This is a genomic window from Rhizobium sp. FG96 (genome assembly GCF_057808655.1).
The window spans coordinates 110,186-552,374 of the sequence record NZ_JBMDIL010000001.1 but is presented as its reverse complement, the minus strand read 5'-3'; the positions used below and the strand labels follow the sequence as shown (position 1 = coordinate 552,374).

At 63.0% G+C, this 442,189-nt stretch carries 451 protein-coding genes, 1 tRNA gene and 5 pseudogenes (2 of these 457 cut by a window edge); 239 read left to right on the top strand and 218 right to left on the bottom strand.

Translation table 11 applies throughout. The annotated features are described in order from the left end of the window. Together ACODR6_RS02835 and ACODR6_RS02830 are read right to left on the bottom strand one after the other, a co-directional pair. On the bottom strand, positions 1 to 355 hold the 5' portion of the coding sequence (locus tag ACODR6_RS02835) for a 2-dehydro-3-deoxygalactonokinase (protein WP_112719124.1). The gene continues 563 nt to the left of window position 1, outside the view; only the first 355 of its 918 coding nucleotides appear in the window; its start codon is at positions 353 to 355; its stop codon lies off the left edge, out of view. Beyond that, positions 355 to 1,125: an SDR family NAD(P)-dependent oxidoreductase gene (locus ACODR6_RS02830; RefSeq protein WP_199626506.1), complete on the bottom strand. Its 771-nt coding sequence runs from the start codon at positions 1,123 to 1,125 to the stop codon at positions 355 to 357. The genes ACODR6_RS02835 and ACODR6_RS02830 overlap by 1 nt, the downstream gene beginning before the upstream one ends. A gap of 111 nt (positions 1,126 to 1,236) precedes the next feature. Here ACODR6_RS02830 and ACODR6_RS02825 point away from each other — a divergent pair, with 111 nt between their 5' ends. Both ACODR6_RS02825 and ACODR6_RS02820 read left to right on the top strand, forming a co-directional pair. Continuing rightward, entirely contained in the window at positions 1,237 to 2,031 is a 795-nt protein-coding gene (locus ACODR6_RS02825; RefSeq protein WP_489020593.1) for an IclR family transcriptional regulator, read from the top strand. A 227-nt stretch (positions 2,032 to 2,258) separates the two neighbouring features. Further along, a complete protein-coding gene (locus ACODR6_RS02820; protein ID WP_112719121.1) occupies positions 2,259 to 2,987 on the top strand; it encodes a helix-turn-helix transcriptional regulator in 729 nt (242 codons plus the stop codon). A gap of 45 nt (positions 2,988 to 3,032) precedes the next feature. Here ACODR6_RS02820 and ACODR6_RS02815 read toward each other — a convergent pair whose 3' ends face one another. Beyond that, positions 3,033 to 4,007, bottom strand: a complete 975-nt coding sequence (locus ACODR6_RS02815) for a small ribosomal subunit Rsm22 family protein (protein ID WP_489020591.1) — start codon at positions 4,005 to 4,007, stop codon at positions 3,033 to 3,035. Positions 4,008 to 4,484: 477 nt separating this feature from the next. Here ACODR6_RS02815 and apbC point away from each other — a divergent pair, with 477 nt between their 5' ends. The 9 genes from apbC to ACODR6_RS02770 all read left to right on the top strand — a co-directional run bounded on the left by apbC (position 4,485) and on the right by ACODR6_RS02770 (position 13,267). Beyond that, entirely contained in the window at positions 4,485 to 5,654 is a 1,170-nt protein-coding gene (gene apbC / locus ACODR6_RS02810; protein ID WP_489020589.1) for an iron-sulfur cluster carrier protein ApbC, read from the top strand. A gap of 417 nt (positions 5,655 to 6,071) precedes the next feature. After that, positions 6,072 to 7,049: a magnesium transporter CorA family protein gene (locus tag ACODR6_RS02805; protein WP_203429297.1), complete on the top strand. Its 978-nt coding sequence runs from the start codon at positions 6,072 to 6,074 to the stop codon at positions 7,047 to 7,049. Positions 7,050 to 7,068: 19 nt separating this feature from the next. Beyond that, positions 7,069 to 8,967, top strand: a complete 1,899-nt coding sequence (locus tag ACODR6_RS02800) for a potassium transporter Kup (RefSeq protein WP_203429296.1) — start codon at positions 7,069 to 7,071, stop codon at positions 8,965 to 8,967. A gap of 171 nt (positions 8,968 to 9,138) precedes the next feature. Continuing rightward, positions 9,139 to 10,320: a cell wall hydrolase gene (locus ACODR6_RS02795; RefSeq protein WP_489020587.1), complete on the top strand. Its 1,182-nt coding sequence runs from the start codon at positions 9,139 to 9,141 to the stop codon at positions 10,318 to 10,320. Positions 10,321 to 10,596: 276 nt separating this feature from the next. Next, the gene (locus tag ACODR6_RS02790; RefSeq protein WP_112719115.1) at positions 10,597 to 10,938 is read left to right on the top strand and encodes an AtpZ/AtpI family protein; all 342 of its coding nucleotides are present in this window, start codon (positions 10,597 to 10,599) and stop codon (positions 10,936 to 10,938) included. A 72-nt stretch (positions 10,939 to 11,010) separates the two neighbouring features. Next, a complete protein-coding gene (locus ACODR6_RS02785) occupies positions 11,011 to 11,763 on the top strand; it encodes a F0F1 ATP synthase subunit A (RefSeq protein ID WP_112719114.1) in 753 nt (250 codons plus the stop codon). A gap of 67 nt (positions 11,764 to 11,830) precedes the next feature. Further along, entirely contained in the window at positions 11,831 to 12,058 is a 228-nt protein-coding gene (locus tag ACODR6_RS02780) for a F0F1 ATP synthase subunit C (protein ID WP_003588243.1), read from the top strand. Between the two features lie 78 nt (positions 12,059 to 12,136). Next, the gene (locus ACODR6_RS02775) at positions 12,137 to 12,778 is read left to right on the top strand and encodes a F0F1 ATP synthase subunit B (protein ID WP_112719113.1); all 642 of its coding nucleotides are present in this window, start codon (positions 12,137 to 12,139) and stop codon (positions 12,776 to 12,778) included. Positions 12,779 to 12,781: 3 nt separating this feature from the next. Then, a complete protein-coding gene (locus ACODR6_RS02770; protein ID WP_112719112.1) occupies positions 12,782 to 13,267 on the top strand; it encodes a F0F1 ATP synthase subunit B in 486 nt (161 codons plus the stop codon). 642 nt (positions 13,268 to 13,909) lie between these two features. Here ACODR6_RS02770 and rnhB read toward each other — a convergent pair. Then, positions 13,910 to 14,599 (bottom strand): ribonuclease HII, encoded by a 690-nt coding sequence (rnhB, locus tag ACODR6_RS02765; RefSeq protein ID WP_489020584.1) that lies wholly within the window; start codon positions 14,597 to 14,599, stop codon positions 13,910 to 13,912. A gap of 213 nt (positions 14,600 to 14,812) precedes the next feature. Then, complete coding sequence (locus tag ACODR6_RS02760) at positions 14,813 to 15,970, bottom strand: PA0069 family radical SAM protein (RefSeq protein WP_489020582.1); 1,158 nt, start codon at positions 15,968 to 15,970, stop codon at positions 14,813 to 14,815. A 138-nt stretch (positions 15,971 to 16,108) separates the two neighbouring features. Between ACODR6_RS02760 and ACODR6_RS02755 the strand changes: the two genes are divergently transcribed. Beyond that, complete coding sequence (locus tag ACODR6_RS02755) at positions 16,109 to 16,627, top strand: glycosyltransferase family 2 protein (RefSeq protein ID WP_489020580.1); 519 nt, start codon at positions 16,109 to 16,111, stop codon at positions 16,625 to 16,627. Between the two features lie 2 nt (positions 16,628 to 16,629). Here ACODR6_RS02755 and moaB read toward each other — a convergent pair whose 3' ends face one another. From moaB to ACODR6_RS02735, 4 genes are all read right to left on the bottom strand, one after another. Next, positions 16,630 to 17,175, bottom strand: coding sequence for a molybdenum cofactor biosynthesis protein B (gene moaB, locus ACODR6_RS02750; protein ID WP_489020578.1), 546 nt, complete (start codon positions 17,173 to 17,175; stop codon positions 16,630 to 16,632). A 1-nt stretch (position 17,176) separates the two neighbouring features. Further along, entirely contained in the window at positions 17,177 to 18,058 is an 882-nt protein-coding gene (locus ACODR6_RS02745; protein ID WP_489020576.1) for a 4-(cytidine 5'-diphospho)-2-C-methyl-D-erythritol kinase, read from the bottom strand. 6 nt (positions 18,059 to 18,064) lie between these two features. Continuing rightward, entirely contained in the window at positions 18,065 to 19,897 is a 1,833-nt protein-coding gene (locus ACODR6_RS02740) for a tetratricopeptide repeat protein (protein WP_489020574.1), read from the bottom strand. 129 nt (positions 19,898 to 20,026) lie between these two features. Further along, positions 20,027 to 21,043 carry a polyprenyl synthetase family protein gene (locus tag ACODR6_RS02735; RefSeq protein WP_199626515.1) on the bottom strand — a complete coding sequence of 339 codons (1,017 nt, stop codon included), beginning with the start codon at positions 21,041 to 21,043 and terminating at the stop codon, positions 20,027 to 20,029. Between the two features lie 108 nt (positions 21,044 to 21,151). Between ACODR6_RS02735 and ACODR6_RS02730 the strand changes: the two genes are divergently transcribed. Both ACODR6_RS02730 and ACODR6_RS02725 read left to right on the top strand, forming a co-directional pair. Then, positions 21,152 to 21,379 (top strand): putative signal transducing protein, encoded by a 228-nt coding sequence (locus ACODR6_RS02730; RefSeq protein WP_112719104.1) that lies wholly within the window; start codon positions 21,152 to 21,154, stop codon positions 21,377 to 21,379. A 4-nt stretch (positions 21,380 to 21,383) separates the two neighbouring features. Continuing rightward, entirely contained in the window at positions 21,384 to 22,160 is a 777-nt protein-coding gene (locus ACODR6_RS02725) for a tRNA1(Val) (adenine(37)-N6)-methyltransferase (protein WP_203429290.1), read from the top strand. On the opposite strand, the gene ACODR6_RS02720 is transcribed toward ACODR6_RS02725, so the two are convergent. Then, positions 22,157 to 23,497 carry an Nramp family divalent metal transporter gene (locus tag ACODR6_RS02720; RefSeq protein WP_112719102.1) on the bottom strand — a complete coding sequence of 447 codons (1,341 nt, stop codon included), beginning with the start codon at positions 23,495 to 23,497 and terminating at the stop codon, positions 22,157 to 22,159. The genes ACODR6_RS02725 and ACODR6_RS02720 overlap by 4 nt on opposite strands. 188 nt (positions 23,498 to 23,685) lie before the next feature. On the opposite strand from ACODR6_RS02720, the gene ACODR6_RS02715 reads away from it, so the two are divergent. After that, the gene (locus ACODR6_RS02715) at positions 23,686 to 24,546 is read left to right on the top strand and encodes a S49 family peptidase (protein WP_199626518.1); all 861 of its coding nucleotides are present in this window, start codon (positions 23,686 to 23,688) and stop codon (positions 24,544 to 24,546) included. Between the two features lie 21 nt (positions 24,547 to 24,567). After that, a complete protein-coding gene (locus tag ACODR6_RS02710; protein ID WP_112719101.1) occupies positions 24,568 to 24,759 on the top strand; it encodes an NfeD family protein in 192 nt (63 codons plus the stop codon). Between the two features lie 5 nt (positions 24,760 to 24,764). On the opposite strand, the gene ACODR6_RS02705 is transcribed toward ACODR6_RS02710, so the two are convergent. Further along, positions 24,765 to 25,085 (bottom strand): type II toxin-antitoxin system RelE/ParE family toxin, encoded by a 321-nt coding sequence (locus tag ACODR6_RS02705; protein WP_489020571.1) that lies wholly within the window; start codon positions 25,083 to 25,085, stop codon positions 24,765 to 24,767. Continuing rightward, complete coding sequence (locus tag ACODR6_RS02700; protein WP_489020569.1) at positions 25,082 to 25,357, bottom strand: ribbon-helix-helix domain-containing protein; 276 nt, start codon at positions 25,355 to 25,357, stop codon at positions 25,082 to 25,084. The genes ACODR6_RS02705 and ACODR6_RS02700 overlap by 4 nt, the downstream gene beginning before the upstream one ends. Before the next feature lie 101 nt (positions 25,358 to 25,458). On the opposite strand from ACODR6_RS02700, the gene ACODR6_RS02695 reads away from it, so the two are divergent. The 8 genes from ACODR6_RS02695 (at position 25,459) to ACODR6_RS02660 (ending at position 36,728) form a co-directional block, all read left to right on the top strand. Next, positions 25,459 to 26,418: a glycine--tRNA ligase subunit alpha gene (locus tag ACODR6_RS02695; protein ID WP_112719098.1), complete on the top strand. Its 960-nt coding sequence runs from the start codon at positions 25,459 to 25,461 to the stop codon at positions 26,416 to 26,418. 104 nt (positions 26,419 to 26,522) lie between these two features. Further along, complete coding sequence (locus ACODR6_RS02690) at positions 26,523 to 27,074, top strand: LemA family protein (RefSeq protein WP_489020567.1); 552 nt, start codon at positions 26,523 to 26,525, stop codon at positions 27,072 to 27,074. A 74-nt stretch (positions 27,075 to 27,148) separates the two neighbouring features. After that, complete coding sequence (locus ACODR6_RS02685) at positions 27,149 to 28,411, top strand: 3-phosphoshikimate 1-carboxyvinyltransferase (protein ID WP_489020565.1); 1,263 nt, start codon at positions 27,149 to 27,151, stop codon at positions 28,409 to 28,411. Between the two features lie 40 nt (positions 28,412 to 28,451). After that, on the top strand, positions 28,452 to 30,383 hold the full coding sequence (locus ACODR6_RS02680) for a DUF2207 domain-containing protein (protein WP_489020563.1): 1,932 nt from the start codon (positions 28,452 to 28,454) through the stop codon (positions 30,381 to 30,383). A gap of 239 nt (positions 30,384 to 30,622) precedes the next feature. Continuing rightward, entirely contained in the window at positions 30,623 to 31,894 is a 1,272-nt protein-coding gene (gene purD / locus ACODR6_RS02675; RefSeq protein WP_203429287.1) for a phosphoribosylamine--glycine ligase, read from the top strand. A 107-nt stretch (positions 31,895 to 32,001) separates the two neighbouring features. Next, positions 32,002 to 32,469, top strand: a complete 468-nt coding sequence (locus tag ACODR6_RS02670) for a plant virulence effector HPE1-like domain-containing protein (protein ID WP_112719274.1) — start codon at positions 32,002 to 32,004, stop codon at positions 32,467 to 32,469. A 348-nt stretch (positions 32,470 to 32,817) separates the two neighbouring features. After that, positions 32,818 to 34,638, top strand: coding sequence for a methyl-accepting chemotaxis protein (locus tag ACODR6_RS02665; protein ID WP_489020561.1), 1,821 nt, complete (start codon positions 32,818 to 32,820; stop codon positions 34,636 to 34,638). 266 nt (positions 34,639 to 34,904) lie between these two features. Further along, complete coding sequence (locus ACODR6_RS02660; protein WP_489020559.1) at positions 34,905 to 36,728, top strand: methyl-accepting chemotaxis protein; 1,824 nt, start codon at positions 34,905 to 34,907, stop codon at positions 36,726 to 36,728. Between the two features lie 66 nt (positions 36,729 to 36,794). Here the strand turns inward: ACODR6_RS02660 and ACODR6_RS02655 are convergent, their stop codons facing one another. Then, positions 36,795 to 37,715, bottom strand: a complete 921-nt coding sequence (locus ACODR6_RS02655; protein WP_489020557.1) for a LysR family transcriptional regulator — start codon at positions 37,713 to 37,715, stop codon at positions 36,795 to 36,797. A gap of 95 nt (positions 37,716 to 37,810) precedes the next feature. Here ACODR6_RS02655 and ACODR6_RS02650 point away from each other — a divergent pair, with 95 nt between their 5' ends. Continuing rightward, positions 37,811 to 38,020 carry a tautomerase family protein gene (locus tag ACODR6_RS02650; RefSeq protein ID WP_112719292.1) on the top strand — a complete coding sequence of 70 codons (210 nt, stop codon included), beginning with the start codon at positions 37,811 to 37,813 and terminating at the stop codon, positions 38,018 to 38,020. Between the two features lie 39 nt (positions 38,021 to 38,059). Here ACODR6_RS02650 and ACODR6_RS02645 read toward each other — a convergent pair whose 3' ends face one another. The 3 genes from ACODR6_RS02645 to glyS all read right to left on the bottom strand — a co-directional run bounded on the left by ACODR6_RS02645 (position 38,060) and on the right by glyS (position 41,719). After that, positions 38,060 to 38,437: a cupin domain-containing protein gene (locus ACODR6_RS02645; RefSeq protein ID WP_413709068.1), complete on the bottom strand. Its 378-nt coding sequence runs from the start codon at positions 38,435 to 38,437 to the stop codon at positions 38,060 to 38,062. A gap of 70 nt (positions 38,438 to 38,507) precedes the next feature. Further along, the gene (locus tag ACODR6_RS02640) at positions 38,508 to 39,413 is read right to left on the bottom strand and encodes a hypothetical protein (protein ID WP_489020554.1); all 906 of its coding nucleotides are present in this window, start codon (positions 39,411 to 39,413) and stop codon (positions 38,508 to 38,510) included. A 110-nt stretch (positions 39,414 to 39,523) separates the two neighbouring features. Continuing rightward, a complete protein-coding gene (gene glyS, locus ACODR6_RS02635) occupies positions 39,524 to 41,719 on the bottom strand; it encodes a glycine--tRNA ligase subunit beta (protein ID WP_489020553.1) in 2,196 nt (731 codons plus the stop codon). 390 nt (positions 41,720 to 42,109) lie between these two features. On the opposite strand from glyS, the gene ACODR6_RS02630 reads away from it, so the two are divergent. The 5 genes from ACODR6_RS02630 (at position 42,110) to ubiA (ending at position 48,215) form a co-directional block, all read left to right on the top strand. Next, positions 42,110 to 44,416 (top strand): Tex family protein, encoded by a 2,307-nt coding sequence (locus ACODR6_RS02630; protein WP_489020551.1) that lies wholly within the window; start codon positions 42,110 to 42,112, stop codon positions 44,414 to 44,416. Between the two features lie 134 nt (positions 44,417 to 44,550). Beyond that, the gene (locus tag ACODR6_RS02625) at positions 44,551 to 45,810 is read left to right on the top strand and encodes a cyclopropane fatty acid synthase (RefSeq protein WP_489020549.1); all 1,260 of its coding nucleotides are present in this window, start codon (positions 44,551 to 44,553) and stop codon (positions 45,808 to 45,810) included. A 49-nt stretch (positions 45,811 to 45,859) separates the two neighbouring features. Further along, complete coding sequence (locus ACODR6_RS02620) at positions 45,860 to 46,435, top strand: histidine phosphatase family protein (RefSeq protein ID WP_489020547.1); 576 nt, start codon at positions 45,860 to 45,862, stop codon at positions 46,433 to 46,435. 146 nt (positions 46,436 to 46,581) lie between these two features. After that, positions 46,582 to 47,154 carry a GNAT family N-acetyltransferase gene (locus ACODR6_RS02615; RefSeq protein WP_203429498.1) on the top strand — a complete coding sequence of 191 codons (573 nt, stop codon included), beginning with the start codon at positions 46,582 to 46,584 and terminating at the stop codon, positions 47,152 to 47,154. Between the two features lie 101 nt (positions 47,155 to 47,255). Further along, complete coding sequence (gene ubiA / locus ACODR6_RS02610; RefSeq protein ID WP_489020545.1) at positions 47,256 to 48,215, top strand: 4-hydroxybenzoate octaprenyltransferase; 960 nt, start codon at positions 47,256 to 47,258, stop codon at positions 48,213 to 48,215. Positions 48,216 to 48,286: 71 nt separating this feature from the next. Here the strand turns inward: ubiA and ACODR6_RS02605 are convergent, their stop codons facing one another. Further along, a complete protein-coding gene (locus ACODR6_RS02605) occupies positions 48,287 to 48,853 on the bottom strand; it encodes a DUF6101 family protein (RefSeq protein ID WP_112714342.1) in 567 nt (188 codons plus the stop codon). A 312-nt stretch (positions 48,854 to 49,165) separates the two neighbouring features. Between ACODR6_RS02605 and ACODR6_RS02600 the strand changes: the two genes are divergently transcribed. Further along, positions 49,166 to 51,997 carry a DUF1217 domain-containing protein gene (locus tag ACODR6_RS02600; RefSeq protein WP_489020543.1) on the top strand — a complete coding sequence of 944 codons (2,832 nt, stop codon included), beginning with the start codon at positions 49,166 to 49,168 and terminating at the stop codon, positions 51,995 to 51,997. On the opposite strand, the gene ACODR6_RS02595 is transcribed toward ACODR6_RS02600, so the two are convergent. The 3 genes from ACODR6_RS02595 to ACODR6_RS02585 form a co-directional block, all read right to left on the bottom strand. Continuing rightward, positions 51,994 to 53,424 carry an FAD-binding oxidoreductase gene (locus ACODR6_RS02595; protein ID WP_489020541.1) on the bottom strand — a complete coding sequence of 477 codons (1,431 nt, stop codon included), beginning with the start codon at positions 53,422 to 53,424 and terminating at the stop codon, positions 51,994 to 51,996. The genes ACODR6_RS02600 and ACODR6_RS02595 overlap by 4 nt on opposite strands. Before the next feature lie 19 nt (positions 53,425 to 53,443). After that, complete coding sequence (locus ACODR6_RS02590) at positions 53,444 to 54,418, bottom strand: L-threonylcarbamoyladenylate synthase (RefSeq protein WP_489020539.1); 975 nt, start codon at positions 54,416 to 54,418, stop codon at positions 53,444 to 53,446. A gap of 100 nt (positions 54,419 to 54,518) precedes the next feature. After that, positions 54,519 to 55,124: a DUF6656 family protein gene (locus ACODR6_RS02585; protein ID WP_112712987.1), complete on the bottom strand. Its 606-nt coding sequence runs from the start codon at positions 55,122 to 55,124 to the stop codon at positions 54,519 to 54,521. Positions 55,125 to 55,525: 401 nt separating this feature from the next. On the opposite strand from ACODR6_RS02585, the gene ACODR6_RS02580 reads away from it, so the two are divergent. Further along, a complete protein-coding gene (locus ACODR6_RS02580; protein ID WP_130278948.1) occupies positions 55,526 to 56,770 on the top strand; it encodes an aromatic ring-hydroxylating oxygenase subunit alpha in 1,245 nt (414 codons plus the stop codon). Between the two features lie 161 nt (positions 56,771 to 56,931). Continuing rightward, positions 56,932 to 57,381, top strand: a complete 450-nt coding sequence (locus tag ACODR6_RS02575; RefSeq protein WP_112712983.1) for a BA14K family protein — start codon at positions 56,932 to 56,934, stop codon at positions 57,379 to 57,381. A gap of 53 nt (positions 57,382 to 57,434) precedes the next feature. Here ACODR6_RS02575 and ACODR6_RS02570 read toward each other — a convergent pair whose 3' ends face one another. Then, positions 57,435 to 58,430 carry a transporter gene (locus ACODR6_RS02570; RefSeq protein WP_489020536.1) on the bottom strand — a complete coding sequence of 332 codons (996 nt, stop codon included), beginning with the start codon at positions 58,428 to 58,430 and terminating at the stop codon, positions 57,435 to 57,437. A 216-nt stretch (positions 58,431 to 58,646) separates the two neighbouring features. Here ACODR6_RS02570 and ACODR6_RS02565 point away from each other — a divergent pair, with 216 nt between their 5' ends. The 5 genes from ACODR6_RS02565 to ACODR6_RS02545 all read left to right on the top strand — a co-directional run bounded on the left by ACODR6_RS02565 (position 58,647) and on the right by ACODR6_RS02545 (position 64,412). Then, positions 58,647 to 60,425 (top strand): acyl-CoA dehydrogenase family protein, encoded by a 1,779-nt coding sequence (locus tag ACODR6_RS02565; protein ID WP_489020534.1) that lies wholly within the window; start codon positions 58,647 to 58,649, stop codon positions 60,423 to 60,425. A 7-nt stretch (positions 60,426 to 60,432) separates the two neighbouring features. Beyond that, a complete protein-coding gene (locus tag ACODR6_RS02560) occupies positions 60,433 to 61,185 on the top strand; it encodes a crotonase/enoyl-CoA hydratase family protein (RefSeq protein WP_489020532.1) in 753 nt (250 codons plus the stop codon). 214 nt (positions 61,186 to 61,399) lie between these two features. Further along, positions 61,400 to 63,466, top strand: a complete 2,067-nt coding sequence (gene mcpU / locus ACODR6_RS02555) for a methyl-accepting chemotaxis protein McpU (RefSeq protein WP_489020530.1) — start codon at positions 61,400 to 61,402, stop codon at positions 63,464 to 63,466. A 120-nt stretch (positions 63,467 to 63,586) separates the two neighbouring features. Further along, the gene (locus tag ACODR6_RS02550) at positions 63,587 to 63,934 is read left to right on the top strand and encodes an ArsR/SmtB family transcription factor (protein ID WP_489020528.1); all 348 of its coding nucleotides are present in this window, start codon (positions 63,587 to 63,589) and stop codon (positions 63,932 to 63,934) included. Positions 63,935 to 63,938: 4 nt separating this feature from the next. Continuing rightward, positions 63,939 to 64,412: an SRPBCC family protein gene (locus ACODR6_RS02545; protein ID WP_489020526.1), complete on the top strand. Its 474-nt coding sequence runs from the start codon at positions 63,939 to 63,941 to the stop codon at positions 64,410 to 64,412. Positions 64,413 to 64,705: 293 nt separating this feature from the next. Here ACODR6_RS02545 and ACODR6_RS02540 read toward each other — a convergent pair whose 3' ends face one another. Beyond that, positions 64,706 to 65,956: a class I SAM-dependent RNA methyltransferase gene (locus ACODR6_RS02540; protein ID WP_489020524.1), complete on the bottom strand. Its 1,251-nt coding sequence runs from the start codon at positions 65,954 to 65,956 to the stop codon at positions 64,706 to 64,708. Continuing rightward, complete coding sequence (locus ACODR6_RS02535; protein WP_489020522.1) at positions 65,953 to 66,699, bottom strand: TlyA family RNA methyltransferase; 747 nt, start codon at positions 66,697 to 66,699, stop codon at positions 65,953 to 65,955. The genes ACODR6_RS02540 and ACODR6_RS02535 overlap by 4 nt, the downstream gene beginning before the upstream one ends. Positions 66,700 to 66,827: 128 nt before the next feature. Here ACODR6_RS02535 and ACODR6_RS02530 point away from each other — a divergent pair, with 128 nt between their 5' ends. Together ACODR6_RS02530 and ACODR6_RS02525 are read left to right on the top strand one after the other, a co-directional pair. Further along, complete coding sequence (locus ACODR6_RS02530; RefSeq protein WP_489020715.1) at positions 66,828 to 67,835, top strand: DUF4424 domain-containing protein; 1,008 nt, start codon at positions 66,828 to 66,830, stop codon at positions 67,833 to 67,835. 235 nt (positions 67,836 to 68,070) lie between these two features. After that, on the top strand, positions 68,071 to 70,014 hold the full coding sequence (locus ACODR6_RS02525) for a methyl-accepting chemotaxis protein (RefSeq protein WP_489020520.1): 1,944 nt from the start codon (positions 68,071 to 68,073) through the stop codon (positions 70,012 to 70,014). Between the two features lie 214 nt (positions 70,015 to 70,228). Here ACODR6_RS02525 and ACODR6_RS02520 read toward each other — a convergent pair whose 3' ends face one another. Further along, positions 70,229 to 71,104: an AraC family transcriptional regulator gene (locus ACODR6_RS02520; RefSeq protein ID WP_489020518.1), complete on the bottom strand. Its 876-nt coding sequence runs from the start codon at positions 71,102 to 71,104 to the stop codon at positions 70,229 to 70,231. Positions 71,105 to 71,273: 169 nt separating this feature from the next. Between ACODR6_RS02520 and ACODR6_RS02515 the strand changes: the two genes are divergently transcribed. Together ACODR6_RS02515 and ACODR6_RS02510 are read left to right on the top strand one after the other, a co-directional pair. After that, positions 71,274 to 72,011: an SDR family oxidoreductase gene (locus ACODR6_RS02515; RefSeq protein WP_489020516.1), complete on the top strand. Its 738-nt coding sequence runs from the start codon at positions 71,274 to 71,276 to the stop codon at positions 72,009 to 72,011. A gap of 2 nt (positions 72,012 to 72,013) precedes the next feature. Continuing rightward, positions 72,014 to 72,346: an Atu4866 domain-containing protein gene (locus tag ACODR6_RS02510; protein ID WP_489020514.1), complete on the top strand. Its 333-nt coding sequence runs from the start codon at positions 72,014 to 72,016 to the stop codon at positions 72,344 to 72,346. Between the two features lie 164 nt (positions 72,347 to 72,510). Here ACODR6_RS02510 and dxs read toward each other — a convergent pair whose 3' ends face one another. The 6 genes from dxs to ACODR6_RS02480 form a co-directional block, all read right to left on the bottom strand. Further along, positions 72,511 to 74,427, bottom strand: a complete 1,917-nt coding sequence (gene dxs / locus ACODR6_RS02505) for a 1-deoxy-D-xylulose-5-phosphate synthase (protein ID WP_489020512.1) — start codon at positions 74,425 to 74,427, stop codon at positions 72,511 to 72,513. A gap of 103 nt (positions 74,428 to 74,530) precedes the next feature. Next, positions 74,531 to 75,454, bottom strand: a complete 924-nt coding sequence (locus ACODR6_RS02500; protein WP_489020510.1) for a pirin family protein — start codon at positions 75,452 to 75,454, stop codon at positions 74,531 to 74,533. 64 nt (positions 75,455 to 75,518) lie between these two features. Beyond that, the gene (locus ACODR6_RS02495) at positions 75,519 to 75,854 is read right to left on the bottom strand and encodes a HepT-like ribonuclease domain-containing protein (RefSeq protein ID WP_489020508.1); all 336 of its coding nucleotides are present in this window, start codon (positions 75,852 to 75,854) and stop codon (positions 75,519 to 75,521) included. A 16-nt stretch (positions 75,855 to 75,870) separates the two neighbouring features. Continuing rightward, positions 75,871 to 76,182, bottom strand: coding sequence for a nucleotidyltransferase family protein (locus tag ACODR6_RS02490; protein WP_489020506.1), 312 nt, complete (start codon positions 76,180 to 76,182; stop codon positions 75,871 to 75,873). A 73-nt stretch (positions 76,183 to 76,255) separates the two neighbouring features. After that, positions 76,256 to 76,507 (bottom strand): exodeoxyribonuclease VII small subunit, encoded by a 252-nt coding sequence (locus ACODR6_RS02485; protein ID WP_025582353.1) that lies wholly within the window; start codon positions 76,505 to 76,507, stop codon positions 76,256 to 76,258. A gap of 2 nt (positions 76,508 to 76,509) precedes the next feature. Next, positions 76,510 to 77,445, bottom strand: a complete 936-nt coding sequence (locus ACODR6_RS02480; RefSeq protein WP_112712951.1) for a histone deacetylase family protein — start codon at positions 77,443 to 77,445, stop codon at positions 76,510 to 76,512. Positions 77,446 to 77,608: 163 nt separating this feature from the next. On the opposite strand from ACODR6_RS02480, the gene ACODR6_RS02475 reads away from it, so the two are divergent. Then, positions 77,609 to 78,010, top strand: a complete 402-nt coding sequence (locus ACODR6_RS02475) for a hotdog family protein (protein WP_112712949.1) — start codon at positions 77,609 to 77,611, stop codon at positions 78,008 to 78,010. Here ACODR6_RS02475 and ACODR6_RS02470 read toward each other — a convergent pair. Genes ACODR6_RS02470 through ACODR6_RS02460 form a run of 3 tightly spaced genes read right to left on the bottom strand, consistent with a single transcriptional unit; the run spans position 78,007 to position 79,877 of the window. After that, positions 78,007 to 78,570 carry a biotin transporter BioY gene (locus tag ACODR6_RS02470; protein WP_112712947.1) on the bottom strand — a complete coding sequence of 188 codons (564 nt, stop codon included), beginning with the start codon at positions 78,568 to 78,570 and terminating at the stop codon, positions 78,007 to 78,009. The two genes, ACODR6_RS02475 and ACODR6_RS02470, sit on opposite strands and share 4 nt — an antisense overlap. Before the next feature lie 24 nt (positions 78,571 to 78,594). After that, positions 78,595 to 79,203, bottom strand: a complete 609-nt coding sequence (locus ACODR6_RS02465) for a CbiQ family ECF transporter T component (RefSeq protein WP_489020504.1) — start codon at positions 79,201 to 79,203, stop codon at positions 78,595 to 78,597. Then, positions 79,203 to 79,877 carry an energy-coupling factor ABC transporter ATP-binding protein gene (locus tag ACODR6_RS02460; RefSeq protein WP_449096365.1) on the bottom strand — a complete coding sequence of 225 codons (675 nt, stop codon included), beginning with the start codon at positions 79,875 to 79,877 and terminating at the stop codon, positions 79,203 to 79,205. Before ACODR6_RS02460 ends, ACODR6_RS02465 begins: the two co-directional genes overlap by 1 nt. Before the next feature lie 97 nt (positions 79,878 to 79,974). Here ACODR6_RS02460 and ACODR6_RS02455 point away from each other — a divergent pair, with 97 nt between their 5' ends. Beyond that, positions 79,975 to 81,165 carry a winged helix-turn-helix domain-containing protein gene (locus ACODR6_RS02455; protein WP_489020502.1) on the top strand — a complete coding sequence of 397 codons (1,191 nt, stop codon included), beginning with the start codon at positions 79,975 to 79,977 and terminating at the stop codon, positions 81,163 to 81,165. A 102-nt stretch (positions 81,166 to 81,267) separates the two neighbouring features. Here ACODR6_RS02455 and ACODR6_RS02450 read toward each other — a convergent pair whose 3' ends face one another. Continuing rightward, positions 81,268 to 82,305, bottom strand: coding sequence for a cell wall hydrolase (locus tag ACODR6_RS02450; protein WP_489020713.1), 1,038 nt, complete (start codon positions 82,303 to 82,305; stop codon positions 81,268 to 81,270). 97 nt (positions 82,306 to 82,402) lie between these two features. Beyond that, positions 82,403 to 83,395, bottom strand: a complete 993-nt coding sequence (locus ACODR6_RS02445) for a LysR substrate-binding domain-containing protein (protein WP_489020500.1) — start codon at positions 83,393 to 83,395, stop codon at positions 82,403 to 82,405. A gap of 113 nt (positions 83,396 to 83,508) precedes the next feature. Between ACODR6_RS02445 and ACODR6_RS02440 the strand changes: the two genes are divergently transcribed. Further along, positions 83,509 to 84,903, top strand: a complete 1,395-nt coding sequence (locus ACODR6_RS02440) for an MFS transporter (RefSeq protein WP_489020498.1) — start codon at positions 83,509 to 83,511, stop codon at positions 84,901 to 84,903. A 33-nt stretch (positions 84,904 to 84,936) separates the two neighbouring features. Here ACODR6_RS02440 and ACODR6_RS02435 read toward each other — a convergent pair whose 3' ends face one another. Beyond that, positions 84,937 to 85,404, bottom strand: coding sequence for a MarR family winged helix-turn-helix transcriptional regulator (locus ACODR6_RS02435; protein ID WP_203430352.1), 468 nt, complete (start codon positions 85,402 to 85,404; stop codon positions 84,937 to 84,939). A gap of 124 nt (positions 85,405 to 85,528) precedes the next feature. On the opposite strand from ACODR6_RS02435, the gene ACODR6_RS02430 reads away from it, so the two are divergent. The 3 genes from ACODR6_RS02430 (at position 85,529) to ACODR6_RS02420 (ending at position 87,314) form a co-directional block, all read left to right on the top strand. Continuing rightward, a complete protein-coding gene (locus ACODR6_RS02430; RefSeq protein ID WP_130280639.1) occupies positions 85,529 to 85,951 on the top strand; it encodes an organic hydroperoxide resistance protein in 423 nt (140 codons plus the stop codon). A gap of 267 nt (positions 85,952 to 86,218) precedes the next feature. Next, on the top strand, positions 86,219 to 86,602 hold the full coding sequence (locus ACODR6_RS02425) for an MbcA/ParS/Xre antitoxin family protein (RefSeq protein WP_112714913.1): 384 nt from the start codon (positions 86,219 to 86,221) through the stop codon (positions 86,600 to 86,602). Beyond that, complete coding sequence (locus ACODR6_RS02420; protein ID WP_489020495.1) at positions 86,562 to 87,314, top strand: RES family NAD+ phosphorylase; 753 nt, start codon at positions 86,562 to 86,564, stop codon at positions 87,312 to 87,314. The genes ACODR6_RS02425 and ACODR6_RS02420 overlap by 41 nt, the downstream gene beginning before the upstream one ends. On the opposite strand, the gene ACODR6_RS02415 is transcribed toward ACODR6_RS02420, so the two are convergent. Next, on the bottom strand, positions 87,315 to 87,761 hold the full coding sequence (locus ACODR6_RS02415) for a MarR family winged helix-turn-helix transcriptional regulator (RefSeq protein ID WP_489020493.1): 447 nt from the start codon (positions 87,759 to 87,761) through the stop codon (positions 87,315 to 87,317). It lies immediately after the preceding gene. 92 nt (positions 87,762 to 87,853) lie between these two features. Here ACODR6_RS02415 and ACODR6_RS02410 point away from each other — a divergent pair, with 92 nt between their 5' ends. From ACODR6_RS02410 to ACODR6_RS02395, 4 genes are all read left to right on the top strand, one after another. Next, complete coding sequence (locus ACODR6_RS02410) at positions 87,854 to 88,582, top strand: DUF899 domain-containing protein (protein WP_130280647.1); 729 nt, start codon at positions 87,854 to 87,856, stop codon at positions 88,580 to 88,582. A 33-nt stretch (positions 88,583 to 88,615) separates the two neighbouring features. After that, positions 88,616 to 89,086 (top strand): DUF1579 domain-containing protein, encoded by a 471-nt coding sequence (locus ACODR6_RS02405; RefSeq protein WP_489020491.1) that lies wholly within the window; start codon positions 88,616 to 88,618, stop codon positions 89,084 to 89,086. Between the two features lie 61 nt (positions 89,087 to 89,147). Further along, positions 89,148 to 89,933 carry a VOC family protein gene (locus tag ACODR6_RS02400; protein WP_489020489.1) on the top strand — a complete coding sequence of 262 codons (786 nt, stop codon included), beginning with the start codon at positions 89,148 to 89,150 and terminating at the stop codon, positions 89,931 to 89,933. 299 nt (positions 89,934 to 90,232) lie between these two features. Beyond that, complete coding sequence (locus tag ACODR6_RS02395; RefSeq protein ID WP_489020487.1) at positions 90,233 to 102,532, top strand: T1SS-143 repeat domain-containing protein; 12,300 nt, start codon at positions 90,233 to 90,235, stop codon at positions 102,530 to 102,532. Between the two features lie 57 nt (positions 102,533 to 102,589). On the opposite strand, the gene ACODR6_RS02390 is transcribed toward ACODR6_RS02395, so the two are convergent. Continuing rightward, on the bottom strand, positions 102,590 to 103,228 hold the full coding sequence (locus ACODR6_RS02390; RefSeq protein ID WP_489020711.1) for a GGDEF domain-containing protein: 639 nt from the start codon (positions 103,226 to 103,228) through the stop codon (positions 102,590 to 102,592). 435 nt (positions 103,229 to 103,663) lie between these two features. Here ACODR6_RS02390 and ACODR6_RS02385 point away from each other — a divergent pair, with 435 nt between their 5' ends. From ACODR6_RS02385 to ACODR6_RS02370, 4 genes are read left to right on the top strand one after another with little or no spacing between them, the layout of a single operon-like run. Continuing rightward, entirely contained in the window at positions 103,664 to 105,025 is a 1,362-nt protein-coding gene (locus tag ACODR6_RS02385) for a TolC family outer membrane protein (RefSeq protein WP_130280653.1), read from the top strand. Between the two features lie 19 nt (positions 105,026 to 105,044). Then, a complete protein-coding gene (locus ACODR6_RS02380) occupies positions 105,045 to 107,240 on the top strand; it encodes a type I secretion system permease/ATPase (RefSeq protein ID WP_489020485.1) in 2,196 nt (731 codons plus the stop codon). Next, positions 107,237 to 108,529 (top strand): HlyD family type I secretion periplasmic adaptor subunit, encoded by a 1,293-nt coding sequence (locus ACODR6_RS02375; RefSeq protein ID WP_199625758.1) that lies wholly within the window; start codon positions 107,237 to 107,239, stop codon positions 108,527 to 108,529. Before ACODR6_RS02380 ends, ACODR6_RS02375 begins: the two co-directional genes overlap by 4 nt. Then, positions 108,530 to 109,189: a ribbon-helix-helix domain-containing protein gene (locus ACODR6_RS02370; RefSeq protein WP_112714929.1), complete on the top strand. Its 660-nt coding sequence runs from the start codon at positions 108,530 to 108,532 to the stop codon at positions 109,187 to 109,189. 1 nt (position 109,190) lies between these two features. On the opposite strand, the gene ACODR6_RS02365 is transcribed toward ACODR6_RS02370, so the two are convergent. Both ACODR6_RS02365 and ACODR6_RS02360 read right to left on the bottom strand, forming a co-directional pair. Next, positions 109,191 to 109,937, bottom strand: coding sequence for a histidine phosphatase family protein (locus ACODR6_RS02365; RefSeq protein WP_489020483.1), 747 nt, complete (start codon positions 109,935 to 109,937; stop codon positions 109,191 to 109,193). A 333-nt stretch (positions 109,938 to 110,270) separates the two neighbouring features. Next, on the bottom strand, positions 110,271 to 111,146 hold the full coding sequence (locus ACODR6_RS02360) for a transglutaminase-like cysteine peptidase (RefSeq protein WP_489020481.1): 876 nt from the start codon (positions 111,144 to 111,146) through the stop codon (positions 110,271 to 110,273). A gap of 321 nt (positions 111,147 to 111,467) precedes the next feature. Here ACODR6_RS02360 and ACODR6_RS02355 point away from each other — a divergent pair, with 321 nt between their 5' ends. Together ACODR6_RS02355 and ACODR6_RS02350 are read left to right on the top strand one after the other, a co-directional pair. After that, positions 111,468 to 112,694, top strand: a complete 1,227-nt coding sequence (locus ACODR6_RS02355) for a type 1 periplasmic-binding domain-containing protein (protein WP_413712147.1) — start codon at positions 111,468 to 111,470, stop codon at positions 112,692 to 112,694. A 68-nt stretch (positions 112,695 to 112,762) separates the two neighbouring features. Further along, positions 112,763 to 113,143 (top strand): GFA family protein, encoded by a 381-nt coding sequence (locus tag ACODR6_RS02350; RefSeq protein WP_489020479.1) that lies wholly within the window; start codon positions 112,763 to 112,765, stop codon positions 113,141 to 113,143. Between the two features lie 2 nt (positions 113,144 to 113,145). Here ACODR6_RS02350 and ACODR6_RS02345 read toward each other — a convergent pair whose 3' ends face one another. The 3 genes from ACODR6_RS02345 to ACODR6_RS02335 are packed head-to-tail and all read right to left on the bottom strand — an operon-like array spanning position 113,146 to position 115,299. Continuing rightward, positions 113,146 to 114,159, bottom strand: coding sequence for an aldo/keto reductase (locus ACODR6_RS02345; protein WP_489020477.1), 1,014 nt, complete (start codon positions 114,157 to 114,159; stop codon positions 113,146 to 113,148). A gap of 27 nt (positions 114,160 to 114,186) precedes the next feature. Further along, positions 114,187 to 114,483 (bottom strand): putative quinol monooxygenase, encoded by a 297-nt coding sequence (locus ACODR6_RS02340; RefSeq protein ID WP_489020475.1) that lies wholly within the window; start codon positions 114,481 to 114,483, stop codon positions 114,187 to 114,189. Between the two features lie 18 nt (positions 114,484 to 114,501). Further along, positions 114,502 to 115,299: a type 1 glutamine amidotransferase domain-containing protein gene (locus ACODR6_RS02335; RefSeq protein WP_112714943.1), complete on the bottom strand. Its 798-nt coding sequence runs from the start codon at positions 115,297 to 115,299 to the stop codon at positions 114,502 to 114,504. 113 nt (positions 115,300 to 115,412) lie between these two features. On the opposite strand from ACODR6_RS02335, the gene ACODR6_RS02330 reads away from it, so the two are divergent. Then, positions 115,413 to 116,327, top strand: a complete 915-nt coding sequence (locus tag ACODR6_RS02330) for a LysR family transcriptional regulator (RefSeq protein ID WP_489020473.1) — start codon at positions 115,413 to 115,415, stop codon at positions 116,325 to 116,327. Here the strand turns inward: ACODR6_RS02330 and ACODR6_RS02325 are convergent. After that, positions 116,324 to 116,779 (bottom strand): MarR family winged helix-turn-helix transcriptional regulator, encoded by a 456-nt coding sequence (locus tag ACODR6_RS02325; RefSeq protein WP_489020471.1) that lies wholly within the window; start codon positions 116,777 to 116,779, stop codon positions 116,324 to 116,326. The genes ACODR6_RS02330 and ACODR6_RS02325 overlap by 4 nt on opposite strands. A gap of 13 nt (positions 116,780 to 116,792) precedes the next feature. Next, a complete protein-coding gene (locus tag ACODR6_RS02320) occupies positions 116,793 to 117,233 on the bottom strand; it encodes a MarR family transcriptional regulator (protein ID WP_130280677.1) in 441 nt (146 codons plus the stop codon). Between the two features lie 85 nt (positions 117,234 to 117,318). On the opposite strand from ACODR6_RS02320, the gene ACODR6_RS02315 reads away from it, so the two are divergent. Beyond that, positions 117,319 to 119,124, top strand: coding sequence for a chloride channel protein (locus ACODR6_RS02315; protein WP_489020469.1), 1,806 nt, complete (start codon positions 117,319 to 117,321; stop codon positions 119,122 to 119,124). A gap of 45 nt (positions 119,125 to 119,169) precedes the next feature. On the opposite strand, the gene ACODR6_RS02310 is transcribed toward ACODR6_RS02315, so the two are convergent. Continuing rightward, a complete protein-coding gene (locus ACODR6_RS02310; protein ID WP_489020467.1) occupies positions 119,170 to 120,702 on the bottom strand; it encodes an ABC-F family ATP-binding cassette domain-containing protein in 1,533 nt (510 codons plus the stop codon). Between the two features lie 403 nt (positions 120,703 to 121,105). On the opposite strand from ACODR6_RS02310, the gene ACODR6_RS02305 reads away from it, so the two are divergent. Continuing rightward, positions 121,106 to 121,408, top strand: a complete 303-nt coding sequence (locus tag ACODR6_RS02305) for an alkylphosphonate utilization protein (RefSeq protein ID WP_112714957.1) — start codon at positions 121,106 to 121,108, stop codon at positions 121,406 to 121,408. A gap of 285 nt (positions 121,409 to 121,693) precedes the next feature. Here the strand turns inward: ACODR6_RS02305 and ACODR6_RS02300 are convergent, their stop codons facing one another. Further along, positions 121,694 to 123,250: a helicase HerA-like C-terminal domain-containing protein gene (locus tag ACODR6_RS02300; protein WP_489020465.1), complete on the bottom strand. Its 1,557-nt coding sequence runs from the start codon at positions 123,248 to 123,250 to the stop codon at positions 121,694 to 121,696. Between the two features lie 223 nt (positions 123,251 to 123,473). Between ACODR6_RS02300 and ACODR6_RS02295 the strand changes: the two genes are divergently transcribed. Next, positions 123,474 to 123,869 (top strand): hypothetical protein, encoded by a 396-nt coding sequence (locus tag ACODR6_RS02295; RefSeq protein WP_413712157.1) that lies wholly within the window; start codon positions 123,474 to 123,476, stop codon positions 123,867 to 123,869. Positions 123,870 to 124,202: 333 nt separating this feature from the next. Then, positions 124,203 to 124,499: a hypothetical protein gene (locus tag ACODR6_RS02290; RefSeq protein WP_112714963.1), complete on the top strand. Its 297-nt coding sequence runs from the start codon at positions 124,203 to 124,205 to the stop codon at positions 124,497 to 124,499. Between the two features lie 65 nt (positions 124,500 to 124,564). Here the strand turns inward: ACODR6_RS02290 and ACODR6_RS02285 are convergent, their stop codons facing one another. Continuing rightward, entirely contained in the window at positions 124,565 to 125,980 is a 1,416-nt protein-coding gene (locus ACODR6_RS02285; RefSeq protein WP_489020462.1) for an aldehyde dehydrogenase family protein, read from the bottom strand. A 99-nt stretch (positions 125,981 to 126,079) separates the two neighbouring features. Between ACODR6_RS02285 and ACODR6_RS02280 the strand changes: the two genes are divergently transcribed. Then, entirely contained in the window at positions 126,080 to 126,973 is an 894-nt protein-coding gene (locus ACODR6_RS02280) for a LysR family transcriptional regulator (RefSeq protein ID WP_489020709.1), read from the top strand. Between the two features lie 36 nt (positions 126,974 to 127,009). Here the strand turns inward: ACODR6_RS02280 and ACODR6_RS02275 are convergent, their stop codons facing one another. Together ACODR6_RS02275 and ACODR6_RS02270 are read right to left on the bottom strand one after the other, a co-directional pair. Next, on the bottom strand, positions 127,010 to 128,173 hold the full coding sequence (locus tag ACODR6_RS02275) for an acyltransferase family protein (RefSeq protein ID WP_489020461.1): 1,164 nt from the start codon (positions 128,171 to 128,173) through the stop codon (positions 127,010 to 127,012). A gap of 133 nt (positions 128,174 to 128,306) precedes the next feature. Next, positions 128,307 to 129,116 (bottom strand): hypothetical protein, encoded by an 810-nt coding sequence (locus ACODR6_RS02270; protein WP_489020459.1) that lies wholly within the window; start codon positions 129,114 to 129,116, stop codon positions 128,307 to 128,309. Positions 129,117 to 129,359: 243 nt separating this feature from the next. Between ACODR6_RS02270 and ACODR6_RS02265 the strand changes: the two genes are divergently transcribed. After that, positions 129,360 to 130,478: an acyltransferase family protein gene (locus tag ACODR6_RS02265; protein WP_489020457.1), complete on the top strand. Its 1,119-nt coding sequence runs from the start codon at positions 129,360 to 129,362 to the stop codon at positions 130,476 to 130,478. Positions 130,479 to 130,541: 63 nt separating this feature from the next. On the opposite strand, the gene ACODR6_RS02260 is transcribed toward ACODR6_RS02265, so the two are convergent. The 3 genes from ACODR6_RS02260 to ACODR6_RS02250 form a co-directional block, all read right to left on the bottom strand. Continuing rightward, positions 130,542 to 131,105 (bottom strand): putative glycolipid-binding domain-containing protein, encoded by a 564-nt coding sequence (locus ACODR6_RS02260; protein ID WP_489020455.1) that lies wholly within the window; start codon positions 131,103 to 131,105, stop codon positions 130,542 to 130,544. A gap of 175 nt (positions 131,106 to 131,280) precedes the next feature. After that, positions 131,281 to 132,777 (bottom strand): glucose-6-phosphate dehydrogenase, encoded by a 1,497-nt coding sequence (gene zwf, locus ACODR6_RS02255; protein ID WP_489020453.1) that lies wholly within the window; start codon positions 132,775 to 132,777, stop codon positions 131,281 to 131,283. Positions 132,778 to 132,874: 97 nt separating this feature from the next. Next, the gene (locus tag ACODR6_RS02250; RefSeq protein ID WP_489020451.1) at positions 132,875 to 133,516 is read right to left on the bottom strand and encodes an HD domain-containing protein; all 642 of its coding nucleotides are present in this window, start codon (positions 133,514 to 133,516) and stop codon (positions 132,875 to 132,877) included. Between the two features lie 176 nt (positions 133,517 to 133,692). Between ACODR6_RS02250 and ACODR6_RS02245 the strand changes: the two genes are divergently transcribed. Continuing rightward, positions 133,693 to 134,166, top strand: coding sequence for a VOC family protein (locus tag ACODR6_RS02245; protein ID WP_112714983.1), 474 nt, complete (start codon positions 133,693 to 133,695; stop codon positions 134,164 to 134,166). A 4-nt stretch (positions 134,167 to 134,170) separates the two neighbouring features. On the opposite strand, the gene ACODR6_RS02240 is transcribed toward ACODR6_RS02245, so the two are convergent. The 5 genes from ACODR6_RS02240 to ACODR6_RS02220 all read right to left on the bottom strand — a co-directional run bounded on the left by ACODR6_RS02240 (position 134,171) and on the right by ACODR6_RS02220 (position 136,839). Then, positions 134,171 to 134,458 carry a type II toxin-antitoxin system RelE/ParE family toxin gene (locus tag ACODR6_RS02240; protein WP_489020449.1) on the bottom strand — a complete coding sequence of 96 codons (288 nt, stop codon included), beginning with the start codon at positions 134,456 to 134,458 and terminating at the stop codon, positions 134,171 to 134,173. Continuing rightward, a complete protein-coding gene (locus ACODR6_RS02235) occupies positions 134,455 to 134,736 on the bottom strand; it encodes a hypothetical protein (protein ID WP_489020447.1) in 282 nt (93 codons plus the stop codon). The genes ACODR6_RS02240 and ACODR6_RS02235 overlap by 4 nt, the downstream gene beginning before the upstream one ends. 60 nt (positions 134,737 to 134,796) lie before the next feature. After that, complete coding sequence (gene tam / locus ACODR6_RS02230) at positions 134,797 to 135,567, bottom strand: trans-aconitate 2-methyltransferase (protein ID WP_489020445.1); 771 nt, start codon at positions 135,565 to 135,567, stop codon at positions 134,797 to 134,799. Positions 135,568 to 135,725: 158 nt separating this feature from the next. Further along, complete coding sequence (locus ACODR6_RS02225) at positions 135,726 to 136,175, bottom strand: cupin domain-containing protein (protein ID WP_489020443.1); 450 nt, start codon at positions 136,173 to 136,175, stop codon at positions 135,726 to 135,728. Between the two features lie 37 nt (positions 136,176 to 136,212). Beyond that, entirely contained in the window at positions 136,213 to 136,839 is a 627-nt protein-coding gene (locus ACODR6_RS02220; RefSeq protein WP_489020441.1) for a cysteine hydrolase family protein, read from the bottom strand. Positions 136,840 to 136,916: 77 nt separating this feature from the next. On the opposite strand from ACODR6_RS02220, the gene ACODR6_RS02215 reads away from it, so the two are divergent. Continuing rightward, entirely contained in the window at positions 136,917 to 137,801 is an 885-nt protein-coding gene (locus tag ACODR6_RS02215) for a LysR family transcriptional regulator (protein ID WP_413712174.1), read from the top strand. On the opposite strand, the gene ACODR6_RS02210 is transcribed toward ACODR6_RS02215, so the two are convergent. Together ACODR6_RS02210 and ACODR6_RS02205 are read right to left on the bottom strand one after the other, a co-directional pair. Next, the gene (locus ACODR6_RS02210) at positions 137,798 to 138,865 is read right to left on the bottom strand and encodes a patatin-like phospholipase family protein (protein ID WP_489020439.1); all 1,068 of its coding nucleotides are present in this window, start codon (positions 138,863 to 138,865) and stop codon (positions 137,798 to 137,800) included. The genes ACODR6_RS02215 and ACODR6_RS02210 overlap by 4 nt on opposite strands. Positions 138,866 to 139,005: 140 nt before the next feature. Beyond that, complete coding sequence (locus ACODR6_RS02205) at positions 139,006 to 140,046, bottom strand: zinc-dependent alcohol dehydrogenase family protein (RefSeq protein ID WP_130280729.1); 1,041 nt, start codon at positions 140,044 to 140,046, stop codon at positions 139,006 to 139,008. Between the two features lie 232 nt (positions 140,047 to 140,278). Between ACODR6_RS02205 and ACODR6_RS02200 the strand changes: the two genes are divergently transcribed. Further along, complete coding sequence (locus ACODR6_RS02200; protein ID WP_130280731.1) at positions 140,279 to 141,166, top strand: branched-chain amino acid aminotransferase; 888 nt, start codon at positions 140,279 to 140,281, stop codon at positions 141,164 to 141,166. A 187-nt stretch (positions 141,167 to 141,353) separates the two neighbouring features. Here the strand turns inward: ACODR6_RS02200 and ACODR6_RS02195 are convergent, their stop codons facing one another. Both ACODR6_RS02195 and ACODR6_RS02190 read right to left on the bottom strand, forming a co-directional pair. Then, positions 141,354 to 141,887 (bottom strand): GNAT family N-acetyltransferase, encoded by a 534-nt coding sequence (locus tag ACODR6_RS02195; protein ID WP_246777600.1) that lies wholly within the window; start codon positions 141,885 to 141,887, stop codon positions 141,354 to 141,356. 73 nt (positions 141,888 to 141,960) lie between these two features. After that, entirely contained in the window at positions 141,961 to 143,187 is a 1,227-nt protein-coding gene (locus ACODR6_RS02190) for an MFS transporter (protein WP_489020436.1), read from the bottom strand. 161 nt (positions 143,188 to 143,348) lie between these two features. Here ACODR6_RS02190 and ACODR6_RS02185 point away from each other — a divergent pair, with 161 nt between their 5' ends. Next, a complete protein-coding gene (locus tag ACODR6_RS02185; RefSeq protein ID WP_489020434.1) occupies positions 143,349 to 143,690 on the top strand; it encodes a nuclear transport factor 2 family protein in 342 nt (113 codons plus the stop codon). Here the strand turns inward: ACODR6_RS02185 and ACODR6_RS02180 are convergent. After that, positions 143,687 to 144,088: a VOC family protein gene (locus ACODR6_RS02180; RefSeq protein ID WP_489020432.1), complete on the bottom strand. Its 402-nt coding sequence runs from the start codon at positions 144,086 to 144,088 to the stop codon at positions 143,687 to 143,689. The genes ACODR6_RS02185 and ACODR6_RS02180 overlap by 4 nt on opposite strands. Positions 144,089 to 144,101: 13 nt before the next feature. Then, positions 144,102 to 144,833, bottom strand: coding sequence for a sulfite exporter TauE/SafE family protein (locus ACODR6_RS02175; protein WP_203430389.1), 732 nt, complete (start codon positions 144,831 to 144,833; stop codon positions 144,102 to 144,104). Between the two features lie 210 nt (positions 144,834 to 145,043). Here ACODR6_RS02175 and ACODR6_RS02170 point away from each other — a divergent pair, with 210 nt between their 5' ends. Beyond that, the gene (locus ACODR6_RS02170; RefSeq protein ID WP_162708655.1) at positions 145,044 to 145,190 is read left to right on the top strand and encodes a hypothetical protein; all 147 of its coding nucleotides are present in this window, start codon (positions 145,044 to 145,046) and stop codon (positions 145,188 to 145,190) included. A gap of 91 nt (positions 145,191 to 145,281) precedes the next feature. Next, positions 145,282 to 145,596, top strand: coding sequence for a GCG_CRPN prefix-to-repeats domain-containing protein (locus ACODR6_RS02165; protein WP_199625797.1), 315 nt, complete (start codon positions 145,282 to 145,284; stop codon positions 145,594 to 145,596). 53 nt (positions 145,597 to 145,649) lie between these two features. Here the strand turns inward: ACODR6_RS02165 and ACODR6_RS02160 are convergent, their stop codons facing one another. The 8 genes from ACODR6_RS02160 to ACODR6_RS02125 all read right to left on the bottom strand — a co-directional run bounded on the left by ACODR6_RS02160 (position 145,650) and on the right by ACODR6_RS02125 (position 154,161). Continuing rightward, positions 145,650 to 147,002, bottom strand: a complete 1,353-nt coding sequence (locus tag ACODR6_RS02160) for an LLM class flavin-dependent oxidoreductase (protein ID WP_489020429.1) — start codon at positions 147,000 to 147,002, stop codon at positions 145,650 to 145,652. Continuing rightward, positions 146,999 to 147,778 carry an ABC transporter ATP-binding protein gene (locus ACODR6_RS02155; RefSeq protein WP_489020427.1) on the bottom strand — a complete coding sequence of 260 codons (780 nt, stop codon included), beginning with the start codon at positions 147,776 to 147,778 and terminating at the stop codon, positions 146,999 to 147,001. Before ACODR6_RS02155 ends, ACODR6_RS02160 begins: the two co-directional genes overlap by 4 nt. Continuing rightward, positions 147,775 to 148,659 carry an ABC transporter permease gene (locus tag ACODR6_RS02150; RefSeq protein ID WP_489020425.1) on the bottom strand — a complete coding sequence of 295 codons (885 nt, stop codon included), beginning with the start codon at positions 148,657 to 148,659 and terminating at the stop codon, positions 147,775 to 147,777. The genes ACODR6_RS02155 and ACODR6_RS02150 overlap by 4 nt, the downstream gene beginning before the upstream one ends. Positions 148,660 to 148,685: 26 nt before the next feature. Next, entirely contained in the window at positions 148,686 to 149,717 is a 1,032-nt protein-coding gene (locus tag ACODR6_RS02145; RefSeq protein WP_489020423.1) for an ABC transporter substrate-binding protein, read from the bottom strand. 142 nt (positions 149,718 to 149,859) lie between these two features. Further along, positions 149,860 to 150,669 carry a COG3904 family protein gene (locus ACODR6_RS02140; protein WP_489020421.1) on the bottom strand — a complete coding sequence of 270 codons (810 nt, stop codon included), beginning with the start codon at positions 150,667 to 150,669 and terminating at the stop codon, positions 149,860 to 149,862. Continuing rightward, entirely contained in the window at positions 150,666 to 152,015 is a 1,350-nt protein-coding gene (locus ACODR6_RS02135; protein ID WP_489020419.1) for a hypothetical protein, read from the bottom strand. Before ACODR6_RS02135 ends, ACODR6_RS02140 begins: the two co-directional genes overlap by 4 nt. Before the next feature lie 80 nt (positions 152,016 to 152,095). Continuing rightward, complete coding sequence (locus tag ACODR6_RS02130) at positions 152,096 to 153,628, bottom strand: hypothetical protein (RefSeq protein WP_489020417.1); 1,533 nt, start codon at positions 153,626 to 153,628, stop codon at positions 152,096 to 152,098. 203 nt (positions 153,629 to 153,831) lie between these two features. Beyond that, positions 153,832 to 154,161, bottom strand: coding sequence for a hypothetical protein (locus ACODR6_RS02125; protein ID WP_112715136.1), 330 nt, complete (start codon positions 154,159 to 154,161; stop codon positions 153,832 to 153,834). Positions 154,162 to 154,373: 212 nt separating this feature from the next. On the opposite strand from ACODR6_RS02125, the gene ACODR6_RS02120 reads away from it, so the two are divergent. From ACODR6_RS02120 to ACODR6_RS02110, 3 genes are all read left to right on the top strand, one after another. Continuing rightward, positions 154,374 to 154,976 carry a superoxide dismutase gene (locus ACODR6_RS02120; protein ID WP_203430393.1) on the top strand — a complete coding sequence of 201 codons (603 nt, stop codon included), beginning with the start codon at positions 154,374 to 154,376 and terminating at the stop codon, positions 154,974 to 154,976. 158 nt (positions 154,977 to 155,134) lie between these two features. After that, positions 155,135 to 155,263 carry a hypothetical protein gene (locus ACODR6_RS02115; RefSeq protein ID WP_489020414.1) on the top strand — a complete coding sequence of 43 codons (129 nt, stop codon included), beginning with the start codon at positions 155,135 to 155,137 and terminating at the stop codon, positions 155,261 to 155,263. Between the two features lie 536 nt (positions 155,264 to 155,799). Continuing rightward, positions 155,800 to 157,860, top strand: a complete 2,061-nt coding sequence (locus tag ACODR6_RS02110; RefSeq protein WP_489020412.1) for an autotransporter domain-containing protein — start codon at positions 155,800 to 155,802, stop codon at positions 157,858 to 157,860. An 81-nt stretch (positions 157,861 to 157,941) separates the two neighbouring features. Here ACODR6_RS02110 and ACODR6_RS02105 read toward each other — a convergent pair whose 3' ends face one another. Then, complete coding sequence (locus tag ACODR6_RS02105; protein ID WP_489020410.1) at positions 157,942 to 158,349, bottom strand: hypothetical protein; 408 nt, start codon at positions 158,347 to 158,349, stop codon at positions 157,942 to 157,944. Between ACODR6_RS02105 and ACODR6_RS02100 the strand changes: the two are divergent. Together ACODR6_RS02100 and ACODR6_RS02095 are read left to right on the top strand one after the other, a co-directional pair. Further along, a pseudogene (locus tag ACODR6_RS02100) lies at positions 158,303 to 159,178 on the top strand (ABC transporter ATP-binding protein); the annotation flags it as partial. The gene ACODR6_RS02105 and the pseudogene ACODR6_RS02100 sit on opposite strands and share 47 nt — an antisense overlap. Positions 159,179 to 159,307: 129 nt before the next feature. Further along, on the top strand, positions 159,308 to 159,799 hold the full coding sequence (locus ACODR6_RS02095) for a histidine kinase (RefSeq protein ID WP_112715031.1): 492 nt from the start codon (positions 159,308 to 159,310) through the stop codon (positions 159,797 to 159,799). Positions 159,800 to 159,894: 95 nt separating this feature from the next. On the opposite strand, the gene ACODR6_RS02090 is transcribed toward ACODR6_RS02095, so the two are convergent. After that, a complete protein-coding gene (locus tag ACODR6_RS02090) occupies positions 159,895 to 160,599 on the bottom strand; it encodes a hypothetical protein (RefSeq protein WP_489020408.1) in 705 nt (234 codons plus the stop codon). Positions 160,600 to 160,734: 135 nt separating this feature from the next. After that, positions 160,735 to 161,643, bottom strand: coding sequence for an AraC family transcriptional regulator (locus ACODR6_RS02085; RefSeq protein WP_489020406.1), 909 nt, complete (start codon positions 161,641 to 161,643; stop codon positions 160,735 to 160,737). 153 nt (positions 161,644 to 161,796) lie between these two features. Between ACODR6_RS02085 and ACODR6_RS02080 the strand changes: the two genes are divergently transcribed. Beyond that, on the top strand, positions 161,797 to 162,576 hold the full coding sequence (locus ACODR6_RS02080; RefSeq protein WP_489020404.1) for an SDR family NAD(P)-dependent oxidoreductase: 780 nt from the start codon (positions 161,797 to 161,799) through the stop codon (positions 162,574 to 162,576). Between the two features lie 21 nt (positions 162,577 to 162,597). On the opposite strand, the gene ACODR6_RS02075 is transcribed toward ACODR6_RS02080, so the two are convergent. Together ACODR6_RS02075 and ACODR6_RS02070 are read right to left on the bottom strand one after the other, a co-directional pair. Further along, positions 162,598 to 163,242, bottom strand: a complete 645-nt coding sequence (locus tag ACODR6_RS02075; RefSeq protein WP_203430401.1) for a ThuA domain-containing protein — start codon at positions 163,240 to 163,242, stop codon at positions 162,598 to 162,600. 61 nt (positions 163,243 to 163,303) lie between these two features. After that, complete coding sequence (locus ACODR6_RS02070; RefSeq protein ID WP_489020402.1) at positions 163,304 to 163,993, bottom strand: helix-turn-helix transcriptional regulator; 690 nt, start codon at positions 163,991 to 163,993, stop codon at positions 163,304 to 163,306. 129 nt (positions 163,994 to 164,122) lie between these two features. On the opposite strand from ACODR6_RS02070, the gene ACODR6_RS02065 reads away from it, so the two are divergent. The 5 genes from ACODR6_RS02065 to ACODR6_RS02045 all read left to right on the top strand — a co-directional run bounded on the left by ACODR6_RS02065 (position 164,123) and on the right by ACODR6_RS02045 (position 167,750). After that, a complete protein-coding gene (locus ACODR6_RS02065) occupies positions 164,123 to 164,782 on the top strand; it encodes a LysE family translocator (protein WP_489020400.1) in 660 nt (219 codons plus the stop codon). Positions 164,783 to 164,927: 145 nt separating this feature from the next. Continuing rightward, complete coding sequence (locus tag ACODR6_RS02060) at positions 164,928 to 165,638, top strand: DNA helicase (protein ID WP_489020398.1); 711 nt, start codon at positions 164,928 to 164,930, stop codon at positions 165,636 to 165,638. A gap of 272 nt (positions 165,639 to 165,910) precedes the next feature. After that, on the top strand, positions 165,911 to 166,351 hold the full coding sequence (locus ACODR6_RS02055) for a c-type cytochrome (protein WP_112715045.1): 441 nt from the start codon (positions 165,911 to 165,913) through the stop codon (positions 166,349 to 166,351). Between the two features lie 111 nt (positions 166,352 to 166,462). Further along, positions 166,463 to 167,377, top strand: coding sequence for a c-type cytochrome (locus tag ACODR6_RS02050; protein WP_489020396.1), 915 nt, complete (start codon positions 166,463 to 166,465; stop codon positions 167,375 to 167,377). A 157-nt stretch (positions 167,378 to 167,534) separates the two neighbouring features. Then, positions 167,535 to 167,750, top strand: a complete 216-nt coding sequence (locus tag ACODR6_RS02045; protein ID WP_489020394.1) for a hypothetical protein — start codon at positions 167,535 to 167,537, stop codon at positions 167,748 to 167,750. A 26-nt stretch (positions 167,751 to 167,776) separates the two neighbouring features. Here the strand turns inward: ACODR6_RS02045 and ACODR6_RS02040 are convergent, their stop codons facing one another. From ACODR6_RS02040 to ACODR6_RS02030, 3 genes are all read right to left on the bottom strand, one after another. Further along, positions 167,777 to 168,106, bottom strand: a complete 330-nt coding sequence (locus tag ACODR6_RS02040) for a hypothetical protein (protein ID WP_489020392.1) — start codon at positions 168,104 to 168,106, stop codon at positions 167,777 to 167,779. Positions 168,107 to 168,192: 86 nt separating this feature from the next. Beyond that, a complete protein-coding gene (locus ACODR6_RS02035; protein WP_489020390.1) occupies positions 168,193 to 168,600 on the bottom strand; it encodes an ester cyclase in 408 nt (135 codons plus the stop codon). A 35-nt stretch (positions 168,601 to 168,635) separates the two neighbouring features. Next, on the bottom strand, positions 168,636 to 168,908 hold the full coding sequence (locus ACODR6_RS02030; RefSeq protein WP_489020388.1) for a hypothetical protein: 273 nt from the start codon (positions 168,906 to 168,908) through the stop codon (positions 168,636 to 168,638). On the opposite strand from ACODR6_RS02030, the gene ACODR6_RS02025 reads away from it, so the two are divergent. Further along, complete coding sequence (locus ACODR6_RS02025; RefSeq protein ID WP_489020386.1) at positions 168,898 to 169,863, top strand: phytanoyl-CoA dioxygenase family protein; 966 nt, start codon at positions 168,898 to 168,900, stop codon at positions 169,861 to 169,863. The two genes, ACODR6_RS02030 and ACODR6_RS02025, sit on opposite strands and share 11 nt — an antisense overlap. Positions 169,864 to 169,879: 16 nt before the next feature. Here ACODR6_RS02025 and ACODR6_RS02020 read toward each other — a convergent pair whose 3' ends face one another. After that, the gene (locus ACODR6_RS02020) at positions 169,880 to 170,374 is read right to left on the bottom strand and encodes a GNAT family N-acetyltransferase (RefSeq protein WP_489020384.1); all 495 of its coding nucleotides are present in this window, start codon (positions 170,372 to 170,374) and stop codon (positions 169,880 to 169,882) included. Positions 170,375 to 170,403: 29 nt separating this feature from the next. After that, positions 170,404 to 170,652, bottom strand: coding sequence for a hypothetical protein (locus ACODR6_RS02015; protein WP_489020382.1), 249 nt, complete (start codon positions 170,650 to 170,652; stop codon positions 170,404 to 170,406). 22 nt (positions 170,653 to 170,674) lie between these two features. Between ACODR6_RS02015 and ACODR6_RS02010 the strand changes: the two genes are divergently transcribed. Further along, positions 170,675 to 171,010 carry a hypothetical protein gene (locus tag ACODR6_RS02010; protein WP_489020380.1) on the top strand — a complete coding sequence of 112 codons (336 nt, stop codon included), beginning with the start codon at positions 170,675 to 170,677 and terminating at the stop codon, positions 171,008 to 171,010. 121 nt (positions 171,011 to 171,131) lie between these two features. Here the strand turns inward: ACODR6_RS02010 and ACODR6_RS02005 are convergent, their stop codons facing one another. Beyond that, on the bottom strand, positions 171,132 to 171,323 hold the full coding sequence (locus tag ACODR6_RS02005) for a hypothetical protein (protein WP_489020378.1): 192 nt from the start codon (positions 171,321 to 171,323) through the stop codon (positions 171,132 to 171,134). 228 nt (positions 171,324 to 171,551) lie between these two features. On the opposite strand from ACODR6_RS02005, the gene ACODR6_RS02000 reads away from it, so the two are divergent. After that, on the top strand, positions 171,552 to 172,661 hold the full coding sequence (locus ACODR6_RS02000; RefSeq protein WP_489020376.1) for a DegT/DnrJ/EryC1/StrS family aminotransferase: 1,110 nt from the start codon (positions 171,552 to 171,554) through the stop codon (positions 172,659 to 172,661). Positions 172,662 to 172,671: 10 nt separating this feature from the next. On the opposite strand, the gene ACODR6_RS01995 is transcribed toward ACODR6_RS02000, so the two are convergent. Further along, the gene (locus tag ACODR6_RS01995) at positions 172,672 to 173,241 is read right to left on the bottom strand and encodes an acyltransferase (RefSeq protein ID WP_489020374.1); all 570 of its coding nucleotides are present in this window, start codon (positions 173,239 to 173,241) and stop codon (positions 172,672 to 172,674) included. A gap of 238 nt (positions 173,242 to 173,479) precedes the next feature. On the opposite strand from ACODR6_RS01995, the gene ACODR6_RS01990 reads away from it, so the two are divergent. Continuing rightward, entirely contained in the window at positions 173,480 to 174,337 is an 858-nt protein-coding gene (locus ACODR6_RS01990) for a glycosyltransferase family 2 protein (RefSeq protein ID WP_489020372.1), read from the top strand. A gap of 33 nt (positions 174,338 to 174,370) precedes the next feature. Here the strand turns inward: ACODR6_RS01990 and ACODR6_RS01985 are convergent, their stop codons facing one another. From ACODR6_RS01985 to ACODR6_RS01975, 3 genes are all read right to left on the bottom strand, one after another. Next, complete coding sequence (locus ACODR6_RS01985) at positions 174,371 to 174,919, bottom strand: redoxin family protein (RefSeq protein ID WP_489020370.1); 549 nt, start codon at positions 174,917 to 174,919, stop codon at positions 174,371 to 174,373. A gap of 150 nt (positions 174,920 to 175,069) precedes the next feature. Beyond that, the gene (locus ACODR6_RS01980) at positions 175,070 to 175,786 is read right to left on the bottom strand and encodes a hypothetical protein (protein ID WP_489020368.1); all 717 of its coding nucleotides are present in this window, start codon (positions 175,784 to 175,786) and stop codon (positions 175,070 to 175,072) included. 41 nt (positions 175,787 to 175,827) lie between these two features. Continuing rightward, a complete protein-coding gene (locus ACODR6_RS01975) occupies positions 175,828 to 176,472 on the bottom strand; it encodes a MarR family winged helix-turn-helix transcriptional regulator (RefSeq protein ID WP_489020366.1) in 645 nt (214 codons plus the stop codon). Between the two features lie 116 nt (positions 176,473 to 176,588). Between ACODR6_RS01975 and dmeR the strand changes: the two genes are divergently transcribed. The 3 genes from dmeR (at position 176,589) to bla (ending at position 178,822) form a co-directional block, all read left to right on the top strand. Then, entirely contained in the window at positions 176,589 to 176,861 is a 273-nt protein-coding gene (gene dmeR, locus ACODR6_RS01970; RefSeq protein WP_489020364.1) for a Ni(II)/Co(II)-sensing transcriptional repressor DmeR, read from the top strand. Between the two features lie 18 nt (positions 176,862 to 176,879). After that, positions 176,880 to 177,857, top strand: coding sequence for a CDF family Co(II)/Ni(II) efflux transporter DmeF (dmeF, locus tag ACODR6_RS01965; protein WP_489020362.1), 978 nt, complete (start codon positions 176,880 to 176,882; stop codon positions 177,855 to 177,857). Between the two features lie 77 nt (positions 177,858 to 177,934). After that, complete coding sequence (gene bla / locus ACODR6_RS01960; protein WP_489020360.1) at positions 177,935 to 178,822, top strand: class A beta-lactamase; 888 nt, start codon at positions 177,935 to 177,937, stop codon at positions 178,820 to 178,822. Positions 178,823 to 178,925: 103 nt separating this feature from the next. On the opposite strand, the gene ACODR6_RS01955 is transcribed toward bla, so the two are convergent. Continuing rightward, positions 178,926 to 179,429, bottom strand: a complete 504-nt coding sequence (locus ACODR6_RS01955) for a hypothetical protein (RefSeq protein WP_489020358.1) — start codon at positions 179,427 to 179,429, stop codon at positions 178,926 to 178,928. 440 nt (positions 179,430 to 179,869) lie between these two features. Continuing rightward, entirely contained in the window at positions 179,870 to 182,209 is a 2,340-nt protein-coding gene (locus ACODR6_RS01950; RefSeq protein WP_489020356.1) for a glucose/quinate/shikimate family membrane-bound PQQ-dependent dehydrogenase, read from the bottom strand. Positions 182,210 to 182,501: 292 nt separating this feature from the next. Here ACODR6_RS01950 and ACODR6_RS01945 point away from each other — a divergent pair, with 292 nt between their 5' ends. The 3 genes from ACODR6_RS01945 (at position 182,502) to ACODR6_RS01935 (ending at position 184,896) form a co-directional block, all read left to right on the top strand. After that, positions 182,502 to 182,909 carry a hypothetical protein gene (locus tag ACODR6_RS01945; protein WP_489020354.1) on the top strand — a complete coding sequence of 136 codons (408 nt, stop codon included), beginning with the start codon at positions 182,502 to 182,504 and terminating at the stop codon, positions 182,907 to 182,909. A gap of 83 nt (positions 182,910 to 182,992) precedes the next feature. Beyond that, positions 182,993 to 184,366 carry a PepSY-associated TM helix domain-containing protein gene (locus ACODR6_RS01940; RefSeq protein ID WP_489020352.1) on the top strand — a complete coding sequence of 458 codons (1,374 nt, stop codon included), beginning with the start codon at positions 182,993 to 182,995 and terminating at the stop codon, positions 184,364 to 184,366. Between the two features lie 11 nt (positions 184,367 to 184,377). After that, positions 184,378 to 184,896 carry a copper uptake system-associated protein gene (locus tag ACODR6_RS01935; protein WP_489020350.1) on the top strand — a complete coding sequence of 173 codons (519 nt, stop codon included), beginning with the start codon at positions 184,378 to 184,380 and terminating at the stop codon, positions 184,894 to 184,896. A 133-nt stretch (positions 184,897 to 185,029) separates the two neighbouring features. Here the strand turns inward: ACODR6_RS01935 and ACODR6_RS01930 are convergent, their stop codons facing one another. Beyond that, positions 185,030 to 186,535, bottom strand: coding sequence for a protein adenylyltransferase SelO (locus ACODR6_RS01930; protein WP_489020348.1), 1,506 nt, complete (start codon positions 186,533 to 186,535; stop codon positions 185,030 to 185,032). Between the two features lie 49 nt (positions 186,536 to 186,584). Further along, positions 186,585 to 187,112 (bottom strand): dihydrofolate reductase family protein, encoded by a 528-nt coding sequence (locus ACODR6_RS01925; protein ID WP_489020346.1) that lies wholly within the window; start codon positions 187,110 to 187,112, stop codon positions 186,585 to 186,587. A 258-nt stretch (positions 187,113 to 187,370) separates the two neighbouring features. Here ACODR6_RS01925 and ACODR6_RS01920 point away from each other — a divergent pair, with 258 nt between their 5' ends. Further along, entirely contained in the window at positions 187,371 to 188,822 is a 1,452-nt protein-coding gene (locus ACODR6_RS01920) for an MDR family MFS transporter (protein WP_489020344.1), read from the top strand. A gap of 46 nt (positions 188,823 to 188,868) precedes the next feature. On the opposite strand, the gene ACODR6_RS01915 is transcribed toward ACODR6_RS01920, so the two are convergent. After that, positions 188,869 to 189,063 (bottom strand): hypothetical protein, encoded by a 195-nt coding sequence (locus ACODR6_RS01915; RefSeq protein ID WP_199626439.1) that lies wholly within the window; start codon positions 189,061 to 189,063, stop codon positions 188,869 to 188,871. Between the two features lie 11 nt (positions 189,064 to 189,074). After that, the gene (locus ACODR6_RS01910) at positions 189,075 to 190,028 is read right to left on the bottom strand and encodes a homocysteine S-methyltransferase family protein (RefSeq protein ID WP_489020342.1); all 954 of its coding nucleotides are present in this window, start codon (positions 190,026 to 190,028) and stop codon (positions 189,075 to 189,077) included. 226 nt (positions 190,029 to 190,254) lie between these two features. Here ACODR6_RS01910 and ACODR6_RS01905 point away from each other — a divergent pair, with 226 nt between their 5' ends. Both ACODR6_RS01905 and ACODR6_RS01900 read left to right on the top strand, forming a co-directional pair. Beyond that, positions 190,255 to 190,893: a TetR/AcrR family transcriptional regulator gene (locus ACODR6_RS01905; RefSeq protein ID WP_112719208.1), complete on the top strand. Its 639-nt coding sequence runs from the start codon at positions 190,255 to 190,257 to the stop codon at positions 190,891 to 190,893. Positions 190,894 to 190,966: 73 nt separating this feature from the next. Continuing rightward, entirely contained in the window at positions 190,967 to 191,887 is a 921-nt protein-coding gene (locus tag ACODR6_RS01900) for an EamA family transporter (protein ID WP_489020340.1), read from the top strand. Positions 191,888 to 191,894: 7 nt separating this feature from the next. On the opposite strand, the gene ACODR6_RS01895 is transcribed toward ACODR6_RS01900, so the two are convergent. Beyond that, positions 191,895 to 192,473 carry a hypothetical protein gene (locus tag ACODR6_RS01895; protein WP_489020338.1) on the bottom strand — a complete coding sequence of 193 codons (579 nt, stop codon included), beginning with the start codon at positions 192,471 to 192,473 and terminating at the stop codon, positions 191,895 to 191,897. Positions 192,474 to 192,608: 135 nt separating this feature from the next. On the opposite strand from ACODR6_RS01895, the gene ACODR6_RS01890 reads away from it, so the two are divergent. Continuing rightward, a complete protein-coding gene (locus ACODR6_RS01890; protein ID WP_489020336.1) occupies positions 192,609 to 193,370 on the top strand; it encodes a sulfite exporter TauE/SafE family protein in 762 nt (253 codons plus the stop codon). Positions 193,371 to 193,382: 12 nt separating this feature from the next. On the opposite strand, the gene ACODR6_RS01885 is transcribed toward ACODR6_RS01890, so the two are convergent. Further along, positions 193,383 to 194,114: a hypothetical protein gene (locus ACODR6_RS01885; protein WP_130278778.1), complete on the bottom strand. Its 732-nt coding sequence runs from the start codon at positions 194,112 to 194,114 to the stop codon at positions 193,383 to 193,385. 96 nt (positions 194,115 to 194,210) lie between these two features. On the opposite strand from ACODR6_RS01885, the gene ACODR6_RS01880 reads away from it, so the two are divergent. Together ACODR6_RS01880 and ACODR6_RS01875 are read left to right on the top strand one after the other, a co-directional pair. Continuing rightward, positions 194,211 to 194,798 (top strand): TetR/AcrR family transcriptional regulator, encoded by a 588-nt coding sequence (locus ACODR6_RS01880; protein WP_203429359.1) that lies wholly within the window; start codon positions 194,211 to 194,213, stop codon positions 194,796 to 194,798. Between the two features lie 154 nt (positions 194,799 to 194,952). After that, the gene (locus ACODR6_RS01875; protein ID WP_203429358.1) at positions 194,953 to 196,143 is read left to right on the top strand and encodes an arabinose transporter; all 1,191 of its coding nucleotides are present in this window, start codon (positions 194,953 to 194,955) and stop codon (positions 196,141 to 196,143) included. Positions 196,144 to 196,176: 33 nt separating this feature from the next. On the opposite strand, the gene ACODR6_RS01870 is transcribed toward ACODR6_RS01875, so the two are convergent. Both ACODR6_RS01870 and ACODR6_RS01865 read right to left on the bottom strand, forming a co-directional pair. After that, complete coding sequence (locus ACODR6_RS01870; protein ID WP_203429357.1) at positions 196,177 to 196,695, bottom strand: DUF1697 domain-containing protein; 519 nt, start codon at positions 196,693 to 196,695, stop codon at positions 196,177 to 196,179. A 271-nt stretch (positions 196,696 to 196,966) separates the two neighbouring features. Continuing rightward, positions 196,967 to 199,075, bottom strand: coding sequence for a S9 family peptidase (locus ACODR6_RS01865; protein ID WP_489020333.1), 2,109 nt, complete (start codon positions 199,073 to 199,075; stop codon positions 196,967 to 196,969). Between the two features lie 251 nt (positions 199,076 to 199,326). On the opposite strand from ACODR6_RS01865, the gene ACODR6_RS01860 reads away from it, so the two are divergent. Next, positions 199,327 to 199,716: a DUF930 domain-containing protein gene (locus tag ACODR6_RS01860; protein ID WP_112719198.1), complete on the top strand. Its 390-nt coding sequence runs from the start codon at positions 199,327 to 199,329 to the stop codon at positions 199,714 to 199,716. Positions 199,717 to 199,747: 31 nt separating this feature from the next. On the opposite strand, the gene ACODR6_RS01855 is transcribed toward ACODR6_RS01860, so the two are convergent. Then, positions 199,748 to 200,191, bottom strand: a complete 444-nt coding sequence (locus ACODR6_RS01855) for an RrF2 family transcriptional regulator (RefSeq protein WP_203429353.1) — start codon at positions 200,189 to 200,191, stop codon at positions 199,748 to 199,750. A 173-nt stretch (positions 200,192 to 200,364) separates the two neighbouring features. Here ACODR6_RS01855 and ACODR6_RS01850 point away from each other — a divergent pair, with 173 nt between their 5' ends. Beyond that, a complete protein-coding gene (locus tag ACODR6_RS01850) occupies positions 200,365 to 201,342 on the top strand; it encodes an alpha/beta fold hydrolase (RefSeq protein ID WP_489020331.1) in 978 nt (325 codons plus the stop codon). Between the two features lie 3 nt (positions 201,343 to 201,345). Here the strand turns inward: ACODR6_RS01850 and cax are convergent, their stop codons facing one another. Continuing rightward, complete coding sequence (gene cax / locus ACODR6_RS01845) at positions 201,346 to 202,497, bottom strand: calcium/proton exchanger (protein ID WP_489020329.1); 1,152 nt, start codon at positions 202,495 to 202,497, stop codon at positions 201,346 to 201,348. A gap of 163 nt (positions 202,498 to 202,660) precedes the next feature. Between cax and ACODR6_RS01840 the strand changes: the two genes are divergently transcribed. Both ACODR6_RS01840 and ACODR6_RS01835 read left to right on the top strand, forming a co-directional pair. Next, on the top strand, positions 202,661 to 203,119 hold the full coding sequence (locus ACODR6_RS01840) for a potassium channel family protein (RefSeq protein WP_489020327.1): 459 nt from the start codon (positions 202,661 to 202,663) through the stop codon (positions 203,117 to 203,119). 112 nt (positions 203,120 to 203,231) lie between these two features. Next, positions 203,232 to 204,032, top strand: coding sequence for a polysaccharide deacetylase family protein (locus tag ACODR6_RS01835; protein WP_489020325.1), 801 nt, complete (start codon positions 203,232 to 203,234; stop codon positions 204,030 to 204,032). A 232-nt stretch (positions 204,033 to 204,264) separates the two neighbouring features. Here ACODR6_RS01835 and ACODR6_RS01830 read toward each other — a convergent pair whose 3' ends face one another. The 3 genes from ACODR6_RS01830 to ACODR6_RS01820 form a co-directional block, all read right to left on the bottom strand. After that, positions 204,265 to 205,557 (bottom strand): NAD(P)/FAD-dependent oxidoreductase, encoded by a 1,293-nt coding sequence (locus tag ACODR6_RS01830; protein WP_489020323.1) that lies wholly within the window; start codon positions 205,555 to 205,557, stop codon positions 204,265 to 204,267. 7 nt (positions 205,558 to 205,564) lie between these two features. Further along, on the bottom strand, positions 205,565 to 206,731 hold the full coding sequence (locus tag ACODR6_RS01825; protein ID WP_130278758.1) for an AI-2E family transporter: 1,167 nt from the start codon (positions 206,729 to 206,731) through the stop codon (positions 205,565 to 205,567). 150 nt (positions 206,732 to 206,881) lie between these two features. After that, entirely contained in the window at positions 206,882 to 207,115 is a 234-nt protein-coding gene (locus ACODR6_RS01820; RefSeq protein ID WP_489020321.1) for a hypothetical protein, read from the bottom strand. A gap of 271 nt (positions 207,116 to 207,386) precedes the next feature. On the opposite strand from ACODR6_RS01820, the gene ACODR6_RS01815 reads away from it, so the two are divergent. Beyond that, on the top strand, positions 207,387 to 207,773 hold the full coding sequence (locus ACODR6_RS01815; RefSeq protein ID WP_162708749.1) for a DUF1236 domain-containing protein: 387 nt from the start codon (positions 207,387 to 207,389) through the stop codon (positions 207,771 to 207,773). Between the two features lie 99 nt (positions 207,774 to 207,872). Here the strand turns inward: ACODR6_RS01815 and pdxR are convergent, their stop codons facing one another. Continuing rightward, positions 207,873 to 209,399: a MocR-like pyridoxine biosynthesis transcription factor PdxR gene (gene pdxR, locus ACODR6_RS01810; RefSeq protein ID WP_489020319.1), complete on the bottom strand. Its 1,527-nt coding sequence runs from the start codon at positions 209,397 to 209,399 to the stop codon at positions 207,873 to 207,875. An 81-nt stretch (positions 209,400 to 209,480) separates the two neighbouring features. Between pdxR and ACODR6_RS01805 the strand changes: the two genes are divergently transcribed. Then, complete coding sequence (locus ACODR6_RS01805) at positions 209,481 to 210,644, top strand: MFS transporter (RefSeq protein ID WP_489020317.1); 1,164 nt, start codon at positions 209,481 to 209,483, stop codon at positions 210,642 to 210,644. A gap of 3 nt (positions 210,645 to 210,647) precedes the next feature. On the opposite strand, the gene ACODR6_RS01800 is transcribed toward ACODR6_RS01805, so the two are convergent. Beyond that, positions 210,648 to 212,153: an MFS transporter gene (locus tag ACODR6_RS01800; protein ID WP_489020315.1), complete on the bottom strand. Its 1,506-nt coding sequence runs from the start codon at positions 212,151 to 212,153 to the stop codon at positions 210,648 to 210,650. A 154-nt stretch (positions 212,154 to 212,307) separates the two neighbouring features. Between ACODR6_RS01800 and ACODR6_RS01795 the strand changes: the two genes are divergently transcribed. Further along, positions 212,308 to 213,249, top strand: a complete 942-nt coding sequence (locus ACODR6_RS01795) for a LysR family transcriptional regulator (protein WP_112719188.1) — start codon at positions 212,308 to 212,310, stop codon at positions 213,247 to 213,249. Here ACODR6_RS01795 and ACODR6_RS01790 read toward each other — a convergent pair. Beyond that, complete coding sequence (locus ACODR6_RS01790; RefSeq protein WP_489020313.1) at positions 213,227 to 214,222, bottom strand: aldo/keto reductase; 996 nt, start codon at positions 214,220 to 214,222, stop codon at positions 213,227 to 213,229. The two genes, ACODR6_RS01795 and ACODR6_RS01790, sit on opposite strands and share 23 nt — an antisense overlap. Positions 214,223 to 214,319: 97 nt before the next feature. Between ACODR6_RS01790 and ACODR6_RS01785 the strand changes: the two genes are divergently transcribed. Beyond that, positions 214,320 to 215,249: an AraC family transcriptional regulator gene (locus ACODR6_RS01785; protein WP_203429346.1), complete on the top strand. Its 930-nt coding sequence runs from the start codon at positions 214,320 to 214,322 to the stop codon at positions 215,247 to 215,249. Positions 215,250 to 215,305: 56 nt separating this feature from the next. Next, positions 215,306 to 215,800: a GNAT family N-acetyltransferase gene (locus ACODR6_RS01780; protein WP_489020311.1), complete on the top strand. Its 495-nt coding sequence runs from the start codon at positions 215,306 to 215,308 to the stop codon at positions 215,798 to 215,800. Here the strand turns inward: ACODR6_RS01780 and ACODR6_RS01775 are convergent, their stop codons facing one another. Further along, the gene (locus ACODR6_RS01775) at positions 215,801 to 217,141 is read right to left on the bottom strand and encodes an NAD(P)/FAD-dependent oxidoreductase (RefSeq protein WP_489020309.1); all 1,341 of its coding nucleotides are present in this window, start codon (positions 217,139 to 217,141) and stop codon (positions 215,801 to 215,803) included. Between the two features lie 124 nt (positions 217,142 to 217,265). Further along, a complete protein-coding gene (locus ACODR6_RS01770) occupies positions 217,266 to 217,532 on the bottom strand; it encodes a DUF2277 domain-containing protein (RefSeq protein ID WP_112719191.1) in 267 nt (88 codons plus the stop codon). 137 nt (positions 217,533 to 217,669) lie between these two features. On the opposite strand from ACODR6_RS01770, the gene ACODR6_RS01765 reads away from it, so the two are divergent. Beyond that, positions 217,670 to 218,158 (top strand): HIT family protein, encoded by a 489-nt coding sequence (locus ACODR6_RS01765; protein ID WP_489020307.1) that lies wholly within the window; start codon positions 217,670 to 217,672, stop codon positions 218,156 to 218,158. An 18-nt stretch (positions 218,159 to 218,176) separates the two neighbouring features. Here the strand turns inward: ACODR6_RS01765 and ACODR6_RS01760 are convergent, their stop codons facing one another. Beyond that, positions 218,177 to 219,037 (bottom strand): VOC family protein, encoded by an 861-nt coding sequence (locus ACODR6_RS01760; protein WP_489020305.1) that lies wholly within the window; start codon positions 219,035 to 219,037, stop codon positions 218,177 to 218,179. Positions 219,038 to 219,318: 281 nt separating this feature from the next. Here ACODR6_RS01760 and ACODR6_RS01755 point away from each other — a divergent pair, with 281 nt between their 5' ends. Further along, a complete protein-coding gene (locus tag ACODR6_RS01755) occupies positions 219,319 to 219,729 on the top strand; it encodes a universal stress protein (protein WP_112719193.1) in 411 nt (136 codons plus the stop codon). A gap of 94 nt (positions 219,730 to 219,823) precedes the next feature. Beyond that, positions 219,824 to 220,486 carry a PAQR family membrane homeostasis protein TrhA gene (trhA, locus tag ACODR6_RS01750; RefSeq protein WP_112719178.1) on the top strand — a complete coding sequence of 221 codons (663 nt, stop codon included), beginning with the start codon at positions 219,824 to 219,826 and terminating at the stop codon, positions 220,484 to 220,486. Here trhA and ACODR6_RS01745 read toward each other — a convergent pair whose 3' ends face one another. Then, positions 220,487 to 220,963, bottom strand: coding sequence for a hypothetical protein (locus ACODR6_RS01745; RefSeq protein WP_489020302.1), 477 nt, complete (start codon positions 220,961 to 220,963; stop codon positions 220,487 to 220,489). A gap of 127 nt (positions 220,964 to 221,090) precedes the next feature. On the opposite strand from ACODR6_RS01745, the gene ACODR6_RS01740 reads away from it, so the two are divergent. Together ACODR6_RS01740 and ACODR6_RS01735 are read left to right on the top strand one after the other, a co-directional pair. After that, positions 221,091 to 221,597 carry a GNAT family N-acetyltransferase gene (locus ACODR6_RS01740; protein WP_449096478.1) on the top strand — a complete coding sequence of 169 codons (507 nt, stop codon included), beginning with the start codon at positions 221,091 to 221,093 and terminating at the stop codon, positions 221,595 to 221,597. Further along, positions 221,594 to 222,103: a P-loop nucleotide/nucleoside kinase family protein gene (locus ACODR6_RS01735; RefSeq protein ID WP_489020300.1), complete on the top strand. Its 510-nt coding sequence runs from the start codon at positions 221,594 to 221,596 to the stop codon at positions 222,101 to 222,103. Before ACODR6_RS01740 ends, ACODR6_RS01735 begins: the two co-directional genes overlap by 4 nt. 4 nt (positions 222,104 to 222,107) lie before the next feature. Here the strand turns inward: ACODR6_RS01735 and msrB are convergent, their stop codons facing one another. After that, positions 222,108 to 222,518, bottom strand: a complete 411-nt coding sequence (gene msrB, locus ACODR6_RS01730) for a peptide-methionine (R)-S-oxide reductase MsrB (protein WP_112719174.1) — start codon at positions 222,516 to 222,518, stop codon at positions 222,108 to 222,110. 187 nt (positions 222,519 to 222,705) lie between these two features. Here msrB and ACODR6_RS01725 point away from each other — a divergent pair, with 187 nt between their 5' ends. The 9 genes from ACODR6_RS01725 (at position 222,706) to ACODR6_RS01685 (ending at position 230,142) form a co-directional block, all read left to right on the top strand. Beyond that, positions 222,706 to 222,945, top strand: coding sequence for a hypothetical protein (locus tag ACODR6_RS01725; RefSeq protein WP_130278748.1), 240 nt, complete (start codon positions 222,706 to 222,708; stop codon positions 222,943 to 222,945). Positions 222,946 to 223,003: 58 nt separating this feature from the next. Next, positions 223,004 to 225,370: a putative monovalent cation/H+ antiporter subunit A gene (locus ACODR6_RS01720; protein WP_489020298.1), complete on the top strand. Its 2,367-nt coding sequence runs from the start codon at positions 223,004 to 223,006 to the stop codon at positions 225,368 to 225,370. A gap of 184 nt (positions 225,371 to 225,554) precedes the next feature. Next, positions 225,555 to 225,974 (top strand): Na+/H+ antiporter subunit B, encoded by a 420-nt coding sequence (locus tag ACODR6_RS01715; protein ID WP_130278746.1) that lies wholly within the window; start codon positions 225,555 to 225,557, stop codon positions 225,972 to 225,974. Then, positions 225,971 to 226,351 (top strand): Na+/H+ antiporter subunit C, encoded by a 381-nt coding sequence (locus ACODR6_RS01710; protein WP_413711215.1) that lies wholly within the window; start codon positions 225,971 to 225,973, stop codon positions 226,349 to 226,351. Before ACODR6_RS01715 ends, ACODR6_RS01710 begins: the two co-directional genes overlap by 4 nt. Positions 226,352 to 226,560: 209 nt before the next feature. Continuing rightward, entirely contained in the window at positions 226,561 to 228,114 is a 1,554-nt protein-coding gene (locus ACODR6_RS01705) for a Na+/H+ antiporter subunit D (RefSeq protein ID WP_489020296.1), read from the top strand. Then, on the top strand, positions 228,111 to 228,584 hold the full coding sequence (locus tag ACODR6_RS01700) for a Na+/H+ antiporter subunit E (protein ID WP_112719168.1): 474 nt from the start codon (positions 228,111 to 228,113) through the stop codon (positions 228,582 to 228,584). The genes ACODR6_RS01705 and ACODR6_RS01700 overlap by 4 nt, the downstream gene beginning before the upstream one ends. Continuing rightward, on the top strand, positions 228,581 to 228,943 hold the full coding sequence (locus tag ACODR6_RS01695; protein ID WP_489020294.1) for a cation:proton antiporter: 363 nt from the start codon (positions 228,581 to 228,583) through the stop codon (positions 228,941 to 228,943). Before ACODR6_RS01700 ends, ACODR6_RS01695 begins: the two co-directional genes overlap by 4 nt. Then, the gene (mnhG, locus tag ACODR6_RS01690) at positions 228,940 to 229,272 is read left to right on the top strand and encodes a monovalent cation/H(+) antiporter subunit G (RefSeq protein WP_112719267.1); all 333 of its coding nucleotides are present in this window, start codon (positions 228,940 to 228,942) and stop codon (positions 229,270 to 229,272) included. Before ACODR6_RS01695 ends, mnhG begins: the two co-directional genes overlap by 4 nt. A 438-nt stretch (positions 229,273 to 229,710) precedes the next feature. Continuing rightward, positions 229,711 to 230,142, top strand: a complete 432-nt coding sequence (locus ACODR6_RS01685) for a Ros/MucR family transcriptional regulator (RefSeq protein ID WP_112389884.1) — start codon at positions 229,711 to 229,713, stop codon at positions 230,140 to 230,142. A gap of 64 nt (positions 230,143 to 230,206) precedes the next feature. Here ACODR6_RS01685 and ACODR6_RS01680 read toward each other — a convergent pair whose 3' ends face one another. Together ACODR6_RS01680 and ACODR6_RS01675 are read right to left on the bottom strand one after the other, a co-directional pair. Beyond that, positions 230,207 to 231,406, bottom strand: coding sequence for an MFS transporter (locus ACODR6_RS01680; protein WP_489020291.1), 1,200 nt, complete (start codon positions 231,404 to 231,406; stop codon positions 230,207 to 230,209). 463 nt (positions 231,407 to 231,869) lie between these two features. Beyond that, positions 231,870 to 232,766 (bottom strand): AraC family transcriptional regulator, encoded by an 897-nt coding sequence (locus ACODR6_RS01675; RefSeq protein ID WP_489020289.1) that lies wholly within the window; start codon positions 232,764 to 232,766, stop codon positions 231,870 to 231,872. A gap of 98 nt (positions 232,767 to 232,864) precedes the next feature. Between ACODR6_RS01675 and ACODR6_RS01670 the strand changes: the two genes are divergently transcribed. Then, positions 232,865 to 233,617: an SDR family oxidoreductase gene (locus ACODR6_RS01670; protein ID WP_489020287.1), complete on the top strand. Its 753-nt coding sequence runs from the start codon at positions 232,865 to 232,867 to the stop codon at positions 233,615 to 233,617. A gap of 14 nt (positions 233,618 to 233,631) precedes the next feature. Here ACODR6_RS01670 and ACODR6_RS01665 read toward each other — a convergent pair. Further along, positions 233,632 to 233,794: pseudogene (locus ACODR6_RS01665) on the bottom strand (endonuclease domain-containing protein); the annotation flags it as partial. Positions 233,795 to 233,942: 148 nt separating this feature from the next. Here ACODR6_RS01665 and ACODR6_RS01660 point away from each other — a divergent pair. The 3 genes from ACODR6_RS01660 to ACODR6_RS01650 all read left to right on the top strand — a co-directional run bounded on the left by ACODR6_RS01660 (position 233,943) and on the right by ACODR6_RS01650 (position 236,234). Next, positions 233,943 to 234,383 (top strand): helix-turn-helix domain-containing protein, encoded by a 441-nt coding sequence (locus tag ACODR6_RS01660; RefSeq protein ID WP_246777509.1) that lies wholly within the window; start codon positions 233,943 to 233,945, stop codon positions 234,381 to 234,383. Next, positions 234,376 to 235,137: a DUF6456 domain-containing protein gene (locus tag ACODR6_RS01655; protein ID WP_489020285.1), complete on the top strand. Its 762-nt coding sequence runs from the start codon at positions 234,376 to 234,378 to the stop codon at positions 235,135 to 235,137. Before ACODR6_RS01660 ends, ACODR6_RS01655 begins: the two co-directional genes overlap by 8 nt. Positions 235,138 to 235,469: 332 nt before the next feature. Then, complete coding sequence (locus ACODR6_RS01650) at positions 235,470 to 236,234, top strand: siderophore-interacting protein (RefSeq protein ID WP_489020707.1); 765 nt, start codon at positions 235,470 to 235,472, stop codon at positions 236,232 to 236,234. Between the two features lie 60 nt (positions 236,235 to 236,294). Here the strand turns inward: ACODR6_RS01650 and ACODR6_RS01645 are convergent, their stop codons facing one another. After that, positions 236,295 to 237,149 carry a LysR family transcriptional regulator gene (locus tag ACODR6_RS01645; protein WP_489020283.1) on the bottom strand — a complete coding sequence of 285 codons (855 nt, stop codon included), beginning with the start codon at positions 237,147 to 237,149 and terminating at the stop codon, positions 236,295 to 236,297. An 89-nt stretch (positions 237,150 to 237,238) separates the two neighbouring features. On the opposite strand from ACODR6_RS01645, the gene ACODR6_RS01640 reads away from it, so the two are divergent. Next, a complete protein-coding gene (locus ACODR6_RS01640; RefSeq protein WP_489020281.1) occupies positions 237,239 to 237,940 on the top strand; it encodes a haloacid dehalogenase type II in 702 nt (233 codons plus the stop codon). 20 nt (positions 237,941 to 237,960) lie between these two features. Next, positions 237,961 to 238,752 carry an aldolase gene (locus ACODR6_RS01635; RefSeq protein ID WP_203429327.1) on the top strand — a complete coding sequence of 264 codons (792 nt, stop codon included), beginning with the start codon at positions 237,961 to 237,963 and terminating at the stop codon, positions 238,750 to 238,752. 118 nt (positions 238,753 to 238,870) lie between these two features. On the opposite strand, the gene ACODR6_RS01630 is transcribed toward ACODR6_RS01635, so the two are convergent. Next, a complete protein-coding gene (locus ACODR6_RS01630) occupies positions 238,871 to 239,296 on the bottom strand; it encodes a sulfocyanin-like copper-binding protein (RefSeq protein WP_203429326.1) in 426 nt (141 codons plus the stop codon). Positions 239,297 to 239,606: 310 nt separating this feature from the next. Beyond that, positions 239,607 to 240,035, bottom strand: a complete 429-nt coding sequence (arr, locus tag ACODR6_RS01625) for an NAD(+)--rifampin ADP-ribosyltransferase (protein WP_413711308.1) — start codon at positions 240,033 to 240,035, stop codon at positions 239,607 to 239,609. Between the two features lie 150 nt (positions 240,036 to 240,185). Here arr and ACODR6_RS01620 point away from each other — a divergent pair, with 150 nt between their 5' ends. The 3 genes from ACODR6_RS01620 (at position 240,186) to ACODR6_RS01610 (ending at position 242,023) form a co-directional block, all read left to right on the top strand. After that, positions 240,186 to 240,632 (top strand): DUF2721 domain-containing protein, encoded by a 447-nt coding sequence (locus tag ACODR6_RS01620; protein WP_489020278.1) that lies wholly within the window; start codon positions 240,186 to 240,188, stop codon positions 240,630 to 240,632. 53 nt (positions 240,633 to 240,685) lie between these two features. After that, the gene (locus ACODR6_RS01615; protein WP_489020276.1) at positions 240,686 to 241,657 is read left to right on the top strand and encodes a DMT family transporter; all 972 of its coding nucleotides are present in this window, start codon (positions 240,686 to 240,688) and stop codon (positions 241,655 to 241,657) included. Positions 241,658 to 241,747: 90 nt separating this feature from the next. Then, positions 241,748 to 242,023 (top strand): hypothetical protein, encoded by a 276-nt coding sequence (locus ACODR6_RS01610; protein ID WP_413711231.1) that lies wholly within the window; start codon positions 241,748 to 241,750, stop codon positions 242,021 to 242,023. Between the two features lie 83 nt (positions 242,024 to 242,106). On the opposite strand, the gene ACODR6_RS01605 is transcribed toward ACODR6_RS01610, so the two are convergent. Together ACODR6_RS01605 and ACODR6_RS01600 are read right to left on the bottom strand one after the other, a co-directional pair. Next, on the bottom strand, positions 242,107 to 242,514 hold the full coding sequence (locus ACODR6_RS01605) for a hypothetical protein (protein WP_489020274.1): 408 nt from the start codon (positions 242,512 to 242,514) through the stop codon (positions 242,107 to 242,109). A 103-nt stretch (positions 242,515 to 242,617) separates the two neighbouring features. Further along, complete coding sequence (locus ACODR6_RS01600; RefSeq protein WP_489020272.1) at positions 242,618 to 242,992, bottom strand: VOC family protein; 375 nt, start codon at positions 242,990 to 242,992, stop codon at positions 242,618 to 242,620. A 145-nt stretch (positions 242,993 to 243,137) separates the two neighbouring features. Here ACODR6_RS01600 and ACODR6_RS01595 point away from each other — a divergent pair, with 145 nt between their 5' ends. Together ACODR6_RS01595 and ACODR6_RS01590 are read left to right on the top strand one after the other, a co-directional pair. After that, positions 243,138 to 243,944: a class I SAM-dependent methyltransferase gene (locus tag ACODR6_RS01595; RefSeq protein ID WP_489020271.1), complete on the top strand. Its 807-nt coding sequence runs from the start codon at positions 243,138 to 243,140 to the stop codon at positions 243,942 to 243,944. Positions 243,945 to 244,060: 116 nt separating this feature from the next. Continuing rightward, positions 244,061 to 245,653, top strand: coding sequence for an EAL domain-containing protein (locus ACODR6_RS01590; protein ID WP_489020269.1), 1,593 nt, complete (start codon positions 244,061 to 244,063; stop codon positions 245,651 to 245,653). A gap of 9 nt (positions 245,654 to 245,662) precedes the next feature. On the opposite strand, the gene ACODR6_RS01585 is transcribed toward ACODR6_RS01590, so the two are convergent. Then, a complete protein-coding gene (locus tag ACODR6_RS01585; RefSeq protein WP_489020267.1) occupies positions 245,663 to 246,568 on the bottom strand; it encodes a DUF1003 domain-containing protein in 906 nt (301 codons plus the stop codon). 184 nt (positions 246,569 to 246,752) lie between these two features. Here ACODR6_RS01585 and ACODR6_RS01580 point away from each other — a divergent pair, with 184 nt between their 5' ends. The 3 genes from ACODR6_RS01580 (at position 246,753) to ACODR6_RS01570 (ending at position 250,136) form a co-directional block, all read left to right on the top strand. Beyond that, positions 246,753 to 248,471: a sensor domain-containing diguanylate cyclase gene (locus ACODR6_RS01580; RefSeq protein WP_489020265.1), complete on the top strand. Its 1,719-nt coding sequence runs from the start codon at positions 246,753 to 246,755 to the stop codon at positions 248,469 to 248,471. Between the two features lie 120 nt (positions 248,472 to 248,591). After that, on the top strand, positions 248,592 to 249,416 hold the full coding sequence (locus ACODR6_RS01575) for a hypothetical protein (RefSeq protein WP_489020263.1): 825 nt from the start codon (positions 248,592 to 248,594) through the stop codon (positions 249,414 to 249,416). Positions 249,417 to 249,848: 432 nt separating this feature from the next. Then, a complete protein-coding gene (locus tag ACODR6_RS01570; RefSeq protein ID WP_203429313.1) occupies positions 249,849 to 250,136 on the top strand; it encodes a hypothetical protein in 288 nt (95 codons plus the stop codon). Positions 250,137 to 250,209: 73 nt separating this feature from the next. Here the strand turns inward: ACODR6_RS01570 and ACODR6_RS01565 are convergent, their stop codons facing one another. After that, positions 250,210 to 250,938: an SDR family oxidoreductase gene (locus tag ACODR6_RS01565; RefSeq protein WP_489020261.1), complete on the bottom strand. Its 729-nt coding sequence runs from the start codon at positions 250,936 to 250,938 to the stop codon at positions 250,210 to 250,212. A gap of 166 nt (positions 250,939 to 251,104) precedes the next feature. Between ACODR6_RS01565 and ACODR6_RS01560 the strand changes: the two genes are divergently transcribed. Beyond that, positions 251,105 to 251,998 (top strand): AraC family transcriptional regulator, encoded by an 894-nt coding sequence (locus tag ACODR6_RS01560; protein WP_489020259.1) that lies wholly within the window; start codon positions 251,105 to 251,107, stop codon positions 251,996 to 251,998. A gap of 106 nt (positions 251,999 to 252,104) precedes the next feature. Next, entirely contained in the window at positions 252,105 to 253,121 is a 1,017-nt protein-coding gene (locus ACODR6_RS01555) for an imm11 family protein (RefSeq protein WP_489020257.1), read from the top strand. A gap of 7 nt (positions 253,122 to 253,128) precedes the next feature. Here ACODR6_RS01555 and ACODR6_RS01550 read toward each other — a convergent pair whose 3' ends face one another. After that, the gene (locus ACODR6_RS01550; RefSeq protein WP_489020255.1) at positions 253,129 to 253,551 is read right to left on the bottom strand and encodes a SufE family protein; all 423 of its coding nucleotides are present in this window, start codon (positions 253,549 to 253,551) and stop codon (positions 253,129 to 253,131) included. A 210-nt stretch (positions 253,552 to 253,761) separates the two neighbouring features. Then, complete coding sequence (locus ACODR6_RS01545; RefSeq protein WP_199626493.1) at positions 253,762 to 254,277, bottom strand: DUF5330 domain-containing protein; 516 nt, start codon at positions 254,275 to 254,277, stop codon at positions 253,762 to 253,764. Between the two features lie 452 nt (positions 254,278 to 254,729). Here ACODR6_RS01545 and ACODR6_RS01540 point away from each other — a divergent pair, with 452 nt between their 5' ends. The 4 genes from ACODR6_RS01540 to ACODR6_RS01525 all read left to right on the top strand — a co-directional run bounded on the left by ACODR6_RS01540 (position 254,730) and on the right by ACODR6_RS01525 (position 259,902). Next, complete coding sequence (locus ACODR6_RS01540) at positions 254,730 to 256,271, top strand: sensor histidine kinase (RefSeq protein ID WP_489020253.1); 1,542 nt, start codon at positions 254,730 to 254,732, stop codon at positions 256,269 to 256,271. After that, positions 256,243 to 257,175 carry a peptidoglycan-binding domain-containing protein gene (locus ACODR6_RS01535; RefSeq protein WP_489020251.1) on the top strand — a complete coding sequence of 311 codons (933 nt, stop codon included), beginning with the start codon at positions 256,243 to 256,245 and terminating at the stop codon, positions 257,173 to 257,175. The genes ACODR6_RS01540 and ACODR6_RS01535 overlap by 29 nt, the downstream gene beginning before the upstream one ends. 475 nt (positions 257,176 to 257,650) lie before the next feature. Beyond that, a complete protein-coding gene (locus tag ACODR6_RS01530) occupies positions 257,651 to 258,412 on the top strand; it encodes a hypothetical protein (RefSeq protein WP_413711249.1) in 762 nt (253 codons plus the stop codon). 395 nt (positions 258,413 to 258,807) lie between these two features. Continuing rightward, entirely contained in the window at positions 258,808 to 259,902 is a 1,095-nt protein-coding gene (locus ACODR6_RS01525) for a porin (RefSeq protein ID WP_413711250.1), read from the top strand. Positions 259,903 to 260,030: 128 nt separating this feature from the next. Here ACODR6_RS01525 and ACODR6_RS01520 read toward each other — a convergent pair whose 3' ends face one another. Further along, positions 260,031 to 260,666, bottom strand: coding sequence for a TetR/AcrR family transcriptional regulator (locus ACODR6_RS01520; RefSeq protein ID WP_489020248.1), 636 nt, complete (start codon positions 260,664 to 260,666; stop codon positions 260,031 to 260,033). A gap of 222 nt (positions 260,667 to 260,888) precedes the next feature. Here ACODR6_RS01520 and ACODR6_RS01515 point away from each other — a divergent pair, with 222 nt between their 5' ends. From ACODR6_RS01515 to ACODR6_RS01505, 3 genes are all read left to right on the top strand, one after another. Next, positions 260,889 to 261,455, top strand: a complete 567-nt coding sequence (locus tag ACODR6_RS01515; RefSeq protein WP_489020247.1) for a TetR/AcrR family transcriptional regulator — start codon at positions 260,889 to 260,891, stop codon at positions 261,453 to 261,455. A 97-nt stretch (positions 261,456 to 261,552) separates the two neighbouring features. Next, entirely contained in the window at positions 261,553 to 262,989 is a 1,437-nt protein-coding gene (locus tag ACODR6_RS01510) for a methyl-accepting chemotaxis protein (protein WP_489020245.1), read from the top strand. A 33-nt stretch (positions 262,990 to 263,022) separates the two neighbouring features. Beyond that, positions 263,023 to 263,379, top strand: a complete 357-nt coding sequence (locus ACODR6_RS01505; protein WP_489020243.1) for a DUF1491 family protein — start codon at positions 263,023 to 263,025, stop codon at positions 263,377 to 263,379. 8 nt (positions 263,380 to 263,387) lie between these two features. Here the strand turns inward: ACODR6_RS01505 and ACODR6_RS01500 are convergent, their stop codons facing one another. Beyond that, a complete protein-coding gene (locus ACODR6_RS01500; RefSeq protein WP_203429306.1) occupies positions 263,388 to 264,458 on the bottom strand; it encodes a DUF2336 domain-containing protein in 1,071 nt (356 codons plus the stop codon). A 243-nt stretch (positions 264,459 to 264,701) separates the two neighbouring features. Continuing rightward, complete coding sequence (locus ACODR6_RS01495) at positions 264,702 to 264,908, bottom strand: hypothetical protein (RefSeq protein WP_112719136.1); 207 nt, start codon at positions 264,906 to 264,908, stop codon at positions 264,702 to 264,704. A 511-nt stretch (positions 264,909 to 265,419) separates the two neighbouring features. Between ACODR6_RS01495 and ACODR6_RS01490 the strand changes: the two genes are divergently transcribed. Continuing rightward, a complete protein-coding gene (locus ACODR6_RS01490; RefSeq protein ID WP_165402615.1) occupies positions 265,420 to 265,590 on the top strand; it encodes a hypothetical protein in 171 nt (56 codons plus the stop codon). Between the two features lie 3 nt (positions 265,591 to 265,593). Here the strand turns inward: ACODR6_RS01490 and ACODR6_RS01485 are convergent, their stop codons facing one another. The 3 genes from ACODR6_RS01485 to ACODR6_RS01475 form a co-directional block, all read right to left on the bottom strand. Next, positions 265,594 to 266,145, bottom strand: coding sequence for a DUF1254 domain-containing protein (locus ACODR6_RS01485; protein WP_112719135.1), 552 nt, complete (start codon positions 266,143 to 266,145; stop codon positions 265,594 to 265,596). Next, complete coding sequence (locus tag ACODR6_RS01480; protein WP_112719134.1) at positions 266,138 to 266,725, bottom strand: DUF1214 domain-containing protein; 588 nt, start codon at positions 266,723 to 266,725, stop codon at positions 266,138 to 266,140. The genes ACODR6_RS01485 and ACODR6_RS01480 overlap by 8 nt, the downstream gene beginning before the upstream one ends. A gap of 501 nt (positions 266,726 to 267,226) precedes the next feature. After that, positions 267,227 to 269,365 carry a transglycosylase domain-containing protein gene (locus ACODR6_RS01475; protein WP_489020240.1) on the bottom strand — a complete coding sequence of 713 codons (2,139 nt, stop codon included), beginning with the start codon at positions 269,363 to 269,365 and terminating at the stop codon, positions 267,227 to 267,229. 185 nt (positions 269,366 to 269,550) lie between these two features. On the opposite strand from ACODR6_RS01475, the gene ACODR6_RS01470 reads away from it, so the two are divergent. Then, the gene (locus tag ACODR6_RS01470; RefSeq protein WP_489020705.1) at positions 269,551 to 270,027 is read left to right on the top strand and encodes a YcgN family cysteine cluster protein; all 477 of its coding nucleotides are present in this window, start codon (positions 269,551 to 269,553) and stop codon (positions 270,025 to 270,027) included. Positions 270,028 to 270,044: 17 nt separating this feature from the next. Here the strand turns inward: ACODR6_RS01470 and ampC are convergent, their stop codons facing one another. Next, a complete protein-coding gene (ampC, locus tag ACODR6_RS01465; protein WP_489020238.1) occupies positions 270,045 to 271,199 on the bottom strand; it encodes a class C beta-lactamase in 1,155 nt (384 codons plus the stop codon). Between the two features lie 120 nt (positions 271,200 to 271,319). Further along, positions 271,320 to 271,886 (bottom strand): TetR family transcriptional regulator, encoded by a 567-nt coding sequence (locus ACODR6_RS01460; RefSeq protein WP_489020236.1) that lies wholly within the window; start codon positions 271,884 to 271,886, stop codon positions 271,320 to 271,322. Between the two features lie 104 nt (positions 271,887 to 271,990). Between ACODR6_RS01460 and ACODR6_RS01455 the strand changes: the two genes are divergently transcribed. Next, positions 271,991 to 272,905 (top strand): SDR family oxidoreductase, encoded by a 915-nt coding sequence (locus ACODR6_RS01455; RefSeq protein ID WP_203429273.1) that lies wholly within the window; start codon positions 271,991 to 271,993, stop codon positions 272,903 to 272,905. A 133-nt stretch (positions 272,906 to 273,038) separates the two neighbouring features. Then, a complete protein-coding gene (locus tag ACODR6_RS01450) occupies positions 273,039 to 273,461 on the top strand; it encodes a GIY-YIG nuclease family protein (RefSeq protein ID WP_203429272.1) in 423 nt (140 codons plus the stop codon). 20 nt (positions 273,462 to 273,481) lie between these two features. On the opposite strand, the gene ACODR6_RS01445 is transcribed toward ACODR6_RS01450, so the two are convergent. The 3 genes from ACODR6_RS01445 to ACODR6_RS01435 form a co-directional block, all read right to left on the bottom strand. After that, positions 273,482 to 273,715 carry a type II toxin-antitoxin system Phd/YefM family antitoxin gene (locus tag ACODR6_RS01445; protein WP_203429271.1) on the bottom strand — a complete coding sequence of 78 codons (234 nt, stop codon included), beginning with the start codon at positions 273,713 to 273,715 and terminating at the stop codon, positions 273,482 to 273,484. A 60-nt stretch (positions 273,716 to 273,775) separates the two neighbouring features. Beyond that, complete coding sequence (locus ACODR6_RS01440) at positions 273,776 to 274,108, bottom strand: MmcQ/YjbR family DNA-binding protein (RefSeq protein WP_203429270.1); 333 nt, start codon at positions 274,106 to 274,108, stop codon at positions 273,776 to 273,778. Positions 274,109 to 274,175: 67 nt separating this feature from the next. Beyond that, positions 274,176 to 275,531, bottom strand: a complete 1,356-nt coding sequence (locus ACODR6_RS01435; protein ID WP_489020233.1) for an HD-GYP domain-containing protein — start codon at positions 275,529 to 275,531, stop codon at positions 274,176 to 274,178. A gap of 582 nt (positions 275,532 to 276,113) precedes the next feature. Here ACODR6_RS01435 and ACODR6_RS01430 point away from each other — a divergent pair. Further along, positions 276,114 to 276,755, top strand: coding sequence for a hypothetical protein (locus tag ACODR6_RS01430; protein ID WP_489020231.1), 642 nt, complete (start codon positions 276,114 to 276,116; stop codon positions 276,753 to 276,755). A gap of 103 nt (positions 276,756 to 276,858) precedes the next feature. Continuing rightward, positions 276,859 to 278,148 carry a DNA-packaging protein gene (locus tag ACODR6_RS01425; RefSeq protein WP_489020703.1) on the top strand — a complete coding sequence of 430 codons (1,290 nt, stop codon included), beginning with the start codon at positions 276,859 to 276,861 and terminating at the stop codon, positions 278,146 to 278,148. A 33-nt stretch (positions 278,149 to 278,181) separates the two neighbouring features. Here ACODR6_RS01425 and ACODR6_RS01420 read toward each other — a convergent pair whose 3' ends face one another. Then, positions 278,182 to 278,313, bottom strand: a complete 132-nt coding sequence (locus ACODR6_RS01420) for a hypothetical protein (protein ID WP_489020229.1) — start codon at positions 278,311 to 278,313, stop codon at positions 278,182 to 278,184. 170 nt (positions 278,314 to 278,483) lie between these two features. Here ACODR6_RS01420 and ACODR6_RS01415 point away from each other — a divergent pair, with 170 nt between their 5' ends. The 9 genes from ACODR6_RS01415 (at position 278,484) to ACODR6_RS01375 (ending at position 284,570) form a co-directional block, all read left to right on the top strand. Further along, complete coding sequence (locus ACODR6_RS01415) at positions 278,484 to 279,167, top strand: hypothetical protein (protein ID WP_489020227.1); 684 nt, start codon at positions 278,484 to 278,486, stop codon at positions 279,165 to 279,167. Between the two features lie 19 nt (positions 279,168 to 279,186). Next, a complete protein-coding gene (locus ACODR6_RS01410) occupies positions 279,187 to 279,495 on the top strand; it encodes a Dabb family protein (RefSeq protein WP_489020226.1) in 309 nt (102 codons plus the stop codon). Positions 279,496 to 279,699: 204 nt separating this feature from the next. Beyond that, on the top strand, positions 279,700 to 280,848 hold the full coding sequence (locus ACODR6_RS01405; protein ID WP_489020224.1) for a phage portal protein: 1,149 nt from the start codon (positions 279,700 to 279,702) through the stop codon (positions 280,846 to 280,848). Positions 280,849 to 280,874: 26 nt separating this feature from the next. Then, positions 280,875 to 281,468: an alpha-ketoglutarate-dependent dioxygenase AlkB gene (locus tag ACODR6_RS01400; protein WP_489020222.1), complete on the top strand. Its 594-nt coding sequence runs from the start codon at positions 280,875 to 280,877 to the stop codon at positions 281,466 to 281,468. A gap of 59 nt (positions 281,469 to 281,527) precedes the next feature. Next, on the top strand, positions 281,528 to 281,788 hold the full coding sequence (locus ACODR6_RS01395) for a ribbon-helix-helix protein, CopG family (RefSeq protein ID WP_130278655.1): 261 nt from the start codon (positions 281,528 to 281,530) through the stop codon (positions 281,786 to 281,788). Next, complete coding sequence (locus tag ACODR6_RS01390; protein WP_489020220.1) at positions 281,785 to 282,108, top strand: type II toxin-antitoxin system RelE/ParE family toxin; 324 nt, start codon at positions 281,785 to 281,787, stop codon at positions 282,106 to 282,108. Before ACODR6_RS01395 ends, ACODR6_RS01390 begins: the two co-directional genes overlap by 4 nt. Before the next feature lie 176 nt (positions 282,109 to 282,284). Continuing rightward, positions 282,285 to 282,590, top strand: coding sequence for a DUF6107 family protein (locus ACODR6_RS01385; RefSeq protein WP_112719667.1), 306 nt, complete (start codon positions 282,285 to 282,287; stop codon positions 282,588 to 282,590). A 150-nt stretch (positions 282,591 to 282,740) separates the two neighbouring features. Next, entirely contained in the window at positions 282,741 to 283,307 is a 567-nt protein-coding gene (locus tag ACODR6_RS01380) for an HK97 family phage prohead protease (protein ID WP_489020218.1), read from the top strand. A gap of 9 nt (positions 283,308 to 283,316) precedes the next feature. Next, entirely contained in the window at positions 283,317 to 284,570 is a 1,254-nt protein-coding gene (locus tag ACODR6_RS01375) for a phage major capsid protein (protein WP_489020216.1), read from the top strand. Between the two features lie 55 nt (positions 284,571 to 284,625). Here ACODR6_RS01375 and ACODR6_RS01370 read toward each other — a convergent pair. Further along, positions 284,626 to 284,752 (bottom strand): annotated as a pseudogene (locus ACODR6_RS01370) (endonuclease domain-containing protein); the annotation flags it as partial. 138 nt (positions 284,753 to 284,890) lie between these two features. On the opposite strand from ACODR6_RS01370, the gene ACODR6_RS01365 reads away from it, so the two are divergent. From ACODR6_RS01365 to ACODR6_RS01355, 3 genes are all read left to right on the top strand, one after another. Then, entirely contained in the window at positions 284,891 to 285,460 is a 570-nt protein-coding gene (locus ACODR6_RS01365; RefSeq protein ID WP_489020214.1) for a head-tail connector protein, read from the top strand. Next, entirely contained in the window at positions 285,460 to 285,795 is a 336-nt protein-coding gene (locus ACODR6_RS01360) for a phage head closure protein (RefSeq protein ID WP_489020212.1), read from the top strand. Before ACODR6_RS01365 ends, ACODR6_RS01360 begins: the two co-directional genes overlap by 1 nt. An 81-nt stretch (positions 285,796 to 285,876) precedes the next feature. Next, positions 285,877 to 286,287, top strand: a complete 411-nt coding sequence (locus tag ACODR6_RS01355) for a DUF3168 domain-containing protein (protein ID WP_489020210.1) — start codon at positions 285,877 to 285,879, stop codon at positions 286,285 to 286,287. Here the strand turns inward: ACODR6_RS01355 and ACODR6_RS01350 are convergent. Then, positions 286,253 to 287,464, bottom strand: coding sequence for an MFS transporter (locus ACODR6_RS01350; protein WP_489020208.1), 1,212 nt, complete (start codon positions 287,462 to 287,464; stop codon positions 286,253 to 286,255). The genes ACODR6_RS01355 and ACODR6_RS01350 overlap by 35 nt on opposite strands. Before the next feature lie 391 nt (positions 287,465 to 287,855). On the opposite strand from ACODR6_RS01350, the gene ACODR6_RS01345 reads away from it, so the two are divergent. From ACODR6_RS01345 to ACODR6_RS01240, 22 genes are all read left to right on the top strand, one after another. Then, positions 287,856 to 288,278 (top strand): phage major tail protein, TP901-1 family, encoded by a 423-nt coding sequence (locus tag ACODR6_RS01345; protein WP_203429255.1) that lies wholly within the window; start codon positions 287,856 to 287,858, stop codon positions 288,276 to 288,278. Further along, on the top strand, positions 288,278 to 288,655 hold the full coding sequence (locus ACODR6_RS01340; protein ID WP_203429254.1) for a gene transfer agent family protein: 378 nt from the start codon (positions 288,278 to 288,280) through the stop codon (positions 288,653 to 288,655). Before ACODR6_RS01345 ends, ACODR6_RS01340 begins: the two co-directional genes overlap by 1 nt. Then, on the top strand, positions 288,592 to 288,852 hold the full coding sequence (locus ACODR6_RS01335) for a rcc01693 family protein (RefSeq protein WP_489020701.1): 261 nt from the start codon (positions 288,592 to 288,594) through the stop codon (positions 288,850 to 288,852). The genes ACODR6_RS01340 and ACODR6_RS01335 overlap by 64 nt, the downstream gene beginning before the upstream one ends. Before the next feature lie 47 nt (positions 288,853 to 288,899). Continuing rightward, the gene (locus ACODR6_RS01330; RefSeq protein WP_489020205.1) at positions 288,900 to 289,907 is read left to right on the top strand and encodes a serine hydrolase domain-containing protein; all 1,008 of its coding nucleotides are present in this window, start codon (positions 288,900 to 288,902) and stop codon (positions 289,905 to 289,907) included. A 25-nt stretch (positions 289,908 to 289,932) separates the two neighbouring features. Then, entirely contained in the window at positions 289,933 to 290,466 is a 534-nt protein-coding gene (locus ACODR6_RS01325; RefSeq protein WP_489020203.1) for a phage tail tape measure protein, read from the top strand. 7 nt (positions 290,467 to 290,473) lie between these two features. Then, entirely contained in the window at positions 290,474 to 291,112 is a 639-nt protein-coding gene (locus ACODR6_RS01320; RefSeq protein ID WP_489020201.1) for a phage distal tail protein, Rcc01695 family, read from the top strand. Next, positions 291,109 to 291,999 carry a DUF2163 domain-containing protein gene (locus ACODR6_RS01315; protein WP_489020200.1) on the top strand — a complete coding sequence of 297 codons (891 nt, stop codon included), beginning with the start codon at positions 291,109 to 291,111 and terminating at the stop codon, positions 291,997 to 291,999. Before ACODR6_RS01320 ends, ACODR6_RS01315 begins: the two co-directional genes overlap by 4 nt. Next, positions 291,996 to 292,448: an NlpC/P60 family protein gene (locus tag ACODR6_RS01310; protein WP_489020198.1), complete on the top strand. Its 453-nt coding sequence runs from the start codon at positions 291,996 to 291,998 to the stop codon at positions 292,446 to 292,448. The genes ACODR6_RS01315 and ACODR6_RS01310 overlap by 4 nt, the downstream gene beginning before the upstream one ends. A 331-nt stretch (positions 292,449 to 292,779) precedes the next feature. Then, complete coding sequence (locus tag ACODR6_RS01305) at positions 292,780 to 296,622, top strand: baseplate multidomain protein megatron (RefSeq protein WP_489020196.1); 3,843 nt, start codon at positions 292,780 to 292,782, stop codon at positions 296,620 to 296,622. Positions 296,623 to 296,643: 21 nt separating this feature from the next. Beyond that, on the top strand, positions 296,644 to 296,850 hold the full coding sequence (locus ACODR6_RS01300) for a hypothetical protein (protein WP_025555384.1): 207 nt from the start codon (positions 296,644 to 296,646) through the stop codon (positions 296,848 to 296,850). A 192-nt stretch (positions 296,851 to 297,042) separates the two neighbouring features. Then, complete coding sequence (locus ACODR6_RS01295; protein WP_025555383.1) at positions 297,043 to 297,291, top strand: hypothetical protein; 249 nt, start codon at positions 297,043 to 297,045, stop codon at positions 297,289 to 297,291. A 49-nt stretch (positions 297,292 to 297,340) separates the two neighbouring features. Then, positions 297,341 to 298,003, top strand: coding sequence for a response regulator transcription factor (locus ACODR6_RS01290; protein ID WP_025555382.1), 663 nt, complete (start codon positions 297,341 to 297,343; stop codon positions 298,001 to 298,003). Then, on the top strand, positions 298,003 to 299,406 hold the full coding sequence (locus ACODR6_RS01285; RefSeq protein ID WP_025555381.1) for an ATP-binding protein: 1,404 nt from the start codon (positions 298,003 to 298,005) through the stop codon (positions 299,404 to 299,406). The genes ACODR6_RS01290 and ACODR6_RS01285 overlap by 1 nt, the downstream gene beginning before the upstream one ends. A gap of 118 nt (positions 299,407 to 299,524) precedes the next feature. Next, positions 299,525 to 299,950 (top strand): RT0821/Lpp0805 family surface protein, encoded by a 426-nt coding sequence (locus ACODR6_RS01280; protein WP_025555380.1) that lies wholly within the window; start codon positions 299,525 to 299,527, stop codon positions 299,948 to 299,950. Between the two features lie 229 nt (positions 299,951 to 300,179). Then, the gene (ccmI, locus tag ACODR6_RS01275; RefSeq protein ID WP_489020192.1) at positions 300,180 to 301,313 is read left to right on the top strand and encodes a c-type cytochrome biogenesis protein CcmI; all 1,134 of its coding nucleotides are present in this window, start codon (positions 300,180 to 300,182) and stop codon (positions 301,311 to 301,313) included. Beyond that, positions 301,310 to 301,762: a cytochrome c maturation protein CcmE gene (gene ccmE / locus ACODR6_RS01270; protein ID WP_025555378.1), complete on the top strand. Its 453-nt coding sequence runs from the start codon at positions 301,310 to 301,312 to the stop codon at positions 301,760 to 301,762. Before ccmI ends, ccmE begins: the two co-directional genes overlap by 4 nt. Further along, positions 301,759 to 303,756: a heme lyase CcmF/NrfE family subunit gene (locus ACODR6_RS01265; RefSeq protein WP_489020190.1), complete on the top strand. Its 1,998-nt coding sequence runs from the start codon at positions 301,759 to 301,761 to the stop codon at positions 303,754 to 303,756. The genes ccmE and ACODR6_RS01265 overlap by 4 nt, the downstream gene beginning before the upstream one ends. Before the next feature lie 173 nt (positions 303,757 to 303,929). Further along, on the top strand, positions 303,930 to 304,403 hold the full coding sequence (locus tag ACODR6_RS01260) for a cytochrome c-type biogenesis protein (protein ID WP_489020188.1): 474 nt from the start codon (positions 303,930 to 303,932) through the stop codon (positions 304,401 to 304,403). 179 nt (positions 304,404 to 304,582) lie between these two features. After that, positions 304,583 to 306,181 (top strand): Do family serine endopeptidase, encoded by a 1,599-nt coding sequence (locus ACODR6_RS01255; RefSeq protein WP_130278639.1) that lies wholly within the window; start codon positions 304,583 to 304,585, stop codon positions 306,179 to 306,181. 103 nt (positions 306,182 to 306,284) lie between these two features. Next, on the top strand, positions 306,285 to 307,031 hold the full coding sequence (locus ACODR6_RS01250; protein ID WP_281438209.1) for a response regulator transcription factor: 747 nt from the start codon (positions 306,285 to 306,287) through the stop codon (positions 307,029 to 307,031). After that, positions 307,028 to 308,437: a sensor histidine kinase gene (locus ACODR6_RS01245; RefSeq protein WP_489020186.1), complete on the top strand. Its 1,410-nt coding sequence runs from the start codon at positions 307,028 to 307,030 to the stop codon at positions 308,435 to 308,437. Before ACODR6_RS01250 ends, ACODR6_RS01245 begins: the two co-directional genes overlap by 4 nt. A 102-nt stretch (positions 308,438 to 308,539) precedes the next feature. Further along, positions 308,540 to 311,494 (top strand): bifunctional [glutamine synthetase] adenylyltransferase/[glutamine synthetase]-adenylyl-L-tyrosine phosphorylase, encoded by a 2,955-nt coding sequence (locus tag ACODR6_RS01240; protein WP_489020184.1) that lies wholly within the window; start codon positions 308,540 to 308,542, stop codon positions 311,492 to 311,494. On the opposite strand, the gene ACODR6_RS01235 is transcribed toward ACODR6_RS01240, so the two are convergent. Both ACODR6_RS01235 and pepN read right to left on the bottom strand, forming a co-directional pair. Continuing rightward, entirely contained in the window at positions 311,473 to 313,809 is a 2,337-nt protein-coding gene (locus ACODR6_RS01235) for a PAS domain-containing sensor histidine kinase (protein ID WP_489020182.1), read from the bottom strand. The genes ACODR6_RS01240 and ACODR6_RS01235 overlap by 22 nt on opposite strands. Before the next feature lie 182 nt (positions 313,810 to 313,991). Continuing rightward, on the bottom strand, positions 313,992 to 316,640 hold the full coding sequence (gene pepN / locus ACODR6_RS01230; RefSeq protein WP_489020180.1) for an aminopeptidase N: 2,649 nt from the start codon (positions 316,638 to 316,640) through the stop codon (positions 313,992 to 313,994). Between the two features lie 281 nt (positions 316,641 to 316,921). On the opposite strand from pepN, the gene ACODR6_RS01225 reads away from it, so the two are divergent. Both ACODR6_RS01225 and ACODR6_RS01220 read left to right on the top strand, forming a co-directional pair. Further along, positions 316,922 to 317,854 (top strand): DMT family transporter, encoded by a 933-nt coding sequence (locus tag ACODR6_RS01225; protein ID WP_489020178.1) that lies wholly within the window; start codon positions 316,922 to 316,924, stop codon positions 317,852 to 317,854. Positions 317,855 to 318,063: 209 nt separating this feature from the next. After that, on the top strand, positions 318,064 to 318,954 hold the full coding sequence (locus ACODR6_RS01220; RefSeq protein ID WP_207225137.1) for a hypothetical protein: 891 nt from the start codon (positions 318,064 to 318,066) through the stop codon (positions 318,952 to 318,954). On the opposite strand, the gene ACODR6_RS01215 is transcribed toward ACODR6_RS01220, so the two are convergent. The 8 genes from ACODR6_RS01215 to ACODR6_RS01180 form a co-directional block, all read right to left on the bottom strand. After that, the gene (locus tag ACODR6_RS01215; RefSeq protein ID WP_165402614.1) at positions 318,951 to 319,100 is read right to left on the bottom strand and encodes a hypothetical protein; all 150 of its coding nucleotides are present in this window, start codon (positions 319,098 to 319,100) and stop codon (positions 318,951 to 318,953) included. The two genes, ACODR6_RS01220 and ACODR6_RS01215, sit on opposite strands and share 4 nt — an antisense overlap. Before the next feature lie 41 nt (positions 319,101 to 319,141). Next, the gene (locus ACODR6_RS01210) at positions 319,142 to 319,333 is read right to left on the bottom strand and encodes a hypothetical protein (RefSeq protein WP_130278633.1); all 192 of its coding nucleotides are present in this window, start codon (positions 319,331 to 319,333) and stop codon (positions 319,142 to 319,144) included. A gap of 134 nt (positions 319,334 to 319,467) precedes the next feature. Continuing rightward, positions 319,468 to 320,352: a uracil-DNA glycosylase gene (locus ACODR6_RS01205; RefSeq protein ID WP_489020175.1), complete on the bottom strand. Its 885-nt coding sequence runs from the start codon at positions 320,350 to 320,352 to the stop codon at positions 319,468 to 319,470. 57 nt (positions 320,353 to 320,409) lie between these two features. After that, positions 320,410 to 321,705 carry an Hsp70 family protein gene (locus ACODR6_RS01200; RefSeq protein WP_489020173.1) on the bottom strand — a complete coding sequence of 432 codons (1,296 nt, stop codon included), beginning with the start codon at positions 321,703 to 321,705 and terminating at the stop codon, positions 320,410 to 320,412. Between the two features lie 142 nt (positions 321,706 to 321,847). After that, complete coding sequence (locus ACODR6_RS01195) at positions 321,848 to 322,729, bottom strand: LysR family transcriptional regulator (RefSeq protein ID WP_489020171.1); 882 nt, start codon at positions 322,727 to 322,729, stop codon at positions 321,848 to 321,850. Positions 322,730 to 322,915: 186 nt separating this feature from the next. Next, complete coding sequence (locus ACODR6_RS01190) at positions 322,916 to 326,047, bottom strand: efflux RND transporter permease subunit (RefSeq protein WP_489020169.1); 3,132 nt, start codon at positions 326,045 to 326,047, stop codon at positions 322,916 to 322,918. Beyond that, positions 326,044 to 327,369, bottom strand: a complete 1,326-nt coding sequence (locus ACODR6_RS01185) for an efflux RND transporter periplasmic adaptor subunit (RefSeq protein ID WP_489020167.1) — start codon at positions 327,367 to 327,369, stop codon at positions 326,044 to 326,046. The genes ACODR6_RS01190 and ACODR6_RS01185 overlap by 4 nt, the downstream gene beginning before the upstream one ends. A gap of 189 nt (positions 327,370 to 327,558) precedes the next feature. Further along, on the bottom strand, positions 327,559 to 328,347 hold the full coding sequence (locus ACODR6_RS01180) for an SDR family oxidoreductase (protein ID WP_112719637.1): 789 nt from the start codon (positions 328,345 to 328,347) through the stop codon (positions 327,559 to 327,561). Between the two features lie 256 nt (positions 328,348 to 328,603). Between ACODR6_RS01180 and ACODR6_RS01175 the strand changes: the two genes are divergently transcribed. Further along, positions 328,604 to 330,268, top strand: coding sequence for an electron transfer flavoprotein-ubiquinone oxidoreductase (locus ACODR6_RS01175; RefSeq protein WP_489020165.1), 1,665 nt, complete (start codon positions 328,604 to 328,606; stop codon positions 330,266 to 330,268). Positions 330,269 to 330,355: 87 nt separating this feature from the next. On the opposite strand, the gene ACODR6_RS01170 is transcribed toward ACODR6_RS01175, so the two are convergent. Continuing rightward, on the bottom strand, positions 330,356 to 330,556 hold the full coding sequence (locus ACODR6_RS01170; protein ID WP_489020163.1) for a type II toxin-antitoxin system VapB family antitoxin: 201 nt from the start codon (positions 330,554 to 330,556) through the stop codon (positions 330,356 to 330,358). A 174-nt stretch (positions 330,557 to 330,730) separates the two neighbouring features. Between ACODR6_RS01170 and ACODR6_RS01165 the strand changes: the two genes are divergently transcribed. Further along, complete coding sequence (locus ACODR6_RS01165) at positions 330,731 to 331,345, top strand: L,D-transpeptidase (RefSeq protein ID WP_413709105.1); 615 nt, start codon at positions 330,731 to 330,733, stop codon at positions 331,343 to 331,345. A 50-nt stretch (positions 331,346 to 331,395) separates the two neighbouring features. On the opposite strand, the gene ACODR6_RS01160 is transcribed toward ACODR6_RS01165, so the two are convergent. Further along, entirely contained in the window at positions 331,396 to 332,301 is a 906-nt protein-coding gene (locus ACODR6_RS01160; protein WP_489020160.1) for a DMT family transporter, read from the bottom strand. 143 nt (positions 332,302 to 332,444) lie between these two features. On the opposite strand from ACODR6_RS01160, the gene ACODR6_RS01155 reads away from it, so the two are divergent. The 5 genes from ACODR6_RS01155 (at position 332,445) to ACODR6_RS01135 (ending at position 336,772) form a co-directional block, all read left to right on the top strand. Further along, positions 332,445 to 332,918, top strand: coding sequence for an Lrp/AsnC family transcriptional regulator (locus tag ACODR6_RS01155; protein ID WP_112719631.1), 474 nt, complete (start codon positions 332,445 to 332,447; stop codon positions 332,916 to 332,918). 102 nt (positions 332,919 to 333,020) lie between these two features. Next, positions 333,021 to 333,950: an ABC transporter substrate-binding protein gene (locus tag ACODR6_RS01150; protein ID WP_489020158.1), complete on the top strand. Its 930-nt coding sequence runs from the start codon at positions 333,021 to 333,023 to the stop codon at positions 333,948 to 333,950. Between the two features lie 47 nt (positions 333,951 to 333,997). Beyond that, positions 333,998 to 334,972 carry a FecCD family ABC transporter permease gene (locus ACODR6_RS01145; RefSeq protein ID WP_489020156.1) on the top strand — a complete coding sequence of 325 codons (975 nt, stop codon included), beginning with the start codon at positions 333,998 to 334,000 and terminating at the stop codon, positions 334,970 to 334,972. Further along, a complete protein-coding gene (locus tag ACODR6_RS01140; RefSeq protein ID WP_489020154.1) occupies positions 334,969 to 335,970 on the top strand; it encodes a FecCD family ABC transporter permease in 1,002 nt (333 codons plus the stop codon). Before ACODR6_RS01145 ends, ACODR6_RS01140 begins: the two co-directional genes overlap by 4 nt. Beyond that, positions 335,963 to 336,772 (top strand): ABC transporter ATP-binding protein, encoded by an 810-nt coding sequence (locus ACODR6_RS01135; RefSeq protein ID WP_489020152.1) that lies wholly within the window; start codon positions 335,963 to 335,965, stop codon positions 336,770 to 336,772. The genes ACODR6_RS01140 and ACODR6_RS01135 overlap by 8 nt, the downstream gene beginning before the upstream one ends. Here ACODR6_RS01135 and mgtE read toward each other — a convergent pair. Both mgtE and ACODR6_RS01125 read right to left on the bottom strand, forming a co-directional pair. Beyond that, positions 336,753 to 338,126 (bottom strand): magnesium transporter, encoded by a 1,374-nt coding sequence (mgtE, locus tag ACODR6_RS01130; protein ID WP_489020150.1) that lies wholly within the window; start codon positions 338,124 to 338,126, stop codon positions 336,753 to 336,755. The genes ACODR6_RS01135 and mgtE overlap by 20 nt on opposite strands. Positions 338,127 to 338,421: 295 nt before the next feature. Next, positions 338,422 to 339,435 carry a zinc-binding alcohol dehydrogenase family protein gene (locus ACODR6_RS01125; RefSeq protein ID WP_489020148.1) on the bottom strand — a complete coding sequence of 338 codons (1,014 nt, stop codon included), beginning with the start codon at positions 339,433 to 339,435 and terminating at the stop codon, positions 338,422 to 338,424. Between the two features lie 103 nt (positions 339,436 to 339,538). Here ACODR6_RS01125 and ACODR6_RS01120 point away from each other — a divergent pair, with 103 nt between their 5' ends. Beyond that, on the top strand, positions 339,539 to 339,934 hold the full coding sequence (locus ACODR6_RS01120) for a winged helix-turn-helix transcriptional regulator (RefSeq protein ID WP_199626679.1): 396 nt from the start codon (positions 339,539 to 339,541) through the stop codon (positions 339,932 to 339,934). On the opposite strand, the gene ACODR6_RS01115 is transcribed toward ACODR6_RS01120, so the two are convergent. Continuing rightward, the gene (locus ACODR6_RS01115; protein ID WP_203429227.1) at positions 339,902 to 341,119 is read right to left on the bottom strand and encodes an MFS transporter; all 1,218 of its coding nucleotides are present in this window, start codon (positions 341,117 to 341,119) and stop codon (positions 339,902 to 339,904) included. The two genes, ACODR6_RS01120 and ACODR6_RS01115, sit on opposite strands and share 33 nt — an antisense overlap. A gap of 302 nt (positions 341,120 to 341,421) precedes the next feature. On the opposite strand from ACODR6_RS01115, the gene ACODR6_RS01110 reads away from it, so the two are divergent. Continuing rightward, positions 341,422 to 342,366: a diacylglycerol/lipid kinase family protein gene (locus ACODR6_RS01110; RefSeq protein WP_203429226.1), complete on the top strand. Its 945-nt coding sequence runs from the start codon at positions 341,422 to 341,424 to the stop codon at positions 342,364 to 342,366. Between the two features lie 267 nt (positions 342,367 to 342,633). Here the strand turns inward: ACODR6_RS01110 and ACODR6_RS01105 are convergent, their stop codons facing one another. Further along, the gene (locus tag ACODR6_RS01105; protein WP_489020145.1) at positions 342,634 to 343,986 is read right to left on the bottom strand and encodes a glutamine synthetase family protein; all 1,353 of its coding nucleotides are present in this window, start codon (positions 343,984 to 343,986) and stop codon (positions 342,634 to 342,636) included. 83 nt (positions 343,987 to 344,069) lie between these two features. Between ACODR6_RS01105 and ACODR6_RS01100 the strand changes: the two genes are divergently transcribed. Then, positions 344,070 to 345,437 (top strand): aspartate aminotransferase family protein, encoded by a 1,368-nt coding sequence (locus tag ACODR6_RS01100; protein WP_489020143.1) that lies wholly within the window; start codon positions 344,070 to 344,072, stop codon positions 345,435 to 345,437. Here ACODR6_RS01100 and ACODR6_RS01095 read toward each other — a convergent pair. From ACODR6_RS01095 to ACODR6_RS01085, 3 genes are read right to left on the bottom strand one after another with little or no spacing between them, the layout of a single operon-like run. After that, positions 345,434 to 346,942 (bottom strand): glycosyltransferase family 39 protein, encoded by a 1,509-nt coding sequence (locus tag ACODR6_RS01095; protein ID WP_489020141.1) that lies wholly within the window; start codon positions 346,940 to 346,942, stop codon positions 345,434 to 345,436. The genes ACODR6_RS01100 and ACODR6_RS01095 overlap by 4 nt on opposite strands. 1 nt (position 346,943) lies before the next feature. Then, on the bottom strand, positions 346,944 to 348,464 hold the full coding sequence (locus ACODR6_RS01090; protein ID WP_489020139.1) for a glycosyltransferase family 39 protein: 1,521 nt from the start codon (positions 348,462 to 348,464) through the stop codon (positions 346,944 to 346,946). Continuing rightward, on the bottom strand, positions 348,448 to 349,452 hold the full coding sequence (locus ACODR6_RS01085; RefSeq protein WP_489020137.1) for a glycosyltransferase family 2 protein: 1,005 nt from the start codon (positions 349,450 to 349,452) through the stop codon (positions 348,448 to 348,450). Before ACODR6_RS01085 ends, ACODR6_RS01090 begins: the two co-directional genes overlap by 17 nt. An 83-nt stretch (positions 349,453 to 349,535) precedes the next feature. Here ACODR6_RS01085 and ACODR6_RS01080 point away from each other — a divergent pair, with 83 nt between their 5' ends. Continuing rightward, on the top strand, positions 349,536 to 350,498 hold the full coding sequence (locus ACODR6_RS01080; protein ID WP_489020699.1) for a lysylphosphatidylglycerol synthase domain-containing protein: 963 nt from the start codon (positions 349,536 to 349,538) through the stop codon (positions 350,496 to 350,498). Here ACODR6_RS01080 and ACODR6_RS01075 read toward each other — a convergent pair. Genes ACODR6_RS01075 through ACODR6_RS01060 form a run of 4 tightly spaced genes read right to left on the bottom strand, consistent with a single transcriptional unit; the run spans position 350,466 to position 352,802 of the window. Further along, positions 350,466 to 351,704 (bottom strand): RNA polymerase sigma factor, encoded by a 1,239-nt coding sequence (locus tag ACODR6_RS01075; RefSeq protein WP_489020135.1) that lies wholly within the window; start codon positions 351,702 to 351,704, stop codon positions 350,466 to 350,468. The two genes, ACODR6_RS01080 and ACODR6_RS01075, sit on opposite strands and share 33 nt — an antisense overlap. Before the next feature lie 3 nt (positions 351,705 to 351,707). Then, entirely contained in the window at positions 351,708 to 352,067 is a 360-nt protein-coding gene (locus tag ACODR6_RS01070) for a YciI family protein (protein WP_130278609.1), read from the bottom strand. Positions 352,068 to 352,071: 4 nt separating this feature from the next. After that, complete coding sequence (locus ACODR6_RS01065) at positions 352,072 to 352,431, bottom strand: YciI family protein (RefSeq protein WP_489020133.1); 360 nt, start codon at positions 352,429 to 352,431, stop codon at positions 352,072 to 352,074. Next, entirely contained in the window at positions 352,428 to 352,802 is a 375-nt protein-coding gene (locus tag ACODR6_RS01060; RefSeq protein WP_489020131.1) for a YciI family protein, read from the bottom strand. Before ACODR6_RS01060 ends, ACODR6_RS01065 begins: the two co-directional genes overlap by 4 nt. Before the next feature lie 122 nt (positions 352,803 to 352,924). Here ACODR6_RS01060 and ACODR6_RS01055 point away from each other — a divergent pair, with 122 nt between their 5' ends. Further along, entirely contained in the window at positions 352,925 to 353,173 is a 249-nt protein-coding gene (locus ACODR6_RS01055; protein ID WP_203429217.1) for a hypothetical protein, read from the top strand. Between the two features lie 2 nt (positions 353,174 to 353,175). Here the strand turns inward: ACODR6_RS01055 and ACODR6_RS01050 are convergent, their stop codons facing one another. From ACODR6_RS01050 to ACODR6_RS01040, 3 genes are all read right to left on the bottom strand, one after another. Beyond that, positions 353,176 to 354,678 carry an AMP nucleosidase gene (locus ACODR6_RS01050; RefSeq protein WP_489020129.1) on the bottom strand — a complete coding sequence of 501 codons (1,503 nt, stop codon included), beginning with the start codon at positions 354,676 to 354,678 and terminating at the stop codon, positions 353,176 to 353,178. A 62-nt stretch (positions 354,679 to 354,740) separates the two neighbouring features. Continuing rightward, complete coding sequence (locus ACODR6_RS01045; protein WP_112719611.1) at positions 354,741 to 354,920, bottom strand: hypothetical protein; 180 nt, start codon at positions 354,918 to 354,920, stop codon at positions 354,741 to 354,743. 350 nt (positions 354,921 to 355,270) lie between these two features. Next, positions 355,271 to 355,609 carry a DUF2147 domain-containing protein gene (locus ACODR6_RS01040; RefSeq protein WP_489020127.1) on the bottom strand — a complete coding sequence of 113 codons (339 nt, stop codon included), beginning with the start codon at positions 355,607 to 355,609 and terminating at the stop codon, positions 355,271 to 355,273. Positions 355,610 to 356,048: 439 nt separating this feature from the next. Here ACODR6_RS01040 and ACODR6_RS01035 point away from each other — a divergent pair, with 439 nt between their 5' ends. Next, on the top strand, positions 356,049 to 356,315 hold the full coding sequence (locus ACODR6_RS01035) for a sel1 repeat family protein (protein ID WP_112719609.1): 267 nt from the start codon (positions 356,049 to 356,051) through the stop codon (positions 356,313 to 356,315). 129 nt (positions 356,316 to 356,444) lie between these two features. On the opposite strand, the gene ACODR6_RS01030 is transcribed toward ACODR6_RS01035, so the two are convergent. From ACODR6_RS01030 to ACODR6_RS01020, 3 genes are all read right to left on the bottom strand, one after another. Next, the gene (locus ACODR6_RS01030) at positions 356,445 to 357,554 is read right to left on the bottom strand and encodes a pyridoxal phosphate-dependent aminotransferase (protein ID WP_489020125.1); all 1,110 of its coding nucleotides are present in this window, start codon (positions 357,552 to 357,554) and stop codon (positions 356,445 to 356,447) included. An 89-nt stretch (positions 357,555 to 357,643) separates the two neighbouring features. Further along, complete coding sequence (locus tag ACODR6_RS01025) at positions 357,644 to 358,051, bottom strand: PilZ domain-containing protein (RefSeq protein WP_112719607.1); 408 nt, start codon at positions 358,049 to 358,051, stop codon at positions 357,644 to 357,646. Positions 358,052 to 358,205: 154 nt separating this feature from the next. Then, entirely contained in the window at positions 358,206 to 358,607 is a 402-nt protein-coding gene (locus tag ACODR6_RS01020; protein ID WP_112719606.1) for a DUF2177 family protein, read from the bottom strand. Positions 358,608 to 358,770: 163 nt separating this feature from the next. Here ACODR6_RS01020 and ACODR6_RS01015 point away from each other — a divergent pair, with 163 nt between their 5' ends. Beyond that, complete coding sequence (locus tag ACODR6_RS01015; RefSeq protein WP_203429214.1) at positions 358,771 to 359,217, top strand: baeRF12 domain-containing protein; 447 nt, start codon at positions 358,771 to 358,773, stop codon at positions 359,215 to 359,217. A gap of 65 nt (positions 359,218 to 359,282) precedes the next feature. Here ACODR6_RS01015 and ACODR6_RS01010 read toward each other — a convergent pair whose 3' ends face one another. Beyond that, positions 359,283 to 359,627 carry a hypothetical protein gene (locus ACODR6_RS01010; protein ID WP_489020122.1) on the bottom strand — a complete coding sequence of 115 codons (345 nt, stop codon included), beginning with the start codon at positions 359,625 to 359,627 and terminating at the stop codon, positions 359,283 to 359,285. A 338-nt stretch (positions 359,628 to 359,965) separates the two neighbouring features. Here ACODR6_RS01010 and ACODR6_RS01005 point away from each other — a divergent pair, with 338 nt between their 5' ends. Further along, positions 359,966 to 360,403, top strand: a complete 438-nt coding sequence (locus ACODR6_RS01005; RefSeq protein WP_203429213.1) for a glyoxalase superfamily protein — start codon at positions 359,966 to 359,968, stop codon at positions 360,401 to 360,403. A 29-nt stretch (positions 360,404 to 360,432) separates the two neighbouring features. Then, on the top strand, positions 360,433 to 361,800 hold the full coding sequence (locus tag ACODR6_RS01000; RefSeq protein ID WP_203429212.1) for an MATE family efflux transporter: 1,368 nt from the start codon (positions 360,433 to 360,435) through the stop codon (positions 361,798 to 361,800). A gap of 106 nt (positions 361,801 to 361,906) precedes the next feature. On the opposite strand, the gene ACODR6_RS00995 is transcribed toward ACODR6_RS01000, so the two are convergent. The 9 genes and pseudogenes from ACODR6_RS00995 to ACODR6_RS00955 form a co-directional block, all read right to left on the bottom strand. Next, a complete protein-coding gene (locus ACODR6_RS00995; RefSeq protein WP_165402613.1) occupies positions 361,907 to 362,062 on the bottom strand; it encodes a hypothetical protein in 156 nt (51 codons plus the stop codon). A gap of 87 nt (positions 362,063 to 362,149) precedes the next feature. Then, a complete protein-coding gene (locus ACODR6_RS00990; protein WP_489020119.1) occupies positions 362,150 to 362,986 on the bottom strand; it encodes a helix-turn-helix transcriptional regulator in 837 nt (278 codons plus the stop codon). Positions 362,987 to 363,024: 38 nt separating this feature from the next. Then, positions 363,025 to 363,252, bottom strand: a complete 228-nt coding sequence (locus ACODR6_RS00985; protein WP_489020117.1) for a YjiS-like domain-containing protein — start codon at positions 363,250 to 363,252, stop codon at positions 363,025 to 363,027. Between the two features lie 91 nt (positions 363,253 to 363,343). After that, positions 363,344 to 364,138: a 5-deoxy-glucuronate isomerase gene (gene iolB, locus ACODR6_RS00980; RefSeq protein WP_489020115.1), complete on the bottom strand. Its 795-nt coding sequence runs from the start codon at positions 364,136 to 364,138 to the stop codon at positions 363,344 to 363,346. A 199-nt stretch (positions 364,139 to 364,337) separates the two neighbouring features. Beyond that, positions 364,338 to 365,258, bottom strand: a complete 921-nt coding sequence (iolE, locus tag ACODR6_RS00975; RefSeq protein WP_489020113.1) for a myo-inosose-2 dehydratase — start codon at positions 365,256 to 365,258, stop codon at positions 364,338 to 364,340. A 30-nt stretch (positions 365,259 to 365,288) separates the two neighbouring features. Further along, positions 365,289 to 365,413 (bottom strand): annotated as a pseudogene (locus tag ACODR6_RS00970) (endonuclease domain-containing protein); the annotation flags it as partial. A 19-nt stretch (positions 365,414 to 365,432) separates the two neighbouring features. After that, on the bottom strand, positions 365,433 to 367,283 hold the full coding sequence (gene iolD / locus ACODR6_RS00965) for a 3D-(3,5/4)-trihydroxycyclohexane-1,2-dione acylhydrolase (decyclizing) (RefSeq protein ID WP_489020111.1): 1,851 nt from the start codon (positions 367,281 to 367,283) through the stop codon (positions 365,433 to 365,435). 86 nt (positions 367,284 to 367,369) lie between these two features. After that, positions 367,370 to 369,304, bottom strand: a complete 1,935-nt coding sequence (locus ACODR6_RS00960; protein ID WP_489020109.1) for a bifunctional 5-dehydro-2-deoxygluconokinase/5-dehydro-2-deoxyphosphogluconate aldolase — start codon at positions 369,302 to 369,304, stop codon at positions 367,370 to 367,372. A gap of 92 nt (positions 369,305 to 369,396) precedes the next feature. Continuing rightward, entirely contained in the window at positions 369,397 to 370,272 is an 876-nt protein-coding gene (locus ACODR6_RS00955) for a MurR/RpiR family transcriptional regulator (protein WP_449096611.1), read from the bottom strand. Between the two features lie 209 nt (positions 370,273 to 370,481). On the opposite strand from ACODR6_RS00955, the gene ACODR6_RS00950 reads away from it, so the two are divergent. From ACODR6_RS00950 to ACODR6_RS00935, 4 genes are all read left to right on the top strand, one after another. Continuing rightward, positions 370,482 to 371,594: a Gfo/Idh/MocA family protein gene (locus ACODR6_RS00950; protein ID WP_489020107.1), complete on the top strand. Its 1,113-nt coding sequence runs from the start codon at positions 370,482 to 370,484 to the stop codon at positions 371,592 to 371,594. Positions 371,595 to 371,670: 76 nt separating this feature from the next. Further along, complete coding sequence (locus tag ACODR6_RS00945; protein WP_489020105.1) at positions 371,671 to 372,888, top strand: NAD(P)/FAD-dependent oxidoreductase; 1,218 nt, start codon at positions 371,671 to 371,673, stop codon at positions 372,886 to 372,888. 84 nt (positions 372,889 to 372,972) lie between these two features. Continuing rightward, positions 372,973 to 373,062, top strand: a tRNA-Ser gene (locus ACODR6_RS00940). Positions 373,063 to 373,621: 559 nt separating this feature from the next. Further along, positions 373,622 to 374,707: a porin gene (locus tag ACODR6_RS00935; protein WP_489020103.1), complete on the top strand. Its 1,086-nt coding sequence runs from the start codon at positions 373,622 to 373,624 to the stop codon at positions 374,705 to 374,707. 105 nt (positions 374,708 to 374,812) lie between these two features. Here the strand turns inward: ACODR6_RS00935 and ACODR6_RS00930 are convergent, their stop codons facing one another. Together ACODR6_RS00930 and ACODR6_RS00925 are read right to left on the bottom strand one after the other, a co-directional pair. Further along, positions 374,813 to 375,700 (bottom strand): alpha/beta fold hydrolase, encoded by an 888-nt coding sequence (locus ACODR6_RS00930; RefSeq protein ID WP_489020101.1) that lies wholly within the window; start codon positions 375,698 to 375,700, stop codon positions 374,813 to 374,815. A gap of 56 nt (positions 375,701 to 375,756) precedes the next feature. Continuing rightward, entirely contained in the window at positions 375,757 to 377,823 is a 2,067-nt protein-coding gene (locus ACODR6_RS00925; RefSeq protein WP_489020099.1) for a lytic transglycosylase domain-containing protein, read from the bottom strand. A 216-nt stretch (positions 377,824 to 378,039) separates the two neighbouring features. Between ACODR6_RS00925 and dapA the strand changes: the two genes are divergently transcribed. Both dapA and smpB read left to right on the top strand, forming a co-directional pair. Continuing rightward, positions 378,040 to 378,924: a 4-hydroxy-tetrahydrodipicolinate synthase gene (dapA, locus tag ACODR6_RS00920; RefSeq protein ID WP_489020097.1), complete on the top strand. Its 885-nt coding sequence runs from the start codon at positions 378,040 to 378,042 to the stop codon at positions 378,922 to 378,924. A gap of 110 nt (positions 378,925 to 379,034) precedes the next feature. Then, positions 379,035 to 379,514: an SsrA-binding protein SmpB gene (smpB, locus tag ACODR6_RS00915; RefSeq protein WP_112719587.1), complete on the top strand. Its 480-nt coding sequence runs from the start codon at positions 379,035 to 379,037 to the stop codon at positions 379,512 to 379,514. 132 nt (positions 379,515 to 379,646) lie between these two features. Here smpB and ACODR6_RS00910 read toward each other — a convergent pair whose 3' ends face one another. Beyond that, complete coding sequence (locus ACODR6_RS00910; protein WP_489020095.1) at positions 379,647 to 380,231, bottom strand: LabA-like NYN domain-containing protein; 585 nt, start codon at positions 380,229 to 380,231, stop codon at positions 379,647 to 379,649. A gap of 293 nt (positions 380,232 to 380,524) precedes the next feature. On the opposite strand from ACODR6_RS00910, the gene rpoZ reads away from it, so the two are divergent. From rpoZ to ACODR6_RS00850, 12 genes are all read left to right on the top strand, one after another. Then, positions 380,525 to 380,929 carry a DNA-directed RNA polymerase subunit omega gene (gene rpoZ / locus ACODR6_RS00905; protein ID WP_112719585.1) on the top strand — a complete coding sequence of 135 codons (405 nt, stop codon included), beginning with the start codon at positions 380,525 to 380,527 and terminating at the stop codon, positions 380,927 to 380,929. Between the two features lie 126 nt (positions 380,930 to 381,055). Next, positions 381,056 to 383,290 carry a RelA/SpoT family protein gene (locus ACODR6_RS00900; protein WP_489020093.1) on the top strand — a complete coding sequence of 745 codons (2,235 nt, stop codon included), beginning with the start codon at positions 381,056 to 381,058 and terminating at the stop codon, positions 383,288 to 383,290. A 165-nt stretch (positions 383,291 to 383,455) separates the two neighbouring features. Next, positions 383,456 to 383,605 carry a DUF3563 family protein gene (locus ACODR6_RS00895; RefSeq protein WP_112719583.1) on the top strand — a complete coding sequence of 50 codons (150 nt, stop codon included), beginning with the start codon at positions 383,456 to 383,458 and terminating at the stop codon, positions 383,603 to 383,605. 160 nt (positions 383,606 to 383,765) lie between these two features. Then, entirely contained in the window at positions 383,766 to 384,356 is a 591-nt protein-coding gene (locus ACODR6_RS00890; RefSeq protein ID WP_112719582.1) for a DUF2062 domain-containing protein, read from the top strand. 25 nt (positions 384,357 to 384,381) lie between these two features. Further along, positions 384,382 to 384,786, top strand: a complete 405-nt coding sequence (gene acpS / locus ACODR6_RS00885) for a holo-ACP synthase (RefSeq protein ID WP_489020090.1) — start codon at positions 384,382 to 384,384, stop codon at positions 384,784 to 384,786. A gap of 115 nt (positions 384,787 to 384,901) precedes the next feature. Further along, positions 384,902 to 385,645, top strand: coding sequence for a signal peptidase I (lepB, locus tag ACODR6_RS00880; RefSeq protein ID WP_112719580.1), 744 nt, complete (start codon positions 384,902 to 384,904; stop codon positions 385,643 to 385,645). Next, positions 385,642 to 386,361, top strand: a complete 720-nt coding sequence (rnc, locus tag ACODR6_RS00875) for a ribonuclease III (protein ID WP_112719579.1) — start codon at positions 385,642 to 385,644, stop codon at positions 386,359 to 386,361. The genes lepB and rnc overlap by 4 nt, the downstream gene beginning before the upstream one ends. Positions 386,362 to 386,368: 7 nt before the next feature. Further along, positions 386,369 to 387,310, top strand: coding sequence for a GTPase Era (era, locus tag ACODR6_RS00870; RefSeq protein ID WP_203429197.1), 942 nt, complete (start codon positions 386,369 to 386,371; stop codon positions 387,308 to 387,310). 325 nt (positions 387,311 to 387,635) lie between these two features. Beyond that, positions 387,636 to 388,388: a Crp/Fnr family transcriptional regulator gene (locus tag ACODR6_RS00865; protein ID WP_112719577.1), complete on the top strand. Its 753-nt coding sequence runs from the start codon at positions 387,636 to 387,638 to the stop codon at positions 388,386 to 388,388. A gap of 227 nt (positions 388,389 to 388,615) precedes the next feature. Next, positions 388,616 to 388,975 (top strand): response regulator, encoded by a 360-nt coding sequence (locus ACODR6_RS00860; protein ID WP_489020087.1) that lies wholly within the window; start codon positions 388,616 to 388,618, stop codon positions 388,973 to 388,975. A 67-nt stretch (positions 388,976 to 389,042) separates the two neighbouring features. After that, the gene (gene recO, locus ACODR6_RS00855) at positions 389,043 to 389,837 is read left to right on the top strand and encodes a DNA repair protein RecO (RefSeq protein WP_489020085.1); all 795 of its coding nucleotides are present in this window, start codon (positions 389,043 to 389,045) and stop codon (positions 389,835 to 389,837) included. A gap of 106 nt (positions 389,838 to 389,943) precedes the next feature. Continuing rightward, positions 389,944 to 390,939 carry an aldo/keto reductase gene (locus ACODR6_RS00850; RefSeq protein WP_489020083.1) on the top strand — a complete coding sequence of 332 codons (996 nt, stop codon included), beginning with the start codon at positions 389,944 to 389,946 and terminating at the stop codon, positions 390,937 to 390,939. Here the strand turns inward: ACODR6_RS00850 and ACODR6_RS00845 are convergent. Both ACODR6_RS00845 and ACODR6_RS00840 read right to left on the bottom strand, forming a co-directional pair. After that, a complete protein-coding gene (locus ACODR6_RS00845; protein ID WP_489020081.1) occupies positions 390,936 to 391,793 on the bottom strand; it encodes an MOSC domain-containing protein in 858 nt (285 codons plus the stop codon). The genes ACODR6_RS00850 and ACODR6_RS00845 overlap by 4 nt on opposite strands. A 9-nt stretch (positions 391,794 to 391,802) precedes the next feature. Further along, the gene (locus ACODR6_RS00840) at positions 391,803 to 392,447 is read right to left on the bottom strand and encodes an HD domain-containing protein (protein WP_489020079.1); all 645 of its coding nucleotides are present in this window, start codon (positions 392,445 to 392,447) and stop codon (positions 391,803 to 391,805) included. A gap of 265 nt (positions 392,448 to 392,712) precedes the next feature. Here ACODR6_RS00840 and ACODR6_RS00835 point away from each other — a divergent pair, with 265 nt between their 5' ends. Together ACODR6_RS00835 and ACODR6_RS00830 are read left to right on the top strand one after the other, a co-directional pair. After that, a complete protein-coding gene (locus tag ACODR6_RS00835; RefSeq protein WP_112719572.1) occupies positions 392,713 to 393,027 on the top strand; it encodes a hypothetical protein in 315 nt (104 codons plus the stop codon). Positions 393,028 to 393,142: 115 nt separating this feature from the next. Beyond that, a complete protein-coding gene (locus tag ACODR6_RS00830) occupies positions 393,143 to 393,658 on the top strand; it encodes a superoxide dismutase family protein (RefSeq protein WP_413709166.1) in 516 nt (171 codons plus the stop codon). A 147-nt stretch (positions 393,659 to 393,805) separates the two neighbouring features. On the opposite strand, the gene ACODR6_RS00825 is transcribed toward ACODR6_RS00830, so the two are convergent. From ACODR6_RS00825 to ACODR6_RS00785, 9 genes are all read right to left on the bottom strand, one after another. Beyond that, the gene (locus ACODR6_RS00825; RefSeq protein ID WP_489020076.1) at positions 393,806 to 394,381 is read right to left on the bottom strand and encodes a hypothetical protein; all 576 of its coding nucleotides are present in this window, start codon (positions 394,379 to 394,381) and stop codon (positions 393,806 to 393,808) included. 54 nt (positions 394,382 to 394,435) lie between these two features. Further along, positions 394,436 to 395,344 carry a mechanosensitive ion channel family protein gene (locus ACODR6_RS00820; RefSeq protein WP_112719570.1) on the bottom strand — a complete coding sequence of 303 codons (909 nt, stop codon included), beginning with the start codon at positions 395,342 to 395,344 and terminating at the stop codon, positions 394,436 to 394,438. Positions 395,345 to 395,405: 61 nt separating this feature from the next. Then, on the bottom strand, positions 395,406 to 395,936 hold the full coding sequence (locus ACODR6_RS00815; RefSeq protein WP_489020074.1) for a tyrosine phosphatase family protein: 531 nt from the start codon (positions 395,934 to 395,936) through the stop codon (positions 395,406 to 395,408). Next, the gene (locus tag ACODR6_RS00810; protein ID WP_112719679.1) at positions 395,933 to 396,505 is read right to left on the bottom strand and encodes a YfbR-like 5'-deoxynucleotidase; all 573 of its coding nucleotides are present in this window, start codon (positions 396,503 to 396,505) and stop codon (positions 395,933 to 395,935) included. Before ACODR6_RS00810 ends, ACODR6_RS00815 begins: the two co-directional genes overlap by 4 nt. Before the next feature lie 26 nt (positions 396,506 to 396,531). After that, positions 396,532 to 397,371, bottom strand: a complete 840-nt coding sequence (gene ygfZ / locus ACODR6_RS00805) for a CAF17-like 4Fe-4S cluster assembly/insertion protein YgfZ (protein WP_489020072.1) — start codon at positions 397,369 to 397,371, stop codon at positions 396,532 to 396,534. A gap of 76 nt (positions 397,372 to 397,447) precedes the next feature. Beyond that, positions 397,448 to 398,200: a hypothetical protein gene (locus ACODR6_RS00800; RefSeq protein ID WP_489020070.1), complete on the bottom strand. Its 753-nt coding sequence runs from the start codon at positions 398,198 to 398,200 to the stop codon at positions 397,448 to 397,450. 15 nt (positions 398,201 to 398,215) lie between these two features. Next, positions 398,216 to 398,473 carry a hypothetical protein gene (locus ACODR6_RS00795; RefSeq protein WP_112719678.1) on the bottom strand — a complete coding sequence of 86 codons (258 nt, stop codon included), beginning with the start codon at positions 398,471 to 398,473 and terminating at the stop codon, positions 398,216 to 398,218. A 100-nt stretch (positions 398,474 to 398,573) separates the two neighbouring features. Further along, complete coding sequence (locus ACODR6_RS00790; protein ID WP_130282856.1) at positions 398,574 to 399,011, bottom strand: TIGR02301 family protein; 438 nt, start codon at positions 399,009 to 399,011, stop codon at positions 398,574 to 398,576. Between the two features lie 60 nt (positions 399,012 to 399,071). Further along, on the bottom strand, positions 399,072 to 399,488 hold the full coding sequence (locus tag ACODR6_RS00785) for an NUDIX hydrolase (protein ID WP_203429191.1): 417 nt from the start codon (positions 399,486 to 399,488) through the stop codon (positions 399,072 to 399,074). A gap of 100 nt (positions 399,489 to 399,588) precedes the next feature. Between ACODR6_RS00785 and ACODR6_RS00780 the strand changes: the two genes are divergently transcribed. The 3 genes from ACODR6_RS00780 to ACODR6_RS00770 are packed head-to-tail and all read left to right on the top strand — an operon-like array spanning position 399,589 to position 401,369. Further along, positions 399,589 to 399,909 (top strand): YnfA family protein, encoded by a 321-nt coding sequence (locus tag ACODR6_RS00780; protein WP_112719564.1) that lies wholly within the window; start codon positions 399,589 to 399,591, stop codon positions 399,907 to 399,909. 43 nt (positions 399,910 to 399,952) lie between these two features. Continuing rightward, positions 399,953 to 400,714: an SOS response-associated peptidase gene (locus ACODR6_RS00775; RefSeq protein WP_130282852.1), complete on the top strand. Its 762-nt coding sequence runs from the start codon at positions 399,953 to 399,955 to the stop codon at positions 400,712 to 400,714. Between the two features lie 31 nt (positions 400,715 to 400,745). Then, positions 400,746 to 401,369: a LysE/ArgO family amino acid transporter gene (locus ACODR6_RS00770; protein ID WP_130282850.1), complete on the top strand. Its 624-nt coding sequence runs from the start codon at positions 400,746 to 400,748 to the stop codon at positions 401,367 to 401,369. On the opposite strand, the gene ACODR6_RS00765 is transcribed toward ACODR6_RS00770, so the two are convergent. The 5 genes and pseudogenes from ACODR6_RS00765 to ACODR6_RS00745 form a co-directional block, all read right to left on the bottom strand. Further along, the gene (locus ACODR6_RS00765; protein WP_165402740.1) at positions 401,366 to 401,506 is read right to left on the bottom strand and encodes a hypothetical protein; all 141 of its coding nucleotides are present in this window, start codon (positions 401,504 to 401,506) and stop codon (positions 401,366 to 401,368) included. The two genes, ACODR6_RS00770 and ACODR6_RS00765, sit on opposite strands and share 4 nt — an antisense overlap. A 156-nt stretch (positions 401,507 to 401,662) precedes the next feature. Beyond that, complete coding sequence (gene pssA, locus ACODR6_RS00760; protein WP_112719561.1) at positions 401,663 to 402,508, bottom strand: CDP-diacylglycerol--serine O-phosphatidyltransferase; 846 nt, start codon at positions 402,506 to 402,508, stop codon at positions 401,663 to 401,665. A gap of 18 nt (positions 402,509 to 402,526) precedes the next feature. Further along, a pseudogene (locus ACODR6_RS00755) lies at positions 402,527 to 403,228 on the bottom strand (phosphatidylserine decarboxylase); the annotation flags it as partial. A gap of 136 nt (positions 403,229 to 403,364) precedes the next feature. Continuing rightward, positions 403,365 to 405,239: an ABCB family ABC transporter ATP-binding protein/permease gene (locus ACODR6_RS00750; protein WP_489020066.1), complete on the bottom strand. Its 1,875-nt coding sequence runs from the start codon at positions 405,237 to 405,239 to the stop codon at positions 403,365 to 403,367. Positions 405,240 to 405,448: 209 nt separating this feature from the next. Beyond that, positions 405,449 to 407,521: a LysM peptidoglycan-binding domain-containing protein gene (locus tag ACODR6_RS00745; protein WP_489020064.1), complete on the bottom strand. Its 2,073-nt coding sequence runs from the start codon at positions 407,519 to 407,521 to the stop codon at positions 405,449 to 405,451. A 155-nt stretch (positions 407,522 to 407,676) separates the two neighbouring features. Between ACODR6_RS00745 and ACODR6_RS00740 the strand changes: the two genes are divergently transcribed. Further along, complete coding sequence (locus ACODR6_RS00740) at positions 407,677 to 408,300, top strand: LOG family protein (RefSeq protein ID WP_489020062.1); 624 nt, start codon at positions 407,677 to 407,679, stop codon at positions 408,298 to 408,300. A gap of 122 nt (positions 408,301 to 408,422) precedes the next feature. On the opposite strand, the gene rarD is transcribed toward ACODR6_RS00740, so the two are convergent. The 7 genes from rarD to cysS all read right to left on the bottom strand — a co-directional run bounded on the left by rarD (position 408,423) and on the right by cysS (position 415,280). After that, a complete protein-coding gene (gene rarD, locus ACODR6_RS00735; protein ID WP_199628856.1) occupies positions 408,423 to 409,337 on the bottom strand; it encodes an EamA family transporter RarD in 915 nt (304 codons plus the stop codon). 126 nt (positions 409,338 to 409,463) lie between these two features. Next, positions 409,464 to 411,077 (bottom strand): citramalate synthase, encoded by a 1,614-nt coding sequence (cimA, locus tag ACODR6_RS00730; protein WP_489020060.1) that lies wholly within the window; start codon positions 411,075 to 411,077, stop codon positions 409,464 to 409,466. A gap of 230 nt (positions 411,078 to 411,307) precedes the next feature. Continuing rightward, positions 411,308 to 412,267, bottom strand: a complete 960-nt coding sequence (pip, locus tag ACODR6_RS00725) for a prolyl aminopeptidase (RefSeq protein ID WP_489020058.1) — start codon at positions 412,265 to 412,267, stop codon at positions 411,308 to 411,310. Continuing rightward, on the bottom strand, positions 412,264 to 412,740 hold the full coding sequence (locus tag ACODR6_RS00720) for a GFA family protein (protein ID WP_130282836.1): 477 nt from the start codon (positions 412,738 to 412,740) through the stop codon (positions 412,264 to 412,266). Before ACODR6_RS00720 ends, pip begins: the two co-directional genes overlap by 4 nt. Continuing rightward, a complete protein-coding gene (locus ACODR6_RS00715; RefSeq protein WP_489020056.1) occupies positions 412,737 to 413,225 on the bottom strand; it encodes a GFA family protein in 489 nt (162 codons plus the stop codon). The genes ACODR6_RS00720 and ACODR6_RS00715 overlap by 4 nt, the downstream gene beginning before the upstream one ends. Beyond that, positions 413,222 to 413,698 carry a GFA family protein gene (locus tag ACODR6_RS00710; RefSeq protein ID WP_489020054.1) on the bottom strand — a complete coding sequence of 159 codons (477 nt, stop codon included), beginning with the start codon at positions 413,696 to 413,698 and terminating at the stop codon, positions 413,222 to 413,224. The genes ACODR6_RS00715 and ACODR6_RS00710 overlap by 4 nt, the downstream gene beginning before the upstream one ends. 205 nt (positions 413,699 to 413,903) lie before the next feature. Then, positions 413,904 to 415,280, bottom strand: a complete 1,377-nt coding sequence (gene cysS / locus ACODR6_RS00705) for a cysteine--tRNA ligase (protein ID WP_489020052.1) — start codon at positions 415,278 to 415,280, stop codon at positions 413,904 to 413,906. A 340-nt stretch (positions 415,281 to 415,620) separates the two neighbouring features. On the opposite strand from cysS, the gene ACODR6_RS00700 reads away from it, so the two are divergent. Further along, positions 415,621 to 416,355: a GH25 family lysozyme gene (locus ACODR6_RS00700; RefSeq protein ID WP_489020050.1), complete on the top strand. Its 735-nt coding sequence runs from the start codon at positions 415,621 to 415,623 to the stop codon at positions 416,353 to 416,355. Here ACODR6_RS00700 and mazF read toward each other — a convergent pair. The 6 genes from mazF to radA form a co-directional block, all read right to left on the bottom strand. Further along, positions 416,352 to 416,723 carry a type II toxin-antitoxin system toxin MazF gene (gene mazF, locus ACODR6_RS00695; RefSeq protein ID WP_489020048.1) on the bottom strand — a complete coding sequence of 124 codons (372 nt, stop codon included), beginning with the start codon at positions 416,721 to 416,723 and terminating at the stop codon, positions 416,352 to 416,354. The genes ACODR6_RS00700 and mazF overlap by 4 nt on opposite strands. Next, positions 416,723 to 416,986, bottom strand: a complete 264-nt coding sequence (gene mazE, locus ACODR6_RS00690) for a type II toxin-antitoxin system antitoxin MazE (RefSeq protein ID WP_112719547.1) — start codon at positions 416,984 to 416,986, stop codon at positions 416,723 to 416,725. The genes mazF and mazE overlap by 1 nt, the downstream gene beginning before the upstream one ends. Positions 416,987 to 417,049: 63 nt before the next feature. Beyond that, positions 417,050 to 417,790, bottom strand: a complete 741-nt coding sequence (locus ACODR6_RS00685) for an SDR family NAD(P)-dependent oxidoreductase (RefSeq protein WP_112719546.1) — start codon at positions 417,788 to 417,790, stop codon at positions 417,050 to 417,052. A gap of 309 nt (positions 417,791 to 418,099) precedes the next feature. After that, a complete protein-coding gene (purF, locus tag ACODR6_RS00680; RefSeq protein ID WP_112719545.1) occupies positions 418,100 to 419,590 on the bottom strand; it encodes an amidophosphoribosyltransferase in 1,491 nt (496 codons plus the stop codon). 172 nt (positions 419,591 to 419,762) lie between these two features. Continuing rightward, the gene (locus ACODR6_RS00675) at positions 419,763 to 420,392 is read right to left on the bottom strand and encodes a CvpA family protein (RefSeq protein ID WP_112719544.1); all 630 of its coding nucleotides are present in this window, start codon (positions 420,390 to 420,392) and stop codon (positions 419,763 to 419,765) included. A gap of 94 nt (positions 420,393 to 420,486) precedes the next feature. Beyond that, positions 420,487 to 421,890: a DNA repair protein RadA gene (gene radA / locus ACODR6_RS00670; protein ID WP_112719543.1), complete on the bottom strand. Its 1,404-nt coding sequence runs from the start codon at positions 421,888 to 421,890 to the stop codon at positions 420,487 to 420,489. A 246-nt stretch (positions 421,891 to 422,136) separates the two neighbouring features. Between radA and ACODR6_RS00665 the strand changes: the two genes are divergently transcribed. Together ACODR6_RS00665 and ACODR6_RS00660 are read left to right on the top strand one after the other, a co-directional pair. After that, a complete protein-coding gene (locus tag ACODR6_RS00665; protein ID WP_489020045.1) occupies positions 422,137 to 422,835 on the top strand; it encodes a PDZ domain-containing protein in 699 nt (232 codons plus the stop codon). A 132-nt stretch (positions 422,836 to 422,967) separates the two neighbouring features. Further along, entirely contained in the window at positions 422,968 to 423,603 is a 636-nt protein-coding gene (locus ACODR6_RS00660) for a LysE family translocator (RefSeq protein ID WP_489020043.1), read from the top strand. A gap of 3 nt (positions 423,604 to 423,606) precedes the next feature. Here the strand turns inward: ACODR6_RS00660 and alr are convergent, their stop codons facing one another. The 4 genes from alr to ACODR6_RS00640 all read right to left on the bottom strand — a co-directional run bounded on the left by alr (position 423,607) and on the right by ACODR6_RS00640 (position 427,069). Continuing rightward, positions 423,607 to 424,770 (bottom strand): alanine racemase, encoded by a 1,164-nt coding sequence (gene alr, locus ACODR6_RS00655; protein ID WP_489020041.1) that lies wholly within the window; start codon positions 424,768 to 424,770, stop codon positions 423,607 to 423,609. A gap of 103 nt (positions 424,771 to 424,873) precedes the next feature. Next, entirely contained in the window at positions 424,874 to 425,236 is a 363-nt protein-coding gene (locus ACODR6_RS00650; RefSeq protein ID WP_199628846.1) for an HVO_A0114 family putative DNA-binding protein, read from the bottom strand. Further along, on the bottom strand, positions 425,233 to 425,511 hold the full coding sequence (locus tag ACODR6_RS00645) for a toxin-antitoxin system TumE family protein (RefSeq protein WP_354540976.1): 279 nt from the start codon (positions 425,509 to 425,511) through the stop codon (positions 425,233 to 425,235). Before ACODR6_RS00645 ends, ACODR6_RS00650 begins: the two co-directional genes overlap by 4 nt. A gap of 64 nt (positions 425,512 to 425,575) precedes the next feature. Further along, a complete protein-coding gene (locus ACODR6_RS00640; protein WP_112719675.1) occupies positions 425,576 to 427,069 on the bottom strand; it encodes a replicative DNA helicase in 1,494 nt (497 codons plus the stop codon). Between the two features lie 321 nt (positions 427,070 to 427,390). On the opposite strand from ACODR6_RS00640, the gene ACODR6_RS00635 reads away from it, so the two are divergent. From ACODR6_RS00635 to ACODR6_RS00625, 3 genes are read left to right on the top strand one after another with little or no spacing between them, the layout of a single operon-like run. Next, the gene (locus ACODR6_RS00635) at positions 427,391 to 427,834 is read left to right on the top strand and encodes a MarR family winged helix-turn-helix transcriptional regulator (protein ID WP_112719538.1); all 444 of its coding nucleotides are present in this window, start codon (positions 427,391 to 427,393) and stop codon (positions 427,832 to 427,834) included. A gap of 10 nt (positions 427,835 to 427,844) precedes the next feature. Continuing rightward, positions 427,845 to 429,515: an MFS transporter gene (locus ACODR6_RS00630; protein WP_112719537.1), complete on the top strand. Its 1,671-nt coding sequence runs from the start codon at positions 427,845 to 427,847 to the stop codon at positions 429,513 to 429,515. A gap of 18 nt (positions 429,516 to 429,533) precedes the next feature. After that, positions 429,534 to 430,601, top strand: a complete 1,068-nt coding sequence (locus ACODR6_RS00625; RefSeq protein WP_489020038.1) for an HlyD family secretion protein — start codon at positions 429,534 to 429,536, stop codon at positions 430,599 to 430,601. Positions 430,602 to 430,664: 63 nt separating this feature from the next. Here the strand turns inward: ACODR6_RS00625 and rplI are convergent, their stop codons facing one another. From rplI to ACODR6_RS00600, 5 genes are all read right to left on the bottom strand, one after another. After that, the gene (gene rplI / locus ACODR6_RS00620) at positions 430,665 to 431,243 is read right to left on the bottom strand and encodes a 50S ribosomal protein L9 (protein ID WP_112719535.1); all 579 of its coding nucleotides are present in this window, start codon (positions 431,241 to 431,243) and stop codon (positions 430,665 to 430,667) included. 15 nt (positions 431,244 to 431,258) lie between these two features. Next, positions 431,259 to 432,242 carry a DUF2232 domain-containing protein gene (locus ACODR6_RS00615; RefSeq protein ID WP_489020035.1) on the bottom strand — a complete coding sequence of 328 codons (984 nt, stop codon included), beginning with the start codon at positions 432,240 to 432,242 and terminating at the stop codon, positions 431,259 to 431,261. A 156-nt stretch (positions 432,243 to 432,398) separates the two neighbouring features. Further along, positions 432,399 to 432,647: a 30S ribosomal protein S18 gene (gene rpsR / locus ACODR6_RS00610; RefSeq protein ID WP_004680498.1), complete on the bottom strand. Its 249-nt coding sequence runs from the start codon at positions 432,645 to 432,647 to the stop codon at positions 432,399 to 432,401. 12 nt (positions 432,648 to 432,659) lie between these two features. After that, positions 432,660 to 433,118 (bottom strand): 30S ribosomal protein S6, encoded by a 459-nt coding sequence (rpsF, locus tag ACODR6_RS00605; protein ID WP_112719533.1) that lies wholly within the window; start codon positions 433,116 to 433,118, stop codon positions 432,660 to 432,662. 288 nt (positions 433,119 to 433,406) lie between these two features. Next, complete coding sequence (locus tag ACODR6_RS00600; protein WP_112719532.1) at positions 433,407 to 434,450, bottom strand: aldo/keto reductase; 1,044 nt, start codon at positions 434,448 to 434,450, stop codon at positions 433,407 to 433,409. Positions 434,451 to 434,654: 204 nt separating this feature from the next. Here ACODR6_RS00600 and fabD point away from each other — a divergent pair, with 204 nt between their 5' ends. From fabD to gmk, 7 genes are all read left to right on the top strand, one after another. Beyond that, on the top strand, positions 434,655 to 435,599 hold the full coding sequence (gene fabD / locus ACODR6_RS00595) for an ACP S-malonyltransferase (RefSeq protein ID WP_489020032.1): 945 nt from the start codon (positions 434,655 to 434,657) through the stop codon (positions 435,597 to 435,599). 30 nt (positions 435,600 to 435,629) lie between these two features. Beyond that, a complete protein-coding gene (gene fabG, locus ACODR6_RS00590) occupies positions 435,630 to 436,367 on the top strand; it encodes a 3-oxoacyl-[acyl-carrier-protein] reductase (RefSeq protein ID WP_489020030.1) in 738 nt (245 codons plus the stop codon). A gap of 287 nt (positions 436,368 to 436,654) precedes the next feature. Next, positions 436,655 to 436,891 (top strand): acyl carrier protein, encoded by a 237-nt coding sequence (locus ACODR6_RS00585; protein ID WP_003502080.1) that lies wholly within the window; start codon positions 436,655 to 436,657, stop codon positions 436,889 to 436,891. A gap of 92 nt (positions 436,892 to 436,983) precedes the next feature. Continuing rightward, positions 436,984 to 438,246 (top strand): beta-ketoacyl-ACP synthase II, encoded by a 1,263-nt coding sequence (gene fabF, locus ACODR6_RS00580; protein ID WP_112719528.1) that lies wholly within the window; start codon positions 436,984 to 436,986, stop codon positions 438,244 to 438,246. Between the two features lie 129 nt (positions 438,247 to 438,375). Next, on the top strand, positions 438,376 to 439,596 hold the full coding sequence (mltG, locus tag ACODR6_RS00575; protein ID WP_112719527.1) for an endolytic transglycosylase MltG: 1,221 nt from the start codon (positions 438,376 to 438,378) through the stop codon (positions 439,594 to 439,596). Positions 439,597 to 439,610: 14 nt separating this feature from the next. Beyond that, the gene (locus tag ACODR6_RS00570) at positions 439,611 to 440,498 is read left to right on the top strand and encodes a YicC/YloC family endoribonuclease (RefSeq protein WP_112719526.1); all 888 of its coding nucleotides are present in this window, start codon (positions 439,611 to 439,613) and stop codon (positions 440,496 to 440,498) included. 3 nt (positions 440,499 to 440,501) lie between these two features. Beyond that, positions 440,502 to 441,164 (top strand): guanylate kinase, encoded by a 663-nt coding sequence (gene gmk, locus ACODR6_RS00565; RefSeq protein WP_112719525.1) that lies wholly within the window; start codon positions 440,502 to 440,504, stop codon positions 441,162 to 441,164. A 149-nt stretch (positions 441,165 to 441,313) separates the two neighbouring features. Here gmk and rsmA read toward each other — a convergent pair whose 3' ends face one another. Continuing rightward, on the bottom strand, positions 441,314 to 442,141 hold the full coding sequence (gene rsmA, locus ACODR6_RS00560) for a 16S rRNA (adenine(1518)-N(6)/adenine(1519)-N(6))-dimethyltransferase RsmA (RefSeq protein ID WP_489020020.1): 828 nt from the start codon (positions 442,139 to 442,141) through the stop codon (positions 441,314 to 441,316). Next, on the bottom strand, positions 442,141 to 442,189 hold the end of the coding sequence (gene pdxA / locus ACODR6_RS00555; protein ID WP_489020018.1) for a 4-hydroxythreonine-4-phosphate dehydrogenase PdxA. Its footprint extends 977 nt past the window's final position; the window shows 49 of its 1,026 coding nt (coding positions 978-1,026); the start codon falls outside the window, past its right edge; the stop codon is at positions 442,141 to 442,143. The genes rsmA and pdxA overlap by 1 nt, the downstream gene beginning before the upstream one ends.

Below are 442,189 nucleotides of genomic sequence, written 5' to 3'. Positions count from 1 at the left end.
GAGATGCCTTGTCGCGCTGGGCAAGGCCCGGAAGAATGCGGATGTCGCGGCTCTGGCCGGGAACGGAGACGGCGCCCGTCAGGATCGACGAGAGCGATGCCGGCACATCGGTGTAACCGGCTTCGACCCAGCCCTGCTTGGCGCCGACCATGCCGCAGGCGATGACCGGCAGATCGGCCGGTGCCGAAACCTTGTCGAGATGTGCGGCAAGCACTTCGGCAAAGCCTGTCTTCGCCGCCACCGTCATGCCCTCGCTGCCGCGGCTTTCGCCGAGCACGCTGCCATCGTCGGCGATCAGCCAGAGCCGGAAACTGCTCGTACCCCAGTCAACCGCGACATATGCGGGTTTTGCCATCAGAAAATGCCTCCATCGACAATCATGGACTGCGCGGTCACTGCCGCCGCGCAGTCGGATGCAAGAAATAGACAGGGACCGACGATCGCATCGGCGTTCAGTACCCTTTTCAGGCACTGTCGCTCGACGGTCTTGGCGATCCCTTCCTCGGTGAGCCAGAGCTTCATCTGCCGCTCGGTGACGATCATGCCGGGCAGGATGCAGTTGACGCGGATATTGTCCGGCCCGAGCTTGCCCGCCATGCTCTTCGTCAGGCCGATCACGGCGGCCTTGGCGGTGGAATAGGCGGGAAAATCGGGCATGTTCAGCAGATAGGCGATCGACGACATGTTGATGATCGCCCCGCCGCCTGCTTCGCGCATCGAGGGCGCCACGGCCTGGGCGGTGAAGAACACATGGCGCAGATTGGTCGCCTGGTTGTTGTCCCAGTATTCGGGCGTCACCGTATCGAAATCGTGCCGGTCGTCGCGCGCTGCATTGTTGACGAGAACCGTGATCGGCCCGGACTGCGCCACCACCGCATCGACGGTCTGGCGGATCGCTTCGATGTCGCGAAGATCGGCCTTGAAGAAATGCACGGGATGCTCGCTGTCGCGCGAAAGCCGCAGGGAAAGCGCGCGGCTCTCGTCTTCGGCGACATCGATGAAGGATACTTTTGCACCCTGTCGCGCGAAGCCCTCGACGATCGCCGCGCCGATGCCCGATCCGCCGCCGGTCACCAGAACCGTGCGATCCCTGAATTCCGGAAACTGTGCCGATACGCCCGTCACCGCATTCCTCCCAAAGTTCCATTATTTGGAACTTAATTTGACTATGTGGAATTATCGATTTACGCTGGCCTCTCTGTCAAGACCGCAGGCGGTCACAACGGTAGGCGATCGATGGCTCCGCGAAAAGGCACGGAAGGCGAAAACGACACCGGAACCCTCGGCAAGCTGATGGTTCTGCTCGATCTGGTGACCCATGCCGAAAGGCCGCTGCGCTTCACGGACATTTTAGCGCAGGCCAACCAGCCGCGCGGCACGCTGCACCGCCAGCTCGGTCATCTGGTGGAGGAGGGGCTGCTGGAGCTCGATGGAGACGGCCGCTACTCGCCGGGACTGCGCCTGCTCGATCTCGCCGCCCGCAGCTGGGCGAAGAACGAATTCCGCCTGATCGCCGAGCCGCATCTGCGCGCCTTGCAGGCGATGAGCGGCGAGACCGTCCATCTCGGCGTGCTGCGCGGCACCTCGATCATCTATCTCGACAAGGTGGAAGGCCAGCAATCCGTCCGCATGTATTCGCAGATCGGCAATGCCTCGCCGGTCTATTGCACCGGCGTCGGCAAGGCGGCGCTCTCTGTGCTGCCAGACGCCACCGTTGCCGCGCTTGCGGCCGCCATCCCGTTCCAACGCTTCACCGAACACACGCTGGCTTCGGCGGAAAGCCTGCTCGCCGAGCTTGCCGATATCCGCAGGGAGGGCTGCGCCTTCGACCGGGAGGAGCACGAACAGGGCATTCGCTGCGTCGCCGCGCCGATCTGGACGGCCGATCACAGTCTGGTGGGCGGCGTCTCGATCACCGGCCCCGCCTACCGGCTGACGATGGAGCGGCTTGCCGAGTGGGCCGGCCCCGTCCGCGCGGCGGCCGAAAGCATCATGGAAGGCATGCGCATCCGTCTCGGTCCGCGCCGGTAACGCGGGCGTGATGGCTTCATCGGGTGGACGCAAAAGAAGAGCATGCTTATGATGAGGACCATATTGAGATTTGGTGGCGAATCACACCAACTGCGATAACTCGCAAAAGAGATACAAGCTTCGACCGGCCGTGCATTTTAAGGCCGGGAGACCATATTTTTTCAATAGGTTTAGCAATTTAGCAGCGCAGTTGATCTGAACCGCAAGCTCGGGAAGATGAAGAATAGATGGCCTTGTCTCAAGCATCCGATCAGACGGATGAATACGTCCAGGAGATAGCGGGTCTAAAGACCCAGTTCGATATCTTCCGTTTCATGAAGCGCGTGACGGATGCTTTCGGCAGCCGCGCCTTCATGGTCCTCAACCTGCCGCCGATTACCTCCTTCGAACTGCAGAGCACGACTGTCATTACCAGCTGGCCGGCCGAACTTCTGTCGCTCTACGATCAGGAAGGGCTGATGATGAACAGCCCGGTGCTGCGCCGCCTGCGCACCTCGTCTCTGCCCTTCTTCCATGACACCTCGAAGGGCTGGGTCCGTGACGACGGCAAGTCGGCGATGGTCGCCGGGCTTTTCGAGCGTTTCCGCATGGTGCGCTGCGCCTATTTCCCGACGCACGAGCCGTCGGGCCTGCGCGGCGCCGTCTCCTTTGCCGGAGATCGCGAGCCCTACACGCCGGAAGAGATGCGCAATCTCTCCTATATCGCCATCCACGTCTTCGACCGGCTGGCCGAGATCCGCAATCTCGACAACCGGCTGACCGATACGCTGACCGATCGCGAAGTCGATTGCCTCAACTGGACGGCCGCCGGCAAGACCAGCGCCGAAATCGCCGATATCCTCGGTCTCTCCGAGCATACGGTGAACCACTATCTGAACCGGGCAACCAAGAAGCTCGATACGGTCAACCGCACCCAGGCCGTCGCCAAGGCGCTACGCATCGGCCTGATCAAGTAAGCTGCCGAAAAAATCGGCAGCGCGTCTCAAAGATGGGCAGCCGGATCAGCCGCTGTCCTTTTCCCGGGCATCGCCCCAATCCGCACGGCGGGCCCATTTGAAGGCGGCGCCGTCTCTCTTCGAATAAATCTGTTCGGCCGCGCTGCCATCCTCGCGGCAGAGCTTCAGCCGGATGACGCTGCCCGAACCCTGCGGCGGCGCAATGACGCGTGCCTCCGGCAGAGGCGAGGGGACGCGGCTGGCGGCGATGAAAATATACTTCTCGTCTTCCCAAGGCACGTCCGCATCCTTCACCAGCCGGTGGATTTTCGAGCGGGCGACGCGCCGCGAGAAGTGGCACCAGTCGGGCGCCACGATCGGACAGTCCTTGGCATGCGGGCAGGGCGCCACAATATGCGCGCCCTTCGACAGCAGCACGTCGCGCGCCGCCAGAATCCGCTCCCATCCCGCCGGCGTCCCCGGCTCGATGATCAGCAGCGTATCTGATGTCAGCGCCCACAGCTTGCCGATCGATGCGGCGATCTGATGCGGCTCGATCTCGTCCAGTACATAGGCGAGGGTGACGAGATCGGCCGGCGCGATGTCAGGCAAGGCCTTGATAAGATTGCCATCCAGCCAGGTGGAGGCAACTTCCAGACCTTCGGAAAGGCTTTTCCCGGTCTGCCGGATCGCCTCGCTTGCTTCGACCATCGTCGCCTGCTCGATATCGGGCCAGCAGTCGGCGGCCGCCCACAGTGCCGAGCCCGGACCGGCGCCGACATCGATGAGCTGGCGGGGTTCGAAGCCGGGCCGCACCTCGGCGATCATCTCCATCGCCGCGCGGATCGCCGCATAGGTGGCGGGCAACCGTGCGGCGAGATAGGCCTGCGCCGCCAGCTGGTCGCTGATATGGAAGCTGCCGTCGCGCAGCTCCTGCCGGTAGCGGCTCGAAAGCCGCGCTGATGCGCGCTTCAGCGCATCCAGCGGCTGGCCCTCCAGCATCGCTTCCACCCGTTCGCGCAATTGTCTCGGCAGTTCCATCGTCGTCGTCCGTTTCGGTTCCGCTGGCCATACAGCCGTGTACCGGCAAAGCCAAGCGCGGCACTTGGCATGCACCTTGCTTCTTATTTGGCAGAGGTCCAGAGGGGACTTTGAAAAGAGCGCCAAAAACGGCGCCGTTTCGGCCAGCCGCCGTCCAGCATTGTCGATGCGTTTCCTCATGCATCCGGTCGCTGGCGGCGGCTGTTGCTTTTTTGTGACGGCAGGTTCGGGATCATCGCCGCCCCACAATTATTAGTGTGCTTTAGGCTCTGGTCATTTTGGGCCATTGCGCTAGGTGGGTCTGATCGCTTTGGTTTTCGGGGAGACCGTTGCGGCCATCTAGGCGAAAGCCTGGCGGACCAGATGGCCGCAACGGAATTCGATTGCGCGATTTCCGTTTCCCTCAATGATGATTTCGTTTGGCGAAGGCGCAGCCCTCCACTATCTACGTGTCACAAAGATACGCGTGAGGAATGCATGACTGAGGTCACCAAGGAACAGGTTCTCGAAACGCTGAAGACCGTGCGCGGTCCCGATCTCGAACATAATATTGTCGAGCTCGGCATGGTGTCGGATGTCTTCATCTCCGACGGCAAGGTCTATTTCTCGATCACCGTGCCTGCCGAACGGGCAAAGGAGCTTGAGCCGCTGCGCCAGGCCGCCGAGCGCGTCATCAAGGAAATGCCGGGCGTCAAGGGCGCGCTGGTGGCGCTGACGGCGGACAAGAAGGCTGCCTCGGCATCTGCTCCCGCCGCCCGTCCGTCCGCCGCATCGCATGCCGGCCACGATCACCACGGCCATTCCCATTCGCACGCCCCGCAGGCCCAGCAGCCGCGCTCCGGCAAGATCGGCGTTCCCGGCATCGGCGCGATCATCGCCGTCGCCTCCGGCAAGGGCGGCGTCGGCAAGTCGACCACCGCCGTCAATCTGGCGCTCGGCCTTCTCGCCAACGGCCTGAAGGTCGGCATCCTCGACGCCGATATCTACGGCCCGTCCATGCCGCGCCTCCTGAAGATCTCCGGCCGCCCGACGCAGATCGATGGCCGCATCATCAACCCGATGGAAAATTACGGCCTGAAGGTCATGTCGATGGGCTTCCTCGTCGATGAGGAGACCGCGATGATCTGGCGTGGCCCGATGGTCCAGTCGGCACTGATGCAGATGCTGCGCGAAGTCGCCTGGGGCGATCTTGATGTTCTCGTCGTCGACATGCCGCCCGGCACCGGCGACGCGCAGCTGACCATGGCCCAGCAGGTGCCGCTCGCCGGCGCCGTCATCGTCTCGACGCCTCAGGACCTCGCGCTGATCGACGCCCGCAAGGGCCTCAACATGTTCCGCAAGGTGGAAGTCCCTGTTCTCGGCATCGTCGAGAACATGAGCTACTTCATCGCTCCCGATACCGGCACCCGCTACGACATCTTCGGTCATGGCGGCGCCCGCAAGGAAGCCGAGCGCATCGGCGTGCCCTTCCTCGGCGAAGTGCCGCTGACCATGAACATCCGCGAAACCTCGGATGCCGGCACCCCGCTCGTCGCCTCCGAGCCGAACGGCATCGTCGCCGGTATCTATAAGGAGATCGCTGCGAAGGTCTGGGCGGAAGTCGGCGGCCAGCCGCAGCGCGCTGCCCCGGCCATTGTCTTCGAATAAGACAGACGCGGTTTCGTGAGCACGCGCCGCATACCCCAAATTGCGGGGGAAATGTGGTGAAACCGCGCAGTTCACGTAACACGTCTTGATTATTTCACCGCTTTCCGTCATATGCCCCGCCGTCGCCATGAGGGCGGCTTCTGCAGATGCTCGATGACGGCCGCCTTTTGCCCCAGGGTTCCCGGCCAGCCTGCATGTTCGGAGTTGACTTGTCGGTTGAAGGATTGGTGACTGCGATGCGGTTGAGCACAATGCGCATCCGGCAAATGGCCGGACGCAGCCGGAGTGGTATGAACTTTTTTTATCCGTTTCCGTTAGGCTACAGGGCAGGCGCTGCCATATCGGCGGCCGCGTAATGGAAGGGCGTGCGATGATGGCGATCATGGCAAGGCGCGAACGCGGCTGGAGACCGGCCCGTTGATCACCGCCTATTGCTCCAATTGCAAATCCGTCGAGATTGGCGATCTGTCGCAGACCGCCGCATTTCCGGATGACGTCGTCTGGATCGACATGGTCGAGCCGACGCGCGAGGAAGAGCTCTACGTCGAAAAAGTGATCGGCATCGAAGTGCCGACCCGCGACGACCTCAAGGATATCGAACCGTCGGCCCGTCTCTATACCGAGGACGACGCCGTGTTCATGACCGCCTCGCTCGTCTGGCAGGCCGATACATCCTCTCCGACACTGACCGATGTCGCCTTCATCCTGGCCGGCAACAAGCTGATCACCATCCGTTACGCCCACCCGAAATCCTTCAAGCTGTTCATCGCCGCCCTGCACCGCGTGCCCGAGCAGTGGCGCAACGGCGCTTCCCTGCTTGCCAAGCTGCTTGAGACCATCGTCGACCGCACCGCCGAGATCCTCGAGCTTTCGGTCTCCCGCATCGATATCCTCTCGACCCATGTCTTCGGCGATCGCGCCAAGAAGGTCCGCAAGCCGTCGAACTATCTGGAAGAGAAGCTCCGCGACATCGCCGCCCATCACCGGCTGGTCAGCAAGGTGCGCGACAGCCTCGCGTCGCTGTCGCGTCTGTCGAGCTTCTTCTATGCGCTGCCGGCCGTGCAGCAGGACCAGGCCACCAAGGAACTCTGCCGCACCGTGTCCCGCGATATCCAGTCGCTGAACGAGCACGCATCCTTCATTGCCGGCAATATCACCTTCCTGCTCGATGCTTCGCTCGGCCTGATCAACATCGAACAGAACTCGATCATCAAGATCTTCTCGATCGCATCGGTGGTGTTCTTGCCGCCGACGCTTGTCGCATCCATCTATGGTATGAATTTTGAATTCATGCCGGAATTGCATTTCGCGGCGGGCTATCCCTATTCGCTGGCCCTGATGGTCATCTCCGCCGTCATTCCGTTTTTCTTTTTCCGCTGGAAAGGCTGGCTCTGAGGAGCCTGTTTGTTACTTCATGTCCGACGAAAGTCATTCGCACGACAGCAACATGACGCCGCGCAAGCTCTTCTATCTTGCGCTCGGCTCCGTTGGCGTCGTCTATGGAGATATCGGTACCAGCCCGCTTTACGCCTTCCGCGAAGCGCTGAAGCCGGTGGCCCAGGACGGTCTCACGCGCTTTGAAGTCATCAGCCTCATTTCGCTGATGATCTGGGCGCTGACCATCATCGTCACCATCAAATACGTGCTGCTGCTGCTGCGCGCCGACAACGAAGGCGAAGGCGGCACGCTGTCGCTGCTCGCCTTGCTGATGAAGACCGCCAACGGCCACACGGCGATCCTCGTCGCCCTCGGCCTGACGGGTGCGGCACTCTTCCTCGGCGACGCGATGATCACCCCGGCACTGTCGGTTCTGTCGGCAGTCGAAGGTATCAAGCTCGTGGCGCCGAATGCCTCGCCCTATATCGTGCCGATCTCGGTGGCGATCCTGGTTGGCCTTTTTGCCTTCCAGTCACGCGGAACGGGCACCATGGCCCGCTTCTTCGGTCCGATTACCGCGCTGTGGTTCATCGTCATGGCGGTCGTCGGCCTGTCGCATATCTCCGACGACTACGGCATTCTCGCCGCCTTCAATCCCTACTATGCCGTCAGCTTCCTGCTGAACGAAGGCTTCTACGGCATCGTCGTGCTCGGCGCCGTGTTCCTGACGATCACCGGTGCCGAAGCGCTCTACGCCGACCTCGGCCATTTCGGCCGCCGTCCGATCCAGTGGGCCTGGTTCGCGCTCGTCTTCCCGGCGCTGACGCTGAATTATCTCGGCCAGGGCGCGCTCGTGCTCGGCAATCCGGAGGCGATGTCCGATCCGTTCTATCTGATGTTCCCGAAATGGGCGCTGCCCTTCGGCGTCGTGCTCGCCACCTGCGCCACCATCATTGCCAGCCAGGCCGTCATCACCGGCGCCTTCTCGCTGGTGCGCCAGGCGATCAACCTTGGCTTCCTGCCGCGCATGGAAATCCTCTTCACCTCGGAAACCAATACCGGGCAGATCTTCCTGCCGTCGGTCAACGCCATCCTCTTCCTCGGCGTCATGTTCCTGGTGATCACCTTCAAGACCTCGGATGCGCTGGCAACGGCCTATGGCATCTCGGTCACCGGCGCGATGGTCGTCACCACCATCATGGCCTTCGAGTTCGTCCGCACCCGCTGGAACTGGTCGATCCTGGTTGCCTCGATCGTGCTTTTGCCGCTGCTGGCGCTTGAACTGATCTTCCTCGGCGCCAACCTGCTCAAGATTCACGACGGCGGTTACATCCCGATCCTGATCGCCAGCGCCTTCATCGTCATCATGTGGACCTGGCGCCGCGGCACCGGCATTCTCACCGAGAAGACCCGCCACACCGATATTCCGCTCGCCTCCTTCGTCAGCTCGATCGAGCGCAAGAGCGATCACTCACCGGCCCATGTTCCGGGCACCGCGATCTTCCTGACCAGCGATCCGGAATCCGCGCCCGCTGCACTGCTTCACAATCTGAAGCATAATCACGTTCTGCACGACAAGAATGTCATCCTGACGATCCGCACCGTCAACAAGCCGCGCGTTCCGAGCATCGACCGCTACAAGGTCGAGCCGATCTCCGAGCGCTTCTCGCGCGTCGAGCTGCAGTTCGGCTTCATGGAAACCCAGAACGTCTCGCAGGCGCTGGCCACCCTGCGCAAGACCGGGCTGAAGTTCGACATCATGTCGACCTCCTTCTATCTCGGCCGCCGCAAGCTGGTGCCGGATGCGAAGTCGGGCATGCCTTACTGGCAGGACCGTCTCTATATCGCGCTCGCCAACGCGGCCGCCAATCCCTCGGACTATTTCCGCCTGCCGGCCAACCGCGTGGTCGAGCTCGGATCGCACGTCATCATCTGACGCGACGCAAAGACATCTTTCAAAGCCCGGCCATCGCGCCGGGCTTTTTGCGTTTCGCTATATGAAAAAATGCTCATGGGAGATTCTGGGACGGCAAATTAACCAACCATCAAGGTTAATGAGAGATTTTCGATACAAAGTTCATGCGTCCCGTGTTCCCGGAGTCTGGCGTTGCGTCGAAAGAGCGTTTCCCTCGGCAAGCTGCGTATTGTGCCCAAAAACTGGGTCTCACCCGCCATCTTCGGCATCTGCGGGTGGCTCGCATTTCCTTCCATCGTCTCGCATGCGGATCTCGCCGCCATGCTCGCCGGCCTCGATGAGAGCCGCGAGAACTGGCGTATGGTCATGACCAACTCGCCGGCCGGCTCCATCCACCAGGCCGAGCTTACCTTCGCAGACCCGATCGTGACGGGCACGGTTGCCGCCGGTGCCGGCATGGTTCTGCCCGATGGCCGCAAGGTCGCCTTCGTCGCCGAAGGGAAGGGGCATGAGGACACGACCGACGAAGAGCGCGTCAACCGCAGCCTGAAGAAGGGCCGCATCGTCGCCGTCGAGAAGATGCAGCCGCCGAAGGATTTCACCGCCGGCTCCATTCTCCAGCGCACCCGCCTGCTGTTCCAGCCGGCCTTCAATCTCAAGGACAAGTCGGCCTTCGTGAAGCCGAAGATCAAGGGCAAGGAAATCGAGATCGCCATGGCCTTCTATAAGAAGGAGCCGATCAAGCCGGAAACCGTGGTGCCGACCTTCCTTGCCGATCTCGTCAACAACGACAAGCCGGATGTGCTGGCAACCGCCTATGCGCCGGCAGCACCTGACTATTCCCGCCAGTCTCCTTTCGATTCGATCCTTGCCGACAAGGGTGCCAATGACGGCCGCTTCGTGCCGCAGATCGGCGCCAAGGATCATGCCTGGGCCGCAAGCGTTCTTCCGCCAACGGTATTTTCCGCCGCCGAGCAGCAATGTCTCGCGTCCGGCATCTATTTCGAGGCCCGTGGAGAATCGGTGAAGGGGCAGGCAGCCGTTGCCCAGGTCATCCTCAACCGCGTTCGCAACCCGGCCTATCCGAAAACCATCTGCGGCGTCGTCTATCAGAACGAGGACTGGCGCAACCGCTGCCAGTTCTCCTTTGCCTGCGACAACATCAAGGACCGCGTGAACTCGCAATATCACTGGCGCATGGCCCGCGAAGTGGCGATGGCGGTGACGGCCGGCAAGATCTGGCTGCCGCAGGTCGGCTCCGCCACGCATTATCATGCGGTCTATGTCCGCCCGAAATGGGCCAAGACCATGGAGAAGGTCGGCCGCATCGGTCTGCACGTCTTCTACCGCACCTATGGCGGCGGCTGGAGTTGAGCGCCGCTAATCTGTGGATTCTCTGCAGCTTCCACCGGCTATAAAGCTGATTCTCCCGCTCGAATTTTGCCAAGCGGCCGAGATTGAGATCAAGTGCCTGATATAAAACGATTATTTTATGTCCGGGCACGGGCGCCCTATGCCTTGACTATACCAATCCCTAAAACTATGTTGCGCGCGACTTCAGAACGGGCCGAAAGGTTCTATATTCCATGTCTCTGACGTCCGCGGGACCGGGGTAGCGGGATTGCGGATAGGGATGTAGGAGGAGGAACCATGTCGGATGACCGGGAAGAAAGTCTGGACAGGCGCCGCACGCAGCTGGGAGCAGAGCTCAAGGCAAAGCGTGTAGAGGCGAGAGAGGAACAGGCGAGCGAGGCCCGCGCCGAGGAAAGCCGTAAAGGCTATGCCCAGGCGATGAAGCTTTCGAGCGAATTCATCTCCGCTATCATTGTCGGCGCGCTTCTGGGCTATCTCCTCGACCGTTTTGTCGGCACGGCGCCTTGGGGTTTGATTATTCTTCTGCTTCTCGGATTTTGTGCCGGTGTTTTGAATGTTCTCCGTGCCGCAGGCAAGGTTGCAAAACCGGAGCCTGGAAACGGAAACGGCAGCAAATAGGGCAGGGCGCGCCAGCGCCTCGTTCATTATGAATGATCCCGCGCCCGCGGGCCAAAGAAGAGAGAACAAGCGGTGTCTAACGATCCGACCCATCAGTTCCTGATCCAGAAGATTGTGCCGATCGAAGTCGGCGGGATTGATTTCTCGTTCACCAACGCTTCGCTCTTTATGGTCGCTTCGGCTGCCGTTGCCGCAGGCTTCCTGTATTTCTCGACCTCGAACCGCGCGATCGTTCCCGGCCGCTCGCAGTCGGTCGCTGAAATGTCTTATGAATTCATCGCCTCGATGCTGAAGGAAGGCGCGGGCACCAAGGGAATGAAGTTCTTCCCGCTGGTCTTCTCGCTCTTCATGTTCGTGCTGACCGCAAACCTGCTCGGCATGTTCCCGTACTTCTTCACCATCACCAGCCAGATCATCGTCACTTTCGCCCTGGCGCTGCTCGTCATCGGCACGGTTCTGGTCTACGGCTTCTATAAGCACGGCTTCCACTTCCTGAATGTGTTTGTCCCGCAAGGCGTTCCCGGCATTCTCCTGCCGCTGGTCGTGGCGATCGAAATCATTTCGTTCCTGTCCCGTCCGATTTCGCTCTCGGTTCGTCTCTTCGCAAACATGCTCGCCGGTCACATTACGCTCAAGGTGTTCGCAGGCTTCGTCGCCTCGCTCGGAGCCCTTGGCGCGCTCGGCATCGGCGGTGCCATTCTTCCTCTCATCATGACCGTCGCCCTGACCGGTCTCGAGTTCCTCGTCGCCTTCCTCCAGGCTTACGTCTTCGCGGTACTGACTTGCATGTACCTCAACGACGCGATCCACCCTGGCGGGCACTAAGGATAACGACATCGACGTCAAAGGGCGTCAGTCATTCGCCGCAACAACCATTTCAAAGGAGTTCAACATGGAAGCGGAAGCAGCAAAGTTCATCGGTGCAGGTCTGGCTTGCTTTGGTATGGCCGGTACGGCTCTCGGCCTCGGCAACATCTTCGGCAGCTACCTGTCCGGCGCTCTGCGCAACCCGTCTGCCGCTGACAGCCAGTTCGGCCGTCTGGTTTTCGGCTTCGCCGTTACGGAAGCTCTGGGCATCTTCTCGCTGCTCGTCGCTCTCCTCCTGCTCTTCGCCGTTTAATTTCGGTGGATTGAGGGATCACGGCCTGCAGACCGCAAGCCGTGATCCTTTGCATTTGCAGTACACCTGGAGGTGAGCATGTTTTTTGTGACCCCGGCCTATGCTGAAGAGGCTCCGGCGGGAACGGCAGAAACGGGTGCAGCCACTGGTACGGATCCGCACGCCGCCCCGGCTGCTGGCGAGGTCCATACCGAAACCGGCGTTGCCGGTGGCGAGCATCATGGCGGCGTTTTCCCGCCGTTCGATTCGTCGACCTACGCATCCCAGCTTCTCTGGCTGGTGATTACGTTCGCTGTTTTCTTCGTGCTCATGCAAAAGGTCATCGCACCGCGCATCGGCGGCATCCTCGAGCAGCGCCATAACCGGCTCGCTCAGGACCTGGACGAGGCAGCCCGCCTCAAGTCCGAAGCCGACGCCGCAGTCGCAACCTATGAAGGCGAACTCGCCGCAGCCCGCGCCAAGGCCAATCAGATCGGCTCTGCCGCTCGTGACGCCGCCAAGGTCAAGGCCGAAGCCGATCGCCGCGCTGTCGAAGCCAGCCTTGCTGAAAAGCTGAAGGCCGCCGAAGGCCGCATCGCCGACATCAAGGCGAAGGCATTTGCAGACGTCGGCACGATCGCTGAAGAAACGGCAACCGCCGTCGTCGAACAGCTGATCGGCGGCACCGCTGCCAAGACCGACGTTGCCGCTGCCGTTGCAGCCGCCAAGAAGGAGGCTTGATCGATGGCACTTGACGCAACATTCTTTGCGATGATCGGCCTGTTCCTCTTCCTGGGACTGGTTGTCTATCTCAAGGTTCCCGGCATGATGGCGAAGTCGCTCGACGACCGCGCCGATCAGATCCGCAACGAACTGGCGGAAGCCAAGCGCCTGCGCGAAGAGGCCCAGCACCTGCTGGCCGAATACCAGCGCAAGCGCAAGGAAGCCGAAGCCGAAGCTGCCAACATCGTCGCGGCTGCCGAGCGCGAAGCAGACATGCTGACCGCCGAAGCCAAGAAGAAGACGGAAGAGTTCGTTGCCAACCGCACTGCGCTTTCCGAGCAGAAGATCAAGCAGGCGGAAGCCGATGCGATGAAGGCCGTCCGTTCGGCCGCCGTCGACCTCGCGATCTCTGCAGCCGAAGCCGTTCTCGCCAAGAAAGCGGACGCCAAGGTCCAGACCGACCTCTTCAAGGCCGCCGTCGGCGAAGTGAAGACGCGCCTGAACTGAGGTTCGGACATTGAGTTTGAAAAGCCCCGCCATTGCGCGGGGCTTTTTGTTTTTGGGGTGTGGCGGCTATAGCAGCCTCGCAATCTGCTGCGACAGTTGTTCACCGTGGGAGGGTCCCCTCATGCCGCGCAGCCAACGCAGGCCGTCAATCGGATCACCGAGACCTCCCCAACCTCCCTCATTCCTGTGCTTGTCACAGGAATCCAGCCACGGCACGTCTGCGCCGTGAATGACACGAGACGACTTCCAGCGCACCAATGAGTCTCTCGCGCCCCAGGACTGGGGCGCACTGGATTCCTATGACATCCCGTGGGCGTAGCCCTAAGGGCACAGGAATGAGGGAGGAGAAGTTGGTGGCCGCGGAGCGAGGTGGCACGTGGGGCCGCGTTTACGGTCGGTCCGTAGGGAACGCATGGGATATCAAAGGCTGGTGACTGCGGCCCCCTCATCCGCCCTTCGGGCACCTTCTCCCCGAGGGGAGAAGGGAGGGAAGAGAAGGCTGCTCGCCCCCTTTATAAGCCAAGGGTCGGAGGACGAGTCGAGACGCTGCGGCTTTCCCCTTCTCCCCAGCGGGGAGAAGGTGCCCGAAGGGCGGATGAGGGGGCTCCGCGCGCAACGGCAGAAGCGGAACCACCCTACCCCTTAATCCCGCAACATCTCCTCCGTCACCGCAACCACGCCATCCTTCCGCAACGGCCGAAACGTCATCCGGTGCAGCGGGCAGGGGCCGTGCGCCTCAATCCCCGCACGGTGCTGCGCCGTGCCGTAGCCGGCGTGGGCGGCGAAGCCGTAGTTGGGGAAGACGAGGTGGGCGCGGGTCATCATCCGGTCGCGGGTGACCTTGGCGACGATCGAGGCGGCGGCGATGGAGACGGAGCGGGCGTCGCCCTTGACCACCGCGTGGCCGGGGCAGTCGAGCCCCTGGGGCACGTCGAGGCCGTCGGTCAGCACATAGGCCGCCGGAATGGAGAGGCCGCAGATGGCGCGGCGCATGGCGTCGAGGCTCGCCTTGCGGATATCGGTATCGTCGATGCGGGTGGCACTGGAGGAGGCGATGGAGACCGTTGCCGTTGCCAGGATCTGCACGAACAGCTCCTCGCGCTTGGCGGCCGACAGCTGCTTGGAATCGTTCAGCCCCTCTGGGATGCGCTTCGGGTCGAGAATGACGGCTGCGGCAACGACAGGGCCTGCGAGCGGCCCGCGTCCGGCTTCATCGGCACCGGCAACCGGCCAGTGACCGGCCTTGCGGGCCTTCAGTTCCAGCTTGAAATCCGGAGTGAGCGGCGCGTCTTCGAAAAGCAGAGGAGAATCGGGTGGCGTGCGACGTTTCATGCGGCTGAACCTCGCACGCTAACCCGATTTCCTGCAAGCCCCCGGAACAGGGCGGCGGCCGGGGGCTAGGGCCGCGAAGGGGCAGGGGACCCATCCGCGGTGTGCAGGCAGCCAGGGCGGCGGCAGCCTGCGGGTATTGCGTCATTGCCGGCGGCATACCCGCCGGCCGGTCGAAACGCTCCTCACGCGCCCGTGCCAGCGGGCGCGAAGTCTTCAAAGCAGCGACAGCTGCACGCCGCTGCCATCCGGCGGCACGAAGAGATCGTCGCGCAGCGGCATGCTGCGTCTGACCATGCCGAGCCGCTTGGTGGCCATCTCGAAGCGGCGGGCGATCTGCCAGGCATAGGGCCCCGCACCCTTCATCCGCTTGCCGAACTCGGCATCATAATCCTTGCCGCCGCGCATCGAGCGCACCAGCGACATGACATGCCGGTAGCGGTCCGGGTAATGCTGCAGCAGCCAGTCGCGGAACAGCGGCGACACTTCCAGCGGCAGCCGCAGCAGCACATAACCCGCCTCGCGCGCGCCGGCGGCATGCGAAGCCTCCAGAATGCGCTCCAGCTCGTGGTCGTTCAGCGCCGGTATGACGGGTGCCGCCATCACCGAGGTCGGGATGCCGGCTTCACTCAGCGCATGGACTGCCTCCAGCCGCCGCGGCGGGGTCGAGGCGCGCGGCTCCATGGTGCGGGCGAGCTTGCGGTCGAGTGTCGTCACCGAAAGCGAGGCGCGCACCAGTCCCTTGGCGGCCATATCCTTGAGGATGTCGATGTCGCGCATGATCATCGCCGACTTGGTGACGATCGAAACCGGGTGGTTCGCCTTGTTCAGCACTTCGAGGATCTGCCGCATGATGCGCCATTCCTTCTCGATCGGCTGGTAGGGATCGGTATTGGTGCCGATGGCGATCACCCGCGGCTTGTAGCCGGGCTTGGCAAGCTCGCGCTCCAGGAGCTTGGCGGCATCGGGCTTGGCAAACAGCTTCGCCTCGAAATCGAGCCCGGCCGACAGCCCCATATAGGCGTGGCTCGGCCGCGCGAAGCAATAGATGCAGCCATGCTCGCAGCCGCGATAGGGATTGATCGAGCGGTCGAAGGGAATGTCGGGCGACTCGTTGCGGGTGATCGCCGTGCGCGGCTTCTCGATCTGCACTTCGGTCTTGAACGGCGGCAGCTCTTCCAGCGTCTGCCAGCCGTCGTCGAACGTCTCGCGGCTCTGCGGCTCGAACCTGCCGCTCGGATTGAGCCCGGCGCCACGTCCGCGGCGGCGCTCGCCATCCACCCGCAGGCCGGATTGGGCGATCAGCGCTTCGGCAATATCTGCCGTGTTGGCAGGCGCGAATGCGGCCTGCCCTGCAAGGGACTGTTCGTTCATCGGATTCTCCCGCAGCGGAGGCGTTGCCTTCGCCCGTTCTTGATGATTAAATTCCTAATCAGAAAATGAGAACAATGCAAGAACAAAATGAGGAAAGTCGCGCTGGCAAAATTTTGTGCGGCGCATTATAAATAGGCAATGTTGACGGTTGTTCTGGAGTGCCAGGATCAGGAACCTGAGCTGGCGCAGACTTTATCGGTGCTGGTCGCGGGCGCGGTCGAAGGGCTTGTAAGTGACGTCGTGGTGCTCGATCACGGCTCGCGCGACGGCACCTCGCGGGTGGCGGATGCCGCCGGCTGCCGTTTCCATTCCCAGTGGGATATCAAGGACATATTGCGCTCTGCGCGGGGCGAGTGGTTGCTCTTCGTCGAGCCGGGTGCGCGCCCGCAGGCGGGCTGGATCGACGAGATCGCCGAATATGTGGCGCTGAACAAACTGCCCGCCCGCTTCACCGCCTCGCGCGCCTACCGCCGTCCGTTCCTGCAGCGGGTCGGCCGTGCGTTGCCGCCGCTGGAGCTTGCCTATCTTGTCCCCAAGAAGCAGGCGGTTGCCTCGGCCAAGAGCGGCATGCGGCTGGCGGAATTTCCGAAGGGTCAGAAGCTGCGCCAGCTTTCCAGTGAATTGATTCCTTCCTGGGTGGCACGCGCCGCCAGATAGAATCAGCCGCCGCGCTTCAGGTGCTCGTCGAGCCGCGGCATGATTTCCACGAAATTGCAGGGCATGTGCCGGTAGTCGAGCTGCGCCTTCAGGATCCCGTCCCAGGCATCCTTGCAGGCGCCGGGCGAGCCGGGCAGCGCGAAGATGAAAGTGGCGTTGGCAACGCCGGCCGTGGCGCGCGACTGGATCGTCGAGGTGCCGATCTTGTCGTAGGAAATCCGGTGGAACACTTCCGAGAAGCCGTCCATGCGCTTCTCGAACAGCGGCTCCAGTGCTTCGGGCGTCACGTCGCGGCCTGTAAAGCCGGTGCCGCCGGTGGTGATGACGACGTCGATGCCATCGGTCTCCGTCCAGGTCTTCACCCGCGCCGCGATCGCCTGCTTGTCGTCCCGCACGATGGCGCGGTCGATCAGCCTGTGGCCGGCCTCGGCGATGCGGGCAGCGAGCGTGTCGCCCGACTTGTCGTCCTGGAGCGTGCGGGTATCCGAGACGGTCAGCACGGCGATGCCGACGGGAATGAACGGCCGGTTCTCGTCTATGCCAGGCATGTCACTCTCCCGAAACAGTTTCCGTTGCCTGGAAATACCAGTCCGGCCGCTGGCTGTGAAGCTGCCATGCCGCGGCCTCTGCCGCCTGCAGGAAGGGGAAGAGCCCGAAGCAGGTGGCGCCGGAGCCGGACATGCGCACCAGATCGGCGCCGCTCCCGGCAAGCAGGGCCGAAATCTCGGCAATCTCGGGCGTCAGGCTGCGCGCCGGCGGCTCGAGGTCGTTGCGATTGGCCTCGATCACCCGCATCCAGCCGCCGGCCGAAAGATCGAGCGGCCGGTTGTTCTTCTGTGCCAGCGTGCGAAAGATCTGCGGCGTCGACACGCCCTTCAGCGGATTGGCGAGCACCAGGAAGAGCCGTGGCAGCGCCACCCGCTCGATCTCCTCGCCGATCCCGCGCGCTATCAGCGGGCGGCTTTCCAGGCACATCGGCACATCGGCGCCAAGCTGCAGCGCAAGCGCCGAAAGGATATCGGCGGGCACCCGCACGTTCCAGAAGCGCTGAAGCCCGCGCAGCGCCGCAGCCGCATCCGCCGAGCCACCGCCGATCCCGGAGGCAACCGGCAGGTTCTTGTCGAGATGGATCGAAACCGCAGGCGCATGGCCGCCCTGGGCAAGCACGGCCTGGCGCAGAAGATCGCGCCCCTTGAGAACGAGATTGCTGCCGGGATCGCCGCCGAGATCGGCGGAAAAACGCCCGCTGATCGTGAAGCCGTCGGCATCGGCGGCGGTGAAGCTCAGCCGGTCGCCGTGACTGGTGAAGGTCACCAGCATGTCGAGCAGATGGTAGCCGTCGTCTCTCTGGCCCGTCACATGCAGGGCCAGATTGATTTTCGCAGGCGCGTCTTCAGTCACCGTGAAACGGCGGCTCTCCGCATCCGGCATCCGTTATCAGGACTTCTTGTCGACGGGCGGCGGGGTCACCGGCGCCGGGTCCGGCTGCTTCTTGTCGGCAGACTTGGCGTCGTCGTTCTCGGGCTTCAGGCCGTTGGCGATCTTGTCCTTGATCTTCGGGATCTCGGCTTCCTCGGGCTGCGAGTTCAGCGCCCGGTTCCACTGATAGACGGCCTCGAGCTTGCGGCCGACATGCCAGTAGGCATCGCCGAGGTGATCGTTGATCGTCGCGTCGCCGGCCTTGATTTCGGCGGCCTTTTCGAGCTCGGCAACGGCATCGTCGAAGCGGTTGAGCCGGTAGTAGGCCCAGCCCAGCGAATCGATGATGTAGCCGTCGTCAGGCCGCAGATCGACGGCCTTCTTGATCATCGTCAGGCCTTCGTCGAGGTTCTTGTTCATGTCGATCCAGGAATAGCCCAGATAGTTCAGAACCTGCGGCTGGTCCGGATTGAGCTCCAACGCCTTGCGGAAGTTCGGCTCGGCCTGATCCCACTTCTTCAGCCGCTCATAGGCAATGCCGCGCTGGAAGAATACGGTCCAGTCGGCGCGGCCGGGCAGGGAGCCGATCGCCTCGACGGCCTTGTCGTAGTTCTCGGCCATGGCCGGATAGTCCTTGGCATCGGAAAGGACGCTGCCATAGGCGAGGTAGCTGCGGATATCCTTCGGGTCGGAGGCGATCAGCTGCTGCAGATGCTTGCGGGCCTCTTCCACCTTGCCGCCCTGGGCGAGTGCCAGGCCGAGCTGCAGTTCAGAGATGCGGCGCATCGGCGAATCCGCCGGAACCTTCTGGTAGAATTCGATGGCGCGGTCCATCTGTTCCTGCTTCTCGGCAATGCCGCCGAGCAAGACCAGCGTATCGGCGCTGTCGGGGTCGAGCGCATTGGCGGTCTGCAGGTAGAGCGAGACGATGTCTTCGGCGCCATCCCGGTTCAGCGCGGCGCCGACGGAGAACAGCACGGCGGCCGCACCCTGCGCGGCATTCTCGACCTGCTGCTTCGGCTTCTCGCCGCTTTCGATGCTCTGGCGCAGTGCCTTCAGCGGTGCGTAGTTCGGCAGCAGGTTGTCGCCGACGGAGATCGCGTCCAGCGCCCTCTGCTTGTTGCCCTGCGATGCCTCGAGGCGGGCAAGCGCCATGATCGAGCGCATGAAGGTATCGGGCGCCGTGGCGCCGCCATCCTTGTCGAGCACGGCATCGTTCAGATGCTTGCGGGCAGAGGCGACATTGCCGTTGACGATGGCGATTGCGCCGGCATGGTAGTTCTGGAAGATGCGGAACCAGTCCGGTCCCTTCATCTTCTCGACCATCGCCAGGGCTTCCTTGCCACGTCCGGCGCCGAGACGCGCCCAGGCCGACAGCAGGTCGTTCATCATCCGGTCGAGATCGTTCGGGCCGTCATATTTCAGGATCGCTTCGGCGCCCTTGTAGTCGCCGCGGCCGACGGCATCCATCGAGCGTACGACCGTCGTCACGCGCTCGATGCTCGGGTCGAGCTTCAGCTCGTTGGCGTATTTGACGCCTTCCTTGAAATCGCCGCTGAGCAGCAGCGAGATCATCAGGCGCTGGCGGATCTCAGGATTGCCCGGCTCGATCTGCAGGGCCTTCTTGTAGAGTTCGATCGCCGTCTTGTAGTCGTGGTCGACATCGGCGGTGCGGGCGGCGAGGAAGGCGCCGGAGAAGGTGGAAACCGTATCCGGGTCGAACATCACGGTCTTGCTGGCATCGTCGGGCTTGGCCGCGTCTTCCGCATGCGCGCCGGTCAATGCGCCGAACGAAAGAACGGCTGCAAGGGCTGCGCTCGAAAGAAGACGGATGGCAAATCTCTGCCGCATTAGAAAACCTCTCTTCAATGCAGCCGGCAAGCTCCGGCTGCGAAATCAGTTGCAATGACTGATTCACAACAGGATGGCTTTTTTGAAGCGGCCCTGCAACAAAATCAGCCCGCGATCAAAGACCTTTGATTAGTTCACGCGCTCGATGCAGAAGTCGATGACTTCCATCATGGCCGATTTCCAGGACGTATCGGGAAGCGGCGCCAGAGCGTCGCGCGCGATCGTGCCATAGTGGACCGCCCGGGCGATCGTATCGTTCAGCGTGCCGTATTTGGTGATCAGGCCGAGGGCCTTTTCAAGGTTCGCATCGCTGCTGTTGCCGCCCTCAATCGCATCGCGCCAGAAGGCACGCTCTTCCTGCGTGCCGCGGCGGTAGGCGAGGATGACGGGAAGCGTGATCTTGCCTTCGCGGAAATCGTCGCCGACATTCTTGCCGAGATCGGCAGCCTTGCCGCCGTAATCCAGCGCATCGTCGACCAGCTGGAAGGCGAGGCCGAGATTCATGCCGTAGGACTTCATCGCGTTGCGGCCGGACTTGCCGGCATCGGCAACGATCGGGCCGACTTCGGCGGCTGCCGCAAACAGCGCCGCCGTCTTGGCGCGGATGACCGAGAGATAGTCGTCCTCGGTCGTTTCCATGTTCTTGGCGACCGAAAGCTGCAGTACCTCGCCCTCGGCGATGACGCAGGCAGCCGAAGAGAGAACGTCGAGCGCATCGAGCGAGCCGACATCGACCATCATGCGGAAGGCCTGGCCGAGCAGGAAGTCGCCGACGAGGACGCTGGCCTGGTTGCCCCAGATGGTGCGGGCCGTGGACTTGCCGCGGCGCAGGTCGCTTTCGTCGACCACGTCGTCATGCAGAAGCGTCGCCGTATGCATGAATTCGACCGAGGTCGCGAGCTTGATGTGGTTCTCGCCCTTGTAGCCGAACAGACAGGACGAGGCGAGCGTCAGCATCGGGCGCAGGCGCTTGCCGCCGGAAGAGATCAGGTGGTTGGCCACCTCCGGGATCATCTGCACGTCGGAACCGGCCTTCGAAAGGATAAGCTGGTTGACCCGCTCCATGTCCGCCTTTGTCAAATCGACCAGCGGCTTGACGGATGCCAGTTTGTTTTTGCTTTCTTCAAGCGGTATGACCACGCCCAACGACCCGGACTCCTGTTCACTCTTTGAATTTGACAATAGAAAGGGGCGGCAGAAGCGGCAAGGGGTGAATTGTCGCGTAGCGCAAATTTGAAACGGAATTGACCGCAAATGCATGAACTTATCCGTGCCAACGATCCCGTCCTGCTCTCGTTTGCGCAGAGCCTGTTAAAGGATGCCGGAATTCACTGCTTCGTAGCCGATCAGGGCATGAGCATTCTGGAGGGTTCGCTCGGCATGCTGCCGCGCCGCCTGCTTGTCGATGACGAGCGCGCCGTTCAGGCCCGCCGCATCCTCACCGATGCCGGTCTGGCAGACGAGCTGCGCGCGGAAAAGTGAACCTATGACGAGCCCGGTTTCCGAAACGATCGATGCCTTCCACCGCGGCGGCTTCCACATCGTCCAGCCGAAGGGCAGGGGGCACCGGTCGGGTATGGATGCCATGCTGCTCGCCGCTCTGGTCGCCGATGACAGGCCGGTCAGGGTTGCCGATCTCGGCGCCGGTGCCGGTGCGGCAGGGCTCGGCGTCGCCTCGCGGCTTCCGAAGGCTGAAGCCGTTCTCTTCGAGCGCTCGGCGGAGATGGCGGATTATGCCCGCCGCAGCATCGCTCTGTCCGAAAACGCCCATATGGCCGGGCGCGTCTCGGTAATCGAGGCCGATGTGACGCTGACTGCCAAGGCGCGCAACGATGCTGGGCTTCCCGACGAGGTCTTCCACCACGTCATCATGAACCCGCCATTTAACGCTTCAGGCGACCGCAAGACGCCGGATGCCCTGAAGGCCGAGGCGCATGCGATGACCGAAGGATTGTTCGAAAGCTGGATCCGCACCGCCGGCGCCATCATGATCCCTGGCGGCCAGCTGTCGCTGATCGCCCGCCCGGAATCGATCGCCGAGATCATCGCCGCCTGCGGCCGCCGCTTCGGCGGCATCGAAATCACCGCCATCCATCCCCGCCAGGGCGAAAACGCCGTGCGCATCCTGCTGACGGCGATCAAGGGCTCGCGGGCACGGCTGTCGCTGCGCGCGCCGCTGATCATGCACGAAGAGGGGAGCCACAAGTTCTCCCCCCTCGTCGATGATTTCAACAACGGCCGCGCGGCCTATGAGCGGCTTTAGCCGATCACGAAGTCGAAGAGCAGCTTGATGTTCAGTCCGGCGATGACGATGGCGATCAGATAGGCGATCGCCGAGAGCCAGCGGGGAGCGACGAGTTCGCCCATCTTCGCCTTGCTGGCGGTGAACATCACCAGCGGGAAGACGGCGAAGGAGAGCTGCAGGCTGAGCACGACCTGCGTCAGGATCAGCAGTTCCGCCGTCCCCGCATCGCCGTACCAGATGGTGACGAAGGCGGCCGGGATGATGGCGATCGCCCGGGTGATCAGGCGGCGCACCCATGGCTGGACCTTCATCTTGATGAAGCCTTCCATGACGATCTGGCCGGCAAGCGTTGCCGTCACCGTTGAATTCAGGCCACAGCAGAGCAGAGCGATGCCGAACAGCGTCGGCGCGATGGCGAGGCCAAGCAGCGGCGCCAGCAGCGAGTGCGCTTCGCCGAGCTCGACGATATTGGTCTGGCCATTGGCGTTGAAGGCGGCTGCCGCCAGGATCAGGATCGAGGCGTTGATCAGCAGCGCGAAACACAGCGCCACCGTCGAGTCGATCGTCGCAAAGGTCAGCGCCTCGCGCTTTTCGGGCAGCGTGTGGCCGAAGTCGCGTGTCTGCACGATGCCGGAATGCAGGTAGAGATTATGCGGCATGACGGTGGCGCCGAGAATGCCGAGCGCCAGGTAGAGCATTTCCGGATTGGTGACGATCTCCGTCGTCGGGAAGAAGCCCTTGAGAACCGCGCCCCATTGGGGATCGGCAAGCAGGATCTGCACGCCGAAGCAGAGCGCGATGACGCCGAGCAGGGTGATGATGAAGGCCTCGACCCAGCGGAAGCCCATCTTCTGCAAATAGAGGATGAGGAAGACGTCGAGTGCGGTGATCAGCACGCCAAGCTCCAGCGGCACGCCGAAGATCAGGTTGAGGCCAATCGCCGTGCCGATAACCTCGGCAATGTCGGTGGCGATGATGGCGATTTCAGCAAAGGCCCAGAGCGGAACGGAAACCCACTTCGGAAAGGCATCGCGACAGGCCTGCGCCAGATCGCGGCCTGAACCGATTGCCAGACGGGCGCAGAGAGACTGCAGCACGATCGCCATCAGGTTTGAAAGCAGCGCCACCGTCAGCAGCGCATAGCCGAACTTCGAACCACCGGCGAGCGACGTCGCCCAGTTGCCCGGATCCATGTAGCCGACAGCGACCATGTAGCCCGGACCTGCAAAGGCGGCGATCCTGCGGAGTTTCGATCCGTCGCGTCTCGTATTGACGCTGCGATAGACGTCGGAGAGCGAGGCTTCCTGGCGTTCATACCGCCAGCCGCCTTTTCTCTGCGGATTCAAAACATCCATGTCATTTCCACCTGTTGCTTATATTGGCACTATGACCGATTAGAATGATAATGCAAGTCATTCGCAACAAGAAAATGGAGTGTGCATTTTTCCGGTCGTTCCGAAGCGGTTTTCGGCGCTCTCCCATTGTGTTTGCCGTTGCGCTGCATACATGGATTGCGACGCCGAAATGCGAAGAAGGATTTGAAATGGCCGGATTTTTGAGAAAGCTGATGCCGAAGCGCTTCCGCAAGGAAGGGGTGGTGATCCCCGTCGTCAGGCTGCAGGGCGCCATCATGAGCGGCGGCAACCAGTTCCGCCCGGCGCTGAATCTGGCCTCGGTCGCCCCGATGCTGGAAAAGGCTTTCTCCGCCAAGGATGCGCCGGCTGTGGCGATCTCGATCAATTCGCCGGGCGGCTCGCCGGTCCAGTCGCGCCTGATCTTCACCCGCATCCGCGAGCTGGCCCGCGAAAAGCAGAAGAAGGTGCTCGTCTTCGTCGAGGATGTCGCGGCCTCCGGCGGCTACATGATCGCGCTCGCCGGTGACGAGATCATCGCCGATCCGACCTCGATCGTCGGCTCGATCGGCGTCGTCTCCGGCGGCTTCGGCTTTCCGGAACTTCTGAAGAAGATCGGCGTCGAGCGCCGCGTCTATACCGCCGGCGAAAACAAGGTGATCCTCGATCCCTTCCAGCCGGAAAAGGAAAAGGACATCGAGTATCTGAAGACCCTGCAGCTCGAGATCCACCAGGTCTTCATATCGATGGTGCGCGAGCGCCGCGCCGGCAAATTGAAGGATGACGCGACCGTCTTCTCCGGCCTGTTCTGGACCGGTACCCGCGGCCTCGAACTCGGCCTCATCGACGGCCTCGGCGACATGCGCCAGGAATTGAAGAAGCGCTACGGCCACAAGACGAAGCTGGAGCTCGTCACCGCCGCCCGCGGCCTCTTCGGCCGCCGCGTTCCCGGCATCTCCACCATGTCGCTCGAAGGTGCGGCATCAGGTCTTGCGGCGGGACTTGTCGAAACAGCCGAAGAAAAGGCATTGTGGAGCCGCTACGGGCTATAAGAAGAGATAGGCGAGGGGGCCATGGCGCAGCTTGTTACGATTGCAATCCTGATATGCGCCGGCTGGTGGCTCTACCGCCGCTTCATCTCCGACGCCCAGCGCCTCCAGGAAAAATCCCGCCGCACCGAAAGGGAGCGCCAGACCGGCGCCGTCGGCACGCTGGTGAAGGATCCGGTGACCGGCGAGTACCGGGTGAAGCGGGAGGATGAGTAGGCGCCTTAGCGCCGCTCTTTCACGCGTGCTTCCCAGTCCGAACCGGCATAGCCGATCGCCAATATAAGAAGGGACTTGTCGCCTTCGTCGATCGTGAAGCAGATGACCGCCTTTTCGGCGGCCGGAATGATGCGAAGCCCCTGACAGACCTCGTCCCGAGGGGCTGCCTTGTATGGGAAGTCGACCAGGCTTTTCGTCACCCGTTCGATCTCGGAAAACTTCCGGTTGGCGATAGCCGTCCCGGCATAGTCTTCGATCAGCGTGAAAATATTGAAGAGATCGTCGGTCGCGCCTGGGTGATAACGCAGGCGGTAGCGTTCGCTCATCGCGCGGGCCTGGAGTTCAGCCGTTTGCGGACGCGCTCGAAGAGGTCGTCGTCTTCCATGTTGATGAACTGATCCCGCGGCAATTCCATCCGCCGCCGGATCTCATTCGCCATCCCCGCAACCGGATCGTCCTCGCCGCTCTCTTCAAGCCGCAGCCGCGCCAGCCCTTCGCCGATCACGTCGGAGACGCTCGGAAAGCGCCCGGCTTCCACCAGTTCCTCGGCAAAGCGGAGGTCCTCATCCGACAGCGTCACTGTGGTCTTGACGTTCATGGCCTGTATCCGTTCGAAACCATTGCGATCATACGTTATCTATTGACCCTTGTCCCCCGCCGTGGCACCTGTCCCGGCAAAATAAGCAACGGTGAATTCCCATGTCTGCATCGATCCCCGACCATATGAATCCGAAGCGCTCCTTCCAGGCGCTGATCCTCACCCTGCATAATTACTGGGCGGACAAGGGTTGTGCGGTTCTGCAGCCCTACGACATGGAAGTCGGCGCCGGTACCTTCCACCCGGCAACCACGCTGCGCGCCCTTGGCCCGAAGCCGTGGAAGGCCGCCTATGTGCAGCCGTCGCGCCGCCCGTCGGACGGCCGCTACGGCGAAAACCCGAACCGCCTGCAGCACTATTACCAGTATCAGGTCATCCTGAAGCCGAACCCGCCGAACCTGCAGGAACTCTATCTCGGCTCGCTCGCCGCCATCGGTCTCGATCCGCTGCTGCATGACATCCGCTTCGTCGAGGACGACTGGGAAAGCCCGACGCTCGGCGCCTGGGGTCTCGGCTGGGAGTGCTGGTGCGACGGCATGGAAGTCTCGCAGTTCACCTATTTCCAGCAGGTCTGCGGCATCGAATGCGCGCCGGTCGCGGGCGAGCTCACCTATGGCCTAGAGCGCCTCGCCATGTATGTCCAGGGCGTCGACAACGTATATGACCTGAACTTCAACGGCCGCGAAGGCGACGAGAAGATCAGCTATGGCGAAGTCTTCCTGCAGGCAGAGCAGGAATATTCCCGTCACAACTTCGAATTCGCCAATACCGAGATGCTGCACCGTCACTTCATCGATGCCGAGAAGGAATGCCAGGCGCTGCTCGCCGCCGGCGCCCCCGGCGATGCCGACAACCAGCGCCTCCACAAATGCGTCTTCCCGGCCTACGACCAGTGCATCAAGGCGTCCCACGTCTTCAACCTGCTCGACGCCCGCGGCGTCATCTCGGTCACCGAACGCCAGGGCTACATCCTGCGCGTCCGCACGCTCGCAAAAGCCTGCGGTGAAGCGTTCCTGCTGACGGATGCGGGCGGGGTCAACCTCGCGAAAGACGCCGCATAGATCACCGCTTTAGGGAGCTCACGATCGCGTGAGTTCCCGGATGACAATTCTTCGCAACATGCATAGTCTCGCCGCAACTCTATTTCCGTTGCGGGGGATTCGCGATGTATATCATTCTCGGCTTGATCGTCCTGGTCGCCCTCTACGCCATCTTCATCTACAACGGCCTCGTCCGTGCCCGGCAGATGGCGGAGGAGGCCTGGTCGGGTATCGATGTGCAGCTGAAGCGGCGTGCGGATCTGATCCCGAACCTGATCGAGACGGTGAAGGGCTACGCCACCCACGAGAAAACCACTCTGGAAGAGGTCGTGGCATTGCGCAATAAGGCGCAGGCGGTTCCCTCGGGCGACGTTGCCGGCAGGGCGCAGGCGGAAGGTCTGCTCGGGGCTGCACTCGGGCGTGTCATCGCGCTTGCCGAAGCCTATCCGGATCTGAAGGCGAACGCGAATTTTGCCGAGCTGCAGAGCTCGCTCGAAACCATGGAAAGCGAAATCCAGATGGCCCGCCGCTATTATAACGGTGCTGCCCGCGATCTGAACGTCAAGGTCGAGAGCTTCCCGTCCAATCTGGTCGCCGGTCAGTTCGGTTTCCAGAAGAAGGACTATTTCGAGATCACCAACGAGGCGGATCGCGCCGTCCCGCAGGTCAAATTCTGACGTTTGTCTTTGCGCAAAAGCTGCTATGAGCAGGGCCGGTCACGGCTGCAGCGCAATGGATGGAATACAGCGTAATGGGTACAGACAAGAAACTCACCATCATCCCGGTCAAGGCTCCGCTCGAAGGGCGCGCGGTGGCGCCGGGTTCGAAGTCGATCACCAACCGGGCGCTGCTGCTGGCCGGTCTCGCCAAGGGCACCAGCCGCCTGACCGGCGCGCTGAAGAGCGACGACACGCGCTATATGGCCGACGCCCTGCGCGCTATGGGCGTCAAGATCGAAGAGCCCGATGACACGAGCTTCGTGGTGACGGGCAGCGGCAAGCTTCTGCCGCCGAAGGAGCCGCTGTTCCTCGGCAATGCCGGCACTGCAACGCGCTTCCTGACGGCCGCTGCCGCGCTCGTCGATGGCACCGTGATCGTCGATGGCGACCAGCATATGCGCAAGCGCCCGATCGGCCCGCTCGTCGATGCGCTGCGCACGCTCGGCATCGATGCCAGCACCGAGACCGGCTGCCCGCCGGTCAAGATCAACGGCACCGGCACTTTCGACGCCACCCGCATCGAGATCGATGGCGGCCTTTCCAGCCAGTATGTCTCGGCTCTTCTGATGATGGCCGCCGGTGGCAGCAAGCCCGTCACCATCGAACTGCTCGGCGAGGATATCGGCGCGCTCGGCTATATCGACCTGACGACGGCGGCGATGCGCGCGTTCGGCGCCAAGGTCGAGAAGACCAGCCCGGTCACCTGGCAGGTCGAACCAACGGGCTACACCGCCTTCGATTTCGTCATCGAGCCTGATGCCTCCGCCGCCACCTATTTCTGGGCGGCCGAAGTGCTGACCGGCGGAAAGATCGACCTCGGCGTGCCCAACGCCGCCTTCACCCAGCCGGATGCCAAGGCCTACGACGTCATCGCCAAGTTCCCGAACCTGCCTGCCGAAATCGATGGCTCGCAGATGCAGGATGCGGTGCCGACGCTCGCCGTCCTTGCAGCCTTCAACAATACGCCCGTCCGCTTCGTCGGCATCGCCAATCTGCGGGTCAAGGAATGCGACCGCATCCGCGCGCTGTCGACCGGCCTGACGCAGATCCGCGCCGATCTCGCCCGCGAGGAAGGCGACGACCTGATCGTCAATGCCGATCCTGATCTCGCCGGCCAGCATCTGCCGGCGTCGATTGATACTTTCGCCGATCACCGCATCGCCATGAGCTTTGCGCTGGCGGGCCTGAAGATCGACGGCATCACCATTCTGGATCCGGATTGCGTCGGCAAGACGGTTCCCGCCTATTGGCGCATGCTCGCAGCACTCGGCGTCACCTACGCCAACGAAAGTTGAGATAGCAAAGCGGCAGCTGCCGCGATCGGGGAGGGGTGGAATGATCCTGCGGTCTTTCGGTGTGTGCCTGGCGCTCTTCATGGCGCTGACGGTGCGCACGGCACTTGGCGCCGAGATCATCTCCTCCTTCAATTCCGATATCCGGCTGGAAAAGACCGGGGCGATGACGGTGGCCGAGACCATCACCGTCAATGCCGAGGGCAACCGCATCCGCCGCGGCATCTTTCGCGATTTCCCGCTGACCTTCATCGATGAGAACGGCCGTCTCCGCAGCGTCGATTTCGACGTCGTGTCGGTGACCCGCGACGGGAATGACGAACCCTGGAAGACGGAATCGATCTCCGGCGGCATCCGCATCTATGCCGGTTCGGAAGACGTAATGCTCTCGCCCGGCCGCCATCAATATGTCTTCACCTACCGCACCAACCGGCAGATACGCTATTTCCCCGATCACGACGAACTCTATTGGAACGTCACCGGCAACGGCTGGATCTTCCCGATCATGGCGGCGACGGCGACCGTCAATCTGCCCGATGGTGTGGCCGCCACCGATACCAATTTCTTCACCGGCCCGCTTGGCGCGACGGACAGGAACGCCCGCGTCTCCGGCAGCAACACCCGCCCGGTCTTTTCCACGACACAGCCTCTGAACGCTGAAGAGGGACTGACGATCGCCGTCAAGTTTCCCAAGGGCGCCATCGATCCGCCGAGCTCATCCGATCAGAACATGTGGTGGCTGAAGGATAACCGCGATTATTTCATCGGCTTCGGCGGTCTGCTGCTGGTCTTCCTCTACTACACCCGCTCCTGGCTGAAGGTCGGGCGCGATCCGGCCCGTGGCGTCGTCGTGCCGCGCTGGGATGCGCCTGACGGCATCTCGCCGGCGCTCGTCAATTACATCGATAACAAGGGCTTCTCCGGCCAGGGCTGGACGGCGCTGTCGGCGAGCGCGCTGAACCTTGCCGTGCGCGGCTTCGTCGTGCTTGAGGATCTCAAGCAGTCGATCGTCATCCGCCGCACCGACAAACCCAATGTCGGCCAGAAGTTCGAGGCGGGCGAGGCGAGCCTGCTGAACGCCGTCGGCAGCCGCGGATCGCTGACCATCGACAAGGCCAATGGCGAGCGGGTCAAATCCGTCGGCCAGAATTTCCGCTCGGCGATCGAGCGCGAGCATCGCGGCAAATATTACAACGCCAATACCGGCTATGTGATCGGTGGCGTCGTGCTCAGCGTCGCGGTGCTGATCATCCTCTTCGTCTTCGGCTCGCTGCAGCCCGATACGATCGCGCTGATGATCGTCCCGATCGCCGTCGTCGCCTTCCTTTCGCTTTTCGTCGCCGGTTTTGCCAAGTCGTTCAGGCGCGGCCATTCGCTCGGCGCCAAGATCATGTCGGTCGTGGCGATCGGCATTGCCGGCTTCATCGGCTTCTCCATCGTTTCGTCGCTTGCGCTCGCCCTGTTTTCGTCGCTGATGGAGTTTCATGAAACGCCGATGCTCTTTGCCGTCGGCGGCATCGTCTTCCTCAACATGCTCTACGTTTTCATCATGGGCGCGCCGACGATGCTCGGCGCCAAGATGATGGATGGCATCGATGGCCTCAGGCAGTATCTGACGCTCGCCGAGAAGGACCGCATGAACATGGCGGGCGCGCCGGAGATGTCGCCGCAGCATTTCGAAAAGCTCTTGCCCTATGCCGTGGCGCTCGGCGTCGAAAAGCCCTGGAGCCAGACCTTCGAAACCTGGCTGGCGGCCGCCGCAGCCGGCGCGGTCGCCTATAGCCCGGCCTGGTATTCCGGCAATTTCAACAGCGGCAGCTTCTCCGATCGCATCGGCGGCTTCTCCTCCTCGATGGCCTCCACCATCGCCTCGACGATACCAAGCCCACCGCCATCGAGCTCGTCCTCCGGCTTCTCCGGCGGCGGCGGCTCCTCGGGCGGCGGCGGAGGTGGTGGCGGTGGCGGGGGGTGGTAATGCGCGTCCTACCGGGCAGCCCCCTCATCCGGCCCTAACGGGCCACCTTCTCCCCCAGGGGAGAAGGGACGGAGACACTGCGGCTTTCCCCTTCTCCCCTGGGGGAGAAGGTGCCCGAAGGGCGGATGAGGGGGCCACACGGCAGAACCTCGGCGATTACGCCATCGATCAGCCCTCCAACACTTGACCTTTCGCCTCCCGCCCCTTAACCGCCAAGCGGAAAACGGAAAGGATCGGGCATGAAGGTTCTGTTGATCGGTTCGGGTGGCCGCGAGCACGCTCTCGCCTGGAAGCTGGCGCAGTCGCCGCTGCTGACGGAATTCTATGCCGCGCCCGGCAATCCCGGTATCGCCGAGCATGCGACGCTCGCTGCCGTCAACACCGAAGACCAGGATGCCGTCGTCGCCTTCTGCCGCGAAAAGGCGATCGATTTCGTCGTCGTCGGTCCCGAAGCGCCGCTCGTCGCCGGTCTCTCCGATACGCTCCGCGCTGCCGGTTTCAAGGTCTTCGGTCCGTCCGCCGCTGCCGCCCAGCTCGAGGGCTCCAAGGGTTTCACCAAGGATATCTGCGCCCGCTACGACATCCCGACCGGCGCCTATCAGCGCTTCAACAATGCCCCGAAGGCCAAGGCCTATATCCGCGAGCAGGGCGCCCCGATCGTCGTCAAAGCCGATGGCCTGGCAGCCGGTAAGGGCGTCACCGTGGCGATGACCGTCGATGAGGCGCTCGCCGCCGTCGACGACTGTTTCGAAGGCGCATTCGGCGCTGCCGGTGCCGAAGTCGTGGTCGAGGCCTATCTCGATGGCGAGGAAGCAAGCTTCTTCTGCCTGTCGGATGGCAAGCATGCGCTGGCGCTTGCCACCGCTCAGGATCACAAGCGCGTCGGCGAGGGTGATACCGGCGTCAATACTGGCGGCATGGGCGCCTATTCCCCGGCCCCGGTCATGACGTCGGAAATGGTCGAGCGCACGATGAAGGAAATCATCGAGCCGACGATGCGCGGCATGGCCGAGAGCGGCTATCCGTTCCAGGGCGTGTTCTTCGCCGGTCTGATGATCACCGCCAAGGGCCCCGAGCTCATCGAATACAATGTCCGCTTCGGCGATCCGGAATGCCAGGTGCTGATGATGCGCCTGAAGAGCGATCTGCTGCCGCTGCTGCTCGCCTGCGCCGACGGCACGCTCGATCAGGTCTCCGCCGAATGGAGCGATGATCCGGCTCTCACCGTCGTCATGGCCTCCAAGGGCTATCCGGGCGCCTACGACAAGAACACGCCGATCGGCTCGCTGCCGGCGGCAGGCGAGGGGGCAAAGGTCTTCCACGCCGGTACGGCGTTGAAAGACGGCCAGCTGGTCGCCACTGGCGGCCGCGTGCTGAACGTCACGGCGACGGGCGAAAGCGTCAGCGATGCCAAACGCCATGCCTATGCGCTGCTCGATCAGGTCGAGTGGGACAACGGTTTCTGCCGCCGCGATATCGGCTGGCGCGCGGTCGAGCGCGAAAAGGCGTAGGGCTGGCCCGAAATCGGGTCAGTTCGCTAAATTTTTACCCTTTCCCCTGACCGGATGGAAATAAAGACGCGCTATTCTCCTGTTCATAGTCAGACGGAGTAGCGTTCATGCGTCAGTTCATCCTCGGTGCGGCAATCGCCCTTATCGCCGGCTCGGCCATGGCATCGTCCATCGATGTCGTGCGTCCTTCCGCGCCGGAAGGCAATGGCAGCATCCTCAAGGAAACCTGCACCAGCTGCCCGCCGCTCGCCGTCTCCGAGCGCAAGAAGGATTACACCGTCCCGACGCTGGCGCCGGGCGCGCTGCAGGCGAGCGAACTGCGCGATATCGACGGCCAGAAGAAGCTCTACCGCACCGAAGGCTGGATGGGCGGCTCGCCCGTCGTCTTCGTCACCAAGGCGACGCCTGATGTCGTCCAGGCCTTCAACAAGACCGGAACGCCCGCAGATGGCATCGACCCGACTTCCACCACCTCGGTGATCGGCCTCGACGCCAAGCCGGCGATGGCAGGCATGGCGGCTCCGGCGGAACAAATCGCGCCGTTAGACATTTCTGATTTCAAGCTGCGTGATTGAGCAGCCACAAGTTCCCTGCCCCTGATCCGGTCAAGGTTTGATCGCTGGGGTCCGCTTAGCGCGGATTGAATGCGCTCCTGAGAGAAGCAGGGGCGCATTCTTTATTTTGATTGAATGATAAATTACTCATGCAACGCATGCGCTTATGCGAAAAAACGGGACTCATAATTGACCGTTCCCGGCCCCGATATCGTTAATTCATCGTTTAACCATTGACCATAATTCTAGCCACCGGAGGACCGGAGCGAGCATGATTGCGCTTGCTGAAAGTGCGTGGTGACACGCGCAAAGGACGGGAGTTTACCCGATCCGGTGTTTTTGCGAATTCACCACTTTCACGAGACAATTATGAAAAAGCTCAAGATTGCCCACCAGCTTTTCGCTCTTGTCGGTGTGCTCATGGCGGCCTTCGCCGTTGCCACCTATTTTCAGATCCGCACCACGTCTCAGTCGATCTATGACGACCGCTTCGATCTGCTGCGCACGCAGGTCGAAAGCGCCATTTCGGTGCTCAATACCTATTACGAGCGCGAACAGTCCGGCGAGATGACGCATGAGGCCGCCCAGGCCGAAGCCTTCAAGGTTCTCTCCAAGGTCAAGTTCGAGCCGGCCGGTTATGTCTTCGGCTTCGATTACGACGTCGTCCAGCGCTTCCATCCGAGCCCGGTCAATATCGGCAAGGACATGAGCGGCCAGGTCGATAAGCGCGGCACCCATTTCAGCCAGGAAATGGTCGACAAGGGCAAGGCAGGCGGCGGCCAGACGATCTACTTCTGGAACAAGCCTGGCCAGCCCGACAGCGACGTCTTCCTCAAGGGCGCCTATTCCAAGGCCTTCGCCCCCTGGCAGCTCGTCGTCGGTTGCGGTGTGTATTTCGATGACCTGCAGGCGCAGATCAACGCAACGATGTGGAAGGCCCTGATTGCCTGCGGCATCGTCTTCCTCGCCGGCATCGGCGCTGCCTTCTACTTCATCCGCGGCATTTCCAGCCCGCTCAAGGATGTGCATCAGGCTCTCGAAGCCGTTGCCGACGAGCGCGTCGATGCCGCGATCCCGCATACCGGTCTCAACAACGAAGTCGGCATGATGGCCCGCGCCACTCGCTCGCTGCAGGAGAAGGTGCGCGAACGCCACGCCATGTCGGAGCGCGAAGCCGCCCAGCAGATGGCGCTCGACAATGAGCGTGAAGCCAACCAGCGCGGTCAGCGCGACGAGGCCATGGCCCAGACGCGCGTCGTCACCACCATCGGCCAGGCGCTCGAACTGATCGCCCGCGGCGACCTGACGGTCCGCTGTGGCGATATTGGCCAGAAATACGCTGCACTCCGCGACAATTTCAACGACGCCCTGCAGCATCTCGAAGCTGCGATGGCCAAGGTCAGCGCCAAGGGTGGCGACATCGGTGTCGCCAAGGAAGAAATCCGCCGCGCCTCGAACGAACTGTCGCAGCGCACCGAGCGCCAGGCCGCAAGCCTGGAAGAAACCTCGGCCGCTCTCGACGAGCTCACCGTCGCCGTCCGCCAGACCGCGGAAGGTGCGCACGAAGCCAGCCAGCGCGTTCGCGAAGTCAGCACCGAAGCCTCGCGCAGCGATGCAGTCGTCACCGAAGCGATCACCGCGATGAGCGGCATCGAGAAGTCCTCGGAAGAGATCAGCAAGATCATCGGCGTCATCGACGAGATCGCCTTCCAGACCAACCTGCTCGCTCTGAACGCAGGTGTCGAAGCAGCGCGTGCCGGTGAATCCGGCAAGGGCTTTGCTGTTGTCGCCCAGGAAGTCCGCGAACTGGCCCAGCGCTCGGCCGCTGCCGCCAAGGAAATCAAGGATCAGATCGCCCGTTCCTCCAGCCAGGTCGACCACGGCGTCCGTCTGGTCGGTGAAGCAGGCGAAGCCCTGAAGCGCATCTCGGATCAGATCAAGTCGGCCAACGAAATCGTTGCCAAGATCGCCCACAGCGCGTCTGAACAGGACTCGACGCTGCGCTCGATCTCGTCCTCGATCAACCAGCTCGATGCGGCAACCCAGCAGAATGCGGCGATGGCGGAAGAAACCACCGCTTCGGCCGAAACGCTGGCTGCCGATACCGACGAGCTGCTCGGCCTGATCCGCGGCTTCCGCATCGGCAATGCTGCCCATGCCGCCCCGGTAGCGGCACGCCGCGCGGCCTGATTTCAGGTCGCCGAAGCATCCGAAATCCGCTGACCTGATATCACCGGGCATTTGCCCGGTGAATCGAGTTAAGCTCATGATTTATAATGATTTTTCTGCGAACGCCTACTGATTTTTAAGGATTTTTTAGCCGTTCGCATGCCATTGTCCACCTGCCGGCCGCTGCATGTTCTTGAGCAGCGGTTTAAGCGGTCGTCCAGACCTGCTGACACAGGCGGTATCACACCGCGCCGGAGTCCTTTTCGTCCTTTCCGCTGCGGGGCATTATGAAAAAATTGCAGATTTCAAAACAACTGATTTTGCTGGTTACCGGCCTGATGCTCGCCTTTGCGATCGCCACCACGCTGCAGGTCCGGTCCTCGGTCAACGCGATCTATAAGGAGCGCTACGACATGCTCCGTTCGGAGGTCCAGTCGGCTGTCTCCGTTCTCAAGCAGTACCAGGCGAAGGTCGATTCCGGTGAGCTGAAGCTGGAAGACGCCCAGAAACAGGCCTACACCACGCTGAACGCCATGAAATACGATCCGGATGGCTATTTCTTCGGCTATAGCTACGACATCCAGATGATGTTCCACTACGACGCCTCGAAGGTCGGCCAGTTCAACAAGGGCCAGCCGGACAGCAAGGGCAAGCTTTACCGCGAAGAACTCGTCAAGCTCGGCCAGCAGGGCGGCGGCCTCGTCGAATATTACTCGACCGCCAAGCCCGGCCAGCCGGCCGGCGATTTCCGCAAGACCGCCTATGCGCTCGCCTTCGACCCCTGGAAGGTCGTGGTTGTAACAGGCGTCTATATGGACGATCTCGACGCCCAGATCCGCGGCAAGGTCTTTGAGGCCCTGACTGCCAGCCTCATCCTCTTCGTTCTCGCGGTCATCGCTGCCTATGTCGTCATCCGCGGCATTTCCGGCCCGCTCAAGGACGTGCACAAGACGCTGCAGGCCGTTGCCGATGAGAATGTCTCGGTTGTCATTCCGCATACCGGCATGAACAACGAGATCGGCATGATGGCCAAGGCCACCCAGTCGCTGCAGGAAAAGATCCGCGAGCGTCATGCGATGGCTGAGCGCGAAGCGGTTCAGGCCCTGGCGCTGGAAACCGAGCGCGAGACCAACCTGCGCGGTCAGCAGGACGAAGCCTCGGCCCAGGCCCGCGTCGTCTCCACGATCGGCGAAGCCCTCGAGCAGATCGCTCGCGGCGACCTGACGGTTCGTTGCGCCGATATCGGCCAGAAATACGCTGCACTCCGCCACAACTTCAACGATGCTCTCCAGCATCTCGAAGCGGCGATGGCCAAGGTCAGCGCCAAGGGCGGTGACATCGGTGTCGCCAAGGAAGAAATCCGCCGCGCCTCGAACGAACTGTCGCAGCGTACCGAGCGCCAGGCCGCCAGCCTGGAAGAAACCTCGGCCGCTCTCGACGAGCTCACCGTCGCCGTCCGCCAGACCGCGGAAGGTGCACACGAGGCCAGCCAGCGCGTTCGCGAAGTCAGCACCGAAGCCTCGCGCAGCGATGCAGTCGTCACCGAAGCGATCACCGCGATGAGCGGCATCGAGAAGTCCTCCGAAGAGATCAGCAAGATCATCGGCGTCATCGACGAGATCGCCTTCCAGACCAACCTGCTCGCTCTGAACGCAGGTGTCGAAGCAGCGCGTGCCGGTGAATCCGGCAAGGGCTTCGCTGTCGTCGCTCAGGAAGTCCGCGAACTAGCCCAGCGCTCTGCCGCTGCCGCCAAGGAAATCAAGGACCAGATCGCCCGTTCCTCCAGCCAGGTCGACCAGGGTGTCCGTCTGGTCGGTGAAGCAGGCGAAGCCCTGAAGCGCATTTCCAACCAGATCAAGTCGGCCAATGAAATCGTCGCCAAGATCGCCCACAGCGCCTCCGAGCAGGACACCACGCTGCGCTCGATCTCGTCCTCGATGAACCAGCTCGATGCGGCAACCCAGCAGAACGCGGCGATGGCGGAAGAAACCACCGCTTCGGCCGAAACGCTGGCTGCCGATACCGACGAACTGCTCGGCCTCATCCGCGGGTTCCGCATCGGCAATGCTGCCCATGCCGCACCGGCCGTCCAGCACCGCCGCGCAGCCTGAGTTTTTATTACAGACATTTTCATCAAGACCAGCATTAGCGGCCGCCGGAGCAATCCGGCGGCCGTGTCATTTTGGAGAAGCGTCCGCAACCGGCAGTGCCGCAATCGTCTCGCGAAACCAGCGCTGTGCAGGATGGGCGTCGTTGCGCCGGTGCCAGGACATGACGAAAGGCACGGGCGCCAGCTCGACCGGCGGCTCCAGCAGCTGCAATTCGCTCTCCCGCCCGGATGCCTTCACGACACCCGCCATCAGCGTCGCGATCATGTCGGACTGCGCAACGAGGAGAGGGGCCGCATACATATGCGGCAGCGTCAGCGCCAGCCGGCGCTTCAGGCCCTGTTTCGCAAGCGCCGCATCGACATGCCCGAACCGGTCGTTCTCCGGCGAAACCAGCAGATGCCCGAGCGTCAGGAACGTATCGAGATCGAGTGTCTCTTCGGCTGCCGGATGTCCCTTGCGCAGGATGCAGACGAAGCGCTCCTCGAACAGCGGCTGGCTGAGGATCCGCCCCGCCGATGCCGGGGGCACGCCGATCGTCACATCCGCCGCACCTGAATCGAGCATGTCGACGGCATCGTCGCGGGCGCTGAAATTGCGGACCTGCAGCGTAATACCGGGCGCGATCTCCTGCAGCCGCCGGACGAGCTGCGGCAACAGCACGAAGGCCGGGTGATCGGAGAGCCCGAGCGTGAAGGTGAGGCGGGCCGTCGCGGGTTCGAAGCTCTGCGTGAAGGACAGCGTCCTCTGGATTTCCGTGAGCGCCTGCTGCAGCGGCCCCGCCAGATCCACCGCCCGCGGTGTCGGCTGCAGCCCGTCCACGCCGCGCACGAAGAGTTCGTCCTGAAATAGCGCCCTCAGACGCGAGAGCGCGGCGCTCATCGCCGGCTGCGTCCGGCCGATGCGGATGCCTGCCTTGGTGACGCTGCGCTCCTGCATCAGCGCGTCGAAGGCGACGAGCAGGTTGAGATCGATGCCGTGCAAATCCATGACGTGGATGAATGCATATATCGACTATCGATTTCAAGTATGCGGAGCACAGCCGTAACGTCTGGTCATCAACCGGTCCAACCAAGGAGACGACCATGCCATTCGCCAATTTCAAGGTTCCGCAGGGAACGATGAGCGCCGAGCAGAAGGAAGACCTCATCCACAAGACCACCGCCATCTTCGTCGGTTATTTTGGCGAAGGCGTGCGCCCCTACACGATGGTCCTCGTCGACGAAGTGGCCGACGGCGGCTATGGCCGCGCCGACGAAACGCTCACAATCGCCAAGATGCAGAAGGAGCGGTGACAGCAGCAGGCTGGCGGTTTTCGCCGCCAGCCGCTTTCGTCAGATCCACAGATCGCTCTTTGCCGTCCGCTCGCCGCCTTCCTCGCCGGTGTTCAGCGTGCCGCGCGGCTCGATCAGCAGCATCTTCACCTCGGATGCGGCATAGGGCTTATGCTTGATGCCCTTCGGCACGACATACATTTCGCCCGGCCCGATCGAGACGGCGCCGTCAGGCAGATCGATCCGCAGCACGCCCTCGAGCACCAGGAATGCCTCATCGGTCGTCGGATGATCGTGCCAGATGAAATCGCCCTCGATGCGGACGATCTTGAACTGGTAGTCGTTCAGCTCCGCGATCACTCGCGGCTGCCACTGGTCGCTGAATTTCGAGAGTTTTTCGGCGAAATTGATAGCGCTATATGTCTTGGTCTCGGCCATTTTGATCTCCATCTTGCCGGGCAGTGGTAGATCAGGGCGGTGGCGCGGTCTTGAACGTTTGTGCCGGCGCCTACTGCGCCCAGTCGAAGCTCATCGTCTGCAAATCCAGCCAGGCATTGCCGCCGCCGAAGTTGAATCCCCCCAGATATTCCTCGAACTCGATATAGTAGGGGCTGATATCGGGGATGTTCTGCGCCGGGCGCATCGAGCCGCCGATATGGTCAGGAAGGTGATCGGCCGCCCAGGCGTGCTCGCGGTAGTTCTCTTCCTCCACCTCGTCGCCCTCCCAGTAATAGAAGGCCTGGTATCCCGTCTCGGCCGCTGCCCATTCATCGCGCGGCGCAATGCCGGCATTCGGGTCTTCGGCGCGCGGCGTGACGTCGAGAGCGCGGTTATAGAAGAGATCGGCATGATCGGTGTCGCCGAGCATCTGCAGCAGGCCGTAATTCTCGGTCTGATCGTCGAGATAGACGGCGGCGGCGCCGCGCGCCAGCCATTCGGGGCGACGGATGCGGTCGCGATACTTGTTCGGCCTCAGCCGCGGCGGCTGGCAGAACGGCGCGTTGAACTCCGCTGCGGTGAGCAGGATCACCGCATGCGAGCGCCCGAGAAAATCGGCGATCCGGTAAAGCCGCGGATGGCTCAGCCGCTCGCTCATCCAGAAGGGATAGAGATCGCTGTCGCTGGGTTCGCTCGCATCGGCATCGGCAACCAGCGCCGCGATCTCGCCGACCCGCCCTTCGTCTTCGTCATGGGCGCTGCCGAAGAAGGAGAGGGCGACGATATCGGGCCCGAAGCCGCGATATTCCGCAGGCAACAGCAGCGTGAAACCATGCTGCAGCGGATAGCCGGTATTGGCATCGAGCGGCCACTGTTCCTCGACAATGCCAGGCGGCAGGCCGAAACACCAGCCACCGCCACGCGGCCCTTCCTCGGAAACGGATTGCGGGAGGACTTCGATATTATAGGCCTTCACCCGTCTCTCCCAACGTCATCCTCGGGCTTGTCCCGAGGATCTGCAGTTTCATGATACGGTTCGGCCGGTAGATCCTCGGGACAAGCCCGAGGATGACGGCAGAATGTGGATCACCCGGCGATCTTCGAGAAGTCGGCAACCGTACCGGTCGCTTCGCGGATCAGCCGCAGCAGCGCCAGGCGGTTGGCGCGGATCGCGGCGTCTTCGTCGTTGACCAGCACGTCCTCGAAGAAGCGGTCGACGGGCGCCCGCAGCTTCGACAGCGCAGCCATCGCCGAGCGGAAATCCTCGTTGACGATCGCAGCCGAAGCCTCGGCGGAGGCGTGGGCGACAGCCGCAAACAGCTCCCTCTCGGCTTCGAGCTTCAAGAGCGGTTCGGAAACACCGTCGGCAACCACGGTGCCCTTCTTCTCTTCCGCGGCGAGCAGCTGCGTGGCGCGCTTGGTGCCGGCGAGCAGGTTCTTGCCGTCCTCGGAGGTGATGAAGGCCGTCAGCGCCTCGACGCGGCGGGCGATCATCAGGAGATCGTCCGTCTCCGGCGTCAACACGGCGTCGATCAGGTCGTAGCGGGCGCCCTGATCGCGCAGATAGACCTTGAGGCGGTCGTGGAAGAACGACAGCAGGTCGAGCTGGCGGGAGAGGTCCACGCCTTGCTCCGCCTTCGGCACTCCAGCCTTATCGGCGATGTCGTCATCGATCCGGCCCATATGGCTGACGATCCGCGGCAAGAGCGTCAGGCGAACGTTGCGCTCCAGAATGATGCGGATGACGCCGAGCGCGGCGCGGCGCAGCGCAAACGGGTCCTTGGAGCCGGTGGGCTTTTCATCGACGGCCCAGAAACCGATCAGCGTGTCGAGCTTGTCGGCCAGTGCGACGCTGATGGCGATCTTGTCGTCAGGCACCCGGTCGGATGGACCCTGCGGCTTGTAGTGGTCCTCGATCGCCGTCGAAACGGCGGCATCTTCGCCCTGCAGTGCCGCGTATTTGCGGCCCATGACGCCCTGCAGTTCCGGGAATTCGCCGACGGCTTCGGTGCGCAGATCCGCCTTGGCGAGCACGACGGCCCGGTCGACCAGCTTGTGGTCGGCGCTAAGCGGGAAGGCGATCTTCGCGGCCATGGCCCGCATGCGCTGCACCCGCTCGCCCTGCGTGCCAAGCTTTGCCTGGAAGGTCACGTTCAGCGCATCGAGCTTCGCCATGCGCTGGTCGAGCGGTTTCTTGAGATCGAGATCGAACGCCTTTGCCGAAGCTTCCAGCGTTTCGAGGTCCGGCAGGTTGCCCTGGTCGCGCTTCCAGAAATGCAGCGCGTCGGAAAGGCGGGCGCGCACGACCTTGCCGTTGCCGTGGATGATTTCCTTGCCGCCATCGGTCGCCTGGATGTTCGAAACCAGGATGAACTTGTTCGAAAGCGTCTCCTCACCCTGTTTGCGGGTGACGAAGCACTTCTGGTTGGTCTTGATCGTCAGGCGGATGATCTCGGAGGGGATCGACAGATAGTCTTCCTCGAAGGCGCCCATCAGCACCTGCGGCCATTCGACGAGGCCGGAGACCTCTTCGAGCAGGCCTTCGTCCTCGACCAGCTCAAGGCCACTGGCAAAAGCCAGATTGGCGGCGTCGGAGGCGATGATCTCCTTGCGGCGCTCGGCATCAAGAATGACCTTGGCCTTCTCCAGATTGGCCGCATAGTCGTCGAAACGCTTGACGGTGATGGCCTCAGGCGCATGGAAGCGGTGGCCGGAGGTCACGTTCGACGCGACGATGCCTTCGATCTCGAAGGGGATGACGGTCGTTTCTTCATGTTCGGTGCCGAATGTGCAGACGATCGACTGCAGCGGGCGCACCCAGCGCAGCGAGCCGGGCTTGGCGGAGGCCTTGCCCCAGCGCATCGGCTTCGGCCACGGGAAATCGCGAATGATGCCGGGCATCACGCCCGCAATGATCTCTTCCGCCGCGCGGCCGGCGCGCGAAATGACGGCAATGTAGAAATCACCCTTCTTCGGATCGCTCTGAACCTGCGCCTCGGAAATGGAGGAAAGCCCGGCGCTGCGCAGAAAGCCTTCGATCGCCTTCTCGTTGGCGTCGGTGCGCGGGCCCTTCTTCTCCTCGCGCACATCGGCGGAGCGCGCCGTCAGGCCGCGGATATCGAGCGTCAGGCGCCGCGGCGTCCAATATTCGCGCGCACCTTCATAGGAAAGACCGGCTTCGACAAGCGCATCGGTAACGAGCTTCTTCAGGTCGCCGGCAGCCTTGCGCTGCAGACGGGCCGGAATTTCCTCGGAGCGGAGTTCTAGAAGCAGATCAGGCATGTCACTTTTCCTTGCGTCACCGGGTTCGGGACGGTCCAAAACGGTCGCCTCTGCTACCAAAGAATGCCGCATCTGCACAACCGCAAAAACGCCGCGCGGTGGGGCATTTCGCTACGTTGTGCCGTGAATGCCCCCCTCTGCCCTACCGGGCATCTCCCCCACAGGTGGGGAGATCGGCTGGGCGCACCCGCTCGTTCCAACCTTGATTGTTTTGGGAGATGCCAACCACGAGTCGATCTCCCTCCTTGTGGGGGAGATGCCCGGCAGGGCAGAGGGGGGTGGCCACAAGCTCAACCCCCCACCTTCCTCTGTGGAAACCGCCCTCGGGCATTGCCTTGCCGTTTTTCGCCGCTATGGTCCCGCAACTTTCGTCAACGCTCAGGACATCCCATGGCCGCAGATCTTCGCTCGCTCTCCGCAGTCATCGCCTCGGAAATCAATGCCCGGCCGGATCAGGCCAAGGCGGCGATCGAGTTGCTGGATGAGGGCGCGACCGTTCCGTTCATCGCCCGCTACCGCAAGGAAGTGACCGGCGGTCTCGATGATACGCAGCTCCGCGATCTCGCCGAACGGCTGGTCTATCTGCGCGAACTCGAAGCGCGCCGCGATACCATCGTCGAATCCATCACCTCGCAGGGCAAGATGACCGACGAGCTGATGGGCAAGCTCTCGGGCGCCGCCACCAAAGCCGAGCTCGAAGACCTCTATCTGCCCTATAAGCCGAAGCGCCGCACCCGCGCCGAGATCGCCCGCGAACGCGGCCTTGGCCCGCTCGCCGAAGCCATCCTCGCCGACCGCTCGAAGGAACCCGCAACGCTCGCCGAAGCCTATATCACCGCCGACGTCCCCGACGTGAAGACGGCGCTCGAGGGCGCCCGCGATATCGTCGCCGAAGGCATCGCCGAAAATGCCGACTTGCTCGGCAAGCTGCGCGCCCATATGCGCAGTGCTGCCCTCTTGAAGGCCAAGGTCGTCGATGGCAAGCAGGCGGCCGGCGAGAAGTTCTCCGACTATTTCGACCATTCCGAACGCTGGGCGACGGCGCCGGGCCACCGCGCGCTCGCCATGCTGCGCGGCTGGAACGAGGAAGTGCTGACGCTGACGATCGAGGCCGATGCCGAGACCGCATCGCCGAACAAGCCGGTGGAGCGGATGATCGCTAGCGCCTACGAAATCGGCTCAAGCCGCCCCGGCGACCGCTGGCTGATGGATGTCGCCACCTGGACCTGGCGCGTCAAGCTCTCCATGTCGCTGTCGCTCGACCTGATGCGCGAGCTGCGTGAGCGCGCCGAGGAAGAGGCGATCCACGTCTTCGCCCGCAATCTCAAGGACTTGCTGCTGGCGGCCCCGGCCGGTTCGCGCGCCACGATGGGCCTCGATCCGGGCATCCGCACCGGCGTCAAGGTCGCCGTCGTCGATGGCACCGGCAAGGTCGTCGCCACCTCCACCGTCTATCCGTTTCAGCCGAGAAACGACGTGCGCGGCGCCCAGATCGAGCTCGCCTCGCTGATCCGCAAGCACAATGTCGAGCTGATCTCGATCGGCAACGGCACCGGCAGCCGCGAGACCGAAAAGCTGGTGGCCGACATGCTGGCCGAGCTTCCGGGCGCCAAGCCCACGAAGGTGATCGTCTCCGAAGCCGGCGCCTCCGTCTATTCGGCTTCAGCCACCGCCGCCGCCGAGTTCCCCGACCTCGACGTTTCGCTGCGCGGCGCCGTCTCCATCGCGCGCCGCCTGCAGGATCCGCTGGCCGAGCTCGTCAAGATCGAGCCGAAGTCGATCGGCGTCGGCCAGTACCAGCACGATGTTGACCAGGGCAAGCTCTCCCGCTCGCTCGATGCCGTCGTCGAAGACGCCGTCAATGCCGTCGGCGTTGATCTGAACACTGCGTCGGCGCCGCTGCTCGCCCGCGTGTCCGGCCTCAGCCGCTCGATCGCCGATTCCATCGTCGTCCACCGCGATCAGAACGGCCCCTTCGAAAGCCGCAAGGACCTGCTGAAGGTTGCCCGCCTTGGCAACCGCACCTTCGAACAGGCTGCCGGCTTCCTGCGCATCCCGAACGGTAAGGAGCCGCTCGATGCCTCCTCCGTCCATCCGGAAGCCTATGGCGTCGCCAAGAAGATCGTGGCCGCCTGCGGCCGCGACCTGCGCTCGCTGATGGGCGACAGCGTGCTGCTGAAGGGCCTCGATCCGCGCAAGTTCATCGACGAGCAGTTCGGCCTGCCGACCGTCAAGGACATCATCGCCGAACTCGACAAGCCCGGCCGCGACCCGCGCCCGAGCTTCAAGACCGCGACCTTCGCCGAAGGCATCAACGAGATCTCCGACCTGAAGCCCGGCATGACGCTGGAAGGCACCGTCACCAATGTCGCGGCCTTCGGCGCCTTCGTCGATATCGGCGTCCACCAGGACGGTCTGGTTCACGTCTCCCAGCTCGCCGACCGTTTCGTGAAGGATCCGCATGAGGTTGTCAAAGCCGGCGATGTCGTCAAGGTGCGCGTCGTCGAGGTCGATGCCAAGCGCAAGCGCATCGCTCTTTCGATGCGCAAGGACGATGCCGGCGCACCCCCGCCGCGGGGCGAGTCGCGGGCAAACAACGCGCCCCGGTCGCAAAATTCTTCGCGCTCCGCACCGCCAAAACAGGAAAGTCAGGGCGCATTCGGCGCTGCCCTGGCCGAAGCCATGAAGCGAAAATAAGCACTTAGGGTTAGCATTTGCAAAAATGTCACACTTTGGCAGCGTTGTTGCCGGAGTGCTAAACTGTGCGCTTGTCAGACGAAAGGGACGCATTAAGTTGATGTGACCGTCCTGTCACATTGCGAGGCCTTATCATGGCGTCGGGATTTCTATCGATTGTCCAGAAAATCATCCGCAAGGGTAATCTGAAGCTTACACTCGCCAATGGCGAGACACATACGATCGGGGATGGCAGCGGCGATTTCGTCGCTGTCCGCATCGCCGACGAGGAGGCGGAAAAGCTGATCCGCCGCGACCCCACCCTCAAGCTTGGCGAAATGTATATGGATGGCCGGTTCATTCTTGAACACGGCAACATCTACGACTTCCTCGCCATGGTGAAGCAGAACACCACCAACGAGATCTTCGATATCCCGATGGCGGCGCTCCTCATCGGCCGCATTGCCCTGCAGCAGCTGAAGAGCCGGCTTCCCGTCAACCACAACAAGCGCAACGTTGCCCATCACTACGATCTGTCGGAGCGCCTGTTCGAGCTCTTCCTCGATCAGGACTGGCAGTATTCCTGCGCCTATTTCGATCCGCCGGGCATCAGCCTGGAGGAAGCCCAGGTCGCCAAGAAGCGCCATATCGCCGCCAAGATGCTGCTTGAGCCGAACCAGCGCGTGCTGGAAATCGGCTCCGGCTGGGGCGGCATGGGCCTCTATATCGCCGAGGCGACGCCGGGTCTCGACCATACCGGCATCACGCTCAGCGAAGAGCAGCTGAAGATCTCGCGTGACCGGGCCGAAAAGCGCGGCCTTGCCGATCGCGTCCGTTTCGAGTTGCAGGACTACCGGACGATGAAGGCGCAGCCCTTCGACCGCATCGTCTCGGTCGGCATGTTCGAACATGTCGGCATCGGCAATTTCCCCGGCTATTTCAAGAAGGTGCACGAGCTGCTCGCCGATGACGGCGTCATGGTCCTGCATTCCATCGCCCGCCCGAAGCCGAGCTTCGCCACCAACGCCTTCATCGAGAAATATATCTTCCCGCAGGGCTATATTCCCTCGATCGGCGAAACCATCCCGGCGATCGAAAAGGCGGGGCTGCTGGTGCGCGACGTCGAGGTGCTGCCGCTGCACTATGCCTATACGCTGCGTGCCTGGCGCGAGCGCTTCGTGGCGCGCAAGGCCGAAGCGGTCGCACTCTACGACGAGCGCTTCTTCCGCATGTGGGAATTCTATCTCGCCGGTTCCGAGATCGGCTTCCGCTGGGACGAGCTCTTCATCATGCAGATCCAGATCACCAAGAACCAGTATTCGACGCCCGATAACCGCAACTACATTCCGGCGGCCGAAAACAAGCTCAAGGAATTCGAGGCGGTCCGCCCGCCGCTCGAAAAGATCACGTTCTGACCATCAGGCGCGGCTTCAAGGCCGCGCTTTCGCATATTAAGGTGCAGTCATGGCCTATCCCGAGATTACCCTTGTGCGCCACGGCGAAACCGAGTGGAGCCTTTCCGGCCGCCACACCGGCCGCAGCGACATCCCGCTGACCGCAAAAGGCGAGGAGGCCGCCCGCGGCCTCGCGTCCCGCCTTGCCGGGATCACTCCCGCCGCCGTCTGGTCGAGCCCGTCAGGGCGCGCCCGCAACACCTGCGCCCTCTCGGGTTTCGGCGCCAACGCCGTCATCAAGGACGATTTGGCCGAATGGGACTACGGCGACTACGAAGGCATCACCACCAAGGAGATCCTCCAAACCCGCCCCGGCTGGCAACTCTTCCGCGACGGCTGCCCCAACGGCGAAACCGCCGCCGCCACCGGCACCCGCGCCGACCGCATCATCACCGAACTCCGCTCCCTCGACGCCCCGGTCCTGATCTTCTCCAGCTCCCACTTCCTCCGCGTACTCGCCGCCCGCTGGCTCGGCCTGCCGCCTGAGGGCGGCGAGAAGTTCGTGCTGGACACGGCAAGTGTCAGCGTGCTCGGCTATGAGCATGACCTGACGGAGCCGGTGATCCGGCAGTGGAATGGGCGGTAGGGGTCGTTCTTTCCTTCAGGGCGTTGCGACCCTGTCCACCTAGCCAAGTTCCGCTGGCCGGCATAAGGGATGGCAGTGCCTCCGGCATCGGTCCGGATGTTTGCAGAAGGTATTTGAACCATATGACATTCGATCCCCGATCAGCCATGAAGCCGACCTTGCGTGGTGAGCGCCTGACGCTCGTTCCGTTGGAGAAGCAGCACCGGGACGTGCTCCTGGCCGCAGCCGCTGACGGCAATCTCTGGGACTTGAAGGTCACCGCCGTCCCGAGCGCCGAGACGATCGACACCTATATCGAAACCGCGATTGCCGGCCGTGAAGCCGGGACGATCATTCCTTTCGTGACGGTTGCCGGGGATCAGGTCGTCGGCAGCACGCGCTTCTGGAAGCTCGACCGCGTCAACCGCAATGTCGAGATCGGGCATACCTGGATCGGTGCCTCATGGCAGCGCAGCTTCGTCAATACCGAGGCGAAGTTCCTGATGCTGGAATATGCGTTCGAGGTGCTGGACTGCATCCGGGTCCAATTCACCACCGATGAATTGAACGAGCGATCGCGCAGGGCGATCGTCAGGCTCGGCGCGGTCGAGGAAGGCATCATTCGCAACGAGCGCATCATGCCTGATGGTCGCAAGCGCAACTCGGTGCGCTTCAGCATCATCGATACGGAATGGCCGCAGGTGAAGGATCAGCTGAAGGCGCGGCTCGCTTCCGCCTGAGACGGGAGGCTGCGTTCAAGGCTCGTGCTTTCCCGCCGACCCGATCACCCGCGCCACCATGCCCGCTTGACCCGCCGCATTACGCGTCGCTACATGACTCCATGCAAAAGATCGACGGACTGAACGGGCGAGTCGCCGACGCGCCTTCGGACAATTGGGTTTACCGGATCCTGCCGCCCTGGCTCTGGCCCTATGCGCAGCTGGCGCGCTGGGACCGGCCGATCGGCTGGCAGCTTCTGATGTGGCCGTGCTTCTGGTCGGTGGCGCTGGCGGCCAATGCCGCGGCGGCCGCGGGCAGCTTTTCCGGTGGGCAGACCATCTATCATCTGATCCTCTATTTTCTCGGATCCGTCGCGATGCGCGGTGCCGGCTGCGCCTACAACGATCTTGTCGATCACAAGATCGATATGGAAGTGGCGCGTACCCGCTCACGCCCGCTGCCCTCCGGCCGCGTCACCCGCACGCAGACGAAGATCTTCATCGTTCTCCAGGCGCTTGTCGGCCTCGTCGTGCTTCTGCAGTTCAACTGGTTCGCCGTCATTCTCGGCATCCTGTCGCTGGCGATCGTGGCGCTCTATCCCTTCGCCAAGCGCTTCACCGACTGGCCGCAATTCTTCCTCGGCCTTGCCTTCTCCTGGGGCGCGCTGATGGGCTGGGCCGGAACCTTCGGCACGCTGTCCTTCGCCGCCGTCTCGCTCTACATCGCCTCCGTCGTCTGGACGATCGGCTATGACACGATCTACGCGCATCAGGACAAGGAAGACGACGAACTGATCGGCGTGCGCTCCACGGCGCGTCTCTTCGGGGATCGCACGCGCCAGTGGCTGATCGGGCTCTATGGCCTGACGCTCGCCCTGATGCTGCTCGCCTTCGTGCTCGCGGGCGTCGGCCCGCTCGCCTATCTCGGCCTGCTGATTGCAGCCGGCATGTTTGCCTGGCAGATCGTCAAGCTCGATATCAACGACGGCGACCAGTGCCTTTACCTTTTCAAGTCGAACAACCGCGTCGGTCTGATCATATTTGCCGGCCTGTTCGTCTCGCTGCTCGTGACACTTCCCTGACCGAAACGAAAAAACCCGGCGCAAGGCCGGGTTTCAGTTTGACGCATCTCGCCACAATCCCAGTTGTTGGCTCAGTTGCGGGCGATGATTTCCTTGCCTTCGATCTTCATCGAAACGCCAAGCTTGCCGGTCGTGCGGCGCACCAGGAAGCGCGGGCGGCGGTTGGCGAAATAGGAGTGGCGGCGGCGCGGCTTCATGTGGCTGGTGCGCAATTCGCCGAGATGTTCTTCGAGCGGGCGGGCAACGCCATCGGCTTCCACCATCAGCATCGGAATGCGGAAGGCTTCCGACCAGCCGCGCCAGTCGGCGGCGATGTCGCCGAGATCGTGGGCGACGAGCAGCGGAACGCAGAGATCGGGATCTTCGTGATGAAGCTCGAGAGTGACGGTGACTTCGCCATTGCCATGGTCGATCGCCCGGGCTGCAACGCCCTTGAAGGCGCGCTTCGGCAGGGCGATAGAAAGCGGCAGGCCGCTGGAGGGGAGAACCTTGCGCAGGATCGCGCCACGTTCGTCGATCGTTATGCTGACGTCGCCAGCGGCGTCATGGATCGCGTAGCTTACCTGCTGGGGGAAGCGCGACGGATCGAGGCGCAGAGTCGTACCGGCCCATGCGGGCTTCATAACGGTGTTGTTCATGTTCATTTCTACCCTTGTCTTACCTGAGAGCCGGTTTCCGGTCTTCTCCTCGGGGCTTTTCGCCCTCTATGGCTCGACAATAGGCGCCGGCTCTTCCGGACCGCTTAAAATTTGCGGTTAAGAAAACGCTGCCTTTCCTGATGGTTATCAAAATCGAATGTGGCAGGGTTTCTGGAATATGAACGTTGTCTCACAAGCACATGTGCCATTCCGGTACCCGCAGCGGTAAGCCTCGGGTAAGCTTTAAGTGGCAAAATCGGCACAGGATATCCTGTTATTCTTTTAGATATTTTCCCGCAAAGGGTCGCCCGGATGATTTCATCTTCTGTTGCTTACGCGATGTTGTCGAAAGACATGAAGACGAGCCTCGATCGCGTCTCGTCCCAGGCGACGGTCAAGCAGAATGCCGACTATTACGCGGAAAACATCAATAAAGTCAAAGATGTAGACGATTTTCTCGGCAACTATAAGCTCTATAGCTATGCGATGACGGCCTATGGCCTCAGCGACATGACCTATGCCAAGGCCTTCATGAAGAAGGTGCTGGAAAGCGATCTGACCGATCCGAACAGCTTTGCCAACAAGCTTGCCGATTCCCGCTACAAGACATTCGCCGCCGCCTATAACTTTCACACGCCGGCCCCGCAGGCCCAGACATCGGCGCAGGAGGACGATACGATCGGCCTCTACACGTCGTCCTACGAGGATAGCGGGCAGGATACGGCCGCGGAATCCAACTATTTCAAGTCCGCGATGCGCGATGTCGACAATGTCACCGACCTCGTCGCCGATCCGCGCCTCAAGGCCTTCGTGCTGACGACCTTTGGCATCGACGGCACCTATGTGTCGAGCAGCTTCCTGAAGAGCGTTCTGACCAGCGACGTCAACGATCCCAACAGCTTCGTGAATACGCAGGCCAATGCCAAATATCAGGACATGGCCAAGTATTTCAATTTTGCCGCCGATGGCACGACCGGCGGCACGCCGCCGCAGCCGCCGCAGAGCGCGGCGCAGCAGGCCGATCTCGTCGATCGCGCCAATGCCAACGGCAAGGACTATTTCGCTTCGACGATCGGCACCGTCGCCAATGTCGACGACCTCCTGTCCGACCAGAAGCTGAACAACTTCGTCCGCGTCGTCTATAATGTCAGCAACACCGTTTCCGATGCCGACCTCAAGACCTACCTGACCGATCCGGCGACGGCAGCCTCGAGTGGCTACAAGACGCTGAACTCCGCCTTCGGCTTCAATGCCGACGGCAGCGTCAGCGGCAGCGCGCAGACTGCGGACCAGACTGCCGCCACGACCGCGCGCTTCGACCAGTCGACGGCCTATTACAAGCGGATCATGGAAACCGTCACCGGCGCCGACGATATCGTCGCCGATCCCGCACTGTCGTCCTACGTCAAGATTGCCTTCGGCGTGCCGCTGACCATGTCGGATGACGACGTCACGAAGATGCTGACCGACCCTACCTTCGCGGCGTCCGTCGGCGCCCCGGATGCCCCGTCGGATTTCAATTTCAACGCCGATGGCTCGATGGTGGGCTCGGCCCAGACGACTGACCAGAAGAACGGCATCGTCGAGAAATACACGCTGAATTCGCTGCAGAAGGTGGTCGACTATGACGACGTGCCGGGCGAGCCCGACGACGTTTATTACGTCACGCCGGCGGCGGCCGATTTCAACAAGGCCTATTTCGAAAAGACCATCAAGACGATCACCAGCGTCGACCAGCTGATGGCCGATGACCGCCTGACCTCGTATATCAAGGCCGCCTACAGCCTTGGAAAGCATGGTTACGGCAGCGGTCTCGTCGACGGCCTCGATAATACCGGCTTGCGCCAGGTGCTCGTCAATGGCGGTCTCGCCACGCAGCTCGGCCTGAAGGATCTTCACGATGCCTTCAATTTCAATGCGGATGGAACTGTTACGTCGCCCGATGGCGCCCAGAGCACAGCCAATACCGCGCAGGTCTCGAAGCAGTATATGGCGCGTTACGACGATGAGGCGAAGGACTTCATCGACGATATCACCTCCAACTATAAGAAGTTGATCACCTCGAGCGTCGGTACCGGCACATTCTCGGATATCAAGGATATCAACGACTTCCTTCGCGACAACAAGCAGATCGACTTCGACAAGAAGAACGATGACCTGCCGGACCTCTACCATGTCGCGTTGCAGGCCTACGGCCTGACGGAAGCCGATCTTCCGAAGTCGATGGCCCGCAAGGTGCTGACGAGCGATGCCTATGATCCGAAGGGCTATGTCGCCTCGCTGAAGGACGATCGCATCACCAATTTCGCCCGCGCCTTCAACTTCGGCGCTGACGGCAAGATCGGCCCGTCTCTGGCGCCGCTGTCGGACGCTTCGATGGCCAAGTACGCCACGAACTACAAGTCGCATGCGACCATGTACATGGCCGACGGCCCGCTCAAGGACAAGGCATCCAAGGATGCCACGACGGATGTCGACAACTTCGCCAAGGGCATGGCCGATGTGAAGTCGCTTGACGACTTCCTCGGCAACAGCAAGCTCACCGACTTCATCCTGAAGTCCGTCGGCCTCGATCCGAAGGACTACGACAAGGATACGCTGAAGAAGATCTTCACCTCGGATCCCGAGGACAAGAAGAGCTATCTCAACACCAAGGCCGATAGCAAGTTCAAGGATATCGTCGCCGACTTCAACTTCGACAAGGACGGCAACATGACCCGGTCGAAGCTCGGCACGGTTCAGGACGCGGGCGCGCTCGACCGCACTCAGTCGGCCTATGTCGCGCAGCAGCTGGAAACCCAGCAGGGCCAGAGCAACGACGGCACCCGTCTGGCGCTCTACTTTGCCCGCCAGGCTCCCAATATCACCTCGCTCTACACGATCCTTGGCGACAAGGCGCTGTTCCAGGTCGTCCAGACGGCCTTCAGCCTGCCGACACAGATGTCCAGCATGGATGTCGACAAGCAGGTGTCGATGCTGCAGAAATTCATCGATCTCAAGGATCTCGGCGACCCCACGAAGGTCGACAAGCTCGTCAAGCGCTTCACGGCGATGTACGACATCCAGAATAGCACGACGCAGGCGCCGGCCCTTCAGATCCTGACGAATGGCGGAACCACCAAGGCGGCCGGCATCCTCGGCTAATCGAGGCTGATCACCTTGCCGGGGTTCATGATCCCGGCCGGGTCGAAGGCGTGCTTGATGCGGCGCATCAGCTCCATCTCGATATCGGAACGGATCGAAGCGAGCTCGTCGCGCTTCAGCTGACCGATGCCATGCTCGGCCGAAATAGAGCCGCCATGGGCACGCACCAGACCGTGAACGATCTTGTTCATCTCGCGCCAGCGGCCGATAAAGGCCGCCTTGTCGGCACCGACCGGTTGCGAGATGTTGTAGTGAATATTCCCGTCGCCCATGTGGCCGAAGGCGCAGATGCGTGCGCCCGGCATCGCCGCCAGCACCGCCTCGCTCGCCTCCGCCATGAAATGCGGGATTTTCGACACCGGCACCGAGACATCGTGCTTGATCGAGCCGCCTTCCGGCTTCTGCGCGTCCGACATGCTCTCGCGCATGTGCCACAGCGCCTGCTGCTGGGCGACCGACGCGGCGATGGTGGCGTCCTGCACCAACCCTTCCTCGAAGCCTTTCTCCAGGAGCGCATTCATCATCCGCTCCGCGGTCTCGGCTGAATCCGAGGTCGAGATGTCGATCAGCACATACCAAGGATGCGGGTTTTCCAGCGGGTCGCGCACGCCCTCGATATGCTTGCTGGTGATCTCGACGCCGAAGCGCGGCATAAGCTCGAAACCGGTCAGCGATGTCCCGCAGAGGCTGCCCGCCAGATTGAAGAAGGCGAGCGCATCCTCGACGCTCTGAAGTCCGGCAAAGGCCACCTGCCTGCCGAGCGGCTGCGGTAAGAGCTTCAGCACGGCGCCGGTGATGATCCCGAGCGTGCCCTCGGCGCCGATGAAGAGATCGCGCAGGTCGTAGCCGGTATTGTCCTTCTTCAGGCGGCGCAGGCCATCCCAGATCTCGCCGGTCGGCAGCACCACTTCGAGGCCGAGGCAGAGCTGGCGCATGTTGCCATAGGCAAGCACGGCGGTGCCGCCGGCATTGGTGGAGAGATTGCCGCCGATGCGGCAGGACCCTTCCGAGCCGAGCGACAGCGGAAAGAGCCTGCCATGCGCTTCGGCGGCCTTTTGCACATCGGCCAGGATCGCGCCGCCATCGGCAACCAGAATATTGGCGACCGGATCGACGTCGCGGATCCTGTTCATCCGCTCGAGCGAAATGATGATGTCGGATTTGCCCTCGCGTGGCGTCTGCCCGCCGACGAGCCCGGTATTGCCGGTCTGCGGCACGACGGCCGTGCCGGTCTCGCTCGCAAGCTTCATGATCGCCGAGACTTCCTCGACATTGCCGGGCTTCAGGAGGAGAGGGGAGGAGCCGTGATAGAGGCCGCGGTTCTCGATCAGGTGCGGCGCCAGGTCGGCCTCGCTCCGCAGCGCGTGTTTCTCGCCGACAATGTCGGTAAAGCGGTCGAGCAGTTCGGCAGAAACGGCAGCACTCATTGGCCCTGATCCTTGTTCGTCATTCGCGCGGGGCGGCGGCCCGCCTCAGCCGGTCATTGATCGCTTCGCCCAGCCCCTCGTCGGGGATCGGCGCAAAGGCGATCGTCGCCGCGCCACTGGCGTCGGCCTTCTTCATATAGTCGAAAAGATTGGCAGCGGCCTCGGCAAGGTCGCCTGCCAGGCTGAGGTTCAGCCGGATCGCCGCCTTCTCCATGCCCTCGATGTCGCGCGGCCCGAACAGGATCGCCGCCTCGCCTGCAGCGATTGCGCTGGCGTCCAGGCGCACGGCGGCGCCCGGCGCATAATGCGAGGCCAGCATGCCCGGCGCCTCGATCGCGGCGGATGCCTTCTTCTGGCGGCGCAGCCGCTTGCCGGCAACGCGCTCGATTTCGGCAGCGGCAAGACCGCCCGGGCGAAGCAGCGTCAGCTCGCCATTCTCGACCTTCACGATCGTCGACTCGACGCCGACCTTGCTGGCGCCGGCATCGAGGATCAGCCGGATCTTGCCGCCGAGGTCGTCATCGACATGCGCGGCGCTCGTGGCGCTGATCTTGCCCGAGGTATTGGCGCTCGGCGCGGCCAGCGGGCGGTCGAAGGCACGGATCAGGTCACCGGCAAAACCCTTGGGAATGCGGATGCCGACAGTATCGAGGCCGGCAGTCGCCAGCGCATGGATCCCGCTTTCGGGCTTCAGCGGCAGCACCAGCGTCAGCGGACCCGGCCAGAAAGCCTGGGCGAGCGCCCGCGACAGCGGATCGAACACCGCGTAACGCTCGGCCATGGCAAGATCGGCCATATGGCAGATCAGCGGATTGAACTGCGGCCGTCCCTTGGTCTCGTAGATGCGGGCAATGGCGGCCGGGTTGGTGGCGTCGGCGGCAAGGCCGTAGACCGTTTCCGTCGGGATCGCGACAGGATGACCATCGCCGAGAACGGCCGAGGCAGCGCTCAGCGCTTCCTCTCTATGTTCTGCAATGTCGATGATCCGTGCCATGGGCCGCCTTTGATGTCAGGCAGTCCATAGGCCCTTGAGCGTCTGCGATCAATATCAGAGCTGGCGAATGATCCCGATCAGAGTTGGCGAATGATCACGATCAAAGCTGGCGAATGATTTCGCGCAGCTGCTCGTTGCGTGCGCCGAGCAGCAGCACGTTCTTGATTGCCACCTGCGGATCGTCGGTCCGGAACAGCACACCGTTGCCGCGCACCGTGCGGTCGATTGTCATCTTCTCCGCGGTATGTTCGCCCGGCTTGATCGCCACGGCAAAATACATGCGCGAATACTGCATGTTGATCTTGTGGAAGAAATTGTCGTTATCGCCGATATCGGCGTAGAAATTGGCGATGTAGAAGGCCCAGCTGACCTCCTCGTAGCGGGCGAATTTCGTCCGCGACGCCGTCACGTGGCAGTAGCCGAGATGCGGGCTGTCGGCCAGCGTGCGGTGAAACACCATCTTCGGAAACTGGATCGCCCGGTGGAAGCCGTTGATCTGCTGATGCGCCTGGGTACCGGCCGATTGCAGCTTGCGGCCGGTCTTTTCGGCGACTTCCTGATGCGAGAGATAGCGGCGCTCTTCGGCCAGCCAGTGTGCCCGCTCCCGGGTGATCTTCCCGGTGCGCAGAAATTCGGAATGCGGCGCCGCTGGCGGCTCTTCCGGTTTGGTCTCGTCCCTGACGTCGAAATAGCGAAGTTTCGCCATGGCGCGTATTCCGTAAGCGTTTGTCCCTTGGCCCAAGAATAGGAGTTCATGCTTAATGTGCTCTTAAGGCCGCAAGCCGCGCCAACCCCTGAAAACTTGCAGTACCCCGGTGTCGTATTTGGGATAATGTCGGGAAAAGACAAGCGGAGCACGGGTCTGCGCCGTAGCTTTCGCAATGTCGCAATCGAAGGAAAAGAGTGGAAAATCCGTCAGGGCCTCGATTTTCGCAGCCACGCGTCATCCTGTCGTCAATTTCGAAGCCGATGTCGCTTTACAACCAAGACCCGGGGAAGCCCGGTGCTTAAATGCCCCCATGACCAATGCTCCCGAGAGGGAGGGAAGCCAGACGCTTCCGAAAGCCATGCCTTTGATGGCTGAGCCGATTGCACGAGGATATGCAAATGGACATTCGCAGCAACGTTTTGCGGCAGCTCAAAAACCGGCGCGAAGGCTTCAGCCTTGAGCAGCCCTTCTATATCGACGAGGACTATTTCAAGCTCGATATGGAAATGATCTACTACCGCGACTGGCTCTTCATGGGCCACGATTGCGAACTGCCGAAGGCGGGCGCCTATTTCACCGTGCAGATCGGCCAGTATCCCGTCGTCATCGTCCGCGGCCGCGACAATGTCATCCGCGCCTTCCACAATTCCTGCCGTCACCGCGGCTCGCGCGTCTGCACCAAGGAGCACGGCTCGTCGGTCCGTCTCGTCTGTCCCTATCACCAGTGGGCCTACGATCTCGACGGCAAGCTCGCCTTCGCCCGCCACATGGGCGACGATTTCGACAAGAGCGGCTTCGGCCTGAAGCCGGTCCATTGCGAAAGCTTCGGCGGCTATATCTTCATCTGCCTCGCCGACAAGGCGCCGGACTTCCAGCCGGTTCGCGACATGGTCACTCCCTACATGCTGCCGCATCGCTTGGCCGAAGGTAAGATCGCCTTCCAGAGCACGATCATCGAAAAGGGCAACTGGAAGCTCGTCTGGGAAAACAATCGCGAGTGCTATCACTGCGCCGCAAACCACCCGGAACTCTGCCGCACCTATCCGGAAGCCCCGAGCGTCACCGGCACCGATGGCGGCGCCGATGATCCGGAGATCGCCGGCCACTGGGCGCGCTGCGAGGCCGCCGGCCTGCCGAGCAAGTTCCAGATCTCGCCGGACGGCCAGTTCCGCGCCGCCCGCATGCCGCTGATCGAAGATGCCGAGAGCTACACCATGTCCGGCCGACCGGCCGTCAAGCGCAAGCTGTCGGAAGACGTCACCATCGACCGCATCGGCACCATGCTGCTCTTCCACTACCCGACGACCTGGAACCACCTGCTCGGCGACCACGCGATCTCCTTCCGCGTCATCCCGCTCAGCGCCAACGAGACGGCCGTCACCACCAAGTGGATCGTCCATAAGGATGCCGTCGAAGGCGTCGACTACGATCTCGAAGAGCTGACGCATGTCTGGACCGAGACCAACGACCAGGACCGCCGCATCGTCGAAGAGAATGCCTTCGGCATCCATTCGCCGGCCTACGAGCCCGGTCCCTACTCGATGCTCCACGAGGGCGGCGTCATGCAGTTCCTCGAGTGGTACACCAACTTCATGGTCAACCGCCTGCAGGGCGACCAGGCGAAGCTTTCCGTCGTCGCCTGACATTCGCGTGATCTGACGAGCGCCGATGACCCGGTTAATCTCCGGTTCATCGGCGCTTTCGTAACTTCAACCCGTGCTTGAAGAAAACGCCAGTTGGAACAATTTCCACCCTCGCGCGTTTGCTGGCAGGCAAATTCTGCTCTTGGGATTGGAGAACTACGATGATTGGCCTCAGTAAGAAGATTTCGGCCGCTGTCCTGTCCGCCGCCGTTGTCCTGACGAGCTTCCTGCCTTCCGAAGCGATGCCGCTGCCGGCAGCGCCACAGGTCGCGCCGCAGGAGCAGGCTTCGAACGTTCAGGATGTCCAGTATCGCCGCTATTACGGCCGTCCGGGCTGGTATGGCGGCTATCGCGGCTATCCGTACTACCGCCGTGGCTACCGTCACTATAACGGCTACTGGTATCCGCTGGCCGCCTTCGGCGCCGGTGCGATCATCGGTGGCGCCATCGCCTCGCAGCCGCGCTACTACGCCCCGCCGCCGGCCTACGCGCCGCGCCTGACGGCCGCGCATGTCCGCTGGTGCGAAAACCGCTACCGTTCGTATCGCGTCTACGACAACACCTTCCAGCCCTATGGCGGCCCGCGTCAGCAGTGCTATTCGCCCTACTGATATCGAGAGATTGGAATGACAAAAGCCCGGCAGAGATGCCGGGCTTTTTGCTGTCAGAGAATGTTGACCCGCTTCAGGAGCCACCAGGCAAACAGGATCGAGGCGAGGATCAGCGCCACCGCATATTCGGTGCCGCCGGTGCCCTGCGCGAAGGGTAGGTTGGCGGTGTTCATGCCGAAGAAGCCGGTCACCAGCGTCGGCGGCAGCAGGAAGGCGGTCATGATCGACAGGATGTAGAGATGACGGTTGGTCTCGGAGGAGAGCTTCGAGTCGATTTCTTCGTGCAGCAGGCGGGCGCGCTCCTGCAGGGCGTAGATATCGTGATCGACCGCTTCCAGCCGGCTCGTCAGCCGCCCGGCAATGTCCTCGAAGCCGAAGGGCATCTCGTCCTCGTCGGAGGCGGAGGCGCGGCGCATCAGCGTCAGCACGTTTCTCAGGTGCCGGTGGAGACGCACGATCGTCCGCCGCACCGGCGCTAGCCGCCGCCGCTCGTCGCGCGGCGTGTTGTCGTAGACGAAGTCCTCGATCAGGTTGAGCTCGTCCGTCAGGTCCATGACGACGGAGATCAGAGTGCGCTGGAACTCGATGACCAGGAGCTCGAAAATATCCGCCGGATGATCGAACTTCGCCGGGTTCTTCTCGATCATGATCCGGGCGCGATCGACGCTGCGCAGCGGCTGCAGCCGGGTGGTGATGATGAACTTGCCCGAGATCGCAAAATGCAGCCAGCCGAGATCGGCGGTGTCCTGATCGAATTCGCGCTGGCAATCGACCAGCGTGCCATAGAGCATCTGCTCGTCGACGGTGAGCGCCGCATGCGTATCGCGCGTCGTCAGCGCCGCCCGTGCATCCTCGTTCAGCCCGGCAAGCTGCTCCAGCAGCGCCGGCACGCGGGCATCGACGAGATTGAGATGCAGCCAGTAGAAACCGTCCTGCGCGCTGAGCTCGGCTGCCTGCGCGCTGTTTTCCAGCCGGATCGCCGTCTTTGATCCTGCCGGAAATCGATAGGCCCAGATCAAGCCGGGAATATTGGCGGGCAATGTATCCATCGGCGGCTGATCCTCTTCGACGCGGGTATTCTCATTTTGGCAATCCGCTCTAGAGATTCTCCATGACACCAGTTTGTGCAAGGGCTCGAATAAACTTGAGCCGGGACATCATGGCGCAGATCGGAAAACAAAATTGACGTTTACGTAAAAATCAATTAGCTCTGACGGCGGAGGATGGCCTTTGCCGCGGGCAGGGCCGAGATGCGAGGAGACAAGATGTACAAGGCGCCCGTCGAGGATATCGCTTTCACCCTGAAGCATGTCGCTGGTCTGAAGGATGCGCTGGATAGCGGCATCTTCGGCGATCTCGGCGAAGACCTCGTTGATGCGATCCTCAACGAAGCCGGCCGTTTCGCGACGGAAGAAGTCGCCCCGCTTGCCGAGATCGGCGACAGGCAGGGCTCCCGCCTGATCGATGGCGAGGTGAAAACCCCGGATGGCTGGGCGAAGCTCTATCAGGAATGGATCGCCGGCGGCTGGAACAGCCTGACCGGGCCTGAAGAATTCGGCGGGCAGGGGCTGCCCGTCCTGCTCAATGTCGCGGCCCTCGAAATGTGGAATTCCGGCGCCACCGCCTTCGCGCTCTGCCCGACGCTGACGATGGGCGCCGTCGAGGCGCTCAGCGCCCATGGCTCGCCTGAACTGCAGCAGACCTATCTGCCGAAGCTGGTCTCCGGCGAATGGACCGGCACCATGAACCTCACCGAGCCGCATGCCGGTTCGGATGTCGGGGCGCTGAAGAGCCGCGCCGAACGCCGCGATGACGGCACCTACCGCATCTTCGGCCAGAAGATCTTCATCACCTGGGGCGAACACGACGCCACCGACAACATCATCCACCTCGTCCTCGCCCGCCTGCCGGATGCGCCTGCCGGAACGCGCGGTATCTCGCTTTTCCTCGTCCCGAAATTCCTGGTGAACGCCGATGGTTCGCTCGGCGCCCGCAACGATGTCTTTGTCCATTCGCTCGAACACAAGATGGGCATCCACGGCTCGCCGACCTGCACGATGATCTATGGCGACGGCAAGTTCGGCGATGAGAAGGGCGCCATCGGCTGGCTGATCGGCGAGGAGAACAAGGGCCTCAACTGCATGTTCACGATGATGAACAATGCCCGCCTGACGGTCGGCATGCAGGGCGTGGCGATCGCCGAAGCGGCGACACAGAAGGCGATCGCCTTCGCCAAGGAACGCACCCAGGGCAAGGCGCCCGGTTGGAGCGGCTCCGGCATGAGCCCGATCATCGAGCATCCCGATGTCATCAGGATGCTGCTGACGATGAAGGCGCTGACGCAGGGGGCGCGCGCCATCTCCTATTCCTGCGCCCACGCCATCGACATGTCGCACCAGGGGAAAGGCGATACCAGGCACTGGCAGGAGCGCGCTGCCCTGCTGACCCCGATCGCCAAATCCTTCGCCACCGACGCCGGTGTCGATGTCGCCTCGCTCGGCATCCAGGTTCATGGCGGCATGGGCTTCATCGAGGAAACCGGTGCCGCCCGCTTCCTGCGCGACGCCCGCATCGCCCCGATCTACGAGGGCACCAACGGCATCCAGGCAATCGACCTCGTGACCCGCAAGCTGCCGCTCTCGAACGGCGAGCATGTGAAGGGCTTCATCGCCGAGCTCTCTGCCATTGCCGACGCCGTGCGCGGTTCGAACCGCGCTTCCTTCGGCGAAACCGCCGCCCGCCTCGATGCCGCGATCGCCGACCTGACGGAAGCCACGGATTGGCTGATGAAGGCGCAGGCGGATGGCAGGATCGCCGAAGCGCTCTCGGGTGCCACGCCCTACCAGCGCCTGTTCGGCCTGGTGCTGATGAGCGGCTACCTCGCCAAGGGCGGTCTCGCCAAGACCGGCGACGGCGCCGAAGAGGGTCGCATCGCGCTCTGCCGCTTCGCCGCCGAAAACCTGCTTTCCGAAACCGCTGCCCTGAAGGACTGCACCGTCAATGGTGCTGCGAGCCTTGCCGCAGCCCGCGCCATCTTGGCCTGAGGACATCATGACCGATCACATCATCGTCGAGCAATCCGCCGAGCATCCCGGTGTCCAGATCATCCGCTTCAACCGCCCGGAAAAGAAGAACGCCATCACCCGCGCCATGTATGTGCGGATGACGGAAGCGCTGAAGGCCGCCGATGCCGATGATGCCATCCGCGCCACCGCCTTTCTCGGCACTGAAGGTGCATTCTCTGCGGGCAACGACATCGCCGATTTCCTCGCGGCTGCGATGGGCGGCAGCCTCGGCCACGAGCTCCTCGATTTCCTCTATGCGCTGGTGAACTCCCGCAAGCCGCTGGTCTCTGGTGTCGATGGCCTGGCGATCGGCATCGGCACGACGATGCATATGCATTGCGACCTGACCATCGCCTCCCTCCGCAGCCAGTTCCGCACCCCCTTCGTCGATCTGGCGCTGGTGCCGGAAGCTGCTTCCAGCCTGCTTGCCCCCCGCATCATGGGCCACCAGCGCGCCTTCGCCCTCCTGGCTGCAGGCGAGGACTTCTCGGCGGCCGACGCGCGCGATGCCGGATTGATCTGGAAGGTCTGCGCGCCGGGCGAGGTCGAACATCTGACGCTGGCAACCGCCGCCAAGCTCGCCGCCAAGCCCGCTTCCGCGCTGCGGATCGCCCGCGATCTCGTCCGCGGCCCGCGCGAAGAGATTATTGCACGTATAGATGAAGAAGCGCACCACTTCACCGCACAGTTGAAAAGCGATGAAGCAAGAAAAGCCTTCGAAGCCTTCATGCGGCGCTAATATAAAAACATAGGGTTTTAGCTAAATTTTAAGCGTGTTTTAATTCGAGCCTACTAATCAAAGGGTGACGAATTGCCCATTCGTCCGGGCGCATGACGCGCTTTGCTGAGCTTTGCCCAACCCCATTCGCCCGATCCGCGTTGCCGCGCAGTCCATCCGCGCAAACGAGACGGTGGAATACTTCGAAAGAACGCACTTGAAGAAGACGAATTTGATGACGCGCATCCTCGTCGCCGCGTCAGCCGTGGTTCTGGCGGCCTTTGCCGCCTTTTCCTATTACATCAACTCCGTTCAGCGCGACGTGACGACGGCTTCGATCGAGGCCAACATCCAGTCGTCGGGCGAGCAGGCTGCCCACAGCCTCGCCAACTGGATGAACGGCCGCGTGACGCTGACCGCCATGGTCGCCAACGCCATCGGCCGCACAGCCGATCAGGCCGGCACGCTCAACGTCCTGCAGAACGATATCCTCACCAACCAGTTCGTCAGCACCTATTTCGGCGATGAGCAAGGCGTCTTCACCATGTGGCCGAAGCTGCCGATGCCCGACGGTTACGACCCGCGCAAGCGCCCGTGGTACCAGGATGCCGTCAAGGCCAATGCCAGCGTCATGACCGAGCCCTATGTCGATGCCTCCAGCGGCGACCTGATCATCAGCGCGGCCGTTCCGGTCCAGCGCGATGGCAAGCTCGCCGGCGTCGTCGGCAGCGACTTCTCGCTAGAAACCATGGTCAAGATGATCAAGGAGATCGATCTCGGCGGCCAGGGCACGGCCTTCCTCGTCAACAAGAGCGGCCAGATCCTCATCCACCCGGATGCCAAGCTCGTCACCAAGACGCTCGCCGACGCCTTCCCGGCGCAAACGCCGAAGATCGGCTCCGGCCTCGTCGCGACGGAATTCGGCGGCAAGCCGGTTCTCGTCAGCTTCATGCCGGTCACCGGCCTGCCGACCGTCGAATGGTATCTCGCCTTCGTCGTCGACAGCGACAAGGCTTTCGCTTCGCTCAACGAATTCCGCATCGCCGCCACCATCGCAACGCTTCTCGCCGTCGGCCTGATGATCGCCGCCATGGCATGGCTGCTGCACGGCCTCGTCGTTCAGCCGGTCACCGCCATGACCGCCGCCATGCAGAAGCTCGCCGCCGGTGATTTCTCGGTCGCCATTCCGGGCGAGGAGCGCCGCGACCAGATCGGCTCGATGGCCGAAGCCGTCGCGGTCTTCAAGGCCAACGCGATCGACCGCCAGCGTCTGGAAGGCGAGGCCGAAGAGGGCCGTTCGCTGACCGAGCGCGAGCGCCAGGACCGCGAACAGCAGAAGGCCCGCGAAGCCGCTGAAATCCGCACCGCCGTCGACGCCCTTGGCGGCGCTCTCGGTGCTCTCTCGGACGGCAATCTCGCCCACCGCATCGAGACGCCTTTCGCCGCCCATCTCGACCGCCTGCGCAACGACTACAACAGCGCTGTCGGCAAGCTGCATGGCGCGCTCCAGACGGTCGGCAGCAATGCCAATGCGATCGACGCCGGTGCCGCCGAAATCCGCACCGCCGCCGATGGTCTCGCCCGCCGCACCGAGCAGCAGGCGGCCTCCGTCGAGGAAACCGCAGCTGCGCTCGAAGAGATCACCACGACGGTCAAGGACACAGCCCGCCGTGCCGAGGAAGCCGGCAATTTGGTCGATCGCACCCGCAACGGTGCCGAGCAGTCCGGCGAGATCGTCCGCAAGGCCGTCGATGCCATGACCGGCATCGAGCACTCCTCGGAGCAGATCTCCAGCATCATCAGCGTCATCGACGACATCGCCTTCCAGACCAACCTGCTTGCGCTGAACGCCGGTGTTGAAGCAGCCCGCGCCGGCGAAGCCGGCAAGGGTTTCGCCGTCGTCGCCCAGGAAGTCCGCGAGCTCGCCCAGCGTTCTGCAAAGGCCGCCAAGGAGATCGAGGCGCTGATCACCGCATCGAACGCCCAGGTCCGCTCCGGCGTGACGCTGGTCGGCGAAACCGGCAAGTCGCTGGAAGCGATCGTCGCGCAGGTCCAGGAGATCAGCCGCCATGTCGGCGCGATCGTCACTGCCACCCGCGAACAGTCGACCGGTCTCCACGAGATCAACACGGCCGTCAACACCATGGACCAGGGCACGCAGCAGAACGCCGCCATGGTCGAGGAACAGACGGCCGCCAGCCATGGCCTCGCAACGGAAGCCGCCAAGCTGATGCAGTTGCTCTCGCAGTTCAACCTCGGCACCGGCCACGCCGCCGCATCCGGCCACCGCCGCGTCGCCTGATACGGTCTGTCCCCGAATTGAAGATGCCCGCGGAGACGCGGGCATCTTTGTTTGTACAAATAGCTAGGTATTTGCCTAACTATTGTTGACAGGCAGCCGCGGATACGTATAGTTAGGTGTATGCCTAACCAATCGCATGCACTTGATCTGATGTTTCAGGCGCTGGCCGATCCGGCGCGGCGCAGCATGGTCGATCGCCTGTGCAAGGGGCCGGCCTCCGTCAAGGAACTGGCGGCGCCGCTCACCATGGCCCTGCCTTCGGTTCTGCAGCACCTGCAGATGCTGGAAGCGAGCGGCCTGGTGACATCGGAAAAACTCGGCCGCGTGCGGACCTGCCGCATCGAGCCATCGGCGCTGCGCTCGGCGGAAAGCTGGATCAACGAGCGCCGCACCCATTGGGAGCGCAGCCTCGATAGGCTGGGAGAATACCTGAAAGCCAACCCGGAAATGCCAGAGGTAGAGGAGTAAGCGCATGTCTGAATACAGCACCGTCCATTCCACCTTCTCCGTCGAGCGCACCTACGAAGCCTCGACCGCCCGCGTCTTCGCCGCATGGTCGGATCCGAAGGCCAGGCTGCAATGGGAAGCGATCGGCGACAACTTCACCACCACCTATACGCAGAACGATTTCCGCGTCGGCGGCCGCGATGTCAGCAAGTTCGATTTCGGCAAGAGTGACCAATACATCGCCGACGCCCGCTACGAGGATATCGTCAAGGACCGCCGCATCGTCTACGCCTATACGATGTCCCACAACGAGCGCCGCATCTCCTCGTCGCTGACGACGATCAGCCTGACGCCGGTCGCCGAGGGCACTCATGTCGTGCTCACCGAACAGATCACCATTCTCGACGGCGGCGACAAGGTCGAATACCGCCAGGCGGGGATTGCGGGCCAGCTCGACCAGCTCGGAGTATTCCTGGCAAGCCGGCCGGTGGCTCAATGAGGGCTGTCCACGACGTTGGGCGGAGGTAGCCGTGGCTATCCGTTCTCTCTTGAAGAGGCTGGCCAGAAGGGTCCGTTAAGGGGCCGCATCCGCAACATCTCCCTCATCCCTGTGCTTGTCACAGGGATCCAGCCTGCCCAAGTCCTTGGGCAGAAGGACTCTTCCCGCCGCGCAGACGCGCGGCGACTGGATTCCTGTGACATCCCGTGGGCGTAGCCCTAAGGGCACAGGAATGAGGGCAGTCTTGAAGGGCGCGCTTAATAAAAAGAGCGCCAGAACAGGAGCAGCGGCGCCTACTTCTCCAGCGTCGCCACCACTTCCACATGCGCCGTCCAGAGGAACTGGTCGATCGGCGTGATGCTGGTGATGCGGTAGCCGCCTTCGATCAGGATCGCGAGATCGCGGGCCAGCGTCAGCGGATTGCAGCTGACCGCGACGACTTTCTTGACGGCCGAGCGCGCCAGTTCCTGCGACTGGAACTCGGCGCCCGCGCGCGGCGGGTCGAAGACAACGGCGTCGTAATGCTTGAATTCCGCGGTCATCAGCGGGCGGCGGAAGAGGTCGCGCTTCTCGACGCTGACCGGCTTCAGCCCCTGTGCCTTGCGGGCGGCGTGATCGAGGGCGGCAAGCGCCTTGTCGTCGCCTTCGACCGCATGGACGCGGCCGATGCGGGCGAGCCGGAGCGAGAAGGTGCCGGAACCGGCGAAGAGATCGGCGATGCGCTTCGCCTTGCCGACATGGGCAACGACGAGTTCCGCCATCGCCTCTTCGGCAGGCTTCGTCGCCTGGGTGAAGCCGCCGGCCGGAGGCGAGACCTGCACGCCGCCGAAATCGACGATCGGTTTCTGCGGCTCGACGAGGATCTCGCCGTTCAGCGACACGCGGGCGATGCCGCGCATGCCGAGCACGGTCTCGACGGCCTTGCGGCGCTGCTGGTCGGGAAGCTTCTTGATGCCGTCGACGGCGAGGTCGAGGCCGGAAAGCGTCTCCAGCACCGAAATGCGGAAGGCCTCGGCATTCGTCGCCATCGCCGCGCCGATCGCCTTGATCGCCGGCAGCCGGGCCATGATCCCTACCGAAGAGATCGGACATTCCTCGATCGCGACGATATGGTGGCTTTCGGCCTGGTTGAAACCGATCAGCATGTCCTTCTCGGTCTTGCGCGCCGCGAAGACGACGCGGCGGCGCTCGCCGGGATGGGCGGCAACGAGTTCGCCGACCTCGGCATCGATCCCCTGCGATTTCAGCGCGTTGACGACCAGCTGCCGCTTGAAGGCGCGGTAGGGCGCGTCCGAAAGATGCTGCAGCGTGCAGCCGCCGCAGGTGCCGTTGACGCCGTCGGGGCCGAAATGGCGGCAGGCCGGCTCCTGGCGGTCCGGCGAGGCCTTGGCGATCGACATGATCGTGCCCTGGTTCTTGACGCGCGCGATCGCGACCTCCTCGCCCGGCAGTGCGAAAGGCACGTAGATCGCGCCATCCCTGCCTTCGGCGATACCGTCGCCCTGTCCGCCGAGTTTCTTGATCGTGACTGTTTCGGTGCTCACGGCTTTATTCCTGCAAGTAGATATTCCTGATTGCCGTCGCCGCCCGCAATCGGCGAGGCGATGAGGCCGAGGCTCTTCCAGCCCATGTCTTCGGTAAACCACCGCTCCAGCTCTGCGGCCACCGACGGCGCCGAGGAGGGGTCTTTCAACAGGCCACCCTTGCCGATCGCCTCGCGGCCCGCCTCGAATTGCGGCTTGACCAGAAGGGCCGCCTTGGCGCCCGGCTCGGCGATGTCGAGTGCCGGGGCAAGCGCCAGCTTCAGCGAAATGAACGAGACGTCGGAAACCAGGAAGGTCACCGCATGGCCGATATCGTCGGCCGTCAGATTGCGGGCGTTCAGCCCCTCGACATTGGTGACGCGCGGATCGGCCGAAATGCGCGGATGCATCTGCCCGTGGCCGACATCGATCGCCGTCACATGCGCGGCACCGCGCTCCAGCAGCACTTCCGTAAAGCCGCCGGTCGACGCGCCGACGTCAAGACAGTGATGCCCGGCCGGATCGAGCCGGAAGTGATCGAGCGCCGCCGTCAGCTTCAATGCGGCGCGCGAGACGTAATCCTGCGCCGGATCGTCGATTTCGATCTCGGCCGTTTCGGCAAACAGCGCGCCCGGCTTGGTGACGATCTTGCCGCCCACCTTCACGGTGCCGCGGTCGATGGCATCGCGCGCCCGCGAGCGGCTGGCAAAAAGACCGAGGCTGACGAGCAGCTGGTCGAGACGTTGTGGGTTCTGATCGGACATTGGCAGTCCATGACTGGCAAAACCCGCGCTTGCAAGCCTTTTGTTTGCAATGCAGTCGTTGACGCTTCATCCTCGTCGGAGATAATCCGGCCCTTGGCGATAGCGGAAGAGGGGCGGCAGGCATGACGATTTCCCGGACTTTGACGGTCTTGGCTCTCACGGCTCTTGCCGCGCCCGCCGTCGCCAACGACACCATGGCCGAGCTGAAGACCGGCGGTCTCACCTTCGTCGAGTCGCCCGATGTCAGCATGGAGAGCGAGGCGCTCTTCATCTCGGCCAGGGAAGTCCGCGTCGATTACGTCTTCGAAAACAGCGCCGACAAGGATGTCGAGACGCTCGTCGCCTTCCCGATGCCGGATCTGCCGGGCCATGTGGAGAGCGATATCGCCATTGCCGATTCCGGCAAGGACAATTTCCTTGATTTCACGGTGACGCAGGACGGCAAGCCGATCTCGCCGACGTTGCAGCAGCGGGCGATCGCCGCCAGCATCGACGTCACCGATGACCTGAAGGCGCAGAACATTCCGCCGCTCCCTTATGCCGAAGGCACGGCCGCAGCGCTCGAAAAGCTCCCCGACGCGGTCAAGCAGGACTGGCTCTCCCGCGGCCTGCTCTACGACGACGTCTATGACAATGACGGCAGTGGCTTGAAGCATCACATGACGCCGCTCTGGACGCTGCGCTCCACCTACTGGTGGAAGACCGTCTTTCCGGCCAGGGCGAAGGTGACGGTCTCGCACCGCTACACGCCGAGCGTCGGCGGCACCGTGGCGATCAGCTTCCTGGAGGATGGCCAGGCCAAGGGTGATCGCTACGACGATTACCAGCGCCGTTTCTGCACCGACCAGAGCTTCGTCAAGGCAGCCCAGAAATTCGCCAAGGCCGGAGAGAATGGCGGCCCGAACTATACCGAAAGCTGGATTTCCTACATCCTGAAGACCGGCGCCAACTGGAACGGCCCGATCAAGAACTTCAAGCTGACGCTGGATAAGGGCGACCCGAAAAACCTCATCAGCTTCTGCGGCTCGAACGTCAAGAAAACCGGCCCGACGACATTCGAGATGACGGCGGCGGATTTCTGGCCGGAGCGGGATCTCGATATTCTGATCCTCAATGCGCCCGGGCAGGTCCAGTAAGCGTCGGGGTGGCGCAATATCGCCATCCCCTATTTTTGTGCGGTGCAAACTTAAACAATTTTAAAGCCCGGCCGCCTAGGTTCGCCCCGATTGCAGTGGTTCGCCTGAATCGCTTTTGCCATGACGGCACGCATTTTCTGCCCGCAAATCATGTTCCTCCCAATTTCTTAGCCTGCTGCCGTCGCCCCGCGGTGGCCCGATCAGACACGCCGATTATTTGCCAGGAGAATTACTGGTGTTCGCCAATATCTCACTCAAGGGGAAGCTTGCGGCCACGTTCGCAGCCCTCATCGTCATTTTCGTTGCCGTCTCGTCCTTCGTCTATATGAAGGCAAACGCCTCCGCTGAGGCCTCCGCACAGCAGGAGAAATCCGAGCTGCTCGTCAACCAGGTAGACGACGCGCTGCAGGCCATGCTCGAGCAGGCCGTCAATCTGCGCGGCTTCATCCTCTTCCGCTCCGACAGCACCTATGGCGATATCTTCGCCAATCGCGAGCGCATGCTGAAGGCGATTGCCGCCGCCAAGCAAAGCGCTGCCGGCGAGCCCGAAATCCTCGACATGATCGACGGCATGCAGAAGGCTGCCGACATCTATTTCCATGAGCTCGCCGAGCCGCAGGCCAAGGCCCGCAAGGAAACCGAAACCCCGATCGCCGATGTCGTCAAGATCGGCGTCAACGCCACCAAGGGCCAGCTCGACGGCTTCCGTCAGGCTTCCGCCAAGATCAAGGCCGCCGCCCGCGACAAGTCCGCTGAGCTCGCCGCCATCCAGGCCGATGCCGATAGCGACCTGAACAGCACGCTGCTCTTCGGCGGCATCGGCGCTTCGCTTGCCGCTGCCGTTCTTGCATGGCTGTTGTCGCGCGCCATCGTCCAGCCGATCATCGGCATGACCACGGCGATGAGCCGCCTTGCCGATGGCCATCACAATGTCGACGTTCCCGCCCTCGACCGCCGCGACGAAGTCGGCCGCATGGCTCAGTCGGTTCTGGTCTTCAAGGAAGCTGCCGCCGAAAAGCTGCGCCTGTCGGGCGAAACCGACCGCATGCGCAGTGAAGCCGAGCGTCAGCGCCTGCTCTCTGATGAGGACAAGGCCCGCGAAGCCGCCGACATCCGTTTCGTCGTCGATGGTCTGGCAACCGGCCTGTCGAATCTCGCAAACGGCGATGTCGCAAGCCGCATCACTTCGCCGTTCTCTCAGCAGTTCGATGGTCTGCGCACCGACTTCAACCATGCTGCCGAAAAGCTGCAGGCGACCCTGCAGGCCGTCGGCCGCAACGCCTCGGCGATCAATGCCGGTGCTGGCGAAATCCGCTCGGCTGCCAACGATCTCGCCCGCCGCACCGAACAGCAGGCCGCAGCGGTCGAAGAGACCGCCGCAGCCCTCGAAGAGGTCACCACCACCGTCCGCGACAGCGCCAAGCGCGCCGAAGATGTCGGTCATCTGGTCGAGCGTGCCCGCGTGGGCGCCGAACGCTCCGGCGACGTTGTCCGCAAGGCCGTCACCGCCATGGAGCAGATCGAGAAGTCTTCGGGCGAGATCAGCAACATCATCGGCGTCATCGACGATATCGCCTTCCAGACCAACCTCCTGGCGCTGAATGCCGGTGTCGAAGCCGCCCGCGCTGGTGAAGCCGGCAAGGGCTTTGCCGTCGTCGCCCAGGAAGTCCGTGAGCTGGCCCAGCGCTCCGCGCAGGCAGCCAAGGAAATCAAGGCGCTGATCAACACCTCGGGCGAACAGGTCAATACCGGTGTGTCGCTCGTCGACCAGACCGGCAAGGCGCTGGCCGAGATCGTAAACGAGGTCCAGGAGATCAACCGCCACGTCGGCGCTATCGTCACCGCCACCCGCGAACAGTCGATCGGCCTGCAGGAGATCAACACCGCCGTCAACAACATGGACCAGGGCACGCAGCAGAATGCCGCCATGGTCGAGGAACAGACGGCGGCCAGCCACTCGCTGGCCCAGGAAGCAGCATCTCTCGATGCCCTCCTGCACCAGTTCAAGCTCGGCGCCGCCGCAGCCGTTGCCGTCGCCCCGCGCGCCGCCATCGCCCAGCCGGCCTCCCGCCCGGTCGCCTCTCCGGCCCGCGCACTGAACAACCGCGTCGCCAGCGCCTTCGGCGGACGCGCGGCAACGGCAGCCGCTGTCGTGCAGGACGAGTGGACGGAGTTCTGAGACTAGCCTGATTGTCTGAGACGGGGCCTCCGAGGGAAACTTCGGGGGCCTTTTGTTTTGGGCGTTTGCGGGTGTGGCCCCCTCATCCGGCTGCCGCCACCTTCTCCCCGATGGGAGAAGGGACGTTGCCGTAAGCTCGAGCTTCCCCTCTCCCCCACGGGGAGAGGGCAGGGTGAGGGGGCTCCAGGCGCGATGGTCAAATTGATCGTCAGGCCTATCCCGCCACAACCCGCATCCGCTCGATATCCCGCCGCGGCGGCACGCTGTGCACCCGCACATAATCCCGGCTGAACTGCGAAGGGCTATCATAGCCCACCCGAAAGCCCGCCTCCGCTGCCGTCAGCCCCTCGGTCACCATCAGCCGCCGCGCCTCCTGCAATCTCAGCTGCGTGCGAAACTGCAGCGGGCTCATCGCCATCACCGATTTGAAATGCTCGTAGAAGGTCGAGGCGCTCATACCCGCCACCGAGGCAAGATGCTCGATCGCAAAGGGCTCGCTGAAATTCTTCCGGATGAAATCGACGGCACGGCCGATCTGGTTCAGCCGGCTTTCGCGATTGGCGATTTGCCTCAGCAGCGGCGCCTGCGGGCCGCGGATCAGGCGGTAGAGCATCTCGCGCTCGATCATCGGCGCCAGGATACCGGCATCCTCCGGCGCATCCAGCAGCTGCAGCATCCGCACGGCTGCATCGAGCAGCTCCGGCGTCGAAGCGCTGACGCCGGCTGCCGCGCTCTCATTCGCCTTGCCGTCCGCCGCGGGCATCAGCTCCGCCAGCATGCCGCGATCGAGCTGCAGCCGCATGCAGAGATAGGGCCGGTCGGCGCTCGCCTCGACGACGGCGCCGATGACGGGCAGGTCGACGCCGACGACGAGATAGTGGGCGCTGTCATAGACATGCACCCGGTCGCCGACGACGGCGCGCTTCCGCCCCTGCGCAACGATGCAGCAGGAGGGCTCGTACATCGTGTGGATCGGCTCTGTTTTCGCCGAGGATCGTATGATCCCGACGCGCGGCAGGGTGGTGTCGAAGCTGCCGTCGGTTCCGGCATGGCGATCGATCAATTCTGCAAGCTGGGCAATCTTTTCCATTGCAGCAGCATGACCGGCAGCGGCGCAAATGCCAAGCCGTGATGCACCGCTTCCGGAAGATCGTGCAAGAAATCCGGAGAAGCCTGCTACCGGCCGGTGCCATCAAGCAACCATCTTCTGCCGGGGCCGCGATCGGCGGCCGTCACAGTCACAGCATGAGGAAGAAGACATGACCGGCATCCAAGGCAAGACAGTTCTGATCACTGGCGCCAGCAGCGGCATCGGCGCCGCAACCGCCCGCGAGCTCGGCGCCGCCGGCGCCAGGCTCGTCATCGGCGCAAGGCGGACCGACCGGCTGGAGGCGCTGGCAACCGAAATCCGCAATGACGGCGGCACCGTCGAATTCCGCGCCCTCGACGTGACCGACCGCGCCGATATGGAGGCTTTCGCCAGGGCGGCGATCGATGCCTTCGGCCGCATCGACGTGCTCGTCAACAATGCCGGCGTCATGCCGCTATCGCTGATGTCGTCGCTGAAGGTCGAGGAATGGGACCGGATGATCGACGTCAACATCAAGGGCGTGCTCTATGGTATCGCGGCCGTCTTGCCCGTCATGAATGCGCAGGAAAGCGGCCAGATCATCAACGTCTCCTCGATCGGCGGCCTTGCGGTCTCCCCGACCGCGGCGGTCTATTGCGCCACCAAATTCGCGGTGCGGGCGATCTCCGACGGCCTGCGCCAGGAGAACCGAAAACTCCGCGTCACCTGCATCAATCCCGGCGTCGTCGAATCCGAACTCGCCAGCACCATCACCGAGCCCTTCGCGAAAGATGCCATGGCTACCTACCGCGCCATCGCGCTGAAGGGCTATGCGATCGCCCGCGCCATCCGCTTCGCGATCGAGCAGCCCGACGACGTCGATACCAACGAGATCACCATCCGCCCCACAGCCAACGCGGCGATCTGATCATGCGCGGGCTCTCAGCCATCATCACCGGCGCTGCCCTCTGCAGCGCCACCATCGCCCTGGCCAATCAGCAGGAGACGAAAATGCAGGACCATCCCCACATAGGCATGTGGATCACCGCTGACGGCCACATCCGCCAGGAACTATTGCCCAACGGCCGCTACGACGAAGCCCGCGGCACCCGCAAGAGTGCCTATCAGGGCCGCTACGAGGTAGATGGAGACCATATCGAATATTGGGACGACACCGGATTCACCGCCGACGGCGATTTCGTCGATGGCAATGTCCTGTACCATGGCGGGATGATTTTCTATCGGGATGGGAAGGTGGAGTAGCTCTCAAGTCGATGTTGTGCCCGCGGCCCCCTCATCCGGCCCTATGGGCCACCTTCTCCCCGCGGGGGAGAAGGGATCGGAGACATTGCGGCAATTGCCTTCTCCCCTCGGGGAGAAGGTGCCCGAAGGGCGGATGAGGGGTCTCCGGGTAGGGAGCTTCAGACTTACCCCGCAACCCCAACCGCAACTGTGCGGCCAAGCGCCTTGAACACCGTCGAGACGATCCCGGCGCGATCGAGCCCTGCATGGGCATTCATCGCCTCGGGCTTTGCCTGCTCCATCCAGATGTCGGGCATGACGAGCGAGCGCACCTTCAGCCCGCTGTCTAGCAGGCCTTCCATCGCCAGGAACTGCATGACGTGGCTGCCGAAGCCGCCGACGGAGCCTTCCTCGATGGTGATCAGGATTTCGTGGTGGGCGGCGAGCTGGCGGATCAGGTCGTGATCGAGCGGCTTGGCAAAGCGCGCGTCGGCAACCGTCGTCGAAAGACCGGCCGCATCGAGATCTTCGGCTGCGAGCAGGCTGTCGGCGAGACGCGTGCCGAAGGAAAGCAGCGCCACCTTGGTGCCTTCCTTGACGATCCGGCCCTTGCCGATCTGCAGGATTTCACCACGCACCGGCATCTCGACGCCGACGCCTTCGCCGCGCGGATAGCGGAACGAGATCGGACCGGCGTCATAGGCAGCGGCGGTGCGCACCATATGCTTGAGTTCCGCCTCATCGGCAGCCGCCATCACCACGAAGCCCGGGAGCGCCGCGAGGAAGGTCGTGTCGAACGACCCGGCATGCGTCGGGCCGTCGGCGCCGACGAAACCGGCGCGGTCGATCGGGAAGCGCACCGGCAGTCCCTGGATCGCCACGTCATGGACGACCTGGTCATAGGCGCGCTGCAGGAAGGTGGAATAGAGCGCCGCAAACGGCTTGTAGCCTTCGGCGGCGAGACCGGCAGCGAAGGTTACCGCATGCTGCTCGGCAATGCCGACGTCGAAACAGCGGGCCGGATAAAGGCTAGCCAGCTTGTCGAGCCCGGTGCCGTTCGGCATCGCGGCGGTGATGCCGACGATCTTGTCGTCGAGCTCGGCTTCCTGAACCAGCGCTTCGGCAAAGACGCTCGTATAGCTCGGCGCGTTCGGCTTCACCTTGGCCTGGGCGCCGGTGATGACATCGAACTTGTTGACGCCGTGATACTTGTCGGCAGCAGCTTCCGCCGGCGGATAGCCCTTGCCCTTCTGCGTCACGACATGGATCAGCACCGGGCCTTCGGCGTGGTCGCGCACGTTGCGCAGCACCGGCAGGAGGTGCTCGAAGGAGTGACCGTCGATCGGGCCGATATGGTAGAAGCCCATCTCCTCGAACATCGTGCCGCCGGTCACATAGCCCCGCGCATGCTCGACGGCGCGGGTAATGGCGCGGTCGACCTTCTTGCCGAGGTAGGCGGTCAGCTTCTTGCCGAAATCGCGGAAGCCCATGTATGTGCGCCCGGAGGCGAGGCGTGCCAGATAGGCACTCATGGCGCCGGTCGGCGGAGCAATCGACATGTCGTTGTCGTTGAGGATGACGATCAGCCGCGCGTCGAGCGCACCGGCATTGTTCAGCGCCTCATAGGCCATGCCCGCCGACATCGCGCCGTCGCCGATGACGGCAATCACGCGCTTGTCGGTCTGGTCGAGCTCGGCGGCGACAGCCATGCCGAGACCGGCGGAAATCGAGGTCGAGGAATGCGCGGCGCCGAAGGGGTCGTATTCGCTCTCGGCACGGCGCGTAAAGCCGGAGAGGCCGTTTTCCTGGCGCAGCGTGCGAATGCGGTCGCGGCGGCCGGTCAGGATCTTGTGCGGATAACACTGGTGGCCGACATCGAAGATCAGCCGGTCTTCGGGCGTGTTGAAAACGCTGTGTATGGCGATCGTCAGCTCGACGACGCCAAGCCCTGCACCCAGATGTCCGCCGGTGCGCGACACGGCGTCGATCATCTCGTCGCGAACCTCGCGTGCGAGCTGTGGCAGCTCGCGGTCATCGAGCTTGCGCAGGTCGGCTGGAAGCTTGACCTGATCGAGCAGCGGTGTCTTCGGCGGTTGTGTCACGGGCGGGCGCTCTTTCTTATGATTCTCGGAGATGCTTATTCCGATTAAATTGCGGCGAAACAAGTGCGTTTCAAGAACCGCAACCGCTCCATTCTAGAGAAGTTCAGCCTTCAGGCAAAGGCACGAATTCCTCTTCATCCCCCGGAACGATGTCGAAACGGCCAGTGCGCCATTCTTCCTTGGCCTTCTCGATCCGCTCTTTCGACGAGGAAACGAAGTTCCACCAGATATAGCGCTTGGAATTCAGCGCCGCGCCCCCGAAGAGCATCAGGTGACAGCCCTGCACTCCGGCCTCCAGCGTGATCGCATCGCCGGGACGGAAGACCAGCAGCTGATCGGCCGCAAACCGGTCGCCGGCAATCACCACCTCGCCGGAGAGAACATAGACGGCACGCTCTTCATGCGCAGCGCCGAAGGGGAATTTCGATCCCGGCTGCAGGCTGATATCGGCATAGAGCGTATCGGTGAAAACCTTCACCGGCGACTTCAGCCCCTCGAAGGAGCCGATCACCACGCGCCCGGTCACGCCGCCATCGTCGATAACAGGCATGTCGCCCTTTTCGGTATGGGTGAATTCCGGGTTCATCTCTTCCTTTTCATCGGGCAGCGCCAACCAGGTCTGCAGGCCGGACATGGCGAGCGGATGTCCGCGCAGATTGTCGGGCGTACGTTCCGAATGCACGATCCCGCGCCCGGCCGTCATCAGGTTGATATCGCCCGGCCGGATCACCTTCTCGGTGCCGAGGCTGTCGAGATGGCGGATCTCGCCGTCGAAGAGATAGGTGACCGTCGAAAGCCCGATATGCGGATGCGGCTTCACATCCAGCGCCTCGTCGGGCCTCAGGATCGCCGGCCCCATCCGGTCGAAGAAGATGAACGGCCCCACCAGCCGCCGCTGCCTGGTCGGCAGCGCGCGCCGCACCTGGAATCCGCCGATATCGCTGGTGCGCGGAATGATCAGATTCTCGATCGCATCACAGGCAAAGGCATCGCCGGGCAGGGGATCTTTACCGGGGAAGAAGGACATGGCGGTTTCCTCTAAATACCAGCGAGATCCGGAGCATGCGGACAGCGCGACGCGATTTCAATGGTCAGAGCGTTTCCTGCTCTTCAGGATAACGGGCAAGGAAAGATGTCAGCTCGGCGAGCAGAGGTGGAAGCGGATCGGTGGCGGCGTTCCAGATCACGGTATCGATAACGCCGCGGTAGTCGTGGCGAAGCACATTGCCGAAATGACGCATCGCCAGCCAGTCGTGAGCCGGAAACAGTTCTTCGGCCAGGGGTCCCAGTTTGACGGCTGCTTCCGATATCCTGGCAAAGCAGCGCTCAGTCGCATCGCGAACAAGGCGATTTTCCTGGTAGGCTTTCAGGTCCATGCCTCGGATATAGTCCAAAACGGCCTCCCCATTTTCGACGATGTCGCGCATCCGCGTCAGGGGGCGTTTAGAAGGCAACAGTGCGGTCCTGTTCCACGTTCCGGCGAAACCGCTCTTTCTCCAGGGGCTCGGCGATTACATCCACCTTGTGGAAGCCTGTGATCTCGGTGATCTTGTCTTCCAGGTTCGCGATCGCGCTGAAGTAACCGAGACCCGATTTCATGATGGGGTCGCTGAGCTTGACGAGGATATCGAGGTCCGATTCCGGTGTCGCTTCACCGCGTGCCACGGAGCCAAAGATAGACATATGCTCCGCGCCTGCGGCGCGCAGTTCGTCTTCGTGCTCCCTGAGCTTGGCGATGACCGTATCCTTGTCCATGCCAAGCAATATAGGGAATTTGCGTTGTCCGGTCGAGTGCCACTCTGGGGTGCATTCATCCGGCTGCCGCCAATCAAGCCCCGTCGAGAGGCTCCACGCCCTGCGGCTTGCCCGAGCGGTCGAGGCGGATCTTCTCGATGCGGTTTTCCGCCGCCGAGAGCAGGGTTTCGCAATGCTTCTTCAGCGCTTCGCCGCGCTCGTAGATCTCGATGGATTCGTCCAGCGCCACGTCGCCGCGTTCGAGACGGGCAACGATGCTTTCGAGTTCGGCCACGGCCTTTTCGAAGGAAAGACCTGATACCTCAGGCTTGGCGCTGTCAGTCATACTCAACCCTTCATCAATCGAAGCACATGCAGCCCGGCCGATTCGGCCAGACCTTCGAGATCATAGCCGCCTTCCAGCAGGCTGACGACCCGGTTGGAGGCGCTTTTGTCGGCTATCTCCAGCAATCTTCCGGTCGCCCAGTCGAAATCCTCGCCGACGAGATTGATCTGCGCCAGCGGATCGCGGTGATGGGCGTCGAAGCCGGCGGAAATGATGATCAGGTCCGGCCGGAAGTCATTGAGCGCCGGCAGCACGCGGGATTTGAACGCCTCGCGGAAGTGATCGCTGCCTACATTTGGCGAGAGCGGCGCATTGACGATCGTGCCGTGCTTGCCGCTTTCGTCCTTTGCGCCCGAGCCCGGATAGAGCGGCATCTGGTGCGTCGAGCAGAACAGAACCGAGGGATCGTCCCAGAAGATATCCTGCGTGCCGTTTCCGTGATGCACGTCCCAGTCGACGATCGCGACGCGCTCGGCGCCGTAGCGCTTCTGCGCGTGGCGGGCGGCAATCGCGGCATTGTTGAAGAAGCAGAAGCCCATCGCCTTGTTCTTCTCGGCGTGGTGACCGGGCGGACGCGCCGCGACGAAAACGTTGTCGGCCTTGCCGGTGAACACGTCATCGACGGCGGCCATCGCCCCGCCGACGCCGGTCAAGACCGCCTGCAGGCTTTTGGCGCTGGCATAGGTATCGGCTTCCAGCTGGTTGATCTCGCCCTCTTCCTCGGGGATTTGCCGCATCACCGCGAAAAGGTGCTCTTCGGGATGGGCCAGCAGTACCGCGTCCTCATTGGCCTGCGGCGCCTCCTTGCGGTCCAGCCGCTCGAAATTCGGATGGCCGAGCGCGACATTGATGGCGCGCATGCGGTCCGGCCGTTCCGGATGGCCCTCCGGTGTCACATGTTCGAGGAAGATCGGATGTTCGTAAAGACGGGTGCTCATGGCGAAATACTTATCCTCTGGCCCTGTCATGATCCACAGCAGATGGTGCTGAGGCGGGCTATTTCAACAGACACATGCTGTCGCAACCACGTCACCGCAAGCGTTTACTTCACCTCCGCCCGGGCCTAGTCTTGCTCGTGATGGCAGGGGGAGCCGGCAGACGATGGTGAAGGCAGCGCGCTCGAACAGAGAGCAGATCCGCATTCCGTTCCGTGACGTGGACATGAACGGGCAGATGTTTCTCGCCTCGTACATTTCCTATGCCGAATCCGCGCTGGCCGGTTTCTGGTCGATGCGGCCGGAACTCGCCGATGAGCCGCTCTACATTGCCTGCAAGGTCTCCTGCACGCTGCACCGGCCGCTGCGATACGAAGAGGACGCGGACTTTACCGCCGCAGTGGACAAGATCGGCCTGAGGTCCGTCGGCTTCGTGGTCGCCGTCGATGCGGATGGAGAGCGTGCCGCCGAAGTGGAGATCACCTGGCAGGCCCGCAGCCGCGAGATCGGCGAGCCGGTGTCGCTGCCTGAAGAGACGCGCGACTGGCTCTACACGTTCCTCGATTAGGCGCGAACCGGCAACAGCGGATAGCCGACCATGACGGCGCGGCCGACGAGGGCTGCGACGAAGGCCTTGGCGACATCGCCGGGCACGAAGGCCATGGAGCCGACAAAGGCCTGCTCGAGGCTGACACCACCGGCAATCGCCAGATAGATGATCCCGAAGGCATAGAGCACGACAATCCCGCCGATCATCGCCGACAGGAAGAAGCCGACGGTCTGGACGAGACCGGACTGCTCGGCCTTGACGAGGCGCTCGCTGAGATAGCCGGTCGTGAAGGCGGCAAACAGCCAGCCGATCAGGAAGCCGGTGGTCGGCGCCGCAAAGGCGGCAAGCCCACCGCGGCCGCCCGAAAGAACCGGCAGGCCGATGGCGACGAGCACCCAGACGATCAGCACGGCGATGGAGCCACGGCGCGCGCCGAGCACGACACCGGCCATCATCACGCCCATCGACTGCGCGGTGATCGGCACCGGAATGAAGCCGAGGGTGATCGGCGGCAGAATGCCGAGCGCCACGATGATCGCGGCAAAAAGGGCGGACAAGACGAGGTCGCGGGTGCTCATTATGGGCTCCGTGTTTACGATCGGTTAACTGACATGCCGCCGAATGCCGCGCGCGTCAATCGCCGCGGCAATGTTATCCGCATCTCTGAGGGTGAGGATGATCAGCGGCGCAAGCAGCGTCACCGGCCGCACCTTGATGCCGCGCGCCGCATGCGCTTCCTTGATCGCCTGATAGCGCCCGAGGATTTCAGGCACGAAACGCACGACAAGCCCGACGGCGAGACCGACATCATTAGCCTGCACCAGCCCGATCCGCTCGAGCGGCCGCGCCAGCAGGGTGATCTCGTCGATGAATTCGGCAATCGTGGTCGTGGCGGTCACGGCCGCCGCAAAGAACATCAGCGATGTCAGCCGCAGCAGCGCCACGACCGCGCCATGCCAGGGATTGAAGGCAAGGCTGAAGAGCGCGACGATGGCGATCGTCAGCAATACCGGCTTCAGCCGGTCGAGCGCCTGCGCAAGCGGGATGCCGAGCCGGAAATAGATGGCCGCCGTCGCCAGTACCGCCAGCGACAGCAGCGGTATCTCGCGCGTCGTGAACAGGATGACGCCGAGGATCGCGAGCACCGCGAGCTTGGCACGCGCCTGCAGGCGGTGCATGACGCTCTCTCCCTCGACATAGAGCGACTGCATCAGCCGGCGATCTCCCTGTAGCGCGCGATTGCCTCCGCGGCTGGCGCATCGGCGGCGAGCGTGCCCTCGTGGAAGACCAGCACCCGGCCGAAATCGGCGATCAGCTCGAGATCATGGGTAATGACGATCGCATTTTCCGGCAGCCCCTCGATCAGCCGCTGCACCAGCGCCCGGTTCTTTAGGTCCAGCTGGTTGGTCGGTTCGTCGAGAATGAGAATGTCAGGACCGGTGACCAGCACTGCCGCCAGCGCCGCAATCTGCAATTCGCCGCCGGAAAGTTCATGCGCCCGGCGGGGCGCCAGATGCGCGGCGCCGAAACGTGAGAGGACGGCTTCGACCTTCGCCTCGATCTCGCCCTTCGCAACGCCGCGGCTCTTCAGCCCGAAGGCGATGTCGTCCTTCACAACAGGCAGGATGATCTGGTTCTGCGGCTGCTGGAAGATGAAGCCGACATCGGAAAGCGCGCCGCGCTCGCCCGCCGTATCGCGGCCATTGACGAGAACGCGTCCGGCCGTCGGCTTCGCCAAGCCGTTGATCAGCCGCGCGAAGGTGGTCTTGCCGGAGCCGTTCAGGCCGATGATGCCGATGCGGTTTTCGCTCAGCTGCAAGGTCAGCGGTGCCAGCGCCTGGCGCGCGCCATAGCTGACCGAAGCCCCTTCGAAACGGATGTCCAAATGCAGTCCCTCATCCTTCTGGCGCTCGCTTCTATAGCGGCGGCGGCAAAAGTGCAAAAGCGGGTGGCTAGGAAGATTTTCCGGCATATGATGCGTCATGACGAATCTGCTCTCGAATGCCGATGCCCGCCGCGTCTTCATCGCCAAGCAGGGCCTGAGTACTCCGCCCAACCGCGCCTTGACCAAGGACGGGCTCCTGCAGCTCATCCACGATCTCGGCTTCGTCCAGGTCGACAGCATCCAGACGGTGGAGCGCGCCCACCACCAGATCCTGTTCTCCCGCAACCAGACCTACCGGCGCGAACACCTGACCTCGCTGCTGGAAAAGGATGGCGCCCTCTTCGAACACTGGACGCATGACGCCTCGATCCTGCCGAGCAGCTTTTTCAAGTACTGGAAGCACAAGTTCGTCCAGCAGGAGGAGGTCCTGGTCGAGCGCTGGCGCAAATGGCAGGGCGAGGGCTTCGAACATGCCTTCGAAGAAACCTACGACCGCGTCGTCCAGAACGGCGCGATCCTGGCGCGCGACATCAAGGCCGACGATCATGTGTCCGGCGGCTGGTGGAACTGGCATCCGAACAAGACCGCACTCGAATATTTCTGGCACACCGGCAAGTTCGCCATCGCCGGCCGCTCGAATTTCCAGAAGATCTACGACCTCGTCGAGCGCGTCATCCCCGATGAGTTCCGCGAGCAGGAAGTCAGCCGCGAGGAGTTTGTCGACTGGGCCTGCCGCAGCGCGCTGACGCGCCTGGGCTTCGCCACATCAGGCGAGATAGCGGCCTTCTGGCGGCTGATCTCGCCGGAGGAAGCGAAGGCCTGGGTCACAGCGCATCGCGACGAACTCACCGAAATCATCATCGAACCCGCACTCGGCGGCAAGCCACGCCCCTCCTGGGCACTCGCGGAATTCCCGGCGACGATCGCCGATTTCCCCGAGCCGCCCGCCCGCATCCGCGTGCTCAGCCCCTTCGACCCGATGATCCGCGATCGCAACCGCACCGAACGCCTCTTCGGCTTCTTCTACCGCATCGAGATCTTCGTGCCCGAGCCGAAACGCGAATACGGCTACTACGTCTTCCCGCTGCTCGAAGGCGACAAACTCATCGGCCGCATCGACATGAAGGCAGACCGGAAGAAGGGCACGCTGGATGTTAAACGTCTGTGGCTTGAGCCGGGTATCAAGGCCGCGGCAGGCCGGCTGGAGCGGCTGGAGGCGGAGCTGGATAGGGTGGCGAAGTTCGCTGGGGTGGAGAAGGTTGTCTTCGCCGAGGGGTGGAGAGCCTAGTTCTCCTCTCTCATTCGTAAGACAAGCACAGGGTTAGGGGGGCACCAATAAAAAGCTCCCGAGGCAAGGCCCAGGAGCTTTTCCCAATTGAGCGGTCCGGCTTTAGCCGCCGGCGCGCAGCGGCCCGAGATTGAGCGATGCGCTGTTGTAGGCCGGACGCGGCGTCGGCAGGACGACGCGGGTGGGCGGGGTCAGCACATCGGCGGCGGGCTGCAGCTGTGGTGCCTGCAGGGTCTGGGGTGCCGGCTGCGCCTGGAATTGCATTTGCATCTGCGAGGCCTGCGGCAGCGAGCCTGTGGAGGCGGGCTGGAGGGCCAGGGCGGGTGCGGGTGCGGCTTCGCCGGGCATCGCAGCCGGGACCGGGCCGGTTTCCGGTAGCAGGATTTCGAACGGCGCCGGGCCATCAGGATCAGCGGCGGCGACCTGCGTATAGGCGACCTGTGTCGAAGGCGGCGGCGGGGCGCCGACGGCAGGCGTTGCCGGGGCCGGCTGCGGAGCGGCGCTATACTGCTCGACGCCGGCGAACTGGACGGCACCCGACCGCTGGTCGTTGGAGACGTAGTTCATCGCCACTTCATAGGAAGGCATCGGCGCCGGCGTCTGCAATTCGCCGTCCTTGCCGCGCTTCTCGTAAAAGACATTGCCGCCGGCGGCGGTGACGTAATGCATGTTGCCATAGGGGAATCTCAGCCCCTCGGTATGGAAGAACATCGCTTCCTTGACGCCCGGATGGCGGGCGCCGCGCAGAATGTCGTCGGCGGCAGCATCGAGCTGCGGCTCGGCGACCGGCTCGACGGTGCGGGTCAGAACGCCAGGCGCAAACTGCTTCTTCTGGCCGACAACGCCGCAGATGGAATCGGAATAGGCCTGCGAGGTCAGGCGGTTCATCACCACGGTACCCACGGCCATATAGCCATCACGATCCGAATGCTCGGATTCGAAATACATCGCGCGCTTCAGGCACTCGCGGTCCTTTGCGGTGTAATTATAGGTGACTTTGCCCGGAGCGGCGGCGACGGTCTTCTTCGCTGCGGGCGTTGCTTTGGCATCGAGTGCGTCTGGCTCGTTGGCCGTGCTGCAACCCGTGACGGCCAGTCCTGCGAACAAAATCGCGGAGATGGTTTTGCCCCTCAACGGCAGTGCCTCCCAAGTTTTATCGGTCCAGCCCCAAATCACTCGGCGAGACGTTGTACCTCACGTTCCCGATTATGCCAAACACATTTCGTGATCGGCTTTTTTAAGGCAGCTTGGCAAACAAGTCGTTAAGCACGGCTTTTTTCGCGATCGTCGTCGTGCACCCCGAGGCTTCGAGGGCTGCCGATGCCACCTCGATGAACAGTCTGCGGAACCAGACGGCCCGGCCATCGGCCTGGTCGACGCGGCGATATAGCATGCTTACGGGATCGGCCGGGATGTCGAATGGCAGCCTGGCGATCGCCAATCCGTGCAGCTGTGCCATGCAGCGGGCGATTGCTTCAGGCACCGTCGCGATCGCCGGCATTGCCTTGAGCGCCGTCGGCAGCGCCGAGAAGCGCGGCACGCTGGCGGCAACCGTCCGCTTCTGGCCGATGCGGGCAAGCGCGATGTCGAGCGTGGTCGCGGCCGCATCGCTGTCATAGGCGATGGTGATATGCGGATTGGCGACGAAATCGGCGAGCCCGAGCGGTGCCTTCAGATGGAGCTGAGTGGGGTCGTAGATCGACATCGAGCACTGCTCGAACAGCGGCTCGCGCACATGCCATGAGGCCGGTTCGTCATGGACGGCGACGCTGAAGTCATAAGCGCCGTCATCGAGAAGCTTTGCCGCCTCCCGCTTTTCCGAGGCGACGCCGATCAGCTTCGCACCGGGCGCCAGCCGCCGCAGGCGCGCCGCCAGCGGGCCGAAGAAGGCGGTCTCGAGATTGTCGCACATGCTGATGCGGAACTCGCCTTCATAGCTCGCGGGATCGAAGGCGGCGGGTGGACGGATGGCCTTCTCGATGCAGGTGAGCGCCTCCTCGATGACCGGCGCGATCGACAGCGCCCTCGGCGTCGGCTGCAGGCCGCGCCCGACGCGCACGAAAAGTTCGTCGTTCAGCGCCTCTCGCAATCGCTTCAAGGCGGCTGAAAGCCCAGGCTGCCCGAGCAGCAGCCGCTCGGCCGCGCGGCTGACATTGCGCTCCTGCATCAGCACCGAGAAGGCGAGAAGCAGGTTCAGGTCGATCTTTCGAAGGGTTGCATCGTTTATCATTATCAGTAATACCTGCCATGGGTACTATCAATTTGCAATAGGATTAGGAGATGGTCATTTTCTCGTTCCCTGCCGCTTCCTCCCAACCGCGGCAGCCGAAAGGAACGATTTCGATGACACTCTCCCAATCGCCAAGGGGCGCGGGGCTGGCTTTGCTGCTGCTCTGCGCCGCCAATTTCCTTGATGCCATGGACGTTTCCACCATCGGTGTGGCGCTGCCCGCCATCCAGGCGGAACTTGGGATGCCGGCCACCTCGCTGCAATGGGCCGTCAGCGCCTATGTGCTGGGCTATGGCGGCTTCCTGCTGCTCGGTGGCCGCGTCGCCGATGTCTTCGGCCATCGCCGCGTCTTCCTCTGGTCGCTCGCTGTCTTCGCCGCCGCCAGCATTGCCGGCGGCTTCGTGGACAGCGGCCCGACGCTGATCGCCGCCCGCCTGATCAAGGGCATCGCCGCCGCCTTTACCGCGCCTGCCGCACTCGCCCTGCTTCTCTCCGTCTTTGGCGAAGGCAATGCCCGCGCCAAGGCGCTCGGCGTCTTCGCCTCGACGGGTGCCACCGGCTTCGTGCTCGGCATGGTGCTCGGCGGTGCCGCCACCATCATCAGCTGGCGGGCGACGCTCGTCATGGGCGCCCCGGTGGCGATCCTTGCGCTGATCGCCGCTCCCTATGTGCTGCCGCGTGACGTTGCGCTCGGCGGCAAGCGCCCGTCCTTCGACTGGGCTGGCGCGCTGACCATCACCCCCGGCCTGCTGCTCTTCGTCTTCGGCATCACCAATGCCGCCGCCGAGGGCTGGAATGCAGTCCCGACCTGGGGCTCGCTCGTCGCCGCCGTGGTGCTGATCGGCCTGTTCCTCGTCGTCGAATCCAGGCACAAGGATCCGATGGTGCCGCTCGGCATCTTCCGCAAGGCGAAGCTCAGCCATGCCAACCTGCTGGCAGCGCTGTTCCAGGGCGTCTATGTCGGCTTCCAGTTTATCGCCACACTCTATTATCAGGATGAACTCGGCTGGTCGGCCTTTGCGACCGGCTTCTGCTTCGCCTTCGGTGGCGTCTGCGTCATGGTGCTGGCACCGCGTTTCGCGCAGAACCGCGGCACCACGGCCCTGATGACTGCAGGCGTCGCCCTGCAGGCCTCGAGCTATATCTTCTGGGTGCTGGCCGCCGGCCACGTCAATCCGGTGCTGCTCGTCGCGCTGTCGCAGATCCCGCTCGGCGTCGGCTATGCGATGACCTATCCGTCGGTGCAGGTTGCGGCACTCTCGGATGTCGAGGAAGACAAGTCGGGCCTCGCCTCCGGCCTGCTCTTCGCCGCATTCCAGATCGGCGGCGGCATTGTGCTCGCAGCAGCCTCCGCCGTCTTCAGCGCCGCCCCGTCGATGGGCTACGACGCCTATACCGCGGGCGTCAGCTTCGTCGCCATCCTCTCGGTACTGGTCGTCCTCTTCGCCGCCCTCGGTCCGCGCGGCTCCCGCGCTGCAGTCCCGGCCGCCTATCAGGCTGCCGAATAGCGAAACCGGCCCGCGCCATCGGCGCGGGTCTTTTTACTCCGCGCCGTTCAAATTCGACCGCAAGCCCTCCAGCAGCTTGCGGATTTCCGTCATCTCGTCGAGCGTGCAGCCGATCGCGTCGCCGATCGAGCCCATGATCGTATCGACCTCGCCGCGCATCGCGTCGCCCTTCGGCGTCAGCGATACCAGTACCTGGCGCTCGTCACGGGAATCGCGGGTACGTTTGATCAGGCCGTTCTGTTCCAGCCGCTTCAGCAGCGGCGAAAGCGTGCCGGAATCGAGATCGAGCTTTTCGCCGATCGTCTTCACCGGCAGTTCCGATTTTTCCCAGAGCACCAGCATGGCCAGATATTGCGGGTAGGTGAGGCCGACCTTGTCGAGGATCGGCTTGTAGGCGCGGGTGAAGGCGTGCGCCGTCGAATAGACCGCGAAACAGAGCTGGCGCTCCAGCTTCTTTTCCTCTGCCGGTATTTCCATCGTCCTTGCCGTCTGCGCTTTCATATCCGTGTGTCCTGTCTCTGCAATTGTCGTCTTTTCAGATTCCGAATGCAATTTGCAAAATTCACTTGCGTACAATTTAATTGCGCATTATATAAATCACAACCCCAACGCAAAGGAGACTGACATGCCTATCCTCTACACCACCCAAGCATCCGCCACCGGTGGCCGCGCCGGCCGCGCCGTAACCGATAACGGCGTTCTCGACGTCACGCTGACGGTTCCGAAGGAACTCGGCGGCGACGGCGCCACCGGCACCAACCCGGAACAGCTCTTTGCCGCCGGCTACTCCGCCTGCTTCCTCGGTGCTCTGAAATTTGTCGCTGGCCAGCAGAAGGTCAAGATTCCGGAAGACGCGACCGTCTCCGCCAAGGTCGGCATCGGCCCGCGCGAAGATGGCGGCGGCTTCGGCATCGAAGTGGCGCTGACGGTCCACATCCCGGGCCTCGATCGCGAAACGGCTGAAAAGCTTGCCGCTGCCGCCCACATCGTCTGCCCGTACAGCCACGCGATGCGCACCTCGACCGAAGTTCCGGTCACGGTTGCCTGATTAGGTTTCCCCTTCTCTCCTCGGGGAGAAGGTGGCCCGATAGGGCCGGATGAGGGGGCGCCGCACGCCGGATCTCAAGAGGTTCGGCTGAGCCTGCCGCCCCCTCATCCGCCTGCCGGCACCTTCTCCCTGAGGGGAGAAGGGATGCAGGGCGCGAACGTCTGCCCTTGCGGCGAGGTGAGGAGCAAGGCAGCCCACCGGCCACACGCACACCTCTTTTCATACGAAATAAAATCGCTATATTCTTTCCAAGGAAAGGATAGGCGCATGCCCGCACCAAGCCCCGATCAAACCCGCGCGACCGCCGAAGCCGCCGTCATCACCAAGGCCGCTGTCAACGCTGCCGATCGCCTTGGCATCAGCGCGCGCACATTGTCCGCCGTGCTCGGCGTTTCCGAAGCTACCGTTTCGCGCATGAAGCGGCAGGATCATCTGCTGGAGCGCAACAGCAAGCCGTTCGAGCTCGCCATCCTGCTGGTGCGGCTGTTCCGCTCGCTCGATGCGATCGTCGGCGGCGACGAGGCGGTGGCGCGGCAGTGGCTGCGCAATGCCAATACGGCGCTCGGCGCCACGCCCCTCGACAAGATCGTCAGCATATCAGGCCTCACCGATGTCCTTGCCTATCTGGACGCCCGCCGCGCTGTCGTCTGAGCTGCGTGCCATCTCCGGCCGCTTCTGGCGGCTGGTGGAGGCGCAGCATCAGATCTCGACGCTGAAGCTCGTCGATACGCTGGAGGAACAGTCGCTTCTCGAAAACCTGCTGGAAGAGAGCAAGCCGGCGCTTCCCCCGGAATGCGAGGGGCTGGATTATCTGCTGGCGACACCCTTCCGCTACGGCGCCGTCTATCCGCACGGCTCGCGCTTTCGCCGGGCAGGGCGCACGCTCGGGGTCTTCTACGCTTCGGAAAAGGTCGAGACGGCGCTGTCGGAAATGGCCTTCTACCGCCTGCTGTTCTTCGCGGATTCGCCTGATACACCGCTACCCGCCAATGCCGCCGAATATACCGCCTTTTCGGCACCGGTTTCGACTAGGGCAGCACTCGACCTGACTATCCCGCCGCTTGATCGCGACCGCGCGGCATGGACGGACCTGCAGAATTACGAGCCATGCCAGGCGCTGGCCGAAGCCGCCCGCGCGGCCGGTGGCGAAGCGATCCTCTATGAATCCGTGCGCGATCCCCGCAATGGCCGCAATATCGCACTGCTGACCGCCAGCGCCTTCAGCGCCCGCGAACCTGCCGAGCGGCAGACCTGGCGCATCCGGCTGTCGGCTACGGGCGTCCAGGCGATCTGCGAATTTCCGAAGGTCAGGATCGGTTTCTCGCGCGCCGATTTCGGCGCCGATCCGCGCATCGCGCCCTGATCAGCAGAGCGACAGCAGCATTGCGCGCAGGCCGTCGCCATTGGCGCCCGGCAGCTTGTCCTCCAGCATCGCATGCGTGCTCTGCCAGATCGGGACGGCTGCCGCCAGCACCGATTTGCCCTCGGCCGTCAGGCTAAGAAGCCGCGAGCGCTTGTCTTTCGGGCTCGGCGTTACATTTACCCATCCACGGCGTTGCAGCGGCTTCAGGGCGGCGGTCAGCGTCGTCTGGTCCATGGCCAGCAGATTGGCGACCGGCCCCATCGGCGGCGGATCCGGCCGGTTGAGCGACATCATCAGCGAGAATTGCCCGTTGGTGAGGCCGACAGGACGCAATGCATCGTCGAACAGCCGGGCGAGCGCCCGCGCGGCCCGCTGCACATGCAGGCAGAGGCAGGTGTCGCGCACCAGAAGCGTTGTGGAATAGGGAATCTCGGCCGAATTTGACATGATCTATTTCTATTGATATCAATCTATTTAGTCAAGCGAAGCAGAACGAAATGCCGGTCCTTGCCGGCCACGCCGGAGGAGGGCGTGCGATCATGCAGAATGCTGTCGTTTCCCGCGAAGAATGGCTCGAAGCCCGCCGCGCCCTGTTGCTCAAGGAAAAGGAAGAGACCCGCCAGCGCGACAAGCTGCGCGCCGAGCGCATGGCGCTCCCCTGGGTGAAGGTCGACAAGGACTATCGCTTCGATACGCCGTCGGGCCCGAAGTCGCTCTCCGATCTCTTCGATGGCCGCAGCCAGCTGATGGTCTATCATTTCATGATGGGGCCGGAATGGAAGGAAGGCTGCACCGGCTGCTCGTTCCTGTCCGATCATGTCGACGGTATGCTGCCGCATCTCAACAATCACGATGTCACCTGGGTCGCCGTTGCCCGCGCCCCGGTGGAGCGGATCGAAGCCTACAAGAAGCGCATGGGCTGGAAATTCCCCTGGGTCTCGTCGCTGAACAGCGATTTCAACTTCGACTACCACGTCTCCTTCACGCCCGAGGACCTGGCCAAGGGCAAGGTTTTCTACAATTTCACCGAGATCAAGTCCGAGGATGCGCATGACGAGCTTCCCGGCATGAGCGTCTTCTACAAGAACGACAAGGGCGAGATCTTCCACACCTATTCCAATTATGCGCGCGGCGGCGAGGAAGCGCTCGGCACGCTGATGGTGCTCGACTGCGCGCCGAAGGGACGCAACGAGACCTCGACCATGGATTTCGTCAAGCGCCATGACGAATACGAGAGCGCCAGGAACGGTCCATCCTGCTGTCACTGACAGCTGCCAGCATCATTCAAGGGAGGATGAAGGATGATGGAACCTGCAAAGGTGCGCGAGGAGCATCGGTTTCTCGAAAAGCTCGTCGGCACCTGGAGCGTCACGTCCAAGGACATGAGCCAAAACGAGCAATGGACCGAGGTGGTCCGCTCGCTTCACGGCATCTGGTTCGTCGCCGAAGGAAACGGCGACGTGCCGGGTTGTGGCGCCGGAACCACGGTGTTGACCCTCGGCTACTCCGCCTCCAGGGGCAAATATATCGGCACCTGGATCGGCTCGATGATGGACCATATGTGGATCTATGAAGGGGAGATGTCGCCCGATGGCAAGGTGCTCACGCTCTATACTCGCGGTCCTGATTTCGAGTTTTCCGGCGCCGAGCAGGATTACCGCGAGCAGATCGCCTTCATAGACGACGACAACCGCACCTTCACCTCATCGGCCAAGCAGGCCGACGGCAGCTGGAAGCAATTCATGCAAGCGCGCTACGCACGCAAGCCGTAATCCCCGGCGCGTCCACGGCGCCCGATGGAAATGACATCCGATAGTCTGAAAGGGAAAGATCATGGCATCCGATACGCATGGCAAGTTCATATGGTGCGAGCTGATGACGCCCGATCCGGCGGCAGCTGCAAAATTCTACGGCTCGGTCGTCGGCTGGGCGACCAAGGAAATGCCGATGGGCGAGATGGGCGTCTATACCATCTTCGAGGCCAATGGCCGCGGCGTCGCCGGCATGATGCAGTTTCCAGCCGAGCTCAAAGGGCAGGGCATCCCGCCCAACTGGACGGGCTATGTCGCGGTCGATGACGTCGATCAGTCGGCCCGGGATTTCGCCGCCAATGGTGGCAGCGTCCGCCGCCCGCCCGAGGATATCCCGACGATCGGCCGTTTCGCCGTGGTCGCCGATCCGAGTGGCGCCGTTCTCTGCATCATGACGCCATTCCCGATGGAGAATGACGACGGCTGGCGGCCGGACATGGCAACGCCAGGCCATGTCGGCTGGCACGAACTGATGTCCGGCGACTGGCAGCAGGCCTTCGATTTCTATGGGAAGGTCTTCGGCTGGACCAAGGATCACGACTTCGACATGGGCGAGATGGGCACCTACCGCATCTTCGCCGAACACGGAAAGCAGACCGGCGGCATGATGACCAAGCCGGCCGACATGCCGGCGACTTACTGGGCCTATTACTTCAACGTGCCCGAAATCGACAGTGCGATCGAGCGCGTTACATCGGGAGGCGGCAAGATCGTCTTTGGTCCGATGGAGGTTCCGGGTGGCAGCTGGGTGATTAACGGCATCGATCCGCAGGGGGCCTATTTTTGCCTCGTGGCGCCCAAGCGTTGACCTCGTAACAAGGGCTGCCGGCGACCTCCGAAAACCCCGAATCGACACCTCTCAAGGTTAACGGCGGCCTCTGAAAACAGGGGTCGCCGTTAACCGTTTTGGGGCCTCGAACCCCTTGCTACTTCCTTAATTTTATTCAAATTTTAGCGTTCTGACCCCAAAAGGCCTTTCCAAGGTTAACTGTCCCTGAACATTTTTGGGTGGAAGCATAATCGGCTATATCTTGGTGGTTAAGGAAGTATTGCAATTCGACGGCCCGCGTAATTGATTGCACCTCAATTGTTCATTGGGGTACTGTCATGTCTATCGAAGATCTGCGCAATTCGAACGTTGATGGCGATCACGCCTCCCACGAGATGATCTCGGACGTTCACGAAACTGCAGGACGCGAAGATGCCAAGCTTCCTGAGGTCGAGCGTGTCGAGCTCGCCCAGGCGCAGAGCACGCCCCAGGGCAGCGATCAGCCGCAGGGTGGCGAACAGTCGCCGAAGGCCGACCGCGTCGAAGCCGCCCCGCCGGCTCCGCAGGCCGCCGCCAACCCGAACGAGATTGTTCCGGATCAGAACAACGTGGCGCATCTGGCCGCCAACGTTTCGCTCGACGATATCCGCATCGAGGGTGCCAATCTGGTACTGGTCCAGCCTGACGGCACCGAGATCGTCATCGTCAACGGCGCAGCCCACGTCCCGACCTTCCTGCTCGGCGACGTCGAACTGCCCCGCGACACCGTCATCGCCGCGCTGAACGACAGCCACATCAACGTAGCCGCCGGCCCCGACGGCGGCGACAGCGCATCCGCCGCAGCCCCGAGCTCCGGCGCGGAGTTCCAGGACACGATCCAGGGCAACGACGACGGCCCGACCGAGCTGGCAGCGCTGCTGGCCGATACGCAGCAGCTGGATGGTGGGCCTGGTGACGGCAATCTCGACGATCCGGACCACCAGCCGACCGCGCTGCTGAATGATGCCGTGCTCCTGAGCGATGCCAACATGCCGGGTGGCAATGGTGGCGAAAAGGAAGGTGGCAGCGTCACCGGCACGCTCGGCCATGCCTATGGTCTCGACGGCGTCGGCTCACTGCTCTTGACGGGCGCAGGCCTTGCTTCGTCGCCTTCCGGCGAGGGGTCTTTCTACCAGACGATTTCCGATGGCGGCCGCACGCTGGTCATCACCCAGATCCAGCATGGCGAACCGGTGACAGTTGTTACGGTGACGCTGTCGGACACTACATCGGGCAACTATACCGTCACCCAGAACAACCCTGTTCAGCATGCTGCCGGCAGTGATCTGCAGGACTTCACGATCACTTACCAGGTCCGTGACCAAGACGGCGATCGCGCCAACGGCACGCTTGATATCGGCGTCGCAGACGATCACGTTGTCCCGGGAACGTCGGACAGCAGCTCGGTCAATGAGAACGATCTGAAGGGTGGCAACGATCTCCACAAGGAGCCGACGACGGTTCACGGCGAGCTGCACATTTCGTGGGGCGCCGACAACTACGATGGCCAAGGCGCTAATGACACGCATGAAGGCCAGGCAACGGGCCGCACTCTCGCTTTCGCGACAGGCAGCTCGGAAGAGGGGGCCGATCCTTCTTTCTCGGCCGTCGACAGCAAAGGCGAACCCGTCGCGCTGACGTCGAACGGTCAGCCAGTTATTTATGAGCTTTTGGAAAATGGCACCAAGCTGGTGGCCACGGCCGGTGGCCATCCGGTCTTTACCGTTACCTTGAACGACGACGGCAACGGCTCCTACGATTTCGAATTGCAGGGCCCAATCGATCAGAACGCCGAGGGCAAGGACACCTACAGCCTGAGCTTCCACGCAGTCGCCACCGACTCGGATGGCGATTCCGCAAACGTCGACTTCAACGTTTCGATCACCGATGACAAGCCGATCGCGCTCGGCCCGTTCTCCACGCACTATGTCGAAGAGGAAGCCCTTCAGGGCGGCAACGAAGACGGCCGCCCGGGCCACGATGCCGACTTCTATGTTGAAGGCCATCTCGTCGATCGCACCACGAGCAACACGCAGGGTTCGCTGAACATCTTCTGGGGCTCGGACAACGGCAACAGCTCGGTCAACGGCGGCTTCAGCGGCACGCAGGTGCTGGGCGACCGGTCCGTCTCGTTCGATGTCCCTGCCAACGATATTGACACGATGCCGCTCCGGCTTCTCGTTGCCCCTGTCGGTGGCGATGCCAATCAGCTGTCTCCGCAGCAGGTTGACGCACTCTTCTCAGTGAAGAGCGGCGCTGACGTTATTGCCGCCAGCCAGCTTACGTCTGGCGGCGAGCCGCTGACATACACGCTTTCCGAAAACGGCACCGTGCTGACGGCGCATGCCCAGAACGGCGACCCTGTATTCACCGTGACGCTGACCGATACCGGAAGAGGCGGTTACAGCTTCGAACTCGACGGCAAGCTCGATCATCCGGTCAAGGGAGAGGGAATTTCCGGCGAAGACACCCTTTCGCTGAGCTTCAACGCCACCGTTCGCGACGCCGATGGCGATGTTACCACCGTCAAGTTCACCGTCGGCGTGATCGACGACAGCCCGATCACCGGCAGCAATGCGACGGTTCTTCTCGACGACGACGCGCTTTCGGGCGGCAATGCCGGCGGCACGGGTGATAATGACGATGCGCGGAACGTGACGGGTACGCTGAACCATTCCTATGGTGCCGATGGCGCCGGTTCCGTCCTGCTGACGGGTGCGGGCCTTGCGACGACGACGGCAACGCCGGGCGGGGACGGCACGTTCTCGCAGTCGGTGTCGTCCGACGGCAAGACGCTTGTGATCTCGCAGGTCCAGCATGGCGTTTCGATCGCAGTTGTGACGGTGACGCTGACGGACACGACGTCCGGCCAGTACACGGTCGTGCAGAACCACGCGATCCAGCATGATGCGGGCAACAACGAGAACAACCAGAGCTTCACCATCGATTACCAGGTGAAGGACGGCGACGGCGACACCGCCACCGGCTCGATCGGCATCAATGTCGATGACGATACGATCTTTTGGACGGCATCCAACAGCGCTTCTGTCGACGAGGATGATCTCCGGTTCGGCAACGACCTGCCGCGTGAATCCACCTCTGCGACGGGCAGCCTGAACATCTTCTGGGGCGCCGACAACTACGACGGCGCCGGCCGTTCCCTGGTGTTTGCCTCGACCAATGCTGTGTCTGCGGTCGACGGCTTGAACCAGGCTGTTGCGCTGACCTCGAACGGTCAGGCGCTGACCTATACGCTTTCGGACAACGGCACGAAGCTTGTTGCGACGGCGCATGGTGACACGATCTTCACGGTCACGGTCAATGATGACGGCAACGGCAGCTACAAGTTCGAACTGCAGGGCAATCTCGACCAGAAGCTTTCGGGCGAAGATGCACTGAAGATCACGTTCCAGGCTGTTGCGACGGATTCGGACGGCGATGCGACGAATGTCGACTTTGCGGTCTCGGTGACCGACGACGTTCCGCTGGCATTCGGTCAGATCATCTCGCGTTTTGTCGAGGAAGAGCAGCTTTCTGGCGGTAACGAAGACCGCTCTCCGCTTGGCATCGATCTGGACAACGGGCTGCTCGGCAACAACGTGACGACGAAGAGCGCGTCCGGCTCGCTGTTGATTTCCTGGGGTTCGGACAATGCCAACAGCGCCGTCAACGGCGGCTTCAGCGGCGTTCAGGTTCTGGGCGACCGGTCGGTCTCGTTTGCCGGTTCGGCTGGCGACCTGACGCCTCAGCAGGTCGATGCGATCCTGTCGATCAAGAGCGGCAGCCAGACGATTACGGCTGGCGACCTGACCTCGGGCGGCCAGCATTTGACCTATACGCTGTCTGCGAACGGTACGGTTCTGACGGCGCATGCCGGTGACAAGACGGTGTTCACGGTCACGCTGACCGATACGCTTGCCGGCGGCTACAACTTCGACCTGGCCGGCACGCTCGACCATCCGGTCAAGGCTTCCGGTGCGGCCAACGAAGACGTGATCTCGCTGAGCTTCACAGCGACGGTTCGTGACGGCGACGGCGACCAGACAACGGCCGGCTTCACCGTCGGCGTGATCGACGACAGCCCGATCACCGGCAGCAATGCGACGGTTCTTCTCGACGACGACGCGCTTTCGGGCGGCAATGCCGGCGGCACGGGTGATAATGACGATGCGCGGAACGTGACGGGTACGCTGAACCATTCCTATGGTGCCGATGGCGCCGGTTCCGTCCTGCTGACGGGTGCGGGCCTTGCGACGACGACGGCAACGCCGGGCGGGGACGGCACGTTCTCGCAGTCGGTGTCGTCCGACGGCAAGACGCTTGTGATCTCGCAGGTCCAGCATGGCGTTTCGATCGCAGTTGTGACGGTGACGCTGACGGACACGACGTCCGGCCAGTACACGGTCGTGCAGAACCACGCGATCCAGCATGATGCGGGCAACAACGAGAACAACCAGAGCTTCACCATCGATTACCAGGTGAAGGACGGCGACGGCGACACCGCCACCGGCTCGATCGGCATCAATGTCGATGACGATACGCCTGTGGCACCCCAGGAAGACCGCGTTATCATCGTCAAGGAGGCCACCATCGACGGCGCGACGCCGGATACGCGATCGCAGAGCTTCATCGTTCACTATGGCGCTGACGGCGCCGGCACGACGACTTTCACCGGACAGATGCATCTGGATATTGGTCCCGGCGACCTGGGTAACGTCGACTTCACGCTGACGGCAGCCCAGCCGACGCATCTTTCATCTCTGACATCTCTGGGCCAGCAGATCACCTTCGCGCTGACCGAAAACGGTACGAAGATCATCGGTTATGTCGGGGATCCGAGTAACACGGTAATCGAATTGAGCGCGAACGGCACGACGGTGACCGCCAAGCTGTTTGGGCCAGTTGACCACATTGCTCTCGCCAATGGCGCTGCAATTGACGAAGTGCGCGTCGACGCAGGCGTTGCCTTCCATGACGGCGACAACGATACGACGACCAGCATCATCCGTGTCGAGATCCGCGACGACATTCCCACCGTTTCGAACCCTGCTACGCAGAACGTCTTCGAAGACGGCACCAAGGTGCTTGAGGGCGTTTCGCTGAATGTCGATTGGGGTGCTGACTCCAGCAACAGCGGACCGAATGGTGGCCGTTCCATCACATTGTCGCAGAACGTCGGCGTCGCCGGTTCCAGCGCGATGACCGGCCTGTATTCGAATGGCAGCGAAGTCCGTACCGCGATGATCGATGGCCACCTTGTGGGCTATATCGGAGCGACGGCACCGACGGTTCTGAGCGCGGCAGCGATCATTTTCGTGGTTTCTGTTTCGGATGTCACGGCGGCTTACAGCTTCGAGCTCCGCCAGCCGCTTGACCATCCGGCACCGAGCAACGGCAGCCAGTTCATCGATCTGACCTTCGGCTACAACGCCATCGACAGCGATGGCGACGTTTCGAACAACGGCCAGTTCACTGTCCATGTCGATGCGGCCGGATCGCTCGGCTCCATCCACTACGATAATCTCGCACAGGGTGTGTTCGTCAACCTGAGCGGCGTTTCCCAGACGGCAGACGGCCAGACGGTCGCCGCCCATATGGCTGAAGACCGCCTGAGCCAGGGTGGCAATGTTGTCGGCCATGACGCGCTTGGAAACACCGCGGATGCCTACGGCTCGAAGGGTAATGACATCCTCATCGGCGGCGACGAAACCAACCATCTGGTTGGCAACGAAGGCGACGACATCCTCGACGGCGGCAAGGGCAGCGATCTGCTGGAAGGCGGCACCGGCAACGACACGTTCAAGCTTGGTGCAGACCTCGTCGCCTCGGGCGAGCGTAACATCGAGCTCGGCAACGGCACGAAGCAGGCGATCGACATCACTGGCTACGCAGGCACGATGGATGTCGTGCAGGGCGGCGACGGCTATGACAAGATCGTTCTCGACAGCGGCGACCTGACGAAGGGCTTCGCCTATGACGCCTATAGCGCACCGAGCTACATCAACAGCGTCGAGGAAATCGACGGCACCGCGAAGGATGACGTCATCCTCGTCGGCGCGGATTACCGGAGCGGAGCAGCCAACGGCGGCATCCTGATCGAAGGCGGCGCTGGCAACGACATCATCGGCGGCGGCGCGGGCGACGATACGCTACGCGGCGGCACCGGCGACGACCTGATCTCCGGCCTCGGCGGCAACGACACGATCGAAGGTGGCGACGGCAAGGACACGATTTACGGCGGTGCCGGCAACGACATCATCCGTGGCGGCGACGGCGATGACAAGCTCTTCGGCGATGCAGGCAACGATACGATCGACGGTGGCAATGGCAACGATCAGATCACCGGCGGCGCCGGCAATGACGGTCTGCTCGGTGGTGCGGGCGACGATACGTTCTTCTACGCTACCGGCGATGGCGCCGACCGCGTCATGGGCAATTCCGGCAACGACAAGCTGGATTTCACCAACAACGGCGCTGCCACGACCATCGATATCGGCACGATCGTCGGCGGCCAGGAGCTGAACTACGGCGCCGGCAATGCGACAGACGTTCAGGTCAGCTATGGAAATGGCGCCGGCAGCGTCCGCATGGACGAAGTCGAAAACATCAGCCTCCACCTCGGCAACGGCGGTGACACGGTCAACATTGGTTCACTCGCCGGCACGTCGATTGCGGCCCCGATCACTATCGAAGGCGGCTCGGGCGACGACCATATCCTCGCAACCAACGTCGGCATCGGCAATCCGGTCTCGATCGTGGTCAATGCCGGCGACGGCAACGACGAAATTCGAACCGGTGCGGGCAACGACATCGTCGATGGCCGCAAGGGTAACGACACGATCAACGGCGGCGGCGGCAACGACCACCTGTCCGGCGGCGAAGGCAACGATACCATCGGCGGCGGCACGGGCGACGACACGATCGTCGGCGGTGAGGGCAACGACACGATCTGGGGCGATGCTGGCGGTGACCATATCTATGGTAACGGCACCGATCTTTCGGTCCACAGCAACCAGTTCGCGATGGCTGGCGAAGCCGACCGGGCGAACTTCAACAGCGCCTTCTCGACCTACGATGTCCACTACAATGCTGAAACCGGCGAGCTGACGGTGACTGCAAAGCCTGGATCGGTCGACTATATCTCCGGTGGTAACAACACCGACGATCTGCACGGTATCGAAATCGTCGCCTTCAAGGGTGGCGTCATCCTCGACCTGACGAAGCCGGTTCTGCTCTATGATGGTGACCCGTCGGTCGCGACAACGCATCTCGTCGGCACCTTCGACAGCATCCAGTCGGCCGTCAATGCGTCTTCGGCCTATGGTGGCGGGGCTACGGTTCTCGTCGGCGCCGGCACGTTCAATGAAAACGTCTCGATCGATCACGGCGTGACGATCATGGGCGCCGAGCATGGCGTTCCCGCCACGGAACATGCCGGCAGCGAGTCCGTCATCAACGGCCAGTGGACCATTTCCTCCAGCACCCCGGTAACGGTGGATGGCTTCAAGTTCAACAACGTTTCGCCGGCTGGCTCGACCACCGATGCGACGCTGTCGATCGTCAGCGGCACCACGTCCGGCAGCCACGTCATCAGCAACAACGTCTTCTATAGCAATGTCGACGGTGGCGACCGTTCGACCTCAGACGGCGACGCAGCGCGTGACGACCGTGCGATCTTCGTGTCTGTGGGTGCCACTACCGGCGAGATCGATATCACCGGCAACCTGATCACCGGTCAGCAGGGCGACAAGTACGGCGCTGCTGCCTGGGGCCGCGGCATCTGGTCCGACGGCAACGGTGTTCATCTGGACATCTCGGACAATACGATCGAGCACACGCGTTCGGGTCTCAATCTTGACGACTCCGTCGCAAATTCTCCGGTCTCCGTCCACGACAATACCTTTACCGATGTCGGTACCGGTATCTCGCTCGGTGCCAACTGGTCCGGTGACATCACGGCCTCGTTCGGCCGCAACGATTTCCATGGCGTCGACCAGGAATTCAATCTCGCCAATCTCGGCAATGGCGTCACGTTCGATGCGGGCGCGGCGACCGGTGTCGTCGACGATACTCCGTCCTCGCTCTTCTACATGACCGGCAGCCAGGGCGGCGACACGATCACCGGAACGGGCGGCGTGGATCTCATCCAGAGCCAAGGCGGCGATGACAAGATCACTGCGGGCGCTGGCGACGACGTGATCGACGGTGGAGCCGGTGTCGATACGGCGGCCTACGCTGCGACCCTGACCATCGACAACATCGCGACGACCCCTGCCGGCGGCTGGACAGTCTCGGCTGGTGCCGAAGGCAAGGATACTCTCAGCAATGTCGAAATCGTCGATGGTGCCGAAGGTGGACATATTCTGCTCGTCGGCAACGGCGGCTTCGCGACCATCCAGGCGGCTGTCGATGCAGCCCATTCGGGAGATACCATTCTCGTCGCACCGGGGACATACGACGGAAACGTGGTCATCAACATTGACAATCTGACGCTGCTCTCGTCCGGCGGTGCAGGTGTGACGATCATCAATGGCGTGCAGTCGGGATCCGCACAAGGCGCCATCGAACTGAAGAACGGCGCTGACAACATTACCATCGGCTCCATTGGCCACGGGTTCACGGTCCTCGGGCTCGACGGCAATGGCTCGTCGGAAAAGGCTGCGATCTATCTGCAGGGCGCGCATCAGCACATCACCATCCAGGACAACATCGTGACCGCCCGCGGTGACGAGGCGCTTCTCTCGGAAACCGGCTACGTGCTGAATGATCTGAAGATCGATCATAACGTCTTTAACGGCCAGACATTTACTGGCTCGGTACCGGACACCACTGGAAGCCAGTGGGAGGTTGGAAACAACATTCCCCGTGGTCTGGTGGTCCTCGGCGATGGCGCCAAGGGTGTCGACGATCAGCTTGTTTGGAAGGCCAACGGCATCAGCTTCACCAATAACGTCATTTCCGGAACCGCCGGTGGTGCGGGTATCGGCAACACGCTGGTGACGATCGACGCCGATCACTCGAACATCCATGGCAACCAGTTTACCGGCTATACCGAGGGCAATGGTTACGCACTGCGCGCCCGCGGCCCGAACACCAACATTACCGAGAACGTGATCGACAACAGCGCTCACGATCCGGACAGCCAGTCGCACGGCTTCGACATCGACAACCACTACAATGGTATCGATCATCAGATGCCGAACTATAACGCCAACAGCGTCATTGGCGGCAGCGGCAATGAAGTCCTGTACGGAACCCCGGGTGGCGAAACCATCAACGGCGGTGACGGCAACGACATCATCATCGGTGGCACCGGCGACGACAATCTGATCGGTGGCAATGGTGGCGACACCTTCGTCTACTCGACGGGTGACGGTAACGACCATATCATCGGCGGCAATGATGCACTTGCCGACACATTGGCGCTCATCGGCGATACCAACGGCAACGATTTCCGTGTCGAGAACCTCAACAACGACACGCATCTCGAAGTCACCGTCGACGGCGGTCATCTGGATGTCACCGGCGTCGAAGAGATCAAGATCGTCGGAAACGGCGGCAACGACACGCTGACGGTCTCTGGAAACCTGGGCGGCACCGGCCTCTCCACCAGCACCATTCATTTCGCTGGTGGGGCCGGTGAAGACACGGTCGACGTTTCGGCCCGCACGTCGGCTCACCGCGTGGTGGCCGACGGCGGCGACGGTATCGATACGGCCAAGCTCGGCTATGCCTTCAACGCGGCCGGCAATGCCTTCGAGAAGATCGTCGAGAACGGCGAAGTGACCGGTGTCAAGCTGACGCATGTCGTCGGCGGCCAGATCGTCACGGACGAGTTCACGCACTTCGAAAACTTTGTCTTCAGCGACGGTACAAGGACGCTGCAGGACATTCTCGCTCCGAAGATCTCGGCAGCCTTCCCGGCTGGCGCGACGCTCGCTGAAGACAGCCATGTCCAGCTTTCGGCCGTCGATCTCAAGGCCGCGCTGGCAGGCTATGTCACCGATGCCGACACCAAGTTCGACGATCTGACCTTCACGCTCAACATTCCCAATTCGAGCCTCGGCGCGAATGGTGTGCTGACGTTCAAGGGGTCGGAAGTCCCGAGCCTCGATTTCACGCTCGCCAAGGACTTCAACGGAACGATCAACGCCAGCCTCTCGGTCTCCGACGGAAACTTCTCGGACAGCAAGAACTTCGCGCTGACCGTAACCCCGGAAAATGACGCGCCGCATCTCGCTCTCGGCCAGACGGCGGGCTTCACGATCAACGAAGACACCCCGCTTTATTTCGCCGAAACCGGCGCCAGCAATTGGGTGGCTTCCGATCCTGACCAGGCCGATGGCAAGATCTCGACCGTCACGCTCACGCTCCACGTCGCTTCGGGCGGCACGTTCAGCGCCTCGAGCGATGGTCTGAGCGGTGGCTTCAGCTTCGTCACGTCCGATGAGGGCAAGACGATCTCGATCACCACAACATCGGCTCTTGACGACACGCGTGATGCCTATGACCTTCTGAACACTCTGTTGCGCGGTGACAATCACAGCGAAGCAATCAAGAACGGCATCGCCTTCACGCCGGATCAGGACTTCAACGGCCCGGTCAGCGTTCACTATACGCTCGACGACCACGGAAACTTTGGCGGTCCGGCGCTGACGGCAGGCGGTGATTTCACGATCAACGTGACCCCGGTCAACGATGCTCCGGTGATCACCGGTGCAACAGGCGAAGCGATCAACGAGAACGTCGCTGGTTCCCATGTCGGCAGCTTCGCGCTTTCGGATGTCGATACCACCGCGGGCTTCACCTTCCGCGTTCTGAACGGCGGTGCCGTCGACGATCGCTTCGAGGTCAAGGCGACATCGGCTGGGCAATACGAAATTCGCCTGAAGGACGGCGTCAGCTTCGACTTCGAGGCGGAAAATGCCGACAACGATCCGAAGGTCCACCTGACGGTTGAAGTCAACGATCACGGCGCTGTCAACAACATCGCAACGGCGACGCTCGACGTTACCGTGAAGGATGTCGTCGAGAACCGGGATCCTGACGCCAAGAATGACACCCTGATCGGCGGACCCTCGGGACAGGGTTGGGTGTATAATGACGCTAACGGCCATTACTACAAATTCGTCAATGCAAACGTGTCGTGGGCGGATGCCAAGGATGGCGCGACAGCGGCAGGCGGCTATCTTGCGACCATCAGTTCTGGTGATGAAAACGAGTTCGTCAGGTCGCTGGTGAACCAGAAAAAATTCATCTGGCTCGGTGGTTCAGATGCCGCAACGGAGGGTACGTGGAAGTGGGTTGCTGGACCGGAAAGCGACAGCACATTCTGGAAGAGCAATTCAAACGTCCATGCCTATTCCAACTGGATGTCGTCCGAGCCTGACAATGCTGGCAATCAGGATTATCTCTACATGTCGATCGAAACCGGCAAGTGGGATGATTTTGATGGTGGATACGACAAGAATGATCCGACCGGCTATGTGATCGAATGGGGCGGTATGCCGGGCCAGATCGTGCTCAGAGAAGACACGCCGGTGGTCGTCTCTGCCGCAACGCTTCTTGCCAACGACACCGATCCCGATGGCAATGCACTGACAATCGCGTCAGTACAGGGTGCCCTTCACGGAACCGTGGCGATGGTCAACGGTCTGGTCACGTTCACGCCTGATCATGACTACAATGGTGCGGCGAGCTTCACCTACACCGTCTCGGACGGTCATGGAGGAACGGACACCGCAACCGTCAGCTTCAATCTGGGAGCGGTTAACGATGCGCCGTCGGATTTGCTGCTGTCAAATGTCCAGGATCACGCTGACCTGCCGAAAAACAAGGAGACCATCGCGCACATTTCGGTTGTCGATGCGGATGACAGTAACAGCTTCACGTTCTCTGAGGATAACAACTCATTCAAGATTTCAAGCGACGGTATTCTTTCGACTTCCGGAACCCTTCAGACGGGCAAGAACTACGAAATCAACGTCACGGTGACTGACTCGCATGGCGCTTCCTTCGATAAGGAGTTCCACGTCATTACAGGCACGGATGGAAACGACAATGGTGGCTTCCGTGCTGGCGCCGCGCTAATCGGCACCGAGCATGACGACATCATCTACGGTTTCGGCGGTAACGACCTTCTCTCGGGAGGCGATGGAAACGACTATCTGTATGGCGGCACCGGCGACGACTCATTGTCTGGCGGTAACGGTGACGACAAGCTCTGCGGCGGCGCCGGTCTGAACACTCTGACTGGCGGTAATGGTCACGATACGTTCTTTATCGATGCCTCCGCGCTGAGCGGGCTGGACCCTGCCGACATCATCACCGACTACAAAGCAACAGGTGACAGCAGCGACAAACTCGACGTCTCCAGCTTGCTTGATGCGCTTATTGCAAAACAGCCGGGTATGACGGATGCCGATGCCCTGTCGAAACTGAGCCTGTCGACAACCGGTAACACCACGACCTTGTCGATCACCGCGAGCGCTTCGGATACGCACGCAGTTGCCACGCTGCAGAATGTTGATGCTAACACGGCGGTCAAGATCCTGTTCCACGGCCAGGATCACGACCTCAATCAGCATCACAACAGCTGATCGCCGACGCCTGAAATCAAAGCCGCCCGGTCTTCGCCGGGCGGCTTTCTTGTTTTCTCAAGCCGCCGGCAACCTCCCGATCGAGATCGGCTCATCCTCGCCGCCGGCGTCCATGGCGAGCTCTCCCGCCATCTGCCTGATCCGGTTGAACTCCGCCGGACCATCGAAGATGGCGCCGCCGAGCTTCAGGTCGATCGATAGCGGGTTCTCGTCGGCGGCGAAGGCGGCGGCGGAGACGCGCTCGCGGATGCGGTTGGCGATGTCGACGGCGCTTTCGGGGGCGGCGCCCGGCAGGAAGATGCCGAGCTCGTTGGTGGCGAGGCGCGCCACGAGATCGCCGCTGCGCACCGAAGACTGAATGATGGCGGCGAGCGACTGCATCACGGTATCGGCCCATTGCGGCCCGTAGCGGCGGCTGATCGCGTCCAGCGGATCGACGACGGCGGCGATCATGATGCCGCCTGAGTCGGTGGCGATCCGCTTGCGCCGGTCGATGTAATGCTCGACGGATGCGGCAAAGGCGGTGCCGTTGAGAGCGCCCGTCGCCGCGTCGTGGCGGGCCGAGTAATTAATCCGTTCGTGTAGCTTCCGGATTTCAGCGTTTTTGCTTCCGATTGCTGCAAGCAGCGGAAATGCAACAAACAGAGAAATTGAGCATGTACTGATTAAACCTACCAAAAATGGTCGGTCCGGCATAAGAAGGTTTAAGATAAGTAAAACCCCAGCGGACCCAACGAGGCATCCTGATGCTCCGAATGCGGCCGTCCGCAGGGCTTTTACTGAGGGCAGGGAGTAATTCTTTCGGAAATTCATGGCGCGCAATATCCGTTTCCAGTACGGATAGAGCTAATCAGCTGCGGGAAAATTGGGGATTAAAAAATCCTGTAAAATTGTTCCTTTAGTGTGTGATCTCTGTGAATTAACTGTCTTCGAAGGAATGTCCCGCTCTACAGTTGGAGTGTGGAAATGTTGGTGATACTTGTTTGCCGAAGAACAGCTTCGGTATATGGGTTTCGCCCGGTGAATCTGAGATGTTGAGGGGCATCAGTCTTGTTTAAAGGCAAAAGAATTTTTGCGGCTCTGTCCGCTACCGTTGCTTTCAGCTTCGCGTTTTCGATTAACGCCGATGCAATGACCTTGCAGCAGGCGATCGAAAAGACGATGAAGACGAACCCGCAGATCTTGCAGGCTGCCAAGGATCGTGAAGCTGTCGAATTTGAACTGCGCCAGGCACGCGGCCTTTACTTGCCGTCCGTGGATCTTGAAGCTGGTGTCGGCCGCCGCAGGCTGTCCAATTCCAGCACAGGTACGCTGACGTCGGACCATGATTACCTGAAGCCGGGCGAAGTTGGTCTTACCGTTACACAGACGTTGTTTGACGGCGGCAGCCGCCGCTCGCAGGTCGAGCAGCAGGCCGCCCGCGTCGATGGCGCCTCGTTCCGCGTTCTCGAGCGCTCGGAGGCGCTCGCCCTCGAAGTCACGCAGGATTATCTGGAATACATCCTCCAGAACCAGATCGTGAAGGCGGCGCAGGATAACGTCGGCTTCCACAACCAGATCCTCGGCAATATCGAGCAGAGCATCAAGGGCGGCACGCTCACCGATGCCGACCGTCTGCAGGGCGTCGAGCGCCAGCAGGCTGCCCAGGCCCGTCTCCAGGAAGCCAAGGAAGAGCTGGAAGCGACCCGCATCCGCTTCCTCCAGGCCGTCGGCGAGCCGATCACCAATGCGTCCACCCCGCCGTCGGTCAGCAAGTTCCTGCCGAAGACGCTGAATGACGCGGTCTTCGTCGCTGCCAAGAACAGCCCGCGCATCTACTCGGCCAATGCCGATGTCGATGCCGCCGATGCCGGCGTTCGCGGTTCGCGCGCCAACTACCTGCCGAAGGTCGATCTCGAAGGCACCGCCCGCGTCGGCGATGACATCGATGGCGACGAAGGCAACACCAACGACTATCAGGTTCGTGTCGTTGCCCGCTGGAACCTCTATCGCGGCGGTATCGATACGGCCCGCGAGCAGGAACAGATCCGCCGCGCCGGCGAGCAGCGTTATGCGCTGGCTCAGGTGCAGCGCGAAGTCGAGCAGTCGGTCCGTTCCGCCTGGAACGAGCGCACCAGCCGCGGTACCCTTGCCGGTATCCTCGGTAAGCAGGCGCAGACCAACGCCCAGCTCGTTTCGTCCTACCGTCAGCAGTTCGGTGTCGGCCAGCGTTCGCTGCTCGACGTGCTGGACGCGCAGAACACCAATTTCAACACCAGAGTTCTGGCAGACACGGCGCGCGTTGCCTCGCTGTTTGCCGAATACAAGATCCTGGCTGCCTCCGGTAACCTGCTTCAGACCATGAAGCTGCGTCCGGTCGAGCAGGCCAAGGCTTATGCGCGGGAAGAGTTTGTTGTCCCCGCGGGCGTCGCTGATCCGGGTTATGTCGAGCTGCAGTCCACGCAGAAGGCTGGCATGCCCCTGGACCTCCTAGCGCCAATTCGACAGCAGTAGTCGACACGGCCATGGAACAATGCTGAACGTAGCGCTCGAAACTTCCAGCGGCACGCCGCTGCAAACATTCAAAGCCGCTTTCAAGTCTGTGGCTGCGTTCTATGGCCGTCCATCCTCGGACACGGTGCTCTTCTCCGGCCTGCCGGATGAGATCACCGAGTCACTCGAGGTCGACGATGTCGAGCGCATGGCCGAGCGTATCGGTCTGCAGGTCATCAAGCACGAAGAGCGCGATTGCCGCACCGGCAATTTCGACTGTCCGGCGATCGTCGCATTCGCCGATGGCGGCGTGCTGCCGCTGCTCGAGATCGCCGAAGACGGCTCCTACGTTACCGATATCGTGGCGATCCCGGGTGCGCCGATCCGCATCACGCGGCAGGAGCTCGCGGCGCTGAAGCCGCATACGGCTTTCGCCTTCACGCTCTATTATCAGAACGCCTCGGAAGAGGCGCTTGTCGGCAATGCCGTCGAGATCGAGAAGCGCCACTGGCTGGCAACGACGCTGGCGCCCTACTGGCGCACCTATGTCCGCGTCATGGTCGCCGCGCTGTTCATCAATCTCATTGCGCTCGGCTCGCCGCTGTTCACGATGAACGTCTATGACCGCGTGCTGCCGAACAAGGCGATCCCGACGCTCTGGGTTCTCTCGGCCGGCATTTCGCTCGCCTATCTCTTCGATTTCCTGCTGAAGACCGCGCGTTCCTCGCTGATCGATTATGCCGGCCGCAAGGCGGATCTGCGCCTGTCGCAGATGATCTTCGACAAGGTGCTGAACTCGACGCTCGCCTCGCGGCCGATGTCGACGGGCGAATATGCCAACCGCGTCACGCAATATGAGTTCGTCCGCGAATTCTTCACCTCGAACACGATCGGCGTCCTCATCGACAGCCTCTTTGTGTTCATCTTCCTGTTCGTGATCTATCTGATCTCCGGCTGGCTCGTCGTCATTCCGGCCGTCGCTCTGGTCGCCTCCGTCGCCATCGGCCTTTGGGCGCAGGCGGCGATCGGCAAGCGCATGGCAACGGCGGCAAACGAGGCCTCGCGCCGACAGTCGCTGCTGGTCGAGACGATCTCGACCATCGAGACGCTGAAAAGCCTGCGCGCCGAAGCCACCATGCTACGCCGCTGGCAGGAACTGACGAAATATTCGAGCCGCACCAGCGAAGACATCAAGCATATCTCGACCAATGCGATCAACACGACGATGCTGATCCAGCAGATGGTCAGCGTCTTCATCGTCATCGCCGGCACCTATGAATTCTCCGAGGGCCGCATCGCCATGGGCGCGATCGTCGCCACCGTGATGCTGGCAAGCCGCGCCGGTGCGCCGCTCGGCCAGATCGCCATGACGCTGGCGCGTTTCCGCCAGGCCACCATGTCGCTGCGCATCCTCGACAAGATCATGGAACAGCCCGACGACCGCCCGTCCACGGTCGGCTTCGTCAACCGCCAAATCGCCCATGGCGGCTTCAGCTTCCAGAACGTGTCGTTCCAGTATCCAGGCTCGGATCACCCTGTCATCAACGGCCTGTCCTTCAATGTCCGTCCCGGCGAAAAGATCGGCATCATCGGCCGCATCGGCTCCGGCAAGACGACGCTCGGACGCCTGCTCGATGGCCTCTTTGCGCCGGCTGCCGGCCGCGTGCTGATCGATGGCGTCGATATCCGCCAGTATCATATGGCGGAAGTCCGTTCGGCCGTCGCTGTTGCCGGCCAGTCCTCGGATCTGTTCTCCGGCACCGTCAAGGAAAACCTGCTGATCGGCCGCGCCGATGCCACCGATGAAGAGCTGCTGCAGGTCGCCCGCATCACCGGTGTCGATGAATTCGTCGGCAATCATCCGCGCGGCTTCGACATGCCGGTCGGCGAGCGCGGCACCAATCTGTCGAGCGGCCAGAAGCAGGCGCTGACGATTGCCCGCCTGTTGCTCACCAAGCCGAAGATCGTCTTCCTCGACGAGCCCTCCGGCGCCATGGACCTTGCGACCGAACGCCACCTGATCTCGCGCCTGTCGAATGCCTTCGGCCCCGAGACGACGCTGCTGATCGCCACGCATCGCCACAGCATGCTGGAACTGGTCGATCGCCTGATCGTCATCGACAAGGGCAAGATCATCGCCGATGGCCCGAAGCAGGCCGTCATCCAGGCGATGCAGCAGCCGCGTCCGGCCGCCGCTGCCCCGGCAGCTCCGGCTGCCGCAGGAGTTGTCCGATGAGCCGCGCCCAGATCGACAATCCGCCGCTCTTTGCCCGTGCCATCCTGGCGCTTTGCGCCCTGCTGATCGCGAGCTTCCTTGCCTGGGCGGCCTTCGCCAGCATCGATGAGATCGCCCGCGGCGAAGGCAAGGTCATTCCTGTCTCGAAGACGCAGATCATCCAGTCGTCGGAGCCCGGCGTCGTCCAGCAGATTGCTGTCACGCTCGGTCAGGTCGTCCGCAAGGGCCAGTTGCTGGTGCAGCTCGACAATACGACGACCGCCTCGACACTCGGTGAATCCGTTGCCAAGGCGCGCGCGCTCGGCGCCAAGGTTGCCCGCCTGAAGCTCGAGGAAGCCGGTCTCTACGACACGAAATTCGTCTGCCCGGCGGAAATTCTCTCCGTTGCCAAGCCGGTCTGTGACAACGAGGAAAACCTCTTCGCCGCCGACCGTGCGAGCTACGAAAACAAGCTCGGCGTTCTCCAGGAGCGCGTCAAGCAGCGCGAGAACGAGCTCAACGAAGCCCATGCCAACATCGCCCGCCTGACCGACAATATCGACGGCGCCAAGCGCCAGTACGATCTGATCAAGCCGCTGAGCGACAAGAAGCTGGTTGCCCAGACCGAAATGCTGAAGGTCGAGCGCGATCTCACCGACCAGCAGGGCCAGCTCAAGGTCTATCAGGAAAGCATCGATCGCCTCGAAGCTGCCGTTCAGGAAGCCAAGCTGCAGGTCGGCGATCTTGCGCTGGAACTGCGTCAGCAGGCGCTTACCGAAAAGGCCACGACGCTGGCCGAGCTCTCCGTCGTCGACGAGACGATCCGCGGCGCTTCGGACCGCGTCAAGCGCACCGATATCCGCTCGCCGGTCGATGGCATCGTCAATACGCTCGAGGTCAACACGATCGGCGCCTATGTCGATCCCGGCCGCGTCATCGCCGGCATCGTGCCGACCGCCGATACGCTGCTGATCGAGGCGAAGATCTCGCCGCGCGACGTCGCTTTCGTGCGCCGCGGCCAGCCGGCCGTCGTCAAGATCACCGCCTACGACTTCTCGATCTTCGGCGGCCTCGAAGGCGTCGTCGAGAACATCTCGGCGGACAGCCTCGTCGAGAAGGAAAAGGGCGAAACCTATTATCTCGTGCAGGTAAAGACCGACAAGTCGGAGCTCTCGCGCAACGGCAAGGCCTATCCGATCATCCCGGGCATGGTCGCCTCGGTCGAAATCATGACCGGCAACAAGACCGTGCTGAGCTACCTCCTGAAGCCGATCAACAAGGCGCGCTCCGAAGCGCTGACGGAGCGGTAGATGCTGATCAGCAAGGCCGCCGCAACAGATCTCGCCAATGCCGAGCCCCTCGAGGAGCAGCTGCCGGCGATCGACGCCGAAGAGATCGAGCCGCGTTTCCGCGCCGTTGCCGGCCGGAGCGGGGAGCGCCGTGGCATTCGTCTTGAGCGGATCTATTGGGACGGCCTCGGCCGCATGTCGTCGGCCGGGAAGATGACGACCGCCGATCTCGTCCACCACACCGCCGCGCAGATGCCGGAAACCGGCAATCTCGCCTCGCTGCTGCGCGTGCTCAGCTTCAAATGGGCGCTGAAGCGTCTCGATACGGTCGAGGACGTTTCCTCGATGGCCAATCTGAATGCGCTGATCCAGGCCTCGCCGTCACCCACCATCCTGCTGACGCTGGACAAGAAGATCCAGCTCTTCAACGATGCCTTTCTGTCGATGCTGCGCCACCGGCTGCCGATGGGCGATGCGGCGCAGCTGACCAAGAGCCTGCGCTTCTCGATCGATACGCAGATCGAGGATGCGATGGCAACGCTTGCGATGAACAAGGGCAAGACGCTGAACACCGGCTTCAGCATTGCCGCCGGTTCGCAGGCGATGAAGGGCCAGATCAACCTGGCACTGGCGCCCACCCACGAGAAGCCGATGCTGGTCGGCTATATCTCCCGCTACTGATCTAACTATTTGATTTCGGCGTGATCGTCAGGTCCGAGCCATGGGCTGCGCGCAGTTCTGTTGCGGCTTCCGGCGTGCGGTCATCGGCCTTGTGCAGCCGCATCGAGCTGTAACCTTCGGCATGCGTACCCTCGATCAGCGTCACGTCGGCATTGCCAGGGTTGTCGGAGTGTTCGAACCAGTCGATGCCGTGATGCAGGAAGTTCATCTCGAAGGCGCGGTTGGTGACGCCGTGGCCGACGATGATGGCGGTGTCGTTGCCGCGGCCGACATCGTGCATGACCGTCAGCAGGAAGAGCCGCACGCGCTGCGCCACATCGGCCCGGCTCTCGCCATCCGGCGGGCGGGCATAGAACTTGCCGCTATTGTTGCGTAGCCGCGCCCATTTCTCGAATTCCTCCGGAAATTTCCGCCGCTGCTCGGCGCGATCGTAGATCTCGGTGAACAGCCCGAAATCCTGTTCGCGCAGCAGGTAGTCCTCAAGCACCGCGCCGACGGCGGCCGCAGGCAGCGCCTCCAGGATCGCATCCTTGGTCTGGCGGGTGCGCAGATAGGGCGAATGCCAGACGGTGGCTTTTGGTGCGGCGTCGGTGAGACCGGCGAGATAGGCCGCGATGCTCTGCCCTGCTGCGAGCGCCTGCCGGTAACCCCACTCCGTCAGCGGGACGTTGTGATCGCCGAACTGGCGATAGGCGCTGTCGCTGAGATTGCCGAGAGATTCGCCGTGTCGAACGAGAAAGATGCGCATGTGATGCCGTCGGTGTTTCGGATGGTTCCATCATACGGGGGGAGGAGCGGCGTGCAATCGGGAAACGCCGTGCGTGCGGCCCCCTCATCCCCGGTGCAACAACTTGCACCTGAAACCTTCGGGCACCTTCTCCCCGCGGGGGAGAAGGGAAGCCGCGTTTGCCGCTTGCGCTGACTTCCCCTCTCCCCTGGGGGAGAGGGCAGGGTGAGGGGGCTCCGGGTGTTACCGTCTGCTATTAGCGGGCTCCGGGTGCCGCCGCCCACCACAAGCACCAAAAACAAAAAGCCGGCCTCAAAGGCCGGCTCTTGCACTCCGCTCGATATCACCTGAGGCTCAGTAGGGGACACCTTCGCCAGGGGCGACTTTTTCGAGCGGCATGGCGGAAGCCACCTGTTTGTTGCCGGCGCGCAGGCCGTGGAGATAGCCCTTGCCCGATGTGATCGAGTAGAGCGGCTGGTAGTCGGGCAGGCGATTGTCGGTCAGAACCTGGTCGCGCATGTTGTCGAGGATGAAGTAGTTGCCGTTGACGGCGACCGAGAGCACGGCGTGGTAGAAGTGACGCTTCTGGTCGAAGAGAACCACGATCGACATGTCCTTCATGTCGACGCCTTCGGCCTTCAGCGCCGCCATTTTCAAGATCGCGAAATCTTCGCAGTCGCCCTGCTGGCGGGCGAGCGTTTCCGATGGCGTCGCCCAGTAATCGGCGACCTTGTAGGTCTCGATATCCTTACGGTAGCGGATCGCGTGGTTGACGGCGGCGTTGACGGTGTTCAGCTTGTCGCGGATCGAGGCCTGCGATGCCTGGCCGAGGGCGGCCTTGATTACCTGCGCGGCGTTGGTGCAGCCCTTGGCGTTGCAGTTGATCGCCGCACCGCTTTCCATTTCGGCGAGCGACGGCGCGAAGCGCTTCACGGCGGCGAGCCGCTTGAAGGGAATGGTGACCGAGCCGAACACCGCATCCTTCGAGGCCGCGGGCTTGGCCGGCATGTCGGGCTTGATCGAGGCGGTCGTCTGCAGTTCGTCCACCTGTTGCGGCCGTGCAATGGCGGCAAGATCAATGCGCTGGAAGCTTGCCGTGATACCGCTGTAAGCGGTCTCAACCATGCCGTAGAGGCCGGATATACTTGCGGCACTTGCAAGTGCAGCCAGCGTATTTTCCGAAGCAACGCTGGCATATGTCGTTGCAGAAATCTGCGGGGAAACCAACAATCCGGCATTCGCAGGCGCCGAACCAAGAAGAGATGCGAAAGATGCAAAAGTAAAAGCTGCAAGTATTTTTGATTTTGTGCTGCGCTTCATCGGATTTTTCTCTCACTGTTTGAGAGTAATGTACCGATGAGCTATAAATATGCGGTGTGGAAGCTTGGGAAACGCAAGTATAAATATTCCGGTCAAAGACGCATAAAAGTTTAGCGTTTGCGTCAACCAAGTTTGGGGGAATGGTTTGATTTTCGCGCCCGCCCGGTGCAGAAATAAGCCCATTCTAAAAAGGCCGCCAAAGGCCGCGACATCGCATCCTCGGGGGAAACAGTGACGCCGCATCTGAATGTGAACACCGGGCGCGCGCATGGTTTACGCCAGGCGGCTCTCAAGACGTCTGGTGCGATGCGCCGCATGGTTCCGGTTCTGGCGCTCTTGGCCGGCGGCTTTCTTGCCGGTTGCCAGGCGGATGGCGATGGTCTCTCCAACACAGTCAAGAACACGGACATCAAGGCGCCGTCCAGCGATGTCGAGGAAAGCTTCGGCGAGACCGGCGCCGAGATCACCCTGCTGATCCCGAAGGGCGCAAGTGGCATCTATGAAGGCGAAGCCCGCGATATCCGCGATGGCGCAGCGCTCGGCACCGGCGAAGTCGGCAACGGCCAGGTCTTCGTCAAGGTGATCGATGTCGGAAGCGGCCCGGCTGCGGTGGCGTCCGCCGTTTCGGCCGCCAAGGCGCGCAATTCGGCGCTGCTCGTCAGCTTTGCGCCGCAGGCGACGGCCGCCGCTGTCGCAGCCATCCCCTCGGCCGACCGTCCACCGCTGATCAATCTCGGCGCCCCGGTCCCGACGGCGACGGGCAATGTCTATAATTTCGTCTCCGACGAGACCGACAGCGCCGCCGAAGGCGCGCGCACGGCTGTTGCCGGCGGGCACAAGAAGGTTTTCGTCTTCGCGACGACCGAGCTGACGGCGATGGGCGAGGCGGAGATTTCGAATGCCGTTCGCGCCGGCGGCGGCACCTATCTCGGCTCGGCGCGCTATGCGCTCTCGGATGCCTCGGCCGCCGATGCTGTCGCCAAGAGCAAGGCGCAGATGCAGGGCGCCGATACCGTCGTCGTGCTCGGCAAGTCGGTTATCGTCACCACGGTCGCCGGCGCCATCAAGGCCGCTGGCTTCAACAATATCACGCTGGTCGGCACCAGCGGCTGGCCGCAGCAGTCCTATACCAGCCCGTCGGTGCAGGGCGCGCTGATCGCCATGGTCGATCCCGAGGGCGCCTCGATGATCTCGGAGCGCTACCAGCGCCACTACCGCCGCCCGCTGACGGCCAACGCCGCCTATGGTTACGACGCCGTGGCGATCGCCTCCGGCATCATCCGCACCAAGGATGCCAAGGCGCTGACCGCGGAGAACCTGACCAGCAAGACCGGCTTCCGCGGCATTACCGGCCTCTTCCGTCTGAACGCTTCGGGCGGCGTCGAGCGCAAGCTCAGCCTGTTCACGCTCACTGGCGGCAAGCCGAACCTGTTCGTCGCGGCCCCCAAGGCATTCTGAAGCCATCCCGCGGTTTGCCCGGCGGCGGCTTTGGAGCCCGCCTCTGTCTGCAAACCAAGGAGATGGCCATGAAGCGCCTGGCATCCTGTTCCTGCGGCGAGCTCTCGGCCACTGCCGAAGGCGATCCGTTCACCATATCCGTCTGCCACTGCACCGCCTGCCGTCAGCGAACCGGCAGCGCCTTTGGCGTCGCCGTCTTCTTCGACAAGGGGAAGGTGGACTGCGCTGGTATCTCGCAGACCTACAGCCGCCTCGGCCGGAGCGGCAAATCGATCACTTTCCACTTTTGCCCGTCCTGCGGCTCGACGGTCTATTGGCTGCCGGAATTTCGCGACCAGCTGATTGCGATTGCGCTCGGCTGTTTCGAGGAGCCGGAAACGCTGACGCCAAGGCAGAGCGTCTTCAATGAAAACGCTTTGCCCTGGGTCGCACTCGATATCCCCACCTGAGATCACTGCCCGTGCGGCAGCGGTGCCTCGGGGTTGATGACGCCAGCCTTGCGCAGATCCCGCCAGAACTCGGCAGGAACCGTCTCGTTCAGCGCTGCGCTGTCTTCGGCGATACGGTCGGGCTTGCTGGCGCCGGGGATGACGGCGGCGACGGCCGGATGGGCGAGCGAGAATTGCAGGCCGGCAGCCTTCATGCTGACGTCGTGGCGGTCGGCAATCGCCTTGATGCGCGCCACCTTGTCGAGGATGGCAGGCGTGGCCGGGGCATATTCGAAATTCGGCCCGCCGACCAGCGCGCCGGAGCTATAGGGACCGCCGGCGACGATGCCGAGCCCGCGTTCGGCAACCAGCGGCATCACCCGCTGCAGCGCCCGGTCATGGTCGAGCAGCGTATAGCGGCCGGCAAGCAGGAAGCCGTCGGGGCGTGGCCCCTGTAAGCCGAGCAGCAGCTCGATCGGCTCCACGCGATTGACGCCGAGACCCCAGGCCTTGATCACGCCCTCGTCGCGCAGCCGATCGAGCGCCTTGAAGGCACCCTTGCGGGCAGTCTCGAAGACATCGAGCCATTCGTCGCCGTAGAAATCCTGGGCGACGTCGTGCACGAAGGCGATATCGATCCGGTCGGTCTTCAGCCGCTTCAGGCTGTCCTCGATCGAGCGCAGGGTGGCGTCCGCCGAGTAGTCGTTGACGATCTTGTTCGGGCGGCCGTACTTGAAGACCTCGCCCTTCTCGCCAAGATCGCGGGCGCTGACATCCTCGATCTCGTCGAGGATGACGCGGCCGACCTTGGTGCTGATCACGTAGTCGTCGCGCTTCTTGCCGGCCAGCGCATCGCCCATGCGGATTTCCGCAAGACCAGCGCCATAGAAGGGCGCGTTGTCGAAGTAGCGAATGCCGTCGTTCCAGGCGGCATCGACGGTTGCCTGTGCTTCCGCTTCCGGAATGTCGCGAAACATGTTGCCGAGTGGGGCGGCGCCGAAACCGAGCTTGCTCGGCAGAATATCCTTGAGTGCCATTGGTCTGTCCTCTCCTTGTTGTCAGGGTCAGCCGATATCGGCGGGATCGAGCACGAGCGCGGTGCGTTCGGCGAGATCGTTGATCTTTGCGAGATAGGCCTTGAAATGCGGGGTCTGGCGGTGGGCGGCCACCGCCTCATTATCCCGGTAGAGTTCATCAAGCGCGAAGCGCGTGGCATCCGCCTGATCGCGCCAGATATCCCAGCGCAGATTGCCCGGCTCCGCCCGGCAGGCGGGTGCCATGCCGGAAAGGAGCGCTTCCAGTTCCTCGGCCTTGCCAGGCCGGGCGGCGAGGATCGCCATGATCTTCACGGGATGCGGCATGGCTGTCTTCCCCCAGTCTCAGGCTGCCGTCGCGCGGTCGAGAGCCTCGACCAGCCTGGCGGCGAGCGGATGGTCGGAACGCGGGTTCTGGCCGGTGATCAGTTCGCGATCGACGATGACGTGCGGTTCGAAATCGACCGCTGTCGTCACCACCTTGCCCCCGGCCGTCTGCAGCGCATCGACGACGTTGAAATAGAGCTTGGCGTGAAGAATGTAGTCCTCGACGATCTTTTCTTCGCTGTTGGAGAAGACGGTCATCTGATAGCCGGCATATTGCCAGTCCCTGGCCCATTCGGCAGCCTTCACCGGGTCGCCGGCAACAAGGGCGGCGCGGAATTCACGGGCATGCGGCATGGCCGAGGCAACGGCGATCGGGCCGTGGCAGAGAAGCGCGGTCGGCTTGGCCTTCTCATGGAAGTGGCGCAGGATTTCGCCGAGATCGGGGTCCTGCATTAGATCGACCACCGGTGCCTGGCCGCCGGGCACGAAGACGCCGGCATAGTCATCCAGGCCTTCGGCAATCACGGCCGCCAGTGTGCGCACATTGTTCATCGAGGGATCCTCCGCGTAGAAGGCCTTGGCCTTGCGGTAGGCCGCCTCGTCGCCGCCGAAGTGATCGGCCTTGTCGGAGACCTCGTCGATATGCGGCTTGGTGCCGTTGGGGGTGGCGAGCACCACCTCGTAACCGGCTGCTATCACCGCCATCGCCGGAACCACGGTTTCGTTGAGATACTGGCCGGTTGCGCCGGTGCGGCCGCCCTTGGTTTCGATGCGCGTTGCATTCGAACCGACTACGAGAACTTTACCCTTGCTCATTGTCATCTCCTTGGCCCTCTGGCCTCGTTTCGATGACTGGATGATGCCGTTTCTCAACGTATTTCGGAAATTTATTTGTTCTATTCCAGATATTCGCATGGCATTATAACTGGATGCGATACGACCTGAACCTGATGCCCGTCTTCCTCGCCCTCATGGAGGAGCGCAACGTCACCCGCGCCGCCGAGCGTCTGGGGATTACCCAGCCGGCGCTGTCGAATGCGCTGAACCGGCTGCGCGACACGCTGCGCGATCCGCTGTTCATCCGCGAGCGCTACGGCATGCGCCCGACGCAGCTCGCCGAAGAGATGGCGCCGGTGATCCGCACGGCGCTGGCCCAGTTCGACGAGCTGATCCTTGGCCAGCAGGAATTCGATCCGGAAAAGGCATCGCGTCTCTTCACAGTCGCGCCCAACAGTTATGTCGAATTCGTGCTGATGCCTGAAGTTGTCGCTCGCCTCCGGAAGCGCGCCGATGGCATCAAGCTCCGCCTCATCCCCTTCGGCAGCGATCTTTCCGAAACCGGCGCCGTCTCGGGCACGACGGAGATGGTGCTCGGCCGCATCACCGATCCGCCGGACAATATGGTCGTGCAGCACCTGATGGATGACGGGCTCGCCTGCGTCGTCCGCGCCGATCATCCCGAGATCGGCGACAGCATCTTGAAGGAAGATTACGAGCGGTTGAAACACGTCAACGTGCTGCCGCCCGGGCGTCTGCGCGCCGGCCTGTTCCAGGCGCTGGAGCAGCGCGGCTTGCGCCGCGAGGTCGCCGTATCCGTCACCCATTTCCTCGCCGTGCCTGAAATGATCGCCGCCACCGACTATTGCACCACGCTGCCGCGCCAGATCTGCCGGCGGCTCGCCCGCGACACCCGGCTGAAAATCCTGCCAGCCCCCGCCGATCTCGGCACCTTCCCGGTCGAGATCGCCTGGCACGTCCGCTACCGCCACGACCCCGCGCATCGCTGGCTGCGCTCGCTGATATCGGAGGTGGCGAGGGAGATTGCCGGGCAGGCTGACGCCTAATCCGACCAAGGATCGTCCTGGAGTTCCACCCCATCCTGCAATCCATGCAGGATGTCGATCAGCCGTGGCGCCAGGTCGCGAATTTCGGTGAGGTGAATGGCGGTCAGCCGCTTGAGCACGGTTTCGGCCTTGGCAGTCAGCGCCAGCGTCTGGCGGCGTTTGTCGTTCGGATCGGCGTTGCGTGACACGTAGCCGGCGGTCACCAGGCGGCCGACGAGCTCGGTTGCCGAATGCGGGGCGATCAGCAGCCGCTCGGCGAGCAGGCCGATGGTCATCGCCTCCTCGCTGCGGTGGCCCCTGATTGCCAGCAGCGCCTGATGCTGCTGCGCCGGCAGACCTTCCTCCTGGGCCGCGGAGGCGCTGAAATCCATGAAGCGGCGCAGCGTGTAGCGCAGATTGGAAAGCGCCTCGTAATCGGCATCCGTCAGATCGTCCTTCGGCTTCCTGGCCATCAATCCCCCGCCGTCACTGCATCCATGCCGCCATCTCCATCCGCCGGTGATCCTGCAGCGCGCGTAGTGCCTGCATCAGTTCCGGCGCCATCTCGCGGATTTCGTGGAGGTGAGCAGGTGTCAGCCGACGCAATAGCTCTTCTGCCTGATCTGTCAATCGCACATGCGCGCGGCGTTTGGGCTTGATGTGCACAGTCAGATGGCCGCGCGCCTGCAGCGTCGCCGCCAGTTCTGCCGCGGCTGCCGGTGTGAGGAAGAGCTTTTCCGCGAGGCTGGAAACGCTCATCGCGCCACCAATGCCGAGCCCCTTGATCGCGAGCAGCGCCTGATGCTCCTGCGGCGACAGCCCGAGGCGATCTGCGGCTTCGGCGCTGAACTGACGGAACTTGCGGATCCGGTATCTCAGATTGGCAAGCGCCTCATATTCCATCTCTGACAGGCTTTCTCCGGGCATCTCACTCGTCCTCAAGCATGACTTGATTTATATCGGAATACGATATATCTGGGCCGGCATTGCCAGCCTGTCAACAGGAACCCCGATGTCTCCACACAGCAAACACCGGCCGCATGATTTCATGGGCGGCCTTTCCCGGCGCGAGGCCGGAGATTTCACCACGGACAAGCGCGTCATCGCCCTCATCGGCATGGCGGTGATCGTTGGCACCGGCGGCGCCTTTGCCGCCTGGGTGCTGGTCAGTCTTATCTCGCTGGTCACCAACCTCGTCTGGTTCGGCCGCTTCAGCATCCATGCGGTATCGCTGGCCGAGGCGCCGCGTTCGCTCTGGATGGTCGTCATCCCGGTTCTCGGCGGCCTCGTGATCGGCCTGATGGCGCGTTTCGGCTCCGAGAAGATCCGGGGCCACGGCATTCCCGAAGCCATCGAGGCGATCCTGATCGGCGGCAGCCGGATGTCGCCCAAGGTCGCGATCCTGAAGCCGGTCTCCTCGGCAATCTCGATCGGAACCGGCGGCCCCTTCGGCGCGGAGGGACCGATCATCATGACGGGTGGGGCCATCGGCTCGCTATTCGCCCAGTGCTTCCATCTGAGCTCCGCCGAGCGCAAGACCTTGCTGGTCGCCGGCGCCGCAGCCGGCATGACGGCGATCTTCGGCTCGCCGATCGCCGCCATCATGCTCGCCGTCGAGCTTCTGCTGTTCGAATGGAAGCCGCGCAGCTTCATTCCCGTCGCCGTTGCCGCCTGCGTCTCGATCTGCTGGCGTCCGTTCCTTTTCGAGGCTGGCGCTCTCTTTCCCAAGCAGTTCCACATGGACCTGCCCTGGTGGGGCATCCTGCTCTGCGCCGGCATGGGCATCGTCTCCGGCCTGCAGTCCGGCATCCTGACGACGCTGCTCTACAAGATCGAGAATCTCTTCGAGGCATTGCCGATCCACTGGATGTGGTGCCCGGCGCTCGGCGGGCTGATCATCGGCCTCGGCGGCCTGATCGAGCCGCGCGTCCTCGGCGTCGGCTACGATATCATCGACGGTCTCCTCAACAGCAAGATGCTGCCGCAGGCGGTGCTGACGATCCTGCTCGTCAAGGCAGCGATCTGGCTCGTGGCGCTGTCATCTGGCACATCGGGCGGCGTACTGGCGCCGCTGCTGATCTTCGGCGGCGCGCTCGGCTGGCTGGTCGGCCTGGTATTGCCCGGCGATCCCGGCTTCTGGGCGCTGCTCGGCATGGCCGCGATGATGGGCGGCACGATGCGCGCGCCGCTGACCGGCACCTTCTTCGCCGTCGAGCTGACCGGCGACGTCTCCGCGCTGCTGCCGCTGCTGGTCGCGACGGTTTCGGCCTATGCCGTCACCGTGCTCCTGCTGCGCCGCTCGATCCTCACCGAAAAGATTGCCCGCCGGGGCCAGCACATCACCCGCGAATACGGCATCGATCCCTTCGAATTCTCCCGCGCCCGCGACATCATGATCTCCGACGTCGACAGCTTTCGGGCGGATATGACGGTCGCCGAGGCGATCGGCCATTTCACGACGAAGGAGAAAACCCACCGCGTCTATCCCGTTGTCGATGAGCTCGGTATTCTCAAGGGGCTGGTGTCGCGCGGCGATGTCTTGCGCTGGCAGCAGGAGAGGGCAGAGCTCGATCAGCCGCTTGCCGATCTCGTCTCCGATGCCTCCCTGCCGCTCGCCCATCCCGACGACACGGTCGGCTATGTCGCCGACCTGATGCTGGCGACGGATGCGGGCCGCATTCCGATCGTCGATCCCGAGAGCGGCCAGCTCGCCGGCCTTGTCGCCCGGAAGGATCTGCTGCGGCTTCGCCACTCCCTGCAAGCCAACGAAACGGAGCGCCAGCCCTATTTCGGACGAAGCGCCAAGGCGCTATCTTGAAGCAACGGGCAGTCGCGGCCACTGAGGCTGCGACTGCCTTCCGGCCTAGCCCGCGCCTGCAGCCGCCGCTGCGGCAAAGAACCCTTCCGGGCTCTCCACCTCCACCAGCCGCTTGCGCTCGATCTGCCAGAAGCGGTTTCCGGTGGCGCGCACGAAGCTGCGGTCGTGAGAAACGAGCAGGCAGCTTGCCTGATGCGCCATCAGCTCGCCCTCCAGCGCTTCCTGCCCATCGATGTCGAGATGGTTGGTCGGCTCGTCCAGCAGGTAGAAGTTCGGCTCCGTCAGCCGCAGAACCAGCATGCCAAGCCGCGCTTTCTGTCCGCCGGAGAGACGACCGAGTGGCTTCGACTGCATGTCGATCGTCATCCCTGCACCGGCGAGCAGGGCGCGTGCCCGCTGGTCGCCGATATCGAAGCGGCGGATGATCGTCTCCATCGGCGTATCGGCATCCCTGAGATCGGCCAGCGCCTGATCGGCATAGCCGAGCACCAGCGACGGCGTCGCCTTGATGCCGTCCTGCGCGGCCTCAGGATTGCCGATCGCCTTCCGCAGCATGGCGATGAAGCGCGATTTTCCCGCTCCATTCTCCCCAAGCAGCACGATCCGGTCGCCCTGGCAGATAAACTGCTTGCCGGTCTTGAACAGCACGGTTCCATCCGGTGTGCGGACCTCGGCATCCTCGAGGGTAACGAGCACCTTGGCATGGGTGCCGCGATTGCCGAGCTTGATGGCGCCTGCCGAGCGTTCCAGATGCGCGGGCCTTGCCGCGTCCTCCAGCTTCTCCGCCCGCTGCTTCAGCTGCTTGGTCTTGACCACCAGCAGGTCACTGCCGGAATTGACGCCGATATTGTGGAGCTTGGCCGCCTGCCTGCGCAGCTGATCGGCCGCCTTCATGTCGCGCTCGTAGCGCTTGGCATCGGCTGCGTCCGTCTCGTCGAGTGCTGCGCGTGCCTGCGAATAGGGCAGCGAAAAGAGCTGCGAATTCTCGGGCCGCAGGAACAGCGTGCGATTGCTGACGGCATCGAGAAAGGCGCGGTCATGGCTGGCAATGACGACGGCCGTGTCGCGCGGCAGGGCATTGAGCCAGGTCTCGAGCATGGCGATCTTGCCGAGATCGAGATGGTTGGTCGGCTCGTCCAGCATCAGCACATCGGGCTCGGTGACCGCGACGCGCGCCAGCATCGCCAGCCGCTGCCAGCCGCCGCTCAGCGCCGAGAGGGCACGGGTACGGAACTCCTCCGGCACCTCCAGCCCTTCAAGCGCGACATCGACGCGCCAGCTTTCGCTCTCCGCCTGTTCCGCGGGCAAGGCATCGAGCACCGCCTCGTAGAAGGAGAGGGGAAGGAGCGGGGCGGGCACATTCTGCTCGACATAGCCGATGGTCGCCCCGCGGGTGCGGGTGATCTCGCCTTCGGTCGCCTCCAGTGCGCCGGCCATGCAGCGAAACAGGGTGGATTTCCCCCGCCCGTTGGCGGCCACGAGGCCGATCCGGTCACCGGCGTTGACGGCGAGATTGAGCCTGGAAAACAGCGGCGACGACAAGGTGATGCCGAGATTGCGGATGTTGATGAGGGTCATGTCGGAAACTCTCTGGTCGGTCCGCGCGCCGGATTCATCGAGGGCATCAGGCCATCATCGATGAATGCGTCAGCGGCGGTGGATAGTTAATTGCAGCCGCAAACCACGGGGGTTCAGGCGCTGCATGCCACGAGGGGCAGACCAGGAAGATGTGTCTCGAGAAACGGTCTCTGGTCAGCCCTGCAAACGCATCTGCAGGGCGTTGACGGGGCCACGCTGCCGGTAATACCGGAAATAGAAATTCTGCACGTGACCCTCCTTTCTCTTTGAGCGCACGCCAATGAAATAGCATCGCGCCGCCCGCTTCGCAACTGTACGCTGCGGCTACCCCGGTCTTGCCGCCGCCGTCCCGCTCCTGTAAGCGCCGGTCTCATACTGACATTCATTGCAAGGAGAGCGGCCGATGGCAGCCGGTGACGACGATTACGTTTACGACGAAGCAACCGGCGAATGGCGCCCGGCATCCGAACTGGCGGCCGCCGCCGCTGCCGCCGCAGAAGTCCGCGACGCGTCAGGTAACGTGCTTCAGGACGGCGATTCCGTGACGCTGATCAAGGACCTGAAGGTCAAGGGCGCCGGCCAGACGCTGAAGCAGGGCACGGTGATCCGCTCGATCCGGCTGACGGATAATCCTGAGGAAATCGACTGCCGCCATGATGCGATCAAGGGGCTGGTGTTGCGGACGGAATTTGTGCGGAAGCGGTGAGGGGCGGGGCACCCCCCTCTGCCCTGCCGGGCATCTCCCCCACAAGGGGGGAGATCGGCCGTGGGCGCCGCTTCAACCGCCATCATTCCTCTGCTTGTCTAGCCACCGCGCGTCTACGCGGTGAATGACTCATATGCTTACTGAAGAAGTCTCCCGCGCCAGGGAGTGCGGGAGGGCCGTACTACCCAACGGTAAAGTGTCGCGAGCGAGCGCCCCTAGCCAATCTCCCCCCTTGTGGGGGAGATGCCCGGCAGGGCAGAGGGGGGGTAAACCCACCCGAAAACCCTACCGCTTCAAACTCCCCAAAATCCCCCGAACAAGCGCCCGGCCGACCTGCGTCGCAACCGTCCGCGCGACACTCTTCATCGCCGCTTCCACCACCGTCTCGCGCTGGTAGCCCGACGACCGCCCGCGGCCCTGACTGCTCTGCTTGTCGTCGTCACCGCCGCCGAAGCCCGGCAGGCTCCAGCCGGAGGTCGTTCCGGCTTCCGTCGGCTGGGCCTCCTGCGCCTGCTTGGCGGCCTCGGAATCGGCGGCCTTCTTGGCGCGGGCGGCGAGGATTTCGAAGGCGGATTCGCGGTCGACGTCTTCGTCATAGACGCCGAGGACAGGGCTGTGGTCCATCACCTGCTTGCGCTCCGCATCGGTGAGCGGGCCGACGCGGCCGGACGGCGGGCGGATCAGCGTGCGCTCGACGATCGACGGCGCGCCCTTGGCCTCCAGCGTCGAGACCAGCGCCTCGCCGGTGCCAAGCGTGGTGATGACGGTGGCGCAATCGAAGGCCGGGTTGGGGCGGAACGTATCGGCGGCGGTCTTCACCGCCTTCTGCTCGCGCGGCGAATAGGCGCGCAGGGCGTGCTGCACGCGGTTGCCGAGCTGGGCGAGCACGGTTTCCGGCACGTCGAGCGGGTTCTGCGTCACGAAATAGACGCCGACGCCCTTGGAGCGGATCAGGCGCACCACCTGTTCGACACGCTCGGTCAGAACCTTCGGCGCGTCGTTGAACAGCAGATGCGCCTCGTCGAAGAAGAACACCAGCTTCGGCTTGTCGGGGTCGCCGACTTCAGGCAGCTCCTCGAAGAGTTCGGAGAGTAGCCACAGCAGGAAGGTGGCGTAGAGCCTGGGGTTCATCATCAGCTTGTCGGCGGCCAGCACCGAGATCTGGCCGTAGCCACGATTGTCGGTGCGCATGATGTCGGAAATCTTCAGCGCCGGTTCGCCGAAGAAATGCTCGGCACCCTGCTGCTCGAGCACCAGCATGGCGCGCTGGATCGAGCCGACCGAGGCCTTGGAGATCAGGCCGAACTGGTTGGAAAGCTCGGTGGCGTTCTCGGCCATGTAGTTCAGCAGCGAGGAGAAATCCTTGAGGTCGAGCAGCGGCAGGCCGGCCTTGTCGGCGATCTTGAAGGCGATGTTGATGACGCCTTCCTGCGGCTCGGAGGCATCCATCAGCCGCGCCAGAAGCAGCGGCCCCATCTCGGCGATGGTGGTGCGCACGCGATGGCCTTTCTCGCCGAAGAGGTCCCAGAAGATGACCGGGAACTGATCGAACTCGTAATCGGTGAAGCCGATCTGCTCGGCGCGCTTGGTGAGGAAATCCTTGGCCTCGCCCTTGGCGGCGATGCCCGAAAGGTCGCCCTTGATGTCGCCGCAGAAGACGGGCACGCCGGCCTTCGAAAAGCCTTCGGCCAGCACCTGCAGCGTCACCGTCTTGCCCGTGCCGGTCGCCCCGGTGACGAGGCCGTGGCGATTGCCGAATTTCAGGTCCAGATATTCCGGCTTGTTGATGCTATCATCAGGATTGCGGCTGACGCCGATGAAAATCTTGCCGTCTTCAAGCATTGCCAATTCTCCCTTGGGCCAAGGCCGCCGCTAAAGCTGGAATGCGAAGATCAGCCGCATTCATTTTCCTATCTTGTACCTGTTATAAGCAGGGAGTGTGATGGCAGCAACTGTTTGCATTAAAAGCAATTCTGGACGATACGCGGTCCTGTCGAAGGCCGCTTGAGTTGCGGAAGAAGTTCGATTAACGTTGACGTTAACGTCAAATAACAGGAGGCTGACGATGAATGAAGTTGTGACCCAGATTGCCGACCGCGTAGGCATTGCGCCGGACCTCGCCGAAAAGGCGCTCGGCATGATGCTCGGTTTCCTGCAGCGCGAAGCCGATGACGGCCCGGTCGCCAAGATGATCGAAGCGATCCCCGGCGGCGCCGATCTTGTCGCCCAGTTCAACGGTGAAGGCGCCGGCGGCGGCGGCCTGCTCGGCGGCCTGATGAGCGCACTCGGTGGTGGCGGCGGGATCATGGGCCTCGGACAGCAGCTGATGAGCGAAGGCCTCGGCATGAGCGAGATCACCGCGCTCGCCAAGGAAACCATCGCCGTCGCCAAGCAATATGCCGGCGACGAGATCGTCGACCAGGTGGTGGCCTCGGTGCCGGGTCTCAGCCAGTTCGTCTGAGCTAGATTGCTTTCTTAAGATGAAAGCCTCGCGCATCGCGCGGGGCTTTTTTGTCTCTAGGGGAGTGCACGCGGCCCCCCTCATCGCCAGGGGGAAGGTGAAATCAGTGGGCGCGGCAGCGTCCCTTCTCCCCGCGGGGAGAAGGTGCCCGAAGGGCGGATGAGGGGGCTCCAGCCTCAGCGCCCACCGTCCCAGAACCCACCACCACGAACCACCGCTTAACACCCCGTTTCCAATCGCCCAAATTTGATCGAGCCGGCCCTCCGCCACCGCGGAACAAATCGCCCATTTCCACTGTTTCAGAGGCGATGATCACACCGAAGGATAACGATCATGCGTAAGCTCATTTCAGTGACATCCATAGTGCTTCTCATTGCAGCTCCGGCCTTCGCTCAGTCGAGCATGGGCGTCGATACCAACGGCCGTTTCGACGGCAGCCCGCCTCCCGGCACGTCGCCGGAATATGATGCCCAGCAGAGCGGTCTTGAAATCCCGCTCGACCCGATCGAAACCGGCACGATCACCATCGTCCGGCCGTCGCATTGGCAGGCGCCGTGCGAGCGCGAGAACACCCGCGCGACGCGCAGTGACGGCACCGTCAACGCCGCCTGCCCGGACCGTGCCAACTAGGCTGGTGGTCACTTAGAGCCCGAGCGGCCGCCCGCATTGTTGCGGGCGGGACTAGGTAGTTTGCGCTAGGCCAAGATCGCCCGCGGCTCCAGAAACGCCTCCAGTCCGAAGACCCCGAACTCGCGCCCGATCCCCGACTGCTTGAAGCCGCCGAAGGGTGCCAGCGGCTCGTGCGGCGCGCCGTTGATGACGACGCGGCCGGATTCCATCTGTTCGGCGACGCGTTTGGCGCGGGCCGGATCGCTGGAATGGACATAGGCCTGCAGGCCGTAGCTCGTGTCGTTGGCGATCCGGATGGCGTCTTCCTCGTCCCTGTAGGGAATGACCGAGAGAACCGGCCCGAAGATTTCCTCGCGGGCGATCCGCATGCCGTTATGAACATTGGCGAAGATCGTCGGGCGTACGAACCAGCCGCGCTCCAGCCCCTCCGGCCTGCCGGGACCGCCGATCAGCAGGTCGGCTCCTTCCTCTTCGCCGAGGCGGATATAGGATTGCACGCGGTCATACTGCTTCTGGCTCACCATCGGCCCGACCTTGACCTCTGGATCACTGGGATCACCTGTCTTGATCGCTTCGGCCCCGGCCTTCAGTCGCGGCAGGATCTCGGCCATCCGGCTTTCCGGCGCCAGAATGCGCGTGCCGGCGATGCAGGCCTGGCCGCTATTGGCGAGCCCCATCATCAGCACCGTCGGGATGGCGCTGTCGAGATCGGCATCGTCGAGAATGATGTTCGGCCCCTTGCCGCCGAGTTCCAGCGTCACCCGCTTCAGCGTCTCGGCGCCGGATCGCAGGATCTGCTTGCCGACGGCGGTGGAGCCGGTGAAGCTCACCTTGGCGATATCAGGATGCGCGCTGAACTCGGCGCCGACGACATCGCCGCGGCCGTTGACAATGTTGAACACGCCCTTCGGCAGTCCCGCTTCGTGCAGGCATTCGGTGATCAGCTGCGTCTGGATGGCGCTCATCTCGCTCGGCTTGATGACCACGGTGCAGCCGGCGGCGAGCGCCGTGGCGAGCTTGGCGCAGATGAAGCCGTAATTGCTGTTCCATGGCGTGATCGCTGCCACGACGCCGAGCGGCTGCATGGTCACCTCGGCGCGACCGATCACGCGGCTGAAATCGTAGGTTTCCAGCACCTCGGCCATCTTCAGAAAGGCGGAAGCGGCGTAGGGAACGGAGAAGCCGGTGAAATATTGCGGCGCTCCATATTCTTCGGCCATCGCGGCCGTCATCTCCTCGGCACGGGCCGAAACAGCCGCTGCCAGCCGCTGCAGCATGTCGATCCGCTCCGCCTTGCCGGTGCGCGAAAACGCCGGGAAGGCGTGCCTGGCGGCGGCGATCGCGGCGCGTGCATCCTCGCGGTCGCCAAGCCGGACGGTGCCGATCTTCTCCTCGGTCGAGGGGTTGAAGAGTTCGGCGATCTCCTCGCCATGCGGCGTCACGAAGGCGCCGTCGATATAGATCTCGGTGATGTTGCGCATCGCTTTTCTCCTGTCTGCGATACGCCCTATCTGGCATCGGCCGATTGCTCTGATAAGCTGTCGAATAAAGGACGAGCTGATAAGGAAATCCGGACAATGATGCGCGGCACACTGGCGGAGCTGGAAGCGGTGGTGACTGTGGCGGCAAAGGGCGGCTTCCGCGCTGCCGCCCGCGAGCTTGGGATATCCTCCTCGGCGCTCAGCCAGCAGATCGCCGCGCTCGAGGCCCGGCTCGGCGTGCGCCTGTTCAATCGCACCACCCGCAGCGTCACGCTTTCATCTGCGGGCGAGCAGTTCGTCGCCGAGATCACCCCGGCGCTGACGGCCATCCGCAATGCCATCGATCTCACCGATGAGCACCGCTCGGAACCCTCTGGCTTGCTGCGCATCAACACATCGGTCGGCGCCGCCCGCATGGTGCTGGCGCCGCTGGCGCTTGAATATCTCAGGCGCTATCCCCGCATGCAGCTGGAAATTGTCACCGAGGGCGCGCTGGTCGATATCAACGCCCAGGGCTTCGACGCCGGCATCCGAATTCTCGAAGCCGTACCCCCTGATATGATCTCGGTGCCGATCAACCGCCTGATCCGCCCCGCCATCGTCGGCTCGCCCGCCTATTTCAGCACCCGCCCACAGCCGAAAACCCCGGCCGACCTCGAAACCCATCGCTGCATCCGCGCCCGCATGGCCAGCGGCACCATCTACCGCTGGGAATTCGAAAGGCGCGGCGACGCCTTTACCATGGACGTGCCCGGCAATCTCATCCTCGACGAAAGCGACCTCATCCTGCGCGCCGCCCGCGAAGGCGCGGGCCTCGCCTATCTCAGCGAATGGCAGGTCGGCGAAGATTTAGCCGCCGGCCGCCTGATCCGCGTGCTCGAGGACTGGACGGCGCCCTATCCCGGCTTGTGCCTCTACTATCCCGGCAGGCGGCATATTCCGGCGAAGCTGAGGGCGTTTGTGGAGGTGGTGAGGGAGATGCGGTGGGATTGAGGGGACACGGCGGAGTGAGCGCCGTGGCCTCAGCGGCTAGTCCAGCGCAGCGCCCGGTGGCGATAGTTTGGTGGGTACTCTTACCAGGGCGACCAACTTCGAGATCACAACGGGAAGATATCTCATTGCCAGCTTCTGCGCCTCGCCGATCACGCCACAGCCGATCGCGGTGATCAGCATCACGGGGATGAAAGAGCTGATATTCAGCATACCCAACTTCGCGATGTAATAGGCAACGACGATGATGATCGTCTGGTGGACCACGTAGTAGGTCATCATCGACCTGTTCAGGAAGGCGATCACCGGGTTGGGGCGATTGGCGATCCTGGCCGCAAATCCCAGCAGCGCCAGTATGGCGCACCATTGGAAGATCGATCTGACGATCCGCATCGGGATGACGAGGCTATCCGGCCGATAGTCCTGCGGAACAGCGATAACGACCGTGGCGATGATGAGGAACGACAGGATGGCAAGGCCGCCGCTCACCCATCGTTGCCGGTCGACCTCACGCCAGAACGACGGCTCGTTCATTAGCAGCGAGCCCGCCAGAAACATCGAGAAATAGACGATATGCGCGTAGAAGTCGGTGTTGAGGACCAGCGTCTCGCCGAAGATCGGGTAGAGCCAGACCCTGAGGACGGAAAGGAAGATGATCGGGATCAGCAGCAGCTTCCTGCCCCGGAGCAGGTTTGCAAAGGCGGCCGGTAGGTTCGGCAAAAATCGCTGGACGCATGGCCATAGCAGCGACCACAGGAACATGTAGATCCAGAGATAGGCCAGGAACCACAGGTGTTCGAACCTCAGCCCGGACACGATGTACGCTTTCCAGAATTCCCAGTAAGACAGGTCGGGAAAGGGATTGTGCTGCGATAAATAGAATTGCGGGGGGACGATCAGCAAGACGCCCAGCACAAACGGCAGTAGCAATTGCCGCGTGCGCGCCGTGCGAACCTCGCTGATCGACCTGTTGCGCAGCAGCGACTGCGTGACGAGGCCCGAGATGAAGAAAAGCAGACTCATCCGCCACGGATGGGAACCCGCCGCAATGAGATCGATGAGGCGGCTACCATCACTTGCGTTGAGCAGCCATGTTCGCGTGCCGTATGCGAGGCTCGTATGATAGATAATAAGTGTACCGAAGCATAAAACGCGCAACGCATCGAGATCGTGGCGCCGCCCGCTCAGTTTGATGTCCGTCATGATGTTTTGCCCCAACCAAGGCAATACAATCATAAGATTGTTTAACGGACGTTAATTTTTCTTCTCTGGTTGCATTAGCTATTCGCGAACGGCAATCTTTATTGCCGCCGGAAAACCCGCATAGAGCCGGTGTTCAGCCCGGCCCGGACGTCCCATCTCCTCTGCCGAGATCGGCAGATGGAGGAGTGGCGATTGCCTTTTCCTTGAAATACCGGGAAACGACTGATCGCAGCATCCTGGCATCTTCAGGTGAAATTTGACGCGGCTTGAAGGTGACATCCGCCACCTCGCGTTTCGAGAAATAGCCGTAGAACATCAGCGCCGAGAGATAGCTGCCATAGATCGACGGATGGTTGCAGTCGTCGTAGAGGGTGAAAGATTGCGGACGGCTCTGCAGGTCTTCCCAGATAAGGCCGACATTGACGAGGTCGACCCCGGTCAATGCGGCCAGACGCGCATGCTGCTCCTGGATGTTGCGGTGCATGTTGGCATAGCCCGAAGGCGAAACGCCGACTGCCGATTTCGGCATGCCTTGATTGTCCTTGCACTGATCGGTGTAGCGCCAGGTGACGAACATCGCCGGCGTGGACCCTTTCGCCTGCGCTTCCCGGATCAGATCGGCGGCGACCTCCCATGTCCGGCCGGCGCGCTCGGCGCTGTACTGGTCGCTGCTCAGGACCTGCAGGACGACATGGTCCCAGCGCTGCGCCAGCAAAGCCTGCGTATTCGGGTCGTCCATATGCGTTTCCAGGCCGACGCCCGGCTCAGCGTCCATGACGACCTGCAGCATGTTGGGATAGCCGGCAGAGTCGGCGATCGAGCGCACCATGCCGGGCATATTGTGATAGAACGTCCGGCTGTTGCCGATAAACAGCGCGGTCTCGCGCGGCCTCTTGTCGAAGAAGTCCACCGTATCGCGCACATAGCCGTTGAACGGCGGCAAATACAGGAGCGATCCGATCAAAATCGCTGACAGAACACCTGCCCGGGCGAATTTAAACAACTGCGGCCTCACACAATCGTGGCAATCCCGCATGAGGTAACCATCGATATGTAAAGGATAAGTTGAACAAACGAGGCGGTTTTTAGTGCTTCGCTTTGCAACCTTCGGAAACCAATCGCCGATGTCTGGATTGACAGTTCATCGCGCGAGCCGCCACTATCTCACCCTGTTGGGACATTTGTCATGATCGAAGCGACGAAGCGCGACGCCTTCATCGATGTATGTAGGGGTATCGCGATCCTGATGGTGATCACGATACACGTTGGTCTCTCCCTTGGCGGACTGCCGCCTTTGATGGCGGCCCTGACTCAACTCGGCCAGCTAGGCGTGCAGCTTTTCTTTGTCGCGTCGGCCTATACCCTATGCGAAAGCGCCAGCCGCCGGACCTTTCACAGGGGCTGGGTCTTTGGATTCTTTGTTCGAAGGTGGTTCAGGATCGCGCCCCTCTATTATCTCGCGATACCCTTATACTTCGCAGTTTCAGCGGCGATGGCTCGCCTGGGCACCCCTGCGATAGAAGCCTACACTTTGCCGGCCGTGGCAGCCAACATTGCCTTCGTGCACGGTTTCGTCCCGTCCGCGAATAACAACATTGTGCCCGGGGGATGGTCGATCGGAACGGAGATGGCGTTTTATGTGACCTTCCCGTTGTTGTTCTGGTCTCTGTCTCGATTGGAAAGCGACCGGGCGCGAGGCGCTCTTGCACTCTTCGCGGCGGTCGTGGGGTCCGCGGTCAGCTTATCGGTGGCAAGCCTCTTGCTAGGTGCCGTGCCGGTGCAGAACAACAGTTTCTATTTCTACAATTTACTCAATCAGATGCCGGTCTTTCTCACCGGCATTGCAGCGTATTGGTGGCGAGATGAGCCTGCAGCAAGCAATGCCGCGCTGACCTCCGTCATATCAATGGGATCACTTGGCTGCGGGTTGGCTCTCTTTTATTCGGATTTTCTACTCGCATTCGAGATGCTCCCGATCGTCGTAGGAGTCGCTTTTGCATCGATGGTCCTTGCACTGCGGTCGATCGGTGCGGGGTCTCTGATCCTCGAGTACATCGGCGTGCGCTCATTCTCGATCTACATCTTCCACTTCCTGCTTGTTCCTCAAGCGTCGAAGCTGTTTCAAATCATAGCCATTACCGTCTTTCCACTTTCAACGCCGGTGATCTTCATCCTGGCATGGATAACGGCAGTCATCGCAGCAACGTCTCTAGCGACCATGACGGAGACGAGTATCGAACGTCCATTCATAAAGCTGGGCAGCAAGATTGCCAAATTCGTTGAGCGCCGCGAGGTCGCTGCCTAATCCAGCACTTGTGATCCAACGGGCAAGTCCGGAACGATCCAGCGAAATGGCAACATCTGACCCTCAGGCGGGAGGAGCCACCCTTTCAAACAAATGCTCGTAAACCATCACCAGCCCCCGCTCATCCACCCTGAGATCGGCCTCGAACCCAATCGATAACCCGAGATCCACGTAGCGCACGCGCCCCGGTCCCTGCCTGTCATAGCGTTGCTTCGAGCGGGTGACGGTCATGGCCGGGCCGTCGATGAAGGCGGTGTCGAGGGGGAGGGTACTGCCCGGTGTTTCCGGCGTGCGGCGGATCGGGAAGGTGTTGCAGAAGGGGGTGACGGAGAGGTCGGGTTCGTCTGCGCCGTCGAGATCGGGGCGGGGCAGGCCGTCGACTTCCCAGCCGCCGGGCACGCGCTCCAGCGTCAGCTTCCTGTGGTCGCGGCCGTTCCAGCGCTCGACGGTGACCGATTGCGCGCTCCAGCCGCCGTCGAGCCGCCAGTGGTGGTCGAGGCGGAAGCCGCCGTCTTCGAGACAGAGAACGGTCGACGATGCCGTCACGCTCTCGGCACCGACGCTGAGCGTCAGGCGCTCGAACCCTTCGACATCGGTGCGGCGCCAGAACAGAACTGAAGTCTGCATGCGAATGCCTCCCTTTTTGGCGCGCGTACGCGCATTGCGGAGGCGGGCAAAGGGGGCGTCAGCCGGGCTCCGGGTCTTTTTGGTTTTGGACCGATCGGCATTCAGCCATGCTGGATGACTGTCGACTGGTCCTGAGGAAACCTAGCATTTCTGCCGTGCTGGTTGAACCGTGCGGTTAGGTCTTCTTGGCGATCGCGCCGATATCGTGCCAGTGGCGGTTGTCGCGCTCGATAAGCTCGTCGGCGCAGGCGGGTCCCATCGTGCCCGGCGTATAGGCTTCAGGCTCGCCTTCCTTGGCCCAGAGATCGAGGAAGGGCTGGACGGCGGCCCAGCCGGCCTCGATGCCGTCGGCGCGCTGGAACAGCGTCTGGTCGCCGATCATCAGGTCGTAGATCAGCGACTCGTAGCCGGTCATCTTGCCGATATCGAACTTGTCGGCGTAGCGGAAATCGAGCGACACCGGCACTGTATCGACGGAGAGGCCGGGCGACTTGATGGAGATTTCCATGCTCATGCCCTCATCCGGCTGTACCTGGATGATCAGCCGGTTCGGAGGCAGGCGGCGGTTGACCTCGGTCTCGCGGAACTGCGCGAAGGGCACCGGCTGGAAGGTGACGACGATCTCGGTATCGCGCGCCGTCATCGCCTTGCCGGTCCTGAGATAGAAGGGCACGCCCGCCCAGCGCCACGTATCGGCATAGAGTTTCAGAGCCACGAAGGTCTCGGTCTTGCTATTCGGCGCCACCTGCGGCGTGTCGTGATAGGCGGTGATATCGGCGCCGTTGAGCTTGCCCGCGGTATAGACGCCGCGCACGCCATGGGTCTTCGCCTCCTCGGGCGTATAGACGCGCAGGGCCTTCAAAACCTTGCTCTTCTCGTTGCGGATCGCCTCGGCGTCAAAGCTGTTCGGTGGCTCCATGGCGATCATCGCCAGCAGCTGGAAGAGGTGGTTCGGCACCATGTCGCGCAGCGCGCCGGTCGCGTCGTAGAACGCGCCGCGCGTGCCGACATCGACGATCTCGGCGGCGGTGATCTGCACGTTGTCGATATAGCGGTTGTTCCACAGCGCCTCGATCATCATGTTGGCAAAGCGCGCCGTCATCAGGTTCTGCACCGTTTCCTTGCCGAGGAAATGGTCGAGCCGGTAAACTTGGCTTTCCGCCACCTTGGAGAGGATCTGCGCATTCAGCGCCTTGGCCGAGGCGAGATCGGTGCCGAAAGGCTTTTCGATGGCGATGCGGCGGAAGCAATTCTCGCCTTCGCCGGTCAGCTTGTTCGCCGCCAGGCGCTCGACGATCTCGCCGAAGAAGCGCGGTGGCACGGCGAGATAGAAGGCGGCATTGCCATTGAGACGCTTGCCGATCTCGCCATAGATCTCGTCCTTGGTGAAATCGCCGGCGAGATAGGAGATGCGCTTGCGCAGCCTCAGCCACGCCTCGTCCTTGGAAAGCGGCTGGTCGCTGCCGAGACCGGCGAGAAAGTCGTCCAGCTTGCCGCGCAGCATCTCGTCATCGCCCTGGTCGATGCCGATGCCGAGAATGTGCAAGTCGTCGCCGACAAGGCCGCTGCGCGTCAGGTTGATGATCGCGGGAATGAGCAGGCGCCGCGTCAGGTCGCCCGTGGCGCCGAAGATGACAAGCGTTGCGGGCGGGGTAGGCACGGCATCGGTCATGGCGTCTCGCTCCTTGGCTGGTCAGGCGAATATAAGCGGCCCTACGGCGCGGGCAAGCGGGGCGGCGTGACGCAGACGCCGCCACCCGCCGTTAGGCTCAGCCCTCCTGCGGCGCTGGCGCCAGAATACCCTGTTCGACGGCGAGCGCGATCAGCTGGGCGCTGAGATCGCCGAGCGTATCGGAAGCCATGCCGATCGGCTGCATGCGGCGCTCGACGCTTTTGGCCGTTATGCCGCCCGCGCTCCAGGTGCCGCCTTCGGTGAAGAAATTGTGCAGCAGCGGCTGCAGCCGGTCCATGGCATTGGCGAAGCGGGATTCGGCTGAAGCCTTCGCTTCGAACTCGTCCCACAGCGCCCGGAATTCTTTCGCCTGATCTTCCGGCAGCAGCGCGAAAATCCGCTCGGCGGCCTTCAGTTCGCGTTCGGCCTGGCTGGCGGCCAGTACGGTGTCGTAGGCGAAGGTATCGCCGGCATCGATCTCGACGATGTCGTGGATCAGCAGCATCTTGAGCACGCGGACGAGCTCGACCTTCTCGCGCGAATGCTCCGAAAGCACCATCGCCATCAGCGCCAGCTGCCAGGTGTGCTCGGCATCGTTTTCGACCCGCGAGCGATCGAGAAGCAGCGTCCGGCGCAGCACCGTCTTCAGCTTCTCGACTTCGAGGATGAAGGCAATCTGCTGGCTGAGGCGGCGATTGCCGAGAAAGCTTTCCAGATGGTCGGCGGTGGGGCTGGGCATGTCGAACTCCTTGGGCTGCAGGCGGGATGCTCCGGGCGGGCGAGGCCACCGGCCTATCACCGAAGCCATGCGAGCGCCATATCGCCATCGCCGCCTGAAGCCGCATCCGGACTGGAGAAATTCGAGGCGGCCCTTATGTCTTGAGGCAATGGCAAGCGAATGGGAGAAAACGCATCATGGCCAAGAACACCATCTGCCTCTGGTACAACGGAGATGCCGAGGAGGCTGCCGGCTTCTACGCGGCGACCTTTCCCGACAGCGCCGTGACCGCCGTGGTCCGCGCGCCGGGCAATTATCCGGATGGCAAGGAGGGCGATGTCCTGGTCGTCGAGTTCACTGTCGCCGGCATTGACTGCATCGGCCTCAACGGCGGACCGGCCTTCAAGCACAGCGAGGCCTTTTCCTTCCAGATTGCCACCGAGGACCAGGAAGAGACCGATCGCTACTGGAACGCGATCGTCGGCAATGGGGGGAAGGAAAGCGATTGCGGCTGGTGCAAGGATAAATGGGGCCTGTCGTGGCAGATCACGCCGCGGGCGCTGAGCGAAGCGCTGAAGGCAAACCCGGCGGAAGCCAAGCGCGCCTTCGATGCGATGATGACGATGCAGAAGATCGATATCGCCAAGATCGAGGCGGCGCGGCGGGGGTAGGGTGCTATTCCTCCGCCTCGGGCGGCCACTGCCGGGAGGTGTGGACAAGCGCGAGGATCCAGACGGCGTTCTGCGCGATTTCATAGACGATGCGGTAGCTGCGATGCGGAATAGGCTCCCGCGTACCCTCGATGAGGCCTGGCTTCCCGGAACGTGGGAAGTCCGTCAGGCGCGTAATCGCTTCGGCAAACCGTTCGTCGATCGAAATGGCGGCGTTGATGTTCTCGGCGGCCAGGTGCTGGAAGATCGTCAGGCGGTCGAGCTCGGCCTGCGGCGTCCAGAGGATTCTCATCGCGCGGCTTTTTGAACTGCCTTGCGCATGTTGCTGAACAGCGCCTCCACCTCGGAGGATGGCCGGCCCTCGCCGGCGGCTACGAATTTCCGTGCACGATCGACCTTCTTCTGCAGGAAATCGGCATAGCCAGCGTCGTCACCCTGCTGGTCCACGAACTCCTGCACCAACTCGGCTATCAGTTCCTCCGGCTCGCGCCGCGCGGATTTCGCAGCATTCAGAAATGCGTCGGAGAGGTCAGTATCGAGTTCGAATTGAAATGCGCTGCGCTTTGCCATCGAAGTCTCCTGGCGGCCGGTTTCGAGTATAGCTCACGCCAGCCGCCGGGCAAGCGCCCCCTAAGCCTTCACCGCCACCATGAAGATCCGCGGGAAGCGCAGCAGCACGCGGCCATCGGCCATTTTCGGATGGGCCTTTTCGATACGCGTCAGGTAATCTGCCAGGAAGGCCGCCCGATGCTCCTCACCCGCCTGCGCGAGATAGGGCATCAGTCCGGTGCCTTTCAGCCATTCGACGATCGCAGCCGCATCGGCCATCGGGTGGTTGTAGATCGTGTGCCAGATATCCACACGCGCAGCCTTGGGGGAGAGGCGGCTGTAATAGGTCGATGCCGGCGGCAGCGGGTTGCGGCGGACGCTCTTCTTTTCGAAATTGGCCTTCCACGGCCCGGCATGGGCGGTTTCTTCCATCGCAAGATGCGTCGGCTCCGCGAGATTATCGGGCATCTGCACCGCGAGTACGCCGCCCGGCGCCAGGCCATCCATCAGGCGCTCGAAGATGTCGAGGTGATTGGGCAGCCACTGGAAGACGGCGTTGGCAAACAGCAGGTCGGGCTGGCCGGAGGGCTGCCAGGCCGAGAGATCGGCTTTGTCGAAGCGGGTCTGCGGCAGCCGCTTGCGGGCGGCTTCCAGCATGTTGTCGTCGCTGTCGAGGCCGGAAACGTTCTCGACGCCGTAGCGGTCGATGATCAGCTCCGTCGAATTGCCGGGTCCGCAGCCGAGGTCGATGGCGTTCTTGACGGATGCCAGCGGCACCTGCGCCAGAAGATCGCGCGCCGGGCGCGTCCGTTCATCCTCGAATTTGACGTATTGGCTGGCAGACCATGCCATGGGGAACCTCCTGCTTGGCTTTCTCTCTGCGGATCGCCGGCTGGCGCGCCGCGGCTCTTCTCTATCAGCAAATCACCGGGGCTTATATGCGCTGCCTGATGACATCCCGGTGAACTGGAATGAAAAAGGCGCCTGCAATGAGGCGCCTTTTCAAGGGTTTATGCGGCACGGATGGTTGTGCCGTCGCTGTTTGCGGCAGTCTCGATCCGTTGGATCGGGCCGGGCAATGCGGGCGTCTCGCCTGCGGTGACCAGAGCCTCGCCGCTGGCGCTGTCGATGGTGGCGGAAAACACCGCCTCGGCGCTATCGGGATTGGCATAGCCATAGGCCTGATGCGCGCCGATCGAAACGATATCGCCTGCGAGTGCGGCAATCTCTTGGCGCCGTCCATCGGCCATCCGCCAGATCGACAGGCGTCCCTCGATGATGCGCAGCACCTGCGGGCTGTCGATCACATCTGGCGTGGCGCTGCCGCCGGCCGGAACGGTAACGTCGACGATGCTCAGCCAGGAGCCCTGCAGCCGGACCTGCCGCTCGATGCGGTCGCCGGCCACGAAATAGACCTTCGCGCCCGTCTGCGCCAAAGTCTTAACACTGGAGTTGGACATTAACGTCCCTTTCATTCTTTTTCTTACGGCACGCCCGTTAGACCTTCGCGGCGCGTTTGGCAACGGCCGAGATGTCGCGTGATACGGTCGCGAAGCGATCGGCGATCTCGGCGAGCGCCGTTCTCTGGACCGTCTCGGCCGGGATTACGCCGCCCAGCGGGTCGGGCAGATCGCGTGTTGCCGTCGCCGAGGCGATGACCGTCGACTTCAAGCCGAGATCGAGTGCCGCGCGCGCCGTGGCGCCGACGCACATGTGGGTCATGAAGCCGGTGAGCACAAGTTCGCTCCTGCCGGTTTCCCTGGCTATGCCGGTCAGGACGGCATGGAGGTCCGTTCCGGCAAAGGCATTCGGCAGCGTCTTTTCGACCACGCGTTCGCCGTTGACGGGCGCCAGCGCCGCAATGATTTCGGCGCCGTGCGAGCTGGGGTCAAAGAGCCAGCTTCCCGCTCCCGACTTATGGATGACATGAACGACGGGAACGCCGTTTTCGCGCGCCAGATCGAGCAGGTGGCGGATTTCGGCGACGGCCGCTTCCACGCCGGTGAGCGGCAGGCTTCCGTCGACATAGTCGTTCTGCGCGTCGATCACCACGATGACGGCTTTCTGCCAGTCGGCGGCTTCGGCGGTGGCGCCGCTGCGCTGAAGAAGGGTGAGGGGAGCCATGGATCTATCTCCTGTTTCGGTTGGCAGCGCAGGAATAGCGGCTTCCGTCATGAGCGAATATTCGCTATTTAAGCGCAATGACTGAGCAGAAACGCACAGATATCGACTGGGAAGACCTGCGCTTCTTTGCGGCGCTCGCTCGCCATGGCAGCCTGTCGGCGGCGGCCCGCGCGCTCAAGGTCAATCACGCCACCGTCGCCCGCCGCATATCGGCGCTGGAAATGACGCTCGGCGTCCAGCTCTTCGAGCGCCGCCCGGATGGATATGTCCTGACCGTGCAGGGGCAGTCGATATCGGCGGAGACGACGTCGATGGCGACCGCGGCCTCCGTCATCCGCGATCGGCTCGTGTCGCCGGAGGGGCCGAGCGGGCGCGTGCGGTTGACGACCATCCGCTCGGTTGCCGATCTGCTTCTGGCGCCGCATCTCGGCAAAATCCTCGATGGGCTTCCAGGCATCGAGCTTGAGATTCTGACCGATGTCCGCGTCCATAGTCTTGCGCATCGCGAAGCCGATATCGCGCTGCGGCTCGGCCGCCCTGCGGATAGCGATCTCACCGGCAAGCGTGTCGCAACGATTACCCACGGCTTCTATGCCAGCGAGGCGGTGGCTGCCCGCTGGAGGAGTGGCGAAGCCGTGCCGTTGATCGGATTCGACCTCGACAGCGACCTGCTGATCGCCGAAGCCCGCTGGCTGGAGACCCACCATGCGCGCCATCCCTATTCGGTGCGCTCCGGCAGCGCCATCACCCAGGCCGTCGCCGCCGCGGGCGGCATGGGTGTCGCGATGCTCCAGCGGTTCCAGGCACGGCAATATCCCTCGCTCGTCGAGATCGATTTCGGTGCCGTTATGCCTGACCGCGAACTCTGGATGCTGGCGCCGCCCGGCCTCAGGGACGTGCCGAGGGTCAGCGCCATCTGGGAACGTCTCTCGGCGCTGTTCGCGGGTATGGCGACCCTCTAGATCTTCTTCTCCGTCTTGATGCGGCCTACCACCGCGTCGAGCACGGCGCCGTTGTCGGCGATGAACCGTTCGGCCACGGTCCTCAACTGCTCGATATTCGTGGCGCTGGCATCGTCGAGATCGTCATTGGCGCCCTGCAGCCTCCCGTCGATGCGGAAATAGGCGAGTGTTTCGGGCTTGGCAAAGCTCATGTCGGTGGAGCCCTCGGCGTTCAGCTTGGCACCCTTCGGGTTCAGCAGCTTGTTGGCCTGATAGGCTGCCGTGCTCGCCTGTCCCTGCATCAGCACGGAGATCAGCGGCGTGCCGTTCTGCGGGTTGATCCAGCCGAAGGCGCCCCAGTCCTTGGCCTGCTGATAGGGGATCTTGCGGTTCTGCCGCCCGGTGCCGAGCGAGAGCACGACGAAACTGTCGCTCGCCGCCTGCCAGAGCTTGCGGGCCTCGACATAGGCGGCCAGAACCGGATCGTTGGCGAAGACGCCGCCATCGATCAGCGGGATCTTCCGCTGCTCGTCGCCGGCGGGTTTTGCCAGGTTCTCGACCAGCGCCGGCTCGAAATAGGTGGGTGCCGCGGAGGAGCCGCGCGCTGCTTCCCAGAAGCGGAACTTGGCATTCTCCATATCGCAATTGGTCATGAACACCGCTTCGCGCTGCTGGATGTCGTAGGCGGTGATCAGCACCTTCGTCAGCCCGTCGGCGATCAGTGTGTTGGCGCCGAGCCGCGCCTGCAGCTTTTCTTCCAGCGTCGCCGCGCTGTAGCGTTCTTCCTGCCAGCCGCCGATATTGATGATCCGCGAGATCAGTTTCGAGTAGAAGATATCCTTGCCTTCGTCCGCATAGAGCTTGACGAGATCACCGGGCGTGCAGGCGGCGGTCTTCTTGTTCTTCGGGTTCGGGCAGGTGAGCCCTGCCGCGATGATGCCGCCGGTCGAGGTGCCGCCGATCAGGTCAAAAACCTCGTGCATCGCCGGCCCCTTCAGGCGCCTGGCGAGCTCCTCGATGATGATTGCTGGAATGAGGCCGCGAATGCCGCCGCCATCGATCGACAGGATGAATCGAACTGTCATGGTCCCCTCCACGCCGGAGTCATTCCGGGCGAGCGGGATTATGCCTCATGTATTATAAATTGCAATTCGACTAAATACACCAATAAATAGTTAACGATTGCGCCTCGACTGTCCCGATCCCGAACATTCCAAGAGGCCAATCAGAATTGGGTGATGACGCTGATGCCGAGCCCTTCGGAGCGCTCCATTGCCACCAGCGCCGGAACTCCCTCCTCGAGGCTGATGCGCTTGCCGATCAGCTTCTGAGGCGCGATCTTGCCGGCCGAAAGCATGGAGAGCATCGCGTCGTAGCGCCAGGCCTGCATGCCGTGGCTGCCATAGATCTCCAGCTCGTGGCCGATCACCTGCGCCATCGGGATCTGCGGCGTCGAGTGATCGCCGAGCATCAGGCCAATCTGCACATGGCGCCCGCGGCGGCGCAGGTTCTTGATCGAGTTGAAGCAGGTGACGGGATGGCCGAGCGCGTCGATCGAGACATGCGCACCACCCTTTGTGATCTCGCGTACCGCTTCCGGGACGTCGCCGACGGTCGCCGCATTGATCGTCGCCACCGCGCCGCATTCGCGGGCAAACGCGAGCTTCTCGTCGGAGATGTCGATGGCAACAGGATTGGCGCCGAGCGCCGCGGCAATCATGATCGCCGAGAGGCCGACGCCGCCGCAGCCGTGGATGGCGATCCATTCGCCGGGGCCGGTGCGCGCCTGGTCCGCCACGGCGCGGAACGAGGTGGCGAAGCGGCAGCCGAGGCTCGCGGCGGTCGCATCGTCGATCTCCTCGGGCAGATGCACGAGATTGGTCTCGGCATAATCGATCGCCACATATTCGGCGAACGAACCCCAATGGGTGAAGCCAGGCTGGAACTGGTTGGGGCAGACCTGCTGGTTGCCCGAATGGCACTCGCCGCAATGGCCGCAGCCGGAAACGAAGGGTACGGTGACGCGGTCGCCGACCTTGAAGCGCATCACGCCCTTGCCGGTCGCCACCACCTTGCCGGCAAGCTCGTGGCCCGGCACATGCGGCAGGCGGATGTCAGGGTCGTGACCCATCCAGCCGTGCCAGTCGCTGCGGCAGAGCCCGGTGGCGCCGACGGCGATGACGACGCCGTCTTCCGAAGGCGAGGGATCGGCCACGGTGCGGATCTCCGGTGTCTTGCCGAAGGCGTCGTAATACATGGCTTTCATCGGGCTCTCCTTTGTCTGCGATTCCGCCCGTATCATCGCACGCGGACGCGACAGGATTCCATCATTTTTGCTGATAGACCCATCGCATCCGCGTGAAGCGCGGCGATGGATTGTTGCGGCTTGTGATGCGCCCGCGTCATTTTCTTGCGTCCGGTTTTGGCGCGCCAGTTTCTCCTTGACCCTGCCAACGGGGAAGGATTTTGCTGCTGCAACTTGTTTGAGGAGAAGAAAAATGGCCGTCAACACAGCGCCCCGCTCGACCACATGGACCTATGTCGATGGCGAATGGCTTTCCGGCAACCCGCCGCTGATCGGCCCGACCTCGCATGCGATGTGGCTCGCCTCCACCGTCTTCGACGGCGCCCGCTGGTTCGATGGCATCGCCCCGGATCTCGACCAGCACTGCCAGCGCATCAACCGCTCGGCGCTCAACATGGGCCTGAAGCCGACCAAGACGCCGGAGGAGATCGAGGCGCTGGCCTGGGAAGGCATCAAGAAGTTCGACGGCAAGACGCCGATCTACATCAAGCCGATGTACTGGGCAGAGCACGGCGCCCCCTTTAGCGTGGTTACCGCCGATCCTGAATCGACCCGCTTTGTCCTCTGCCTGTTCGAAGCGCCGATGGGCGGTCATGGCGGCTCGTCGCTGACCGTTTCGCCCTTCCGCCGCCCGACGCCCGAAACGGCGATGACCGACGCCAAGGCCGGCTCGCTCTACCCGAATTCCGGCCGCGCCATCGCCGAGGCCCGCTCGCGCGGCTTCGACAATGCGCTGATGCGCGACACCAACGGCAATGTCGTCGAAACAGCATCCTCGAATGTCTTCATGGTCAAGGACGGCGTGGTCTTCACCCCCGTCGCCAACCGCACCTTCCTCGCCGGCATCACCCGCGCCCGCGTCATGGGCCTGTTGCGCCAGGCCGGTTTCGAGGTGCGCGAGGCAACGCTCTCCGTCGAAGACTTCATGGGTGCCGACGAAATCTTCACCTCCGGCAACTACTCCAAGGTCGTCGGCGTCAACCGCCTGGATGGCCGCGATTTCCAGGAAGGCCCGGTCACCCGCAAGGCGCTCGAGCTTTATATGAACTGGGCTTATGGGCGGACTGCAAGCGGGGAGTGACATCTCTTCTCCCTCATTCCTGTGCTTGTCACAGGCATCCAGCCACCGCGCGTCTACGCGGTGAATGACTCATATGCCTAGTCAGTAAGTCTTCCGCGCCCCAAGACTGGGGCGCACTGGATTCCTGTGACAAGCACAGGAATGAGGGAAGGAGGGGTTGCGCCAAGCTAAACCCGCAACTGCGCCCTCACACCGCCAGCATCCGCGCACGCTCATCCTGCGTGATCCCATAATCCTTGCAGGGCAAGCCATCCGAGACCTCGTCGCTCAGGAACTTCATCCCGAGCTTCTCCGCCACCTTGATCGAAGCATCGTTGCCGGCGAAGATATTCGCGACGATCCGCGGCAGGTTCAGCGTGTCGAAGCCGTGGTCGAGTACCGGGCGGGCGGCCTCCGTTGCATAGCCCTGGCCCCAGGCGTGACGGTTCAGCCGCCAGCCGATTTCGATATCCGGGCCGATCGTGTCGTAGGGGATCAGCATGATCCAGCCGAGAAACTGCTTCGGCGCCGTCTTGGAAAAGATCGACCAGTAGCCGAGGCCTTCGCCAAAATCGCTTTCCATGCGGTTGATGACGAAGCGGCGATGCGCTTCCGGATCGGCCCAGGGGCCGGGGATGTAGCGTGTCACCTCGGGGTCGCGGTCCATCGCCATACAGTCATCGAGATCAGCCAGCGTGCGCGGGCGCAAGATGAGACGATCGGTGACGAATATCTGCTGCAAACTCCGTTTCCCCCGTTGCATGCGGTTTCGTTCTGAAACGCAATCATAGCGGCGGGAGTTGCAAACGATAGTCTCAGTTTTCGTCTTTTGGCTTCACAATCCACGTGAAGACCGCGCCGCCGGCCAGCAGCACGCAGGTTCCAAGGAATACCGAGGACATGCCGATATGGCCGCCGACGAAGCCGCCGAGCACGGGACCGGCGACCTGGCCGACATATTGCGACGAGACCGAGAGACCGAGAATGCTGCCTGCCGCGCTGTCGGGAACGCTATGGCGAATGACGGCGGAAATACACGGAAGCAAGCCGCCGAGCGCGATCCCCATCAGGAAGCGCAGGATGATCAGCTGCCAGGAGCTGGTGACGAACGCCTGCGGGATCAGCAGCACCGCGGCGACGGCGAGTGCCCCGGCGATAACCGGCCAGTGGCCGATCCGGTCGGCGAGCTTGCCGAGCCGCGAGGCCGACAGGATGCTGCCGAGCGCCGCCGCCGACATGACGACGCCTGATATCATCGTCACCTGCGACTGGTCCTTGGCGAGCTGCGCCACATAGACGGTGATGATCGGCTCGATCGACATATTGGCGAGCATCAGCAGCATGCCGGTCAACAGCATGGCGATCACCGGCCCCTTGTCGGGGATGGAGCTCCAGCCGCCGCTCGCCTTCGCCGCCTGCTTGCGGGAAGGGGATTTCTCTTCCTTGATCAGGAAGGCCGTCGCCAGGAAGGCGAGGAAGATGATGCCGCCGGCCGCCAGAAACGTGCCGCGAATGCCGATGATCGGCGGCAGAACCCCGCCGATCAGGGGGCCGACGAGATTGCCGGCCATGATGCCCGAGGAGAGCATGCCGAGCGCCCAGGCCGAACGGTCCTTCGGCGTCTGCGTCGCGACCAGCACCATCGATCCCGAGGAATAACCACCCGCCAGGCCGACGAAGAGGCGCAGCGCCACCAGCTGCCAGACATCGCCCGCCATGCCCATCAGCGAGATGGCGATCGTCATGCCGAGGCTGGCGCGCACCAGCATCAGCTTGCGGCCGTAGATATCGCCAAGCCTGCCCCAGAGCGGTGCCACGAAGGCGGCAGCAAAGAAGGTTGCGCCATAGGCGATGCCCGACCACTGCACGATAGCGGCGTGATCGCTGACGCCGAGCTCCTCGACATAGAGCGGCAGGAAGGGAAGCAGCAGCGTCATCGCCACGATCGTGGTGAAGGAGCCGATCAGCGAGATCGTCAGGTTGCGCTTCCAGTAGAGGGACCCGGCCGCGGCATTTGCTGCGTCCATCGGGGTGTCGGTCATATCAGGGGCTCGTGCATTGCAATCTTGGGGGAGGGCCAGGTTACGCCCGGCTTTGCGCCCTGCCAAGGACGGTTCGGCCCGGAACCGTCGGCTGGTTTGCCCTAAATGCCAATTTTTGCTATAGACCAATTGCGAAATGCAATCAGATAAAGGAGGTTGCAATGAGCAGCAGCAACGAGCACGAAGCCATCATCCGTGGCCTGTTCGCCGCCTATGTCCAGGGCCGCAAGGATCTGGTGCGGCCGATGCTGGCGGATGACTTCACCTTTTCGAGCCCGCGTGACGACCATATCGGCCGTGATGCCTATTTCGAGCGCTGCTGGCCCGAGAAGCCGCCGTTCAGTGCCATCGAGATCGAATATCTCTCGGTAGACGGTGATGAGGCGGCCGTCCGCTACCGCGCCGTCAAGCATGACGGCACCGCCTTCCGCAACATGGAAAGCTTTCGCTTCAGGCGCGGCAAGGTCGCTTCGGTGGACGTCTATTTCGGCCGGGAAGCCTAGCGCTCGATGACGATCTCAGGGGCTGATCGCGTCGCTGGCCCGTGATGGACGGCCTCGATATTGTTGCCGTCAGGGTCGAGCAGGAAGCAGGCATAGTAGCCGGCATGATAATGCCGCTCGCCCGGCGCGCCGTGCTCCCGCCCGCCATGCGCCAGTCCCGCCTCGTAGAAGCGCTGGACCGCGTCCTGATCCGCCGCCTGGAAGGCGAGGTGCAGGTGGCTGACATAGCTCTCGGCGGCATCGACATAGAGTTCGTCCGAGGAAAAGAAATTCTCGCCCTCATGCGTGAAGCGCCGTCCGAGCGCGCTGAGGACCGCCTGGTAGAACACCCGGCTCTTTTCCAGATCCCGCACTCTCAGATGCACATGATCGATCAATCGTCCCTGGTGATACTGCATCGTTTTGCCCTCCCTAGAACAAGCGGATCGCCGACGTCGCAATGATGATGATCGAGACGGCGATCATCAAGGGCTTTACCGGCAGCCGCTTGACGAGCAGCGCGCCGAAGGGGGCGGCGATCACGCCGCCGATGATCAGCCCGATCGCCGAATCCAGCTCCGACCAGCCGAGCGTCAGCACGAAAGTCAGCGAGATCACCAGCGTCACGGCAAATTCGGTCAGATTGGTCGAGCCGATCACCTTCTTCGGATCATGGCCGCGCCCGACCAGCGTGCTTGTCACGATCGGCCCCCATCCGCCACCGCCGATCGCATCGAGCACGCCGCCGCAAAGCCCGACCGGCGGCACCGCCCAGTCATGCACATCGCGCGGCCAGCGCGGCCGGAAGGCCTTGTAGAGAATGATGAGGCCGATGGCGATCAGATAGGCGGAGACGAAGGGCTCGATCACCTTGCCGTCGACATTGGCGAGAATATAGGCGCCGACCGCGCCCCCGATCATCCCTGCCGGCGCCAGCCGCACCACGAGCTTCCAGTCGACATTGCGCTGATAGGCATGAGACGCGCCGGAGGCAGCGGTGGTGAACATCTCCGCCACATGCGTCATGGCACTGGCGTTTGCCGCCGGCACGCCCAGCGCCAGAAGGCTCGTCGTCGACAGCACCCCGAAAGCCATGCCGAGCGCCCCATCGACGATCTGCGCACAGAAGCCCACCAGCACGAAAAACAGGAAATCGAGCGTCATGAAATTTCCCCGAAACCGACGTTCGGGAAACAACACGCGGGGGCTGAGAAAAGTTCCGGATGAACCCGGATCGTGCCCCTTCATCCCCCGCGCTGTTCCTTAACGGGAAAAACACGTGGGTTTAACCATGTTGCTTAGGCTTTGATTCATCCTCCCGGAGCAGTTTGCGCGCCAGGGTGGCTGGGAACCAACCCCGAAGGATCGAAGCTCATGACCTATGCACTCGTGCTCTTCTCGGCCGTAACGGCAATCGTTGTCTCCATCTCGGCGATGGGCAGCGCACCTGCGCCCAACAGCAACTGGCCGCAAATCCATCCGGAAAAGACCTCCAGGCTGGTGCAGACGCATCAGCAGTGAACTGCCTTATTTCAGATGAACGTCAGGTTCATCACCGGTTCAGCGCGATCGGCAGAAGCTCCATCCTGGCTGGAAATTTTGGAGATTCGCAATGAAGATCATCACGCTGGCAGCAGCGCTCGTTATCGGAGGCCTCTCGGCGATATCCGCTGAAGCGATGCCGGTTGCGCCGCTTACTGCAAACACGACTGTCACGTCCGACGTGACCAAGGTCGACTATGCCTGCGGCCGCGGCTGGCACATGACCCGCTGGGGCGAATGCCGCCGCAACGAGTATCGCCGTTACGCACCGCCGGTCCGTTACTGGCACCGTCCTCCGCCGCCGCGCTGGGGCTGGGGTGGCGGCTGGGAACGCCCGCGCCCCTATTACCGCGAACGCGGCTGGGGCGGCTACGATCGCTACTGAGCCGAACGGCTTGAAAAGGAAACCGGGGCATTCGCCCCGGTTTTTGTTTGCGCTCAGGAGGCGATCGCCTTCGAGGGCTTCTGCCCGAAATACTGGCTCTCCGGGCGATCGAGCCCCAGATGTCCCCGTAGCGTCGATGCCTCGTAGGACCGGCGGAAGAGGCCGCGGCCCTGCAGGATCGGCAGCACTTCGGAGACGAAGAGCTCGAATTGCGAAGGCAGGATCGGCGGCATGACGTTGAATCCGTCGGCGGCACCGGAGCGGAACCAGTCCTCGATGATACCGGCGATCTGTTCCGGTGATCCCGAAGTGGCGAAATGCCCGCGCGCGCCGGCGAGGCTGTGGAGCAGCGCGCGCAGCGTCGGCCGCTCGCGCGCCACCAGCGCCAGGATCGTTTCGGCGCGGCTGCGGGCAGCCTGAACCGTTGCGGGATCCGGGAAGTCGTCGATCGAAAGCACGGCATCGAGATCGAGATGCGAGAAGTCGTAGCCGCCGAAGCGGTTGGAAAGCCGCGCCAAGCCGACGCTTGGCTCGGAGAGCTCGTTGAGTTCGCGTTCGGTGCGCTTGGCTTCCTCCTCGGTGGAGCCGATCGTCGGGCTGATGCCGGGCAGGATTACCAGCTGGTCGCTGCTGCGGCCGAGCGTCAGGGCCTGCGTCTTCAGATCCTTGTAGAATTCGATTGCCGCCGCCTTTTCGAGATGGGCGGTGAACACCGCTTCGGCATGGGCTGCGGCAAACTGGCGGCCGGTCTGCGAGGACCCTGCCTGCACGAAGACCGGCCGCCCCTGCGGACCGCGCGAGATGTTGAGCGGTCCGCGAACGGTATGCCACTTGCCGCGGTAATCGATCGGGGTAATCCGGGACGAATCGGCGAAGCGGCCGCCCTCGCGGTCGTCGAGCACCGCGTCATCGGCCCAGCTGTCCCAGAGTTTGCCGACGACATCGACGAATTCGAAGGCGCGCTCGTAGCGCTCGGCATGTTCGATACCGCGGTCATAGCCGAAATTCGGCCCGGCGCCGCCGACCCAGCTGGTGACGATGTTCCAGCCGACGCGGCCATTGCTGATGTGATCGAGCGAGGCAAACTGGCGGGCGAGATTATAGGGCTGGGTGTAGGTGGTTGAAGCCGTGGCGATCAAGCCGATCTTTTCGGTGGCGCGGGCGAGCGCTGCGAGCGTGGTGATCGGCTCCAGCTTGCCTGCGGCGCTGAATTCCACGCCTTCGCCGATCGCCAGTGTATCGGCAAAGAACACTGCGTCGAAGAGCGCGGCCTCCGCCCGGCGGGCGAGATCCTCGTAATAGCGGATATCGGTCAGCGCCAGTTCGGAGGAGGAGGGATGGCGCCAGGCGGTTTCGTGATGGCCGCGGCCGTTGATGAAGAGGTTGAGGTGCAGTTGGCGGCTCATGATCTGTCTCCGGATTGGCGGGGGTGGTCCTTTTGGGATGAGACGCCGAGTGCCGATAAAAGCTCGGCGCGCAGCTGTTCGAAGCGGGCGTCGGACTGGCGCCGGGGGTGGGAGAGATCGACGCGGCGCTCGTGGCTGATCCGGCCGTCTTCCATGACGAGCACGCGGTCGGCGAGAAGCAAGGCCTCGTCGACATCGTGGGTGACGAGCAGCACGGTCGGCTTGTGCGCGCGAACGAGCGATTGCAGCAGTTCCTGCATCTTAATGCGGGTCAGCGCGTCGAGCGCCCCGAAGGGTTCGTCGGCGAGCAGTAGCTTCGGTTCGCGTACGAGAGAACGGGCAAGCGCCACGCGCTGCGCCTCGCCGCCGGACAGGGTATTCGGCCAGGCCGTCTCGCGCTCGGAAAGGCCGACGTCGGCAAGAGCCCTGCGGGAGCGTTCGCGCAGTTCGGCGGCCGGCAGGTGAAGTCCAAGCTCGACATTGCGGATAACAGTCTGCCAGGGCAGCAGCCGCGAATCCTGGAAGAGCACCGAGGAACTCTCGGGAACCGAAAGCGCCCCTTCTTTTTCCGCATCGTCGTCGAGATCGGCAAAAGCGCGCAGCAGCGTGCTCTTGCCGGAACCGCTGCGGCCGATGAGGGCGACGAACTCGCCTTCGCCGATCGCGATCGACAGGTTGTCGAGAATGGTACGGCCGGAGAATTTGCGCGTCAGCCCGCGGGCTTCGACGGCAACCGGCCGCGCCTCGAAATCGAGATGTTTCGGAGCGAGGTTCATGAGCCGATCACCTTCCGATAGGAGAGCGCCTTGCGCTCCCAGAGCCGCACCAGCCCATCCGAGGCGAGGCCGAGCGCGGCGTAGATGATGAGGCCGACGACGATAATATCGGTCTGGCCATAGTCGCGGGCGCGGTTCATCAGATAGCCGATGCCCTGCGTCGTGTTGATCTGCTCCAGCACGACGAGCGAGGTCCAGCAGGTGGTGACGGCGAGCCTGAGCCCCGTGAAGAAGCCGGGCAGGGCACCCGGCAACGCGACGCGGCGGACGAATTCGGCGCGGCTGAGCCCGACAGTGCGGGCAAGCTCGACGAGCTTGAGGTCGATGCCGCGCAGCGCCGCATGGGTGTTGATGTAGATGGGGATCAGCACCGAGAGCGAGATCACCGCGACCTTCATCGCCTCGCCGATGCCGAGCCAGAGGATAGCCAACGGGATCAGCGCCAGGGTCGGCACGGCGCGCTTGATCTGCACCAGCCCGTCGATCGAGGCCTCGCCGAAGCGTGTGAGGCCGGAGACGAGCGCCAGGACGACGCCGATCGCCACCCCGATCGCCAGCCCCGCATAGGCACGCTCGGCCGATGCCAGGAGATGCGGCCCGAGCGTGCCGTCGGCAAAGAGCCGCCAGCCGGTTGTCACCGCCGTCGAGGGCGCCGCCAGCTGACGGGGCGAGAGCAGCCCGGTCAGCGAGGCGATCTCCCAGATGACGAGAAGAGCGATCGGGCCGAGCAGCATGCCGCGCGAGCTTAGCCGCTTCGGTGTCAGCTTCGGCTTTGCCCGGCCTGCAATGGCTGCCGGGCGGCTTACGCTACCGTCACCGCGATGGACCGCCCCCCAACGGTCGGCGAAGGCTTGCTGGTCGATCTGCGAGTGTGCGGCCATGGAAAGCCTCCCTGTTTCAGGTTTCGTCAGTTCGTGCGGTTTGCGGCGGCGATCACTTCGTCGAAGCGCAGGTCGAATTCCTTGGAAGCGTCGAGCTTTTCGGGAAGGTCGCCGGCGGCATAGATCAGGTCGGCGAGTTCCTGCTGGCGCGAGACGATCGAGGAGAGCAGCGGGAAGCTGTCATCGCCCTCGGCCTTGGTGATCGCGTCGCCTTCCGCCTTCGAGAGCTTCTGCGCCTTGACGTAATAGGCATCCACCCAGGCGTCCGGCTGCTCCTTCGACCAGCGGTTGGCGGTGATCCAGTGCGCCACGAAATCACGGATGGCGGCGGCCTTTGCCGGGTCGTCGAGCGCGGCGCGGCTGGCATAGAGATAGCTCAACGCCCGCGGGAAACGCGCATGCTCTTCGGGCGACAGCACGCTGCCATCCTTGAAATCGGCGAGATAGCGGGAGACATGCGGCTCGATCAGCGGCCCGGCGTCCACCTGGCCGGTGCGGATCGCATCCGGAAAATCTGGAACACGCAGCGGCACGAGTTCCACATCGTCGCGCTTCAGGCCGGCGAGCTTCAACGCGAACAGCACGAAGGGCTGGCGGCCGGAACCCTCGGCATAGGCAATCTTCTTGCCCTTGAGGTCTTCGAGCTTGTTGATCGTCAGGCCGGGACGCACGGTCAGGATATAATCGGCGCTGGTCTGGGCGATCGCCGCGACGATCGGGATGTCCTCGCCGGCTGCCTGCGCCTGGATCGGTGCACCGTTGCCAACGGTGGCGAGATCGACCGCACCGGCGCGGAAGGCTTCGAGAATCTGTGGTCCGCCAGCAAAATTCGCATAGGTCGTGTCGGCGGCGAGCTTCGCGTGCTCGCCGGAAGCGCGCATCATCGTCTGCAGCTTCTCGTTCTGGTCTGCGACGATGAGTTTTGTTCCTGCCGGAACGTCCTTGGGGAGGGCGGCGTCATCGGCAAGCGATGCGCCGTGAAGGCTGAAGAAGCTGGTGGCGGCGAGCGCGAGGGCGGCAGTGTGCAGAAGCGCCCGTCTGCGGATGTCGATTTTCATGCGGAAGTCCTCCGGGTTTGCGCGACTGACAAAAAGCCTAGCGCGCGGTCCGGAGATCGCGAGATAAATACTACTAAATTTATAGAGAATAACGAAATCTAATTTACGGTGAAGCCAGTTCCAGCCGCAAAGCCTATCCGGCTCACTTCGTCTTCATCGCCGCCGCGGTCACCTTCGCCGGTCCCGTCACCAGCGCGAATTCTTTCATTTCTTCGGGCTTCAGGTAGTAGAGCCGGTCGGGCGGCGTCTCCATCGCGTGGATCCAGAGGCCAGGCTTGATGCCCATCTCGTCGAGATGGCGGGTGACGTCGGCGGTGGTGCGCTGCGCATCCGACATGGCGCGCTCCGGCGAGAGCTTCTCCTTCGAGCCGTTGAAGACCTGATGGACGCCGATGACGGCGCCGTTCTCGGCGTTGCGGGTGATGCCGCCGGCGAGCACGATCGGGCAGGAGGAGGCGCAGAGCGCGCCTTTGACGACCTTTGTGCCGATCTTTTTCTCACGGATCAGCTTCGATATGGCGAGCGCATCGCCGACGGCGCCGCCCGGCGAATCCAGCGACACCGTCTTTACGTATTCGCCGCGCGCCTCGATCTCCTTCTGAAAACGTCCGGCCGCGCCATAATCGATCGCGCCGCGCGCCAGCAGGATGCCGCCGGGCTGGAGCTCGAAGGTGATCGGCTGTTTCAGCAGCTCGACGCTGGTGGTGATTTCGGACGGCGCGTTGTCGGGCTCGCCATCGGTCAATACGGGCGGCAGGACCGGCATGCTGTCGGGGGCCGCCGGATCGAAGACTGGCAGCTCGGCATTGGCGGTCATCAGGTTGCGGAAGTCGATCACCAGAAATGCGACCGCGGCGGCGATCAGCGCATGCAGCACGAGCCGCGGCAGCGTCGAATCGTCGATCGAAAGCAGCTTGCGTTTCAGCTGGTCTCCCGCCGCCTCGATCTTCATGCCTGCGGTCCCTTGCGCGGCGGCTTGCCCGGCAGGTCGAGGTTGGTGACGTTGGAAGGCTCCGTCTCATGCGCATCGGCGGCATGCGCTTCGGACGCCGCTTCCGCGTGACCCTCCGCCTTCGCTTCTGCCCGGGCAACGACCGCCTCGATATCGATGCCGCGCGCCTGCAATGCACGCTGCACCTCGATGGCTTCCAAGAGTTCGGCGGCGGTAATCCGCTCGGCAAACGGCATCTTCTGCTCCTGCCGTCGCAGCGCGCCATGCGCCACCGACAGCATCAGCACGAGCACGCCGGGCAAGAGGTCGATCGAGATCGCACCCGCCCAGCTGGGGATGAAGTCGGACGCATAGCGCAGCACGGCTTCTGCCGAGGACAGCGGCACGAAGCGCCGCTCGCCCACAGGTTCGCGCGCAAGAATCTGGTCGGCCGCCTGCGAAAGCACCTTGGATTGTGCCGCAACCGAGGAGCGGATCGTCTCCATCACCTGATCCTGGCGATTGGCGAGCTCCGCCTCGCGGCCATCGGCGACCGGGGCGATGAAGCCGAGCGACAGGTCTTCGGCGGCGCGTTTGACCGAAGGGGCGATCGAGGTCTGTTCCAGCGAGGTGATGACGCCGGTGAGTGCAACGACCTCGGCCGCGAACTGGTCGGCGCGCTGATCGATGGCGCCTGGCGCTGAAACCAGCGTCCGCATCGTTTCCAGATGCTTGCGGCCATCGTCGAAGAGGGTGGTGACGCGCTCGCGCGAGGCATTGATGTTGTTCTGCAATTCGGTGAGCTGCGAGGCCATCTGCGAGAGCAGCTGCACGACGCTGCCGGCACCGGTCGTGCCGGTCAGCGCTCCGGTTTCGCGCTCCTGATCGGCGAGACGCTGGAAGCGTTCCTGCGTGCGCTGGATATCCGGCAGCAGGCTCTGCGCCGCGAGTGCATTCTGGTGTGCGCGGTCGAGGTCGCCGGTATAGTCTTCCAGCGTTTCGGCAAGGTGCTGTTCGAGGGCCGCCGAACCTGCAAGCGCCGCCGCATTCAGCCAGCTTGCCATGGCGATGATCATCGCGCAGCCGAGCGCCATGATGCCGAGCAGCGCGGTGCGTGCCGCAACTGTCGTCACATGCGGATAGAAGCGGGCGAGATAGGTCCAGAAGGCATAGATCGCCACCGAGACGGCGGCTGAATAGATCAGCGCCGCGAAGAAGGTGGAGGTCGGCGAGCCGTCGAGCAGACTGCGCACGCCCAGATAGGTATAGACGCCGGATGCGAGCGCGAGGACCGCGAGCGCAAAGCGGGTCATCGTTTCGACGGCTTCGATGCCGTCATGCAGGCGGTGAGATGCGCCAAGCGCCATGGTTTTCCTCCGGTCGGTATCCTCTTAAGAAACCCTTAAAATCCCGGCGAAAACAAGGCCTTCAAAATGAGCGTAGCGCCTTACTCCGCAGGCGGTACGCGCATCGGCTCGCCGGACATTTCCCGTTCGCCCGCAAAACCATCGGCAGCGGAGCGCAGCGACTTCTCGGAAATATCGATCAGCGGCGAGTAGGTGGCCGCAGGCATGCGCAGCTCTTCCGCTTCTTCCATGACCGGCGCTGAAGGCCTGTCGCCGCGGGCGACTTCCAGCTGGCCGTTGAGGATGGCGCGTTCGGCGCGCAGCTGCCGGATCTCCGACTTGGCGATCTCCAGGCTGTTTCTGAGCTGGCCGATCTCGTGGCGGTCGCTGTCCATGCGGGTGTCGAGGTCGCGCTTCATTGCATCGGCCTCGCGGTCGCGGCGGGTTCGCAGCGTTTCGGCTTCGCGCAGCTTCGCGGTCAGCTCGTTGTTATAGGCGGAGAGTTCGCGGCGGGCCGTCTCGTTCTCGGTGCCGGTCACGCGGGTGCGGCGCAGCTCGTCCTCGACGCGCTCGGCGCGCGAAATGGTTGCCGCCAGCTCCGATTTCAGCCGCTTCATCTCGCCGCGCGCCGACTGCAGCTCCTCGTCGGTCATCTTGTTGCGGCCGTTGGCCGTGATCAGCAGCTTTTCGACAAGCTCTGCCTTAGAGCCGACAGCGTCGCTCTTCGTCGTCAGATGGGCGATCTCAAGCGCCGAGGAGGTGGTGATCGTGTGCAGCTCGACCTCGGCGCGCTTGTGGCGCTCCTCGACCAGCGACAGTTCCTGTTTCAGCTTGGCGATCGCCGTCTGCAGGTTGGAAACCAGGCCTTCCTGCTCCATCAGGCCGGCCTTCAGGTGGCCGCGCTCTTCCGTCAGCCGGGCGATGTCGCGTGCCTGCGAGGCGCTTTCGCGCCGCGATGTTTCGGTCAGAAGCTGCAGCGCGGTGGTCTCGCTGTCCAGCTTGTCGCGGGTGGCGGAAAGTTCGCGGCTGCGGCTGTCCAGATCCTGCTGGGCGCGCTTCAACAGCGTCGAGGCCTCGTCATACTGCATGGCGCGGGCGGCAAGCTCGCGCTCCGCGTCGATCAGCCGGCTTTCGATGATCGAGAATTCCTCGCAGGTCACGCCATGGACGTTCTGCAGCTTGGTCAGCTCGTCGCGCACCGCCTCGATCTCGACGCGGTACTGGCCGTTGGCGGTGCGGATGTCCTTGTTTTCAGAGGCGAGCCGGGCATTGTCCGCATCGGCCTTGCGCCGCGCGCTGCTTTCGTAATCGAGCAGCGAGCTGATACGCGCGCATTCGGCCTGCAGCCTGCCGGTATCGTTGAGGGACTGGTCATGGGCGCCGATCAGCGCCGAGACGCGATCCTGCAAGGCCGAAAGGCCGGCGACGAGTTCCTTGGAATTGCGCTGGTTTTCTTCGAGCACCGAGCCGAAAGCCTGGAAGTCATCGATCTCCGGCATCTGGTAGGGTTGCGGGGCTGCCGGCTGCGGCGCTATCGGCTGCTCGGTGATGGAGACCGGCCGGTAGGCCTGGCCAGTGCTGCGAATATCCGTCTTGCCCGGCTCTTCGCCCCGGCGGAAAAAACTCATGACCATCACGCGCCCCAGAAAATGAATGTCAAAAAGCAGTCTGAAACTATCAATTCACGCTAATTAAGTTGATCCTATCAAAGGTTGCTCTAACGATCTTTGCCCGGATAACTTGTATGCGCATCTAGGCCGCGAAAACCGGCGCCTGTCAAAGCATCGTTCCATGAAATCAACAGTTTTTTAAGATTCGTTACCGGCGCTGCCAGTCTTCATTCGTCGGGCAGCAGGTCGAGCTCGTCGGTCTTCAGTTCGGTGCCGATCTCGGCCGCCTTCGACTGCTTGTCGTAGACGCAGATATGGGTGACGAAGCCATTGCCGCCCTTCGGCTTGCCCGTTACCAGCGCCAGCCCGTAATGCTCGCTGCCGAACGGATCGACGACGGCTCTTGCAAATTCGAGCGAGGGTGTCGCCGCCTCCTTGCATTTCGCCGCCACGTCATCGGCAAAATCCTTCCAGGCGTCGTCCGAGGAGGCGGAGGCGCTGCCGGCCGCAAAAGTCAGGAGGAGGGCGGGGAGAAAGCGGATTTTATTCCTCTGCATCATGGCCTCGTTCAGTTCGCTGTTGCGGATCCTGCCGGTTTTGCATCGGCATCATCGGTGATTTGGGGGCAGAAAGCCAAGCCCGCAATCAAGGCAATTTTTCCTCTGACGCTCCGTTTTTTGATCGTTCCGCCGTTGCCACGCCCTGCTTCGGCTCCTATGTTCCGCCTCACCTGCCGATCACGCAACCCATTGCCAAGAGGAGACTTACAATGGCTTTCGAATTGCCCGCACTCCCGTACGACTACGAAGCGCTTTCGCCCTTCATGTCGAAGGAAACGCTGGAGTTCCATCACGACAAGCACCACAAGGCTTACGTCGACAACGGCAACAAGCTGGCTGCTGAAGCAGGCATGGCCGACCTTTCGCTCGAGGAAGTCGTCAAGAAGTCCTTCGGCACCAATGCCGGCCTCTTCAACAATGCTGCCCAGCACTACAACCATGTCCACTTCTGGAAGTGGATGAAGAAGGGCGGCGGCGGCAACAAGCTGCCGGGCAAGCTGGAAACGGCCTTCAACTCCGACCTCGGCGGCTACGACAAGTTCAAGGCTGATTTCGCCAATGCCGGCGCAACGCAGTTCGGCTCCGGCTGGGCCTGGGTTTCCGTCAAGAACGGCAAGCTCGAAATCTCCAAGACCCCGAACGGCGAAAACCCGCTCGTCCACGGCGCCACCCCGATCCTCGGTGTCGACGTATGGGAACACTCCTATTACATCGACTACCGCAACGCCCGCCCGAAGTACCTCGAAGCCTTCGTCGACAGCCTGATCAACTGGGACTACGTCCTGGAGCGCTACGAAGAAGCCACGAAGTAATCGGTTCGGACAGAACGGATTTCATGACACCCGGTGCGAAAGCGCCGGGTGTTTTTGTTTGTGGCTAGCAGGGCATGCGTGACGAGATGTTTTTGCGCTTCCGCTTGCAATTTTCTGCGGATAGGCTGCTATCTAGGGCTCAACAGGAGGAGCAGATTATGGCCAAGGGTCAGGTTCGCAGCAACAAGGAGACGCGCAAGCCGAAGAAGGACAAGGCCGCACCAAAGGCCGCTCCGACGCTCGGTTCGCAGGTCAAATCCAGCGAGAGCGACGTCAAGAAGAAGTAATTTGGCAGAAGGCATTGCCAGTCGCATTACTGCCGTCGGTGACGGCGGTAAATGGTCGCGTGCGCAAAGTTGTGTTTTCGTCGAGCATCGCGATCACAGCGGAAAAATACAGTATTTCAACAGTAGCAGGCAGCAAACGGCAGCGGTATCGAGCGCAAGCTGTCGACGATTCGTTCTGAATATGGCGCGGCGCGGACGCCGGGCATGGGTCCGGATACGCCCCAAGTCTGCCGGGCGCGGACCTTTTTTGGCACTTTGCGGACGTATTCGTCCTGCCAGTGCGTCATTTTGAAACTGATCCAGTTCTTCATCATGTTCTTACAAGGGCGTCTCTGCCGCAGGTTGCATGCGTGCTAGCGCGGAAATTGCGCTAATACAGCAACCCTTTGTATAGTTTTTTCAAAAATGCAACCTGATTGACATTTTTGGGACCGTTTGCTCGAACCTTGCATATTCCGCCGCCATAGGGGCGGAAGTTAGCGGATGCACACTTTATTTCATTCGTAAGTAATTGATAAAGCAGGGTGAGCTTTAAGATGATGATGAAGAACAACCGCCGGCCGAGCGCCGGTATCGCCGGCCGTCGCCTGTTGGAGACCTCGGCATTGACGCTGGTTCTGTCAGCCGGATTGATGGTGGCCGGTGCGGCACGCGCAGATAGCAGCAGCGATAAATTTCAGCCGATCGGTAAGGACGGCTTTTCCGTCAACAGCACCGGTATCAGCGGCAACGGAAAGGTCGTCATCGGCACCGCCTCTTCCGGTCAAGACTCGCTGGGCTTCTATTGGAAGGCTCCTGACGACTGGAATTTTCTGGATGCTCCGGACCTCGTCGAGCGGTCGATTGGGAGCTCGTCCACCGGAGCCAATGCGGTCAATGACGACGGCTCTGTGGTCGTCGGCTACTCCGACAACGGCTCTACCGTACGCGCCGTTCGCTGGACAAACGGCGTGGCCGAGGATCTGGGCAGACTCGCGGGTTCCTACGCATCCTACGCCACCGGCGTCAGCGGCGACGGCGCGATCGTGGTTGGCTATGGAAATTTCGTAGACGACCCCGACACAAGTGCAACTTCGACTGTCACGACGACACAGGCATTTCGCTGGAAGGGCTCGATGCAGGCCCTCGACGGGTTGGAGGCCGATAGCTCTTCTGAGGCCACTGGCATCAGCCGCAATGGCAAGGTCATCGTCGGTTTTTCCACCGACGCTGACAATTATAAACAGGCGGTCCGCTGGACGGACGAAGGGCAGGACATTGATAGTCTCGGCGTACTCGCCGACCAGTCCTATTCGCTCGCAAATGCGGCAAACGATGACGGTTCCGTTATTGTGGGGAAATCGGGAACCGATGGTGTCGACCGGGCCTTCCGCTGGGAAGACGGGAAAATGCATAGCATCGACACGCTGGACAGCATCACTTCCGATGCCAAGGCTGTCAGCGGCGATGGCTCGGTCGTCGTCGGTCAAGTGCAGCTGGGCGAATCACACGGTTTCCGCTGGACCGAGAGCGACGGCATGCAGACGGTCGAGGATTGGCTGATCGAACAGGGTGTCGATGTCGCGGCCAATGCTACAGTGAACGCCACCGGCATATCGAGTGACGGCAACGCCATCGTCGGTGACGGTCCAAACGGCTCGATGTACATTGCGCGGGGCGGCTCCGGCATTATCGACGTCGAGAAGTACAACACGACGCTTGCTGCCAAGCCCTCCGCGCAGGTGGGCCTCGGCTATGCCAACACCGTCCTGCAGGGCGCCCACGGTGAGCCGATGCGCGACCTGCTCGGCCTCGGCCAGCGCTCCGTCGCCTTCACCGCCGACATCGGCTATGACGACAGCCGCGTTTCCAACGGCGGTGTCGGCATCGGCGACGTGACCTTCGGCTACGGTATTGCCGAAGGCGTAACCGCTCGCTTTGCCGGCGGTGGTCTTTACACCAAGCAGGACATCGAAACCGGCGGCGACTTCCATCAGGCGGCATTCTACATGGCGCCGGAAGCCACAATCGCACTCGGAAGCAGCAATGTGTATGCGACGATCGGCGGCTACTATTCGACCGGCCGAATGAACATCGATCGCGGCTATCTGAACGGTAGCTCGATGGATTATTCGCATGGCGAGACCGATGTTCAGACGTACGGCGCCAAGATCCGCTTCGATTGGCTGAATGCCGCGACCATCGCCGACACCAAGCTGACGCCTTATGCCAGCCTGACCTACGCGCACTCGCACATGGACGGTTACACGGAAGAGGGCGGTTCCTTCCCCTCGGCCTTCGATTCCGTCAACGACCACTCGACGGTGGCGCGTATCGGCATCGACTACATCCATGATCTGACGCAGACGGTTCGCCTCACGGCGCGTACCGAAGTCGATTATCGCTTCGAGAAGCATACCGCGGGCACGAGCGGCGAGATTGTCGGCCTTTCGGCCTTCGAATTCGCCGGCGAAGACGTCAAGCAGCTCTGGCTGCGCGGCGCCATCGGCACCGAATTCGACGTTGCCGGCGGCACCGCCTCGCTCGGCGTCAATGTCACGACGGAAGGCGATGATCCGAACGTGTGGCTGCGCTCTGGCTGGAACGTCAAGTTCTGATTGTCACCAGTCTGGCGAGTATCCAGACTGCAAGATCAAAGGACCCGCCGGTTATGCCGGCGGGTCTTTTTCGTCTGAGCCTTACCCTTCCGCCGCCGCCCGCAGATAGGCTGCAGCCAGCAGTCGCGCTTCGTCGCGGAACCGCTCCAAAACCTCGGGACCCGCCACCAGGCCGGCGAAGCTGCCGCGCGAGAGGCCGGCGAGGGCTGAGAGGAGGGTGAAGGATGCACGGGCGGGGTCGCGGAACGAGGCGTCGGCCGCGTTTGCGAGTGCGCGCGTCACTGCCGCTTCCAGCCTTTTGAAGATGTCGGTCGAGAGGCGGAACTGGTCGATGGCGCCGGCAACGCGGTAGAGCGCGGTCGTTGCTTCAGGGCGGGCGGTCTTCACCGAGACATAGGCGTCGGCGATCGCGTGGGCGATGGTGCTGAGCGGTTGCCGGTCGCTGGGCGAGCAGATCTTCCGGGCGGTCGGCACGATCAAGGATGCCATGCCCGTCATGACGACGCCGCCTGATATCATTGACCGGCCGGATGCCGCGGAGCTGAAGGTCGGGCGCGGCGAAATCCGTATCGAGAATGTGAGCTTCGCCTACAAATCGGGACCTTCAGTGATCGATGGGCTCTCGCTGACGGTTCGGCCCGGGGAGAAGCTTGGTCTCGTCGGTCTGTCGGGTGCCGGCAAGACGACGCTCGCAAATCTGCTGTTGCGCTTCTACGATATCCCCGATGGCCGCATCCTGATCGACGGTCAGGATATCCGCGCGGTGACGCAGATGAGTCTGCGCCGCAATATCGGCGTCATCGCCCAAGATGTCGCGCTGCTGCACCGCTCGGTCGGCGACAATATCCGCTATGGCCGCCCGGAGGCAGAGCAGGCCGAGATCGAGGAAGCGGCGCGTATGGCCAAGGCCGATGCCTTTATCGCCGACCTTGCCGATAGCGACGGCCGCAAGGGCTACGAGGCCTTTGTCGGCGACCGCGGCATCAGGCTGTCCGGGGGACAGCGCCAGCGCGTCGCGATCGCCCGCGTGCTCCTGAAGAATGCACCGATCCTTGTGCTCGACGAGGCGACCTCGGCACTCGACAGCGAATCCGAGGCGGCGATCCAGGAGCGGTTCAATCTGGTGATGCAGGGCAAGACGGTGATCGCCATTGCCCACCGCCTCTCGACCATTGCCAGCATGGACCGGATCGTGGTGCTCGATCAGGGCCGGATCATCGAGGAGGGCGCGCCCGTTGAACTCGCCGAACGCGACGGTCTCTTCGCCCGTCTCTGGCGCCGCCAGACCGGCGGTTTCATTCCGGAGGACCTGGATTGAGAGGTGCCGCTGGACCATTTTTGGGCAGATGGCGCGAAACCGGCATCGCGATGCGAAACATCCTGATTTCCATTAACTGAGCTGCGCTATGGCTTGTTGCCCCCCAACTCCCATAGAGGACACCATACTATGAAATTCTTGCTTGCAGGCGCCGTCATCGCCGCGCTGCTGCCCGGTATCGCTCAGGCCAAGACGCTGCAATTCCCGGGCGACGCGCCGATCGCCGAAATCGCCATTCCCGACAGCTGGAACCCTGAGGAAACCGATACCGGCATCCAGGCGACCTCTGAAGATTCCGCCATCTATCTGTCGATCGATGTTGCCGACGAGAAGACCACCGACAAGGTCATCGACGACGCCATCGCCTTCCTCCAGAAGAATGGCGTGAAGATCGACGGCTCGACGCAGAAGAAGTCTGACGAGCAGATCAACGGCATGGACATGACCAATTTCGACTGGACCGGCAAGGACGACGACGGCGACGTCAATGTCGGCCTCTCGCTGCTCTCGCCGAAGGCCGGCAAACTGCTGGTCATCACCTATTGGGGCTCGCAGGGCACGCAGGAAGCCCACGGCGCCGAGCTGCAGGGCATCATTTCCTCGCTCAAGGCTGCCGAATAAGCGGAACGGGCGGGTGCTTCGGGTATGAGGCATCCGCCCGCTTCGCGGGCCCGGCTTAGAGCAGCCTGGTGGGCGAACGCTGCGACAAATACAAACTACATTTTGTAGAGCGCAAAATCGGCACAGCGGCCCAGAGTATCGCGCATGAAGATCACTGCGTTGTCCACGAGCGGATCGTGGTCGCGAATGATATTTCTCTCCCGCGCCCACCCGCACATGGAGAGAATTGGCGGGAAAGTCGGCCGGCCAAAATGCACCTTAAGATGATATCTGATCAGGGTGCGTATCTCCGCCTCAACAAGAAACAGGGCAAATGGACCATCTCTACCCTGCGGCCTTAGGCCAGGCTCGGGCAAGGGGTTATCCGGCGAGAGATCCAAGAGCAGGTAGCGAGCCGGTGTTGTTGGACTTAGCGTGAGTTCCCGAGAGTCGTTCTCTCCCGGATGAACTTTCATGCCGCAGCTCAGGTTGTGAAAGTCCTGTAACGTAACATCGTGCTGCGTTTTAACTAGCACTGTATCCGGTAGGTCAGCTGGTAACTGTAGCCTCGGCAGTGCATTGATATTCGCCTGATAGGCGTTCTCTGCTCTCTCCGTTGCGATTCCGGCCTGATGCCATAGAAAATACGGGATGCCAGCATAGAAAGAAAAGAGCACCGCGATGGCCAGTGGGTGCCACGCCCGCACGCAGTACGCTATTGTTGGAATGAGTATGCAGAAGAGCACTGTCGGCAAATAAGCAAATAATCCGACGATCAGCAGGAATGTGACCACAAAGGCAACGAAAATCAGCCCGCTCATCGCTTGTTCACACCCGTCGTTAGTCACGCCTTCTGGCTAGAACTGTGCAACGTGAATTAAAACAAAGTCCCATTATCTTGGGTTGCAATTTAGCGAATTTCGATTTCCATCGGATCGATAGGATCAACTCCGCGTTTAAGCCACAGCCTGGAACGGCATTGCCTTGATCTCCGTCACATCGCGCTTCGGCGGCGTGCCGAAGGTGCGGGAATATTCGCGGCTGAACTGTGAGGCGCTTTCATAGCCCACCTGATAGGCGGCGCTTGCGACGCTCGCGCCATCGGCCACCATCAGGCGGCGTGCCTCCAGCAGCCGCAAATTCTTCTGATATTGCAGCGGCGTCATCGCCGTCATGTCCTTGAAATGCTGGTGGAAGGAGGAGGGGCTCATGCGGGCTGCCGCCGCCAGCTGCTCGATGCGCATGGGTGCGGTGAAATTGTCGCGCAGCAGGTTGATCGCGTCGGTCATCCGCCTTGTATGGCTGCCAGGCAGCGCCAGCTTGCAGACTTCGCGGCCGTTCGGCCCGGTCAGCAGCCAGTAGCAGATCTCGCGCATGATCGCGGGATAGAGAACCGGGATCGCCTTCGGCGTCTCTGTCAGCTTCACCAGCCGCAGCACGCAATCGGCCAGCACCCCGTCGAAATCCTGCACGAAGACGCCGGCCGCGCCTTCGCCTGCCGGGCGCGGCGGTTCTTCCATCGCCTCCATCACCTCACGCAGGATCGCCACATCGAAATCGATGTTGAGGCCTATATAGGGTGCCTCCTTGCTGGCCTCGGTGATCTGGCCGAGAGCCGGCACCTCGAAGGTGACGACGAGCGACTGCATCTCGCGATAGCCGAACACCCGGTCACCGACCATGATCTGCTTGGCGCCCTGCACGACGATGCAGATCGTCGGCCGGTAGATCATGTGGCGGGGCATGACCGGCTGGCTGACGCGCGAGACGGAGAGGGCCTTCACGGGCGTCTCGAAGCGCCCTTCGGCATCGCCAGCGAGCCTGTCGATATAGTCGAGGATGGCGTGTCTCAATGGTGTCAGCATGGCCTGGAACTCCTTGCCTCAAGCTATGCGCCGCTGCGCGCCATCCCGCAAGGAGGCTGGAGGAATAGGCAAGAAATTCGAGAGTTCCGGCATCAACAAAAGACGGCCGCGGGCCTACCGTCTAGGCATCCACTCCAACAAGGGAATGCCAGGATGTCCAGCGAAAACCAAGTAAATTCAAAGCATAAGATCGCAATCGTCACCGGCGGCAGCCGCGGCATCGGCCGCAACACGGTCGAGGCGCTGGCAAGCCGCGGCGTCGACGTGATCTTCACCTACCGCGCAAATCAAGCAGAAGCCGAAGCCGCCGCCGCTGCCGTCGAGGCGCATGGCGCAAAGGCCGTTGCCATCCAGCTCGATACCGGTCGTATCGCCGATTTCGACGCCTTCGTCGGCAAGGTGAAAGAGGCGCTGCGGGCGCTTAACGCCGATCGCTTCGACTACCTCGTCAACAATGCCGGCAACAGCTATCACGCGCCGATATCAGAGACCACGGAAGAGGCCTTCGACGAGCTCGTCAACGTCCACTTCAAGGGCGTCTATTTCTTGACGCAGAAGCTGCTGCCGCTGATCAACGACGGCGGCCGCATCATTAATATCTCCAGCGGCCTTGCCCGCTTCACCGTTCCCGGCATCTCTGCCTATGCCTCGGTGAAAGGCGCGATCGAAGTCTTCACCCGCTATCTCGCCAAGGAGCTCGGCCCGCGCGGCATCACCGCCAATACGGTCGCCCCCGGCGCCGTCCAGACCGACTTCAGCGGTGGCATCGTGCGCGACAACCCCGTCTACAACAAGATGGTCTCCGACCAGACAGCGCTCGGCCGCCCGGGTCTCGCCGAAGATCTCGGCCCGATGATCGCCTCGCTGCTCTCGGCCGAAAACCGCTGGGTCAACGGCCAGCGCATCGAAGTCTCCGGCGGCGCCAATCTCTGAAAACGGAAGGCGCGCGGCAGCTCAGCCGCGCGCCGCCCACAAGAGGCCGCGGCGCAGGATCTCGCGCATATGCGGATGCTCGTATTCGGCCGCCACATGGCCGAGTGCGGAATAAAACACCCGGCCGCTGCCGAAATGGCGCTTGAAGACGACGGGCATCACGACATTGCGCGCCGCTTCGTCGTATTCGCCGGAAAAGGTCGTCGTTGCCAGCACGTCGACGGTCGGGTCGTAATGCAGGTAATATTGCTCCGATCGATAGTCGAAATCCGGAATGCCGGAGACGAGGGGATCGCTCTGCCTGGTGATATTGACGCGGAAATCGATGATGTTGCCGGGATGCGAGACCCAGGTAACGCCGGAGACATAGCGGAACGGCGCGCTTTCCTTGAAGGAGGTCGCCAGCGCCCCATGCGGACCGCCGAGCCCCAGCCCGCCGCGCACCGCCTCGACCAGCGCATCGGCATGCGCCTTCTCCAGCTTCTCGCCTGTAATGATGGGCACCAGCAGGTCGGCTCTGGCGATGTCGGGCGAACCGAAAATGCCGAGATCGCCGGTAACTTCGGTCGAAAAACCCTCCCGGCGCAGCATGTCGCCGACAATTGCGGCGCATTCCTCCGGCTCGTGGCCCTTCCATCCGCCCCAGACGACGATTGCCTTGCGCATTCCTCACTCCCATGCTGATTCCTCGGGGATAACCGCAACATAGGGCGAAGATTGCCTGATGTCAGGCCGGAGGATTGGCCCAGCCTCTCATCCAGTCGGCGCGCAGCCTGTCGCCATCGCCGCGGAAGAAGGCGTCGCCGGCCTCGCAATGGGCGATGCGGTCGCTGCGGAAATTGCGGATCGCCTGGCGCAGCTCGCACCAGCCGACCAGATTGGCATAGTGCGAATAGTAGATCAGCGCGATCGGCCGGATGACGCGTTCGGTGGCGCGGCCGAGTTCATCGCGATAGTCGAGCACCAGTTTCTGCTCGTCGCGGATCGCCCGGCGCGCCAGCCCGAGATCGAAGCTTGCGGGCGGCGGCGCCACCGTGCCCCAGGCGTAGAGCGCCTTGCTTTCCATCGCCTGGCGCAGCGGCGCCGGGACCGCGCCCGCGATCTTCTGGTTAACCCGCCGCGCCGCCTGTTTCAGCTCCTCGTCGCCGGTCCGCTCAAGCAGCGCCAGCGACAGCACGATCGCCTCGGTCTCCTCGATCGAGAACATCAGCGGCGGCAGGTCGAAGCCGGGCCGCATGATATAGCCGATGCCGCGCCCGCCCTCGATCGGCACGCGCATCGCCTGCAGCGCGGCGATATCGCGATAGATCGAGCGCACCGTCACTTCGAGACGCTCGGCCATCGCCTGCGCCGTCATTGGCTTCTTCGAAAGCCGGAGAATCTGGATGATCTCGAAAAGCCGCGATGCCTTGCGCATTTTGCCCGCCCGTTGAAACGCTCCTGACAATACACTGTCAGTTGCCCACGCGTATAGCACCTGCCTATCGGATTGAAATCACAGGCGGAGAACAGGAATGCGCCGCCTGACATCGAATAGGCAACTGACATGACCTACAGCGAAAACCTCTGGCTCTACTTCACCCTTCTCTTCGGCATCATCATCGTTCCCGGCATGGATATGCTCTTCGTTCTCGCCAATGCGCTGACCGGGGGCAGGGGCCGCGGCATGGCGGCGACAGCCGGCATCATGGCGGGCGGGGCGGTGCATTCGCTCTATGGCGCGATCGGCGTCGGCATTCTCGCCAGCCTGCTGCCCTCGCTCTTCGCGCCGCTGCTCTTCATCGGCGCCGCTTACATGGTCTGGATCGGCTTCACGCTGATCCGCTCTTCGATCCGGGTGGAAACCGTCGGCGACGGCGCCGTGCGCACCGACTGGCGCGCATTCCGCCAGGGCGCCATCACCTGCCTCATCAATCCCAAGGCCTATCTCTTCATGCTGGCGGTCTATCCGCAATTCTTGAAACCCGCCTATGGGCCGATCTGGATGCAGGGCGTCATCATGGGCGCCATGACGCTCGCCACCCAGTTCGCCATCTACGGCGCCGTCGCCTTCACGGCCGACCGCAGCCGCACGCTGCTGATCGCCAACCCCGCCGCGACGATCCTGATCGGCCGTGTCGCCGGTGCGCTGCTGATCTTGGTTGCGGTGCTGACGGCCTGGCATGGATGGCAAACGGAAGTGTCATTCTCGGCGGGCGGCAATTGAGCTATCATCTGATTCTGGCGCCGCCCGTGCCTCCCCCCTCCATCGGGAAAGTATCGATCATGCAGGGCATCTGACCATCGAACCCACTGTTCGGGCATGACGCATAAGGAGGGAATGCAGCATTTGCTCGCATCAGGAGGTTTTGATGAAACTGTCTGCACCTGTCTATCGCCTGAAACGCAAGGCAAGACTGCTTTCCCGTCAAGAGAAAATCCCGCTTCATGAAGCGCTTGACCGGATCGCCGCCGGTGAAGGCTTCGGCGGCTGGAGCCTGCTCTCCGCCAGGATGACCGAAGTCTTGCCCGGCAGCGCGCTTTTCGCGCGTCTTGACCCCGGTGATCTCGTGCTTCTTGGCGCGCGCCCCGGCCACGGAAAGACGCTGATGAGCCTGGAGCTCGCCGTCGAGGCGATGAAATCCGGCAATCGCAGCGCCTTCTTCACGCTCGAATATACCGGTCGGGACGTTCTCGATCGCTTCGCCGCGATCGGCGCGGATATCGAGCGCTTCCGGGACCTGTTCGAGTTCGATACGTCCGACGCGATCAGCGCCGATTATGTCGCCGCCCGCCTTGCATCCGCGCCGCGCGGCACGCTCGCCGTGATCGATTATCTGCAGGGCCTCGACCAGAAGCGCGACAATCCTGATCTGATGACCCAGGTCCGCGCCCTGAAAGCTTTCGCGCGTGAAAGGGGCATAGTCATCGTCTTCATCTCGCAGATCGACCGGTCCTATGATCCGGCACTGAAGCCTTGCCCGGATATCGGCGACGTCAGGCTGCCGAACCCGTTGGACCTCGGCCTGTTTGACAAGACCTGCTTCGTGAACAACGGGGCGATCGAGTTCCGGGCGGCATAGCGGAACCTTGCGCCTGTGGCCCCCTCATCCCCGCCGCAGCAAGTTGCGCCTGAAACTTTCGGGACACTTCTCCCCTCGGGGAGAAGGTGGCGTCAGCGGGATGAGGAGGCTCCGGGCGCGGCGGCGCCATTCTCGCTAGCACCCTACCAATTTGAAATCCCTGTCATATCACCCACTTGTTACTTCGCGGCCCGCATAAATTTGCCATCATGCGGCCGCGAATAAGAGGCGCCGGGATTCTAAGCCCTCGGTATCCAAGAGGAGTCGACACTATGAAGTTCAAAGCGATAGCGGCAGCTGTCATGGTTGCCGGAATGGCGGCCACGGCGGTCTTCGCACAGGACGGCACGCATGAAGCGCGTGAAGCCATGATGAAGAAGATCGGCGGTTCGGTCGGAGCCATGACGGCGATCGCCAAGGGCGAAAAGCCCTACGATGCCGAGGCCGTCAAGGCCGCGCTCACAACCATTTCGGAAACCGCCAAGGCTTTCCCGGACCAGTTCAAGCCGGGCACCGAGCAGGGCGACAAGGAAGCCAGCCCGAAGATCTGGGAAAACATGGCGGACTTCAAGGCGCGGGCAGACAAGCTGAGCGCTGACGCAGACACCATTCTGGCCCAGCTTCCGGCAGATCAGGCCGGTGTCGGCGGCGCGCTGAAGACGCTCGGCGCCAATTGCGGCGGCTGTCATCAGGCCTACCGCATCAAGGAATAGCGGTAGGTCTTCCCCATCCTTAAGGCTTTCGGTCCGCCCCTGCCTTGCCGCGGGTGCGGACCGGTTTATCTTCAGCCGGGATATCCGGTAAAAACATGGGGGTAGCGGCCGATGGTCCGCAGGTTCATCCGCTTCGTGCTCTGTCTGATCGGCGCCGTCATCATCGGCGGCGCGGCCTTCTATTTCATCACCGCGCCCAATCCGCTGCCCGAAAGCCACTGGGCCGATCTCGGCGCGCCCGATGTGAAGAACGGCGAGATGGTGTTCTGGGCGGGCGGCTGTGTCAGCTGTCATGCGGCGCCCGGTTCTGAAGGCGATGCCAAGCTGACGCTCTCGGGCGGCCTCGCGCTGAAGAGCCCCTTCGGCACCTTCCATGTCCCGAATATCTCGCCCGACGAGACGGCCGGTATCGGCACCTGGACGCTGGCGCAATTCGGCAATGCCATGAAGCGCGGCGTCGGCCCGCAGGGGCAGCATCTCTACCCGTCCTTCCCTTACGGCTCCTATGCGCGCCTCAGTGACAAGGACGTCAACGACCTCTTCGGCTACATCAAGACGCTGCCGAAGAGCACGAATGTCGCCCCGCCGCACGAACTGCCGTTCCCCTATAATATCCGACTGGCGCTTGGCGGCTGGAAATTCCTCTATTTCAACGACCAGCCGCGCGTCGTGCTGGCGAACGCCGACGACAAGCTGAAGCGCGGCCAGTATCTGGTCGAAGGTCCCGGCCATTGCGGCGAATGCCACACCCCGCGCGATGCGCTGGGCGGCTTCAAGCCCGACATGTGGCTCGCAGGCGCGCCGAACCCGGAAGGCGAGGGACGCATCCCCAACATCACCCCCGGCGGCCAGGACGTCGGCAACTGGAGCGAAGCCGACATCGCCAACTACCTCGAAACCGGCTTCACCCCGGATTTCGACTCGGCCGGCGGCTCGATGACCGAAGTCCAGCAAAACATCGCCCACCTGCCGAAGAGCGATATCGAGGCAATCGCCGCCTATCTGAAGGCAGTGCCGAAACGGTGATCTCTGTGCGGTGTAACCCGCTGTTTGATCTGGCTGCGGGGTATGCCGCAGCCATGAAAGAAGTTGACGAGTACGTTGAAACGCCCCATGTTAGATGTCAATTCGACGTCGTATTGACGGCTGATTGATTGCTTTTTGGCTCACTGGAGCGTGGACTATGACAGATTCAGCTACAAAACTCACATTGCGCCTGTCGCCTGAAGCGAGAAAGACAATTGAAAAATTGTCCATAGAGATGGGCGGCGTAACCGCGTCGGAAGTGATCCGAAGAGCGTTGGGCACTGAGCTCTTTTTGAAAGAGGCTCAAAAGAGAGGCGAGAGAGTGCTTTTGGAGGATGACGCAAACCGGCTTCGCGAAGTTGTGTTCCGATAAGATAAAATAGGGGCCAAAGCAGGCCCTTATTTTCTTTCGGAACCATAGTAGAAGCCTGTTACGGCTCCTACCAAAGCGATCGTTGGTGGGATAATGACTTTTAGGGTCTCAGCCAGCAATTGTTTGTCGAAGTTGCAAATCATAGGCCCGAAGATCGCAGCCAGAAGTGCCAGAATGATCATCCCGCTAAATGTCCAGATCAATATGAGGGCCAGTGTTCTGCGGGTTTCTTCACGATCCTTGGGCTGGGTAAGAGGCGGTTCCGGGTCGCCCAATGACTGATCTTCCTGGAAAAGAGTAGGCGACACCACTCCAAGAGTGTCGTTCTTGCCATTCACTTGATCTTTGTCCGCCAAAGGCCCCTCCTTGCGTACTCAAATGCGCAGAGCAAGAATAAACTTGGTGCCCTCATTAAGTCAACGCAGGGTTGTTTCGCCATTGGCTAAGTTTGGCGCTTGCCAAACTGTCCCTCGATCGCCGCCTTGTCGATCACCGACCAGACCGCGCGCACCTTCCCGTCCTCGAAGCGGTAGAAGACATTCTCCGCAAAGACGATGCGCCTGCCATTCACCGGCAGTCCCATGAATTCTCCCGCTGGCGCGCAGTCGAAGGCGAGCCGCGCCGCGATATGCGGCGGGTCGGAGATCAGGAGGTCGATGGTGAAGCGCAGGTCGGGGATCTCCCGGTAATCCTTCTCCAGCATGGCGCGATAGCCGGACAGCCCAAGCGGCCGGCCGTTATGTTCCGCGTCGGGATGGACGAAGCGCCCGAGTTGCGGCCAGTCCTGCGCGTTCAGGCAATTGATATAGCCGCGGTAGAGCGCTGCCAGCTGTTCTTTCGTCTCGCTCACGCTTTTCTCCTCAGGACTGCGCCGATCTCCAGGGGTTAATCCGAAAGAAGTATCGCGGTTCCCGTCTTCTTCGGCAAAGCTTGGCGAATGCAGCCGGCAGAGAAGGTTGCAAGTCGATCCATCGTCCCGTCATGGTTATATTTAGTTTCAAAAAGTATAGCCATTTTCCTATCAACAAAGAAATGCCGCATTGCAGCACAATCTTGCTCGCGCTGCTCAATACTTGCCGCCCTGGCAAGCTCTCGTCCGCGACTGACTGAAGAACACTCTGGTCTTCCGAAAGAAAAGGATAGTTGAATGCACGGCATGTCTGTCTCCTCGTCGAATGATCTTGAAGCCGTCGCCCGCAAGGGTGGCAAGCTGCGCCGCATGGCGGTGCGCATCCCCACCTATCTCGCCGATATCAGGGAAAACCCGGCCTGGCTGCCGATGTTTCTTCTGGCGCGCACCATTCCCGGCCGCCGCGCCCATTGGCTGACGGCCAAGCGCGTCAATGACGGACCGCAGCTGCTGCCGTCGCTCTTTTCAGGCGTCGAGGTGGATCATGTCGTGGATAGCCTTGAGGGAGAGGGGCTGTTTTCGGGGCTCGTCCTGCCCGGCCATATCCACCGCGAGATCGCCGCTTTTGCCGCGGAGACGCCGTGCTTCGGCAATTTCGACCGCCGCCTGGAATTTCGCGCATCCGAGCACCGCGATGCCGAGAAGCGCTTTGGCCGCGCGCTCCTGAGCGGCCACCATTTCGAGCGCGCGCTGGATTGCGATGCCGTGCTCGCCGTGCAGAAGGATCCGCTGCTATCTGCGGTCGCCCGGCGTTATCTCGGCGCCCAGGCGCAGCTCATCACCACCCGCATCTGGTGGAGCTTCCCGACTGAAGCCAGCGAGGCCGACCGCAGCCTTGCCTCGCTCGACAAGTATCACTTCGATCTCGACGACTGGCGGATGCTGAAATTCTTCTTCTATCTCGTCGATGTCGACGAGGACACCGGTCCGCATATCTATGTCAGGGGCAGCCACAAACGGCGCCGGATGAAGCACCAGCTGACATTGCTCGTCGGCCACCCGGCCGATGAGATCCTCGATTATTACGGCAGTGACAGCGCGGTGACGCTGACCGGCAAGGCCGGACAGGGCTTCGTCGAAGATCCGTTCGGTTTCCACATGGGCACGGTGCCGAAAACAGCGCCGCGGCTGATGATGGAAGTCGGCTTCGGCGTCTCGAAGCCGTCCCGGCGCCGTTTCCACGGCGAGCCGGTGATCCGCTGAAAAGCCTTGCTGGCGCTCAGGCGAGCGCCTGCATGTAGCGCATGCCGGTGACCGGGCGCGCCGTGAAATCCATGTACTGGTAGAAGCGGTGCGCCTGGATATTGCCGGTCGCGGCGCTGACGGAAAGGTAGTCGCAGCCGGCGGTCTTCGCCGTCTCGCGGGCGCGGTTGACGAGATGCTGGCCGATGCCATGGCCGCGATGGCCGTCGCGCACGAAAAGATGGTGCAGGTCCATGCCGCGCTTGCCTTCCTGGGCGCGGTAGAGCGGGCAGAGGATGGCGTATCCGATCAAGCCCTCGTCGGTTTCGGCAACCAGCGCGGTGATCCATGGAACCGGGCCGAACAGATCGCGCTCCAGCTGCTCCGGCGTCGAGGCGGCCGCATCGCCGTGATGCACGGCAAGCAGGGCAATCATCTCGTTGAGTTCGGGCAGATCGCGCGGCTTTGCCGTGCGGATCGTCACCACGGGCGGCCGTATCAATGAGATTTCGCTGTCTTCGATTTCAATCATGACCTTCGCGTCCTTTTCTATTTCTGCCGTCAGGACGCTGCCGATACAACAAAGCCGCCTGACGGCGGCTTGTTGACAATATGATCTGTCGAGCCGCCCCTTACAGGTACAGCCAAAAATACGTGCTGGTGATGTGCGCGTTCTTGATCATGGGATGATAGATTCTCCAGATCGCGGATTTTGTCAATGCCACTTTCGGTGCAGGTCGGTACGGCCTTCATTGCTTTGGCTACCGGACAGGTGAATTTTCCTTTTCGATGAGCCGTTGCCGCTTCCATCGCTTACTGTCACGATATTGCTATGAAGAATATCCTGATCGTTGACGATGCTCGAAATGCCACTTTCAGTGTGTTCCAAGCCAATGAGCAGGAATACGCCATCATCTTTCCGAACGGCCAAGACATGGAGCTGATCGAAGATCTGATCGCACGGATCGGTGATGATGAAGCCGGCCGGCTGCTGGCACCGATTTGGGAGCGGCCTATCCTCAAGCGAGAGGCAATGGGAATCCATGGGACGCTGTTCTTCGACAATGAGACCACCCAGCGAATAATGCCGGCATCAAAGCGCGAGGTTGATTGGGACGATGCTTCGATCAACCAGGCGCAAAGGCTTCTATTCTCTCAACACCGCTGAGCGCGCCAAGCAGCTTTGAGCCGCGTTTCGACATACTATTCGTCCTAACAAAACACATAGATCAGCCCGGCGATCGCTGCGATGCAGATGAGGGCGAGTGTGCCGCGTTCGATCCGGCCGCTCATCGCGGCCACCAGGCGGCGAGCGAGGAAAGGCTGAAAATCAGGGCGACGGCGAGGGTGATTGCGCACCAGCCGAGCGCCCGGCGGACGGATTGCGGCAGGCGCCGCAACGTGGGTTCCATTTGTGCCGGAGCGGCGGATGCCACCGCTTCGGCCTTTACTTCCTGCTGTTCATCCCCGGAATTCTCCATCGGGAAACCTCGCATCGCCGCTCGGTGTCAGCCGTTGCATCCCCATGAAAACGCGCCGACAGGGATGGTACACTGCCGGTGCCGGCCTGGCTTTTGCATTTGACATGTCGGGCGAAGATAACGAGGTGCCAAAAATCCCCGGAGTGGCCGAGGCAAGTTTGACAAAAGCTATGAGTGCAACAGTCCGCTCATTGCCTCCGCGACGGATTCTTTCACCGGGTGACTTTCATGAAGAACGAAAAGATTTTTGTAACCCGGCCAAGTCTGCCGCCGCTGGAAGAGTTTATCCCTTCGCTGGAGAAGATCTGGGACAGCAAGATCCTGACGAATGGCGGCCCGTTCCATCAGGAACTCGAGCAGCGGCTCGCCGAGCATCTGGGCGTTGCCCATGTCAGTCTCTTTGCCAATGGCACCATGGCGCTGCTGACTGCGCTGCAGGCGCTGCGCATCACCGGCGAAGTCATCACCACGCCATACTCTTTCGTCGCCACCTCGCACTCGCTTCTGTGGAACGGCATTCAGCCCGTTTTCGTCGATATTGACCCGGTGACGCTGAATATCGATCCGGCGCGGATCGAAGGGGCAATCACCCAGCACACGACGGCGATCATGCCCGTTCACTGCTACGGCCACCCTTGCGACGTCGAGGCGATCCAGCGGATCGCCGACAACTATAATCTCAAGGTCATCTACGATGCCGCCCATGCCTTCGGCGTCGAGGATGCGCAGGGCAGCGTCCTGAAATACGGCGACCTCTCGGTCGTCAGCTTCCACGCCACCAAGGTTTTCAACACGTTCGAAGGTGGTGCGATCATTTCCCCGGACGCCAAGACCAAGGCGCGCATCGACAATCTGAAGAATTTCGGCCACATCAGCGAGGTCGCGGTCGTTGCGCCCGGCACCAATGGCAAGATGAGCGAGTTCAACGCCGCACTTGGCGTCCTTCAGCTGAAATATGTCGATGCTGCCATTGAGGCTCGCGCCCGGATTGATGCTGCCTATCGCGAGCAGCTTGCCGGTATCAAGGGTATCAACTGCCTCGGCCCATCGACGGAAACGGTCTCTAACTACTCGTATTTTCCGGTCCTGATCCGGCCGGATTTCCCGATGTCACGCGACGAGGTCTATGATCGCCTCAAGGACACCGGCATTCATGCCCGGCGTTATTTCTACCCGCTGATCTCGAGCTATCCGATGTATCGCAGCCTGCCCTCCGCCGCTGCGGTGAACCTTCCGGTTGCTATCGAGGCGGCCTCGCAGGTTCTCTGCCTGCCGATCTATCCCGATCTTGAAATGGACACCGTCGAGAAGGTCACGGATTTTCTGCGCTCGGCGTGATCGGTCGCTCTTAATCTCTGCTGAGCAAGGCCTTTTCGTGCTCCAGCATCGTCCGGCTGCGCGGCTTAAGCGGCCGGGCCGGGTTGCCCGCATAGATCATGAATGGGTCGAGGCTCTTGTTCACGAGCGTCATGGCCCCGATGGCAGCGCCTTCGCCGATCGTCACACCGGGAAGGACGACCGCTCCCGTCCCGACGATGGCATGACGGCCGATCGTCACAGCCTTGGAGACCACGTTGGTGAATTCGGCCGGAACCATCGGGTTCGTCATCCATTCACCGCTATAGTCGTCGCTTCTGGCGTAGATCGAGACGCGCGCCGACAATCCGCTGAAACTCTGCATCGTGATCCGGGTTTCGCCGTGGCCACCATGCAGCGTGCAGTGGCTGCCAATATGGATATGGTCTTCCAGCCGGATCTCACCGCTGAGAATGGAGAAGTCGTCGATCCGGACGTGATCTCCGAGGCTGATCGACTGGGCGCCATAGATGCGGGAAAACCGACTGACCTTGCAGTTCTTGCCAAACGCCCGCAGCCCGAGCGCCTGCAACTCATCCTGAGACAAAAAGCTGTCGGCCATCGTAAATATCCTATCCCGCCTGAAGGCGAAGCACGCGGCTATGTCTAGCGCGATTCTACACGCGCTGGCTGCTTACCCGCAGGAATTCACATTTTTGTGTGACATTCGAATCGGATAGTGTCCGGGCGGCTGGACCCCTTTGGCGCCGGGCTTTTGCGGTTTGCCTGGGATGCGGAATTGCAATTCATCATGGCTGCCGAAATTTGGTTTCGGCCCTAATTTGAGAGCGAAGTCATTCATGAAATTTGTTGCGCTTATCGGCCTGATCGACGAGGCAGACTGCATCGGCACCTGCATCGATTACCACCTTTCGATCGGCTTCGATCACATTGTCGTCACTGATATCGGCTCGACGGATGGCAGCATCGAGATTGTCGAGGAGCGTATGGCCTCGACGTCGCGCGTATCCCTGCTTCACGCGGGTCTCGATCTTCGCAGCACGAATTGGCCGGCGCGGATGCTGGACTATGCCGTCAATGAGCTGGCGCCTGATTACGTCGCGCACATTGATCCCGATGAGTTCTGGATTCCCTACAGCGGAACGCTGTCATCGCTGCGCGATCCTGGTCATGCCGACATGATGAGCGTTCGCCGCTACAATGCCGTGCAGAATGTTGATGAGGTCGTGAACGGCAGGCAGCTTGACCCCGCGCGGTTCCGCGAACAGATCGTTTACATCGAGCGTGCTCCGGTTGATGCCAACAGCCCGATCGGCACGCCCATCTATTCTGGAGCGATCGGGCCGAAGATGATGCACAGAGGCGTCGGCGCGCAGCTTGCGCTCGGCCATCATTCCGTTGCCAGTCCGAATCTGAAAACGCAGGTCGTTCCGGAAGATCTCCTGATCCTGCATTTCCCGATCTCGAGCTATGTTAGGTTCGAGCAGAAATACCGGAACGCGGCAGCGACACTTGCCGCAAATCCGCAGATGCCTGCCGGCGCCGCATGGCATTGGCGGCGCCTGGCGAAGGCGATTGCCCAAGGCACGCTTGATGAAGAATACCGTCACCAGTTGTTCAACAATGAGCAGATCGAACGTCTGCTGGGCATGGGCCGGGTCGGCCCCCTGGAAGGCATTTTCGCAAGCAAGGTCTAGCTCTTTTGGCCGCGCGCCAGTAGCGCGGCCCAATTACGCTTCGGATACTTCGCAGCGCCCATCCGCGCAGCCATCGCCGCCGCCCGCGCTCTCGCCCGCATCCTTCACTGGCGCCGCCAGCGCCATGGCGATCCGGGCGCCGACGGCCATGTCGTCTTCGACGCCAAAGGCGTGGTGGAGGATGGTGCCGTCGCGGCCGATGAGGACGGAGGAAGGGGTGCCGCGCAGGCCGTAGCGGCGCATGGTGACGGGAATATCCGACTGCCCGTCGGCCTGGTCGACGCCGATCGGCGAGGTCAGCCGGTATTCGTGGATGAAGGCCTTCAGCGTCACCGGCGTCATCGCCTCATGGTGCTCGAAGACAGTGTGGAGGCCGATGACCTGCAGGTCGGTATTGCCGAAGAGCCGCTCGATGCGGCGCACCTGCGGCAGGCTTTCGGATACGCAGCCCGGGCAGAGAAGCTGGAAGCTGTGAAGATAGATCACCCGTCCGCGCAAGCCTTCGAGGGTCAGTGGCGTCCTGGTGTTGAACCATTGGCTGACGGCGAGTTCCGGCGCGGTAATGGCGGTTTCGTTCGGCATTGCTGAAATCCTTTCTTGAGCCGGCCCACCTCGGCGCAGTTGCAAACGGCCCATGCGGGGGAGTAAGTCTGGGCGGCTTTCTCTTTTCCATTTGCCTGGAGAGAGGAACATGCCGGTCCGCCGATGGCAGTTGGCGGACCGGCGCCTTCCTCACTTGGCGGGCATGACCTTGCCGGGCAAGCTGAGATTGCCCGAGGCGACCTTGAAGACATTGTCGACGCAGAGCAGCGGCGAGTGCAGGTTGCCGTTGATCTTCAGCCCGGCCGTCACGCCGTCATAGGATGCGCCCTTGATGCCGCCGATCAAGGACAGCGGTATGGTGACGTCGACGGTATCGCCCTTCAGCGCCGTCGGATATTCCGGGCTGTCGATCAGAAGCGGCACGCCCGGCCAGGTGGCCGGCAGCTTCGGCTTGCTGCCTTCGGGGATATCGCTGACCTTCAGCCCGCCGGCGCAGGCCTTGTCTTTGTTCAGCACCACCCAATGCGGATGCCAGACGGAGCGGTTCTTCTTGCCATAGGCGGCATCGTCGAAATCCGGATGGAAGGTAACGGCGAGCGCGACGATCCCCTTGTCCTTCTCGAAGCCGATATCGCCGCTGTTGAGCGAGGTCGGCCAGACATAGGCATAGACGCCGGATCCCGCGAATTTGCCTGTCGCCGCGGGCTTTTCGCTGCCGGCCTCGCCGCGCACGCGGGTCGAGAAGGTGGCGCTGTCCCTGGTCGTGGTGATCCGCGTCTCGATGATGTCGAACGCCGCCTTCACCTTGTCGTCCGGCTTGGCTTCGACGGAATGGGCTGCAGCGAAATTCGGCGCGAGCGCCAGCGTTCCGGCGATCAGCGCGCCGGTCAGTATAGGCCTGAACATGGTCGGTTCCTTTCCTGTTCCTGTTTGCCTGGAGAGCCTGCCTATCCCTTTTGAAAGGCGTCCCAGGTGGCAGCCCGGGTTGCCGGATCGGCAGTTTCATGTTCGCGGCAATCGACGCGGAAATCGCGTTGGCCGAAGGCCGCATTCACGAAGTCGCAATGATGCGGCCTGGCCGCGTCATTGTGCTGGTAGGGCCGGAAATAGCGGCAAGTGGCGCACATGCGCTGCACCGGTATTGCCTCGGCCTCCTGGAGATGCCGGATCATCTTGACGATCGACATCAGCAAATCTTCCTGTTCACCGGCGGGCAGCGCCCGCGCCGCCGCTGCCGCCGATCCCTCGGCCGCACTCGCCTCGGCCAGGATCGCGCGTCCCGCAGCGCTCACCACCACGGCCGCCGCGCGCTTGTCGCCGGCTGCGGCCGCCTTTTCCGCATAGCCCTTGCGCTCCAGCGCTGCGATCGAATCGGTCGCCGTCGGCTGCGAGACGCCGAGATGGACGGCGATCTCCTTCACCCGCACCGGCCGGTCGCGCCCGGCAAGGTAATCGAGGATCGCAAGCTGCGTCGGTTTCAGGCCGGTCGCTTCGGCGCGCATCCAGTCGTCGCTGCGCATCGCGGCTGCCAGACGCGCCAGGCCTTCGCTGATGCGGTGTGAGATCGGGGTCGGGTCAGATGGCGTTTCCATGAGGCTTATATATAGGAGTCCTATATAAATTCAAGATGGACCTGCGGCGGCTTGGCTCTTTCGTGAAGGCGCATACCCGTGATAGGGTACCCCCCTATAGTAAATCGAGAGCATAGATGTCCCACACCCAGCACCAGAAAAAGAAGCTGATCGCCCGCATCAGCCGCATCAAGGGCCAGCTCGAGGCCGTCGAGCGCGCACTCGATGCCGAACGGCCCTGCGGCGACATCCTGCAACTGCTCGCCTCGATCCGCGGCGCATTGAACGGGCTGACCGGCGAGGTGCTGGACGATCACCTGCACGAACACGTGTTGCACGCCGCCGATGAGAAGGCGCGGGCCGAGGCGGTGGAAGAAATTTCGGAAGTGCTGCGGACCTATATCCGCTAGAGACCTGAGGACTGCGCAATGACTGCAAACACGCTTGAACATGATCACGTCTTCCTGGGTGCCGATCACGACCGCAACGAACGCCGCATCTGGCTGGTGATCGCGCTGACGGCGGTGATGATGGTCGTCGAGATCGGGGCAGGGACCTATTACGGCTCCATGGCGCTGGTCGCCGATGGCTGGCACATGTCTACCCATGCAAGCGCGCTGCTGATCTCGGCCTGCGCCTATCTCTATGCGCGCAAGCAAGCGCATAATCCGCGCTTCACCTTCGGCACCGGCAAGCTCGGCGATCTCGCCGGCTTCGCCAGCGCCATCATCCTCGCCATCATTGCCCTGCTGATGGCCTGGGAAAGCTTCCTGCGAATTACCCATCCCGTGCCGATCAGCTTTTCGCAGGCGATCGGCGTTGCCGTTGCCGGTCTCGCCGTCAATCTCGTCAGCGCCTGGCTGCTGCGCGGCGAGGGCCATCATCACGGCCATGCTAGTGGCCACGATCACGATCACGGTCACCACCACCACGGGGATCACGCCCATCACGGCTCCGGAAATCACGGCCACGGCGCCGACAACAATATGCGCGCCGCCTATATCCATGTCATCGCCGATGCGCTGACCTCGGTGCTCGCCATTGCCGCACTTGCGCTTGGCAGCGTCTATGGCTGGTTGTGGCTCGATCCCTTGATGGGCATCGTCGGCGGCATCATCATCGCCCAATGGTCCTACGGCCTGATGAAATCCTCCGGCCGCGTGCTGCTCGATGCGATGGAAGAAAACGAGAATCTGCCCGGCGAAATCCGCCAGGCGATCGAAACCGGCGGAGACCACATCACCGACCTGCATGTCTGGCAGGTCGGCCCCGGCCACCACGCGGCAATCGTCGCCCTCGTCAGCGCCGATCCGCAGGCGCCCGAAGTCTACAAGGCGAAGCTCGAGGCACTCGGCGAATTGTCGCATGTGACGGTGGAGGTCAGCCGCGCAAGGGCTGCAGCCTGATATCTTTTTTGAGGCGGCGACATCGCGCCACAATCGCTCCTTAATTCTGTCCTCCGGTGATTCTGCCGGAGGATTTCATGCCCATTGCCCTGACCCGCCGGAGCCTGATGATTGGCTCTGCGCTTCTCTATCCCGCCGTCATGCTGGTGCCGGGAGCGCGGGCCGATGACGATGATGTCGACCAGCAGCTGGCGGCACTCGAAAAGCGCACGGGCGGGCGCCTCGGCGTCTCGGTCATGGATACCGGCACCAATGTCAGCTTCTCCAATCGCGAGACCGAGCGCTTCCCGCTGCTCAGCACCTTCAAGGTCCTGGCCTCCGGCATGGTGCTCGCCCGGGTTGATAAGGGCGAGGAAAATCTCGAACGCCGCGTCACCTACGATCAGGACAAGATCGTCACCTATTCGCCGGAAACCGAGAAGCATGTCGGCGCCGAAGGCATGACCGTCGGCGAGCTCTGCAAGGCGGCGATTACGCTCAGCGACAACACCGCCGGCAACCTGCTGCTCGAAAGTCTCGGCGGCCCGGAAGAGCTGACCAAATGGCTGCGCTCGATCGGCGACACCTCGACCCGCCTCGACCGCATCGAGACCGCGCTCAACGAGGGCAAGAAGGACGACCCGCGCGACACGACGACGCCGGATGCGATGCTCGATACGCTCGGCAATCTCACCCTCGGCTCGGTGCTGTCGGAGCCCTCGCGCACGCAGCTGATCGACTGGATGGTGGCGAATACCACGGGTGCCGCCCGCCTGCGCGCTGGGCTGCCGGAGGAGTGGAAGATCGGTGACAAGACCGGCACGGGCAATAACGGCTCGGCCGCCGACATCGCCGTCCTCTGGCCGGAGGAAAGCGGCTCGCCGATCCTCGTCGCCACCTATATCGCCGAGGCGACGGCGCCCGTCTCCGAGCTCAATCAAGTCTTTGCCGAAGTCGCCAAGATCGCCGCCGGCATGCTGCAATAATCAATTCCATCAAAGCGATACGGCGGAGATGTGAATCTCCGCCGCATGGACTTGAATCGGATTATGAAGGGGCGTCGGACTGTGCCGATCGGCCCCGGACCGGTCAGCCCGAAGTGGTCTGATTGTCGGATGCTGTCTGCGGCACGTCTGCTGTCGCCTGGCTGCCCTTGCCGTCGTCGTCGATGCCGGTAAGCTGCTTCTTGATCGCATCGGCGATCTGCTTTTCGATCGCCGCCCGGGCGTCCGGATCCATCGCCTTGAGGCTCTCTTCACTGAGGCCCATCTGGTCGAGGATGCTTTTGCGGATCTTCTCCGCCGGCGTCATGTTGGCGTAGTCCTGGAATTCCTGGAGCAGCGCATCGTGCTTCTGCTTGGCCTCGACATCTGCGTCCGTCTCTTGCGCGATCGTCGTATCCGATGCCGTCTGCATCGACCACATCACGCTGGAAATCGAAGGCGCCGTATAGCTCGGCGCCATCCCGCCGCCGACTTCACGCGCAGAGCTCTCGGCCTGCATCGGCGTGTTCTGCTGTTGCTGCTTGGGGCGCTGGTCGCCGGAAAGATTGTAGGGATTGAAAAGGCTTAGAACACTGCCGTTGATTTCCATGAAAAGGACTCCCTCAAAGATTGCGCAGACCATCGGCCGCCAAACCTGCGCGAGGCTGGATTTGCGTATTTCAGGTTGTGCTGAAAAGGTAGGTGGCTAGGTTTGCTGACAGCGGGTGAGGGGTGTGCTGACCTAGCGAGCAGTGGGTGGTGCTGTTCTACAACAGCGGTGTGTTCGCCAGACTATGCCCTGAGCAATGAGCTGACGTCAGAATCCGGAGCCCCCTCACCCTACCCTCTCCCCGTGGGGGAGAGGGGATGTTGGCGCGAGAGGCTGCGGCGGGGGGGGGGGCCCCCCAGGGCCGGATGAGGGGGCTCCGAGTGCCTCCGTTTCCCTCGTCCGGTGACATGGGCGCAGCCCTAAGGGTACAGGGATGAGGGCGTCAGTGGAGCGCGACCGACTGAGGCGGACTGGCCGCAAAACTGCTCTCATCACTACCATCAAGGCAACGTATACCCAATCACATAATCCCCCGGCTTGGTCCCTACCGACCCATGCCCGCCGGCAACCATCACCACATACTGCTTGTTGTCAGATGTCGTATAGGTCATCGGCGTCGCTTGCCCGCCGGCCGGCAGACGGGCCTGCCAGAGCTCTGTCCCGCTCGTCACGTCATAGGCGCGCAGATAGTTGTCGACGGCGGCACCCAGGAAGGCCACGCCGCCCTTGGTCATCATCGGGCCGCCGATACCGGGGACACCGACCTTGAAGGGCAGGGGCAGCGGCGTCATGTCGTGCACGGTGCCGTTCTTGTGCATATAGGCGATCTTGCCGGTACGCAGGTCGACGCCGGCGACATAGCCCCATGGCGGCGCCTGGCAGGGAATGCCGAGCGGGCCGAGGAACGGGCCCATGAACACGCCATAGGGCGCGCCGTCATTGCGGTTCAGGCCCTGTTCGCTGCCCTTCTCGTCCTGTCCCTTCGGCGGAATGTCGGCGGCCGGAACGAGCCTTGAGGTGAAGGCCAGATAGGTTGGCATGCCGAACATGATCTGCCGCTCCGGATCGACGGCGACGGATCCCCAGTTGAAGGTGCCGAAATTGCCGGGATAGACGATCGTGCCCTGAAGCGACGGCGGCGTGTAGCGGCCCTCGTATTTGTAGCGGTGGAACTCGATGCGGCAGGCGAGCTGATCGAACAGCGAGACGCCCCACATGTTCTTTTCCTGCAGCGGATCGGGCGAGAAAGTCAGATCCGAGATCGGCTGCGTCGGCGCCGTCTTGTCTTCCGGGATCGCCCCACCGGGGGCGGGGATTTCCTTGAAGGGAATGATCGCCTCGCCGGTGCGCCGGTCGAGCACATAGATATCGCCTTGCTTGGTGGGCGCCACCAGCGCCGGCACGACCGAGCCGTCGGGCTTGGTCATGTCGAAGAGCACCGGCTGGGCCGGAACGTCCATGTCCCAGAGATCGTGGTGGACGAACTGCTGCACCCATTTCAGCTGCCCGCTATTGATGTCGAGCGCTGCGACAGACGACGAGAACTTCTCGACATTGGCGCTGCGGTTCATCCCGAGCTGGTCGGGCACCTGGTTGCCGAGCGGGATATAGACCATGCCGAGGCCCTCATCGACCGAGAGCACCGACCAGCTGTTCGGCGAGTTGGTCGTGTAGGTCTGCCCCTGCGGCAGCGGCGTCGTCACATCGGGATTGCCGGAATCCCAGTTCCAGAGCAGCGCGCCGGTATTGATGTCGAAGGCGCGGATGACGCCGGACTGTTCCTGCGTCGAATAATTGTCGTTGACGGCCCCGCCGATGATCAACTTGCCCGCAACGGCAACCGGCGGCGAGGTCGAATAGTAGTAACCGGCCGGATTGTATTTCATGCCGGTCTCGAGATGCAGCGTGCCCTTGTCGGCAAAGCTCTCGCAGACCTTCCCGTCCGCGGCATCGAGCGCGATCAGCCGCGCGTCCGAGGTCGGCAGGTAGACGCGGTCGACGCAGGGCTGGCCGGCTGCCGTCGCCGTGTCGTGATAATAGGTGACGCCGCGGCAGGTCTGGTGCTGACGGTCCGGGTTCATGCCGGAATTGGCGTCGAACTTCCATTTCTCCTTGCCGGTCTTGGCATCGAGTGCGATCGCCCAGTTATGCGGCGTGCAGAGATAGAGCGTGTCGTTCACCTTCAGCGGCGTCACCTGATAGGTGGTCTCGCCGACATCGTCGGGCCGCTTGACGTCGCCGGTTTGGTAGCGCCAGACCTCCTTCAGGTCCTTGACGTTGGTGGCATTGATCTGGTCGAGCGGCGAATAGCGCTGGCCGAAAGGCGTGCGCCCATATTGATGCCATTCGCCATCCGGCACGTCGCCGCCGAGGGGCGGGGCGGCCGCCACCACATCCTTCGGCAGGTCGCCCGCAAGATCATGCGGATCCGTGGTCATCGAGTAGCCGGCAACCAGGATGGCGATGATCACGGGCACGCCGAGCGGCCAGGGATTGGTGCTGTAGACGGCACCGGTCGGGCTCGCAAAACCGAGCGGCCGGCGGATCCAGGGCGTCAGCAGCCAGAGCCCGAGCAGGATGATCAGGCCGCCGCGCGGCCCGAGCTGCCACCAGTCGAAACCGACTTCCCAGACGGCCCAGATCAGCGCCGCGACGACGAGCGCCGCATAGACCCAGAGCGCCACCGCCTTGCGCATGAAGAGTAGCACGCCGGTGATGATGAACATCAACCCGGCGAACAGGTAGAAGATGCTGCCACCGAGCAGCACGAGCCAGAGCCCGCCGCCGCCAAGCGCCAGTCCGATGAGAAGAAAGAGGATGGAGGTTATGGCAATCGCCATGAAAGGATCTCCCGCTGAAACCCGCCTCCGGGGGGCGGAGCGCGGGCAGGGTTTCCCGGGTGCCGGGATCGAATTGCGAAAAGGCCCGCGGCAAGGGCTGGAGGCTGCCACCGCAAGCATTCTCAAGCACATAGAGCGAGACTTCTGCCTTTCAACCGCCACAATTGCCGCAACCTGCGCAGGGCAGCCATGCGCTGGATACGGGCCGAAATGGCGATCGGCGCTAATGCCGCATTGAGCTTTGAAGGCGATGCCGCTATCAACCCTTCCGCGCCTTCAGGGCAGGGGTCACATGAAATATCTTGGTCGCAGATTCGAGCAGTGGGCGGTGCGCATTCTATGCGCCATCGCGCTCGTCTCCGTCGGCTTTGCTCATCAGCTGCCGGTCTCGGCAGCCGAGCTTTCCGGCCCCGCCGATTATTCCGCCTATGCGCTGCCGGATGGAACCCTGCCGACGCTCTGCGTTACCGTCACCGACGATAGCGGCAAGACCCAGCATGGCGCCGATCACAATCACGGATGCGAAGCCTGCCGCATCGGCGCCACCGCGATGCTGCCGTCTCCGGCCGATGTGTCGGGTGCGCCGCTCGGCTATGCCGTTTCAGAAGCGGTGCCGTTGCGCGCCGCCGTCTTCCACCGCGATCCGTTCCCACCGAATACAGGGCCGCGCGCCCCACCCGCAGATCCGCTGACTGCCTGAACCCGCGCCCCGGCCATCCGGCCTGGCGGCGTGCTTCGCTTTCGGCTGCGTCTCGGGCGCTGCCATGGATCTGGAATTCTCTCATGTCTTCAATCACCTCCACCGAGCCGGTGGAGAGCGCCGCTTCGGGCGTCTCGCTCTACCGCGCCATATGGCGCTGGCACTTCTTCGCCGGCCTGCTCGCCGTGCCCTTCATGCTCAATCTGGCGATCACCGGCTCGCTCTATCTCTTCAAGGACGAGATCAACAGCAGCCTCTTCGCCTATCGCTACGACGTCGCCCCGGCAGGCCAGCCGCTCAGCCCCCAGGCCATCGCCGATATCGCCACCTCGGCCGTCCCCGGCTCCGTCGTCACCACCTACAGGGACCCGGCGACGCCGGAGCGCTCGGCGATCGTCATGGTCTCAGGCGAGGGCAGCCCGACGCTGGTTTTCGTCAATCCCTATGATGGCAAGGTGCTGGACACGGTCGCCTCGGCCGACGAGTTCAACACCGTCGTCAAGCACATCCACAGCCTTGCCTATTTCGGCGATTTCGCCAACCGCCTGGTGGAGATCGCCGGCGGCTTTGCCATGGTGCTCGTCGTCACCGGTATCTATCTCTGGTGGCCGCGCCGCCAGACCGGCGGCGTCGTCAGCGTTCGCGGCACGCCTGACAGACGCGTCTTCTGGCGCGACCTGCATGCCGTCACCGGCGCCTTTGCCGGTCTTCTCATCCTGTTCCTGGCGGTCACCGGCATGCCCTGGTCGGGCTATTGGGGCGCCAACGTGCAATCCTTCCTCGGCAGCCACGGTATGGGCTATCCGGCGCAGCTCTGGGACGACGTGCCCAAATCGGCGAAGGTGACGGAGGATATCCTGCCCAAGGTCGGCTGGACCGTCGAGAAGGCGCCGGTGCCGCTATCCGATATCGCCGCCGCCCAATCGAAAGAGCCGATCGGCCTCGACAGGGCCGTCGAGATCGCCAAGGCGGCGGGCGTCACCCCGGGCTTCGACATGGCGATCCCGTCAACCGTATCAGGCGTCTATACCGCGGCGATCTTCCCGGACGATCTCTCCCGCGAGCGCACGCTGCATATCGACCAATATTCCGGCAAGCCGCTGGTCGATATCAGCTTCGGCGCCTATCCCTTCCTCGGCAAGGCGATCGAATGGGGCATCAATGTCCACCAGGGGCAGGAATGGGGCCGGTTCAACCAGTTCCTGATGCTGGCGACCTGCCTGGCGATCATCCTTTCCTGCGTCACCGCCGTCGTCATGTGGTGGAAGCGCCGCCCGCTGGGGCGCGTCGGCGTGCCGCCGCTGCCGCCGCAGCGCTCGGTCTATATCGGCCTCTGGGTGATCGCGCTCGCCTTCTCGCTGGCTTTCCCGCTGACGGGCCTCGCGATCCTTGCCATGATCGCCTTCGACCAGCTCGTCATCCGCTTCGTGCCGCCGCTGCGGCGCGCGTTCTCGTAAGGGAGACGATGATGAAAACCGTCCCGATCCTCCTCGCCGCCGCCCTCTCGCTGGCCGCGCCGATCACCGCCCATGCCGAGACCATGCAGATGCCCGACGGCACGACGATGGACATGCCAATGGACCAGCCGCCCTCCGGCGATCCGCAGCAGCTGATTTCGGATGTGCTGAAGACGATGTTCGAAACCCCGGCCAAGCCGCTCGCCATCGGCCCCGTCGCGGTTCAGGGCGGCTGGGCCATCGCCGGCTGGCAACAGGACGGCCGCGGCGGCCGCATCCTGCTGCAGAACGGGGAACACGGCTGGCGTCCGCTGCTCTGCAGCGGCGATGCGATCAGGGAAGGGGACGCGCTCACCAAAGCCGGTGTCCCCACCACCGATGCGACCGCGCTGGCCGCTGCTCTCAAGGATGCCGAAGCCACAGCCGATCCAAAGACCCTGCAAGCCTTCGCCAGCTTCGAGGGCACGGTGACGCTCGGTGCCGCGACCACCTCAGCCGCCCATTCGGGTCACGAAGGTCACGGCAAATAGGGTCGGTCGATGGGCGACTTCCCTTCTCCCCGTCGGGGGTCCGAAGGACGGGTCGAGACCGTCGGCTCGACCCCGGTGGGTAGGGTGAAAGGGGCTCCGGCCGAGACCGGACAGATCGTCGGCTTTGTCCGCCTCAAGTCCCGCAAAACGTCTGCAGCACCCGCTCTTCCAGTTTCGGCGGCTCCATATAGGCCGCAAATGCCGGCTGATCCTCATACGGATTGGCCAGCACCTTCACCAGCGCCTCGAAGAGCGAGAAATCGCCGTCTTCCATGGCGGCGTTGATCGCCTGCTCGATCCGGTGGTTGCGCGGAATGAAGGCCGGGTTGACCGAAAGCATCGCCGCACTCCGGGCCTCTGCCGTCTGCGGATCGCGGCTGAGCCGCTCGCGCCAGCGCACCAGCCAGCCCATGGCTTCCCCGATGCCGTCGAATGTCGAGAGAAATTCGCCCTCGGCGGCATCGTCGCCCGCGAGCTTCGAAAGCCGCCGGAAGACCAGCGTGAAATCCGCCTGTCCGGCCTGCATGGCCGCCAGCAGCGCCTGGATCAGGTCGAGATCGCCATCCTCTTCGGAGACAAGCCCGATCTTTTCGCGCATACCCGCTAGCCAATGGGCCTGGAAGCGCTCGCCGTAACCCTTGATGACCGTATTGGCGAGATCGACCGCCTTGTCCTGATCCTCGTCGAACAGCGGGATCAGCGTCTCGCCGAGCCGCGCCAGGTTCCACTGGCCGATGCCGGGCTGGTTGGCATAGGCATAGCGCCCCTGCTGGTCGATCGAGGAGAACACGGTGCCGGGATCATAGGCATCCATGAAGGCGCAGGGGCCGAAATCGATCGTCTCGCCGGAGATCGTCATGTTGTCGGTATTCATCACGCCATGGATGAAGCCGATATGCAGCCAGCGGGCAATCAGCGCCGCCTGCCGCTCGGCAATGGCTTTGTAGAGCGCGAGATAGCGGTTTTCGGCGCCCGAAATCTCCGGGTAATGCCGCTCGATCACATGGTCGGCGAGCGCCCTGACGCCATCGGTATCGCCGCGCGCCGCAAAGAACTGGAAGGTGCCGACGCGGATATGGCTGGCCGCCACGCGGGTAAACACCGCCCCCGGCAGCACCCGTTCGCGATAGACGGGTTCCCCGGTCGAGACGGCGGCGAGCGCCCGGGTCGCGGGAATGCCGAGCGCATACATCGCCTCGCTGACGATATATTCGCGCAGAACCGGCCCGAGCGCGGCCCGCCCGTCGCCCCGCCGGGAAAACGGCGTCTGGCCCGCGCCTTTGAGCTGGATGTCGCGGCGCTTGCCGTTCCGGTCGATCACCTCGCCAAGCAGGATCGCCCGCCCGTCGCCGAGCTGCGGGTTGAACTGGCCGAACTGATGTCCGGAATAGGCCATCGCCAGCGGATCGGCGCCATCAGGCACGAGATTGCCCGAAAACATCGCCGCGCCATCAAGCTTCAGCCGCTCGACATCGAGCCCGAGCTCGGCTGCGAGCTCCTCGTTCAGCTTTATCAGCCAGGGTTCCGCCACCTGCGACGGCGTCTGGCGCGCAAAGAAATGTGCCGGCAGCCGGGCATAGCTGTTGTCGAACGGAAATACGGCGGCGCGGGGCGCGTTCTGTGACGGTACTGAGCTCATGCCTCAATAGGTAGGGCCGGGGCAGAGGAGGCGCAAGCCGCTTCCGGCGCTACGCCGGCACATAAGTCAGCCGCACCACATCCCCGACGATCCGCTCATGGGCGGCGAGGCGCAACGGCGGGCGCGGCCCGGCAAAGAACGGCCGCCCCTCGCCAAGCACGACCGGATGCGTATAGAGCCGGTATTCGTCGATCAGCCCGCTATCGGCCAGGCTATGCGCCAGCACCGGCCCGGCAACCGTGATCTCTCCTTCACGCTCCGCCTTCAGCCCTGCAATCACCGCCTCCACATTGTCGCGGACAAGCACCGCATTCGGCCCGACTTCCGTCAGCGACCGCGACACCACCCATTTCGGCAGCTTCCGCCAGGCTTCGGCAAAGGCCCGGTGCTCATCGCCCCAGCCCTCCTGATCCTCGTCCCAATAACGCATCAGCCCATACATCGTCCGCCCGTAGACGGTAGCGCTCAGCTCCTGCGTCCGCTTCACCCAATGGCTGAACAAGGGCTCCGGCGACATCCGGTCATGATCCACATAGCCGTCGATCGACTGGTTCATCTCAAAGATAAGCTTCGCCATGCGGGAAAACCTCCACCCGGGGGTGGAGTGTAGCGGGAAACGGCGATGGGGGGAATGCGAGGGCGACTACGCTACCCTCCTGCACCCACCCAAGTAGCCATTCGGTTACATCATGCCAGCATTTCCTAAAATGCATGCCTTTGCCACATTTGCGGGCGTATACACGTCGTTATCCCCCGTGTGGCATCATGCCATTTCACATCTGCGGCCCTGTCGTCATCAATGGCTTCGCCGCGTCATTGCGAGTGATCCCTGCTGATGCCGGATCAGATATTCCACCCCGTTCGTACCGACCGGGCCGCCCCGAATTTTCGCACGATCGCGCTGATCGTGGCGAGTGCCATGCTGATGGAAAACGTCGATGCCACGGTGCTGGCGACGGCGCTGCCGACCATGGCGCGCGATTTCGGCGTCGATGCGCCGTCGATGAGTATCGCGCTCACCTCCTATCTTCTGAGCCTGGCGATCTTCATCCCCGCAAGCGGCCGCATGGCGGATCGCTTCGGCTCGCGCACCGTGTTCCGTTCGGCGATCGCCGTCTTCGTCGCCGGGTCGATCGCCTGTGCGCTGGCGCCGAACCTCTTCCTGCTCGTCGTCGCCCGGCTGATCCAGGGCGTCGGCGGCGCCATGATGATGCCGGTCGGCCGTCTGGTGCTGATGCGCAGCGTCGCCCGCAAGGATATGGTCAATGCCATGTCCTGGCTGCTGATCCCGGCGCTGATCGGCCCGATCATCGGCCCGCCGCTCGGCGGCTTCATCGTCACCTATCTCGACTGGCGCTGGATTTTCTACATCAACGTGCCGATCGGCATCGTCGGTTTCATCCTCGTCTCGATCTTCATCGACGAGGTGAAGGGCAAGGCGATCGGCCCGTTCGATACCGTCGGCTTCATCTTCTCCGGCATTTCGCTGGGATCGCTGCTGTTCGGCTTCGAAATGTCGAGCCGCGAGGGCGAGGCGTCGGCCGCCGTCTTCCTGATCGCCATCGGCCTGCTGTTCGGCATCTGTTATCTGCGCCATGCCCGCAAGCATCCGGCGCCGATCATGGATTTCTCGCTGATGAAGGTGCCGACCTTCGGCACCTCGGTCATCGCCGGTTCGCTGACGCGCATCACCCAGGGCGCCCAGCCCTTCCTGCTGCCGCTGCTCTTCCAGGTCGGTTTCGGCATGTCGGCGGCAACCGCCGGCCAGATCGTCATCGCCACCGCCATCGGCTCGATGGCGATGAAGCCGCTCTCCGGCCCGGTCTTCCGCCGCCTCGGCTTCCGCAACAGCCTGATCATCAACGGCCTGCTCGGCACGCTCGGCTACGGCCTCTGCGCCGCCTTCACCCCGGAATGGCCGGTCGGCGTCATGTTCGCGGTGCTGACGCTGAGCGCCTTCTTCCTGTCGTTCCAGTTCATGGCCTACAACACCATCGCGTACGACGAGATCAGCCACGAGCGCATGAGCTCGGCCACCAGCTTCTACACCACCTTCCAGCAGCTGATGCTGTCGCTCGGCATCTGCATCGGCGCCTTGGCGCTGCACGGATCGATGACGATTTCAGGCAGCGAGCAGCCGAAGCTCCACGATTTCTCGACCGCCTTCATCGTCGTGACGATCATCTCGCTCGCCGCCACAATCTGGAACCTGCGCTTCGCCCCGAACGCCGGTTCCGAAATCAGCGGCCACCGGCGCAAGGATGCCGTGGCGAGCGCCGAGCACTGACACTGCGGGCGCACCGCGCCCGGACTACTCACTACTCGCTATTCGCTCACTCACACGTCGATCGCCGCCCATGCGGCCCGATGCCGATGTCGCGCAGCAGATGGCTGTCGACGGCTTCGAAGGGCATCATGCCGGCGTCGGCGCATTGGCGGGCCTTGCTTTTGGTCTTCGGCCAGATTGGGTGATGCGTCATCATCCGTATCAGCCGTCTCGGGGTTAGTTTCTTTCTCAGGCTGGTCATCGCTTTCTCCCTCAAGCGCTCATTGCCTGCGGCAGGCAGGCTTCGCAGATTGCGGCGACATGGCGGTGGTCGGTGCCGCAGCAGCCGCCGAGCACCCGCAAATGCGGCAAGGCGGCGATCAGCTGCCGGTAGCGGCGGCCGAGATCTGCGGGGTCGCCCGCATCCAGCACCTCGCTCTCGTCGAGCTCGGCATGGCTCATCATCGAGGCATTGGCGCGGATGCCGGCGATCCGCTTCACCCAGGCGCCGCCTTGCGCCAGCACCGTGTCGAAATGCGCCGGATGGGCGCAGTTGATCATGTAATAGGCCGGCGCGCCGCCCGTCGCCGCATCCGTCGTCTCGATCGCCTCCTCGATGCTGCGGCCGGTCACCAGCCGCCCGTCGGTTTCGACGGTAAAGGAGATCGCGCAGGGTATGCCGTGAGCGCGGGCGGCCCGCGCAATGCCGATTGCCTCGTCGATATTGGTGAGCGTGAAGGCGCTGACCATGTCGGCCTCGGTCCCGGCAAAGGTGGCGATCTGCTCGCCGTGATAATCCTCGGCCTCCGCGGCATTCATTGCGCCCGCCTTGTAGCCGTCGCCGCGCGGGCCGATGGCGCCGCCGAGCACGATCGGCATGCCGCGACGCTCATAGCTTTGCCGCAAGCCGGAGATCAGCTCGATTGCCGCCTCGTTCGCCGCCTTCAGCTTGTCGGGCGAATAGCCGAGCCGCGCGCCCCAATCGGCATTGGCCCGCCATGTGGCGCTGTCGAGCACGAAGCCGGTGCCGTGGCGCTTGGCGATATCGAGATAGCGCCCGTAATAGTCCCTCAGCCTGCGCCGCCCCTCTTCGGAGGCAAGCAGCGTGAAGGCTGCAAAGTGCGGCAGCTCGACGCCCTCGTGGAAGATCAGCACCGTCTCCATCCCGCCATCGGAGATGAAGGTACCGCTGCCGAGCTGCGGCAGTTTCTGTCTGTATTGTGCCATTTCAAAAGCCCGCCCCTATAGAGGCCGGTGTCACCTCTACTTGGTGCCGGCAATAGAGTTCTCGCGCTTAATTGCATGGCAAACTAGGCGACTTGCGGTATACTTCGGATTGGTCGCCGACATTGCCTATTGAAATCATGATCTTGCTCGCGTTTTCCGATTGCCGGGTTGCGATCAGTAAAACGTTTCGGCAACTGAAAACTGTACCGGCGGTACAGGAGGGCGCATGAAAAAGGGCATCGAAACGAGGACGCGCATCCTCGATGTCGCCGAAGCTGCCGTGCTCCAGAAGGGTTTCGGTGGCACGTCGATCGAGGAGCTGATCGCCGAAACCGGCATCACCAAGAGCGGTTTCTTCTACCATTTCCGGGACAAGAACGAACTCGCCAAGGCGCTGCTCAACCGCTACATCGAAAATGACGAGCGCATCTATGACGAGATCTTCAGCCGCGCCCGCGACCTGACGGATGATCCGCTGCAGGCCTTCCTGCTCGGCCTCAAGCTGCTCTCCGAACTGCTGGCCGATCTGCCGAACGGCCATCCCGGCTGCCTGGTCGCCACCGTCTGCTATTACGAGCGCATCTTCGACCGCGAGATCCAGGAGACCAACCGCAACGCCGTGCTCGCCTGGCGCCGCCGCTTCGGGCGGATGTTCGAGGAGATCATGGCGGTCTACCGGCCGCGCGAACCGCTGGAGGTCGATCAGCTCGCCGATATGGTCTCCACCGTTCTCGAAGGCGGCATCGTGCTGTCGCGGGCGCTGAAGGAGCCGAACAGCCTCGCCGAGCAGATCCTCGTGCTGCGCTCGCTGATCAAGCTGCTGTTCCAGCCGCAGGCCGGCGCGGTCACGACGTTCCGGCAATAAAAGCAATTGCTAAGCAATGCATTGACAGGGCGCGGACCGGCAGCCATGGATGCCTCCCGTCCTGGAGCCCCTTATGCTGATTTCCGAAGCGCTTGCCCTTGGTTCCGCCATCTGCATGGCCCTGAGCTCGATGTTCATCAACGAGCTGAACGGCCGGGTGCCGCTGATGCGCCTTGCCCGCTGGCAGATCACCGCCGCCTTCCTGATGACGGCGCTTGCAGCGACCGCGCTCGGCGGCTGGGCAACGCTCGGCGCCTGGCAGTTTTCGGCGCTCGCAGGCTCCGGCCTGTTCGGCATCGTGCTCGCCAGCACCACCTATTTCGCGGCTATCTATGCCGCCGGTCCGCGCGTGACCGCGCTGCTCTTCTCGCTCGCATCTCCCTTCGCGCTCGCCATGGGCTATGTCGTCTTCGGGGAAACCATCAGCGCCATGCAGGGCGTGGGCGTCGCCCTCATTCTCTGCGGCATCGTCATTGCCATCGGCGTGCGCCGCCGCCGCCCGGCACCGATGATCCCGCTGGCCGATGGCGAGCCGATCGAGGCGCCCGCGCCGCAGGAAAGCCCGTCGGCGAAGGGTATCGCGCTTGGCGTCATCACCGCCTTCGGCCAGGCCGTCGGCAGCCTTCTCGCCCGCCCGGCAATGGCCGCCGGTGTCGAGCCCTTCGCTGCCATGGCCGTCCGCTCCGGCCTTGCCGTCATCTTCTTCTGGGCGCTGCTTTTGCTGCCCGCCATCCGCCGCCAGACGGGGGAGATCGAAAGGCGGGATTTCCCGCTCGCCGTCATCTCGGCCTTCTTCGGCACGGCGCTCGGCATGTCGCTGCTGATGGGCGCGCTGAAAACCGGCAGCGTCGGCATCGTCTCGACGCTCTCCTCCATGACCCCGATCGTCATCCTGCCGATGGTGTGGCTGAGAAGCGGAAAGATGCCGCAGCCCTATGCCTGGGCCGGCGCGGCCATGGCGATCGCCGGAACGGCACTCGTCAGCCTCGGCTGATAGCCGCTCACGAATCCGGTATCAGCGGATCCTGCACCAGAAAGAATTCCGGCACCGGCGTCACGTCGGTCACGAAGAAGCCGAAGCTCGCCTTCGTCTTCGGGTCGGCATGGCCCTGATCGAAGCGCAGCCGGTCGAAGCTCTCGAACTGGTTCTGGAAATGCGCAAACCGGTCGGAGGAGATGAAATCCGGATTGGGATTGGTCTGCCCGAAGGACAGGCCGTCGTAGAAGTCGCTGGGCTTGCCGCGGATTTCCTCCAGCTCGAATTCGAAGCCGATCCAGGCAAGCTTGCTCTGGTTCACCGTCACCATGCGCAGATGCATGGAGTTCTGCCGCAGCGTATCGAGCGTGGCCGGGTTGGCGGCGCGGATGATCAGCGTCACCGGATCGGACGAAGTCATCGCCTCGGTGATCTCGATCGGATCGGCCCGCGTGCCGGTGCCTGAAATGGCAAGGATATGGAAGCCGCCGAGCTCGTCGGAAAAGGAGAAGTCGCCGGCATACCAGCGGCCGTCGTCGGCCGGACCGGCGCTGACGAGCGCCAGTGAAAGCAGCGCAGTCAGGATCCGCCAGTGACGCCCCATCGCTCTCTCCTGGGGCGATTATCGCATTGCCGCGGCAAATCTCAAAATCGTCCTCCGGCAGAACCGTTCGCCGCCAGCGGCGGCTTGGCGGTGTGGCGTGAGGCGGCTAGCAAGGGCAGGGGATGGGGAGCCGCGATGAGCCTGGAGATCGCAATTCTGCTGTTTGCCGCAGGCATTGCCGGCGGTGTGATCAACGCGCTGGCGGGCGGCGCGACGCTGCTCACGTTTCCCGCCATGCTGGCCGCCGGCCTGCCGCCGGTCACCGCCAATGCCTCCAATGCCGTCGCCATCGTCCCCGGCCATCTGCTCGCGGTGCTTGCCGATCACCGCAAGCTGCAGCCGCTCGATCTCAGGCTTGGCCTCTCGGTTCTGATCTGCCTCATCGGCGGCATTCTCGGCGCGCTGCTGCTGCTGGCGCTGCCGGAGCGGCTCTTCGTGCTGCCGGTGCCGGCGCTGATCGGCGCCGCGACGCTGCTTTTCCTGTTCTCGCCGCAGATCGCCGCCTGGGCGGAGCGCCGCCGCGGCGGCAGCGAGCCGTCGCAGCTTGCCGGTTCCTCGGTGCTGGCGCTCGCCTCGGTCTATGGCGGCTTCTTCGGCGCCGGTCTCGGCGTCATCCTGACCGCGGTTCTGGCGATCGGCGATCCCGACGACATCCGCCGCGTCAAGGCGCTGAAGAACCTCTTGGCAACCGCCGTCAGCATCGCCGCCGTGACGATCTTCATCCTTGAGGGTGCCGTGAGCTGGCCGCAGACGCTGGTCATGCTTTCGGGCGCCCTGTTCGGCGGCTATCTCGGCGGTTACCTTGTCCGCATCCTTCCCGCCACCATCGTCCGCTGGTTCGTCATCGTCACCGGCGCGGTGATGGCGGTGGTCTATGCGGTCAAGTATTGGCTTTGAAGGCGGGCGCCTTCAGCCCTTCGTGCCGTGAAAGACGAGATCGACATAGTCGAGCAGGAAGATCGTCGTGCGCCCCGCCTGCAGCGGTCCCATGTCGACCGGGCTGACGACGCGCCTGACGATCGGCACCATGATGCCGTCGAAGGAGCGGTAGTCGTAGCAATAATGATTGGCCGGTCCGCCGCCGAGAACGTCGACCGAATAGTCGAGCCGCCGCAGCAGATGGTCGGGGCCGAAATAGAGCGTCTGCGTCGCGGTATGAACCGGGATGTCGCCGGGATAGCTGACCTCGAGCTTCCGCCAGGTCTCGCCCGCTTCGGCATGCGTGCCGAGATCGCGAAAACGCATGCCCGGTTCGGCAAAGGTGAAGGGCACCGTCAGGTAGTTCCGAAGCGCATAGCCGATGAAATAGGTGAGGTGCAGCGCATGCCAGGGCTCCTCGCGCGGCACCTGCTTCAGCGCCTCGCGCGGCGCATCGAGCGCTGCCGTCACGGTGCCGTCCGGCCGCTCGCTCCAGACCCGGTCCGGCGTATAGACGCAGAGCTCGTCGGGCGCGCCGATCCCCTGGATGACGACGCGCTGGCTGCGCAGGTCGATGGCGCAATGCGGCCGCAGGTGCCGCGGAAAGCCCTTCATTTCCAGCACGATGCCGGAAAAATTGAGATCGAGCTCGGCCGAGCTCAGCCGGTTCCAGCGCTCCAGTCCGCCATGGGCGTCGATGATGGCCTGTAGAAATTCCTGCATGACAGTCCTCGTGATTATTGATTGCGATCGCAATCATTTGACTTTGATTGCAAATGCAATTAAAAATCCGGCCTGTCAATAGGCGGGGGAATGCAGATGGTCAGGGTGTCCAGGGAACAGGCAGCGGCAAACCGTGAAACGCTGGTGGATGCCGCCGGCCGTCTGTTCCGCATCAGGGGTGTCGATGGCGTCGGCGTTGCCGAAGTCGCCAAGGAGGCGGGGCTCACCCACGGCGCGCTCTACGCGCATTTCCCGTCCAAGGAGATGCTGGCCGCCGAAGCGCTGAAATCCGGCATGCAGAAGAGCCTGAGCGATGTGAAGGCGTCGGCCGGCGACGCACAGCCGACGCTTGGCGGCTATCTCGATTTCCTGCTGTCGCGGCACATGCGCGACGCGATGGAGGAGGGCTGCCCGATGACCGCTTCCGGCAGCGAGATCGCCCGCGGCAGCGCCGAGGTCAGCCGCTCCTTCGCCGAGGGGTTCGAAAACATGGTGGCGGCGCTCGCCGCCGCCGCGCCGCCGCAGATGACCGACGACGAGCGCCGTGCGCTGGCGATCACCGCGATCGCTGCCGAACTCGGCGCCATCGTCATCTCCCGCGGCATCCTGAAATCCGACCCCGCGCTTGCCGATGGCGTGCTCGAAACCGTCCGCGCCAGGCTAGGCTATGTCCTCGGCGCCTGAGCCGCATTGACACCGGCCGCAATCTTTATTAGGCCATGCTTATGCCGGTTCGCTGGCCGTAAGCGTTTGACGTCAAGCAACGCACTTATCGATCCTTTGCCGGTCGGAGTGCGTTTTTTTGTGCCCGCCGCCAAGGAATAGCCAGGAGGATATCATGGCTTTCCGCATGACCCGCGATCCCGAGCAGCGCCGTCTGCTGCTTTTGGCCGCCATTCTGTTCATCTCCTATCTCTGCGTCGCAGTCGCCCTGCCTGTCGTTCCCGTTCATGTCACGGCGACGCTTGGCCTCGGCAATGGCTGGGCCGGTTTTGGTGTCGGCGTCGCCTTTCTCGCCACCATCCTCAGCCGCGGCTATGCCGGGGCGCTCGCCGATAAAGAGGGCGGCAAACGCGCTGTTCAGCGCGGCCTCGGGCTTTATGTGATCGGCGCTCTGGTCTCGCTCGCCTCCGGGCTGACGCTCGGTTCGCCCGTCCTCTCATTTGCGGTGCTGGTCGCCGGGCGCCTGCTGATCGGCCTCGGCGAAAGCATGGTCGCCGTCGGCGTCATCTCCTGGGGGATTGGCATCGTCGGGTCGCAGAATTCCGGCCGGGTGCTGGCGCTGGTGGGGGCGGCGATCTACGGTGCGCTCGCCGTCGGCGGGCCGGTCGGCTTGCTGCTGCTCGATCGCTTCGGCTTCACCGGCACCATGGCGGCAAGCGCCATCCTGCCGCTGCTCGGGCTTCTGGCGATCCGCCCGATCCCGGCCGTCGCCGTGCATGCGGCCGTTAGCCGCCCGCCGCTCTGGAGCGTCATCGGCCGCATCTGGCCGCATGGCCTCGTCGTCTGCCTGCAGGGCATCGGCTTTGCGGCGATCGGCTCGTTCTTCACGCTCTATTTCCGCGATCAGCACTGGGCCTATGCCGGTCTCGGGCTGACGGCCTTCGGCACCGGCTTCGTGCTGGTGCGCATCCTCTTCGGCCACCTGCCGGACCGCTTCGGCGGGCTGACGGTCGCCGTCGTCTCGATGGCTGTGGAAGCGGTTGGCCAGATGCTGATCTGGAGTGCCGGCAGTCCTGATCTGGCGCTTCTCGGCGCCTTCATGACCGGCCTCGGCTGCTCGATGGTCTTCCCGGCCATGGGCCGCGAGGTCGTCCACCTTGTCGCCCCGCATCTGCGCGGCACCGCACTCGGCGGCTTCTCGGCCTTCCAGGATCTCGCCTATGGGCTCACCGGCCCGCTCGCCGGGCTCCTGGCCGACCGCGCCGGCTACAGCGCCGTCTTCCTCACCGGCAGCCTCACCGCAGCCTGCGGCTTCGTCATCGCCGTCCTCCTGCGCGGCAGGCAGGCGGCGACTGCCGCGTCCTGACGCAAATGGCCGCCCGCGTTTTCGCGTGGGCGGCTAGCTCTCCAGCGCCGCCGCCATCTCCACAAGCTTGCGCACCGTGTTGATATTACGCGACGTTCCGGCCTTCAGCGCCGAGAGCTTCAGCTTCGATTTGCCGGAGCCTATGGGATAGTGGACATAGATCTCCCGGCCGGAGACCACCGCCTCCTCGCCATCCGGCGCGCTCATGTTATCGAGCGCATCCTTGGGTGCCGCGTCCGGCAGGAAATGCACCAGCACGAAACTCGGCTTGGCATCGGGGAAGGGGGCGTTTCCGGCGATCGTTTCCATTTCCTTGCGGCTGCGGATCATCACGCCCGGCTTCTTGCCGAGCTTCTCCCCCAGCGCCGCGTCGAGCTTCTCGCCTGCTGCCTTTTCGCCGTCAGCGGAGCGGAAGACGACATTCCCGCTCTGGATATAGGTCTTGGCATCCTCGAACCCGAGCGCATCACAGATCGCCTTCAGTTCCGCCATCGGCAAGGCACCGGTGCCGCCGACATTGATGGAGCGGATGAGGGCGATGTAGACGGGCATGGGTGGTGTCCTCCATCTTGAACGGTGCGGCCCTGCAAGCCTCCCTCTGCCCTGCCGGGCTACCGGCGTCGAGCCACGTGTCTCGACGCGCTCTTCGAGCCCCCCACAGGTGGGGAGATTGGCTGGGGGCAGCCGCCCGCTCGACCAGCAGCAGTGGAGCAGGCCGTGACGTTAATTACAGCGCGGGGATCGAGCCACAAGCCGATCTCCCCCCTTTGTGGGGGAGATGCCCGGCAGAGCAGAGGGGGGTGAACCCCACGCCCACAACGCCCTACATCTTCCCCGCAACCTTGATCGCAAACGCATACTCGAACGCAATCTCCTCCAGCCGCTGGAAGCGCCCGGATGCTCCGCCATGCCCCGCATCCATATTCGTCTTCAACAGGATCGGCGCTTCCCCGGTCGTCTTCTCACGCAGCTTCGCCACCCATTTCGCCGGTTCCCAATAGGTCACCCGCGGGTCGGTCAGGCCGCCGAGCGCGAGCAGCGGCGGATAGGCCTTGGCGCCGACATTGTCGTAGGGCGAGTAGGCGGCGATCTGTTCGTACTCTTCCTGGCTCTCGATTGGGTTGCCCCATTCGGGCCATTCCGGCGGCGTCAGCGGCAGGGTGTCGTCGAGCATGGTGTTGAGCACGTCGACGAAGGGAACGGCGGCGATGATGCCGGCGAATTTTTCCGGGGCCATGTTGGCGATCGCCCCCATCAGCATGCCGCCGGCCGATCCGCCCTCGGCGATGATACCAGCGTGGGAGGTGAACTTCTGCTGATTCAAATAGTCAGCCGCGGCGATGAAGTCCTTGAACGTATTGGTCTTGAATTCCATCTTGCCGTTTTCGTACCAGGCAAAACCCTTGTCCTTGCCGCCGCGAATATGGGCGATGGCATAGACGAAGCCGCGGTCGGCGAGCGACAGGCAGTTGGTGTTGAACCCGGCCGGAATGGTGATGCCATAGGCGCCGTAGCCGTAGAGCAGGCAGGGGGCGGAACCGTCGAGCGCGGTGTCCTTGCGGTAGAGCAGGGTGACCGGCACGGTCTCGCCATCCCAGGCGGGCGCAAAGACGCGGCGGGTGACGTAGTCGTCCGGGTTATGGCCGGACGGCACTTCCTGGGTCTTCAAGAGCGTCCGCTCGCGCGTCACCATGTTGTAGTCGTAGAGCTGGGAGGGCGTCGTCATCGACGAATAGGAGAAGCGGATGACGTCGGTATCGTATTCGGCAGCACCCGAGAGACCCAGCGAATAGGCCTCCTCGGCAAAGGCGATCGCATGTTCCTCGCCCGTCTTGCGGTCGCGGATCATGATCTGCGGCAGGCCGTCCTTGCGCTCCAGCCACAGCAGGTGGCGGGCAAAGGCCATGTGGTTGATGATCAGCGTGCCCGGCTTGTGCGGCACGATCTCGCGCCAGTTTGCCTTATCAGGTGCATTGACCGGCGCTTCCACGATCTTGAAATCCTTGGCATCGCCGTCATTGGTCAGGATGTAGAAGACGTCGCCGCCTTCGGTCAGCGTATATTCGATGCCTTCCTCGCGCTCGGCGACGATCTTCGGCTCGGCCGTCAGATCCTTGGTCGAGAGCAGCCGGTATTCCGAGGTCTCGTGGTCGTGGATGTCGATATAGATGAAATCGTCGAGCAGCGAGCCGCCGACGCCCATGAAGAAGCCCGGATCCTTTTCCTCGTAGACCAGCCGGTCCTCGCTCTGCGGCGTGCCGAGAATATGATGGAACACCTTCGAGGGACGGTGGTTCTCGTCGAGCGCCGAGTAGAAGAAGCTCTTGCCATCCGGCGCCCAGATGCCGCCGCCGCCGGTATTCTCGATCACATCTGCGAGATCTTCGCCGGTCGCGAGATCGCGAACCTTCAGCGTGAAGAATTCCGAGCCCTTGTCGTCATAGCCCCAGATGCCGCGGCTGTGATCGGTGGAATGGTCGAGGCCGCCGAGGCGGAAATAGCTCTTGCCCGCCGCTTCCTTGTCGCCGTCGAGCAGCACGGCGCGGATCGTCTCGTCCTTGGTGTCACCGTCGCGCGGGATGCGGAAATAGTGCGGCTGTTCGCCGCCGGTAACGAAGAACGTGCCATAGGCATAGGCGCCATCCTTCATCGGCACCGAGCTGTCGTCTTCCTTGATGCGCCCGCGCATCTCGGAAAACAGCACCTTCTGCAGCGGCTTGGTGTCTTCCATCGCCGCGTTCATATAGGTGTTTTCGGCTTCCAGATGCTTGCGGATCTCGGGGTCGAGAATCGAAGGATCCTTGAACATCGCCTGCCAGTTATCGGCGCGCAGCCAGGCATAATCGTCTGTCCTGGTGATGCCGTGGCGCGTATCGGAAAGCGGCTTCTTGGCAGCAGCGGGCGGGTTCGGCAGGTTCTTGAAAACGGACAAATGAAAAGCTCCGGATCGGTATTGCGGTGGGGAAGAGATAGAGGTGCTGCGGGATGCAATCAAGCGCCGCGCAAGCATCGGTGGATAAGCTCCTGCTAAATCGAAGTCTTCCTCACGTTGCCTTGATGTCACCACATTGTTTAAGAAAGTCCGCTACCATCGCGCGGGACCTGCGCTTGGCCAGACGGAGATGACGGGGGCGTCTGGCGGAGACTCGTTCCGGATTGAGCAGATAGAGGGATTATTCCTAAATGCCGAAATGCCTGGTCCTGTCCGTATCGCTTCTCAGCCTTGCCTCGTCCGCCTTCGCCGTCGATCCCGCCATCAAGAAGCAGCTTGAAAAGCTCGATCCCGCGACCCGCCTCGAACAGAGCTGCGATACCGAAGCGATGAGCCGCATCAACAGCGACAAGACCGGCTTCAAGCCGGACAAGGTGATCGCCTACACCTTCAAGGACCCGGTCCCCAGCGACGACCGCCTCGTCGCCCCCGGCGCCGTCTTCCGCAGCAAGGGCGATTGGTACCATCTCTCCTACACCTGCATCACCGGCCCGCAACACATCAATGTCCGCGAGCTCGAATACCAGATCGGCGAAAAAGTGCCGAAGGATACCTGGACCAAGTATTACCTCTACGATTGAGGCAATCGGCCCATCGGCCTGATTTTACGGATCACGCAAGCTTCGGCGGCACCTTGCCCTGATCGACGATCGCCATGTCGGCGATCTCCCTGAGCGTCGTCGCCGCGTAGCGCGCCAGCAGCTCTTTCTCGGCCGCCGCATGCGCCATCTGCAGCACGGAATTCGAGGCGCGCTCGACAGGGCAGGAGGGGTGATCGCGTGAAAGCGGCGCCGGCAGGATCGCTCCCTCGTTCAGCGCCCGCTGCACATCCAGCACCGTCACTTCGTCCAGCGTCCGCACGAGCTTCCAGCCGCCGCCGCGCCCGCCTTCCGATTCCACGATCCCATGTTCGCGCAGCGCCCCCAGCGTCCGGCGCACGACGACGGGATTGGTGTTCAGCATCTGGCTGATCCGTTCCGACGTCTCCCTGCCGCCGAGTAGGCCCATATGCACCAGCACATGCAGCATCCGGGAAAGCCGGCCATCGGTCTTCATCGCGAACCTTTCCGCAACAATTATTGTTACGCTATCTTGACGGCTTCGCCTATCTGTAACAGATATTGTTACAGATAAAAGGAGCACCCATGCTGCGCCGCCAGTTTCTACTCGCCGCACCGGCCTTGGTTATCTCAGTTTCCGGCGTCAAGGCAACAAATCAGGAGCCCATCATGAACGAGACAGTCATCGACACCAGAACGATCAGGACGGGCATCCTGGAGGCGGGCTCCGGGCCGCTCGTGCTGCTTTGCCACGGCTTTCCGGAAAGCAAGCATGCCTGGCGCCATCAGGTCGCCGCCCTCGCCAGGGCCGGCTATCGCGCCGTGGCGCCGGATATGCGCGGCTACGGCAAGACGGCGGCGCCCGAACGCGTCGATCAATACACCGTCTTCCACGCCGTCGGCGATCTCATCGCGCTGATGGATGCGCTCGGCGAGGAGAAGGCGGTGATCGCCGGACACGACTGGGGCGCGACGATCGCCTGGCAGGCTGCCCTCCTGCGTCCCGACAGGTTCAAGGCCGTCATTGCGCTGAGCGTGCCGATGATGGGCCTGCCGCCGGTGCCGCCCTCGAAGATCTTTCCGCAGAATGACGAGGCGCTGTTCTACACGCTCTATTTCCAGGAGCCGGGTCTCGCCGAAGCCGAGTTCGAGCGCGACCCCGCGCTGACGCTGCGCAAGATCCTTCATGCGGCAAGCGGCGAGGCGGGTCCGAGAAAGCCCGGCGATACCACGCCCAATCCGTTCTCGATGGTCAGCCGCAGCACCGGCCTGCTCGCCGCGCTGCCCGATCCGGCGGAGCTTCCCGCGTGGCTACCCTCCGCCGATTTCGAGAGACTGGTCGCGGACTTCAAGGCGTCGGGCTTCACCGGCGGCCTCAACTATTACCGCAATCTCGACCGCAACTGGGAACTCCAGCAGGCCAATGCCGGCCAGCGCGTCGCGATCCCCGCGCTGTTCATGACCGGCGAACGAGACCCCGGCCTCGCCATCCCCGGCATGACCGAAATCATCGCCGCCATGCCCGCGCTGGTGCCGCAACTGCGCGGCTCTCACATCCTCCTCGAGGCCGGTCACTGGCTGCAGCAGGAACGCGCTGCCGAGGTGTCGGAGCGGATGATCGCCTTCCTCCAGCAGCTGGATGCCTGAATCTCAGGGAGAGGCGGGCGGCAGCAGGAACAGCGTCAGCCCGAAGACCGAATAGACGGCGAGCGCCAGCACGCCCACATACCAGGCGCCGCGTCCGCCATTCGAAAGCAGGCTCGCCGCCATCGTCGAGATGAAGATCATGGCGACGGCGCCCGGCCAGAATTCCAGCGACATCGGCTCGGGGCCGATGAAATAGCTGAGGATGACGAGGACGGGGGCGACGAAGAGGGCGATCTGCGAGGCGCTGCCGAGCGCGATGCCGACGCTGAGATCGAGCCGGTTGGCGCGTGCCGCGGAAAAGGCCGCCGCCATCTCGGCGGCAGCGCCGACCAGGGCCACGACGATGAAGCCGACAAAGGCCGGGCTCATGCCCATGCTCTCGGCCGCCGCCTGCACCGAGCCGACGAAGACCTCGCTGATCAGCGCCACGAACAGCGTCACGACGACAAGCACGGTGATGCTGGTCGAAAGCCGCCAGCCGCCATGCTCCTCCGCCGCTTCGCCGACGCTGGCGAAGAGCTCGCGATGGGTCTTCAGCGAAAACAGCATGCCCATCGCATAGACGGCAATCAGGATGATCGCCAGACCAAGGCTGAGCTGATACAGCGTCTCCGGCTTCTGCCCGTTAGTGCCGATCAGCGACGGCACGAGCACGGCGACGGTCGCCAGAAACAACAGGCAGGCCTGGAACCGGGCGCTGACGCGATTGAACTCCTGCACATGATGCTTCAATCCCCCGAGCAGGAACGAGCCGCCGAGCATGAACAGCGTATTGGTGACGATCGCGCCGGCAATTGACGCCTTGACCAGCAGATATTCGCCCGCCTGCAGCGCGGCGAGCGCGATCACCAGTTCGGTGAGATTGCCGAGCGTCGCGTTCAGCAGTCCGCCGACGGCGTCACCCGTGCGCGCCGAAACCGCTTCCGTCGCCCGGCTCAGAAGTGCGGCCAGCGGCACGATCGCCAGTACCGAGAGTATGAAGAGCAGCGTATGCGCCTCGGGTGCAGCCATCTCCGTCAGGATCACCACCGGCACGAAGACGAGGAGGGCGAGCAGCGGCATGGCGCGAAGCTCGGCGATCGCGGCAGCCAGGATGCCCGAGGGCCGCGAATGTCCACCCGTCTGCTGAACGTTCTGCACAGCCGCCTCCGCCATATTTCGAAACGTCCCACGCTACGGCGCAGGCGGCCTGCATGCATTGACCGCGATCAAGCCTCGCGATGCCGGTGGCGGATTTTCAGTCTTTGCAGGGCGGGGTGATTGATCCTCTTCAATGCAGCCTCCGGCAGAGCTGTTATCGTGAAGCGAAGGCCGCTCCATGCGGGCCGCATCCATCCCGGGAGGCACAGTGTTCGCCAAGCTTCTCCTCGCGACGGCGCTGATTGCCGCCACGGTCGCCATCCAGGCAATCTTCATGGCTGCCGGCCTCAGGGTCTTCCGGCGCATCGACCCCCATTATCTGAACCGCCACGCCACTTTGGCGACCGTCGTCTGGGTCAGCTACCTGCTGGTGCCGATCATCCTCGACATCTGCCTCTGGGCGCTGGTCTATTATCTCATCGGCGCGCTGCCGAGCTTCGAGGACGCCGTCTATTTCTCCACCACCACCTTCACCACCGTCGGCTACGGCGACATCGTCCTCGGCCAGGACTGGCGCCAAGTCTCGGTCTTCGAAGCGGTCAACGGCTGGATCATCTTCGGCTGGGCCACAGCCCTGATCATGGCGATCATCCAGCGGCTCTATTTCCAGGAGGATGGAGAAAAGGGCAGGGGGTGAGTGCCCAAGAATTGCCACGGGCACCAGCCAGATAAGCGGCATCAGGACGCATCGCGATCCCTCGCCGGCCGGAATAGAATTCCTTCATCGAAATTATAGAAACTCGTCTCCCATGATCCGTATTGTTCTTGCTTCCGCGCTGCTTGCAGCCTCGCTTTCCGCTGCTTCTGCGGCGGAGCCTCCCGTTGCAACGCCTGCCGCTCCCGCTGCCGCGAAGCCGGCGCCGAAGGTCAAGGGGCCGAAGCTGGTGGAGCCGGAGCTGCATGTGGTGCGCTCGGGTGTTCCCGGCCGTCCGCGCGTGGCGCTGACCTTCGATGCCTGCATGGGCAAGGCCGACGAGCGGATCATTTCGACGCTGGTGTCCGAGCGCATTCCGGCGACGATCTTCGTCACGGCGCGCTGGCTGAAGCGCAATCCGGAGGCGCTGGCGGTGTTCCTGAAGAACCCTGACCTGTTCGAACTCGAGAACCACGGGCAGAACCATATTCCGGCGGTCGACAAGCCGGCGCTGATCTATGGCATTGCGGCAGCCGGTTCGCCCGAGGCGGTGCATCAGGAGGTGCAGGGCGGCGCCGATGCGATGCTGGCGGCGGGGATCGCCGCGCCCCACTGGTTCCGCGGCTCGACGGCGAAATACGACCTTCCGGCAATCGCGCAGATCCGCGCCATGGGCTACAAGATCGCCGGTTATTCGGTGAATGGCGATGGTGGATCGCTGCTCGGGGCTGCGGTGACCGAGAAGCGCATCGGCTCGGCCAGGGATGGCGATGTTGTGATCTCGCACATCAACCAGCCGACGCATGCTGCGGGTGCCGGGGTTGCCAAGGCGATTGTGGATCTGAAGGCCCGCGGGGTGGAGTTTGTCAGGTTACAGGATGCTGAGGATCTGGGGGATGATCAGACGACGAATTGAGGGTTTTGGTGAGGTTTTACAGGTTTCGTTGTGCCGTGTGAGCCCCCTCTGCCCTGCCGGGCATCTCCCCCACAGGTGGGGAGATTGGCTGGGCGTGCCCGCTCGCTCCACTGTTTGACGACTTGGCGGAAGGCTCACTGTTTGGCGGAGATCTCACCACGAGTCGATCTCCCCCTTGTGGGGGAGATGCCCGGCAGGGCAGAGGGGGGTGAACCCGAGCACAACGCCGCCTTCAGCGAAGCACCGTCTCCACCCCATATTCCCCAGCCCGAAAGCTCCTGAATCCCGGTCCGTCGCGATCCAGCGCGTAATCGTCGAACCAGTCGCGGTGGACGCCTGCCACCATCGCCCCGATCATCTGGGCGGCGAGGAAGGAGAAGGTGATGCCGTTGCCGCCGTAGCCGTAGGCGGCGTAGACGTTGGGCAGGTGGGGGACCTGGCCGATCAGGGGCAGGCCGTCGGCTGTCTCACCGAACGTGCCGCACCAGGCGGTGGCGATTTCGGTGTTGGCCTGCGGCCAGAGGCGCTGCAGCTTGTCGCGGATGATGCTTGCCTTGCCTGCGAGTTGGGCATCGCGCTTGTCGGGGTCGACGGTGGCGTCGTCCTCGCCGCCGGCGATGATGCGGTGGTCGGGGGTGGTGCGCACGTAGAGATAGGGATGGGCGTCTTCCCAGATCAGAGCGCGGTCGCGCCAGAGGGTTGCCGGATCCTGCGGCACGGTGGCGATCGCGAAGCTGGAGCTCACCTTGTGCAGCTTCGGCATGTCGATCTCGGGCATCGAATAGCCGGTGGCGAGCACGGCGGTATCGGCTTCGATGACGAAGGGGCCGTCGAGCTCGGCGGTGACCTTGCCGCCTTCGCTGTGCAGCCGTTTTACCGTGGCGCGTACCGGCATGGCGCCGCGGGCGATGGCGATGCCGAGCAGGCCCCAGGCGAGCAGCAGCGGATCGGCCTCGGCGGAACCCGGCGAGAGAATGCCCCCATCGCGGTCGAGCTCGAACTGGGTGAAGAGGTCGCAATGTTCGAGATAGACGCCCGGCAGACCGGCGCGGCGGCGCAGCTGGCGCTCTTCGAACAGATCGCGGGCGCCCTCATGGTTCTGGGCGAGATAGAGTGTCTGCCGCGGCTGGAAACCGCAGGGCAGCGCGTGGGCGGCGATCAGCTTGGCAAGGCCGGAGACGGCGGCGGCGCTGCGCCTGTACATGCCTGCCGCCCGCTCGAAGCCGTAATAATGCTCGAGCTCTGTCAGCGTGCTGTCGATCTCCCATTGCAGCATGGCGGTGCTGGCGGCGGTCGAGCCGAGGCCGGGCTCTTCCTTGTCGATGACGATCACCGAGAGGCCGCGGGCCTTCAGGTGCTCGGCGGCGAGCGCGCCGGTTATCCCGCCGCCGATGACCAGCGCGTCGGTCTTGTAGCTTTGCGTCAGCGGCTCGTAGGCCGGGCCGCGGGCGCCGCGTCCCCACGGGCTGGCGCCGCTGCGCAAAGCGTCCTGGCTTTCAGGATTGAATTCGACGCCACCGGTCATCGTCACCTCACTTCGGCAGCTGCGGCTGGACGCGCTCTTCGAGGAACAGCTCGTCGACGATGGTCATGACGATCAGCGACAGCGGCAGCGCCAGCATGGCGCCGACCGCACCCCACATCCAGGTCCAGAAGATGATGGCGAGGAAGACGACGAAGGGATTGATCTCCAGGCGGCGGCCCATGACGGCCGGGAAGATCAGGTTTTCCATCAAGAGGTGGACGACGAAGAAGCAGGCGGCCGGCAGCAGGCCGATGACGATGCCATCATGGGTGAGAATGCCGGCGACGGCGACCGCGAAGGTCATCATGGTGATGCCGAGATAGGGAATGAAGCTCGAGAGAAAGGCGAAGAAGCCCCAGAGCACCGGCGCCGAGAGCCCGCCGGCCCAGGCGATCAGCGTCATGATCACGCCGAGCCCGGCATAAATGATCGACGCCGTGGCGAAATAGAAACCGAGCACCTGCTCGACCGAGCTGATGACGCGGATTGCCGCCAGCCGCTGCGGCCGCTCGCGGAAGGTCATGATGATCGTCTTGCGGAGATTGACCCGGCCGATCAGGAAGAGCAGCAGCGCGGCAAAGAAGATCAGCCCCTGCACCAGCGCCGGCGTCAGGTTGGCGGTGACGAGATGCAAGACGTTACCGGTGTTTTCGAGCAGCTTGTCGGCCGACATCGGCCCGCTCTGGAAGGTCTCGGGGGTGATGTGCAGCCAGCGGATCTTCTCGAGATAGGGCATCAGCCGGTCGGTGGTTTTTTCGATGAAGGCCGGCCCTTCATTGAGCAGCGTCGTCACCGGCCCGGCCAGCGCATTGGAAACCAGGAAGATGACCAGCGCCACGGAGCTCGACAGGATCACCGCATTGGTGATGCGCGGCACGCCCATGCGCGACAGCTTCTCGGCGAGCATGCCGAGGATCATGCCGACGACGATCGCCAGTGTCAGCGGTATCAGGATCAGCGACATCTGATAAACGGCAGCCAGCCCGAGAATGCCGAAAATGCCGATGATCGCCCAGGCCATCGAAATATCGAGACCGTCCTTCTCGACCCGGCGAACCGGCGCCTGCGGCATCTGTTCGGTGGCTGCCGAAAGCGTCTCGGCCCAGGCGCTCTTGTGCGAGCCGCCGATCGCGATCTTCCTTGCCTGCTTGCGGATGCCGTTGGCTATGCCCATGTCGATCTGTCCCCGGAAACCCCATTGCTTCGCGACGGAAACGCAAAGCGGCGGATTCGGTTCCGCTGCGGTTTCAGCGCGATCGAAGGTGTTGCGCGGAGACCACGAAAGACGGTGGACAGCCTATGCGGCAGGACGTGGTCCGGCGCCTCAACGGCCCCGGTCATGGCGCACCGGCTCCTCCGGCATCAGCCCGCGCCGCGTGCGCTCCAGCGCTTCGATGCGCCGGCATTCGCGGGCAACGGTTGCGGCGGTGACGTCCTTCCAGGGAGCACCGTCGCTTTCCGACGCGATCACCCGGCCGCCGGATTCGATGAATTCGCAGAAGAGGCGCCGCGATCTGATCTCGCCCGAGAGTTCGGCGATGCGTGCCAGCCTGTCCATCCGCGTCTCCTTCATTCGGTAGATCAAAGGAGGGTTCGCCACGCGCGACGACGGCGAACCCTCGAACCTCGTCGTGCGATAGATTGGTCGCCAGCGCGCACAAGGTCTGCTGATGAGATAGGGCTTTCGAAACGCGCCGGTATCGGACCGAAGTCCTACCTCTGCCGCCTCTCCCGGCCGCCGCCGCGCCCTATCCGACCAAAGTCCGATATGCGGAACAAACTCGCCGCCGCGGCTTTTCCCACCCCACCAGACAGAAGGAGATTTGGTCATGAAAACAGTTCTTATCGCAGCAGCAATGACGTGTTTCGCAGCTTCCGCCTATGCCGACGGCGCCGTCACCGGCATGGTCGGCGGGGCAGCCACGGGCGCCATCGTCGGCGGCCCTGTCGGCGCCGGCGTCGGTGCTGTGGTCGGCGGCATTGCCGGCGGCGTCATCGATCCGCCGCCGCGCGAAGTCGTCACCTATGTCCAGCAGGCCCCGGTTCCGCAGCAGACCGTCGTGGTGCAGCAGCCGGTCCAGGTGGGCGCGGCCCTGCCCGCCGATGTCGTGGTGACGCCGGTGCCTGAGAACCCCAAATACGGCTATGTGGTGATGGGCCAGGAGCGCGTCATCGTCGAGCCGCAGACCCGCAAGGTGGTCCAGGTCATCCAGTAATATCCCAGTAGTGCATCCGCCCTGGTTCCAGAGTGAAAACTCCCTGCGGATGCGCGATGCAGGCGTTGGCTTCGGTCAACGCCTGTTTCGTTTTGCGCGCTATTTTGCGACGCTCGCAAACACCTTCGCCAGCCGCGCGGTCGCCACATCCGCCTCGGCAGCCGTCAAACCGGAGAAGCCGAGCAGCAGGCGCGGCTCGCTGGAGGCGGAGACATGCATCGGCGATACCGGGATGACGACCACGCCGCCCTTCAGCGCCGCCTCGGCGAGCGCCCGGTCATCCGTCCATGTACCCGTGCTTCGGACGGTGTAGTGGATGCCCTGTTCGGGGACAGGGGCGATCAGGTGTTCGGAGAGCCGATCCTTCAACAGGAGAGCGAGATTGTCGCGGGCGGCGCGGTGGCTTTCGCGCAGGCGGCGCAGATGGGCGGGGAAATAGCCTTCATTCAAAAAATCGGCGACGATGAGCTGGTGGAGCGGCGCCGGGAAGCGGTCGATGATCGGGCGCACGGCGCGGAAGGCGGCGACGAGATCGTCTGGGACGATCAGATAGCCGACACGGAAGCCCGGCAGCAGCGCCTTGCTGAAGGTGCCGGCATAGATGACGCGGCGCGTCGCATCGAGGCCCTGCAGCGAGGCGATCGGGTGGCCTTCGTAGCGGAATTCGCTGTCGTAATCGTCCTCGATGATCCAGCTGCCGCGGGCCTGCGCGAAGGAAAGCAGCTCCAGCCGCCGTGCCAGCGGCAAAGCCGAGCCGGAGGGATATTGATGTGACGGCGTCACGTAGATCGCCGCCGGTGCCGGGCCGTCGTAGAGCGACAGATGCTCGGTGATCAGGCCTTCGCCATCGACAGGCAGGCCGGTGATCGCGGCACCGTTCAGCAGGAAGGCGAGCCGCGCCGGCGGGTAGCAGGGATCCTCGATCATCACGGTTTCGCCGGGCGAGACGAGCACGCGGATGGCGAAATCCAGCGCCTGCTGCGTGCCTGAAGTGATGAAGATCTGGCCGGGATCGCAGCGCACGCCGCGCGAGGCCGCAAGATGGGCTGCCACCGCCTGGCGCAGCGAAAGTTCGCCCTGCGGATCGCGGTAACGGTCGCTGGCATAATCGATATGGCGGTGGGCAAGCCGCTTCAAGAGCCCGGCGGTGCGCTCGTCATGGATCACCCGGCCGGTGGCGAAGGCCACCTGGGCGGGCGGTGCAAGATCGGTTCGCATCGCCAGCCGCGCCGCCGTCGAGATGCCGCGCCGCGCGCTGTTATCGGCCGCCTCGCGTGCGCCGGGGCTTCCTGATGGCATCGGCGGCAGGCCGGAGGCGACATAGGTGCCGGAGCCATGCCGCCCCTCCGCATAGCCCTCGGCGATCAGCATCTCATAAGCTTCGGCGATCAGCCCGCGCGACAGCGACCATTCCGATGCTGCCGTCCGCGTCGAGGGCAGCCGGTGGTCCGGCTGCAGCACGCCCGCAACGATGCCGTCACGCAGTTGCAGATAGAGCTGGCGCACGGCGGGAACGGAGGAGGACGCGTCGATATCCGGCAGGAAGCCGGCGGCGGCGCTTTCGCGGCGCAGGGTGCGGGCGCTGGTCTTCGGGGCACTGGTCCTGCGGGGTGAAGTGGCTTGCATGGCTGGCTCGAAGTGGCTCTGGATATATCTTCGATTATTCACTTTTATCGGACCACTTTCAACCGCTCTCCGGAAATGCCCATGCGTCCCTCTGCTGCACCCTTTCTCTTCACCGGCACCATGCTTGCTGCGGCAGGCTATGGCGCCACCTTCCTGTTTTCGGCCTATTACCGCGCCCATGGCGGCAGCGATGTCGATACCGGGTTGACGCTTGCCGCCGCCATGGCCGGGACCTTTACCGGCGTGCCGCTGGTCGGCTGGCTTTCGGGGCGGATCGACGCGGCGCGGATGAGCGCGATGGCGAGCGCTGCCGTGGCGCTCGGCTTCCTGCTGCTCGCCTTTGCCGCGGGCGCCGGTCTCGGCCTGCCGCTCGTCTCCGGCTTCCTGATCGGGCTGGGCTGGGGAATGTTCTATATCGGCGCGCCGATGGCGCTGTCCGAGCGCGTCACCGACGCCGATCGCGGCTTCTGGTTCACCCGCTTCGGCGCCTTCCAGATGGCCGGCATCGGCGGTGGTCCGGTCATTCTCAATCTGGTGCTGAGCGAGGCCGGGCTCTCGGTCGAGGCGACCTTCATGCTTGTCGGCGCTGCCTGCCTTGCCGCTTCGCTGCTGCTGTGGATCTTCGGCTCGATGGCACCGGGCGGTGAGCGAACATCGGCACTGCGCCCCTGGGTGCGGGATATCGGCGTGATTGCCCGCAGCGCCTCGATCAGGCCGATCCTGATGGTGGCGCTTGGCGCATGCGTATTCTCCGGCCTGCTGACCTTCCAGTCATCGCTGGTCGCGGGCACGGGTGCGACCGCCGCAACCTTCTTCGCCGTCTATGCCGTCACCGTCGTTGCCGCCCGGCTGCTGCTTGCCCGCTTCCTGGCGACGCTGCCGCAGGCGCAGCTCGCCTCGGCTCTGCTGACCTCGATGTGCCTCGGCGTCGCCGCCATGTTCGGCGTCGGCCTTCATCCGGCCTTCCAGATCGTCTCGGCGATCCTGACCGGCATCGGCTATGGTCTCGTCTATTCGGTGATCCAGACCTGGGCCGTCAACAACACCGAACCGCGCTATCGCCATGCGGCGCTGACCTGGTTCGTGATGTCCTATTTCGTCGGCATCTTCGGCTTCCCGGCCGTGGGCGGATGGGTGCTCGTCCATCTCGGCCGGGAAATCTTTCTCTCGATCCTGCTCGCCGCAGCGCTGGCCGAACTCGCCATCGCCGCCAGCATCGGCCTGCGCCGGGTGCAGGCGGCGTGAGCCTTACTCCGCGGGGCTGGCGCAGGCGGCCTCTGCCGTCTCCGCCGGCCGGCGACCGAGAAAGGCGATGACGACGACGGCGGTAAAGACCGTGACGCCCGCAAGCAGCACCAAAAGCGAGCTGAAGGCCTGGGCATAGGTTGCGGCAAGCGCCTCGCCGGTCACGCCGGGGATCAATGTGCCAGCGGCCCGGAGATCGCCGGTTACCAGCCGCTGCGCTGCGGCTGCGGCGCCATCGCCGCCGAGCCTTGTGCCGATCAGGGCCGAGAGCACGGCGCTGACCACCGCCAGCGCCACGCCTTCGCCGGCAACGCGCGTGGTGCTGAAGATGCCGGTCGCCATGCCGGCCCGTTCCTTCGGCACGACGCTGACGGCGAGCCCGTCCATCAGGCCCCAGGGCAGGCTGATGCCGGTGCCGATCATCATCAGCGGCGCGATCAGCAGGGTCGGATCGGAGGACGGCGTGGCCGACAGCCAGAACAGACCGCCCGCCGAAATCAGCAGGCCGCCGCTGCAGATGACCGCCGCCGAGAACCAGCGGGTCAGCATGCCCGCGACGACCGGCAGCACCAGCAGCGGCCCGGAAAGCGCGACCATCATCTGACCGGCCTGAACCTCGCTCATACCGTCGATGCCGACGAAGCGCACCGGCAGCAGGATCAGCAGCACCACGAAGGCATAGGCGGGTGCGGCCGCCAGCAGCTGCACGCCGACGAAGCGCGGATAGCGGAACAGCGAGAGGTCGAGCATCGGGCGGGCGACGCTGCGCTCGATCCGCCAGAAGGCGACGAGAAGCGCTGCGGCGCCTGCAAGCAGCGCCGCAACCGGCAAGCTCGCCCAGCCCTGCTCCGGGGCCAGGAGCACGCCGTAGGTCAGGAGTGCCAGCGCCAGGGTGAAGCTTGCGGCGCCCGGCCAATCGAGACCGGCCGCATCGGGATCGCGGGTTTCATGCAGGAAGTTTGCGCCGAGCACGAAGGCGATCAGGCCGAGGGCCGCGACCAGCGCGAAGATCGACCGCCAGCCGAAACTCTCGGCCGTCAGCCCGGAGGCGATCGGCCCGAAAGCGAGGCCGACGCCGAAGCTGGCGCCGACGATGCTGAAGGCCCGCATCCGCGCATTGCCCTCGAATTCCTGCGCCAATGCGGCCATGCCGCTGGAGAAGGTCGCGGCCGCCCCCAGCCCCTGCAGCGCCCGCAGGACATCGAACCAGAGGATATCGGGGGCGAAGGCGAGCATGACGGAGAAGATGAGGAAGGCCGTGAGCCCGCTGAGAAACAGCCGCTTGCGGCCATAGGTATCGGCCAGCGTTCCCGCCGCCATCAGGCTGCTGCCGAAGGTCAGCATGAAGGCGTTCGTCACCCAGTTCAGCGCGATCGGGCTGCCGCCGAGCGAATGGGCGATCGCCGGAAGCGCCACCGCGGGGCCGGTAAAGGTCAGCGGCATTGCCGCCGCCGCAGAGCAGATGCCGGCGAGCGCCAGGATCCGCTTGGACATGTCAGGTTTGGTCATGAGCTTTCCGCCTGTTCGAAAGAGAGGGCGTGCCGCCTTGAGGTGGGAGGTCTATCGGCGGCAACACAAACAGGATAAATTCGCTTCAATCATGCGATAAGCGCCCTATCTCTCCTGGCATAATGGAAAGATTCGCTCGAATGGATGGAATGAGATGGATCAGCTGAGCGGGCTTTCGGCCTTTGTCAGAACCGCCGATCTCGGCAGTTTCGTTGCCGCGGGCCGCGTGCTCGGCCTGTCGGCATCCGCAGTCGGCAAGGCGGTGACGACACTGGAGAAGCAGCTTGGCGTGCGCCTCTTCCAGCGCTCAACGCGCAGCATCCGGCTGACGGAGGAAGGCCGCCTGTTCCACGAGCGCTGCCGCCGCGTGCTCGACGATCTCGAGGATGCACAGGCCTCGCTCGCGGCAGCGGTGGCGACGCCGCGCGGCCGCTTGCGGCTCAGCGCGCCGCTGGTCAGCTACCATCTGCTGCTGCCGGTGCTGCCGGAATTCATCCGCCGCTATCCCGAAGTCGAGCTCGATCTCGATTTCAACGACCGCATCGTCGATCTGATCGACGAAGGCGTCGACGTGGCGATCCGCAGCGGCGATTTGCAGGATTCGAGGCTGATGTCGCGGGCGCTCAGGCCATTCCAGATGCTGCTCTGCGCCGCGCCAAGCTATCTCGAAAAACACGGCACGCCTGAGGTGCCGCAGGATCTGGCAGGTCATCTCGCTATCCGCTTCCGCTTTCCAAACAGCGGCAAGATCCAGGACTGGCCGCTGATGGAGGCAGGCGGCGCGGCCCTGGCGCCACCCGGCCTGATGACCTGCAACAATATGGAGGCGCTGCGTGGCGCCGTGCTTGCCGGTCTCGGCATCGGCTGCATGCCGGATTTTCTGGCGCGGCGGCCGCTTGCCGATGGGACGCTGCGCAGCGTGCTCGGCGAGCATATCGATGGCCCCGGCCAGTTCCATGTGATCTGGCCGTCGAACCGGCACCTGTCGCCGAAGGTTCGGGTGCTGGTCGACTACCTGATCGACACGCTGTTTGCCGAGCGCTGCGACGAACCCGCAGCGCCCGGCCTTTCGGTTACCGGTCGACCGTCGGCATGATCCAGGAGGCGTAGCGGTCGCCGGAGACCTTCTCCGGTGCCAGCGCGGCGTCGAGGCTCTTCATGTCGGCGGCGGTGAGCGCGATGGCGGCGGCGCCGACATTTTCCTCAAGGTAACTCTGGCGCTTGGTGCCGGGGATCGGCACGACGTCGTCGCCCTTGTGCAGCAGCCAGGCGAGCGCGATCTGCGCCGGGGTCGCCTGCTTGTCGCGAGCGATCGCGTGGACCACTTCGGCGGCCTTGACGTTTTCGTCGAAGTTTTCGCCCTGGTAGCGCGGGTCGTTATGGCGGTGATCGTTTTCCGGATATTCCTCGGCGCGCATCACCTTGCCGGTCAGGAAGCCGCGGCCGAGCGGCGAGAAGGGCACGAGGCCGATGCCGAGTTCGCGCAGCACCGGGATGATCTCCGGCTCGAGATTGCGCTCCCACAGCGAATATTCGCTCTGCAGCGCCGTCACCGGGAAGACCGCGTGGGCCTTGCGGATGTTGGCGATACCGGCTTCCGACAGGCCGAAATACTTGACCTTGCCTTCCTTGATGAGCTCGCCGACGGTGCCCGCCACATCCTCGATCGGCACGGTGCGGTCGACGCGGTGCTGGTAGAGGAGATCGATATGATCGGTCTGCAGCCGCTTCAGCGACCCCTCGACCGCCTTGCGGATATTATCAGGGTGGCTGGTCACTTCGCCGGGCACCTGCTTGCCGTCGACGATCTTGAAGCCGAACTTGGTGGCGATGGTCACCTCGCTGCGGCGGCCCTTGAAGGCACGGCCGAGCAGGTCTTCGTTGGTGTGTGGTCCATAGACTTCGGCGGTGTCGAAGAAGGTGCAGCCGAGATCGATCGACCGGTGCAGCGCGCGGATCGCCTCGTCCTGATCGGCCGGGCCATAGGACTGGCTCATCGGCATGCAGCCGAGGCCGATTTCCGAGACTTCCAGACCCTGGCTACCGAGTTTGCGCTTCTTGAGGCTCATGATGCATTCTCCATTCGTGATTGCGCCTGGAGATTGCGCCCGGACGGCCGAATTTCAAATACTTGTAAATTCCGATTACATGCGCGAAAATTCGAGAATGTCGAACGATCCCTTTTCCGACCTGCTGACGCTTACCAATGCGCAATCCGTCATTTCCGGCGGCTTCAAGATCGGCGGCGCCTGGTCGCTGCAGTTCCGGCCGCAGCAGATCAAGTTCTATGCGCTGCTGAAGGGCAGCTGCTGGCTGGATGTCGAGGGCGGCGCCGGGCCGGTGCGGCTGGAAGCCGGCGATACCTTCCTGGTCACCACCCGCGATTTCGTTCTCTCGACCGATCTGTCGCTCACGCCGGTCGAGGCAAAGCCGCTGTTTGCCACCTTCGAGGGCCGCGTCAAGCAGATCACCGAAGAGACTGACGTCGAAATCATGGGCGGCCATGCCGGGCTCGATCCGGAGCGCGGCGCGCTGCTGACCGATGTCATGCCGCCCTTCATCCATGCGAAGGCCGGGTCGCCGCAGGCGGCCGTGCTGCAATGGGTGGTGGCGCAGATCGTTTCGGAACAGACGGCGGACCTGCCGGGCGGTTCGGTCGCCTCGGCGCAGCTGGCGCAACTGCTGTTCGTGCAGCTGCTGCGCGCGCATCTCGATCACGCCGGTTCGCTCGCCGCCGGCCTGCTGCGTGCCGTCAGCGACCGCCGCATCGCACCGGCGTTGCGGCTGATGCATGCCGAGCCCGGCCGCGCCTGGCAGCTGGAAGAACTCGCGGCCGCCGCCGCCATGTCGCGCACCACCTTCGCCGTCTACTTCAAGCAGGTGGCCGGGATCGCCCCGCTCGCCTATCTGACGGAATGGCGCATGCGGCTTGCCGAGCGCTCGCTGCGCGAAGACGACGTACAGGTCGCGACGCTCGCCCGCACGCTCGGCTACACCTCCGAAAGCGCCTTCTCCAACGCCTTCAAGCGCGTCACCGGCCGCGCCCCGAAATTCTACCGGAACGACACGCGGGCCATGGCCGTGGCAGCGGAATAGGCTGACGGGGCGATCCGCGCATGATAGGGCTGCGGCAGTCAAACATGGATGCCGCGATGCCCACTGAAATCTCCTTCCGCCAGCCCACCCCTGACGATGCCGCGCGATGCTTCGAGATCGAAACGTCGGCCTATGAGGGCGACGAGGCGGCGACGCTGGAGAAGATCGCGACGCGGATCGCGCTCTATCCCGAGGGCTTCGTCATTCTCGAAGCGGACGGCAAGATCGCCGGTTTCATTAATAGCGGCTGCGCCTTCGAGGTCGTCATGTCGGACGAGGCGTTCAAGGAGCTGGTCGGGCATGATCCCGCGGCGCCCAACGCCGTCATCATGTCCGTGGTCGTCGACCCCGCCGAACAGGGCAAGGGCTATTCCAAGCTCCTGATGCAGCATTTCATCGCGCGGATGAAGGCGATGGACAAGAAGACCATCCACCTGATGTGCAAGGAGGCGCATGTGCCGCTCTATGCCAGGATGGGCTATCGCTACACCCGGCCCTCCGCCTCCGATCACGGCGGCATGGCCTGGCACGAGATGGTCGTGGAGCTCTGATCAGATCGCCGGACCAAGCCTTATCGGGCTGCCATCCGAGAAGCGCGAGAAGCGGAAGCGGTCGAGTTTGTGGCCGGTGTCGTTGCCCTGGATCAGATCGGACATGACGCGGCCGATGCCCGGGCCGATGCCGAAGCCGTGGCCGCTCATGCCGGTGGCGACGAACAGGCCGCCGATGGCACTGATGCGATCGACGACAGGCACGACGTCCGGCATGGCATCGATCATCCCTGCCCAGGCCGTCTTCAGGCGCAAGTCTTTGAATTGCGGGAAGAGTGTGGTGAAGCCGCGTCTGATCGAGGCGAGATCGGACGCTCCGGGTGCCGGATTGAGGACGCGCATGCGCTCGAAGGGGCTCTTGCTGTCAGGCGTCCAGTCGCGCGGCGTCGACCAGCTGTCGGGGAAACCCGCGGGGGCGGCCGGGAGATAGCGCGTGCCGAAGGGATGGTCGAGCAGCGCCGGGAGATATCTGGTGGCATTGCGGAAGGCATCGGGGCCGACGAAGAGCAGGTTGCTGCCGCCCGGCGCCAGCGTATAGCCGCCATCCTGCCGGCGCCGGAAGGCGATGTCGTCCTCGATCGCCGCGCCTGCATGAAATTCCGGCAGCGGTTCCGTCGCGGCCACCGTGGCGCGGACGCTGAGCTGCGGGATCGAGACACCGTGCCTGCGCAGGAACAGCGACGACCAGGCGCCGCCTGCAACCAATACCGTCGATGTCGAAATCCTGCCGCTCTCGGTCCAGACGCCGGTGATGCGGCCGCCTGCGGTATCGAGCGCCCTGACGGCGCAGTTTTCGATGATCCTGACACCCTTGCGGGCGGCAAGCCGCGCCAGCGCCGGAACGGCGAGCCAGGGCTCGGCCCGCATATCCGAGGGCGTCGTCATCGCGCCGGCATAGCGGCGCGCCATGCCGCCGATCCTTGAGGCGACCTCTGCGCTATCGAGAAGGCGGGTATCGAGATCATGGGCGGCGGCGATCTGCATGAACTTGGCGAATTTCGCCATGTCCTTGTCGGTGCGGGCCAGATAGGTGACGCCGGTCCGCCGGAGGCCGATTTCCTCGCCGCATTCTTCCGCAAGCTGCTGCCACAGACGGCAGGCTTCGATCACGATCGGCAACTCGTCGGGATCGCGGCCCTGCTTGCGGATCCAGCCCCAGTTGCGCGACGACTGCTCGGCGGCGATGCGGCCCTTTTCCAGAAGCGTCACCTGGATATTGCGCGCAGCAAGGAAGAGCGCGGTGCTGACGCCGATCACCCCGCCACCGACGATGACGACCTCCGAGCTTTCAGGCACGGGGCTGGAATGGTTGACAGGATCGGCTTCGGAGAAGGGAAACATCAGGGAGGATCTTGCTGCATGAGGAGTGTCAGCCGATCCCTAGCCTTCCGTTAGCATCCGTTCAAGCATGGTTATGCTGCGTTTTGGCAGTGCCCGGAACGATCTTTGCGGCACATTGCTTTCCTCAGGCGAAACGCAGCGCCGAGCGCGCTTTCGCCTTGGCTGCCTCTTCCTCACGGTCGCGCGGCGGCTGCGAGGTTTCCAGCGACTCCAGCAGTTCGGCGGCGCATCGGGCGATCGACTGCACGGCATGTTCGAAGGCCGCTTCGTTGCGCTTCGACGGCTTGTTGCTGCCGCTCAGCTTGCGCACGAATTGCAGCGCCGCATCATGGATCTCCGCCTCCGTGGCCGGCGGATCGAAATTGAACAGCGGTTTGATATTCCGGCACATGGCCCGCATCCTCCTCGTCTCGGCACCCGCGAAAGACGCGCGGTACAAGGGGAAGCTAGCGGTATCGGCGGCAATTGCAACGGATCGGGTGTCCCGGGTGGCTTTCAGTCTGAGCGGACAGCCTGTTAAGCTCAGGCATGACCAGCGCCATCCCTTCAGACTATCTCATCGGCGGGACTTCCGATTGGAGCGTCAACCACCGGATCAATTCGGCCTTGCCAGGCTATCTGATGATCAGTTCGACTGCCGATACGAGCAGTCTGAGCGACCTATCCGCCGACGCGCTGAGTGCGATGGGGATGGTTTTTGCCAAGGTGCAGCGAGCGTTGAGCGATATCCTCGGCGCCGAGCGGGTCTATATCGGCCGCTACGGGCATTCGCCGGGCTATCCGATCCATTTTCACGCCATCCCGATCTATGGCTGGGTCGAGGAGCTCTTCTGGAGCGATGCGCGCTACCGGGTGCTCGAGCGCTTCGCGGATGGGCCGGGGGAGACGCCGACCGATGGCGCGGAGCTGACGCTTTTCGTCTGGCGCGAGTTCTGCGAGCGGAAAGACCCGCCGCCGATCAAGGGTCCGCCGGTGGCCGAGACGATCTCGATCCTGCGCCGGACCCTTCAGTTCTGAAGGCAAGGTGCGAGGCCCTCACGCCGTCAGCGTCAGCCCGATCCCCCAGGGATCCCGCAGGAACACGCCGCCGTCGCGGGCTTCTGCCTTGATCTCGAGTTTGTCCAGTGCGGTCTTGGCGGTGTCGAGGGCCGCCTTGTCGTTGAAGTGCAGCGCGTAGTCGGCAAGGCCGGTCATGCTGTCGCTGCGGGTGCCGGCGCCGCGGCTGTTCCAGATGTTGGCGGCGACGTGGTGGTGGTAGCCGCCGGTGGCGAAGAAGCTGGCGCCGGGATAGCGGGCCATGATCTTCAGGCCGAGGACGTCGCGATAGAAGGCGTCGGCTTCCGGGATATTGCCGACCTGCAGATGGATATGGCCGATCGCCGTGCCGTCGGCCATGCCGTTCCAGCGATCATCAGGGGCGCTCTCATAGAGCGCCTGGAGGTCGAGGCGGTTGGTGGCCATTTCGACCTGGCCGTCCTGATGGAATTTCCAGACGTCGTGCGGGCGGTCGGCATAGATCTCGATGCCGTTGCCTTCAGGGTCGGAAAGGTAGATCGCTTCGCTGACGAGATGATCGGACGCGCCTTCGAGCACGACATTGTTATGCGCAGCATGGCGCAGCCAGCGGGCGAGCTCGGTGCGGTCGGGCATCAGGAAAGCGGTGTGGAACAGGCCGGCGGCGTTGCGCGGCGCGGTCTGCGCGTTGCTGTCGGTCGTCAGCGTCAGGAGCGGCAGGCCGGCAACGCCGAGGACTTCGCCGCTGGCGGTCTTTTCGATCACCTTGAGGCCGAGCATCGACTGGTAGAAGCCGGAAACGGCGGCCAGATCCTTCACGACCAGATGCGAATGGCCGACATGGGCAGGGCGCGTCAGCGCGTAGGAAGTCTCAGATGTCATCGGTCTCTCTCCTGCCATCGGTTGCGAAGGTGTACCGGCGGTGGCGGCGAAGGCGCCGCCTGTGGCAAGCTCGAGGAATGTTCGCCGGTTCATGATCTCATGGTCCCCTCGGCCGCTGTACTTGCATCCTATATGGCGCATTCCGATTGTTCGCAGAAGACGGGTTTTTGCGGATAAATCGTTCAACATCTGTTGACGCGGCGGGCGCTGCCGCTTGATCCGTATCAAAGCGCCTTATCTATCCTCCGGTAGAGTGGATGCAGTTCATACCGGAGCAGATCATGTACAAGAAAATCCTCGTTCCCATCGAAATCGGCAGTATCGACCGCGGCGAGAAATCGCTGCGCAAGGCGGCGACGCTGCTCGACGAAGGCGGCGAGATCATTCTGCTGAATGTCGTCGAGGACGTGCCGACCTATGTGGCGATCGACCTTCCGGCCGAACTCGTCGAGAACGCCATGAAGGACGGCCGGGCGCGGCTGGAAACCCTGCGTCTGAAGACCGGCATCCCCGCCAGCATCGAGATCGGCCGCGGCCCGCCCGCCAACGGCATTCTGGTGGCCGCCGAAACCCACGGCGCCGACCTGATCATCGTCGCCTCGCATATTCCGGATTTTTCCAACTACTTCATCGGCGCCACCGCCGACCGCGTGGTGCGGCATGCGAAATGCTCGGTGCTGGTGGATAGGTAAGGGAGCCGTTCGGCTACCACCTAACACCTTGGTACCGGTTGCGCCGATACCCATTCGATGCCAGCATTGGCGCCAACAGAAACGGGTGTGCGCAATGGCAGAGTTCAACGGGATCCGCTGGGCTTATGACAAATACGAGTTGATCGCTGACGGCATCGTTCATGGTGTCGGGCTGGCGCTGGCGCTGGTCGGCGCCACGGTGCTGATCTTCTATGCCACCGTCTGGAGTTCGCATGGCGAGCTGGCCGCGGCCTGGGTCTATGGCATCGGGCTCGTCATGACGATCGGCATTTCCTTCACCTACAATGCCTGGCCTGTTTCGCGCACCAAATGGTTCCTGCGCCGGCTCGATCATTCCTCGATCTTCATCCTGATCGCCGCCACCTATACGCCTTTCCTCGAAAGAGGCTCCGACGATCCGCTTCTGTTTTCGATGCTGATCGGCATCTGGGTCGTGGCAATCGTCGGCATTCTCCTGAAATGCGTCTTTCCCGGGCGTTACGACAAGCTGGCGATCCTGCTCTATCTCGCCATGGGCTGGAGCGGCGTGCTGGTGGCCGAGCCCGTCGCCTCGCGCATCCCCTTCGCCTCGATGCTGCTGATCGTCATCGGCGGCCTCATCTATTCGGCGGGCGTCATCTTCCATGTCTGGGAGAAGCTGCGCTTCCAGAATGCCATCTGGCACGGCTTCGTCGTCGCCGCCGCCGCCGTCCACTATTCGGCGGTGCTCACCTGTTTCAGCATGAGCGCGCTTTAGTCAGCGGCAGTGCGGCGGTCCCGAGAGCGTCTTGACGAGATGCGCGACGATGGGATCGTAGAGCTTCGCATCGGCCTTGGGATAATCGAGCACGAAATAGCCGCCGGCGCCCTGGCAGAGCGAGACCGCGCGCACATAGAGGATGCGGTCCTTGCGCGTGCCGGAATAGCTGGCCCGGCCCTTGTCCGACTTGTCGTAGGAGATCGCCCAGCCGGCATCCCTGTCGGATTGCTTGCGCCTGGCGGTATCGGCGGCGAAATTCTCTTCGGTGAGATTGGCGCCGAAGACCAGAAGCTTCGCCTTGCCGTCCTTCGATTGCAGCGTCATGCCGTCGCCATTGTCGGCCTCGCTGACGGCGGCGAAATCGCCGGGCAGGTCGATGACATAGCCGAAGCGCGGATTGGCATAGGGCTTCCAGTCGGCGGCCAGCGCAGGCGAGGCGGCGAGAAGCAGCAGCAAAGCAAGGGACAGGCGCATCGGATCCTCCGGTCAGCCGCCGGAAACTAGCGCAAACCGCGCCGCCGGTCGCGGCAAATCTATCGGGTTTACATCGCCTGGGTGCCAGCGTATCGCTGCCCTATATTTTGCCGAAATGGAAGAAGACATGACCGACGCCGTCACAATCCGCGACGCCACCGAAGCCGACCTTGCCGCGATCCGCGATATCTATAACCACGCCGTCGAGCACACGACGGCGATCTGGAACGAGACGGTCGTCGATCTCGACAACCGCATCGAATGGTTCAAGGCGCGGCAGGCGAGGGGCTTTCCGGTTCTGGTCGCCGAGCGCAATGGCGCGATCGCCGGCTACGCCTCCTATGGCGACTGGCGCGCCTTCGACGGCTTCCGCCACACGGTCGAGCATTCCGTCTATGTCGAGAAGGATAATCAGGGCGCCGGCATCGGCAAGCTTTTGATGCAGGCGCTGATCAAGCGTGCCGGTGAAAACGGCATCCACGTCATGATCGCCGGCATCGAGGCCAACAATGCGGCATCGATCGCCCTCCACGAAAAGCTCGGCTTCCGCAATGGCGGCACCTTCTTCGAAGTCGGCAAGAAATTCGGCCGCTGGCTGGACCTGACCTTCATGGAACTGAGGGTGCCGAATTGACCCTCGTCGTCCTCACAGGCGCCTCGGGCGCAGGCAAGACCGCGATCTCCGATCTGATCGCCGCCGAGGATGGCGCGGACATCGACATCCGCTTCTTCGATTCGATCGGCGTGCCGCCCGTCGAGGAAATGAACGCGCTGTTCGGCTCGCCGGCCGGCTGGCAGCAGGCGATGACGGCGGAATGGATGGCGCGCATTGCAGGCACCATGCAGCCCGGCCGCCCGGTCCTGTTCGAGGGCCAGATGCGCATCGGCTTCGTCGTCGATGCCGCTGCCGCCATGGGCCTTGCCTGCCACATCATCCTCGTCGATTGCGACGACGCGACCAGGCGCCACCGCCTGGCCTCGGATCGCGACCAGCCCGAACTCGCCAATGACGACATGATGAACTGGGCCGCCTTCCTGCGCCGCGAGGCCGTTTCTGCGGGCTGCGAAATCCTCGACACATCGAACCTGCCGATCGCCGAGGCTGCGGCGATCGTTCTCCAGCGCCTGCGCGGCAGCTGAGCTTCTACCGCCCGGCCTCGAACACCATCGCGTGCCCGTTGATGCAGTAGCGCAGCCCTGTCGGCGGTGGTCCGTCGGGGAAGACGTGGCCGAGATGGGCGTCGCAATTGGCGCAGCGGATCTCGGTGCGCACCATGCCATAGGTGGTGTCGCGGTGCTCGGTGATCGCCTCGGGCGATACGGCCTCGAAATAGCTCGGCCAGCCGCATCCGGCATCGAATTTGGTATCGGAGCGGAACAGCGGCTCGTTGCAGCAAACGCAGCTGTAGAGCCCCGTCTCGAAACTATCCCAATAAGGCCCGGTAAAGGCCCGCTCGGTGCCGTGATGGCGGGTGATGCGGTATTGCTCGGGTGTCAGCTGTGCTTTCCACTCGTCATCGGTCCTGTGAAACTTCGCAATGTCGATATCGGGCATGGGGGCTTGCTCCTTCGGCGCCAAAGAAGACAGATTTTCCGACGCCGCGAATGTGGAGCGGAAATTGGGCGGTATCAAGAGTGATGCGTCTATAGCCTGAAAGCTTTAGTCCGTTTTGCCGGTTTGCGGGCGTTGGCGCTTCTCCGGTATTCTCCTTGCAACGGGGAGTACCAGGGGGGGCTTCGACGTGCTGACCATCCTCGCATTCGCAATCTACGCCGCCATCTCGGCCGCCTGTTTTCTGATCACCTTTCTGGAAGGCTGGGCGGAGCATGATCGCTACACGCCATCGCGGATCGCCGGCCTTGCCGCCTGCATCGTCTGGCCGCTGATCCTCCTCGCGCCATTGGTGCATGCCGCTCTCGGCCCGCGCTTTGCCTGTGCACCCATCCCGAAAAGGCTTGAGGCCCGGCGCCGATTGACCTAGGTCTTGGAAACGCATCCGGTTTTCCGGATTTCCGAGGGGTTTCCATCAAGGAGAGCATATGGCCGGTGTCACGGGTCTGACATTTCTTGCCCTGTGCCTGCCGTTCATCGGCGCCCTTGCCGCACCCTTCGCCGTCAGGCTGTTCGGCGCCAATGCCGCCTGGCTTCTGGCGCTCTTCCCGCTGCTCTCTTTCCTGCATTTCCTCGGTTTCCTGCCGGAGATCGCTGCCGGTGAAGTCGCGACCGGCGGCTATGTCTGGGTGCCCGGCTACAATCTCAGCTTCTCCTGGTTTCTCGACGGGCTGTCGCTCACCTTCGCGTTGCTGATCACCGGCATCGGTACGCTGATCGTGCTCTATGCCGGGGGCTACCTGAAGGGGCACCGGGATCACGGCCGCTTCTTCTCCTTCATCTTCCTGTTCATGGGCTCGATGCTGGGGCTGGTCGTCTCCGACAGCTTCCTGATGCTCTTCATCTTCTGGGAGTTGACCTCGATCACCTCCTTCCTGCTGATCGGCTTCGACCACGAGCGCGAGGCGGCGCGAAGGGCTGCTCTGCAGGCGCTCGTCGTCACCGGCGGCGGCGGCCTCTGCCTGCTCGCCGGCCTGCTGTTCATCTGGAACATCACGGGCGTCACCCAGCTGTCGCTGATCATGGAAGCAGGCGATCTGATGCGCGAGAGCCCGTTCTATCTGGCCACACTGCTCCTCGTCCTCGGCGGCGCCTTCACCAAGTCGGCGCAGTTTCCGTTTCACTTCTGGCTGCCGAACGCCATGGAAGCGCCGACGCCGGTCTCCGCCTATCTGCATTCTGCAACCATGGTGAAGGCAGGCGTCTATCTGCTCTTGCGCCTGCATCCGCTGCTCGGCGAAACACCCGCATGGGAAATCCTGCTGCCCTTCTTCGGCGGCATGACGCTGGCAACCGGTGCCGCGCTCGCCATCCGCCAGACCGACCTGAAACTGAAGCTCGCCTATACGACCGTCTCCTCGCTCGGCCTGCTGGTGCTGCTCACTGGCTTCGGCTCGGAATATGCCATCGAGGCGGCGGTGCTCTATCTCGTCGCCCATTCGCTGTTCAAGGGCGCGCTTTTCATGGTCGCCGGCATTCTCGATCATGAGACCGGCACGCGCGATATCACCCGGCTGAGCGGTCTCGCCTCGGCCATGCCGCTGACCTGCGCCGCCGCCCTTGCCGCCGCCTTCTCGATGGCCGGCCTGCCGCCCTTCTTCGGCTTCTTAGCCAAGGAGGAGATCTATGCGGCGCTGGCGATCGGCGACCTGCGCTCGATCGTCTTCACATCGGTCGCCGTCTTCGGCAACGCGCTGATGTTCGCGATCGCCTTCGCCGTCGGCCTGAAGCCTTTCATCGGTAAACGCTCGGAAACCCCGAAGCCGCCGCATGAGGCGCCGGTTCTCCTGTGGATCGGCCCGGCTCTGCTGGCGCTGCTCGGCTTTGTCGCCGCCATCTTCTCCGCCTCCGCCCACCGCTATATTTCGACGCCGATGGCCTCGGCCGTCGAGCACCGGCCGGTGGAGATCACCATTTCGCTGATGCCGCATGTCGGCGTGCCGCTGCTGCTGTCGGTGCTGACCATCGCGCTCGGCATCGTCATCTACTTCCAGCTCGATCGCAGCCGCCGTCTCGCCGATGCCTTCTTCCGCGCTGCCGGTCCCGGCCCGGATACGGGTTTCGACATCTTCATCTCCGGCCTCGTGCGCCTGGCGCACCGCATTACCGGCATCCTGCAGCCTGGGCGCCTGGAAATCTATGTGACGGCGACCTTCATCCTGCTTGCCGCCATCCTGCTTGTGCCGCTCTATCTCTATGGCGAACTGCCCACCGGCATCGCCTGGCCGGATCATGTCCGGCTGCATGAATGGGCGTTGCTGCTGCTGGCGGTGATCGGCCTTGCCGCCGTGCTGACCGCCCGCGACCGGCTGACGGCGATCGCCGCGCTCGGCATTCAGGGGCTCTCGGTCGCGCTGATCTTCCTGATGTTCGGCGCCCCCGATCTCGCCTTCACCCAGTTCATGGTCGAGACGCTCGCGGTCGTCATCCTCGCCCTCGTCATGACGCGGCTGCGGCTGTCGCCGACCGACCGCCGCCCGCGCGGCCAGCGGCTTCTCGATGCCACGATCGCGCTCGCCTGCGGCCTCGGCCTGACGCTGCTCCTGCTCCGCGCCACCTCCGGCCGCTTCGACACGGTGCTCTCGGATTTCTTCAACACCTATTCGAAGACCATCGCCCACGGCACCAATGTCGTGAACGTCATCATCGTCGACTTCCGCGGCACCGATACGCTGGGCGAAATCGCCGTCGTCGCCATCGCCGCCCTTGCCATCATCGCCCTCATCCGCATGCGCGCCGGCACCGAACGCAAACTGGCGCCGCCGGATCCGAAACAACCGGGGAGGGGGACGTGATGGTGAGGCTAGTTTCTCCCTTCTCCCCAGCGGGGAGAAGGTGCCCGATAGGGCGGATGAGGGGGCCGCTGGCTCGGCGCGCACCATCTCGTCCACAACCGTTTTACCGCATGGCCCCCTCATCCGACCCTGCGGGCCACCTTCTCCCCGAGGGGAGAAGGGAAGGCAACAGGGAGGCTCGCCCATGAACACGCTGATCTTTCGCACCATCGCCCCGTTCCTCACGGCCCTGATGCTGCTCTTCTCCGTTTTCATCCTGCTGCGCGGGCATAACGAGCCGGGCGGCGGCTTCATCGGCGGGTTGATCGCAGCTTCGGCGCTCGCGATCTATGGTATCGCCAATGGTGTCCCGGCGGTGCGCCGCGCCATCCGGTTCCACCCGCTCGCCATCGCCGGAGCAGGGCTCTTAATGTCCTCGGTTGCCGGCCTGATTTCCATCTTCGCCGCCGTGCCCTTCATGACCGGGCTCTGGATCTACCCTGTGATCCTCGGCGTCGAGGTGCCGCTCTCTTCGGTGATGCTGTTCGATTTCGGCGTCTATTTCGTCGTACTCGGCGCCATCACCGCCATTGCCCTGACGCTCGAGGAAAGGGAGGTGGAATGATGGAGCCGTTGCTTGCCATTCTCTCCGGGCTGTTCTTCACCGCCGCCATCTATCTGATGCTGTCGAAATTCTCGATCCGCATCATGCTAGGGATCGCCATCCTCGGAAACGGCGTCAACCTGCTGCTGTTCACCGCTGGCCGCCTGACCCGCGAAGTGCCGCCGATCATCCCCGCCGGTCTCGACACGCTGCCGCAGGGCGCTGCCAATCCGCTGCCGCAGGCCCTGATCCTGACGGCGATCGTCATCTCCTTCTCCTTCCTGGCCTTCCTGCTGGTGCTGACCTACCGCGCCTATCAGGATATCGGCACCGACAATACCGACGAGATGCGGCTTGCCGAGCCGCGCGACGAGCCGGTTCCGCCGGTGGGGTATTGATGATGGGCGTTGTGTGCGTGGTTACCCCCCTCTGCCCTGCCGGGCATCTCCCCCACAAGGGGGGAGATCGACTCGTGGTCCGCTTCTCGCCAATCATCAAAGGTGGAGCGAGCGGGCGCGCCCAGCCAATCTCCCCACCTGTGGGGGAGATGCCCGGCAGGGCAGAGGGGGGTACCACCCCAACCACGTCAAAGGGAGCCACCCTCTAAATGGCCGCTCCAACGACACCGATCGCCGACCTCTCCACCGCCATGCTCACCGCCCCCGTTCCGGCAGGCCACTGGCTGGTCATACTCCCCGTCGCGCTTTGCATCGTCCTCGGCGCCCTGCTGCTGACGCTGCGCGCCCATGTCCGCCTCCACGCCCCGATCGCCGTGATCGGCCTCGCGGCCCTTGTCGTCATCGACGCGATGCTGCTGCAGAAGGTCGTCGCCGAAGGGCCGGTCACCATGGTGATGGGCCGCTGGCTGCCGCCGTTCGGCATTGCCTTCACCGCCGATCTCTTTGGGGCGCTGATGGCGCTTGCGGCGGCGATCGCAGCACTGGCTGGCAGCCTCTATGCGCTTGCCGATACCGATGCCGGGCATCGCCGTTTCGGCTTCTTCCCGCTGCTGCTTCTCCTGATGGCCGGTGTCAGCGGCGCCTTCCTGACGGGAGACGTCTTCAATCTCTATGTCTGGTTCGAGGTGCTGCTGATCTCGTCCTTCGGCCTGCTGATCCTCGGCTCCGAGCGCCGGCAGATCGACGGCGCGATGAAATATGCGGTGCTGAACCTGATCGCCACGACGCTGTTCCTGACGGCCGTCGGCTATCTCTACGCCATCTTCGGAACGCTCAACATGGCCGACGTGGCGCAGAAGGCCGCAAGCCTGCGCGACAGCGCGCCGCTGGTGACGCTCGCCGCACTCTTCCTCTTCGCCTTCGCCATGAAGGCCGCCGCCTTCCCGGTGAATTTCTGGCTGCCTGCCTCCTATCACACGCCGCGCATCGTCGTTTCCGCGCTGTTCGCCGGCCTGCTCACCAAGGTCGGCATCTACGCGCTGATCCGCGTCATGGTCATGCTGATGCCGGTCGAGCGGGAAGAACTCAGCCTGCTGATCGCCGTGCTCGGCGCCGCAACGACACTCGCCGGTGCGCTCGGCGCGCTGGCGCAGACCGATATCCGCCGCCTGCTCGGCTATGTCGTGATTTCAGGCATCGGCAACATGCTGGTCGGCATATCCATCGGCACGCCGGGCGGCGTCAGCGGCGCGATCTTCTATGCGCTGCATTCGATCGTGCTGATGGTGGCGCTCTATTTCGCCGCCGGCATTGCCGGGCGTCTCGGCGGCAGCTTCTCGCTGGCGTCGCTCGGCGGGCTCTACCGGGCGCGCGGCTGGTTTGCCGCCGTCTCGCTCATCCTGTTCTTCGCCGCCTCCGGCCTGCCGCCATTCTCCGGCTTCTGGCCGAAGCTGATGCTGGTCAAGGCCTCGCTCGATGTCGGCGCCTGGTGGCTGGCGGCATCGCTGCTGGTGGGCGGCTTCCTCACCACCATCTGCTTCGGCCGCGTCTTCCTGCTCGCCTATTGGCGCCCGGCCGGCGAGGCGGCCGCGCCCGCCGCAATCGGCTGGACCATGACCGTGCCGCTGCTGCTCCTGACTGCGCTCGTCGTCGCCTTCGGCATCCTGCCGGAACAGCTCCTGTCGCTGACGCAATCAGCGGCCGAAAGCCTCGCCAATCCCTCCGCCTATATCCACTCCGTCTTCCCCGGAGGCGTGCCATGATCGCCTTCCTCTTCAATCTGCTGCTCGCCATCGCCTGGGCCGCCGTCTCCGGCAGCGCCTCGCCGCACAATCTGCTGCTCGGCTTCGTGCTTGGCGCCATCGCGCTCGCGATCGTGCGCCAGTCGATCGGCCGCGGCGCCTATGTCTTCCGCGCCGGCCGCATCCTGTCTCTGGCACTGCTCTTCCTGAAGGAACTGGCGCTCTCGGCCTGGACGGTGGCGCTCACCGTCCTGAAGCCCAGAATGGATATCAAGCCCGGCATCTTCGCCTTTCCGCTCACCGTCGACCGCGATTTCGAGATCACGCTGCTCGCCAATCTCATCACGCTGACGCCCGGCACGCTCTCCGTCGATGTCAGCGACGACCGCCGCACGCTCTATGTCCACGCGCTCGACTGCTCCAACCCGCAGGCCGCCCGCAAGGCGATCGCCGAGGGCTTCGAGCGCAAGATCATGGAGGCCTTCCGTTGATGGAACCGTCAGCCATCGTCGCGCTCGCCGCCAATGTCGCGCTCGCCGTCCTCGGCCTGGCGCTGCTCTTGACCGCCTGGCGCATCATCGCCGGGCCGACGCTATCGGACCGGGTGGTCGGCCTGGATATGCTGACCGGCATCGCCATCGGCTTCATCGCCGTGGTCGCGGTCAAGACCGGCTTCACGCTCTATATCGACATCGCCATCTCGCTCGGCCTCGTCGGTTTCCTGGCCACCGTCGCCTTCGCCCGCTTCGTGCTGTCGCGCGGCGAGCAGCAGGCGCCGCCCGCCGTCAAAAAGTCCAAGCCCAAGGGCAAGACGAAGCGCAAGACCGCCAAGCCCGGGAGGGCAGGTTGATGGATTATGCGATCGCGATCCTCGTCTCGCTTCTGATGCTCGGCGGCGCCTTTTTCGCGCTCGCCGCGGCGATTGGCGTGCTGCGTCTGCCTGATCTCTATTCGCGCATGCACGCGGCGTCCAAGGCTGGCACAGTCGGTTCCGGACTGCTGCTTCTGGCGGCCGGCACCTATTCCGGGGAATTTGCAATCTTTGCGCGAGCGCTAGCCGGCATCGTCTTCCTTCTACTGACCGCTCCGGTTGCCGCGCACCTCCTGGCGAAGGCCGCGCATGCGACCGGGCACAAATTGTGGGACGGTTCCGTACGTGATGAGATGCGCAAACGATGAGAGTATAAAATACAGGGCGTTAAGCAGTTTTACGCAAATTTTGCCTTCGCTTATGGACTAAAGTCGGGTGCTTGCTTGCAAAATCTTAATGTGCGTCGATTTTTTACGTAGAAATCACGCAAATAAGAATTGGACTTTCGGTAAAACGATGATAATTGAATTGCAAGTAGAGTTCTGATTTCGAATTAGAATCGTTTCGCTTTTCCATCCTTAACATTGATATCCAATGTCTAATTAGGGCTGCGGTCGAAGAGTGCGACGGTATGATTCGGATTCAGGCAGTATTGGGACAGAATTCGGCGGCAAGAATCTAGGGGTGGATTCGCGTTTTAGGACATGCTGCCTTAGGCTGGACTTCTGCTGTTAGCCTCTACGAAGGCGATCTTTTTGCTTCTCGAAGCATAGATCATCCATGCATGCGAACAGGAGAAACAAAATATGACGGATACCGCGACCGGCACTGGGCCGGAATTGCTGGTAGAGCTGACGGCCGATATCGTAGCGGCCTATGTCAGCAATCATGTAGTCCCGGTCACCGACTTGGCCAATCTGATTTCCGACGTGCATTCCGCCCTTAGCAACACGTCCGTACCTCAACCCGCCGCAGCGATCGTAGAAAAGCAGAAGCCTGCTGTTTCTGTCCGCAAGTCCGTTCAGGACGAGCAGATCACCTGCCTGGAATGCGGTGGCAACTTCAAGTCCCTGAAGCGCCACCTGATGACCCATCACAGCCTTTCGCCGGAAGAATACCGCGAAAAGTGGGATCTTCCCGCCGACTATCCGATGGTCGCTCCCGCCTATGCCGAAGCGCGCTCGCGCCTCGCCAAGGAGATGGGTCTCGGCCAGCGCCGCAAGCGCGGCCGCGGCTGATATCAGCGCGCTGTCGATGCCAAGAGCCGGGCTCCCGCCCGGCTTTTTTCGTTTCCGGACGCCGCTATGCCGCGAGCGCCGCCTCAACCGGCCGCCGCCCACGCAGCAGGCAGAGCATGACGATGGCCGAGAGCGAGCAGAACAGGCAGAGTGACAGCACCGCGCCGTTGCCGTAATTGCTCATCAGCCAGATGAGAACGGGCGGCGAGGCGGCCGAAATCCAGTTGAGCGGCAGCGCGATCCGCGACAGCGCCCTGGCGAATTCGCCCTTGTCGTAGAACACCAGCGGGATCGTCGAGCGCGCCACTGCCAGCGCACCGCTGCTCGTGCCGTAAAGCACGAGGAAGATGCCGACCGCGACCGGTGAACCCTGCACGGCAAGCAGGATCAACAGCGACAGGCACAGCATCGCCGACGAGCCGATGCCGATCGCCACCCCATCCCATTTGTTGTCGGCGACGAAATTCACACCGCGCGCCGCGATCTGGATGATGCCGAGCGCCGAGCCGAAGGTCAGCGCCTGCGCGGCACTGAGGCCTTCGCCTTTCAAGAGCTCGATCAGCACCGAGCTGAAGCCATAGGTGATGAAGGCATTGAAGACGATCGCCGCCACGATCAGCACGAAAGTCCGGTCATGGCTGCGCGCCGCAACGGGCGCCGCCGCCACGCCTGAAGGGGCCGCCTCGATGCGTCTGCGCGGCAGGCCGAAGACATAGAGCGGCAGGCAGACGAGAGCCGTGACAAGCGCATAGACCGCGCAGGCGCCCCGCCAGCCGATCTCCGCCTGCAGAAACGAGGTGAGCGGCCAGAAGATCGTGCTCGACAGGCCGGTCACCAGCATCAGCGTACCGATCGCCCGCGCCGCCTTGCGCCCGGCAATCTCGTTGAGCAGGATATGCGCCGGCGTCGTCAAGCTGGCACTGCCCGCGGCGCCGATGATCAGCCATCCCAGGAAATAGCCGGCCGGCGAATGCGCCAGCGACAGGAGAAGAAGCCCGGCCGCCGACCCGGCCGTCCCGGCAATCATCACAGCCCGCGCCCCAAGGTTCGCAAACACCCGCGACAACAACGCCGAACACGCCCCCATCATCACATAGAACACCGTCGTCCCGGCAAAGACTTCAGGCATCCCGATCTGAAGATCCGCCGCCATCTGCGGCGCTGCGACGGCGGGGAACCCGACCGCGCCCCAGCCGATCAGCTGGGCGATGGAGAGAACGGCGAGGGGAAGGAGAATACTGGTCTCGGTATGGTCTTCGGTCATCAATGGTGTCCGGTCTGCAATTGCAAATCATTAGCAAGTGAAGTGTATCGGTTTGATGACAAGGGAGGGTGGGTGAGGGGGAGGGAGGTGGAGATGAGAGATGAGAGATGAGAGATGAGAGATGAGAGATGAGAGATGAGAGATGAGAGATCTCTATCTCGAGTCCTTTTGGCGATGTTCCGCATGGCTGTGCCTGATGGAGTCGATAGCCTGCGCGCGTCTCGCCCGCAGACCCATCACCCGGAGCCCCCTCATCCCCGGTGCAACGAGTTGCACCTGAAACCTTCGGGCACCTTCTCCCCGCTGGGAGAAGGGGACGTCGCGACGGATGCTCCTGTTGAGCTATTGAGGCAGCAGATGGAAACGTCCCTTCTCCCCCGCGGGGAGAAGGTGCCCGCAGGCGGATGAGGGGGCCACACCCAACACCTGTCTCACGACGGTATCCTTCCCGTCTCACGCAACCTCACCCACCCCGCGCATACCGCGCCGGAGGCACCCCCGCATAGCGCGCGAAGGCGACGCTGAACGTGCTTGCCGAACCATAGCCCACCCGTTCCGCCACCTCGTCCATCCCCATCTCCCGCCTGCGCAGCAGCTGTTTGGCCAGCGCCATCCGCCAGGCGAGCAGATATTCCATCGGCGCCACGCCGACCACGCGCTGGAAGCGGGCGAAGAAGGCGGAGCGCGAAAGGGCTGCCTCCGCCGCAAGGTCGGCCACCGTCCAGGGGTGGGCCGGGCGTGCATGCAGCGCGTGGAGGGCGGCCGCCAGGCGCTCGTCGGCAAGGCCGCGGCTGAGGCCGGGGGCATCTGTCGTTTCCGTGCCGGAGCGCAGAGCCTCGATCAGCAATACTTCGAGCAGCCGCTCCAGCACCAGTTCGCGGGCCGGGCGCTTTGCGCGGGTTTCCTCGCCGACCAGCTGCATCAGCGTCGCCAGCCGCGGCTCACCGCGAACGATCACGACGTCAGGCAACAGCGACACCAGCAGCGCCGCATCCGGCGCGCCGAAGCTGCAATGGCCGATCCGCATGCGCAGATCCGCCGGCCCTTCCAGACGCCCGGCGCGAAAACGGCCGTCGCCGAGCTGCGCCGGGATCGTATCCGGCAGATCGGCTGTTCCCTCGAGGCTTTCGTTCACCAGCTCGCGCATCGCCGGCACCAGCACGAAATCGCCGGCCTCCAGGATGAATGGCGGATCGTCCCCGAATCTGACGCGGCAGGCGCCCTCCAGGATGGCGCAATAGAAGGGCTCGCCCGTCGCCTCCCGGTGGATGCGCCAGGCGCCGGCGCATTCCACCAGCTTGGAAAAGCGCGCCGCCGGCTGCAGCAGGGTGACGATGTCGGCAAGCGGATCGATGGTCATGATCAGGACTTACGCTAAAGAAATGGAGACGTCAGCCTATAGTAAGTCTTATTCCCGGTCACTAGCATCACGGCATTCCTTTTCACATGGAGATGTCTATGCCTACGATTTTGATCACCGGTTGCTCGTCCGGCTTCGGCCTGGAGACCGCGAAACTCTTTCTCGAACGGGGCTGGAACGTCATCGCGACGATGCGCACGCCCGCGGCCAGTCTGCTCCCGGCGTCCGAGCGCCTGCGCGTCCTGGCGCTCGATGTCACCGATCCCGCAAGCATTGCGGCGGCGGTTGCGAGCGCCGGTCCGGTCGACGTGCTGGTCAACAATGCCGGCTTCGGCGCTCCGGCGCCGATCGAGATGACCGACCCCGAAACGGCACAGTCGCTGTTCCAGACCAATGTGATCGGCACGCTGGCGATGATCCAGGCGGTGCTGCCGCAGATGCGTCAGCGCCGGGCGGGCGTCATCGTCAACGTTACCTCGACCGTGACGGTCAAGACGCTGCCGGTCATCGGCGTCTACCGTGCGAGCAAGGCGGCGGTGAATGCGCTGAGCGAATCCCTCGCCGTCGAGGTCGCGCCCTTCGGTGTGCGCGTCCATATCGTCCTGCCCGGCCGCTCGCCCGAGACCCGCTTCGGCCAGAATGCCCGCCCACATCTGCGTGGCGCCGATGATTCCGATTACGCGCCGCTGCTCCAGCAATTCGTGAAAAGCGTGCAGGAGGATACCGGCCCGGTGACCCATGCGCCGGATGTTGCCGCAGCCATCTGGCGCGCCGCCACCGATCCCGCCGCACCGCTGCGCATTCCCGGCGGTGCGGATGCGGAGATCTGGATGGCCGAAGCGGGGTTGTAAGTTGACCGATTGAGCGTCTCACCCGTGGCCCCCTCATCCGTCCTACGGGCACCTTCTCCCCGGGGGGAGAAGGGAAAACCGGAGACCGCCGAAACTCCCCTTCTCCCCAGCGGCGAGAAGGTGGCCCGTAGGGCCGGATGAGGGGGCTCCACGCTCGGCGCTTTGCGGTCGGCCCATAATATAGGAAAATAATCCACAAACCCTTTCAACACGTTAGGCCAAAACCAACCCAAAATCCACCAATCCTCTCCCTTCCCACTCTTCCCGCCCCATCATTCTTCAGCTACGGTATATGAATTAATTCCTATTATTCGGGAGTTTTCAAATGCCCCTCAATCAAATCCCTTTGCCCCGCCACCGTCTCGAAACCGCGCTTCGTCCGCTGATCGACGACGAGCCGCCGGCGCCGCCTCCGCCGCCGCGCCCGCCATCGGTCTCGCTCCCCATCCGCACCGTCTGCCGCATCGCCCAGAAGATCACCGCCGAGATGGTGATGATCACAGGCAGCCGCATGCTGGAGCGGCGCGACCGGCGGCGCATGCTCTGCCATGTCCGCCAGATCGCCATGTATGCCTGCCACACCGCGCTGCAGCTCACCCAGCAGGACATAGCCGGCGGCTTCGGGCGGCACCGGTCGACGGTGGCGCATGCCTGCATGGTCGTCGAGCAGCGCCGCGATGATGCCGCCTTCGACGATTTCGTCTCGGCGATCGAGCGCACCGTCGTCTCGGTCTTCCGCTTTCCGGAGGTCTCGGCCCATGAGTGAGGCGGCGAACAACAAAGCGATGCTGAAGCTCCTGCGCTTCCTGTCCGGCGGCGAGGCGAAGGTGGAGGGGCAGGGGACGCCGGCACCGGTGCTCCACCGCTCGGGCAGCCGCCAGGCGCTTCCGGCCGCCGTGCTTGCCGAGGCGATCTCCCGCGGCCTCGTTACCGAGACCCAATCCCGCCTCAGCCTCGCCGCTCCGGCCCGCGCTTATCTGCGGCGCGCGCTCGCCGCCCGCGATATCGACGGTACGCCGCAGACCCTGCGCGTCAACGAGGCGGAATCGCCGCTCGCGGCGCTCTCCCGGCTGAAGGACAAGGGCGGCGAGCCCTTCCTTCCCGCTGAAGCGCTTGCCGCCGGCGAGCGCCTGCATGCCGATTTCACCCGCGCCCAGCTGCAGCCCCGCGTCACCGCCTCCTGGCAGCCGCGCCTTTCCGGCCGCACCAGAGGCGAGCGCGGCGGCATGGCCGATCTCGCCGACAGCGCCGTCGCCGCCCGCATCGCCGTCAACCGTGCCATCGAGGCGATGGGACCGGAACTTGCAGGGGCAGCCCTCGATATCTGCTGCTTCATGAAGGGCCTGGAAACCGTGGAGCGCGAACGCCAATGGCCGGTCCGCTCCGCCAAGCTGATGCTCCGCACCGCCCTCCTGGCGCTGGCCCGCCACTACAACCCGCCGCGCCGCAGCGCGCGGATGCAGCATTGGGGCGAGGAGGGGTACAGACCGGGGATGGAAAACCTCTGCCGTCAGGGCTGATAGCGGCTGCTCCTTAAGCGATGGCGGATGCTTCCGGAAATCTTGCGTCCGCCCTCTTTCACAGCCGCCATGCAAGGCTTACATGTTCGAATGATCATCACCGGACCCACCCGCCTTGCATAAGTTAAATCTTAGCAACATTGGATATTCCTTCCGCGCAGCCTCTTGCGCCGGGGGCCACTGTCGGTTTAAGCCGGTTCGTCACTGTCCGGGCGCCTGCCCGGCCACGTAAGCGTTAACGTCACTCAACGCGTATGATCGAACGGCTCTGCGGCTTCGATCTGCGCGACTGTGTCCTGCGGATCGAGCTTTATGAGCCCCTGAAGGACAAGATGGATACCAACGCCAAGGATATTTCCGCCCCCGAAATCGAACGTGTCAGGCATGAGCTGCGCCGCCGCTCGCTGGTCGCCGAGAGCGTCACCGACATCACGCCCGGCATGCGCCGCGTCGTGCTGCGTGGCGAAGACCTCGCCGATTTCGTTAGCCTCGCGCCGGATGACCATATCAAGGTCATCGTATCAGGCGCCGATGGCGAGGAGGAGCGCCGCGACTACACCCCGCGCCGCTACGACAACGCCGCCCGCAGCCTGACCATCGATTTCGCCCTCCACGAGGCCGGCCCGGTCACCCAATGGGCGATCGACGCGAAACCCGGCACGACGCTCGAAATCGGCGGCCCGCGCGGCTCGGCGGTCATCTCCGACAAGGTCAGGCGCTGGCTGCTGGTCGGCGATGAAACCGCGCTTCCGGCAATCGGCCGGCGTATCGAGGAAAGCGGTGAGGGCACCGTCATCACCGTGCTCGGCGCCGTCGCCGGGCCGCTGGAGCAGCAGAGCTTCGAAACAGCGGCGGAGCTCACCACCCGCTGGGTCCACCGCCCGCTCGATGCCGCAACCGATGCCGCGCCGCTGATCGCCGCGCTGAGCGGCATCGACATCGCGCCGCAGACCCTCGTCTGGGTCGCCGCCGAAGCCTCGGTCGTGCGCGCCATCCGCGCCTATCTCACCGAGGAGCGCGGCTACCCGCTCGCCTGGATCAAAGCCTCCGGCTATTGGGTGAAGGGCAAGGCCGATACGACCGAAAAGTTCGGCTAGGAAACCGGCTGAGGGGCGGGCGCCACGCTCGCCCCTGCCGCTTTTCCGGGCCAATCGGCCCTAGGGTGCCAGGTTGCCGGTCAGGAATTCGCCGAGCGATTTCGCTTCCGCCGAAAGCCGTGGCCGCCCTTTCACCAGCGCCAGTTCCGACGCCGGTTGCGGCTCGAAGCCATCGGCGGCCGAAAGCGCCCGGTGCTCCGGCAGAACCGCATCCGATGGCAGCAGGCTGATGCCGAGACCGGAGGCGACGGCCGCCTGCACGCCCATCAGCCCCTGGCTGGTATAGGCGATCCGCCAGCGCCGTCCGCTGCGCTCGATGGCGCGGATTGCCCGCTCGCGATAGATGCAGCCGACCGGAAAGACCGCCAGCGGCACCGGATCGCTCTCAGCCGCCCGCGTCTCACCCTCCACCCAGATCAGCTCTTCCTTCCAGCTTGCGAGTGCTGCGCCATCGCCCGGTTCCCGCTTGATCAGCGCCAGGTCGATCTCGCCGGCTTCCAGCAGCCGGCGCAGCTCCGTGCTCCAGCCGCTCACCGTATCCAGCCTGATATGCGGGGAGGCGGCCGAAAAGCCCGAGAGCAGCCCGATCAGCCGCCGCCCGGCAAAATCCTCGGGCACGCCGAGCCGCACGGTGCGCGGCGCCGCCGGCCTGCGCATCGCCTCGGCCGCTTCCTCGGCGGTCGAAAGCAGCCGCCGGGCATAGCTGAGCAGCAGCTCGCCCGCCTCCGTCGTCTGCACCCCGCCCGTCGTGTCGCGCAAGAGCAGCGCGTGGCCGATATTGGTCTCCAGCTTCTTCACCTGCTGGCTCACCGTCGATTGCGTCAGATGCACCCGCTCGGCCGCCCGGGTGAAGCCGCCGGTATCGACGACGGCGGCAAAGGTCTTGAGGAGATCGAGATCGAAACCGTAGCTCATTTGATATTTCACTGAGGGAAATTTTCTTATTTAATTTCTCAATGGCGCCGGCCTTTGTCAATCTGCCCCAACACAAGGAGACGACGGATATGACCCTTCCCGGAAACCGCCCGAGCTGGCTGACCTTCGATTGCTACGGAACACTGATCCAATGGGACGAGGGCCTGCTCGCCGCCATGGACAGGATCCTGTCGGCGAAGGGCGGCGATATCGATCAGACAGCCTTCATCGCCACCTATGACCGCCACGAACACGCGCTGAAGGAGGAGCGTCCGCACCGCTCGTTCAGAGAGGTTAGCGCCATCGCGCTGGAGCGGGCGATGGGCGAATTCGGCCTTGATTTCACCCCTGACGATGCCGAAATCCTGACCTCCTCGATCGGCAGGATGCCGCCATTCCCCGAAGTGGTGGAGACGCTGCGGCGCCTGAAGGCGGCGGGCTTTCGCCTCGCCATCATTTCCAATACCGACGATGCGATCATTGCGGGCAACGTCGCCCAGCTCGGCGGCCATGTCGATCGCGTCATCACCGCAGAGCAGGCCGGCGCCTACAAGCCCACCACCCAAATCTTCCATCATGCCTGGAAAGAACTCGGCATCGGCATGAATGATCTCGTCCATATATGCGCGAGCCCGCATCTTGACCTTGCCGCCGCCCGCAGATTGGGCTTTCGTACGGTCTGGGTCGATCGCAGCACGGGGCGCAAGCCGCTCAGCGATTACAGCGCCGATGCGGTCGTCCCCGATCTCGAAAAGGTACCCGGCGTGCTCGCTGCCGCCGGCTGGATGTAACCACTGCTGCGGAGGCAAACATGGCTCACGAACTGAACATCACCAAGGGCGGGCCTGCCCTCCTGCGCAATGTCTCGCTCGATACCGAGGAGATCTGGAAGGCGCGCGCCGATCTCGCCGCCTGCCTCAGGATGGCGGCGAAACTCGGCCTGGAGGAGGGGATCTGCAACCATTTCTCGGCCATCGTCCCCGGCCATCCCGATCTCTTCATCGTCAACCGCCTCGGCTGGGCCTTCCAGGAGGCGACGGCCTCCTCGCTGCTGATCTGCGATTTCGACGGCAATGTCGTCGCCGGTGACGGCGTGCCGGAGGCGACCGCCTTCTATATCCACGCCCGCCTGCACAAGATGTCGCCCCGCGTCGGCGCCGCCTTCCACACCCACATGCCGAATGCCACGGCGCTCAGCATGGTCGAGGGCGAGCCGCTGATCTTCGCCGGCCAGACCGCCCTGAAATTCTATGGTCGCGTTGCCGTCGACGAGAATTACAACGGCCTGGCGCTCGACGAACGCGAAGGCGACCGCATCGCCGCCGTCCTCGGCGGCAACGACATCCTGTTCATGAAGAACCACGGCGTCATGGTCTGCGCCCCCAATATCGCCGAGGCCTGGGACGATCTCTACTACCTCGAACGCGCCGCTGAAGTGCAGCTCAAGGCCATGAGCACCGGCCGCCGCCTGCTGCCGGTTGCGCCCGAGGTGGCGGCGGCTGCGGCGAGGCAGATGCGCGAGGGCGACCCGGAAAGCGCGCGGATGCATCTGGAAAGTGTGCGCCGGGTGCTGGATCGGGAGGGGTCGGGGTATCGGGATTGAGGGCGTTGGTGCGGTTGTGGGCCGGCAAATGCCTGAAGACCATTGGAAGATGGGGCGGTGGGGGGATCGCCCACGGAGGCTTGGAAATTCCGGCGGCAAAGACGCCGCCGGACCGATATCATTTGACCACAGTTAGCGCGGCATGCATCCCTGCTTCGAAATGACCCTTGATGTTGCAGAGGAGAAGATAGGAGCCCGGTGCAAGCTTAGCCTTCAGCGTACCATCGGCACCTGGTTTGAGGTCGGAAACCTCTCCCAAGCTTTTGAGTTGCTTCTCGTCGACTCGGTGTTTGCCTTCCGCAACGGAAACCTGTTGGTTCGATGCCTTGAGTTTGACCAGAACCATCTCGTGTTCTTCGGTCATTGCGTCATTGTGGACCATGAATACGACGTCGCCTGCCTTCACTGTCGGCTGATCAACAGTCAGGGTCATAGGGCCGCCGCCCTCACCATCTTCAGTCACCTTGATCGTTGTGGCGGCGAGCGTTGGAGTTGCCAAGCACAGCACACCAAGCGCGACAAAAATGCTTTTGTATCGGAACATACGAACGAATCTCCTCGGTTGAGCCCAGCAGCTGGCACCTAGTGATCGAACCTGACGGGCACCTGAAGGTTGAAACGGGAGCCAAGATGCGGGGCCCGACGCTTACCCACCGCCCTGTGCCTGGAGAGCAACCCACCTCCCTCATTCCTGTTGCCTTAGGGCTGCGCCCACGGGACGTCACAGGAATCCAGTCAGCCCAAGTCCTTGGGCTGAAACGACTCTTTTGCCGCTTACGCGAAGGCGGCCGCACAGCACGACGTAGCGCTCTGGCGACAGCCGTTGACGCCCCACACCTCCGCGTCACCCCGCATCAATTGATAATCTCGGCCCGTTCATCTGAAAGCAGCACGGCGAGCCGTTCTCTCCACGCCTGCAGCGCTTCAGGCGTCAATCTGGTCCACTGCGTGATTTCGCCGATGACCTTGAGCGGTGCGCGGCTGCGGTAGGACCGGGTCGGGTTTCCGGGGAATTTCTTGTCTGTCACATTCGGGTCGTTCTCGAATGGCCCTGTCGGTTCCACAGCGTAGACATGCGGAATGCTGCCGCCTTTGATGAGTTCGGCCGCAATTTCGGCGGCAAGCCCGGCGCCGTCCACAAGGCTTGTGAAATAGATGTGGTTCATGACGACATCAGGATGGTAATTCGACCTGTACCCCGCGGTCAGCAGATCACCCGCGCGCAGCGCTGCGACTGTGCCATGAAAGAAAGGTCCCTCGTCGAGCACGTCCGTCATCGCAATCCTCCCTCGTTTGTTCCTGTCCTTCTAGTCGGCGAGCCAAGCCGTGCCAACGTCCCCTCTGGCTGAGCCTCCACCTTTCACATTGCCTCCGTGGAAGCCCCCGTCATATCCTGATATCCTGTTGCAGCATCGAACTGTTAGGGAATCCGGATGGACACCCCTCCGATCATTGTCGACTATGCAGAGGTCATCCAGACCTCGCTTGCCCCGGTTTTCCTGCTTGCCGGCACCGCGGCCTTTGTCGGGATCTACGTCACCCGCCTGGGGCGCGTCTCGGACAGGCTGAACGAGGTGACGGACACCCACCTGCCGCGCGAAAACCGCTCGCGCCAGCTCGTCTATCTGCGCAGCCGGACCCTGATCCTTGAGACCGCCGTCATCCTTGGCGTTTTCGCCGGTATCTGCACTTGTTGCGCAATCCTCAATCTTCTTTCGGGCGCGCTTGCCGTGCGTCTCAGGCCAGAAAATCTGGTGTGGTTCTTCGGCGGCGCCATCGTTTCGCTGATGGCCTCGCTGGCCGCCTTCCTGCTCGAGCTCCTCGTCTCCGGCCACAGCATGCTGCGGCAGATCAAGATGGATCGCGATCAGGGCGGCTGAGCGCGCGCTCCCCTCATCTGTGCAGCGCAGGGGAATTGTGGCATAACTCCTCCATGGCGATACATGTCTTGGCGGTCCATCGTGACACGGTCGGGACGGAAGAGGGGCCGGGCGGTTCGCTTGCTGCCGCCTATTCCGTGGGCGTCTTCTGCTGGCTGCTGTCGGCGGGCGTCTATATCGCCGCCAAATGGGTCTCTCCCGAGATGCCGCCCTGGGCGCTGTGCTTCTGGCGGGTGCTGATTGCCTGGGCGATCCTGATGCCGATCGTCTACCGGCATTTCTCCGCCATGATCGCGCTGGCGCGGGCCCGCGGCCTGGAGCTGCTCGTCATTGGCGGCATCGGGCTGGCGATCTGCCAGGGCCTGATCTTCGTCGGCCTCGAACATGCCGATGCCACGACCGCCGGCATCATCATCGCGCTGATCCCGATCATCACCATGATCCTCGCCCGTTTCATCCTGGCCGAGCCGATGGGGCGCTGGCAGGTGATCGGCTCGATCCTCGCCTTTCTCGGGATCCTGGTCATCATCGTCAAGGGCAACCCGGCAGCACTCCTGCGCCTCGATCTCAATCCCGGCGAGTTGTGGATCGTCGCCGGCGCCTTCTGCTTCAGCCTCTATACGGTGCTGCTGCGCCGGGCGAAATTCGATCTGAACCGCCTGGCGCTCCTGGTTCTGCTGCTCGGCGCCGCGGTCGCGACGGCACTGCCCTTCTACCTCTTCGAGCTTGCCTCCGACGAGCGCTCGGCGCTGACCGCCAGCGGCCTTCTGGCACTCGGCTATGTGGCGATCCCGGGCGGCGCGATCATGTATTACCTCTTCAACCGCAGCATCGAGGCTCTCGGCGCAGCGCGGGCCGGCGTGCTGCTCTACATCCAGACGATCTTCATCGCCGTCCTCGCCTACCTCATCCTCGGCGAGCAGCTGCAGCGCTACCATCTCGAAGGCGCAGCCCTCATCGTCGCCGGCCTGCTTCTCATCATCCTGCTGAAGTCGAAGGCCGGAGCGGAAGCGACGAAGGCCTGACGCGGGCTGTCGTGATTGCGGCGAGCCCTTGGCAGACAATTTGCTTTCCAGGTGTATTCTCGTGGCGAGCAACATGATGGAAGGTCAAAGATGCCCGAGCAGAGTGAAGAACCGTGGGGCGTGTTCAGCCTGACCGCAGCCTCGAATTTCGCCTTGCGTTGCGCCGAGCTCTCCAGGCAGGAGGGTCATCCAACAGAGCCGCTGCGTGATATCATGACGACACTCATGACCGAGCTATGGGACCGCAACTTCAGCCAATCTGAAATTCGCGATGCATTTGCCGCGGCTGTCGGTCACCTTCCTCGATATGCGGCAGGAGAAGAGCGTCGAAGCAGCGTTTCCAGCGAGCCGTTTACGCATTTCTGATCGAGAGCAATGCCCACTCAACGCCTAACGCCGCCGAGGCCGCATCGCCGCCGAGCGGTTTCTCCCGGAAAAGAGCCACGTCACTAGCTAGGTTGAGGTCCAGTGAGAGTCGGCGATGCTTCCTCATAATCCTCGCTAAACCGGCCTCGCGACAGAAACAGTTCAAGAACGTGCTGCGCCACAGGCTTGATCCGTTCAGCGCATCCCGACCGAATATACTCTGCCTCGCTCTGGAACTGCAGCGTATCCTTTGTGATGCCTTCCAGCATACGCCCCAGCGCATTCACCGCCTGTTCTTCCTCGGCCGAGAAGGCACTGTTCGGCCACACGAGCAGCTGCCCATCGTCCCAGCAGTCATAAAACCCCAGGAAGTATTCGTTGTAATTTACCGCAATGAGCCCTTCGTTCCCCCGAGCAAGAACTTCGACAGCTTCGATAATCCGATTTCGCCACCTTTGTTCGACGATGCGATCTGAGACTTCCTCATCCATGGCAGCCCTCTTCAAACCAACTCCAGGCGGAGAGTAGTGGTTTTTGTGGCGGCTGTAATGACCGCTCCTAGCGGAAGCGGCCAAAGCCTGACGCATGCCCATTTCACTTCGTCGCCTTGGTGCGCGCCGTCAGCTTGTTGCCGTCGGGATCGCGGAGATAGGCGACGAAGGCGCCGTTCGGGCGTTCCGTGGGCGGGGTCTCGATTGCCGTGCCGCCATGCGCGGCACCGGCGGCATGCCACGCCTGAACATGGTCCCGGCTCGCAGCGCCGATGCCGATCGTCCCGCCATTGGCGGCGGTCGCCGGCTTGCCGTCGATCGGTGTGGTGATCATCAGCCGGCCGCCCTCATGGTCATAGATCAGCCTGCCTCGCGCATCCATCTCGCCGGGCTTGCCGCCCAGGGCGGTGAAGGTGGCGTCATAGAAGCGGCGCGACCGCTCCAGGTCGTTGCTGCCGATCATAACGTGGGTGAACATGTTTCATCTCCATAAGCGGGGCTATTCCGGGCTAGCCTAACCGCAGAGATGCGCAGCCGGAAAGCCAAATCAAGGTGGATCTTGCTTTCGCAGTTTCGCTGCACATGTGGCCGTTAGTAGGAAGCGGTATCACGGAGGATCACGCTTGCCGATCTACGACGAAAAAACCGACGATGAGAAGGCGCGCTGGTATTCCAGCGGTGCACGGTTTTACGTGGAGGGACGGCCGCGTTATCCGGCTGCGCTGATAGCCGCAGCCGCAGCCGTCACGGGGTGGCGGCCGGACAGCCGTATTCTGGAGATCGGCAGCGGCCCGGGCACCGCCACGCAGGATTTCGCCGCGCTCGGCGGCCGCTTTACCTGCGTCGAGCCGAATGCCGATTTCGTGGCGATTGCGCGTGAAATCCTCGCCCCTTTTCCGGATGTCTCCTTCCAGACGAGCACGCTGGAGCAGGCCGATCTCCCGGTCCTGTTCGATATCGTTCTTGCCGCATCCTCCTTTCACTGGATCGATCAGCAAAGAGGCGTCCGGCGCATCGGCGAAGTGCTGGCGCCGGGTGGATTTGCCGTGCTGCTGTGGAACAAGGAACCCCAGCCGGTGGCCGGGCAGGCGGAGGCAGTGGAGGAGGCCTTCCGGCGCTCCGGCTATAAGCAGCCGATCGCGAGGCAATCGCGGGATGATGTCGCCGCGGTGTTCCGCGGGCTTGCCAGGCCCTTGCAGGCAGAGGCTTTCGAGGAGAGGCTCTTTTGCCATGTCGAGCTTGCAGAAGACTACGGCATCGAGCGCTTCTTCGCCCTGCATCGCAGCCTCTCTCCCTTCCTGGCGCTCGCCCCGGAAAGGCAGGAAAGTGTCGCCGAGGCGTTGACCGGAAACCTTCGCGCGCTTCTTGGCCCGGTCATCCCCACGACCCGCATATCGGCCGCCCACATCTTCCAGAAGGCAGAGCGCTGAGGCAAACCGCGGCGCGCGCGAATTCAACCCGATAAAATACTTAAAATTGCAATCCCGGTCTAAGACCTGCGTTAAGCGATTTGTGGCTGAATGGGGCTCTGTGGAGGGTCGTCCGCATGCAGGCAAGGCGTTCAAGGGTCATCGTACTAAGCGTCTTGCTGGCAACCGTCGGCGCGCTCATCCCTCTCGCGGTCATGGGCTATGCCTCCTGGAAGCTGGCGATCAACAAGGAACTCCGGGTTCTCGACGCAGCCGGCAATGACGCGATAGCCCGCGCGCACTTCACCTTTGCCGATGCCCGCAAGGCGCTGGTCGATATGGAAGCCTCCGGCGCCGCCCGCTGCTCTCCCGCCCATCTCGCGCTGATGCGCACGCTGACGATCAATACGCACTCCGTCGAGGAGATCGGTTATTTCGACAACGGCAAGCTCAAATGCACATCCTGGGGCCTGACCGAAGGCGATATCGGCAAGGCTCGCGTCGATTACGTCACCCCTGATGGGGTGGAAGTGACGCTTCGCATCCAGCCGGCCGTGACCCATGCAAAGCCGATGGTCGCCCTGCATCTGGGAAGCCACAATGTGCTGGTGACGCCGTCCCGCTTCGTCGATGTCGGCCTGCCGCCGGATGTCTCGCTCGCGCTCACGAATTCCACCGGGCTGTTGATCGATGGTAAGAACAGCCCCGATGTCGCCTTCGCGCGCCGCCACCTCGAACAAAAGGCCGATGGCATCGACGGCAGCGACATGTTCGCCACCGTTGCCGATGGCGGCCTTGCCGCCGTGGTCACCGAGCCCGTCACCAAGGTCTATTCGCGGCTGCGCGGCGAGCTGCTTCTGCTGCTCCCGGCCGGCCTGTTCATCGCCGCCTTCATCGTCGGCATCGTCATCTACTTTTCGCGCCGCAGGCTCTCGCCGCGCGGCGAGCTCGAGATCGGCATCCACAAGCGCGAATTCCTCGTGCATTACCAGCCGATCGTCGAGCTTTCGACCGGGGTCTGCGTCGGCGCCGAGGCGCTGGTGCGTTGGAAATGGCCGAGCGGCACGATGGTGCGCCCGGACCTCTTCATCCCGCTCGCCGAGGAAACCGGCCTGATCACCGCGATCACCGATCAGGTCGTCGATGGCGTCATCAGCGATCTCGGGCGCACGCTGGAGCAGGACCGCTCGCTGCACGTCGCGATCAACATCTCCGCCGATGACATCAAGACCGGCCGCTTCCTCGACATGGTGTCGCTGAAACTCAAGAAAACCGGCATCCGCAACGAGCAGATCTGGTTCGAGGCCACCGAGCGGGGTTTCATCGATATCGATGCGGCCCGCATCAGCCTCGATCGCGCCAGAAAGGCCGGCCATTCCGTCGCGATCGACGATTTCGGCACCGGCTATTCCAGCCTGCAATATCTCCAGGGGCTGCCGATGGAGGCCTTGAAGATCGACAAGTCCTTCGTCGACACGATCGGCAAGGGCACCGCGACCAGCGCCGTTACTTCCCACATCATCGAGATGGCAAAGGAGCTCGGGCTGTTCACCGTCGCCGAAGGCGTGGAAACCGAGGAGCAGGCGAGCTACCTGCGCGAGCACGGGGTGACCTTCGGGCAGGGATGGCTGTTTTCGAAGCCGCTGACGGCGGCCGATTTCATCAAGTTTCACGCGGCATCGGTCGCACGATACGGCCGCGCCGCCGAGGTCATCCGCGTCGCCGCCTGAGTACCGGCGTCAGCTATCCGTCTCGTCCGCCTTCGAGGCATTGAACAGGTTCTTCAGAGCGCTGGTCTTGGTCTTCTGCGCCTTGCTGAGCTTCAGGGCGCGGTTGGCGGCCTTGGCCTGTTCCAGCATCATCTCGATCTGGATCTGCTGGATCTCGGTCAGCCGCTCCCACTGCCGGTTCAGGAGGTGGTCGACCTTTTCGTGCAGGTGGCGGATTTCGAGTTCGGCCTTGAGGTTGACCTTGTAGTCGTTGAGCGCCCGCAGCCGGTCCTTCGATTCCTGGCGGCGCTGGCTCATCATGATGATCGGCGCCTGCAGCGCGGCGATGGTCGAGAGGATGAGGTTGAGCAGGATGAACGGATAGGCGTCGAAGGCCCGCTGCTCGCCCATCAGGGCGTTGATGCCCATCCACACGGCGAGGAACAGGCAGAAGGAGATGATGAAGGTCCAGCTGCCGCCGAAGGTGGCGACGACATCGGCGACGCGGTCGCCGATCGAACGGCTCTCCTCGTAATCCTCTTCGATGTTTTCGGCCAGCGTATCGTGGCTTCTGAGGCTCTCGACGACCTCGTCCTCGAGGTTTGAAAGCTCGCCGCGTTCGTCACGCAGCAGCTCGGCGATATACTGGCCGCGATAGTCGTCGACGACCTTGCGGTTGATATAGTCGTCCGAGCGCAGGCCCGGATGCTTCTGGCGCATGAAGTCGGCAAGGGCAGGGCGCAGGTCGTCGAAGTGGATGGCGTCCTTCTTCTTCAGCGCAGCACCCGTGATCGCATCGACGAGGCGCACCGACTTCGCCTTGGCCTGGGCCAGGCTGTCGCTGTAGTCCTTCATCTCGACGGTGGCGGCCTCGCCGTGCCCGGCATCGAAATCCACGATGCCGCCTGCGAATTCAAGGGGCTTTTCTTCTGCCATCCGACGATCCTCTGTGCCGTTTTTCTGCGCTCTAAACATCAAATCGAACAGGATTGTGACACTATCCGGCGATCCCTGCGAGGCCATTTGCCGCCCCTGCGGCGCTGCCGCATGACACCGGTGATAGCAGCTTCTTGGGGCCGCGATTAACGGCATCAAAAGCTTTTTGCCGTAAGGGAAAGTCATGACTACGAGTGGACTTCGAAACCTGCTTTCGCTGGCCGTTCTGCTTCTGATGATGCTGCTGCCCTTCGCCGCCGCATCGGCTGGCGAAGCGGAGCCATCAGGGATTCCAAGCTCCTGCTGGGCCCCCGCCAGCCTCTCGGAAGACATCGCCACTGTGGCCGGCGACGAGAAGCGATGGTCCTGCGATACCCGCGAATTCTCGATCGATGCCGAGCGTGTCTTGCTGCGCTTCGAGATCACCCCCGGCGAGCCGCTTCCCCGCTATTTCCTCTCGCGCCGCGCAGCGCTCGACGCCGTCCATCTCCTCGCGATCGATCGCGATGGCGCGATCCGCCAGGATACCATCGCCGCCGCCCTCCGGAGTTCCATGGCCGGCGGCTATTTCAAGGCGCACCTGCCTGAGGTCACAGCCGAAACCCGCCGGATCGTCGCCGCCATCGACCTGCCGAGCCACAAGATGACGCTGGAGCGCGCCTATCTCGCCCCGGTCGATGCCGCCGGCGATGTCAGCGACATGCGCTTCGCGCTGCTTCTGGCGGGGCTCGCCGGCATGCTGGTCATGCCGCTGATCTTCAACGCCGCCTTTTACCGGGCGCTGCGCGAAACCTTCGTTCTCTGGCACACGGCGCTCACCTTCTCGCTGCTGGCCACCATTCTGGTCACCTCCGGCCTGTCGGTCCTGCTCTTCGATCCGCCGGCGATGACGCTGAGCTGGATGACGACGGTGATCTTCGGCATGACGGTCGCCTCAGGCACAATGTTCACCTACAGCTTCGTCGAACCCGGCCTCATGCATCCGCTGCTCAGGCGCGTCCTGCCCTGGTGCGCCGCCTGGGCGATCTTCCTGAGCGTCTTTCACGCGGCATTCCCCTTCGTCGCCCGTCCCATCCAGTCCAGCGTCTATACGGCCGCCTTTGCCCCGGTCCTTGCCATCTTCATGCTGTCGATGATCGATGCCTGGCGCCGCGGAAGCCGGGCCGCGCGCTACCAGGCGATCGGCTACGCGCCGATGGTCGCGGTCGGCCTGATCCGCCTGGTAACCGGCCTCGTTCCCTGGCTGCACAGCACCGATGCGGCGCTGCTCTTCTATGCCGGCTGCGTCTGCGAAGTCGTCTTCACCACGCTCGGCGTCGCCGAACGCTTCGTCACCATGAAGCGCGAGCGCGACCGCGCCCGAAACGAAGCCGAGCTGCTCGAACGCCTCTCCGAAACCGACGCGCTGACCGCCCTCCTGAACCGCCGCGCCATCGAGCGCCAGTTCGAGCAGCTGCGCGCCGAAGGTTTCTGCGCACTTGCCGTCATCGATATCGATCATTTCAAGGCGATCAACGACGTCAACGGCCACAGCACCGGCGACGAGGTGCTGAAAGCCGTGGCCAACGCCCTCCAGCCCGGCCCGCACGCCCGTGCCTACCGCCTCGGCGGCGAGGAATTCGTCCTCCTGCTGCGCGGCGAGGACGCCGAAACGCAGGCCGAACTGCGCCGCCAGGCCATCCCCGCCATCGTCGCCCACACCGTCCCCGGCCTCGGCCGCCCGGTCACCGCCAGCATGGGCCTCACCGCGCTCGCCGGCTGCGAGGACTTCGCGGCGATCTACCAGCGTGCGGACAAGCTGCTCTACGAAGCCAAGAGCGCCGGGCGGAATCGCACGCGCGGCGGGTGCGTCGGGGCGGCTGTGGGGCAGGGGTTTGCGACGGAGCGGGCGAGGAGCGCGTGAGGGGGGCGATTCGCCTTGGGGTCGAATATCGCGATTGAAGATACGTTTGGCGTCTTGCTATCAGATGCTTGACTAGCCAGTCTCCGACCCACCACGATCTCTTGATCGGGAGATTCTTTGATGGACGGCGTTTTCCATGGCATCCAAGCGAAGTTGGGACGAAGCGGAGAGTTGCTCGCTGCGTTAGCCGGGCGACTTGAAAGGCTTAAAGAACAGGCAGCGTTCACCATTGAGGGGACCAATGAGACGGAAAGAAGCAGATATGCATTCCGTGCCATTGGCAACATGCCGTATGATGTGCCGCTCTTGGTCAGCGAGATACTTCATCATCAAAGAACAGTTTTAGATCATCTTGTTTGGGCGTCGGTACCTTTAACCGGAGCGATGCCGACCAAGCAGACTAGGTTTCCGATAGCTCTGACGAAAAAGACCTTTGAAGATGCCATTGGGAAAGGCGCTCTCGATAACGTTCCCTTAGTCCTTCAAGAGCTTATCGAGCGATACCAGCCATATCACAATGAAATTAATCCGTCGGATCATGTTCTGGCGTGCCTGCACCGCATTAACAACGAGGATAAGCACCACATGTTGCTTGTCATTGCAGCTGGCCTAGCGATGCCGGATACCATCGTTGCGCACGGTGCTGTTCGCACGACAATTCATCTTCCACCGGCTGGTTCTGGACGTCCTCTACACAGAGCTATTGAAAATGATGTGGAGGTTCAATGGATTTCTTATTCGCCACCCCATGCGGATACGAGCTTCGAAGTAAACTTCGACGTACAAATAGTCTTACGCGACCATCAGGATTGGCCGCTTGTCCATGTGCTCGAAACCATCCAGAATTTAGTCGTCGAGATAGCGGACAACTTCCAACGTGCCTCCGAAGCATTGCGCCACGGCAAAAATCTCCGGTTAGATAGTGGCACTGTGTCTCTATCTTGAGAAAGCTAGCCGACGCGTTGGGCGGCACCGAACAACAGAGGTGCTGGCAGAACGTTGTGCTCTGCCCGGATCCGAAATGTGCCTGACGCGCTGCCACACGGAAGGGCAACCACCCATCGTAGTTGAAGTATTCCGCCATCGGAGCGTCTTCGAGCACGTCTAGCGTCACCGCCATGTCGGCGTCCTGCTCCATCGTCCGCTAGTCGCTATTGCTGTCTCGGTCATTCCATGGTCCGCGCTCGCGGCGTTCTCTGATCGGCCGCAGCCCCAAAATCAAACACCTTTCCCCAATGCCACCAACAGCTTAAACCCATCCTTATCCAAGATTATCCAAATCACAGGATGTAGCACCTGATGCCGCTGCAATCCGGAACGTACGCCAGGTTGTGGATTTTGTCCTCAGAGGGGTAACAACCTCGAAAGGAAGAGATCATGACAATGCGTTACACGCTCTGCATCCTGCCTTTCGTCGTCATCGCAAGCGGTTGCGTGGCGACGGATCAGAACAGGCACCGTGGGTGTGACGGCAATCGCTTCGTCACATCGGAACAGCATCGCAATCATCGTACTCAAGGTTGCCAGGCCGGCGGCTTCTTCAGCGATTCCCGCACCGACCAGGGAAGCGACAGGAAGGGCGGCCCTTCGCTTCGCACGGCACCGGCAGCTGTTGCTCCGCCGCCACCACCGCCCCCGCCGCCGCTCGACGTTTCCGTCCTGTGAGACATACCGGCGCCGGGCCGGTCCACCGCCCCATGAGGGGCGGTGTGCTTACAGGTTGCCAGCCAATGGCTGCCTACCACGGCAACACGCCATTATGGTTGAAATACCCCGCCGTCGGCCCGTCTTCGCCGAGGGTGGCGAGCTTGACTGCCACTTCGGCGGCCTGTTCCACCGTCCTATACCCGCTATTGCCGTTCATCTCGGTCGCGGTATAGCCGGGGTCGGCGGCGTTGACCTTGATGCCGAAGGGCTCGGCGGCCTTGGCGATCGAGACGGTGGCGGCGTTCAGCGCCGATTTCGAGCTGTTATAGCCGAGCGCGTTAATGGCGTAGAATTCGTTCTCGGGATCGAGCAGCGACTGGATGGAGCCGAGCTCGCTGCTCATCATCACGATCCGCCCGGCCTTCGAGCCCTTGAGGAGCGGCATGAAGGCCTGGGTCACGCGGATCGGGCCGAAGACATTCACTTCGTAGACCTTCTTGGTGATCTCGATCGGCTCTTCCAGCGGCGAGATGCCGAAGCCCTCGGCAATCCCGGCATTGTTGACGAGCACGTCGAGCGTGCCGGTCTCCTTGGCCAGCGTGCCGGCGGCGGAGGCGGCGCTCCTGTCGTCGGTAACGTCGAGCTCCAGCCAGTGGGCGTCGAGGCCCTGTGCCCTGAGTTTGGCGGCGGCCGCTTCGCCGCGGCCCCGGTCGCGGGCGCCGAGAAAGACGCGGTATCCTTCCGCCGCCAGCCGCCGGGCGATTTCGAAACCGATGCCCTTGTTGGCGCCGGTCACCACTGCAGTCTTCGTATGGGTCATGTTCGCACTCCGTTTGTGGAGCAACAGAGATCGTGTCGATCGCCCCTCCGGCGTGAGCCCTAAAGTCCCGGCTTCTTGCCTATTCCTCCTGACGTGTGATGCGCGCCCGCTGCGCGCCTTGTCTTGCGTCCGGCCGCCATGTCACCATATGTTCATGATGGATGTGATGGACGAATTGCGCGATCGCGCGCTGAAACACGCAGACGGCCGCCTGACGCAGACGCCGGTGCCGCGGGTGACGATCACCCGGGATTCGGCGCGCACCCCGATGATCGCAGGCATCTACGAGCCGATGCTCTGCCTCGTGCTGCAGGGCTCGAAATGCGCCATCATCGGCGACAGGGCGCTGCATTATGACCGCGCCAGCTATTTCGTCGCCAGCATCGAGGTGCCCGGCGCCTGCCAGATCGTCGAGGCGGCCCCCGATCATCCCTATCTGGCGCTGGCGCTGACGCTGGATATCGCCGTGGTCAGCGACATCATCCTGACGATGCCCGATCTGCCGCCGCCTGCCGATGGCCCGGGCTTCGGCATCAGTCCGGTGACGCCGGAGCTTGCCGATGCCTGGCTGCGGCTGGTGAAACTGTTCGACAGGCCGGGCGACATCCCGGTCATGGCGCCGATGCTGGAGCGCGAGATCATCTACCGGCTGTTGCAGGGGCCGTATGGCCCGGCGCTGCGCCAGCTCGTCGTCAGCGACAGCCGCCTCTGCCAGATCCGCCGCGCCATCGGCCATATCCGCGAGAATTTCGACAAGACCGTCACCGTCGAGATGCTCGCCTGCATCGCCGGCATGAGCCCGTCGGTCTTCCACAAGCACTTCAAGGACGTGACGGCGATGAGCCCGATCCAGTACCAGAAGAAGCTGAGGCTCCACGAAGCCCGCCGCCGCCTGCTGGCTGAGCCCGGCGATACGGCCCGCGTGGCCTTCTCGGTGGGCTACGAAAGCGCCACCCAGTTCAGCCGCGAATATGCCCGCCAGTTCGGCCAGTCACCGGCGCGCGATGCGGGGCGGCTGCGGGGGCGTGGGGTGGAGAATGGCGCTTTGGCCGGGGGCTGAGCGTTTATGCCACAGCGCCAATCCGTCAATCTTGCGATGAGATAGGCGGCGACCGTATCCGCTGAGGTGGATAGGGAGCGTCACTAGGCATGAGACATGGGTGCTGATGAGAAAGCTGGACGCCGACGAACGCGCACGACTGGTTGAGCGGGTCTTTCCGCGCAAAGCTTTCTATCGATATGTGGCCGCTCTGCCGATCTTCGTACTATTCGCATTGCTGGTAAATCCGCCGGAATGGATCCTTTGCCTTGTCGGAGGAGCCTACTCTCTTTGGGGCTATTCAGTAGTCAAGGCGCCCTTCTTCGAAGCGCATAGGATCATACGCGAAGAGATGGAGAAGCTGGCCGAGATAGACAAGGGCGACTCTGCCCAAAGCATTGAACCCGGCGATGCTGCAGAGTCCCAATTTCCGGGTGCTGGCAACGAACCACAGTCGCCAAAATCGCGCAGTTCGCATCGGCAGAGAGCACCCATGACAGCAAGGCTCAGAAAGATCTTTTACTACGAGATCCGAACCACACGCAGTGATCGCGGAGACGGATGGGATCTGATGAACCGCGACCGTTTGCAACCCGATGGCGGCCGTCTCACGTTGAAGAAGGCTTGGCCGGACGGTGTTGGAGTGTTGCCGCGCGGCCCCTGGACACTTCCCGATTACCTTGAGCCGCCGCATTTCGTCTTCGATAGAAGCCTTGGACGTCCGCCGCACGATTTTGATGTGCAGGACGGGCTTTTCCTGATCTCGGCCAAGATGAAATCGCTTCTTGAGGAGCTGGCGCCGGATGCATGTGATTATCGGCCGTGTGTAACGAGCTATCGAAACGGCAAGCCCGGTCCGGAGCTTTGGGTCGGCAGCGTCGTGCGAGCCTTCAAGGACGCGGTCGATCTTGAGAATTCGAACATAAAGGTATCAGGCTACGGCTTCTACATGGCCCCGATGTATCCCCAGCAAGCGAAATTTGCCTTCAAGCCTGAGGTCATCGGATCGGCGAATGTCTTCCGCCTAGCCGAAACTCCCTTCTATCCTTTCTGCGACGAGCATTTCAGAGCGCGTTGCAGAGAGGCGGGCATCAAGGGCATCGCTTTTTCAAAGGTCGGCAGCATCACGGTGGCTTCAAACTGAAGGCACTTTACGCCGCGGCGCGCACCCGTGCCTCTTCGCGGATCCTGTTGACCATCGAGCGCAGGCCATTCGAGCGTTGCGCCGAGAGGTTCTCGACCAGGCCGATCTTGCCAAACGTCTCGAAGGCGTCGAGCGATGCGATTTCCGAGGCGGTCTTGCCGGAATAGGTGGCGAGCACGATGGCGACGAGGCCGCGCACGATATGCGCGTCGGAATCACCCTCGAAGGTCATGACGGGATTGTCGACATTGCCGTCCGTATGGGTCACCAGCCACACCTGGCTGGCGCAGCCCATCACCTTGTTCTCCGAGGTCTTCTTGTCGTCTGCAAGATCGGGCAGCGCCTTGCCGAGTTCGATGACATAGCGGTAGCGGTCTTCCCAGTCGTCGAGGAAGGAGAAGTCGTCGATGATTTCGTCAAGCGATGCCATGGGAGCGCGGGCCTTTCCGTGATGCCCTGCATATAGGTGAAGTGGCTGCCGTTTTGAACCATTAAAAAGAAAACGCCGTGAAGGATGGGCATCCTCACGGCGTGCAGCAAAGTGCTGAAATAAACAGGGCAGGCACGTCAGGCACGGGGCGTTCCCTCTGGGGAAGACCGGTGTGCAAGCTTGGTTGCGGGCCGGAGCCCGCGGAATTGGTCAGGAAACCGGGCGCGGCTTCGGTGTCGGGATGACGGCCGGAACGGTTCCGGTGACGACCGCGTCGGAGGCGGCGGCATCATCGACCGGCGGACGGTACGGCATCGGCTGGTTCAGGGCGGCGGTCTTTTCTTCCTTTGCGGAAGGGGCGAGCGCTGCGGCAGGCGCCAGGGTGGCGAGCGGGGCGACGGCCTTTGCTGCTTCGGCGATCTTCGCGGAAGGCTTGTCCTTCTCGTCGCCGGAAAGCTGGCTGTCGATCAGCTGGTAGGCGACGCGGGCGCCTTCGCGGGCCCGGTAGCCGAGCGCGGTCAGCGTTTCGCCGCCCTTGCTGCAGACTTCCGGCTTCTCGCCGCACATGCCGGTTATATAGTCATAGGCGCCGCTGACGGCGGTGAAGGCGTCGGAGAATTGAACCTGGGGGTCATTGGCGAGGCGCGTCGAGCTTTCCGAGCTGAAAAGCGGCAAGAGCACCAGCACAAGTCCGAACCAGAAGCTTCCTTTGATCAGTAGTCTCATTGTCGTTGCCCATCCTGTTTTCCCGTCCGGTCTTGTTGCCGAATCAGGGTCCGTTTCCGGTGTGTTTTCACCCTAGCGCGGAAGTGCGAATGCCACTTTTCGAAACTCCGCGGCATTTGCGGCAAATTTAATTCGAATTTTAAATAAAGGCCGACGTACCGTATTTCAGTCAAATTGTAGCCATCGGCGTTAAGCATGGCGGGACCTGCCGCCTGTAATTGCAGGGAATCTCAATGGCGGGCTCGCCGCAAAAGTTAACGCGAAGCTGAAATGCGAGCGAAATCCATCGCTTACCCCCTATTAACCACAAAAAACAAAGGAGCTTCCGGATGGTCCAAAATGGGACTTTTGCCGCCTTCCGGCTGTGGAGGCGGCCTTTGCCTTATCCTTTCTTTAAGCGGCCAGGGCCTATTGTCCGGTCTTGTTAAAGAGCCTTTTCGGGCGGGTATTGCGTGCGAGTATTGAGTGACATCGGCAACCGGGCAGCAGCCCTCGTGGACCGGGCAGCGGCAAGCTGGCTTTCCCGCACGGGAAGCGGCGAGGCCGTGGCCGAACGCGAACTTGCCATTCTCCGCCGCCTCGCTCTCCTGTCTTCGGGTGCGCTGATTGCGGCGCCTGCCGGTCTCTCCTTTATAACCAGCCCTGCTGTGGCGCTGCCTGCCGGTGTCGCCACCGTCTGCGCCGCCTTCCTGTTTTCGGCCGTCGGCAGCATCGCTCTGTCGCGCCAGACGCAGGCGACGGTTTCGGTTGCCTCGCAGCCGGCCGAAGACTTCTTCCTCGAAAACAGCGCCGGCCTCGTGCTCTTCCTTGATGCGCAGGGCAACGTCACCGCGTCCGGCGGCCGCGACATCAGCGACTATCTAGCCTGGATGCGCGAGCCCAAGGGCCGCGGCTTCATCGAGCAGGTGCATGTCTCCGACCGCATCCTCTTCCTGCAGGCGCTCGATCAGCTGCGCCAGGGCGATGAGTCCGTCAGCGTCGATCTCAGGCTCGACCGTCCCGGCGTCTCGCGGGATCTGCGCCAGTTCGCCTATCTGCGTATGGATATGACCGCGCGCCGCGATGGCGAGGGTCAGCTTGCCGCCGTCATTGCCCAGCTGCGCGATGTCTCGGTCGAGCAGCAGCTGCGCATGGATGCGCAGAGCCGCGCCGCCGATGCCGAATCCGCCAATGATGCCAAGTCCCGCTTCCTCGCTGCCGTCAGCCACGAGCTGCGCACGCCGCTGAACGCCATCCTCGGCTTCTCGGATATCCTGCTCGGCGAGTATTTCGGCAAGTTCGAGAACGAGCGCCAGCGCGAATATGTCGGCCTGGTGCGTGATTCCGGCGCCCATCTGCTCTCGGTCGTCAACACCATGCTCGACATGAGCAAGATCGAGGCCGGCCGCTACGAGCTGTTGCTCGAGCCCTTCGATATCGGTGCCTCGATCCGCTCCTGCGAGGCCATGCTGGCGCTGCAGGCCAAGAGCAAGGGCGTGACGCTGACGAGCCGCATCCAGCGCGATCTCGACGAGGTCGTTGCCGATCAGCGCGCCATCCAGCAGATCCTCATCAATCTCGTCGGCAATGCCGTGAAGTTCACGGAGCAGGGCGGGGCGGTCACCGTCGATGCGTCGGTGCGCGCAGGCGTGCTGCAGCTCAGCGTCAGCGATACCGGCATCGGCATTCCGACGGACAAGCTCGCCATGCTCGGCCAGCCGTTCATGCAGATCCAGAACGATTATACCCGCCAATATGAAGGCACGGGCCTCGGCCTGTCGCTGGTCAAGGGGCTGGTGGCGCTGCATGGCGGCCACTTTGCGCTGGCCAGCGCGCCGGGCGAGGGCACCATTATCACCATATCGATCGCGGCGGATGGTTCCGGCGCCTCTGCCGCCGATGCGGCACGGGAGACGGCCGTCGAGTTTCCGCCGCGCCTGAAGACTGCGGCAGCACCGGCTGCCGGTTTGGAAGAGGGGCTGTTCGATGGCCGCGCGCAAGCGAAAATCGCCTAAGGGGAAGAGGGGCCGGCAGCAGCCGGGTCTGCTTCTCACGGGGGCAGCCGCCTTGGGCGGCTTTGGCATGACGGGCGCTTCGATGCTCGGCGGCGTCGTTGCGCGCAATCCATCGGTCGCCGGCGGCACCGTCGCCTTCGTCGTCATCTTCTCCTTCGTTGCCGCCAATGCGCTCTGGTATCAGCCGGGCAACCACCCGCATCCCTTCTTCCGCACCCGCGATCTGACCTCGCCCTTCTCGATCGGCCGTCCGTCGATAGAGGAGCCGCATCCGGGCGACGTCACCACGTTCAAGATCGAGCGCCCGGGCGAAGAGGGCGATGCCTCGACAACCAACGCCACGCCGCCCGCCAATGCGGCCACGGGGCAGCAGCCGAATCAGCTGGTCATGGATATCCAGAAGGAGCTGATCCGCCGCGGCCTCTATAACGGCACCGCAGACGGCGTCATCGGCCCGCGCACCAGCGCCGCCATCCTGTTCTTCGAGGAAACCGTCGGCATGCCGCAGAGCGGCGATGCGACGCCGGATGTGCTGGCCGCCCTGAAGACCGATTCCATCGGCCCCTCGACCATCCCCGCCGAAAAGCCGCGCGAGGACGTCACCTCCCAGGCCTCGGCCGAAGACCCGGTCGCGGCCGCAATCCGCAGCGCCGAAAAGCAGGTGAAGACCGCACCCGCCGCCCCCAAGCAGGTCACCTCCGGCGAACTCACCAGCGTCGATCTGGTCCTGAAGATCCAGAAGGGCCTCGCCAACATGGCCTACGCCAATGTCGGCGTCGACGGCGTCGCCGGCGAACAGACCCGCGCTGCCATTCGCCACTTCCAGAAGCACTATAATCTGCCCGAGAATGGCGAGCCGAACGAGGCGGTGCTGAAGAAGCTCAAGGAAATCGGCGCGATTTAACCCGAGTCGAAATTCTCGCTTTGATTGAACTGAATGCAGCCCGACCCGTCATGGGAGGTGTGGATTTGGTAAAATTGGTACGTATGCGTTTCGCAACTAATGACAGATTGTCGCAGGTTCGACCCTTTTCAAGGGTGCAGAAATACTCCAATTTTGCCCTTTTTTCTATTTAAGTTGCTGTAAATATAGAGAAACGGCGGCGGCTTCACTGAACTGCGCTCGTATCCATGGATGCTTTATTAGCGATTAATGGATGATACTCACAAAAATATGATGTAAATTCCGGGTGCTCTTGGTGCTATTCATCCAAGTGCGACCGGGGGGCCAGTGAGGAGCATAACACTGTGACCGATTTGTCACTTTCCCGCAGTTGAAAGATACCAGTCGGATGGTATCTTTCTCTCGTCGCCACGCAGCGGGCAGCCAGGCACGTCCTTTCACCGGGTCGCAGCCGTCCCCCGCCAGGATCAATCAAATGTTGCGTGAACCTTCCTATGGCGGGTTGGGCGAACAGGACGGCTCAGACCGCGCCATGTATCGCTCGATCGCCTCGATCACCGATCTTGAAAATCCCCGGCTCTACAAGGCCCTTCATGATCACTTCGCGGCGGTCTATCCCGTCACGGCCAAAACCGGCGCTTCCGAGTTTCACCTCGGTGGAGGCCAGACCTTCCGCCTGCACCGCGGGCTGAACGACCTCAATTTCGAGATCACCTACACGGATATTTCCCGTTTTGCGGCAGTTACCCGTTCGCTCAACTCCAGAACGAAGAAATACGCCAAGGGTGGCCTGCAGTGGAGTACGTCGCGGGTTGCTGCTCCCAAGCAACTTCTGGCGCTCCCGCGTCCGCTCGACGAGCCGCGTGCTCCCGAAGACGTGCTGATGTCGATCTTCCATCTCGATCTGAACGACTCGGCCGAGACGGAACGCAGAATCACCACATGCATTGCCGCTCTCTATCCATCCGGCCCGCGTTTGGGCGGCGGACAGCAGAGCAATGATGCCCAGACCACCATGTCCAATCTGGCCGACTGGCTCTCCTTTCAGGATGTCCGGCAGATTCTCCAGATCGACGACGCCGATCACGCCGCCACCATGCTGATCTCGATGATGTTCGGCGGCTTTGCTTCCCGCATGAGCGCGGGCGAGGGCCTGCCCGACAGGGCCGCTCTCATCGGCTATCTGAAGAGCTGCATCCAGCTCTTCGTCCGCGGCTGCCGCCGCCACGACGCCTGAAATCGCTGAGGTCCGGCCGCTTCTCTCGCGGCCGGCTCACGACCCTGCCTTCCCCAATGAAGCCATAGTTCGGCAAGATCGGCCACCAGGAAGGAGCTCGTCTAGCTCGTTGCTTTTGTTAATTTTTTCTTAATGAGGCCACCCGGTTATGCACAGCAAACCCGCTCCGGATGGCCGAAATGTGGTAAAAATACAACGAGCGGAACTTCCGGCATAATTTTGGTACGAAGACGTTTATTAAATAATTGACGACTCCGGGGTCCCCTGTTCATATCCAGCCCGTGACCGAAGCAAATGTTCGGAAACGCATGGCGGACTGAAATTTCAGGGGACCGCATCCATCGCGCTAAGCAAAGAGCCAACCTTGGGGTTGGCCTCTGGAACGGAGACAGAAAATGAACATCAAGAGCCTCCTTCTCGGCTCCGCTGCTGCTCTCGCAGTAGTATCCGGTGCACAGGCTGCCGACGCTATCGTCGCCGCTGAACCGGAAGCAGTAGAATACGTCAAGGTTTGCGACGCTTACGGCACCGGCTACTTCTACATCCCGGGCACCGAGACCTGCCTCAAGATCGGCGGCTATGTCCGCTTCGACGTCGGCTTTGGCGCTGGCGACGGCTATGACAACAACGGTGGCGAAGACTGGGAAACCCACACTCGCGCACACGTCTCGTTCGACGCCAAGAGCGACACTGAATACGGCCCGCTGACCAGCCGTATCGTTCTCGAAGCTAACCGTTATGCGGGTGGCCCGAACCTGACGAACGACGCTGACTTCCCGGGTGCTGCCAATGCTGCATACGGCGGTTCTGACGGCATGAACATCGACGAAGCCTACATCGATTTCGCTGGCTTCCGCGTTGGTCGCTTTGCGAGCTGGTGGGATAACGACTTCTCGGGTGAGTCGGATATCATGGGTAACGTCACCAAGACGAACTCCATCCGCTACCAGTACGACAGCGGCAGCTTCTACGCTGGCCTCGCTCTTGAAGACGTCGGCGCTTATGACGGCCGCGGCTTTGCTGTAAACGACAACAACGGTCTCGGCATCGACGGCAGCATTGGCGGCCAGGTCGGCGGCTTCACCTGGGCGGTTTACGGCGGTTACGACGCTTCGGTTCAGGAAGGTGCTGTAACGGCACGTATCGGCGCTGATATCGGTCCTGGCAAGTTCGAACTGGCCGGCATCTACTCGAGCGATCCGTCTGCTTACTACAACGCCGGCGAATGGGCGATTGCTGCTCAGTACGCTCTGAAGGCCACTGACAAGCTGACGGTTACCCCGGAAGTTCAGTACACCGACAAGATCGATCTGGACTCCACGGGCAGCTACGACAACGGCAACATGTGGCGTGCTGGCGTAACGCTGAACTACCAGATCGTCGAAAACCTCTCGACCGAACTGACGGCTACCTACGTCAAGGAAGACCACGATGGCCGTTCGGACGACGACTACGTCGAAGGCTTCTTCCGCCTGCAGCGCGACTTCTAATCATACGACATAACCGATTTGGTGACCTCCAATCGGTTTCGAAGGAGAGGGCCCGGTATCCCAGCTGGGCCCTTTCTTCTTTTGAAGATCATGAATGCGCGACGTGGAAGACCAACCGCTCGCGATTTTTACGGCAGCAAGCCGTTGGCAAAAATCTTCAGGCTTGATCCCAGATAAGCCTTGGTGCGCTTGGCGCGCACATCGAGATCGGCGCCGGTGCGGTCGATGCTGAGGCTGCCGAAGACGATGCCGATCAGCATCGTGGCTGCGGCATCGGCATCGATGGAAATGATCCGGCCCTTGTCGCTCAGCCCTCGCAGCCAGCTGGCGAGCTCGGCGCGTGCCATGTCGAAATCCTGGCGCAGCTGCGGCACGAATTCGGTGGCTTCCCAGGCGACTTCGGCGAGGAAATACTGGCGCATGTTGGCGGGGCTCGGCGCCTCGCTGTCATCGACAGCGAAGACCTGGCCGAGCAGCGTGTCGAGTGCCGCGCCGTCCACTGCGTCCGGAAAATTGAAGACGGAGCCGCTCCGCGCCTTCAAGGCTGCGGAGAGCAGGTCGCCCTTGGCTTCATAGAAATCGTAGAAGGTCCGCTTGGAGATGCCGCAGCGCGCCGCGATGATGTCGACGGTCGTGTTGGCGTAGCCGAGTTCGATGAAGACGTCGGTGCCGGCCTCGATGATGTCGGCCTGGCGCTGGTCTAGATCGATGCTCTTCGGTCGCCCGCGCGGCCGCTTCTGCTTTTCTTCGGTGTTCGAGCTCACATTTCCCCTGCGCGCACGTGTTATTTTCATCCCTGCGGCACTGATACATGAAGAGGCGCGGCGGGTACAGCGCCTCAATGTCGCGAATATGTTACAGGGATTTGACTGCCTGCGTGAATATCGTTGCACCGAAAAATATTGCGTGCGATCCGTCAGGTGATAAGTTCCCTGACGACAAGGCGAGAGGGCGATTTTCGATTGGCCTCCGCTCCGGGGGATTGAATGGAAAGCGCCTACAGACGCCGCAAGCAGCCTGAGCTCGTCAGGCGCAACCTGCTTGATGAGGCAAGGAAGCTTGCCGTCACCGAGGGTCTTGCCGCGGTCACCATGCAGGCCGTCTCGGAAGCCGCCGGCGTCACCAAGGGTGGCTGTATCCATCATTTCCCGAGCAAGAAGGATCTGATCGAAGCCGTCTTCGACGAACTCCTGCAGGCGATCGACAAGGATATCGAGGGCCGCATGGCGCGCGATCCCGAGCCCTATGGTTCCTTCACCCGCGCCTATATCAATTCCGTCTTCGACAAGAACGAGCGGATGAACGGCGGCCATTGGGCGCCGCTGACCATCTCGGCGCTGACCGATCCCTATCTGCGCACGCTGGTTGCCGATTGGGCCAATGCCCGCGCCGAACGTCACAGCGCCACCGATGGCGACATGCATCTGCGTATCGCCCGTTTTGCCGCCGACGGCATCTGGCTCGCCAATCTCTACCAGGTCGATATCTCCGACGCGGAGAAGATCAAGGCCGACCTTCTCTCGGTCACCGAAAGGCCACGGGCAAAGGCCTGATACCGCCGCCTACAACCTAAGTCTAAGCCCCCGTAATTTTTGCAACTTGTTAACCATAATGCCTGACGCTCCGCTAATGTACCGGGGGAGCTTTGTCATGCAGGCAATGAGGGCGGTCGATGTATCTGAAGAGGGGAATGCGCAGCCGGAGGACCCGGCCTTGCGGCATATCCTGTCGAAGCTGGCCGAGGAGGCATCGACGCTCGGCATCGACCTCGTCGATATTGCCGGTGCCATCCAGGACATGGCGGCGATGTCCGCCCGCCATGCCAATGCCTTCGACGACGTGACGCGCACGGCGCTCTCGATTGCCGAAACCAACCGGGCGGTTGCCGTGTCGCTGCGCGAGACCGACCAGACCGCCGCCGATGCCCGCCACATGCTGAAGGAATCGGCCGGGCGGCTCTCGGGGTCGGTCGAGGAGATCGGCCATATGCTGCGCTCCTCCGAGGAGATCAGCGCCGAGATCAGCACGTTTGCCCGCTCGCTCTCCGATGTCGACACCGTCGCCGGCGAGATCGGCACCATCGCCCGCCAGACCAACCTGCTTGCCCTAAATGCCGCGATCGAGGCGGCGCGGGCCGGTGAGGCAGGCAAGGGCTTTGCCGTCGTCGCCTCCGAGATCCGGGCCCTCTCGCTGCAGACCTCCAAGGCGACCGGCCTGATCCAGGAAACGCTCGATCAGCTGCGCGCCAAGATCGGCAGGCTCTCGGCCGCCGGCAGCGGCGCGCGCGATAGTGCCGCCAGCGTCAAGGAGAAGTCGCAGGCCATGCACGGCGCCTTCCACAGCATGGAGCAGGTGATCACCCAGATCCTCGACAGCTCCTCGGTCATGGCCAACACGACGGAAGCGGTCGATCGCCAATGCGCCGGCTTCGTCGCCGCGCTCGGCGAAATGTCGGCCGAGGTGCTGGAATCGAACGGCAAGCTGCAGCACGCCGCCAAGCGCGTCGATAGCGTCGTCGGCCTGTCGGAAAAGCTGGTGCAGCTGACGGCGAGCGCCGGTGTCGAAACCGCCGACAGCCGCTGGATCGCCCGCGCCCAATCGGTCGCCGCCGACATCGCGGCCGCCTTCGAGCGGGCTCTGTCATCCGGCCAGATCCGCCTGGAAGCGCTCTTCGACCGAAACTATAGGCCGATCCCCGGCACCGATCCGGTGCAGCTGATGGCAGGTTTTACCGAACTCACCGACCGTCTTCTGCCGCCGATCCAGGAGCCGGTCGCGACCTCTGACGAGCGCATCGCCTTCTGCGCCGCGATCGACGAGAACGGCTACCTGCCGACCCATAACCGCAAGTTCTCCGAGCCGCAGCGCCCCGACGACACCGCCTGGAACACCGCCAACTGCCGCAACCGCCGCATCTTCAACGATCGCGTCGGCCTCTCGGCAGGCAGAAGCACCGCACCCTTCCTAGTGCAGACCTACCGGCGCGACATGGGCGGCGGCAATTTCGTGATGATGAAGGACATCTCCGCCCCGATCACGGTCCGCGGACGGCATTGGGGCGGGCTGAGGCTGGCGGTCAAGGTCTAGCGTAACCGCCGCCATTCATCCTATACGTCACGCATGAGACTTCGCACTGACATCTTCGTTTCCGCCCTGCTGCGCCGGGTCTTCGCCATGGGCGATTTCGCCGCCGTGGAGAAGAAGGGCGCGGAAGAGGCGGGCGCGGTCTTCATCCGCCAGCATTTCCGCGACGGGCTGGAGACGCTCTATGGCCCGGCGCCGCAGAGTTTCTTCGATGAAGACGAGACTGCCGGACGGCTGTTCGAGATCCGCCTCGACCGGCAGGAGCCGGATGCCGTGCGCGAACTGCTGGAGCGCGAGCGCAGGTTCGATCCTGATCTGTGGATCGTCGAACTCGAAACGGCAGATGCGGCATCGCTATTGCCGCTGGCGGTAGAGAAGAAGAACCCGCTCTAGCTCTGAAATCAGCGGCGGCCGACGGTCTTCAGGTCGCGGGCCGGCGGTATCAGGCGTGCTGTGCGGGAGATCGTGCCGGCGGCGGCAGGCGCGGCAGGGTTTTCGCCTTCTTCCGGCTTGTAGGTATAGCTGTCGGCGCGCCGCCAGGCTTCCACCCGCTCATGGCATTCTTCCGGATCGAGCGCATCGAGCACCATCCAGGCGCGGGTCACGCTGTGCTGTGGCTCGGCGAGATGCGGATAGAGCTTTTCCAGGACGAAGACGGCATCGAGAAAGCCCATGCCGAGGCTGACGAGCGTGGTGGCCAGCTGCTGGCCGGAGAGATCGAGCATGATGCGCTCGGCCAGCCAGCGGCTGGCGGACAGTGCATCGGCAAGCGTGCTGGCAAAGTGGCTCGCCTCGCGCGAGCGGGCAAAGCGCACCAGCAGCGCTTCCTGGATGTCTGAGATCGTCCTGAGGCCCAGCCGGTCGTCGTCATCGCGGCCGAGATGGTTGGCGAGACCGCGGATCTTCTGGCGCATCGCCTCTTCATTGGCGAGGCGCTCGGCAAAGTCAGGATCGACGGCCGGCGGTTCGGTTGCGACGGGCGCAAAGACCGGCGCCGGTGCTGCGGCCAGCTGTTCCTCGATGGCGGGAAGCGTCAGGTCGGCGGGCGAGGGGCGGGCGGTCGCCTGGCGCAGCGCCACCAGCGCATCGATGACCTTCGGCGAAAGATTGTCGCGGCTGACGATGGCGCGGATATGGGCGGTGCCCTGCGTGCGGGCGATCATGATCAGCGTATCGTCACTGACCGCCTGCGAGGCCGTCAGAAACGGTGCGGCAACGGCGATCGGCAGGTTGCCGATGAAGAGAGCCACGGCCTGCGGAATGACCGGGCATTGCGAGAGGGCGGCGACGGCCTGGCGGCGGGCTTCGTCGGAAGAGGCTTGGAACAGCGGGGTAAAGAGCTCGGCGAACTGGCGCAGCTCGGATCGCGTCGGATGCGCCAATCCCTCGAAGCTGCTCACGGTTGCCATCAACACCACGTCCTTCTTGCGGCTGGCCATAGGCCCTTCTAGGTCTCTAAACCGGTCACGCACAAAGAATACCCCGGAAACGCCGATACTGAGGGATCGAATGTGCCGGCTGGACGGAGGCCGGGCTCAGACGAATATGAACAAATCCTACACCGGCAGGGTTAATGCTTGCTGAAGATTTTAATCAAATGCGCAGCAATGGTACACGCAGAACGTGTTCAGCTGTGGATGGCGCACAAAAAGAAAGCGCCCCGCAGATACGAGGCGCCACCGTTTTTCCGGATCGCTCCGGCCTGGAGATGAATGTCAGAGTCCCTTGTGGGCACGCAGAGCCAAAAGCAGCTTTTCGCCGTCGTTATGGCCGGCCTGATAGAGGTCGAGCGCAGCCGAAGCTGCAAACTGGGCCTCGGGGCTTTTGATATCCAGACGCTTTTCCGAGCACCACGCATCGAGCGCGCCGCGCAGCACATCCAGATCTTCAGGAGAGAATGTCGGGTTCATGAACAAAGACATTTTCTGCCCTCCGTATCTACGGCAAGAGCATGGGTTGTCTCTCAAGCGGTCATCGCCATAAAACTTTTGACCGATGCGCCGACCATACGCCTATTCACCTGAACTGCAATTGATATTTCGGTGACGCAAATCGGCAACACATCCTTATGACGTAAAGGTGATCGGCTGTACTTGGTCAAGCCTATGAATTCATAAGTCTTTCCTAATTAAATCTGACTTATTGCCGATTGAAACTAAAAGCCAGCTCGCAGCGTTTATTGAACAGCCCTACAACAGGGCTGAAATATTAGGAGACTGTTAACTATCGTATGTCTCAATTCGGACAGGAACGGCGCGGTTCGATGCTTCGGCCGTAAAGATTCCACATCACGGTATTCAAACAGGTGCCGTGAGAAAGGCGCGAATGACCTCGGTTCCGGTTTCCGGCATTGCAGGACGCGCTGGCCCGCACAGGCGGGCAGGGTGAAATCCGCTTTGCTTCATCCGTCTCGGGCAGTGCATGGAGACGAGAATGGCCACTATAGTCGCATTGGCTGACAGGCGCTCGCAACAGCCGCGCCGAAAAGACCGGGAGCCCGTCGAGGCTCAGATATTGCTGTTCACCGGCGTTCGCTACGAGCGTCTCGTGGAGAGCCCGAAGCGCCGCGCCCCGTCGCGCGCATCGCGTGTAAAGACCAAGTAGGCGTCAGTTGTCCGAACCGTAGGTCTCGCAGCCTGCCTCGGTGAGGAAATTCTTGGCTGCGTCATCGAAGCTCGCCTGCGGCGCAAGAGTGCGCAGCACCGCATAGCCCTCATTATGCGTCATCTCCACCAGGATGGTCTGCTGCAGATCCTGCGGCAGTGATTTGCGCAGCTCCGTCAGCTTGATCGGGCTTGCCGCCAGCACATCGAGCGCGCCCCCCACCGACGTCCTGTCATTCATGCTGAACACCTCGTTCGAGGCGCCGTCATAAACGGCGATCGACCAGAAGGGCACGCTGCCCTTGGCGGTGAAGCGCACAGGGCCATCCTCGAGATCGAAGGAGCAGACGGCGGTGCGCACGAAGGGATCGCTGTTGGAAAGCCCGGCATCGTCGTAGTTCGACGACAGCAGATAGAAATTGTTCGGATCGCCCTCGGCGATCACCCGCGTCTCGGCATCCTTGCCGGTGAAATGCGGCAGCGCCAGAATGATGATCAGGTGCAGCAGGGCGGCGCCGAACAGGCCGGTGATGATGGCAAAGACGATCCTAAGCATTGCCGCACCCGGTCTTCTCGAGCTTCGGCATGGAAAGATCGATAACCCCGGAACTGCCCGCCGTCGGCGTATCGAACAGCGTCAGCACCAGCCGGAACGTGCCAGCGGCCGGCAGCGCCAGCCAGTTGCCCGGCCGGGCATTGGCCGAGACGTCGATCACGAAGCTGCTGTCGGGCTGGCGCAGCACAGTCCAGGAATTCAGCGCGCCCGGCAGACCGGGACGCACGGAAGCCGGATTGCCGCCATTGTCGGATGTATAGAGCGTCCACAACCGCGCCGCCGGCGTTTGCCCGCTGATCCTATAGCTGCAGCCCGCATTGAGCCGCTCCCCGCCATCGTCGACGCTCGCCGTAAAGGTTAGTCCCTCGGCACTGCCGTAAAGCAGCTTGCCCGCCCGCGCCCGGTGCGATTTCGCATAAGGATCGGCATCGGCCGTCTGCAACTCCGGAAACGCCTCCCAGGCCCCGAGCTTGATGGCGCCAAACCCCTGCGTCACATCGAGCGCATACCGCGAAACCATGATCCCGCCGCCGAAAGCGACGATCAGCGTGATCGCGATAAATAGCGGAAATCGAAACACTGCATGCCCTTGAGATCAAATCAGGTGAAAGGGTTAGCACTGATTCTGGCGGGGTGGAATGGTGAGCAACGTTTTCGCGGTGGAGGTTGGCGCGTGAGTCTCTCGCCGCGCAGACGCACGCCGGGTGGATTTCTGTAACGAGCACAGGAATGAGGGGGAGATTGGGGATGCGTCCGACGGTCACATTGCCCGATGGAGAATGCTGAACGGCACGCTCGACCTCTCAACTATCCACTGCGGTCCACCCAATACTCCCTCATTCCTGTGCTTGTCACAGGAATCCAGCCACCGCGCGTCTGCGCGGTGAATGACGCCTTTAGACTTGTAGCCTCGGCGTCTCGTGTCCCTCAGTGACGTGAAAATCACTCAGCGTCCACAGCGAAAAGAGTCTCTCCGCCGCGCAGACGCGCAGAGACCGGATTCCTGTGACGAGCACAGGAATGAGGAGAGATTGGGGATGCGCCAGAAAACCTTATCAGCGGTGCCGCGAACAGCTCCCCTTCACTCCACACTCGCAACCTTCTGCGCCTCGAGCGGCGCCGCATCCTTCAGCTTCTCGCCGAGGTCCTTCAAGATCTTCGTGCTCTCCACCGAGAGCATGCGCGGGCGCACCAGTTGGGGGATGCCGTCGGCGGGTTTGGCGGCGGCGGTCTTGGCGGCGTCCTTGGGGGAGGGCAGCGGGTTTTCGATGCCGGGGATGGGGCGCAGCACGACGCCCTGGTGGGCGTAGTCCATGGCGCGCTTGAAGGTCATGGCGGGCAGGGAGCCGCCGGTCATGTTGTTGGTCGAGGTATAGTCGTCGTTGCCGAACCAGACGGCGGTCGTGTAGTTGCCGGTGAAGCCAACGAACCAGGCGTCGCGATAGGCCTGCGTCGTGCCGGTCTTGCCGGCGGTGACGATGCCGTTGTCGAGTGCGGCCTTGCGGGCGGTGCCGACATAGGGGATGCGGCTCAGCATCTGGTTCATCTCGTCATCGGCTTTTTCCGACAGCACCCGCTTTGCCGGCGGCTCGTCGCGGTCGAAATCGTAGAGCACGTCGCCGTCGTAATCGAGGATCTGGGTGATGCCGTGGCGGCGCGACTGGTAGCCGCCGGCCGGGAAGACGGCATAGGCGGTCGCCTGGTCAAGTACCGTGACCTCAGATGTGCCGATCGGGATCGTCACGTCGTCGCGCACCGGCGATTCCACGCCCATCGCTTTCGCCATGGCGCGGATCGGCTGGATGCCGAGCTTTTCCTTGGCGAGACGCACCGGAATGGTGTTGATCGACTGGGCGATCGCCGTTTCCAGCGTCACGCGTCCGGCATAGCGGTTTTCGTAATTGTGCGGGCTCCAGTTGCCCCAGCTGATCGGCGCGTCGATGATCGTCGTCTTCGGCGTCATGCCGCTCTCCATGGCCACCGAATAGGTGTAGACCTTGAAGGAGGAACCCGGCTGGCGCAGCGCCTTGGTGGCGCGGTTGAACTGGCTTTCGCCGTAATCCCGGCCGCCGACCATGGCGCGCACGGCGCCGCCGTTTTCGATCATCACCATCGCGCCCTGCTTGGCGTGATAGCTCTCGCCATATTCGCGCAGCGACGTCTCGACCGAATCCTCGGCCGCCTGCTGGATGCCCATGTCGATGGTGGTGCGCACGACGAGCGAATGCTGGTGGAAGCGCGAGGCGAGCCGCTGCACTTCGTCGAAGGCCCAGTCGAGGAAGAAATCGGGCGCTTCCTGCTCGTTGCGGTCGATCGCCGTCGCCGGATTGCGCCGGGCGGCGATCACCTGGCCTTCGGTCATCAGGCCGCTCTGCACGAGATTGGTGAGCACCTCGTTGGCGCGGGCGCGCGCGGCCGGAAGATTGACATGCGGCGCATATTTCGCCGGCGCCTTGAACAGACCGGCAAGCATGGCGCTTTCGGCCAGATTGACGTCGGTGATGCTCTTGCCGAAATAGAACTGCGAGGCTGCCGCCGCCCCGAACGTGCCGCCGCCCATATAGGCGCGGTCGAGATAGGTGGAGAGGATTTCCTTCTTCGAAAGATTGGCCTCCAGCCATAGCGCCAGGAAGGCTTCTGTGATCTTGCGGTCGATCGAGCGTTCGTTGGAAAGGAACAGGTTCTTCGCCAGCTGCTGCGTCAGCGTCGAGCCGCCCTGGACGACTTCGCCGGCCTGGGCATTGGTGACCAGCGCGCGGAACAGGCCGATGACATCGATGCCGAAATGGTCGAAGAAGCGGCGGTCTTCGGTGGCGAGCACCGACTTGATCAGGCTGTCGGGCAGCTCGTCGATCGGCACCGAGTTCTGGTGGATGACGCCGCGATGGCCGATGACATTGCCGTAGCGGTCGGTGAAGGTGACGGCGAAATCGCCGCGATTGCGCCAGTCTTCCTTGGTTGCCTCGAAGGCGGGCTGGGCGAGCGCCAGCATCAGCACGGCGCCGACCGAGCCGAGCGTCAGGCCTTCGCCGCCGAGTTCGAAAACGATGCGCTTCCAGCCGCGAACGCGGAAGCGGCGGAAGAAGATGGTGATGTCTTCCCAGATTTCGGCAGAGCGGAAGCCGGCATTCCAGACCGTGGAATCGATCCAGGAATCGATCTTCAGCAGAAGATGTTTGCTCTTCTTCGGCTGCTTTTCCGGAGTTTCAGGATCCTGCACTTTGTTCTTCCCGCCCGATCGCGCTTGACGGCTGGCCCCCCAGGCGTCAGAGCAACAGCCTGATTTGGCATTGCGCTCTTCGATAAACGAAGCATGCTGAATGTTTGATTGATTTGCCCGACGATAACAAGAGACGCAGCCGGCCTCACGCGAATTTGCGGAACGGCTGTTGCAGAAACGAAATGATGGAAGATACGCCCTTCTGGAAGCGCAAGACGCTGCCCGAGATGACCAAAGAGGAATGGGAGAGCATCTGCGACGGATGCGGGCTCTGTTGCCTCAACAAGCTCGAGGAATGGGACTCGGGCGATGTCTATTTCACCTCGGTCGCCTGCAAGCTGCTCGACGGCGAGAGCTGTCGCTGTTCCAACTACGAGAAACGCTGGGACTTCGTGCCCGATTGCGTGCAGCTGACCAAGGAAAACGTCCCTGATATCGCCTGGCTGCCGCCGACCTGCGGCTACCGGCTGATCAACGAGGGCGAGGACCTCTACTGGTGGCACCCGCTGGTCTCCGGCGACCCCGAGACCGTGCACCAGGCCGGCATTTCCGCCCGCGGGCGGACGATCAGCGAGACGGAGATCGATCCCGAAGCGCTCGAGGATTATGTCGTCGACTGGCCGCTGACGGTGGGCAACGATGCGAAGGAGCGGCCGGAATAGACCGGCCGCGGCCCGACTTACTTCGTATATTTTTCCAGCGCTTCGATGAGCTTCAGCCCCGCTTCGGCGCGCGCCGTGTTCGGATAGTTGCGGTTGGCTAGCACGGTGAGGCCGATGCCGAGTTTGGGGGCGAGGACGACATAGGCGCCGAAGCCGCCGGTGGCGCCGGTCTTGTTCATCAGCACGGATCTCTGTGGGGTGAGCGGGGTCTTCAGGGCTTTGACCGGCTGGCTTTCGAGGCTCATCTTGTTGGAATTGCCGTCGGTGAGCTGCTTTGCCTTGACCGGCCAGGGATACTGCTCCCAGACCATGTCCTGCGTGTAATAGGCGGTGGTGAAATAGCCGGTATGGGTCTGGCGGATGGCGGCGGCGAGATCGGGTGCCAGGCCCTGCTGATCAAGGTTGAGCGCCATCAGGTGCGTCATGTCGCGGATCGTCGTCTTGACGCCGTAGGCCTCGTCGTCGAGGACGCCGGGATTGACGCGGATCGGGCGGTTGTCCTTGGAATAGCCGAAGGCATAGCGGTCCCTTTCTGCGTCGGGCACGCTGATGAAGGTGCTCTTCAGGCCGAGCGCCGGGAAGAGCTCCTTCTCGGCCGCCTCGCGGTAGCTGCCGGCAAGGCGCTGGCCGGCGATGCGGCCGAGCAGGCCGATGCTGACATTCGAATAGGAGCGCATCGTGCCCGGCTTGTAGGGCGGTTTCCAGCTCTTCAGGTAGGCCGTCAGTTCGGCATCATTTGTGACGCTGTCAGGGACCTGTAGCGGCAGGCCGCCGGATGTGTGGGTGGCGAGATTGACGAGGGTGATCTTGTCGAAGGCGCTGCCCTTCAGCTCCGGCAGGTAGGTGGAGGCGGGATCATCGAGCGAGATCAGGCCGCGCTCGGCGGCAAGCGCTGCGAGCGTCACGTTGAAGACCTTGCTGACCGAGCCGAGCTCGAAGATCGTATCGGTGGTCACCGGCGTCTTGGCTTCACGCGAGGCCTCGCCCGACACATAGAAAAATTGCTTGCCGTTTATCGAAACGCCGATCGCCATGCCCGGGATGTCATAGGTCTTGATGACGGGCTGGAAGGCGCGGGCGGCGATTTCCTGGAAGGCCTTGTCCGTCAATTCGGCGGCGTGGAGCGGACTTGCGGAAAGGGAAAGCGCGATCAGGCAATGTTTCATCTTCATGGGCGGCTCCTTGCGATGCATCCGGATAAATCTCCGGTGCAGGCTCGATAGCGTGCGCCGATGCCCCGTCACAAACGATAAGAACTCGCGGGAGACCCTAGATAAATTTGGGCTTGGGGATCAGGGCCGGTGAAGAAGCGTCTTCAGGAACAGCCTGAGTTCGCGCTCGACATAATCGGCAACGCGGCCCTCCGAGGTGAAGCCCCACCAGAGCAGCGAGCCCTGCCATTGCGACAGCATCAGGCGGGCGGAGGTTTCGGGGTCGGGCGTGGACGCGAGGCATTCGGTGAGTGCTGCGGTCAGTGCTTTGGCCCATGCCGCACCCCGGGCGCGCAGCACCGGATCGCGGAAATCCTCGCGCAGCACGAGGAGGCCCTGGGCATAGGCGGCGGGGTCTTCGCCGTAATCCTGGGAGAGCGCGGTGAGCAGGCCGACCGCGCCATCGGGGGTCTTGTCCGCAGCGGCGGAAACCTTTGCGGTCTCGGCATCCAGCCGGTCCCAGGCATGAAGGAGGGCGGCGCGCAGCATGCCGGCCTTGGTGCCGAAGCGCTGGACGAGGGTGGAGCCGGAGAGGCCGCTGACCTTTGCCACCGCGCCGAAGCTCACGGCATCCGGACCCTCGGCATGGATGAGGGCGAGAACCATCTCCAGAAGCTGCTCGTCCGGCAGGGTGCGGGTGCGCGGCATGAAATTTCCTCTTGCGTTCGCATCGATTATGAACGAACGTTCGTTTATATTCAATGGCCCGTCGCGAGGCGGGCGAAATTGCTTCTAGCGTGGAGGATCGGATTATGACAGCGGAGCTCAGGGGAAAGGTGGCACTGGTGGCGGGCGGCACGCGCGGCGCGGGACGCGGGATCGCGATCGAGCTGGGGGCAGCAGGCGCGACCGTCTATGTGACGGGCCGCTCGACGCGCGGCCAGCGCTCCGAATACGACCGGCCGGAGACGATCGAGGAGACCGCCGAATTGGTCGAGGCGGCCGGCGGCCGGGCGGTGGCGCTGAGAGTCGATCATCTCGTGCCCCATGAAGTGGAGGCGCTGGTGGCGCGCATCCGCGGCGAGGAGGGTAGACTCGATATTCTCGTCAACGACATCTGGGGCGGCGAGCACCTGACCGAATGGGAAAAGCCTGTCTGGGAACATTCGCTGGAAAACGGCCTGAAAATGCTGCGGCTGGCGATCGACACGCATTTCATCACCGCCCGCTACGCCCTGCCGCTGCTGATCGAACGGCCGGGCGGGCTGCTTGTCGAAATGACCGACGGCACGGCCGAGTATAACGCCACGCATTACCGGCTGAACCCGTATTACGACCTCGTCAAGACCGGCGTGACCCGCATGGCCTGGGCGCATGGCAGGGACCTGGAAAAGCACGGCTGCACGGCGGTTTCCATGACGCCCGGCTGGATGCGCTCGGAAATGATGCTGGAGATCTATGGGGTGACCGAGGCGACCTGGCGCGACAGCACCATCGCCCCGGCGCATTTCGTCATCTCGGAGACGCCGCGCTTCGTCGGCCGCGCCGTGGCGGCGCTGGCGGGGGATGCGGAGATGCGGCGTTTCAACGGACAGTCGCTCTCGAGCGGCGGGCTGGCGAAGGTCTATGGGTTCGACGATGTGGACGGGTCGAGGCCGGATTGCTGGCGGTATATGGACGAGGTGGTGGAGACGGGGAGGGAGGCGGATGCGGTGGGGTATCGGTGAGGGCAATTTCCAGCGGGTCGTGGCCGAAAATCAATATATGGTATATTTGAGCGAGAATTGGCATCTATTGAGTTTCTGAAATGTTCTGCCATTATCTGACTTGGGGGCTTTGATTCCTTTGAGGAGTAAGGGCATGTTAACAGGTATCGCAGGACTTCCTCCGCAGGCCAACTATTTGGCAGCTGCTAAGCCTTGCTTTCACCACTGGCAAGGCGCCTCTGGGCGATGGTGGATAACGACTGTTTATCCCTTGTTGGCATCTCACATTGATCTGCCTGCAGTGTATTTGATGGTCCGGCGAGACGTAAATGGCCTCGCGCATCCGCTGTATATAGGCCAGACGTCAAATACAGCGAGGCGAATGAACGAGCACCAGAGCGACAAAATTCGGCAGGCGACCGTGCTAGGAGGGAGCGAGCTTCATCTCCACTTCCTCGCCGAAAGGGAATGGGAGCGGTTCGCGATTGAGACCGATCTCCGCAATGGTCATCACGCTCCGCTTAACCGCCAAGATACCGCTGTTGCATCGGGTCTCTTTGGACTTCTAGGGAGGTAGCTGAGCTACAGCGAGTCCCGTTATCGGGACCCGGATGTATTACGCTCGAGCGGGATATCGCCGCCGGGAAAAGTCTTGAGAAAGGCGGAGAAGCTTGGTCGTTCCTGCCTGCAAGCCGCTGTGACGGCTTCTACGCTGACGAGAACCGCAAGAGGCTTGCCCGCGCTAGTGATTGTCACAAAGTCGCCGGAGCGGGCTGCCTCGACGTGCTGGGCAAGGGTACGTTTGGCATCATCCAGTTCGACAGTTTTCATCTCATCACTCCCGAGCCGGTTTAGGCGAAGTTTGATTGGTCGTTTCTGCATAAGCAAGCGCTAGCTTCCGAGAAGCCCATGCAACCCCTTCGGCGCCACATTCAGCCAGGCCTTGCGCACGAGGTCGCGGGTCAGCGTGTCCTCGGCGAGCGTGTGATAGAGGCGGGTGGAGCCGCGCAGGCCCCAGCCGCCGGGGACGGGGAGGGTTTCCTTCGGGGCGATTTCGAGGGTGAGTTTCTGCTGGTCGGGGGTGAGGCGGACGACGCAGTAATCCTGGTCGGGAAAGGTCAGAAAGATCTTGCTGCGCACGCGAAAATCGCGTGTGCCCATATGGGCGCTTTCGACCGCTTCCGGCAGTGAGAGCGCAAAGGCTGCAAGCTGTTCCCGGTCCATGGAAGATTATAGCATGGATGGGGTGGCGGACAAATGTCGACGGCGGTTTTGGCGCGGCCGGCCGCTTTTACGCCGCCTTCTTTTCGATGGCGGTGCGGTCGAGCGCGCGTTCGAGTGCGGTGATGCAGACTGGATCGTGGCTTTGGCCGGCACCCTCCCAGAGAATGGCGAGCGCCTTGGTGATCGGCATGGCGGCGCGGTAGGGGCGGTCGGCGGTCAGCGCGTCGAAGACGTCGGCGGTCGAGACGATGCGGACTTCCATGGGGATGGCTTCGGCGGTCAGGCCGCGCGGATAGCCCTTGCCATCAAGCCTTTCGTGGTGGGCGCCGCCGATGACGGCGGCTTCGGAGAAGGCGTGGATGCGCGACAGGATGAGCTCGGAGAATTCCGAATGGCGCTTCATCTGCTCCCATTCCTCGCCTTCGAGCTTGCCGGGCTTGTCGAGCACGGAATTGGAGACGCCGAGCTTGCCGATATCATGAAGCAGGGCGGCGCGCTTCAGGAAGCGGCGGCCCTCGGCATCGATGCCCATTTGCTCGGCGATCAAATCGGTAAACAGCGCGACACGATCGCTATGGCCCGATGTATAGGGGCTCTTGGCGTCGATCACCTTGGCGAAGGCGGCGGCGATATCGTCGAGGTAGTCGTCATCGGCCATGATCGCCTGCTGGCCGGGCTCGCTGCTCAGCACGACATCCTCCAGCGCCTCAGAACGCAGGATTTCCCAGAAATCGGGGCGCGCGGCGACGCGGGCAAAGGCAGCGGTGAGATCGGGATCGAACCATGTGCCGGACCGCTTGGCGATCTCGGCTTTCGAGGCTTCCGGGCCGCCGCTCGCCTGAAAGATATCGGCGATCTGCGACAAGAGCGCGATGCGCGAAAACAGCGGGATTTCGGTGCCCGACAGGCCGATCGGCCGGCCGCCGCCATTCCAGTGTTCGTCGAGGCCGAGAATGCCGTTTGCCACCGCCTCGGAAAACCGCATCATCCGCGCGATCTCGGCGCCGCGCTGGCAGCGCGTCTGGATCAGGTCGGTGACGATCTCGCCGCCATTCTGCAGGATGTTGAGAATGCCGCGAAAGCGCTCGGCAAGGCCGGCCTGCATGCCCGTGTGGCCGATGACGAAGCGCAGCACCTGGCCGAGGCTGCCGTCGACCAGCTTGAAATCGCGCTTGAAGGCGAGATCATCGGCCAGATAGATTTCGCAGATGCGGGCGGCATTGCTGCTGCAGCCGAGGTCTTTCAGCAGCAGCGTGTAATAGAGATCCTGCAGCTCGCCATCCGGCAGGCCGAGCTCGCGGCCGATATGGGTGCCGATATAGCAGGCGCGGATGCAATGGCCGGGCGGCTGCCCTTCCGTCAGATCGAGCGCCTTGCTGAGCGCTTCGATGATTTCCGCAAGCCGGATCTGGATGCCGCTCATGATGTCCTGCCGTTCCTGGATGTGAGGAGTCTTGGGGTAGGGGTGGTTGCGGAAGGGTTCAGGGGATTGGTTAAGATCGCGGATTTCAGTTGAATTTCAACATATTAGAATGATTGAATGAAGCTTGTACGAGATGATGCGAGAAGGGGTAATTGCAGATTGTAGGAAAATAATCCTTGACGGCGTGACGGTGGTTTGCTAGGGTTATGGCATAGTCGGAAAGTTGCGGCTGGGGGATGCGGTTGGTGGCGCTGAGCGATTGTTGTTTGGCGCGTAGAGCCACATCACGCTCCCTCATTCCTGTGCTTGTCACAGGAATCCAGTGCACCCCAGTCTTGGGGTGCGGAATACCTTCTTATTAAGGGCATGAGTCATTCACGGCGCAGACGCGCCGTGGCTGGATCCCTGTGACATCCCGTGGGCGCAGCCCTAAGGGCACAGGGATGAGGGGAGAACTGTGGTCTTGGCCCCCTCATCCGCCCTGCGGGCACCTTCTCCCCGCTGGGGAGAAGGGAAGACCTGAGTGCGGCTCCCGCCCTCCTTAGTCTCGCACTTTACGGCACCTCGCCGAAAGGATCCTCCATGAGCACTGGTGAATTCAGTCCCGAGCTTTGCGGCTTCTGGCCTGAGCGGCGGACCTATGGCGGCGGGCAGCTGCTGGAGACCAAATCGGAGGGGGTGCCGGGGGATGAGCTCCGGGTGTTGCTCAACCAGATGACGGTGGAGATGCGGGAGCAGTTTGCGGCTTTCGTCGAGCTGCGCAAGGGCGCCGAGATTGCGGCGCTGAGCGGTGACGAGGCGGCGGAGAAGCTGGCGCGGGCGGATCTGAAGGCGGCGGCCGATGCCATGGGGCTGATCGTCCGCACGCTCGAGAAGATCGACCAGCTGCAGCGCCAGCTCGCCCGTGACCGCGAGATGGAGATCGAAAGCCGCGAACAGGCCGAAGGCTATGCGGCGGCCAGGGGGCAGCTTTTGGCGATCATCGAGCAGCGCGCCGAGGAGAAGGCGGCGCTGATCGTCGAACAGCGGATCAGGGCTTGGCAGGCGGAGGCGGGCGGACGTGACGGGATTTCCCTTACCGAGACGGACGATGCGGCCGCGATCGGCGCGCCAGAAGCGGCGGGCCGAGGCGGCGAAGGTGCGCTCGGCGATGGCGCAGGCGCTGTCGGCAGCCGGAATGTTGCGGCAGGGGCTGGAGGCGATCGGTGCTGGCCTGGCGGATGAGCGGGACGCGGCGGGTTGTCGCGTCTCAGGCTCGGAGCCCGCAGCGGCTCTCGGTCCCGTCCACCCAAATCACCCCGTCAACACACCAACGGAGGTCTGGCCGATGCGGCTTGAGCCGGGGCTTTCGGCGCTTGAGAGGCTGGAGCGGATCGGCGGGCCGTTGCTGGAGGGGTTTCCGGGGGCGCTCAAGGACTGGGCGTTGGCCGGGCGTCTCGAGCAGATGGCGCCTGTTGGCGACTGGCGGACGTGGTTGCTCCTCGGTGGGCGCGGGTCCGGCAAGACGCGGGCGGGGGCGGAATGGGTGCATGCTTTGGCGAGCGCCGGGCAGCGCTCGGATCTCAGGATCGCGCTGGTGGCGGAGACGCTGGGCGATGCGCGTGAGGTGATGATCGACGGGATTTCCGGGATCTGCAGGATCGCGCGGCGCAACCGGCCGGAATTCGAGATTTCGCGGCGCAGGCTGGTCTGGCCGAATGGCGCGGTGGCGCAGGTGTTTTCCTCGGAGGATCCGGAGAGTTTGCGCGGGCCGCAGTTTCATATGGCCTGGTGCGACGAGCTGGCGAAATGGAAGCATGGGCAGGAGACCTTCGACATGCTGCAGTTCGGCCTTCGTCTTGGCGCAGCGCCGCGGCAGCTGGTGACGACGACGCCTCGGCCGGTGCCGTTGCTGAAGGCGCTGATTGCGGATGAGGGGACGCGGGTTGTGCGGATTAGCACGCTTGGCAATCGCGCCAATCTAGCGCCCGGTTTCATCGATGCGCTGTCGGCACGCTATGGCGGCACGCGGCTGGGGCGGCAGGAGCTCGAAGGCGAGCTGATCGAGGATCGCGAGGACGGGTTGTGGAAGCGCGGGCAGATCGAGGCGCTGGTGACGCGGGCGATAGGCGCCTTGAGGCGCATCGTCGTGGCGGTCGATCCGCCGGCAGCGGCCGGCGCGCAATCCTGCTGCGGCATCGTCGTGGCCGGTATCGAGGTTTCCGGGCGTGCGGTGGTGCTCGCGGATTGCTCGGTCGAGGGCCTGAGCCCGGCCGGATGGGCGGGCGCGGTGGTGCGTGCCTATCAGCGCTTCGGCGCCGACCGGGTGATCGCCGAAATCAACCAGGGCGGCGACATGGTTTCTGCTATGCTGAAAAGCATCGATGCGACACTGCCGGTTTCGAGCGTGAGGGCGACGCGGGGAAAATTTCTAAGGGCCGAGCCGGTGGCCGCACTCTACGAGCAGGGACGGGTGGTTCATGCCGGGCGCTTCACGGCGCTGGAGGACCAGATGTGCGATTTCGGCCCGGACGGGCTCTCGAACGGCCGCTCGCCGGACCGGTTGGATGCGCTGGTCTGGGCGCTGACGGCACTGGTGCTTGACGGCGGCGGCGAGCCGCGGGTGAGAGGTATATGACGGTTCGCCGCTCGCCTTTTGCGCCTTGGCAGTTTATCGCTGCTTCGGCGGTTCTGCAGGGCGCGGTGCTTCGCGAACCGGGCGGACCTGGCGCCACTCGTTTTCCATCTGGTCGACGAGGTGCTGGGGAATGATGGGCTGCTGTTGGGTCTCGGTCGTTTGCATCGGTCTCCTCTCCGGCTTGACGGCCAATCGGCTGGGCCAAGGCTTTCGAAAGCCTGTGGCGCTGCGGCGATAGGAAACGCATGACACAGCTTAAATATGCTGTAAATCAGGGGCTTAAACGCTTTAAACGATTGAAATTATTTTAATCGATTAAGGCCGGGACGATTTTCATGGTTATCCACATCGACCGCCGATACTTCTTCGATCAGGTGCGTGGCACGCTCTTCAAGGGCAGCCTGCAGCAACAGCAGGTGGAGGGCATCAATGCCATCCTCGACTATTGGGAGCGGCATCACGACCGCGCCGATCCGCGCTGGCTCGCCTATATCCTGGCGACCGCCTTTCACGAGACCGCCTACACGATGCAGCCGGTGCGCGAGACGCTGGCTGCGAGCGACGAGAAGGCGGTGGAAATCCTCGACCGTGCTTATGCGGCGGGCAAGCTTTCCTGGGTGAAGACGGTCTATTGGCTGCCCGACGAGGACGGCAAGAGCTGGCTGGGGCGCGGGCTGGTGCAGCTGACGCACAAGCGCAATTACGAGGCGATGAGCAAATTGACGGGGATCGACCTGGTGGCCGATCCGGCGCGCGCCATGGAGATGCAGACGGCGGTGACCATTCTCGTCGAGGGGATGATCTCAGGCAGCTTCGCGCCGCACAAGCTTGCCGATCACCTGAATGCCGAAAAGGCGGATTGGGTAAACGCCAGGCGCATCGTCAACGGCACCGACAGGGCGGAAAAGCTCGCGGATTACGGCCGGACCTTCCATGCGGCCTTGCGCCGCGACGGTGTCTGCGGGCTGTGGCAGCGGTTGATGGCCTGGCTTTCGCATGCTATCGCGCGGCGCACTTGAAAAAAGAGGGAGAGCCCGCGTGATCCGCCACATCGTTTTCTTCACCGCGCCAGAAGAAAATCGCGAGGCGGTGCGCAACGGCCTGTCGCGGCTGACCGGCATCCCCCACGCGCTGACGCTGGAGATCGGCGAAAACCTGAAATCCGACCAGTGGGGCAATGCCGTCGACTTCATCGTCTACGGCGAGTTCGCCGACGAGGCGGCGCTGGCGGCCTACAAGGCGCATCCGGACTACGAGCTTTCGACCCGGACGGTGAAGCCGCTGCGCGAGACACGGGTGGCGGCGGATTTCGACAGCGGGCTGGCGGTGAAGGTGCCGGTTGCTTGATCTTCCCTTCTCCCCGGCGGGGAGAAGGTGGCCCGGAGGGCCGGATGAGGGGGCCGCGTGCGCAAAGGACAGCCTTTCGCTTGCCGCTCAAGGCACGTTTCGCTGCGCTCATCGTCCCCCTCATCTGCCCTGACGGGCATCTTCTCCCCGCTGGGGAGAAGGGGGAAACGTCGGCGCGCTGACCTTTCAACAAGGGACATCATCATGAATATCCGGTCTTTCCTGCCGTGGGCGGGGCGTAGTGCCGTGGCCGAGAAGAAGGCGGCGGGGTCTTTGTTGTCGCTGGCGGCGCAGGGGCAGGCGAGCTGGACGGGGCGGTCCTATGCGGCGCTGTCGCGCGAGGGGTTCATGAAGAACCCGGTGGCGCATCGCTGCGTCAGGCTGGTGTCGGAGGCGGCGGCGGCCGTGCCCTGGCTGATCTATGAGGGCGAGCGGGAGCGGCCGGAGCATCCGGCGGCCGCGCTGCTGCGCCAGCCGAACGGACGGATGGGCGGGCCTGATTTCTTCGAGGCGCTCTATGGGCATCTGCTGCTCTCGGGCAATGCCTATGTCGAGCCGCTGATGGTCGGCGCGGCGCTGCGGGAACTGCATCTGCTGCGGCCCGATAGAGTGAGCGTCGTCGAGGGGCGGGACGGGTGGCCGGAGGCTTATGACTACAGGGCGGGCGGCTCGGTGAGGCGCTTTGCGGCGGAGGCCGAGGGGATGGCGCTGCTGCACCTGAAGCTCTTTCATCCGCTCGACGATCATATGGGTTTTCCGCCGCTGGCGGCAGCGCAGGTGGCGCTCGATCTTTCCAATGCGGCGGCGACCTGGAACAAGGCGTTGCTCGACAATTCCGCCCGTCCCTCCGGCGCGCTGGTCTATCAGCCGAAGGAGGGCGGCAATCTTTCGCCCGATCAATATGAGCGGCTGCGCCAGGAGCTCGACGACGGCTATTCCGGGCCGATGCGCGCCGGGCGGCCGCTGCTGCTCGAGGGCGGCCTCGACTGGAAGGCGATGGGGCTTTCGCCGAAGGACATGGATTTCGTCGAGGCGCGCAATGGCGCCGCCCGCGACATCGCGCTCGCCTTCGGCGTGCCGCCGATGCTGCTCGGCATTCCCGGCGACAATACATTTGCCAATTACCAGGAGGCGAATAGGGCCTTCTATCGCCTGACTGTGCTGCCGATGCTGACACGGACGGCGGCCTCGCTCTCGGCCTGGCTCGGCGGAGCTTATGGCGAGGGGTTGCGGCTGGAGCCGGATCTGGACAGGGTGGCCGGGCTTTCGGCGGAGCGCGGGGAGCTCTGGGCGCGGGTGGGGGCGGCGGCGTTTCTGACGGATGAGGAGAAGCGGGAGGCTGTGGGGTATTGACCGGTGGCTGCCAGCCTGTGAAGCCTATGGCGATTTTGCAGGCTGGGGGCGCTGTGGATTTCGAGGGCATCGAGGGGCTGAGCTATGTGCCTGGCTTTCTGGCAGGGCAGCAGGCGGACGAGGTTTGCCGTGCGCTCGATGCCGGCGATTGGGACACGACGCTGAAGCGGCGGGTCCAGCATTTCGGCTATCGCTATGATTACCGGGCGCGGAGGGTGGCCGATGATGCGCGGCTGGGGCCGTTGCCGGACTGGCTTGGTGGTCTGGCGCGGCGGCTCGTCGGGGATGGACACTTCGGCGCTCTGCCGGATCAGGTGATCGCCAATGAATATCTGCCGGGGCAGGGGATCAGTGCCCATGTCGATTGTGAGCCGTGCTTCGGTGGCGTGATTGCGTCGCTGAGTCTGCTCTCTGCCTGCGAGATGGTGTTTCGTCATCGTGGCAGTGGTGCGCGGCGGAGCGTTGTGCTGGAGCGTGGCTCGCTGCTGGTGATGCAGGGGGCGGCGCGCTACGACTGGACGCATGAGATACCGGCGCGGGCTTCCGACATCGTCGATGGTGTGAGGCGGATGCGCGGGCGGCGGGTTTCGCTGACCTTCAGGACCGCGGTGCTGGGATAGGCGATTGAGGCCGGGCGGCGATTTTGTTATACGTCGTATTACAAAATGGAGACGCTGCCATGTCCAAGCCTGTTCTTTCCGATCCGATCGCGCTCCGCCTTCCTGAAGATATGCTCAGGGATATCGAGACGATCGCAAAGGCGACCGAGCGGACGCGCAGTTGGGTGATCGTGCGGGCGTTGAAATATTACCTGCAGCAGGAGGGCAACGACATCCTTCAGGTCCTGCAGGGTGAAAAGCAGATCGAGAACGGCGAGGCCGTCGATGCCGACGATCTGTTTGCGCGCCTGCTTGCCGATGCCAGGGATAACGCTGCTTGAAGCGGATCGTCCTTTCGGCCGATGCGGCGGGATATCTTGAGCGCGAGAAGGCTTACCTTATGAAGGCCAATCCTCGCGCGGCGGCGACGACCTTGCGGCGTTTGCAGGCGGCCTTTCGAATGCTGGCGGCGCATCCGAACGCGGGTAGTCCCGTGTTGCCGCTCGCCGGGCGGCGGCGTTTCGTCGAGGCGCCCTATGTCATCGATTATCGTGTCGAGGCCGACGCGATCCTCATTTCGGCGATCCGCCACGGGCGCCAGCAGGGAACGGTTCTGGACATCGACGAAGACGATGATTTCGAGGTTCCCGGCGACAGCTAAGGCGCGCCGTTGAATCAACCTCTCAAGCGCCTGGTTCGATCTGAGAAGTCTCAGGCGTAAGCGATTCAAACAATTCGGGGAAATTGGGCCTGCCGGGGCGCGCGTGATGCGCTGGGCGGGTTTTGGCGTGTTGCTGCCTGTCGGGATGGCGGGCGGTTTACCCGGGAGGCCTAACAATGGCTGACTTTTCCAATGATGGCGGGCTCTGGGCCAGCCGGGCGCTGGGGGCTTCGGCGGGGGCGGCGGTGTCGCTGATCTATCTCTTGCCGAAGAGCAGGCGGGAGGCGGCGAGCCGGTTCTTTTCGGGGCTCTCCTGTGGGCTGATCTTCGGTGGTCCCACCGGGATCTGGCTGGCGGAGCGGCTCGGGATCGCCGACCGGCTCTCGGCCTCCGAAGTCATGCTGTCGGGCTCGGCCGCGGCGAGCCTCTGTGCCTGGTGGGGGCTCGGGGTTTTGGCGCGGGTGGCGAAGAGGTGGAAATAGCGAATAGTTTGTAGCGAATAGCGAATAGTTTTTGGGGCTCGCCGATGAAGCTCGGTCGAGCGCAGTCGACGCTATTCGCTATTCGCTATTCGCTATTCGCGACAGCAATCCCCCGCCAGCCTTTCTCATTTCACAATCAGGAGCACAACCATGGCCGCATCGCTCATGGGCGCGGAGACGCGCAAATTTGCCAATCTGGAGCTGCGCGGTGTCCGGCGCGACGGGACGTTTTCGGGCTATGCGAGCGTCTTCGGCGAGATCGATCTCGGCAAGGATCAGGTGGAGCGCGGGGCGTTTCGCAAGTCCTTGTCGGAGCGCGGCGCGGAGGGCGTCAGGATGCTGTTCCAGCATGATCCGTCCGAGCCGATCGGCGCCTGGAAGACCATCCGCGAGGATGGGCGAGGGCTTTATGTCGAGGGCGTGCTTGCCGATGGCGTGGCGCGGGCCCGCGAGGTGCACCAGCTGATCAAGAGCGGGGCGCTCGACGGGTTGTCGATCGGCTTCCGAACCGTCAGGGCGCGGACGGATGCCAAGAGCGGTGTCAGGCGGATCATCGAGGCGGATCTCTGGGAGATCTCGGTGGTGACCTTCCCGATGCTGCCTTCGGCGCGCGTGCAGAACATCAAGAACGCGCGGTGGTTCCGCGACAAGGAGACCGAGCTCGTCCGCGCCATGCGCCGGGCGGCGCGGCAGATGCTGACCGAAACCTTCAGATAGGACCTGAACATGAGCGATATGACTGCGAGGACGGCACCCGAGATCAAGGCGGTGCCGGAGACGATGACGGCTGCCTTCGACGATTTCATGGAAGCCTTCGAGGCCTTCAAGGAAACCAACGACCGGCGCCTCGGCGAGATCGAGGCGAAGTTCACCGACGATGTCGTGACCCGCGACAAGATGGATCGCATCAACCGCGCCATGGACGAGCAGAAGAAGCTGCTCGACCAGCTGGTGCTGAAGAAGGCGCGCCCGCCGCTCGGACGCTCCGGCGGCGGCGCCTCCGACAACGGCGAGCACAAGGCGGCCTTCGAAAACTATATCCGCCGCGGCGACGAGGCGGGGCTGCGCGAGATCGAGGCGAAGGCGATGTCGGTGGGGACAGGGGCCGACGGCGGCTATCTGGTACCGCCGGAGACCGATACCGAGATCGGGCGGCGTCTTTGGGTCGTCTCGCCGATCCGGTCGCTGGCGACCGTGCGGCAGGTGTCCGGCTCGGTGCTGAAGAAGCCGTTCTCGACTTCGGGCATGGCGTCCGGCTGGGTGGCGGAGACGGCGGCGCGGCCGCAGACCGGCAATGCCCAGCTTGCCGAACTGAGCTTTCCGACCATGGAGCTCTACGCCATGCCGGCGGCGACGCAGGCGCTGCTCGACGATGCGGCCGTCGATATCGAGGCCTGGATTTCGGGCGAGGTCGATACCGTCTTTGCCGAGCAGGAGGGCACGGCCTTCGTCTCCGGCGACGGCACCAACAAGCCGAAGGGGTTTCTCGCCTATACGGCGGTGGCCGAAAGCGGCTGGAGCTGGGGCAATCTCGGCTATATCCCGACCGGCGCGGCCGGCGCCTTTGCCGCGAGCGGCGCTTCCGACGTGCTGGTCGACGCCATCTATGCGCTGAAGGCGGGATACCGCCGCAACGCCAATTTCGTCATGAACCGCAAGACGCAGGCGGCGGTGCGCAAGCTGAAGGATGCCGACGGCCGCTACATCTGGCAGCCGCCGGCAGCGGCAGGCCAGGCGGCAACGCTGATGGGCTTCCCGGTCGCCGAGGCCGAGGACATGCCGGATATCGCGGCGGGTTCGCTGTCGATCGCCTTCGGGGATTTCCGGGCGGGGTATCTGGTGGTGGATCGGACCGGGGTGCGGGTGCTGCGGGATCCGTATTCGGCGAAGCCGTATGTGCTGTTTTACACGACCAAGAGGGTTGGCGGCGGGGTGCAGAATTTCGAGGCGATCAAGGTGGTGAAGTTTGGGGTGAGTTGAGAGTAGTTGGTAGCGAATAGTGAGTAGCGAATAGTTGGTTTGGTTTGGTGGATGTGGCCCCCTCATCCGCCCTGCCGGGCACCTTCTCCCCCAGGGGAGAAGGGGACTCGTGGCGCGCTCTCCGGTTTTCCCTTCTCCCCAGCGGGGAGAAGGTGGCCCGCAGGGTCGGATGAGGGGGCTCCGGATGATGAGCGCTATTACTATGCTCTCCCGCACCCAAGGACTTGGGTGCGCTGGATCCCTGTGACGGGCACAGGGATGAGGGAGCTTGAGGCGCATCTAACGCCAGCTCTCCACCGTCTTTCAAAAAGGAATTTCCGATGACCTATGCATTGATCACTCCGCCGTCGGCGGAGGCGCTGGCGCTTGGGGAGGTGAAGGCGCATTTGCGGTTGGATGGGGGCGAGGAGGATGCGTTGCTCGTCTCGCTGATCTCGGTGGCGCGGGAGCATCTGGAGCGGGTGAGCGGGCTTTGCCTGATCAGCCAGACCTGGCGGCTTTATCTTGATTCAGTTCCTGAAGACGGGGTGATTCAGATTGCCAGGGGGCCGGTGCAAGCGATTGAAAGCGTGACGCTTTACGATGCCGGTGGCGAGGAGGTTTCCTGGCCGGTGGAGGGGCATGTGCTTGATCGTCAGGCACGGCCGGCGCGATTGTTGTTGAAGCGGGGCGAGGGTGTGGCGCGCGCTATCAACGGGGTCGAGATCGACTTTACGGCGGGGTTCGGCGAGAGCGGGGCCGAGGTGCCGGATGTGCTGAAGCGGGCGATGCTGATGCATGTGGCGCAGATGTTTGCGTTTCGCGGTGCCGTCGCAGCGGCTGATCAGCCGGCGGATATTCCTAATGGTTACGACCGGCTGATTGCGCTGTTTCTGATGAGGCGGCTCTGATGCGGGCGGTGGTTCTCGATCCCGGTGCGCTGAGCGCGCGGCTGGTGTTGGAGCGGCCGGTCGAGCTGGCGGATGGGCAGGGTGGGGCAGATGTTTCGTTCGAAGCGGTAGCTTCGCTCTGGGCTCGGATCGAGCCAGTCGGCGAGGTCAGCGAGGAGCAGGCGGGGTCTGAGATCGTCACGCTGACGCATCGGGTATGGGTGCGGTTTCGCACCGGCGTCAGGAGCGGCATGCGGCTGCGCAAGGGGGAGCGGGTTTTCGTGATCCGCAGCCTGCGCGATCCCGATGAAGGCGGGCGCTATCTCGTCTGCCTCTGCGAGGAGGAGGGGCGATGACGGCGGTTCTGGCGGTGACGCTTGGCGATCTCGCGGCCTTTCTTTCCCGGGTTTTGGAGCAGCGGCGGAAGGAGGCTGCGGATGAGCGCGGCAAATGAGCTTTTGACGGCTGTCCATGCGCGGCTTTCCGGCGATGCCGGGCTTTCGGCGCTGATCGATGCCGATGGGGTGCGCGACCGGTTGATCGCCGGCAGGAAGGTGCCGTGCATCGTCATCGGCGAGATGACGAGCGGGGCGGTGATCCTTGGCGAGGCCGGGGAGGAGCATCTGTTTTCACTGGAGATCTGTGTCGAGGATGGCGGACGCAGGGTGGCGGGCGAGATCGCGGGGATCGTTGCGGTCCTGCTCGATGGCGTCGCGCTGGTGCTTGCCGGGCATCATCTGGTGACGCTGCAGCATCGGATAACGCGCTCGCGGCGCGAGGCAAAGACTAGGATGCATGTGGCCGAGATGCGCTTCAGGGCAGTGACGGAACCGGCTCAGCCTGCCTGACCATGGCGGCGAGGCGGAAGATCAGGATGAGAGCGATGGCGGCGAGCACGAGGCAGATGCCGATCGTCAGGCCCGTGCCGCCGCGATCGAGCGTCGCGGTGAAGACCACGGGTGCGACGGCGTTCGCAAGGTTCTGCGGGGTCGAGAGGCGGGCCGGCTGCAGGCCGTATTCCTTCGCCGAGAAGAAGGTGAGCGGCAATAGTGCGCGGGCGACCGTCAGCACGCCGGTGCCGAAGCCGTACATCAGGATGAAAGCGACGAGGACGGGTGTGGAGCCCGGCGCCAGTAGCATCAGCAGGAAGCTTGCGGCCATCAGGGCGATCCCGGTGATCGATGTCAGGATCGGGTTGCCGCGCTTGCCGAGCAGCATGTCCAGCCCGCGGGCGGAAATCGCGATAATGCCGCGCGCCGAGCCGAGCTGCAGGGCGAGCGCCGGAGAGGCGCCGGCCTGATGGAACACTTCGATCAGCGACGGCGACAGGCCAAAACTGATGAAGGTGCAGAGCGTCGTGGAGATGGCGAGCAGCAGGAAGGCCCTGCGGCGCTGCTCTTCGGTGAGATGGATCGGTGGGGTCTCGGCGGCGGCGCCCTGCGTGTGTTCGGCGGCTGGTTTCGGCAGCGCGAAGAGATGCAGCGGCAGGCAGATGAGAATATGGAGCGCGGCCGAAATGACGAAGGTGATGCGCCAGCCATAGGCATGCGTCAGCTCCGTCAGGATCGGCCAGAAGATCGTCGCCGACAGGCCGGTGAACAGCATGAGGATGGCGATGATGCGCTTGCCGTTCAGCCCCTCGCGCTCGACGACGGCGGTATAGGCGGGCGCCGAAAGCCCGAGCGCGCCGGCGAGACCGATGACGGTCCAGGCGGCGGCATAGAGCACGATGCCGTTTGCGGCGGCAAGCAGCAGGAGGCCGATGGCAAAGCAGATCGACGAGGCGGCGAGCACGCGGGCAGCACCATAGCGCGCCAGCCAGCGGCCGGTTGCCGGACCGGCAAGGGCGCTGACGACCATCATCAGGGTGAGCCCGGCGAAGGCGATCTCGTTGGCGATATCAAGATCGGGCGCGATGACGCGGCCCATGACGCCGAGCATGTCGAAGGTCGTGCCCCAGCCGATCAGCTGGGTGACGGCGAGAACGGCGATCGTCTGCGCCGAGCGGAGCGGGAGTTTTGGCATTGGTGCTGGAAGTGTTTTGGGTGCTGGAAATGCGGGTGGCTTAGCAGGTTTGGTGGGGTGGGGGAAGGTGGGTGCCTGGGGCGTGAGTTTAGGGGTTGCATGTCCTTTCGCTCCCTATCGAGAAGGTGTCGCCCGTGGCCCCCTCATCCGGCTGCCGCCACCTTCTCCCCGCTGGGGAGAAGGGGACTCGCGGTGGGCTCCGGTCTTCCCTTCTCCCCTCGGGGAGAAGGTGCCCGAAGGGCGGATGAGGGGGCTCCGGGTGAGGCGCCCCGCGATCACTTAGGGACAAGGACTCCTCTCGCCGCGCAGACGCGCGGCGGCTGGATTCCTGTGACGGGCACAGGAATGAGGGTGGATTGCGTGGCGGTCGGGATTTCAGGAGGACAAAAAAATGGTGGCGCAGAAGGGTAAGGATTTGCTGTTGAAGGTCCATAACGGGGCGGCGTTCGAGACGGTGGCGGGGCTCAGGTCGAAGCGGCTCGCCTTCAATGCGGAGACGGTGGATATCACCGATGCGGAGAGCGCCGGGCGCTGGCGGGAATTGCTGGGCGGCGCAGGCGTGCAGCGGGCTTCGGTTTCGGGGGCGGGCATCTTCAAGGATGCGGCTTCGGACGGGCTGGTGAGAGCGGCGTTCTTCAACGGGGCGATCCTCAGCTGGCTGATCGCGGTGCCGGATTTCGGCACGGTGAGCGGTCCCTTCCAGGTGACGGCGCTGGAATATTCCGGCGAGCATGACGGCGAGGTGACGTTCGAGCTGGCGCTGGAATCGGCCGGTGCGCTTAGCTTCGATGAACTCAGCTTCGGGGCGCTCTGATGGGCGGCGCGGGGGCGAGGGCGAACCGCAGGCGCGGCGAGATCGAGGCGGTCGTCGATGGCGAAAGGCGCATTCTGTGCCTGACGCTCGGGGCGCTGGCCGAGCTCGAGACCGCATTTGCCGCCGATGACCTGACCGATCTTGCCGGGCGCTTTTCGGCCGGGCGGCTGAAGGCGGGCGACATGATCCGCATCATCGGCGCCGGGCTGCGCGGCGGCGGCAATCTCTATTCGGACCAGGATGTCGCCGAAGCCAGCGTCGAGGGCGGCATTGCCGGTTTCGCCGGTATCGTCGGCGACCTCCTGATGGCGACATTCGCGGACCCTTCAGGGGCGGAAAAGACCTCCCTCCGCCCTCTGGAGCCGCAGCAGGCATAGGGGCCGGGCGCCCCGGCCCGTTCCCATGGACCGGAGCGCTGCATACCGGCCTCTGCCTGCTGCGGCTTCCTCCCGAGACATTCTGGGCGATGACGCCGGTGGAGCTGCATGCCGCCGCCGGCGGGCTGGCGCCGCGCGCACCGGTTCTGTCGCGAGCGGGGCTGAGCGAGATGATGGCGCGGTTTCCGGATGGGTGAGGTGATCTCTGCCCGTGCTATGCTCGGCACCGGGATTCGGAGCGGCGATGGCGCAGTCGGACAACATGTTTGCGAAGGGAATGGTCGTCTTCCCCTTCGGTGACTGGGACGAGCGGCCGGCTTCGCTGTTCGGTTGGTCCGAGGCGCGGCTGGCGACGCTTTCCGCCGAACTGGAAAAGGGCGAGAGCAGTGCCTTCATGATCGTACAGGGCGGGCGTATGATCTACCGCTGGGGCGATATCGCCTTGAAATCGAGCATCGCTTCGGTGCGCAAGAGCCTGGTCAACGTGCTCTACGGCATGCTGATCGCCGAGGGGCGGATCGATCCGCTGCAGACGCTGGCCGATTTCAACATCGATGACATGACGCCGCTGACCGCAGGCGAGCGCAGCGCGACGGTGATGGACCTGCTGCGAGCGCGCTCCGGCGTCTATCTGCCGTCGGTCTACGATACGGCGAACGGCAGGCCTGACAGAGGCAGTCATCCGCCGGGCGTGCATTGGTTCTACAACAATTGGGACTTCAACGTTCTCGGCACGATCGTCGAGCGGGCGACCGGCGAGACCGTGCTGGATGCGCTGGCGTCGCGCGTGGCCCGGCCGCTCAGGATGCAGGATTGCGTTGCCGGCGACGGCTGGTTTCAGCATGGGCCGGAGTCCATGCATCCGGTCTACAAGATCCAGCTCTCGGCGCGCGATCTGGCGCGGGTCGGGCTTCTCTATCTCCGGCATGGACGCTGGGGCGCAACGCAGCTGGTGCCGCAGAGCTGGGTGCGCGACAGCGTGCGCCCGCATTCGGCGGTTGGTGACGGGTGGGCCTATGGGCTGCTGTGGTGGATCACGCAGGCGAATGCGCCGGATGACGCCATGGCCGTGCATGTGCCGATGTTCTACGCCAGCGGCTGGGGCGGCCAGTATCTGATCGTGCTGCCGGATCTCGATATCGTCGTCGTCCACCGGTCGGCGACGGCGCTCAGGGTTGGTCCGGGTGTCAGCCATGTCAGGATGGGAGAAATCCTGCGGACGGCGCTTTCGGCAATGCCGAACAAGGGCTGACGGCCCACACATTCAGGAGACATCGATGGAAGACGATGACACCGGGCTCGCCGAGATGGCGGGGCAGACCGATGAACTGCGCCGGGCGCTGGAGGGTCTGGAGGGGCGGTCGCGCTCCTTCGGATCGGCGCTGAGCGGCGCACTGAGGAGTGCCGTCAGCGGCGGCAAGGGGCTGGATGACGTGTTGCGCTCGCTGGGCAACCGTCTGGCCGATATCGCGCTTTCGGCGGGGATGAAGCCGCTCGAGGGACTGATCGGCGGGGCGGTGTCGGGGATCGGCAAGGTTCTGCCCTTTGCCGATGGCGGCGTGGTGTCGGCGCCGAGCTATTTTCCGATGGGCGGCAATATCGGGCTGATGGGCGAGGCGGGCAGCGAGGCGATCCTGCCGCTGCGGCGCGGGCCTGACGGGGCGCTGGGCGTTGCGACTTCGGGCTCCGGGGGCGGGCCGCAGATCGTTTTCAATGTGACGGCGACGGATGCGCAGAGCTTTCAGAAGAGCGAGGCGCAGATTTCGGCGATGCTGGCGCGCACGGCGATGCGCGGCCAGCGCAACCTGTGAGGCTGAGATGGCCGGTTTTCATGAGGTGCGGTTTCCGCTGCGGCTGGCGCTGTCGACGAGCGGCGGGCCGGTGCGGCGGACCGATATCGTCAATCTTTCCAACGGGCGCGAGAGCCGCAACAGCCGCTGGCGCAATGCCAGGCGCGCTTACGATGCGGGCTCCGGCATCCGTTCGATCGGCGATCTCTACGAGGTGCTGGAATTCTTCGAGGCACGCGGCGGCGAGCTCTACGGCTTCCGTTTCCGCGATCCGCTCGACTGCCGCTCCGGGCGGCCGGATCAGCCGGTGACGGCGCTCGATCAGGCGCTGGGGATTGGTGACGGGGTGAAGGCGGATTTCCAGCTGGGGAAGACCTACGGGGACGCGGGCGGCAGCAACCTGCGAGTCATCGCCAAGCCGGTGGCCGGGACGGTGGTGGTTGCGGTTGATGGTGTGGCGAAAGCAGCTGGGACTTTTTCCTGCGATGCGGCAACTGGCATCGTCAGTTTTGCGTCCGGGTATGTGCCGCCTGCGGGGGCGATCGTGACGGCGGGTTTCGAATTCGATGTGCCGGTGCGCTTCGCGACCGGTCGGATCGACGTCAACCTGACGGCCTTCAATGCCGGGCGCATCCCGGCCATTCCGCTGATGGAGGTCCTGCCATGAGGGTGATCGATCCCGGGTTGAAGGCGCATCTCGACGGGGGCGCGACGACGGTTTGCCATGCCTGGCGGGTGACGCGCCGCGATGGTGTCGTGCTGGGCTTTACCGAGCATGATCACGATCTGACCTTCGCGGGCACGGTGTTTCTCGCCGCCAGCGGGTTTTCCGCAAGCGGCATGGAGGAGGGCATCGGCCTGCCGGCGGCGACGAGCGAGGTGACGGGCGGCTTTTCGAGCGAGGCGATCCGTGAGACCGATCTGCAGCGCGGGCTCTATGACGGGGCGCGGGTCGAGGTGTTTCTGGTCAACTGGGCGGTACCCGAGCAGCATCTGCTGTTGAAGGTACAGGAGATCGGCGAGGTGACGCGCAGTGAGGGCGAATTTCGCGCCGAGCTGCGCAGCTTCGCCCACCGGCTGAACCAGCCGCAGGGGCGCCTCTATGGCCGCCGCTGCGATGCGGCGCTGGGGGATGCGCGATGCGGTGTCGATCTGGGGCAGGGTGCATTCCGGCGGCAGGGGATCGTGGCTGAGGTGATCGATGCGACGCGGATTGTCGTGTCGGGGTTGGCGCCTTTTGCCGACGGATTGTTTCGCTATGGCAGTCTTGAATTTCTCGGCGGGCCAAGTGCTGGAGATCGGCTGGATATCGAGGCGCATTCTTCAGCCGGTGCGGATGTCGAGGTGACGCTGTGGCTGCCGTTGGCGCGGGCGCCTGACGTGGGCGATGCCGTGCTGATGACAGCCGGTTGCGACAAGGGTTTTGCCACCTGCAGGGCGACATTCGCCAACCAGCAGAATTTCCGCGGCTTTCCGCATATGCCGGGCGCCGACTTTGCCTACACCTATGCGGATGGCGAGAGCATCCATGACGGAGGCGCGCTGTTCAGATGACTGCTATCCATGAGAGGGCGTTCGCCGCGGCCGAAGGCTGGATCGGCACGCCTTACCGGCACCAGGCTTCGGCCAAGGGGATCGGCTGCGATTGTCTGGGGCTGATCCGTGGCATCTGGCGGGAGCTCTACGACATCGAGCCGGAAATGCCGCCGCCCTATGCGCGCGACTGGGCCGAACGCAGTGGGCAGGATCGCTTGCTCGATGCCGCCCTCAGGCATTTCGGGGAGCCATTGTCCGCCGAGGCGATGCTGCCGGGTGATCTCATGCTGTTTCGCTGGCGGCCGGATGTGGCGGCCAAGCACGCGGGCATTTTTGCCGGGGAGAAAAGTTTCATCCATGCCTACGAGCAGGCGGCGGTGATCCGCTCGGCTCTGGTGCCAAGCTGGCGGCGGCGGGTGACCGCTGTGTTCCGGTTCCCTGAGGTTGTGCCGAAACTTGAAAATTGAAGCGCGTGCATGTATGTTTCGGGAGTGGTGAGCGGAGTTCCAGCTCCGCCCACCGTTTGCTTATGTGTGGAATTGGACCCGGATGGCTATAGACCAGCCCGTCCGGGTTTTCCTCACACTAAGCGTGATACTGAGTGGCAAGAACCACATCGCATCACCTCCTTGATCGAGAGCAAGGCCCTTGCCGAGGCTGGAGAGGCCTATCCTCTCCAGTGCGCCGGCTGGTCTCGGCGCTTCTGCTTCTGCTCACGACTGCAGCAATCTAACACAATCATTGCGGGAAAAAGCAAGTGCCGTGTGAACGGCGCTGGTGGCTCGCTGCGAGGTTTTCATGGCCACTCTCCTTCTGCAGGCGGCGGGTGCTGCGCTGGGCAGCGTTTTCGGGCCTGTCGGCGCGATTATCGGCCGGGCGGCGGGCGCGCTGGCGGGCAATGCGCTCGACCGGGCGCTGATCGGCGGCGGGCAGACGGTGCGCGGCTCGCGGCTTTCGACGGCACGCATTCCGGGTGCCGATGAGGGCACGTCGATCAACCGCGTCTATGGCGCGGCGCGGATCGGCGGGACGATGATCTGGGCGACGCGCTTCGAGGAGGAGGTGACGCGCGAGCGCACCGGCGGCAAGTCTTCCTCCGGGCCGACGGTCGAGAGTTTCCGCTATTTCGCGAATTTCGCCGTCGGGCTCTGCGAGGGGCCGATCGCCTGTGTCAGGCGCGTCTGGGCGGATGGCAAGGAGCTCGATCTGACGAAGATCGAGATGCGGGTTTACAGGGGTGATGCGACGCAGCTGCCCGATCCGCTGATCGAGGCGAAGCAGGGGGCGGGCATGGCGCCGGCCTATCGCGGGCTTGCCTATGCCGTCTTCGAGCGGCTGCCACTCGACAACTACGGCAATCGCATTCCGCTGCTGCAGTTCGAGGTGGTGCGGGCCATCGGCGCGCTGGAGGAGCAGGTGCGGGCGGTGTGCATCATTCCCGGTGCGACAGAGCATGGCTACCGGACGGTGGCGGTATCGGAGAAGACGGGGGCTGGGAGCGCCCGGGTGGTTAACCGCAACAGCCTGCAGGGGCTGACGGATTGGGACGTCTCGATCGACGAGCTGATGGCGGTCTGCCCGAAGCTGGACCGTGTGGCGCTTGTCGTCTCCTGGTTTGGCACCGACCTCAGGGCCGGCAATTGCCGGATCGTTCCGGGTGTCGAGGTTAGCGCGAGGAATGGCGAAAGCAGCCCGTGGTCTGTCTCCGGTGTATCGCGCAACGAGGCGTATCTCGTCAGTCGCCGCGACGGCGGGCCGGCCTATGGCGGCACGCCGGATGATGCGAGCGTCGTTTCGGCGATTGCCGATCTGAAGGCGAGGGGGCTGGAGGTCTATCTCTATCCTTTCGTGATGATGGATATTGCCGAGGGGAATGCGCTGCCCGATCCCTATGGCGGGACAGGGCAGGCGGCCTATCCCTGGCGCGGGCGGGTGACCTGCCATCCGGCGATCGGAGAGCCGGGATCGGTGGACCGGACGGCGGCGGCGCGGGCGCAGATCCAGGTTTTTCGCGGGGCGGCGCAGGCGGGGCATTTCAGCATTTCCGGCCAGCGAGTGAGCTATAATGGCAGCGAGGAGAGCTACCGGCGCTTCATCCTGCATTATGCGCAGCTGGCGAAGGCCGCGGGCGGCGTCTCGGGTTTCATTATCGGCTCCGAGATGCGCGGGCTGACTCAGGTGCGCGATGAGGCAGGGGCTTTTCCGTTTGTCACGGCGCTGACGGCTCTGGCGGCGGATGTGAAAGCGTTGCTGCCGCAGGCGAAGCTGACCTATGCGGCCGACTGGAGCGAGTATTTCGGCTACCGGCCGGACGACGGCAGCGGCGACGTCTATTTCAATCTCGATCTGCTCTGGGCATCGAGCGCCATCGATGCCGTGGGGATCGACAACTACATGCCGCTCTCCGACTGGCGGGATGCCGATCTGGCGCAGGCGAACCCGGAGGGTATGCGGACGGCGGATGATCGCGATGGGCTGATCGCCGGTATCACCGCTGGCGAGGGCTTCGAATGGTACTATGCCGACGATGCGGAGCGGTCGAGCCGGACGCGGGCGCCCATCAGCGACGGGCTTGCGGGCAAGCATTGGGTCTATCGCTACAAGGACATCGAGGGCTGGTGGGCGAACCGGCATTGCGAGCGGATCGGTGGCGTCGAGAAGGCTGATGCGACGGCCTGGCAGGCGCGGATGAAGCCGGTGTGGTTCACCGAGCTCGGCTGCGCGGCAATCGACAAGGGCGGCAATCAGCCGAATGTGTTTGCCGATCCGAAATCGGCCGAGAGCGCGGTTCCGTATTTCTCCAACCGCATGCGCTCCGACACGATGCAGCGGCGGTTTCTGGAGGCCCATCATCTCTGGTGGCAGGGTGATGAGGCGCCCGATGCCATGGTCGATCCAGGCCGTATCTTCGTCTGGTCGTGGGATGCGCGGCCCTATCCGGCCTTTCCGCTGGATGGCGGCGTCTGGAGCGATGGCGGGAACTGGCGAACGGGCCACTGGCTGAATGGAAGGCTGGGGGCGGGGACGCTGGCGGATGTGATTGCGGCGGTGCTTCACGATCACGGCTTCGAGGATTTCGACGTTTCGGAAGTGTCCGGCGACCTGACGGGCTATGTTCAGGGCGACATCACAACGGCGCGCGGGCTGATAGAGCCGCTGCTGGAGGCCTTCCAGATCGATGCGGTGGAAGACGGCGGCTTGCTGCGGTTCCGCTCGCGCGGCCGGGCGAGCTTGCCGGCGACGGAGGTTGCGGTGCTGGCCGATATCGAGGACCGGCCGCTGTGGCAGGAGACGCGCGGGCACGACAGCGACCATGCGGCCGAGGCCGTCATCACCTTCTACAATCCCGATCTCAGTTACGAACAGGCGGGTGTGCGATCGCACCGGGCGCAATCGGCGACGAGCCGGGTGCTGAAGAGCGATCTTTCGGCGGTGCTGGCCGAGGAGACGGCGCTGAACGCCGCGGAAGCGCTGCTGCGCGACAACCGGATCGGCAGGCGCTCGGTGCGCTTCTCGCTGGCGCCCGCCGAACTCGGTTTCCAGCCGGGTGATGTCGTGACCTTCGCGGATGGGCCGGAGGGGCGCTTCCTGATCGGCTCGATCGAGGACGGTGCGGTGAGGCAGGTCGAGGCGCGCGAGTTCGCGCCATCGGCGGGTGCGGCGCCGCCAAGCGAGACCGGCGGCAAGAACGGCGCCGGCGATCCTTCGAGCTTGTTTGCACCGCTGGTGGAGCTGATGGACCTGCCGCGCTTTGCGGCGGGCGAGGCGGCGGGTTTTGCGCGGGCGGCGGTTTTTGCAAAGCCCTGGCGGACGATCGGGCTTTCGTCTTCGGTGAGCGAGGAGGGGTATCGCGGGCGGGCGCTGGTCGAGCGCCCGGCGCGGATCGGGACGCTTACCGGGCCGCTGACGGCGGGTGTGCGGGGGCGGTTCGACTGGTCGCAGGAGCTGGAGATCGATCTGCCGTTCGGCGCGCTGTCCTCGGCGGCGGCTGTGTCGGTGCTGAATGGTGAAAACCTGATCGCGGTGGCAGCCGACAACGGCGGCTGGGAGGTGATCGGGTTTCGGCGGGCAGAGGAGATCGGCGCCGGGCGCTGGCGGCTCGGCGGATTGCTGCGGGCGCTGGCGGGAACCGACGATGCGATGGCGGCGGGTGCCGTTTCAGGGGCGTCCGTGGTGATGCTCGACGATGCCGTTGTGCCGCTTGGCCTTACTGCCGATGAGATGGGGCTGCGGCTCAATTGGATCGCCGAGGCGGCCGGTGTGAGCGGCAAGGCCGGTCCCTTTGCCTTCGAGGGCGGGATGCGGGCGGAGACGCCGCTTTCTCCGGTTCATCTGAGGGCGGCGCGGGGCGAGGCCGGGGCGGTCGAGTTTTCCTGGATCCGGCGCGGCCGGGTCGATGCCGACAACTGGATCGCGGCGGATATTCCGCTCGACGAACCCTTCGAGCGTTACCGGATCGAGGTGATGGCTGATGGGGTGGTGGTGCGGCAGGTGGAGATCGGCGGGCCGCGATGGACCTATCCGCTCACAGACGAGCTTGCCGACTTCGGCAGTGTGCAGAGCGCGCTGACGATACGGGTGAGGCAGATGGGGCAGCGGATGCCGCTCGGCATTCCCGCAGTCGCAACGATGACGATGTGATTTTCAACGAAAGGAATGGTCATGGGTGATTTGAAGGACTGGTATCATTCGAAGACGATCTGGGGTGCGCTGATTGCGATTGGCGCTTCGGTTCTGCACGCGGCGGGCATCGATATCGACGCCGGCGACCAGAGCCAGATCGTCGATTCTCTCGTCAATATCGCCGGCGCCATCGGCGGGCTTCTGGCCGTCTATGGACGGCTGACGGCGAGCACGGCGATCCGCTGATCGAGCATTTCGGGAGGGCGGCGGCAGCGATATCAATAGCTTCCGCCGCCTCGTCTTTTGGCTGTGAATATCGTTGCGGCAATACAGTCGAGAATTGTTCTAAACCACCGTCATTACAGTGCATTCATTTGCCATTCAGGTCACGTGAGTACATAGTCGGCCCAGGTTGGAATTACGTTGGAAGCATTGCACATGGCCTCTCCTCTGAGCGTCGTAGCCTTGGCCGCAGGGCTGGCTGTATCGGCGCCCTCACCGGACGACTCGCGCACGCTTGTGGTGCGCGTCGCTGGCGATTGCAGCGCCGCCGCGCAGCAGGTCGTCGAGCAGACGGGCGGCCAGCTTCTTTCCGTGCAGCCTTCGGGCGATTCATGCATCATCACCGTGCTCGTTCAGGGCAATGGCCAACGCCCCCGCAAGGTAACCGTCAAGGTTCCGATGTAGGCGGAATCGGCCTATAACGCACTGACTGAAACAAGGTGAAAGCGGACCGATGCGCATTCTGGTAGTCGAAGACGATGTCAATCTGAACCGTCAGCTGAGCGATACGCTGAAGGAAGCCGGCTATGTCGTCGATCAGGCCTTTGACGGCGAGGAGGGACACTTCCTCGGCGATACCGAGCCCTATGACGCGATCATCCTCGACATCGGCCTCCCTGAGATGGACGGCGTGACCGTATTGGAAAAGTGGCGCGGCGCTGGACGCGGCATGCCGGTGCTGATCCTGACGGCGCGCGACCGCTGGAGCGACAAAGTGGCGGGCATCGATGCCGGCGCCGACGACTACGTGACCAAGCCGTTCCATGTCGAGGAAGTGCTCGCCCGCATCCGCGCGCTGATCCGCCGCGCTGCCGGTCATTCATCCTCAGAGATCGTCTGCGGTCCTGTCAGGCTCGATACCAAGACCTCCAAGGCTGTCGTCAACGGCGTGGCGCTGAAGCTGACCTCGCACGAATATCGGCTGCTTTCCTATCTGATGCATCATATGGGCGAAGTCGTTTCGCGCTCGGAACTCGTCGAGCACATGTACGACCAGGATTTCGACCGTGATTCCAATACGATCGAAGTCTTCGTTGGACGCCTGCGCAAGAAGATGGGCGTCGATCTGATCGAAACGGTGCGCGGTCTCGGATACCGCATTCAAGCGCCGGCCTGATGCGAATAAAATCGCTCACCGCACGCGTTCTACTGCTGACGACCGTATGGTCGACGGTGGCGCTTGTGGTGATCGGTCTGTTGATCTCGACACTCTATCGCCGCAGCGCCGAGCGTGGCTTTCAGGACCTGCTGCGCGCGCAGCTCTATAACGTCATCAATTCCGTCACCATCGGCGACCAGGGCGCGCTGGCCGGCAGCCCGCAGCTCGGCGACCTGCGTTTCGCGCAGCCGCGCACCGGCTGGTACTGGGTGGTGGAGCCGCTCGGGACCTATACGACGGCGCCGCTGGTTTCGCCCTCGCTGGGCTCGGCGACCATTCCCGTTCCCTCCGTTCTCGAAGCGCCCTTCGACAAGAATTACGAACGCTACTACCAGGTGACGGATGCCAGCGGGAACCGGGTGCAGGTGGCCGAGACCGAGGTGGTGCTCGATACCGACGGCCGCGCCGCGCGCGTTCGCGTCACCGGCAATGTCGAGGTCGTCGAATCCGACGTCAGCAACTTTTCCCATAGCCTCTATCTGGCGCTCGCCGGCTTCGGTGTCGGCAGTCTGATCGTCAATGCGCTCGCCATTCTCTTCGGCCTGAAACCGCTCGACAAGGCGCGTGCGGCGCTGGAGCGTATCCGCGCCGGCGAGAGCGAGCAGCTGAAGGGCGATTTCCCGCGCGAGATCCTGCCGCTGGCCAATGAGGTCAATGCCCTGATCGACAGCAACCGCCGCATCGTCGAGCGCGCCCGCATGCAGGTCGGTAATCTGGCGCACTCGCTGAAGACGCCGATCGCCGTGCTCTTGAACGAGGCGCGGGTGCTGGAGCGCTCGCATGGCGAGCTCGTCAAGAACCAGGCGGAAGCGATGCAGGGGCAGGTGCAATCCTATCTCAACCGCGCCCGCATTGCCGCGCAGCGCGAATCCGTGCTTGCTCGCACCGACGCGGAACCGGCGCTGGAACGGCTGGTGCGCGTCATGCGCCGCCTGAACGTCGACAAGGAATTCGAGCTTTCCGTCACGCAACCGCATCTGGCCGTTGCCATGGAACAGCAGGACCTCGAGGAGACGGTCGGCAACCTTCTGGAGAATGCGGCGCGCTTTGCCGTTCACAAGGTCAAGGTGAGCGCATCGGAAGCCGCCGAGGACGTGAAGGGTGCCGAGACCAGCGGCCGCAGGCACTGGGTCGAGCTCATCGTCGAGGACGATGGGCCGGGGCTGGAGCCCGATCAGATCAAGGAAGCGCTGAAGCGCGGCAAGCGTCTCGACGAAAGCAAGCCCGGAACCGGGCTCGGTCTTTCGATCGTCACCGAGATCGCCAATGAATATCAGGGCCGCCTGGAGCTTTCCCGCGGTGCTGCCGGCGGGCTCAAAGCAAAGCTAATTTTGCCCGGTCTCACAAAGGATGTTGCGTGACCAATTGCTTGATGTCACAAAGACATAGGCAGTTGCATAGCATGCTTTGCCTTAAAGCCGACAAGTGCCTGTGCGCATCTGCCGGCATTGATTTGTTTCTTTCTGCTGGTTCGACCGAATGATATCACGCGCGAATGCCATGATCGTTTCCTCGCTTTTCGTTGCCGTTGCCCTGAGCGGCTGCACGACGACGAAGAGCGCCAGCTCGACCGGCGTTTTCTCCCGCAAGCCTTCGGCCTCGGCACAATTCATCACGGCTCTTCAGGGCGGCATTGTCGGCCGCACCGGCATCGAACTCAGCGACAGCGACAAGCAGCGGGCGCTGGAAGCCGAATACCGGGCGCTGGAAGGGGCCGCCGTCGGCCAGCCGGTCGTCTGGAGTGGACGCAATGTCAGCGGCAAGGTTATCGCCGCGGCGCCCTATCAGGTCGGCTCGCAGAACTGCCGCCAGTACACGCACACGCTGACCGTCGACGGCAAGGAGACCGTGGCGCGCGGTTCGGCCTGTCGCAACGATGACGGCAGCTGGTCGCCGCTCGGCTAGGACATTCGGCCCATGCTGGCCTGCAAATGGCGCCTTTCCACGCTTCCGGTGCTCACGTACCTTTAGTACGCTGCGCTCCGGGTCGTGGAAAATCACCATTTTCGGCTCAGCCCGCACCGAATGTCGTGTGTCGTAAGCCGCAGCGAATATTGCGGCGAAACGCCTCAAATCTTCGTCATTCCGGCTTTGCCAGTTGGAATGGCCGCGCGCTTCAAGTATTGGGGCCGTTATGCTTTTCTGGATTCTTGTTGCTGCAATGACGGCGGCTGTGGCCGCGCTGCTGCTTTACCCGCTCCTGCGCGGCGGAAAGACGCTTGATGACACGCGCGCAGGCGAGGCTGCGGTCTATCGCGACCAGCTGCGCGAACTCGACCGCGACCTCTCGGGCGGCCTGATCACCTCCGATGAAGCCGACTATGCGCGCGCCGAGATCGGCCGCCGCTTGATCGCCGTTTCGGCGACGGGTCCTGCCGCCGAGCCGAAGGCGGCGCGCCATCACCGCTTCAGCGAGGCTTTCATCCTGCTACTGCTGCCAGCCATCGGGCTCTGTCTTTACGTTGCGATGGGACGGCCCGGCCTGCCATCGCAACCGCTCCAGGCACGGCTCGAAAATCCCGGCAACGACATGGCGATCCTCGTCTCCAAGGCGGAGCGCCATCTGGCGCTCAACCCGGATGACGGCAAGGGCTGGGACGTGCTGGCGCCGATCTATTTCAATGCGATGCGCATCGCCGATGCCGAGAAGGCCTATCGCAATGCGATCCGCCTGCTTGGACCGAGCGCGATCCGCCTCGACGGCCTGGCGGAGTCGCTGATGGCCGGTTCCAACGGCATGGTGACGCCCGAGGTGCGCCAGACGCTGGAACAGTCGCTGTCGATCGAGCCCGACAATCCGCGCGCAAAATTCTACGTGGCGCTGAGCCTGGAACAGGCCGGACAGACCGGGCAGGCCAAGGCCGCCTTCGAGGCGATCGCCAAGGAATCGCCTGCCGATGCGCCGTGGCTGCCGCTGGTCAACGATCACATTGCCAAGAATGGCGGCGCGCCGATTGCCTCCAACAAGACGCCGGGCGGACCGACGCAGGAAGACGTGGCCGCGGCCCAGAATATGAGCCCGGCGGACCAGCAGCAGATGATCCGCGGCATGGTGGATAGCCTCGACGCCAAGCTGAAGGCCGATCCCAACAATTTCGAGGGCTGGGTGCGGCTCGTCCGCTCTTATGCCGTATTGAACGACAAGGATCGCGCGGCCGACGCGCTGAAACGCGGGCTGGCCGTGTTCCCGGCCGGCGGCGATCAAGGCAAGCAGCTGCTCGCACTGGGGCGCGAGCTGGGTATTGCGATCGAGGGGGTAACGGAATGACGCGCAAGCAGAAGCGCCTGGCGGTAATCGGTGGCGGCATGGGCTTTATCATTGCCGCGGTGCTGCTCGTGATGTTCGCCTTCAGCCAGTCCGTCGCTTATTTCTACATGCCGGCCGATCTTGCCAAGACCCCGGTGGCGCCGGAGACGCGCATCCGTTTGGGCGGTCTCGTCGGCGAGGGCAGCGTCGTGCGCGGTGTCGGCTCGACCGTCGAATTCGCCGTGACCGACGGCGGCGGCCAGCCGGTGAAGGTGAAATATACCGGCATTCTTCCCGATCTCTTCCGCGAGGGGCAGGGCGTGGTGACCGAAGGCAAGTTCGAGGCATCGAGCCACGAATTCATTGCCGATACCGTGCTTGCCAAGCATGATGAGAAATACATGCCGAAGGAAGTGGCCGACCGGCTGAAATCCCAGGGGCTGTGGAAGGAAGGCGAGGGCGCGCAATGATCATCGAGATCGGCCACTACGCACTCGTGCTGGCGCTGGCGACGGCGATCATTCTCTCGGTCGTCCCCGTCATCGGCGCCCGCCGACGCGACCAGGCGATGATGGACGTCGCGCCGCTAGGCTCGATCGTGCTCTTCGGCCTCGTCGCCTTTTCCTTCGGTGTGCTGACCTATGCGCATGTCGTCTCCGACTTCTCGGTCGAGAATGTCTGGGAGAACTCGCACTCGCTGGTGCCGCTGATCTACAAATATTCCGGCGTCTGGGGCAATCACGAGGGATCGATGATGCTCTGGCTGCTGATCCTGGCGCTGTTCAGCGCCATGGTGGCGCTGTTCGGACGCAATCTGCCGGATACGCTGCGGGCCAATGTGCTGGCGGTGCAGGCATGGGTCTCGGTTGCCTTCATCCTCTTCATCCTGCTGACCTCCAACCCCTTCGTGCGCCTCGATCCGGCGCCGGCAGAGGGGCGTGACCTCAATCCGGTATTGCAGGATATCGGCCTCGCCATCCATCCGCCGCTTCTCTATCTCGGCTATGTCGGCTTCTCCGTCTGCTTCTCCTTCGCCGTCGCGGCGCTGATGGAAGGCCGGATCGATGCGGCCTGGGCGCGCTGGGTGCGCCCGTGGACGCTGGCCGCCTGGACCTTCCTGACGCTCGGCATCGCCATGGGCTCCTACTGGGCCTATTACGAGCTCGGTTGGGGCGGCTGGTGGTTCTGGGATCCGGTCGAGAACGCCTCCTTCATGCCCTGGCTCGCGGGCACCGCGCTGCTGCATTCGGCGCTCGTCATGGAAAAGCGCGAGGCGCTGAAGATCTGGACGGTGCTGCTCGCAATCCTGACCTTCTCGCTGTCGCTGATGGGCACCTTCCTGGTGCGCTCCGGCGTGCTGACCTCGGTCCATGCCTTTGCGAGCGACCCGAGCCGCGGCGTCTTCATTCTCTGCATTCTGATGATCTTCATCGGCGGCGCGCTGTCGCTCTTTGCCTTCCGTGCGCCGCTGCTTTCGGCGGGCGGTCTCTTCGCGCCGATTTCGCGCGAGGGCGCGCTGGTGCTGAACAACCTGATCCTGACGGTTGCCTGCGGCACGGTGCTGACGGGCACGCTCTATCCGCTGCTGCTTGAAACGCTGACCGGCGACAAGATCTCCGTCGGCCCGCCCTTCTTCAACATGACCTTCGGGCTGCTGATGATCCCGCTGCTGCTGGTCGTGCCTTTCGGGCCGCTGCTCGCCTGGAAGCGCGGCGACCTGCTCGGCGTGCTGCAGCGGCTCTATGTCGTCGCGGGCCTCGCTTTCGTGGCGGCGCTGGTCTTCTTCTATATCGAGCATGGCGGGCCGGTTCTTTCGGTTCTCGGGCTTGCTGCCGGTCTCTTCCTCGTCTTCGGCGCTGCGGCTGATCTTTGGTATCGCGCCGGCATCGGCAAGGTGGCGACGAATGTCGCCTGGCGGAGATTGACCGGCCTGCCGCGCTCCGCCTTCGGTACCGCGCTCGCGCATGCCGGTCTCGGCGTCACCGTTCTCGGTATCGTCGCGGTCTCGACCTTTGCGACGGAACATGTTCTGGAGATGAAGCCCGGCCAGACCACGGATGCCGGCGGCTACTCGCTGCATTTCGACGGCATGCAGCCGGCGACCGGTCCGAACTACAGGGAAGACCGCGGTCATTTCAGCATCCGCCGCGGCGGTGTCGAAGTCGCCGATGTCTGGTCCGCCAAGCGCGTCTATGTCGCCCAGCAGATGCCGACGACGGAAGCGGGCATCCTGACCTTTGGGCTGAGCCAGCTCTACGTCTCTCTCGGCGACCCGACCAATGACGGTGGCATCGTCGTGCGCATCTGGTGGAAGCCGTTCATTCTCTGCATCTGGGGCGGGGCGTTGATCATGTCGATCGGTGGCTTTGTGTCGCTGAGCGACCGGCGCTTGAGGGTTGGTGCGCCGCGGCGCAAGGCCAAGGCGGCGAAGCCATCGGCTCCGGCGATGGAGCCTGCGGAATGAGACGCTCGTGGTTTCTCCCTTCTCCCCAGCGGGGAGAAGATGCCCGAAGGGCAGATGAGGGGGATAAGCAGCGCAGCTGCGAAGCCTTCGAGCATCAGCGAGAAGCAACCGGCAGCACGCGTGGCCCCCTCATCCGCCCTGGCGGGCACCTTCTCCCCGAGGGGAGAAGGGGATTGTGGCGCTCGCTGCGGCTCCTGCTCGTACTTGCCGCTTTCCTCTCGCCACTCCCCGCCTTCGCCGTAAACCCCGACGAAGTGCTCCCCGACCCGGCGATGGAAAGCCGGGCGCGGACGTTGTCGGCGGAGTTGCGGTGCATGGTGTGCCAGAACCAGTCGATCGACGATTCCAATGCGGATCTCGCAAAGGATCTGCGTCTGCTGGTGCGCGAGCGCATCAAGGATGGCGACAGCGACGAGCAGGTGTTGAACTATATCGTCTCGCGCTATGGCGAGTTCGTGCTGTTGAAGCCGCGCTTCAGTATCCGCACGGTGATGCTCTGGGGCGCGCCCATCGTGCTGATCCTGGCAGGTGGCATTTCGCTCATCGTCTTCGCACGCCGCCGGACCGGCAAACCGACCGGCAGCCGTCTTACGGCAGAGGAACAGGCCAAGCTCGACGAGTTGATGCGGACTGACCGCCAGGCCTGAGTCCTGCGGAAATCCGGCCCGTTGCGTGCGTTGCAGCCGAAAGCTGTAGCGCTCTCAACATTACAAATTTTTCATTGCCCAGACAGTTCGCAGTAAGGTCTCGCATCCTATATCTTCCTTCATCAGCCGATCCCGACCGGGGGCCGGACCGACTAAATGAAGAAGAGAAGGTGCCTATAATGTTCAAGACTCCCTCCCTTGCCACTGCGCTCAAGGCTTCGACCGTCGCAGGTCTCGCAGCCGCCGTGCTTGCCACTGGCGTGCCGCTTGAGATCACCCGTTCCTATGCCGAAGCCGTCAATGTTCAGGCGCCGCAGGTTCCGAGCTTTGCCAATGTCGTCGACGCCGTTTCGCCGGCCGTCGTTTCCGTCCGCGTCGAATCCCGCATCAAGCCGGCTTCCGACGACGGCAACGGTTTCTCCTTCGATTTCAACGGCCGCGGTTTTGACGACCTGCCGGACGATCACCCGCTGAAGCGCTTCTTCAAGCAGTTCGGCGAGCAGGGTCCGAACGGCGGTGACGGCCAGGATGGCCAGCAGCGTCCGCCGCGCCACTTCGGCGATCGCGGTCCGGGTGGCCCCGGCGGTCCTGGCGGCCCCGGCCGTCTGCGTCCCGTTGCCCAGGGCTCCGGCTTCTTCATCTCCGAAGACGGCTATATCGTCACCAACAACCACGTCGTTTCCGACGGTTCGGCTTTCGTTGCTGTCATGAACGACGGCACCGAGCTTGACGCCAAACTGATCGGCAAGGATCCGCGCACCGACCTCGCCGTGCTCAAGGTCGACGGCAAGGGCAAGAAGTTCACCTACGTCAACTGGGCCGACGACAACAATGTCCGCGTCGGCGACTGGGTTGTCGCAGTCGGCAATCCGTTCGGCCTCGGCGGCACGGTGACCGCGGGTATCGTCTCGGCCCGCGGCCGCGACATCGGCTCCGGCCCGTATGATGACTACCTGCAGGTGGATGCTGCCGTGAACCGCGGCAATTCCGGTGGCCCGACTTTCAACCTCAACGGCCAGGTCGTTGGCATCAACACCGCGATCTTCTCCCCGTCGGGCGGCAGCGTCGGCATCGCCTTCGCCATTCCCGCCTCGACCGCCAAGGACGTGGTTGCCGACCTGATGAAGGACGGTACGGTGTCGCGCGGTTACCTCGGCGTGCAGATTCAGCCGGTGACCAAGGACATCGCCGACTCTCTCGGCCTTTCCGAAGCCAATGGCGCGCTCGTCGTTTCCGCTCAGGACGGCACGCCCGGCCAGAAGGCCGGCATGAAGGCTGGTGACGTCGTGACTGCCGTCAATGGCGAGCCGGTCAAGGATGCCCGCGATCTCAGCCGCCGCATCGGTGCGATGCAGCCCGGCAAGAAGGTCGAAGTGTCGATCTGGCGCGATGGCAAGGCGCAGTCGCTCAACGTCGAGCTCGGCACGCTGCCGGCAGACCAGAAGGACGCTTCCAACGACGACAGCGACCAGCAGCAGGAGCCGCAGGCACCGGCTTCCGAGAAGGCGCTTGCCGATCTCGGTCTGACGGTCGGCCCGGCCGATGACGGCAAGGGCCTGGCGATCACCGGTATCGACCCGAATTCCGACGCTGCCGACAAGGGCATCAAGGAAGGCGAGACGATCACCTCGGTCAACAACCAGCAGGTTTCGAGCGCTGACGATGTCGTCAAGGTTCTGAACCAGGCGAAGAAGGACGGCCGCACCCGGGCGCTCTTCCAGATCCAGTCGAAGGACGGCAGCCGTTTCGTCGCCCTTCCGATCAACAGCCAAGGCTGATCCCCCACAGCCTTGACCGGCGCATCCCCATGATGCGCCAGAGAAGGGGAGCCGCGCTTCCAGCCCAGCGCGGCTCCCTTCCGTTCCATCCACAGGTGCCGCGATGACCCAAGCGCAACAGGAAGACGTATTGAGCCTTGCCGAAACAAAACCGGCAGGTAATGTCAGCCGCATGAAGATTCTCATCATCGAGGATGACCTCGAAGCTGCGGTATACCTGACGAAAGCCTTTCGCGAGGCCGGGATCGTCGTCGATCACGCAAGTGATGGCGAGAGCGGTCTCTTCATGGGCTCGGAAAATACCTACGACGTCATCGTCATCGACCGCATGCTGCCGCGCCGCGACGGCCTTTCCGTCATCAGCGAGCTGCGCCGCAAGGGCGTTCATACACCCGTTCTCATTCTTTCGGCTCTCGGCCAGGTCGACGACCGCGTGACCGGCCTTCGCGCCGGCGGCGACGACTATCTGCCGAAGCCCTATGCCTTCAGCGAGCTGCTCGCCCGCGTCGAGGTTCTCGGCCGCCGCAAGGGCACGCCGGAGCAGGACGTCGTCTACCGCGTCGGCGATCTCGAGCTCGACCGGCTTTCCCATGAAGTGCGCCGCGGCGGCAAGGAAATCCCGCTGCAGCCGCGCGAATTCCGTCTTCTCGAATATCTGATGAAGAATGCCGGTCAGGTCGTGACCCGCACCATGCTTCTCGAGAATGTCTGGGATTACCATTTCGATCCGCAGACCAACGTCATCGACGTGCACGTTTCGCGCCTGCGCTCGAAGATCGAGAAGGACTTCAGCCAGCCGCTGCTGAAGACGATCCGCGGGGCGGGTTACATGATCAAGGATGAGGGATGAACCGTTTCTGGTTTCTCTTCCGATCTACCGCAGTCCGCCTTTCGGCCCTTTACATCCTGCTCTTCGCCATCTGCGCCGCGACGCTCGTCATCTATGTGACGGCGATGTCGCAGCGTCTGCTGACGGGGCAGATCCGCGAGGCCGTGCAGCAGGAAGTCGATCAGGTCAAACGCGCTTATGACACCGGCGGCATCAACGCGCTCTTGCGCTCAATGGAGCGCCGCTCCCGCCAGCCGGGCGCCAATCTCTACATCATCGCCGGCCCTTCTGGCGACATCCTGGCGGGTAACGTAGCCTCGGTGCAGCCCGGTGTCTTCGAGGAGACGGGCTGGACCTCGGTTCCCTTCTTCTACCAGCGCTATGCCGAAAGCGGTCTCGACCGCCGGCATATGGCGATCGCCAATATTTTCGTGCTCGACAATGGCTTGCGCATTCTCGTCGGGCGCGACCTCGGCGAACCCGAGCGCTTCCGCGTGCTGGTGCGCCAGGCGCTGATGGTGGCGCTGGCGATCATGGGGCTCGGCGCGCTGATCATCTGGTTCGGCATTGGCCGCAACGCGCTGAAACGCATCGACCGCATGTCGGCGGCGAGCAAGAAGATCATGGCCGGCGACCTCTCGCAGCGCCTGCCGGTCGCTGGCTCCGGCGACGAATTCGACCGCCTCTCGGTGTCGCTGAACACCATGCTGGAGCGTATCGAGAAGCTGAACGAGGGCCTGCGGCAGGTCTCTGACAACATCGCCCACGACCTGAAGACCCCACTGACGCGGCTGCGCAACAAGGCGGCCGACGCGGTGGATACCGATGACGGCGAGCAGCGCCGCGTGGCGCTCGAAGGGATCATTTCGGAATCCGACCAACTGATCCGGACGTTCAACGCGCTGCTGATGATCTCGCGCGTCGAGGCGGGATCGGTGGCTGCCGAGATGTCGACGGTGGAGATTTCGGCGATCGTTGCTGACAGCGCCGAGCTTTACGAGCCGGTGGCCGACGATGCCGGGCTGACGCTGACCTCGGATATCGAGCCTGGAATTTCGGTGCAGGGTAACCGCGAGCTCATCGGCCAGGCGCTGTTCAACCTGATCGACAATGCCATCAAATATTCCGTCGATTGCGACGGCCACGGCCAGATCGCCATCAAGCTGGCGCGTCGGCAGGACGCCATTTGCCTCTCGGTGGCCGACAGTGGCGCCGGTGTGCCCGCGGACAAGCGCGAGGCGGTCATCAAGCGTTTCGTGCGGCTGGACGAGAGCCGGTCGAAGCCGGGGACCGGGCTTGGCCTGTCGCTGGTCGAGGCCGTCATGGAACTGCATGGCGGCACACTCGAGCTTTCTGACACCTATCCCGACAAGGAAGAAGGGCGTGGCCTGACGGTGACCATGCATTTTCCGGTCAAGGCCGCCTGAGTTTCGAGCACTGAAAGACGGTATTGGCTCCCGGCGTTTGCCGCTCTAGGTTAAGCGCATGCGAGACAACGCGAATCCGGCGCGTTGCGGCAGGGAGGCGGGATGCTGAAGAAGTCGACACATCTCTTGAAGGACGCTGGCGAGGTGGCGCTGAAGCCGCTGAACCAGGCCGAATTGAAGCTGGCACTGAGCGATCTCGCGGAGATCGGCCGCGAAGAGCCCGCCGTTGCCGCGATGGTGAAATCCGGTGGGCCGCTGCTCGATTTCATCGCCGCCGCCTTCACCCTGTCTCCCTATCTGCGCGAGGTCGCCAATATCGACAATGCCGTGCTGGCAGCGGCGATCTCGGCGCCGCTGGAGCCTGAGATCGAAGGGCTGATCGAGGAGGCGCGCGCCTGCTGGAAGCCTGTCGACGGCGCGTTGCCGGCCGAGTCAGCGGTCATGGCGAGGCTGCGGCAGATCAAGCGCAAGGTCGCCTTCCTGATTGCGCTTGCCGATCTCGCCCGGATCTTCGACGGCCGCCAGACGACCGGCTGGCTGAGCGCGCTCGCCGAGGCCTCGGTTGCCGCTGCGATCGACCATCTGCTGATGTCGGCGCATGAAGCCGGCAAGCTGGTGCTGAAGGACGTCGCCAAGCCGAGCGAGGGCTCCGGCCTGATCGTACTCGGCATGGGCAAGCTCGGTGCTTCCGAACTTAATTACTCCTCCGACATCGATCTGGTCGTCTTCTTCGACGAACAGGCGGGCATCGTGCCCGATCCTGATGATGCGATCGAGATCTATCCGCGGCTGATGCGCCGGCTGGTGCGCATCCTGCAGGAGCGGACGGCTGACGGCTATGTGTTTCGCACCGATCTGCGCCTGCGTCCCGATCCCGGCTCGACGCCACTGGCGATCTCGGTCGATGCGGCGATGATCTACTATGAGGGCAGGGGACAGAACTGGGAGCGGGCGGCCTTCATCAAGGCGAAACCGGTTGCCGGCGATCTCGCTGCCGGTGAGGATTTTCTTCGCGGTCTCGTGCCCTTCGTCTTCCGCAAATATCTCGACTATGCGGCGATCGCCGATATCCATTCGATCAAGCGGCAGATCCACGCCCATAAGGGGCACGGGGCGATCGCGGTGAAGGGGCACAACGTCAAGCTCGGCCGCGGAGGCATCCGCGAGATCGAGTTCTTCGCGCAGACGCAGCAGCTGATCGCTGGGGGGCGGATGCCCGTGCTTCGCAGCCGCGGCACCGAGGAGACGCTTGCCGAGCTCACAAAGGCGAAATGGATCGATGCCGAGACGCGCGACGAACTGACGGATGCCTACTGGTTCCTACGCGATGTCGAGCACCGCATCCAGATGGTGCGTGACGAGCAGACTCATCTGTTGCCGGAGACCGAGGCCGACCTGAAACGCATTGCTTTCATGATGGGCTTCGGCGACACGCCGAGCTTCTCCGAGAAGCTGGTGGAGGTGCTCAGGACGGTGGAGCGGCGCTATGCGCGGCTCTTCGAACAGGAAAACAAGCTTTCGACCGATACCGGTAATCTTGTCTTCACCGGCCAGAACGACGACCCTGACACGCTGGAGACGCTGAAACGTCTCGGCTTCGAGCGCCCGTCCGACATTTCCCGCATCATCCGCACCTGGCACTATGGCCGATACCGGGCCACGCAATCGGTGGAGGCGCGCGAACGGCTGACGGAGCTGACGCCGGAGCTCCTGCGTGTCTTCGGCGAGAGCAAGCGGGCCGATGAGGCGTTGCTGCGCTTCGACAGCTTCATCTCCGGCCTGCCTTCGGGCATCCAGCTGTTCTCGCTGCTCGGCAGCAATCCGGCGCTCCTGTCGCTGATCGTCAACATCATGTCCTCGGCGCCGAAACTGGCGGAGGTCATTGCCGCCAAGCCGCATGTCTTCGACGGCATGCTCGATCCCGGCCTGATGGCGGAACTGCCGACGCGCGACTATCTCGGCGAGCGTCTCAAGGCATCGCTGGTGCAGGCGCGTTACTACGAGGAGCTTCTCGACCGGCTGCGCATCTTCGCCGCCGAGCAGCGTTTCCTGATCGGCATCCGGCTGCTGACCGGGGCGATCAACGGAGCCATGGCGGCGCGCGCCTTTACCCATCTTGCCGATCTGATCATCGAAGCGGCGCTGGACGGCGTGCTGAAGGAGATCGAGGCGGCGCATGGCCGTTTCCCGGGTGGCAGGGTTGCGGTTGCCGGCATGGGCAAGCTCGGCAGTTTCGAGCTGACGGCCGGCTCCGATATCGATCTCATCCTGCTTTACGATTACGACGATACGGCTGCCGAATCCGACGGCGAGAAGCCGCTCGATGCGCTGCGCTATTTCACCCGTATCACCCAGCGCCTGATCGCCGCTTTCTCGGCGCCGACGGCGGAAGGCATTCTCTACGAAGTCGACATGCGGCTTCGCCCCTCCGGCAACAAGGGGCCGGTGGCGACGCGCATCAACTCCTTCGAGAAGTATCAGCGTGAGGAAGCCTGGACCTGGGAGCATATGGCGCTCAGCCGCGCCCGGCTGATCTGCGGCGATGCGAGCCTAACGGAAGCTGCAGAGCGGATCATTTCCGATGTCTTGTCTGCCAAGCGCGATACGGCCAAGGTCGCCCGCGATGTCGCCGAGATGCGCGATCTCATCGACAAGGAAAAGGCGCCGGAGAGCGGCTGGGATCTGAAGCTGATCCCCGGCGGCGTCATCGATATCGAGTTCATCGCGCAGTATCTGGCGCTGGTGGCGCCGGCCAAGGCCTCGGTGGTGAAGGTCAACGGGTTGAATACCGGCGAGGCGCTGAAGGCGCTCGGCGGCAAGCTGATGGCGCCTGCCGATCTCGACACCTGCCTCGAGGCGTTCAATCTCTATACGGAGCTGTCGCAGCTGATCCGGCTCTGCATCGATGGTCTGTTCGATCCGAAGGAGGCGCCGTCTGGCCTCGTCGAGCTCGTCTGCCGCGCCGGCGATTGCCCTGATATCAAGACGCTGGAAGGCGAAGTGAAACGGCTGTCGAAGGCTGTGCGGAAGATCTTTCAGGTAACCGTTAAAGCATAGCGGGCAGCATCCGGGATGCGGAAGGTGACGGCGGTGCCGACGCCTTCGCGGGAGCGGATGCGCATGTTGCCGCCATGCAGCGAGGTGAGCGAGCGCGAGATTGCCAGGCCAAGACCCGAGCCGCCCTTGCTCTTGGCATACTGGCTCTGGACCTGCTCGAAAGGCTGGCCGATCTTGGTCAGCGCCTTGCGCGGGATGCCGATGCCGGTATCGGCGATGGTGACGATCAGGCCTTTGGCGTCGCGGCGGGTGCGAAGCGCGATGCGGCCGCCATCATTGGTGAACTTCACGGCATTGGAGAGCAGGTTCAGCAGGATCTGCTTCATGGCGCGGCGGTCTGCGGTCAGCGTCATGCCCTCGCAGAGGCGCTGCTCGATGACGATGTTCTTCTCGGCAGCCGGAATGGCGGTGAAGCGCAGGCTCTCTTCGATGAGCGGGGCGAGATCGACGGTTTCGCGATGCAGCTTCATGTGACCGGCTTCGATCTTCGACATGTCGAGAATGTCGGTGATGACGTTGAGCAGGTGCTGGCCGCTATCGTGGATATCGCGGGCATATTCGTCGTATTTCAGCGAGCCGAGCGGGCCGAACATCTGGTTCTGCAGGATTTCCGAGAAACCGAGGATGGCGTTGAGCGGCGTGCGCAGCTCATGCGACATGTTGGCGAGGAATTCCGACTTCGCCTTGTTGGCGGCTTCGGCGCGTTCCTTCTCGACGAGATAATTGGCGTTGGCGACCGACAGCTCGGCCTTCTGGTGTTCGAGCGTCTGGCGCGATGCCTTGAGGTCGCCGATGGTCGCGACGTGGCGGCGCTCGGAGTCGCGCAGGCGCTCCTGGTTGCGCTTCAAAAGCGTGATGTCGGTACCGACCGAGACCATGCCGCCATCGCGGGTGCGGCGCTCGTTGATCTGTAGCCAGCGCTCGTCGGCGAGCTGGACTTCGGCGGTGCGCGAGTGGCCGGCGCCGTTCGGATCGACCATGCGGCGCTCGATGACCGGGCGGGCGGCTGCTGCATTGACGACGCTGCGCTCTGTGCCGGGAACCAGCACGCTGTCAGGGAGGCCGTAAGCCTGCTGGAAATGGACGTTGCACATGACCAGACGGTCGTTCTTGTCCCAGAGCACGAAGGCTTCGGAGGTGCACTCGATCGCGTCTGCGAGGCGCTGGTCGGCTTCGGCATAGCGCTGAGCCAGCCGGTGCTGCTCGGTCACGTCCATGGCGATGCCGATCATGTGCATGCGGCCGGAATTGCTGCGGATCATCTGGGCGCGGGCGCGCATCCAGACATAGTGACCGGCGGCATGGCGCATGCGGAAAATCTGGTCGACCTGGCCGGAAGTGCCCTTGGCGATCGAGCGGGCGATCTCGTGCAGGCCGCCATCTTCAGGATGCATCAGGCGGGCGGCCTCGTTGAAGGACATGGTCTTGTCGGAAGCGGGCAGGCCGAGCATGTCGTACATCGAGCGCGACCAGAAGAATTCGCGGTTCTCGAAATCGAAATCCCAGAGGCCGCAGCGGCCGCGCGACAGTGCGGTTTCGACGCGCTGGTTGGATTCGACGAAAATGTCGTCGGCATCACGGGCGCGGCGGACCTGCACGTAATAGGCGTAGAGGATGACGAGCAGGATCGAGGAAATGCCCGCAAACAGCGTGACGTTGAGCGTCAGCTCCTCGCGCCACAGCTTGCCGATCTGATCGAGCGAGGTGGCGGCGACGATATAGCCGCCCGCACCGCCGACAAGGCTGATCTCGGCATAATGGGGATCGCCGCTGATCGTCGTTTCGATGACGCCGGCGCGGTCTCCGAAGCGGCGGATGGCGGAGACTTCGGGGAAGAAGTCGGCGACGTTGGAGCCGACATAGGAGACGCCCGCAGCCGATGCGGCAAAGACCTTGCCGCTCGCCTGAACGAGGAGAATGAACGAGCCACTGTCGAGCCGGTCCTGCGGCAGGAACTTCGAAAGGCGGGCCTGCGCCTCGGCGGCGTTGCCGGCCTCGAAGAGCTGACCGGCATCGGTGAAGACGGCGGCGGCCGCAGCAGCAGAGAGCGACGTTGCGTGGCGGGCGGCTGCGCCCATCCGCGAATATTCCGACATCATCCCGAAGATGTGCGAGGCGGCAACGACGGAGAGAAAGGCGATAATCAGCGCCGGGATGGCGCGCTTGAGGATGGTTTCGACCTGCGGAAGACGCGGAGCGCCGGAGCGGCTGGCAGCCGGACGGCTGCTCTGAGTGGCCCGAGACCAACCCCGCAACGCCCCGAAATCAACACGCAGCCGTCCCTCGGCCGCAGTTGCCCGCCGCACGTTCATCATCGCTATAACCTTGATCCCTCGTGTGATTCGCAGCGCCGCCGCTCGAACCTGACCCAATGAATCACTCCTGATTCGCCGTGTCCAGAGGCAAAGGTAAAAATCTGTTAACTATTTATAAGTGCTGATTTTTTGAGGATTCCGAAAAGGCTCCGCCGATAGCGGCGAAGCCTTTTGCTCGCAAATCACCCCTTGAGCGTACGCTCGACGATGTCGCGCACGTCGGTCGAGAGACCGGGCGCCCGTTCGATTTCCATCAGGGCCGCGCGGGCGAAATCGGCACGCGCCGGCTCCAGGGAGCGCCACGACCGCATCGATGTCAGGATACGCGCTGCGAGCTGCGGGTTGCGCTGGTCGATGTCGAGGATCTCGCGGGCCAGGAAGCGGTAGCCTTCGCCATCGGCGCGGCCGAAGCCGGTCGGGTTGGTGAAGGCGAAGGTGCCGATCAGCGAGCGCACGCGGTTCGGATTGGTGCGCTTGAAAAGCGGGCTGTCCATCAGCTTCTTGACGCGGTCGAGCGTGCCGGCACCCGGGATCGTTGCCTGCACCGAGAACCACTTGTCGACGACGAGGGCGTTTTCGGAGAAGCGGTCGCGGAAGGCGGTCAGCGCGCTGATCGCTTCGGCGCTGTCGGGGAAGCGGTGCGCCAGCAGCGTCAGGGCATGCAGAAGCTCGGTCATGTTGTTGGCGGCGTCGAAGGCGGCCTTGGCACGAACCGGCGTGTTCTCCGCATAGGAGAGATAGGTGAGGGCGGCGTTGCGCAGCGCGCGGCGGCCGGCGCTCTTGGCATCCGGGCTGAAGGCGCCCGGTGTCGTCATCGTTTCGAACAGCGTGGCGAAGATGGCAGCACCCTGATCGGCGATCTGCTTCATCACCGCCTGGCGGCCGGCATGGATCGCGTCGGGATCATTGTTGCCGCCGAGTTCGCGGGCGATATCGGCTTCGCTCGGAAGCGCCAGCGCCTGGGCGCGGAAGGCGGGCTCCAGCGCGTCGTCGGAGGCGGCTGCAAGCAGCGTGTCGACGAAGGTCTGTTCGCAGGCGACCGCCTTGCCATCACGCGCATCGCGGGCGGCCTTGAGAAGGTTCGGCAGCGCCAGATCGGTCAGCGCCTGCCAGCGGGCGAAATGATCGGTCTCGTGGCGGGCAAGCAGCGCGAGATCGGCCGGTGCCTGATCGAAATGCAGGTTGATCGGCGCCGAGAAGCTGCGGTTGATCGAGACGACGGGGCGCGAGGCGATGCCGTGGAAGACGGCGGTCTGCGTGCGGCCGGTCAGGTGCAGGACCTCATCGGCATATTCCGCACCATCGACCGACTTCGGCTTGATCGCCTTGCCGCTTTCGGCAAACAGCGCCAGGCTGAGCGGGATATGCATCGGCTTCTTGTCGGCCTGGCCGGGTGTGGCCGGAACCATCTGCTCGAGCTGCAGCGTGAAGGTCTTGGCCTTGGCATCATAGGTGCCGGACGCGGTGACCAGCGGCGTGCCAGCCTGATGGTACCAGAGCGAGAACTGCGAGAGATCGCGGCCGCTCGCTTCCTCGAAGCACTGGACGAAATCCTCGATCGTGACGGCCTGGCCGTCATGGCGATCGAAATAGAGGTCCATGCCCTTTTTGAACGCCTTCTTGCCGAGCAGCGTCGCGATCATGCGCGTCACTTCGCTGCCCTTCTCATAGACCGTCGTCGTGTAGAAGTTGTTGATTTCGCGATACTTTGTCGGGCGTACCGGATGGGCGAGCGGGCCGCCATCCTCCGGGAACTGCTCGGACTTAAGGTGGCGGACTTCGGCAATGCGCTTGACCGGGCGCGAGCGCTGGTCCGACGAGAACTCGTGGTCGCGATAAACCGTCAGACCTTCCTTCAGGCAGAGCTGGAACCAGTCGCGGCAGGTGATGCGGTTGCCGGTCCAGTTATGGAAATATTCATGCGCGATGATCGCCTCGATATTGGCGTAGTCGGCATCGGTCGCGGTCTCAGGATCGGCTAGGACGTATTTGTCGTTGAAGACGTTGAGGCCCTTGTTCTCCATCGCGCCCATGTTGAAATCGGAGACGGCGACGACCATGAAGATGTCGAGGTCGTATTCGCGGCCGAAGACCTCTTCGTCCCACTTCATCGAGCGCTTCAGGGCGTCCATGGCGTAGGCAGCGCGGGGCTCCTTGCCGTGCTCGACATAGATCTTCAGCGCCACTTCGCGGCCGCTCATCGTCGTGAACGTGTCTTCGATGACGCCGAGGTCGCCGGCGACCAGCGCAAAGAGGTAGCTCGGCTTCGGATGCGGATCGAACCAGGCGGCGAAATGCTTACCTTCGCCGTAACCGGCGCCGCCGAGGAAGTTGCCGTTGGAGAGCAGCAGCGGGTTCTGCGCCTTGTCGGCGATGATGTTGACCGTATAGGGCGCCAGAACGTCAGGACGGTCGGGGAAATAGGTGATGCGGCGGAAGCCCTCGGCCTCGCACTGCGTGCAGTAGATGCCGCCGGTGCGGTAGAGGCCCATCAGCTGGGTATTCTCGGAAGGATTGATGATCGTGGTGATCGTCAGTTCGAACGGTTCGCTCGCAGGGAGATCGCGGACCGTCAGACTGTCGGCCGTCGCGGTATATTGCTCCGCCGGCATTTCCATCTGATCGAACAGCAGGCTGGACAGGGAAAGCTCGTCGCCATCGAGGATCAGCGGCGTCTTCGGATCGACACCTTCGCGGCGATGGAAGATCAGCCGCGCCTCGACCTTCGTTTCCGTCGGGTCAAGCTCGAAGGTCAGGTCCACGCGCTCAAGGACGAAATCGGTGGGCCGGTAGTCTGCCAGATTAATGACCTGGCCTGTGTCTGTACGCATAAGTGTTCCCTGAAGACCTTTATCGATATGACCGAGACAGGGACGGAATCCCCGCCGTAAATTTTGGGGGCGATGATTACATTAAAGTCTGAACTAAACTTAAAGCAAAGACCATTGATCTTTCTTTTCCGCATGACGTGCGGACTTTTCCTGGCACGTCCGCAAAATTCGCTTTTCTTCGGAAATTTTTCCCAACGCCTGATCTCTTTGGTTACGATGGTGCTGCACTTCGATGTGCCGCCGAGTCGGCGGCCTCCTCCCGCAAGCGAGCATTGGAAGACATGGAATCGGTACTGAGAAACCCGATGAGGGGGATCCTGATGAAGGTCTCGTCGGTGGTCGTGTTCCTGGGCATGCAGACCTTCATCAAGCTTGCGGGAACTGATGTCGCTGCGGGGCAGGTCACGTTCTACCGTTCCTTCTTCGCGCTCTTTCCGATCATGGCCTATCTCGCCTATCGCGGGCAGCTGAAGGCAGCCTTCTACACCGCCAATCCTATCGGCCATGTGAAGCGCGGCACGATCGGCATCGTTTCGATGGGTTTCGGCTTTTACGGCCTGATGCATCTGTCGCTGCCCGAGGCGATCGCGCTCGGCTATGCGACGCCGCTGATCGCCGTCATCTTCGCCGCCGTCTTCCTACGCGAGCGCGTGCGGCTCTATCGCTGGAGCGCGGTGTTCTTCGGCATCGTCGGTGTGGCGATCGTCTCCTGGCCGAAGCTGACGCTGTTTCGCGCCGGCGGCATCGAGGCAGAGCAGGCGCTCGGCGCCATCTGCGTGCTGATGTCGGCAGTGCTGGCCGGCATGGCGATGATCCAGGTGCGCAAGCTTGTGGAAGAGGAGAGGACGGCGACGATCGTACTCTACTTCTCGATGATCGCTTCGCTCTGCTCGCTGCTGACGCTGCCTTTCGGCTGGTATTCGCTCGACCTGGAGACGACGCTCTATCTCATCGTCGCCGGTTTTTGCGGCGGGGTGGCGCAGATCCTGCTGACCGAGAGCTATCGCCACGCCGATGTCTCCACCGTTGCCCCGTTCGAATACACATCGATCCTGCTTGGTGGCGTGATCGGCTATGTCGTCTTCGGCGATGTGCCAGGTGGGCACATGATGGTCGGTACGGCGATCGTCGTTGCCGCTGGTATCTACATCATCCACCGCGAGCACCAGCTCGGTCTGGAACGGCGCAACGCCCAGCGCGCCGGCGGCGGCTAGGCTTTCCGGTTGTTTTCGCTGTCGATTCGCGCTTTTGGCGGGAATGTACTGGCGAAATCTTGGGATACACATGACCCGCTGAATATGGTTGATGAAACTGACGAAGTTTCATTTATTCAAAGCCTTGCATATGCGAATGGCCACTGACGCCGGACGGAAATGTCCCTGAAGTGGTAGCTCCGGAAGCTGGCTTGCGAGCGGGGGCGCTTATGGCATTTTCGGCGGACGAACTGGCTCAGCATCCGAACTTCCTCGCCGCTATCCGCCTGCTCGCAGGCAACATGCGCGGCATGTTCGACGCTGCCCCGCGCCTGGCGCGGCTGCTTGCCTCCCACCAGCGCTGGCTCCTGACGCAGACGGCCTACGGTCTGAGCCTGCGGCATGACCCATCCGATCCGTCATCCGGCTTTACCGCCGTGGCGCTGACCGGGTGCATCACCGAGCACAGGGTCGCCAGCCGCAACACCGTTCTCAATTTCATCGAAGAGCTGATCACCTACCGCTTCATCGCCCATACGCCGGGCGAAGAGCGGCGCCGTCCCCGGCATTTCGAGCCTGCCGATGTCAGCCATCAGGCGATGGCGGGGTGGTTTCTCTCGAACCTTGCAGCACTCGACGTTCTCGATGGCGGCAACCGCGCCGCCTGTTTCCAGGCGAACCCGGAATTGATCCGCATCGCCCAGCCGATGGTTGCCGAAAACTGCCTGAAGGATGCCCGCTGGCGCGAGCCGCCGGAGCAGGTGGCACTCTTCATGTGGACCGAAGCCGGCGGCCTCGTCGTCGATCACCTTGTTTCGAAGATCGATCTGGAGACCTGCGAAGGCGAGCGCTATGACGCCGGCCGTATCGAGACGCGCAATCTGGCGGGCGATTTCATGATGTCGCGCACGCATCTGCAACGGCTGTTCGCCAAGGCGGTACAGACGGGATGCCTCGGCTGGTATGACGAGCCGAAGAAGACCCAGCTTTGGATTTCGGGCGCATTCCTGAGGGAATATTGCGGCTGGCAGGCGATCAAGTTCGCCTATATCGACCAGGCATTCGAAGCCGCCAAGATGCAGATCGAGCGCGATCCGGTCAGGTTTGCGGTCTGCGCTTAGAGCGCGATCGCCGCGACGTCGGTCGCCTTGCGGTCCGTCTGCGTCGAGCAGAGCTCGCGCTCATATTCCTTCGCAGCACAGACGGCAGCACGGATATGCTCGATCGTTTCGATATTGCGCAGAAGCGAGATGATGACGGCAGACATGTTTTACTCCATCCGCGCGCCCGGCTGGGCGGCGCGGTTACTCAATATTCCTGGAAATCGGCGAAGATCGCGGCCGGACGCGTCGTGCGGCCGGTGATGCCGGTGCCGCGGGCGATCATCTGTTCGTTGGTCGCGAAGCCGAGACGGCTGTAGCCTTGCGTCGTGCGAACCGCGTCGCTCGCGAGGCGGAGGGTTTCAAACCCGCAGTGTATAGGACGAAAACGTGTGTTCATTGCCTTGGTTCCTGTCAGATTCCTCCCAAGACACGAGTATATATTGCAGCGCAGCATCGATTCTGCAATGCACCTAAATGAGACGCAGCCATGCATAAAGCGCATGGGTCGTTTCATAAAATCTTTAAGATTGGCTATTTTGTAATCAGATCGAGATCGCGCAGTCTCTGCTGAAACGCTAAAAGATCGTTCCAGGCCAAGCGCTTATTGACCGGCGCGGTCAACAGATCCTGCGGATGCAATGTGGCGATTGCCGGAATCGTAAGCCCGCCGGCGCCGATCTCCTTCCACTGGCCGCGCAGACCATGGATCGTATCCGTTTCCCCGAAAAAGACGCGCGCCGCGAAATTTCCAAACAGCAGGATGGCTTTCGGCTCTGCAAGCGCGATCTGCCGTTCGATGAAGGGGCGGCAGATATCCATCTCGGCGGGCGACGGCACGCGGTTGCCCGGCGGGCGCCAGGGAATGACCTGCGTCAGCAGGATGCCGGAACGGTCGAGGCCGATCGCAGCCAGCATCTTGTCGAGAAGGGCGCCCGGGCGTCCCGCAAAGGGTTGCCCCTCGCGGTCGTCTTCGGCGCTCGGCGCCGAGCCGATCACCATGATGCCGCTCGCCGCATCGCCCGTCGCAAAGATCGTCGAGCGGGCGCTGTGTTTCAGATTGCAGCCGTTGAAGGCTTCGAGCGCGGTCTTCAATTCCGCAAGCGAGCGGGCGCTCTCGGCGGCAAAGCGCGCCTGCTGGACGGCTTCGCCATCGGGAATGGCGGGTTGCGGGCGGGCTGCCGGAGCGCTGGCGGCAGCCGGTGCCTGGCGCTGGGGCGCCGCGGCGCGGCTCTGCTGCTGCGTGTTTTGTTGCGGAGCCTGCTGAGGTGGCGCCGCGCGGCGCGCCGCCTTCATCGCCTCGAATTCGGCAAAGCGATCAACCGCCTCTTCCTCCAGCAGCCACTCGACGCCCGCATCTGCATGGAAATGCAAAAGCGCGGCAAGTTCGGCCGGGGAGAGGTCGTTGGCGGAGATCATGCGGCAACCTTAACGGACGAGCGGCGGCAATGAAAGTGCAGCCGCCCGCCTAAGCGGCTATTGCACAGTCCATTGCGCGATGTCGTCGCGCTCGCCGATCAGCGCCAGACCGTGGGCGATGGACAGCAGTTCGCCGCCGGTCTCGATCTTGTCCTGGTCGAAGCGCTCGGTGAAGATGCGGCGCACGGCGGGCACGAAGGAAGTGCCGCCGGTGAGAAACACCTTGTCGATGCCATCGGCCCGCGTCTGCGTCTTTTCCAGCACCTCGTCGAGCGCGCCTTCGATGCGGGCGAGGTCTTCGCCGATCCAGCCTTCGAAATCGCTGCGCTTAATCGTGCGGTGACCGCTGCGGCCGAGCGGGCCGAAATCAAATGCCGCTTCCTCGTTTGCCGAGAGCGCCATCTTAGTGGCAGAGACCGCCTGATAGAGCGGGTAGCCCTCGTCGTGATCGACGAGATCGACGAAGAGCTCGAGCTTTTCCGGCTCGAGGGCAGTCCGCACCAGCTTCCTCAGGTCCTCGAACTCGCGCGAGGTCTTGAAGATCGACAGCTGGTTCCAGCGGCCGAAGCTCGAATAGTAGTTCGACGGCACCTCAAGGATCTTGTCGAAGCTCTTGAAATGACTCCCCTTGCCGATCTGCGGCGCGACGACATTGTCGATCATCCGGTAGTCGAAATGGTCGCCGGCAATGCCGACACCCGAATGACCGATCGGCTTCGCCGTCAGCTTGCCGGCGACGGTCTCGAAGCGGATCAGCGAATAGTCGGTGGTGCCGCCACCGAAGTCGGCGACGAGAACCGTGGCATCGGCCTGCAGGTTCTGCGCGAAGTAGAAGGCGGCTGCGACCGGCTCGTAGACGTAATGCACTTCCGGGAAGCCGAAGCGCGACAGCGCCTCGTTGTAGCGCTGTGTCGCGAGCGCCGGATCGGCGGTGGTGCCAGCGAAATGCACCGGGCGGCCGGCGACGATGCGGCTGACATCGGACGGCCAGTTGTCGCCGGCATAGGCGCGCAGGCGGCGGATGAAGACCTCCATCAGGTCTTCGAAGCTCTGGCGCTTGCCGAAGACGATCGTGCCCTGAAAGAGGGCGCTGGCGGCAAATGTCTTGATCGACTGCAGGAAGCGGCAATCGCCGGGATTGTCGATGAACTGCCGGATTGCCGCCGCACCCGCCTCGACCTTCAAGGCCGATGCGCCGAGCTGCGGATCCTTCATGAACGACAGCGCCGTGCGCATGCTGTCGGCAGTGCCTGCCGCGCTGGTGAAGCTCATCGAATGTGTCGCATTGGCGCCATCCGCCATTGCCAGAACCGTATTGGTCGTGCCGAAATCAAGCCCGAGCGCCCGTGCCATGGCCGTGCTCCTTAAATCAGTAAAAATGCTTTGAACCGGGAAGAGATGACCCGGATGTGACAAAGGGCGGCAAATGCGCGCCCGCGAATTTTTGAGAGGGCGGGTGATCGCACAGGACGGAGGCGAAAGCAACCCGCTGGGATCAGTCGCCGCGGGTCTCCGCCGACATCTCCTGCAGCCAGCGCCGGAAGTTTTCCATCGCCGGGGTCACCGGCCGCGACTTCAGCCGCGTCAGCCAGTAGCTGCCCTTGGAAATATAGATGGGGAAGGGCTGCTCGATCTCACCGGATGCCAGTTGGCGCGAGAACATCAGTGGCGGGGCGAGGGCAACGCCCGCACCCTGCATCGCCGCCTCGACCATCAGCACCGAGGAATCGAAGACCATGCCGAGGATCGGCGGCGCCGAGAGCCCGGCCTCCTCGAACCAGCTTGGCCATTCGTCGGAGCGGTAGGAGCGCAGCAGCGTCTGGCCCGCGACATCCTCCGGCGTCTTCAGCTGCCGCGCGATCGGTGGGATGCAGAGGACGGAGAGCGGCGCCTCGAACAGCGCTTCCGCCTCGATATCGTGCCAGGCGCCGTTGCCGAAGCGGATCGCATAGTCGAGGCCCTCGGCGGCGATATCGACGCGGTTGTTGTTGGTCGAGAGGCGCAGGTCGATATAGGGAAAGCGAGTGCGGAAATCGGCAAGCCGCGGCAGCAGCCAGCCGACGGCGAGCGTCCCGACCGCGCCGATCTTCAGAACTTCGCGTAGCTGGCCGCCTTCGAAGCGCTCCAGCATGTCGGCCATCCGGTCGAAGGATTCGCGCAGCACCGGCAAGAGCGCCAGCCCCTCCTCGGTGATCATCAATCCGCGCGGCAGGCGGCGGAAGAGCGTGACGCCGAGCCGTTGCTCCAGAAGCTTCACCTGATGGCTGACAGCCGCCTGCGTCACGCAGAGCTCGATCGCCGCGCGGGTGAAACTCAGATGCCGGGAGGCAGCCTCGAAAGCGCGCAGCGCATTGAGGGGCAGGTAGGGCCGAACCATGTCATGACCTAATTCAATTCATGCCTGCCCGCAGATATCATCGTTTTATTGGGCCTCGCAAGCCGACCTGGAAGGCCGTGCCCTTGGCCATGATGGGCCATGACGCGGGCATTCTCGTCGATGATCTGCCAAAGCTCGTGGCCGGCCGCTAAATGAAAAGGGCGCCCTTGAGGCGCCCTTCCTGTCTTATTCGGCAGCGACCGCCCGTGCCTCGGGCTCGCCATCCTCGTTGGCCGGCGTATCGTGCTTCTTCTTGCGGCTGAACAGCCGGCCGAGCCAGTTTTCGAAGCGGCCCATCTCGACGAAGATCACCGGCGTGATGAACAGCGTCAGCGCCTGCGAGACCAGCAGGCCGCCGACAACGGCGATACCGAGCGGCTGGCGCAGTTCCGAGCTGGCACCGGTGCCGAGCGCGATCGGCAGGGCACCGAGCAGGGCGCAGAAGGTCGTCATCATGATCGGCCGGAAACGGCGGACGCAGGCTTCGTGGATCGCTTCCGAGGCTGACATCGATGTCGACCTCAGGTTTTCCAGCGCCACGTCGATCATCATGATCGCGTTCTTCTTGACGATACCGATCAGCATCAACAGGCCGATGAGCGCGATGATCGACAGATCGAGGCCCATGACCTTCAGCGCCAGGAGCGCCCCGAGAGCCGCGGCCGGCAGGCCGGACAGGATCGTCAGCGGATGAATGAAGCTCTCGTAGAGAACGCCAAGCACCACATAGATCGTCAGGACCGCCGCCAGGATCAGGTAAGGCGTATTGCCCTGCGACTGCTGGAAGATCTGCGCCGTGCCGCCATAGCTGGTGAACACGTCGGCCGGCATGTTGATATCCTTCTTGATCTGATCGATCGCCACGGTGGCATCGCCGAGCGATTCCCCTGCTGGCAGGTTGAAGGACACGGTGGTCGAGACCAGCTGGCCGGTCTGGTTGATGGTGACAGGGCCGGTGGTCCGCTGCACATGCGCAAAGTTCGACAGCGGCACGAGGCTGCCATTCGACGAGGCGACGCGAATTTCGGCAAGCTTCTGGTCGTCCCATGGCTTGCTCGTGTCGTATTCGACGATGACGTCGTAGCTGTCGCCGGTCGACTGGATCTCGGCGGCCGTGTAGCTGCTGAAGGCTTCCTGCAGCGTCGTGCGCAGGTCGTCATTGTCGATGCCGTAGGCGGCAGCCTTTTCGCTGTCGATGACGATATTGGCCTGCAGCGCGTTGTTCTGGGCGTCGGTCGTCACATCGGTGAAGCGCGGATCCTGGCGCAGCGCGCTCTGGATCTTGCCTGCCCAGAGATTGGTCTGATCGGCGTTGAGCGCCTGAACGACCAGCTGGTATTGGCTGGCAGTCTGGCGGCCACCGAAGCGCAGGCTCTGGTTCGGCGTCACGAATGCCTGCAGGCCCGGGATCTTGTTGATCGCCGTGCGCAGTTCACGCAGCGTCTGGTCGAGTGGCGGACGCTTGTCTTTGTCCTTCAGCTCGACATAGATCGTGCCGCTGTTCAACGGCTTGCGGGCATTGCCGCCGACTGTCGACATGACGTGATTGACGGCAGGGTTCGCCTGTACGACGGCGGCCGCCTGCTTCTGCAGCGCTTCCATCGCCGGATAGGAGATATCCTGACGTGCCTGGGTGGTGACCTGCAGGCGGCCGATATCTTCCTGCGGGAAGAAGCTCGCCGGCAGCGTCATGAACAGGTAGATCGTCAGCGCGATCGACGCGAAGAATACGCCGATGACCGTCATGTGGTGCTTCAGGCACCAGCCGACGGCGCGGTCGTAACCGCGCAATGTCCGCTCGAATCCGGCGTCGAAGATACGAACCAGGAGGGGTGGACGGCTGTGGTTGTTGGAGAGTCGCGAGCCGAGCATCGGCGTCACCGTCAGTGAGACGATCGCCGACGAGACGATGGCGATGGCGACTACCATGCCGAATTCGTTGAAGACGCGCCCGACGACGCCGCCCATCAACAGGATCGGGATGAAGACCGCGATCAGCGAGACCGACATCGAGATGATCGTATAGCTGACTTCAGCCGCCCCCTTGATCGCCGCCTCGCGGACCGGCATGCCGTCCTCGACGTGTCGCAGGATGTTTTCCAGCATGACGATGGCGTCGTCGACCACGAGGCCCACCGCGAGCGTTAGCCCCAAGAGTGAGATGTTGTCGATACTGTAGCCCAGCACATACATCATGCCGAAGGTCGAGATCAGCGACAGCGGCACGGCGAGGCCCGGAATGATCGTTGCGGTCAGATGGCCGGTGAACAGGTAGATGACGAGAACCACGAGGCCGATCGTCAGAAGCAGCGTGAACTTGACGTCGGAAATCGCTTCGCGGATCGGCGTTGCCGCGTCGTTCATGACGACGGTTTTGACCGATGGCGGGATTTCGGCATGCAGCTGCGGCAGCTTGGCGTTGATCGCATCGACGACATCGACGGTATTGGCGTCGGGCTGGCGCTGGATCGCTAGAATAATGCCGCGCTGGCCGTCATACCAGCTGCCGGTGTTCTGGTTCTCGACGCCATCCTGCACGTCTGCGACATCGCTGAGGTGGATCGCCGCGCCGTTCGGCGAGGCGATGACCAGCGAGCGAAACTCGGCAGCGTTCGTGCGCTGCGTATTGGCATTGATCGTCAGTGTCTGTGCATTGTTCTGCAGCGTACCGACGGGGTTCTGGTTGTTGGCAGCAGCAATCGCCTTGTTGACGGTATCGATGCCGATCCCGCGAGCCTGTAGCTTGTTGGGATCTGCCTCGACGCGCACAGCGTAGGTCTGTGCACCGAAGACCGTGACTTCAGCAACGCCTGGAAGTGTCGAGAGCGACGGCGAGATGATGTCTTCGGCGATTTCGTCGAGCTTGCTGCGGGGCAGGGTGTCGCTCTGCACTGACATGAGCATCACCGGCGCGTCGGCCGGATTGGTCTTGCGGTAGCTCGGCGGCGTCGTCAGATTGTCGGGCAGCTGGCGTGTCGCATGCGAGATCGCGGCCTGCACGTCCGCGGCGGCCGCATCGATGTTACGGTTCAGATCGAACTGTAGCACGATGCTGGTATTGCCGAGCGAGCTGGAAGCGCTGATTTCGCTGATGCCGGGGATAGTCTCGAACTGCTTGATCAGCGGCGTGGCGACCGAAGTCGCCATCGTCTGCGGCGATGCGCCGTTCAGCTGCGCGGAGACGTTGACCGTCGGAAAGTCGACCTGAGGCAGGGCGGCAACCGGAATGAGCTGGTAGCCCGCGAGACCGGCAAGGACGGCGCCGATCGCCAGAAGCGTCGTGGCGACGGGGCGCTGGATGCAGAAATTCGGAATCATTCCTCAGTCCCCGCGGTAGCATTTTGGGTTTGCTGCTGCATCGTGTCGGCGGCTGAAGCAACGTTCAGCGCCTTGTCGTCGAACTGTTCTGATATTGCCTGCTTGTCGTTCAGCTGGCCCTGGCCCTCGATTACCACGTGGTCACCGGCCGAAATGCCTGCCGAAATCGCCGAGAAATCGCCGTTGGATCGGGCCACCGTGACAGGCGTCAGCTGCGCCTTCCCGTCCTTGACGACAAACGTAAAGAAACCGTCCGGGCCGGGGCTGACGGCGACCGTCGGCACGACCACCTGCTGCTGCTTGTTCTCGAAGTGGACGACGACATTGACCGACTGGCCGGGCCAGAGGGCGCCGGAGGCATTCTCGAACCGCGCCTTGACGGCGATCGTGCCCGAAGCCTTGTCCACGGTATTGTCGTAAAAGCTGACTGCACCCTTGCGGACTTCGCCCTTTGCGGAATCGGGCGCGGTGCTGACATCGACCGGGCCTGCGGCAAGTGCCGTCTTCATCTCCCGCAGATAGCGTTCCTGCAGATTGAACTGCACATAGATCGGATCGTACTTTGCGATCGTCACGATCGCCGATCCCGCATTGACGAAAGCTCCGTCGCTGATCGCCACGTCGCCAAGGCGGCCATCGAATGGGGCGCGGATTTCCGTATGATCGAGAGTGATCTGGTCGGCGGCAAGCGCCGCCTTGTCGGCCTCGACGGTGGCGGCTGCGCTATCGCGGGTCGCCTTGGCCTGATCTGAACTCTGCTGTGTGCCGGCCTTCTGATCGGCAAGGTCCTGAGCGCGTGCAAGTGCGATCTCGGCGCCGTTCAGCGTCGCCTGATCTCGAACGATCATCGCATTGTCCTTGTCGACGGCGGCCTTTGCCGAGCGGTCGTCAAGCTTGGCTATCAGATCGCCGGATTTGACGGTCGCGCCATCCTGGACATTGATGCTGACGATCAGCCCCTGTTCCTGCGCGGCGATCGTCGTATTGTCTTCGGCAACCGCCCAGCCGGATGCGCCGACATCGATCGGCAACGCAGCCTGCGCGGCGGCAACTGTCTTGACCACAGTCGGGCCGCCGGCGCCACGGCGATGTCCGCCATTGCCGCCGCCCTGGTGGCTGCCGCCATCCTGCGATGCACCGGCCGCAGCCTGCTGGTCGCCGCCAGCTGCGCCGCCATCTCCCTTGCCGCCACCATGGGCGGGCTGCTTGATCAGCTTCGAAAGATAGGGAATCTGCTGTGCATAGGGAATGCGATTGCCGTACTGCCAAAGGCCGACTGCGGCAATTGCAACGACGCTGACTGTGATCCAGAATTTCTTCATGAGCGAGACCGGTTTTAAACAGAATGGGGCGAATTCTATGCTCTAAATGAGCCGCCTATTTTGCGGCGCAAAAAAGACATTATTCGCCGCTTACGATCACTAAGCGTTTATAACAGCTTAAATTTTCGTAATGAACATTCCGTAATATTAGTCCGTCTCTAATATATACTGGATCGCTACATGGGTCGACTACACCGAGCGGGCCGCTCCACCATCACAACGGATCAATGAGCCCGTGATGTAACTTGCTGGTTCGCTGCACAAAAATGCCGCCGTGGCCGCAAACTCATCGACCTTTCCGTAGCGCCCAACTGGAATTCGCGCTTCCTTTTCCGAGCGGATTTCGTCCATCTTTTTGCCGGTGCGTCTTGCTGCCGCACCATCGAGTTCGTCGAGGCGGCCGGTCAGAATGCTGCCCGGCAGCAGCAGGTTGGTGGTGACGCCATGGCTGGCGATCTCGGAGGCAAGCGTCTTGCTCCAGCCGGCAAGGGCAGGGCGCAGCGTATTGGAGAGCGCCAGGTTGGCGATCGGCTCGATGACCCCTGATGAAGCGACCGTCAGGATGCGACCCCAGCCCTGCTGCTTCATGCCGGGGAGCAACGCGTTGGTCAGTGTGATGACCCGTAGCACCATCGAGAAGAAATAGGTCTCGAGCTTCTCGGCGCTCATCTCCTCGGTCGTGCCGGGCGTCGGGCCGCCGGTATTGTTGACGAGGATATCGAGGCCGCCGAACTTCTCCTTGACCGCCGCCGTCACCGTCGCGACGAAGTTCTCGTCGCCGAGATCGGCCCAGATCCAGTCGGCCTTGCCGTTGCCCTCGGCATTGATCGCCTTGCAATTGGCTTCCAGCTGCTCGCCGCTGCGCCCGCAGAGCAGCACGTTTGCGCCCTCGCGCGCCAAAGCCACTGCGATCCCCTGGCCAAGGCCGCGGGATGAAGCCAGAACGAGTGCGCGTTTGCCCTTGATGCCGAGATCCATGATGTCCTCCTGATGTCGTGCTTCTGTATAAGGCGCCGCCAGTGGGAAAGGAAAGCGCAGAGAGACGCAAAATCGGCATCGCATAATTGACGTGAACGTAAACGTTAAATAGGTTTATGAGCACGGAGGAAATCATTGTGCGAATTGGAGGATTGGCTGTCGCTTCCCGGCTCGACAATGCTTTCCGGTTTTGACAAGAGATTACCCCAGATGGGGAATATGGCCGGACGAACGGCCGAGCGGAGACCTGACTGATATGACCGAGACGACTGAGCTTCCGGAACGCGAAAGCATGGAATTCGACGTGGTGATCGTCGGCGGTGGACCGGCCGGTCTTTCGGCCGCGATCCGCCTGAAGCAGGTCAATCCGGATCTTTCGGTCGTCGTCCTGGAGAAGGGCGCCGAAGTCGGCGCGCATATCCTCTCGGGCGCCGTCGTCGATCCCATCGGCATCGACCGCCTGCTGCCGGACTGGCGCTCGGAAAGCGACCATCCCTTCAAGACCGAAGTCAATGCCGACCACTTCCTGGTGCTCGGCCCCGCCGGCTCCATCCGCCTGCCGAACGCGCTGATGCCGCCGCTGATGAACAATCACGGCAATTACATCGTCTCGCTCGGCAACGTCTGTCGCTGGCTGGCGGGCCACGCCGAAGCGCTCGGTGTCGAGATCTATCCGGGCTTTGCCGCCACCGAAGTGCTCTATAACGACGAGGGCGCCGTCATCGGCGTCGCGACCGGCGACATGGGCATCGAGAAGAACGGCGAGCCCGGCCCGAACTTTACCCGCGGCATGGAGCTGCTGGGCAAATACGTTCTGATCGGCGAAGGCGTGCGCGGCTCGCTCGCCAAGCAGCTCATTGCCAAGTTCGATCTGCAGAAGGATCGCGAGCCGCAGAAATTTGGCATCGGCATCAAGGAACTCTGGCAGGTCAAGCCGGAGAACCACAAGCAAGGGCTCGTGCAGCATTCCTTCGGCTGGCCGCTCGGTATGGCGGCGGGCGGCGGCTCGTTCCTCTATCACCTCGAAGACAACATGGTCGCCGTCGGCTTCGTCGTGCACCTGAACTACAAGAACCCCTATCTCTATCCGTTCGAGGAATTCCAGCGCTTCAAGACCCATCCGGCGATCCGCGGCACCTTCGAGGGCGGCAAGCGGCTCTCCTACGGCGCCCGCGCCATCACCGAGGGCGGCTACCAGTCGGTGCCGAAGCTGACCTTCCCGGGCGGTGCGCTGATCGGCTGTTCGGCCGGTTTCGTCAACGTTCCCCGCATCAAGGGCAGCCACAACGCTGTGCTGTCGGGCATGCTCGCCGCCGAGAAGATCGCCGATGCGATAGCCGCCGGCCGCGCCAATGACGAAGTCGCCGAGATCGAGAACGAATGGCGCAAGACCGCCATCGGCAAGGACCTGAAGAAGGTCCGCAACGTCAAGCCGCTCTGGTCGAAATTCGGCACGCTTGTGGGCATCGGCCTCGGCGGTCTCGACATGTGGACCAACACGCTGTTCGGCTTCTCCTTCTTCGGCACGCTCGGCCACGGCAAGACCGACGCCGCCTCGCTGGAACCTACCTCGCAGCACAAGAAGATCGAATATCCGAAGCCGGATGGCGTCCTCACATTCGACCGTCTCTCCTCGGTGTTCCTGTCGAACACCAATCACGAGGAAGACCAGCCTGTTCATCTGCAGGTCAAGGACATGGCGCTGCAGAAGTCGTCGGAGCACGACATCTACGCCGGCCCCTCGACCCGCTACTGTCCGGCCGGCGTCTACGAATGGGTGGAGAAGGACGGCAAGGATACCTACGTCATCAACGCCCAGAACTGCGTCCACTGCAAGACCTGCGATATCAAGGACCCCAACCAGAACATCAACTGGGTTCCGCCCCAGGGCGGCGAGGGGCCGGTTTATCCGAACATGTGAGATGTGGACCCGGTCGCGATCGGTCCCCGGATCTCGGCGCCGAGGGGATCAGAACCTGACGGCGCCGCCTAATCCTGATTGTCGTTGTCACCCCAGGTGCCGTCCAGATTCCAGCGGCGGCGGGGCGGGGCCCCGCGCACTGCTGCCCAGCATGAAGACTCGCTGCGCAGCGTCCTGTTGAATGAGCCTTGTCAGTGCTTCCTTCAGGAGCGCTGATTTTTCGTGGATGCCAGTGACTTCCTCTGCCCGCTCGATCAGGGCGTCATCCAGCGTAACGGTTGTTCTCATCTCCCGTCCCCCATCGAAAACGACAGCAAATGATGCGCTTTCCAGTGCGCCATGTCGAGGCGAGCCCTTATTTCATGCTCTTCGAACTCAACTTCCACGGTCGCGCTTAGCAGTTCATTAACCATAATCTCATTAACTTCGGTCGCATCAACCGAACGTTAAGGACCTGTTTCGATGTCGATTTCCCGCCGCGGTTTCGTTTTGGGCGTTTCCGCACTTCTTGCTGGATGCGCGTCGAGCGGTCCTGATCATCGAGCCAACTATGCGGCCCTTCCGGCCGAGAAGTTTCCGCTTCCGGCCATGCCGCTCGACAAGGTCGAGCCGGAACTGCGCCGTCAGGAAGTGTCCTACGTCTCCAATTATGATGCCGGTACCGTCGTCGTCGACACGCCCGCCCGCCGCCTCTACTACATCCTCGGCGATGGCAGGGCGATGCGCTATGGCGTCGGCGTCGGCCGCGAGGGGCTCGCCTTTGCCGGTGGCGCCTATGTCGGGCGCAAGGCGGAATGGCCGAGCTGGACGCCGACCGAAAACATGCAGCGCCGTGAAGAGCGCTACCGCAGGCTCGCCGGCGGCATGCCGGGCGGCCCGAACAACCCGCTCGGCGCCCGCGCCATGTATCTCTACCGCGGCGGCAACGACACCCATTTCCGCATCCACGGCACCAACCAGCCGCAGTCGATCGGCCTTGCGATGTCGAGTGGCTGCATCCGCATGCTCAACCATGATGTCATCGATCTCTATGATCGCGTCGCGCCTGGCGCCAAGGTCGTAGTGATGCAGGCTTGAATGCAAAAAAAAGCCCGGCGTCTCAGCCGGGCTTTTCATGTGAGGAATGACTAGCGGCGTCTGGCCGCAATGCCCGTCGAGAGCGCGACGCCGATGCCGGTGATGACGGCGGCGGCGATCTCCGCCATGCCGACGGGTTCGCCGAGCAACATGCCGCCGCCGATCGTGGCGAGGACGGGCGTCAGCGCGGTGAAAGCTGCTGCCTGCGTGCCGCCGAGCGTCTTGACCGCAGTGCCATAGGCGACCATCGCCACCAGTCCCGAAAGCACGCCCTGGCTCAGCACCTGCAGGCCGAGATCGGCAGCGCTTGCCTGTGCCAGCGAGGTGCCGAAGACGAGGGCAAGGACGGCGATCACCAAGAACGACCAGATGGCGACGAGGGCGCTTGCCTGCAGCGCCGTCAGGCCGCTGCGGCGGAAGGCATGGGTATAGCTTGCCCAGAGCACGGCACCGGCAGGCAGCATGACGAAGCTCGTCCAGGGAAGCGATGCATCGGCGAGGCTTTCGATCAGCAGGATCAGCACGCCGCCGACGATCGCCGCAAGGCCGAGCTTGCGGGTGATGTCCGGCCGTTCGCCGAAGAGCAGGATGCCGATAACGGCTGTTGCAAGCGGCATCGAGCCGCCGAGCAGGATGCCGGATGAGGCGGCAGGCGTTGAATGGATCGCCAGCGTCGTGACGAGGAAGAAGACGGCACCGGCACCCGCGACCATCAGCGCCAAGAGATGCAGCGGCAGCCCCTTCGGCAGCAACCCGGTTTTCAGCCAGACCGGCGCCAGCACGAGTGCTGGAATGCCGTAGCGGATCAGGCCGATATCGATCGAGCCGAGTGGCGTCGCCGCGCTATGGCGTGTCGCGAGGAACCACGAGGCCCAGATAAGCACGGTCACTGTGCCGCCCGCATAGCCGGGAAGCAGGGACGGGGACTTGTCGTTGGTGAGGCTGATGCTGGCCATGGCTCTATCCTTTCCGTGGTCCGGATGATCTCCGGTTGGAAAGAAGATAGGCCGGAAGGCCCCGGCATGTCCTTGCTATCTATGGCAAGGAAATCGTGATACTGGCAATTATCTGCCAAGATCATCTCAGAAAGTTGTCGGATATGCCAAATCTCGATAAATTCGATATCGCCATCCTCAAATGCCTTCAGGAGGATGCGCGGGCCACCAATGTGGAGATCGCCGAGAAGGTGAACCTCTCTCCGTCGCCCTGTCTGCGTCGTATCCGCAACCTCGAAAAGTCGGGCGTCATCCGCGGCTACCGCGCCGATATCGACCGCAAGGAGGTCGGGCTTGGGCTCACCGTGTTCGTCGAGTTCAAGGTGGCGCATCACACCCGCGAGAATTCCGAGGCGCAGCAGGCCGCGCTTCTGGCAATCCCCGAAATCGTCTCCTGCTTCCTGATCTCGGGCACCGCCGATTTTCTGGCCGAGGTGGTGGTCGAGGATCTCGCCGCCTATGAGCGTCTGCTGACCGAAACGCTGCTGACCTTGCCCAATGTCAGTGACATCCGCTCGAACTTCGCGATCCGCAGCATGAAGACCCACGGCGCCCTGAAACTGCCTGAGAAAAAATAAGGTGAGAGTTTTTGTAAACTTTACTTGAAGTCTGCACGTCAATTCTGTAGCGGAATTTTGAAGCGGGACCCGCCTCCCGCAATTTTCAGCTGGGAGTTTGATGTGAGCCTGTTTCAGAACCCGATGTCCCGCCGCAATTTCGGCCTCCTCCTCGGCGCCGCCGGCGCCGCACTCGCGGCCCGCCCGGCTTTTGCCGATGACGCCGCCCGCACGATCGAGCACCGGCTCGGCTCCACGGAGATCAAGGGCAGGCCGCAGCGCGTCGTGGCGCTCGAATTCTCCTTCGTACAGTCTCTGGACGCGATCGGCGTCGTGCCCGTCGGCATCACCGACGACAACCAGCCGAAGCGCATCGAGCAGCTTCTCGGCAAGACGATCGACTACAGCTCGGTCGGCACCCGGCTGGAGCCGAACCTCGAGCTTGTCAGCGCTCTGACGCCCGATCTCATCATCGCCGACGAAATCCGCCATTCGGCAATCTATGCGCAGCTCAGCGCCATCGCGCCCACCATCGTCCTGAACAGCTGGGAAGGCAGCTACCAGACGATCAAGGAAGGCGTCGTCACCATCGCCGATGCGCTGGGCGACAAGGCGAAGGGCGAGAAGGCAGTGGCCGATCACGAGGCGGTCGTTGCAGCGCTGGTCGCCAAGATCCCGGCTGGCGAAAAGCGCCGCTTCCTGTTGGCGGTCGCGACGCCCGATTCCATGAGCCTCCACACATCCTCGTCCTTCACCGGCTCGGTCTTCAAGGCGATGGGCCTGACGCCGGCTGTCGATTCTTCCGACGCAGTCGAAAGCGGGGCGGGCCTCGAGCGCCTGATCGCCGTCAATCCAGATGTGCTCCTGGTCGCGACCGATGCCGGTGGCACGGTGCTTGACCAGTGGAAGGGCAACAGCGCCTTCGCAAATATCTCGGCCGTCAAGGACAGCAACATCTTCGAGGTCGATCGCAACCAGTTCTCGCGCTTCCGCGGGCTGAAGACCGCCGAGATGATCGCCCGCGAAATCCTCGCCAAGGTCTACAAGGCCTGACAGCGGTGAGCAAAGCGGCGGCAGCACGAAGCGTTGAAGAGCGGCGGATGCAGCCGCTCGCGCTCGGCTGCCTGCTGCTTGCCGCGCTCGCTGCGGTCATCATTGCCGCTATATCCTTCGGCGTTTCGGAGCTGCCGGTTCTCCGCGCTCTGTCGCTTTTCTTATCTCCCGATGGCTCGCCCGATAGCGCGCTCGTCTGGGATGTCCGCTTGCCGCGGGCGCTGCTCGCCGTCTTGGTCGGCGCCAATCTTGCGGTCGCCGGCGTGCTGATCCAGACGCTGACCCGCAATCCGCTCGCTTCGCCGCAGACCTTCGGCATCAATGCCGGCGCCTCGCTGGTCATCGTCCTCTGCCTCATCGCGCTGCCGGAGCTGAAAGGCGCGGGCACCGTCTGGCCCGCATTCACCGGTGCGGCCGCCGTTGGCCTCGCCATGTGGGCGTTGTCGGTCTCGGGCGCCATGAACGACATGAAGCTGGCGCTCGCCGGCATCTCGATCCAGCTCGTGCTCGCCGCTCTCGTCCAGGCGATCCTGATCGCCAACAATGCGGCGCAGGATATCGTCTATTGGCTTGCCGGATCGATCAACGGCGCGCAATGGGACAAGGTCTGGATCATCCTGCCATTCTCGATCCTCGGCGGCGGCACGGCGCTGCTGGCAGGCCGACATTTCGGCGTGTTGGCGCTCGATGACACGACGGGCGTGTCGCTCGGCCAGAATGCGCGCCGCGTCGGCGGGCTGGCTGCGGCGCTGATCGTCGTGCTCGCCGGTTCTGCGGTCGCCGTCAGCGGCCCGATCGGCTTCATCGGCCTGCTCGTGCCCCATATCATCCGCAGGCTCGTCGGCGGCGACCAGTTCACCGTCATCGCGCTCAGCGCCATTGCCGGTCCGCTCTTGCTGAACGCCGCCGATCTTGCGGGCCGCATCGCTGCCTTCCCCTCGGAAATGCCCGTCGGCATCGTCACCGCGCTGGTCGGCGCTCCGGCCTTCCTGATGATCCTCTGGAGGCAGCGGATCCGATGAGTGCGCTTGCCGCAAGAAATACCCGGGCACTGACGGTGTGCCTCACCATCGCCGTCCTGATCGCCGTTCTCGCCATCCTCGGCATGACCGTTGGCGCGGTCACGCTCAGCATCGCGCAGGTGCTCGATGGTATCGGCGGCGGCAAGAATGCCTTCATCGTCATGCAATACCGGGCGCCGCGCGTCGCCGTTTCCATCCTTGCGGGCTCGTCCTTCGGTCTCGCGGGCGTCTTCCTGCAGGGCGCCTTGCGCAATCCGCTGGCCTCGCCCGATGTCGTCGGCATCACCAAATGCGCCGGTCTCGGCGCCTTCCTGGCGGGCATGATGACGCCACCGGCCTGGGCGGTCTGGTCGATCCCGTCGGGCGTTATTCTCGGCGCCGTCATCGGCGCCGGGCTGCTGCTCGTCATTGGCCGCGCCTTCGGCGGCGGCATTGCGGCGCTGGCACTCGTCGGCGTGGCGCTCGGCATGCTGGCTCAGGCGCTGATGCAATATGTCATGGTGATCTTCCCGACCCGCGCCGATCAGTCGATGGTATGGCTGGCGGGCAGCGTCTATGGCAGTTCCGCCGCTGATGTGCTGATCCTCAGTCTGTGGCTTATCGCCTGCCTGCCGCTGATCCTGATCGCCGCCGCCAGGCTCGATGCCGGTGGCTTCGGCGACGACACGCTGATCAGCCTCGGCATGTTGCCGGGAGCCCTGCGCGGCGGCCTGATCGTCGTCTCCGTTCTGCTCTGCGCCGGTGCGGTCGCCAGCGTCGGCAGCATGGGCTTTCTCGGCCTGCTCGCGCCGCATGCGGCACGGCTGATGGTCGGCCCGCGCGCCCGCCATCTCGTGCCCGCCAGCGCGCTGATGGGGGCGCTCGCGCTCTCCGCCGCCGATCTGGCGGGGCGGCTGGTGGCGCTGCCGAATGAGATCCCGGCGGGCATAGTCGCCGCCGTCATCGGCGGTCCCTATCTGATTTTCCTGCTTATCAAGGAGACCGGCCGCCATGAGTAGCGCCGCGCAATCCCGCCTTGCCGGAGAAAAGCTGACGCTCGGCTACGCGGCCATCCGCGTGCTTGAGAATGTCGATGTGTCGATACCCGACGGCAAGATCACCGCGCTGATCGGCGCCAATGGCAGCGGCAAGTCCACGTTGCTCAAAGCGCTCGGCCGCATCATCGAGCCCGCTTCCGGAACGGTCTATCTCGACGGCAAGGAAATCTCGGCGATGCAGGGCAGGGCGATCGCCCAGGCTCTTGCGCTTCTGCCGCAAAGCCCGGTCTCGCCGGACGGACTGACGGTGCGCCAGCTCTGCCGCTTCGGCCGGCATCCGCACAAGGGTCTGCTGTCGCGCACGTCGGCTCATGACGATGAGATCGTCGATGGGGCGCTTGCCGCCACCGGCCTTTCCGATCTCGCCTCGCGCCCGCTCGACCGTCTCTCCGGCGGTCAGCGCCAGCGCGCCTGGATCGCCATGGCGCTGGCGCAGGAAACGCCGATCCTGCTGCTCGACGAGCCGACCACCTATCTCGATATCGCCCATCAGCTGGAAGTGCTGGAACTGCTGCGCGACCTGAATCGCAATCGCGGCCGCACCGTCGTCATGGTCGTCCACGACCTGAACCATGCGGCACAATATGCCGATCACATCATCGCCGTTGCCGATGGCGGCATCCACGCAGCAGGAAGCCCCGGCGCGCTGTTGACGCCGGAGCTGATAAAGGCCGTGTTCGGAGTGGATGCGGCGGTCGTCCCGCATCCAGTGGATGGCACGCCGCTCTGCCTGCCGATCGCCTCTAGAGAAGCGTCCCGGTGAGGATCAGCAGGGCGACCGAGAAGTAGATCACCAGGCCGGTCACATCGACGAGCGTTGCCACGAACGGAGCCGATGCCGTTGCCGGATCGAGCTTCAGCCGCTGCAGCACGAAGGGCAGCATCGAGCCGGATACGGAACCGAAGGTGACGATGCCGATCAGCGCTGCAAATACCGTGATCCCGACCAGAACCCAGTGCGGGCCATAGTCGTAAAGCCCGGCGCTCTGCCAGAAGAACACGCGCAACATGCCGACGAGACCGAGGATGGCGCCGAGCACGACGCCGGTCGGCAGTTCGCGCAGCAGCACCTTCCACCAGTCGGAAAGCTTCAGCTCGCCGACGGCGAGAGCGCGGATGATCAGCGATGTCGCCTGCGAGCCGGAATTGCCGCCGGAGCTCATGATCAGCGGGATGAACAGCGTCAGCACGACGGCCTTTTCGAGCTCGCCCTCGAAATGCTGCATGGCGCTTGCCGTCAGCATCTCGCCGAGGAAGAGGGCACAGAGCCAGCCGGCGCGCTTGCGGATCATGCCGCCGAAGCTGATCTTCATATAGGGCTTGCCGAGGGCTTCCATGCCGCCGAAGCGCTGGGCGCCATCGGTCGTATCGGCAATCATCGTGTCGATCACGTCGTCGACGGTGACGATGCCGAGGATCAGGCCGTGATCGTCGACGACGGGCAGCGCCAGCAGGTCGTGCTTGCGGATCAGCCGTGCCACGTCTTCCTGCTTCATCAGCGGATCGGCGGCAACCGGCGTGCCCTTCTGGGCGACGGTCAGGATCGAGGCGTCGGGTTCGCCGGTGATCAGGCGGCGCAGCGTCACGACATGCAGCAGCGCGCCGGAATTCTCATCCAGCACATAGATCGCATAGACCGTCTCGCGCGAGCGCTCGACATGGCGCACGTGGGCGAGCGTCTGCTCGACCGTCCAGTTGCCGGGCACGCTGACGAACTCGGTCGTCATGATGCTGCCTGCCGTGCGGGCCGGATAGCCCATCAGGTGCTGGATGGCGACGCGGACCGGCTCTTCCAAGCTGTTGAAAAGCCGGGTGCGGGTATCGGTGTCGAGCTCCAGCAGAACGTCGGCGACACGGTCGTTCGACATGCCGTGCAGCAGGCGTGCAGCATCGGCGCGGTCCATCAGCGCCAGCGCTGTGGAGGCGTTGCGCAGTTCCGGCCGGTCGAGAATGTTGACGGCATAGTCCTGCGGCATGCGCGACAGGATGCGTGAAACCTCGGTCGGGGCGAGTGCATTCAGCGACTCGACGCGCTCGGCGATGGTCGCAACTTTATTGTTGGTCATGAAAGCGCGCGCGGCATTGCCGGCCCGCAGGTGGAAGCGATTGATATTCATTAGCTCGCCTTTCCGTCGATCCGCCGTAGCGTCCGATCGGGCGAGCCCGGAGCATCCAGGTCAGCGCGAAAGGGCCGCGTACGGCAAAGGCAATCGACTGCTACTGTCGCTTGGCATCGTGATGATGGCTCCGTTGATATCCGCGTCCGGCGCAGCGCCGTTCGCGTCAGGAACAGGTGGTCCTGAACGCTAAAAAAGTCAACTGGGATATGTGCTTAATGGCAGAATGCCGCACCATCCGGCGCGGCATTCTTTGCGATTATGATTTACCGGATATTTCCGGACGAAAAGCCGGTCAGAAACCTGCCAGGACGACCTTGCCCTTGGTCTTTCCGGTCTCGATCATCGCATGCGCCTTTTTCAGGTTCGCCGCATTGATCGTGCCGACTGTGTCGGTCAGCGTCGTGCGGATCTTGCCGGCATCGACGAGCTCGGAAATCCTGTTGAGAAGCTTGTGCTGCTCGATCATGTCAAGGGTTCCGAAGATCGGCCGGGTGAACATCAGCTCCCAATGCACCGAGATCGCCTTGCGCTTGAAGGGCATGATGTCGAGCACTTTGGGATCGTCGATCAGCGCGAACCGGCCCTGCGGCGCGATCACCTCGACGATTTCGGCCAGATGCTGGTCGGTATTGGTGGTCGAGAAGACGAAGCCCGGTGCGCCGATACCAAGGGCGGCCACCTGCGCGGCGATCGGCTTCGAATGGTCGATCACATGATGGGCGCCGAGTTCCTTCACCCACTCCTGCGTTTCCGGACGCGAAGCGGTGGCGATGATGGTCAGATCGGTCAGCGCGCGGGCGATCTGGATGGTGATCGAGCCGACGCCGCCGGCGCCGCCGATGACGAGCAGGGAAGGGGCGGCACCCTGTACGGCATCCTGCACCTTCAGCCGGTCGAACAGCGCCTCATAGGCGGTGATCGAGGTCAGCGGCAGGGCGGCCGCTGCGGCAAAATCGAGCGTCTTCGGCTTGCGGCCGACGATGCGCTCATCGACGAGATGGAATTCGGCATTGGAGCCGGGGCGGGTGATCGAACCGGCATAGAAGACCTCGTCGCCCGGCTGGAACAGCGTTACATCGGGGCCGACGGCCTTAACGACACCGGCCGCATCCCAGCCGATGACCTTCAGCTCGCCGGAGGGCGGCGCGACATTGGCGCGGATCTTGACATCGACAGGGTTGACGGAGACGGCCTTGATCTCGACCAGCAGGTCATGCCCCGTGGCCTCGGGAACGGGTAGCTCGACATCGACGAGCGAGGTTTCTGCCGCGATCGGCTGTGGGGTCTTGTAGGCGACGGCGCGCATGGGAAACTCCTGTGTTTGTTGCACAGTGGCTAGATGCGTCTTATGCTCTGTTAACGCAAGAATGCACAAATTCTGTACGTAGTACCCAAAAGGATACCGTCAAATGTCTCTGCCCCGCGCCAAGCTGACGAAGAACTTCCCCGGCTGCCCGGTGGAGGCGACGTTGAGCTTTCTCGATGGCAAATGGAAGGGCGTCATCCTGTTCCATCTGATGGACGGAACGCTGCGCTTCAACGAGCTGCGCCGAAAGCTTCCGGCGGTGACGCAGCGCATGCTGACCAAGCAGCTGCGCGAGCTCGAAGATTGCGGGCTGGTCTCGCGAAAGGTCTATCCGGTCGTGCCGCCGCGCGTCGAATATACGATGACGCCGCTCGGCGAGACGCTGAAGCCGGTCATCCGGGCGCTGGCTGCCTGGGGCGACGAACATGTGTTCTGCCGCCCCGATGGCATGGAATTGCGCGAAGCCTCAGGCGCTGCGGCTGCGGCGCTCCAGGCGTAGCGACGCCGCGAAGACGAAGATACCGAGGAACGACAGGAAGGCGCCGACATAGCCCGTCGAGGCGTAACCGTAGCCCCAGGCGATGACCAGGCCGCCGAGCCAGGCGCCGAGCGCATTGGCGATATTGAAGGCCGAGTGATTGGAAGCGGCCGCCAGCGTCTGCGCATCGGCGGCAACATCCATCAGGCGGGTCTGCAGGGCAGGGCCCGCCGCAAAGCCGCAGCCCGTCAGGAACACGCAGGCGGCGAGCATGACCGGATTGGCGGCCGTCAGCGAGAAGCAGCTGAGCACGACGATGTTGAAGATCAGCGAGCCGCCGATCGTGCCCATCAGCGACTTGTCGGCGAGCCAGGAGCCGAGCACGTTGCCGACATTCATGCCGATGCCGAACAGCACCATCATCACAGCCACCATGCTGGCCGGCAGCATCGCCACCTTCATCGTCGTATCGGCGATATAGCTGAACATCGCGAACATGCCGCCGTAACCGACAGCGGCAATGGCGAGCGTCAGCAGCACCTGCGGGCGCTTGAAGGCGCCGAGTTCGCGCATGAAGCTTGCACCTTCCTCCACCTGATCGCGCGGCACGTAGTACCAGATCAGCGCCACGGTCACGAGGCCGATGACGCCGACGGTGGTGAAGGCGATGCGCCAGTCGAGCGACTGGCCGAAGAAAGTGGCAAGCGGCGTGCCGAGCAGCGTGGCGATCGTCAGGCCGAGCATGACGCGGCCGACGGCGCGCGCCCGCTTGTGAACCGGCACCATCGACGCGGCGACGATCGCCGCCACGCCGAAATAGGCGCCATGCGGCAGGCCGGTGATGAAGCGCAGCAGCGTGAAGCTCTCGAAGGTCGGCGCCATGGCGCTGAGGATATTGCCGACGGCGAAGATGCCCATCAGCAGTAGAAGCAGCGAGCGCCGCGCCATCTTCGCCGCAAGCACGGCGATGACCGGCGCGCCGATGACGACGCCGAGTGCATAGGCGCTGATCACGTAACCCGCCTGCGGGGTGGTGACCGAGAAGGTGCCTGCCACATTCGGCAGCAGGCCCATGATCGCGAATTCACCCGTGCCGATGCCGAAGCCGCCGCAGGCAAGCGCCAGCTGCACCAGCGCGACCGCCATCGGCGAAGGCGCCTCCGCAATCGGTGCATCGAGGGAATCGTCTACGGCGATCTGGCTCACGGGAGCTCCTTGGGCATGTATCAAAAGCGGTTCACCGGAAGCGTTCGGCTCCGGTGTCGGCCTGTCTATGGCGGGAAGGGAGGTACGTGCCTCCATTTTGCATTCTATCCCTGATTGGCGGCAGAGCGTCGAGTGCATTTTTTGCAGTGCAGCGTCCTGTTATCGGCATACGTCCATTGCATTATTAGCATTTGCCAAGGCTTGCCGCCGCACTGCGCAAACTAGCTGCGCGCTTGAAATCGCCTATCGCAAAACCATCTCTAGCTGTGATTTGCAATTCGCCGTGGGGGCATGGATACCGCATGAAGCTTGTCGGTTTTTTTAACAAGGATGGTGGCACGTTCCGCACCACGGATATGGAAGCCTATGAGCGGCAGGCCGAGGCGACATTCCGCGAGGCTGGCCATGACTTCGAAGCCATCGTTTTTCCCGGCAAGGAGATCGTTCCGGCCATGGAACGCGCCGCCCGCCGCGACGATATCGACGGCATCGTTGCCGGTGGCGGCGACGGCACGATTTCGGCGGCTGCCTCGATCGCCTGGAAGAACGGCGTTGCGCTCGGCGTCATCCCTGCCGGCACGATGAACCTTTTCGCCCGCTCGCTGAAAGTGCCGCTCGATATCTGGCAGGCGCTGGATACGCTGGCCTTCGGCGAGGTCGATCACGTCGATATCGCCAGCGCCAACGGCCGCCCCTTCATCCACCAGTTCTCCGCCGGTCTTCACGCCCGCATGGTGCGCTACCGCAATTCCTACAGCTTCCGCTCCCGCCTCGGAAAGATGCGCGCCAGCACCCGCGCCGCCTTCGGCGTGGTGATGAACCCGCCGGAATTCGAGGTCGAGTTCGAGGCGCTGGGTGTCCGCGAGCGCCGCCGCGTCTCGGCAGTCTCGGTCTCCAACAATCCCTTCGGCGAAAACGCGCTGCTCTATGCCGACAATCTGCGCAGCGGCGAACTCGGCTTCTATACTGCGAAGCCGCTGCGGCCGATGGGCGTCGCGAGGCTCGCCTTCGATATGCTGCGCGGCAAGGTCCGCGATAACGCTGATGTCATGGTGATGCATCCGGCCGAGGTGCATCTGCATTTCCCGAAGATGCGCGCCAAATCCAATTGCGTCATGGATGGCGAATTGCTGCCGCTTGAGCGCGACATCCGCCTGCAGCTGCACCCGGAAGAGCTGAAGGTTCTCGTCAGGCAGGGTCTCGCCGCGCAGAACGACGAGACGGAACGGCGGGAGCCTGCCGCCTAGAGCGTTTCCTGGTTATATTGAAGCGTTCTGTTGGCTCAAACGGAGTCGAATGGTCGACCGGCTGGCGCGCGTCGTAGCCCAGATCTACGGCCAAGCCAGCCGGTCGATCAGGCGGCCCGTTTCAGCCAACCCTCCGGGCCGGGCATCTTTCCGCCAGGATCAAAGGCGATTGGCTCGACCGTACCTAGGGGTATGCCCTTCGCCAATCGCCTTTGCCCTGTCGAAAACCTGCTCCGGCAGAATGCTTCAATATAACCAGGAAACGCTCTAGATCCGCGGCAAGTAGGTGCGGTAGTCGAAATCAGACACGGTGCGCAGATGGGCCAGCGCTTCCTTGTATTTCGTATCGCCGTAGAGCTTCTGATAGCGCGCGCCGAAGACATCCTTGATGAAGGGCGATGCGCGGAAGGCTTCAACCGCCGTCAGGAAATCATGCGTCAGCCGCTCGGTATTCTCAGGCACATGCGAAGGCGTCGTCTCTTCGCCCGGGTCGAGATCGCCGTCGAGACCAAACAGCATGCCGCCGAGGATTGCTGTCAGCAGCAGATAGGGATTGGCGTCGGCTCCGGCGACGCGATGCTCGACACGGGCCGCCGGGCCATTCATATCCGGGATGCGGATCGCCGTGCCGCGATGCCCATAACCCCAGGTGAGATCAACAGGCGCAAACGACCCCGGCTGAAAGCGGCGGTAGGAATTGGCGAAGGGCGCGAAGACCAGCTGCGCCTCGCGCATCGATTTCAGCATGCCGGCGGCGACTGACTTCAGCAACTTAGGCTCGCCGCCCCTGGCGTCCAGAATATTGCGGCCATCCTTGTCGATGATGCTCGCGTGAACATGCAGGCCGGAGCCGGCATGGTCGGAATAGGGCTTGGCCATGCAGGTGGATTTCAGGCCGTGCCGCTTCGCTGCCTGCTCGGCGACGCGCTTCAGATAGATGCAGTCGTCTGCGGCTGCCAGCGCATCCGGCCGGTGCAGCAGGTTGATCTCGAACTGGCCGGGGCCGAATTCTGCCGTCGTCGCATCGGCGGGCAGCTCCATCGCGCTCGCATAGCCACGCACGGTCTTGAGATAGTCGTCGAGCGCATCCGTCGCGCTCATGTCGTAGAGCTGATAGCCGTTCGGCTCGCCGCGATAGGTGAGCTTCTTCGGCGGGGAGGGGCGGCCGGTTTCCAGCCAGTCCTGCTCGACGACGTAGAATTCCAGCTCGGTGGCGACGACGGGCGTCAATCCGCGCTCGTCATAACGCTTCAGCACCGAAGCGAGGATGGCGCGCGGATCCATGAAGCTCGGGCTGCCGTCGAATTCGTGCATCGTCGCCAGCACCTGCATCGAGCCCTCGGGCGCCCAGGGCAGCGGCGCCAGGCTGCGCTGGTCGGGGATGCAAAGGCCGTCGGGATCGCCGATCGTCAGCGACAGGCCGGTAATGTCGTCATTGTCGTCGCCCCAGATATCCAGCGACTGCGTCGAGGAGGGCAGGCGCACCTCACCGGCCCAGACCTTCTTCTGTGCATCGAGCGGAATGCGCTTGCCGCGCAGGTCGCCGTTCATGCCGACAAGCATGATTTCGATCCAAGGCTCGTCAGTTGCAGCTTTGCCGTGCATCTTGTCAGCCGTCATGATCTTGAAAATCCCCTCTGAGCAGGCCAAGGTCGTAACCCATTGGGAAGATCCTTTCAATCTCTGCAGGTGTTTCGCAAATCATGTCCGATACTTACCAGCGCTCAAATCTCGCCGCCCTTGATGCCGCCCATCATCTTCACCCCTTCTCGGACATGAAAAAGCTCAACGCGGACGGCACGCGCATCATCGAGCGCGGCGAAGGCGTCCATATCTGGGATAATCAAGGCAAGAAATATCTGGATGGTTTCGCCGGTCTCTGGTGCGTCAATGTCGGCTATGGCCGCAAGGAAATCACCGATGCGGTCTCCCGGCAGATGAACGATCTGCCCTATTACAACACCTTCTTCGGCACCACGAGCACGCCGACGACGCTGCTCGCCGAGAAGGTCACCGCCCATGCCGGAGAGCGCTTCAACCACGTCTTCTTCACCGGCTCCGGCTCGGAGGCCAACGACACCTGGTTCCGCATGGCGCGCGTGTATTGGAGCGCTGTCGGCAAGCCTTCGAAGAAGACGGTCATCGCCCGCCGGAACGGCTATCACGGCTCGACCGTCGCCGGTGCCAGCCTCGGCGGCATGAAATACATGCACGAGCAGGGCGACCTGCCGATCCCGGGGATCGTCCATATCGGCCAGCCCTACTGGTACGGTGAGGGCGGCGATCTCTCGCCCGCCGAATTCGGCCTGAAGGTCGCCCGCGAGCTGGAAGCGAAGATCGACGAGCTCGGCGAGGAGAATGTAGCCGCCTTCGTCGCCGAGCCGATCCAGGGTGCTGCCGGTGTCATCGTCCCGCCGGAGACCTACTGGCCGGAGATCGCCCGCATCTGCAAGGCGCGCAACATCCTGCTGGTCACCGACGAGGTGATCTGCGGCTTCGGCCGCCTCGGCGAATGGTTCGGCCATCAATATTACGGCGTCGAGCCCGATCTTGCCCCGATCGCCAAGGGCCTGTCCTCAGGCTACCTGCCGATCGGCGGCGTGCTGGTGTCCGACCGCGTCGCCGATGTCCTGATCAACGATGTCGGCGATTTCAACCACGGCTTCACCTATTCCGGCCACCCCGTCTGCGCCGCCGCCGCGCTGGAAAACCTGCGCATCATCGAGGACGAGAAACTGGTCGAGCGCGTCCGCGACGACATCGGCCCCTATTTCGCGAAAGCCTGGGGCGCACTCGCCGATCACGACCTCGTCGGCGAAGCCGCAAGCGTCGGCCTGATGGCCGCCCTGCAGCTCACCGCCGACAAGAAGACCCGCACCCGCTTCGAAAAGCCCGACGCCATCGGCTCGCTGGTCCGCAACCACGCGCTCGCCAACGGCCTGGTACTGCGCGCCACCGCCGACCGCATGCTGGCCTCGCCGCCGCTGATCATCAGCCATGCGGAGGTCGACGAGATGGCGCGGATCACGAAGATCGCGCTGGATGCGGCGTGGAAGGAATTGCGCGGTTAGGGGGCAGGCGGCGCGATCAGCGCATAGCCGAACCGGTAGGTGTCGTTACCCTTGGCGTAGAAATACGGCACATCGATCGCTGAAAGCTGCTGGACGGAGCCGCTGAACTCCGGTCTCGCGGCCAGCCATTCCGCGGCCTTTGCCGGCAAGGCGGTCTCCTCCCTCTTTCGCTGCTGCCACACGATCAGCAAAGGATGTTCTTTCGAGATCGAAACTTTTGGGTTGAAGGCGGCATAGTCCAGGGCAGTGACAGTGACGGGGAAAAGGTCTTTCCGAAGGTTGCCGCCAAGCAGGCTGGTGTCCGCAACAATAGCAGCGGGATTGGTCTGCTGCCGCAGCGCTTCGGCGAGGCGCAGGTAAGGCGTGTTGAGCCGCTCGTAGTCCCCGTTGAAGCTCGCCATCGCGATGCGGCCGATAAGGATCGAGGGGACTGCAATCATGATGATCACGGCGATCGGCATGAAGCGGCGAAGTGCTTGGGCAACATCGATCTTCGATGCTTCGATTTTCAGCGCCAGATAGAGCGGCATGACGAAGAACAGCGGCACTAGCCACCGGTCCTTGACCTGCGAGGCGCCGCCGAAGAAGACCAGCATGAGAATGCCGAGCATCGAAAAGAGCATCATGCGTCCGAAGAGGCGCGTCCATGCCGAGCTCCCCGAAAAGGCGGAGAGTAGTGGTTTGCGAAAGACGATCGCGAATATGAGCAAGGTCACCGCGCAAAAGCCGATGACTGCAAGCAGCAGCGAACCCGTGCCGGTCAGTACCTGCATGACATAGCTTGCATCGCCGCTATCCGTTAGCTTTTCGAGCGTGCGAGCGGTGGCAAAGCCGAGGTTATCCTTCAGCCAGAACAGGTGCGGCGTGGCGATCGCGATGGTGACGAGTGCCGTCAGCGCAATGCGCCAGTCGAACACCCGCTTGCGCATCTGCTGATCGAAGAGAACGGCAAGCAGCGCGGAAATCGGCAGAAGTGCGAAATTGTATTTCGAGAGGAACCCGAGGCCGATCCCGAGGCCGGTAACGACATAGGCCAGCGTATCGCCTTTGTGGAGCGCCCGGATGAAGCCATAGAGGAACAGGCATCCGGAGAAGAACACCGCGACCGTGTGCGTCAGGTCGCGCTGCATCTCGAACGCCACTTGAGGCAGTGTAAGAAGCCCGAGCGTCGCGATTGCGGCGAGCGCATCGTTTCGTAGCAACCGCCTCGCCGTCAGCCCGTAGAGCAGATAGGAAATGAAGAGAAGCGTGTTTTTCGTCGCGGCAAGCGCGAGCACGGAGATGCCGCTGAACGAGAAGATCGCATATTGCAGCCAATTGTAGAACGGCGGCTGCGGTCCATACCCGGCGGCCAGCCATTGCGATCGAAAGGCTTGCTCCGCTTCGTCGAGGCCGAGCGTCGGCGGCATGACGATCCGCACGATGACCTGCAGGATGAAGTAGCCAGCCAGCAGGACGAAAACCCAGCCGATCCCGCTCTTGCCGGCGTTAACGGTGCTGTTCATTCTATTTGCGCCCAACCCAAGCGTAGCCAAAGGTGAACGTGTCACCGCTCTTGCCGAGATAATAGGGGAGCGCGAGCGTGCCGAGGTCGCTTGGCTCGATCTTGTTCTCGCTCATCCAGGCCGAAAACGCTTTTGGCATCGGTGCATCCTGGCCGTTCTTGCTCCGCCAGACGAGGAGCAGGGGGCTCGCGTTTATGGCATCCACGGAAATGCCTCGATCAGGAAAATCCGGGATGATGATTGGCGTACCGGGAAACTGGAGCCGGAGATTGCCACCGACATAATGATCGTCGGCCATGATGAGTGCCGGCCGTCCCTGGCTGGCGAGCGATCTTGCCAATGTTGCAAAGGGAACGTTCAGCTTTGTGTATGAGCCGATGTATTCCCCTGCCACCACTCGTATGGCGAGGATGGCGACCACCACTATCATCAGGATCGGGACGGCGCGAAGGAAGCGGCGAATCGGCAGGCCGAAGTCGGCGCCGGATACTTCGAGCTTGCGGAACATATAGAGCGGCAGGACGAGCAGGAACGGGTCGAGCCAGCGTTCGCGAATGTGTGTGGTGCCGGTCACCAGGATCACGCCAATGATTGCGATCAGGCTGATCGCAATCATCCGCTCCATCAGCCGTGTCCAGCGATCCCCGGCTTTCAAGGCGCGGATAAGGTCGCGCCGGAAGGAGGCGGCGAAGATCACGATTGTCAGTGCTGAAAAAGCGATGAGCGCGATGACGAACGAAAGCAGCCCTTCGCCGGCCGGAAAGACGTCGCTTGCCTCACGCCGATCGACCATCTTGCTCAGCGTTCCCGCGGTTGCCAGATCGACATTGCTGTAAAGCCACAGCAGATGCGGCGAGGCGATTGCGAGCGAGACTGCAAGCGCCGGCAGGATTCGCCAGTCGAAGAGACGCTGGCGCCACTCGCGGTCCGGGATCGCAGCGGCGATCGCGATCAGCGGCATGAGCGCAAAATTGTATTTCGAGATGACGGCAATGCCGGTGGCGATGCCGAGCAGCATGTAGCTGCCGAAACTCGGTCTTTCGAGTGTACGGAAAAAACCGAACAGGAACAGCGAGGTGGCGCAGAGCAGGGCGACCGTATGCGTCAGGTCCTGCTGCGGCATGTAGGCAACCTGCGGCAGTGTCAGGAGCGCCAGCATCGACGCCGCCTGCACGGAGCGGTCCTTCAGGACCTCGCGTCCCGCCAGCCCGTAGAAGACGTAGCAGAGAAACAGCAGGATGTTCTTGGGCACGGTCAGCGCCCAGATCGACGGTCCGACGACCGCGACGATCGCATATTGCAGCCAGTTGTAGAACGGCGCCTGCGGTCCGTACCCGGCGAGCAGATATTGCGAGTAGAAGATCTGCTCTGCCTCGTCGAGCTCCAGCGAATGCGGGAGCGCGACGCGAAGGGCAATGTTCAGCAGAAAGTAGGCGGCAAGCAGAATGAGTGCGTTGCCGATCGATCTGCCGAACGATTGGACCGGGTGGATACCCGGCTGAGCCTTAACTCTGGCTTCCATCGAAGATCTGCCGGACGATGTAGTTCGGCGAGGCGTCGTCGCGGTAGTAGGTGCGGGCGATCATTTCGGCGAGGATGCCGGTGGTGATCAGCTGCACCGAGGACAGCAGGAAGACGACGCCGACCATCAGCATCGGGCGCGTGCCGATGTCGTTGCCGAGGATGAACTTGTCGAAGAACAGATAAAGCAGGATCAGTGCCGCGATCGCGCCGAAGCCGAGACCGAGCGAACCGAAGAAGTGGCCGGGACGCGCCTTATAGCGCATGAAGAACATCACCGACAGCAGGTCGAGGATCACGCGGAAGGTGCGCGAAATGCCGTACTTCGACACACCGTGCTGGCGCGCGTGATGCGTCACCGGCACTTCGCCGATGCGCGAGCTCGGCACGACGCCGGCGACCCATGCCGGGATGAAGCGGTGCATTTCGCCCATCAGCTTCACCTGCTTGATGATCGAGGCACGGTAGATTTTCAGGCTGCAGCCGTAATCGTGCAGCTTCACGCCGGTGATGCGGCCGATCAGATAATTGGCGCACCAGGAGGGGATCTTGCGCAGCAGCAGGCCATCCTGGCGGTTCTTGCGCCAGCCGACCAGCAGGTCGAGTTCGCGGCGCTCGAGTTCGGAGACCATCGAAGGAATGTCCTTCGGGTCGTTCTGCAGGTCGCCGTCCATGGTGGCGATCAGGCGGCCACGGGCCGTATCGATACCGGCCTGCATGGCGGCCGTCTGGCCGAAATTGCGCTGCAGCTCGACGATGCGCAGCGTGAGCCCGGCGCGGCCGGCATATTTCTTGGCGTTGACGAGCGTCGCATCGGTGCTGCCGTCATCGACCAGGATCAGCTCCCAGCTGCTCGGATACTGGGCCATTGCCTCGCAAATGCGCTCGACGAGCGGGCCGACGCTTTCTTCTTCGTTGAAGATCGGAACCACGAGCGAAAGCTCAAGCGGCGCTCCGGCATCATTTGCGGTCGAAAGCGACTCTGACATTGTCTGCAACTCTTATTGCTCCTAAAAGGCCGTTCATGGCCAAGCAGGCGGCCGTCGCCGCCCAAAGTCAGGATGCCTACTACATGAACTCTCCGGTTGGCGCTAGCCGACAATCCTGGTTCGCACGCAATCGCATGACGTTGCTCACCGTTGTGATTGTCGCAGCCTATGCACTCTTCATCGAATGGTTTTGGGGCTGGTCCTCCATCCTGGCGCAATGGGCAGCCGTCGGCGTCCTGCCGATCGTCATCGCGCTCGTTCTCTTGACCAGCACCTATTTCCTGCGCACCTGGCGCATCCTCGATTACTTCCCGCGCGAGACATCAGGCCAGTTCCGCACGCTGTTCCGCGTCACCCAGATCCATAACCTGCTCAACATCATGCTGCCTTTCCGCAGCGGCGAGACCAGCTTTCCGCTGCTGATGCGCACCGAGTTCGGCATTCCGCTGGCGCGCGGCACCTCGGCGCTTCTCGTCATGCGCCTGCTCGATCTTCATGCATTGCTTGCGGCAGCCGGAATCGGTTTGGCAAGCGAAGCGGGTAACGGCTTGATTGCATGGATCATCTGGGCGGCCTTCCTGGTGCTCCCGGTCGCAGCCTTCATCGTCCGCAAACCGCTGCTGCGCTTCGGCTTCAAGCTTGCGCCGAAGAAGGCGCAGGGCTTTCTGGCCGAGATCGAGAACGGCCTGCCGGTCGATGGCATCGCCTTTGCGCGTGCCTGGGCGATGACCGCGGTGAACTGGCTGGTGAAGGTTCTGGTCCTTGCCTGGGCTCTCAGCCTGATGGGCGTGCTGCCGCTGGCCGCGAGCTTTGGCGGCGCGCTTGGCGGCGAGCTCTCGTCCGTTCTGCCGGTTCATGCACCGGGCGGCGTCGGCACCTATCCGGCCGGCATCACCGCCGGTGCAGTCGCTTTCGGCGCCTTGGGCGGGAAGGAAGCGCTGGCGGCACTGGCGCAGGCGAGCATCAATGCGCATCTGCTGATCATCGTCTCGGCCCTGACGGGAACCGCGATCTCACTGCCCTTCGGCCGCCGCCGTCAGCTCTGAGATCCGCTTCCTCAGGAAGTTTCGCTCCGGCTCCTGCTGGCAGAGCGACAGTGCACGCTCATAGGCCTCGATTGCCTCCGCGATCCGTCCGAGGCGGCGCAGGAAATCGGCGCGCGCCGAATGCGCCAGATGATAGCGCTCGAGATCGCCGGATTGCAGGATGCCGTCGATAATCGCCAGACCCTGTTCGAAACCCTCGGACATGGCGATCGCCACCGCCCGGTTCAGCGCCACGATGGGCGAGGGCTGGGCTTTCGCAAGCAGATCATAATAGCGGGCGATCTGCCGCCAGTTGGTGGCTTCTGGCGTCGCCGCTTTCGAGTGCTCGGCGGCGATCGCCGCCTGCACCGTATAGAGCCCGACCTCTTCGCCAGCCATCGCGCGCTGCAGCAGCTGTAGCCCTTCGATGATCTTGCCGCGATCCCAGGCGGAGCGGTCCTGCTCGTCGAGCAGCACCAGGCGCCCGTCATCGCTCGATCGCGCCTGCCGCCGCGAATCCTGCAGCAGCATCAGCGACAGGAGCCCGTCGATATCCCTATGCGGCAGCAGCTCGCCGACCAGCCGCGCCAGCCGGATCGCTTCACCCGTCAAGCCGCTGCGCACGACTGCGCTGCCTGAAGAGGCCGAATAGCCCTCGTTGAAGACCAGGTAGATAACGTGCAGCACCCGGTCGAGCCGCTCCGGCAGTTCAGGCTTTTCCGGCACCTCGTAGGGGATCTCCGCCGCGCGGATCCGGTTCTTCGCCCGCACGATCCGCTGTGCCACCGTCGGCGCGGGGACGAGGAAGGCATGGGCGATCTCTTCCGTCGTCAGGCCGCAGACTTCGCGCAGCGCCATTGCCACCTGCGCCTCGGCAGGAATGACGGGATGGCAGCAAGTGAAGATCAGCCGCAGCATGTCGTCGGCAATCGCGTCCATGTCGTCTGCCTCCTCTGTTGCGGGATAAAGGCTGTCCTCGATGTCCTGCACGGACGCGTCGAAACGCGCCCGGCGGCGGATATGGTCGATCGCCCGGAAGCGCCCGGCCGAAACCAGCCAGGACACCGGATTGCCGGGAATGCCGTCGCGCGGCCAGGTTCGCGCCGCCTCGGCAAAGGCGTCGTGCAGCGCTTCCTCCGCCCGGTCGAAATCGCCGAGCAGGCGGATCAGCGTCGCCAGAACCCGGCGCGACTGCGAGCGGTAGATATCCTCGATGACCCTGTCCAAGCGCTACTCCGGCAATGTCAGAAGCCGCACCGGCCGGACCTCGACCGCTCCGAAACGCGCCGACGGGATTCGCGCGGCGATCTCTTTTGCCGCTTTATCGTCGGGCGCCTCGATGACGTAGAACCCGGCAAGATGCTCCTTGGTCTCGGCGTAGGGGCCGTCGGTCGCCTGCAGCTGGTTGTCCCGCACCCGCAGCACCGTCGCCGTCTCCGGCGGCTGCAGCGCGTCGGCATGGATCATCGTCCCGTCGGCACGTAGCTCCTCGTCGAAACGGAAATGGTCGGCGACCAGCTGATGCCCTTCGGCCCGTGTCAGCGTTCCGTCGCGGTCGGCGGAATTGTAGATGAGGCAGAGATAGCGCATCGGCTCACACCCCGTCTTCGATCGAATAGGCCGGCCGCACCTCGATCGACGCATATTCGACGATCGGGAAGGCCGAGGCGATCTCGGTCGCTTGGCTGATGTCCCGGGCCTCGATCAGCACGAAGCCGCCGAGATGTTCCTTGATCTCCGCAAACGGCCCGTCGGTAGCATTGAGCGTTCCATTCGTCACGCGAACGGTCACCGCGCTCTCCGGCTCGCGCAACGCGAGCGCGGTCAGCAGGTGTCCGCTGTCGCGCCAGCGGTTGTCGCTGAGGATGCATTGCTCCGTCAGCCTGTCCCACTCGGCCTGGGTCACCTGCTTGCTCTTTTCGGTATCGAACCAGATCTGGCAGAGGAATTTCATCGCGCGGCCTCCTGCAGCTTGCTCTTGAAGTCATGGACCGGCCGGACTTCGATCGAGCCGTATTTCGCCAGCGGAATGCCGGCCGCAGCCCGGATCGCATCGTTGAGATCCTTGGCTTCGATCAGGATGAAGCCGCCGAGCTGTTCCTTGGTCTCGGCAAAGGGACCGTCGGTCATCGCCATCTCGCCGTCGCGGACCTTGACGGTCACCGCCGCGCTCGGCGCCTGCAGCGCTTCGGCATGGATCATATGGCCGCTGACCTCCAGGTCGAGATCGTATCCGGCCGAATCCCGGTCGAGTGTCCTTTTTTCCTCATCACTCATCCGTTCGAGCACCGATGGCTCGAACCATACCTGGCATAGATATCGCATTGCGGCTTTCCTCCTGGCTGCCTCTCACAGCCCTTGGACGAAGAGACTAGGCGGAAATCGACAGGCGCGGGAAAAATCTTTGTTGGGCTTCCGCTGTCGAAAGGACGGAGGCGCAAACGACCATGATCGTCGAAACCATTGGAGTCACGATCATGGGAATTCTTGAGATTGGAATTGCAAGCTGGGCCGCGCGCAAAAGAGCGCCGGTCAGCGCTGACGAATATTATGACATGCAGGGCTTCGATCTGCGCGGCCTGCTCGTGCGCCTGATGTTTGCCGTCGCGGTGTTCGCGGCCGTCATCTCGGGGCTCGAACTGTCGAGCCCCGCAGACAGCGGTCCGCAGGTGATTGCGGACCGCGATGTCAGGTAGGCTTACTGGAAGGCCGTCTCGAAGAAGCTGCGCAGCTTGCGGGAATGCAGCGCCTCTGGCGGCATGGCCGCCAGCTTCTGGATGGCGCGGATGCCGATCTGCAGATGCTGGTTCACCTGCGTCCGGTAAAAGGCCGTCGCCATGCCCGGCAGCTTCAGTTCGCCATGCAGCGGCTTGTCGGAAACGCAGAGCAGCGTGCCGTAGGGAACGCGGAAGCGGAAGCCGTTGGCGGCGATTGTCGCCGATTCCATGTCGAGCGCGATGGCGCGGGCCTGGGACAGGCGCTTCACCGGGCCCGCCTGGTCGCGCAGTTCCCAGTTGCGGTTGTCGATCGTGCCGACGGTGCCGGTGCGCATGATGCGCTTCAGCTCGAAGCCTTCATAGCCGGTGATCTCGGCAACGGCCGCTTCCAGCGCCACCTGCACTTCGGCGAGCGCCGGGATAGGCACCCAGACCGGCAGGTCGTCGTCGAGCACGTGGTCCTCGCGCATATAGGCATGCGCCAGCACATAGTCGCCGAGGCGCTGGCTGTTGCGCAGACCGGCGCAGTGGCCGAGCATCAGCCAGGCATGCGGGCGCAGCACCGCGACGTGGTCGGTTATCGTCTTGGCGTTGGAGGGGCCGACGCCGATATTGATCATGGTGATCCCGGCATGGCCCTTCTTCTTCAGGTGATAGGCCGGCATCTGTGGCAGCCGGCCGGGCGTTGCATCGCCTTCGGGCGCGCCGGAGCCTGCATGGGTGATGATGTTGCCGGGCTCGACGAAGGCCGTATAGCCATCACCGCCATCGGCCATCAGCTTGCGGGCCCAGGTGCAGAACTCGTCGATATAGAACTGGTAGTTCGTAAACAGCACGAAGTTCTGGAAATGCTGCGCACCTGTTGCCGTGTAGTGGGCGAGGCGGGCGAGCGAATAGTCGATGCGCTGCGCCGTGAAGGGCGCAAGCGGCGAGGGCTCGCCGGGTGGCGGGATATATTCGCCGTTGGCGATTTCGTCGTCGGTCGTGTTCAGATCCGGCGTATCGAAGAGATCGCGCATCGGGATGTCCATGAAGGCCGATGCGGAGGCCTCGACATGGGCGCCTTCGCCGAAAGCGAAATGCAACGGGATCGGCGTCGAGGATTCGGAGACGACGACGGGAACGTTGTGGCTCTTCATCAGAAGCGCCAGCTGCTCCTTCAGATAATGGCGGAACAGCTTCGGACGCGTCACGGTCGTCGTATAGACGCCGGGCGAGGTCACGTGGCCGTAGGAAAGACGGCTGTCGATATGGCCGAAGCTCGTCGTCTCGATGCTGACCTGCGGATAGAAGGCCCGGTGCCGCGCGGTGATCGGCGCACCCTTGGCGATCGCCGTGAAGCTGTCGATCAGGAAGGCCGTGTTGCGGTCGTAAAGCTCTGTCAGCGCGTCGACGGCCTTTGCCGGGTCGTCGAAGCTTTGCGGTTCAAAGGCTGGCGGAGAGGAAATATCGAGGGGTGCTAATGGAGAGATTCGTTTGCTCATGGCGCATTATAGGTTGCCATGTGCAACACGCAAGCGACGGCGGGCGGGCTCGCCCGCGCTACCTACTTATGCTCGCCCGAGCAGAAGGGGCTGGAGGATTCCAGGCAGGTATAGTTGGCGCCGAAATGCGACTGGGCGCCACCGCCGCCGCCATGCACGACCGCCGCCGAAAAGCTGATCGCAAACAGCGCCGCAAACAGCGTGATGATGGTGAAACGTCTTGCCAAGATTTGCACGTCCATATTCCCTAACCCATAAGCCCCTTCATTCTTGCCTCCCTTCTGACACAGGGCGGCTGAACGAGTGCTGAGATGCCGGTTCATATGGCGTTCAGGAATATTGACGGGTTTGGGGGAAGCATTGGGCGCGCTTGCCTTCGCCCTCATCCCTGTGCTTGTCACAGGAATGAAGGAAGTGTGGTGGCTGGAGCCCCTCATCCGGCCACCTTCTCCCCCAGGGGAGAAGGGAAAGTCGAGGATGCCGCTTCCGCCAACTTCCCCTCTCCCCCGCGGGGAGAGGGTAGGGTGAGGGGGCTCCGGCTTCGACGGGCCGTTCTAACTCCCGATCCAGAAGCGGCGAGGAAGAATAGCCCTTACAGCCGCGTCCAGGTCTGCGACTTGCAGAGAACCTTCAGAACGCAGCCCTTCATCTTCAGCGAACTGCCCGAAACCGTGCCGGAGCCGCTATAGGTCTTGTCGTTGGCAGGGTCGGTGATTTCGCCTGTATAGGTGCCGCCGGTGCCGGATAGCGTGCCGATCTTCTTGCCGGCGAACTTGCCGGTCTTCAGCGTCACGCAGAAGCCGCCGCTGCAGGGTGCGATCTCTGCCGTATCGCCGGCGACCGTCTTCCAGTTGCCGACGATCACCTCGTCGGCATGCGCGAGCCCTGCCGAAAATGCCACTGCGCCTGCGAGAATAAGTGTGCGGATCATCCATTCCTCCCTGATGTCCAAAACGCCGGCGGAAAATAACTGACGCGAACGTAAAGGTAAATAAGACTGAGCCGCAAAAGCCCGGTTTTCCGGGGGGGCCGGCAGCCGATATTTCCGTTTTCCGATTTGCCTGCTCGTTTCGTGGTGAACGAAGCGTTGATTTCGAGATCTGAATCTTTCGTAAAATTGTCTCGAAACTCCTTAATTTGCAGGCTTCGCGATGTTTAACAAAAACCCAAGTTTACCAAGCATTTGGACTTTGTTTGTCTCAAATTAATCATGCATTTTAGGCGTTTTTTGAAAGGCCAGGAGCATAGTGGAGCCATCAAACGAGCGGGGCAAACCCGCCGCACCGAAGGGACCGAAAGCCGCGATAGACGGCACGGCCCGGAAGGTAAAACAGGGCAAGTCGACAACAGGCTAAACAGGGATAAAACCGATGGCACGCTTTGAAATGCACAATGCTGAAATGGCCACCATGGGTGGCGACAAGAACGCCGACGTCTTCTGCGAAATGGGTCTGATGTATGCAACCGGCCGCGGCTGCGACGTCGATCTGGTCGCCGCGCACAAGTGGCTGAACATCGCCGCCATCAAGGGCAGCGACCGCGCCGCCGAACTGCGCGCCGATGTCGCCGCTTCGATGAACAAGATGCAGATCGTCGAGGCGCTCCGTGCGGCTCGCGAGTGGATGACCATCCACTAAGCTGCATCGAAAAATCAGACAAGAATAACAACCTCAAAAAGAGGGGGCTGGCGGGGCACTTTGGACGGGGCCGCAGCCAGGAGAACGAAACCGCGACCGGCAGAAACAAGGCCGGCGCGGTTTTTTCGTTCAGAGCGTGCGCAATACCTGCGGCAGCGATTGCTCGAACAGCGCCATATCGGCTTCCGGCCCGACGCTGACGCGGATGCAGCGGTTGAGCGGCGCCACGCCCGGCATGCGGATGAAGACGCCGTGCTGCATCAGCCCGTCGACGATCGCCCGCGCATAGGTGCCGTCGCGCCCGGCATCTACAGCCACGAAATTGGTGGCCGAGGGCAGCGGGGACAGCTGGTTTGCCCGGGCAATGTCCGAGATGCGTTCGCGCGCGGCCTGGATCTTGCCGACGACTTCGGCGAGATAGGCCTGGTCCTTCAGCGCGGCGAGAGCGCCGGCCGTCGCCAGCCGGTTCATGCCGAAATGGTTGCGGATCTTGTCGAAGGCCTGGGCTGTGCCCGGCGTCGAGATCACATAGCCGACACGGGCGCCGGCCAGACCATAGGCCTTCGAGAAGGTACGGGTGCGCACGATGTTCGGCAGGTCGATCAGCGAGGCGATCGAGGGAAGCGAGCTTGCCGGTCCGGTCTCGCTATAGGCCTCGTCGAGAACCATCAGGCAGGTCTCGGGCAGGGCGCGTGCGAAGGCGACGATCTTGTCGGCATCCCACCAGCTGCCCATCGGATTATCAGGGTTGGCGAAATAGACGAGCGGCGCATTCTCGCGCTTGACCGCGTCGAGCAGCCCGTCCAGATCTTCCCGGTCGTTGACATAGGGAACGGTGACGAGACGGCCGCCAAAACCGGCGACATGGAAATTGAAGGTCGGATAGCCGCCGAGCGAGGTGACGACGGGCATGCCGGGCTCGATGACGAGGCGGACGATCTGGCCGAGCAGCTCGTCGATGCCGCCGCCGATGGCGATATTCGCCGGGGTGACACCGAGATGGGCGGCCAGCGCCTCGCGCAGCTCGAAATTCTCCGGATCGTTGTATTTCCAGATATCGCCGCCTGCAGCACGCATCGCTTCAAGCACGGAAGGCGCCGGGCCGAAGCCGTTTTCATTGGCGCCGATGCGGGCCGCGACCTTCAGGCCGCGCTGGCGCTCGATGGCCTCTGGGCCGACGAAGGGAACGGTGGAGGGCAGGGCGCTGACCAGCGGTGTGAAGCGCGAAAAGGCGGACATGGAAATGCGGGATCCCGAATAAGACAAAAGCGGCGCCAACAATAAGCGCCGCTCCCTTCATGGCAAGGAAGATTATTCCAGAATCCGGCCTATTGCATCGCCGTGATGCGTCCGCCGCGGCGCGCTTCCATGGCTTCGACATTGCCGGCCATGAAGTCGGCGCGTACCACGCGGCGCAGCACTTCCGGATCGAGAACGTTGATGAAGCGGACGCCGATGCGCTCCTTGTTGCGGTAGACCTCGGCGCAGCCGATGCGATAGGCGAGGCCGAGAATGTTGAGGTAGTAGTGCTTGGGAAGACCTGCGGTCGAGGAGACCAGGAAGGTGGCGCCGCCGCGCGAGATATCGAGGATCTCCGCACTTCTGAGCGACATGCCGGTGAGACAGGGGCGCACGGCGATGATCCGCGCCGGGCGGTTCACCTGAAACTGCTCCCAGCGCTGGTCGTAGACCTCAGATTTCACAGTCGCAAGATGCGTTGCCCGATCCATGGACATCGTGCAGTCCTCCGTCTGGGCCAAGCTCATCCCGGCCCGTTATGGCAGAGCCTCACACGAATGTTTTGCGCATTCGTCAAAGACATCAAGACAATTTTAGTGATTATGAATTTTGTGCTTACGTGGCACAGCCTGTGCCGCGGCGGGATGGCGATCAGCCGAAAGCGCGCGCCGCCGCATAGCCGCCGGCAGCCGTGGCCGCCGTCACGAAGGTGCCCCAGGCCATATCCACCAAGCTCATCGTCACCGGCCAGTTCTTCAGCGTCGAAAGATTGGTGATGTCATAGGTGCCATAGGCGGCCAGTCCCAGAATGGCACCATAGGCAAGCGCGGTGCCGAGCGAGGCGGCATTGACCGCCGGAAGCACGGCGAGCACGACGACGGCGACGGCAAAGAACAGATAGAAGAGCGCGGCAATGCCGAAGGCCGGCTGCGGCAGCATCAGTTCGCCCAGCTGGTCGCGATAGAAGGTGCGGGCGACGAGGCCGAGCCAGATCGCATCGAGCACCAGCAGCGTGGCGAACGAACCGGCATAGGCGACGAGGGCAGTCTTCATGGCATCTCTCCCTTTTACCGGTCTCTACGCGCGGTTCACAAATTGGATTGCCGCCGTGAATCGATTTATGCGCCCGGCGCGCGAACTCTTTCAATTCCTGCACGTTTTGCCCTAGTCGATGAAGCGCTTTGCCGCTTCAGCAAACAATCAAGAGGAAAGACAAATGGCCGACATCAGAGTGCCTTGGGAATCTTGGGTTGTGGTCTGCGATGGCGCGAAGGCGCTGTTCATGCAGAATGCCGGTGACGCGCAGATCATGAATCTGCAGGTGCAGGAAACCCTGACGCAACCGAGCGCACCGACCCGCGAACTCGGCACCGACAAGCCGGGCCGCTCCTATGCGCCCGACGGACTGAGCGGCAGCGCGATCGAGCAGACAGACTGGCAGGCACAGGCCGAAGCCGAGTTTCTGAAGCAGGTTGCCGCCAAGATGGACGATCTTGTGCACCGGAAGGATGCCCGCCGCATCGTCCTCGTCGCCCCGCCGCGTGCGCTGGGCACGCTGCGCCCGGTCTTGAGCGCCGACGCGCAGGCCGCGATCTCCGCCGAAGTCGCCAAGGACTACACCAACCTGCCGGTCGACCAGATCGAGCGGCATCTGGCAGCGTAACCGGATATCTCGAGGCCATGTAATATGCGGGCAGCCGGTGCTGCCCGTATTTCGTTTAGGGGAAGTTAGACGCCGGTTTCGAAGCTCAGGCGCAGGACATGGTGCAGGAATTCCGCATTGATCAGCATGTTGAAGCTGATCGTCACCAGGTCGCCCTCGCGCTTGACGACGGTCGAGCCGATCTCGTCGTGGATGCCGAGGATTTCGAGGAAGAAGTGGTTGGGCATCTCCACCGAAGGGCTGACTTCCAGCACGGCGCCGCCGAGATTGATCGTGCGGATCAGGCAGCGCACCTGCGTGCCGGTGCTGAGATGGTGGCCGACGAAGATGATCTTGCCGGGCCGGTCCAGAGTGAAGTCTCGGTAGGATTGCTCCTGGTTGCCGTCATTGAGGTGCATCTGAAAGGCCATGTCAGCCTCCGCTGGTTGTATGATTGAAATGTAACACGCGAATGCTGATAAGTTCTGAAAAGCATTGGTAAATTTTGAGCCTTATGCGTGGCTGGCGGCAAAAAGCGCTTTGTTTCCGGTGGTTATGCCCCGCCGCGCGTGGTCATTATGGGGCATTCTTGACAGGAAAGCCGCTTTCCCACATACAGAAGGCGGTTCGAGGCACCGGCCGCTCGCGGATGAAAGTCCATGGTGAAGCCTCGTTTTCATAGTCACGGCCATCCGGTGCATGCTGACTGACGGCAATGCGAGCTCCCATTCACAGTCGATAATGGCATGCCTTCCGAAAGGCTGAACCTGTGACGACGACCTATCCATCCATCGACGAGCTGAAGGCTCAGGCAAAGCGCCTGCGCCAGGCCATGGAAGCCCGCGGCAGTGCGCTCTCCCATAGCGCCGCGCTCGAACTCATTGCCCAGCAATATGGCGCGCGTGACTGGAACACGCTCTCAGCGCTCGCCACCCGCCCGAATGCCGAGCCTGTCTCGCTCCTTTCGGTCGGGGCGCAGGTGCGCGGCCGCTATCTGAACCAGCCCTTCTCGGGCCGGATCCTGGCGCTGGCGCAGACCAATGGCGGGCTGCACAACATCACCATCCATTTCGACGAACCCGTCGATGTCGTGACCTTCGAGAGCTTCTCGGCCTTCCGCCAGCGCATCAACGCGCAGGTGGACGGCAACGGCATCTCGCCGCGCAAGACCTCGAACGGTCTGCCGCAGCTCGTCCTCGACATCTGATCATTCATTTCGATAGCCGGACTCCATCGATGAAACCCGTATCCGCAACCAATCCGTTTCTGACCGCGCCGCTGCCCAGGGTCTTTGCCCGCACGGCAGCGCCGATCATTCTCATCACCACCATCAACGGCCTGTTTGCCGTGGTGGACGCCTATTTCCTCGGCGCCTATGTCGGCGCCGGGGCACTTTCGGCCGTCACCCTGATCTTCCCCGGCCTGATGATGGTCGTGGCGCTGCAATCGCTCGTCTCGAACGGCATGGCGAGCATTCTGGCCCGCGAGCTCGGCGCCGGTAACCGCGATGCCGCGCGCCGCACCTTCGCGGCCGCCCATGCCCTGGCGATCGCCGTCGTCCTCATCGTCAACCTGATCTACTGGAGCGTCGGCTGGCGCATCGTCGGCAATGCGGCGGCAGGCGATCTCGCCGTCGCCGAAAACGCCCGCACCTTCATGGGCATCATGGTGGGCGCAGCACCCGTCGCCTTCTTCCTGTCGCTCAATATCGATGCGTTGCGCAGCGAAGGACGGATCGGCTTCATGACGCTTGTCATGCTGGCGGCATCCGCCCTCAACATCGCCGCCAACTGGTTCTTCATGGCGATCCTGCATTGGGGCGTTGCCGGCTCGGCGCTCGGCTCGGTGCTGGCGCAGGCGATCTGCCTGATCGCGGTGCTCGTCTACCGCTGGCGAAACGCCGCGGCGCTGCGGCCGGCCACAGGCTTCCCGCTCTCGGACTGGAAGCCGATCCTGGCGCTCGGCGCGCCGATGAGCCTCGGCTTCATCGGCATCTCGCTCTGCTCGGCCGCCGTCATCTTCAACCTGTCGATCTGGGGCGAGGGGGATTATGTCGCGACCGTCGGCGCCTACGGCATCATCACCCGCGTCATGACCGTCGCCTACCTGCCGCTGCTCGGCCTCAACATCGCCTTCCAGACGATCGCGGGCAATAACTACGGGGCGGGGCTTAGCGATCGCGTCGGCCGCAGCCTGCAGATCGCGCTGATCTCGGCGCTCGTCTATTGCGCCGGCGTCGAACTGATCGTCGAACTCTCGGCAACGCGCCTCGGCCACATCTTCGTCGCCGACCCCGTCGTCATCGCCGAAGTGTCCCGCATCCTGCCCTGGACTGTCGGCGCCTATTTCCTGTTCGGCCAGATGATCGTGCTGTCCGGCTATTTCCAGGCGATCGGCGATGCCAGACGGGCGGCGATCTTCGGCCTGTCGCGCGCCTATCTCTTCACCCTGCCGCTGACCTTCCTCCTGCCGCACGCCTTCGGCGAGATGGGCATCTGGATGGTCCCGGTCTTCGCCGAAGCCTGCATGTTCATGCTCGCCTTTGCGGTGCTCGCGCGGAATGCGCGGAGGATGGGGTGGCGGTATGGGTTGTTGCCGGTGTGAATAGGGAAGTGCCCGAGAAGGCGGTCGGCGAGGTGTTGTAGCGCTCACCCCACCCACCCTCATCCCCTGTGACGAGCACAGGAATGAGGGGGCTAGGGCCTTACCCTCAGTCCTTCTTGCCCGCCGTCGCCGCCGTATCGGCCTCCTTCAGCGCCTTGGCGCATTCCTCGCAGCAGACTTCGACGGTCGTGCCGCCGAGCTTGACGCTGATGGCGTCGTGGCCGAGTTCGCAGTCGCAGGCGGCGCATGTGGTCTTCTTCATCTTCCGGTCCTCCGTTGGTGATCCCGTTCGGGACAGGACCATAGAACCACCGGAGGCACCCGCCTCGCTGTCGAATTCTTTAGCGACTTATCGCGGACGCAGCCGTGCCGCGCGCTGGAATTCGCCGGGCGTCTGGCCATAGGCCTGGCGGAAGGAGGAGGTGAAATGGCTGTGGCTGGAGAAGCCAAGATCGAGCCCGAGGGCCGTCAGGTCGTCGTACTTGCCGAGCAGATCGAGCGCCCGGGCGAGCCGCAGTCGCAGCTGGTAACGGTAGAGTGGCGTCGCCTCCACCTGCTGGAAGACCTGCGTCAGATAGACGGGCGAGACGCCGACTTCGGTGGCGATTTCCGCAAGCGTCCAGCGCCTTGCGAGGTCGGAGGAGAGCACCAGCTTGGCGCGGTCGACGAGCTTCTGCCGCCCGGTGGTCGCCGCGGCCGCATGCGAAGTCCGTTCGCCGAGCGAGCGGCGCACGAGCGTCAGTGCAAGCGTTTCCGCTTCCAGCGTCTCGGCCGCGTTCTGGCGTAACCCATGACGGAGGAGCGCGACGAGCGCCTGCGCCCGCGGATCGATCCGGCGGCGCTGGCGGCGAAAGCCGAAAAGCTCTCCCGCCTGGATCTGGTCGCGGGGCGCGAGCTCGGCAAGCAGAGCATCGTCGACGGAAAGATCGATGCAGGCATCGCCGCCATCGACGGGATGGCTGATCTGGTAGCCCTGGCCGGCATTGAAGAACAGCATCTGGTTGGCTTCCGCCACCGTGTCGTTGCGCCCGACATGGCGCATGAAGACGCCGCGATAGGGATAGACCAGGCTGGTCTTGTGGGCGCATTCCTCGCCGCCGCGATGACGGCATTCGCCATTGCAGACAACGTCGCGGATGGCGACGGTGTCCGTCTTCAAAAGCAGCGCTGTCGAAAATTGCGGCATCACATCGTCCGGAGATTGGAAAGGCACACTACCACAGTTCAGTCGCGGCAATAGACGTGCACGTCGCTTTCGGTCTGGTAGCGCGAAAGCCCGATATCCTTCAGCTGCGCATCGGAGAGTTCCATGACGGCATTGAGGTTGCGCCGCTCCCTGAGCTTGCGCGCCGTCCAGCGATAGAAGGAGAGGAGGGTGGCCAGCAGGCGCGATTGCGCCTTCTGCTGCTGGCGGCCGTCGCGGCCGGAAATGAGGGTGGTCGAGCCGTGCATGATATTGCTCCATCGCTGTTGTTTCGATGGAGGCAGTCAACCATGTGCACGGCCCGCCCGCTGTCAGATTATTTAGCGATCGAGCGGCAGATTATTTCAGCAGCCACTCGTGCTCCGGCGCATTGTAGAATTTCCAGACGCGCTTCGGGCCGGCCATGACGTTCAGATAGTAGAGGTCGTAGCCATGCGTGGCGGCGCAGGGGTGGTAGCCTTTCGGCACCAGCGTCACGTCGCCGTCTTCGAGCACCATGGCTTCGTCGAGCGACCGGTCGTCGGTATAGACGCGCTGGAAGCCGAAGCCCTGCGGCGGGTTGAGGCGGTGGTAATAGGTCTCTTCCAGGAAGCTCTCGTTCGGCAGATTGTCCTGGTCGTGCTTGTGCGGCGGGTAGGAGGAGGTGTGTCCACCCGGCGTGATCACCTCGACGACCAGCAGCGAGTGTGCCGATGCATCGTCTTCCGGCATGATGTTGTTGACGTAGCGGACATTGGTGCCCTTGCCGCGGGTCAGCGCCGGATGCGTGCCCGGCGGGATCGCCTTCGCCTCATAGGTACCGCCGCCCGGTGCCGAGCAGACGGCAAGCTCGAGATCGGTCTCGGCGGTCACCGACCAGGCCGATTCCATCGGGATATAGAGGGCATGCGGCGCACCGTCGAACGGGCTCATGCGCTCGCCGAGCGTGCCGAAATCGCGGGTGCCCGACGATGCCTTGCCCTTGCCGCTGACCCAGACGAGGCAGACTTCGCGCTCGCCGGTTTCGCCCGATGCGGTCTCGCCCGCCTTCAGCCGGTGCATGTCGAAGCCGACATAGGTCCACCCGGCGCTTTCAGGCGTTACATGCGTGACGCGGCCGCTGGTGCCGGAGGGTTTTACCTTGAGGTTTGGCATTGGTGTTTCTCCTCGATGTATCCGTGGGTGCGGCCCCCTCATCCCCGGTGCAAAATTTGCACCTGAGCTGCCGCCACCTTCTCCCCGAGGGGAGAAGGGACGATGCCGCGCCCTCGAGCTTCTCCTTCTCCCCAGCGGGGAGAAGGTGCCCGAAGGGCGGATGAGGGGGCTGCTTGCTCCAGTGTTTCGATCGGCGGCTTCAAGCCCCCTTCGGGAAACCTTCCGTCTCGACAGTGTAACCGGCCGCCGTCATCACCCGCATCAGTTCGGCATGGCCGATCTCGGCCATCTTCTGCGGCGGTGCCTTGCGCGGATCCTGCTCGGCTTCGACGACGAACCAGCCTTCATAGCCGTGATCGGCAAGACGCTGGACGATGGCGGCGAAATCGAGCGAGCCGTCGCCGGGAACGGTGAAGGCGCCGAGCGCCACCGCGTCGAGGAACGACTGTTTGCTGCGGTCGAGACCGTCGACGACAGCCTGACGGATGTCCTTGACGTGAACGTGGTTGATGCGGGCGTGGTGATTGTCGATGGCGCGCAGCACGTCGCCGCCTGCAAACGCCAGATGCCCGGCATCGAGCAGCAGCGGAATGCCGGCGCCCGAATTCTTCATGAAGGCGTCGAGTTCCGGTTCGGTCTCGACCACGGCCGCCATGTGGTGGTGATAGGAGAGCGGCATGCCCTGATCGGCGCACCATTCGCCGAACTCGGTGACGCGGCGGCCATAGGCCTTCATCTCGTCGTCGGAGAGGCGCGGCTTGGTGGCGAGCGGCTTGGAGCGGTCGCCCTGGATGGAGCGGCCGACTTCGCCATAGACGATGCAGGGCGCGTTGACGGCCTTGAACAGCTCGATCATCGGCGCGATGCGATCCTTGTTGACCGCCAGCTCCTCGTTGACGAGCGTGCCGGAGAACCAGCCGCCGCAGAGCGTCACGTCGGCGGCGCGTAGGATCGGCAGCATCTCGCCGGGATTGTTCGGAAAGCGGCGGCCCTGTTCCATGCCGGTGAAGCCTGCACTGCGCGACTGGCGCAGGCATTCTTCGAGGGACACGTCGTCGCTGAGCTCAGGAAGATCGTCGTTCCACCATGCGATGGGCGACATGCCGAGTTTGGCCTTCATTGCAAATTCTCCTCGTGGATTGGTGGCCTTGGCCCCCTCATCCGGCTGCCGCCACCTTCTCCCCGAGGGGAGAAGGGACAATGCCGCGCCGCCTCCGTTCCCTTCTCCCCAGCGGGGAGAAGGTGGCCCGAAGGGTCGGATGAGGGGGCCACCAGCTCAAAGTCTCAAAACAAATCAACCAGCCCGCTGCGCCGCACGGGCCTTCAGATAGGCCTCATGCGCCTTGTTGACCTCGCTGCGCGGGCTGACTTCGGGAACTGCGACATCCCACCAGTGGCCGCCGGCTTCCGTGGTGATTAGCGGATCGGTGTCGATGACGAAGACCGAGGTGCGGTCGTTCTTCTTCGAATCGGCGATCGCCTTTTCCAGCTCGGCAATCGAGGACACCTTGACGGCGACGGCGCCCATCGCTTCGGCATGGGCGCGGAAATCGATATCCGGCATGACCTCGTGATAGGAGTCCTTCAGGAGATTGTTGAAGTTGGCGCCGCCGGTTGCCATCTGCAGGCGGTTGATGCAGCCATAGCCGCGGTTATCCAGCAGCACGATATTGATCTTCAGGCCCATCATGACGGAGGTCGCGAGCTCCGAATTCAGCATCATGTAGGAGCCGTCGCCGACGAGGACGAAAACGTCCTTTTCCGGATGCGCCAGCTTGGCGCCGAGACCGCCGGCGATCTCGTAGCCCATGCAGGAGAAGCCGTATTCCATGTGATAGCTGCCCGGTGCCGTTGCCGGCCACAGCTTGTGCATTTCGCCGGGAAGACCGCCCGCAGCGCAAAGGCCGATCGCCTTTTCGAGCTCGATCGAGCGCGTCACGGCGCCGATGACCTGCGCGTCGGAGGGGAGCGCCGTATTGGTGGAGGCCATCGCCTTGTTGGCAGCATCCATCCAGATGTTCTTTTCCTTAGTCGCCTTCTCGGCAAGTGCTGCCGGCGCCTTCCAGCCGGAAAGGCCCTTGGACAGCGCCTTCAGGCCTTCGCGGGCATCGGCCACCAGCGGCTGCGCGTCATGCTTGACGGCGTCGTAGGCGGCGATGTTGAGGCCGAGCATCTTCAGCTTGTCGTTCTTGAACAGCGCCCAGGAGCCGGTGGTGAAATCCTGGCAGCGGGTGCCGACGGCGATGATGAGATCGGTCTCTTCGGCCAGCGCATTGGCGGCAGAGGTGCCGGTGACGCCGACCGAGCCGAGAGCCAGCGGATGGCGCTCGTCGATCGCCGACTTGCCGGCCTGGGTCAGCAGAACCGGAATGCCATGCGCATCCGCAAAGGCCGCAAGCTCCTTGGTCGCCTGCGAATAAAGCACGCCGCCGCCGGCGATGATGACGGGCTTTTCGGCCGTCTTGATCAGCGCGATCGCCGAAGCCAGCTCATCGGCATCCGGCTGCGGCCGACGGGTAGACCAGACCTTCTCTTCGAACAGGCTTTCCGGATAGTCGAAGGCTTCTGCCTGGACATCCTGGCAGAGCGACAGCGTCACTGGGCCGCAATCGAGCGGATCGGTCAGCACCTGCATGGCGCGCTTCAGCGCCGAGATGATCTGTTCCGGGCGGGTAATGCGGTCGAAATAACGCGAGACCGGGCGGAAGGCGTCATTGGCCGAAACCGTGCCATCGCCGAAATCCTCGATCTGCTGCAGCACCGGATCGGGCGCGCGGTTGGCGAAGACGTCGCCTGGCAGGAAGAGAACAGGAATGCGGTTGACATGCGCCACGCCGGCTGCCGTCACCATGTTCAGCGCCCCGGGGCCGATCGAGGTCGTGCAGGCCATGAAGCGCTGGCGGAAGCTCGCCTTGGAAAAAGCGATCGCGGCATGCGCCATGCCCTGTTCGTTATGGGCGCGATAGGTCGGCAGTTCGCCGCGCACCTGATAGAGCGCTTCGCCCATGCCCGCCACGTTTCCATGGCCGAAGATCGCCCAGACGCCACCGAAGATCGGAACCTTCTTGCCGTCGATGACGGTCATCTGCTTCTTCAGGAAATGCGCAACAGCCTGCGCCATCGTCAAACGAATTGTCTTACCCATCGGGTCCTCCCGAACCTTCGCTCTGTCTCTTCCCCTCCCAGCCCTCATCAGTCGAGAGGGCTGGAGAGGGTCTAATCCTCAAACTCTCAATTCAGCCCGCGCGTCTTCAGCCAGGCTTCCGTCAACTGGCGGAAACGTCCCGCCATATCCGATATCGCGTCCTCGTCGCTCATCTTGCCCGACAGCCAGCCACGTGCGGCATCGGCAAAGATCGTCCGGCCGACGGCAAAGCCCTTGACCGACGGGGCGGCAAGCGTCGCCTCGAAGCCCCTGAGCAGCTCGTCCGCAGGCGCCTCGAGCCCGAGCAGCACGATACCGCGGCACCATGGATCATTTTTGGCAATGACGGCGTCGATCTTCTTCCAGGCAGCGCTCGATGCCTGCGGCTCGAGCTTCCACCAGTCGGGCTTGATGCCGAGCGCGTAGAGTTCTTCCATCGCCGTCGAGACCGTATCGTCGGTCAAGGGTGCGTTCTTGCTGGCGATGATCTCGACCAGCAGCTCGCGGCCGACCTTGCGCGCGGCCTCGAACAGCGTGCGCAGCTTCTGCTGCTGCTCCGCCTTCAGTTCCGCCGGATCATCCGGGTGATAGAAGCACAGGCACTTGATGCAATGGTTGAGCGGCCATTCGACCAGCTGCGAGCCGATATCCTGGCTGAATTCGAAGCGCAGCGGCTTGGAGCCCGGCAGTTCGACCGGGCGGCCGATCCAGGAGAAATTCTTGGTCGCGGCATCGAAGAAGGCATCGCGGCCGAAGCGCTCGTCGATCAGCATGCCGTAGCCGCTGCGGTTGTTGGCAACGCGCGCGGCGGCCTCGACGGCCAGCCGCTTGAAGGCGACGATCTGCTTGTAGTCGACGCCGAGTTCGTCGCAGACGCTGGTCAGCTGCGAACGATGATCGATCGCCAGCGCCATGAGGAGCGGGATATCGCCCTTGCGGGTCGACGCCCAGTGAATGTGATTGATCGCCTCGTCCTTGCGCAGCGCACGATGTTCGCTGCCCTTGGTCAGGAAGAAGTCGAGCTCGGCCCAAGTCGGATATTCGGGCGAGCAGAGGAGGCGGGAGACGGCGAAGGCGCCGCAGGCATTCGCCCAGGTGGCGCAGGTCTTCAGCGGCTCGTCCTTCAGCCAGCCGCGCAGGAAGCCGGACATGAAGGCGTCGCCGGCGCCAAGCACGTTGAACACTTCGATCGGGAAGCCCTGGCCGACAATGCCGTCTTCCAGATTGTCGCTGATCGGGCCGTCATAGACGACGCAGCCCATGGCGCCGCGCTTCAGCACGATGGTGGCGGGCGAGACGCGGCGAATTTCCTTCAGCGCCGCAAGCACGTCGTCGGCCCCTGATGCGATCAGAATCTCTTCTTCCGTGCCGACGATCAGATCGCAGTCCGGCAGCGTTTCCTTCATCTTCGAGGAGACGCGGTCGGACTTCACATAACGCTCGAAGCCCTCGGCATGACCGGCAAGGCCCCAGAGGTTCGGGCGGTAGTCGATGTCGAAGATCACCTTGCGGCCATTCGCCTTGGCGATACGGATTGCCTTACGCTGTGCCGCCTCGGTATTGGGGCGGGAGAAATGCGTGCCGGAAACAAGAACGGCGCGCGACGACTTGATGAAATCCTCGTCGACATCGCCTTCGTCGAGCGCCATGTCGGCGCAGTCCGAGCGGTAGAAGATCATCGGCGAAACGCCTTCGGCCTCGACCGCCAGAAGCACGAGCGCCGTTAGCCGCTCCTTGTCAGTCTTGATGCCCTTGGTCTCGACGCCTTCGCGCGCCGACTGTTCTATGATGAAGCGGCCCATCTGCTCGTTGCCGACGCGGGTGATGAGGGCGGACTTCAAGCCGAGCCGCGCCGTGCCGATGGCGATATTCGCCGGGCAGCCGCCGACGGACTTCGCGAAAGAGCCGATATCCTCAAGCCGCGTGCCGATCTGCTGGCCGTAAAGATCGACGGACGAGCGGCCGATGGTGATCACATCGAGAGCTGCCTCGGGCTGCGAACCCGGATTCGATTGTACCATAGTATCCTCCCGCTCATTTTTGTGCGGCGTCCAGCGCCTGCGAATTGGCAATAATGAAACAACGGTTCCGTCTTGTTGTCAATTCGGAATGTTTATTCCATTTTGCTTTTCGCAGGCTTTTGGCTCTGCGTTTTGCGCCGTCGCTCCGCGATAGCGACCGGAAGCGCCATCGTCAGCGCCATCGAGGCCGAGAGCGAGCGGAAACCGGCGAAATCGGCCTCGGCAACCTCGAACCAGCAGGTGGCGCGCGACGCGAGCGGCGAAAATGCCGAATCGGTAATGGCGATGACAGGCACGCCACGATCCGCAAGCTCCTCCGCTTGCGAAAGGCTGTCTGCTGCATAGGGCGAGAAGCTGGCAGCGATCGCTGCATCCTTCGGCGTGGCGAACTGCACCATTTCCAGATCGACGCCATTCGGCGAAGCGACGATCTGATGCCGGATGCCGAGCTTCGAGAAGGCATAGGTCATATGAGCCGTCAGCGGATAGGAGCGGCGCTTGGCGATCAGATAGATCGTCTCGGCAGCCGCGAGAATATCGACTGCCTTCGTGAAGGTGTCGCTCTGCACCGTCGAGGCCATGCGGGCGATCGACTGGCTGGCTGCGCCAATGAACCCTGCCAGCAGATTGGCATCGTCATCATCGCCGCCGGATTGCTCCAGCGTTACCAGCCGTTCTTCGTAGCTCAGCGTACGGTCGCGCAGGCGCTCGCGGAAAATGCTCTGCAGATCCGAAAAGCCCTCATAGCCGAGGTGATGCGCCAGGCGCACCAGCGTCGACGGCTGCACTTCCGAGGCGGCGGCAATGCTTGCCGTCGTGCCGAAGGCGATTTCATCCGGGTTGCTTAGCGCGAAGGCCGCGACCTGCGCCAGGCGCTTCGGCATGCTCGCCTTGCGTTCGATGATGGTGCTGCGCAGGCTTTCGAAATCGCGGGGCACGCGCGTCAGCGTTTTTGCGTCTTCATCCATGCGAACAACCCAAGAAATGAAACATATATTCCATAATTTGCACCATAAATGATTTCTCTCGTCGATCCTAATTGTTTTTAATATGCTGAATTTTCAGTATTTTAGACATTGAGGCGGGTCGAATGCCGCAAATGTCGCAACATTAGCACCTTGTCAAAATGGTCTAAATATTCCAAAAATCGCCGCGCTTTCGGAGGAGGATACGCAAAATGAAACCACTTGGCATAGGTCTGATCGGTACCGGCTACATGGGCAAGTGCCACGCGCTGGCCTGGAACGCGGTCAAGACCGTCTTCGGCGATGTCGAGCGGCCGCGCCTTGTGCATCTGGCGGAAGCCAACCCCGAGCTGGCGAAATCCCGTGCCTCCGAATTCGGTTTCGAGAAGGCGACCGCCGACTGGAAGGCTCTGATCGCCGATCCCGAAGTCGATGTCGTCTCGGTCACCACACCCAACCAGTTCCACGCCGAAATGGCGATTGCGGCGCTCGAGGCCGGCAAGCACGTCTGGTGCGAAAAGCCGATGGCGCCCGCCTATGCCGATGCGCAGCGCATGCTCGAGGTCGCCAGGCTATCCGGCAAGGTCGCGGTTCTCGGCTACAATTACATCCAGAATCCCATCATGCGCCACATCAAGGCGCTGATCGAGGAGGGCGCGATCGGCACCGTCAATCATATCCGCGTCGAGATGGACGAGGACTTCATGGCCGATGCCGATGTCTTCTTCTATTGGAAGAGCGAACTTTCGGCCGGCTACGGCGCGCTCGACGACTTCGCCGTCCATCCGCTGTCGCTGCTCTGGTATCTGTTCGGTCATGTCGAGGCCGTCATTACAGATATGGTGAAGCCCTATGCCGATCGCCCTCTGAAGGAAGGTGGCCGCCGCGCGGTCGAGAATCACGATGCGGCGAACGTCCTGATGCGTCTCGGCGGCGGCATCTCCGCCGTGCTGATGGCCAACCGCGCCGCCTGGGGCCGCAAGGGCCGCATCGCCCTGCAGATCTACGGCTCGAAGGGCTCGATCGCCTATGATCAGGAGCGGATGAACGAATTCGATCTCTATCAGGCGACGGGCCGCGGCACGGAGCAGGGTTACCGCAAGGTTCTCGCGGCCCCCGCCCATCAGCCCTATGACCACTTCATCCCGGCGCCCGGCCACGGTCTCGGCTTTAACGATCTGAAGATCATCGAATGCCGCGAGCTGATCCGCGCAATATCCGGTGAGCCGTCGTCCTTGGTCACATTTGAAGACGGTCTTAGGATAGAGAAGTCTGTTCACGCCATGGCACAGTCGTTCCACGAGCGCCGCTGGATCGAGATATGAGACAGTCTCTTCCTGTTGACGGCGCGAGGGGCGGGGACTACCTCTCGCCTCAATAACGAATGCAGGGAGCGGGACCGTGACGGACAGACTGGTAATCATCGGCGCAGGGCAGGCAGGCTTCGCCATGGCAGCAAAGCTGCGCGCCCTGAAGGATACCCGCCCCATCACCATTCTCGGCGCCGAGGATGTTCTGCCCTACCAGCGCCCGCCGCTCTCCAAGAAATATCTCCTCGGCGAGATGAGCTTCGACCGCCTGCTGTTCCGCCCGGAGCAGTGGTACCCGGATAATAATGTCGAGATCCGCCTCTCGACCTGGGTCGAGCAGATCAAGCGTGATACAAAGCAGGTCGTGCTGCAGGACGGCTCGACAATAGACTATGGAACGCTGGCGCTGACGACCGGCTCGACGCCGCGCCAGCTTCCCGCTTCTATCGGCGGCGATCTCGAAGGCGTCTATGTCGCGCGCGACAAGCGCGATGCCGATCTGCTCGCCGGCGAAATGCGCCCGGGCCGCCGAGTCCTTATTATAGGCGGCGGCTATATCGGCCTCGAAGCGGCGGCCGTTGCTCGCCATCTCGGCCTCGAAGTCACCGTCATCGAAATGGCCGACCGAATCCTGCAGCGCGTCGCTGCCAAGGAAACGGCCGACATCATCCGGGTGATTCACGAGACGCACGACGTCGTCATCCGCGAAAAGACCGGCCTGAAGCATCTGATCGGCACGAACGGCCGCGTCACCGGCGCCGAGCTCTCCGACGGATCGGTCATCGACATCGATTTCGCCATCGTCGGCATCGGCGTCGTGCCGAACGACCAGCTCGCCAAGGAAGCCGGTCTCGAAGTCGCCAACGGGATCATCGTCGACGAATTCGCCCGTACCTCCGATCCCTCCATATATGCTGCAGGCGATTGCGCCGTGCTTCCCTGGCAAGGCGGCCGCATCCGCCTCGAATCGGTGCAGAACGCCGTCGACCAGGCCGATGCCGCAGCCGCCGTCATCGCCGGCGGCAATGCTGCCTATGATCCGAAGCCCTGGTTCTGGTCGGATCAGTATGATGTGAAGCTGCAGATCGCCGGTTTCAATCTCGGCTACGACCAGACGCTGCTGCGCCCCGGCGCCCGCGAAGGCGCTCATTCGATCTGGTATTTCAGGAACGGCCAGTTCATCGCCGTCGACGCGATCAACGACGCCAAGGCCTATGTGACGGGCAAGAAGATGCTGGAAACCGGAATCAACCCGGACAAGGCCGTTCTGGCCGACGCTTCGGCCGATCTGAAGCAGCTGTTGGCATAAAGACCGCGAGACTGTTGATCTCGACTGTGAAAAGCCGAAAAACCGCTTGCTTCACCAGTCGAATGACTCTATCAGGCTCGCACCGGAGAGGTGGCCGAGTGGTCGAAGGCGCTCCCCTGCTAAGGGAGTATACCCGAGAGGGTATCGTGGGTTCGAATCCCATCTTCTCCGCCATCCTTCTTAGAAATCTCCCAGCATCGAATTCTGAATGATCCGCCGCGAATCCTTCCGGCGGATTTTGTCATTGGTGGAATCGAATTCAGCGCGGCGCAGAATCAAAATCGGGAATCATCGACGCCGGTCAGTGATTCACGGTGGCTCGACAAGCCGTGAACCGCTTCGCCGAAGCATCGCGGTCTTCATAAGCAAGTCAGCAAAAGCCCCGAATCTGGCGGAAAACCGGTATCATTGCGGCACATATTGACTGTTTCTTCACATGCCCAATGGCGCTAACCCCCTGCAAAACCGGGGGTTTCTTAACGAAGTATAAAGAACCGCGCAGGGCGTATGTCGATTTTGTGTCCTTTGAGCAACAGGGGTCCGTGAAGGAAGATGCAAACAACACAAAGGTGGCAGTTGGTGATTGCGTGACGGACGCCGTCTTGTATTTTCAACCTCGGAAGCGAGGGCGGTTGATCGTCCGACTTCTTGAAACATGGGGATGGGGCAGGGAACGCTGCTCTAACGGCGAAAAATCCCAGACCCGATCGAAACTTTGAATTGGAGGTCACCAATGACAATCAAGAGCCTTCTTCTCGGCTCCGCTGCTGCTCTGGCAGTAGTATCTGGTGCTCACGCTGCCGACGCAATCGTCGCAGCTGAGCCGGAAGCAGTAGAATACGTTCGCGTTTGCGACGCATACGGCACTGGCTACTTCTACATCCCGGGCACCGAAACCTGCCTCAAGATCGAAGGCTACGTTCGTTTTGACGTAAACTTCGGCTTCGGCGATGCTTTCGAAACCAGCGGCGACGTACTGGATGACGGCACTGTGCTTGGCGGCACCGAAGACTGGAACGTCCGTACGCGCGGTCAGGTTCAGTTCACGGCTAAGAGCGACACCGAATACGGCCCGCTCACCGGCGTTATCGTTTACCAGGCTAACTACCGCCCGGCAGGCGACGCTCTGAACCAGTCCTCGCAGAACGAAACCGTTCTCGATACCGCCTACATCGACATCGCTGGTCTCCGCGTCGGTAAGTTCGTCAACTGGTGGGATGATGACTTCTCGGGCGAATTCGACACGTTGAACTCCGGCGAAACCAACTTCAACACCATTCGCTACCAGTACGAGTCTGGCGACTTCTACGCAGGTATCGCTGTTGAAGAACTCGGCGGTCACGGCTTCGATTGGGAAACCGGTGGTAACGACGTCGGTATCGACGTTGGCGTTGGCGGCACTGTTGGCGCCTTCACCTACCAAATCATCGGTGGTTACGACTTCGACGCAGAAGATGGCGCTATCCGCGTAAAGCTCGGTGCTGACGTTGGTCCGGGTACCTTCGGTATCGCTGGTATCTACTCCAGCGGCGAAAGCGCCTACTTCACGGCTGGCGAATGGTCGATCGCTGCTCAGTACGCTGTCAAGGCTACTGACAAGTTCACGATCACCCCTGGCGTTCAGTACATCGCCAACGTCACGACCGATGCCGATGGCAACTACGACGATGGCCATGCATGGCTCGCTGGCGTAACCTTCGACTACCAGATCGTTGAGAACCTCTCCACGAAGCTGGCTATCAATTACGGCAACGTAGATGACGGCGACGACAACGTCGATGGCGTTTCGGGCTTCTTCCGTCTGCAGCGTGCATTCTAATCTGATCTGACTTTGGTCTAATCAGGAAAGCCCGGCTCTCTGAGCCGGGCTTTTTGCATTGCGGGATATTGCCGCGTTCTTCGTTCGCTGCGGCAAGCCCGTTTGCTAGCCACATGAGTCGATGAACTGCACGAAGCGCTCGCCAACCCCATCAACATGCAGCAACGGCGCATGCCCTTGCCCGGTCGCAATGATTCTCTCGCTCTTCGGATGCCGCTTCGCCATCTCCCCGACCGTCTCCTCCGAGAGCAGCGTCGAATTCTCGCCCCTCACGACCAGCAGCGGCACCAGTCTCATCGCCTCGAACTGCGCCCACATATCCGGCAACGGCTTGCCGAGATCGGCCGCAATCATCGCCTCCGCAATCGCGGGGTCGAAATCGCTGACGATCCGGTCGCCGTCGCGCCGGTGAAGTGCCTCCGCCATCTCCCGCCAGTCCTCCGAGCCGAGCGCCGGAAACGCCTTGCCGTGTAGATCCTGCAGGATGGCCGCCGCATCGTCCCAATCACGGGGCGCTCTGGCATGGCCGAGATAGTTCTGGATATGCCGTAGCCCTTCGACCTCAAGCACCGGCCCGACATCGTTCAGCACCACGCCCGCCAGCAGCTCCGGCTTCATCATGGCGATCAGATGCAGAATCAGTCCGCCGCGGGAGGTGCCGATGAAGATGGCGCGGTGGATACCGAGGGTTTCGCAGAGGGTGAGCACATCCTGCGCCTCGACGGCGATGTTGTAATTGGCCTTGTTGTGATCCCAATCCGATTGTCCGCGGCCGCGATAATCCAAGGCGATGACGCGGCGGGGGGATTGGGGATGGCTCGAAAGCATCATCGCCAACTGGTGGAAGTCGCGGGAGTTGCGCGTCAGGCCGGGCAGGCAGATGACGGGGAGCGCGTCTCCATGCGCGCTGCCATAGTCCCGGGCATGCAGCTTGAGGCCGTCGGCCGTGGCGATCGTCTGCGCTACGAAGCCGGTATTGAAATTCGTCGTCATCGCCATCTCCCTGTTGCCAGGGAGGTTAGCGCCGGCGCGTCAATCTGCAAGCGCTCTCAGGAGGAGCGGCCGCCGATCAGGTCGCGTTCGATATCGGGCGTCTGGCCCAGCCTTGCCTTGTAGACCTCGTAATTCTCCATCACCCGCTGCACATAGTTACGCGTTTCGGGGAAGGGGATGCGCTCGATCCAGTCGACGATCTCGTCGATATTCTTGCCGCGCGGGTCGCCGTAGCGGGCGATCCATTCGGGTACGCGCTTCGGTCCGGCGTTATAGGCGATGAAGGTCAGGATATAGGAGCCGCCGAAGGCATCGATCTGTTCGCCGAGATAGTGGGCGCCGAGCGTGGCGTTATAGCCGGCGTCGGCCGTCAGCTTGTCGGCGGAGAAGGTGATGTTGTGGCGCTTGGCGACAGCTTTGGCCGTGCCCGGCAGCAGCTGCAGCAGGCCGCGCGCATTGGCGGCGGAGACGGCGGCAGGGTTGAAGGCGCTTTCCTGGCGGGCGATCGCATAGGCGAGCGCCTTGCCGGAGCCGGAAATATTGGCACTCGACGGGATGACACCGACAGGGAAAGCGAGTGCTGCGACATCGATGCCGCGCGAATAGGCAATCTTGCCGATCTGCAGCGAAAGGTGATGGTCGCCGGAGCGTTCGGCCTGCGCGGTCAGGATCGCAAGCTCGCCGGGGCTCTGGATCTGGTCGGCGAGCGCCAGATAAAGGGTCGCGGCGCGCCATCCATGGCCGGCGGCCTCAAGGCGGGAGATGGCCTGCACGGCTTCGCGGGATTGCAGGTTCTGCCGGTCGGCGGCGCTCGGCGAGGGATAGGCGACGTTCAGCGTCTTGCGGCCCAAGCGTTCGCTGGCGAGCTGACCGTAGAAGGTGCTCGGGAAGCTTGCGGCCTTGGTGTAGAATTCGGCGGACTTGCCGGGACCACCGGCTTCCGCGGCGCGGCCGAGCCAGTACCAGGCGCGCGAGACCGAAAGCGGGCCGCTGGAAACCTGCAGGATCTTGCGGAAATGCGTCTCGGCGGCTTCCGGCTCCTGAAGCCCGCGCAACGCATACCATCCGGCATGGAATTCGGCTTCGACGATATCGGCGGTGCTGGTCGCAGCGCTGTTGGCGACGATCTTGTAGGCGGCGGCGAACTGACCCTGATCGACCAGGCCGCGGCTGACGATACGCTGTTCGTTCCACCATTCGCCGGCGTTCACGAGCTCGTCGCGCTTCGAGGGCATTTGCGCCAGAAGCTTGGCCGCTTCGGCATATTTGTCCTGCTTGCGCAGATATTCGATGCGGGCGAAGAGATAGCCGGGATCGGTACCCCACTTCGCATCGACGCCATTGAGTAGGGCAGCCGCGTTCGGTGCCTTGGCCGCGACGGCCGACCATGCCTTGTAGAGCGATTGCGCCTGGCCCATGTCTCCGAAGCGCTTGGCCTGCGCCGTGCGCCCGCGATACATGAGGTAGTCCATGCGCGCCTTGTGATCGGCGGGGGAAAGCAGGCCGGAGAACTCGGCGAGGACCTTGTCCTCGGTGTCCTTGTCTAGCCCTTCGCCGCGCCAGACCTTGCGGATATATTTGGCGGCCTGCTGCTGCTTTCCGGCTGAAATCAACGCGCGGGAGAGAACGATCGCGCCCTGCGTCGTCTCCGGTGCCGTCTCGCCGAAGGCGGCGAGCACCGCTGCCGGATCGGGGTTTTCGTCATAGAGCGCGTGCTCGGAATTGGCGCGCAGCCTGGAAAGCGCCGGCCAGCCCTTCAGTTCCTGGGAGGCGCCGGCGATTTCGTAGGAGGGCACGCCCTTGAGGCCCGACATGGCGATGGCCCAGGTCAGGATATGCCGGTCGAGCGTTCCCTTGGCCATGCCGTCGCGGACGGAGATTGCCTGCTGCGGGTTCTTGGCCGAGAGCGCGTCGAGACCGCTCTTCAGGTCGCCATTGATCGGCGCGACGGTGCGCGGAATGGAACCGGTCATGATCGTTTCGGGGGCGGATGTCTGCGGCAGATAGCCGAGGGGCTTGGCGTCGGGTACCGGAATGCCCGTCTGCGGCAATGGAGACGCGGCGCTGCCCCACGCGGCGGCCGAAAGGCCGAGGGCGGTCAGGATCAGGACAGCTCTTTTCATTCGGGATACTCGCAACGAAAACGTGGCCCCAAGTCTCGCAAACGGCATCTTAATGAAAGCTTACCGGAACCGGTAAACTTCGTTCACATTTGATATCGGAATTTGCCCTAAACCGATCTCACCACGCTTGTCGCGGCGTTTTCACCGCTCTATGGTGCGCAACTCTTATCCAAAGAATGCGGCCGAAGCGTGGATTTCGGCCTTAGGGAGTTCTGCATGTTCAAGGGATCCATTCCCGCCCTCGTCACCCCTTTCACAGATGCCGGCAATATCGATGAGGCGGCTTTCGCTGCTCACGTCGACTGGCAGATCAAAGAGGGAAGCAGCGGCCTCGTTCCTGTCGGGACGACCGGCGAATCGCCGACGCTGTCGCATGCCGAGCACAAACGGGTCGTGGAACTCTGCATCGAAGCGGCTGCCAAGCGCGTGCCCGTCATGGCCGGTGCCGGTTCGAACAACACCCGCGAAGCGATCGAGCTTGCCCAGCATGCCGAAAAGGCAGGCGCGGATGCGATCCTCGTCGTCACGCCCTATTACAACAAGCCGACGCAGAAGGGCCTGATCGCGCATTTCTCGGCGATCGCCGAAGCCGTCAAGCTGCCGATCTACATCTACAACATCCCGGGCCGTTCGGTGATCGACATGTCGCCGGAAACGATGGGTGTGCTTGCCAAGGCGCATTCCAACATCGTCGGCGTCAAGGATGCGACCGGCAAGATCGAGCGCGTCTCCGAACAGCGCATCGCCTGCGGCAAGGATTTCCGTCAGCTTTCCGGCGAAGATGCAACGGCTCTGGGCTTCAATGCCCATGGCGGCGTCGGCTGTATCTCGGTTGTTGCCAATGTCGCGCCGCGCCTCTGTGCGGAGTTCCAGGCGGCAACGCTCGCCGGTGATTACGTCAAGGCGCTGGAATATCAGGATCGCCTGATGCCGCTGCACAAGGCCGTCTTCATGGAGCCGGGCGTCTGCGGCGCCAAGTACGGCCTCAACAAGCTCGGCCGTATGAGCCGCAATGTCCGCTCGCCGCTGGTCTCCTCGCTGGAAGCCGGCACCGAAGCGGCCATGGACGCGGCGCTCCGCCACGCCGGCCTCCTGAACTAAGCTGCCGGTGAGGGCAGGGCGCCTGTCTTCACAAGCACTTGCAGTTCCCCTACATAATGGGCAGCAAATGAGGGCGCGCCGTTGCGCGCCCCAAGAATTGGAATTTCGTCATGGCCCCCAAAGGCAGCCAGCGTGTCGTCAAGAAGATCGTCGCCGAAAATCGCAAGGCGCGCTTCAATTACGAGATCATCGATACCTACGAGGCGGGCCTCGTGCTGAAGGGCACCGAGGTCAAGTCGCTGCGCGAGGGCAAGGCCAATATCGCCGAATCCTATGCTTCCGATGAAGATGGTGAAATCTGGCTGATCAATTCCTATCTTCCGGAATATCTGCAGGCCAATCGCTTCAATCACGAGCCGCGCCGTCGCCGCAAGCTGCTGCTTTCGGCTCGCGAGATCAATCGCCTGCGCTCCGGTATCAACCGCGAAGGCATGACGCTCGTGCCGCTGAAGATCTATTTCAACGATCGCGGCCGCGCCAAGATGGAGCTGGCGCTCGCCAAGGGCAAGAAGCTGCACGACAAGCGCGAGACGGAGAAGGAACGCGATTGGAACCGGCAGAAGAGCCGGTTGATGAAGGATAACGGCTGATCCTTCAGCCGCCTTCGCGCCAGTTCTTCAGCGCCGGCGAGGCGCAACCGCTTGGTGCAGCCGATCGTGACCGGCTGCGAAACTCACAAATTTCCAGGGAATGATGCGGCCGGTTGCAACCGGCCGTCTTGGTCAGTCGTCGCTGTCGACGGCAGCCGTGGTCTCGGCGACCGGCTTCTGCGGACGTTCGGACGGATCGCGGCCGATTTCGGCCTTGAGCGACAGAAGGTCGATGAAATGGTCGGCCTGGCGGCGCAGATCGTCGGCGATCATCGGCGGTTGCGTTGCCATCGTCGAGATGATCGAAACCTTGCGGCCACGGCGCTGCAGCGCTTCCACCAGCGTCGTGAAATCGCCGTCACCGGAGAAGATCACCAGGTGATCGACGGTTTCGGACTGTTCCATCGCGTCTATCGCGAGTTCGATATCCATGTTGCCCTTGATCTTGCGGCGGCCCATGGAGTCGGTGAATTCCTTGGCAGGCTTGGTCACGACCTTGTAGCCGTTATAGTCAAGCCAGTCGATCAGCGGGCGGATCGAGGAATATTCCTGGTCTTCGATCAACGCGGTATAATAGTAGGCACGCAGCAGATAGCCGCGCTTCTGGAAGGCTTTCAGCAGCTTCCGGTAGTCAATATCGAAGCCGAGGCTCTTGGATGCCGCATAGAGGTTGGCGCCATCAATGAAGAGTGCAATTTTTTCCCGTGGGTCGAACATCGCTTGCCAATCCAATTAGAGTAATCCAAATGGGCTCTCGCCAAAATCACATAAAAACAATGACTTGCCTGCCGAGAGGAATAATCCGTAATTTATGAATTATTCATATACAGGAGATTTAGGGCACGATTCGGCATATTCCAAGCAACTATTGGTGGAAATGTCATATTCCCTGTGTGATTTTAACAGGATAGCCCGGAAACTACGGGTCAACGCACGAAAAACTTGAATTCGCCGGGTTTTAATTGTATCGGGCGTGTCAATCCCGAGATCACGACCGCAAAGGACAGGCAATGGCCCGTGTCACAGTAGAAGATTGCATCGACAAAGTTGAGAACCGCTTCGAGCTGGTTCTGCTTGCCAGCCACCGCGCCCGGCTGATTTCCCAGGGTGCCTCGATCACCATCGATCGCGACAACGACAAGAACCCGGTTGTAGCCCTTCGCGAAATCGCCGACGAGACCCTGTCTCCCGACGACCTGAAGGAAGACCTGATCCATTCGCTGCAGAAGCACGTCGAAGTCGACGAGCCCGAGCCCGATCCGGCAAGCCTGATTGCTGCCGGCGGTGTTGCCGCTGCCGATGGCGAAGAGCAGGACGACCTGCCGGAAACCATCACTTTCGACCAGATGTCGGAAGAAGAACTTCTTGCCGGTATCGAAGGCCTCGTGCCGCCGGAAAAGAGCGACGACTACTAAGTCTCGCGGCTTTATTGACGATTACCAATCGTCAATCTTGCGCCTTTATTGCTAGGGCATATTATTGCCAATCTGTGCGCCAATCGTTGATTGGCGCGCTTTTATTTTTATCGGAGTTGTTGCGGCATGATGCGTCAGTATGAGCTCGTGGAGCGGGTGCAGAAATACAAGCCCGATGCCAATGAAGCTCTGCTGAACAAAGCTTATGTCTACGCCATGCAGAAGCACGGCCAGCAGAAGCGGGCCAGCGGCGATCCCTACATCTCCCATCCTCTCGAAGTCGCCGCCATTCTGACCGACATGCATCTCGACGAGTCGACGATCGCAGTCGCCCTGCTGCACGACACGATCGAGGACACGACGGCGACCCGCGCCGAGATCGACGAACTGTTCGGCGAGGATATCGGCCGTCTCGTCGAGGGCCTCACCAAGATCAAGAAGCTCGACCTCGTCACCAAGAAGGCAAAGCAGGCCGAAAACCTGCGCAAGCTGCTGCTCGCCATTTCCGACGACGTGCGTGTGCTGCTCGTCAAGCTCGCCGACCGCCTGCACAACATGCGCACGCTGGACCATATGGCTGCCGACAAGCGCGCCCGTATCTCGGAAGAGACGATGGATATCTACGCGCCGCTCGCCGGCCGCATGGGTATGCAGGACATGCGCGACGAGCTTGAGGAGCTCTCCTTCCGCCATATCAATCCGGAAGCCTACGAGACCGTCACCAAGCGCCTGGAGGAGCTCTCCCAGCGCAATGAAGGCCTCGTCAAGAAGATCGAGACGGAACTGCGCGACCTGCTCGTGGCGAACGGCATGGAGAGCGTCTACGTCAAGGGCCGCCAGAAGAAGCCCTATTCGGTCTTCCGCAAGATGCAGTCGAAGTCGCTCTCCTTCGAGCAGCTCTCCGATGTCTATGGCTTTCGCATCCTCGTCGATGAGATCCCGGCCTGTTACCGGGCGCTCGGTATCGTCCACACCCGCTGGCGCGTCGTGCCCGGCCGCTTCAAGGACTATATCTCGACGCCGAAGCAGAACGACTACCGCTCGCTGCACACCACGATCGTCGGTCCGTCCTCGCAGCGTATCGAGCTGCAGATCCGCACCAAGCGCATGCATGAGATCGCCGAATACGGCATCGCCGCGCACACGCTCTACAAGGACGGTGCGACCAGCCCCGAGGGCGACATCCTCTCGCGCGAATCCAATGCCTATTCCTGGCTGCGCCACACCATCGAGGCGCTGGCCGAGGGCGACAGCCCGGAAGAATTCCTCGAACACACCAAGCTCGAACTCTTCCAGGACCAGGTCTTCTGCTTCACCCCGAAAGGCAAGCTGATCGCGCTGCCGCGTGGGGCGACACCGATCGACTTCGCCTATGCCGTCCACACCAATATCGGCGACACCACGGTCGGCGCCAAGATCAACGGCCGCATCATGCCGCTGGTGACGCGTCTGGCGAATGGCGATGAAGTCGAGATCATCCGCTCCGGCGTGCAGGTGCCGCCGGCCGCCTGGGAAGAGATCGTCGTCACCGGCAAGGCGCGCGCCGCCATCCGCCGCGCCACCCGCATGGCGATCCGCAAGCAATATGCCGGCCTCGGCCACCGCATCCTCGAGCGCACCTTCGACCGCGCCGGCAAGATCTTCTCGCGCGATGCCATGAAGCCCGCGCTTCACCGCCTCGGCCAGAAGGATGTCGAGGACGCCATTGCCGCCGTCGGCCGTGGCGAGATGTCCTCGCTCGACGTGCTGCGCGCCGTCTATCCGGATCACCAGGACGAGCGCGTCACGGTCAAGCCGAGCGGCGATGAAGGCTGGTTCAACGTCCGCAGCGCTTCCGGCATGATCTTCAAGGTGCCGGGCAAGACCAAGGAAGGCGCCGAAGCCGGGTTGCTGGTAGGCGAAGCGGGCGTCGATGCCGTGCCGATCCGCGGCATCTCCAGCAACATCGCCGTGCAGTTCGCACCCACCGGCGCCGTGCCCGGCGATCGCATCGTCGGCATCATGGAGAAGGGGAAGGGGATCACCATCTACCCGATCCAGTCTTCGGCGCTCCAGCACTTCGACGATCAGCCGGACCGCTGGATCGACGTACGCTGGGATCTCGACGAGGCCAACAAGTCTCGCTTCATGGCCCGCATCATGGTCAATGCGCTGAACGAGCCAGGCACCCTTGCAAAAGTGGCGCAGACGGTCGGCGGTCTCGACGTCAATATCCGTGTCCTGAACACGGTGCGCGTTGCCGCCGATTTCACCGAAATGACGCTGGATATCGAGGTCTGGGATCTCCGCCAGCTGAACCAGATGCTCGCCCAGCTCAAGGAACTGGACTGCATTGCGACGGTGCGGCGCCTCTACGACTGAGGCGTCTGCACATTTTATGATCGTTTTGTGACCGAATTTGCACGACGAAAAGGCGAGACATGCGTAATGCGCATGGCTGCACCTGTATTAGAGCGTTGGTAATTGTGCGCTGCAGCACTTATCTTCCGTGTCATCAGAGAATGAACGAAAGAAAGAGGCAACGCTATGTTTGGTCCTATCAAGAAAATCGCCCGCGCTCTTCGCGCTCCGAATGCTCAGGAACGTGAAATGGCCTACCTGAACGGCTCGTACGACCGTATCGATCTTGAGTATCGTCAGCGTCAGGTTGACCGCGGTCTGTTCCGTACCCGTTAATACCGCGTTAATACTTGCGAAGATGTGATGGGGCGCCATGCATTATGTGCGCCCTGTGAGTAGACGCTGAAAAGTGTGACGACAGCAAAGAGCGGCAGGCGGACCCCGTGATTTTTCGCCGCTCTTGTCATGGTGAGGTGCGCTGCACTAAATAGCCGCCATGTTGTTCCGCCGTAGAAAACCTGCAGGATTTCGCGAGAGAATGCGGGAGGCCTTATGGCCCCGCAAAGGCTTTCTGCGTCCCGCGCGCTATCTGAGAATGCGCGTCATGAGATTGACGGCCTCGCCGCATGCTGTTGCGGCGGGCGTGGCCGCCGGTGTGTTCGTGTCCTGGACGCCGTTCATCGGCGTGCATTTCATCATGGCCTTCGTGATCACCTATTTCCTCTCGGGAAACATGGTGGCCGCCGCACTCGGATGCGCCGCCTTCGGAAATCCGCTGACCTATCCCTTCATCTGGGGCATCACCTGGGAAATCGGCCATCTCGTGCTCGCCCGCAAGGATACGCTGGGCGGCCAGTCGATCGATCTCCACGAGATGTTCCACCAGCTGAATTTCACCGAGCTCTGGCGCCCCGTGCTGGAGCCGATGTTGATCGGCGCCATTCCGCCCGGTGCCGTCACCTCGGTTGTGCTTTACGCGCTGACGTTCTACACCGTCAGGGGCTTCCAGTCCCGCCGCCGCGCCCGCCTGATGGAGCGCGCCAAGCTGCGTCTCAGCCATCAGGTGCATGACGTGCCCACCGTCTGACGTTCCGCCCGCAGAAGGACCTTTCATGATCATCGGTATTGGCAGCGACCTCATCGACATCCGCCGCGTAGAAAAGTCGATCGAGCGTTTCGGCGAGCGTTTCACAAACCGCTGCTTCACCGATGTCGAGCGCGCCCGCTCCGACCGCCGCGCGAACCGCGCCGAATCCTACGCCAAGCGCTTTGCCGCCAAGGAAGCCTGCTCCAAGGCGCTCGGCACCGGCATCGCTCAGGGCGTCTTCTGGAAGGACATGGGCGTCGTAAACCTGCCGAGCGGTAAGCCGGCGATGAAGCTGACGGGTGGGGCTGCCGTCATCCTGGAAGCGATGATGCCGGCCGGGCACCGTCCGGTCATTCATTTGACAATAACCGATGATTATCCGCTTGCTCAGGCATTCGTGATCATCGAGGCGCTGCCGGAAGCCGGCTGAGCCGCGGCCTGTCGTCGCTTTTAATGTTCGCGCCATTGCCGCCACCGGCCGAAGCCGCTAGAGAGAAGCAACTATAGAATTGCGCCGCTTCGGCGCCTTTAAGGAATAAGACTGCGTGTCCGAAAAAGCCGATACCAAGCCGAACGCTCTGTGGGAAAACATCAAGGTCATCATCCAGGCATTGCTGCTGGCGATGGTGATCCGCACGGTCTTCTTCCAGCCTTTCACCATCCCGTCCGGCTCGATGATGCCGACGCTCCTGGTTGGTGACTACATCTTCGTCAACAAGTTCGCTTACGGCTATTCGAAATACTCGCTGCCTTTCTCGCCGAACCTGTTCAGCGGCCGTATCTTCGGTAGCGAACCGGCGCGGGGCGATATCGTCGTCTTCCGCTTCCCGCCGAACCCCGAGATCGACTACATCAAGCGCGTCGTCGGTCTCCCGGGCGACAAGATCCAGGTGACGAACGGCGTTCTGCTGATCAACGGCAAGCCGGTTCCGAAGGTCGCCGACGGCACCTTCAATTCCGACTATGCGCAGGATCCGGGCCAGGACGTTCCGGTTTTCCGCGAAACGCTGGATGACGGCAAGACCTACGACACGCTCGACCAGTCGCCGGTTTCCCGTGGTGACAACACCCAGGAATTCGTCGTTCCCGAAGGCCACTACTTCATGATGGGCGACAACCGCGACAATTCGCTGGACAGCCGCTTCGATGTCGGCTTCGTGCCCGCCGAGAACCTCGTTGGCCGCGCCAGCGTCATCTTCTTCTCGCTCGGCAACGACACCTCGTTCCGCGAAATCTGGAAATGGCCGTCCAACATGCGTTGGGACCGTCTCTTCAAGGTTGTTGAATGACGAAGGCTCAGACGCTCTCGGCGGCAGACCGGACCAAGCTTGAAGCCTTGATCGGTCACGAGTTCGCCGAGAAGGAGCGCCTGGACCGCGCCTTGACGCATGCCAGCGCCCGAACGCAGAAGGGCGGCAATTACGAACGTCTCGAATTCCTCGGCGACAGAGTGCTTGGCCTCTGCATCGCCGAGCTGCTTTTCAAGACCTTCGGCACTGCCGCGGAAGGTGAGCTCTCTGTCCGGCTGAACCAGCTGGTCAGCGCAGACACTTGCGCGGCTGTCGCCGACGAGCTCGACCTGCATCTTTTCATCCGCACCGGCGCCGACGTGAAGAAACTCACCGGCAAGCGGATGATGAACGTTCGCGCCGATGTGGTCGAAAGCCTGATCGCCGCGCTCTATCTCGACGGTGGTCTGGAGACCGCCCGCCGCTTCATCCTGAAGTTCTGGGAGAAGCGGGCGGTGCGCGCCGATGGCGCCCGCCGGGATGCCAAGACCGAATTGCAGGAATGGGCCCACGCGAAATTTGGCGTAACGCCCCTATATCGTGTTGAAGAACGCACCGGGCCGGATCATGATCCGCGCTTCACGGTGACGGTGGAAGTGGCCGGTGTCTCCCCGGAAACGGGTATCGACCGCTCCAAGCGCGCAGCCGAACAGGCCGCAGCGACAAGAATGCTCGAACGCGAAGCTATTTGGCAGAAGTCCTCTGCCGGGAATTGACGGAACGATGACCGAAGAAAACGACATGGCGCATGATGGCGCCCAAGAAACGCATGGCCCAACGCATTCCGGCTTCGTCGCCCTGATCGGGCCGACCAATGCCGGCAAGTCGACGCTGGTCAACCGGCTGGTCGGCGCCAAGGTGTCGATCGTCAGCCACAAGGTTCAGACGACGCGCGCCATCGTGCGCGGCATCGCGATCCACAACAACGCACAGATCGTCTTCATGGACACGCCAGGCATCTTCAAGCCGCGCCGCCGGCTCGACCGCGCCATGGTGACGTCGGCCTGGGGCGGCGCCAAGGATGCGGATGTCATCATGCTGCTGATCGACAGCGAGCGCGGTCTGCGTGGCGATGCCGAAGCCATTCTCGAAGGCCTGAAGGATGTGCCGCAGCGCAAGATCCTCGTCCTGAACAAGATCGACCGCGTCAACCGCGAACTGCTGCTGGCGCTGGCCGCCACCGCCAACCAGACCGTCCAGTTCGACCAGACCTTCATGATCTCGGCCGAAAACGGCTCGGGCTGCGACGATGTTATGGACTATCTCGCCAAGACGCTGCCTGAAGGCCCCTGGTACTATCCGGAAGACCAGATCTCCGATCTGCCGATGCGCCAGCTCGCCGCCGAAATCACCCGCGAAAAGCTCTTCCTGCGCTTGCACCAGGAACTTCCCTATTCGTCTCACGTCGAGACCGAGAAGTGGGAAGAGCGCAAGGACGGCTCGGTGCGCATCGAGCAGGTCATCTATGTCGAGCGCGACAGCCAGAAGAAGATTGCGCTTGGCAAGGGTGGCGAAACCATCAAGGCGATCTCGTCCGCATCGCGCCGCGAGCTCTCCGAAATCCTCGAGCAGAACGTTCATCTCTTCCTGTTCGTGAAGGTGCGTGAGAACTGGGGCGACGACCCGGAACGATTCCGCGAGATGGGTCTGGATTTCCCGCGCTGACGGGAGTGGGGCCGGGCAGGACATTTAGTCGGGGCGCTGGCGGCCCCCTCATCCGCCCTTCGGGCACCTTCTCCCCGAGGGGAGAAGGGGAGTGGCCGCAACGTCTCCTATCCCTTCTCCCCAGCGGGGAGAAGGTGGCCCGATAGGGCCGGATGAGGGGGCTCCGGGCGCCTCGGTGGCAAAAATTCTCTCGCCCACCCCTCACGCCATTGTTTTTCAATAAAAAAACCCGGCCGTTCGCGGAACAAAATCCCCGCCGTCGCATTTCCAGCATCGAACGGCGCTGCGGACCGGTGGCTGCCGATTTTTGCGGGCTCGGGCAGGGATGGCAACGGCAAAACCAGCGCATTCGTTCAAGACACCATGCGAGCAATGTCCCTTGCGGCCATTGCCGCATTTCAGGGAGTTCAGCGGTGACGAACTGGATTTCGTCAGCCGTTTCAAGAAGGGCGAGCTTGCCGCCGATGCGGGGGCGACGATCCTCGTCGAGGGTGCCAACAGCGCCCATCTCTTCACCGTGCTCTCCGGCTGGGGCTTTCGCTACAAGACGCTGGAAGACGGCCGCCGCCAGATCCTGAACTATGTGATGCCCGGAGACCTGATCGGCCTGCAGGGCACGATCATGGACGAGATGCAGCATTCGGTCGAGGCGCTGTCACCCGTCTCGCTCTGCGTCTTCGAGCGCGACAAGCTGATGACGCTCTATAACAAGCATGCGTCGCTCGCCTTCGACATCACCTGGATTGCCGCCCAGGAGGAGCGAATCCTCGACGAGCATCTGCTGAGCATCGGCCGCCGCACCGCGCTCGAGCGCGCCGCATATCTCGTCGCCTTCCTCTATGAACGCGGCAAGCGGCTCAACCTGTTCAACGGCAGAAAATTCATCCCGATCACCCAGCAGCACATTGCCGATACGCTCGGCCTGTCGATCGTCCACACCAACAAGACGCTGAAGAAACTGGCCGAGCGCGGACTGATCCGCTGGCAGGAGCGCGGCTGCGAGGTGCTGAACGGCGAGGGCCTCTTGGAGATCGCCGGCTGGGAAGGGCTTGCGGAGGGCCGGCGCCCTTTTATATGAGCGTTTCAACAACTATGTCTTTTTTAAATGCAAATCGGTGATATGGAAAATAAGGTGCGGACATGCCACTTTTCCTCCCGGTTTGCTTTCTATCGAGCAAGTGGGGAAGTTAGGGTGTGGACCGCGAGATTTTGCAATCGCGGCGGCCAAGAGGGGCATCAGAGGTAGAAATGCGGTTTGAGAAGACGGTGCGCGCCGTCAGCGGCGCACAGCGAGGGGCATAAATCATGAACGCAACCCGTGTTCTGGTTCTGGAAGACAGTCTCATCATTGCGATGGAAGCGGAAGATATCCTGCGCGCCGTCGGCCTTGAGACGATCGACATTGCCAACAGCCTGGATCAGGCGATGGAGGCCGTCAGCGCCGAGACCTATGATTTCGCGCTGCTCGACGTCAATCTCGGCGAGTCGATGAGCTTCGGCTTTGCCCGTCATCTCAAGGAACGTTTGATCCCCTTCGGCTTCGTCAGCGGCTATTCCGACACCACGGATTTTCCCGCCGACCTGCAGCAGGTGCCGCTTCTCGTGAAGCCTTTCGACGAAGGCGCCATGCGCGATTTCCTCGCCAAGCTATTCCCGGGCGAATAACGCCATTCAATGACTTTTGCAGGCGGTTGCTCTAAGATCGATTCCTGAAGTTTTTGGGATTTTGCCGATGCAGTGGCAAGGCAATGCAATCGTTCTGGGCGTGAAGCGTCACGGCGAGACAAGCGTCATCGCCGAAGTGATGACGCGTGACCGCGGCCGCCATCTCGGCCTCGTGCGCTCCGGCCGTTCGCGCAGCATGCAGCCGGTGCTGCAGCCGGGCAACGAGGTCGACGTCATCTGGCGCGCCCGCCTCGACGAGCATCTCGGCGAATTCCGCATCGAGCCGCTGCAACTGCGCGCCGCGAGATTGATGGAGAGCGCCACCGCCGTCTACGGCGTGCAGGCGATGGGCGCGCTGCTGCGGCTGCTGCCGGAGCGCGACCCGCATCCGCATCTCTACGATGCGCTCGAAGTCATCCTCGACAATCTCCACAATCCGACCGATGCCGGCGAGCTCTTCGTCCGCTTCGAGCTCGCGGTGCTGAACGACCTCGGCTACGGTATCGATCTGACCGAATGCGCCGCCACGGGGGTGCGTAACGATCTCGCCTATGTCTCGCCGAAATCCGGCCGCGCCGTCTGCCGCGCGGCGGGCAGGCCCTATGCCGACAAGATGCTGGTCCTGCCCACCTTCCTGTCGGAGGAGGGCAATCACGCCGCCGATTACGACAGCCTGCTCGCCGGTTTCCGGCTCACCAGCTTCTTCCTGCACCGCCATGTCTACGAGCCGCGCGGCATCGATGCCGTCTCGGCCCGCGATGGCTTTATCCAGGCGGCCCTGAAGGCGCTCGACCCCTCCCTCAGGGCGCTGCCACCCGGCGCGGCGCATCCCCTCGCGGCAGGCGGCAAGCTGCCGGCCTGAACGGCGGTTTTTCACCCGTGAAAGATATCCTGCAGCCCTGGCGGTTTACCCCGCGCTCGGCGCTGCCTATCTCTGCCTGCAACGGCAGATGATCGAGGAGGATGACATGCTGACGAAACCCGACAATGCGACGACGATCACGCTATGGAACGGCCGCGAGATCCCGCGCCTCGGCATGGGGTGCTGGGCGATCGGCGGTCCCTTCTATGCCGGCGATGTGCCGCTCGGTTGGGGCGAGGTCGATGACGCCGAATCGCTCCGTGCCATCGCGCGCGCCGTCGATCTCGGCATCCGCTTTTTCGATACCGCATCGAATTACGGGGCAGGGCATTCCGAGGAGATCGTCGGCCGTGCCATCGGCAATCGCGACGACATCGTCATCGCCACCAAGTTCGGCCACGCGACCGACGAGAAGACCAGGCAGGCGACCGGCGCCTTTGCCGATCCGGCCTTCATCCGTGCTTCTGCCGAGACTTCGCTCCGCCGCCTGCGCCGCGAGCGGCTAGATCTCCTGCAGTTCCATCTCAACGACTTCCCGCTGGAAGCATCCGATGAGGTCTTCGAGACGCTGGAGCGATTGAAGGCGGAGGGCAAGGTCGACGCTTTCGGCTGGAGCACCGACTACACGGACCGCGCCGCCCGCCATGTCCATCGCAGCGGCTTCGTCTCGATCCAGCATACGATGAATGTCTTCGAGCCGGTACCCGATATGATCGATGTCATCGAGAAGAACGGCTTGATCTCGATCAATCGCGGCCCGCTCGCCATGGGTCTGCTCAGCGGCAAGTTCACGCCGGGCAAGACGGTTGGCGAGAAGGACGTCCGCGGTGCCAGCCTCGACTGGATGGTCTATTTCGAGGATGGCAAGATCGCGCCGGAATTCGCGGCCCGCCTGGAGGCCGTCCGCAATCTGCTGACCGATGGCGGCCGTACGCTCACGCAGGGCGCGCTCGCCTGGCTCTGGGCACGCTCGCCGCGCACGCTGCCGATCCCCGGCTTCCGCACGGTGGCGCAGGTCGAGGAAAATGCCGGTGCGCTGGTGAAAGGGCCGCTGCCCGTAGATGTGATGAAAGAGATCGACCGGGCGCTTGCTGGCCTTTAGGCGCGGTTGCGCACCTTCAGCGGCCAGCCCTCGGTGCGTTCTTCTATCACCTTGACGGTGTCGCCGACGGCGATCTTGCCGCTGCCGCGCGGCGTCACGTTCCAGCCGAAGAGCGGGCCGGGCACGCGCCGGTCCGCCGACATGCGCAGGCGCCCCATGGCGGGCATCGGGTTTGGCACGTCGCGCGAGCCCGTCTGCTGGTCCTGCGTGGTCATGATGCAGCGGGCGCAGGGTTTGACGAGATCGAAGCGGATGCCGTTGATCTCGATCGCCGCCCAGCGATCCTCCGGCCAGGGCTCGTCGATGTCGACGACGATATTCGGACGGAACCGCTCCATGCCGACGGCGCCTTCGCCGTGGGCGGCAAGATCGGCATTCAGCGCCTTCAGCGAACCGGTCGTCGTCACCAGGATCTGATAGCCGTCGGCAAAGGTAACAGGCGTTTCGCCGCCCGCCCATTCGGTGCTGGCGATGCGCTTTGCCTCGCCATCGAAGAACACCAGCTTCACCTCGCGTCCCAGCCATTCGGAGAGGCGCCGATTGCTGTTGTCATCGGCAACGGCGGCGTTCACCGGCTCTTTCCAGACCGACACATCCATGCGCCGGCCAGGCTGCAGCGGCGGCACGGCGATCTCGCCCTTGCCATCCATCAACAGGCGGAAAGCGGACGCTTCCGGGCGCACCTCGATGCGGGCCAGATCCTGCAATTCGCGCTGGGTGATGAAATGCCCCTGAGCATCGGTGATCATCGCCCGGCGATCGCCCGGCAGGCCGAAAGCGTCGATATCGGAGAAGGGGATGGCAATGCCGCGTGCGCTCTTGAGCGGATAGATGAAAAGATCGCTGATGCGCATGCCCGTCTCCTAAATCTCGTCCATGAAATCCGCGAGGAAATCGCGAAGCCGCTTGTCGCGCTCGGCTGCAAGCGCACGGCCTGCTTCCGTCTGGAAGCCGTCAGCCAGTTTGAACAGCTTTGTCTGGAAGTGGTCAATGGCATAGCGCTTGTCGTCGAGCGGGCGCTCCTTGGCATCGGGATCGAAGGGATCGTAAAGTCCCGAGACCATGCGTCCGGCAATGTAGAAACAGCGCGCCGCGCCGACAGCGCCGATCGCGTCCAGCCGGTCGGCATCCTGCAGCATCTTCGCCTCGAGCGTCTCGGGCGTCACATTGGCCGAGAAGCTGTGCGCGGTGATCGCATGAGCGACGGCGGCGATATCCTCTGCCGTCCAGCCCATCTTCTGCAGGATCCCCGATGCCTTCTGGGCGGCGAGCGCCGATGCCTTGGAACGCAGCGGCGAGCTCTTCTCGACGGCGACGCAATCGTGCAGCAGCACGGCGGCTGCCAGGATCCGGGCGTCACCGCCTTCGTTCTTCTGGATACGCATGGCGTTCTTGAAGACGCGCAGCACATGCGCCAGATCATGCGAACCGTCGTCGCCTTCCGTGGCGAATGGAATAAGCTCTGCCGCAAGGCTTTCGAAGGGGGCAAAGGCTTCGGCCTGATGCATTCTCGTCACCGCAATTGTTGGTATCGACGCCCGAGATAAGGCCTCGCGCCGCCAGTTGCAATGAGGCTTTTGGCGAAGGCGAGAAGCCGTGGAAAACGGCGCCCGGGCCACAGGTGAAAACTCTTTGTCAACCTTCCTTAATGCGAAGTTAACAGCTTATTGACCCGACTCACTAAGCACGGTATTCACCGAGTCAGTTTTGATCGTCCAACATTTTGTATTGCGTACAGCCATCACCGGACAGAGACGGTGAACGGAGGTTTGCATGAGCAATGTTTCATCAGTTTCAGACACGGCCTATGCCTATTTGGCAACGCTTTCGCGGCTCGACACCAATGGCGACGGCGTATTGAGCCGTGGCGAGCGTGCTGCCGATGAAAAGCCTGGAATTCTCGCTCAGCTGAGCGAAGACGAACCGCAGTCCGAGCCGCGCTCGACGGCGACCGACAATGTTCTCGCCCTGATGATGGGCCTTCGCGGTGGCGTAAGCGACATGGCGATGAGCGCATCCAACGACGACGGCCTTCCGGATGTTTACCGCAACACCTACGGCCAGTACGATCTCGATATCGCCTCCTGAGGCGCCGGGAATGGCGATTGTACGAAGCCGGTCCTCGTGGCCGGCTTTTGTTTTGCAGGAACCCCTTCCGGCTTGAGACGTTGGACAACGAACAGCCAAGCGGAAGGAAACCCTCATGAAAAAGACAATCGCGCTCGCGGCCTTCGCCTTCGCCGCGGCGGCCTTTGCCGTCAATGCGCAGGACAAGCAGACGGCGACCGCCAATTTCGTCGATGCCAAGGGCAAGGAAACCGGCCGCGCGACGCTGACGGCAGCCGCCAATGGCGGCGTCTTCATCGAGGCCGAGATTGCAGGTCTCCCGGCCAACAAATGGGTCGCCTTCCACGTTCACGAAACCGGCAAGTGCGATCCGGCAACGCACCACGAATCGGCCGGCAAGCACTTCAACCCGACCAAGGCCGAGCACGGCTTCCTGGCGGCCAAGGGCCCGCATGCCGGTGACCTGCCGAACCAGTATGTCGGTCAGGACGGCATTCTGCGCGCCCAGGTCTTCGACAGCATGGTGACGCTTGACGGCAAGGAAGACGGCATCCGCGGCCGGGCGCTGATGATCCATGCCAATTCCGACGACTACCGCAGCCAGCCGGCGGGTGATGCGGGCGAGAGGTTGGCTTGTGGAGTGATTGAGTAGGATGTGCCGGCCGGTGACAGTATTTGACGGGCGGCGTGCGCGGCCCCCTCATCCGCCCTTTGGGCACCTTCTCCCCGCGGGGGAGAAGGGACGTTACCACGAGGGGGCGCCGGGTGCGGTGTTGTGTGTGAGGGCTCGGCCCAAAGCTCAGCTGTAATAATACCGCTCGGCATACCATTCCGTGGATGCCATCGGCTTTTCCTGCGCCACCCAGCGCGCGATGTCGCTTTCCTCCAGCAGGTCGGCGGTCATCTGGTCTTCCAGTCCGACGAAGATCAGATTGGTGTTTTCGCGAAGCCGGGGATCGCGAGCAAATCCCATCTTGCTGTCGCTTGCGGTGTGCAGCAGGTTCATGCGCACGTAGAAGAACTCGGGGTGATAATCCATCTTGCTCGCCTCGTTGAAGGCATGGGCCACCTCGATCACTGATTTCTGCGGGCCGCTATAGGCAGTAATCGCTTCGTTCAGCCCGAAGGTCGCGCCGTAGAGGCCGACGGAGCGGGCGGGGATGATGGTGACCTCGCCATTCGTCAGGTCGATCTGCTGGCCGGAGAAGCCGATGCTGGCGCCATCCAGCGCGCCGCGGAAGAAATAGGAGAACCGGCCGCGGGTGAGATAGATCGCCTGCCAGCGAAACCGGACATACTCCTCCGATTGCGCCGTGAGCCCTTTCACCGTCGTCAGGCATTGGAGGAATGTGTCCCGGTAGTTCGGCAGCGGCATGGTCAATCTCCTTGAGAGATTAACCGGCAGGGAGTCAAAACGTTCCGCCCTGCGTCACTGACGCGTCGTCTGATCCTTGGAGGAGGCGCGGCGGCGGGCCGGTTTCTGCGCTTCCTCCGGCTCGGGTTCCGGAACCGCATTGCCATTGGCGGCGGAGACCGGGATCAGGTGGCCGCCTTCGTCGAAGCTCAGCTTGACGCGTTTGACCATGTCGCGGCTCAGCGCCCACCAGTCACCGGTCTTGGCCCAGTAACGCAGCGTCAGCCCGAGCGTCGCGCCGCCGAGCGTATCGATGAACACGGCCGGCGCCGGCGATTTCAGCACGCGCGAATCCTGTTTGCTGATCGACAGCAGCCGGTCCATCGCCGCGTCGATGTCGTCGGCATAGGCGACCGTTACCTTCAGTTCGTTCTGCCGGGTCGGTTCGCGGCTGTAATTGGTGATCGGCGTGTTCCAGAGGATCGAGTTCGGCGCCAGCCGGTAGAGCCCGTCGCCGGTCTTGAACTCGGTGGCGAAGAGGCCGATCTCGCGCACCGTGCCCGAAATACTGCTGGTCTCGATATATTCGCCGACCCGGAAAGGCCGCAGGATCAACAGCATGATGCCGGCCGCGATATTCTGCAGCGTCCCCTGCAGCGCCAGGCCGATCGCCAGGCCGGCAGCGCCGAGAGCGGCGATGATCGAGGCCGTCTGCACCCCGAACTGGCCGAGCACGGTGATGAAGACGAGGATGAGGAGAGCGTAGCGCAGGACGTTGGTGAAGAAGCGCGCCAGCGTTTCGTCGATGCCCCGCACCCGCGAAATCCCCTCATAGGCCCAGCGGCTGACGAAGCTCGCCATCGCCCATCCGACGATGAGGAGAATGATCGCGCCAAGGATCGAGAAGGAATACTGGACGGCAAGCGCGCTTGCCTGGCTGAGTGCTGTCCGGGTTGCTACGATGACGTCTGTTGCCTGTTCCATGCCTGCTGCCACACCTCGAATTTCCATTGCACTTGGCTAGATGGGGCAGGGTGGGGGAGCGTCAACCGGCTTTTTCGGGCGCGATCGTAAACATGAAAGGCGCATTGCCGTCGGCTTCGGCGCCGCGCCCGATGGCGCGCACGGCATCGACAAGCCTGCCCTTGCGATCGAGCAGCGCATCGCCGATCTCAATGATCCGGGTGTTCGGCGTGGCATAGGGGGAGGCGGCGCGCAACCGCTCCGCAAGCGCCGTCTCATCCTGATCGGGCACCAGCGAAAGGGCTGCGACAAGGGCAGCCGCCGGTGATCGAGACACGCCCATCCAGCAATGAACGAGCAGCGGCGCGCTCTGGTCCCAGGCGGCGGCAAAGTCGATGATCTCGCGCACATGCGCTTCGCCGGGCGCTACCAGATTGCCGGTACCCTTGAAGGCGATGTCGTTCATATGCAGCAGCAGATGGCGGCTGGCGGAAATCACCCCCGGGCGGTGGAACGCCTGCTCCTTGGCCATCAGGCTCACCATCTCGCGGGCGCCGCGGCGCACGGCCATCTCGGCGATGCGGGCAAGCGGCGAGACGACGATCCGCGTCACGGCTTGGCGCTCCTGAGTGCCTCGATCGCCGCAAAGCGATCACAGAACAGCTGCTGCGCCTCGGTGGCCGGCAGCGGCTCGATCAGCAGCATTTCCTTGGTGATGCCGCGCGGCTGGCCGAAGAACTTCTGCGCTTCGACTGAAGTGAAGCCGGCAAGGCAGGTCGCCTCAAAATAGGCGGCAATGGTGTCGGCCTTCTTGATCTTGTCCTTGAGCTCGCGCGAGGCATGCGGCGGCAGGCCGAAGCGCAGGTGCACGGCCGCTTCCAGCCGCTTCTCGACGGTCTTGTAGCCGCCGCCGACGACAGATTTGAACGGCGAGATCATGTCGCCGATCACATATTCCGGGGCGTCATGCAGCAGCGCCATCAGGCAGTCGCTGGCACTCGCCTCGTTGAGGCGGCGGAAGATGTCCTCGACGACAAGGCTGTGCTGCGCAACGGAGAAGGCGTGGTTTCCCGAGGTCTGGCCGTTCCAGCGCGCAACACGGGCAAGACCGTGGGCGATATCGCTGAGCTCGACATCGAGCGGCGAGGGATCGAGAAGATCGAGCCGCCTGCCGGAGAGCATGCGCTGCCAGGCGCGGGGCGGCTTGGTCACGCGCTGGCCTCGTCGGATGTGGACGGGAAGGCAAGGCCGCTCCAGCCGGGCAGGGCGAGCGTGACAGGCACGTCACCGGCAAGCAGCGGCGTTTCCGCAGCCATCGCTTCGCCGGCGCGGTCGATGCGCACGATCGCCAGCCCGCTCTTGCCGCTGACCGTGCCGAGCGTGCCGACCGGCTTGCCGCCTGCGGTGATCTCCGTGCCCGATGCCGGCAGGTGTGTGCCAGCAGAAACCGTCACCACGCGCCGCCGCGCCGTACCGCGATGCTGCATGCGGGATACGACCTCCTGGCCGACATAGCAGCCCTTCTTGAAGGAGAGCCCGCCGTTCAGATCCATCAGCACGTCATGCGGGAATGCGTCCTGCAGCGCGAAGTCGGCGCCCGAGGTGACGACACCATGCGCCGCGCGCAGGCCGTCATAGAGCGAAGCGTCGTCAGTGCCGTGCTTTCCGGCCTGGCGGCGAAGTGTGATGCCCGCCCTGGCAAAGCGGCTGTCGGCAGCGCCATCGGCCGCATCGCTGTCCCAGGAAACGGTCACGCCCTCGGCGTCCACCGGCGCAAGCGTCACGGCGGCGCGCAGCTTGTACATGGTCAGCCGCTTCGTCAGCGCTTCGAACTGCTCGCGCTCGGTCTCGATGACGAAATCCGTGCCATCGCGCCAGATCATGAAATCGAAGAGAATCTTGCCCTGCGGCGTCAGTAGCGCGCCGGGGCGTGCCTCATCCGGCGCCATCGAGACGATATCGGTGGTGATGAGGTTCTGCAGGAAGGACTCGGCGTCAGCGCCACCGATCCTGAGAAGGGCGCGGTGCGGAAGAAAGACGGAGGGCATGGCGAAACCTGTCGCGTTCGTGATCGCTCAGAGTTAAGTCTTCCGCGCCGCCGCTGCAAGCGGCGGGCAGGGGCGATCAATCGCCGGCGGTGAAGAACTTCCACTTGCCGTCGGGCGCAATGCCAAGGCGATAGAAATTGTAGCCGCCGAATTCCTGCATGTCGGAAAGATCGCCTGCGGTGACGATGCGCAGCAGCTCGACGCGCTCCGGCGGCGTCAGCGCCTTCAGGTCCTTCTCGGCAAAATAGGGCCAGACATAGGCCTCATCGGCAGTCCCCGCGCCGACATGCACGAAACCGGTGGAGATGACGTCGAGGATGATCGCCAGGATTTCGTCGCCGTCAGGATCGCCCGAAAGGTCCTTCAGCGTGCCGATCGGATCGTCGGTCGGCTGGCCGACGCTGACCTGCGTCTGCTGTGCGCCGGTGCCCATCAGCGGGCGGAGACGCTCGAGGTCGCCGGAAGCCGCTGCTTCGACGATCTGTTCGCGCATCTTGCGCACGGGCTCGGGAACCTTGGTGATGTCGTAGATCACGTCGACGGGCTTGCCGCTGTCTGATGCGCCGGGCGTCTTGTCGGTGCTCTGCGCCGCATGATCCTTGTTCACCAGCGGATCGGGCATCGGCACGCCGGGCGTCGCCGCCGGCGGTGTCTGCGTCTGCTGGGTGTTCTTCTGGTCGGTCGCCTGCGGATCAGGCTGTCCGGGCGCCTTGTGCAGCTCCGAAAGCGCAAAGGCTGCGGGTGCCGCGAAAATGCCGGCGCCAGCGCATAGAGCAACGAGAAGCGGCGCGATCAGCCACCGCGGGGCCTTGTCCTTACCGGTGTGCATCCGACTCTCTAACTTTTACTGCAGTCTGCGGTTCGGAGAAAACTCGCCAGCAAGCATACGTTCACGCAGCGAATCGAGCAGGGCTTCCGCGCTGTTTTCGCCATGCAGGCGGATCGTTTCGCGAAGGGCGTGAATGATGGCGGTGTCGGCGATGATCTCAGGCTCGATGCCGTCGGCCATGCCGTCAGCCCAAGCTTCGTTGTGGTACTCCAAAGCCGCCTGCATCTTTTCATGGACGATCATGTCGTCGATGTCGTTGAGGCTCGGTTCCATTTTCTTTTCCTCGAACTGCATGCCTTACTGCCTGGTTAACAACTCTATCAGCCTTTTCCCAAAACGACACGCGCGGGAGTGAAAACAGGTTAATTAAACGTCAATTTCCAAACCGCGAAGTAATTTCTGTGGCAAGTGTTGCACCTTCGTTACGGTAGCGCTCTTCTGCCACGATCGCCGATGCGGTGCAATCGGTATAGACGGATGCGAAGGCACGGTATCCACGGTTGAAAGCAGCGGTCAGCTTCTCTTTGCGCTGAGGCTCGTCTTTCGCTTCGGAATCAAGCAGTTGCTGCATGCTGTTGCGCCACTCGTCGCCGCCTGGCGCCTTGCAGAGCGTGCGCAGGTAATGCACCGAACCGATCACTTCCGCAAACCGCAAAAGCTTGTCGTCGTAGGGTACGGCCGCCGGTGGAGGCGGGGGTGCCTCGGGTGCCGCAGGCGCCGCCGCATTCTTGCCCTGTGCCCAGACGGGCGCGCTCATCGCTGCACCGGCGCACAAGAACAGGGACAAAACAACGCGTCGTACGGGAATCATGTGAACAGTTGATACGCAAGCCGTGTCGGGAACAAGGCGCGTGGCGGAGTTTCCACGCCGTTATTGTCGAAGCGCCAGCCGCTCGGCGCATTCGAGAACGGATTGCGGCACCGGCATCCGGCGGATCTCGTCCACGCTGTACCAGCCGAGATCGGCGGCATCATCGGCGGCTTCCGCAACGGCATCGGCATCCGCCTCGACGGTGAAGACCGACAGGAAGAAATGGCTGGTGACGCTGCCATCGGGCGCATGCGTCTTCAGATCGTAGACCGAAAAGAGTTGAGGGTTGCGAGCCACAATACCGGTCTCTTCCTGGAATTCCCGCAGCGCCGTCTCATCGGGCGTCTCGCCCTCTTCGGCGCGGCCGCCCGGAAAGGCATACATGTCGGCGGATGGCGGATTGCGGCGCAGCACCAGCAGATATTTGCCGTCGCGTTCGAGGATGGCGGAGGATGCTGCCTTGGCCGTCGAAGTCATTTCTGCCGTTTCCGTGGCTCTGCCGGTTGCGAATTGCGGGGCGATCGCCGAGCGTATCGATGAACCTGACTAACGCAGCATCGATTCGAAGAGAAGCCCGCTGACCTATCTGATCTATGCCTTTGCCGCGCTCTTCGAGATCGCCGGCTGCTTCGCCTTCTGGGCCTGGCTGAAGATGGGCAAGTCCGTCTGGTGGCTGGCGCCGGGCATGGTGTCGTTGGCGCTCTTCGCCTGGCTGCTGACCTTCGTGCCGAGCGAGGCTGCGGGGCGCACATTCGCCGCTTACGGCGGCATCTATATCGTCGCCTCGCTCCTCTGGCTGTGGCTCGTCGAAAACCGCATTCCCGACCGGTGGGACATCGGCGGCGCCGCGATCTGCCTTGCCGGAACAGCGATCATCCTCTTTGCGCCACGCAGCTGAGCCCACCCTTGACCGTTGCCCGGCAGGGTGCAAAGACAGGGGCATGTGCGGACGCTACGCGCTGACGATATCTCCGGAAGAGCTGCAGGACCTGCTCGGGCTTTTTGAGCTCGAGGACTTTCCGGCGCGCTACAATATTGCGCCGACGCAGCCGATCCTCGTCGTCGTCTCCGGAGAAACGCCGGAGAAGGGCAGCAACCTTCCGGATCGCCGCGCCGTCCTGGTGCGCTGGGGCTTCACGCCTTCCTGGGTCAAGGATCCCAAGGAATTTCCGCTGCTGATCAATGCGCGGGCCGAAACGGCGATCGGCAAGGCGTCCTTCCGCGCCGCCATGCGCCACCGCCGCGTCCTGATCCCGGCAAGCGGCTTCTACGAATGGCACCGCCCGTCGAAGGAAAGCGGCGAGAAATCGCAAGCCTACTGGATCAAGCCGAAGCATGGCGGCATCGTTGCCTTTGCCGGGCTGATGGAGACATGGTCGTCGGCCGATGGCTCGGAAGTCGATACCGGCGCGATCCTGACGACGGCGGCCAATGCTGCGATCGCCCCGATCCACGACCGCATGCCCGTCGTCATCAAGCCCGAGGACTATACCCGCTGGCTCGACTGCAAGACGCAGGAGCCGCGTGAGGTTGCCGACCTGATGAAGCCGGTCGAGGAAGATTTCTTCGAAGCCATCCCTGTTTCCGACAAGGTCAACAAGGTGGCGAACATGGGCGAGGACCTGCAGACGCCCGTCGTTCTCGAAAAGCCCCCGAAGGCACCTGCCAAGAAGCCCGGCGACGGGCAGCTCAGCTTCTTCTGATTTCCAATCTTCTCATTCCCGGACCATCTTCATGATCTCGATTTCGGCTGCCCTTTCGGGCTTCTTCCTTGGCGCATCCCTGATTATCGCCATCGGCGCGCAGAATGCCTTCATTCTCCGCCAGGGCCTGCTGCGCTCGCATGTCTTCATTCTCTGCCTGATCTGCGCGCTGTCGGATGCGCTGCTGATCGCCGCCGGTGTCGGCGGTCTCGGCACGCTGGTATCGCAGTCGCCGGTGCTGATCTCGGTGGTAACGCTCGGCGGCGCCGTCTTCCTCGGCTCCTACGCCTTCATGGCCTTCCGCCGCGCGCTGCATCCAGGCGCCATGCAGGCCGGGGCGCCGCAGGCGCTGGGATTGAAGGCGGCGGTCGCCACATGCCTCGCCTTCACCTTCCTCAATCCGCATGTCTATCTGGATACGGTGGTGCTGCTCGGCAGCCTGTCGGCGGCCTATCAGGGCGCAGATCGCCTCGCTTACGGCATCGGTGCTGCCGTTGCGTCATTCGTCTGGTTTTTCGGGCTGGGATATGGAGCGCGGCTGCTTCAGCCGGTCTTCGCGAAACCCGCCGCCTGGCGGGTTCTCGACGTCATCATCGGTGTCGTCATGAGCCTGCTGGCGATCAGCCTGCTCATCCGCTTTTTCGCGGCCGCTTAGGCGGGCTTCTTGATGAGGGCAGGCTTCTTCAGCATCAGTGCTGCTGCCAGCACGGCCTTCAGGCCGAGCGGGCGATAGTGGGTGCTGAGGTCATGCTTGGCCGGCTGTTCCGCGGAGCCAGTCTTCTTCGAGGTCACGATACTCTCCTTACGTGTTCCCTGGACATGTTCTGATTTGCTCTTTTGTCGGTAATAGCGACAAAATAGAGGCATCGATTATCAGGAAGTGTGTAAGGCGAAAACTTTGCGCGAGGCTTGATGCGAAAAGCACGCATGAGTAGCGTGCTAATGAAATCAGATATGGCGGCCCATATCGTCTTCGCCGACGCCCGGTTCTTCTATCGTCAGCGTGCCGTATTTCTTCTTCCAGCGCCGAGCGCCGAAGGGCAGCGATATCAGATAGATGACCACGGTGAAGACCATGATCTCCCAGGTGTAGCTCATCAGCAGCGCGACATAGAGAACGACACCGAGCATCAGCGGCAGCACCAGATCGCGGCGCAGCTTGCTGCCCTCCTGCTTGCCCGACCAGACCGGCAGGCGGCTGATCAGCAGGAAGGCGATGAGAACGGTATAGGCGGACGACAGGAGCGCGAAGAGGCGGTCCGTTTCCAGGCCGAGGAAGCCGAGATAGACGGGCGCCAGCACCAGCATGGCGCCTGCAGGCGCGGGCACGCCGACGAAATATTCCGACTGCCAGGGCGCCCGGTTCTCGCGCTCCGACATGACGTTGAAGCGGGCGAGGCGCAGGCCGGCGGCGATCGCATAGATCAGCGCCGCGATCCAGCCGATCGAGCGGGCCTGGTCGAGCGCATAGACATAGCCGACGAGGGCAGGGGCCACGCCGAAATTGACGATGTCGGCGAGCGAATCCATCTGCGCGCCGAATTTCGACGTCGCCTTCATCAGCCGCGCGATACGGCCGTCGATGCCGTCGAGGAAGGCGGCGAGCAGCACCATCATCACGGCAAGCTCGTAACGGCCCTCGAAGGCGAGGCGGATGCCGGTCAGGCCCGCGCAGATGGCGAGAATGGTGATGAGATTGGGAACGACCAGCCGGAGCGGGATTTCACGCAGTCTCGGACCACGCGCCGAATCGTTCGGTCCGTTGGGCTCGAAAGGTGGGAAAGGCGTCTCCATCTGTCGCTCCTGATCGTCTTAGATGCGGCGGCTGATGACCGGACCCTTGGCGGAGGCGAATTCGGCAAGCACCGTCTCGCCGGCAATCGCCGTCTGGCCGAGCGCGACGCGGGGCGCAGCACCGGCAGGCAGGAAGACATCGAGGCGCGAACCGAAGCGGATCAGGCCGAAGCGTTCACCGGCATCGAGCGGCTCGTTGGTATTGGCCCAGCAGAGAATGCGCCGCGCAACCAGACCGGCGATCTGCACCACACCGATATTGCCATGCGCGGTTTCGATGACGAGGCCGTTGCGCTCGTTGTCTTCGCTGGCCTTGTCCAGCTCGGCATTCACGAAGCTGCCGGAGCGGTAGTTGATGCTGACGATGCGGCCGCGCACCGGCGAGCGGTTCACATGGCAGTTGAAGACGTTCATAAACACCGAGATGCGCAGCATCGGCTCGCTGCCGAGATTGAGCTCGGCGGGCGGCGTCACCATCTGGATCGACGAGACCTTGCCGTCAGCCGGCGAGATGACGAGATCGTCGTCCTGCGGCGTCATGCGCTCGGGGTCGCGGAAGAAGTAGGCGCACCACAGCGTCAGGATCAGGCCGGCCCAGAACAGCGGCTTGAACAGCCAGCCGAGCAGCAGCGACGCGACGAAGAAGGCGGCGACGAAAGGATAGCCTTCCTTATGGACCGGAACGATGGTGTTTCGAACGGTATCAAGCAGGCTCATATGCGCCGGTCTCCTCGGTTTTTTCGTTACCGCTGGTTATAGAAAAACTCCGGCCGGGGCAATGCCGTGACCGCTGCCGCGGCCTTTGTGTCAAGGTTCTAAACAGCAAAACGGCAAATCAGCCGTTTTGTTCAGATGGTCAGGTGGCGGGGGCAAGGCGCGTGACAACGCCCATTTCGTCGCTCTCGCGCACCTGCTTCAGGTGTTCTTCGGCCGCGGTTGCCTCGCGCTGGCGGTTCCACATCGAGGCGTAAAGGCCGTTCTTGGCAAGCAGTTCGCCATGCGTGCCGCGCTCGGCGATCTCGCCGCTTTTCAGCACGATGATCTCGTCGGCGCCGATGACGGTCGACAGGCGGTGGGCGATGACCAGCGTGGTGCGGTTCTTCGACACGGCATCGAGCGCGGCCTGGATTTCGCCTTCGGTCGTGGTGTCGAGCGCCGATGTCGCCTCGTCGAGGATCAGGATCGGCGGCGCCTTCAGGATGGTGCGGGCGATCGCCACGCGCTGCTTCTCGCCGCCCGAGAGCTTCAGGCCGCGCTCGCCGACCTTGGTGTCGAAACCTTCCGGCAGCAGCTCGATGAAATGGGCGATCTGGGCGATTTCGGCGGCCGTCTTCACGTCTGCCTCGCTGGCCGACGGGCGGCCGTAGCGGATGTTGTAGGCGACCGTGTCGTTGAAGAGTACGGTATCCTGCGGCACCATGCCGATCGCCGTTCGCAGGCTTTTCTGCGTCAGTCCGCGAATATCCTGGCCATCGACGGTGATCGCCCCGCTCTGGATATCGTAGAAGCGGTAGAGCAGGCGCGACAGCGTCGACTTGCCGGCCCCGGACGGGCCGACGACGGCGACGGTCTTGCCGGCGGGCACGTCGAAGGAGATGCCCTTCAGGATCGGGCGGGCCGGATCGTAGGAGAAATGCACGTCCCTGAAGCTGATGGCACCCTGGCCGATCGCCAGCGGCTTGGCGTCGGGCGCATCGGTGACCTCGGCCTTCACTTCCAGAAGATCGAACATCTGCTCGATATCGGTGAGGCCCTGGCGGATTTCGCGATAGACGAAGCCGATGAAGTTCAGCGGCACGGCAAGCTGCAGGAGCATTGAATTGACGAAGACGAAGTCGCCGACCGTCTGCTCGCCGCGCTGGACGGCTAGGCCGGAGAGAACCAGCATGATCGTCGTGCCGATGCCGAAGATGACGCCCTGGCCGAAGTTCAGCCATCCCAGAGAGGTCCAGACGTCGGTTGCCGCCTTCTCGTACTTCTCCATCGACTTGTCGAAGCGCTTGGCCTCCATCTCCTCGTTGCCGAAATATTTGACGGTTTCGAAGTTGAGGAGCGAATCGATCGCCTTGGTATTGGCGTCCGTGTCGCTGTCGTTCATCGAGCGGCGGATGGCGATGCGCCAGTCGCTGGCGCGGATCGTGAACCAGATATAGGCCCAGACGGTGAAGGCGGTGACGGCGAGATAGGAGAAGCCGTAGCCCCACCAGAAGATGAAGGCCGTCAGCAGGAATTCGATGACCGTCGGTACCGAGTTCAGGATCGTGAAGCGGACGATCGTTTCGATGCCCTTGGTGCCGCGCTCGATGATGCGCGACAGGCCGCCGGTCTTGCGCTCCAGATGGAAACGCAGCGACAGCTCGTGCATGTGCACGAAGGTCTTGTAGGCGAGCTTGCGCACCGCATACTGCCCGACGCTGGCAAACAGCGCGTCGCGCAGCTGGTTGAGCGCCAGCTGGATCAGGCGGGTCAGGTTATAGGCGATGATCAGCGCGATGGCGGCGGTCAGCAGCGGCGGAAGATTGGTGTGAAGATCGGTCTTGCCGTTCAGCGCATCGGTCGACCACTTGAAGAAGTAGGGGACGAGCAGCAGCACGAATTTCGAGACCAGCAGATAGACCGACGCCCAGACGACGCGCATCTTCAGGTCGGGCCGCTCGTTCGGCCACATATAGGGCCAGAGATTGAACAGCGTGCGCATCAGGTTGGAATCAGAGACCGTCTTGTTTGCCATGTCTATCTCCAAGCCCGGGGGCAGGGCTTTGATCGTTTTCGATAGCGGCAAATTGCAAAAGGCGGATCGGCTCTTTCGGAGCCTCCGCCAGACAGTCTCGCCGTTTCCCGGCACATAGGATTTGCAGCGCCCGAATGCAACGGCAAACCGCCAAAGCAAAAGGCCGGGCGAGAGGTTCGCCCGGCCTTTTCGTCATAATGACACAAAGCCTAGAGGTGTTCGCCGGCCTTCAGCTTGCGATGCAGCTCTTCCGAGTTCGGCAGCGCGTCCTTCGGAACGCCGAAGATCTGGCCCGGCAGGATGCGGTCCGGGTTTTTGATCTCGTCCTCGTTGGCCATGTAGATCGTCGTGTAACGGACACCGGCGCCATAGACGCGGCGCGAGATCTGCCAGAGCGTATCGCCACGGCGGATGATCACGGTGTTGTTGCTCGTCGTCAGCGGCGCCTGCTCGATCGTCTTCGGCTCGCTGCTGTTGCCCGATGCGACTTCGTTGGTCGCCGGTGCGGGTGCAGCCGGAGTGGCCGGTGCCTCGGGTGCAGCCGGAACGGTCGTCAGCTCGTCGATGATCGAGGCGAGCTTGTCGATCGCCGCACCAACGGACTTGGCATCACGCGGCAGCGCCTGCAGCGTCGTCAGCGCGCTTGCTGCCGACTGCGAGGACTTGGCAGCGGTTTCCTTGAACTCGGCGCGGGCATCCACCGACGGGCGGAATTCCGAGATCGAGCGCAGCGCAAACTCGGTCGCCGAACGGGCGGCGGCGAGCTGCTCGTTGCCGGGAAGCTGGCCATTGACGAACAGGCCCTTCAGCAGAGCGAAAGCCTTGCCGGCATCCGTCTTCAGCTTGGCGAGTTCGCCTTCTTCAAGCGGCACCATCGAGGGCGTTGCCGCGGCCGGCGCAGCACTCGGCGCAGAGGTCTGTGCAGCGACGGTAACCTGATCGCCTTCCGGACGGTTGAAGTTGACGGCGGCGCGCACGAGAACCTTGCCGGCGCCATCGACGACATCGACGCGGATCTTGTGGTCGCCGACGGCCAGATCCATGGCGCCGTCGATGACGAAATGGCCGTCGCCACCGGCGCGTGCCTTGCCGATCAGCTTGTCGTCGGCATAGGCGAGCACGTTGGCATTGGCCTTGGCCGTACCGGCAACGAAGATCTTGTTGCCTTCGATTTCGACGGCATTGACCATGACTTCAGCCGGAGCGGCGGGAACGGCCGGTGCGGTGTTGGCGATATCGGTGGAAGCTGCGGGCAGGGCGGGCGTCGCACCGTTCGCGGAAGGCGTAGCCGCAGCGGTCTGCTGCTCGGCCTTCGGAGCGGTGATGATGCGGCTTGCTTCACCCGGCTTGGAAACCATGGCGAGGAGCTCGGCACCGCTGCCGTCCTTCGGCACGGAAACGGTCGCGACTTCTTCCGACGTCTGAACCTTGCCGTCCTTGCCGGTCACTTTCAGCACCAGCTGGTGATCGCCGGGGCCGAGCGGATTGTCGAGCACGGCTGCAAAGTCGCCGGAGGGGCCGACATCGGTCGTGGTGACGACCTTGTCACCATCGACGACTTCGAGCTTGCCGTTCGGCTCGGCCGAGCCGGCAATGACGGTGGAGCCATCGGGTTCGACGCGCAGAACGTCAAAGGCCGGGATCTTCGGACCGGCATTCGCCTGATCGGCGGCGGGCGCCGTTGCGGCCGGTGCGTTGGCATCGGCTGCTGCCGGCGCCTGGGCCGTCGTGTCAGCCTGCGGCTGGGGAGCCGTGCCGGGCTGAGCTGCCGGTGCGCCGGTCAGTTCGGATTCTGCCTTGAGGAGCGCGGCCAGCGCATCGGCGGCATTTTCAGGAAGCGCCTGGATGGTGGCGAGCGCCTTCGAAGCGCCGTCCTTGGCCTTGGTGATGATCGCGGCGGTCGCCGGGTCGATGCCCTCAGGCGCTGCAAAATCGGCAATCGCCTGCAGCGCGCCGGTCGCCTTCGTCTTGGCAGCTGCAAGGGCATCTGCAGCCGGGGTCTTGCCGTCGGTGAAGAGCGCCTTAAGTTCGGTGAGAGACTGTCCGGCGTCAGCCGTCAGGCGGCCGACCTTCTCTGTGGTGGCGGCAGCATCGGCAACGGCGTTACGGGCGGTCTTGCCTGCTTCTTCGACCGTATTTTTGACTTCGTTGCTTGCCTGGTTGATCGCATCGCCGACCTTGGACGCGTCTCCGCCGATCCGGGGCATGACCACGAAGACCATAAGAAGGATTGCAATTGCAAGCACTGCGAGGGCCAGCAAGCCGGCGCGGTTTCTCATCATTCATTCTCCCCAGGCGGCAAATGTGCCGTAGTATCAGAAATTGCTAGCGATTCCCGTCGCTCTTCACAAGCATCCAAGGCGATCACCTACGCTTAAGACGTAGGTTTTGCCTCATTTTTCTTGACTGCCCAGCCCCGGAATAGTTGTTTGGCCCCATGACTGATCAATCGCACTCGATAAAATCCATCTGCGTCTACTGCGGCTCCAGGCCGGGACGCGACGCTGCATACATGACTGCCGGCCGCACGCTCGGCAAGGAAATTGCCGAATATGGGTTAAGGCTCATCTACGGTGGTGGCACGAAAGGCATCATGGGGGCGGTTGCCAGCGGTGTGCTTTCGGCGGGCGGCCAGGTCACCGGCATCATCCCGGAATTCCTGATCGACATGGAAGCGACGCGCCATTCGCTCGGCCAGCTCAACGAACTGATTGTAACGCCTGACATGCATGCGCGCAAACACATGATGTTCGAGCGCTCGGACGCTTTCGTGGCGCTGCCGGGCGGCATCGGCACGCTGGAAGAGATCGTCGAGATCATGACCTGGGCACAGCTCGCCCGTCACGAAAAGCCGATGGTCTTCGCCAATATCAACGGCTTCTGGGATCCGATGATGGAGCTGATGAAGCACATGACGGAAGAAGGCTTCATCCACACCGCCCATCGCGTCCAGCCGCTCGTCGTCGACGACGTCTCCGGCATCATTCCGGCGATCATGGCGCAGGCAGCCGAAATCGCCGCCGATCGCGGCGGCGAGGACGAAGTTCTCTCCAAGATGTAAACCGGCTTGAAGCGGGCGCCTAAAGCATGTCGCGCAAAAGTGCGCAGCGGTTTTGCGACAACGACATGCGAAAGGACAAAAAGCTAAAGCGCAGAAAGCGATCTGAAAGATCGCGATGCGCTTTAGCGCCCGCGCGTCGCCTTCAGCATCGACAGCGTATAGAGCACCAGACCTGCCCAGATGAGCGGGAAGGCGATCATGCGCGCCGTGCCGAGCGGCTCGTGGAAGGCGAAGATGGCGATCAGGAAGATCATCGTCGGCGCGATATACTGCATGATGCCGATGGTCGAGAGCTTCAGGAGCTTGGCGCCATTGGCATAGATCATCAGCGGCAGGGCGGTGACGAGGCCGCAGCCGAGGAGAAGGGCGGTATCGCTCCAGCCGGTCTCGATGAAATGGCCTTCGCCGGTCACGAGTTCCAGGTAGAGAATGTAGAGGATCGCGGGAATGCTGAGGATCAGCACTTCCAGCAGGAAGCCCTGGTTCGGCCCGAGAGGCAGCGTCTTGCGGAAGAAGGCGTAGAAGGCCCAGCTGAAGGCGAGCGTCAGCGCAATCCACGGCATGCCGCCGCCATCGACGATCAGCACGATGACCGCAATTGCCGCCAGCCCGATCGCCGCCATCTGCATCGGCCGCAGCTTTTCCTTGAGCAGTACGGAGCCCATGAAGATGCTGATCAGCGGATTGATGAAATAGCCGATCGCCGCATCGAGCGAATGCCCGGCGCCGATCGCCCAGACATAGGTGCCCCAGTTGACGGTGATCAGCGCTGCCGTCAGCGTCGCCATGGCGATCATCCGCGGCGAACGCAGCGCATCGCGGATTTCCTGCGTGCGGCCGAGCACCAGAAGCACGAGCCCCGCGATCGGAACCGACCAGAGAACACGGTGCGCGATAACTTCGGCCGGCGAGATATGCGCCAGCGCCTTCATGTAGATCGGCAGAAAGCCCCACAAGAGATAGGCAGTCAGCGCGAAGGCAAATCCTCGCGGACTATCCTCGTTCTTGATGATCGGCGCGGTCGCATCGACGGACATGGGGGCGTTTCCATATTTTATTGTTATGGAGCCCGCTCTAACCTAACCGACGTGAATAGGCCAATTCATTTCCGTGAATGGATGTGAAGGACTTTTGATTTGCCAGATGTGGAATTCCACATCCGCTCACTCCGCCGCGATCTTGCCTGCCAGCTGCCGGTTCTTCATCAGCTTGTAGATGACCGAATCCATCAGCGCCTGGAACGAGGCGTCGATGATGTTTTCGGAGACCCCGACCGTCCACCAACGCACGCCGCTGGAATCGATGGATTCGATCAGGACGCGGGTGATGGCCTCGGTGCCGCCGTTGAGGATACGCACCTTGAAGTCGGCAAGCACGAGGTCGTCGATCTCGTGCTGATACTTGCCGAAATCCTTGCGCAGCGCCAAGTCGAGCGCGTTGACCGGGCCTTCGGCTTCCGCGACCGACATCAGCGTCTGGCCGTCGATGGTGATCTTCACAACCGCTTCCGAAACGATCTTGACGCGGCCGAGACTGTCGAACCGGCGCTCGATCATCACGCGGAAACCGTCAATGCCGAAGAATTCCGGGATGGTGCCGAGCGTGCGGCGGGCGAGCAGCTCGAAGCTGGCATCGGCGCCCTCATAGGCATAGCCGGACGCCTCGCGCTCCTTGACGATGGAGATCAGCAGGTCGAGCTTCGGATCATCCTTGCCGACCTCGATGCCGCGGCGCTTCAGGGCATTGATGAAATTCGCCTTGCCGCCCTGGTCGGAGACCATGATCTTGCGGAAATTGCCGACACTTTCCGGTTTCACATGCTCGTAGGTGCGCGGGTCCTTGAGCAGCGCCGAGGCGTGGATGCCCGCCTTCGTCGCAAAGGCGGAAGCGCCGACATAGGGCATCTGGTGATCGGGCGAGCGATTGAGCAGCTCGTCGAAGGCATGCGACAGGCGGGTGAGATTGACGAGCCGATCCTCGTCGATCGCCGTCTCGAAGCGGGTCGAATAGGCATCCTTCAGCGCCAGCGTCGGGATCAGCGTCACCAGATTGGCGTTGCCGCAGCGCTCGCCGATGCCGTTGAGCGTGCCCTGGATCTGCCGCACGCCGGCCTCGACGGCGGCCAGCGAATTGGCAACCGCCTGGCCGGTATCGTTATGGGCGTGGATGCCGAGACAGTCGCCGGGAACGCCGGCCGAAATCAGCGCCTCGACGATCGCGCGGATCTCCGGCGGCTGCGTGCCGCCATTGGTGTCGCAGAGCACCACCCAGCGCGCGCCGGCATCATAGGCGGCCTTGGCGCAGGCGGTGGCATATTCCGGATTGGCCTTGTAGCCATCGAAGAAATGCTCGCAATCGACCATCGCCTCCTTGCCGGCAGCAACCGCCGCCTTGACGCTTTCGGAGATGGATTCGAGATTTTCCTCGTTGGTACAGCCGAGGGCCACCTTCACATGGTAGTCCCAGCTCTTGGCGACGAAACAGATCGCATCGCTCTTGGCCTGCAGCAGCGTGGCGAGGCCTGGATCGTTGGAAGTCGAGATCCCCGGCCGCTTGGTCATGCCGAAGGCGACGAAGCGGGCGGCCGTCGTGCGCTTCTCGCTGAAGAAGGCGGTATCGGTCGGGTTGGCGCCGGGATAGCCGCCCTCGACATAATCGAGACCGAAATCATCCAGCAGCGCCGCAATCGCAATCTTGTCCTCGACCGAAAAATCGATCCCGGGCGTCTGCTGCCCGTCCCGGAGCGTCGTGTCGAAGAGGTAGATGCGTTCTCTCATTGTCGTTCCTCCCGGCTGAGCGGGTGTTGTGTGTCGTTCACCCGCCCTCGTGGTTCGAGACGGCCCCTTGGGGCCTCCTCACCATGAGGGTTGGACATTCGCGCTTGCGGCCCCCTCATCCGCCCTTCGGGCACCTTCTCCCCGAGGGGAGAAGGGAAGGAGACCGGATCGGCTGCTTTTCCCCTCTCCCTCGGGGAGAGGGCTAGGGTGAGGGGGCTCCACCCTCCGAGTTATATTTTCCCCGCAAACTTATCTGTAGCCCGGATCAGCTGATCCAGTATCCCCGGCTCCGAAAACGCATGCCCCGCGCCCTCGATCAGATGAAACTCGGCCTTCGGCCAGGCCTTGTGCAGCTGCCAGGCGTATTTGGCGGGGCAGGGCATGTCGTAGCGGCCGTGGACGATGACGCCGGGGATGTCTTTCAGCCTGTGCGCGTCGCGCAGCAGCTGTCCCTCATCCATCCAGCCGGCATTGACGAAGAAGTGGTTCTCGATGCGGGCGAAGGCATAGGCGAACTCGGCTTCCTCGAACTTGCCGCTGGTGGATTTCTCCGGCAGCAGCGTGATCGTCTCGCCTTCCCAGATGCTCCAGGCGTGTGCGGCCTCGAGCGCCACGGCGCGGTCGGCGCCGGTCAGCCGGCGGTTATAAGCCTGCATCATCTCGTGGCGCTCTTCCGGCGGGATGGGGGCGATGAAACGCTCCCATTTTTCCGGGAACATCTCGGAGACGCCGAACTGATAGTACCAGTCGAGCTCGGCCCTGGTCAGCGTATAGATGCCGCGCACGATCAGTTCGGAAACCCGCTCCGGGTGCTTTTCGGCATAGGCGAGCGCCAGCGTCGAGCCCCAGGAGCCGCCGAAGACCTGCCATGTCTCGACGCCCGCCATCTCGCGCAGGCGCTCGATATCGGCAACCAGGTCCCAGGTCGTGTTGGCTTCGAGGTTGGCATGCGGCGTGGACTTGCCGCAGCCGCGCTGGTCGAACAGCATGACGTCATAGAGCTTGGGATCGAAGAGCCGGCGATGAACCGGCGAGAAGCCGCCGCCCGGGCCGCCATGGAGGAACACCGCCGGCCTGGCGCCCGGCGTGCCCGAGCGTTCCCAGTAGATCCGGTGGCCATCGCCGACATCGAGATGGCCGGAGGCATAGGCCTCGATTTCGGGATAGAGCGTGCGCAACACTTCGGTCATGCCTTGAAGCCTTTCGCGGGCCATGTTTCGGTATCGTGATCGGGATGCTGGAAGGAGATGATCGCTTCCTGGCGCGAATAGAAATCCGGGTCGGTATGAACGGGCGCGTCGAAGATCTTCTCGACCCAAGGCAGACGCGCCTCGTGGTTGACCTGGATCTGCGGCTGCAGGTCGATGCGCTCGTCGAAGGTGCCGATCGCCAGCTCCAGTCCGCCCGGATGGCGATAGGTCATCGGCGTGCCGCAATTGCTGCAGAAGCCGCGGTCGATATTGATCGACGACTGGAAATAGCTGAGCTCGCCGCGCGTCCATTCCATGCCGTCTTCAGGCGCCGTCACCAGCGCCGAGAAGAAGCCGCCGAACTGCTTCTGGCACATCCGGCAATGGCAGATCGACGGGCGGCCGATCTTTCCCGAGATGCGGAAGCGGATCGCACCGCACTGGCAGCCGCCTGTTCGAATGGGTTCACTCATCTTGCTGCTCCATGGGGCCACTGAATGGTATCGTGATCGGGATGCTGGTGATTGCTGGAGGCGATCGCATCCTGGCGCTCGCTGCTCTCGGGTTCCGGCTCGACCGGCAGGGCGTCGAGATCATGGAACCAGCGCATGCGGCTGCCCATGCTCGACTGCGCGACGGGCTTGACGGACTGCGGATCGTCGAGCGAACCCAGTGTGATATTGATGAAATCGGCTTCCGGACTATCGTAAAAGAGCGGCGTGCCGCATTCGGCGCAGAAGCCGCGTCGCACGAGATCTGAAGAGCTGAACCATTTCGGCTCGCCGCGCGTCAGCGTAAAATCAGCGCGCAAGACACCGGCAAGCGGCAGGAAGTAATTGCCGGCCGCCTTCTGGCACATGCGGCAATGGCAGAGATGCGGATAGCCGAGTTCGCCCGAGGCCCGGTAACGCACCGCGCCGCATTGGCAACCGCCGCTTCTATCCGCGCTTGCGCTCACGCCTTGTCCTCCGGCGGCCAGGCCGCGGTGTCGTGATCGGGGTGCTGGTAGGAGACGATGTCGTTGATGAACTCGGCCGCCTCAAGATCGTCCTCGGTGCGGATACCCGGCAGCGCGTGCAGCCGGTCGGTAAAGGGCAGCTTCGCCTCGATGCCATACTGGATCGTCGGCGGCAGCGCCGCGGGATCGTCGAAGGCGCCAGCCGCAATCGCCAGCCCATCCGGCGCCTCATAGGTCAGCGGCGTACCGCAATCGCCGCAGAAGCCGCGGAAGGCGAAGTTCGAGGACTTGAAACGCTTGCGCTCGCCGCGCGTCCACACAAGCTCCGCACCGCGGACGGACACCAGCGGCGCGTAATGTCCCCCGGACGCCTTCTGGCACATCCGGCAATGACAGATCGACGAATGCGTCAGCTCGCCCTCCACCCGGAAGCGAACGGCACCGCACTGGCATCCGCCGGTGTAAACAGTCATTGGACCTTCCTCCGTGATCCCAGGTCTTGCAGAAAGACCCCTCCCAACCCTCCCCACAAGGGGGAGGGCTTACCCGTGGCACCCCTTGCCGACACTGTCGACGCGTCGGCGCAAACTGCAAGGTCCAAAGCAGGCAAGGCGGCCGCTAAGCCCCTCCCCCTTGTGGGGAGGGGTTGGGGAGGGGACTTGGTCAAGACCCGTAGGCTCACCGCTTCAACTCCCAGGTCGTAACACGCTCGCCGGTCGCCGCATCCTTGCCGTCCTTCAGCTGCACGCCTTCGGAAAGCAGCTCATCACGCAGCTTGTCCGCCTCGGCAAAGTTCTTCGCCTTCAGCAATTCAAGCCGCGCCGCAACGCGACGGTCGATCTCAAGCGCCACGGCCTCGTCGACCTCCGTCTTCTCCGGCAGCACACCGAGCAGTGCAGCACTTGCCGCAAACACCGCGGCATCACCGGCCTGAGCCAGGGCATGCAGCGCCTGAACGGCAGCGACGGTGTTGAGATCGTCTGCCAGTGCCGCAAGCACCGCGGCATCCGGTGCCGCATCGCCGGCTTCGGCTGCCGGCCACTTGGCGAGCAGGCGTTCGGCCTCCTCGAGCCGCTTGATCGAGAAATCGATCGGCTCGCGGTAGTGCGTCATCAGCATCGCCACGCGCAACACTTCGCCCGGCCACTTCCGGCCGCCGAATTTCTCGGTGTGCAGCAACTCGTAGATGGTGACGAAATTGCCTTCGGACTTTGACATCTTGCGGCCTTCGACCTGCAGGAAGCCGTTATGCATCCAGACATTAGCCATCACCTCGGTGCCGTGGGCGCAGCGCGACTGGGCGATCTCGTTTTCATGGTGCGGGAAGATCAGGTCCAGCCCGCCGCCGTGAATGTCGAAGACCTCGCCGACATAGCGCTGGCTCATCGCCGAGCACTCGATATGCCAGCCCGGACGGCCGCGGCCCCAGGGGCTCTCCCAGCCGGGTTCGTTATGCGAGGACAGCTTCCACAGCACGAAATCGCCGGGGTTCTTCTTGTGCACATCGACGGCGATGCGCGCACCCGCCTGTTGTTCATCGAGGTTGCGCTTCGAGAGCTGGCCGTAATCGGCCATCGAGCGCGTGTCGAACAGCACTTCGCCTTCGGCCTGATAGGCATGGTCATTGGCAAGCAGCTTTTCGATGATCTCGATCATCCCGGCGATGTTCTCGGTCGCCCGCGGCTGGTGCGTCGGCTCCAGGCAGCCGAGCGACTTGGCGTCGTCGAGAAACTGCGTCTCGGTCTTCTCGGTGACGCGGCGGATCGCCTCGTTCAGCGGCAGGCCGGGGTAATCGCGCAGCGCCCGCGCATTGATCTTGTCGTCGACGTCGGTGATGTTGCGCGCATAGGTGACCTTGTCTGCGCCATAGATATGGCGAAGCAGCCGGAACAGCACGTCGAAGACGATGACCGGGCGGGCATTGCCGATATGGGCGAAATCGTAAACGGTCGGGCCGCAGACATACATGCGGACATTGTCGCGATCGATCGGTTCGAAGACCGTCTTTTCGCGTGTCAGCGTGTTGTATAGCTTGAGTTCAGCCGGGCCGGCCATGTCCTGTTCTCCCAATGCAATGATCCGAAAAATGCTGCCACCGGCGGGCCGGGGCGTTTCTCATCTTTGCGTATTTGGGAGACGAAAACGGCCAGGCCAGCGAGCGCGCTAGCGAATAATCTTCCGGCAGTTAATGCAGATAACCGTTTTCATGGCGCGTTTTATGGCGCGGGAACGGTCATCGGTCAAGTGGGGGAAGGCCCGATGCGGCAAAGCCGCAGCAATCGATCCTGTGAATCGATTGCAGAGCCGAACGCCCGAAGCGAAAGCGAAGGGCCGGGCGTCAAAGTTACGGCATTTCCATGCTATCACCACAGCCGCAACAGATGAGATAACCCCCGTGCGCCGCGTCTTCCTCCTGCTCATCACCGCGATCATCCTGACGGCTGTCGCCTGCGGCGCCTATCTGGCATACGATCGCGCCATGACGCCGTTCTCTCCGCCATCCCTCGCAGATTATCCGATCCAGGGCATAGACATCAGCCATCACCAGGGCGACATCGATTGGGGGGGCCTGAAGGATCAACCGAACATCCGCTTCGCCATCATGAAGGCGACCGAGGGCGGTGATCACCGCGACCGGAAATTCGCCGAGAACTGGCAGGCAGCAAAGCAGGCCGGGATCGTCCGCGGCGCCTATCACTTCTTCACCTTCTGCCGCCCCGGCGCCGAGCAGGCCGATAACGTCATCGCCACCATCCCCGCCGAAGCCGACGCCCTGCCTCTGGCGCTCGACCTCGAATTCACCGGCAATTGCGGCAAGGTGCCGACGCTGGACGAACTCAGCGCCGAAATCGCAGCCTTCTATGCCCGGCTGAACGGCCGCTATCCCGGCGAGCCGGTCTTCTACATGAACGAGAGCTTCTTCGAGCAGTATTTCAAGGGCAACGAAACCCGCTTCCCGCCCCACACCCTCTGGATCCGCAGCATCGCGCAGCGCCCGGACTGCCAGAACTGGTCGCTCTGGCAATTCGCGGACGACGGCAAGGTGGGGGGGATCAAGGGTGCGGTCGATCTCAACGCGCTCTGCCCGGGAAGCGCGCTCGAGCCGTATTTTATGCGACCGGTGAGCTAACCTTCCGGCGCCGGATCGATGGCGCTGACCACGCGCGCGACGATTTCGCTCATCGTCGCCTCGTCGAGCGTTTCGATATATTGGGCGGTCTTCTGCTGGATGCGCGCGGCAATGTCGAAGCTGCGGACCTGATTGCAGACGGCAACGCCCGTCGTGTCATGCCCGGAAATCGCAACGGCCAGGCCGACATCACGGGTGAAGGCGCCGCCGCTGGTGATCGGCACGGTCATGCTCACGCCGAGAGCATTGATTTCGCGCGGCGTGATGACGACGAAACGGTGCCGGTTCTTCATCTCGCGCCCGGCGACAGGGTGCGGATCGATCCAATAGACGTCGCCGCGCTTCGGAACGTTGCTGCGGACCATCATCAGATTTCGCGGCCCACCGGATCGCCATCCTGCGCATCGGCGACTTCAGCGTTGAGCGCGCGAATTTCGTCGGCTCCCTCCAGCAATTCGCTGAGCGAGTACCGCTTCTTTGCAGGGCGTGTCGCCCGGCCGATCAATTCGCCATTGGCGACATCGAGCGAAAGCTGATCGCCGACCTCGACCTGCATCATTTTCAGAACGGCAGGCGGCAGCGTGACGATCGCAGCTCCGCCCTGGCGTCTGATCTTGGTGGTGATGGACATTGTTGCGCTCCCGAGAGTGCTACATATGTAGCACAATTCGAGGAGCCATCAAGGGAAGCTAGTTCACGCCGGCAGGTGGTAATCCACCAGCTTGTTTTCGCGCACGATGAAGAGCTTGCCGGTTTCGGTGACGCCGGGGCCGAGGAGGGGGAGGATCGCCTTGGCGACTTCGGAGGGATGCGGTAGCGATGCCGGGTCTTCGCCGGGAACGGCCTGGGCGCGCATTGCGGTGCGGGTGGCGCCCGGATCGACGCTGGTGATGCGCAGCGGCGTCGACTGGCTTTCACCGGCCCAGGTGCGGGCGAGCGCTTCGACGGCGGCCTTGGAGGCGGAGTAGGGACCCCAGAACGGACGACACTTGTGCGCGGCAGCCGACGAGAGGATGACGGCGCGGCCGGCTTCGGCGCGGGTCAGGAGCGGATCGACCGAGCGGATCAACCGCCAGGTGGCGTTGACATTGATGTTCATCACCTTCTCGAAGGTCTTCGCCTCGACATGGCCGATCGGCGAGATGACGCCGAGCACGCCGGCATTGGCGACGAGAATGTCGAGCTTGCCCCAGCGTTCGAAGATCGAGCCGCCGAGACGGTCGATGGCTTCCATGTCGGCGAGATCGAAGGGAACCAGCGTGGCGCTGCCGCCGACCGCCTTGATCGCGTCGTCGAGGTCTTCGAGACCGCCGACGGTGCGGGCGCAGGCGATGACGTGCGCGCCGGCCTTTGCGAGTTCGAGCGCGGTGAAATAGCCGATGCCGCGGGAAGCGCCGGTCACGAGCGCGATCTTGCCTTCAAGATTGATGTTCATACTGCCGTCCTGATGCCGCGCGGGGCTGATTTCTTGGTCTGCAAAATTATCGGAAACGAAGGCATCCGGCCTCCACCTCCCTCATCCCTGTGCTTGTCACAGGGATCCAGCGCAAGCAAGTCTTTGCGCGCGGAAGAGTCTTTCGTGATGCAAGAGGGAGAGGTCTACGATTGTGGCCCCCTCATCCGCCCTTCGGGCACCCTTCTCCCCGCTGGGGAGAAGGGATAACCGCGGCACCCGCTTGCGCCAACATCCCCTCTCCCTTGGGGGGAGAGGGCAGGGTGAGGGGGCTCCGGGTGCCGGAAGGAATTACCCGTTGGTCGCCAGCAGTGAGACCTTGCGGCCCATTTTCTCGCCGTCCTTGTCGAGGAGGCGGGTCGGGTAGTCGCCGGTGAAATAGTGGTCGGTGAACTGCGGGCGGGCGTCGTTGCGGTCTTCGCCGCCGACGGCGCGGTAGAGGCCGTTGATCGACAAAAATTCCAGCGAATCCGCGCCGATATATTTGCACATCGCTTCCAGGCTTTCGTACTGGTTGGCGAGCAGCTTTTCACGATCAGGCGTGTCGATGCCGTAGAAGTCAGGGTAGTAGATCATCGGGCTGGCGACGCGCAGGTGCACTTCCTTGGCGCCGGCATCGCGGATCATCTGCACGATCTTCAGCGAAGTGGTGCCGCGAACGACGGAGTCGTCGACCAGCACGACACGCTTGCCTTCGATCATCGCCCGGTTGGCGGAATGCTTGAGCTTCACACCGAAGGCGCGGATCTGCTGCGTCGGCTCGATGAAGGTACGGCCGACATAGTGGTTGCGGATGATGCCGTATTCGAAGGGAATGCCGCTTTCCTGTGCGTAGCCGAGCGCAGCAGGCGTGCCGCCATCCGGAACGGGAACGACCACGTCGGCTTCGACAGGCGCTTCCTTGGCAAGGTTGATGCCCATGTTCTTACGGGCAACGTAAACGCTGCGGCCGCCGACGACGGAATCAGGACGGGCGAAATAGACATACTCGAACAGGCAGAGGCGCTCCGGCTGGCCATTGCCGGCCTTGCGCGCGTCGATGGTGATCGAGCCGTCGGACTGGATTTCGCAGATGATGACTTCGCCATTCTCGACGTCGCGGATGAACTTGGCGCCGATGATGTCGAGCGCGCAGGTTTCGGATGCGAAGATCGGCTTGCCGTCGAGTTCACCCATAACCAGCGGACGGATGCCGGTGGGGTCGCGGGCGGCGATCAGCTTGGTGCGGGTGATCGCGACCATCGAGTAGCCGCCTTCCATCTGGCGGATGGCGTCGATGAAGCGGTCGGCGGTCGAGGCGTAGCGCGAGCGGGCGATCAGGTGGAGGACGACTTCCGTGTCCGACGTCGACTGACAGATGGCGCCACCGGCGATCAGCTGGCGGCGAAGGGTCAGGCCGTTGGTGAAGTTGCCGTTGTGGGCGATGGCGATGCCGCCGACTTCGAGTTCGGCAAACAGCGGCTGAACGTTGCGCAGCGCCACTTCGCCCGTCGTCGAATAGCGGTTGTGACCGATCGAGATATTGCCGGGCAGGCGGGCCAGCGTCGTCGGGTTGGTGTAGTGGTCGCCGACCAGACCCATATGGCGCTCGGAATGGAACCGCGATCCGTCGAAGGAGACGATACCGGCGGCTTCCTGGCCGCGGTGCTGCAGGGCGTGAAGCCCGAGCGCCGTCAGCGTCGCCGCATCGTCATGGCCGAGAATACCGAAGACGCCGCACTCTTCGTGGAGCGTATCCCCATCGAGTTCGTCATTGAGCGTCAGGGAATAGGACTGGTTCATCGATGCGGGCCTTTGCTCTCACAAGAATGGATCGGCTTTCCATAGCATGACGCCGTCATCATGCGTTTTAAACGGCTGAGGCCCGGCAGAGCGGATGCCCGGCCGGACCTTTACTGTACGTCCCGCTCAAATGGCAATTGCCATCGTGCAGGTCAAGCTGTTGAACACTGTGTCAATTCGACTGCGGTTGCGCGCCGCCTGCAGGGGCGGCCGGTGCTGCATCGTCTGCCGGCGCCTGGTCTGCTGCCGGCGCATTGGCATTGCCCGTATTCTCGCCCTGCGGCTGAATTTTGTCCATCACGCTGGTGCGTATCATTTGGGCGAACTCTTCCGGCAGGACCGACTGCAACTTCACGACCATCGAGTCGAGGAACGGCTTGGATTTGGCGTTGTTGACCCATGCCGGACGGTGATCGGCATCGACCAGCCAGTTCCAGAAGGCGACGGCCACGACCAGCAGAAGAATGCCGCGCGCTGCGCCGAACAGGAAGCCGAGCGTACGGTCGAGCGCGCCGATGCGGCTGTCGATGATGAAATCGGCGATCTTCATGGTGATGAAGGAGATGACGATCAGCGCGATCAGGAACACCACGGCGGCCGAGCCGACGATCGCGATGCGGTCGTCGTCGGTGTACTTCTTCGCGTAGGGCACCAGGTAGTGGTAGAGGTAGTAGGCTGCGGCAGCCGAACCGCCCCAGCTTGCGATCGACAGGACCTCACGGGAAAAGCCGCGGACCATCGCCAATACGGCGGAGAAGAGCACGACGCCGATGACAATACCGTCGAAAATCGTAATGGGCATATAAATTCAACTCCAGGGCTGCTGCGTTTCCGCAAGCGGGCCGCGCCTCATTCGTGTGCATCCTATATCACTACCGTTTACGGCAATGAAAGGATCAACCGTCGTCTTCCACACGTCGTAACGCACCCTTCGATCCGGCGATGCGCGCCACCAGGTCCGGCAGGCTCTCTATCTCGTTCCAGCGTCCCCCGGTGCCCTTCGGCAGATCGGCGGTCGCTGTTGGAAGCAGCGCTGCAGAAAATCCCAGCTTCTCGGCTTCTTTGAGGCGCTGGGCAGTGTGCGCAACCGGTCGGACGGCCCCCGACAGGCTGACTTCGCCGAAATAGACGCAATCGGCCGGGAGAGCAATACCGGCAAGCGAGGAAACAAGAGCCGAAGCGACGGCCAGATCGGCTGCCGGCTCGGAGATCCGGTAGCCGCCGGCGATGTTGAGGTAGACGTCGTGTTGACCGAGCTTCACGCCGCAATGGGCTTCGAGCACGGCAAGGATCATCGAAAGCCGCGCCGAGTCCCAGCCGACGATGGCGCGCCGCGGCGTGCCGAGCGAGGTCGGCGCCACCAGCGCCTGCACTTCGACGAGGATCGGCCGCGTGCCCTCCATGCCGGCGAACACCGCCGCACCCGGGGATTTCTCGTTGCGCTCGCCGAGGAACAGCTCGGAAGGGTTGGCGACTTCGCGCAGCCCCTTGTCGGACATTTCGAAGACGCCGATCTCGTCGGTCGGACCGAAGCGGTTCTTGACGGTGCGCAGGATGCGATAGTGGTGGCCGCGGTCGCCTTCGAAATACAGGACGGCATCGACCATGTGCTCGACGACGCGCGGACCGGCGATCTGGCCGTCCTTTGTGACGTGGCCGACGAGCACCATGGCAGCACCCGTCTGCTTGGCAAAACGGATCATCGCCTGCACGCCGGTCCTGACCTGGGTGACGGTGCCCGGCGCCGATTCCGCCAGATCGCTCCACAGCGTCTGGATGGAATCGATGATGACGAGATCGGGGCGTTTTCCCTCGGCAAGCGTCGCGAGGATGTCCTCGACATTGGTTTCGGCGGCCAGCATCACGTCGGTATCGGCCGCACTCAGCCGTTGCGCGCGCAGGCGCACCTGAGCAACGGCCTCTTCACCCGAGACATAGATGATCTTGTGGCCGCGGCGCGAGAGCGCGGCGGCGGCCTGCATAAGCAGCGTCGACTTGCCGATGCCGGGATCGCCGCCGACGAGCACGGCCGACCCGCGCACGAAGCCGCCGCCGAGCGCCCGGTCGAGCTCGGAAATGCCGGTATGGATGCGCGGCGCTTCCTCGATCTCGCCCGAGAGCGCGGTCAGGGCAACGGGACGTCCCTTCTTCGGCGTCTTGGCCGGTCCGCCGCCGATGCCGCCCATCGGATCTTCCTCGACGATGGTGTTCCACTCGCCGCAGCCTTCGCACTTCCCGGCCCAGCGGTTATGGACCGTGCCGCAGTTCTGGCAGGTGAATTGAGTTCTGGCCTTCGCCATCAGGTTGGACTTTCGATGCTGGAGTTGGCGGCATCATCCGGTCGCGGATGATTCGCTCTTTCATCCATATGTCGGTCCGTTCTTGCTCCGACGCAACAGGGGATAGGCACGCGGCGCAAGCAGCACACGCGCATGCGACTTTAGTTTCATGATCTGCTGATCTATTGGCAAATTCTTAATGAGAGAGGGCCATTTATGACACGCGGAGACGGCATCGGCCGGCTCGCATCTACGGTGGAGATTGACTTGAGAAATACCTACCTTGCTGTTCGCGCGCTGGTGATTGCCGCGAACATCGCTTCGCCGCTCGCAATATATCCCGCAGCCGCTGCAACGCCCCCTGCAGACGGAATGCCGGCACCTGCCATTTCCAAGGCTCTGGATGCGCTTCTGCTGCCGGTCAACAAGGCCGTCGCCAAGAAGTTCAAGCTCGCCAAGGGAGAGCATGGTGTGCTGGTTCTTTCCGTCAAGCCGGGTGGTGTTGCCGACAAGCAAGGGATCAAGCCGGGCGACGTTCTCTCCGAGGTTCATGGCCATAAGGTTCATAAGCCTGTCGACGTCGATGTCGCGGTCAGACGCGACCTGAAGGCCGGTCATTCGGATATTGCGCTTTCCCTTCAGCGGGACGGCACGCCTGTGGCCGTTGCCGCCGTCATCACTATGGAATCCTACAGCGAAGCCGTCTCGGTGACCGAGGTGGCGACGTGGGAAAGCGACACGTCGGATGCCTCGTTCTCCTACTCGGAATATGTCTCCGAGGAAACGGAGACCATCGAGTCGTCCTACGAGAGCGAAGAGACCACCGTCGAGGAAGCGATGACGCAGGAGGAATCGGCGACGGACGAAGAGACCAGCGCCGATGAAGCCGACGACAGCGACGATAGCGCTGATGACGGCGACGGTGACGACGGAGACAGCGGAGACGGCGGCTCCGACGAAGAGTAGCCGAATTGGGGTGGCCGCTCGTCAAGAGTGGCCGCCCGTCCATTGCGCCTGGGCGCATCAATCAAAACTAGTGATTTTCCTATCATCAGCCGCAGTGGCAGGCTGCGTTGTATATTCATAGGAACATTGCCCATGCTCGATTATTCGCTTGCCCACTGGATCACCTTCCTGACCGCCGCCGTGCTTCTGAACCTGTCGCCGGGTCCGGATATGGCGTTCATTCTCGGCCATACGATCAAGAGCGGCACGCGGGCCGGGTTTTCGGCGGTCTTCGGCGTCTGGACCGGCGCCTTCATGCATGTGCTCTTTGCAGCCTTCGGGCTGTCGGCAGTGCTTGCCGCGTCGGCCTTCACCTTCTCGGCGGTGAAGTGGGCGGGTGCGGCCTATCTGGTCTGGCTCGGCATCCAGGCGCTGCGGTCGGGCGGTGGGGGCGGTTTCGTCAAGGCTGCGGCAGAGACGATGAGTTGGCAGAGGATCTACCGGCAGGGCGTGCTCGTGTCGCTGCTCAATCCGAAGGTGGCGATCTTCTTTTTGGCCTTCCTGCCGCAATTCGTCGTCGAGGGTGCAGGCCCGGTCTGGCTGCAGCTTGCCGTGCACGGCCTGCTGATCGTCGTCGTCGCCGTCTTCATCGAGCCGCCGCTGATCTTGGCGGGCGGCAGGCTCGCCGAACTCGTCAAGGGCAACCGCAAGATCGGCCTGTGGCTCGATCGCGGTCTCGGCGCGCTGCTCGTCGCTCTCGGGGTTCGGCTGGCGCTGACGACGCGCTGAGACCTATTCCTCGTCGACCACGTATTTCCGCTCGTGCCGCAGCCCGATGCTCGTCAGCATCTCGTAGCCGATCGTGCCGGCGGCGCGTGCCGCATCGTCGACGAGGATGTTCTTGCCGAAGAGCTCGATGTAATCGCCGGCGCGGATCAGGTTTTCGGGCAGTTCGGTGACGTCGAAGATCGTCAGGTCCATGGTGATGCGGCCGGCGACCGGAACGTGATATCCCTCGAAGAAGCCCTGACCGCCCTGCGGCAGCGCATTGCGCAACGGCACCCCGCCGCTCGACTGGCTGCGCATGTAGCCGTCGGCATAACCGGCGGCAACGATCGCCAGGCGGCTGTCGCGCGTCAGCTTCAGCGCCCGCCCATAGCTGACGGATTCGCCAGCGCGCACCGTCTTGACCTGGATCACCCGGGCTTCGGCGGTGGCGACAGGGCGCATCGGGTTCTTCATGCCGTGGACGGCCTCGGCGCCATAGATGGCAATGCCCGGGCGCGTCAGGTCGAAATGATAGGCGTCGCCGAGAAACACACCGGCGGAGGCCGCAAGGCTTGATTCGATACCTTCATAGGCGGCGGTAACCCTGCGGAATGATTCAAGCTGCTGCTTGTTCATCGGCGACAGCTGATCGTCGCCGCAGGCAAGATGGCTCATCACCAGCACCGGCGCAAAGCTCGCTGGGCGCGAGACGTCGTCGGCAAGCGCCAGCGCCTCGTCGATGTGAAGGCCGAGCCGGTTGAAGCCGGTATCGACATGCAGCGCGCAGGGGTAATCGCCATAGTCGGAAAGCACCGCCATCCAGAAGGCGAGCTGCTCCTCGGACGAGATGACGGGCACCAGATCGTTTTCGAAGAAACGCCGCTCGGTTCCGGGCCAGATACCCGACAGCACGAAGATCCGCGCGTCGGGCGCATAGAGCCGCAGTGTCACGCCCTCGTCGACGGTCGCGACGAAGAAGTCGCGCGCGCCCGCCATATAGAGCGCCTCGCCGGAATCCTCGATCCCCATGCCATAGGCATCCGCCTTGACGACGGCCGAGGTGCGCGCCTTTCCAGAACGCCGCGCCATGTCCTGCCAGTTCTGGGCGAGGGCGGAGAGATCCACCGTCAGCCGCAGTCCCGCGGATTCAAAATGATCGTCTTCGAAGGCGTCGGAAATATCGGTCATCGCACACATCAAAAATAAAGGCCGGAGAGGAGTCTCCGGCCAGTCTAAAGCTCATGACCTGCGAGGGGAAGCCCGTCGCTGCATTGCAGCAATGTCATTCTTGTCAGGCGACGCTACGCAGGTCGAAATCCGCGTGGATGACGTCGTAAGGCACATGAATTCGCCCTTCGTCATTGATTTCCACGAGACCCCATTCGATGAGCGATACGGTGTCCTCGTGCACCCGCTTCACATCGCGGGAGAGCGCGGAGGCCAATCCCCGATAGGTCGAAGGCCCGAGCTTCTGCAAAGTCTCGATCAGTGTCCACCGCTTGGGCGTCAATACGCTGAAAAGCTGCTCGGGCGAGGCGAAGCTGAAGAGGTGCTCCTGCTCGTCGCCGGACGTCCATGCAGCCGCAAATCCCTTGGCGGCCTCGCTCAGGGCGGCGTCGTCATCGCGTTGAATTCGGATCGTGGCGGTGGTCATCGGCGGCTTTGCCTCCTTACCTCGACGTCTCTCAGAAAATCTTCGATCAGCTTGTCGACGGTCGTGAACTGGTAGCGCTCTTCCCGCTCGCCGAAGTGCCTGTGATCGCCTTTGCCTCTTTCGTTGTCGTAACCGACGACCCGTTTTCCCGGATAGCCGTAGAATAGGCTGTACTTGTAGCCGTGCAGGCTTCCCGGCAGAGGCTGCGGGATCTGCCAAATGACCATCTCGACGATGGCCCCGTCCGACAGCATTCGTTTCGAACGGTAAAGCAATTGAGCCCTCATGTTGGCGATAATGCCAACATGAGGGCTCGGTGTCAAATTGCAGCAATGCTGATCAGTGTTCTTCGTACTGCGTAAACGACGGCTCGGCGAGGTCGGCGAAGCGGGTGAACTCCGACTGGAAGGCGAGCTTGACGGTGCCGGTCGGTCCGTGGCGCTGCTTGGCGATGATGACGTCGGCCGTGCCCTTGACCTTTTCGAACAGCGCTTCCCATTCCGCATATTTCGGATCGGCGGGATCGCGCGGCTCGAGGTTCTTGACGTAATATTCCTCGCGGAACACGAAGAGCACGACGTCCGCGTCCTGCTCGATCGAGCCCGATTCACGAAGGTCGGAGAGCTGCGGGCGCTTGTCGTCGCGGCTTTCGACCTGACGCGACAGCTGCGAAAGGGCGATGATGGGAACGTTGAGTTCCTTGCCGAGCGCCTTCAGGCCGGTGGTGATCTGGGTGATTTCCTGAACACGGTTGTCGCCCTTGCCGGCGCCGGTCATCAGCTGGATATAGTCCACCACGAGGCAGTCGAGGCCGCGCTGGCGCTTCAGGCGGCGGGCGCGCGCCGAAAGCTGGGCGATCGAGATACCACCGGTCTGGTCGATATAAAGCGGCACCTTCTGCATCATCATCGAGCAGGCGACCAGCTTTTCGAAATCGGCATCGTTGATGTCGCCGCGGCGGATCTTCGAGGAAGAGACTTCCGTCTGCTCGGAGATGATACGCGTGGCGAGTTGTTCGGACGACATTTCGAGCGAGTAGAAGCCGACGACGCCGCCTTGCTTCGCCTTGAAACTTCCGTCCGCCTGCACTTCGCCTTCATAGGCGGCGGCGATGTTATAGGCGATGTTGGTGGCGAGCGAGGTCTTGCCCATACCCGGACGTCCGGCGAGCACGATCAAGTCGGAGCGCTGCAGGCCGCCCATCTTGCCGTCGAGCGAATGGATGCCGGTGGAGATGCCGGAAAGACCGCCATCGCGCTCCTTGGCGACGGCAGCCATGTCGATCGCCAGCGCCACGGCGTCGTTGAACGACTGGAAGCCGCCGTCGTAGCGGCCGTTTTCGGCGAGCTCGAACAGCCGGCGTTCGGTGTCTTCGATCTGCGCCTGCGGCGGCATGTCGAGCGGCGCGTCATAGGCGATGTTAACGACGTCCTCGCCGATGGTGATCAGCGCGCGGCGCAGCGCCAGATCGTAGATCGCCCGGCCATAGTCCTCGGCGTTGATGATGGTGACGGCCTCGCGGGCGAGGCGGGCGAGATATTCCGACACCGTCATGTCGCCGACCTTCTCGTCGGCCTTCAGGAAGGTCTTGATCGTCACCGGATTGGCGATCTTGCCCATGCGGATGATATCGCCGGCGACCTCGAAGATCTTCCGGTGCAGCGGCTCATAGAGATGGATCGGCTTGAGGAAGTCGGACACCCGGTAATAGGCGTCGTTGTTCATCAGGATAGCACCCAGAAGCGCCTGCTCCGCTTCGATATTGTTGGGTGCTTCGCGGTAATGCTGCTCGGCAGGAGCAACGGCGGCAATCTTTCGCGCGGCGTCGTTCATCGTCATCCGTTCTGTCGTTTCTATCCCGGATTTGAAGACTGCCACCTGCAAATGCAAGTGCATGGCGGCAACAGCGCCTGCCGGTCTTCAAAATCCACTGCGCTTTGCACGTTGTTCGACTTGTCCACAGCGCTTCAAAGCCTGTGGACAAAAAATGCTATCGTGTCACCTTGGGGACACGGGCCTGGCTGCGACTCAGCCTGCATTTTTACTGATGGCTATTTTACCCGTAAGCCATCCGAGTTAGCACTTGAAAAAATGCCAAATCTGCTTTAGATAGTAATAATATAATTAGCACACTAACTAACTGGACTGGAATCTATGGCGAATAAGCTGCTCGGCCGCGAATTGATCGAAGACATTGCTGCCTTCACCCGCAAGCTGAGAGCGACTTTCGATGCCAGGGTCAGGGAACGCAACATGACGCTGCCGCGCGCCCGGGTGTTCTTCAATCTCAACAAGAAGGACGGCATCAACCAACGCGAGCTCGCAGACCGCCTCGAGCTCGAAACCCCGACGCTCGTGCGAATCCTCGATGCGATGGAAGGGCAGGGCTATGTCGAGCGCCGCGTTGCGGGTTCCGACCGCCGCGCCAAGGAGATTTACATGACCGACGCGGGCAGGGTGGTCGCCGCCGAAGTCGAGGGTCTTGCGGAGGAAGTACGCGGCCAGATCATCGCCGGTATTCCCGAAAGCGATCTCCGGACTACCTTGAATGTTATCCGCGCGATGCAGGCGAACCTGGCGGCCGTTCGCGGACAATGAGGACGCGTGAATGAGCCTCGCCGAGACAGCAAATGACAATGCTGTAGCCGCCCGCAAGGGCGAGGAAGAGGCCGTCACGCCGCCGCCCGCAGCGCCGCCCTTGCCGGTACCGCTGGCGCGCTGGAAGGTGCCGCTCTACATGGCCTCCTCGGTGCTGTTCTTCCTGACGCAGGGGTTGGGAATGAACCTGATCACCGCCAATATCTACCAGCTGCAGGGCTCGTTCTCGGCGACCACGATCGAAGTGTCCTGGCTGTCCGCCGCCTATATGGCGCCCTATGCCAGCCTTGCCATCGCGCTCTTCAAGATCCGCACGCAATATGGCCTGCGCCGCTTTGCCGAGTTCAGCATCATCTGCTTCCTCTTCGCCTCGATGATGAACCTGCTGATCACCGATCTGCATTCGGCAATCGTCGTGCGCGCCTTGAGCGGCATGGCCGCCGCCCCACTCTCGACGCTCGGCTTCCTTTACATGCTGGAAGCCTTCCCGCCGGAGAAGAAGCTCTCGGTGGGCCTCAGTCTGGCGCTGATGAACACGCTGTTTGCAGCGCCGATCGCCCGCATCATCTCGCCGTCGCTGCTCGATCTCGGCGGCTACAGCGCGCTTTACACCTTCGAGATGGGGCTGGCGCTGATTGCCCTGCCGGTCATCTACCTGCTGCCGCTCACGGCGCCGCCGCGCGCCAAGGTCATCCAGCGGCTCGATATCCTGAGCTACCTGCTGCTCGCCATCAGCTTCGGCTGCCTGGCCGTCGTCCTGACGCTCGGGCGGCTCTACTGGTGGTTCGAAGTATCCTGGCTTGGCATCGTGCTTGCCGTCTCGATCGGCGCGCTGACGCTGATGTTCCTGATCGAGCTGCCGCGCGCCAATCCGATGCTCGACCTGCGCTTCGTCTTCTCGGGCGCGAACATGCGCATGGCCGGTCTCCTGCTGTTGTTCCGCTTCGTCTCCTCGGAGCAATCGACGACGGCTGCGAATTTCTATCAGCAGCTCGGCCTGCTCAACGACCAGACGATCCATCTCTATGCGATCATCCTCTTGTCGTCGCTCGCGGGCGGCCTGTTCTGCGCCTATTTGATGATGACGCGCTATGTGGAGACCGCGCATGTGCTGGCGCTGATCCTCATCGCGGCGGGCGCCTATATCGACAGCCAGTCCACCAGCCTGACGCGGCCGCCGGAAATGTACCTGAGCCAGGCCATGGTCGCGGCCGGTGCAGCGATGTTCCTGCCGCCGGTCATGTCCAAGGGCTTTGCGGCCGTCCTCGCCAAGGGCATGCCCTATATCGTCAATTTCCTGGTGATCTTCCTGTTCACCCAGTCGATCGGCTCGCTCTTTGCCTCGTCGGTGCTCGGCACTTTCGTCGTCATCCGCGAGAAGTTTCATTCCAACGTTCTCGTCGAACATATCCTGCTGACGGACCCGATCGTCGCCCAGCGCGTCTCCCAGCTTTCGGCCGCCTACGGCAAGGTCATCACCGACAAGGCGCTGCTGAATGCCGAGGGCCTCTCGCTGCTCAGCCAGCAGGTGACACGGGAAGCCTATGTGCTCGCCTATAACGACGCCTTCTACGTGATCTTCCTGTCCTGCCTGGCAGGTCTCGTCGTCCTTCTTCTCCATCTCGCATGGAAGCGCCGGCCCTGGCAGAACGGGCCGGAGGCCGTCCTTGCGCAATCCTGAGCCAGAGGCCCCACTCGCATGTTCAAATCCCTCCGCTCGCCCACCTCTCTGATCGTGCTGATCGCCGGTGCCGCCGGCATCCTGCTGGTGCTCTATGCCTGGCGCCTGCCGCCCTTCGTCACCTCGGTGGAAACGACGGACAATGCCTATGTCCGCGGCTACGTCACGCTGATGAGCCCACAGGTCAGCGGCTATGTCGTCGACGTCCCGGTCAAGGACTACGAGCATGTGAAGCAGGGGCAGGTCCTCGCCAAGATCGACGACCGCATCTATACGCAGAAGCTGGCGCAGTCGCGCGCCGCGCTCGATGGTCAGAAGGCCTCGCTCGCCAATTCGCACCAGCAGGAGCTCTCGGCACAAGCCAACATCGCCTCCAGCCAGGCGCAGATCGATAGCGCCACCGCGGCGCTGAAGCGTGCCCAGCTTGCCTGGGATCGCGTCGATAATCTGAGCAACCGCGGCATCGCTTCGGCCAGTGAATCCGAAGCCGCCCAGGCGACGCTCGAGCAGGCGAAGGCGGCGCTCAATCAGGCGCAGGCCGCCCTCGAAGTCTCGAAGCAAAGCCTGGCGACGATCATCGTCAATCGTGCCTCTCTGGAAGCCAATGTCGCCGGTGCTGAGGCGGCGGTCCAGCTCGCCGAAATCGACCTGCAGAACACCTCGGTCGTGGCACCCCGCGACGGCCATCTCGGGGAGATCGGCGTGCGGATCGGTCAATACGTCACATTGGGCACGCAGATGATGGCGGTGGTTCCCGAGGACGTCTGGGTGATCGCCAATTTCAAGGAAACCCAGCTCGATGGGATGCAGGTCGGCCAGCCGGTTTCTGTCTCGGTCGATGCGCTCGGCCATCACCGGCTGACTGGCCGCGTCGAACGCTTCTCGCCGGCCGCCGGCTCGGAATTCGCCGTCATCAAGCCCGATAACGCCACCGGCAATTTCACCAAGGTCGCCCAGCGCGTCGGCGTGCGCATCAGCATCGATCCCGGGCAGGATCTGGCCAAGGACCTGTCGCCCGGCCTCTCGGTCGTGGTGCGGATCGACAAGAGCGCAGCACCTCTGAAGAGTGTTGCCGACAACCAATAGGCCCCTGAAACGAAAAAGCCCGGCACGAGGCCGGGCTTTCCGTATGCGGTATCGGAGAGAAGCTTATGCTTCGTCTTCGTCGAGGCCGTCAGCTTCCGGATCGAAGAAGTCTTCCGGACGCAGAGCGTCTTCGTCAACGCCGTAGATCGCGTCGACCGAGGTCAGGGTCTCGCCCTTGGCCTGGCGCTCAGCTTCTTCAGCCGAACGGGCAACGTTAAGCTCGACGTGGATTTCGACTTCAGAGTGCAGCTGGATTTCAACCTTGTGCAGGCCGATTGCCTTGATCGGCGTGTTCAGGTGAACCTGGTTGCGGCCGATGTTGAAGCCTTCTGCGCCGAGGATGTCGACGACGTCGCGAGCAGCGACCGAGCCGTACATCTGGCCGGTTTCGCCAGCCGAACGGACGACGATGAAGGACTTGCCGTCGAGAACGTCGGCAACCTTCTGGGCTTCCGACTTGCGCTCGAGGTTACGGGCTTCGAGCGTTGCACGCTCGGCTTCGAAGCGCTTCTTGTTGGCTTCGTTGGCGCGCAGAGCCTTGCCGAGCGGCAGGAGGTAGTTACGAGCAAAGCCGTCGCGAACCTTTACGGTTTCGCCCATCTGGCCGAGCTTGGAGATACGTTCGAGGAGAATGACGTCCATGTTAGAGTTCCTTTCTTAGATTTTCGAATCTGTTTGTTTGGGGGCATCCGCATCCTTGTTGGGGGTCAATGCGATCGCTTTGCGCGTATCGGACAGGCCGACGACCAGGATGAAAAAGGCTGGCAGCATCAGGATGAGCGATGCCAGGTAGAGAAGGATCAGCGCCGGCAGGCGCCAGTCCTTGCCGCGCGTGCGGAAATGCAGCGAGGCGAAGCCGGAAAGCAGGAAGCCGGCGCCGAACGTGCCGACGACGGTTGCTCCGATCATCGCCGGAACGCCGCCGAAGAAGGTGGCAGCCAGACCGGCGAGGAAGACGAAAATCGAGTTGCGATTCATCCGAAGCGCGGACGGAATGTCTTCGCGCGGACGCAGCGCCCGGCCCGAAGCATTCACGATGCGGGTCGCGATGTAATAGGCGGCAAACAAGAGCACCACCCACATGGCGCCCTGGATGGCTGGCAGCATCAGCAGCAGCAGCGACTTGGTCTGCGCCGTCGCCGCCGGATCGAGGCTCACTTCCGGCTGCTGCTGGGCAAAGGACGTGAACAGCGCATCGACCATCTGGCTGACGAGATCCGGGCCGTAGCCGATCATGAAGCCGGTGACGATGACGGCGAGCGTCACGAGTGCGCAGAGATGCAGCAGGATATCGGACAGCGGATACCAGGCCATCAGATGATCGGGACCGCCGAGCTCGGAAGCGGGGCGCGCCAGATTGGCGAGATGGCTGAGCCAGCCGGCCGGCAGCAGCGTCACCAGCGTCATCATCAGCGCGAAGGTCGGCGAGATGGCGATGGCGCCGAGCACGGCGGCAGTCACGACGGCGGAGATGGCCGCAGCATTGCCCCAGCCGAGGCCGACGAGAAGAATGGGAAGCGCGGAAGCCGCGTAAAGGACGGCGCTGAACGACAATTGAACGCTCGCGCCGAGCACCAGCAGTGCGGCGGTAATGCCGGCAAGGGCGCCGGTCAAAAGCGTTTTAAAGTCCAGTTTGTTCACGGTCGCTGTCCTGCTTCATCAAGCAGTTAGAGGGCGTTTTCTGAATCAGTTTCAGAAAGGCCTCAACATGGGTTTTAAGAGTTCCGATCCGCGCCCATCGCGAAAGGGAGAAGGGAAGGCATTGCTGCCTTCCCTCGATTTGGTCTCGTCAGCCGATTAGGCGACGACGTACGGCAGCAGGCCGAGGAAGCGGGCGCGCTTGATCGCCTGAGCGAGTTCGCGCTGCTTCTTCTGCGAAACAGCCGTGATACGGGAAGGAACGATCTTGCCGCGCTCGGAAATGTAGCGCTGCAGGAGACGAACGTCCTTGTAGTCGATGCGCGGAGCGTTTGCACCAGAGAAGGGGCAAGTCTTGCGACGACGATGGAACGGGCGGCGGACCGGAGCGGAGGAAGCTTCAGACATTCTTATATCTCCTTATGCACGGTCTTCGCGGGGAGCGCGATCAGGACGCGGGCCACGCTGGAAGTCGCCGTCACGGCGCGGCGGACGGTCACCGAACTCGCGGCGCGGGCCACGGTCGCCACCTTCGCGCGGGCCGCGGTCGTCGCGGTCGCGCTTCTGCATCATGGCAGACGGGCCTTCTTCGTGCTTTTCAACAGCGATCGTCATGTAGCGCAGGACGTCTTCGCTGATGCGCATCTGACGTTCCATTTCCTGGATCGCAGCTGCCGGTGCATCGATGTCCACGAGGACGTAATGTGCCTTGCGGTTCTTCTTGATGCGGTACGTGAGGGACTTGAGGCCCCAGTTTTCGACGCGCCCGACCTTACCGCCGTTAGCTTCGATCACACCCTTGTACTGTTCTACGAGGGCGTCGACCTGCTGAGCGGAAATATCCTGCCGGGCAAGGAATACATGTTCATAAAGAGCCATGACAGCTTTGCCTTTCTTGCGTTTGGTCAACCCGGTATTCGGCGGCTAAGCCTCAACGACTGCTCCTGATTGGGCGGACCCAGGCAAGAAAAGCGTTTCCGAGACGGTCGAGAGCGGAGACACGGGAGGCTGGAACGCTTCCGTTCCGAACGATTCCCCTAAAGGAAACCGGCCCTCCGTTCAGCCACCAGCCAGAAGACCGGGTTTCGAACAGGGGCGCTTATACGGATTTTTCGGCAGAAGGCAAGGGCTGGCCGCACGTTTCGGACGCGCGGCCTTTCTCTATGATCAAAGCGGCATCGGATACTGCCGGTGGACCTTCTCGATCTCGGCAAGCACGTCGCCCGACAGCTTCACATCGACCGAGCTGAGATCGGTCGTCAGCTGTTCCATCGTCGTCGCGCCGATGATCACCGAGGCCATGAAGCGGCGGGTGAGGCAGAAGGCGAGTGCCATGGCCGAGGGGTCGAGGCCGTGGTTGGCGGCAATCTCGAGATAGGCCTTGGTCGGTGCTTCCTGCAGCGGCTGCAGGCGGCCGCCGAGGTCTCCGTTGATCGAGGCGCGCGATCCCTCAGGCTTCACGCCACTCTGATACTTGCCGGAGAGAATGCCGGCGGCGAGCGGCGAATAAGCGAGCAGGCCGACATCTTCGTGATGCGAGAGTTCGGCGAGATCCAGATCGAAGTGACGGTAGAGAAGGTTATACTCGTTCTGGACGCTGGCGACGCGCGGCAGGCCTTTCTGCTCCGAGAGCGTCAGGTATTTCTGGATGCCCCAGGTCGTCTCGTTGGAGAGACCGAGCGCGCGCACCTTGCCTTCCTTCACCAGGATATCCGTCGCCTCGAGGATATCGAGGATGTTGGCGACTGCCTTGGCGCGGTCCTGCTTGAAGGGGTCGTAGTGCCAGTTCTGGCGGAAGTGGAAGTGGCCGCGGTTCGGCCAGTGGATCTGGTAGAGGTCGATATAGTCGGTCTTCAGGCGCTTGAGGCTGGCTTCGACGGCAAGCTTGATGTTCTTGGCATCGGCGCCTTCGCCGCCGCGGATGTAGGAGCGCCCGTGACCGGCGACCTTGGTCGCCAGCACGATGTCCTTGCGCTTGCCGGTCTTTGCGAACCAGCTGCCGATGAACTCTTCGGTGTGGCCATATGTTTCCGAGGAAAGCGGCGTCGTCGGATAGAGTTCGGCGGTGTCGAAGAAGTTCACGCCCTTTTCGACGGCGTAATCCATCTGCGCGTGGGCTTCTGCCTCGCTGTTCTGCGAGCCCCAGGTCATGGTGCCGAGGCAGATTTGCGAAACCGATATGTCTGTACGGCCTAATTTGTTGAACTTCATTGGAAAACCTTGAAAGCAAGTGTGCGGCGGAACCCGCGCTGGGGCGGCGCAAATTTAAGTGCGAATTCGGCGAGCGCAAGTGCAAAAAGCCCGGTTTTTCGCACCTGCAAAAGGCTCTGGAGACCGCGAACGGGCTATTGACTCCTCAGGAAAGAACGTCAATTGGAGGCGAAATCGCCCAAATGACATAATAGGGATATAGAAATGACGGTCGCTTTTACATTTCCGGGCCAAGGCAGTCAGGCTGTCGGCATGGGCAAGGAGCTTGCCGAAAACTTTGCTGAAGCCCGCGCGGTATTCGATGAAGTCGACGAGGCGCTCGGCGAAAAGCTGTCCTCCATCATGTTCGAAGGTCCCGAAGAGACGCTGACGCTGACGGCAAACGCCCAGCCGGCGCTGATGGCCGTCTCCATGGCCGTCATCCGCGTACTGCAGGCCAAGGGCCTCGATCTCAAGTCCAAGGTTTCCTATGTCGCCGGCCATTCGCTCGGCGAATATTCGGCACTCTGCGCCGCCGGCACATTCTCGCTTGCCGATACCGCCCGTCTCCTGCGCATCCGCGGCAATGCCATGCAGGCAGCCGTTCCGGTTGGCGTCGGCGCCATGGCCGCCATCATCGGCCTGGAACAGGCTGACGTCATCGCCGTCTGCGAAGAGGCATCCGCCCTCGGTTCTGTCCAGATCGCCAACGACAATGGCGGCGGCCAGCTGGTCATCTCGGGCGAAAAGGCAGCCGTCGAAAAGGCTGCAGCGCTCGCGACCGACAAGGGCGCCAAGCGCGCCATCCTGCTGCCGGTCTCCGCGCCCTTCCATTCGAAGCTGATGGCGCCTGCGGCAGACGCGATGCGCGAAGCGCTCGCCGGCGTTGCCAAGTCCAATCCGATCGTTCCCGTCATCGCCAATGTCCGCGCTGCACCGGTCAGCGATGCAGACGAGATTGCCAAGCTTCTCGTCGAGCAGGTCACCGGCCAGGTCCGTTGGCGCGAGACGGTCGAATGGTTCGCCGCAAATAACGTCACGACGCTCTACGAGCTCGGCTCCGGCAAGGTGCTGACGGGCCTCGCGCGCCGCATCGACAAGACGGTCAATGGCATTGCAGTCAATACGGCCGCCGATATCGACGCAGCCGTCGCCGCCCTCATGGCCTGATCGGCCCCACCAGACATAAGGAACGCATCCATGCTCGATCTTACCGGCCGCAAGGCTCTCGTCACAGGCGCATCCGGCGGCATCGGCGAGGAAATCGCCCGCATCCTCCACAATCAGGGCGCCATCGTCGGCCTGCACGGCACGCGCGTCGAAAAGCTCGAAGCGCTGGCCGCCGATCTCGGCGACCGCGTCAAGATCTTCCCGGCGAACCTGTCGAACCGTGACGAAGTCAAGGCGCTCGGCGCCAAGGCCGAAGAAGAGCTCGGCGGCGTCGACATTCTCGTCAACAATGCCGGCATCACCAAGGATGGCCTCTTCGTTCGCATGAGCGACGAGGACTGGGATGCCGTCATCGAAGTCAACCTGACCTCGATGTTCCTGCTGACCCGCGAGCTGACCCATCCGATGATGCGTCGCCGCTTCGGCCGCATCATCAACATCACGTCGATCGTCGGCGTCACCGGCAATCCGGGCCAGGCAAACTACTGTGCTTCCAAGGCCGGCATGATCGGCTTCACTAAGTCGCTGGCGCAGGAGATCGCCACCCGCAACGTGACTGTCAACTGCGTCGCCCCCGGCTTCATCGAGTCTGCCATGACCGGCAAGCTGAACGATAAGCAGAAGGACGCGATCATGGGCGCGATCCCGATGAAGCGCATGGGCACGGGCGCCGAAGTTGCCTCTGCCGTTGCCTATCTCGCTTCCAACGAAGCAGCCTACATGACGGGCCAGACGCTGCACGTAAACGGCGGCATGGCCATGATCTGAAACAGGAAACCGGCCCCGTCACCGTTTTTCACGTCAATAGCGTGTTGACCAATCTGGCGGGGTTGATTTTCTGGCTTTGCGGCAGACATAAACCGTGTTAAGCGGGCCAATGACTGTGAACAGTCGTCCCGAGAAACAAGGCGAACCGGCAGGCTTTGAGCCAGCATGGTACACCTGGAAGCCGGGCCAACGAGTTTGCTGAAGGCGTCGAGAGGGCGCCGTAGGCTGAAACAGGGTAGGGGTGCCAGAAGGCACTCTGATCAGGACATAAGGTCGAGGAAACCGACATGAGCGATATCGCAGAACGCGTAAAGAAAATTGTTATTGATCATCTTGGCGTCGATGCCGACAAGGTTGTCGAAGGCGCAAGCTTTATCGACGATCTGGGCGCAGACTCGCTCGACACCGTCGAACTGGTCATGGCGTTCGAAGAAGAATTCGGCGTTGAAATTCCTGACGACGCAGCTGACTCTATCCTGACCGTCGGCGACGCAGTCAAGTTCATCGAAAAGGCCCAGGCTTAATCCTGAGCGATTTTCAAAGGGCGGGCCACGAGTCCGCCCTTTTCATTTGGGGCTAAGCCCAATTTCAAGAAGACTATAGGCGGGGACACTCGATGAGACGGGTCGTTATCACCGGTACCGGTATGGTATCACCCTTGGGATGCGGAACTGAAATCACCTGGAAGCGTCTGCTCGAAGGCAAGAACGGTGCCCGCCTCGTAACCGAGTTCGAAGTCGAAGATCTTCCCGCCAAGATCGCCTGCCGCATCCCCGTCGGTGACGGCACCGAAGGCACCTTCAATCCCGATGACTGGATGGAGCCCAAGGAACAGCGCAAGGTCGATCCCTTCATCATCTACGGCATGGCTGCCGCCGACATGGCGCTGAAGGATGCAAACTGGCATCCGCAGACCGACGAGGACCAGATCGCCACCGGCGTGCTGATCGGTTCCGGCATCGGCGGCATCGAGGGCATCGTCGAGGCGGGCTATACGCTGCGCGACAAGGGCCCGCGCCGCATCTCTCCATTCTTCATTCCCGGCCGCCTGATCAACCTGGTCTCCGGCCAGGTATCGATCCGCCACAAGCTGCGCGGCCCGAACCACTCCGTCGTTACCGCCTGCTCGACCGGCGCGCACGCCATCGGCGATGCTGCCCGTCTGATCGCACTCGGCGATGCCGATGTCATGGTTGCCGGCGGTACCGAATCCCCGGTCAGCCGCATTTCGCTCGCGGGCTTTGCCGCCTGCAAGGCGCTGTCGACCCAGCACAACGACGACCCGACCAAGGCTTCGCGTCCCTACGACAAGGACCGTGACGGCTTCGTCATGGGCGAGGGCGCCGGCATCGTCGTTCTCGAAGAGCTGGAACATGCGCTGGCGCGCGGCGCCAAGATCTATGCCGAAGTCGTCGGCTATGGTCTGTCGGGCGACGCCTATCACATCACCGCACCGTCGGAAGACGGCGAAGGCGCACAGCGCTGCATGGCGATGGCGCTGAAGCGCGCCGGCCTGACGCCTGCCGATATCGACTACATCAACGCCCACGGCACCTCGACCATGGCCGACACGATCGAGCTCGGCGCCGTCGAGCGCCTCGTCGGCAATGCCGCTTCGAAGATCTCGATGTCGTCCACCAAGTCGGCAACGGGTCACCTTCTCGGTGCCGCAGGCGCTATCGAAGCGATCTTCACGACGCTGGCGATCCGCGACAACGTCGCCCCGCCGACGCTGAACCTCGACAACCCCGAGCGCGAAACGGCCATCGATCTCGTTCCGCACAAGGCTCGTCAGCGGGAAATCAATGTGGCACTGTCGAATTCCTTCGGATTCGGCGGTACCAACGCATCGCTGGTTCTGCGCCGCTACGCCGCCTAACAGGCGGGCGCCACGGCGCATTTTGGCAGAGCACGAAGGCAGGGCCGGCACCTCGTGGCGGCGGCCCACCTGTTTTTTGCCGTATTGCTTCTTAAAAAGCAGACGGGGCCAAATATAGAGGAATGCCGGGTGAGCGACACGAACCAGAGCAACGAAACGCCGGGTCAGGGCGAGCAGCAGGCACAGAACGGCCGGATCATTCCGAAATCGCCGACTGAAGCGCTGCGCCCGGAACGCGTTCCGGAGCCGCCGAAGCGCTCCAAGAAGGCGCGCAGCCAGGTCGTGATCTTCCTCAATTTCGTGATGACGCTGGTGGTGCTCGGCTGCGCCGCGGCGGTCTTTGCCTTCTATTACGCGATCTCGAGCTACCAGGATCCAGGCCCGCTTGAGACGAACACCAACTTCATCGTTCGCAGCGGCGCCGGTCTCTCCGAGATTTCGAGCAATCTCGAGCGCAACAACATCATCTCCGACGCCCGCATCTTCCGCTATCTGACGGCCACCCATCTGAACGAAGGCGAAAGCCTGAAGGCCGGTGAATACGAGATCAAGGCCAAGGCTTCCATGAACGACATCATGGAACTGCTGAAGTCGGGCAAGTCGATCCTCTATTCGATTTCCTTCCCTGAAGGCCTGACGGTCCGCCAGATGTTCAATCGCATGAACGAGGATCAGGTTCTGGAAGGCGAGCTGCCGACCGTGCTTCCTGCTGAAGGCAGCCTGCGGCCGGATACCTACAAGTTCTCGCGCGGGACCAAGCGCGGCGAGATCGTCGACCAGATGGCAGCCGCCCAGACCAAGCTCGTCGAGCAGATATGGGACAAGCGCGATCCGGCGCTTCAGCTGAAGTCGAAGGAAGAGCTGGTGGCGCTCGCCTCGATCGTCGAGAAGGAAACCGGCGTGCCGGACGAGCGCGCCCATGTCGCCTCCGTCTTCCTCAACCGTCTCGGCAAGGGCATGCGCCTGCAGTCGGATCCGACGATCATCTACGGCCTCTTCGGCGGCGACGGCAAGCCGGCTGACCGGCCGATCTATCAGTCGGACCTGAAGAAGGACACGCCCTTCAACACCTATATCATCAAGGGCCTGCCGCCGACGCCGATTGCCAATCCGGGCCGCGACGCGCTGGAAGCCGTGGCCAATCCCTGGAAGACCGAAGACCTCTATTTCGTAGCCGACGGCACCGGCGGTCACGTCTTCGCGGCAACGCTCGACGACCACAATGCCAATGTCCGGCGCTGGCGCAAGCTGGAAGCCGACAAGGGCGCCGACCCGAATATCGCGGTGGACGGCCAGCCCGAAGCACAGGCGGATGCGCCTGCCGCCCAGAAGAAAAAGAAGACCAACTGATTTCGGAGGCTCGCATGGCTTTGCAGTCCATGACCGGTTTTGCACGGCGTGAGGGAACGAGCGGCCGTTGGCGTTGGGCATGGGAACTGCGCTCGGTGAACGGCAAGGGTCTCGACCTGCGTCTGCGCCTGCCGCCCGGCCTGGAGCGGATGGAAGTGGACGTGCGCCGCATGGCGGGCGAAACCTTCAGCCGCGGCAATATGCAGGCGAACCTCTCGGTTTCTGCCGGCGAGAACCGCTTCGAAACAGTTCTCAATCAGGATGCGCTGGCGACCGTTCTTGCCCTGCGCGACCAGCTGGCAGGCATCATCGATCCGGAGCCGCTGAAGCTCGACACGCTGTTGTCGATCCGCGGCCTCGTGGAGTTCCGCGAGAGCGAAGACAGCGAAGACGCACTCGCTGCCCGTGATGCCGATGTCGTCAGCGGCCTCGTCGGCGCGCTTGCCGATCTGAAGCTGATGCGCGAGCAGGAGGGGGCGGCTCTGTCGCGCGTACTCCTCGACCATGTCTCGACCATCGAAACGCTGACGCAGACCATCGAGCGCGACCCTTCGCGTTCGCCGCAGGAGATCGCCGAGCGCCTGAAGACGCAGGTGGCGATGCTGCTCGATGGCACCGCAGCGCTCGATCGCGATCGCCTTCATGCCGAGGCGGCGCTGCTTGCCACCAAGGCGGATCTTCGCGAGGAAATCGACCGGCTGAAGGCGCATGTCGCCGCTGCCCGCGAATTGCTGGCAAAAGGCGGCCCTGTCGGCCGCAAGCTGGATTTCCTTGCACAGGAATTTAACCGGGAATCGAATACCATCTGTTCGAAATCGAATGCCTCGGCCGTCACCGCCGCCGGCATTGAACTGAAAGTCGTCATCGACCAGTTCCGCGAACAGGTCCAGAATCTGGAGTGATCCATGCAACCGACGAAAACGTCGCCCATTCAGATCGCGCGCCGCGGCCTGATGCTTGTCATCTCGTCGCCGTCGGGCGCCGGAAAATCGACGATTGCCCGCACGCTTCTGGCGCAGGATAGCCAGATCGGTCTGTCGGTCAGCGTCACAACGCGCCAGCGCCGCCCGAGCGAGGTCGAGGGCATCCACTATCGCTTCGTCAGCATCCGCGAATTCGAGGTGCTGCGCGATTCCGATTCGCTTCTTGAGTGGGCCGAGGTTCACGGCAATTTCTACGGAACGCCGCGCGCTCCCGTCGAACAGGCGATGAGCGAAGGCCGCGACATGCTGTTCGACATCGACTGGCAGGGCGCCCAGCAGCTGCAGGAAAAGATGTCGGCCGATGTCGTCTCGATCTTCGTACTGCCGCCGACCATGACCGAGCTGCAATCCCGCCTGCACCGCCGCGCCGAAGACTCCGAAGAAGTCATCGCCCAGCGGCTGGCCAATTCCCGCGCCGAAATCGGCCACTGGCGCGAATACGACTATGTCATCGTCAACGACGATCTCGAGAAAGCCTTCGACTCCGTTCAGTCGATCGTCAAGGCGGAGCGTCTCCGCCGAGACCGCGGCCACGGCGTCTTCGACTTCGTCACCAAGCTGCTGGAAGAGACGCCGGTTCTCTGAGGGAGCGGGTGGGGGCTCGGCGCGCGCCCCCCATTTCCGATTTGAAGAAGTGTCTCCCGCGCCCCACGACTGGGGCGCCGCCGGATTCCTGTGACATCTCGCGGGCGCAGCCCCAAGGACACAGGGACGAGGGCGGTGTAGGAAGTCCCCTAGAGACTATTCGCCAGCAAACAAAACTCATCCACCGAAAGCGTCTCGGCCCGCCGCTGTGGATCGATCCCCGCCTTCTGCAGCAGCGCCTCGCCGCCGATCGGCTTCAGGCTCTGGCGCAGCATCTTGCGGCGCTGGCCGAAGGCGGCATGCGTGACGCGCTCCAGGTTGGCAACGGAGCAGGGGATCGGATTTTCGCGCGGCGTCAGGTGCACGACGGTGGACGTTACCTTCGGCGGCGGCGTGAAGGCCTGCGGAGAAATGTCGAAGGCCATATGCGCTTGAGTCCGCCAGCCGGCGAGCACGCCGAGGCGGCCGTAGTGATCGTCGTCCTGTTCGGCGACGATCCGCTCGCCGACTTCCTTCTGGAACATCAGCGTCAGCGACTCCCAGAAGGGCGGCCATTGCTTCGGCAGCAGCCAGTTCACCAGAAGCTGGGTGCCGACATTATAGGGCAGGTTGGCGATGATCTTGACCGGACCCTCAGGCGCCATCGCCTCGAAATCGGTCTTCAGCGCATCACCCTCAATAACTTCGAGACGGCCCGGATAGTGATCGGCAATCTCGGCGAGCGCCGGCAAGCAGCGCGGATCGCGCTCGACGGCGATCACCTTCTTGGCGCCGAGCGCCAGGATCGCACGCGTCAGGCCGCCAGGACCCGGGCCAACCTCGAACACAGTCGTATTCTCAAGACTGCCGGCAGTGCGGGCAACCTTCTGCGTCAGGTTGAGGTCCAGGAGGAAGTTCTGTCCCAGCGCCTTGCGGGCGTCGAGCCCGTGACGCTGGATGACGTCGCGAAGCGGCGGCAGACCATCGAGTGCAGCCATCAGCGAAGGCTCTCGGCGTTGCGGCCCAGCTGGGCGCCCAGCTTCAGC

Coding starts and splice junctions, on each gene's coding strand:
- ACODR6_RS02825 (WP_489020593.1), top strand. CDS start 1,237: ATGGCTCCGCGAAAAGGCACGGAAGGCGAAAACGACACCGGAACCCTC.
- ACODR6_RS02820 (WP_112719121.1), top strand. CDS start 2,259: ATGGCCTTGTCTCAAGCATCCGATCAGACGGATGAATACGTCCAGGAG.
- ACODR6_RS02815 (WP_489020591.1), bottom strand. CDS start 4,007: ATGGAACTGCCGAGACAATTGCGCGAACGGGTGGAAGCGATGCTGGAG.
- apbC (WP_489020589.1), top strand. CDS start 4,485: ATGACTGAGGTCACCAAGGAACAGGTTCTCGAAACGCTGAAGACCGTG.
- ACODR6_RS02800 (WP_203429296.1), top strand. CDS start 7,069: ATGTCCGACGAAAGTCATTCGCACGACAGCAACATGACGCCGCGCAAG.
- ACODR6_RS02790 (WP_112719115.1), top strand. CDS start 10,597: ATGTCGGATGACCGGGAAGAAAGTCTGGACAGGCGCCGCACGCAGCTG.
- ACODR6_RS02780 (WP_003588243.1), top strand. CDS start 11,831: ATGGAAGCGGAAGCAGCAAAGTTCATCGGTGCAGGTCTGGCTTGCTTT.
- ACODR6_RS02775 (WP_112719113.1), top strand. CDS start 12,137: ATGTTTTTTGTGACCCCGGCCTATGCTGAAGAGGCTCCGGCGGGAACG.
- ACODR6_RS02770 (WP_112719112.1), top strand. CDS start 12,782: ATGGCACTTGACGCAACATTCTTTGCGATGATCGGCCTGTTCCTCTTC.
- rnhB (WP_489020584.1), bottom strand. CDS start 14,599: ATGAAACGTCGCACGCCACCCGATTCTCCTCTGCTTTTCGAAGACGCG.
- ACODR6_RS02760 (WP_489020582.1), bottom strand. CDS start 15,970: ATGAACGAACAGTCCCTTGCAGGGCAGGCCGCATTCGCGCCTGCCAAC.
- ACODR6_RS02755 (WP_489020580.1), top strand. CDS start 16,109: ATGTTGACGGTTGTTCTGGAGTGCCAGGATCAGGAACCTGAGCTGGCG.
- moaB (WP_489020578.1), bottom strand. CDS start 17,175: ATGCCTGGCATAGACGAGAACCGGCCGTTCATTCCCGTCGGCATCGCC.
- ACODR6_RS02745 (WP_489020576.1), bottom strand. CDS start 18,058: ATGCCGGATGCGGAGAGCCGCCGTTTCACGGTGACTGAAGACGCGCCT.
- ACODR6_RS02740 (WP_489020574.1), bottom strand. CDS start 19,897: ATGCGGCAGAGATTTGCCATCCGTCTTCTTTCGAGCGCAGCCCTTGCA.
- ACODR6_RS02730 (WP_112719104.1), top strand. CDS start 21,152: ATGCATGAACTTATCCGTGCCAACGATCCCGTCCTGCTCTCGTTTGCG.
- ACODR6_RS02725 (WP_203429290.1), top strand. CDS start 21,384: ATGACGAGCCCGGTTTCCGAAACGATCGATGCCTTCCACCGCGGCGGC.
- ACODR6_RS02720 (WP_112719102.1), bottom strand. CDS start 23,497: ATGGATGTTTTGAATCCGCAGAGAAAAGGCGGCTGGCGGTATGAACGC.
- ACODR6_RS02715 (WP_199626518.1), top strand. CDS start 23,686: ATGGCCGGATTTTTGAGAAAGCTGATGCCGAAGCGCTTCCGCAAGGAA.
- ACODR6_RS02710 (WP_112719101.1), top strand. CDS start 24,568: ATGGCGCAGCTTGTTACGATTGCAATCCTGATATGCGCCGGCTGGTGG.
- ACODR6_RS02705 (WP_489020571.1), bottom strand. CDS start 25,085: ATGAGCGAACGCTACCGCCTGCGTTATCACCCAGGCGCGACCGACGAT.
- ACODR6_RS02700 (WP_489020569.1), bottom strand. CDS start 25,357: ATGAACGTCAAGACCACAGTGACGCTGTCGGATGAGGACCTCCGCTTT.
- ACODR6_RS02695 (WP_112719098.1), top strand. CDS start 25,459: ATGTCTGCATCGATCCCCGACCATATGAATCCGAAGCGCTCCTTCCAG.
- ACODR6_RS02690 (WP_489020567.1), top strand. CDS start 26,523: ATGTATATCATTCTCGGCTTGATCGTCCTGGTCGCCCTCTACGCCATC.
- ACODR6_RS02685 (WP_489020565.1), top strand. CDS start 27,149: ATGGGTACAGACAAGAAACTCACCATCATCCCGGTCAAGGCTCCGCTC.
- ACODR6_RS02680 (WP_489020563.1), top strand. CDS start 28,452: ATGATCCTGCGGTCTTTCGGTGTGTGCCTGGCGCTCTTCATGGCGCTG.
- purD (WP_203429287.1), top strand. CDS start 30,623: ATGAAGGTTCTGTTGATCGGTTCGGGTGGCCGCGAGCACGCTCTCGCC.
- ACODR6_RS02670 (WP_112719274.1), top strand. CDS start 32,002: ATGCGTCAGTTCATCCTCGGTGCGGCAATCGCCCTTATCGCCGGCTCG.
- ACODR6_RS02665 (WP_489020561.1), top strand. CDS start 32,818: ATGAAAAAGCTCAAGATTGCCCACCAGCTTTTCGCTCTTGTCGGTGTG.
- ACODR6_RS02660 (WP_489020559.1), top strand. CDS start 34,905: ATGAAAAAATTGCAGATTTCAAAACAACTGATTTTGCTGGTTACCGGC.
- ACODR6_RS02655 (WP_489020557.1), bottom strand. CDS start 37,715: ATGGATTTGCACGGCATCGATCTCAACCTGCTCGTCGCCTTCGACGCG.
- ACODR6_RS02650 (WP_112719292.1), top strand. CDS start 37,811: ATGCCATTCGCCAATTTCAAGGTTCCGCAGGGAACGATGAGCGCCGAG.
- ACODR6_RS02645 (WP_413709068.1), bottom strand. CDS start 38,437: ATGGCCGAGACCAAGACATATAGCGCTATCAATTTCGCCGAAAAACTC.
- glyS (WP_489020553.1), bottom strand. CDS start 41,719: ATGCCTGATCTGCTTCTAGAACTCCGCTCCGAGGAAATTCCGGCCCGT.
- ACODR6_RS02630 (WP_489020551.1), top strand. CDS start 42,110: ATGGCCGCAGATCTTCGCTCGCTCTCCGCAGTCATCGCCTCGGAAATC.
- ACODR6_RS02625 (WP_489020549.1), top strand. CDS start 44,551: ATGGCGTCGGGATTTCTATCGATTGTCCAGAAAATCATCCGCAAGGGT.
- ACODR6_RS02620 (WP_489020547.1), top strand. CDS start 45,860: ATGGCCTATCCCGAGATTACCCTTGTGCGCCACGGCGAAACCGAGTGG.
- ACODR6_RS02615 (WP_203429498.1), top strand. CDS start 46,582: ATGAAGCCGACCTTGCGTGGTGAGCGCCTGACGCTCGTTCCGTTGGAG.
- ubiA (WP_489020545.1), top strand. CDS start 47,256: ATGCAAAAGATCGACGGACTGAACGGGCGAGTCGCCGACGCGCCTTCG.
- ACODR6_RS02605 (WP_112714342.1), bottom strand. CDS start 48,853: ATGAACAACACCGTTATGAAGCCCGCATGGGCCGGTACGACTCTGCGC.
- ACODR6_RS02600 (WP_489020543.1), top strand. CDS start 49,166: ATGATTTCATCTTCTGTTGCTTACGCGATGTTGTCGAAAGACATGAAG.
- ACODR6_RS02595 (WP_489020541.1), bottom strand. CDS start 53,424: ATGAGTGCTGCCGTTTCTGCCGAACTGCTCGACCGCTTTACCGACATT.
- ACODR6_RS02590 (WP_489020539.1), bottom strand. CDS start 54,418: ATGGCACGGATCATCGACATTGCAGAACATAGAGAGGAAGCGCTGAGC.
- ACODR6_RS02585 (WP_112712987.1), bottom strand. CDS start 55,124: ATGGCGAAACTTCGCTATTTCGACGTCAGGGACGAGACCAAACCGGAA.
- ACODR6_RS02580 (WP_130278948.1), top strand. CDS start 55,526: ATGGACATTCGCAGCAACGTTTTGCGGCAGCTCAAAAACCGGCGCGAA.
- ACODR6_RS02575 (WP_112712983.1), top strand. CDS start 56,932: ATGATTGGCCTCAGTAAGAAGATTTCGGCCGCTGTCCTGTCCGCCGCC.
- ACODR6_RS02570 (WP_489020536.1), bottom strand. CDS start 58,430: ATGGATACATTGCCCGCCAATATTCCCGGCTTGATCTGGGCCTATCGA.
- ACODR6_RS02565 (WP_489020534.1), top strand. CDS start 58,647: ATGTACAAGGCGCCCGTCGAGGATATCGCTTTCACCCTGAAGCATGTC.
- ACODR6_RS02560 (WP_489020532.1), top strand. CDS start 60,433: ATGACCGATCACATCATCGTCGAGCAATCCGCCGAGCATCCCGGTGTC.
- mcpU (WP_489020530.1), top strand. CDS start 61,400: ATGACGCGCATCCTCGTCGCCGCGTCAGCCGTGGTTCTGGCGGCCTTT.
- ACODR6_RS02550 (WP_489020528.1), top strand. CDS start 63,587: ATGCCTAACCAATCGCATGCACTTGATCTGATGTTTCAGGCGCTGGCC.
- ACODR6_RS02545 (WP_489020526.1), top strand. CDS start 63,939: ATGTCTGAATACAGCACCGTCCATTCCACCTTCTCCGTCGAGCGCACC.
- ACODR6_RS02535 (WP_489020522.1), bottom strand. CDS start 66,699: ATGTCCGATCAGAACCCACAACGTCTCGACCAGCTGCTCGTCAGCCTC.
- ACODR6_RS02520 (WP_489020518.1), bottom strand. CDS start 71,104: ATGGAAAAGATTGCCCAGCTTGCAGAATTGATCGATCGCCATGCCGGA.
- ACODR6_RS02515 (WP_489020516.1), top strand. CDS start 71,274: ATGACCGGCATCCAAGGCAAGACAGTTCTGATCACTGGCGCCAGCAGC.
- ACODR6_RS02510 (WP_489020514.1), top strand. CDS start 72,014: ATGCGCGGGCTCTCAGCCATCATCACCGGCGCTGCCCTCTGCAGCGCC.
- ACODR6_RS02500 (WP_489020510.1), bottom strand. CDS start 75,454: ATGTCCTTCTTCCCCGGTAAAGATCCCCTGCCCGGCGATGCCTTTGCC.
- ACODR6_RS02495 (WP_489020508.1), bottom strand. CDS start 75,854: ATGCGCGACATCGTCGAAAATGGGGAGGCCGTTTTGGACTATATCCGA.
- ACODR6_RS02490 (WP_489020506.1), bottom strand. CDS start 76,182: ATGGACAAGGATACGGTCATCGCCAAGCTCAGGGAGCACGAAGACGAA.
- ACODR6_RS02485 (WP_025582353.1), bottom strand. CDS start 76,507: ATGACTGACAGCGCCAAGCCTGAGGTATCAGGTCTTTCCTTCGAAAAG.
- ACODR6_RS02480 (WP_112712951.1), bottom strand. CDS start 77,445: ATGAGCACCCGTCTTTACGAACATCCGATCTTCCTCGAACATGTGACA.
- ACODR6_RS02475 (WP_112712949.1), top strand. CDS start 77,609: ATGGTGAAGGCAGCGCGCTCGAACAGAGAGCAGATCCGCATTCCGTTC.
- ACODR6_RS02470 (WP_112712947.1), bottom strand. CDS start 78,570: ATGAGCACCCGCGACCTCGTCTTGTCCGCCCTTTTTGCCGCGATCATC.
- ACODR6_RS02465 (WP_489020504.1), bottom strand. CDS start 79,203: ATGCAGTCGCTCTATGTCGAGGGAGAGAGCGTCATGCACCGCCTGCAG.
- ACODR6_RS02455 (WP_489020502.1), top strand. CDS start 79,975: ATGACGAATCTGCTCTCGAATGCCGATGCCCGCCGCGTCTTCATCGCC.
- ACODR6_RS02445 (WP_489020500.1), bottom strand. CDS start 83,395: ATGATAAACGATGCAACCCTTCGAAAGATCGACCTGAACCTGCTTCTC.
- ACODR6_RS02440 (WP_489020498.1), top strand. CDS start 83,509: ATGACACTCTCCCAATCGCCAAGGGGCGCGGGGCTGGCTTTGCTGCTG.
- ACODR6_RS02435 (WP_203430352.1), bottom strand. CDS start 85,404: ATGAAAGCGCAGACGGCAAGGACGATGGAAATACCGGCAGAGGAAAAG.
- ACODR6_RS02430 (WP_130280639.1), top strand. CDS start 85,529: ATGCCTATCCTCTACACCACCCAAGCATCCGCCACCGGTGGCCGCGCC.
- ACODR6_RS02425 (WP_112714913.1), top strand. CDS start 86,219: ATGCCCGCACCAAGCCCCGATCAAACCCGCGCGACCGCCGAAGCCGCC.
- ACODR6_RS02420 (WP_489020495.1), top strand. CDS start 86,562: ATGTCCTTGCCTATCTGGACGCCCGCCGCGCTGTCGTCTGAGCTGCGT.
- ACODR6_RS02415 (WP_489020493.1), bottom strand. CDS start 87,761: ATGTCAAATTCGGCCGAGATTCCCTATTCCACAACGCTTCTGGTGCGC.
- ACODR6_RS02410 (WP_130280647.1), top strand. CDS start 87,854: ATGCAGAATGCTGTCGTTTCCCGCGAAGAATGGCTCGAAGCCCGCCGC.
- ACODR6_RS02405 (WP_489020491.1), top strand. CDS start 88,616: ATGATGGAACCTGCAAAGGTGCGCGAGGAGCATCGGTTTCTCGAAAAG.
- ACODR6_RS02400 (WP_489020489.1), top strand. CDS start 89,148: ATGGCATCCGATACGCATGGCAAGTTCATATGGTGCGAGCTGATGACG.
- ACODR6_RS02395 (WP_489020487.1), top strand. CDS start 90,233: ATGTCTATCGAAGATCTGCGCAATTCGAACGTTGATGGCGATCACGCC.
- ACODR6_RS02390 (WP_489020711.1), bottom strand. CDS start 103,228: ATGCCGGACCGACCATTTTTGGTAGGTTTAATCAGTACATGCTCAATT.
- ACODR6_RS02385 (WP_130280653.1), top strand. CDS start 103,664: ATGACCTTGCAGCAGGCGATCGAAAAGACGATGAAGACGAACCCGCAG.
- ACODR6_RS02380 (WP_489020485.1), top strand. CDS start 105,045: ATGCTGAACGTAGCGCTCGAAACTTCCAGCGGCACGCCGCTGCAAACA.
- ACODR6_RS02375 (WP_199625758.1), top strand. CDS start 107,237: ATGAGCCGCGCCCAGATCGACAATCCGCCGCTCTTTGCCCGTGCCATC.
- ACODR6_RS02370 (WP_112714929.1), top strand. CDS start 108,530: ATGCTGATCAGCAAGGCCGCCGCAACAGATCTCGCCAATGCCGAGCCC.
- ACODR6_RS02365 (WP_489020483.1), bottom strand. CDS start 109,937: ATGCGCATCTTTCTCGTTCGACACGGCGAATCTCTCGGCAATCTCAGC.
- ACODR6_RS02350 (WP_489020479.1), top strand. CDS start 112,763: ATGAAGCGCCTGGCATCCTGTTCCTGCGGCGAGCTCTCGGCCACTGCC.
- ACODR6_RS02345 (WP_489020477.1), bottom strand. CDS start 114,159: ATGGCACTCAAGGATATTCTGCCGAGCAAGCTCGGTTTCGGCGCCGCC.
- ACODR6_RS02340 (WP_489020475.1), bottom strand. CDS start 114,483: ATGCCGCATCCCGTGAAGATCATGGCGATCCTCGCCGCCCGGCCTGGC.
- ACODR6_RS02335 (WP_112714943.1), bottom strand. CDS start 115,299: ATGAGCAAGGGTAAAGTTCTCGTAGTCGGTTCGAATGCAACGCGCATC.
- ACODR6_RS02330 (WP_489020473.1), top strand. CDS start 115,413: ATGCGATACGACCTGAACCTGATGCCCGTCTTCCTCGCCCTCATGGAG.
- ACODR6_RS02325 (WP_489020471.1), bottom strand. CDS start 116,779: ATGGCCAGGAAGCCGAAGGACGATCTGACGGATGCCGATTACGAGGCG.
- ACODR6_RS02320 (WP_130280677.1), bottom strand. CDS start 117,233: ATGCCCGGAGAAAGCCTGTCAGAGATGGAATATGAGGCGCTTGCCAAT.
- ACODR6_RS02315 (WP_489020469.1), top strand. CDS start 117,319: ATGTCTCCACACAGCAAACACCGGCCGCATGATTTCATGGGCGGCCTT.
- ACODR6_RS02310 (WP_489020467.1), bottom strand. CDS start 120,702: ATGACCCTCATCAACATCCGCAATCTCGGCATCACCTTGTCGTCGCCG.
- ACODR6_RS02305 (WP_112714957.1), top strand. CDS start 121,106: ATGGCAGCCGGTGACGACGATTACGTTTACGACGAAGCAACCGGCGAA.
- ACODR6_RS02300 (WP_489020465.1), bottom strand. CDS start 123,250: ATGCTTGAAGACGGCAAGATTTTCATCGGCGTCAGCCGCAATCCTGAT.
- ACODR6_RS02295 (WP_413712157.1), top strand. CDS start 123,474: ATGAATGAAGTTGTGACCCAGATTGCCGACCGCGTAGGCATTGCGCCG.
- ACODR6_RS02290 (WP_112714963.1), top strand. CDS start 124,203: ATGCGTAAGCTCATTTCAGTGACATCCATAGTGCTTCTCATTGCAGCT.
- ACODR6_RS02285 (WP_489020462.1), bottom strand. CDS start 125,980: ATGCGCAACATCACCGAGATCTATATCGACGGCGCCTTCGTGACGCCG.
- ACODR6_RS02280 (WP_489020709.1), top strand. CDS start 126,080: ATGCGCGGCACACTGGCGGAGCTGGAAGCGGTGGTGACTGTGGCGGCA.
- ACODR6_RS02275 (WP_489020461.1), bottom strand. CDS start 128,173: ATGACGGACATCAAACTGAGCGGGCGGCGCCACGATCTCGATGCGTTG.
- ACODR6_RS02265 (WP_489020457.1), top strand. CDS start 129,360: ATGATCGAAGCGACGAAGCGCGACGCCTTCATCGATGTATGTAGGGGT.
- ACODR6_RS02260 (WP_489020455.1), bottom strand. CDS start 131,105: ATGCAGACTTCAGTTCTGTTCTGGCGCCGCACCGATGTCGAAGGGTTC.
- zwf (WP_489020453.1), bottom strand. CDS start 132,777: ATGACCGATGCCGTGCCTACCCCGCCCGCAACGCTTGTCATCTTCGGC.
- ACODR6_RS02250 (WP_489020451.1), bottom strand. CDS start 133,516: ATGCCCAGCCCCACCGCCGACCATCTGGAAAGCTTTCTCGGCAATCGC.
- ACODR6_RS02245 (WP_112714983.1), top strand. CDS start 133,693: ATGGCCAAGAACACCATCTGCCTCTGGTACAACGGAGATGCCGAGGAG.
- ACODR6_RS02240 (WP_489020449.1), bottom strand. CDS start 134,458: ATGAGAATCCTCTGGACGCCGCAGGCCGAGCTCGACCGCCTGACGATC.
- ACODR6_RS02235 (WP_489020447.1), bottom strand. CDS start 134,736: ATGGCAAAGCGCAGCGCATTTCAATTCGAACTCGATACTGACCTCTCC.
- tam (WP_489020445.1), bottom strand. CDS start 135,567: ATGGCATGGTCTGCCAGCCAATACGTCAAATTCGAGGATGAACGGACG.
- ACODR6_RS02225 (WP_489020443.1), bottom strand. CDS start 136,175: ATGTCCAACTCCAGTGTTAAGACTTTGGCGCAGACGGGCGCGAAGGTC.
- ACODR6_RS02220 (WP_489020441.1), bottom strand. CDS start 136,839: ATGGCTCCCCTCACCCTTCTTCAGCGCAGCGGCGCCACCGCCGAAGCC.
- ACODR6_RS02215 (WP_413712174.1), top strand. CDS start 136,917: ATGACTGAGCAGAAACGCACAGATATCGACTGGGAAGACCTGCGCTTC.
- ACODR6_RS02210 (WP_489020439.1), bottom strand. CDS start 138,865: ATGACAGTTCGATTCATCCTGTCGATCGATGGCGGCGGCATTCGCGGC.
- ACODR6_RS02205 (WP_130280729.1), bottom strand. CDS start 140,046: ATGAAAGCCATGTATTACGACGCCTTCGGCAAGACACCGGAGATCCGC.
- ACODR6_RS02200 (WP_130280731.1), top strand. CDS start 140,279: ATGGCCGTCAACACAGCGCCCCGCTCGACCACATGGACCTATGTCGAT.
- ACODR6_RS02190 (WP_489020436.1), bottom strand. CDS start 143,187: ATGACCGACACCCCGATGGACGCAGCAAATGCCGCGGCCGGGTCCCTC.
- ACODR6_RS02185 (WP_489020434.1), top strand. CDS start 143,349: ATGAGCAGCAGCAACGAGCACGAAGCCATCATCCGTGGCCTGTTCGCC.
- ACODR6_RS02180 (WP_489020432.1), bottom strand. CDS start 144,088: ATGCAGTATCACCAGGGACGATTGATCGATCATGTGCATCTGAGAGTG.
- ACODR6_RS02175 (WP_203430389.1), bottom strand. CDS start 144,833: ATGACGCTCGATTTCCTGTTTTTCGTGCTGGTGGGCTTCTGTGCGCAG.
- ACODR6_RS02170 (WP_162708655.1), top strand. CDS start 145,044: ATGACCTATGCACTCGTGCTCTTCTCGGCCGTAACGGCAATCGTTGTC.
- ACODR6_RS02165 (WP_199625797.1), top strand. CDS start 145,282: ATGAAGATCATCACGCTGGCAGCAGCGCTCGTTATCGGAGGCCTCTCG.
- ACODR6_RS02160 (WP_489020429.1), bottom strand. CDS start 147,002: ATGAGCCGCCAACTGCACCTCAACCTCTTCATCAACGGCCGCGGCCAT.
- ACODR6_RS02155 (WP_489020427.1), bottom strand. CDS start 147,778: ATGAACCTCGCTCCGAAACATCTCGATTTCGAGGCGCGGCCGGTTGCC.
- ACODR6_RS02150 (WP_489020425.1), bottom strand. CDS start 148,659: ATGGCCGCACACTCGCAGATCGACCAGCAAGCCTTCGCCGACCGTTGG.
- ACODR6_RS02145 (WP_489020423.1), bottom strand. CDS start 149,717: ATGAAAATCGACATCCGCAGACGGGCGCTTCTGCACACTGCCGCCCTC.
- ACODR6_RS02140 (WP_489020421.1), bottom strand. CDS start 150,669: ATGAAGATCGAGGCGGCGGGAGACCAGCTGAAACGCAAGCTGCTTTCG.
- ACODR6_RS02135 (WP_489020419.1), bottom strand. CDS start 152,015: ATGGCGCTTGGCGCATCTCACCGCCTGCATGACGGCATCGAAGCCGTC.
- ACODR6_RS02130 (WP_489020417.1), bottom strand. CDS start 153,628: ATGGTCATGAGTTTTTTCCGCCGGGGCGAAGAGCCGGGCAAGACGGAT.
- ACODR6_RS02125 (WP_112715136.1), bottom strand. CDS start 154,161: ATGCAGAGGAATAAAATCCGCTTTCTCCCCGCCCTCCTCCTGACTTTT.
- ACODR6_RS02120 (WP_203430393.1), top strand. CDS start 154,374: ATGGCTTTCGAATTGCCCGCACTCCCGTACGACTACGAAGCGCTTTCG.
- ACODR6_RS02115 (WP_489020414.1), top strand. CDS start 155,135: ATGGCCAAGGGTCAGGTTCGCAGCAACAAGGAGACGCGCAAGCCGAAG.
- ACODR6_RS02110 (WP_489020412.1), top strand. CDS start 155,800: ATGATGATGAAGAACAACCGCCGGCCGAGCGCCGGTATCGCCGGCCGT.
- ACODR6_RS02105 (WP_489020410.1), bottom strand. CDS start 158,349: ATGGCATCCTTGATCGTGCCGACCGCCCGGAAGATCTGCTCGCCCAGC.
- ACODR6_RS02095 (WP_112715031.1), top strand. CDS start 159,308: ATGAAATTCTTGCTTGCAGGCGCCGTCATCGCCGCGCTGCTGCCCGGT.
- ACODR6_RS02090 (WP_489020408.1), bottom strand. CDS start 160,599: ATGAGCGGGCTGATTTTCGTTGCCTTTGTGGTCACATTCCTGCTGATC.
- ACODR6_RS02085 (WP_489020406.1), bottom strand. CDS start 161,643: ATGCTGACACCATTGAGACACGCCATCCTCGACTATATCGACAGGCTC.
- ACODR6_RS02080 (WP_489020404.1), top strand. CDS start 161,797: ATGTCCAGCGAAAACCAAGTAAATTCAAAGCATAAGATCGCAATCGTC.
- ACODR6_RS02075 (WP_203430401.1), bottom strand. CDS start 163,242: ATGCGCAAGGCAATCGTCGTCTGGGGCGGATGGAAGGGCCACGAGCCG.
- ACODR6_RS02070 (WP_489020402.1), bottom strand. CDS start 163,993: ATGCGCAAGGCATCGCGGCTTTTCGAGATCATCCAGATTCTCCGGCTT.
- ACODR6_RS02065 (WP_489020400.1), top strand. CDS start 164,123: ATGACCTACAGCGAAAACCTCTGGCTCTACTTCACCCTTCTCTTCGGC.
- ACODR6_RS02060 (WP_489020398.1), top strand. CDS start 164,928: ATGAAACTGTCTGCACCTGTCTATCGCCTGAAACGCAAGGCAAGACTG.
- ACODR6_RS02055 (WP_112715045.1), top strand. CDS start 165,911: ATGAAGTTCAAAGCGATAGCGGCAGCTGTCATGGTTGCCGGAATGGCG.
- ACODR6_RS02050 (WP_489020396.1), top strand. CDS start 166,463: ATGGTCCGCAGGTTCATCCGCTTCGTGCTCTGTCTGATCGGCGCCGTC.
- ACODR6_RS02045 (WP_489020394.1), top strand. CDS start 167,535: ATGACAGATTCAGCTACAAAACTCACATTGCGCCTGTCGCCTGAAGCG.
- ACODR6_RS02025 (WP_489020386.1), top strand. CDS start 168,898: ATGCACGGCATGTCTGTCTCCTCGTCGAATGATCTTGAAGCCGTCGCC.
- ACODR6_RS02030 (WP_489020388.1), bottom strand. CDS start 168,908: ATGCCGTGCATTCAACTATCCTTTTCTTTCGGAAGACCAGAGTGTTCT.
- ACODR6_RS02020 (WP_489020384.1), bottom strand. CDS start 170,374: ATGATTGAAATCGAAGACAGCGAAATCTCATTGATACGGCCGCCCGTG.
- ACODR6_RS02015 (WP_489020382.1), bottom strand. CDS start 170,652: ATGGAAGCGGCAACGGCTCATCGAAAAGGAAAATTCACCTGTCCGGTA.
- ACODR6_RS02010 (WP_489020380.1), top strand. CDS start 170,675: ATGAAGAATATCCTGATCGTTGACGATGCTCGAAATGCCACTTTCAGT.
- ACODR6_RS02005 (WP_489020378.1), bottom strand. CDS start 171,323: ATGGAGAATTCCGGGGATGAACAGCAGGAAGTAAAGGCCGAAGCGGTG.
- ACODR6_RS02000 (WP_489020376.1), top strand. CDS start 171,552: ATGAAGAACGAAAAGATTTTTGTAACCCGGCCAAGTCTGCCGCCGCTG.
- ACODR6_RS01995 (WP_489020374.1), bottom strand. CDS start 173,241: ATGGCCGACAGCTTTTTGTCTCAGGATGAGTTGCAGGCGCTCGGGCTG.
- ACODR6_RS01990 (WP_489020372.1), top strand. CDS start 173,480: ATGAAATTTGTTGCGCTTATCGGCCTGATCGACGAGGCAGACTGCATC.
- ACODR6_RS01985 (WP_489020370.1), bottom strand. CDS start 174,919: ATGCCGAACGAAACCGCCATTACCGCGCCGGAACTCGCCGTCAGCCAA.
- ACODR6_RS01980 (WP_489020368.1), bottom strand. CDS start 175,786: ATGTTCAGGCCTATACTGACCGGCGCGCTGATCGCCGGAACGCTGGCG.
- ACODR6_RS01975 (WP_489020366.1), bottom strand. CDS start 176,472: ATGGAAACGCCATCTGACCCGACCCCGATCTCACACCGCATCAGCGAA.
- dmeR (WP_489020364.1), top strand. CDS start 176,589: ATGTCCCACACCCAGCACCAGAAAAAGAAGCTGATCGCCCGCATCAGC.
- dmeF (WP_489020362.1), top strand. CDS start 176,880: ATGACTGCAAACACGCTTGAACATGATCACGTCTTCCTGGGTGCCGAT.
- bla (WP_489020360.1), top strand. CDS start 177,935: ATGCCCATTGCCCTGACCCGCCGGAGCCTGATGATTGGCTCTGCGCTT.
- ACODR6_RS01955 (WP_489020358.1), bottom strand. CDS start 179,429: ATGGAAATCAACGGCAGTGTTCTAAGCCTTTTCAATCCCTACAATCTT.
- ACODR6_RS01950 (WP_489020356.1), bottom strand. CDS start 182,209: ATGGCGATTGCCATAACCTCCATCCTCTTTCTTCTCATCGGACTGGCG.
- ACODR6_RS01945 (WP_489020354.1), top strand. CDS start 182,502: ATGAAATATCTTGGTCGCAGATTCGAGCAGTGGGCGGTGCGCATTCTA.
- ACODR6_RS01940 (WP_489020352.1), top strand. CDS start 182,993: ATGTCTTCAATCACCTCCACCGAGCCGGTGGAGAGCGCCGCTTCGGGC.
- ACODR6_RS01935 (WP_489020350.1), top strand. CDS start 184,378: ATGAAAACCGTCCCGATCCTCCTCGCCGCCGCCCTCTCGCTGGCCGCG.
- ACODR6_RS01930 (WP_489020348.1), bottom strand. CDS start 186,535: ATGAGCTCAGTACCGTCACAGAACGCGCCCCGCGCCGCCGTATTTCCG.
- ACODR6_RS01925 (WP_489020346.1), bottom strand. CDS start 187,112: ATGGCGAAGCTTATCTTTGAGATGAACCAGTCGATCGACGGCTATGTG.
- ACODR6_RS01920 (WP_489020344.1), top strand. CDS start 187,371: ATGCCGGATCAGATATTCCACCCCGTTCGTACCGACCGGGCCGCCCCG.
- ACODR6_RS01915 (WP_199626439.1), bottom strand. CDS start 189,063: ATGACCAGCCTGAGAAAGAAACTAACCCCGAGACGGCTGATACGGATG.
- ACODR6_RS01910 (WP_489020342.1), bottom strand. CDS start 190,028: ATGGCACAATACAGACAGAAACTGCCGCAGCTCGGCAGCGGTACCTTC.
- ACODR6_RS01905 (WP_112719208.1), top strand. CDS start 190,255: ATGAAAAAGGGCATCGAAACGAGGACGCGCATCCTCGATGTCGCCGAA.
- ACODR6_RS01900 (WP_489020340.1), top strand. CDS start 190,967: ATGCTGATTTCCGAAGCGCTTGCCCTTGGTTCCGCCATCTGCATGGCC.
- ACODR6_RS01895 (WP_489020338.1), bottom strand. CDS start 192,473: ATGGGGCGTCACTGGCGGATCCTGACTGCGCTGCTTTCACTGGCGCTC.
- ACODR6_RS01890 (WP_489020336.1), top strand. CDS start 192,609: ATGAGCCTGGAGATCGCAATTCTGCTGTTTGCCGCAGGCATTGCCGGC.
- ACODR6_RS01885 (WP_130278778.1), bottom strand. CDS start 194,114: ATGCAGGAATTTCTACAGGCCATCATCGACGCCCATGGCGGACTGGAG.
- ACODR6_RS01880 (WP_203429359.1), top strand. CDS start 194,211: ATGGTCAGGGTGTCCAGGGAACAGGCAGCGGCAAACCGTGAAACGCTG.
- ACODR6_RS01875 (WP_203429358.1), top strand. CDS start 194,953: ATGGCTTTCCGCATGACCCGCGATCCCGAGCAGCGCCGTCTGCTGCTT.
- ACODR6_RS01870 (WP_203429357.1), bottom strand. CDS start 196,695: ATGCCCGTCTACATCGCCCTCATCCGCTCCATCAATGTCGGCGGCACC.
- ACODR6_RS01860 (WP_112719198.1), top strand. CDS start 199,327: ATGCCGAAATGCCTGGTCCTGTCCGTATCGCTTCTCAGCCTTGCCTCG.
- ACODR6_RS01855 (WP_203429353.1), bottom strand. CDS start 200,191: ATGAAGACCGATGGCCGGCTTTCCCGGATGCTGCATGTGCTGGTGCAT.
- ACODR6_RS01850 (WP_489020331.1), top strand. CDS start 200,365: ATGAACGAGACAGTCATCGACACCAGAACGATCAGGACGGGCATCCTG.
- cax (WP_489020329.1), bottom strand. CDS start 202,497: ATGGCGGAGGCGGCTGTGCAGAACGTTCAGCAGACGGGTGGACATTCG.
- ACODR6_RS01840 (WP_489020327.1), top strand. CDS start 202,661: ATGCGGGCCGCATCCATCCCGGGAGGCACAGTGTTCGCCAAGCTTCTC.
- ACODR6_RS01835 (WP_489020325.1), top strand. CDS start 203,232: ATGATCCGTATTGTTCTTGCTTCCGCGCTGCTTGCAGCCTCGCTTTCC.
- ACODR6_RS01830 (WP_489020323.1), bottom strand. CDS start 205,557: ATGACCGGTGGCGTCGAATTCAATCCTGAAAGCCAGGACGCTTTGCGC.
- ACODR6_RS01825 (WP_130278758.1), bottom strand. CDS start 206,731: ATGGGCATAGCCAACGGCATCCGCAAGCAGGCAAGGAAGATCGCGATC.
- ACODR6_RS01820 (WP_489020321.1), bottom strand. CDS start 207,115: ATGGACAGGCTGGCACGCATCGCCGAACTCTCGGGCGAGATCAGATCG.
- ACODR6_RS01815 (WP_162708749.1), top strand. CDS start 207,387: ATGAAAACAGTTCTTATCGCAGCAGCAATGACGTGTTTCGCAGCTTCC.
- pdxR (WP_489020319.1), bottom strand. CDS start 209,399: ATGCAAGCCACTTCACCCCGCAGGACCAGTGCCCCGAAGACCAGCGCC.
- ACODR6_RS01805 (WP_489020317.1), top strand. CDS start 209,481: ATGCGTCCCTCTGCTGCACCCTTTCTCTTCACCGGCACCATGCTTGCT.
- ACODR6_RS01800 (WP_489020315.1), bottom strand. CDS start 212,153: ATGACCAAACCTGACATGTCCAAGCGGATCCTGGCGCTCGCCGGCATC.
- ACODR6_RS01795 (WP_112719188.1), top strand. CDS start 212,308: ATGGATCAGCTGAGCGGGCTTTCGGCCTTTGTCAGAACCGCCGATCTC.
- ACODR6_RS01790 (WP_489020313.1), bottom strand. CDS start 214,222: ATGAGCCTCAAGAAGCGCAAACTCGGTAGCCAGGGTCTGGAAGTCTCG.
- ACODR6_RS01785 (WP_203429346.1), top strand. CDS start 214,320: ATGTCGAACGATCCCTTTTCCGACCTGCTGACGCTTACCAATGCGCAA.
- ACODR6_RS01780 (WP_489020311.1), top strand. CDS start 215,306: ATGCCCACTGAAATCTCCTTCCGCCAGCCCACCCCTGACGATGCCGCG.
- ACODR6_RS01775 (WP_489020309.1), bottom strand. CDS start 217,141: ATGTTTCCCTTCTCCGAAGCCGATCCTGTCAACCATTCCAGCCCCGTG.
- ACODR6_RS01770 (WP_112719191.1), bottom strand. CDS start 217,532: ATGTGCCGGAATATCAAACCGCTGTTCAATTTCGATCCGCCGGCCACG.
- ACODR6_RS01765 (WP_489020307.1), top strand. CDS start 217,670: ATGACCAGCGCCATCCCTTCAGACTATCTCATCGGCGGGACTTCCGAT.
- ACODR6_RS01760 (WP_489020305.1), bottom strand. CDS start 219,037: ATGACATCTGAGACTTCCTACGCGCTGACGCGCCCTGCCCATGTCGGC.
- ACODR6_RS01755 (WP_112719193.1), top strand. CDS start 219,319: ATGTACAAGAAAATCCTCGTTCCCATCGAAATCGGCAGTATCGACCGC.
- trhA (WP_112719178.1), top strand. CDS start 219,824: ATGGCAGAGTTCAACGGGATCCGCTGGGCTTATGACAAATACGAGTTG.
- ACODR6_RS01745 (WP_489020302.1), bottom strand. CDS start 220,963: ATGCGCCTGTCCCTTGCTTTGCTGCTGCTTCTCGCCGCCTCGCCTGCG.
- ACODR6_RS01740 (WP_449096478.1), top strand. CDS start 221,091: ATGACCGACGCCGTCACAATCCGCGACGCCACCGAAGCCGACCTTGCC.
- msrB (WP_112719174.1), bottom strand. CDS start 222,518: ATGCCCGATATCGACATTGCGAAGTTTCACAGGACCGATGACGAGTGG.
- ACODR6_RS01720 (WP_489020298.1), top strand. CDS start 223,004: ATGGCCGGTGTCACGGGTCTGACATTTCTTGCCCTGTGCCTGCCGTTC.
- ACODR6_RS01715 (WP_130278746.1), top strand. CDS start 225,555: ATGAACACGCTGATCTTTCGCACCATCGCCCCGTTCCTCACGGCCCTG.
- ACODR6_RS01710 (WP_413711215.1), top strand. CDS start 225,971: ATGATGGAGCCGTTGCTTGCCATTCTCTCCGGGCTGTTCTTCACCGCC.
- ACODR6_RS01705 (WP_489020296.1), top strand. CDS start 226,561: ATGGCCGCTCCAACGACACCGATCGCCGACCTCTCCACCGCCATGCTC.
- ACODR6_RS01700 (WP_112719168.1), top strand. CDS start 228,111: ATGATCGCCTTCCTCTTCAATCTGCTGCTCGCCATCGCCTGGGCCGCC.
- ACODR6_RS01685 (WP_112389884.1), top strand. CDS start 229,711: ATGACGGATACCGCGACCGGCACTGGGCCGGAATTGCTGGTAGAGCTG.
- ACODR6_RS01680 (WP_489020291.1), bottom strand. CDS start 231,406: ATGACCGAAGACCATACCGAGACCAGTATTCTCCTTCCCCTCGCCGTT.
- ACODR6_RS01675 (WP_489020289.1), bottom strand. CDS start 232,766: ATGACCATCGATCCGCTTGCCGACATCGTCACCCTGCTGCAGCCGGCG.
- ACODR6_RS01670 (WP_489020287.1), top strand. CDS start 232,865: ATGCCTACGATTTTGATCACCGGTTGCTCGTCCGGCTTCGGCCTGGAG.
- ACODR6_RS01660 (WP_246777509.1), top strand. CDS start 233,943: ATGCCCCTCAATCAAATCCCTTTGCCCCGCCACCGTCTCGAAACCGCG.
- ACODR6_RS01655 (WP_489020285.1), top strand. CDS start 234,376: ATGAGTGAGGCGGCGAACAACAAAGCGATGCTGAAGCTCCTGCGCTTC.
- ACODR6_RS01650 (WP_489020707.1), top strand. CDS start 235,470: ATGGATACCAACGCCAAGGATATTTCCGCCCCCGAAATCGAACGTGTC.
- ACODR6_RS01645 (WP_489020283.1), bottom strand. CDS start 237,149: ATGAGCTACGGTTTCGATCTCGATCTCCTCAAGACCTTTGCCGCCGTC.
- ACODR6_RS01640 (WP_489020281.1), top strand. CDS start 237,239: ATGACCCTTCCCGGAAACCGCCCGAGCTGGCTGACCTTCGATTGCTAC.
- ACODR6_RS01635 (WP_203429327.1), top strand. CDS start 237,961: ATGGCTCACGAACTGAACATCACCAAGGGCGGGCCTGCCCTCCTGCGC.
- ACODR6_RS01630 (WP_203429326.1), bottom strand. CDS start 239,296: ATGTTCCGATACAAAAGCATTTTTGTCGCGCTTGGTGTGCTGTGCTTG.
- ACODR6_RS01620 (WP_489020278.1), top strand. CDS start 240,186: ATGGACACCCCTCCGATCATTGTCGACTATGCAGAGGTCATCCAGACC.
- ACODR6_RS01615 (WP_489020276.1), top strand. CDS start 240,686: ATGGCGATACATGTCTTGGCGGTCCATCGTGACACGGTCGGGACGGAA.
- ACODR6_RS01610 (WP_413711231.1), top strand. CDS start 241,748: ATGCCCGAGCAGAGTGAAGAACCGTGGGGCGTGTTCAGCCTGACCGCA.
- ACODR6_RS01605 (WP_489020274.1), bottom strand. CDS start 242,514: ATGGATGAGGAAGTCTCAGATCGCATCGTCGAACAAAGGTGGCGAAAT.
- ACODR6_RS01600 (WP_489020272.1), bottom strand. CDS start 242,992: ATGTTCACCCACGTTATGATCGGCAGCAACGACCTGGAGCGGTCGCGC.
- ACODR6_RS01590 (WP_489020269.1), top strand. CDS start 244,061: ATGCAGGCAAGGCGTTCAAGGGTCATCGTACTAAGCGTCTTGCTGGCA.
- ACODR6_RS01585 (WP_489020267.1), bottom strand. CDS start 246,568: ATGGCAGAAGAAAAGCCCCTTGAATTCGCAGGCGGCATCGTGGATTTC.
- ACODR6_RS01580 (WP_489020265.1), top strand. CDS start 246,753: ATGACTACGAGTGGACTTCGAAACCTGCTTTCGCTGGCCGTTCTGCTT.
- ACODR6_RS01575 (WP_489020263.1), top strand. CDS start 248,592: ATGGACGGCGTTTTCCATGGCATCCAAGCGAAGTTGGGACGAAGCGGA.
- ACODR6_RS01570 (WP_203429313.1), top strand. CDS start 249,849: ATGACAATGCGTTACACGCTCTGCATCCTGCCTTTCGTCGTCATCGCA.
- ACODR6_RS01565 (WP_489020261.1), bottom strand. CDS start 250,938: ATGACCCATACGAAGACTGCAGTGGTGACCGGCGCCAACAAGGGCATC.
- ACODR6_RS01560 (WP_489020259.1), top strand. CDS start 251,105: ATGGACGAATTGCGCGATCGCGCGCTGAAACACGCAGACGGCCGCCTG.
- ACODR6_RS01555 (WP_489020257.1), top strand. CDS start 252,105: ATGAGAAAGCTGGACGCCGACGAACGCGCACGACTGGTTGAGCGGGTC.
- ACODR6_RS01550 (WP_489020255.1), bottom strand. CDS start 253,551: ATGGCATCGCTTGACGAAATCATCGACGACTTCTCCTTCCTCGACGAC.
- ACODR6_RS01545 (WP_199626493.1), bottom strand. CDS start 254,277: ATGAGACTACTGATCAAAGGAAGCTTCTGGTTCGGACTTGTGCTGGTG.
- ACODR6_RS01535 (WP_489020251.1), top strand. CDS start 256,243: ATGGCCGCGCGCAAGCGAAAATCGCCTAAGGGGAAGAGGGGCCGGCAG.
- ACODR6_RS01530 (WP_413711249.1), top strand. CDS start 257,651: ATGTTGCGTGAACCTTCCTATGGCGGGTTGGGCGAACAGGACGGCTCA.
- ACODR6_RS01525 (WP_413711250.1), top strand. CDS start 258,808: ATGAACATCAAGAGCCTCCTTCTCGGCTCCGCTGCTGCTCTCGCAGTA.
- ACODR6_RS01515 (WP_489020247.1), top strand. CDS start 260,889: ATGGAAAGCGCCTACAGACGCCGCAAGCAGCCTGAGCTCGTCAGGCGC.
- ACODR6_RS01510 (WP_489020245.1), top strand. CDS start 261,553: ATGCAGGCAATGAGGGCGGTCGATGTATCTGAAGAGGGGAATGCGCAG.
- ACODR6_RS01505 (WP_489020243.1), top strand. CDS start 263,023: ATGAGACTTCGCACTGACATCTTCGTTTCCGCCCTGCTGCGCCGGGTC.
- ACODR6_RS01495 (WP_112719136.1), bottom strand. CDS start 264,908: ATGTCTTTGTTCATGAACCCGACATTCTCTCCTGAAGATCTGGATGTG.
- ACODR6_RS01490 (WP_165402615.1), top strand. CDS start 265,420: ATGGCCACTATAGTCGCATTGGCTGACAGGCGCTCGCAACAGCCGCGC.
- ACODR6_RS01485 (WP_112719135.1), bottom strand. CDS start 266,145: ATGCTTAGGATCGTCTTTGCCATCATCACCGGCCTGTTCGGCGCCGCC.
- ACODR6_RS01470 (WP_489020705.1), top strand. CDS start 269,551: ATGGAAGATACGCCCTTCTGGAAGCGCAAGACGCTGCCCGAGATGACC.
- ampC (WP_489020238.1), bottom strand. CDS start 271,199: ATGAAGATGAAACATTGCCTGATCGCGCTTTCCCTTTCCGCAAGTCCG.
- ACODR6_RS01460 (WP_489020236.1), bottom strand. CDS start 271,886: ATGCCGCGCACCCGCACCCTGCCGGACGAGCAGCTTCTGGAGATGGTT.
- ACODR6_RS01455 (WP_203429273.1), top strand. CDS start 271,991: ATGACAGCGGAGCTCAGGGGAAAGGTGGCACTGGTGGCGGGCGGCACG.
- ACODR6_RS01450 (WP_203429272.1), top strand. CDS start 273,039: ATGTTAACAGGTATCGCAGGACTTCCTCCGCAGGCCAACTATTTGGCA.
- ACODR6_RS01445 (WP_203429271.1), bottom strand. CDS start 273,715: ATGAAAACTGTCGAACTGGATGATGCCAAACGTACCCTTGCCCAGCAC.
- ACODR6_RS01440 (WP_203429270.1), bottom strand. CDS start 274,108: ATGGACCGGGAACAGCTTGCAGCCTTTGCGCTCTCACTGCCGGAAGCG.
- ACODR6_RS01435 (WP_489020233.1), bottom strand. CDS start 275,531: ATGAGCGGCATCCAGATCCGGCTTGCGGAAATCATCGAAGCGCTCAGC.
- ACODR6_RS01430 (WP_489020231.1), top strand. CDS start 276,114: ATGAGCACTGGTGAATTCAGTCCCGAGCTTTGCGGCTTCTGGCCTGAG.
- ACODR6_RS01425 (WP_489020703.1), top strand. CDS start 276,859: ATGCGGCTTGAGCCGGGGCTTTCGGCGCTTGAGAGGCTGGAGCGGATC.
- ACODR6_RS01420 (WP_489020229.1), bottom strand. CDS start 278,313: ATGCAAACGACCGAGACCCAACAGCAGCCCATCATTCCCCAGCACCTC.
- ACODR6_RS01415 (WP_489020227.1), top strand. CDS start 278,484: ATGGTTATCCACATCGACCGCCGATACTTCTTCGATCAGGTGCGTGGC.
- ACODR6_RS01405 (WP_489020224.1), top strand. CDS start 279,700: ATGAATATCCGGTCTTTCCTGCCGTGGGCGGGGCGTAGTGCCGTGGCC.
- ACODR6_RS01400 (WP_489020222.1), top strand. CDS start 280,875: ATGGCGATTTTGCAGGCTGGGGGCGCTGTGGATTTCGAGGGCATCGAG.
- ACODR6_RS01395 (WP_130278655.1), top strand. CDS start 281,528: ATGTCCAAGCCTGTTCTTTCCGATCCGATCGCGCTCCGCCTTCCTGAA.
- ACODR6_RS01385 (WP_112719667.1), top strand. CDS start 282,285: ATGGCTGACTTTTCCAATGATGGCGGGCTCTGGGCCAGCCGGGCGCTG.
- ACODR6_RS01380 (WP_489020218.1), top strand. CDS start 282,741: ATGGCCGCATCGCTCATGGGCGCGGAGACGCGCAAATTTGCCAATCTG.
- ACODR6_RS01375 (WP_489020216.1), top strand. CDS start 283,317: ATGAGCGATATGACTGCGAGGACGGCACCCGAGATCAAGGCGGTGCCG.
- ACODR6_RS01365 (WP_489020214.1), top strand. CDS start 284,891: ATGACCTATGCATTGATCACTCCGCCGTCGGCGGAGGCGCTGGCGCTT.
- ACODR6_RS01360 (WP_489020212.1), top strand. CDS start 285,460: ATGCGGGCGGTGGTTCTCGATCCCGGTGCGCTGAGCGCGCGGCTGGTG.
- ACODR6_RS01355 (WP_489020210.1), top strand. CDS start 285,877: ATGAGCGCGGCAAATGAGCTTTTGACGGCTGTCCATGCGCGGCTTTCC.
- ACODR6_RS01350 (WP_489020208.1), bottom strand. CDS start 287,464: ATGCCAAAACTCCCGCTCCGCTCGGCGCAGACGATCGCCGTTCTCGCC.
- ACODR6_RS01345 (WP_203429255.1), top strand. CDS start 287,856: ATGGTGGCGCAGAAGGGTAAGGATTTGCTGTTGAAGGTCCATAACGGG.
- ACODR6_RS01340 (WP_203429254.1), top strand. CDS start 288,278: ATGGGCGGCGCGGGGGCGAGGGCGAACCGCAGGCGCGGCGAGATCGAG.
- ACODR6_RS01330 (WP_489020205.1), top strand. CDS start 288,900: ATGGCGCAGTCGGACAACATGTTTGCGAAGGGAATGGTCGTCTTCCCC.
- ACODR6_RS01325 (WP_489020203.1), top strand. CDS start 289,933: ATGGAAGACGATGACACCGGGCTCGCCGAGATGGCGGGGCAGACCGAT.
- ACODR6_RS01320 (WP_489020201.1), top strand. CDS start 290,474: ATGGCCGGTTTTCATGAGGTGCGGTTTCCGCTGCGGCTGGCGCTGTCG.
- ACODR6_RS01315 (WP_489020200.1), top strand. CDS start 291,109: ATGAGGGTGATCGATCCCGGGTTGAAGGCGCATCTCGACGGGGGCGCG.
- ACODR6_RS01310 (WP_489020198.1), top strand. CDS start 291,996: ATGACTGCTATCCATGAGAGGGCGTTCGCCGCGGCCGAAGGCTGGATC.
- ACODR6_RS01305 (WP_489020196.1), top strand. CDS start 292,780: ATGGCCACTCTCCTTCTGCAGGCGGCGGGTGCTGCGCTGGGCAGCGTT.
- ACODR6_RS01300 (WP_025555384.1), top strand. CDS start 296,644: ATGGGTGATTTGAAGGACTGGTATCATTCGAAGACGATCTGGGGTGCG.
- ACODR6_RS01295 (WP_025555383.1), top strand. CDS start 297,043: ATGGCCTCTCCTCTGAGCGTCGTAGCCTTGGCCGCAGGGCTGGCTGTA.
- ACODR6_RS01290 (WP_025555382.1), top strand. CDS start 297,341: ATGCGCATTCTGGTAGTCGAAGACGATGTCAATCTGAACCGTCAGCTG.
- ACODR6_RS01285 (WP_025555381.1), top strand. CDS start 298,003: ATGCGAATAAAATCGCTCACCGCACGCGTTCTACTGCTGACGACCGTA.
- ACODR6_RS01280 (WP_025555380.1), top strand. CDS start 299,525: ATGATATCACGCGCGAATGCCATGATCGTTTCCTCGCTTTTCGTTGCC.
- ccmI (WP_489020192.1), top strand. CDS start 300,180: ATGCTTTTCTGGATTCTTGTTGCTGCAATGACGGCGGCTGTGGCCGCG.
- ccmE (WP_025555378.1), top strand. CDS start 301,310: ATGACGCGCAAGCAGAAGCGCCTGGCGGTAATCGGTGGCGGCATGGGC.
- ACODR6_RS01265 (WP_489020190.1), top strand. CDS start 301,759: ATGATCATCGAGATCGGCCACTACGCACTCGTGCTGGCGCTGGCGACG.
- ACODR6_RS01255 (WP_130278639.1), top strand. CDS start 304,583: ATGTTCAAGACTCCCTCCCTTGCCACTGCGCTCAAGGCTTCGACCGTC.
- ACODR6_RS01250 (WP_281438209.1), top strand. CDS start 306,285: ATGACCCAAGCGCAACAGGAAGACGTATTGAGCCTTGCCGAAACAAAA.
- ACODR6_RS01245 (WP_489020186.1), top strand. CDS start 307,028: ATGAACCGTTTCTGGTTTCTCTTCCGATCTACCGCAGTCCGCCTTTCG.
- ACODR6_RS01240 (WP_489020184.1), top strand. CDS start 308,540: ATGCTGAAGAAGTCGACACATCTCTTGAAGGACGCTGGCGAGGTGGCG.
- ACODR6_RS01235 (WP_489020182.1), bottom strand. CDS start 313,809: ATGATGAACGTGCGGCGGGCAACTGCGGCCGAGGGACGGCTGCGTGTT.
- pepN (WP_489020180.1), bottom strand. CDS start 316,640: ATGCGTACAGACACAGGCCAGGTCATTAATCTGGCAGACTACCGGCCC.
- ACODR6_RS01225 (WP_489020178.1), top strand. CDS start 316,922: ATGGAATCGGTACTGAGAAACCCGATGAGGGGGATCCTGATGAAGGTC.
- ACODR6_RS01220 (WP_207225137.1), top strand. CDS start 318,064: ATGGCATTTTCGGCGGACGAACTGGCTCAGCATCCGAACTTCCTCGCC.
- ACODR6_RS01215 (WP_165402614.1), bottom strand. CDS start 319,100: ATGTCTGCCGTCATCATCTCGCTTCTGCGCAATATCGAAACGATCGAG.
- ACODR6_RS01210 (WP_130278633.1), bottom strand. CDS start 319,333: ATGAACACACGTTTTCGTCCTATACACTGCGGGTTTGAAACCCTCCGC.
- ACODR6_RS01205 (WP_489020175.1), bottom strand. CDS start 320,352: ATGATCTCCGCCAACGACCTCTCCCCGGCCGAACTTGCCGCGCTTTTG.
- ACODR6_RS01200 (WP_489020173.1), bottom strand. CDS start 321,705: ATGGCACGGGCGCTCGGGCTTGATTTCGGCACGACCAATACGGTTCTG.
- ACODR6_RS01195 (WP_489020171.1), bottom strand. CDS start 322,729: ATGGTTCGGCCCTACCTGCCCCTCAATGCGCTGCGCGCTTTCGAGGCT.
- ACODR6_RS01190 (WP_489020169.1), bottom strand. CDS start 326,047: ATGATTCCGAATTTCTGCATCCAGCGCCCCGTCGCCACGACGCTTCTG.
- ACODR6_RS01185 (WP_489020167.1), bottom strand. CDS start 327,369: ATGAAGAAATTCTGGATCACAGTCAGCGTCGTTGCAATTGCCGCAGTC.
- ACODR6_RS01180 (WP_112719637.1), bottom strand. CDS start 328,347: ATGGATCTCGGCATCAAGGGCAAACGCGCACTCGTTCTGGCTTCATCC.
- ACODR6_RS01175 (WP_489020165.1), top strand. CDS start 328,604: ATGACCGAGACGACTGAGCTTCCGGAACGCGAAAGCATGGAATTCGAC.
- ACODR6_RS01170 (WP_489020163.1), bottom strand. CDS start 330,556: ATGAGAACAACCGTTACGCTGGATGACGCCCTGATCGAGCGGGCAGAG.
- ACODR6_RS01165 (WP_413709105.1), top strand. CDS start 330,731: ATGTCGATTTCCCGCCGCGGTTTCGTTTTGGGCGTTTCCGCACTTCTT.
- ACODR6_RS01160 (WP_489020160.1), bottom strand. CDS start 332,301: ATGGCCAGCATCAGCCTCACCAACGACAAGTCCCCGTCCCTGCTTCCC.
- ACODR6_RS01155 (WP_112719631.1), top strand. CDS start 332,445: ATGCCAAATCTCGATAAATTCGATATCGCCATCCTCAAATGCCTTCAG.
- ACODR6_RS01145 (WP_489020156.1), top strand. CDS start 333,998: ATGCAGCCGCTCGCGCTCGGCTGCCTGCTGCTTGCCGCGCTCGCTGCG.
- ACODR6_RS01140 (WP_489020154.1), top strand. CDS start 334,969: ATGAGTGCGCTTGCCGCAAGAAATACCCGGGCACTGACGGTGTGCCTC.
- ACODR6_RS01135 (WP_489020152.1), top strand. CDS start 335,963: ATGAGTAGCGCCGCGCAATCCCGCCTTGCCGGAGAAAAGCTGACGCTC.
- mgtE (WP_489020150.1), bottom strand. CDS start 338,126: ATGAATATCAATCGCTTCCACCTGCGGGCCGGCAATGCCGCGCGCGCT.
- ACODR6_RS01125 (WP_489020148.1), bottom strand. CDS start 339,435: ATGCGCGCCGTCGCCTACAAGACCCCACAGCCGATCGCGGCAGAAACC.
- ACODR6_RS01120 (WP_199626679.1), top strand. CDS start 339,539: ATGTCTCTGCCCCGCGCCAAGCTGACGAAGAACTTCCCCGGCTGCCCG.
- ACODR6_RS01110 (WP_203429226.1), top strand. CDS start 341,422: ATGAAGCTTGTCGGTTTTTTTAACAAGGATGGTGGCACGTTCCGCACC.
- ACODR6_RS01105 (WP_489020145.1), bottom strand. CDS start 343,986: ATGACGGCTGACAAGATGCACGGCAAAGCTGCAACTGACGAGCCTTGG.
- ACODR6_RS01100 (WP_489020143.1), top strand. CDS start 344,070: ATGTCCGATACTTACCAGCGCTCAAATCTCGCCGCCCTTGATGCCGCC.
- ACODR6_RS01095 (WP_489020141.1), bottom strand. CDS start 346,942: ATGAACAGCACCGTTAACGCCGGCAAGAGCGGGATCGGCTGGGTTTTC.
- ACODR6_RS01090 (WP_489020139.1), bottom strand. CDS start 348,464: ATGGAAGCCAGAGTTAAGGCTCAGCCGGGTATCCACCCGGTCCAATCG.
- ACODR6_RS01085 (WP_489020137.1), bottom strand. CDS start 349,452: ATGTCAGAGTCGCTTTCGACCGCAAATGATGCCGGAGCGCCGCTTGAG.
- ACODR6_RS01080 (WP_489020699.1), top strand. CDS start 349,536: ATGAACTCTCCGGTTGGCGCTAGCCGACAATCCTGGTTCGCACGCAAT.
- ACODR6_RS01070 (WP_130278609.1), bottom strand. CDS start 352,067: ATGCGCTATCTCTGCCTCATCTACAATTCCGCCGACCGCGACGGAACG.
- ACODR6_RS01065 (WP_489020133.1), bottom strand. CDS start 352,431: ATGAAATTCCTCTGCCAGATCTGGTTCGATACCGAAAAGAGCAAGCAG.
- ACODR6_RS01060 (WP_489020131.1), bottom strand. CDS start 352,802: ATGCGATATCTATGCCAGGTATGGTTCGAGCCATCGGTGCTCGAACGG.
- ACODR6_RS01055 (WP_203429217.1), top strand. CDS start 352,925: ATGATCGTCGAAACCATTGGAGTCACGATCATGGGAATTCTTGAGATT.
- ACODR6_RS01050 (WP_489020129.1), bottom strand. CDS start 354,678: ATGAGCAAACGAATCTCTCCATTAGCACCCCTCGATATTTCCTCTCCG.
- ACODR6_RS01045 (WP_112719611.1), bottom strand. CDS start 354,920: ATGGACGTGCAAATCTTGGCAAGACGTTTCACCATCATCACGCTGTTT.
- ACODR6_RS01040 (WP_489020127.1), bottom strand. CDS start 355,609: ATGATCCGCACACTTATTCTCGCAGGCGCAGTGGCATTTTCGGCAGGG.
- ACODR6_RS01035 (WP_112719609.1), top strand. CDS start 356,049: ATGGCACGCTTTGAAATGCACAATGCTGAAATGGCCACCATGGGTGGC.
- ACODR6_RS01030 (WP_489020125.1), bottom strand. CDS start 357,554: ATGTCCGCCTTTTCGCGCTTCACACCGCTGGTCAGCGCCCTGCCCTCC.
- ACODR6_RS01025 (WP_112719607.1), bottom strand. CDS start 358,051: ATGTCCATGGATCGGGCAACGCATCTTGCGACTGTGAAATCTGAGGTC.
- ACODR6_RS01020 (WP_112719606.1), bottom strand. CDS start 358,607: ATGAAGACTGCCCTCGTCGCCTATGCCGGTTCGTTCGCCACGCTGCTG.
- ACODR6_RS01015 (WP_203429214.1), top strand. CDS start 358,771: ATGGCCGACATCAGAGTGCCTTGGGAATCTTGGGTTGTGGTCTGCGAT.
- ACODR6_RS01010 (WP_489020122.1), bottom strand. CDS start 359,627: ATGGCCTTTCAGATGCACCTCAATGACGGCAACCAGGAGCAATCCTAC.
- ACODR6_RS01000 (WP_203429212.1), top strand. CDS start 360,433: ATGAAACCCGTATCCGCAACCAATCCGTTTCTGACCGCGCCGCTGCCC.
- ACODR6_RS00995 (WP_165402613.1), bottom strand. CDS start 362,062: ATGAAGAAGACCACATGCGCCGCCTGCGACTGCGAACTCGGCCACGAC.
- ACODR6_RS00990 (WP_489020119.1), bottom strand. CDS start 362,986: ATGCCGCAATTTTCGACAGCGCTGCTTTTGAAGACGGACACCGTCGCC.
- ACODR6_RS00985 (WP_489020117.1), bottom strand. CDS start 363,252: ATGCACGGCTCGACCACCCTCATTTCCGGCCGCGACGGCCGCCAGCAG.
- iolB (WP_489020115.1), bottom strand. CDS start 364,138: ATGCCAAACCTCAAGGTAAAACCCTCCGGCACCAGCGGCCGCGTCACG.
- iolE (WP_489020113.1), bottom strand. CDS start 365,258: ATGAAGGCCAAACTCGGCATGTCGCCCATCGCATGGTGGAACGACGAT.
- iolD (WP_489020111.1), bottom strand. CDS start 367,283: ATGGGTAAGACAATTCGTTTGACGATGGCGCAGGCTGTTGCGCATTTC.
- ACODR6_RS00960 (WP_489020109.1), bottom strand. CDS start 369,304: ATGGTACAATCGAATCCGGGTTCGCAGCCCGAGGCAGCTCTCGATGTG.
- ACODR6_RS00955 (WP_449096611.1), bottom strand. CDS start 370,272: ATGGATGAAGACGCAAAAACGCTGACGCGCGTGCCCCGCGATTTCGAA.
- ACODR6_RS00950 (WP_489020107.1), top strand. CDS start 370,482: ATGAAACCACTTGGCATAGGTCTGATCGGTACCGGCTACATGGGCAAG.
- ACODR6_RS00935 (WP_489020103.1), top strand. CDS start 373,622: ATGACAATCAAGAGCCTTCTTCTCGGCTCCGCTGCTGCTCTGGCAGTA.
- ACODR6_RS00930 (WP_489020101.1), bottom strand. CDS start 375,700: ATGACGACGAATTTCAATACCGGCTTCGTAGCGCAGACGATCGCCACG.
- ACODR6_RS00925 (WP_489020099.1), bottom strand. CDS start 377,823: ATGAAAAGAGCTGTCCTGATCCTGACCGCCCTCGGCCTTTCGGCCGCC.
- dapA (WP_489020097.1), top strand. CDS start 378,040: ATGTTCAAGGGATCCATTCCCGCCCTCGTCACCCCTTTCACAGATGCC.
- smpB (WP_112719587.1), top strand. CDS start 379,035: ATGGCCCCCAAAGGCAGCCAGCGTGTCGTCAAGAAGATCGTCGCCGAA.
- ACODR6_RS00910 (WP_489020095.1), bottom strand. CDS start 380,231: ATGTTCGACCCACGGGAAAAAATTGCACTCTTCATTGATGGCGCCAAC.
- rpoZ (WP_112719585.1), top strand. CDS start 380,525: ATGGCCCGTGTCACAGTAGAAGATTGCATCGACAAAGTTGAGAACCGC.
- ACODR6_RS00900 (WP_489020093.1), top strand. CDS start 381,056: ATGATGCGTCAGTATGAGCTCGTGGAGCGGGTGCAGAAATACAAGCCC.
- ACODR6_RS00895 (WP_112719583.1), top strand. CDS start 383,456: ATGTTTGGTCCTATCAAGAAAATCGCCCGCGCTCTTCGCGCTCCGAAT.
- ACODR6_RS00890 (WP_112719582.1), top strand. CDS start 383,766: ATGTTGTTCCGCCGTAGAAAACCTGCAGGATTTCGCGAGAGAATGCGG.
- acpS (WP_489020090.1), top strand. CDS start 384,382: ATGATCATCGGTATTGGCAGCGACCTCATCGACATCCGCCGCGTAGAA.
- rnc (WP_112719579.1), top strand. CDS start 385,642: ATGACGAAGGCTCAGACGCTCTCGGCGGCAGACCGGACCAAGCTTGAA.
- era (WP_203429197.1), top strand. CDS start 386,369: ATGACCGAAGAAAACGACATGGCGCATGATGGCGCCCAAGAAACGCAT.
- ACODR6_RS00865 (WP_112719577.1), top strand. CDS start 387,636: ATGGCAACGGCAAAACCAGCGCATTCGTTCAAGACACCATGCGAGCAA.
- ACODR6_RS00860 (WP_489020087.1), top strand. CDS start 388,616: ATGAACGCAACCCGTGTTCTGGTTCTGGAAGACAGTCTCATCATTGCG.
- recO (WP_489020085.1), top strand. CDS start 389,043: ATGCAGTGGCAAGGCAATGCAATCGTTCTGGGCGTGAAGCGTCACGGC.
- ACODR6_RS00850 (WP_489020083.1), top strand. CDS start 389,944: ATGCTGACGAAACCCGACAATGCGACGACGATCACGCTATGGAACGGC.
- ACODR6_RS00845 (WP_489020081.1), bottom strand. CDS start 391,793: ATGCGCATCAGCGATCTTTTCATCTATCCGCTCAAGAGCGCACGCGGC.
- ACODR6_RS00840 (WP_489020079.1), bottom strand. CDS start 392,447: ATGCATCAGGCCGAAGCCTTTGCCCCCTTCGAAAGCCTTGCGGCAGAG.
- ACODR6_RS00835 (WP_112719572.1), top strand. CDS start 392,713: ATGAGCAATGTTTCATCAGTTTCAGACACGGCCTATGCCTATTTGGCA.
- ACODR6_RS00830 (WP_413709166.1), top strand. CDS start 393,143: ATGAAAAAGACAATCGCGCTCGCGGCCTTCGCCTTCGCCGCGGCGGCC.
- ACODR6_RS00825 (WP_489020076.1), bottom strand. CDS start 394,381: ATGCCGCTGCCGAACTACCGGGACACATTCCTCCAATGCCTGACGACG.
- ACODR6_RS00820 (WP_112719570.1), bottom strand. CDS start 395,344: ATGGAACAGGCAACAGACGTCATCGTAGCAACCCGGACAGCACTCAGC.
- ACODR6_RS00810 (WP_112719679.1), bottom strand. CDS start 396,505: ATGCTCTCCGGCAGGCGGCTCGATCTTCTCGATCCCTCGCCGCTCGAT.
- ygfZ (WP_489020072.1), bottom strand. CDS start 397,371: ATGCCCTCCGTCTTTCTTCCGCACCGCGCCCTTCTCAGGATCGGTGGC.
- ACODR6_RS00800 (WP_489020070.1), bottom strand. CDS start 398,200: ATGCACACCGGTAAGGACAAGGCCCCGCGGTGGCTGATCGCGCCGCTT.
- ACODR6_RS00795 (WP_112719678.1), bottom strand. CDS start 398,473: ATGGAACCGAGCCTCAACGACATCGACGACATGATCGTCCATGAAAAG.
- ACODR6_RS00790 (WP_130282856.1), bottom strand. CDS start 399,011: ATGATTCCCGTACGACGCGTTGTTTTGTCCCTGTTCTTGTGCGCCGGT.
- ACODR6_RS00785 (WP_203429191.1), bottom strand. CDS start 399,488: ATGACTTCGACGGCCAAGGCAGCATCCTCCGCCATCCTCGAACGCGAC.
- ACODR6_RS00775 (WP_130282852.1), top strand. CDS start 399,953: ATGTGCGGACGCTACGCGCTGACGATATCTCCGGAAGAGCTGCAGGAC.
- ACODR6_RS00770 (WP_130282850.1), top strand. CDS start 400,746: ATGATCTCGATTTCGGCTGCCCTTTCGGGCTTCTTCCTTGGCGCATCC.
- pssA (WP_112719561.1), bottom strand. CDS start 402,508: ATGGAGACGCCTTTCCCACCTTTCGAGCCCAACGGACCGAACGATTCG.
- ACODR6_RS00750 (WP_489020066.1), bottom strand. CDS start 405,239: ATGGCAAACAAGACGGTCTCTGATTCCAACCTGATGCGCACGCTGTTC.
- ACODR6_RS00745 (WP_489020064.1), bottom strand. CDS start 407,521: ATGATGAGAAACCGCGCCGGCTTGCTGGCCCTCGCAGTGCTTGCAATT.
- ACODR6_RS00740 (WP_489020062.1), top strand. CDS start 407,677: ATGACTGATCAATCGCACTCGATAAAATCCATCTGCGTCTACTGCGGC.
- rarD (WP_199628856.1), bottom strand. CDS start 409,337: ATGTCCGTCGATGCGACCGCGCCGATCATCAAGAACGAGGATAGTCCG.
- cimA (WP_489020060.1), bottom strand. CDS start 411,077: ATGAGAGAACGCATCTACCTCTTCGACACGACGCTCCGGGACGGGCAG.
- pip (WP_489020058.1), bottom strand. CDS start 412,267: ATGACCGAAGTGTTGCGCACGCTCTATCCCGAAATCGAGGCCTATGCC.
- ACODR6_RS00720 (WP_130282836.1), bottom strand. CDS start 412,740: ATGAGTGAACCCATTCGAACAGGCGGCTGCCAGTGCGGTGCGATCCGC.
- ACODR6_RS00710 (WP_489020054.1), bottom strand. CDS start 413,698: ATGACTGTTTACACCGGCGGATGCCAGTGCGGTGCCGTTCGCTTCCGG.
- cysS (WP_489020052.1), bottom strand. CDS start 415,280: ATGGCCGGCCCGGCTGAACTCAAGCTATACAACACGCTGACACGCGAA.
- mazF (WP_489020048.1), bottom strand. CDS start 416,723: ATGATGGTCCGCAGCAACGTTCCGAAGCGCGGCGACGTCTATTGGATC.
- mazE (WP_112719547.1), bottom strand. CDS start 416,986: ATGTCCATCACCACCAAGATCAGACGCCAGGGCGGAGCTGCGATCGTC.
- ACODR6_RS00685 (WP_112719546.1), bottom strand. CDS start 417,790: ATGAACATCAATCTTGAAGGCAAGATCGCGCTCGTGACCGGCGCTTCC.
- purF (WP_112719545.1), bottom strand. CDS start 419,590: ATGAACCAGTCCTATTCCCTGACGCTCAATGACGAACTCGATGGGGAT.
- ACODR6_RS00675 (WP_112719544.1), bottom strand. CDS start 420,392: ATGCCCATTACGATTTTCGACGGTATTGTCATCGGCGTCGTGCTCTTC.
- radA (WP_112719543.1), bottom strand. CDS start 421,890: ATGGCGAAGGCCAGAACTCAATTCACCTGCCAGAACTGCGGCACGGTC.
- ACODR6_RS00660 (WP_489020043.1), top strand. CDS start 422,968: ATGCTCGATTATTCGCTTGCCCACTGGATCACCTTCCTGACCGCCGCC.
- alr (WP_489020041.1), bottom strand. CDS start 424,770: ATGACCGATATTTCCGACGCCTTCGAAGACGATCATTTTGAATCCGCG.
- ACODR6_RS00650 (WP_199628846.1), bottom strand. CDS start 425,236: ATGACCACCGCCACGATCCGAATTCAACGCGATGACGACGCCGCCCTG.
- ACODR6_RS00640 (WP_112719675.1), bottom strand. CDS start 427,069: ATGAACGACGCCGCGCGAAAGATTGCCGCCGTTGCTCCTGCCGAGCAG.
- ACODR6_RS00635 (WP_112719538.1), top strand. CDS start 427,391: ATGGCGAATAAGCTGCTCGGCCGCGAATTGATCGAAGACATTGCTGCC.
- ACODR6_RS00630 (WP_112719537.1), top strand. CDS start 427,845: ATGAGCCTCGCCGAGACAGCAAATGACAATGCTGTAGCCGCCCGCAAG.
- ACODR6_RS00625 (WP_489020038.1), top strand. CDS start 429,534: ATGTTCAAATCCCTCCGCTCGCCCACCTCTCTGATCGTGCTGATCGCC.
- rplI (WP_112719535.1), bottom strand. CDS start 431,243: ATGGACGTCATTCTCCTCGAACGTATCTCCAAGCTCGGCCAGATGGGC.
- rpsR (WP_004680498.1), bottom strand. CDS start 432,647: ATGTCTGAAGCTTCCTCCGCTCCGGTCCGCCGCCCGTTCCATCGTCGT.
- rpsF (WP_112719533.1), bottom strand. CDS start 433,118: ATGGCTCTTTATGAACATGTATTCCTTGCCCGGCAGGATATTTCCGCT.
- ACODR6_RS00600 (WP_112719532.1), bottom strand. CDS start 434,450: ATGAAGTTCAACAAATTAGGCCGTACAGACATATCGGTTTCGCAAATC.
- fabD (WP_489020032.1), top strand. CDS start 434,655: ATGACGGTCGCTTTTACATTTCCGGGCCAAGGCAGTCAGGCTGTCGGC.
- fabG (WP_489020030.1), top strand. CDS start 435,630: ATGCTCGATCTTACCGGCCGCAAGGCTCTCGTCACAGGCGCATCCGGC.
- ACODR6_RS00585 (WP_003502080.1), top strand. CDS start 436,655: ATGAGCGATATCGCAGAACGCGTAAAGAAAATTGTTATTGATCATCTT.
- fabF (WP_112719528.1), top strand. CDS start 436,984: ATGAGACGGGTCGTTATCACCGGTACCGGTATGGTATCACCCTTGGGA.
- ACODR6_RS00570 (WP_112719526.1), top strand. CDS start 439,611: ATGGCTTTGCAGTCCATGACCGGTTTTGCACGGCGTGAGGGAACGAGC.
- gmk (WP_112719525.1), top strand. CDS start 440,502: ATGCAACCGACGAAAACGTCGCCCATTCAGATCGCGCGCCGCGGCCTG.
- rsmA (WP_489020020.1), bottom strand. CDS start 442,141: ATGGCTGCACTCGATGGTCTGCCGCCGCTTCGCGACGTCATCCAGCGT.